At 69.6% G+C, this 461,373-nt stretch carries 372 protein-coding genes, 2 tRNA genes and 6 pseudogenes (2 of these 380 running past the window's edge); 175 read left to right on the top strand and 205 right to left on the bottom strand.

Going from position 1 to position 461,373, the window contains the following annotated elements; genetic code table 11:
• Window positions 1-2,509, bottom strand: partial view of a fibronectin type III domain-containing protein gene (locus BLU81_RS21380; RefSeq protein WP_092546292.1) — the 5' portion only. It extends 26 nt beyond the left edge of the window; only the first 2,509 of its 2,535 coding nucleotides appear in the window; its start codon is at window positions 2,507-2,509; the stop codon falls past the left edge of the window.
• Window positions 2,510-2,671: 162 nt separating this feature from the next.
• The gene (locus tag BLU81_RS48465; protein ID WP_157751714.1) at window positions 2,672-4,309 is read right to left on the bottom strand and encodes a fibronectin type III domain-containing protein; all 1,638 of its coding nucleotides are present in this window, start codon (window positions 4,307-4,309) and stop codon (window positions 2,672-2,674) included.
• Between the two features lie 203 nt (window positions 4,310-4,512).
• Between BLU81_RS48465 and BLU81_RS21400 the strand changes: the two genes are divergently transcribed.
• A tRNA-Leu gene (locus tag BLU81_RS21400) sits at window positions 4,513-4,600 on the top strand.
• Here the strand turns inward: BLU81_RS21400 and BLU81_RS21405 are convergent.
• The 4 genes from BLU81_RS21405 to BLU81_RS21420 form a co-directional block, all read right to left on the bottom strand.
• Window positions 4,562-6,256, bottom strand: a complete 1,695-nt coding sequence (locus tag BLU81_RS21405; protein WP_092546296.1) for a recombinase family protein — start codon at window positions 6,254-6,256, stop codon at window positions 4,562-4,564. The two genes, BLU81_RS21400 and BLU81_RS21405, sit on opposite strands and share 39 nt — an antisense overlap.
• Before the next feature lie 288 nt (window positions 6,257-6,544).
• Window positions 6,545-8,287 carry an FtsK/SpoIIIE domain-containing protein gene (locus BLU81_RS21410; RefSeq protein WP_092546297.1) on the bottom strand — a complete coding sequence of 581 codons (1,743 nt, stop codon included), beginning with the start codon at window positions 8,285-8,287 and terminating at the stop codon, window positions 6,545-6,547.
• The gene (locus BLU81_RS21415; RefSeq protein WP_092546298.1) at window positions 8,284-8,643 is read right to left on the bottom strand and encodes a hypothetical protein; all 360 of its coding nucleotides are present in this window, start codon (window positions 8,641-8,643) and stop codon (window positions 8,284-8,286) included. Before BLU81_RS21415 ends, BLU81_RS21410 begins: the two co-directional genes overlap by 4 nt.
• A 2-nt stretch (window positions 8,644-8,645) precedes the next feature.
• Window positions 8,646-8,840: a hypothetical protein gene (locus tag BLU81_RS21420; RefSeq protein WP_092546299.1), complete on the bottom strand. Its 195-nt coding sequence runs from the start codon at window positions 8,838-8,840 to the stop codon at window positions 8,646-8,648.
• Between the two features lie 352 nt (window positions 8,841-9,192).
• On the opposite strand from BLU81_RS21420, the gene BLU81_RS21425 reads away from it, so the two are divergent.
• The 3 genes from BLU81_RS21425 to BLU81_RS21435 are packed head-to-tail and all read left to right on the top strand — an operon-like array spanning window position 9,193 to window position 10,856.
• Window positions 9,193-9,927 (top strand): helix-turn-helix domain-containing protein, encoded by a 735-nt coding sequence (locus tag BLU81_RS21425; RefSeq protein WP_092546300.1) that lies wholly within the window; start codon window positions 9,193-9,195, stop codon window positions 9,925-9,927.
• A gap of 7 nt (window positions 9,928-9,934) precedes the next feature.
• Complete coding sequence (locus BLU81_RS21430; RefSeq protein WP_092546301.1) at window positions 9,935-10,411, top strand: NUDIX hydrolase; 477 nt, start codon at window positions 9,935-9,937, stop codon at window positions 10,409-10,411.
• Entirely contained in the window at window positions 10,404-10,856 is a 453-nt protein-coding gene (locus BLU81_RS21435; protein ID WP_092546302.1) for a hypothetical protein, read from the top strand. The genes BLU81_RS21430 and BLU81_RS21435 overlap by 8 nt, the downstream gene beginning before the upstream one ends.
• 2 nt (window positions 10,857-10,858) lie before the next feature.
• On the opposite strand, the gene BLU81_RS21440 is transcribed toward BLU81_RS21435, so the two are convergent.
• Both BLU81_RS21440 and BLU81_RS21445 read right to left on the bottom strand, forming a co-directional pair.
• Window positions 10,859-11,407 carry an HD domain-containing protein gene (locus BLU81_RS21440; RefSeq protein ID WP_092546303.1) on the bottom strand — a complete coding sequence of 183 codons (549 nt, stop codon included), beginning with the start codon at window positions 11,405-11,407 and terminating at the stop codon, window positions 10,859-10,861.
• A gap of 58 nt (window positions 11,408-11,465) precedes the next feature.
• Entirely contained in the window at window positions 11,466-11,681 is a 216-nt protein-coding gene (locus BLU81_RS21445; RefSeq protein WP_092546304.1) for a hypothetical protein, read from the bottom strand.
• A gap of 137 nt (window positions 11,682-11,818) precedes the next feature.
• Between BLU81_RS21445 and BLU81_RS21450 the strand changes: the two genes are divergently transcribed.
• The 5 genes from BLU81_RS21450 (at window position 11,819) to BLU81_RS48485 (ending at window position 17,721) form a co-directional block, all read left to right on the top strand.
• On the top strand, window positions 11,819-12,550 hold the full coding sequence (locus BLU81_RS21450) for a phospholipase D-like domain-containing protein (RefSeq protein WP_092546305.1): 732 nt from the start codon (window positions 11,819-11,821) through the stop codon (window positions 12,548-12,550).
• A 969-nt stretch (window positions 12,551-13,519) separates the two neighbouring features.
• Complete coding sequence (locus tag BLU81_RS48470) at window positions 13,520-13,936, top strand: hypothetical protein (protein ID WP_157751715.1); 417 nt, start codon at window positions 13,520-13,522, stop codon at window positions 13,934-13,936.
• Between the two features lie 388 nt (window positions 13,937-14,324).
• The gene (locus BLU81_RS48475; RefSeq protein WP_157751716.1) at window positions 14,325-15,938 is read left to right on the top strand and encodes a hypothetical protein; all 1,614 of its coding nucleotides are present in this window, start codon (window positions 14,325-14,327) and stop codon (window positions 15,936-15,938) included.
• A gap of 458 nt (window positions 15,939-16,396) precedes the next feature.
• Window positions 16,397-16,753 carry a hypothetical protein gene (locus tag BLU81_RS48480; protein WP_157751717.1) on the top strand — a complete coding sequence of 119 codons (357 nt, stop codon included), beginning with the start codon at window positions 16,397-16,399 and terminating at the stop codon, window positions 16,751-16,753.
• Window positions 16,754-17,583: 830 nt separating this feature from the next.
• Window positions 17,584-17,721 (top strand): hypothetical protein, encoded by a 138-nt coding sequence (locus tag BLU81_RS48485; protein ID WP_157751718.1) that lies wholly within the window; start codon window positions 17,584-17,586, stop codon window positions 17,719-17,721.
• Window positions 17,722-17,727: 6 nt separating this feature from the next.
• On the opposite strand, the gene BLU81_RS21465 is transcribed toward BLU81_RS48485, so the two are convergent.
• On the bottom strand, window positions 17,728-18,684 hold the full coding sequence (locus tag BLU81_RS21465; RefSeq protein WP_092546307.1) for an aldo/keto reductase: 957 nt from the start codon (window positions 18,682-18,684) through the stop codon (window positions 17,728-17,730).
• A gap of 105 nt (window positions 18,685-18,789) precedes the next feature.
• Entirely contained in the window at window positions 18,790-20,328 is a 1,539-nt protein-coding gene (locus BLU81_RS21470) for an aldehyde dehydrogenase family protein (protein ID WP_157751719.1), read from the bottom strand.
• Window positions 20,329-20,529: 201 nt separating this feature from the next.
• Here BLU81_RS21470 and BLU81_RS21475 point away from each other — a divergent pair, with 201 nt between their 5' ends.
• Window positions 20,530-20,982: a MarR family winged helix-turn-helix transcriptional regulator gene (locus BLU81_RS21475; protein ID WP_197686334.1), complete on the top strand. Its 453-nt coding sequence runs from the start codon at window positions 20,530-20,532 to the stop codon at window positions 20,980-20,982.
• Window positions 20,983-21,426: 444 nt separating this feature from the next.
• Complete coding sequence (locus tag BLU81_RS21480) at window positions 21,427-22,098, top strand: GOLPH3/VPS74 family protein (RefSeq protein WP_092557424.1); 672 nt, start codon at window positions 21,427-21,429, stop codon at window positions 22,096-22,098.
• Between the two features lie 62 nt (window positions 22,099-22,160).
• On the opposite strand, the gene BLU81_RS21485 is transcribed toward BLU81_RS21480, so the two are convergent.
• From BLU81_RS21485 to BLU81_RS21510, 6 genes are all read right to left on the bottom strand, one after another.
• Entirely contained in the window at window positions 22,161-23,531 is a 1,371-nt protein-coding gene (locus tag BLU81_RS21485) for a non-reducing end alpha-L-arabinofuranosidase family hydrolase (RefSeq protein ID WP_092546310.1), read from the bottom strand.
• An 8-nt stretch (window positions 23,532-23,539) separates the two neighbouring features.
• Window positions 23,540-25,558, bottom strand: coding sequence for a family 43 glycosylhydrolase (locus BLU81_RS21490; RefSeq protein WP_092546311.1), 2,019 nt, complete (start codon window positions 25,556-25,558; stop codon window positions 23,540-23,542).
• Complete coding sequence (locus BLU81_RS21495; protein ID WP_092557426.1) at window positions 25,555-26,943, bottom strand: glycoside hydrolase family 43 protein; 1,389 nt, start codon at window positions 26,941-26,943, stop codon at window positions 25,555-25,557. Before BLU81_RS21495 ends, BLU81_RS21490 begins: the two co-directional genes overlap by 4 nt.
• Window positions 26,943-28,550 (bottom strand): glycoside hydrolase family 27 protein, encoded by a 1,608-nt coding sequence (locus tag BLU81_RS21500; protein ID WP_092546312.1) that lies wholly within the window; start codon window positions 28,548-28,550, stop codon window positions 26,943-26,945. Before BLU81_RS21500 ends, BLU81_RS21495 begins: the two co-directional genes overlap by 1 nt.
• Complete coding sequence (locus tag BLU81_RS21505) at window positions 28,547-29,518, bottom strand: ricin-type beta-trefoil lectin domain protein (protein ID WP_331717485.1); 972 nt, start codon at window positions 29,516-29,518, stop codon at window positions 28,547-28,549. Before BLU81_RS21505 ends, BLU81_RS21500 begins: the two co-directional genes overlap by 4 nt.
• A 542-nt stretch (window positions 29,519-30,060) precedes the next feature.
• Complete coding sequence (locus BLU81_RS21510) at window positions 30,061-30,921, bottom strand: slipin family protein (RefSeq protein ID WP_092546314.1); 861 nt, start codon at window positions 30,919-30,921, stop codon at window positions 30,061-30,063.
• A 696-nt stretch (window positions 30,922-31,617) separates the two neighbouring features.
• Here BLU81_RS21510 and BLU81_RS52095 point away from each other — a divergent pair.
• From BLU81_RS52095 to BLU81_RS21530, 4 genes are all read left to right on the top strand, one after another.
• Complete coding sequence (locus tag BLU81_RS52095; RefSeq protein ID WP_197686336.1) at window positions 31,618-32,127, top strand: cation-translocating P-type ATPase C-terminal domain-containing protein; 510 nt, start codon at window positions 31,618-31,620, stop codon at window positions 32,125-32,127.
• The gene (locus BLU81_RS21520) at window positions 32,018-32,632 is read left to right on the top strand and encodes a PRC-barrel domain-containing protein (RefSeq protein ID WP_157751720.1); all 615 of its coding nucleotides are present in this window, start codon (window positions 32,018-32,020) and stop codon (window positions 32,630-32,632) included. Before BLU81_RS52095 ends, BLU81_RS21520 begins: the two co-directional genes overlap by 110 nt.
• 131 nt (window positions 32,633-32,763) lie before the next feature.
• A complete protein-coding gene (locus tag BLU81_RS21525) occupies window positions 32,764-33,435 on the top strand; it encodes a BON domain-containing protein (RefSeq protein WP_092546316.1) in 672 nt (223 codons plus the stop codon).
• Window positions 33,436-33,701: 266 nt separating this feature from the next.
• Window positions 33,702-35,138: a GAF domain-containing protein gene (locus tag BLU81_RS21530; RefSeq protein WP_092546317.1), complete on the top strand. Its 1,437-nt coding sequence runs from the start codon at window positions 33,702-33,704 to the stop codon at window positions 35,136-35,138.
• Window positions 35,139-35,537: 399 nt separating this feature from the next.
• On the opposite strand, the gene BLU81_RS21535 is transcribed toward BLU81_RS21530, so the two are convergent.
• The 9 genes from BLU81_RS21535 to BLU81_RS21575 all read right to left on the bottom strand — a co-directional run bounded on the left by BLU81_RS21535 (window position 35,538) and on the right by BLU81_RS21575 (window position 44,806).
• Complete coding sequence (locus BLU81_RS21535; protein WP_092546318.1) at window positions 35,538-36,071, bottom strand: flavodoxin domain-containing protein; 534 nt, start codon at window positions 36,069-36,071, stop codon at window positions 35,538-35,540.
• A gap of 9 nt (window positions 36,072-36,080) precedes the next feature.
• Window positions 36,081-36,728, bottom strand: a complete 648-nt coding sequence (locus BLU81_RS21540) for a hypothetical protein (protein ID WP_092546319.1) — start codon at window positions 36,726-36,728, stop codon at window positions 36,081-36,083.
• Entirely contained in the window at window positions 36,725-37,465 is a 741-nt protein-coding gene (locus tag BLU81_RS21545; RefSeq protein WP_092546320.1) for a DUF4389 domain-containing protein, read from the bottom strand. The genes BLU81_RS21540 and BLU81_RS21545 overlap by 4 nt, the downstream gene beginning before the upstream one ends.
• Window positions 37,466-37,643: 178 nt before the next feature.
• Complete coding sequence (locus tag BLU81_RS21550) at window positions 37,644-39,914, bottom strand: putative bifunctional diguanylate cyclase/phosphodiesterase (RefSeq protein WP_092546321.1); 2,271 nt, start codon at window positions 39,912-39,914, stop codon at window positions 37,644-37,646.
• 67 nt (window positions 39,915-39,981) lie between these two features.
• Entirely contained in the window at window positions 39,982-40,779 is a 798-nt protein-coding gene (locus BLU81_RS21555) for a flagellar M-ring protein FliF C-terminal domain-containing protein (RefSeq protein ID WP_172890592.1), read from the bottom strand.
• Window positions 40,780-40,916: 137 nt separating this feature from the next.
• Window positions 40,917-42,176, bottom strand: coding sequence for a sensor histidine kinase (locus tag BLU81_RS21560; protein ID WP_092546323.1), 1,260 nt, complete (start codon window positions 42,174-42,176; stop codon window positions 40,917-40,919).
• Window positions 42,173-42,850: a response regulator transcription factor gene (locus tag BLU81_RS21565; RefSeq protein WP_231954689.1), complete on the bottom strand. Its 678-nt coding sequence runs from the start codon at window positions 42,848-42,850 to the stop codon at window positions 42,173-42,175. Before BLU81_RS21565 ends, BLU81_RS21560 begins: the two co-directional genes overlap by 4 nt.
• A 26-nt stretch (window positions 42,851-42,876) precedes the next feature.
• Window positions 42,877-43,368, bottom strand: coding sequence for an FMN-binding protein (locus BLU81_RS21570; protein ID WP_307833817.1), 492 nt, complete (start codon window positions 43,366-43,368; stop codon window positions 42,877-42,879).
• A 25-nt stretch (window positions 43,369-43,393) separates the two neighbouring features.
• Entirely contained in the window at window positions 43,394-44,806 is a 1,413-nt protein-coding gene (locus BLU81_RS21575; protein ID WP_092546326.1) for a ferredoxin reductase family protein, read from the bottom strand.
• Between the two features lie 162 nt (window positions 44,807-44,968).
• Here BLU81_RS21575 and BLU81_RS21580 point away from each other — a divergent pair, with 162 nt between their 5' ends.
• From BLU81_RS21580 to ppdK, 4 genes are all read left to right on the top strand, one after another.
• On the top strand, window positions 44,969-45,487 hold the full coding sequence (locus BLU81_RS21580) for a DUF2231 domain-containing protein (RefSeq protein ID WP_092546327.1): 519 nt from the start codon (window positions 44,969-44,971) through the stop codon (window positions 45,485-45,487).
• 99 nt (window positions 45,488-45,586) lie between these two features.
• Complete coding sequence (locus BLU81_RS21585; RefSeq protein ID WP_231954690.1) at window positions 45,587-46,291, top strand: VIT1/CCC1 transporter family protein; 705 nt, start codon at window positions 45,587-45,589, stop codon at window positions 46,289-46,291.
• 237 nt (window positions 46,292-46,528) lie between these two features.
• The gene (locus tag BLU81_RS21590) at window positions 46,529-47,527 is read left to right on the top strand and encodes an Acg family FMN-binding oxidoreductase (protein WP_231954691.1); all 999 of its coding nucleotides are present in this window, start codon (window positions 46,529-46,531) and stop codon (window positions 47,525-47,527) included.
• Window positions 47,528-47,739: 212 nt separating this feature from the next.
• Window positions 47,740-50,400 (top strand): pyruvate, phosphate dikinase, encoded by a 2,661-nt coding sequence (gene ppdK / locus BLU81_RS21595; protein WP_092546329.1) that lies wholly within the window; start codon window positions 47,740-47,742, stop codon window positions 50,398-50,400.
• 45 nt (window positions 50,401-50,445) lie between these two features.
• Here ppdK and BLU81_RS21600 read toward each other — a convergent pair whose 3' ends face one another.
• Window positions 50,446-51,141 carry a CBS domain-containing protein gene (locus BLU81_RS21600; protein ID WP_092546330.1) on the bottom strand — a complete coding sequence of 232 codons (696 nt, stop codon included), beginning with the start codon at window positions 51,139-51,141 and terminating at the stop codon, window positions 50,446-50,448.
• Window positions 51,142-51,340: 199 nt separating this feature from the next.
• Here BLU81_RS21600 and pflB point away from each other — a divergent pair, with 199 nt between their 5' ends.
• The 4 genes from pflB (at window position 51,341) to BLU81_RS21615 (ending at window position 56,033) form a co-directional block, all read left to right on the top strand.
• On the top strand, window positions 51,341-53,584 hold the full coding sequence (gene pflB, locus BLU81_RS21605) for a formate C-acetyltransferase (protein ID WP_092546331.1): 2,244 nt from the start codon (window positions 51,341-51,343) through the stop codon (window positions 53,582-53,584).
• Window positions 53,585-53,618: 34 nt separating this feature from the next.
• Window positions 53,619-53,792, top strand: coding sequence for a PLDc N-terminal domain-containing protein (locus BLU81_RS49255; RefSeq protein WP_172890593.1), 174 nt, complete (start codon window positions 53,619-53,621; stop codon window positions 53,790-53,792).
• A gap of 111 nt (window positions 53,793-53,903) precedes the next feature.
• Window positions 53,904-54,785 carry a universal stress protein gene (locus BLU81_RS21610; RefSeq protein ID WP_092546332.1) on the top strand — a complete coding sequence of 294 codons (882 nt, stop codon included), beginning with the start codon at window positions 53,904-53,906 and terminating at the stop codon, window positions 54,783-54,785.
• 150 nt (window positions 54,786-54,935) lie between these two features.
• The gene (locus BLU81_RS21615) at window positions 54,936-56,033 is read left to right on the top strand and encodes an IS701 family transposase (protein ID WP_092557431.1); all 1,098 of its coding nucleotides are present in this window, start codon (window positions 54,936-54,938) and stop codon (window positions 56,031-56,033) included.
• Window positions 56,034-56,547: 514 nt separating this feature from the next.
• Here the strand turns inward: BLU81_RS21615 and BLU81_RS21625 are convergent.
• The 3 genes from BLU81_RS21625 to BLU81_RS21635 all read right to left on the bottom strand — a co-directional run bounded on the left by BLU81_RS21625 (window position 56,548) and on the right by BLU81_RS21635 (window position 61,614).
• Window positions 56,548-57,480 carry a universal stress protein gene (locus BLU81_RS21625; protein WP_092546333.1) on the bottom strand — a complete coding sequence of 311 codons (933 nt, stop codon included), beginning with the start codon at window positions 57,478-57,480 and terminating at the stop codon, window positions 56,548-56,550.
• Between the two features lie 334 nt (window positions 57,481-57,814).
• Entirely contained in the window at window positions 57,815-58,744 is a 930-nt protein-coding gene (locus BLU81_RS21630) for a universal stress protein (protein WP_092546334.1), read from the bottom strand.
• Between the two features lie 176 nt (window positions 58,745-58,920).
• On the bottom strand, window positions 58,921-61,614 hold the full coding sequence (locus BLU81_RS21635; RefSeq protein WP_231954692.1) for a cation-translocating P-type ATPase: 2,694 nt from the start codon (window positions 61,612-61,614) through the stop codon (window positions 58,921-58,923).
• Between the two features lie 237 nt (window positions 61,615-61,851).
• Between BLU81_RS21635 and BLU81_RS21640 the strand changes: the two genes are divergently transcribed.
• A complete protein-coding gene (locus BLU81_RS21640) occupies window positions 61,852-62,376 on the top strand; it encodes a DoxX family protein (RefSeq protein ID WP_231954805.1) in 525 nt (174 codons plus the stop codon).
• A gap of 147 nt (window positions 62,377-62,523) precedes the next feature.
• Here the strand turns inward: BLU81_RS21640 and BLU81_RS21645 are convergent, their stop codons facing one another.
• Window positions 62,524-62,796 carry an SHOCT domain-containing protein gene (locus BLU81_RS21645; protein WP_092546337.1) on the bottom strand — a complete coding sequence of 91 codons (273 nt, stop codon included), beginning with the start codon at window positions 62,794-62,796 and terminating at the stop codon, window positions 62,524-62,526.
• 480 nt (window positions 62,797-63,276) lie between these two features.
• Here BLU81_RS21645 and BLU81_RS21650 point away from each other — a divergent pair, with 480 nt between their 5' ends.
• A complete protein-coding gene (locus BLU81_RS21650) occupies window positions 63,277-64,164 on the top strand; it encodes a universal stress protein (RefSeq protein ID WP_172890594.1) in 888 nt (295 codons plus the stop codon).
• An 18-nt stretch (window positions 64,165-64,182) separates the two neighbouring features.
• Here BLU81_RS21650 and BLU81_RS21655 read toward each other — a convergent pair whose 3' ends face one another.
• Both BLU81_RS21655 and BLU81_RS21660 read right to left on the bottom strand, forming a co-directional pair.
• Complete coding sequence (locus BLU81_RS21655) at window positions 64,183-65,379, bottom strand: hypothetical protein (RefSeq protein ID WP_092546339.1); 1,197 nt, start codon at window positions 65,377-65,379, stop codon at window positions 64,183-64,185.
• Window positions 65,376-65,876, bottom strand: coding sequence for a SigE family RNA polymerase sigma factor (locus BLU81_RS21660; protein ID WP_092546340.1), 501 nt, complete (start codon window positions 65,874-65,876; stop codon window positions 65,376-65,378). The genes BLU81_RS21655 and BLU81_RS21660 overlap by 4 nt, the downstream gene beginning before the upstream one ends.
• A gap of 160 nt (window positions 65,877-66,036) precedes the next feature.
• On the opposite strand from BLU81_RS21660, the gene BLU81_RS21665 reads away from it, so the two are divergent.
• The gene (locus BLU81_RS21665) at window positions 66,037-69,795 is read left to right on the top strand and encodes a GH92 family glycosyl hydrolase (RefSeq protein WP_092557435.1); all 3,759 of its coding nucleotides are present in this window, start codon (window positions 66,037-66,039) and stop codon (window positions 69,793-69,795) included.
• 66 nt (window positions 69,796-69,861) lie between these two features.
• On the opposite strand, the gene BLU81_RS21670 is transcribed toward BLU81_RS21665, so the two are convergent.
• Both BLU81_RS21670 and BLU81_RS21675 read right to left on the bottom strand, forming a co-directional pair.
• On the bottom strand, window positions 69,862-70,455 hold the full coding sequence (locus BLU81_RS21670; protein ID WP_092546341.1) for a TetR/AcrR family transcriptional regulator: 594 nt from the start codon (window positions 70,453-70,455) through the stop codon (window positions 69,862-69,864).
• Between the two features lie 193 nt (window positions 70,456-70,648).
• A complete protein-coding gene (locus BLU81_RS21675) occupies window positions 70,649-71,341 on the bottom strand; it encodes a type 1 glutamine amidotransferase domain-containing protein (RefSeq protein ID WP_092546342.1) in 693 nt (230 codons plus the stop codon).
• Between the two features lie 390 nt (window positions 71,342-71,731).
• On the opposite strand from BLU81_RS21675, the gene BLU81_RS21680 reads away from it, so the two are divergent.
• Genes BLU81_RS21680 through BLU81_RS21690 form a run of 3 tightly spaced genes read left to right on the top strand, consistent with a single transcriptional unit; the run spans window position 71,732 to window position 73,816 of the window.
• Window positions 71,732-72,325: a cysteine hydrolase gene (locus tag BLU81_RS21680; protein ID WP_197686340.1), complete on the top strand. Its 594-nt coding sequence runs from the start codon at window positions 71,732-71,734 to the stop codon at window positions 72,323-72,325.
• Window positions 72,326-72,335: 10 nt separating this feature from the next.
• Window positions 72,336-72,851 (top strand): PadR family transcriptional regulator, encoded by a 516-nt coding sequence (locus tag BLU81_RS21685; protein ID WP_092546343.1) that lies wholly within the window; start codon window positions 72,336-72,338, stop codon window positions 72,849-72,851.
• 2 nt (window positions 72,852-72,853) lie between these two features.
• Window positions 72,854-73,816, top strand: coding sequence for an NADPH:quinone reductase (locus BLU81_RS21690; RefSeq protein WP_092557439.1), 963 nt, complete (start codon window positions 72,854-72,856; stop codon window positions 73,814-73,816).
• 75 nt (window positions 73,817-73,891) lie between these two features.
• On the opposite strand, the gene BLU81_RS21695 is transcribed toward BLU81_RS21690, so the two are convergent.
• The 7 genes from BLU81_RS21695 to BLU81_RS21725 all read right to left on the bottom strand — a co-directional run bounded on the left by BLU81_RS21695 (window position 73,892) and on the right by BLU81_RS21725 (window position 81,821).
• Window positions 73,892-76,072, bottom strand: coding sequence for an MMPL family transporter (locus BLU81_RS21695; protein WP_092546344.1), 2,181 nt, complete (start codon window positions 76,070-76,072; stop codon window positions 73,892-73,894).
• 168 nt (window positions 76,073-76,240) lie between these two features.
• On the bottom strand, window positions 76,241-77,674 hold the full coding sequence (locus BLU81_RS21700) for an MFS transporter (protein WP_092546345.1): 1,434 nt from the start codon (window positions 77,672-77,674) through the stop codon (window positions 76,241-76,243).
• Entirely contained in the window at window positions 77,671-78,252 is a 582-nt protein-coding gene (locus tag BLU81_RS21705) for a DedA family protein (RefSeq protein WP_092546346.1), read from the bottom strand. Before BLU81_RS21705 ends, BLU81_RS21700 begins: the two co-directional genes overlap by 4 nt.
• A gap of 40 nt (window positions 78,253-78,292) precedes the next feature.
• Complete coding sequence (locus BLU81_RS21710) at window positions 78,293-79,231, bottom strand: SDR family NAD(P)-dependent oxidoreductase (protein WP_092546347.1); 939 nt, start codon at window positions 79,229-79,231, stop codon at window positions 78,293-78,295.
• On the bottom strand, window positions 79,228-80,415 hold the full coding sequence (locus BLU81_RS21715; protein ID WP_092546348.1) for a cytochrome P450: 1,188 nt from the start codon (window positions 80,413-80,415) through the stop codon (window positions 79,228-79,230). Before BLU81_RS21715 ends, BLU81_RS21710 begins: the two co-directional genes overlap by 4 nt.
• A 21-nt stretch (window positions 80,416-80,436) precedes the next feature.
• Window positions 80,437-81,621, bottom strand: a complete 1,185-nt coding sequence (locus BLU81_RS21720) for an NAD(P)/FAD-dependent oxidoreductase (RefSeq protein WP_172890595.1) — start codon at window positions 81,619-81,621, stop codon at window positions 80,437-80,439.
• The gene (locus BLU81_RS21725) at window positions 81,618-81,821 is read right to left on the bottom strand and encodes a ferredoxin (protein WP_197686341.1); all 204 of its coding nucleotides are present in this window, start codon (window positions 81,819-81,821) and stop codon (window positions 81,618-81,620) included. The genes BLU81_RS21720 and BLU81_RS21725 overlap by 4 nt, the downstream gene beginning before the upstream one ends.
• A 94-nt stretch (window positions 81,822-81,915) precedes the next feature.
• Here BLU81_RS21725 and BLU81_RS21730 point away from each other — a divergent pair, with 94 nt between their 5' ends.
• Window positions 81,916-82,509, top strand: a complete 594-nt coding sequence (locus BLU81_RS21730; protein ID WP_092546349.1) for a TetR/AcrR family transcriptional regulator — start codon at window positions 81,916-81,918, stop codon at window positions 82,507-82,509.
• 76 nt (window positions 82,510-82,585) lie between these two features.
• On the top strand, window positions 82,586-83,176 hold the full coding sequence (locus tag BLU81_RS21735) for a TetR/AcrR family transcriptional regulator (protein ID WP_092546350.1): 591 nt from the start codon (window positions 82,586-82,588) through the stop codon (window positions 83,174-83,176).
• A 162-nt stretch (window positions 83,177-83,338) separates the two neighbouring features.
• Here BLU81_RS21735 and BLU81_RS21740 read toward each other — a convergent pair whose 3' ends face one another.
• The gene (locus tag BLU81_RS21740; protein ID WP_092546351.1) at window positions 83,339-83,746 is read right to left on the bottom strand and encodes a hypothetical protein; all 408 of its coding nucleotides are present in this window, start codon (window positions 83,744-83,746) and stop codon (window positions 83,339-83,341) included.
• A gap of 261 nt (window positions 83,747-84,007) precedes the next feature.
• Window positions 84,008-84,883: a helix-turn-helix transcriptional regulator gene (locus BLU81_RS21745; RefSeq protein WP_172890596.1), complete on the bottom strand. Its 876-nt coding sequence runs from the start codon at window positions 84,881-84,883 to the stop codon at window positions 84,008-84,010.
• 133 nt (window positions 84,884-85,016) lie between these two features.
• Here BLU81_RS21745 and BLU81_RS21750 point away from each other — a divergent pair, with 133 nt between their 5' ends.
• The gene (locus BLU81_RS21750) at window positions 85,017-85,961 is read left to right on the top strand and encodes a quinone oxidoreductase family protein (RefSeq protein WP_092546353.1); all 945 of its coding nucleotides are present in this window, start codon (window positions 85,017-85,019) and stop codon (window positions 85,959-85,961) included.
• A 7-nt stretch (window positions 85,962-85,968) separates the two neighbouring features.
• On the opposite strand, the gene BLU81_RS21755 is transcribed toward BLU81_RS21750, so the two are convergent.
• A complete protein-coding gene (locus BLU81_RS21755; RefSeq protein ID WP_092557445.1) occupies window positions 85,969-86,613 on the bottom strand; it encodes a TetR/AcrR family transcriptional regulator C-terminal domain-containing protein in 645 nt (214 codons plus the stop codon).
• 68 nt (window positions 86,614-86,681) lie between these two features.
• On the opposite strand from BLU81_RS21755, the gene BLU81_RS21760 reads away from it, so the two are divergent.
• Window positions 86,682-88,154: an FAD-dependent monooxygenase gene (locus BLU81_RS21760; RefSeq protein WP_092546354.1), complete on the top strand. Its 1,473-nt coding sequence runs from the start codon at window positions 86,682-86,684 to the stop codon at window positions 88,152-88,154.
• A gap of 9 nt (window positions 88,155-88,163) precedes the next feature.
• Here the strand turns inward: BLU81_RS21760 and BLU81_RS21765 are convergent, their stop codons facing one another.
• Window positions 88,164-88,967, bottom strand: a complete 804-nt coding sequence (locus BLU81_RS21765) for an SDR family NAD(P)-dependent oxidoreductase (RefSeq protein ID WP_092546355.1) — start codon at window positions 88,965-88,967, stop codon at window positions 88,164-88,166.
• A gap of 83 nt (window positions 88,968-89,050) precedes the next feature.
• Here BLU81_RS21765 and BLU81_RS21770 point away from each other — a divergent pair, with 83 nt between their 5' ends.
• Window positions 89,051-89,470, top strand: a complete 420-nt coding sequence (locus BLU81_RS21770; protein ID WP_092546356.1) for a MarR family winged helix-turn-helix transcriptional regulator — start codon at window positions 89,051-89,053, stop codon at window positions 89,468-89,470.
• A 48-nt stretch (window positions 89,471-89,518) separates the two neighbouring features.
• Here the strand turns inward: BLU81_RS21770 and BLU81_RS51805 are convergent, their stop codons facing one another.
• Window positions 89,519-89,824 (bottom strand): rhamnogalacturonan lyase family protein, encoded by a 306-nt coding sequence (locus BLU81_RS51805; RefSeq protein WP_331717487.1) that lies wholly within the window; start codon window positions 89,822-89,824, stop codon window positions 89,519-89,521.
• Between BLU81_RS51805 and BLU81_RS21775 the strand changes: the two genes are divergently transcribed.
• Both BLU81_RS21775 and BLU81_RS21780 read left to right on the top strand, forming a co-directional pair.
• Complete coding sequence (locus BLU81_RS21775) at window positions 89,815-90,474, top strand: MSMEG_1061 family FMN-dependent PPOX-type flavoprotein (RefSeq protein ID WP_092546357.1); 660 nt, start codon at window positions 89,815-89,817, stop codon at window positions 90,472-90,474. The genes BLU81_RS51805 and BLU81_RS21775 overlap by 10 nt on opposite strands.
• Window positions 90,475-90,554: 80 nt before the next feature.
• Window positions 90,555-90,986, top strand: coding sequence for an ATP-binding protein (locus tag BLU81_RS21780; protein ID WP_092546358.1), 432 nt, complete (start codon window positions 90,555-90,557; stop codon window positions 90,984-90,986).
• 1 nt (window position 90,987) lies between these two features.
• On the opposite strand, the gene BLU81_RS21785 is transcribed toward BLU81_RS21780, so the two are convergent.
• Window positions 90,988-91,851 (bottom strand): alpha/beta fold hydrolase, encoded by an 864-nt coding sequence (locus BLU81_RS21785; RefSeq protein ID WP_092546359.1) that lies wholly within the window; start codon window positions 91,849-91,851, stop codon window positions 90,988-90,990.
• Window positions 91,852-91,885: 34 nt separating this feature from the next.
• Here BLU81_RS21785 and BLU81_RS21790 point away from each other — a divergent pair, with 34 nt between their 5' ends.
• On the top strand, window positions 91,886-93,913 hold the full coding sequence (locus tag BLU81_RS21790; protein WP_092546360.1) for an AfsR/SARP family transcriptional regulator: 2,028 nt from the start codon (window positions 91,886-91,888) through the stop codon (window positions 93,911-93,913).
• Between the two features lie 167 nt (window positions 93,914-94,080).
• Here the strand turns inward: BLU81_RS21790 and BLU81_RS21795 are convergent, their stop codons facing one another.
• The 5 genes from BLU81_RS21795 to BLU81_RS21815 all read right to left on the bottom strand — a co-directional run bounded on the left by BLU81_RS21795 (window position 94,081) and on the right by BLU81_RS21815 (window position 100,406).
• On the bottom strand, window positions 94,081-94,653 hold the full coding sequence (locus tag BLU81_RS21795; protein WP_092546361.1) for a hypothetical protein: 573 nt from the start codon (window positions 94,651-94,653) through the stop codon (window positions 94,081-94,083).
• Window positions 94,650-95,489 (bottom strand): carbohydrate ABC transporter permease, encoded by an 840-nt coding sequence (locus BLU81_RS21800; RefSeq protein ID WP_092546362.1) that lies wholly within the window; start codon window positions 95,487-95,489, stop codon window positions 94,650-94,652. The genes BLU81_RS21795 and BLU81_RS21800 overlap by 4 nt, the downstream gene beginning before the upstream one ends.
• Entirely contained in the window at window positions 95,486-96,391 is a 906-nt protein-coding gene (locus tag BLU81_RS21805; RefSeq protein ID WP_231954693.1) for a carbohydrate ABC transporter permease, read from the bottom strand. Before BLU81_RS21805 ends, BLU81_RS21800 begins: the two co-directional genes overlap by 4 nt.
• Complete coding sequence (locus BLU81_RS21810) at window positions 96,388-97,665, bottom strand: ABC transporter substrate-binding protein (RefSeq protein WP_092546363.1); 1,278 nt, start codon at window positions 97,663-97,665, stop codon at window positions 96,388-96,390. Before BLU81_RS21810 ends, BLU81_RS21805 begins: the two co-directional genes overlap by 4 nt.
• A 167-nt stretch (window positions 97,666-97,832) precedes the next feature.
• Window positions 97,833-100,406, bottom strand: a complete 2,574-nt coding sequence (locus BLU81_RS21815; RefSeq protein WP_172890597.1) for a putative bifunctional diguanylate cyclase/phosphodiesterase — start codon at window positions 100,404-100,406, stop codon at window positions 97,833-97,835.
• 286 nt (window positions 100,407-100,692) lie between these two features.
• Here BLU81_RS21815 and BLU81_RS21820 point away from each other — a divergent pair, with 286 nt between their 5' ends.
• On the top strand, window positions 100,693-101,424 hold the full coding sequence (locus tag BLU81_RS21820) for a rod shape-determining protein (RefSeq protein WP_157751722.1): 732 nt from the start codon (window positions 100,693-100,695) through the stop codon (window positions 101,422-101,424).
• 1 nt (window position 101,425) lies between these two features.
• On the opposite strand, the gene BLU81_RS21825 is transcribed toward BLU81_RS21820, so the two are convergent.
• Window positions 101,426-102,802: a metallophosphoesterase gene (locus tag BLU81_RS21825; RefSeq protein ID WP_092546366.1), complete on the bottom strand. Its 1,377-nt coding sequence runs from the start codon at window positions 102,800-102,802 to the stop codon at window positions 101,426-101,428.
• A gap of 292 nt (window positions 102,803-103,094) precedes the next feature.
• On the opposite strand from BLU81_RS21825, the gene BLU81_RS21830 reads away from it, so the two are divergent.
• Window positions 103,095-104,207, top strand: a complete 1,113-nt coding sequence (locus tag BLU81_RS21830) for a lipase family protein (protein ID WP_157751723.1) — start codon at window positions 103,095-103,097, stop codon at window positions 104,205-104,207.
• A 1-nt stretch (window position 104,208) separates the two neighbouring features.
• On the opposite strand, the gene BLU81_RS21835 is transcribed toward BLU81_RS21830, so the two are convergent.
• The gene (locus BLU81_RS21835; protein ID WP_092557449.1) at window positions 104,209-104,934 is read right to left on the bottom strand and encodes a GbsR/MarR family transcriptional regulator; all 726 of its coding nucleotides are present in this window, start codon (window positions 104,932-104,934) and stop codon (window positions 104,209-104,211) included.
• Between the two features lie 183 nt (window positions 104,935-105,117).
• Here BLU81_RS21835 and BLU81_RS21840 point away from each other — a divergent pair, with 183 nt between their 5' ends.
• Window positions 105,118-106,191 carry a serine hydrolase domain-containing protein gene (locus BLU81_RS21840; RefSeq protein ID WP_092546368.1) on the top strand — a complete coding sequence of 358 codons (1,074 nt, stop codon included), beginning with the start codon at window positions 105,118-105,120 and terminating at the stop codon, window positions 106,189-106,191.
• A gap of 11 nt (window positions 106,192-106,202) precedes the next feature.
• Here BLU81_RS21840 and BLU81_RS21845 read toward each other — a convergent pair whose 3' ends face one another.
• Entirely contained in the window at window positions 106,203-106,952 is a 750-nt protein-coding gene (locus BLU81_RS21845) for a S1 family peptidase (RefSeq protein WP_231954694.1), read from the bottom strand.
• Window positions 106,953-107,123: 171 nt separating this feature from the next.
• Between BLU81_RS21845 and BLU81_RS21850 the strand changes: the two genes are divergently transcribed.
• Window positions 107,124-109,379: a hypothetical protein gene (locus BLU81_RS21850; RefSeq protein ID WP_092546370.1), complete on the top strand. Its 2,256-nt coding sequence runs from the start codon at window positions 107,124-107,126 to the stop codon at window positions 109,377-109,379.
• Here the strand turns inward: BLU81_RS21850 and BLU81_RS21855 are convergent.
• The 4 genes from BLU81_RS21855 to BLU81_RS21870 form a co-directional block, all read right to left on the bottom strand.
• On the bottom strand, window positions 109,359-110,936 hold the full coding sequence (locus tag BLU81_RS21855) for a hypothetical protein (RefSeq protein ID WP_092546371.1): 1,578 nt from the start codon (window positions 110,934-110,936) through the stop codon (window positions 109,359-109,361). The two genes, BLU81_RS21850 and BLU81_RS21855, sit on opposite strands and share 21 nt — an antisense overlap.
• A gap of 143 nt (window positions 110,937-111,079) precedes the next feature.
• Window positions 111,080-111,610 (bottom strand): sigma-70 family RNA polymerase sigma factor, encoded by a 531-nt coding sequence (locus tag BLU81_RS21860; RefSeq protein ID WP_092546372.1) that lies wholly within the window; start codon window positions 111,608-111,610, stop codon window positions 111,080-111,082.
• Window positions 111,611-111,698: 88 nt separating this feature from the next.
• Window positions 111,699-114,443 carry an AfsR/SARP family transcriptional regulator gene (locus BLU81_RS21865; protein WP_197686342.1) on the bottom strand — a complete coding sequence of 915 codons (2,745 nt, stop codon included), beginning with the start codon at window positions 114,441-114,443 and terminating at the stop codon, window positions 111,699-111,701.
• Between the two features lie 116 nt (window positions 114,444-114,559).
• Window positions 114,560-115,327: an alpha/beta hydrolase gene (locus BLU81_RS21870; protein WP_092546374.1), complete on the bottom strand. Its 768-nt coding sequence runs from the start codon at window positions 115,325-115,327 to the stop codon at window positions 114,560-114,562.
• A 110-nt stretch (window positions 115,328-115,437) separates the two neighbouring features.
• Here BLU81_RS21870 and BLU81_RS21875 point away from each other — a divergent pair, with 110 nt between their 5' ends.
• Window positions 115,438-115,995 (top strand): TetR/AcrR family transcriptional regulator, encoded by a 558-nt coding sequence (locus BLU81_RS21875; protein WP_231954695.1) that lies wholly within the window; start codon window positions 115,438-115,440, stop codon window positions 115,993-115,995.
• Between the two features lie 27 nt (window positions 115,996-116,022).
• Here the strand turns inward: BLU81_RS21875 and BLU81_RS21880 are convergent, their stop codons facing one another.
• Both BLU81_RS21880 and BLU81_RS21885 read right to left on the bottom strand, forming a co-directional pair.
• Complete coding sequence (locus BLU81_RS21880; protein ID WP_092546376.1) at window positions 116,023-116,706, bottom strand: hypothetical protein; 684 nt, start codon at window positions 116,704-116,706, stop codon at window positions 116,023-116,025.
• Window positions 116,707-116,746: 40 nt separating this feature from the next.
• Window positions 116,747-116,917 (bottom strand): annotated as a pseudogene (locus tag BLU81_RS21885) (aldehyde dehydrogenase family protein); the annotation flags it as partial.
• Between the two features lie 205 nt (window positions 116,918-117,122).
• On the opposite strand from BLU81_RS21885, the gene BLU81_RS21890 reads away from it, so the two are divergent.
• Together BLU81_RS21890 and BLU81_RS21895 are read left to right on the top strand one after the other, a co-directional pair.
• Window positions 117,123-117,410: a hypothetical protein gene (locus BLU81_RS21890; RefSeq protein WP_092546378.1), complete on the top strand. Its 288-nt coding sequence runs from the start codon at window positions 117,123-117,125 to the stop codon at window positions 117,408-117,410.
• A gap of 5 nt (window positions 117,411-117,415) precedes the next feature.
• Window positions 117,416-118,039 carry a hypothetical protein gene (locus BLU81_RS21895; RefSeq protein ID WP_092557451.1) on the top strand — a complete coding sequence of 208 codons (624 nt, stop codon included), beginning with the start codon at window positions 117,416-117,418 and terminating at the stop codon, window positions 118,037-118,039.
• A 21-nt stretch (window positions 118,040-118,060) separates the two neighbouring features.
• Here BLU81_RS21895 and BLU81_RS21900 read toward each other — a convergent pair whose 3' ends face one another.
• The 3 genes from BLU81_RS21900 to BLU81_RS21910 are packed head-to-tail and all read right to left on the bottom strand — an operon-like array spanning window position 118,061 to window position 124,738.
• On the bottom strand, window positions 118,061-122,410 hold the full coding sequence (locus tag BLU81_RS21900; protein WP_197686343.1) for an FtsK/SpoIIIE domain-containing protein: 4,350 nt from the start codon (window positions 122,408-122,410) through the stop codon (window positions 118,061-118,063).
• 49 nt (window positions 122,411-122,459) lie between these two features.
• A complete protein-coding gene (locus tag BLU81_RS21905; RefSeq protein ID WP_092546379.1) occupies window positions 122,460-122,753 on the bottom strand; it encodes a WXG100 family type VII secretion target in 294 nt (97 codons plus the stop codon).
• A 56-nt stretch (window positions 122,754-122,809) separates the two neighbouring features.
• Window positions 122,810-124,738, bottom strand: coding sequence for a putative T7SS-secreted protein (locus BLU81_RS21910; protein ID WP_092546380.1), 1,929 nt, complete (start codon window positions 124,736-124,738; stop codon window positions 122,810-122,812).
• 112 nt (window positions 124,739-124,850) lie between these two features.
• On the opposite strand from BLU81_RS21910, the gene BLU81_RS21915 reads away from it, so the two are divergent.
• Complete coding sequence (locus BLU81_RS21915) at window positions 124,851-126,068, top strand: hypothetical protein (RefSeq protein WP_157751724.1); 1,218 nt, start codon at window positions 124,851-124,853, stop codon at window positions 126,066-126,068.
• A gap of 22 nt (window positions 126,069-126,090) precedes the next feature.
• Here BLU81_RS21915 and BLU81_RS21920 read toward each other — a convergent pair whose 3' ends face one another.
• Together BLU81_RS21920 and BLU81_RS21925 are read right to left on the bottom strand one after the other, a co-directional pair.
• Entirely contained in the window at window positions 126,091-126,300 is a 210-nt protein-coding gene (locus BLU81_RS21920; RefSeq protein WP_092546382.1) for a helix-turn-helix domain-containing protein, read from the bottom strand.
• Window positions 126,300-126,797, bottom strand: a complete 498-nt coding sequence (locus BLU81_RS21925; RefSeq protein ID WP_092546383.1) for a DUF2975 domain-containing protein — start codon at window positions 126,795-126,797, stop codon at window positions 126,300-126,302. Before BLU81_RS21925 ends, BLU81_RS21920 begins: the two co-directional genes overlap by 1 nt.
• Before the next feature lie 166 nt (window positions 126,798-126,963).
• On the opposite strand from BLU81_RS21925, the gene BLU81_RS21930 reads away from it, so the two are divergent.
• The 4 genes from BLU81_RS21930 (at window position 126,964) to BLU81_RS21945 (ending at window position 130,729) form a co-directional block, all read left to right on the top strand.
• A complete protein-coding gene (locus BLU81_RS21930) occupies window positions 126,964-127,443 on the top strand; it encodes a PepSY domain-containing protein (protein ID WP_092546384.1) in 480 nt (159 codons plus the stop codon).
• A 111-nt stretch (window positions 127,444-127,554) separates the two neighbouring features.
• Window positions 127,555-128,664 carry an outer membrane protein assembly factor BamB family protein gene (locus tag BLU81_RS21935; protein WP_092546385.1) on the top strand — a complete coding sequence of 370 codons (1,110 nt, stop codon included), beginning with the start codon at window positions 127,555-127,557 and terminating at the stop codon, window positions 128,662-128,664.
• 2 nt (window positions 128,665-128,666) lie between these two features.
• Window positions 128,667-129,332: a response regulator transcription factor gene (locus BLU81_RS21940; RefSeq protein ID WP_092546386.1), complete on the top strand. Its 666-nt coding sequence runs from the start codon at window positions 128,667-128,669 to the stop codon at window positions 129,330-129,332.
• The gene (locus BLU81_RS21945) at window positions 129,329-130,729 is read left to right on the top strand and encodes a sensor histidine kinase (RefSeq protein ID WP_092546387.1); all 1,401 of its coding nucleotides are present in this window, start codon (window positions 129,329-129,331) and stop codon (window positions 130,727-130,729) included. The genes BLU81_RS21940 and BLU81_RS21945 overlap by 4 nt, the downstream gene beginning before the upstream one ends.
• 42 nt (window positions 130,730-130,771) lie before the next feature.
• On the opposite strand, the pseudogene BLU81_RS50820 reads toward BLU81_RS21945, so the two are convergent.
• The 11 genes and pseudogenes from BLU81_RS50820 to BLU81_RS22000 form a co-directional block, all read right to left on the bottom strand.
• A pseudogene (locus BLU81_RS50820) lies at window positions 130,772-131,419 on the bottom strand (carbon-nitrogen hydrolase family protein); the annotation flags it as partial.
• Window positions 131,416-132,066 carry a flavin reductase family protein gene (locus tag BLU81_RS21955; RefSeq protein ID WP_092546389.1) on the bottom strand — a complete coding sequence of 217 codons (651 nt, stop codon included), beginning with the start codon at window positions 132,064-132,066 and terminating at the stop codon, window positions 131,416-131,418. The gene BLU81_RS21955 and the pseudogene BLU81_RS50820, both read right to left, overlap by 4 nt.
• On the bottom strand, window positions 132,063-132,884 hold the full coding sequence (locus BLU81_RS21960; protein ID WP_092546390.1) for a formylglycine-generating enzyme family protein: 822 nt from the start codon (window positions 132,882-132,884) through the stop codon (window positions 132,063-132,065). Before BLU81_RS21960 ends, BLU81_RS21955 begins: the two co-directional genes overlap by 4 nt.
• A complete protein-coding gene (locus BLU81_RS21965; protein ID WP_092546391.1) occupies window positions 132,881-134,677 on the bottom strand; it encodes a WD40 repeat domain-containing protein in 1,797 nt (598 codons plus the stop codon). The genes BLU81_RS21960 and BLU81_RS21965 overlap by 4 nt, the downstream gene beginning before the upstream one ends.
• Window positions 134,668-136,560, bottom strand: coding sequence for a WD40 repeat domain-containing protein (locus BLU81_RS21970; RefSeq protein WP_092546392.1), 1,893 nt, complete (start codon window positions 136,558-136,560; stop codon window positions 134,668-134,670). The genes BLU81_RS21965 and BLU81_RS21970 overlap by 10 nt, the downstream gene beginning before the upstream one ends.
• The gene (locus tag BLU81_RS21975; protein WP_092546393.1) at window positions 136,557-137,030 is read right to left on the bottom strand and encodes a PepSY domain-containing protein; all 474 of its coding nucleotides are present in this window, start codon (window positions 137,028-137,030) and stop codon (window positions 136,557-136,559) included. The genes BLU81_RS21970 and BLU81_RS21975 overlap by 4 nt, the downstream gene beginning before the upstream one ends.
• A gap of 185 nt (window positions 137,031-137,215) precedes the next feature.
• Window positions 137,216-138,010: an ABC transporter permease gene (locus BLU81_RS21980; protein ID WP_092546394.1), complete on the bottom strand. Its 795-nt coding sequence runs from the start codon at window positions 138,008-138,010 to the stop codon at window positions 137,216-137,218.
• On the bottom strand, window positions 138,007-138,954 hold the full coding sequence (locus BLU81_RS21985) for an ATP-binding cassette domain-containing protein (protein WP_092546395.1): 948 nt from the start codon (window positions 138,952-138,954) through the stop codon (window positions 138,007-138,009). The genes BLU81_RS21980 and BLU81_RS21985 overlap by 4 nt, the downstream gene beginning before the upstream one ends.
• A 25-nt stretch (window positions 138,955-138,979) precedes the next feature.
• Window positions 138,980-139,825 (bottom strand): DUF4097 family beta strand repeat-containing protein, encoded by an 846-nt coding sequence (locus BLU81_RS21990; protein ID WP_092546396.1) that lies wholly within the window; start codon window positions 139,823-139,825, stop codon window positions 138,980-138,982.
• A 41-nt stretch (window positions 139,826-139,866) separates the two neighbouring features.
• The gene (locus BLU81_RS21995) at window positions 139,867-140,373 is read right to left on the bottom strand and encodes a YlcI/YnfO family protein (protein WP_092546397.1); all 507 of its coding nucleotides are present in this window, start codon (window positions 140,371-140,373) and stop codon (window positions 139,867-139,869) included.
• Window positions 140,374-140,490: 117 nt separating this feature from the next.
• A pseudogene (locus BLU81_RS22000) lies at window positions 140,491-140,919 on the bottom strand (ATP-binding cassette domain-containing protein); the annotation flags it as partial.
• Window positions 140,920-141,051: 132 nt separating this feature from the next.
• Between BLU81_RS22000 and BLU81_RS22005 the strand changes: the two are divergent.
• A complete protein-coding gene (locus BLU81_RS22005) occupies window positions 141,052-141,561 on the top strand; it encodes a GNAT family N-acetyltransferase (RefSeq protein WP_157751727.1) in 510 nt (169 codons plus the stop codon).
• A gap of 3 nt (window positions 141,562-141,564) precedes the next feature.
• Here the strand turns inward: BLU81_RS22005 and BLU81_RS22010 are convergent, their stop codons facing one another.
• The gene (locus BLU81_RS22010; protein WP_307833808.1) at window positions 141,565-142,569 is read right to left on the bottom strand and encodes a hypothetical protein; all 1,005 of its coding nucleotides are present in this window, start codon (window positions 142,567-142,569) and stop codon (window positions 141,565-141,567) included.
• A gap of 231 nt (window positions 142,570-142,800) precedes the next feature.
• Entirely contained in the window at window positions 142,801-144,162 is a 1,362-nt protein-coding gene (locus BLU81_RS22015) for a M20/M25/M40 family metallo-hydrolase (RefSeq protein ID WP_092546400.1), read from the bottom strand.
• 306 nt (window positions 144,163-144,468) lie between these two features.
• Here BLU81_RS22015 and BLU81_RS22020 point away from each other — a divergent pair, with 306 nt between their 5' ends.
• Genes BLU81_RS22020 through BLU81_RS22035 form a run of 4 tightly spaced genes read left to right on the top strand, consistent with a single transcriptional unit; the run spans window position 144,469 to window position 147,989 of the window.
• Complete coding sequence (locus tag BLU81_RS22020) at window positions 144,469-146,670, top strand: nitrate- and nitrite sensing domain-containing protein (RefSeq protein WP_092546401.1); 2,202 nt, start codon at window positions 144,469-144,471, stop codon at window positions 146,668-146,670.
• Window positions 146,667-147,095, top strand: coding sequence for a roadblock/LC7 domain-containing protein (locus BLU81_RS22025; protein WP_092546402.1), 429 nt, complete (start codon window positions 146,667-146,669; stop codon window positions 147,093-147,095). The genes BLU81_RS22020 and BLU81_RS22025 overlap by 4 nt, the downstream gene beginning before the upstream one ends.
• Window positions 147,092-147,424, top strand: coding sequence for a DUF742 domain-containing protein (locus BLU81_RS22030; RefSeq protein ID WP_092546403.1), 333 nt, complete (start codon window positions 147,092-147,094; stop codon window positions 147,422-147,424). Before BLU81_RS22025 ends, BLU81_RS22030 begins: the two co-directional genes overlap by 4 nt.
• Window positions 147,425-147,428: 4 nt before the next feature.
• Window positions 147,429-147,989 carry a GTP-binding protein gene (locus BLU81_RS22035; protein WP_092546404.1) on the top strand — a complete coding sequence of 187 codons (561 nt, stop codon included), beginning with the start codon at window positions 147,429-147,431 and terminating at the stop codon, window positions 147,987-147,989.
• A gap of 107 nt (window positions 147,990-148,096) precedes the next feature.
• Here the strand turns inward: BLU81_RS22035 and BLU81_RS22040 are convergent, their stop codons facing one another.
• On the bottom strand, window positions 148,097-148,678 hold the full coding sequence (locus tag BLU81_RS22040) for an acyltransferase (protein WP_092546405.1): 582 nt from the start codon (window positions 148,676-148,678) through the stop codon (window positions 148,097-148,099).
• Between the two features lie 281 nt (window positions 148,679-148,959).
• Here BLU81_RS22040 and BLU81_RS22045 point away from each other — a divergent pair, with 281 nt between their 5' ends.
• The 13 genes from BLU81_RS22045 (at window position 148,960) to BLU81_RS22105 (ending at window position 164,220) form a co-directional block, all read left to right on the top strand.
• Window positions 148,960-150,012, top strand: coding sequence for a Gfo/Idh/MocA family protein (locus tag BLU81_RS22045; protein WP_231954697.1), 1,053 nt, complete (start codon window positions 148,960-148,962; stop codon window positions 150,010-150,012).
• A complete protein-coding gene (locus BLU81_RS22050; protein WP_197686344.1) occupies window positions 150,009-150,965 on the top strand; it encodes an NAD-dependent epimerase/dehydratase family protein in 957 nt (318 codons plus the stop codon). The genes BLU81_RS22045 and BLU81_RS22050 overlap by 4 nt, the downstream gene beginning before the upstream one ends.
• Before the next feature lie 8 nt (window positions 150,966-150,973).
• The gene (locus tag BLU81_RS22055) at window positions 150,974-152,086 is read left to right on the top strand and encodes a DegT/DnrJ/EryC1/StrS family aminotransferase (RefSeq protein WP_092557459.1); all 1,113 of its coding nucleotides are present in this window, start codon (window positions 150,974-150,976) and stop codon (window positions 152,084-152,086) included.
• A complete protein-coding gene (locus BLU81_RS22060; protein ID WP_092546407.1) occupies window positions 152,083-152,721 on the top strand; it encodes an acetyltransferase in 639 nt (212 codons plus the stop codon). Before BLU81_RS22055 ends, BLU81_RS22060 begins: the two co-directional genes overlap by 4 nt.
• Window positions 152,718-153,800 (top strand): DegT/DnrJ/EryC1/StrS family aminotransferase, encoded by a 1,083-nt coding sequence (locus BLU81_RS48495; RefSeq protein ID WP_157751728.1) that lies wholly within the window; start codon window positions 152,718-152,720, stop codon window positions 153,798-153,800. Before BLU81_RS22060 ends, BLU81_RS48495 begins: the two co-directional genes overlap by 4 nt.
• Window positions 153,791-155,008 carry an MFS transporter gene (locus BLU81_RS22070; protein ID WP_172890598.1) on the top strand — a complete coding sequence of 406 codons (1,218 nt, stop codon included), beginning with the start codon at window positions 153,791-153,793 and terminating at the stop codon, window positions 155,006-155,008. Before BLU81_RS48495 ends, BLU81_RS22070 begins: the two co-directional genes overlap by 10 nt.
• The gene (locus tag BLU81_RS22075) at window positions 155,005-156,021 is read left to right on the top strand and encodes a TolB family protein (RefSeq protein ID WP_157751729.1); all 1,017 of its coding nucleotides are present in this window, start codon (window positions 155,005-155,007) and stop codon (window positions 156,019-156,021) included. Before BLU81_RS22070 ends, BLU81_RS22075 begins: the two co-directional genes overlap by 4 nt.
• Before the next feature lie 13 nt (window positions 156,022-156,034).
• Complete coding sequence (locus BLU81_RS22080; RefSeq protein WP_092546410.1) at window positions 156,035-157,117, top strand: hypothetical protein; 1,083 nt, start codon at window positions 156,035-156,037, stop codon at window positions 157,115-157,117.
• Between the two features lie 12 nt (window positions 157,118-157,129).
• Complete coding sequence (locus tag BLU81_RS22085; RefSeq protein WP_157751730.1) at window positions 157,130-158,899, top strand: asparagine synthetase B family protein; 1,770 nt, start codon at window positions 157,130-157,132, stop codon at window positions 158,897-158,899.
• Between the two features lie 817 nt (window positions 158,900-159,716).
• Window positions 159,717-160,763 carry a tyrosine-type recombinase/integrase gene (locus BLU81_RS22090; protein WP_197686345.1) on the top strand — a complete coding sequence of 349 codons (1,047 nt, stop codon included), beginning with the start codon at window positions 159,717-159,719 and terminating at the stop codon, window positions 160,761-160,763.
• A complete protein-coding gene (locus BLU81_RS22095; protein ID WP_092546412.1) occupies window positions 160,760-162,004 on the top strand; it encodes a tyrosine-type recombinase/integrase in 1,245 nt (414 codons plus the stop codon). Before BLU81_RS22090 ends, BLU81_RS22095 begins: the two co-directional genes overlap by 4 nt.
• A 76-nt stretch (window positions 162,005-162,080) precedes the next feature.
• Window positions 162,081-162,914 (top strand): hypothetical protein, encoded by an 834-nt coding sequence (locus BLU81_RS22100; protein ID WP_092546413.1) that lies wholly within the window; start codon window positions 162,081-162,083, stop codon window positions 162,912-162,914.
• Between the two features lie 94 nt (window positions 162,915-163,008).
• On the top strand, window positions 163,009-164,220 hold the full coding sequence (locus BLU81_RS22105; protein WP_231953782.1) for an ISAs1 family transposase: 1,212 nt from the start codon (window positions 163,009-163,011) through the stop codon (window positions 164,218-164,220).
• 121 nt (window positions 164,221-164,341) lie between these two features.
• Here the strand turns inward: BLU81_RS22105 and BLU81_RS22110 are convergent, their stop codons facing one another.
• From BLU81_RS22110 to BLU81_RS22190, 16 genes are all read right to left on the bottom strand, one after another.
• Window positions 164,342-164,602: a DUF7660 family protein gene (locus BLU81_RS22110; RefSeq protein ID WP_092557463.1), complete on the bottom strand. Its 261-nt coding sequence runs from the start codon at window positions 164,600-164,602 to the stop codon at window positions 164,342-164,344.
• An 82-nt stretch (window positions 164,603-164,684) separates the two neighbouring features.
• Window positions 164,685-165,263 carry a hypothetical protein gene (locus BLU81_RS22115; protein ID WP_197686346.1) on the bottom strand — a complete coding sequence of 193 codons (579 nt, stop codon included), beginning with the start codon at window positions 165,261-165,263 and terminating at the stop codon, window positions 164,685-164,687.
• A gap of 123 nt (window positions 165,264-165,386) precedes the next feature.
• Entirely contained in the window at window positions 165,387-166,235 is an 849-nt protein-coding gene (locus BLU81_RS22120) for a hypothetical protein (protein ID WP_092546414.1), read from the bottom strand.
• 4 nt (window positions 166,236-166,239) lie between these two features.
• A complete protein-coding gene (locus tag BLU81_RS22125) occupies window positions 166,240-166,761 on the bottom strand; it encodes a GNAT family N-acetyltransferase (protein WP_092546415.1) in 522 nt (173 codons plus the stop codon).
• 380 nt (window positions 166,762-167,141) lie between these two features.
• Window positions 167,142-167,594, bottom strand: a complete 453-nt coding sequence (locus BLU81_RS22135) for a hypothetical protein (protein WP_092546417.1) — start codon at window positions 167,592-167,594, stop codon at window positions 167,142-167,144.
• 68 nt (window positions 167,595-167,662) lie between these two features.
• Window positions 167,663-168,871: a rhamnosyltransferase WsaF family glycosyltransferase gene (locus tag BLU81_RS22140; RefSeq protein WP_092546418.1), complete on the bottom strand. Its 1,209-nt coding sequence runs from the start codon at window positions 168,869-168,871 to the stop codon at window positions 167,663-167,665.
• Window positions 168,868-169,698, bottom strand: coding sequence for an ABC transporter permease (locus BLU81_RS22145; RefSeq protein ID WP_157751731.1), 831 nt, complete (start codon window positions 169,696-169,698; stop codon window positions 168,868-168,870). The genes BLU81_RS22140 and BLU81_RS22145 overlap by 4 nt, the downstream gene beginning before the upstream one ends.
• Window positions 169,698-170,684 carry an ABC transporter ATP-binding protein gene (locus BLU81_RS22150; RefSeq protein WP_092546420.1) on the bottom strand — a complete coding sequence of 329 codons (987 nt, stop codon included), beginning with the start codon at window positions 170,682-170,684 and terminating at the stop codon, window positions 169,698-169,700. The genes BLU81_RS22145 and BLU81_RS22150 overlap by 1 nt, the downstream gene beginning before the upstream one ends.
• Entirely contained in the window at window positions 170,681-171,763 is a 1,083-nt protein-coding gene (locus tag BLU81_RS22155; RefSeq protein ID WP_092546421.1) for a glycosyltransferase family 2 protein, read from the bottom strand. The genes BLU81_RS22150 and BLU81_RS22155 overlap by 4 nt, the downstream gene beginning before the upstream one ends.
• A gap of 27 nt (window positions 171,764-171,790) precedes the next feature.
• Window positions 171,791-175,351: a DUF4082 domain-containing protein gene (locus BLU81_RS22160; RefSeq protein WP_092546422.1), complete on the bottom strand. Its 3,561-nt coding sequence runs from the start codon at window positions 175,349-175,351 to the stop codon at window positions 171,791-171,793.
• Between the two features lie 299 nt (window positions 175,352-175,650).
• Complete coding sequence (locus tag BLU81_RS22165; RefSeq protein WP_197686347.1) at window positions 175,651-175,938, bottom strand: acyl carrier protein; 288 nt, start codon at window positions 175,936-175,938, stop codon at window positions 175,651-175,653.
• Entirely contained in the window at window positions 175,935-177,143 is a 1,209-nt protein-coding gene (locus tag BLU81_RS22170; RefSeq protein ID WP_092557467.1) for a pyridoxal-dependent decarboxylase, exosortase A system-associated, read from the bottom strand. Before BLU81_RS22170 ends, BLU81_RS22165 begins: the two co-directional genes overlap by 4 nt.
• 73 nt (window positions 177,144-177,216) lie before the next feature.
• Window positions 177,217-178,719 carry an acyl-CoA ligase (AMP-forming), exosortase A system-associated gene (locus BLU81_RS22175; RefSeq protein WP_092546424.1) on the bottom strand — a complete coding sequence of 501 codons (1,503 nt, stop codon included), beginning with the start codon at window positions 178,717-178,719 and terminating at the stop codon, window positions 177,217-177,219.
• 23 nt (window positions 178,720-178,742) lie between these two features.
• Window positions 178,743-179,537, bottom strand: a complete 795-nt coding sequence (locus BLU81_RS22180) for a hypothetical protein (RefSeq protein WP_197686348.1) — start codon at window positions 179,535-179,537, stop codon at window positions 178,743-178,745.
• A 156-nt stretch (window positions 179,538-179,693) separates the two neighbouring features.
• Window positions 179,694-181,064: an O-antigen ligase family protein gene (locus BLU81_RS22185; RefSeq protein ID WP_092546425.1), complete on the bottom strand. Its 1,371-nt coding sequence runs from the start codon at window positions 181,062-181,064 to the stop codon at window positions 179,694-179,696.
• On the bottom strand, window positions 181,061-181,969 hold the full coding sequence (locus BLU81_RS22190) for a YveK family protein (protein WP_092546426.1): 909 nt from the start codon (window positions 181,967-181,969) through the stop codon (window positions 181,061-181,063). The genes BLU81_RS22185 and BLU81_RS22190 overlap by 4 nt, the downstream gene beginning before the upstream one ends.
• A gap of 387 nt (window positions 181,970-182,356) precedes the next feature.
• Here BLU81_RS22190 and BLU81_RS22195 point away from each other — a divergent pair, with 387 nt between their 5' ends.
• Genes BLU81_RS22195 through BLU81_RS22210 form a run of 4 tightly spaced genes read left to right on the top strand, consistent with a single transcriptional unit; the run spans window position 182,357 to window position 185,969 of the window.
• Complete coding sequence (locus BLU81_RS22195; protein ID WP_092546427.1) at window positions 182,357-183,613, top strand: glycosyltransferase family 4 protein; 1,257 nt, start codon at window positions 182,357-182,359, stop codon at window positions 183,611-183,613.
• Window positions 183,610-184,449, top strand: coding sequence for a glycosyltransferase (locus tag BLU81_RS22200; protein ID WP_092546428.1), 840 nt, complete (start codon window positions 183,610-183,612; stop codon window positions 184,447-184,449). Before BLU81_RS22195 ends, BLU81_RS22200 begins: the two co-directional genes overlap by 4 nt.
• Window positions 184,446-185,105 carry a polysaccharide deacetylase family protein gene (locus BLU81_RS22205; RefSeq protein WP_092546429.1) on the top strand — a complete coding sequence of 220 codons (660 nt, stop codon included), beginning with the start codon at window positions 184,446-184,448 and terminating at the stop codon, window positions 185,103-185,105. The genes BLU81_RS22200 and BLU81_RS22205 overlap by 4 nt, the downstream gene beginning before the upstream one ends.
• 45 nt (window positions 185,106-185,150) lie before the next feature.
• Complete coding sequence (locus BLU81_RS22210) at window positions 185,151-185,969, top strand: polysaccharide deacetylase family protein (RefSeq protein WP_231954699.1); 819 nt, start codon at window positions 185,151-185,153, stop codon at window positions 185,967-185,969.
• Window positions 185,970-186,029: 60 nt separating this feature from the next.
• On the opposite strand, the gene BLU81_RS22215 is transcribed toward BLU81_RS22210, so the two are convergent.
• Complete coding sequence (locus BLU81_RS22215) at window positions 186,030-186,488, bottom strand: MarR family winged helix-turn-helix transcriptional regulator (RefSeq protein ID WP_092546431.1); 459 nt, start codon at window positions 186,486-186,488, stop codon at window positions 186,030-186,032.
• Between the two features lie 63 nt (window positions 186,489-186,551).
• On the opposite strand from BLU81_RS22215, the gene BLU81_RS22220 reads away from it, so the two are divergent.
• Window positions 186,552-186,920, top strand: a complete 369-nt coding sequence (locus BLU81_RS22220; protein ID WP_092546432.1) for a VOC family protein — start codon at window positions 186,552-186,554, stop codon at window positions 186,918-186,920.
• A 28-nt stretch (window positions 186,921-186,948) separates the two neighbouring features.
• Here the strand turns inward: BLU81_RS22220 and BLU81_RS49925 are convergent, their stop codons facing one another.
• Both BLU81_RS49925 and BLU81_RS22225 read right to left on the bottom strand, forming a co-directional pair.
• Complete coding sequence (locus BLU81_RS49925; RefSeq protein WP_197686349.1) at window positions 186,949-187,137, bottom strand: hypothetical protein; 189 nt, start codon at window positions 187,135-187,137, stop codon at window positions 186,949-186,951.
• Complete coding sequence (locus tag BLU81_RS22225) at window positions 187,134-188,219, bottom strand: AAA family ATPase (RefSeq protein ID WP_197686350.1); 1,086 nt, start codon at window positions 188,217-188,219, stop codon at window positions 187,134-187,136. Before BLU81_RS22225 ends, BLU81_RS49925 begins: the two co-directional genes overlap by 4 nt.
• Before the next feature lie 341 nt (window positions 188,220-188,560).
• Here BLU81_RS22225 and BLU81_RS22230 point away from each other — a divergent pair, with 341 nt between their 5' ends.
• A complete protein-coding gene (locus tag BLU81_RS22230) occupies window positions 188,561-190,255 on the top strand; it encodes an FAD-binding dehydrogenase (protein ID WP_231954806.1) in 1,695 nt (564 codons plus the stop codon).
• A 9-nt stretch (window positions 190,256-190,264) separates the two neighbouring features.
• On the top strand, window positions 190,265-190,975 hold the full coding sequence (locus BLU81_RS22235; RefSeq protein ID WP_157751733.1) for a hypothetical protein: 711 nt from the start codon (window positions 190,265-190,267) through the stop codon (window positions 190,973-190,975).
• Here BLU81_RS22235 and BLU81_RS22240 read toward each other — a convergent pair.
• The 4 genes from BLU81_RS22240 to rfbA all read right to left on the bottom strand — a co-directional run bounded on the left by BLU81_RS22240 (window position 190,922) and on the right by rfbA (window position 195,006).
• Window positions 190,922-191,839, bottom strand: coding sequence for a glycosyltransferase (locus BLU81_RS22240; RefSeq protein WP_092546435.1), 918 nt, complete (start codon window positions 191,837-191,839; stop codon window positions 190,922-190,924). The two genes, BLU81_RS22235 and BLU81_RS22240, sit on opposite strands and share 54 nt — an antisense overlap.
• 15 nt (window positions 191,840-191,854) lie before the next feature.
• Entirely contained in the window at window positions 191,855-193,351 is a 1,497-nt protein-coding gene (locus BLU81_RS22245; protein WP_092546436.1) for a sugar transferase, read from the bottom strand.
• 192 nt (window positions 193,352-193,543) lie between these two features.
• The gene (rfbC, locus tag BLU81_RS22250; protein WP_092546437.1) at window positions 193,544-194,155 is read right to left on the bottom strand and encodes a dTDP-4-dehydrorhamnose 3,5-epimerase; all 612 of its coding nucleotides are present in this window, start codon (window positions 194,153-194,155) and stop codon (window positions 193,544-193,546) included.
• A complete protein-coding gene (gene rfbA, locus BLU81_RS22255; RefSeq protein WP_092546438.1) occupies window positions 194,152-195,006 on the bottom strand; it encodes a glucose-1-phosphate thymidylyltransferase RfbA in 855 nt (284 codons plus the stop codon). The genes rfbC and rfbA overlap by 4 nt, the downstream gene beginning before the upstream one ends.
• Window positions 195,007-195,051: 45 nt before the next feature.
• On the opposite strand from rfbA, the gene rfbB reads away from it, so the two are divergent.
• The 10 genes from rfbB to BLU81_RS22305 all read left to right on the top strand — a co-directional run bounded on the left by rfbB (window position 195,052) and on the right by BLU81_RS22305 (window position 205,439).
• Window positions 195,052-196,029 carry a dTDP-glucose 4,6-dehydratase gene (gene rfbB, locus BLU81_RS22260; protein WP_092546439.1) on the top strand — a complete coding sequence of 326 codons (978 nt, stop codon included), beginning with the start codon at window positions 195,052-195,054 and terminating at the stop codon, window positions 196,027-196,029.
• On the top strand, window positions 196,029-196,892 hold the full coding sequence (gene rfbD / locus BLU81_RS22265; protein WP_092546440.1) for a dTDP-4-dehydrorhamnose reductase: 864 nt from the start codon (window positions 196,029-196,031) through the stop codon (window positions 196,890-196,892). The genes rfbB and rfbD overlap by 1 nt, the downstream gene beginning before the upstream one ends.
• Window positions 196,893-197,012: 120 nt before the next feature.
• The gene (locus BLU81_RS22270) at window positions 197,013-197,687 is read left to right on the top strand and encodes a hypothetical protein (protein ID WP_092546441.1); all 675 of its coding nucleotides are present in this window, start codon (window positions 197,013-197,015) and stop codon (window positions 197,685-197,687) included.
• 93 nt (window positions 197,688-197,780) lie between these two features.
• On the top strand, window positions 197,781-198,119 hold the full coding sequence (locus BLU81_RS22275; RefSeq protein ID WP_092546442.1) for a hypothetical protein: 339 nt from the start codon (window positions 197,781-197,783) through the stop codon (window positions 198,117-198,119).
• Window positions 198,120-198,157: 38 nt separating this feature from the next.
• Window positions 198,158-198,955, top strand: coding sequence for a hypothetical protein (locus tag BLU81_RS22280; RefSeq protein ID WP_092546443.1), 798 nt, complete (start codon window positions 198,158-198,160; stop codon window positions 198,953-198,955).
• A 38-nt stretch (window positions 198,956-198,993) separates the two neighbouring features.
• Window positions 198,994-200,061 carry a S8 family peptidase gene (locus BLU81_RS22285; protein ID WP_092546444.1) on the top strand — a complete coding sequence of 356 codons (1,068 nt, stop codon included), beginning with the start codon at window positions 198,994-198,996 and terminating at the stop codon, window positions 200,059-200,061.
• A 55-nt stretch (window positions 200,062-200,116) separates the two neighbouring features.
• Window positions 200,117-200,881: a sulfite exporter TauE/SafE family protein gene (locus tag BLU81_RS22290; RefSeq protein ID WP_092546445.1), complete on the top strand. Its 765-nt coding sequence runs from the start codon at window positions 200,117-200,119 to the stop codon at window positions 200,879-200,881.
• A 267-nt stretch (window positions 200,882-201,148) separates the two neighbouring features.
• Entirely contained in the window at window positions 201,149-201,613 is a 465-nt protein-coding gene (locus BLU81_RS22295) for a cupin domain-containing protein (protein WP_092546446.1), read from the top strand.
• 176 nt (window positions 201,614-201,789) lie between these two features.
• Window positions 201,790-204,114 (top strand): RICIN domain-containing protein, encoded by a 2,325-nt coding sequence (locus BLU81_RS22300; protein ID WP_092546447.1) that lies wholly within the window; start codon window positions 201,790-201,792, stop codon window positions 204,112-204,114.
• A gap of 5 nt (window positions 204,115-204,119) precedes the next feature.
• Window positions 204,120-205,439: a S8 family serine peptidase gene (locus tag BLU81_RS22305; protein ID WP_157751734.1), complete on the top strand. Its 1,320-nt coding sequence runs from the start codon at window positions 204,120-204,122 to the stop codon at window positions 205,437-205,439.
• A gap of 2 nt (window positions 205,440-205,441) precedes the next feature.
• Here BLU81_RS22305 and BLU81_RS22310 read toward each other — a convergent pair whose 3' ends face one another.
• The gene (locus BLU81_RS22310) at window positions 205,442-205,759 is read right to left on the bottom strand and encodes a hypothetical protein (RefSeq protein ID WP_231954700.1); all 318 of its coding nucleotides are present in this window, start codon (window positions 205,757-205,759) and stop codon (window positions 205,442-205,444) included.
• A gap of 265 nt (window positions 205,760-206,024) precedes the next feature.
• Between BLU81_RS22310 and BLU81_RS22315 the strand changes: the two genes are divergently transcribed.
• Both BLU81_RS22315 and BLU81_RS22320 read left to right on the top strand, forming a co-directional pair.
• Window positions 206,025-208,145: a BTAD domain-containing putative transcriptional regulator gene (locus BLU81_RS22315; protein WP_092546450.1), complete on the top strand. Its 2,121-nt coding sequence runs from the start codon at window positions 206,025-206,027 to the stop codon at window positions 208,143-208,145.
• On the top strand, window positions 208,142-210,232 hold the full coding sequence (locus BLU81_RS22320; protein ID WP_092557471.1) for a BTAD domain-containing putative transcriptional regulator: 2,091 nt from the start codon (window positions 208,142-208,144) through the stop codon (window positions 210,230-210,232). Before BLU81_RS22315 ends, BLU81_RS22320 begins: the two co-directional genes overlap by 4 nt.
• 5 nt (window positions 210,233-210,237) lie before the next feature.
• Here BLU81_RS22320 and BLU81_RS22325 read toward each other — a convergent pair whose 3' ends face one another.
• From BLU81_RS22325 to BLU81_RS22385, 13 genes and pseudogenes are all read right to left on the bottom strand, one after another.
• The gene (locus BLU81_RS22325; RefSeq protein ID WP_092557473.1) at window positions 210,238-212,685 is read right to left on the bottom strand and encodes a hypothetical protein; all 2,448 of its coding nucleotides are present in this window, start codon (window positions 212,683-212,685) and stop codon (window positions 210,238-210,240) included.
• Between the two features lie 22 nt (window positions 212,686-212,707).
• Window positions 212,708-213,331, bottom strand: coding sequence for a helix-turn-helix transcriptional regulator (locus BLU81_RS22330; protein WP_092557475.1), 624 nt, complete (start codon window positions 213,329-213,331; stop codon window positions 212,708-212,710).
• Between the two features lie 149 nt (window positions 213,332-213,480).
• Window positions 213,481-213,756 (bottom strand): YbaB/EbfC family nucleoid-associated protein, encoded by a 276-nt coding sequence (locus tag BLU81_RS22335; RefSeq protein WP_172890600.1) that lies wholly within the window; start codon window positions 213,754-213,756, stop codon window positions 213,481-213,483.
• 71 nt (window positions 213,757-213,827) lie between these two features.
• On the bottom strand, window positions 213,828-217,133 hold the full coding sequence (locus tag BLU81_RS22340) for a right-handed parallel beta-helix repeat-containing protein (protein ID WP_172890601.1): 3,306 nt from the start codon (window positions 217,131-217,133) through the stop codon (window positions 213,828-213,830).
• Between the two features lie 4 nt (window positions 217,134-217,137).
• Window positions 217,138-219,882 (bottom strand): hypothetical protein, encoded by a 2,745-nt coding sequence (locus BLU81_RS22345; RefSeq protein WP_092546452.1) that lies wholly within the window; start codon window positions 219,880-219,882, stop codon window positions 217,138-217,140.
• A gap of 9 nt (window positions 219,883-219,891) precedes the next feature.
• A pseudogene (eccB, locus tag BLU81_RS22350) lies at window positions 219,892-221,246 on the bottom strand (type VII secretion protein EccB).
• A 6-nt stretch (window positions 221,247-221,252) separates the two neighbouring features.
• Window positions 221,253-222,662 carry a type VII secretion integral membrane protein EccD gene (gene eccD, locus BLU81_RS22355; protein ID WP_092546453.1) on the bottom strand — a complete coding sequence of 470 codons (1,410 nt, stop codon included), beginning with the start codon at window positions 222,660-222,662 and terminating at the stop codon, window positions 221,253-221,255.
• Between the two features lie 34 nt (window positions 222,663-222,696).
• Entirely contained in the window at window positions 222,697-226,656 is a 3,960-nt protein-coding gene (gene eccCa / locus BLU81_RS22360; RefSeq protein WP_092546454.1) for a type VII secretion protein EccCa, read from the bottom strand.
• Entirely contained in the window at window positions 226,653-227,051 is a 399-nt protein-coding gene (locus BLU81_RS22365) for a hypothetical protein (RefSeq protein ID WP_092546455.1), read from the bottom strand. Before BLU81_RS22365 ends, eccCa begins: the two co-directional genes overlap by 4 nt.
• 2 nt (window positions 227,052-227,053) lie before the next feature.
• Complete coding sequence (locus tag BLU81_RS49930) at window positions 227,054-231,169, bottom strand: hypothetical protein (protein WP_157751735.1); 4,116 nt, start codon at window positions 231,167-231,169, stop codon at window positions 227,054-227,056.
• 148 nt (window positions 231,170-231,317) lie between these two features.
• Window positions 231,318-232,154, bottom strand: coding sequence for a hypothetical protein (locus BLU81_RS22375; protein WP_092546457.1), 837 nt, complete (start codon window positions 232,152-232,154; stop codon window positions 231,318-231,320).
• 151 nt (window positions 232,155-232,305) lie between these two features.
• Window positions 232,306-232,608 (bottom strand): WXG100 family type VII secretion target, encoded by a 303-nt coding sequence (locus tag BLU81_RS22380; protein WP_092546458.1) that lies wholly within the window; start codon window positions 232,606-232,608, stop codon window positions 232,306-232,308.
• Window positions 232,609-232,647: 39 nt separating this feature from the next.
• The gene (locus BLU81_RS22385) at window positions 232,648-232,968 is read right to left on the bottom strand and encodes a WXG100 family type VII secretion target (RefSeq protein WP_092546459.1); all 321 of its coding nucleotides are present in this window, start codon (window positions 232,966-232,968) and stop codon (window positions 232,648-232,650) included.
• Between the two features lie 269 nt (window positions 232,969-233,237).
• On the opposite strand from BLU81_RS22385, the gene BLU81_RS22390 reads away from it, so the two are divergent.
• The 11 genes from BLU81_RS22390 (at window position 233,238) to BLU81_RS22445 (ending at window position 271,873) form a co-directional block, all read left to right on the top strand.
• Window positions 233,238-233,654 (top strand): YbaB/EbfC family nucleoid-associated protein, encoded by a 417-nt coding sequence (locus BLU81_RS22390; protein WP_092546460.1) that lies wholly within the window; start codon window positions 233,238-233,240, stop codon window positions 233,652-233,654.
• Window positions 233,651-234,733: a hypothetical protein gene (locus tag BLU81_RS22395; protein WP_092546461.1), complete on the top strand. Its 1,083-nt coding sequence runs from the start codon at window positions 233,651-233,653 to the stop codon at window positions 234,731-234,733. The genes BLU81_RS22390 and BLU81_RS22395 overlap by 4 nt, the downstream gene beginning before the upstream one ends.
• A 24-nt stretch (window positions 234,734-234,757) precedes the next feature.
• Window positions 234,758-266,110 carry a hypothetical protein gene (locus BLU81_RS22410; RefSeq protein ID WP_157751736.1) on the top strand — a complete coding sequence of 10,451 codons (31,353 nt, stop codon included), beginning with the start codon at window positions 234,758-234,760 and terminating at the stop codon, window positions 266,108-266,110.
• A gap of 104 nt (window positions 266,111-266,214) precedes the next feature.
• Window positions 266,215-266,349 (top strand): hypothetical protein, encoded by a 135-nt coding sequence (locus BLU81_RS51605; RefSeq protein WP_269461085.1) that lies wholly within the window; start codon window positions 266,215-266,217, stop codon window positions 266,347-266,349.
• Entirely contained in the window at window positions 266,342-266,938 is a 597-nt protein-coding gene (locus BLU81_RS22415; protein WP_092546464.1) for a type VII secretion system-associated protein, read from the top strand. The genes BLU81_RS51605 and BLU81_RS22415 overlap by 8 nt, the downstream gene beginning before the upstream one ends.
• A complete protein-coding gene (locus BLU81_RS22420) occupies window positions 266,935-267,522 on the top strand; it encodes a type VII secretion system-associated protein (RefSeq protein ID WP_157751737.1) in 588 nt (195 codons plus the stop codon). The genes BLU81_RS22415 and BLU81_RS22420 overlap by 4 nt, the downstream gene beginning before the upstream one ends.
• A complete protein-coding gene (locus BLU81_RS22425; protein ID WP_172890602.1) occupies window positions 267,510-268,013 on the top strand; it encodes a type VII secretion system-associated protein in 504 nt (167 codons plus the stop codon). The genes BLU81_RS22420 and BLU81_RS22425 overlap by 13 nt, the downstream gene beginning before the upstream one ends.
• Window positions 268,010-268,930, top strand: a complete 921-nt coding sequence (locus BLU81_RS22430; protein WP_092546466.1) for a hypothetical protein — start codon at window positions 268,010-268,012, stop codon at window positions 268,928-268,930. The genes BLU81_RS22425 and BLU81_RS22430 overlap by 4 nt, the downstream gene beginning before the upstream one ends.
• Complete coding sequence (locus BLU81_RS22435; protein ID WP_092546467.1) at window positions 268,930-269,958, top strand: hypothetical protein; 1,029 nt, start codon at window positions 268,930-268,932, stop codon at window positions 269,956-269,958. Before BLU81_RS22430 ends, BLU81_RS22435 begins: the two co-directional genes overlap by 1 nt.
• A gap of 92 nt (window positions 269,959-270,050) precedes the next feature.
• Window positions 270,051-270,977, top strand: a complete 927-nt coding sequence (locus BLU81_RS22440) for a hypothetical protein (protein WP_092546468.1) — start codon at window positions 270,051-270,053, stop codon at window positions 270,975-270,977.
• The gene (locus BLU81_RS22445) at window positions 270,974-271,873 is read left to right on the top strand and encodes a GlcNAc-transferase family protein (RefSeq protein ID WP_092546469.1); all 900 of its coding nucleotides are present in this window, start codon (window positions 270,974-270,976) and stop codon (window positions 271,871-271,873) included. The genes BLU81_RS22440 and BLU81_RS22445 overlap by 4 nt, the downstream gene beginning before the upstream one ends.
• Before the next feature lie 13 nt (window positions 271,874-271,886).
• Here the strand turns inward: BLU81_RS22445 and BLU81_RS22450 are convergent, their stop codons facing one another.
• Together BLU81_RS22450 and deoC are read right to left on the bottom strand one after the other, a co-directional pair.
• Window positions 271,887-272,747, bottom strand: coding sequence for a hypothetical protein (locus BLU81_RS22450; protein WP_092546470.1), 861 nt, complete (start codon window positions 272,745-272,747; stop codon window positions 271,887-271,889).
• Between the two features lie 91 nt (window positions 272,748-272,838).
• A complete protein-coding gene (deoC, locus tag BLU81_RS22455; protein WP_092546471.1) occupies window positions 272,839-273,534 on the bottom strand; it encodes a deoxyribose-phosphate aldolase in 696 nt (231 codons plus the stop codon).
• A gap of 70 nt (window positions 273,535-273,604) precedes the next feature.
• Between deoC and BLU81_RS22460 the strand changes: the two genes are divergently transcribed.
• On the top strand, window positions 273,605-274,327 hold the full coding sequence (locus BLU81_RS22460) for a GntR family transcriptional regulator (RefSeq protein ID WP_092546472.1): 723 nt from the start codon (window positions 273,605-273,607) through the stop codon (window positions 274,325-274,327).
• On the opposite strand, the gene BLU81_RS22465 is transcribed toward BLU81_RS22460, so the two are convergent.
• Window positions 274,321-286,089: a hybrid non-ribosomal peptide synthetase/type I polyketide synthase gene (locus tag BLU81_RS22465; protein ID WP_092546473.1), complete on the bottom strand. Its 11,769-nt coding sequence runs from the start codon at window positions 286,087-286,089 to the stop codon at window positions 274,321-274,323. The genes BLU81_RS22460 and BLU81_RS22465 overlap by 7 nt on opposite strands.
• Before the next feature lie 63 nt (window positions 286,090-286,152).
• On the opposite strand from BLU81_RS22465, the gene BLU81_RS22470 reads away from it, so the two are divergent.
• Genes BLU81_RS22470 through BLU81_RS22490 form a run of 5 tightly spaced genes read left to right on the top strand, consistent with a single transcriptional unit; the run spans window position 286,153 to window position 291,594 of the window.
• A complete protein-coding gene (locus BLU81_RS22470; RefSeq protein ID WP_231954701.1) occupies window positions 286,153-288,117 on the top strand; it encodes a PAS domain-containing sensor histidine kinase in 1,965 nt (654 codons plus the stop codon).
• Window positions 288,118-288,162: 45 nt separating this feature from the next.
• Complete coding sequence (locus BLU81_RS22475) at window positions 288,163-289,095, top strand: ABC transporter ATP-binding protein (RefSeq protein ID WP_092546474.1); 933 nt, start codon at window positions 288,163-288,165, stop codon at window positions 289,093-289,095.
• A complete protein-coding gene (locus BLU81_RS22480; protein ID WP_157751738.1) occupies window positions 289,092-289,829 on the top strand; it encodes an ABC transporter permease in 738 nt (245 codons plus the stop codon). The genes BLU81_RS22475 and BLU81_RS22480 overlap by 4 nt, the downstream gene beginning before the upstream one ends.
• Window positions 289,830-289,846: 17 nt before the next feature.
• Window positions 289,847-291,004 (top strand): sensor histidine kinase, encoded by a 1,158-nt coding sequence (locus BLU81_RS22485; RefSeq protein WP_092546476.1) that lies wholly within the window; start codon window positions 289,847-289,849, stop codon window positions 291,002-291,004.
• Window positions 291,001-291,594, top strand: coding sequence for a response regulator transcription factor (locus BLU81_RS22490; RefSeq protein WP_092546477.1), 594 nt, complete (start codon window positions 291,001-291,003; stop codon window positions 291,592-291,594). Before BLU81_RS22485 ends, BLU81_RS22490 begins: the two co-directional genes overlap by 4 nt.
• A gap of 36 nt (window positions 291,595-291,630) precedes the next feature.
• On the opposite strand, the gene BLU81_RS22495 is transcribed toward BLU81_RS22490, so the two are convergent.
• Together BLU81_RS22495 and BLU81_RS50825 are read right to left on the bottom strand one after the other, a co-directional pair.
• Window positions 291,631-292,224: a hypothetical protein gene (locus BLU81_RS22495; RefSeq protein WP_092546478.1), complete on the bottom strand. Its 594-nt coding sequence runs from the start codon at window positions 292,222-292,224 to the stop codon at window positions 291,631-291,633.
• Between the two features lie 416 nt (window positions 292,225-292,640).
• Entirely contained in the window at window positions 292,641-293,321 is a 681-nt protein-coding gene (locus tag BLU81_RS50825; protein ID WP_231954702.1) for a hypothetical protein, read from the bottom strand.
• 176 nt (window positions 293,322-293,497) lie between these two features.
• Here BLU81_RS50825 and BLU81_RS22505 point away from each other — a divergent pair, with 176 nt between their 5' ends.
• Window positions 293,498-293,665, top strand: a complete 168-nt coding sequence (locus BLU81_RS22505) for a group II intron maturase-specific domain-containing protein (protein WP_231954703.1) — start codon at window positions 293,498-293,500, stop codon at window positions 293,663-293,665.
• 72 nt (window positions 293,666-293,737) lie between these two features.
• Here BLU81_RS22505 and BLU81_RS22510 read toward each other — a convergent pair whose 3' ends face one another.
• Complete coding sequence (locus BLU81_RS22510) at window positions 293,738-295,912, bottom strand: molybdopterin-dependent oxidoreductase (RefSeq protein WP_092546479.1); 2,175 nt, start codon at window positions 295,910-295,912, stop codon at window positions 293,738-293,740.
• A gap of 102 nt (window positions 295,913-296,014) precedes the next feature.
• On the opposite strand from BLU81_RS22510, the gene BLU81_RS22515 reads away from it, so the two are divergent.
• On the top strand, window positions 296,015-296,548 hold the full coding sequence (locus BLU81_RS22515; protein WP_092546480.1) for an RNA polymerase sigma factor: 534 nt from the start codon (window positions 296,015-296,017) through the stop codon (window positions 296,546-296,548).
• Window positions 296,545-297,162, top strand: coding sequence for a hypothetical protein (locus BLU81_RS22520; protein ID WP_092546481.1), 618 nt, complete (start codon window positions 296,545-296,547; stop codon window positions 297,160-297,162). Before BLU81_RS22515 ends, BLU81_RS22520 begins: the two co-directional genes overlap by 4 nt.
• Here BLU81_RS22520 and BLU81_RS22525 read toward each other — a convergent pair.
• From BLU81_RS22525 to BLU81_RS48500, 4 genes are all read right to left on the bottom strand, one after another.
• On the bottom strand, window positions 297,144-297,797 hold the full coding sequence (locus BLU81_RS22525) for a DUF3159 domain-containing protein (protein WP_092546482.1): 654 nt from the start codon (window positions 297,795-297,797) through the stop codon (window positions 297,144-297,146). The genes BLU81_RS22520 and BLU81_RS22525 overlap by 19 nt on opposite strands.
• A 158-nt stretch (window positions 297,798-297,955) precedes the next feature.
• Entirely contained in the window at window positions 297,956-299,551 is a 1,596-nt protein-coding gene (locus tag BLU81_RS22530) for a S8 family serine peptidase (protein ID WP_092546483.1), read from the bottom strand.
• Window positions 299,552-299,645: 94 nt separating this feature from the next.
• Window positions 299,646-299,879 (bottom strand): hypothetical protein, encoded by a 234-nt coding sequence (locus BLU81_RS22535; RefSeq protein WP_092546484.1) that lies wholly within the window; start codon window positions 299,877-299,879, stop codon window positions 299,646-299,648.
• Entirely contained in the window at window positions 299,876-300,325 is a 450-nt protein-coding gene (locus BLU81_RS48500; protein ID WP_157751739.1) for a hypothetical protein, read from the bottom strand. The genes BLU81_RS22535 and BLU81_RS48500 overlap by 4 nt, the downstream gene beginning before the upstream one ends.
• A gap of 256 nt (window positions 300,326-300,581) precedes the next feature.
• On the opposite strand from BLU81_RS48500, the gene BLU81_RS22545 reads away from it, so the two are divergent.
• Window positions 300,582-301,322 carry a dienelactone hydrolase family protein gene (locus tag BLU81_RS22545; protein WP_092546486.1) on the top strand — a complete coding sequence of 247 codons (741 nt, stop codon included), beginning with the start codon at window positions 300,582-300,584 and terminating at the stop codon, window positions 301,320-301,322.
• On the opposite strand, the gene BLU81_RS22550 is transcribed toward BLU81_RS22545, so the two are convergent.
• Window positions 301,295-303,691, bottom strand: a complete 2,397-nt coding sequence (locus BLU81_RS22550) for an endo-beta-N-acetylglucosaminidase (protein WP_092546487.1) — start codon at window positions 303,689-303,691, stop codon at window positions 301,295-301,297. The genes BLU81_RS22545 and BLU81_RS22550 overlap by 28 nt on opposite strands.
• A gap of 84 nt (window positions 303,692-303,775) precedes the next feature.
• Between BLU81_RS22550 and BLU81_RS22555 the strand changes: the two genes are divergently transcribed.
• Both BLU81_RS22555 and BLU81_RS22560 read left to right on the top strand, forming a co-directional pair.
• The gene (locus tag BLU81_RS22555) at window positions 303,776-304,216 is read left to right on the top strand and encodes a helix-turn-helix domain-containing protein (RefSeq protein WP_092557483.1); all 441 of its coding nucleotides are present in this window, start codon (window positions 303,776-303,778) and stop codon (window positions 304,214-304,216) included.
• Between the two features lie 4 nt (window positions 304,217-304,220).
• Window positions 304,221-304,688 carry a VOC family protein gene (locus tag BLU81_RS22560; protein WP_092546488.1) on the top strand — a complete coding sequence of 156 codons (468 nt, stop codon included), beginning with the start codon at window positions 304,221-304,223 and terminating at the stop codon, window positions 304,686-304,688.
• A 274-nt stretch (window positions 304,689-304,962) separates the two neighbouring features.
• Here the strand turns inward: BLU81_RS22560 and BLU81_RS22565 are convergent, their stop codons facing one another.
• Window positions 304,963-306,252 carry a HAMP domain-containing protein gene (locus tag BLU81_RS22565; protein WP_092546489.1) on the bottom strand — a complete coding sequence of 430 codons (1,290 nt, stop codon included), beginning with the start codon at window positions 306,250-306,252 and terminating at the stop codon, window positions 304,963-304,965.
• A complete protein-coding gene (locus BLU81_RS22570) occupies window positions 306,249-306,941 on the bottom strand; it encodes a response regulator transcription factor (RefSeq protein ID WP_092546490.1) in 693 nt (230 codons plus the stop codon). Before BLU81_RS22570 ends, BLU81_RS22565 begins: the two co-directional genes overlap by 4 nt.
• A gap of 101 nt (window positions 306,942-307,042) precedes the next feature.
• On the opposite strand from BLU81_RS22570, the gene BLU81_RS22575 reads away from it, so the two are divergent.
• Both BLU81_RS22575 and BLU81_RS22580 read left to right on the top strand, forming a co-directional pair.
• Window positions 307,043-307,525, top strand: a complete 483-nt coding sequence (locus tag BLU81_RS22575) for a hypothetical protein (RefSeq protein WP_231954704.1) — start codon at window positions 307,043-307,045, stop codon at window positions 307,523-307,525.
• Between the two features lie 17 nt (window positions 307,526-307,542).
• Entirely contained in the window at window positions 307,543-308,148 is a 606-nt protein-coding gene (locus BLU81_RS22580; RefSeq protein WP_092546491.1) for an MBL fold metallo-hydrolase, read from the top strand.
• Window positions 308,149-308,432: 284 nt separating this feature from the next.
• Here the strand turns inward: BLU81_RS22580 and BLU81_RS22585 are convergent, their stop codons facing one another.
• Together BLU81_RS22585 and BLU81_RS22595 are read right to left on the bottom strand one after the other, a co-directional pair.
• Window positions 308,433-309,350 (bottom strand): phosphotransferase family protein, encoded by a 918-nt coding sequence (locus BLU81_RS22585; protein WP_092546492.1) that lies wholly within the window; start codon window positions 309,348-309,350, stop codon window positions 308,433-308,435.
• Between the two features lie 549 nt (window positions 309,351-309,899).
• Entirely contained in the window at window positions 309,900-310,592 is a 693-nt protein-coding gene (locus BLU81_RS22595) for a PepSY domain-containing protein (RefSeq protein ID WP_092546493.1), read from the bottom strand.
• A 107-nt stretch (window positions 310,593-310,699) separates the two neighbouring features.
• Here BLU81_RS22595 and BLU81_RS22600 point away from each other — a divergent pair, with 107 nt between their 5' ends.
• From BLU81_RS22600 to BLU81_RS22610, 3 genes are all read left to right on the top strand, one after another.
• The gene (locus tag BLU81_RS22600) at window positions 310,700-311,293 is read left to right on the top strand and encodes a DUF4232 domain-containing protein (RefSeq protein ID WP_092546494.1); all 594 of its coding nucleotides are present in this window, start codon (window positions 310,700-310,702) and stop codon (window positions 311,291-311,293) included.
• Window positions 311,294-311,500: 207 nt separating this feature from the next.
• Window positions 311,501-312,199, top strand: a complete 699-nt coding sequence (locus tag BLU81_RS22605; protein ID WP_092546495.1) for a hypothetical protein — start codon at window positions 311,501-311,503, stop codon at window positions 312,197-312,199.
• A gap of 67 nt (window positions 312,200-312,266) precedes the next feature.
• The gene (locus tag BLU81_RS22610; protein ID WP_092546496.1) at window positions 312,267-313,352 is read left to right on the top strand and encodes a phosphotransferase; all 1,086 of its coding nucleotides are present in this window, start codon (window positions 312,267-312,269) and stop codon (window positions 313,350-313,352) included.
• A 143-nt stretch (window positions 313,353-313,495) separates the two neighbouring features.
• Here BLU81_RS22610 and BLU81_RS22615 read toward each other — a convergent pair whose 3' ends face one another.
• From BLU81_RS22615 to BLU81_RS22625, 3 genes are all read right to left on the bottom strand, one after another.
• Window positions 313,496-313,960, bottom strand: a complete 465-nt coding sequence (locus tag BLU81_RS22615; protein ID WP_092546497.1) for a GNAT family N-acetyltransferase — start codon at window positions 313,958-313,960, stop codon at window positions 313,496-313,498.
• A gap of 160 nt (window positions 313,961-314,120) precedes the next feature.
• The gene (locus tag BLU81_RS22620) at window positions 314,121-315,332 is read right to left on the bottom strand and encodes an MFS transporter (protein WP_092546498.1); all 1,212 of its coding nucleotides are present in this window, start codon (window positions 315,330-315,332) and stop codon (window positions 314,121-314,123) included.
• Between the two features lie 20 nt (window positions 315,333-315,352).
• Window positions 315,353-315,907: an HAD family acid phosphatase gene (locus BLU81_RS22625; RefSeq protein ID WP_231954705.1), complete on the bottom strand. Its 555-nt coding sequence runs from the start codon at window positions 315,905-315,907 to the stop codon at window positions 315,353-315,355.
• A 72-nt stretch (window positions 315,908-315,979) separates the two neighbouring features.
• Here BLU81_RS22625 and BLU81_RS22630 point away from each other — a divergent pair, with 72 nt between their 5' ends.
• Together BLU81_RS22630 and BLU81_RS22635 are read left to right on the top strand one after the other, a co-directional pair.
• Window positions 315,980-316,513, top strand: coding sequence for a DUF5565 family protein (locus tag BLU81_RS22630; protein ID WP_092557487.1), 534 nt, complete (start codon window positions 315,980-315,982; stop codon window positions 316,511-316,513).
• Entirely contained in the window at window positions 316,510-316,872 is a 363-nt protein-coding gene (locus tag BLU81_RS22635) for a hypothetical protein (protein WP_157751740.1), read from the top strand. Before BLU81_RS22630 ends, BLU81_RS22635 begins: the two co-directional genes overlap by 4 nt.
• A 15-nt stretch (window positions 316,873-316,887) precedes the next feature.
• Here the strand turns inward: BLU81_RS22635 and BLU81_RS22640 are convergent, their stop codons facing one another.
• Window positions 316,888-317,376: a DinB family protein gene (locus tag BLU81_RS22640; protein ID WP_172890603.1), complete on the bottom strand. Its 489-nt coding sequence runs from the start codon at window positions 317,374-317,376 to the stop codon at window positions 316,888-316,890.
• Window positions 317,377-317,414: 38 nt separating this feature from the next.
• Here BLU81_RS22640 and BLU81_RS22645 point away from each other — a divergent pair, with 38 nt between their 5' ends.
• The gene (locus tag BLU81_RS22645) at window positions 317,415-317,741 is read left to right on the top strand and encodes a hypothetical protein (protein WP_157751741.1); all 327 of its coding nucleotides are present in this window, start codon (window positions 317,415-317,417) and stop codon (window positions 317,739-317,741) included.
• On the opposite strand, the gene BLU81_RS22650 is transcribed toward BLU81_RS22645, so the two are convergent.
• Entirely contained in the window at window positions 317,725-318,132 is a 408-nt protein-coding gene (locus BLU81_RS22650; protein WP_092546502.1) for a lysylphosphatidylglycerol synthase transmembrane domain-containing protein, read from the bottom strand. The two genes, BLU81_RS22645 and BLU81_RS22650, sit on opposite strands and share 17 nt — an antisense overlap.
• A 131-nt stretch (window positions 318,133-318,263) precedes the next feature.
• Between BLU81_RS22650 and BLU81_RS22655 the strand changes: the two genes are divergently transcribed.
• Both BLU81_RS22655 and BLU81_RS22660 read left to right on the top strand, forming a co-directional pair.
• On the top strand, window positions 318,264-318,839 hold the full coding sequence (locus tag BLU81_RS22655) for a TetR/AcrR family transcriptional regulator (protein ID WP_092546503.1): 576 nt from the start codon (window positions 318,264-318,266) through the stop codon (window positions 318,837-318,839).
• Between the two features lie 168 nt (window positions 318,840-319,007).
• The gene (locus tag BLU81_RS22660; RefSeq protein ID WP_092546504.1) at window positions 319,008-319,385 is read left to right on the top strand and encodes a YccF domain-containing protein; all 378 of its coding nucleotides are present in this window, start codon (window positions 319,008-319,010) and stop codon (window positions 319,383-319,385) included.
• Here the strand turns inward: BLU81_RS22660 and BLU81_RS22665 are convergent.
• From BLU81_RS22665 to BLU81_RS22680, 4 genes are read right to left on the bottom strand one after another with little or no spacing between them, the layout of a single operon-like run.
• Window positions 319,327-320,013 (bottom strand): response regulator, encoded by a 687-nt coding sequence (locus tag BLU81_RS22665; RefSeq protein WP_203794671.1) that lies wholly within the window; start codon window positions 320,011-320,013, stop codon window positions 319,327-319,329. The genes BLU81_RS22660 and BLU81_RS22665 overlap by 59 nt on opposite strands.
• Window positions 320,013-321,950 (bottom strand): sensor histidine kinase, encoded by a 1,938-nt coding sequence (locus BLU81_RS22670; RefSeq protein ID WP_092546505.1) that lies wholly within the window; start codon window positions 321,948-321,950, stop codon window positions 320,013-320,015. Before BLU81_RS22670 ends, BLU81_RS22665 begins: the two co-directional genes overlap by 1 nt.
• Before the next feature lie 15 nt (window positions 321,951-321,965).
• Window positions 321,966-323,579: an acyl-CoA synthetase gene (locus BLU81_RS22675; protein ID WP_197686351.1), complete on the bottom strand. Its 1,614-nt coding sequence runs from the start codon at window positions 323,577-323,579 to the stop codon at window positions 321,966-321,968.
• Window positions 323,579-326,539 carry a crotonase/enoyl-CoA hydratase family protein gene (locus tag BLU81_RS22680; protein WP_092546507.1) on the bottom strand — a complete coding sequence of 987 codons (2,961 nt, stop codon included), beginning with the start codon at window positions 326,537-326,539 and terminating at the stop codon, window positions 323,579-323,581. Before BLU81_RS22680 ends, BLU81_RS22675 begins: the two co-directional genes overlap by 1 nt.
• 122 nt (window positions 326,540-326,661) lie before the next feature.
• Here BLU81_RS22680 and BLU81_RS22685 point away from each other — a divergent pair, with 122 nt between their 5' ends.
• From BLU81_RS22685 to BLU81_RS22695, 3 genes are read left to right on the top strand one after another with little or no spacing between them, the layout of a single operon-like run.
• On the top strand, window positions 326,662-327,300 hold the full coding sequence (locus tag BLU81_RS22685) for a TetR/AcrR family transcriptional regulator (RefSeq protein ID WP_092546508.1): 639 nt from the start codon (window positions 326,662-326,664) through the stop codon (window positions 327,298-327,300).
• Window positions 327,300-328,436 carry an acyl-CoA dehydrogenase family protein gene (locus tag BLU81_RS22690; protein WP_092546509.1) on the top strand — a complete coding sequence of 379 codons (1,137 nt, stop codon included), beginning with the start codon at window positions 327,300-327,302 and terminating at the stop codon, window positions 328,434-328,436. The genes BLU81_RS22685 and BLU81_RS22690 overlap by 1 nt, the downstream gene beginning before the upstream one ends.
• A complete protein-coding gene (locus BLU81_RS22695; protein WP_092546510.1) occupies window positions 328,433-329,500 on the top strand; it encodes an aminotransferase-like domain-containing protein in 1,068 nt (355 codons plus the stop codon). The genes BLU81_RS22690 and BLU81_RS22695 overlap by 4 nt, the downstream gene beginning before the upstream one ends.
• A gap of 7 nt (window positions 329,501-329,507) precedes the next feature.
• On the opposite strand, the gene BLU81_RS22700 is transcribed toward BLU81_RS22695, so the two are convergent.
• Complete coding sequence (locus tag BLU81_RS22700) at window positions 329,508-330,188, bottom strand: TetR/AcrR family transcriptional regulator (RefSeq protein ID WP_231954706.1); 681 nt, start codon at window positions 330,186-330,188, stop codon at window positions 329,508-329,510.
• Between the two features lie 135 nt (window positions 330,189-330,323).
• Here BLU81_RS22700 and BLU81_RS22705 point away from each other — a divergent pair, with 135 nt between their 5' ends.
• Window positions 330,324-331,748 carry an NAD(P)/FAD-dependent oxidoreductase gene (locus tag BLU81_RS22705; RefSeq protein WP_092546511.1) on the top strand — a complete coding sequence of 475 codons (1,425 nt, stop codon included), beginning with the start codon at window positions 330,324-330,326 and terminating at the stop codon, window positions 331,746-331,748.
• A 61-nt stretch (window positions 331,749-331,809) separates the two neighbouring features.
• Here BLU81_RS22705 and BLU81_RS22710 read toward each other — a convergent pair whose 3' ends face one another.
• Together BLU81_RS22710 and BLU81_RS22715 are read right to left on the bottom strand one after the other, a co-directional pair.
• Complete coding sequence (locus tag BLU81_RS22710) at window positions 331,810-332,025, bottom strand: hypothetical protein (protein ID WP_157751742.1); 216 nt, start codon at window positions 332,023-332,025, stop codon at window positions 331,810-331,812.
• A gap of 10 nt (window positions 332,026-332,035) precedes the next feature.
• On the bottom strand, window positions 332,036-332,695 hold the full coding sequence (locus tag BLU81_RS22715; RefSeq protein WP_231954707.1) for a TetR/AcrR family transcriptional regulator: 660 nt from the start codon (window positions 332,693-332,695) through the stop codon (window positions 332,036-332,038).
• 63 nt (window positions 332,696-332,758) lie between these two features.
• Here BLU81_RS22715 and BLU81_RS22720 point away from each other — a divergent pair, with 63 nt between their 5' ends.
• Window positions 332,759-333,547: an alpha/beta fold hydrolase gene (locus tag BLU81_RS22720; RefSeq protein WP_092546514.1), complete on the top strand. Its 789-nt coding sequence runs from the start codon at window positions 332,759-332,761 to the stop codon at window positions 333,545-333,547.
• Here BLU81_RS22720 and BLU81_RS22725 read toward each other — a convergent pair.
• Genes BLU81_RS22725 through BLU81_RS22735 form a run of 3 tightly spaced genes read right to left on the bottom strand, consistent with a single transcriptional unit; the run spans window position 333,544 to window position 334,913 of the window.
• Window positions 333,544-334,020 (bottom strand): DUF4265 domain-containing protein, encoded by a 477-nt coding sequence (locus tag BLU81_RS22725; protein ID WP_092546515.1) that lies wholly within the window; start codon window positions 334,018-334,020, stop codon window positions 333,544-333,546. The two genes, BLU81_RS22720 and BLU81_RS22725, sit on opposite strands and share 4 nt — an antisense overlap.
• A gap of 18 nt (window positions 334,021-334,038) precedes the next feature.
• Window positions 334,039-334,377, bottom strand: coding sequence for a cyclic-phosphate processing receiver domain-containing protein (locus BLU81_RS22730; protein ID WP_092557495.1), 339 nt, complete (start codon window positions 334,375-334,377; stop codon window positions 334,039-334,041).
• The gene (locus BLU81_RS22735) at window positions 334,374-334,913 is read right to left on the bottom strand and encodes a GNAT family N-acetyltransferase (RefSeq protein ID WP_092546516.1); all 540 of its coding nucleotides are present in this window, start codon (window positions 334,911-334,913) and stop codon (window positions 334,374-334,376) included. The genes BLU81_RS22730 and BLU81_RS22735 overlap by 4 nt, the downstream gene beginning before the upstream one ends.
• Window positions 334,914-334,983: 70 nt before the next feature.
• Here BLU81_RS22735 and BLU81_RS22740 point away from each other — a divergent pair, with 70 nt between their 5' ends.
• The gene (locus BLU81_RS22740) at window positions 334,984-336,147 is read left to right on the top strand and encodes an outer membrane protein assembly factor BamB family protein (protein WP_092546517.1); all 1,164 of its coding nucleotides are present in this window, start codon (window positions 334,984-334,986) and stop codon (window positions 336,145-336,147) included.
• Here BLU81_RS22740 and BLU81_RS22745 read toward each other — a convergent pair.
• Complete coding sequence (locus BLU81_RS22745) at window positions 336,144-337,106, bottom strand: DUF1152 domain-containing protein (protein ID WP_092546518.1); 963 nt, start codon at window positions 337,104-337,106, stop codon at window positions 336,144-336,146. The genes BLU81_RS22740 and BLU81_RS22745 overlap by 4 nt on opposite strands.
• A 50-nt stretch (window positions 337,107-337,156) precedes the next feature.
• Here BLU81_RS22745 and BLU81_RS22750 point away from each other — a divergent pair, with 50 nt between their 5' ends.
• On the top strand, window positions 337,157-337,642 hold the full coding sequence (locus BLU81_RS22750; protein ID WP_092546519.1) for a DUF6346 domain-containing protein: 486 nt from the start codon (window positions 337,157-337,159) through the stop codon (window positions 337,640-337,642).
• A gap of 42 nt (window positions 337,643-337,684) precedes the next feature.
• Here the strand turns inward: BLU81_RS22750 and BLU81_RS22755 are convergent, their stop codons facing one another.
• The 8 genes from BLU81_RS22755 to BLU81_RS22790 all read right to left on the bottom strand — a co-directional run bounded on the left by BLU81_RS22755 (window position 337,685) and on the right by BLU81_RS22790 (window position 345,210).
• Window positions 337,685-338,056, bottom strand: coding sequence for an STAS domain-containing protein (locus BLU81_RS22755; protein ID WP_092546520.1), 372 nt, complete (start codon window positions 338,054-338,056; stop codon window positions 337,685-337,687).
• 71 nt (window positions 338,057-338,127) lie between these two features.
• Window positions 338,128-338,448 carry an antibiotic biosynthesis monooxygenase family protein gene (locus BLU81_RS22760; RefSeq protein WP_092546521.1) on the bottom strand — a complete coding sequence of 107 codons (321 nt, stop codon included), beginning with the start codon at window positions 338,446-338,448 and terminating at the stop codon, window positions 338,128-338,130.
• A gap of 22 nt (window positions 338,449-338,470) precedes the next feature.
• Window positions 338,471-339,331, bottom strand: a complete 861-nt coding sequence (locus BLU81_RS22765; RefSeq protein ID WP_092546522.1) for a hypothetical protein — start codon at window positions 339,329-339,331, stop codon at window positions 338,471-338,473.
• Between the two features lie 67 nt (window positions 339,332-339,398).
• Complete coding sequence (locus BLU81_RS22770) at window positions 339,399-341,150, bottom strand: cellulase family glycosylhydrolase (RefSeq protein WP_092546523.1); 1,752 nt, start codon at window positions 341,148-341,150, stop codon at window positions 339,399-339,401.
• Window positions 341,151-341,194: 44 nt separating this feature from the next.
• Window positions 341,195-341,923, bottom strand: a complete 729-nt coding sequence (locus BLU81_RS22775) for a matrixin family metalloprotease (RefSeq protein WP_092546524.1) — start codon at window positions 341,921-341,923, stop codon at window positions 341,195-341,197.
• Between the two features lie 62 nt (window positions 341,924-341,985).
• A complete protein-coding gene (locus tag BLU81_RS49935) occupies window positions 341,986-343,941 on the bottom strand; it encodes a diguanylate cyclase domain-containing protein (RefSeq protein WP_157751743.1) in 1,956 nt (651 codons plus the stop codon).
• Between the two features lie 89 nt (window positions 343,942-344,030).
• A complete protein-coding gene (locus tag BLU81_RS22785; protein ID WP_092546526.1) occupies window positions 344,031-344,627 on the bottom strand; it encodes a hypothetical protein in 597 nt (198 codons plus the stop codon).
• 70 nt (window positions 344,628-344,697) lie between these two features.
• A complete protein-coding gene (locus tag BLU81_RS22790; RefSeq protein WP_092546527.1) occupies window positions 344,698-345,210 on the bottom strand; it encodes a PaaI family thioesterase in 513 nt (170 codons plus the stop codon).
• A gap of 56 nt (window positions 345,211-345,266) precedes the next feature.
• Here BLU81_RS22790 and BLU81_RS22795 point away from each other — a divergent pair, with 56 nt between their 5' ends.
• Window positions 345,267-345,770, top strand: coding sequence for a winged helix-turn-helix transcriptional regulator (locus BLU81_RS22795; protein WP_092546528.1), 504 nt, complete (start codon window positions 345,267-345,269; stop codon window positions 345,768-345,770).
• Here BLU81_RS22795 and BLU81_RS22800 read toward each other — a convergent pair.
• Complete coding sequence (locus BLU81_RS22800; protein ID WP_092546529.1) at window positions 345,762-346,319, bottom strand: GNAT family N-acetyltransferase; 558 nt, start codon at window positions 346,317-346,319, stop codon at window positions 345,762-345,764. The genes BLU81_RS22795 and BLU81_RS22800 overlap by 9 nt on opposite strands.
• A gap of 68 nt (window positions 346,320-346,387) precedes the next feature.
• Window positions 346,388-347,245, bottom strand: a complete 858-nt coding sequence (locus tag BLU81_RS22805; protein ID WP_092546530.1) for an arylamine N-acetyltransferase family protein — start codon at window positions 347,243-347,245, stop codon at window positions 346,388-346,390.
• Window positions 347,246-347,330: 85 nt separating this feature from the next.
• Here BLU81_RS22805 and BLU81_RS22810 point away from each other — a divergent pair, with 85 nt between their 5' ends.
• The gene (locus BLU81_RS22810; protein ID WP_231954708.1) at window positions 347,331-348,521 is read left to right on the top strand and encodes an MFS transporter; all 1,191 of its coding nucleotides are present in this window, start codon (window positions 347,331-347,333) and stop codon (window positions 348,519-348,521) included.
• Here BLU81_RS22810 and BLU81_RS22815 read toward each other — a convergent pair.
• Window positions 348,475-349,716, bottom strand: coding sequence for an SGNH/GDSL hydrolase family protein (locus BLU81_RS22815; RefSeq protein WP_092546531.1), 1,242 nt, complete (start codon window positions 349,714-349,716; stop codon window positions 348,475-348,477). The genes BLU81_RS22810 and BLU81_RS22815 overlap by 47 nt on opposite strands.
• Window positions 349,717-349,815: 99 nt before the next feature.
• On the opposite strand from BLU81_RS22815, the gene BLU81_RS22820 reads away from it, so the two are divergent.
• The gene (locus tag BLU81_RS22820) at window positions 349,816-350,286 is read left to right on the top strand and encodes a hypothetical protein (RefSeq protein WP_231954709.1); all 471 of its coding nucleotides are present in this window, start codon (window positions 349,816-349,818) and stop codon (window positions 350,284-350,286) included.
• A gap of 19 nt (window positions 350,287-350,305) precedes the next feature.
• On the opposite strand, the gene BLU81_RS22825 is transcribed toward BLU81_RS22820, so the two are convergent.
• Entirely contained in the window at window positions 350,306-350,962 is a 657-nt protein-coding gene (locus BLU81_RS22825; protein WP_092546532.1) for a hypothetical protein, read from the bottom strand.
• A gap of 128 nt (window positions 350,963-351,090) precedes the next feature.
• Between BLU81_RS22825 and BLU81_RS22830 the strand changes: the two genes are divergently transcribed.
• Window positions 351,091-352,152, top strand: coding sequence for an FAD-dependent monooxygenase (locus BLU81_RS22830; RefSeq protein WP_092546533.1), 1,062 nt, complete (start codon window positions 351,091-351,093; stop codon window positions 352,150-352,152).
• Between the two features lie 145 nt (window positions 352,153-352,297).
• On the opposite strand, the gene cspE is transcribed toward BLU81_RS22830, so the two are convergent.
• A complete protein-coding gene (gene cspE / locus BLU81_RS22835; RefSeq protein ID WP_092557501.1) occupies window positions 352,298-352,501 on the bottom strand; it encodes a transcription antiterminator/RNA stability regulator CspE in 204 nt (67 codons plus the stop codon).
• 257 nt (window positions 352,502-352,758) lie between these two features.
• Here cspE and BLU81_RS22840 point away from each other — a divergent pair.
• Window positions 352,759-352,832 (top strand) — tRNA-Met (locus BLU81_RS22840).
• Between the two features lie 54 nt (window positions 352,833-352,886).
• On the opposite strand, the gene BLU81_RS22845 is transcribed toward BLU81_RS22840, so the two are convergent.
• The 3 genes from BLU81_RS22845 to BLU81_RS48505 form a co-directional block, all read right to left on the bottom strand.
• Window positions 352,887-353,114, bottom strand: a complete 228-nt coding sequence (locus BLU81_RS22845) for a hypothetical protein (RefSeq protein WP_157751744.1) — start codon at window positions 353,112-353,114, stop codon at window positions 352,887-352,889.
• Between the two features lie 183 nt (window positions 353,115-353,297).
• Window positions 353,298-353,930: an AAA family ATPase gene (locus tag BLU81_RS52100; RefSeq protein ID WP_373873352.1), complete on the bottom strand. Its 633-nt coding sequence runs from the start codon at window positions 353,928-353,930 to the stop codon at window positions 353,298-353,300.
• A gap of 91 nt (window positions 353,931-354,021) precedes the next feature.
• Window positions 354,022-354,714: a hypothetical protein gene (locus BLU81_RS48505; protein WP_157751746.1), complete on the bottom strand. Its 693-nt coding sequence runs from the start codon at window positions 354,712-354,714 to the stop codon at window positions 354,022-354,024.
• Window positions 354,715-354,858: 144 nt separating this feature from the next.
• Between BLU81_RS48505 and BLU81_RS22855 the strand changes: the two genes are divergently transcribed.
• Window positions 354,859-359,691 carry a family 43 glycosylhydrolase gene (locus BLU81_RS22855; protein ID WP_197686352.1) on the top strand — a complete coding sequence of 1,611 codons (4,833 nt, stop codon included), beginning with the start codon at window positions 354,859-354,861 and terminating at the stop codon, window positions 359,689-359,691.
• 92 nt (window positions 359,692-359,783) lie between these two features.
• Window positions 359,784-362,822 carry an RICIN domain-containing protein gene (locus BLU81_RS22860; RefSeq protein WP_092546537.1) on the top strand — a complete coding sequence of 1,013 codons (3,039 nt, stop codon included), beginning with the start codon at window positions 359,784-359,786 and terminating at the stop codon, window positions 362,820-362,822.
• Window positions 362,823-362,848: 26 nt separating this feature from the next.
• Here BLU81_RS22860 and BLU81_RS22865 read toward each other — a convergent pair whose 3' ends face one another.
• Window positions 362,849-363,205: a VOC family protein gene (locus BLU81_RS22865; protein ID WP_092546538.1), complete on the bottom strand. Its 357-nt coding sequence runs from the start codon at window positions 363,203-363,205 to the stop codon at window positions 362,849-362,851.
• Window positions 363,206-363,215: 10 nt separating this feature from the next.
• Window positions 363,216-364,112: a lysylphosphatidylglycerol synthase transmembrane domain-containing protein gene (locus BLU81_RS22870; RefSeq protein ID WP_157751747.1), complete on the bottom strand. Its 897-nt coding sequence runs from the start codon at window positions 364,110-364,112 to the stop codon at window positions 363,216-363,218.
• A gap of 214 nt (window positions 364,113-364,326) precedes the next feature.
• Between BLU81_RS22870 and BLU81_RS22875 the strand changes: the two genes are divergently transcribed.
• Window positions 364,327-365,982, top strand: a complete 1,656-nt coding sequence (locus BLU81_RS22875; protein WP_092546540.1) for a M28 family metallopeptidase — start codon at window positions 364,327-364,329, stop codon at window positions 365,980-365,982.
• A gap of 50 nt (window positions 365,983-366,032) precedes the next feature.
• On the opposite strand, the gene BLU81_RS22880 is transcribed toward BLU81_RS22875, so the two are convergent.
• From BLU81_RS22880 to BLU81_RS22890, 3 genes are all read right to left on the bottom strand, one after another.
• Window positions 366,033-366,737 (bottom strand): DivIVA domain-containing protein, encoded by a 705-nt coding sequence (locus tag BLU81_RS22880; RefSeq protein WP_092546541.1) that lies wholly within the window; start codon window positions 366,735-366,737, stop codon window positions 366,033-366,035.
• 274 nt (window positions 366,738-367,011) lie between these two features.
• Complete coding sequence (locus BLU81_RS22885; protein ID WP_092546542.1) at window positions 367,012-367,359, bottom strand: hypothetical protein; 348 nt, start codon at window positions 367,357-367,359, stop codon at window positions 367,012-367,014.
• A 22-nt stretch (window positions 367,360-367,381) separates the two neighbouring features.
• Window positions 367,382-368,545 carry an MFS transporter gene (locus tag BLU81_RS22890; protein WP_092546543.1) on the bottom strand — a complete coding sequence of 388 codons (1,164 nt, stop codon included), beginning with the start codon at window positions 368,543-368,545 and terminating at the stop codon, window positions 367,382-367,384.
• Between the two features lie 116 nt (window positions 368,546-368,661).
• On the opposite strand from BLU81_RS22890, the gene BLU81_RS22895 reads away from it, so the two are divergent.
• Window positions 368,662-369,225 (top strand): Uma2 family endonuclease, encoded by a 564-nt coding sequence (locus BLU81_RS22895; RefSeq protein ID WP_092546544.1) that lies wholly within the window; start codon window positions 368,662-368,664, stop codon window positions 369,223-369,225.
• Between the two features lie 7 nt (window positions 369,226-369,232).
• Here BLU81_RS22895 and BLU81_RS22900 read toward each other — a convergent pair whose 3' ends face one another.
• On the bottom strand, window positions 369,233-370,114 hold the full coding sequence (locus tag BLU81_RS22900; RefSeq protein WP_231954710.1) for a LysR family transcriptional regulator: 882 nt from the start codon (window positions 370,112-370,114) through the stop codon (window positions 369,233-369,235).
• A gap of 72 nt (window positions 370,115-370,186) precedes the next feature.
• On the opposite strand from BLU81_RS22900, the gene gabT reads away from it, so the two are divergent.
• The 3 genes from gabT to BLU81_RS22915 all read left to right on the top strand — a co-directional run bounded on the left by gabT (window position 370,187) and on the right by BLU81_RS22915 (window position 373,755).
• Window positions 370,187-371,503: a 4-aminobutyrate--2-oxoglutarate transaminase gene (gene gabT, locus BLU81_RS22905; RefSeq protein WP_197686353.1), complete on the top strand. Its 1,317-nt coding sequence runs from the start codon at window positions 370,187-370,189 to the stop codon at window positions 371,501-371,503.
• Entirely contained in the window at window positions 371,500-372,879 is a 1,380-nt protein-coding gene (locus tag BLU81_RS22910) for an NAD-dependent succinate-semialdehyde dehydrogenase (protein ID WP_092546546.1), read from the top strand. The genes gabT and BLU81_RS22910 overlap by 4 nt, the downstream gene beginning before the upstream one ends.
• 108 nt (window positions 372,880-372,987) lie before the next feature.
• Window positions 372,988-373,755: an SGNH/GDSL hydrolase family protein gene (locus tag BLU81_RS22915; protein ID WP_092546547.1), complete on the top strand. Its 768-nt coding sequence runs from the start codon at window positions 372,988-372,990 to the stop codon at window positions 373,753-373,755.
• A 257-nt stretch (window positions 373,756-374,012) separates the two neighbouring features.
• On the opposite strand, the gene BLU81_RS22920 is transcribed toward BLU81_RS22915, so the two are convergent.
• Window positions 374,013-375,443, bottom strand: coding sequence for a hypothetical protein (locus BLU81_RS22920; protein ID WP_092546548.1), 1,431 nt, complete (start codon window positions 375,441-375,443; stop codon window positions 374,013-374,015).
• A gap of 189 nt (window positions 375,444-375,632) precedes the next feature.
• On the opposite strand from BLU81_RS22920, the gene BLU81_RS22925 reads away from it, so the two are divergent.
• Entirely contained in the window at window positions 375,633-376,472 is an 840-nt protein-coding gene (locus tag BLU81_RS22925; RefSeq protein ID WP_092546549.1) for a glycosyltransferase, read from the top strand.
• Here BLU81_RS22925 and BLU81_RS22930 read toward each other — a convergent pair.
• Window positions 376,469-376,777, bottom strand: coding sequence for a PadR family transcriptional regulator (locus tag BLU81_RS22930; RefSeq protein WP_092546550.1), 309 nt, complete (start codon window positions 376,775-376,777; stop codon window positions 376,469-376,471). The two genes, BLU81_RS22925 and BLU81_RS22930, sit on opposite strands and share 4 nt — an antisense overlap.
• Window positions 376,778-376,906: 129 nt before the next feature.
• Between BLU81_RS22930 and BLU81_RS22935 the strand changes: the two genes are divergently transcribed.
• The 6 genes from BLU81_RS22935 (at window position 376,907) to BLU81_RS22960 (ending at window position 382,951) form a co-directional block, all read left to right on the top strand.
• On the top strand, window positions 376,907-378,259 hold the full coding sequence (locus BLU81_RS22935; RefSeq protein WP_231954712.1) for an L-serine ammonia-lyase: 1,353 nt from the start codon (window positions 376,907-376,909) through the stop codon (window positions 378,257-378,259).
• Between the two features lie 83 nt (window positions 378,260-378,342).
• Window positions 378,343-379,785, top strand: a complete 1,443-nt coding sequence (locus BLU81_RS22940; protein WP_092546551.1) for a glycoside hydrolase family 43 protein — start codon at window positions 378,343-378,345, stop codon at window positions 379,783-379,785.
• Window positions 379,786-379,864: 79 nt separating this feature from the next.
• Window positions 379,865-380,203 (top strand): PadR family transcriptional regulator, encoded by a 339-nt coding sequence (locus BLU81_RS22945; protein ID WP_092546552.1) that lies wholly within the window; start codon window positions 379,865-379,867, stop codon window positions 380,201-380,203.
• Window positions 380,200-380,694 carry an HAAS signaling domain-containing protein gene (locus BLU81_RS22950; RefSeq protein WP_157751748.1) on the top strand — a complete coding sequence of 165 codons (495 nt, stop codon included), beginning with the start codon at window positions 380,200-380,202 and terminating at the stop codon, window positions 380,692-380,694. The genes BLU81_RS22945 and BLU81_RS22950 overlap by 4 nt, the downstream gene beginning before the upstream one ends.
• 127 nt (window positions 380,695-380,821) lie before the next feature.
• Window positions 380,822-381,976, top strand: a complete 1,155-nt coding sequence (locus BLU81_RS22955; protein WP_092546554.1) for a monooxygenase — start codon at window positions 380,822-380,824, stop codon at window positions 381,974-381,976.
• Between the two features lie 18 nt (window positions 381,977-381,994).
• Window positions 381,995-382,951: a TIGR03885 family FMN-dependent LLM class oxidoreductase gene (locus BLU81_RS22960; RefSeq protein WP_092546555.1), complete on the top strand. Its 957-nt coding sequence runs from the start codon at window positions 381,995-381,997 to the stop codon at window positions 382,949-382,951.
• On the opposite strand, the gene BLU81_RS22965 is transcribed toward BLU81_RS22960, so the two are convergent.
• Window positions 382,908-383,753, bottom strand: coding sequence for an LLM class flavin-dependent oxidoreductase (locus BLU81_RS22965; protein WP_307833836.1), 846 nt, complete (start codon window positions 383,751-383,753; stop codon window positions 382,908-382,910). The genes BLU81_RS22960 and BLU81_RS22965 overlap by 44 nt on opposite strands.
• A gap of 3 nt (window positions 383,754-383,756) precedes the next feature.
• Here BLU81_RS22965 and BLU81_RS22970 point away from each other — a divergent pair, with 3 nt between their 5' ends.
• Complete coding sequence (locus BLU81_RS22970; RefSeq protein ID WP_092546556.1) at window positions 383,757-385,190, top strand: GGDEF domain-containing protein; 1,434 nt, start codon at window positions 383,757-383,759, stop codon at window positions 385,188-385,190.
• A 32-nt stretch (window positions 385,191-385,222) separates the two neighbouring features.
• Here BLU81_RS22970 and BLU81_RS22975 read toward each other — a convergent pair whose 3' ends face one another.
• Entirely contained in the window at window positions 385,223-385,864 is a 642-nt protein-coding gene (locus tag BLU81_RS22975) for a GntR family transcriptional regulator (RefSeq protein WP_092546557.1), read from the bottom strand.
• Window positions 385,865-385,952: 88 nt separating this feature from the next.
• Here BLU81_RS22975 and BLU81_RS22980 point away from each other — a divergent pair, with 88 nt between their 5' ends.
• The 7 genes from BLU81_RS22980 (at window position 385,953) to BLU81_RS23010 (ending at window position 392,634) form a co-directional block, all read left to right on the top strand.
• On the top strand, window positions 385,953-386,918 hold the full coding sequence (locus BLU81_RS22980) for an aldo/keto reductase (RefSeq protein WP_092546558.1): 966 nt from the start codon (window positions 385,953-385,955) through the stop codon (window positions 386,916-386,918).
• Window positions 386,918-387,748: an amidohydrolase family protein gene (locus BLU81_RS22985; RefSeq protein WP_092546559.1), complete on the top strand. Its 831-nt coding sequence runs from the start codon at window positions 386,918-386,920 to the stop codon at window positions 387,746-387,748. Before BLU81_RS22980 ends, BLU81_RS22985 begins: the two co-directional genes overlap by 1 nt.
• Window positions 387,749-388,576 (top strand): fumarylacetoacetate hydrolase family protein, encoded by an 828-nt coding sequence (locus BLU81_RS22990; protein ID WP_092546560.1) that lies wholly within the window; start codon window positions 387,749-387,751, stop codon window positions 388,574-388,576. It begins immediately after the preceding gene.
• Complete coding sequence (locus tag BLU81_RS22995) at window positions 388,573-389,868, top strand: enolase C-terminal domain-like protein (protein ID WP_092546561.1); 1,296 nt, start codon at window positions 388,573-388,575, stop codon at window positions 389,866-389,868. The genes BLU81_RS22990 and BLU81_RS22995 overlap by 4 nt, the downstream gene beginning before the upstream one ends.
• Window positions 389,859-390,590, top strand: coding sequence for an SDR family NAD(P)-dependent oxidoreductase (locus BLU81_RS23000; RefSeq protein ID WP_092546562.1), 732 nt, complete (start codon window positions 389,859-389,861; stop codon window positions 390,588-390,590). Before BLU81_RS22995 ends, BLU81_RS23000 begins: the two co-directional genes overlap by 10 nt.
• 204 nt (window positions 390,591-390,794) lie before the next feature.
• Window positions 390,795-391,961: a sensor histidine kinase gene (locus tag BLU81_RS23005; RefSeq protein ID WP_092546563.1), complete on the top strand. Its 1,167-nt coding sequence runs from the start codon at window positions 390,795-390,797 to the stop codon at window positions 391,959-391,961.
• A 13-nt stretch (window positions 391,962-391,974) separates the two neighbouring features.
• Window positions 391,975-392,634 carry a response regulator gene (locus BLU81_RS23010; RefSeq protein ID WP_092546564.1) on the top strand — a complete coding sequence of 220 codons (660 nt, stop codon included), beginning with the start codon at window positions 391,975-391,977 and terminating at the stop codon, window positions 392,632-392,634.
• A 20-nt stretch (window positions 392,635-392,654) separates the two neighbouring features.
• Here the strand turns inward: BLU81_RS23010 and BLU81_RS23015 are convergent, their stop codons facing one another.
• Window positions 392,655-395,102 (bottom strand): GH36-type glycosyl hydrolase domain-containing protein, encoded by a 2,448-nt coding sequence (locus BLU81_RS23015; RefSeq protein ID WP_092546565.1) that lies wholly within the window; start codon window positions 395,100-395,102, stop codon window positions 392,655-392,657.
• Between the two features lie 191 nt (window positions 395,103-395,293).
• On the opposite strand from BLU81_RS23015, the gene BLU81_RS48510 reads away from it, so the two are divergent.
• Window positions 395,294-395,464 (top strand): transposase, encoded by a 171-nt coding sequence (locus BLU81_RS48510; RefSeq protein ID WP_197686354.1) that lies wholly within the window; start codon window positions 395,294-395,296, stop codon window positions 395,462-395,464.
• On the opposite strand, the pseudogene BLU81_RS23020 reads toward BLU81_RS48510, so the two are convergent.
• A pseudogene (locus tag BLU81_RS23020) lies at window positions 395,448-395,969 on the bottom strand (EamA family transporter); the annotation flags it as partial. The gene BLU81_RS48510 and the pseudogene BLU81_RS23020 overlap by 17 nt on opposite strands.
• Window positions 395,970-395,993: 24 nt before the next feature.
• On the opposite strand from BLU81_RS23020, the pseudogene BLU81_RS49940 reads away from it, so the two are divergent.
• Window positions 395,994-396,350, top strand: a pseudogene (locus tag BLU81_RS49940) (Lrp/AsnC family transcriptional regulator); the annotation flags it as partial.
• A 33-nt stretch (window positions 396,351-396,383) separates the two neighbouring features.
• On the opposite strand, the gene BLU81_RS52105 reads toward BLU81_RS49940, so the two are convergent.
• The 4 genes from BLU81_RS52105 to BLU81_RS23045 all read right to left on the bottom strand — a co-directional run bounded on the left by BLU81_RS52105 (window position 396,384) and on the right by BLU81_RS23045 (window position 399,680).
• Complete coding sequence (locus BLU81_RS52105) at window positions 396,384-396,464, bottom strand: hypothetical protein (RefSeq protein ID WP_239135561.1); 81 nt, start codon at window positions 396,462-396,464, stop codon at window positions 396,384-396,386.
• 71 nt (window positions 396,465-396,535) lie between these two features.
• Window positions 396,536-397,795: an RNA-guided endonuclease InsQ/TnpB family protein gene (locus BLU81_RS23035; RefSeq protein WP_092546567.1), complete on the bottom strand. Its 1,260-nt coding sequence runs from the start codon at window positions 397,793-397,795 to the stop codon at window positions 396,536-396,538.
• 84 nt (window positions 397,796-397,879) lie between these two features.
• The gene (locus BLU81_RS23040; RefSeq protein ID WP_231954714.1) at window positions 397,880-398,896 is read right to left on the bottom strand and encodes an intradiol ring-cleavage dioxygenase; all 1,017 of its coding nucleotides are present in this window, start codon (window positions 398,894-398,896) and stop codon (window positions 397,880-397,882) included.
• Window positions 398,897-398,990: 94 nt separating this feature from the next.
• Window positions 398,991-399,680, bottom strand: a complete 690-nt coding sequence (locus BLU81_RS23045) for a glycoside hydrolase family 12 protein (protein ID WP_092546568.1) — start codon at window positions 399,678-399,680, stop codon at window positions 398,991-398,993.
• Window positions 399,681-399,848: 168 nt separating this feature from the next.
• Between BLU81_RS23045 and BLU81_RS23050 the strand changes: the two genes are divergently transcribed.
• Complete coding sequence (locus BLU81_RS23050) at window positions 399,849-400,664, top strand: SAM-dependent methyltransferase (RefSeq protein WP_231954715.1); 816 nt, start codon at window positions 399,849-399,851, stop codon at window positions 400,662-400,664.
• On the opposite strand, the gene BLU81_RS52110 is transcribed toward BLU81_RS23050, so the two are convergent.
• The 6 genes from BLU81_RS52110 to BLU81_RS23080 all read right to left on the bottom strand — a co-directional run bounded on the left by BLU81_RS52110 (window position 400,661) and on the right by BLU81_RS23080 (window position 407,950).
• Window positions 400,661-400,807 carry a hypothetical protein gene (locus BLU81_RS52110; RefSeq protein WP_231954716.1) on the bottom strand — a complete coding sequence of 49 codons (147 nt, stop codon included), beginning with the start codon at window positions 400,805-400,807 and terminating at the stop codon, window positions 400,661-400,663. The genes BLU81_RS23050 and BLU81_RS52110 overlap by 4 nt on opposite strands.
• Window positions 400,808-400,897: 90 nt before the next feature.
• Complete coding sequence (locus tag BLU81_RS51610) at window positions 400,898-404,464, bottom strand: response regulator (protein WP_172890606.1); 3,567 nt, start codon at window positions 404,462-404,464, stop codon at window positions 400,898-400,900.
• A gap of 113 nt (window positions 404,465-404,577) precedes the next feature.
• Entirely contained in the window at window positions 404,578-404,955 is a 378-nt protein-coding gene (locus BLU81_RS23065) for a response regulator (protein ID WP_231954808.1), read from the bottom strand.
• 481 nt (window positions 404,956-405,436) lie between these two features.
• Window positions 405,437-406,444, bottom strand: a complete 1,008-nt coding sequence (locus tag BLU81_RS23070) for a 1-aminocyclopropane-1-carboxylate deaminase (protein WP_092546573.1) — start codon at window positions 406,442-406,444, stop codon at window positions 405,437-405,439.
• 14 nt (window positions 406,445-406,458) lie between these two features.
• A complete protein-coding gene (locus tag BLU81_RS23075; RefSeq protein WP_092546574.1) occupies window positions 406,459-407,094 on the bottom strand; it encodes a GntR family transcriptional regulator in 636 nt (211 codons plus the stop codon).
• 10 nt (window positions 407,095-407,104) lie between these two features.
• Window positions 407,105-407,950, bottom strand: a complete 846-nt coding sequence (locus BLU81_RS23080; RefSeq protein WP_092546575.1) for a glycerophosphodiester phosphodiesterase — start codon at window positions 407,948-407,950, stop codon at window positions 407,105-407,107.
• Window positions 407,951-408,081: 131 nt separating this feature from the next.
• Here BLU81_RS23080 and BLU81_RS23085 point away from each other — a divergent pair, with 131 nt between their 5' ends.
• Window positions 408,082-410,106 carry an alkaline phosphatase family protein gene (locus tag BLU81_RS23085; protein ID WP_172890607.1) on the top strand — a complete coding sequence of 675 codons (2,025 nt, stop codon included), beginning with the start codon at window positions 408,082-408,084 and terminating at the stop codon, window positions 410,104-410,106.
• Between the two features lie 60 nt (window positions 410,107-410,166).
• Here BLU81_RS23085 and BLU81_RS23090 read toward each other — a convergent pair whose 3' ends face one another.
• From BLU81_RS23090 to BLU81_RS23105, 4 genes are all read right to left on the bottom strand, one after another.
• Window positions 410,167-411,000, bottom strand: a complete 834-nt coding sequence (locus tag BLU81_RS23090; RefSeq protein WP_231954717.1) for a hypothetical protein — start codon at window positions 410,998-411,000, stop codon at window positions 410,167-410,169.
• A gap of 282 nt (window positions 411,001-411,282) precedes the next feature.
• The gene (locus BLU81_RS23095) at window positions 411,283-412,179 is read right to left on the bottom strand and encodes a discoidin domain-containing protein (RefSeq protein WP_092546578.1); all 897 of its coding nucleotides are present in this window, start codon (window positions 412,177-412,179) and stop codon (window positions 411,283-411,285) included.
• Window positions 412,180-412,423: 244 nt separating this feature from the next.
• Window positions 412,424-413,125 (bottom strand): hypothetical protein, encoded by a 702-nt coding sequence (locus BLU81_RS23100; protein WP_092546579.1) that lies wholly within the window; start codon window positions 413,123-413,125, stop codon window positions 412,424-412,426.
• A gap of 114 nt (window positions 413,126-413,239) precedes the next feature.
• A complete protein-coding gene (locus BLU81_RS23105; RefSeq protein ID WP_231954718.1) occupies window positions 413,240-414,838 on the bottom strand; it encodes an amidohydrolase in 1,599 nt (532 codons plus the stop codon).
• 255 nt (window positions 414,839-415,093) lie between these two features.
• Between BLU81_RS23105 and BLU81_RS23115 the strand changes: the two genes are divergently transcribed.
• Both BLU81_RS23115 and BLU81_RS51615 read left to right on the top strand, forming a co-directional pair.
• Window positions 415,094-419,128: an SCO7613 C-terminal domain-containing membrane protein gene (locus tag BLU81_RS23115; RefSeq protein ID WP_157751751.1), complete on the top strand. Its 4,035-nt coding sequence runs from the start codon at window positions 415,094-415,096 to the stop codon at window positions 419,126-419,128.
• A 220-nt stretch (window positions 419,129-419,348) separates the two neighbouring features.
• Complete coding sequence (locus BLU81_RS51615; RefSeq protein ID WP_269461087.1) at window positions 419,349-419,471, top strand: hypothetical protein; 123 nt, start codon at window positions 419,349-419,351, stop codon at window positions 419,469-419,471.
• 45 nt (window positions 419,472-419,516) lie between these two features.
• Here the strand turns inward: BLU81_RS51615 and BLU81_RS23120 are convergent, their stop codons facing one another.
• The 4 genes from BLU81_RS23120 to BLU81_RS48525 all read right to left on the bottom strand — a co-directional run bounded on the left by BLU81_RS23120 (window position 419,517) and on the right by BLU81_RS48525 (window position 431,462).
• Window positions 419,517-423,572, bottom strand: coding sequence for a bifunctional nitrate reductase/sulfite reductase flavoprotein subunit alpha (locus BLU81_RS23120; RefSeq protein WP_092546583.1), 4,056 nt, complete (start codon window positions 423,570-423,572; stop codon window positions 419,517-419,519).
• Between the two features lie 142 nt (window positions 423,573-423,714).
• A complete protein-coding gene (locus tag BLU81_RS23125; RefSeq protein WP_092546584.1) occupies window positions 423,715-424,761 on the bottom strand; it encodes a DUF3068 domain-containing protein in 1,047 nt (348 codons plus the stop codon).
• A gap of 66 nt (window positions 424,762-424,827) precedes the next feature.
• Window positions 424,828-429,768 (bottom strand): alpha-(1->3)-arabinofuranosyltransferase domain-containing protein, encoded by a 4,941-nt coding sequence (locus BLU81_RS23130; RefSeq protein ID WP_231954719.1) that lies wholly within the window; start codon window positions 429,766-429,768, stop codon window positions 424,828-424,830.
• Window positions 429,765-431,462 (bottom strand): substrate-binding and VWA domain-containing protein, encoded by a 1,698-nt coding sequence (locus BLU81_RS48525; protein ID WP_172890608.1) that lies wholly within the window; start codon window positions 431,460-431,462, stop codon window positions 429,765-429,767. Before BLU81_RS48525 ends, BLU81_RS23130 begins: the two co-directional genes overlap by 4 nt.
• 104 nt (window positions 431,463-431,566) lie before the next feature.
• On the opposite strand from BLU81_RS48525, the gene BLU81_RS23145 reads away from it, so the two are divergent.
• Window positions 431,567-432,763 carry a glycosyltransferase family 4 protein gene (locus BLU81_RS23145; RefSeq protein ID WP_092546585.1) on the top strand — a complete coding sequence of 399 codons (1,197 nt, stop codon included), beginning with the start codon at window positions 431,567-431,569 and terminating at the stop codon, window positions 432,761-432,763.
• A 45-nt stretch (window positions 432,764-432,808) separates the two neighbouring features.
• Here BLU81_RS23145 and BLU81_RS48530 read toward each other — a convergent pair whose 3' ends face one another.
• The 4 genes from BLU81_RS48530 to BLU81_RS23160 all read right to left on the bottom strand — a co-directional run bounded on the left by BLU81_RS48530 (window position 432,809) and on the right by BLU81_RS23160 (window position 436,945).
• Entirely contained in the window at window positions 432,809-432,973 is a 165-nt protein-coding gene (locus BLU81_RS48530) for a hypothetical protein (protein WP_157751753.1), read from the bottom strand.
• An 18-nt stretch (window positions 432,974-432,991) separates the two neighbouring features.
• Window positions 432,992-434,683 carry a hypothetical protein gene (locus BLU81_RS23150; protein ID WP_092546586.1) on the bottom strand — a complete coding sequence of 564 codons (1,692 nt, stop codon included), beginning with the start codon at window positions 434,681-434,683 and terminating at the stop codon, window positions 432,992-432,994.
• 3 nt (window positions 434,684-434,686) lie between these two features.
• Window positions 434,687-436,546: a hypothetical protein gene (locus BLU81_RS23155; protein WP_092546587.1), complete on the bottom strand. Its 1,860-nt coding sequence runs from the start codon at window positions 436,544-436,546 to the stop codon at window positions 434,687-434,689.
• Window positions 436,547-436,672: 126 nt separating this feature from the next.
• On the bottom strand, window positions 436,673-436,945 hold the full coding sequence (locus BLU81_RS23160) for a hypothetical protein (protein ID WP_092546588.1): 273 nt from the start codon (window positions 436,943-436,945) through the stop codon (window positions 436,673-436,675).
• Window positions 436,946-437,147: 202 nt separating this feature from the next.
• On the opposite strand from BLU81_RS23160, the gene BLU81_RS23165 reads away from it, so the two are divergent.
• From BLU81_RS23165 to BLU81_RS23190, 6 genes are all read left to right on the top strand, one after another.
• Window positions 437,148-438,353 (top strand): nucleotide sugar dehydrogenase, encoded by a 1,206-nt coding sequence (locus BLU81_RS23165; RefSeq protein ID WP_092557513.1) that lies wholly within the window; start codon window positions 437,148-437,150, stop codon window positions 438,351-438,353.
• Window positions 438,350-439,126 carry a glycosyltransferase family 2 protein gene (locus tag BLU81_RS23170; protein ID WP_092546589.1) on the top strand — a complete coding sequence of 259 codons (777 nt, stop codon included), beginning with the start codon at window positions 438,350-438,352 and terminating at the stop codon, window positions 439,124-439,126. Before BLU81_RS23165 ends, BLU81_RS23170 begins: the two co-directional genes overlap by 4 nt.
• Window positions 439,123-440,145: an NAD-dependent epimerase/dehydratase family protein gene (locus BLU81_RS23175; RefSeq protein WP_092546590.1), complete on the top strand. Its 1,023-nt coding sequence runs from the start codon at window positions 439,123-439,125 to the stop codon at window positions 440,143-440,145. The genes BLU81_RS23170 and BLU81_RS23175 overlap by 4 nt, the downstream gene beginning before the upstream one ends.
• Entirely contained in the window at window positions 440,109-441,293 is a 1,185-nt protein-coding gene (locus BLU81_RS23180; protein WP_231954720.1) for a polysaccharide biosynthesis protein, read from the top strand. Before BLU81_RS23175 ends, BLU81_RS23180 begins: the two co-directional genes overlap by 37 nt.
• Window positions 441,294-441,507: 214 nt before the next feature.
• Entirely contained in the window at window positions 441,508-443,013 is a 1,506-nt protein-coding gene (locus BLU81_RS23185; protein ID WP_157751754.1) for a peroxidase family protein, read from the top strand.
• Between the two features lie 63 nt (window positions 443,014-443,076).
• A complete protein-coding gene (locus tag BLU81_RS23190) occupies window positions 443,077-444,216 on the top strand; it encodes an AI-2E family transporter (protein WP_092546592.1) in 1,140 nt (379 codons plus the stop codon).
• Window positions 444,217-444,219: 3 nt separating this feature from the next.
• On the opposite strand, the gene BLU81_RS23195 is transcribed toward BLU81_RS23190, so the two are convergent.
• Both BLU81_RS23195 and BLU81_RS23200 read right to left on the bottom strand, forming a co-directional pair.
• On the bottom strand, window positions 444,220-445,128 hold the full coding sequence (locus tag BLU81_RS23195) for a phosphotransferase (protein ID WP_157751755.1): 909 nt from the start codon (window positions 445,126-445,128) through the stop codon (window positions 444,220-444,222).
• Between the two features lie 295 nt (window positions 445,129-445,423).
• The gene (locus BLU81_RS23200; protein WP_092557517.1) at window positions 445,424-445,552 is read right to left on the bottom strand and encodes a LuxR C-terminal-related transcriptional regulator; all 129 of its coding nucleotides are present in this window, start codon (window positions 445,550-445,552) and stop codon (window positions 445,424-445,426) included.
• Here BLU81_RS23200 and BLU81_RS48535 point away from each other — a divergent pair.
• Window positions 445,518-445,841: a hypothetical protein gene (locus tag BLU81_RS48535; RefSeq protein WP_157751756.1), complete on the top strand. Its 324-nt coding sequence runs from the start codon at window positions 445,518-445,520 to the stop codon at window positions 445,839-445,841. The genes BLU81_RS23200 and BLU81_RS48535 overlap by 35 nt on opposite strands.
• On the opposite strand, the gene BLU81_RS23205 is transcribed toward BLU81_RS48535, so the two are convergent.
• Both BLU81_RS23205 and BLU81_RS23210 read right to left on the bottom strand, forming a co-directional pair.
• The gene (locus BLU81_RS23205) at window positions 445,811-448,105 is read right to left on the bottom strand and encodes a putative bifunctional diguanylate cyclase/phosphodiesterase (RefSeq protein WP_092546594.1); all 2,295 of its coding nucleotides are present in this window, start codon (window positions 448,103-448,105) and stop codon (window positions 445,811-445,813) included. The two genes, BLU81_RS48535 and BLU81_RS23205, sit on opposite strands and share 31 nt — an antisense overlap.
• A 50-nt stretch (window positions 448,106-448,155) precedes the next feature.
• Window positions 448,156-448,893: an MBL fold metallo-hydrolase gene (locus tag BLU81_RS23210; RefSeq protein ID WP_092546595.1), complete on the bottom strand. Its 738-nt coding sequence runs from the start codon at window positions 448,891-448,893 to the stop codon at window positions 448,156-448,158.
• A 51-nt stretch (window positions 448,894-448,944) separates the two neighbouring features.
• On the opposite strand from BLU81_RS23210, the gene BLU81_RS23215 reads away from it, so the two are divergent.
• Entirely contained in the window at window positions 448,945-449,766 is an 822-nt protein-coding gene (locus BLU81_RS23215; RefSeq protein ID WP_197686355.1) for an alpha/beta hydrolase, read from the top strand.
• Here BLU81_RS23215 and BLU81_RS23220 read toward each other — a convergent pair.
• Window positions 449,759-452,560: a PAS domain S-box protein gene (locus tag BLU81_RS23220; RefSeq protein WP_157751757.1), complete on the bottom strand. Its 2,802-nt coding sequence runs from the start codon at window positions 452,558-452,560 to the stop codon at window positions 449,759-449,761. The two genes, BLU81_RS23215 and BLU81_RS23220, sit on opposite strands and share 8 nt — an antisense overlap.
• 114 nt (window positions 452,561-452,674) lie before the next feature.
• On the opposite strand from BLU81_RS23220, the gene BLU81_RS23225 reads away from it, so the two are divergent.
• The 6 genes from BLU81_RS23225 (at window position 452,675) to BLU81_RS23250 (ending at window position 459,693) form a co-directional block, all read left to right on the top strand.
• The gene (locus tag BLU81_RS23225) at window positions 452,675-454,705 is read left to right on the top strand and encodes a hybrid sensor histidine kinase/response regulator (RefSeq protein ID WP_231954721.1); all 2,031 of its coding nucleotides are present in this window, start codon (window positions 452,675-452,677) and stop codon (window positions 454,703-454,705) included.
• 72 nt (window positions 454,706-454,777) lie between these two features.
• Entirely contained in the window at window positions 454,778-456,544 is a 1,767-nt protein-coding gene (locus BLU81_RS23230; RefSeq protein ID WP_239135538.1) for a VanW family protein, read from the top strand.
• 119 nt (window positions 456,545-456,663) lie between these two features.
• Window positions 456,664-457,221 (top strand): copper chaperone PCu(A)C, encoded by a 558-nt coding sequence (locus tag BLU81_RS23235; RefSeq protein WP_092546599.1) that lies wholly within the window; start codon window positions 456,664-456,666, stop codon window positions 457,219-457,221.
• Window positions 457,218-458,402, top strand: a complete 1,185-nt coding sequence (locus tag BLU81_RS23240; protein ID WP_092546600.1) for a Dyp-type peroxidase — start codon at window positions 457,218-457,220, stop codon at window positions 458,400-458,402. Before BLU81_RS23235 ends, BLU81_RS23240 begins: the two co-directional genes overlap by 4 nt.
• A gap of 38 nt (window positions 458,403-458,440) precedes the next feature.
• Window positions 458,441-458,974: a copper resistance CopC family protein gene (locus tag BLU81_RS23245; protein ID WP_231954723.1), complete on the top strand. Its 534-nt coding sequence runs from the start codon at window positions 458,441-458,443 to the stop codon at window positions 458,972-458,974.
• A gap of 11 nt (window positions 458,975-458,985) precedes the next feature.
• Entirely contained in the window at window positions 458,986-459,693 is a 708-nt protein-coding gene (locus tag BLU81_RS23250) for a YcnI family copper-binding membrane protein (protein WP_092546602.1), read from the top strand.
• Window position 459,694: 1 nt separating this feature from the next.
• On the opposite strand, the gene BLU81_RS23255 is transcribed toward BLU81_RS23250, so the two are convergent.
• Entirely contained in the window at window positions 459,695-460,072 is a 378-nt protein-coding gene (locus BLU81_RS23255) for an MmcQ/YjbR family DNA-binding protein (RefSeq protein WP_092557521.1), read from the bottom strand.
• A gap of 126 nt (window positions 460,073-460,198) precedes the next feature.
• Between BLU81_RS23255 and BLU81_RS23260 the strand changes: the two genes are divergently transcribed.
• Window positions 460,199-461,152, top strand: coding sequence for a sulfite exporter TauE/SafE family protein (locus BLU81_RS23260; RefSeq protein WP_092546603.1), 954 nt, complete (start codon window positions 460,199-460,201; stop codon window positions 461,150-461,152).
• 47 nt (window positions 461,153-461,199) lie between these two features.
• Here BLU81_RS23260 and BLU81_RS23265 read toward each other — a convergent pair whose 3' ends face one another.
• On the bottom strand, window positions 461,200-461,373 hold the 3' portion of the coding sequence (locus BLU81_RS23265; protein WP_092546604.1) for a diacylglycerol/lipid kinase family protein. The gene runs 756 nt beyond the window's last position; the window shows 174 of its 930 coding nt (coding positions 757-930); its start codon lies off the right edge, out of view; the stop codon is at window positions 461,200-461,202.

The following is a 461,373-nucleotide window of genomic DNA, read 5'->3' on the forward strand; positions in this document are numbered from 1 at the left end:
CGTCCCCGCCGTCGAGGTTCAGCCACGCCCACGGGATGTAGGTCTTGCCCTCATAAGCCACCTGGATCCACACCGAGCTTCTCTTGTTGTCGTTGTAGACGAAGGCGTAGACCTCTTCGCCGTTCTTCTTGCAGTACGTCTTGAGCCGCGTCCCGTTCTTGACCCAGCCTGCCTGCTGAGAATCGGTCTGGGTGGTGCCCTTGAAGATCTCGTTGCCGTTGCGGCCGTCGACGTCGGAGTTGCAGTACGTCTTCTGGTCACCGCTGTCACCGTTGATGCAGGTGGCCGTGCCGTACAGGTCGTCGGTGGTCTTCGTGGCCGCCTTGGCGGCGTTGCCGGCCGCGTTCTTGGCGGTGACCGTGAACGTGTAGCCGGTGCTCGGGCTGAGCCCGCTCGCGTTCAGCGAGGTGCAACTGCCGGTCGAGCCCTTGCCACCGCCGGACACGGTGAGCGTGCACGTGGTCGTGCCGCCGCCACCGTTCACGCTGAACGCCACCTTCGCCGTGTTGAACGTCGGGTCCACCCCGGTCACCGTGACCGTCGGCGCCGCCACCGTCCGCGCGGTCGCGCTGGACGCCTCACCGGCACCGGCCTCGTTCACGGCCGTGACCGCGACCTGCACGGTGGCACCCGTACCGAGACCGGTCAAGGTAACCGTGGTCTCGGTGACCTCGGTTTCCTTGTCACCGGCCTTGACCACGTACTTCGTGATCGGCCGCCCGTTGTCGGCCGGGGCCGTCCAGGTCACCCGCACCGCACCGGCCTGATCGGCGACGGTGGCCGCCTCGACGGCGTCCGGCTTGCCCGGAACGGCGAACGGCACCACCGTGTTGCTGACCCCCGACGCGGCCGAACCGGCGGCGATGTCGTTGATCGCAACGACGGTGAACGCGTACTGCTTACCGAACTCCAGCTGCCCGACCGGGATCGTCAGAGTGGTACTCGCCGACTCGCCGACCGGAGCGGACCCGCCCTCGGACACGGCGGTCACCGCGTACCGCTGAATCTTGTGTCCCTGCCCGTTGGCCTCCGGCCAGGTCACCACGACCGTGCCGTCCGGTTTCGCCTCCGCGACCGGCGGTGTCGCCGGCGGGTCCGGCACATCCGAGGTGGGCACCACGGCGTTGCTCATCCTGCCCGGCCCGTCACCCTTACGGTTCACCGCGTGCACCTCGAACCGGTACGTCTCACCGTTCGTCAGGCCCGTCACCACCAGTGACCTCTGCTCGGCGCCGACCGGGAACGTCTTGTCCGCGCCGGTCACCACGTAACGGGTGATCGCGGCACCGTTCGGATTGGCGGCCTGCCAGGTCACCCGGACCTCGGTGTTACCGGCGGCGGCACGCACCGCACGGGGCGCACCCGGCTTGCTGACCACCGGCTTCTTCGGCTTCTGCTCCTTCGGCTTCTCCGGCTCGGCCTTCACCTGCGGCGGATCGCCGCCGACGACGTCGTCGTCATACTTGTCGACCGTCCGCACCGTGTGCTGGTCGTTGACGACCCGGGCCGTCGAGGAACCCGGCGCGTTGATGAACAGGTGGTTCTCCCGAACCTCCAGCTCCAGGTCACCGCCCGGCCGCTGAATGTCGAACGACTCCTGCTTCTGGCCGTTCTCGTCGAAGACGTGCACGGTGCCGTCGTCCTCCGGCACGTAGACATAGCCCTGGTAGGCCACCGCGGTCCGCAGATCACCGCCACCGCCCTCGGGGACGACCATCTCGCGGATCCCGCTCCCGCCGACCGTGTAGACCCGCCGGTCGTCGGCGACGGTCACCGCGATCGTGTCACCGTCGGTGCGCGGCGGCAGCTCACCCGGGCCGGTCAGCGGCAGCGTCACCGGCGTGCCGGCGCCCGTCTCAGTGACCTTCACCAGCGCGTTCGTCGTCCGGTCGAGCACCGCGACGCCCTTGTCCATGGCACTGACCGCCAGGTCGTGGCTCGGCGCGGCCACCGAATCGGTGCGCACCCGCACCGGAGCGGTCTCCCCCGGCTGGACCGCGGTCACCGTGCCCTCGGTCGGCGCCGCGACCCACAGCACCCCGGCCCCGTCGAACACGCCACCACCGATGCCCGGCGGGAACTGCAGCGGGTCACCGACCGCCTGCAGACTGGCCGGCTCGACCTGCTGCACCTTGCCCTGCACCGCGTCGATGACGAACGCCGACTTGTCGTGCAGCGCCACGCTCACACCCACGCCGGCCTGGGATTCGGCATTCCAATACGCCTGCAGATCGGTCAGGTCCATCGACGCGATCGCGCCGGTGTTGACGTCCCGCAAGATCACGTAACGATCGCTCTGGCTCACCTGCAGTTGATGCCCGCGGGCGGCCTGGCCGACGTCGGCACGCGTGTCCACCCGGGCGGACGTGCCGTTGATCCGGGCCAGCTCCGCCTTGCCCTTGCTCCACAGCCAGGATGCGGCGTCGAAGCTGGCCAGCGCCTGGTCAGCGGACCCGAGACCACGGACGGTGATGCCGAGCCCCGCCACCAGGACCAGCACAGTCGCCATCGTGACCAGCTGGCCCTTGCCAGGTCTGCGCAGACCCTTTTTCTTGGCGCCATCAGTGCTGGTCACAGCGGTTGTCCTCCCCGTGGTAAGCCTCTAGGACGCAGGCCATCATAGGGAAGTTGTGGTTCCCGTCGATACCCGGTGGTGAAGCCTGTGGATAAGCTATTGACGCTCTGTGCAGACCTGCTTCGAGCTGGCGAACTGTTTCGTGGAGTAGACGGCCACCACGGCGAAGCAGTACTCCAGGTCAGGGTTGAGGCCGTTCACCAACGACGAGGTCGTCCCCGGCCCGACCGGTGCCACCGGTCGCAGCTGCTGTCCCTCACGCGCCATCGAGACGATGAAGCCGTTCTTGCCGCCCGTCGGATCACGCCAGGTGACGTTCACTTCCACGCCCCGGTCATCGAGTGTCACGTCGGTCGGCGGCTCTCCCGCCAACACCGGTCCGGTCGGCGCCGGCGTCTGATCACCTTCGGTGGCGGTGTTCTGCGAACGGTCCGCGAGCACCACGACCAAGGCCACCACCGCCAAGGCGGAAACCAGGGTGGCGACGGCGGTCAGACCGATGGCGACGGCACGGCCGCCGGTTTTTTGAGCGGGGTACGGGGTGGCCTGCACCGTGGGGACCTGCGGCTGGTTCGGCCAGCCCTGGTTCGGGACGGGTGCCTGTTGCCAGCCGGTGTTCGGAGCGGGCACTTGCTGCCAGACGCCGGGGTGACCCGTTTGCCCGTAGCCGGCCGTCGAATATCCCTGGCCTTGCTGGCTTTGCTGGCTCTGCTGGCCCTGCTGGCTTTGGTAACCCTGCTGGCCTTGGTAGGTGCCTTGCTGCTGATCCGCCGGGTATCCCTGGCCAGTGGCATAGCCGCCGTGCTGGTGCTGGTCGGCCGCATGTCCGGTGTGTCCGCCCTGCGCGTGGCCGGTCTGACCACCTTGAGCCGTCTGTCCCTGCGCGTGACCGGTCTGGCCGCTCTGCGCTGCCTGACCTTGCCCATACCCGGCCTGGGCCTGGATTTCTGGAACCTTGGGACGAATCACCGCCGGGCCGGACTGCGCCGAGGCCTGTCTGTCGACGTGACCGGACTGAGTGGCGCCCTGGCCGGTGTCCGCCTGCCGAGAATCCACCGGACGGGCGATGGGCAGCATTTCGGTGGACCGTTCCATCGCCGTACGAGCGTCCGGCTCTGCCTTCTGCTGTGCGGTCGTCTGCCCGCTGTGCTGGTGTGAGGGCTGCGGGATGGTGGGCACGTGCGCTGCGCCATCCGTACCAGCGGAATCGGTCTGGCTGGTAATCGGATCGGGCGTGACCGGGTTCGGAACGTCGGTGGGCGTGGCCTGCGAGTCGGCGGGCGGCGCCGGGGCCGGAGACGGTGCGATTTCCGGCCGTACCGTAGCTCCGGAAGGTTCTTCCCCGAGATAACCCCGCGCCTGGGCGACGAACTCGTGCCCGTCGCCGAGCACCGCAGGCCCGTTGGCCAGCACCCGCCCGAAGGCTTTGCGAGCCTCATGCTTGTTACCGAGCTCCTGAGCGACAACACCCAGATCATGCGAAATGTGAAGCATGAGCGGATCGCTGTCCCCGAGACGCCACTGCCCGGCCGCGTACGCGTCCTCGAGAACACGCCGCGCAGCCATCGGATCATCGGTACGCAGATAGACCCCGGCAAGCTCCCGCTGCGCGCTGAGCACATCAGGCTCATCCTCACCGAGCTTCTCCCGCCCCACCTCGACGGTCCGCTCAAGCAGCACCTGAGCAGCCTCGAACTGCCCAGAGGCGATCATCGAACGAGCACGGTCGAGCACCGGAGTGAGAGGGGACGGCTGAGACACGCCCGTCATGCTGCCGGGTAACCCGCCCCAGCGCCACACCCGAACCCCATGACCCCGCCCACCCACCCCGATTTCGAGCTGGGCCCGGGGCCATATATAGTTCTGTCCGTGCCGCTGGCAGGCAGCCAAAACCCCAGGCAGACATGGGGTAGAGGAGAAGGCCGGCAAGCATGCAAGTCCGGGTGGCGGAATGGCAGACGCGCTAGCTTGAGGTGCTAGTGCCCTTTATCGGGCGTGGGGGTTCAAGTCCCCCCTCGGACACCAATCAAAGACACGAGAACTCGCCGGGGTGCAAACCTCGGCGATCAGTGTTTCTGGGCCAGGGCGGTAGGTCATCCGCAGGCCGATGCGGCTGTAAAGCTCGGCCTTGTCTCGCGGGTCGGCGTCTCTCAGCAGTCGGAACAGATCGTCGAACGCTTCCGCGATGGCGTCGATCTGGTCGGTGGTCATCCGCTGGGGCGGTGCCTCGGTGAGTCCGAGTCTGGCCTGTGCGGTCTTCTTGATCGTGGTGGTCTCACTGATCCAGTCGGCGATCAGTGCCGGGTCGCCGCCAGCGTCGAGGGTCGCCCGGTAGCGGCTGATCTTGGTGTCCGCGTCGGCGATGGTCTGCCGTAGTCGTTCGACCTCTCCGGCGGTGTCGTGGGCGGCGAGCGCCTCGCGGTACTGCGCTTCGGCCACACGGCGGATGTTGTCGGTCAGCGCCGTTCCGGTCAGTTCCTGGCGGAGGAAGCGGTCGATGGGCGTGGTGATCTGGTCTTCGCGGAGGTAAAGGGCTGGCGGGTGGCTGATCTGGTGCTGGCGGACGTAGTCGCGGCTGGCGGTGCAGCGGTAGTAGAGGCGTCCGTGGTTGGGGTTGCCGACCATCTTGCGGTCGCAGACGCCGCATGTGATCAGACCCCGGAACAGGTACGGATGCCCGGTGTGCCGGGGTGCCTTACCGGCAGTCCCGTTGGTGCCGCGCTTCTTGATCGTTCGCTGTGCCTGTTCGTAGAGGTCGGTGCTGATCAGCGGTTCGTGTGACTGGATGCGCGACCAGATCCACTTGCTGGGGTCGTTCCAGCGGTGGCGGCTTTCGTGGCCGAGCGCGACGTCGTCCACGTCGATCAGAACCTCGTCGGTGCGTGCCCGGTTCCAGACCTGGTGGCCGGTGTAGCGGGGGTTCTGCAAGATGGCGCGGACGGCGGTGGTCTCCCAGACCTGGGTGTTGCGGTGCGGGTTGCGTGCCCGGTCGTAGGCCGATGGGCATGCAATGTCGTCCTGGGTGAGGCCGCGGGCGATCGAGGTCATGCCGCGTCCGGCGGCGTACTCCTCGAAGATGCGTTTGACGATCGGCGCGGTGATCGGGTCGGGGTCGAGTTGGTGAAGACGTTTACCTTCGGCGGCTTTGCCGGGGTTGGGGTGCGGGCCGGCGTCGGCGAGTCGGTAGCCGTAGGGCGGTCGTCCGCCGAGGTAGCGGCCTTCGAGTTCGGTCTGTGCCTTCATCGCGGAGTGGACGCGGATCTTGATGCGGTTGCGTTCGCCCTTGCTCATGCCGCCGTAGAGAGCCATGACGAGATCGTGTGCGTCGGAGCCGGGGTCGATGGCGCCGCCGACCTCGGGCACCCACAGGCCGACGCCGTAGTGCACGAAGACCGGGAAGGTCATGCCGAACTGGCTGCCGTAGAACGCGCGCTGCGGTTCGCCGATGACGACGGCCTCGAAGTCGCGTCCTGCGCTCTTGATCGCGTCGAGCAGGCGTGTCGCTTCCGGTCGCCGTTTCCAGGGCAGGGCGCGGGACAGTCCGATGTCGAAGAACTCGGCGACGACTTCACCGCCGGCCGGTTCGATCAGGCTGCGGGCGCGGGATAGCTGCCAGCCTTTGGATGCCTGCGGGTCTTGTTGGTCTTCGGTCGACACTCGTCCGTAGAACGCGAACCTCATGGTCGACGAGTCTTACGGGCGCGGTCGATGATGCGCCACAGTGCATCTGCGGCAGCGTCGGGCATTGGGACGTCTAGGGACGTCTTGAGCTGCGAATCTTCAAAGATCAGCGTCGCGCAGCTTCGTATACTGCGATTTCTCCCTTCGGGGGTCTGGTCGTCGGTGGTGATCGTCGGGCCTCCTTTCGGGTCGTGGTGGGGGTGTCCGCGCGGTCGTCCGTCCGTTGTCCGTCCGCGCGTTTATGCGCAGACGCGCGCGAGCGGACGGACGTCCGCGCGGACGATCGGGTCAGGCTCGCCAGCGTCCGCGAGTGACTTGCCGGGCGCGGCCGGCGGTGGCGTGGGCTTGGAGCCGGTCGTAGATCCAGGTGCGTCGCATGCCGGTGAGGTCGATCAGTTCGGGGACGCTCAGCCCGTCGGCCGGCGCTTGATCGAGTGCCATCAGCAGCGTCCGTTCCGGGTCGTCGGCTGACGGTCGCGGCGGTTCGATGGGCCTTGGTTGGTGGTCGATAGCTGCGCGGGACAGCGGGTCGAGTTGCGGGCGCTGGTCGGCGTAGCGGGCGGCGGTCTGGCGTACGAGATCGTCGGTGACGAGGTAGGCGCGGGCGCGGCGTGGCTGGTTGTGGCCGTCGGCCAGGACGTAGAACTTGCCGGGTGCGTCGAGGGTGTGGGCGTGCCAGCCGTCGGCGAGCATGCCCTTGTCGAGGATGAGGTCGACGTCGCGGCGCTCCCGGACGCGCAGGCAGACGCGGATGCTCATCTGTGAGCGCAGCGCGCCACCGCCCATGGCTTTCTGGGTGGGCCGCTGGGTGGCGGCGAGCAGGTCGACGGCGACGGCGCGGCCTCGTCGGGCGATCGATTCGGCGTGGCCGACGGCGTCCGGGGCGGTGTCGGCGAGTTCGGCGTACTCGTCGATCACGATGACCAGCGCCGGTGCTTTCGGTGTGGGTTTCCAGACGCGGGTGTTGTCGTGGCTGGCGGCGTGGGCGCGGGCGTCGAGGATGGCGACGGCGTCGGCGAGCAGGTCGGTTGCCTCGTCGGGTGTGGTGGCGAGCCTGGCCAGGCAGGACGCCCACGGGCGGAGTTCCATGCCGCCTTTGAGGTCGATACCCCACAGCACGACATCGGTGCAGGCGGCGAGGTTGCCGAGGATCACGTTGAGCACGCCGCTCTTACCCGAGTCGGTGGTCCCACCGATGAGCGCGTGCCGGCGAAGCATCTCGACGCGCACAGGTGTCGCGTCCTCGAACACGCCGAGTTCGATCGGGTCGGCGAGACTGCGGGCGGTCGGACCGGGCCACGGGATGGCACCGGCATGCGGGTCGACAGCGAGCACCCGCATCGTGCACCGACCGGCGTGCGCCGGATCCTGTTCAACGCGAACGGCACCGGGTCGGGTTCCCAAAGCCGATTCGATGGCCGGTACGCGGCTCACCAGATCGGTGACACTCTGACCGGGCCGCAGCTTCACGCGAGCACGCCATCCCCACGTGTCGACGGTTGCCGACATGATCCGTGATCCGGCGAGCCCGATCATCTCGGCGAGGTTGGGCCACGCGTTGATGACCCGGTCCACACGCACGCGGGCGCGGCGTCGCCGGTGTGCCCACCACGGCACGCCGAGCGCGACCATCGCCAGGATGAGCAGCGTAGGTAACGGCGATCGGGTAGGCCCGAGCGTGGTCGCGGCAGCGAGCCATCCGCCGGCGATGGAGGTCGCTGTGGCGGCATAGATGCGCTCAGCAGGGCGGGTGAGTCCCCAGGGCCACCCGCGCAATCCCACGGCCGTTGCTGCCAGCACGGTCATGACGACGACCAGCGGCCACGCGCCGGGTCGGCTGTGGTGCATGACCGACCCGACGACCACCAGGACCAGGGCGAGAAAGACAGGAGCAAGTTCCGATCGGTACCGGAACAGAGTCCGGCCGACAGCAGCGACAACGACGAGGGTCAGAGGCTCATCGGGTACGAGCAGCAGCGGTTGCGGGTTGCGGCGGCTCCAGCGGCGGTGACGTCGTCCGTAGGCCCTCATTCCGCGAGTTCGCCCTCGTCCGGCGGACTCCATGCCTGGTGCTCGGCGACCGCGTCGCGGAGGTAGGTCAGCGGGTCGGGCTCGCCGTCCCGGTCGGCGGCGAGGGTGGCGCGGGCGGCGGCGAGCAGGTCGGCGAAGTCCCACCGGGCGCGGGTGAGTAGCCGCGCGAGCCTGTCGATCTCGGCGAGAAGTACCGGGACGTCCCCGATGACAGTCCAGACAGTGACGGGCGTAGGACGCAGACGGACGGCGTGCAGGTGGGAGCGGACGGCCTCCTGGTCGACGGTGGGGCGTGGGATGTGCTGGTCGTTGGTCATGTGCGGGTTCGGGTCTCCTTCCGGTCGGCGGGCGTTCACGATCAGAGGCTCAGTCCGGCGACGAACCGGGCCAGGGCGCGCAGCCCGTTGCCGATCTCCGGGCCGATGGACGACGAGGCGAGGAAGTAGCCGAAGGCCGCGCAGACGGCGGCCTGCCACAGCGGCAGCCGGGCGTACCGCCACAGCAGGTAGACGAGGACGCCGAGTAGCAGGACGGCGGAGACGGCGATCGTCACGCGTCACCGCCACGGCGACCGTTGCGGTTGCGGCGGCTGCGGAGGCCCCGGTCGGCGCCGGCGTGGCCGCCACGCGGCTGGTGTCGGCGGTTCCAGCGAAGCCGATTGGTGCACTTGCGGCAGAGGACAGGGTGTCCGGCGGCGAGCTGGGCGCCGCACGGGCAAGTCGGGGTCAGATCCCGGGTGAGGTGGATGTTCATGGTTGATCTCCTCTCGGACCGGCGATGCGGGGCTGCATCGGCGTGCCATCAGAGTGCGATCAATCGACGGGACGTAATCAGGTCATGGCTGGACGTATCGAAGACGTCTCCTCTAGCCTGGTCGGGCCGCTGGACGTCTTGACGGGAAGCCGATGCCGAACGAGCGACTACGCACCGCATTGTTGGAGAACGGGATCACGCCAGCCGACCTGGCGACATCACTGAAAGTCGATCCCAAAAGCGTCGAGCGATGGATCAGCGGACGCACGCCCTATCGCAGACATCGGTACGCGGTCGCAGCCCGCCTCGGCGTCGACGAGGTGTACCTGTGGCCGGACGCGCTGAGCCCCGACCAGCTCGCGAACGCCAGCGAAAGCGAGATCATCTCGATCTACCCGCACCGGTGGACGGTCCCGTCCGACCTGTGGCGCAACGTCTTCGCCAGCGCCGAGGAGGAGATCGGCGTCCTGGTCTACAGCGGCCTGTTCGTCTCTGAGGACGCCGGAATCCAAAAGATCTTCAAAGAAAAGGCAGAGGCAGGAGCGCGGGTACGCATCCTGCTCGGCGACCCGGAAAGCGATGCAGTCGCGCAGCGTGGAGCCGACGAGGGTGTCGACGACGTCCAGGCCGCGAAGATCCGCAACGCCCTGGTGATGTACCGGCCGCTCCGCGACATCGAGGGCATCGAGTTTCGGCTCCACCGCACGGTGCTCTACAACTCGATCTACCGTGCCGACGATCAGGTACTCGTCAACACGCACATCTACAGTTTCACCGCAGCTCAGGCCCCGGTCCTGCATCTCCGGCGGGCCGCCGGTGGCGGCATGGTGACGACGTACCTGGAAAGCTTCGAGCACGTATGGGATCAAGCGACACCGTTGGAGTGAATGCCGGATGGGACAACGCATCGACTACTTCGACGACCCCGACGCACCCGCTCCAACGTCGCTGGTCCCGTCGGCGAACGCCCTCGTGGTCAACGACAGCGGCGAGATCCTGCTGATCCGCCGTTCCGACAACGGCAACTGGGCACTTCCCGGCGGGGCGATGGACCTCGGCGAGTCCCTGCCGCAGACCGCAGTGCGGGAGACAGCCGAGGAGACCGGTATCGACGTCGAGGTCACCGGCCTGGTAGGGATCTTCACCGACCCGCGGCACGTCATCCTCTACACCAGCAACGGCGAGGTACGACAGGAGTTCTCCATCGTCTTCACCGCCCAGCCGATCAGCGGAACTCCGACGCCCAGCGACGAGACCACCGAGGTCCGCTGGGTATCCGAAGCCGAGTGCCGCTCACTGCCGATGGACCCCTCCATGCGCCGACGGATCGAGCACTTCCTCACCCGGCCGCAGGACGTGCACCTTGGATAGCGACGCGCTCGGCGCCATCGCCGACTCGTTCTCCGCCGTCGGCACCATCGGCGCGTTCCTGGTCGGCTTCCGCCTTCTGCGCCGCGAGCACCGCCGCGAAGCCGACCGGGCCGAGGATGAACGACGCGCTCAGGCAGAACGCATCAGCGCGTGGATCGAGCTGGTCAACAAGCGCGACGGCACCCGCGACCTGACGTTCCACATTCACAACGCCAGCCCGATGCCGATCTACGAGGTGGAGCTACCGCTCCCGGCTCGTGGCGACGAGGAACCGCACGTCGAGTTCGTCGGCTTGGTCCCACCCGGCCAGACCATCCAACGCTCCGCCCCGGCCGAATGGCTGCGGACGTACGTCGAACCGGAACCGGTACAGATCGAGTTCCTGGACAGTGCCGGCCGCCGCTGGAGCCGCGACGAACAGGGAACCCTGTCCCGCTCGGACTGACCTCACCGCTGGGCGAGCGCCGCGTTGATCACCTGCACCGAGTCGATGATCAGCGGACTTGCCTCACGGATCGACTCGGCGACGAGGTGGCCATCGCCGTACCGCGAAAGAATCTCCGCAAGCCGCCGCTCCACCTCCACCGGCTCACCGTCGGGAGTGGTGGTCATGTCGGCGTAGGTGATCGCATGCGACGCCAGCCCCTCGACCGGGGGAAACTCGTTGGTTAGTTCGTCGGCCAATCCCCGGTTCTGGCCCTCGATGAACGCGCACGAATGGTGGGCAACCAGCCGGCAGATCAGATCGTCCATGCCCGCGACGTCGCGCAGGTAGCGGGCGCCGTCGAGCTGGTGCATACCGGTGACGACCAGGTCGGGCGCATACCCGACATCGTGCAGCCAGGCCGCGCACACCAGCGCGGACGCGTCGTCGCCGACGAGGTGAGCGACCGACTCCGCCTTCCGGCCGACGCCTTGACTGTGCGCCCAGCGACGCGGGATCGACTCGGCCAGCACCAGCCGCGTCAGATCGCGGGCACGCTCAATCTCAGCCACACCGGCAGATTAGCGCCCGCCCCCTTGTAGCCGTGCCCCTCGTCGACTGCCCATCCTCCTATCGGCGAGCCCCGGAAAGGAGTTCGGCGAGTTGGTCTGCCACGCTCGGCGTCACATCGCCCAGCCGCACGACCACAGTGCCTGCACGGTCGACAGCGTCGTGCAGTCCGGGGAAGTCCTGCCCGACGTCGAACCCGGCATCTTCAAGAACGAGCGCCAGCCGATCCGCAGCCTGACGTGCCGTTTCATGCTCGGCTTGCTTGTCGGTCGGCATCGCAGTCCATCCGTTCAACTGGTATCTCGTCGATGCCGAGTCTGCCGATCGGGTGACCCAGCGTGAACCACAGGACTAGGACGTCTAGGGACTTCTTAGCTACGATGACGCCGATCGCCAGCGATGGGAGTCGTTGCGTGAACAGTCCACTCGCCCGAGCCCTCCGCAGCGCCGGGATAGACGTCATCGGCGTAGCAGCCCGCCTCGACGTCGATCCGAAGACCGTCCAACGCTGGATGACCGGTCGCATGCCCTACCCCCGTCACCGCGACGCCCTCGTCAGAATCACCGGCTGGCAGGCCCACGACCTATGGCCGACCCTGCCGCGTCCGACCGAGCAGCCGGCCATGTCGGACGAGGTCCGCATCGTTTACCCCCACCGATCAGCCGTCCCCACCGACGTATGGGCTCGCCTGCTACGTCGGGCCGTGCATGAGATTGACGTCCTGGCTTACAGCGCCTTGTACCTCGCCGAGGACGCCACGATCCCGGCCCTGCTACAGGACAAGGCTCGCGGCGGCGTCCGCGTCCGGATTGCGCTGGGCGACCCCGACGGCCAACACATCGCCAACCGTGGAGACGAGGAACGTGTAGGCGCCGGAATGAGTGTCCGCATCCGAACCGCCCTGGTCAGCCTCCAGCGGCTCACCACCACGCCGGGCATCACGCTGCGCCTACACGACACCGTCCTCTACAACTCTCTCTGCCGGTCAGACGACGAGATGCTGGTCAACTCCCACATCTACGGCCGCCCAGCAGCCCACGCCCCGGTATTCCACCTCAAGAGCACCAGCGACGCCGGCATGGTCGCCACTCACACAAAATCATTCGAACGAGTCTGGGGCTCAGCAAAGCCGTCAAAGCTCTGACCCCGGCCCGGAGCACCAGCAGTACCGGGCCGCCGACGCGGCAGCACCCCATACTGATCGAACACCCCGAGGGCTTCATACCGAGCACGACACGGCTCTGGCTCCAAACACACAGCACAGAGCCCACCCGGCGTCCCAGAAAGATGCTGATTCAGCTTCGCATCTGCCATCGCCAGTCGGTCTTGTGCAGTCTGAGCCAGATAGAGACCCGCGCTCACGACAGATCCGCAGGCCGATGAACTCGGATCCAAGCGATAACCTCCGCTTTGACCCAAACCTTCCCGGAAGAAAGAACAGCAGCCGGCTCAGGAAACCCACCTCGCCGGGTGAGTTGGTAGACCCGCTGCCGACTAACCTTCATGATCTTCTGAATCTCAGCCGTACCAACAAACTCAGCCAGCCTCAACCTCTCCAACCGCTCGGACCCTGACTGTGGTGATCCCGTATCCATCGCCCATCCTCAGCCTCGGTGACAACCCAGCCGCCCGGAGCAAGTCACGGACGGCCGGGGCCCATCGCCACCGGCTGTCCAAGGCACTGGCGCTCTGACTACCGGCTGCTGGTAAGGCTCGCCGAAGCTCGGCCAACTAATGAACCACAGCTACCAGGACGTCTTGTCACTACTTGGCGTCACCGCATGCCCGAATGCCGCGAATTGAGGTAGGAGGCAAGGACAATTTGCCAAATATCACTCTAACTGCGTGAGCAGGAAAAGATCATTTTCACAAACACACCGAGCAAGGTCGACAGCTACAACTGGCAACCTACGGCCAAGCAGGCTCAAGTCGCCCCGGCGCCCTTTCTTAAAGGCTCCAGTAACACACTCCATAGATCAATAGCGCAAAGTGACCAAAACACGACTGTCCGCAACTCTGTCGCATCGACCGGCCCTAGGGTCTGTAGGGTAGATCAGCGTTCAAGCTTGAGACACGCCGCCTCCAGGTATTCATAATGTTAAGGGGCCCTTGTATGGACATTCCTATCGACGTTATGGCGCTCTGCGCTGGAGCCGCTAAAATCTTAGCGGACCGCATGCTTGGAGACCTGTGGGACGCCACGCGTCAACGATTCAACGATCTCTTCTCAAAAGCCGGACAAGATAGGATAGGCGACCGGCTAGATAGGGACCAAGCGGCTCTTTCGTCGGCATCGGAAGATCAGCGATTGGAATTCTCTGAAAGGCTTGCTGCGAGCTGGACAACTCGTCTTCAGGATCTGATTGACGATCATCCCGGAGTATTATCTGAGTTGCAGCTTATAGTGGAAGAGATGAAGGATGAGGACCCTAGAATAGATGCACCGGGAACGACGGTAGTAAACCAGAAGGCAAGCCACAAAGGAAGAAACATATACTCTGGCCGAGACACCAATATCGGGCGCCGCTGAGGCGATAATGTCAGACGAGATGAACACGGCTGACCTGTCGATTAACGAACTTCGTGTTCCCGAAGCGCCGATACCGGAAATAACGCAATACGCAAAACATCTCGGCACCAATATCGTATCTCTTCGAGATACTATAATAACTAATATTCATAGCTCCCGCTTGCGTACAAGACGCATCAGTAGCTCATACCTTGAGCAGGCGGTATCGCCGTCCTACTCGGATCCCCACAACTATAGCGAGTTGAGAACGACTCTCTGGGATAGCGGCCTTCTAGTGCTAAATGCGCCACGTCATTCAGGGAAGCGGTCACTTGGAGTTCGCCTTCTGCATGATTGCCAGGAAAAGCTAGATTTTGGGCGAACAGTCGAAGGAATCCATGAGATCCGAATGGGCTGGGAAGAGCTGCTTGCGAGGGAGTTGCCTCGAATCCCTGGCACTAGCTACCTACTCGATTTGACCGACAGTACAGATGAAAAGCCTAGCACTGATTTCGGGGAAGACCTGATTAAGGATGCTCCGCGCGGTCGCGAAGAAGGCGTTTTCCTTGTTGTCTTAGTAACACCAGACGTATGGACCGAGTGTTCATTCGTCACCAAGTCGAATACTCCAATACTGAGGCTGGCAACAGCCGCAGAAATCGCTAAAAGACTACTCATAGTCAAGCATCAACTCAACGACGTTGATGATTGGCTGATGGACGAGAGAATCAACAATATTCTCAGCGGCATTGAGCATCCTGGAGATGCCATGCGGCTAGCTGATGCAATCTCACTCAACTTCCGCCGCCATGATAAAGAAAAGGCAAAGCTCGAAGTTCTAGACGAATTCAAGAACTGGAGTAGCCATCTTTCCATCTGGTTCAGCGAACATCCTCAGCAAGCTGATCGTGCGGCACTCATCTCAGCTGCGGTCCTTGACCCCGGGCTGCCGGCCGCGATCATGGACGCTCGCAATGGTCTCTTAGATGAAATTGGGGAAGCTATAGAAAACCCAGGACCACTATCTGGGCCCGGACGGACCGGTTACCTACAACTTTTGGGTGCTGTCGAAACTCCGCACGGCTTCTCTATATCCGCAAACAAGCATAAGCTTGATGAGGCAGTTATTCCTTTCGTTTGGGCTGAATGGCCACAGATGAAGACTCCAATTCAGTCATGGCTTCTTAAGCTAGCATCCTCCAGAGTCCAGCCCGGTATCATCGAACGCGTTTCATCGCTTATGGTTCAAACCGCCTCACGAAACAATAGCACCGCATACATGGAACTCGTTCGAAAAATAATAGTGGATAATGCCGGCATTCGGGAGCTTGCTTTCTCTATTGTCGACAATGCAGTCCTTGACCCGGCAGCAGGCGCAAAGGTTAGGCAACGTCTCCTACGGTGGGCAGCCTCGAATACCGAATCACTTGCATTATTCGTCGCAGAATCGTGCGGTCGCGCCCTCGGCCGAGAAAGACCTTCCCTAGCGGTTAGACGGATCTGCCGAGTCCTTTCTCGCACAAACACCGATAGAGCAACACACGCTGCGGCGATATCGCTCCTAAATCTAGCCGATAATGAGTCAACCAGGTCTGCGGTATTCGATACCGTCTGTAGCATGTTTGCAGCTCAAAAGGAGGAGGCAGTATCCGCCTTCTTGACCCTCGCATCGGGATCTCGTTCCTTCGTGGGAACATGCCTCACGGGGGAGGTGGGTGCAGATGAGCTGGAATTTTTCGAAGTTGGCTGGGAAATCACAGTTCAGCTACAACCAGAGGATCCACGCACCTCATCGTCGATGAGAACATTCCTTAATTTCTGCGAGAATTTGCTTGTCGCGCCGAATATTGTGGATAGAATCCTCGGACCGATATTGGCTAACTCGCTCAACAAGATATTGGCCATGGAAGTTCTTAGCGGTCCCGAACCAGGAAATCCTGAGGCGCCTCAACAGGTCGGCATCAGAAATCACTTAATAAAAGAGTTGATATGGGGCCAGCTCAATCGAAAGTTCGAATACTAGGCTTCTTTAGGATATAGATGCGGAACGATGTAACTCTAAGTCGCCGATGGTGGTCTTCGCTGCCTCGGCCACCGCGTTCATGGCGATGGAGCAGGGCTCGAATCAAAGCAAGATTTCCCAGTTCAATACCCGGCGCAGAGTTTAGTGCATCGCTTTATGCTTGGTGGCGTCCAACAGGCGAATCTGCCCTTAGTGGAATCGGTGCATCCGAAACTGTCTGCTCGGCCCTTTGGCATGAGGCTAAACAGGCATCGGCCAAATTCTCAGTGAACCATTGCCCTGCGGCCCAATCTTATCAGAACTCTATTATTAGTCACCTGCATCGAGACGACAGCATGGGACTAGAATGGATTGGTTTTGGAAGGTTGACTTGCGATAGGGATAGCCTGGAAATTTCGAGAGCGATAGATCGGCAGCGACGGGAAAAGCTAGCGAGGAACTTAATAATCCAAGACGATTTGAACTTCTTAGCAAAGGTTTTCGAGGATAGCGGAAATGCCGCTCTTTGGTGGGCGAACCTTCATCCAGATAAGTTGTCTTCATTTACCGACGGCTCGTTCGATCGACTTATTTGGTATCGGCCAAAGTCAGACCCGAACGATATCCGGACAGCCGTAGACGACGCCTCGGTGAAGATACGAGAGTTCCTGTCTAATGTTTCTGATCCCGACGCCAGAGCTGAAGTGGCCTCGCTTCTTGAAGTAGTTAACGGCTGGATGGCACGCGAACGTCCTGGCAATGCAAGTTCCGATTTGCCGATTCAGGAAAAGACGGATGGCCCGAATCCTGACGCGAAGATAAATTCGAACGTATAGTTTATTTGAAAAGCCAGGCTTATGGGCACTGACCAATGGGCGGCGTGCGGAACATGAGTCGTGATGCTACCGCTTGTCGCGGTTTGCCGAGCGGCTGGGAGAGGGGAAAGTTTTCGGCAGTCGGCGATGCCGTATCAGATGCAGCTTCGGCGCTGCTGTCCTTGGCTGCTGGCGCAACAGTTGAACTGGCTACGTTTACTAGTGCCGGGACAGTCGGCGCCAGCATCGCCCGCATTGCTACTCACCGTGTACGCCGCGCCCGAGGCTGAGTACGGGCGAGGTCACCGTATGGCTAATTCGCGAACCGCAATAGCCGTGTGCCCAACCAGCGTGTTGGGCCTCGGACACAATCTTTGGTGGAAATTCACGTTATGCGTGAATTTCCACCATTTTGCGTTTGGTGGAGTCGACGGTGGGCTGCCGGGCGAAGAGTCAGACCTTGCCGCTTTCTCAGGTAACCGGATAGGAGTCGTTGATCTTTCAGAGGCGCAGAGTCGAGGTGAGTCGTTGGCAGGTCGTGCCCGTCGATTCGCCGCAGCCGTCATATGAGCAGCTACTCGCGCTGACCGTGGACCTGTACGCCCGGCTGGAGGAGGCGCTCGGGCGGATCTCGAGGTCCGCCTTGAGGCTTCGCCCTACTCCGACAACGAATCCTGCCCGCGTAGGCCGACCTCGCCGACCACCGTTTCTGCGCCAGAGCCGTCGTCTTGACAGACCCGCATCGACCTAAAGGCGATGTCGACGCCGCCCTCAACCCTCATACACCTTGTTCGGGTGCGGGCCGGCGTCAACAAGCTGGTAGCCGTAAGGCGGTGCCGGTAGAAGCTGGCGTGGCTGACAGCAAGCGCCCGCGCGAGGACCATCACGGTGGCCTCGGCCGGGCCGTGCGGGCGCAGCACGTCCTCGGTCACGTCGAGGATGCGCTGGACGTCAGCGCCGGGGCCGCGTTGCCATGGTCGAGACCGTAGCCGCCGTCAGTGCTCGCGGTCGCCGGCGGTGAGGGATGCGGCTCGTTCGATCGCGGCGAGCTCGGATGCGTCCAGCGTGATCGTCAGCGCGTCGAGCGCCTCCGAGAGCCGTTCGCGGGTGCGGGCACCGATCAGGGGAACGATGTCCTGACCTCGCGAGAGGGTCCAGGCGATCGCGAGTTGCGCGACGCTGACGCCGCGTTGTCCGGCGATCTTGTGAACGGTGTCGATGATGCCGCGGCTGCGTTGTTCATCGTAAGCCTGGAATTGAACCGCGCTCCGGTCCCGCTGGGCGGGCCGGCCGGCGCTCGCGCCACCCGAGACCAGGCCGTGCGACAGCACACGATAGGCTGTGACACTGATGCCCAGTTCGCGGACGGCCGGCAGGATCGCCTTCTCAAGACCGCGCCTGAGTAGCGAATATTCGATCTGAACGTCACAGATCGGGGCGGTGGCGGCGGCCCGGCGAATGGTGTCCGCGTCGACCTCGCTCAGGCCGATGTGGCGCACGTATCCTTTCTCGACCAGTTCGGCGACAGCGCCGACGGTTTCCTCGATCGGCACGTCAGGGTCGAGGCGGGCGAGCCGGTAGACGTCGATGTGGTCGACGCCGAGGCGTTGCAGCGAATAGGCGGCGAAGTTGCGGACAGCGGCGGGGCGTCCGTCGTTTCCACCCCATCCGCCGTCGGCGTCGCGCAGGACACCGAACTTGACCGAGGTCACCGCTTTGTCGCGCAGCTCGCTGGGGGCGGTGCGCAACGCCTCGCCGATCAGCATCTCGTTGTGGCCCATGCCGTAGAAGTCGCCGGTGTCGATCAAGGTCACGCCGGCGTCCAGGGCGGCGTGGATGGTGGCGATAGACTCGGCTCGGCCGGGCGGTCCGGGCGGCGTGGACATGCCCATGCAGCCCAGGCCGAGCGCACCGACCAGCGGTCCGGCGGATCCGAGTGAGCGGGTCTTCATCAGGTGCCTCCATGCGTGTTGGTCTTCAACGCCATCCCAGTACGGATGACAGGAGAGACCGAACCGGGTCTCAGCGGTCCGGCCGCTGCCCGGACGGCCGGTGGATCAGTTGGTTCGGGTGTCGTCTGCGGCCAGGATGCGGTCGCGGGCGGCGGCGAGGGCTGCCTTCATCGCGCCGGCCGGCCGGTCGAAGGTCGAGGACGAGAGCCGGGCGGGGCCGGTCTTGGTGGAGAACGAGTGCGGGTAGGCGAACTCGCGGAGTCCCTCGTCGCCGTGCTTGCGCCCGTAGCCGCTGTCGCCGCGTCCGCCGAACGGCAGCGCCGGGTTCATCGAGAAGACCAGGGCGTCGTTGATGCTGGTCATGCCGACGCGCAGGCGACGGGCGATGGCCTCACCGTGCTGGCGGCTGAACACGGCGCTGCCCAGCCCGTACGGGCCGTCGTTGACTTGGGTGACGGCCTGTTCGGTGTCGGCGACCTTGACGACGGCCAGGGTCGGCCCGAAGGTCTCCTCGATCGCCGCAAGAGCGCCGGCGGGCACGTCGACGAGGATGGTCGGGGCGACATAGCGGCCACCGGCCACCGTTTCCAGGCCGCCGACGACGGCCGTCGCGCCATTCGCGAGGGCGTCCTGGATGTGGTCCCGGATGATCCCGATCTGGGTGGGCAGCGGAACAGGTCCGATCTGGGCGTTCTCATCGCTGCCGACACGAACGCCGCGAGCCAGATCGCTGATCTTCTCAACGAAGGTGTCGTAGACGGCTTCGACGACGTAGGCGACTTCGAGGCTGATGCATCCGTGCCCGGTGTTCTGCAGGGCACCCCACACGATGTGGGCGGCGGCCTCGTCCAGGTCGGCGTCGGCGGCCACGATGGCGCCGTCGTTGCCGCCGAGTTCGAGCAGCATGGGGGTGAGGGTCTGCGCGCATTGGGCGGCCACCGTCTTGCCGGTGGCGACGCTGCCGGTGAAGGCCAGCTTGTCCAGGCCGGCGGTGATGAGTGCCTGTCCGGTGGCGCCGTACCCGTTGAGGTGCTGCAGGACGGCCGGGAAGTCGGAGACGGAGCGCTGCCAGGTCTGGACCAGCCATTCGCCGACGCCGGGGGTGACGTGGCTGGGTTTGAGGATGACGGTGTTACCGGCCGCGAGCGCGTTGATGACGATGGCGCCCGGGGTCATCAGCGGGAAGTTCCACGGACCGATGACGCCGACCACACCGTAGGGCTGATGTTCCACCCACGCGCGCTGGTTGCCGGTGATCGGACCGGCTGGGAGGTCCCGGCGGCCCAGGACGCGTTCGGCGTTGCCGATGGCGAACTGGAGGTGTTGCAGGGTGGCGAGCACCTCGCTGCGGGCGTCGTCGGTGGGCTTGCCGTTCTCGGCATGGATGAGAGCGGCCGCTTCTTCACCGCTCCGGGCGATCTCCCGCTGCCAGGCACGCAGCCGCTGTGCGCGGCCCTCGAAGCCGAGGTTCCACCAGGATCCGTGGACCGAGCGGCTGGCGGCGACGGCCGCGGCCGCCTCGTCCGGGCCCGCCACCGGGTACTGGGCGAGTTCGGCTCCGGTGGCCTGATCGATGGTGACGATCTCGCTACCGTCGTGTCCGATGACGCCGTCGCGAGTGACGGCCGAGTGGGTTTCGATCATGGGTCTTCTCACCTTTGCTACTACCGCCATGGGTGATGACGGCTCGTGAAGGGCAGCGGATACCGCGCCGGAATGAAGGACTGCACCCGGACTGGGAGTACCGGCTCGATCGCGGCCCGGTTCCGCAGGCAAGACACACAGTATCAATCACTTAAGCATTGTCAAGCATTTGATAGTTGTGAACCGTCGTATGCTTCACGGGTGACACAAAACGACGAACCCGTGGGCCGCGACGCGCTGGACCGGGTGACCTGGGCACTGCGCCGTGCCGAACTGGCAGTACAGGCGCAGAAGGAGCAACAGCTACGCCCGCTGGGCATGGCAACCGCGCACTACACCCTGCTGATCTCACTGCACGCCGAACCCGGACTGACCGGCGCCGAGTTGGCCCGCCGACTCAACGTCACCCCCCAGGCGGTGGCCTCCCTGGTTGCGCGCCTGGACGATCGCGGACAACTGGAGCGCCACCAACACCCCCGCCACCGGCACGTACAAGAACTGCACCTCACCGACACCGGACGCGAAGCGCTACGCACCGCCGACGCGGTGATCGCCGGCGTGGAACGGCAGATCACCGCAGCACTCGGCCCCGAGAAGGTCACCCAACTCCGGACACTGCTCGATCAAGCGGCCGCGGCCCTCCACGAGGGCTGAGAACACGAGACGTAGCGTTCACCCCTGTTTCCTGCCTCCGCAAAGCCGAACCGATACGCCGTTCCCTGCCGCCGGTCACCACCGGTGGCAACCCCGCCCTGGCCTGGGCCGGCTGGACGGTGTGCCGGATCCGGGCCTGTGAAGAAGATTCCGGTCCGGTGGCCGCTGTGTGAGCGCGGCGTTGCAGGACATGGCCGACGAGTTCGACGGTATCGCCGGGCTCGGTGTTTGAGCGACAGGGCGGCGAGCGCGGACAACGTACGCGGAAAGGGCCTTCTGTTGGTTGTTGCGGACATGTCGTTCAGGACACCGGGGCGGGGCGTGCCCGGTCAGTGCCGTCATGTCACGGCGGCATGTGACGTGGTGTCACTGTTTGCCGGCCGGCCTCGACAGAATACTGGGGACGCGACGCTGAACACGTGAACACGAGGGGATGTGACGGCGATGCTGCTCGTCGAAGATCTGCTGCTGCTGTTGATGGATGACGAGACGGGTACGCCGGCCGGTGCGGGCACCCTGCCCTACACGCTGGGTGGCGCGGTGCTCGTCGAGTTGGCGCTGCTCGGCCGGGTGGACACCACCGGAGCGGGTGGGTTCAGCGGGGAGAAGGTGATCGCCGTCGAAGGGGAACCCTTGGCGGATCCACTGCTGCGGCAGGCGTACGAGAAGGTCGCCGAGAAACCCCGTGGCGTGCAGACGCTGCTGCTGCAGATCGGCGGGAACCTGTGGAACGACGTCGTCGACCGGCTCGTCGGCCAGGGGCTGGTGCGCCGCGAGAGCCGCAAGGTGCTCGGCCTGTTCCGCACCACCCGGCTGCCCGCCGCCGACGGGCAACGCGAGCAGGAGACCCGCGACCGGATCCGGGCCGTGCTCGTCGACGGCGCGGAACCCGACACCCGTACCGCGGCATTGATCGCCCTTCTCTCCGCCAGCGGCGCTCTTCCGGCCCTGCGCCCGCAGCTGGCCTGGTCGACCCCGGTGATCAAGCGGGCCAAGGAACTCGAACAGGGCAACTGGGGCGCCTCCGCGGTGAACACGGCGGTGGCCCGGACGGCTGCCGCGATCGCCACTTCGAGCGCCGTCGTCGCGGTCACCGTCATCACGACGACAAGCTGACCCGGCGACCCGTGTGGAGGGTCGCACCAGGGCGGGTGATGAGCCGCCCTGGTGCGGGTGGGTCAGCGTTGCCGGGTGAGCAGGCCCGGACGCCACGGCAACTGGTCGTAGACACCGCCAGCGCTCGGGTCCTTGCCCTGGTAGAGCAGTTGCAGGTTGCAGGGGTCGATGGTCTTGGTCTGGTCCGGGTCGGTGCGGACCAGGTCGCCGTGACTGATGTCGTCGGTCCAGGTCGCGCCGCTGTTGGCCTTACCGGCGAACGGGTTGCTCTCGGTCGCGGCCTGCGGTGTCCAGGTGCCGTTGAGGCTGGTGGCGGTGAACGACCGGAAGTACCGGCTGCCGGTGGCCCCGATCGCCTCGACGATCATCAGGTACTGGTTCTGGCCCTGCACCTTGTAGACCTCGGGCGCTTCGAACAGGTTGTTCCTCGTGTCGGTCATGATCGTGGTGTAGGAGGAGCCGAAGTTGCCGGGAAAGTTCCCGATCGGCATCGAAGCCCGGTAGATCTTGCCGTTGTCGCCGGTGAAGAACAGGTACATGTTCTGCCCGTCGGCGATCAGGGTCTGGTCGATCGGGCCGTGGGGCGCGTCGGGGACGCTGCCGGTGAACAGCGGCTGGGGCGCGGACCAGCCGTTGGGATTCGTCGGGTCACTGGAGGTGCGGTAGATGAACGGCCATGCGCCCCACTGGTAGGCCAGCACCCAGATGTTCTTCGGCGCGAAGTACAACAGCGTGGGCGCCACGGTGCCCTCGTTCATCCCGTTCTGGCCGGTGGCCGCCATGTCGGACCAGTTGGTGAACGGGGTGAAGTTCATCGAGCCGTACGACGACCCGGCGACCTTCGAGGCGTACACCAGGTGTTTGCCGTTGTGCATGACGCTGGTGAAGTCCTTCAGCGACACCCAGCCGTTCTTCGGGTTCGCCAGCACACCGCTCGACGACCACCGGTAACTCGACGGCAGCGTGCAAGCGCCGCCGGGGGTGGACGGTGACGGACTCGACGATGAGCTGGGCACCGGCGCTCCGGTGCACGCCACGCCGTTGAGGCTGAAGGCTGGCGGGACGGGGTTACTGCCGGTCCACGACCCGGTGAAGCCGAACGCCACCGAGCCGTTGGTCGGCACCGAGCCGTTGTAGGCCACGTTGGCCGCGGTCACCGTCGTGCCGCTCTGGCTCACTGTGGCGTTCCACCCCTGGACAGCTTTCTGCCCGGCGCCGTACGCCCAGGTCAGAGTCCAGCCGGAGAGCGGGTCGCCCAGGTTGGTCAGGGAGACGTCGGCGTTGAAGCCGCCCTGCCACTGCGACGACACGGTGTACTTCACCGAGCAGCCGGCCGCCGCAGCGCCCGCGGGCAGGGCCACGGCGACCGCCGCCGAGGCCATCACCAGGGCCGCCGCCGCCAGGCCGGCTCGAACCGATCGAGATCTGGTCATCGATCCTCCTACGGTGTGGTCAGGTCGAAACGGTTGACGGTGACCGCGCCGCCCAGGGCCTGGGTGGCGTAGTTGAAGATGCCGAACCGGTAGCCCATGAAGAACTGCCAGGCGTTGTTGAGGGTGAACGCCGGGCCCAGCCCGGTGAAGGTGCTGCCGTCGGTGCTGTAGGAGAAGGTGGCGGTACGCCCGGAACCCGGCCGGATGTCCGCGGAGACCCGCAACCAGATCTTGCCGCCGGACACGTTCGCGCCGGCCGCCTCGCTGCCGGTGCCGGTGGTGGCCCAGCCGGAGTTCATGGTGAGGCCGTTGGTCATCGACACCCGGGTGACGCCGTTGTCCTTGCGGACGCCGATCCAGGCCGACGAGTCACGCAGCATGGCCAAGCCGGAGCGGTCGCCGTTGGCCATCTGGGAGTAGTCGAGTTCGATGGTCGCGGTCGACGACGGCCCCTGGATGCGGTGGGTGAGCGTGTTCCGGGCGTTGTACAGGTCGTTGGTGACGGTCGCGGTGGACAGTCGCAGCCCGTTGCCGACGCTGTACCTGCTGGTGTCCGGGTTGTGGTTCCACTCCCAGCGGTGGCCGAGCCGGGTGAACGTGTCGGGGCCGACCATCGGCTGCACGGTCTTCGTCGTGGTGATGTTCGGTTTCGGGTAGGAGGCGCCCCACCGGCCGTTGACGGTGGTCAGCACCGGCCAGTCGTTGCTCCAGGTGATCGGTGCGAGGGTCGGCACCCGGCCGCCGGGGTAGGCGTCGGTGAACGCCATGTACCACCAGTCACCGCCCTGTGTCTGGACCAGTCCGCCCTGGTGCGGCACTCCCCCACCGGAGATCGGGCCGGGCAGATCAAGAAGGACCTGGCGTTGTTCGTACGGGCCGAACGGGCTGGTCGAACGCAGTACGTACTGACCGTTGGCGGGGCGGGTCAGCCAGATGTAGTAGTAGTTGCCGCGCTTGTACATGCGGGCGCCTTCGAGCGTTCCGATGTTCGACGGGGTGGTGTAGACGGTCTGCGCCCGTACCTGCGACGTGAGGTCCGAGGACAGTTGGGCGACGCTGATGGTGCCGTTGCCGTACGCCACATAGGGGGTGTCGTTGTCGAACATCAGCCCGGCGTCGTAGTAGCAGTTGTTGATCCGGGCCTTCTTCGACCAGGTTCCGTCGACAGCGGCGGCGGTGTAGACATAGGTGCGGTTGAACTCGGTGCAGCCCAGCCAGTAGTAGGTGCTGTTGCTGGGCCGGTAATTGAACGCCGACGCCCAGATGCCCTTGACGTAGGCGCGTGAGCCGCTGAGATCGTAGGCGGCATTGTCGAAGTCCAGCCGGGGCACCGAGTGCCCGGCGTACTCCCAGTTGACCAGGTCGTACGACCGCAGGATCGGTGCGCCGGGTGAGTAGTGCATGGTCGACGCGGAGTAGTAGTAGGCGTCGCCGACGCGGATGATGTCGCCGTCGGCGAAGTCCTGCCACACCACGGGGTTGGTGAAGGTGCCGGTGCCGGGGGTGGTGGTGCCGAGTTTGACGAGCTGCCACTGCTGGTTGGCGCCGTTCCAGTCGGCGTACTGGACGATGTTGGCGTTGTCGGCGGTGGAGGCGCCCTGCACTTCGACGGCCTTGCCGCTGTTGCGGTTGATCAGCTGGATGTAGCCGTCGATGTCCTGGACGCTGAACTGCTGGTTGGCGGCGTTGTTGTCGGCCCACTGCACGACCGCCGCGCCGTCGGCGGTGGACGCGCCGGACACGTCGAGAATCTTGCCGGAGAGCTTGGACCTGAGCCGGTAGTAGCCGCTTCCGGAGTCGACGAACTGCCACTGCTGCTGGGCCTGGTCGTTGCGGGTCCACTGGGTAATCCGGGCACCGTCGTTGGTGGCCATGTTGTAGAGGTCGAGGGCTTTGCCGCTGGTGCGGTTGACCAGCACGTAGGAGGCGCTGGTGTCGATCGTCGCGGCGGATGCGGGGGTGGTGGCGGTGAGGCCGAACGCCACACCGAGGACGGCGGTCAGGGCGGCCGCGGCCAGTCTCCTCATCGGATGCTCATTCCCGTGGTGCCGGTGAACTGCCACCAGTCGACGTTGAACAGGTAACCGCTGCCGCCGGTGAATCGCAGGTAGAGGTCCTGGTTGCCGGTGGCGCCGCTGACCGGGCAGGTGACCGTGGTCCAGTTCTGCCAGCCGCCGGTCCCCGGCACGGTGCAGGTGCCGGCGAGCGTGCCGGTGGGGCCGCCCAGTCGCACTTCGAGTCGACCGCCCGCCGCCGCGGAGGCCACCCGTGCGGAGAACGTGGTGGCACCGGATCCGAAGGCGGCGCCCTTGACCTTGAGGTAGTCGCCGTTCTCGAGGAAGCCGACGTTCATGCCGCCGTCGCTCGCCCGCTCGGTCTCGACGCCGGAACTCCAGGCGATCGTCTCGGCCTCCTGCCGGGTGTACGGGTTCAGCGTGCCGTTCTGTGGTGCGCCACCGGTGGTCATGGTGATCTGCGGGATGCTGCCGTCGGCGTTGTAGCTGAACTTCTCCACGGCCACCGAGCGGGTGAAACCACCACCGCCGGGCAGCGCGCCGTTGTGGTAGAAGAAGTACGACCCGCCCTTGAAGTCGACGATGCCGGCGTGGTTGGTGAAGCTGCCGCCCTGGGTCGGCATGACGGTCCCGCGGTAGGTCCACGGCCCGGTCGGCCCCGGCGCGGTGGAGTACCCGATGAACTCCGAGCAGCACTTGGCGGCGAAGACGTTGTAGTAGAGGCCGTTGCGTTTGTAGACCCAGGGGCCTTCCTCGTACAGCGTGGGCCGGGCGGCGTCACCGGTGCGGGTGCCGAACCCGGCGGTGGTCAGCGGGATCTGCGTCGCGCTGCCGCTGTAGCTGATCATGTCGCTGTTCAGCCGCACGTACCACAGGTTCGGGTTGCCCCAGTACAGGTAGGCCTGGCCGTCATCGTCGATGAAGACGGACGGGTCGATCTCGCCGTTCTCCACCAGGGGCCGGCCGAGCGCGTCGGAGAACGGGCCGGTCGGGCTGTTGGCCACGCCGACGCCGATGGCCATCCGCCCGGTGGCGCGGTTGACGACCGGCACGTACCAGTAGAACTTGCCGTTGCGCTGGATGACCTGGCCGGCCCAGGCGTCCTTGCTGGCCCAGCTGAAGGTGGCCAGGCTCATCGGTGAGCCGTGGTCGGTCCAGTTCACCATGTCGGCCGACGAGTACAGCCGCCATTCCTTCATGGTGAACCAGGTCGAGCCGTCCTCGTCGTGGCCGGTGTAGAGGTAGACGCGGCCGTTGTGGACCAGGGGCGCCGGGTCGGCGGTGTGGACGGTCTGCACGATCGGGTTGTCCGCGAGGGCGGGTGCGGCGGCCGGAGCCACCGCGGCCAGCATGCTGACGGCCAGGCAGAGCAGGCCGGTGAACGTCTTTCTCAGCATCAGACCCGGCTCCATCGCTGGTTGGCGGCGGCGGTACAGGTCCACAGCAGGACCGGCGTGCCGTTGGCGGTCAGGTTGCGGTCGACGTCCAGGCAGAGACCGGAGGCCGTGCCGCGGACGGTGCCGTCGCTGTTGACCGTCCACTGCTGGTTGGTCTGGCCGTTGCAGTCCCAGAGCTGGACCTTGCTTCCGGCGGTGGCGCCGGCCGGGGCGTCGAGGCACTTGCCGAGTGCCTGGATGCTCTGGCCGCTGACGGTCCAGCGCTGGTTGGCCTGGCCGTTGCAGTCCCAGACGACCGGCTGGGTGCCGTTGGCGGTGCTGCTGTTCGGTACGTCGAGGCAGCGGCCGGAGGCGGCGCTGACCAGGGTGGAACCGGTCGGGGTGGGGTTGTTGCCGCCGCCGCTGACCCGGAAGACGGTCGTGCCGTGCGCGGGCACACTGGCGCTGATGGTTCCGGTGCTGCTGCTGGTGGCTCCGGTCCAGGCGTCGACCAGGGTGAACGAGCTGCCGGACTTGCCGATCGCCGCGGCCGTGGTCGAGACCGTCGTGGTGGATCCGCCCTGGTTGAACAGGGCGACGGCCACGTCACCGTCGGCCAGCCTCTTGGCCAGCACGCGGCGTGTTCCGTCGTACGACACCTGGGTCCCCTGCAGGCCGAGGGTGTCCTGGTTGATCGCGACGAGCCGCGGGTTGGTGAGGATGTCGCGGGTGGTCGTGCTCATCGAGCGCAGGTCGTTGCCGGCGATCAGCGGCGACGCCATGATCGCCCAGAGCGCGAAGTGGCTGCGCTGCTCGGTCTCGGTCAGCCCGGCCCGGCCCACCTCCATCATGTCCGGGTCGTTGAACGAGCCGGGCCGGGCGTACCCGGCGAGCGGCACGGTGACGTCGACGATGTTCTTGACGCCCATCGGGTAGCCGTTGGTCTGCCCGGTGTCCCAGGCGGCGCTGATGTCCTCGGTGGAACGCCACATGTTCGCGACGTCGCCCCAGTTGCGCTGCGGGCCGGTCTTGGCGTGAATGCTGTTGGAGTTGATGCTGTAGACGATCGGCCGCCCGGTGGCGGCGAGCGCGTCACGCATCTTCGCGAACGTGGTCACCTGGTCGTTGATGGAGCCGGTCGGGGAGCACCAGTCGTACTTGAGGAAGTCGACGCCCCACGCCGCGAACTGCCGGGCGTCCTGGGCCTCGTGGCCCTGACTGCCGGTGGCGCCCGGGTAGCTGTTGAAGTACTGAGCGCAGGTCTTGTCCAGAGGCGCCTGGTAGATGCCGAACTTCAGGCCCTTGCCGTGCAGGTAGTCACCGAGTGCCTTCATGCCGCTGGGGAACCGGGTCGGGTCGCCCTGCAGGTTGCCCGACGAGTCACGGTTCGGGTTCATCCAGCAGTCGTCCACCACGACGTACTGGTAGCCGCGGTCGCGCATGCCGGTGCTGACCATCGCGTCGGCCATGCCGCGGATCAGTGACTCGCTGATGTTGCAGCCGAAGGTGTTCCAGCTGTTCCAGCCCATCGGAGGGGTACGGGCGACGCCGTTCTCCAAAGCCTGCGCGGCGGGTGCGCCGATCAGTGTCAACCCGATGGCCAGCAGGATCGCCAGTGCTCTTCTCATCGTCTCGTCCAGTTCTGTGCGGTGGACCCGGTACAGGTCCGGAGGGTGACGGTGGAGCCGTTCGCCGTGCCGCCGCTCTCCAGGCACAGGCCGGACTGGGCGTTGCGGATCGGGCCACCAGAGGTGTGACTCCACTGCTGGTTGGCGGCTCCGCTGCAATCCCAGAGCTGCGCCTTGGCCCCGCTGGTGGCGCCGGTCGGCGAGTCGAGGCACTTGCCCAGCGATCGCAGGGTGTTGCCGTCGTAGGCCCACTGCTGGTTGCCCGCGCCACTGCAGTCCCAGATGATCGGCTGGGTGCCGTTGGTGGTGTTGCTGCCGGGGACGTCCAGGCACCGTCCGGAGGCGGCGCCGACCAGGGAGGTACCGCCGCCTCCGCTGTTCGGGTCGCCGATGGTGCCGGGGACCGATCGGAGTGCGGCGTACCAGGTGGCGGCCATCTTGTCGTAACCGTTGGCGGTCGGGTGCACGCCGTCGATCAGGTCGGCGGCGGTGAGGGCGGCGTGCATGTCGACCAGATGCACCCGCGAACCCTTGCTCCGTACGATCGAGGACAGGGCCGTGTTGTAGGTGCGGGCGGCGGCCTCCTGCCCGGAGTTGGCCAGCGGGATGATCGTGGCCACGAAGACGTCCGCGGACGGAACGGTGCCGGTGATCCGGTCGATCAGGGTGGAGAGCCGGCCCGGCGCGCCGGGCACGTTGTAGTTCTGCAGGATGTCGTTGGTGCCGATGTGCAGCAGCACGGTGCGGGGTGTGGTGGTGCGCAGCCAGCCGGCGATGTTCGCGTCGATCTGGTCGATGCGCCAGCCGGGATGGCCCTGGTGGTCGTGGTCGCCGAGGTTGGCCGGGCCGTTGAACTGGGTGCCGGCGAAGTCGACGCGGTACCCGGCGGACGCCAGGCGCTGCCAGAGCCCGATCCGGTAACCGCCGGGGACCTGGGTGCCTTCGGTGATGGAGTCGCCGAGCGGCATGACCCGCGTGCCGCCGTTGGATTCCGCGGCCGCCGCGACGGGCTGGAAAAGAACACCGGCAACAGCGAGAGCAGCAATTAGTACGGTCGACGAGAATGGCCGTCTTCGAATGGGCATGGCAAAGCCTCCTGGGGAACCGGGCAGCCTAGTTATCGCTCACAGACCTGCTCCGGGACGGATTCAGGCCGGGGATGAGAGCGCTAACACTCCGCCTTCGCAGATTGCCAGGATGTTTCAAGACATTCAAGGGGGACTTTATCTGACCCTCACCGGCGCTCACATCGCGCCAGATTTCGTACCCAGAAAAGTGTTACGCGGGCGACCTGTCGATTGTCGGCATCGCATTTCTGCGGAATGCGTTGGCAACCTGCCGAGACCGCCACCACTGTCCACGCGGCGTCGAGCAGGCAGACACGGCGCAACGGGGTACCAGCGGCCCCTTCAGGACGGATCAGCCGCCTAGCCTCGGTTCATGGACAACCGAGGTGAGGTACGGGCGTTCCTCGCCTCCCGCCGGGCGGAGGCTCCTGACCTACTCCGCATCATCCAGTCGTGTACGGGGTTGTCGTCGTCAGCGGCATACCGTTGACGACCGGGGTGACGTCTCGGCTGGCCGTGGGCGGCGCGACGGCGGCCGCCGCGTTGTTCTCACGGGCGAGGAAGGTGCCGAGTTCGCCGATGGTGCTCATCAGCGGGGCCCGGAACACGACGGTGCTGTTCTTGTCGACGCCGAGTTCCACCAGGGTTTGCAGGTTGCGGAGCTGCAACGCGAGCGGGTGGGCCATCATGATGTCCGCGGCCGATCCCAGCGCGTCGGCGGCGAGCGCCTCGCCCTCGGCGGCGATGATCTTCGCGCGTTTCTCCCGCTCGGCTTCGGCCTGCCGGGCCATGGCGCGTTTCATGCTGTCGGGCAGCTGGATGTCCTTGAGCTCGACCAGGGTGACCTGCACGCCCCAGTCCTCGGTGGCGACGTCCAGGATCGTCTTGATGTCGATGTTGATCCGGTCGGTCTCGGAGAGCGTCTCGTCGAGGGTGTGCTGCCCGACGACCTTGCGCAGGGTGGTCTGGGCGATCTGGTTGATCGCCGCGCCGACGTTCTCGATCGCCACGACCGACTTCTCGGCGTCCACGATCCGGTAGTAGGCGACGGCGGAGACATCGACGCTGACATTGTCGCGGGTGATGATGCCCTGCGATTGGATCGGCATGGTGACGATCCGCAGGCTCACCCGGTTCAACACGTCGACGAACGGGATGATCACGGTGAGGCCGGCCTGGCGAACCCCGATGACCTTGCCGAGACGGAACAGGACCCCCTGCTCGTACTGCTTGACGACCTTCACCGCGAGCGACGCCACGATGAAAAGCAACATGAGGATGAGGGCTAGCCACAGGTACCACATGGTGGAGATCCTGACTTCGGCCGCAGCCGGATATTCGTGCCCGAGAACAGTCCGCTAGAGAAACGCACCTGATCACTGCGGGGCGCAGAAACGCCGGGACACTCGCAGCGGCCAGACACCAGGCCACCGAGGTCCAGGGCGACACTTTCAAGCCTACGCCTGTTCACACCGGCCGGCACCGGGCGCCGGACGGCAGGCTCGACGGCCCCGGCGAGATGCGCGTACGGTCGAGTCGTCGCCCGAGCCCCCGGTGGCTGTTGAGCCCGCCGCCGCCGACACCTGCACACCGATCCGGTCCCGAACGCGTGCACAGGAGTACGGCAGCCGCCTTGAGCCGGTGGCGTTGCTCTCCGATCGATCCGTGGCCACGCTCGAAGCTCCGCGCAGCAGACCGCCGATCCATCGCGCCCGCTCTTTCGAGCGGGATCCTCACATCAGGAGTTCGACATGGCCCGTCCGGATCCGGTAAATGATCATCGCATCGTCGTGGGCGTCGACGACGCCGGCACGTCAGCATTGTCGGCGACGGCAGGTGAAGAGGCTCGACCATGACCGCATCAGCAACCGCGCCGGAGAACACCACCGGTGTCGAGGTGAACACACCATCGACCGGTACGCGGCCGACGGGCTGCGTGTGCTCGCCGTCGCGTACCGGACCTGATCTTCGCCCTGCCCGGCGGTGCGGTACCGCTGCCGTTGACGGTATTGCAGATCCCGGCGATCGACCTCGGCACCGAGACACTGCCCGCGCTTGCGCTGGGCCGCGAACCCGCCGAACCGGGCCTGATGGGCCGCCCGCACCGGCCACGCCGCACCGGCGTCATCGACCGCAAGCTGCTGGTGCGTGCCGGTCCCGCCGAAACGAGAGACCCCGTGACAGCGATCGGAAGCGGAGAGGTGGGCCCGCGGACAGAGGTAACCGCTGGCCGGCGCTTCACTCCGGTCGCGGCCCCGGCGAGCAGCGTGCCGGACCACGGATTCCGGCAAAACCCGAGGCAGACCTTCGAGAAAGGAACACGCGATGACGCGAACCACACAGTTCACGATCGGCGCGACGGCCCACTGCAACGACGGTGTAGGCGGCACGGTGACCCGGGTGGTCATCGATCCCGTCGCACGAACCGTCACGCACCTGGTCATCGAGCCGAGACACGAGCATACGGCCGGACGTCTGGTGCCGCTGCGTCTCGTGCAGAAGACAGGTAGGGAGCTTCTGCTGGGCTGCACGGTCACGCAGTTCGAGAGGCTCGACCGCGCCGAGGAAAGCCACTACGTGGCAGATGACGACGGCTACTCGTCCCATGGAACCGGGAAAGCGCCCGCCTGGCCCTACTTCAGCGGCCTGGGTGGTACCGGCCTGCGGGCCGGCGGCAGTGACATTGCCACGGGGTTGGCAGCCGGGGCGTACCGGGACAGCAAGGTGGTAACCACCGATTCCGTGCCGAGCGGCGACGTCGTCGTCTACCGCGGCGACCCGGTCCATGCCACCGACGGCGAGATCGGCCACATCCGCGGCATCGTGATCGACGCCGCAAGCCATCAGGTGACCCATGTGATCCTCCACGAAGGACACCTTTTCCACCGCAAGGATGTCGCCATCCCGATCGGCGCGGTCACCCACATCGGCGACACCATCCAGCTCGCCATCACCAGACAGCAGGTCGAAGACCTCCCGCCGGTCGAATCCGACCAGTGCGATCAGACCCCCTGAGCCACGGGGATGCGACCGGGGACCGGAGACCCGTGAACACGGGTCCGCGGTTGTCTCCCGGAACGACGTGCCCGGGGAGGACGGGACCAAAGCCTCTGCGTGGTCGGTCCGATCGGGAACAGGGTGGGATCATGACGCAGATCACGCACAAGACGGATCATGAACTGAAGACGGCGGTGGTGGACGAGTTGGAGTGGACGCCGAGCGTCAACTCCGACCGGATCGCGGTCTCTGTCGACAACGGTGCGATCACTCTGTCGGGCCAGGTCGAGACCTACCCGGAGAAACAGGCGGCGACCCGTGCGGTGATGCACGTACACGGTGTGACCGCGGTCGCGGACGAGATCGAGGTGAAGAACGAGTGGGCACCGCGGGAGGACTCCGACATCGCCCGGGAAGCCGCAGAGGCGCTCGATCGGATGGTGTACGTCCCCGCGGGAGCAGTGCAGGCCCGGGTCCACAACCACATGATCACGCTGTCCGGCACCCTCACTTGGGAGTACCAGCGTGAAGCGGCACGCGACGCGATGGCAGTCCTGCGCGGCGTGCGCGGCGTGATCAACACGATCTCGCTGAAGCCGAAGGCCGTGATCACGCCGATCGAGGCCAAGGCAAAGATCACTGCGGCGCTGGTCCGCAAGGCACGATTCGACGGCCGGCACATCACGGTCGTCGTCGATGGCACCGAGATCGAGCTGCGAGGAAGCGTTTCGTCCTGGACGGAGTTCCGGCAGGCCAGCTATGCCGCGTGGGCGACGCCGGGTGTGACCGACGTGAAGAATCACCTCGTGGTCGGTTGCTGATCGACAGCCTTGGCGCTCCAGCCGAGGTGACACTCGGCGGGTACCGGCGGTGTGGCTCCCGGTACCCCGTCTGCCACTCAGCCGCTGCGAAGATCCGGACCGGACATGGCGGCTGCGGCTCAGCGCTTTTGTGCTGGCAGATGGCGTAGGGTCTGTCCGGGAGCAGACCGCGTCCCCGGATCAGAACCGTAAGCACCACAGGCGCGAAACCTGCCTCTTGCCCCCAGACCTCGGGCCGTGTTTTCCCCGCCCTAAGGGTCTGTGCCATGAACGAGAGCCCACCACTTCACCACACCGTCGCCTCGGACACCCCGGCGCCCGGGCCGCCGGTTCCCGGCTACACCCACTCTGCCGCGTCGCCGGACGACGGTTTCGTCGGCGTAGCCCGGCTGGAACTCGACGAACTGCTGGTCATGCTGATCAACCGGGCTACCGATGTCCAGCAGACGCAGGGCAGACTTCGTGGACTCCTCCGGGCCAACTTGCAGGTGACACGTGCGGTCGGCCTCGATGAGGTGCTGACTCCCATCCTGGATGCCGCCCGGAACCTGGTCGGGGCCCGGTACGCGGCGCTCGGCGTGATCGAGGACGGCCGCCTGGTGCGGTTCCTGCACTCAGGTATGGACATCGAGACGGTAGATGCGCTCGAAGCCCAGCCTGAGGGAAAAGGCCTCCTCGGCCGGCTGATCGACTACCCGGAACCGTTGCGGCTCCGCGACCTCGCCGAGCATGTGTCCTCGATCGGATTCCCCGCTCACCACCCACCGATGCGATCGTTCCTCGGGGTCCCGATCCGGATCGGGACGCAGGTGTTCGGCAACCTGTACCTCACCGACAAGCCCGGCGGCGCAGAGTTCTCCGCCGACGACGAAGAACTGGCGACAGCGCTGGCCGTGACCGCTGGTGTCGCGATCGGAAACGCCGCGCTGCTGCACGAGGCCCAACGCCGCCAGCGGTGGCAGAACGCGATGATGACCCTGTCCACTGCCGTCCTGTCCAACGACGACCCACTCAAGGACGCCCTGACGCAGATCGCCGGACACGCCATGAGCGCCTCGTCAGCCGCCGGGGCATGCGTCTGCATACCCGCTGAACAACCGGAAATGCTGCTTGTCGCCGCTGGCGACGGCGTCTACACCGCACTGATCGGGAGAACCTTCCCCACCGCCGGATCCGGCTACACCGACGCGCTCACCGCCCGGGAACCTGCCCTCGTCGCCGGCCAGGGCACGAGCCCTCGCACCACGGGGCATCATCCGATCAACGGGGCCGGCCCGACAGCGGCAGCAGTCCTGCGCAGCGAGACCGCCGTCACCGGCGTGCTGTTCGTGTGCGCGACGCCCGGCTCAGCCCCGTTCGCCCGCCTGGACCTCGACCTTCTCGGCGGCTACGCCACTTACGCCGCTCTGGTCCTGCAACTGGCCCACGCCCAGCACGACAACGCACAGCTACGGGCCAGCAACGACCGCCAGCGGATCGCCGAAGACCTGCACCGGCGCGTCCTGCATCGCATCTCCCGTCTCGGGATCGATCTGCACACCGTCGCCGCCCGCCTGCACGACTCGGTAGCCAGAGCCACGCTCATGTCCAAGATCGACGACACCGACACGATCATCCACGAACTGCGGGCCGCGATCTTCACACTGGATTCCACCGACACCGTTCGACCCGCCGCGGCCCCACACTCGGCGTCGGCGACATGAACGCCCGGAAGATCCGGTACGCCACGCAGACGCACAGGGCCACCCCATCGCCCGAATCAGCGCCAGGAGGCTCACCGACCATCTTCTCTGCCAGCCCCAGGCGTTCGTGCCGACCTGAACTCGCGCACCCGTCCGGGGCACCACCGACCGCGGACAGCTGCAGCAGGTGGGCACACCGGTCCTGCCGGTCGTGCCGCTCGGTGTGGAGTCGCTGGGTGATGAGAAACATCTGCTGTTCGAAGCCCCTTGCGGGGCCGGTCACCTGCCGGGCAAGGACAAGGATCTTCCCACCGGGGACCCCCTGGAGGTGGGGGCCGACGACTCGCCGGCGATCCCGCTCTGGACAGCGAAGGTAGGGCAGCGGGCCGACGTCGCGATCGGCCGGCCGGTATCGGTGTTTCAGCGCCGGTCCGGCCTTCCCCGATTCGCGGGGATGCCGGCAGGGTTCAACGCGGTGGCGATCGCTGTGCCCCAGGCTGCGATAGCGTCCCAGTCACGGAAGTCGCCGTCCGGTACCCGCAAAGCCATGACCATCGCCTTCTCGCCGAAGCTGAGGTGGTGCCGAACCAGCCGCCCCGCGAAGAGTCGATGGTCGAGTGCGTGGGTGCTCGTGACGAGTTCACCGATCTCGGCCGGTTCCTCGTCCGGCTTGGCCGGATCACCCACCGGGCCGCTGGAGAACAGCCATACCGGGCGTGGCTGTTGCACCACGATACGGTCGGCGAGCCGGCGGGCATCCTCCAGCCATCGCCCCAGATAGACGGCACTGCCGAGGACGAACGCGTCGTAGGATGCCGGGTCACTGACGGCAACGGCGGGGAGCACCTCGACGACCGCGTCACCGGTAAGGCCCGCTCGGATCGCCTCGGCGATACCGGTGGCGATCTCGGCGGTGGACCCGTGCCGGCTGGCGGCACTGACGAGAATCTTCACAGTCGTCGCTCACTTCTGGTGATGGAGCGTTCTCTCGGGCAGCTGCTGCTCGGCGCGGTCGCGGATACCGCGCAGCATGCGCCGGCTCATGAGGAAGCTGACGACCGCGAGCGGTTCCACCAGCAAGCGCCCCCACCATCGCGTGTAGGCGTAGCGTTCGCGGACGATGAGGCGGGTCGTGGCCGCCGAGCCGGGTAACAGGTCGAACGTCCAGGTGAAGTCGTACGGCGCAGTGGCCGCACCGGGCATGGCCGCGCCCTGGAGAACCAGCGATCGGGGTCGTTCGGCGATCGCGACGGTCAAGGCGACCTCGGGTGCGAGCCGAACCGGGTCACCGACGGCGAGGTACTGCCAACCAGGATTGATCCGCGCCGCGCTGTGGATGTCGCAGCCGATCAGGTTCTCCAGTGAGTCGTAGCTGTAGAAACCACCACGCCCCTGACCCAGCTGGACAACCCACGGCCACACGTCGGCGACGCCAGCGCGGACCGTGATGGCGCGGGTCGCCGTCAGGTCGGGTGCGGGCACCAGTTCATCGCCGGTCAGAGCTCGTCCGGCCTCGGCGCCGGTCGCGCCCCACCGCAGTTGCCGACGCCGCAGGACGGCGACAGCCGCGGCGACGACCAGTGCGGCTACGACCCTCGACTTGGTGTTCACGGGGAGACCACCTCGACGGGACCCCCGGTGTGAAGCGGAGACGACGGGAGGCTGCGGTGATCCGCGTCGGCGGCCGGGCCGACCGGGCCGGGGCCGGGCTCGTCGTCGCCTTGGTCGAGCCGGAACGGCGGGTACCGGTCGGTCAGCAGGGCCAGGTAGGCGATGGTACGCAGGCTCCACCGGGCGATGCCGAGCATCAGGTCGTACAGACCACGGGGGTATCGGCCGGTGAACAGCAGGCTGATCCCGGCGATGAGCAGGCCGAGGCTGACCGCGCCGAGCGGCGCCGCCGATCCCGTACCGTCGCCGAACTTCCAGGTCGTAGGGCCGGTCAGCGCGGCGACGAGCAGCAGGTGCGGGACGGCGAACAGCCAGGCCGCCAGTGGCAGCCACCGCGGGAGCCGGGTAGGCGGATCGATCTGCAGCCGGGCCGGGTAGTCCGCGACGTCGGCCAGAGTGAACGGTGGATACCGATCGGTGCCGAGGGCTTGGTAACCGTAGTAGTTCACCCGCCAGGACCACCGCAGCACCCCCACATCGAACGCGAAGATCGCCGGTGGATACCGGCCGGTGAAGACCACCGACACATAGGCCATCAGGGTCACCACGGCGAACGCGGTCCACAGTCCCAGCAGGATCACGTAGTGCGGTATCAGCAGGAACCACTTCACCAGCCAGAGCCACCGGCTGAGATGAGAATCGCGCGCGGCGTGCACCTGGACGGGAAAGCGGTTCATGGCATCTCCGGCATCTGTTACCGCGAGTAGACGCCGCCCCGCCGCCGGGCATCAGTGCCGAACGGCCCCTCCCCAGCAACACGCCGATCCGGGAGACGCGCTGCTCATCGTCGCGGTGGCCGATGCCCGGATTCGTCCGCGCCACCGGTAGTCAGGGTGCGGGTGCCGGGGCGGGCGTTCACACAGGCACTACCGGGCCGGATGCCGAGGAAGAGTGCTCGATGTGCCATCGGTCGAAGTCGGCGGCCGGCATGGGGCGGCCGAAGTGGTAGCCCTGCGCGATGTCGCAGCCCAGGTCACGCAGGGCTGACGCGGTCAGTTCGTCTTCGATGCCTTCAGCGACCACCGACAGGCCGAGATTGTGGCCGAGGGTGATGGCGGTGCGTACGAGTACGGTATCGCTGCCGCTGCCGGTCATGTTCTGCACGAACGATCGGTCGATCTTGAGTTCGTCGACCGGCAGGACCCTCAGGTAGGTCATGGAGGAATGGCCGGTGCCGAAATCGTCGACGGACAGGCGAATGCCGCCGTCGTGCAGGCTGCGCAGTACGACGAGCGCCCGCTCGGGGTCGGCCATCACCATGCTCTCGGTGATCTCCAGTTCGAGCAGGTCCGGCGGCAGACCGGCCCCGTCCAGCAGTTCGAACACCCGTTCGGCGAAGGTCGGGTCGAGCAGACAGCGGGTGGACATGTTGACGGCGACCGGTATCGGCGTACCGCGCTCCTGCCATCTTTTCGCCTGTCCGATCGCTTCCCGCAGGACGTGGTCCGTCAGCGGCCGGATGAGGCTGGTGCTCTCCGCGACGGGAATGAAGTCGTCCGGGGCCATCCGTCCCCGGACCGGATGGTTCCAGCGGATCAGCGCCTCCACGCCCGCCAACCGGCCGGAGGCAAGGTCGATCTTGGGCTGGTAGTGAAGGCTGATCTGCTCGTCGGTATCGAACGCCCGGCGCAGGTCGCCGAGCAGTTCCAGCCGGCGCGGCGCGTTGGTGTCGTGACTCGCGTCGTACCGCTGTATGCCGGTGGCGTTCTCGGTGGCCTGGTGCATCGCGGTCTCGGCGTGACGGACCAGCGTCTCGGGGTCGGTTCCGTGTTCCGGGCCCAGGGACAGGCCGATGTTGGCCTCCATGTCGATGTTGATGTCACCGACCGCGAACGGCTGATGAAGGACGGCCAGCAGGTCCGGCGCTACGGCGCCGGCTTCGTCGGGGCCGGAACCGGGCAGCAGGACGGCGAAGTCGTCGGCACCGAGACGAGCGACCGTCGCGTTCACGGGCGCCGCTGTCACCAGGCGGCGTGCGACCTCGATGAGCAGCAGGTCACCGTTGCGGTGACCGAGGACGTCATTGACGTCCTTGAACCCCCGCAGGTCGATGAAGAGTACGGCCGCCGGCTGGTCGTCGCTCAACGCGTCACGGATCCGCGCGACCAGCAAAGCACGGCTGGGTGCACCGGTGAGGGCGTCGTACGAGGTGGTCCGGCGTACCGATCGGAGGTGGCTCCACCAGCCGGCGGCACCGGCGAGCAGGGTCAGCATCCCGGCCAGCAGCAGAGCCAGCGACCCGATGCTCAGACCACGGGACCATCCGGTACCGAAAGCCGGGGTCGCCACCGCGACGTACCAGTCGTTGGCGTTGCCCTCGGTGGCGGCGATGCGCTGGAAGGCGACCCGCTGCCCGCCGATGGTGGTGATGCCGTGATCACGGCCGCTGCGGATCAGGGAGACGAAGGTGTGGTCGTCTGCCGCGGCCGGCACGGACCTGCTGTCGACGATGATGTGGCCGGTGTCGGCGTCGATGATCGAAGCGACGACCTGTTCGGACGGTGTCGTCGTCCGGAAGCTGTCGAGTGCGATCTCGTAGTGCACGATACCGACGTGGCCGACCGTCTCCACGACGGTCGAGTTCGAGACCACCGTGTTGTGGGTGTCGGCCGACTCATACTCTTTGGCCTGGTAGATCCGGCCGGGGCCGAGTTCCAGCGTGCGGGCGAAAAACGGGTTCTCCGCCTCGTGGTGGGACAGCGCCGACGGCGCGGACGGCACACCGTTGACCACTCGCGCGAGCTCGAGACCGCTGTCGTCGATGAAACACGCCTCACCGACCCGGCCCGGGAAAAACCGCACCAGATGGCCCAGGGCGTCGTTGACCCGTTGCATCAGCGGGCCACCCGAGTCGATCTTCTCCTGGATCGTACCGGGCGCCTGGTAGAAATCGGTGAAAACCGGGTTGGCGGCAAGGATCGCGTTGATGGCCCGGGCCCGCTCGAAATAGTTCTCCAGCGCAGCCGCCTGCTGCTGGAGTACGAGCCCCAGCGCATTGTCCTGGTTCGCGATCTGCCTGCTCCGAGCGGTGGTGACACTGAACAGCACGCTCGACAGCACCACCATCAGACCCAGCGGAAGCGCCACCGCTCGGGCGAATCGCGCCACACCGGACAAGCCGAACATCGCTCTCCCTTCACTGACTGATTGATCGGCGATCCCCGGAAGCCTCTGAGCCCTCGGGACGGTCGCCTCAGCGGTGCGGATCCGTCCAACCGCGGAGCAGAGCCGCGGTTCTCCGCGGATCGTCGATGGACGGCCGAACCGGGGCGGTGGGGGCACTGATCGCCGTGACCACCGGCCGGGCCTCCACCTGGTACGGCGCAATCCGCGCAACCGGCGTCCGGTCCTCGCGATCTCCGCGTCGCCGGATCATCAGCAGGAGGACGGCGAGCAGGGCCAGGCCCAGTACGACCAGCCCGGCCTGCCAGGTGACAGCCGGGGTGGTGGCCGAGGTCAGCGGTGCAGTCACGTCCGGGCGGGCCGTCACGACCGACACGACGACCGTGTCACCGCGGGCGGGGTCGGCGCCGGCTGCCGCGCTCACCAGCTTCTGCAGTTGGGTCACGTCGACGGCCCGGTCGACCAGGACCGCGACACTCAACTTCTTGACGCCGCCGGGAGCCGTGGTCCGGGTCTCGTACAGCTGATTCAGGGCGTTGTTCCGTACGATGCCGGTGTTCTCGTACCGCGTGCCGCTGGTATCGGTGTAGAAGGTCCGGCTCAGCGTCTCCGACAACGCACCCACCGACGGGTCCCGCGAATAACGTCGGCTGACTGTCTCGACGCGATCGAGATCCAGCTCGACCGCGGTGGTGGCCACGGCATGGCCCGGGCCGACGACCGCGTCCAGCATCTTCTGCAACGCACCGTTCAGCCGATCCTCGTAGGCGGCGGTCTGCTCGGGTCCGGCTGCCTGAACCGGCTGCGGATGGAGGCAGACACCGGCGGCGAGAACGGCGGCCAGCACTACGGCGATCGGTGTCTTCACGGCACTCCCTCGGTCAGCCGTCACCGTCGTCCAGCCCATCGGCCTGTTGAGAATTCGGCCCGGTACATCTTGGTTGCTACCGAAACAGTCTCCGGGCCGGTGTTCTCGACAACCGTCCGAGCCTCTGCCGACAGCGCTCAGGTCCGCGGCTCCGTGGCATCGGGCGTGTCCACCTGAGGTAGGCCGATGGTGAAGGCGGCGCCCTGGCCGGGGCGGCTCCACGCCTCGATGGTGCCACCGTGGCCGGTGACGACCTCACGCGTGAGGGCGAGTCCGAGGCCGAATCGACGGTGATCGGCGTGCCCGCCGCGCGCGAACCGGGCGAACAGCCGTTCGGTGTCGGCCGGGTCGAAGCCGGTGCCGTCGTCACGGACGACAACGGTGACCATGGTGCGGTCGGTACCGAGTTCGATGGTCACCTGACCGCCGGCTGGCGTGTGGCTCAGGGCGTTGTCGACCAGAGCGGTCAGGACGCGCCGTAGAGCGGCCCGGTGCCCGAGCACCAGTGACGGCCCACCGGCGCCGGGCCGCAGCGTCAGCTCCACCTCCTGCTCCCGGGCCCGGTTGGCCTGCTCGGCGATCACCGCGGCCGCGACGACACCGAGGTCGACCAGCTCACGGGCGTCGTCACGCCGGCCGAGCTGGGTGGAGAGCAGCAAGTCCTCGACAACCTCGCCGAGGTGCCGGGTGCCGGTGACGAGATGATCGACGTCGGTGGTGACATCCGCGAGGTCGGCGCCGGAGCGCAGGTCCATCTGCAGCAACTGTGCCCGGGTGTGTAACTGGGTCAGTGGGGTGCGCAGTTCGTGGCTGGCGTCGGCGACGAACTGCCGTTGCCGGGCCAGAGCTTCGGCCAGCGGGGCGGTCGCGCGGCGGGCGAGCAGCGCGGCCGACAGCACTGCGATGAGCAGGCCGACCAGTTCACCGGCGACCAGGGCGCCGAACAGTCGTTCCCTCTCCTCGTGCTGCTCATGACGGCTCATGACGACCTGGACGGTCCGGGTTCCCCGCTGCCGGGTCAGTGTCAGGAAGCCTCCTGCCCGGCCGTCGATGTAGGACGTCGCGGTCGGCGCACCGGCGCGGACACGGTCGAGCGCGCCCCGGTCGGGAAGTCCGTCCGGGGCGTCCTCGGTGGCGTCGATCGCGCCGTCGGCTTCCTGAACGAAGATCCACACATCGGGTGGGGGATCGTCGACGTCATCCGCGCTCGCCACGGTCTGCCGCAGCAGGGTCGTCGCAGCGGCGTTCTGGCTGTGCACGACCACGACCAGGGCCAGCACGCCGAGCACGAGCAGGCTCACGGTGATCGCGGCCGCGGTCTGCACCGCGATGACGCGCCTCGCCCTGGACAGCAGAGCTCGGTCGGGGTCGGTCCGTGCGTCACCCCGGCGTTTCATCCGGGCCCCAGCCGATATCCCACACCCCGTACGGTGACGACCGCGGCAGCCCCGAGTTTGCGCCGCAGGTAGTGCACGTAGGTGTCGACCAGGGCCACGCCGGAGGCGTCGGGGAAGACCTGGGTGACGATCTGCTCGCGGGTGAACGCCCGCGCCGGATTCCGGGCCAGTAGACGCAGCAGGTCGCTCTCCCGGCCGGACAGCGCCGTGACCACCCCGTCCGGGCCGGTCACCGTCCTCGCGATCAGATCGAAGGTGGCAGCACCGACCGCGAGCCGCTCCCCCACTCCGGTCCGGCCACGCAGGAGTACCCGGACACGGGCCAGGAGTTCGTCGACCTCGAACGGTTTGACGAGGTAGTCCTCGGCGCCGCTGTCCAGGCCGGCCACCCGGTCGGAGACGGTGCCCAGAGCGGTGAGCACGAGAACCGGGACCGCCACTCCGGCGCGGCGCAGGCGGCTGAGCAGGTCGAGGCCTTCGATGGCGGGTAGCCCTCGGTCGAGGATCATGGCGTCGTAGGCCCGGGTCAGGGCCAGATGCAGACCGGCCTGGCCGTCCGGGGCGAGGTCGGGCTGGTAACCGGCGCCACGGAACAGGCGCAGCAGCAGCGGTCCCAGCTCGCGGTCGTCCTCGACCACCAGGACCTTGACCGGGGGCGGGGCAGCGTCCGTCATGGTGTCACTCTCGCAGGCTCGCACGCTCATCCGAAGTGCGCAGCGTCGAGTGCGGCTTGAAGCGATTCCCGGTAGCCCTCGCTGGTCACGGTGGCCCCGCTGACCCCGTCGATCCGGGCGCTCTGGGCCTTCAGCACCTGCTGCCGAAGCTTCGGCAGGGCGTACTCGTTGATCTGGTCGTCGCGGGCGTTGCCGGTCGGTCGCTGCAACGGCCGTACGTCAGTGATCTTCTGCCCGATGATGGTGACCTGGACCTGGACCGGACCCCACCGGGTCTCGGCGACCGTCCCGTTGACGGTCGTGGCCCGAGTCGCCGGACTCCCCGACGGGGAGCCGGACGGCGCAGCCGTGGCCGTGGCCGTGTCGGGGACGACACCGGTGTCGGGGACGACACCGGGTGCGGCGGCGGCCGTACCGGTACCCGGCAGCGCGCCGCCGGTACTCGTGCGATAGCTGAACAGCAGCACGATGGCGGCCAGGGTGGACACGATCGTCAGAGTGATCCGGCGCATTCTCATCGTCTCTCCGGTCGGTATGGTGAGTTCACCATGCGAACTCCTCGGCATGAATGTGATCGGTGTCGACACCCGCTTCGCGCAGCGTGGCCCGCACCCCGGCCATCCAGTCCGGCGGACCGCACAGGAAGACCTCGTGCCCGGCCACGTCCGGCACCAGCCATCTCAGTCCGGCCAGATCACTGACCTGGGCGAACATCGCCGGCAGCCAGGAATCCGGGCGGCACCGGGCACCCTCGAGATACACCACCCGGACCCCGGTCCGGCGGGCCGCGTCGTCGAGTTCGGCCCGGAAGACCGCATCCCCGAGCCGGCGGATCCGGTACAGCAGAGTGATCGGGGTGCCGGACTCCGCGAGGTCGTCGAGCAGCGCCCGCATGGTGGTGATCCCGACGCCCGCCGCGACCATCAGCACCTTCCGGCCGGCGATGTGACGATCGGCCGTCAGGGCTCCGTAAGGCCCCTCCACCAGCACGCGGGTGCCCGGACGCAGAGTCGCGGCACGGGAGCTGCCGTCCCCGAGATCCTTGACCGTGATCCGCAGCAGATCACCGGACGGCGCGGACGACAGGGTGTAGGGGTGTGCCCTCGTCCAGCCGGGCCCGTCGAGGAAACGCCAGAGGAAGAACTGGCCGGCGCGGGCCGGTAGCCGGTCCAGGTGGTGCCCGCTCAGGTACACCGAGACCACCCCCGGCGCCTCCGGTACGACAGCGTCCACCCGCAGCCGGTGATACGCCGACCGGAACACCGGCAGACCGACCCGGAACACCAGCACCGCGCCGAGTGCCGCGCCGTACAGACCCCACCAGTAGATTCGCCCTGGCGCCGAGGCGATGAAGTCCGCGCCGGTCCACAGCTGATGCGGCAGCGCCAGCCCGACCCCGAGGTACGCGTACAGGTGAACGAGGTGCCACGTCTCGTACCGTTGCCGGCGCCGCGCCAGGCGGACCGACAGCACCACGACCAGGATGAGCAGGACGGTGCCCGCCGCCGCCAGAACCATGCCGGGATAGGTGACCACGAGGTCCCCGGCAACGGCGAGCACGCCCCCGCCACCGGACTGCGCGTAGCCCACGGTGATCAGCCCGATGTGGCCGATCATCAGCCAGAACGACAGGAAACCCACCAGCCGGTGCCGGCGTGCCAGGGCGTCCTGGCCGTAGCTGCGCTCGACCCACGGGATCCGCGCCATCAGCAGCACCTGGAGCAGCAGCAGATCGGACGCGACCAGACCGGTCAACCGGCCGATCGAGGTCGCCGGGCCACCCGGCGCGGCGAATCCGCGGAGACCTCCGTTGTGCAGCCACAACGCCACCACGGCCACCACGCTGAGCAGTGCCGCAGAGCCGGCCAGATCGGCCCACCACCGCCGTGGCGCGGGCCGCCGGAGGTTCGTCCCGGCCGCCCCGGTCAGCCTGACCCGGCCCGTCACACTCGTCATACTCACGGCAATTCACGGCTCCCTTCCCGTTCGGCGTACAGATCCAGCGTCTCCGGCAAAAATGGGAGGTCTCGAAGAATCGCTCCCTAGCCTTTGCCGGGACGTCGAACCGTCCTCGTCACCGATCCGCTTCGCCGCGTCCACTACTCCGGGGAGACACTCATGGGCACCGTCAACGGACTACCGGCGCACATCCTGCTGGTGCACGCGATCGTGGTCTTGCTTCCGCTCGCCGCTCTGCTGCTCGTACTGACCGCCGTCTGGCCCGCGCTGCGTCATCGCCTGGCCGGCCCGAACGCCGTCCTGTCGGTGGTCGTCGTCGCGCTCGTGCCCGTCACGACCAGCGCCGGGGAATGGCTGGAACACCGCGTCGGCGAGACCCCGCTGTTACGCGACCACACCGACCTCGGCGACACCGCCATCTGGGTCGCCCTGCCGGTGGCCGCCCTGGCCCTGATCATCTGGTGGCGTCAACGGGAGACCACCGGCGCGGCCCCTCAGCGGCGCACCCTTCTGGCGCCGGCGTCGGTCGCCATCACCAGGATTGTCGCCGCACTCGCGATCGTCGTCGCCGGCGTCGCTGTGTACGACACCTACCTCATCGGCGACTCCGGAGCGAAAGCATCCTGGACCGGCAACTTCGACTCCACCGCCCGCCCGGAGGGACCCGACGGCGACTGAGTCACTGACCGCGCCGGTATGAGGCCGGTCGCCTCTGCCGGTAACCGGCGAGCTGGAACACCATGTGGTCATGGAGACCAGACAACGAAGTGGACGGCCGTGACACATCCGGCAGAACCACACGACAGCGGCGTGGCCGGCCGCCTGAACTGGCTACGCGCCGGGGTCCTGGGCGCCAACGACGGCATCGTGTCGACGGCCGGCCTCGTCGTCGGGGTAGCCGGGGCAACCCTGGCCAGCGGCCCGATCGCCACCGCCGGGGTCGCCGGGCTGGTGGCCGGTGCGGTATCGATGGCGCTCGGCGAGTACGTCTCGGTCAGCAGCCAGCGCGATACCGAACGGGCCCTGCTGGCCAAGGAACGCACCGAACTCGCCGAATTCCCGGACCAGGAGCTCGACGAACTGACCGCCCTGTACGAGGTCAAGGGCCTGACCCCGGCGACCGCACGCCTGGTGGCGGAGGAGTTGACCGCCAAGGACGCCTTCGCCGCCCACGCGGACGCGGAACTTCGCATCGATCCTGACGCCTTGACCAATCCCTGGCATGCGGCCGGAGCATCGGCGGTCGCCTTCGTCGCCGGTTCACTGCTGCCGCTGACCGCGATCCTGCTCCCACCGCCGAACATCCGGGTCGCGGTCACCTTCGCCGTGGTCGTCCTCGCTCTCGCCATCACCGGAGCGGTCAGCGCCACACTCGGGTCGGCCGGCCTCACCCGGGCAGTCACACGGCTGGTGGGCGGCGGAACCCTGGCCATGGCCGTGACCTTCGGCGTCGGGCAACTGGTCGGCGCCACCATCGGGTGACGCTCAGCGGGATCGGCATCCGCCCGGAAGGTTCGCCGCTCGCCGAGGCGAAGGGGGCACGCCGGGTTCGTAAGCCCTGCCGTTTCGGGTCGTTGGACCCTGCCGGCGTTCTGGTCGCCGGCATAGCGTCAGTTCGGGGCCATTCATCCGGGAGCCGAGATGCTCTCCCGCAGAAGGTTGCCGTGCATGGCCGGCCCGCATTCAGGGCCGTGACGCCACCAGTCCGGAGGTTCTGCCATGACCATGTCAGACAACGACGTGACCGGCGCCGGGACGAGGGCCGCCCTGGAGGTGGCCGCTCGGGCATCGCTGCGCGCTCCGTCGGTCTTCAACACTCAGCCTTGGCGGTGGCGTCTGACCGGCGATGTGCTGGAGTTGTCATCCGACCCGGCTCGCCGGCTGGGAGTGACCGACGCTGAGGGGCGTCTGCTTCTGCTCAGCTGTGGCGGCGCGCTGCATCATGCAAAGGTGTCGCTGGCTGCCGCCGGCTGGCTCGCCGACGTACAGCGATTCCCGGATGAGGAGCGTCCGGACCTGCTCGCCCGGGTGCGGGTGACCGGGCCCACCGAACCGGATGTCGAGGCTGAACTACTGGCCGCCGCCATCAGCCGACGCCGCACCGACCGTCGTGCGTTCGGCGACCGCCGGGTGCCCGACGAGATCCTCACCCGCCTGCGCCGGCTCGTCGAAGCACAGGGGGCCTACCTGCACGTGGTACCCGATGAACGGGTGCCGGAACTGGCGATCTCCGTCGACGAGGCGGCCGATGCCAACTACTTCGACCCGGTCCACCGCGGGGAACTCAGCCACTGGACACACCGGCCGGCCTGGACCGGCGACGGTGTGCCGCCCGGCACCGCCGTCCAGCCCGGACTACGGCGGGTACCCGTCCGTAACTTCCTGCCCGACGGTTCGTCCGGTCTACTCCCCGGCGCCGACCATGACGAGGGAGCCACCTTCGTCATCGTCTTCGGCAGCACCGATCAACCGGCCGGTCTGCTGCGCGGCGGCGAAGCCATGTCGGCGCTGCTGCTGCGGGCAACCGCCGACGGCCTGGCGTCCGCGCCCATCAGTGAGGCCGTCGAAGTGGCGTGGCCCCGGCACCTGCTGGGACGGCTGCTCTCCGGGATCGGCGAGCCGTACCTGATCGTGCGGCTCGGCTACGTCGAGGCACCCGGCGACGTTCCGCCGACACCCCGCCGTTCACCCGCGGACGTGATCCTCATCGAGGACTGATCGGCCGCACGCGCTGCGATGGTCTCCCGGTTGGTGACACCTTCCGTCATCGTACGAAGGGAGGCTCCCCTCCTGACCTGGATGACTCCCGTTGCACACCGGTCCGGCCGCCACGGATCCGGCAGGGACGTTCGGCCCTACTCGGCGAGCCGGTCGCAGGTCTACCAACAAGTAAGAGGGACTTACCGCGAGCCAACGAGGGCGAGGATCGGATGTCCAGGTATGTGTACGACTTCATCAAGGGCAACAAGGGCCTCAAGGACCTGCTCGGCGGGAAGGGCGCCAACCTGGCCGAGATGACCCGGATGGGTCTGCCTGTTCCGCCCGGCTTCACCATCAGCACCGACGCGTGCCGCGAATACCTGCGTACCGGGTCGATGCCGGCGGGTCTGCTCGACGAGGTCGCGCAGCATCTGCGGATGGTCGAGGAGAAGACGGGCAGGCTGCTCGGGGACGCGCACGATCCGCTGCTGCTGTCGGTGCGTTCCGGTGGGAAGTTCTCGATGCCCGGCATGATGGAGACGATCCTCGACATCGGGCTACGCGACGCGAATGTCGTCGCGCTCGCCCGGCACAGTGGTGACGAGCGGTTCGCCTGGGACTCGTACCGGCGGCTGATCCAGATGTTCGGCAAGACCGTCTTCGACGTTCCCGGCGACGAGTTCGAGACGGAATTGGCGGCAGCTCGGGAGGCCGCGGGTGTGCGGTCGGACGCGGACCTGACCGCCGCACAGTTGCAGGATGTCGTCGGCGCGTACAAGAAGGTCTTCCACGCCCACACCGGCCGCGAGTTTCCGCAGGCTGCGCATGAGCAGTTGATCCTGGCCATCGCGTCGGTCTTCGAGTCCTGGAACGCCGAGCGGGCGGTGCTCTACCGGCGACAGGAACGGATTCCGCAGGATCTGGGCACGGCGGTGAACGTGATGGCGATGGTGTTCGGCAACCGTGGCGAGGATTCCGGGACCGGGGTGGCGTTCACTCGTGACCCCGCCACCGGGCGGCGCGGCGTCTACGGCGACTATCTGCGCAATGCGCAGGGCGAGGATGTCGTGGCCGGGATCCGCAACACGATGAGCCTGGACGACCTGGCCACGATCGACCCGAAAGCGCACCGTCAACTCTTGTCGATCATGGAGAGGCTGGAGCAGCGCTATCGGGACCTGTGTGACATCGAGTTCACGATCGAGAACGGAAAACTGTGGATGCTGCAGACCCGGGTCGGCAAACGGACCCCGGCCGCCGCGTTCGTGATCGCCGGACAACTCGTCGACGAGGGAACCATAACTCTCGACGAGGCACTGCAGCGGGTCACCGGTGAGCAGCTCGTCCACCTGATGTTCCCGAGCTTCGACACCACGGCCGCCCCGGAGCCACTGGCCACCGGAGTGCCGGCCTCACCGGGTGCGGCGGTGGGTGCGGTCGTCTTCGACTCCGCGGCCGCGGCCGCCGCGACCGGGCCGGTCATCCTGGTGCGGCGTGAGACCAACCCCGACGACCTGCCCGGCATGATCGCCGCGCAGGGCATCCTGACCAGCCGTGGCGGGAAGACATCCCATGCCGCGGTGGTCGCCCGCGGCATGGGCAGGACCTGCGTCTGCGGCGCCGAGGACCTCGAGATCGGAGCGGATTTCCTCACCGTACGCGGGCAAGTGATCCACGCCGGCGACGTCATCTCCGTCGACGGCACCACCGGCCACATCTTCGCCGGGTCCGTGCCGGTACGGCCCTCCCCCGTCGTGCGCTACTTCGAGGGCGAACTGTCCCCGATGGGTGACCCGTTGCTCTCCGCAGTCCAGCGGCTCCTGGCCCACGCCGACCACGCCGCGCGTCTCGGCGTGCACGCCAACGCCGACACCGGGCTCGACGCCGAACGGGCACGCCGGTTCGGCGCGACCGGTGTGGGTCTCTGCCGTACCGAGCACATGTTCCTCGGCGACCGGCGGGTGCTTGTCGAACGGCTGATCCTCGCCGACGACGACGCCGAGCGCGATGCCGCCCTGGCGGCGCTGCTGCCGTTGCAGCGGGCCGACTTCGTCGAACTTTTCACCGCGATGGACGGCCTGCCGGTGACGATCAGGCTGATCGACCCGCCGTTGCACGAATTCCTGCCCCCGCTGGAGGAACTGACCGCCCGCGTCGCCCGCGCCGAGGCACTCGGCGAGGACCCGGGCCGCGACAGCGCCGTGCTGACGGCTGTGCGCCGCATGCACGAGGCCAACCCGATGCTCGGACTGCGCGGCGTACGTCTCGGCCTGGTCGTGCCCGGCCTCTTCGCCATGCAGGTCCGAGCGATCGCGGAGGCCGCCGCGGTGCGGGTCGCCGCCGGCGGCGACCCGCACCCGGAGATCATGATCCCGTTGGTCGGTGCGGTTCAGGAACTCGAGACGGTACGGGCGGAAGCCGAGTCCGTGCTCGCCACGGTGACCGGTACGCCGCCGATCCGGATCGGCACCATGATCGAGGTCCCGCGGGCCGCCCTCACCGCCGGCGAGATCGCCGAACACGCCGATTTCTTCTCCTTCGGCACCAACGACCTCACCCAGATGACCTGGGGGTTCTCCCGCGACGACGTCGAAGGCGCGTTCTTCGGCAAGTACCTGGAACTGGGCATCTTCGCCGCCTCACCGTTCGAGACCCTCGACACCGGTGGCGTCGGCGAACTCGTCCGCACCGCCGTCGAACGCGGCCGGGCCGCCCATCCCGGCTTGATCACCGGAGTCTGCGGAGAACACGGCGGCGATCCGGCCTCGATCCACTTCTTCCATCACGCCGGCCTCGACTACGTCTCCTGCTCCCCGTTCCGCGTCCCGATCGCCCGCCTCGAAGCCGGACGGGCCGCCACCACCGCGGCCGTCACCTCGGACAGCAGATAGAAACCTCCGGTGGGCCCGGTGGGTGGGTCCGCTGCCGGCACGGTTTCAGGCAACGCCGAAAACCGTGCCGGCCGTGAGGATCTCGCGATCGTCGATGTCGAACCGCAGCGAGTCGACGACCCCGACCACGCCGGAGACCTGGCGGGCGAATCGCACCGATCGGTCGACCGTCGACCGGTGCCCGACCCGGCCGGTGAGGGTCACCACGCCTTCCCGCACCTCAGCGGTCACCGGGTCGCCGTCGGCCTCGTCGCCGACAAGGCAGATGAGAAGAACGGCGAGCACGTCGGCGTGGATGTCGTCGTCGGGTCGTAGGTGAACCTTGAGCAGGTCGCCACGGGTGACGATGCCGACCAGACGGCCCAGGTCGTCCACCACCGGCAGGCGCTTCACCTGCTCTACGTCCATGATGCGGGCCGCCGCGGCGATCAGGGTGCCGGCTAGGACGAGCACCGGCGGGCTGCTCATCAGCTCACCGGCCGTTCCGGCAAGCGCCTTGGCCCGTTCTCCTCGACGACGACGGCTCTCGAAGAACCGGGCGTCCTCGTCGCCGGCGTACTCGATCTTGCGGAGCAGATCCGCCTCGGACACCACACCGGCCACCCGCTGAAAGCCGTCCACCACGGGCACTGCACTGAAACGGCGGCTGATCAGCAGATCCACCAGTTCACGGTAGGAGGCGGTGTCCGGCACCGACACGACCGCTCTGGTCATCACATCGTCCACGGTCCAGGTTTTCATCAGTCCCCCTCGGTACTCCCGGTTCACGCTAGAGCCGAGGCCTCCCGTGAAGCAGGGCCGAAGGACCCGAGGCCCAACTCCTGGCCGACGAGCACCCGCCTCGGCTCCGTAGGTCCCGGCCAGCCGACCGGCCGGGGGACCTTCGGCACTTACCGAGTCACGAGTCCGGGGCCAGGCTGGAGGCGACGAAGGAGGGGCCATGGCCGCCACCACATCCCACGAGGGCTGGCGAGGATTCCGCGGCACCGGATGGCGCGAGTCAGTCGATGTCAGCGCGTTCATCCACGACAACGTCGAGCCGTACACCGGCGGGCCCGTGTTCCTCACCGGGCCGACGCACCGGACCGAGCGGATCTGGAACGGGCTGCAGCGCATGTTCACCGCGGAACGACGCCGTGGCATCTACGACGTGGACACCCACACCCCGTCCACGATCACGTCGCACGAACCCGGCTATCTCGACCGGGACCACGAGCTGATCGTCGGCCTGCAGACCAGCGCGCCGCTGCGCCGGGCGATCATGCCGAACGGTGGGCTGCGGATGGTCGAGGCGGGCCTGGCGGCGTACGGCTACCGCCTCGACCCCGCAGTTCACAAGATCTTCAGCGAGTACCGCAAAACCCACAACGACGGCGTCTTCGATGCCTATCCCGCGGATGTGAAGGCCGCCCGGCGGTCGCACATCATCACCGGGCTGCCCGACGCGTACGGCCGTGGCCGGATAATCGGCGACTACCGGCGGGTCGCGCTGTACGGCGTGGACCGGCTCGTCAGCGAACGACAGGCCCGCAAGGCCGCCCTGGACGACCGGCTCTCCACCGACGCGGTGATCCGCGACCGGGAGGAACTCGCCGAGCAGATCCGCGCCCTGCAGGAGCTGCGGTTCATGGCGGACCGGTACGGCCATGACATCTCCCGGCCGGCCACGACCGGCCGCGAGGCGATCCAGTGGCTCTATTTCGCCTATCTGGCCGCCACCAAGGAACAGAACGGTGCGGCCATGTCGCTCGGGCGTACGGCGAGTTTCGTCGACGTCTTCCTGCAGCGCGACATCGCCGAAGGCACTCTTACCGAACAGCGGGCACAGGAGCTGATCGACGACTTCGTCATCAAGCTGCGGATCATCCGGTTCCTGCGCACCCCCGAGTACGACCAGTTGTTCTCCGGCGACCCGACCTGGGTGACCGAGGCTCTCGGTGGCATCGGGGACGACGGCCGGCCGCTGGTCACCCGTACCAGCTTCCGGTACCTGCAGACCCTCTACAACCTCGGCCCCGCCCCGGAACCGAACCTGACCGTGCTCTGGTCGCCCGCTCTGCCTGACGGGTTCAAACGGTTCTGCGCCCAGGTGTCGATCGACACCAGCGCCATCCAGTACGAGAACGACGATCTGATCCGGCCCGCCTACAGCGACGACACCGCGATCGCCTGCTGCGTGTCGGCCATGCGGGTCGGCAAGGACATGCAGTTCTTCGGCGCCCGCGCCAACCTGGCCAAGGCGCTGCTGTACGCGATCAACGGCGGCCGCGACGAGATGACCGGCGACCAGGTCGCCCCGGCCACCGCGCCGATCACCGACGACATCCTCGACTACGAGACCGTGTTCGCCGCGTACGACCGCACGCTCGACTGGCTCGCCGAGACCTACGTCGACGCGCTCAACGTCATCCACCACATGCACGACAAGTACGCGTACGAGCGCCTCCAGATGGCGCTTCACGATTACCCCGTGCACCGCTTCATGGCCACCGGCATCGCCGGTCTTTCGGTCGCCGCGGACAGCCTCGCCGCGATCCGGCACGCCCAGGTGAAGGTGCTGCGCGACGACAACGGGCTGGCTGTCGACTACGCCGTCGACGGTGACTTCCCGGCTTTCGGCAACAACGACGACCGGGTCGACGCGATCGCCGTGGATCTCGTCGAACGGTTCATGGACAAGATCCGCCGGCAGCCCACCTACCGCGACGCCGAGCCCAGTCTGTCCGTACTCACCATCACCTCGAACGTGGTGTACGGCACGCACACCGGCAACACGCCGGACGGCCGGCGGGCCGGTGAGCCGTTCGCACCCGGCGCCAACCCGATGAACGGCCGGGACTCCCACGGCATGGTCGCCGCCGCCCTGTCGGTCGCCAAGCTGCCGTACCGGTCGGCCCGCGACGGCATCTCGCTGACCATCACCGCCACTCCCGACGGTCTCGGGCACACCCGCACCGAACGGATCGGTAACCTGGCCGGCGTCCTCGACGGCTACACCGACGCCGGTGGCTTCCACATGAACGTCAACGTCCTCGACCGGGCCACTCTCGAGGACGCCATGGCCCACCCGGAGAAGTACCCGCACCTCACCATCCGCGTGTCCGGATACGCGGTGAACTTCGTCAGACTCACCGCCGAACAACAGCGTGACGTTCTCTCCCGTACCTTCCACGGATCACTGTGATGACCAGCCCCGGCCACACGCGCGGTCAGGTCCGGTGACGACGCTGGTACTGGCACCGGTGGAGGTGGCGTTGACCGTGATCGCCGCGGTCGACCTGTCACGCCGCCCGGCCGGGCGGATTCGCGGCCCGAAAGCAGTGTGGTGGCCCACCCTGTTCGTACAGCCGCTCGGACCGGTGCTGTATCGGGGATGGGGACGCCGAACCTGAGGTACCCCGGGCTTGGAGCAGGACTTTCGGCATCACCGGGCATGACCTGTTGCTCTGCCGATTCATATCGATACGAATCACGATGAAGGGAGAGATGGAGAAGGAGGAGCCATGCGAACTCCCACCATCGTCGTCGCCACCGACGGCGCCGCAACAGGCGAAGCGACAGTGCAGTGGGCGGCCCGCGAGGCCGCACGCCTGGACATGAGTCTTCGTGTCGTGCACGTGCTGGACTGGGACTGGAACACCGCCCGCTATCAGTTCGACGACGGCAGCTTCGAGATGGCCCGCAGCCTCGCCGAGAAGGTGACGGCAGCGGCGGCAGCGACTGCCCGTGCGGCGGCGCCGCTGGTCGAGGTCACGGAAGTGACCCTGATCGGCAATCCGGCCGCACGGCTGCTCGACGCGGCCGAGGCAGCGGAGTTGCTGGTTTTCGGCAGCCGAGGACACGGCGGCTTCGCCGGGCTGCTGCTCGGCGGGGTCAGTCAACGGCTCGCCACTCACGCCCCGTGCCCGGTGGTCGTCGTGCGAGGACGCGCCGACACCGCCGAAGGACCGGTGGCCGTCGGCGTCGACGACTCGGACACGAGCGACCACGTGGTGTCCACGGCGTTCGCCGCCGCAGACAGGCGCGGCACCGGCCTGGTCGCGGTCCGCACCTATCTGCCGGCCGTTCCGCTGTACTACGGCTATACCGTTCCGGCGGCCACGATCGCCACCCCGGAGCAGGACACCGCCGAACGTGCCCGCCTGGAGGAACAACTCGCGCCGTGGCGGGTCAAGTACCCGGACGTCGCGGTCGAGACCCTGGTGTCGCACGACAGCGCGGCCGGTGTGCTGGTCGGCGTCTCGCACGGCACACAGCTGGTGGTGGTCGGCAGTCGCGGCCACGGCGTGATCGTCGGCTCCATGCTCGGCTCGACCGGGCTGCAACTGCTGCACCACGCCGACTGCCCCGTCTACGTGGACCGCCCACGCAAGGAACATCGGTGACGGACTGGAACGCGCGTCCGGGCCCTGGCACCTGCCGCCGCCTAATACTGCAACGGCGGGTCGCCACTTCGTGTGGTTCTGAATCGTTTGCTGGGCGTGGTGACGGCTGAACAGGTAGGCGGCTGGGACGATGACCTCTGGGATTTCTTCCTGGGGTTTTCGCATTGGTTCAGCCGGGCGGATGTCCGGTGGCAGGCGTGGAAGTATCTGCGGGGGTTGATGGCGCCGATCGAGCGGCGTAGTGGCTGGAGTCTGGCCGAGCATGCCGGTGACGCGACGCCGGACAAGATGCAGGGTTTGCTGGTCAGCCGGTGTCTGGACCGGGACAAGCTGCGTGATGAGGTGCGGTCCGCGCTGGTGGCGGCGATCGGCGATGAGGCCGGGGTGCTGGTCGCTGACGAGACCGGCTTCATCAAGAAGGGAAGATCATCGGCCGGTGTTCAAAGGCAGTACACCGGAACGACCGGGAAGATCGACAACTGCCAGCTCGGGGTGTTCCTGACCTACCACACCCGGCATGGGCGGGCACACGTCGACCGGGAGTTGTACCTGCCGAAGTCCTGGACCGACGACCGGGACCGGTGCCGGCGTGCGCACATCGGCGACGACGTCCCGTTCGCCACCAAACCCGAGCAGGCCAGGTCCATGCTGGAACGTGCGGTCGACGCGAAGGTGCCGTTCGCCTGGTTCACCGGCGACGAGGCGTACGGCCAGAACCGGGCACTGCGCGAATGGTGTGAACAGCAGGACATTCACTATGTGCTGGCCACCCGTAAGGATCATGAGGTCGCGTCCGGGCTGCACACCACCACCCGCGTCGACGCGTTGATCGGCAAGGTCCGGGCCGGGGCCTGGCGGCGGATGTCCTGCGGTGACGGCGCCCACGGCCCGCGTGTCTACGACTGGACGAGTGTCCCGATCCGCACCGAGTTCGAGCATGGCCGGCGTGGCTGGGTGCTGGCCCGGCGCAGCATCAGCAGCGGCGAACTGGCGTACTACGTGTGCTTCGGCCCGCGCGGCACCCGGCTGCGCAGGCTGGTGGCCACGGCGGGCGCGAGGTGGGCGGTCGAGGAATCGTTCCAGATCGCGAAGAACGAGGCCGGCATGGACCAGTACCAGTTCCGCCGCTACGACGCCTGGTACGCCCACATCACCCTGTCCATGGCCGCCGCCGCGTTCCTGACCATCACCCGCGCCCGCGAAGCCGAAAAGGGGGCACCACCGGCGACCACGGCCAGGACGGCCTGATCCCACTGACCGTCAAAGAGATCAGACACCTACTCGCCGTCCTGATCCTGACCGCGAAGAACACCACCAAGCATGCCTTGGCCTGGTCGAACTTCCGACGACGTTGCAACCACCGCGCCCGAACTGCCCACTACCGCAAACGACTCAGCACGCTCGGAAGCTACGAGCCGCCGTAGCAGTACTAAGCCGCCAAGCGGCATAGGCGGCGGCAGCATGCTGCCGGGGCACCGGAGCGGGCCCGCCTGCAGCAGATCCCCCACAGCACGGCCCCAGCTACGTCATCGCCCTACTTTCTGGACCATGAGCAGGAGTTCATCACTCCCAGCCGTCGGCCCGAGCAGATGCGCCACGCGCCGGACAGCGTCGCTTGCCGCCACCACCACGGTGTCCTGCTGTCGTGGCGGCATCCAGATCCCCGGCGACCCGCAATTGCAGCGTGCGGTCATCGCGGCTGATGATCACCTGCAGGCGCCGTCTGGCACCGTCCAGCCGGTGACAGACCCTGATCAGGGCGCTACCTCAGATGCCTTTCCCGGGCCACCAGCAGCGGAGCACCACCGGTCGAATCGCCGCGACCGCGGCCGCGATCCGACGTCCGGGATCGCGCAACAGCCGGGACGAGAAGGACCGGGCAGAGCCGACGTCCGGTGGACGTGACGCCACCGGACCGATACAGGGCCTCGACCGCCCAGCCCTTGTGGCCCATGCCGGCCACGAGCAGGCGGCCCCGCCAGGCTGCCCGCTCCACGGTATAGGCGATCTCGGCCTCACTGATGAGCAGTCGAGTGACCGGGACGCTCGGCCGTATGGAGCCGCACGCGTTCAGCGCCGCGTCCAGCAGGTTTTCGCCCGCGGTCCGGTCGGCGTCGCGGCCGGCCGGACCGTGTTCAGGCTTCCATACGTGCACCGCAGTCAATGTTCCGCCCGTGTACGCCGCCGCTTCATAGGCTCGTGCCAGGGTCGTTCCGGGTCCACCGGACACGGCGACGATCACCGGCCCCCGGGAGGGAACGCGCCCTCGGCTGACCAGCAGTGGGCAGGCGCTGTGGTGAGCCAGATAGGCAGCGGTCGACCCCCATCCGTGGTGGGCCGACGTATCGTCGCGGTGCCCGACCACCAGCAGGGATGCCCGAGCGGACCATCTCAGCAGCGCTTCGGCCGCGCCCTCGTCCATCAACGCGGGCACGACCGTCAAGTGCGGTTCGGTGTGCCGCGCCCGGCGGGCGGCGAGGTCGAGAAGCCGCACGCCCTCGGTCCGGCCCGATACGGTCACCCGGGACTTCGGGGCCTCGAAGTGCCGGCCCGGCCAGGCGTGCGCGACCACCAGCGGCACGCGGCGGTGCGCGGCTTCGGCGGCGGCAAGATCGACGGCATGCAGTGCGGCGGACGTGCCGTCGACGCCGACCACCACGGGCAGCTTCTCCTGAACCGGCACGATGCTGTTCATAGTCGAACGCTAAACCGCCCGGAACTCGCCACAGCACTGCCGACCGGCAGTACCCGGCAGTCCGGTAGCCCCGTGGCACTCGTCGACGCTGCCCCGCTCCGGGTCGCCGAGCCGGTGGCCCGTACCCGGTCGGGCCCGACGCCGCCGCAGCGGCGTATCGCCGCGCTCGGCCGGATGCTCGACCTGACGGCTGTCGCGGGCGGACGGCGCCGGCCGTGGGCGACCAGACGCAGAGCGAGGGCGCCGACCAACCGCATGGCCAGCAGAACCACGACGATCACGAGAAGCGCTTTCATGGCCGGCTCCGGTTTCGGTGGGGAGAAACGTACGGCGGTCAGCCGACCTGGAACACCGGGCAGTGGGCGCGATGCGGCAGTACATGGCTGGCTGCCGTCAGCAGAGGTCCGGGAACAGCCCCATGTCCGTGCCGGGCGATCACCACTGCGGCTGCTTTGTCGGACGCCTCGATCAGCGCCGTGACCGGATCCCCGGAGATGATCTTGTGATGGACCGGTACCGCCGAGCGCGGGTCGAGGCGGTGGGCCAGGTTCGTGCCGTCGCCGGCGAGATGCAGAATGGTGACGTCGCAACCGCGGACCTGTGCCTCGGCAAGGGCGTATTCCACAGCGGCCCGAGACGGCGCGGAGCCGTCGACGGCCACCACGACCGGGCGGCTGCCCCATTCGGGACCGACCGGCCAGCCGGGCATTCGTACGACCAGGACCGGACCGGAGTGTTGTCGCCCGACCCGGTCGGCGACGCTGCGGCCGAAGGCGGTCGCCGTGGCACCGTGGCGGTGACCGACCACGAGCAGGGCGGCGTCCCCGGCTTCGGTGAGCAGTTGCTGCGCCGGGTCGGACCCGACGAGAAGCCGGCCGGTCACGGGAGTACCGGGGTTGCTGGCGCGCACGCGGTCGGTGAGCCGGCGTAGCAACCGCTCTCCGGCATCGTCCTTCCCGCTGCGCTGGACATGGACGATGCGCAGGGCCCAGCCGTGCAGTTCGGCTTCGATCGCGGCGTGGTCGACGGCGATGTAGCTGATCGGGTCGTCGTCGACACCGACCACGATCACACCGGCGGCCGGCGGCCCCGTGGTCTCGGTATCGGGATACTCGGCGATGACCGGTACGGCCGTGTACGGGTCGGGGTAGCCGGCCGCCCCGAGGTAACGGTTGATCGCATCGCCGAAGCGGGTGGGTCGTCGCAGGTCGGCAGTGTGCCGGCGAGCTTCGGTTTCCGCCGTGGTCCTGTCGATGTCAGTCATGACGGCACCTCCGAGCAATACCTGGACGCCGGTGGGACCACCGGTGCTTGTATCTCCAGTGCACGCCGACGGCGGCCCGGACGGCAGGGCCGTCGGGCCCGACAAGTCGGGACTTCGCCAGATTCACTGTCGGGTCGTATGCCCTGCCGGCCGCCTGCGAGTACCTCGTCGGCTCCTCAGTCGGTGGGTGCGGCGGGCCGACGGCGTAGCCGGGTTCGGTAGATCTCGTCGACGCCCCAGACGAGCACGGGGAACGGCGCCAGGAAGGCCAGTTCGGCGAGGGTGAGTGCGGCGGTGCCAAAGATCGCCTGCAGCGGCGGGAGGTAGATCAGCGCGGCGGCGAACACCACCTCGAACAGGATGCCGCCGAGCAGCGGTCGGTTGCTGAACACGCCGATGGTGCGCAGCGCGGCGTGGTCGGTGCGCGAGGCCATGGCGGTGCCGATCTGGCAGGCGACGATTCCGGCGAACGTCATAGTGGTGGCGCGGGCGTAGGTCGTGTCGGTCAGTTCGGCGCCTGGCTGCCATCCGGCCCGCCACAACACCCAGAAGAAGCCCGTCATCACCAGGATCGCCGAGGTCACCCCGAGAAGCCCCCATGCCCGCAGCAGCAGCCGCCGGTCGATGACGCCCGCTGTCCGTGAGCGCGGCGGGCGGTCCATCAGCCCCGGCTCGGCCTTTTCCCGGCCCAGCGCGAGGGCGGGCAGGGTTTCGGTGCCCAGGTCGATCGCCAGGATCTGCAGCACCGTCAACGGCAGCGGTACCGCACCGCCGGACAGGGCGAAGATCAGGAACGGAACGACTTCGGGTACGGCGTGGGCGAAGATGTAGAGCACGAACTTGCGGACGTTGTCGTAGACGCGCCGCCCGGCTTCGACGGCTCGTACGATCGTGGCGAAGTTGTCGTCGGTGAGGACCATCGTCGCGGCCTCGCGGGCGACATCGGTGCCGGAGCGGCCCATCGCGACGCCGATGTCAGCGTGCCGCAGGGCCGGGGCGTCGTTGACGCCGTCGCCGGTCATCGCCACGACGTGACCCTCGGACCGCAGCGCCTCGCAGATGCGCAGTTTGCTCTCCGGCGACGACCGGGCGAAGACGATCTCCTGCCGCTCCCGCAGCAACCGGTCCAGGTCGGCGTCGCTCATCTGCTCGAGTTCGGTGCCGGTGACCACGCGCGGGCGGCCGCCGCCGATACCGACCCGGACGGCGATCTCCGCGGCGGTGGGGCCGTAGTCCCCGGTGATGACGTGCACGGTGATCCCGGCCCGGTGGGCGGCGGCGACCGCCGCCGACACCGCCTCGCGGGGCGGGTCGACCATGGCCACCAGCCCGAGCAGAGTCAGGTCCGCTTCCGCGACGTCACGGCCGGCCGCGAGTACCTGAGCGTCAGCGGTACGGCGGGCGACCGCGAGCACACGCAAGCCGGCGGTCGCGAACCGGTCGACAGCTGCCGTCACGTCGACGCGCACCGGATCGGTAAGCGCAGTCACACACCCGGCATCATCGATGACGCGGGTGCACAACGGCAGGATCGACTCGGGTGCCCCTTTGGTGTGCAGCCGGCCGCCGGTCACCGTGGACATGCGTTTGGTGCGCGGGTCGAAGGAGTACAGGATGTCGCGGGAGGCGTCGCGGTCCACCGCCCGCACAGGTGCACCCAGCGACTCCGCGAGCCGCAGCAACGCCACCTCGGTGGGATCGCCGCTGTCGGCCGGCGCCCCGTCGCCGGCCTGATGGGCGGTGGTGCAGATGGCGGCGGCGACGGCGAGGTCGCGGGCACGGGCGTCACCGCCGGCGGCGGTCGCGTCCTGGTCGCCGTCGGCGAGCCACAGCCGGGTGACCCGCATCCGGTTCTCGGTGAGGGTGCCAGTCTTGTCGGTGCAGATCACCGTCGTCGACCCGAGCGTTTCCACGGCGGAGAGCCGTTTGACGACGGCGCCCGCCTTCGCGAGTTCGCGGACTCCGGCGGCGAGGGCGAGGGTGATGATGGGTAGCAGGCCCTCCGGTACGTTCGCCACGATCAGTCCGATGGAGAAGCTGATCGCCGCGGCCCAGCCGAGCCCGGCGAGTACACCGATCGGCAGGAACACGGCACCGGCGGAGACGGCGACGATCGCGATGACCCAGGTGGCCCGGCGCACCTGCCGTTCCAGCGGGCTTGGTTCGGGCCGGCCCCGTTGCGACAGCGCGGCGATCCGGCCGAGTTCGCTGTGCATTCCGGTGTGGGTGACCACGGCCCGGGCCTGACCCGCCGTGCAGGACGTGCCGCTGAAGACGAGTTCCCGCGCTTCCAGCAGCGGTCCGGGCACGAGTTCGGTGTCGGCGGTGCGGGTGGCGGGCGCCGATTCGCCGTTGAGCGACGACAGGTCGACCGCCAGGATTCCGTCGATCAGGCGGCCGTCGGCGCAGATCCGGTCACCTTCGGTGATCTCCATGACGTCGCCGGGTACCAGGTCCCGGGCGGGCACCTCGACGAGGACTCCGTCGCGCAAGACCCGTGCGGATACCGGCAGGTAGGCGGCCAGCGCCTCCACGGCCCGCTCAGCTTGGCGTTCCTGGACGAAGGCGAACGCGGCGTTGAGCAGGATGACGGCGATCACCGCGACCGCAAGCGCGGGCGCATGCCCGGCCCAGGCCAGCACTGCGGCGATCATCAGCAGTACCGCCAGCGGCTGGGTGAACTGGGCGAGCAGCTGCCGCGGCCACTGTCGCTGGTGGCGGCGGGAGAGCTCGTTGGGGCCGTACACGGTCAGCCGGCGTGCTGCCTCCCTGGAGCGAAGCCCTGTCGGCGTGGAACGCAGATGCCGGAAGAGCTCGGTTGGTGGTTGGCGTTCGTCGACCTCGGCCGGAGCCGCCATCGTTTGTGCCATGCCCCTCAGCGTTCGCCTGCCCTCCCGCACACGTCAGAGCCATTGGTCCCACATCGATGGGTGACGCCAGTAAGGCACAGGCCGTTCGGCCTACCCGGAGGGGACCGCTGGCTCCTACCACCACGGCTTTCCCGGCGAATAGTCAGACTTGGATGTATCGATACTGAGGAGGACACCATGACAACGGTCGGCCACAGCACGGCAACACCCCTCGAACCGGTCCCGGCGCCTGGCTCGATGCTCACCGTCAATGCGGCCCGCGGGCTCGCGGTCCTACGGATTTCGCTCGGCTTCGTCTTCCTGTGGGCGTTCTTCGACAAGCTTTTCGGATGGAACTACGCCACCCCGGCCGAGCGGGCCTGGATCAACGGCGGCTCCCCCACCAAGGGATTCCTGTCCGGCGTCGACGTCGGCCCCTTCCCGGGCTTCTTCACCGGCATCGCCGGACAGGCCTGGGCCGACTGGCTGTTCATGCTCGGCCTTCTGGGCGTCGGCGCCGCCCTGGTTCTCGGCATCGGCCTGCGCCTGGCCGCGGGGGCCGGCGCCCTGATGATGCTCCTGATGTGGTTCGCCGAGTTCCCGCCCGCCCGGACCACCGGTGCCGGCGAGGCGACACACTCGACCAACCCGATCATGGACTATCACCTCGTGTACGCCCTCAGCGCGATCGTCACCGCGCTCACCTACGCCGGGCACACCTGGGGCCTCGGCCGTCAGTGGGCGAAACTGCCCTTCGTGCAGCACAACCGCTGGCTGATCTGACCGCCATCGTCTGCGGCCGGGGATCACATCGATCCCCGGCCGAAGGCCTGTCCGCACGGCCTCCACCCCTTCCTTGTCACTGGAGGCGAATCGCCACCGCTGTGGTACCGGTCGTCTCAGGCAAAGAAGAACGACACGAGACGATCGTCAGTCGCCGGGCCCGTGTGCCGGGGCTGTCGTGTCGAGGACTTGCAGACGTCGCGCGTACTCATCGTCGTCGATGTCGCCGCGCGCGAACCGTTCGGCGAGCATCTGCTGCGGCCCAGTTCCATGTGCCACCGGCCTCCTGTGGTGCAGGTCCCGGCCGGCATAACGGGCCATCGCGACGACACCGGCGACTATCAGCCCCCAGAACAGCAGGCTGTTCACGATCATGAAGAACATGCCCCACCCGTTCATGCCGTTGCCGTAATACATCATCGTGATCTCCTCAGATGTCGCTCGGGTGGCTGACGCTGCATGAACCGGCCGTCAGGTGTGGTGGTGGCCGGGCTTCGGGCGGCTAGCAGATCTCCGCCCTCTCCGGGGGAGACACCTTCACCGTGCTCAGGACCGCCCCGCATCTGGTACCGCTCAACGGCACCTCATGGAGAGCCGAAGGCCCTGTCTTCAGCGGGCGGGGCCCGACAAGATCGGACGACGGGCTCTACGGGGTGGGCTACGGCCCGGCCAGCGTTCCGATCGCCTGAAGCAACGGCCGAGCGTCGCCGGCATGCACCGGGGACAGGTCCCGGCCGTGGCATGATCCTGGCGTCGCCGACTACCCGCAGGGACATTTTCCCGCGTGACACCAGGGGCGATAGGCCCTACGCCTCATCGCCCGGTCGGCCTAGGTTGAAGCGTGGGACGCCACATGTCAGCCACCCGGCTGGCCGCTGCGGCTGCTCTGGAGGTGAACGCATGAACACCTCAGCAACGCCCCGCATCGTCGTCGGTGTGAGCGGGTCACCGGCCAGCCTCCGGGCGGTCGAAGAGGCCGCCCGTGCGGCACAGAGCCGCGCCTTGCCTCTGCATCTGGCGCATGTGTTCAACTGGCTGCCGGACGCCACCGGCGATCCGAGTGCTGCCCGGAGCATGCTGCGGCAGGCGGCGGTCGCTGCGGTCCGTATCGCGCCGGCCCTCGACATCACCACCGAACTGGTGGAGGGCCGTCCACTGACCGGCCTGTTGCGCCTTTCCCGGCGTGCGGCGCTCACGGTCATCGGCGACGGGAATCTGAACGACCTGACCTGCATGCCTCGGGACGCGATCGCCGTGCAACTCACCGCGCGCGGCTTCGGCAGTGTCGTGGTCACCAGGGCATGGCCTGTCCCGGATGGTCCGGTCCTGGTCGGGGTGGATGGCTCTGCTGCGGCAGAGCCGGTTCTCGACTTTGCGTTCGACGCGGCCGCACACCGGCGGCAGGGGCTGCTGGTCGTGCACGTGCTCGAATCCGGGGACCGCACGGACGCCCTTGACCAGATGGTCGCCTCGCGGGCGCTGGCGTCCGGCGTCGACGCGCGACTGCGCGTCCTGGACGGCGACCCGACCACGGTGATGGCCCGGCAATCGCATGAGGCGTCGCTGATCGTCGTAGGCGCTCGTGGCCGATCGCCCTACCACGGGCTACTGGGGTCGGTCACCCAGACGCTGCTGCACCACGGCCCCGCATCGGTCGCCGTCATCCGCGGCGCCGTGCCCGAGTCACGCCGGCCCGCACGTAGCGATGCGACCCCGAGACGCCGCGCCATCGTTTGCGCCCGGGTGCCCGAGGCTGCGGCCGGAACCCGGGAGGCGACGCCGGTGTAGCGTCGCCTCCCGGGGTCGTCAGCACTGCCAGGTGCGCAGCTTCTGGTCGACGAACCCGTTGGTGTCGGTCATCGCGCCGATTCCGACGTCCTTGGCGAAGGTGACGCGTTTGCCCTTGTCGTAGACGGCGCCGCCCTGGGTGAGGACCAGGCCACCGGGGCTGACGTTGTTCCCGACGTCGTCGTTGTCGACTTTCGCGACGAGCTTGCCGGTGGCGACGTTCCAGAGGCCCGTCTCCGGGTCCCGGGCGGCGCCGGGGGCATCGTCCCAGAGGCCGCCGGTCACCCAGGCGCCATCGCTGCTGATGCTGTAGCCCGCGCTGGAGTAGCCGGCCGGGGTCTCCAACTGGCGGCCCTTTCCGGTGCGATCCCAGACGTACGCCAGGGTGCCGTCTTCGGCGGTCCCCTGCGGGAGGCTCTGCATGCCCTCGGTCTCGTAGCCCTTCTTGCCCGCCCGATTACGCAGAACCCCGGCGATGGTGCCGTTGTCGGCGATGATGTCGGAGTCGGCGTTCGTCGGCAGGGGCAGCCGCTCGGGTTTCGCCGAGCCGGCTGGCCAGAGCAGGATGACGGCGCCGCGCCCCTCGATGTTCTCCTTGGGCTGGACGGTGGCGAGGACCTCGCCCGCCGTATTGATCTGCGGCCAGCCGAGGGTGTTCCAGTGGCCGGGCGGCGTCTGGAGCTCAGTGATCTTGCCGTCGGCGTAACGGAAGAAGGTGTCGGGGCCGCTTCCGCCGTCGGAGCCGCGTCCCACGGCGACCCCCGAGGAGTTGACGTCGATCAACTCGGCCGAGTCCTCCGGGTAGGAGACCCGGTGAACCTTGCCGTCGGCCCAGAAGAGGGGAATGAAGTCCTGGCCCTTCGAGCCGTGGCCGACGACATACCGGCCGGTCGGGTCGGTGGAGACGACCACGGGGTCCCCAACGTTCTTCGGCTTCTCCAGCACACCGGTCGTCTTGCACGTCAAAGCGGGCGGGACCGCCGACGGGGTGCTCGGGGCCGCGGGCAGCTGGACCCCGGTGTTCCGGTCATCGGGCGTCAGGGCGGGCACCGCGACGAGCAGTCCGAGACTGACCACCGCCGCCGCGGACACGGTTGCCGTCCGGCGCCGGCGGACCTTGCGTACGCCCTCGGCGACCACCTGGTCCATCACCAGGTCCATCGGGGGCACCGCGACCTCGTTCAGGCGTTCGCGGAGCAGTTGTTCATCGCTCACGATGGGACTCGCACTTCTGTCTGGAGGACCTCGCGCAGGATGGCAAGGCCACGGGAACACTGGCTCTTGACGGTGCTCGGCGAGCATTGAAGGGCCTCGGCGGCCTGCTCGACCGACAGGTCGTCGTAGTAGCGCAACACGATCGCCGCGCGTTGCTTGTTCGGCAGGGTCCGCAGGGCCGCCATCAGCGCGTCGCGTTCCTCGACGGCCGCCTGCGGCCCCGCCGGGGTGTCCGGCAGCCGGTCACCGAGCAGCACCCCGAACCACTTGCGTCGGCGCTCGTCCAGATAGCGGCGCACCAGGATTCGGTGCAGGTAGCCGTCGGCGTTCTCCATGACCGTGTTGCGCTTCCACTGGACGAAAAGTGTCGTCACGGCGGACTGGACGATGTCCTCCGCAAGATGCTTGTCGCCGCACAGCAGGTACGCGGTGCGGTGCAGGCGTGGCAGCCGGCCGGAAACGAACTCGACGAACTCCCGGACTCTCTCGGGCCGCATCCTGCTCCTCTCTCGAATGGAATGTGCTGTCGGCATACTGTCGCGATCGGCAGCCCCGAAGGTTGAGACGGACGCAGAACCCTTTCTGTTAAGAGACCTTTACAGATCGATGTCGGGCGATCGAAGATGGCGGGTGATCATCCTCATCGATGGAGGTCTCATGCGTCGTACGCCGCTCGCCGCCCTGTTGACGCTCGCCCTGGCCGGAGGGACGCTGGTGGTGAGCAGGCCCGCCTCGGCCGCTCCGGCGCCGCGGTTCAGCACCTCGTTCGAGACCACCGATCCACCACCCGCCTGGCAGAACACCGCGGAACGGACGTCCGGCGTGGACGGGCGGCTGCAGCCGGGGATTCCCGGATCGGTCAACGGGCGGGTCGTCGCGGTCACCGCCTCGGGCGAGAACACCAGCGGCGGCGAGGTCAAGGAGAACCTGCTCGACGCCGACCCGGACACCAAGTGGCTGGTCTTCGCCGGTACCGGCTGGGTCTCCTACCGGCTGAACGCGCCGGTACGGGCGGCCCGCTACGCGCTGACCGCGGCGAACGACGTGCCCGCCCGCGACCCGCGCGACTGGCGCCTCGAGGGCTCGGCCGACGGCAACACCTGGACGACCGTCGACACCCGGACCGGGCAGTCACTCGGCGAGCGCGGCGCCACGACCGGCTACGACGTCGCCACTCCCGGCGACTACCTCCACTACCGGCTGACCGTGACCGCGAACGGCGGGGCGACCATCGTGCAGCTGGCCGACCTGCAGTTGTCGAACGGCGACGAGACGCCGCCACCGGCCGAGCCGGCCCGCAGCGCGATCGGGACCGGGCCGTCCAACGCGCCGGCCGCCAAGGCCCGGGTCGGGTACTCCGGCCTGGCGTCGCTGGAGTTCGCCGGACGTCATGCCACGGACGGGCGCGGTTACACGTACAACAAGGTCTATGACGTTGATCTGAAAGTCGGGCCGGACACGGAACTCTCCTATCTGGTGTTCCCCGAGTTCACCCGCGGTGACCTGAGCTATCCGGCCACGTTCACCGCGGTGGATCTGGCGTTCACCGACGGCACCTTCCTGAGTGCACTGAAGGCAAAGGACCAGCACGGGACCGTGGTAAGTCCGCAGGCGCAGGGCGCGGCGCAGAAGCTGTCCGTCAACCAGTGGAACAAGATCACCTCCCGGATCGGCGCGGTCGCCCGTGGTAGGACCGTCGACCGGATCCTGGTCGCCTACGACAAGCCGTCCGGGCCGCAGAGTGCCTGGCGGGCCTGGTTCGACGACATCGCCCTGACCGACGTCAAGGGTCAAAAGCCGATCAAGAGCCTTGCCGGGTACGTGGAGACGCGCCGCGGAACCCAGTCGAGCGGCGGCTTCTCCCGTGGCAACAACATCCCCGCGGCCGCCGTGCCGCACGGCTTCAACTTCTGGACCCCGGTGACCAACGCGTCCACCCTGAGCTGGCTGTACGAGTACCACAAGGCCAACAACGCGGCGAACGTGCCGGAGTTGCAGGCACTGTCGGTCAGCCACGAACCCAGCCCGTGGATGGCGGACCGGCAGACCTTCCAGTTCATGCCGCAGGACGGCACCGGTGTCCCGAACGCCGGCCGGACCGCCCGCGCGCTGCCGTTCCACCACGAGAACGAGACCGCGAAACCGCACTACTACGGCGTCACGTTCGACAGCGGGCTCAAGGCCGAGGTCGCGCCCACCGATCACGCGGCGCTGCTGCGGTTCACCTTCACCGGTGACGGCGGCAACATCATCTTCGACAACGTCAACGACAGCGCCGGCCTGACCGTCGACGCGGCGACCGGCACGATCTCCGGCTGGACCGACGTGCGCAGCGGCCTGTCCAACGGCGCGTCCCGGATGTTCCTCTACGGAACTGTCGACGCCCCGGTGCTCGGTGGCGGAATGTTGCCGGCCGGCAACCGGCCCTCCACCGGGTACGTCACCGTCGGCGCGAAGACGGTGAACCTGCGGGTGGCCACCTCACTGCTCGGCGTCGACCAGGCCCGGCACAACCTGGAGCTGGAACTCGCCGCCGCGGACACCTTGGAGACGGTCCGCGGTCGCGCCGAGACCGCCTGGAACGCCAAGCTGCGTACCGTCGAGGTGGAGGGTGCGAGCCGGGATCAGCTGGTCACCCTCTACTCCAACCTGTACCGGCTGTTCCTCTACCCGAACTCGGCACACGAGAACACCGGCACGAACGCGGCCCCGGTCTGGCGGCACGCGGTCCAATCGTCGACGACCACGCCGCCGAGCACACCGACCCAGACCGGGGCCCAGGTCAAGGACGGAAAGGTGTACGTCAACAACGGCTTCTGGGACACCTACCGCACCACCTGGCCCGCCTACTCGCTGCTCACTCCGACGCTGGCCGGCGAGATGGTGGACGGGTTCGTGCAGCAGTACCGTGACGGCGGCTGGATCTCCCGCTGGTCGTCGCCGGGATACGCGAACCTGATGGTCGGCACGAGCTCGGACGTCGCCTTCGCGGACGCGTACCTCAAGGGCGTGAAAGGTTTCGACCTGGAGGACGCCTATGCGGCTGCCGTCAAGAACGCCTCGGTCGCGCCGCCGAACGACAACGTCGGGCGTAAGGGCCTGACCACCTCGATCTTCAAGGGGTACACACCGTCGGACGTCACCGGCGAGGCGATGTCCTGGGCGGTGGACGGGTACATCAACGACTACGGCATCGCGAACATGGCCCAGGCTCTCGGCTACACCGAGGAGGCCGCCTACTACCGGTCGCGCGCCCTCAACTACGTCAACCACTTCGACTCGTCGGTCGACTTCTTCCAAGGTAGGAACTCCGCCGGACAATGGCGGTGGAACCCCGCGCAGTACGACCCGGAGGTGTGGGGCTACGACTACACCGAGACGAACGGCTGGAACATGGCGTTCCACGTGCCGCAGGACGGGCAAGGGCTGGCCAACCTCTACGGCGGGCGGGATGCGCTCGCCGGCAAACTGGACACGTTCTTCTCGACACCGGAGACCGGGCTCGAGTCCGGTTCCTACGGCGGCGTCATCCACGAGATGACCGAGGCCCGGGACGTACGGATGGGCCAGTACGGCCACAGCAACCAGCCGTCGCACCACATCCCGTGGATGTACACCTTCACCGGGCAGCCGTCCAAGACCCAGGCCCTGACCCGGGAGATCGTCGACCGGCTCTACCTGGGCAGCGAGATCGGCCAGGGCTACCCGGGCGACGAGGACAACGGCGAGATGTCCGCCTGGTACGTGTTCGCCGCTCTCGGCTTCTACCCGCTGCAGATGGGCAGCGCCAACTATGTGATCGGCTCGCCGTTGTTCACCAAGGCCACCATCAACCTGGAGAACGGCCGGAAGGTCGTCATCCGGGCACCCGGCAACTCGTCCCGTAACGTCTACGTCCAGTCCTTGAAGGTCGACGGCAAGGCCTGGAACTCCACGAATCTGCCGCACTCGGTCCTGGCGGGCGGCGCGACCCTCGACTTCACCATGGGCTCGAAGCCGTCGAAGTGGGCCACCGGGGCGAAGGCGGTGCCGCCGTCGCTGACCTCCGGCTCCGAGCCGGCCCGCCCGCAGAAGGACGTGACCGGCACGGTGACCACGGCCGCCCTGGCCGACGACTCCTCGGCGACCGAGGCGACCGTCACGACCCAGGAGTGGACGCTGCCCGCGGCAGCCGAGACCGGCCAGTACACCATCACCTCAGCGGCGGCGGCCGGCGCCGACCCGGCCGGCTGGCGACTGCTCGGCTCGGCCGACGGCACCACCTGGACCGAACTCGACACCCGGTCCGAGCAGGCCTTCCCGTGGCGGCGGCAGACCCGGCCGTTCACGGTGGCGTCGCCCGGCGCGTACACCCACTACCGCCTGGAGTTCACCGGCTCGGCCACCGTGGCCGAGCTGGAGCTGCTGGCTCCCTAGACGGCCTCGTCCGGCCCGGTGGCTCCACCGGGCCGGAGTTCCCGAGCCCAGCGCGACGCCCGACCGTCACATGCCGAGCAGCTGGTGTGTCACCGTCTTCGCGGCGTCCAGGGGGGCCAGGCTCCGCTGCACCTTGGCCATGACGCTGGCGCCCAGCCAGAGCTGATACAGCGCGCCGGCGGTCGCCCGGGCGTCGCCGGTGAACGACGAGGACCCGTCATCGGCGGCGCCGATGATCGCGCGCTCCAGACGGTCGACGATCTTCGCGGTCCCGGCTTTCAGGGCCAGGCGCATGGGCTCGGACATGTCGGCGACCTCCGCGCCGAGCTTGACCGCAAGGCATTTGCCCTCGCAGTCGCCGAAGCTCTGCGAGTCACGCCAGGACGCGAAATAGGCCAGGATCCTGGCGGCCCAGTCCTGACCGGTGGCGTTCAGGATCTCGTCCATCTCCGCCAGGTACTGCTCGAAGTAGCGGGCGATCACCGCCTCGCCGAACGCGTCCTTCGAACTGAAGTAGTGGTAGAAGGAGCCCTTCGGCACGCCGACGCTGGACAGCACCTCATTGATCCCGACCGCGGCATAGCCCTTGTGCGCGAAGGATCGCTCGGCCGCCAGCAGCAGTTCCGTACGCGTGTCGCGGTTCAGATTCTTGCTTGTCACGGTCCCAGCCTACGCACCGATTAGACCGGTCGTCTATCAGCACGCGCCTCGAGCGGCTACCGGACGCACGACGAGGGCCGCCAGAAGTTCTGGCGACCCTCGTCAGGTGGCGACCCGGCTGTTCAGGAAGTCGATCAGAGCCTTGTTGAACTCGTCTCCCTGTTGCTCGATCGGTGACGTGTCCGGGTGATGGTCAGGCAGTGGCGTGTTCGCCGAGCAGCGCCACCAGGACGTCGGCGGCCTCGGCCGACGAGGCGGGGTTCTGGCCGGTGATCAGCAGACCGTCGCGCACCACGTAGGAGCCCCAGTCAGGACCCTTGGAGTAGACGCCGCCGTTGGCCTTGAGCTCGTCCTCGACCAGAAACGGCACGACCTCGGTCAGGCCGACGCCCTCTTCCTCGGTGTTGGTGAAGCCGGTCACCGGGCGGCCCTGCACCAGTGGTGTGCCGTCCTCGTTGGTGACGTGCCGCAGCACGCCCGGCGCGTGGCAGACCAGCGCGACCGGCTTGCCCGAGCGCAACGTGGTCTCGATGATGTTCCGCGAGTCGGCGTCCTCCGCCAGGTCCCACAGTGGGCCGTGCCCGCCCGGGTAGAACACCGCGTCGTAGTCGGCCGGGTTCACCGTGCTCAGCACGACGGTGGAGTCCAGCGCGGCCGACGCCTCCGTGTCCGCCTCGAACCGGCGGGTGTCGTCGGTCCGGGAGCCGGGCTCGTTGCTCTTGGGGTCCAGCGGCGGGCGACCGCCCTTCGGCGAGGCCAGGGTGATCGTGGCACCGGCCTGCTTGAGCCGGTAATACGGCGCCGCGAGTTCCTCCAGCCAGAAGCCGGTCTTGCGGCCCGTGTCACCCAGTTCGTCGTGCGAGGTCAGAACAACCAGGACGTTCATGTCAGGGACCTTTCGTTCCTGCGGCCCGCGTCGGCCACATCCCGAACACTAGACGACTGGTCTACTAGTGGCAAGCCGAGGACCCGGATGATCCACATCACGCGGCTACCCAGACCCATACCCAGCGGACGAAGGTCACCACCAGGCCAAGCTTGCGGCACCGATCACCCCGGGTCGGCGGGTTTCCCCGAACCTCGGAGGCGAAGCCGCACCGCGGACCGGCGGCCAGGGCGTACAGCCGGCCGCCGCCATCCGGCGGGTCAGATCGTTCAGGTTCCCCTCGCCTGCACTGCCCTCTACCCAGAGTCAGATATCGCATCAAGTGGACATAACGCTGATGCCTCGGTGTAGCGTGATAGCTCGAATCGATGTACTACGTCAGGAGATCCCGTGACCACCGCCCTGCTGATCATCGACATGCAGAACGACACCGTGCACGCCGACGGGGCGTACGCGTCATTCGGCGCCGCCGCCCACGCCGCGGCGCAGAACGTGATCGCCAATGCCGGCACGCTGCTCGATGCCGCCCGGACGGCCGGCGTGCCGGTGTTCCACTCCCGGATCGTCGTGCATCCGGTCGCAGGTCTGGGCGGCGCCAACGCCCCGATCTTCCGGATGCTCGCCCCCGACACCTTCAAGGTCGGCAGTTGGGGTGCCGCGATCGTCGACGAGCTCACGCCGCGTGAGGGCGAGATCGTGCTCGACCGGATCCGGATGAACGCCTTCGGCGGCACCAGCCTGGACATCATGCTGCGCAACCTCGGCGTCACGAAGCTCGTCATCGCCGGGGCGTGGACGAACATGGCCGTCGAGCACAGCGTCCGCGAGGCCGCCGATCACGGCTACGAGGTCATCGTCGTCTCCGACGCCACCTCCAGCCTGTCCGAGGAATGGCAGCACGCGGCGCTGAACTTCGCTCTCACCAACATCGCCGTCGTCGCCGACACCAAGGCCGTCGTCGACGAATACCTCGTTCAGAGGTAATATTCCGTTCATGCTGGAGCTGGCGATCCTGGGATTCGTGGCGGAGGGCGTGGTGCACGGCTACGAGTTGCGCCGCCGGCTCACCCATCTGGCCGGCTACGCCCGTCCGGTCAGCGACGGCAGTCTCTACCCCGCGATCAACCGCCTGGTCCGGGCCGGCTTCCTGGACCGCCGCGCGGAGCCGGGACGGGCGGCAGCTCACCGCAACACTCTGAGCCTGACCGAGACCGGCCGGGCCGAGCTGCGGCGACGGCTACGCGAGCCGGCCGATCCGGAGATCGCCGACTTCACCAGCTTCACGGTGCTGCTCGCATTCCTGCGCCTGCTGCCGGACCGCGCGAGCCGCGACGCTGTGCTGCGGCGGCGGCTCGATTTCCTGGACCGGCCAGGCAGCTTCTTCTACGACGGCGACGAGCCGCTCCGGGAGAACGACATGACCGATCCGTATCGGCGTGGGATGTTCACCATCGCCAAGGCTCACAGCCGGGCCGAACGCGCGTGGCTGCGCGAGATTCTCGAGGAATGACGATGCGTGCTGTGTGGTACGACCGGCAAGGCCCCGCGGCAGATGTGCTGCAAGTGGGTGAGCTGCCCGACCCGGAGCCCGGCCCCGGTGAAGTCCGGGTGCGGCTGCGTTTCTCCGGCATCAGTCCCGGCGACACCAAGAAGCGCCGCGGCTGGCTCGGCTCCACGATGCCTTACCCCCGGGTGATCCCCCACAGCGACGGGGCCGGCGTCATCGACAAGGTCGGCGACGGCGTGAGCGAGGCTCGCGTGGGCCGTCGCGTCTGGGTGTACGGCGCTCAGTCCTACCGGGCGTCGGGCACCGCCGCCGAGTTCACGACCGTGCCCGACGACTTGACTGTCGACCTGCCCGATGACGTCAGCGACGAGATGGGCGCCGCTCTGGGCATCCCCGGCATCACCGCACACCGCACGGTCTTCGCCGACGGCCCGGTCACCGGCGCCACGGTTCTCGTGCACGGGGTCCTCGGCGCGGTGGGATCCATCGCGGCGCAGCTCGCCGTGCTGGGTGGCGCCCGGGTGATCAGCACCGTGCGGCGCACCACGGATCTGCCGTCGGCGCCCACCGGCACGGTCGCGATCGACAGCGATGATCCGGTCAGTGCCATCCGTGCTCTCGCCCCCGGCGGCGTGGACCGGATCATCGAGGTCGACTTTGCCGGCAACGCCGACCTGGACGCCGCCGTGGTGCACAACAACAGCATCATCGCCGCGTACGCCACCAGCGCCGACCGACCCGGGTTCCCGTTCTGGCCGATGCTTTTCGACAACGTCACGCTGCGACTGTTCGGCAGCGACGACTTCCCCCGTACCGCGAAACGGGAGGCCGCCACAGAGCTGACCGCCGCCGCCCGCGCGGGCAGCCTGATCATCCCCGTTGAGCGACCGTTCCCACTCGACCGGGCCGCGGAGGCCCACGAACGAGTCGACCGGAACAATCGGCAGCGAGTCCTGCTGGCCCTCTGACAATGGCAGCGCCGATAGTCGTCACTTGTGCGTCAGCAGAGGCCACCACGGCTCGCCGAAGCCTCTCGCGATCCGTCAGACGGGCAACCGGTCGCGGTGTTCACCCGTCAGGTGCTGTTGCACGGGGGCATCGAGCCGGTGGCGCAGTTGCTCTCCCTCGACGTCGACGTCCGGCAGGACGCGGTCGAGCCAGCCTGGTAGGTACCATGCCGCCCGGCCGAGCAGGGTCATGACGGCGGGCACGATGGTCATGCGGACCACGATGGCGTCGAACAGGACCGCGGAGGCCAGCGCGAAGCCGATGGACTTGATGATGGCGTCCGGGGCGAGGATGAAGCCGGCGAAGACGCTGATCATGATGATCGCGGCGGCGGTGACCACACGGGCGCCGTGACCGAAGCCGGTGACGACGGCCGCGCGCGCCTCGGTGCCGTGGACGTAGTCCTCGCGCATGCGGGTGACGAGGAAGACCTGGTAGTCCATGGCGAGCCCGAAGACGATGCCGATCAGGATGATGGGCAGAAAGCTGATGATCGGTCCGGTCTGGTCGACGCCGAGCAGGTCGGCGGCCCAGCCCCATTGGAAGACCGCGACGACCGCGCCGAAGGTGGCAGCGATGCTGAGCAGGAACCCGAGTGTCGCTTTCAACGGCACCAGCAGGGACCGGAAGACCAGCATCAGCAGCAGGAACGCGAGTCCGACCACCACCATCAGGTAGGGCACGAGGGCGTTGCCGAGTTGCTGGGAGATGTCGATGTTGACGGCGGTCTGGCCGGTGACCCCGATCCGTGCGCCGGGTATCGTGCCGTCGATCTGCCGGATGCTGTGAACGAGGTCTTGGGTGGCGGTGTCGCTGGGTCCGCTGGCCGGGATGACGGTCAGGACAGCGGTGTCACCGGCCTGATTGAGAGCAGCGGGGGTGACGGTGGTGACGCCGTCGAGTTGCCGGATGCGGTCCGTCGTCGTCTCCGCGGCGGCTTTCACCGATCCGGCGGCGCCGTCGACGACGACGGTCAGGGGCCCGTTGAAGCCGGGGCCGAAACCCGCGGAGATCAGATCGTAGGCCTTGCGCGGGCTGCTGTCCTGGGCTGCGGTGCTGTCATCAGGCAGGCCGAGCTGCAGGTCGAGAGTGGGCAGGGACACGACGCCGAGGCCGATGACCCCGGCGACCAAGGCGACGACCGGCCGGCGGGCGACGCCGCGGGCCCAGCGCAGTCCGAAGGCTTCGTTGCCGGCTGCACGGCGGGCGGGCTTGCCGGAGACCTTGCGGCCGGCGAAGCCGAGGACCGCGGGTAGCAGCGTCAGGGCGATGACGACGGCAATGGCGACGGTGAACGCGGCGCCGACACCCATCTGGGCCAGGAACGGAATGCCGACCACCGACAGTGCGACCAGGGCGATGATCACGGTGAGACCAGCGAACACCACGGCCGATCCGGCGGTGCCAGTCGCGCGTCCTGCGGCGTCTTCGGGTTCGTAGCCGTTGTCGAGTTCCGAGCGGTAGCGCGACACGATGAACAAGGCGTAGTCGATGGCTACCGCGAGTCCGAGCATCAGGGCGAGGATCGTGGTCGTCGACGACAGTTCGATGAACCCGGTCGCGGCGGTGATGGTGCCGACGCCCACGCCGATACCGAGCAGTGCGGTCAGCAGCGGCAGGCCGGCGGCCACCAGGGATCCGAAGGTGATGAACAGGACCACGGCTGCCACGGCGACACCGATGACCTCGGTGAAGCCGGGCTCACTGCCGCCGTCCATGGCGTCGCCGCCGGCTTCCACGCTCAACCCGGGGGTGCCGGCTCGCTCCACGATCCCGGCGAGCGCGGATTTCGCTTCCGCTGTCAGGTCCCGGGCGGACATCTCGTAGGATACCTGGGCGAAGCCGACCGTCGCGGTCTCGTTGACCGTGCGCGACTCGTACGGGTCGTCGACGGCGGTGACGCCGGGTGCCTGCTGCAGCTGTGCGACGACGTCCTCGACCATGGCTTTGGTGGCCTTGTCGGTGAGCTTGCCATCGGTGACGGCGAAGACCACACGTGCGGTGGCGCCGTCGGCAGAGGCTTGCGGGAATCGTTGCTGAAGTAGGTCGATCGCCTGCTGTGACGGGGTGCCGGGGATGCGCAGTCCGTCGCTGGTCGGGCCGGACAATGTCGCGGCGCCGGTCAGGGCGGCGGCGAGGACGGCCAGCCAGAGGCCGAGAACCAGCCATCGTCGGCGGAAGGCGAACCGGCCGAGCCGGTACAGAAACCAAGCCATGGGTGAGTCCTCGCATCGGTCGAGTCGGAATGGGGCTGTCCTGCAGAAGCTAGCCGCCAACCCCACAAAAAACTGCACGATCGTGAAGTTCATTACTTCACGATCGTGCAGTTTTACCGTGCAGTTACCAATCCAGACGCAGTGCAGTCCCGCCATGGCACAGTGCTGTTACCCACGCGCGGACTGCGGCTCCTGGGGCAGGTCAAGACTGGTGCGGAGACTCACCGGCCGTAGTGACACGGCAGCCACGATGCCCAGCACCGCCACGGCCGCGGAGATCAGGAAGACGGTGCCGGTGGCGTTGCCGTACGCGATGTCGTCGGCGGCGGGTGTGTCGATGCGACGGGCATAGATCGCGCCCAGTACGGACACGCCGATGGTGCCGCCGAGCGAGCGGAAGAACGCGATCGTGGAGCTGGCCGTGCCGATGTCGCGCAGTGGAACAGTGTTCTGGACGACAAGGACGAAGTTCTGCATCGTCAGGCCGATCCCGGCGCCGACGGCAACCATGGCCACACCCATCAGCACCAGGGATGTTCGTGCCCCGGTCAGGCCGAGCAACCCGAGACCCGCGGTGAGCAGGATCGCGCCGGTGACCAGGAACGGTTTGACCTGCCCGGTACGCGAGACCAACCGGCCGCCCACCAGCGACGTGACCAGGATGCCCGCCATCATCGGGATGGTCAGCAGACCCGCTGCGGTCGGCGAGAACCCTCGGGCGAGCTGGAAGTACTGGGTGAGGAACACGGCCGCGCCGTACATCGCCGTCCCGGCGGCCAGGCTGCCGAGAATGGCCAGAGCGGTCGTGCGCTGCCGCAGGATCCGCAGCGGCAGGATCGGCTCCGGCGCCCGCGCCTCCACCCAGCCGGTGAGAGCGAGCAGGCCGAGCGCTCCGGTGACCAGCGCGGCGCTCGGCCACGACCACCACGCGAAGGCGTCGCCGGCGAACGACACCCATACCAGCAGCAGTCCGACGCCTGCCGTCATCGTCAGCGCACCCAGATAGTCGATCCGCACTCTTTCGCGAGGCACCACCGGGATCCGTAACGTCGCCTGGAGCACGACCAGAGCGGCGACGGCGACCGGGATGCCGATGAAGAAGCACCAGCGCCAGCCCAGCCAGGACGTGTCGACGAGCAGCCCGCCGAGCAGCGGGCCGCCGATCGTGGACAGTGCCGTGGTGCTGCTGAGGTAGCCGCTGTAGCGGCCGCGTTCACGTGGGGGGATCATCGCGGCGATCGCGATCTGGGCCAGAGCCTGCAGGCCACCGACTCCGGCGCCCTGCACCGCGCGGGCGGCGATCAGGAACCCGGCGCTCTGGCTCAGGCCCGCCGCCAGCGACCCCACTACGAACACCGCGACGGCAGCGTGGATGAGCGTCTTCTTGCTGTACAGGTCGGCGAGTTTGCCCCAGATCGGGGTGGACGCGGTCGCGGTGAGCAGGGCGACGGTGACGACCCAGGTGAGCTGAACCGGCGAGCCGTGCAACCGGCCCAGCATCTCGGGCAGCGCGGTCGAGATCACCGTGCTGCTCAACGTGGCCACGAACAGCACCAGCAGCAAGCCGCTCAGCGGTGCGAGCAGACGTCTGCCGGCGCTCATCGTCTGCGCCGCCGGTACATCACGAATACGACGATGGCAGCGGCGAGGAGCACGGCGACGACGATGCCGGCGCCGGCACCTCTGGCTCCTTGAGCGATCGCCATGGCGAACAGGATGGGCAACGCTGTGGCGATCGCGGCTCCGGCAGTGACGGCGGGCAGGAACATGCGATAGGAGAGGCCACCGGCGCCGGCTACCGGTGGCACGACGTTTCGCACGAACGGGATCACCCGTCCGGTGAACACCGCCCAGGCCCCGTGTTTCTGCAGCATGAGTGTTGCTTTGTCCCAGGACTCGGCGCCGCGTTTACGGACGAGCCGGGTGTCGCGTAACGGTGGCCCGACCCGGCGGCCGAGCTCGAACCCGACTACGTTGCCCGCCACCGAGCAGGCGACCGCGGTGCTCCAGAGCAGGAAGAAGTCTGCGATCGATCCGACGGCGGCCGCGGCGAGCAGCAGCGCTGCCTCGCCCGGCAGGAAGAAGCCGACGCCGATGATGCCCTCGCCCAGGACCAGCAGGCCCGTGGCGGCAACGATCGCGTATTCCGGCAGTTCTTGCAACCATGTGAGTACGTCCATGGGGGCGTGCTCCCTTCAGATGCTGGCTGTCGGTGTCCCGTCAAGTGGTGCTGATGGCCTTCAGTAGCTGGGCGATCTCGGTGCCGGGATCGGCGGGGACGGTGTAACCGGTCTCGTCGCGGATCTCGGCAAGGTGGTCCCGCACGTCCTCCACGGACAGGGCGGGGTGGTGGTAGCCACGGGTTCGGCCGGTGAAGAAGCGGGCGACCTGCCCCGCGCCCGCGGTGTAGATCTCGCCGGTCACCGGGCAGTCCTGGTGTGCGAGGAACGCCACCACGGGTGATACGAGCGCCGGATCGAGCCGGGCCGTGACCGCGTCCATCATCGACTGCGCCCGGGGATCGAGCCCGCCCGCGGGCATCGAGTGGGTGAGCATACGGGTAGCGGCGATCGGGGCGACGGCGTTGACCCGGATGCCGTACCCGGCGCCTTCGAGGGCGAGAACGCGGGTCAGCCCGGCGATGCCGGCCTTGGCGGCCCCGTAGTTGCCCTTGCCGGCGGTGCCGAGCAGCCCGGCGACCGAGGTGGTGTTCACCATCCGGCCGTAGCCACGCTCGGCCATGATCCGCCAGGCCGGGCGGATGAGATGGAAGGCGCCCTTGAGGTGCACGTCGAGAACCGCGTCGAGCTGCTCGTCGGTCAGGTCCCCGATCGGGGCGTCACGCAGGATGCCGGCGTTGTTGATCAGGATGTCGACATGTCCGTAGGCGGCGACGGCCGTACCGATGACGGCTTCTCCCCCCGCGGAAGTGGCGACGCTGTGGGTGTCGGCGACGGCCTCCCCGCCGAGGTCACGGATCTGCGCGGCGACCTCCTCGGCCGGCCCGGCACCGGCGCCCTCGCCGGTGACCGAGCCACCGAAGTCGTTGACCACGACACGGGCCCCGCGCTCGGCCAGCAGCAGCGCGTGGTGGCGGCCGAGCCCACCCCCAGCGCCGGTGACGACGGCGACCCGGCCGTCGAAACGCAAGGCGCTCACCAGGCCACCGGGAGTTCGTGGACGCCGTAGATGCTCATGTCGTTGCGGAAGCGGATCTCCTCCAGCGGCACGGTCGACCGCAGCCCGGGCAGCCGGCGCAGCAGGGTGGGCAGAGCGATCTGCAGTTCCGCGCGGGCCAGAACCTGGCCCAGACACTGGTGCACGCCGTGACCGAACGCCAGGTGACCGCGCACGGCACGGTCGAAGTCGAGCTCACCGGCGTCGATCGCGAAGGCGGGGTCCCAGTTACCGGCGGGCAGGTTCATGACCAGCCCCTCACCCGCCTTGACCTGCTGCCCGCCGATCTCCAGGTCCTCGTGCGCCACCCGGGCGACCAGGCTGTGCACGATGGTCAGGTACCGCAACAGCTCCTCGACCGCGTTCGCGACGACGGCATCGTCGTCGGTGTCACGCAGCACCGCCGCCTTGGCCGGGTTCTCCAACAGCGCCGCGGTGCCCAGAGCGATCATGTTGGCGGTGGTCTCGTGGCCGGCGTTGAGCAGGATGACGCCGTTCATCGCGGCGGTCTCGCGGCGCAACTCGCCGGTCAGGACGTGCTCGTGGACCAGGCGGCTCATCAGGTCGTCGCCCGGCTCGCGTTCCTTGCGGGCGACCAGTTCCATCATGTAGCCGAAGAACCGGCGCGAGGCCGTGGCCTTCTCGTCACGCGACGCGTTGATGTTCATCATCGTCGCGGTGATCGTCTGGAAGAAGTCATGATCGGTGTACGGGACACCGAGCAGCAGTGAGATCACCAGCGACGGCAGAGGCAGGGCGTAGTCGGTGACCAGATTCGCGGGCTGCCCGCCGGCGATCATGGCGTCGATCAGGTCGTCGGCCATCTGCTGGATGCCGGGGCGCATCGCGTTGACCCGCTTGACGGTGAAGTCCTTGGTCAGCATGCGCCGCAGGCGGGCGTGTTCGGGATCGTCCATCCGCGGGAAGATGTCGGGGGCGTTCGTCCCGTCGTGGGCACCGTTGCTCTGCAGGGCGAGAGCCTGGGCACTGACCCGGGGGTCGGTCATCGCTGCCTTGATGTCCTCGTAGCGGCTGACCACCCAGACGGTGTGGCCGTTCCACACCGCCTGGTGCAGGCCCGGTTGCTCACGCCACTGCGTGTACTCGGCCGGCGGGTCGAACGGTTGGCGGGCGGAACGCGCACCGGGGAATGTCGCGGTCGTCATGGGAACCTCTTCCGTGTCAGATCAGACAGGTGTCATGTCGGTGAGGGCGGCCGCCCAGGGGGTGCGAGCCGCGATGAGCGCACGCCATGCACGCAACGTGCGCGGGGATACTCCGACGGCCAGGACGCCGGTCAGCGTCTGGCCACGGCGGTAAGCCACGAGCAATCGGCGAGTGTCCAGGTCGTTCTCCATGACGAGGGCTTCGTCGTGCCCACGCAGGACGCCGTACGCCTGGATCTTGACGTCGTACTGGTCGGACCAGAAGTACGGCACCGGCGCGAAAGGACGCACCGCCTGCCCGACTACGGCACGGGCGACGGCCAGGCCCTGCTCGGCGGCGTTCGTGCGATGCTCGACCCGCATCACCGCGCCGAACAGTGGGTTGTACCAGCGGGCCACGTCACCCACGGCATAGACACCAGGAGCCGCGGCACAGTATTCGTCGCAGACGACACCGTCGTCGAGTGCGAGCCCGCTGCCGGCCAGCCACTCGGTGTTCGGGATGGTGCCGATCGCCATCAGGACCGCATCCGCGGCGATTCTGGTGCCGTCGGCCAGCACCACCGCGGAGGTCTCGACGTGAGCCACCACGGCCCCGGTGCGGACGGTGACGCCATGGGCGGCGTGCACCGCGGCCAGGAACCTGCCCGCCGCCGAGCCGGTGACCGCGGCAAGCGGAACCGGCGCCGATTCCAGCAGCGTCACCCGTACGCCGAGTGCGACGGCGGTCGCCGCCACCTCGGCACCGACGAACCCGGCACCGACGATCACCAGATGCCGGCCGGGCCGCAGCTGCTCCCGTAACGCCCGGGCATCCGACAACGACCGCAACGTGTGCACGCCGGCGAGATCCGCGGTCCCCGGCATCCGGCGCGCCCGGACCCCGGTCGCCAGCACGACGGTGTCGTAACCCAGGGCGAGTCCATCGGACAGGGCCACGGTACGGCGATCCGGATCCAAGCCGATCGCCGTACATCCGAGCCGCAGATCAAGGTCAAGAGCGGCGAGCGCATCCACCGTACGCAGGGCCAGGTCGCCCGACGTCCGTCGGCCTGCCAGGAATTGCTTGGACAACGGCGGCCGGTCGTACGGCGTCTCCACCTCGTCCCCGACGAGAGTGAGCACACCGTCGTACCCCGACCGCCGCAGCGCCTCAGCGGTGGCGATCCCGCCGGCCGAGGCACCGACGATCACGACTCGCGTCACGACCCGGCCAGGTGGATCGCCGCCGCGGGACACATCATGGCCGACTCCCGCACCGCATCGTGCAACGACGGATCCGGAGCCGCCTCCAACAGCACCACGACCCCGTCCTCGTCCCGCTGGTCGAACACCTCAGGCGCCAGCAGCACACAGTGACCAGCGGCGACGCACTTCTCGGTCTCGACGTCGACGTGCAACGCCATCACCCCCTCCAGCCTAAATGGCAGTTGGCTGTCATTTATCTCCGACAAGCTAGCACGAAACCGACAGTCGACTGTCAATTGCTAGGCTGGGAATGTGGCAACCGAGACCGAACGGCACCCGCGAGCCGATGCCGCCCGCAACGCGCAACGCATAGTGCAAGCAGCACGAACAGCCTTCGCCGACGACGGACCGGACGTACACCTCGAGGAGATCGCGCGGCGGGCGAAAGTCGGCATCCGCACGCTCTACCGCCACTTCCCCGCCAAGAGCGACCTCGTCCGGGCGGCCATCGACCAGAGCTTCGCCGAACACCTGACCCCCGCCATCGAACAGGCCGTCTCGGACGACGACGCGCTGCGCGGTTTCACCACCCTGATCGAAGCCGGAGTCTTCACCGTCGCGCGGGAACGCAACACGCTCGCGGCGGCACGAACCACCGGATCCCCGACCACCGACCTGTCCGCTGCCTTCTTCACCGCACTCGCCGCGCTCACCCGGCGAGCCCAGCAGGCCGGAACACTGCGGCCCGACATCAGCGCGGCCGACCTCCCGCGAATCATGGCGATGCTGGTCAGTGTGCTGTGGAGCACCGACCCCGACACCGAGGAATGGCGCCGCTACTTCGCTCTGCTGCTCGACGGGCTCTCCCCCGCCGCGGCTCGCAGCTTGCCCGAACCCGGCCGCTAGCGGCGTCGTCCGCGAACGTTCATGGTCGATCGCATTAGGCTACGAAACCGGCGGCCACAGCGAGGAGTCCGAACGAATGCCACGCACCACGGCGAAAGCATTGGACAGCCGGCAACGCTTCATCGACGTAGCCCTCGGCCTGTTCACCCGCCACAGCTTCGCCGGCACCTCTCTACAAATGATCGCTGCCGAACTGGGCGTCACGAAATCAGCCGTGCACCACCACTTCCGCTCCCGCGAGGACCTGCTTCTCGCTGTGATCGAGCCACTTGCCGGACAACTACGGGCCGCCGTCGAGGCAGCCGAGGCGATACGCGGACACCACGCCCGCGCCGAACGTCTCCTCATCGGCTTCGTGGACATCGTCGTCCACCACAAGTCCCTGATGAGCCTGCTCTCCGGCGACCCGGGAGTCATCGAGATGCTGCGCGCCCACCCCGAACTCAGCGCACTGAGTCAGCGGCAGATGGCGCTGTTTGCGGGAGTCGAGGCCGGGCCGGCCGGCGAAGTCAAAGCAAGCGTCGTCACCCGCGGGCTCGCCGGCGCAGCGGCCAACCCCGCACTCGGGCTCGACGACAGAGAACTGCATGCACACCTGTGCGCGGTAGGCCGGCTCACTCTCGGCCTACCGAAACCACGGCCCACAACAGCCGAGAATCCCCTCTAGCCTGAACTCAACGCTGCGGGAAAGGCCGAGTGCCGTCAGCGCCTGCCTCATCCGGCCCGGCGGCTTCCACCGGGCCGGATGTCTCTCGTCGTCCTTCGTCTGGAGAGAGGGGGGAACGCCGAGGCCGGCGGGCGGGCCGGCCCCGGCGTCAAGCGGCCCGGATCAGAACTTGCCGGCGGCGACGTCCGCGACGGTCACCCGGGCGACCGTGTAGTTGATCGTCTTGCCGCCGTCGACGACGTACTTGATCGGCAGACCGGTCTCAGCGTCGACGGTCAGGGTCTGCGTGGGGCCACCGGTGGCGAGTTCACCGGCGGCGAGGGTCAGCACCGGCTTGCCCCCGAGGGTGGTCTTCTCGACCGTGACCTCGGGCATCTGACCTACCAGGCGCAGCACTCCGGCCCGGACCGCCGGGCTGCCGGCCCGAAGTCCCAGCGCGTCCATCGAGCTGTTCCAGACCCAGTTGTCGGTGATGTTGACGTTGCGCTTCTCTTCTCCCGTGTTCGACGGCTTGACGCCGGGTGCGAGGACGGGCGGCGTCTCCTTGGCGTCGGCGGGAAGGTGCGCCAAGGGCCATCTGCCGGCGAACCTTGTCCAGGTCGCCCTTGGCGGCATATTCCGCGGCGGCGACCACCTTCTCGCGGCCCCCGGCTGCTGTTTCCCTTCCTTGACCTGTGCCGGGAGGGCGCCGCGGGTGTTGGCGAAGTAATCGTGCTCCGCGCCGCTCGCCGTCCGGGCCGGTCCGTGCTTCATAACGGTCGTCACACAGGAGAAGACACCCGTGCGGCGGTGCTCGTTGTCATCGAAACCGATGAGTTTTGCGGGACGGTGTCAGAACCGTCCGACCGGCACTGCGGCCGGGGCAGGGGTGTCGACCAACTGGGCGAGCAGGCGGAGACGCTCGCTGTCAGGGCTGCCCTCCTCGGCGGTGTAGGCGACGATCATCGGGGCGGGGGCCGCTCCGGGCAGCCGGTACGCGTCCCAATCGAGGTGGAGTTCGCCGACGAGCGGGTGCACGACACGCATCCGGCCGCGGGTGGTCTCCTCGATGTCGTGGCGGGCCCAGAGGGTGCGGAACTCGGTGCTGTGGACCGCGAGTTCACCGACCAGTTCGAGTGCTCGCGGGTGGCCGGGATCGGCGGCGACCGCGGTGCGCAGCATGGCGGTCAGTTCGCCGACGGTGGCCGCCCGGTCGGGGCAGGTCAGGTCAGCGCCGGGCTGCAGCAGCAGCCACAGCATGTTACGGGCCGACGGCGGCAGCGGGCTCAGGTCGCCGAGCAGGGCGCCGGCCAGTGGGTTCCAGGCGAGCACGTCGAGGTGCCGGCCCACCACCACCGCCGGGGCGGTCATCGTCCGCAGCAGCCGCAGGGTGGTCGGCAGCACCGTTTCCGGAGTGCGGCGCCGGGGGCGGGGAACCGGCTTGCGGGCGGCGGTGGCGAGCGTGTGCAGGTGCCGGGTCTCCTCGGCCGAGAAGTTCAAAGCACGGGCGAGGGCGTCGAGGACCTGCTCGGACGGCCGGACGTCACGGCCCTGCTCCATCCGCTGGTAGTAATCGGCGCTGACTCCGGCGAGCAGGGCCAGTTCCTCGCGGCGCAGCCCGGACACCCGGCGGCGTGGTCCCGGCTCCAGCCCGACGTCCTCCGGGCGCACCCGGGTCCGCCTGGCTTTCAGGAATTCCGCCAGCTCGCGGCGGGGGTCGTCGTCCACGCCGCCCAGTATGCGCGAAAGCGCCGGTCCGAGGGTGGGTCCCGTTGTCCCAGGAAAAACCGGCCGACCATGTTCGCGGCTCGGGGCGGCAGGCTCGGTGTGGCAGACGTTCACGACCGAGAGGACCAACACCATGAAGGCCGCCCAGATCCTTTCGTACGGCACCCCGGACGTCCTGACCCTCACCGAAGTGCAGCGTCCCGAACCGGGGCCGGGCGAGGTTCTGGTCGCTGTCGCGGCGTCCAGTGTCAACGGACATGACTCGCTGGTCCGCTCGGGAGCCATGAAGATCGTCTCGGGTCGCCGGTTCCCGCTCGGAACGGGCCTGGACTTCGCCGGTGTCGTCGCCGGGATCGGCCCCGGCACCACCGGTGCCGTCGACGGCCAGCTGGTGTGGGGCACCGTGCATCCGCGGGGGAAGCACCAGATCGCGGGCGCCGCCGAGTACGTCGTCGTCCCCGCCGACCGTGTCGCCCCCGTACCCGCGGGGTTGTCGGCGGTGCAGGCCGCGGCCCTGGTGGTTCCCGGGATCACCGCCTTGGCCGCGCTCTGTGGCGCCACCGGTCTGGCCGCGGGCGAGAGTGTCCTGGTCCGTGGGGCGGCAGGCGGCGTCGGGGTGGCCGCCGTCCAGCTCGCGCATGCCTTCGGCGGCCGGGTGACCGCGCTGGCCCGGTCCCGGCACGCCGACGCGCTGACCAGCCTGGGCGCGGAACGGGTCCTCGACTACACGGAGGTCACCGCGGACCGGATCGGCACGTTCGACGTCATCGTGGACACCGTCGGCACGGAACTCGCCAGCTACCGCCGACGGCTGACCCCGGGTGGGCGGATGGTGACGGTGGGTCTGTCCGGCCCGGCGATCGCCGCGATCGCCGCGTCCACCGTCTTCGGGTCCCGCCGCATCCGCACGTTCAGCGCCGATCCCCGCACCGCGCAGCTCACCGAGCTGGCCGAGCAGGTCACCGCGGGCCGGATCCAGCCGGTGATCGACGGCGTGTACCCGCTCGCCGACATCGCCGCGGCACACCGATCCTTCGACAAGGGCGGCGCCTGGGGCCGGCAGGTGGTGCGGGTCTGATCGCTGATCAGCCGGGCCGCAGGCCGCTGATCAGGGCGGTGAGCCCGAACTCGAAGTAGGCGGTGAAGCCGGGACCGGTCAGTGCCGCGCCGGCGGCCGCCAGCGCCGGGTAGGACTCCGGATCGAGAGCGGCCGACAACCGGTCGACGTCGGCCGGGTCTCCGGCGGCGGCTTGTTCCTCCAGGGTGTGCCCGACGGTGAAGTGCACGACCGCGAACATCGCCCGAGCGGCGTCGTCCGGGGTGAATCCCGCGCTGATCAGCGACGCGACGACGGTTTCGGCGAAACCCAGGGTGTTCGGCCCGACCGAGCGGGTGCCCGCGTAGACCCGGGCGCCGTCGCGATGGGCCAGCAGAGCGGCGCGCAGCCGGTGGGCGTGGACCGTGACCACCTGCCGCCAGTCGTCGCTGTCCGCGATGGCGTCGGCGCCGAAGCCGAGCATCCTTTCGGCCATCGCGGTGAGCAGGTCCTGCTTGGTGGCGAAGTACCGGTACAGGGCTCCGGCCTGCGCGTTCATGGCTTCGGCGAGGCGGCGCATGGTCAGCGCGTCGAGGCCGTTCTCGTCGAGCAGGCGCAGCGCCTCGTCGACGGTGCGGCCACGGTCGAGTCTCGGCGGCCGGCCTCGGCGTTCGGGGGTTGTCACGGTACCCATGGTCAGCACTATAGTGAACGGCGTTCACGTGAACACTGTTCATTAATTAGTACCGGGAGGAACACCGCATGGACGCCGATGTGATCGTGGTGGGAGCCGGCCCCACCGGGCTGATGCTCGCCGGGGAACTGGCGCTGGCCGGAGTCCGCGTGCGAGTCCTGGAACGACGGGACTCACCACAGCGCGACTCGCGAGCGCTCACGCTGCATCCGCGCAGCGTCGAAGTGCTGGATCAGCGCGGACTCGCCGGCGCGTTCCTGGCCGTGGGCAAGCCGGTGCCCGGCTGGCACTTCGCCGGCCTCGAGACCCGGCTCGACTTCGCCGCCCTGGACAGCTCACACGGCTACACGCTGTTTCTCGCGCAAGCCCAGACCGAGCGACTGCTGGCCGGCTGGGTGCACTCCCTCGGCGTTCCGGTCTCCCGGGGTACCACCGTCTCCGGACTCGCCCAGGACGACGACGGCGTGGAGGTCACGGCGGACGGCACGAGGCTGCGGGCCCGCTATGTCGTCGGCTGCGACGGTGGCCGCAGTATCGTCCGGGAGGCCGCCGGGATCGAATTCCCCGGCACTGCGGAGACCCTCACGGGGATGCTCGGCGACTTCGCCGTCATCGACGGCACCATCCTGCACCGCGCAGCGCCGGGTGGCGTACTGGCGGTCCCCCTCGGCGACGGGATCACCCGATTCGTCACCGTCGACGCGCAGCGGATGCGGGAGCCGTCGTCGACGCCGGTGACGCTCGAGGAGCTCCGGTCCGCCCTCGTACGATCCTGTGGAACGGATTTCGGGGTGGCCGAGCCCCGATGGCTGTCCCGTTTCGGCAACGCCACCCGGCTGGCCGCCCGCTACCGGTCCGGTCGTGTCCTGCTGGCCGGCGACGCCGCGCACATCCACTTTCCCGCGGCCGGTCAGGGGCTCAACACCGGGCTGCAGGACGCGGCGAACCTCGGCTGGAAACTGGCCGCCCAGGTGCACGGCTGGGCTCCGGACGGCCTGCTCGACAGCTATCACGACGAGCGGCATCCGGTCGGCGCCGCCGTCACCGCCAACACCGAGGTCCAGACGCTGCTGCTGGAACTCACGCAGGTCGCCCGGTACGAGCGGCCGGCTGCCGCACTCCGGGCACTGATCAACGACCTGCTCGGCATCGAAGCCGCCAACCGGCGGATCGCGGGCGCGGTGTCCGGACTGGACACCCGGTACGGCGTGTCGCCCGAACCACTCGTCGGCGCCCGCATGCCGGACATCCCGCTCACCACGCACACCAGCGTCGCCGAGTCCCTGCGCGGTGGCACGTTCGTGCTGCTCGGCCTGACCGGCGACGGCCCGGCTGAGAACGAGGTCGCGGGCTGGGCCGGACGCGTCACCGTGGCCATGGCCTCCGATGACGCACACCCCGCGCTGGCCGGCATCACCGAGATCCTCATCCGCCCGGACGGCCACGTCGCCTGGATCAGCCGCAACGGCCAGCCGGGCGGCGATCGACCCGGCGCGCTGACCGCGTGGGCGGGCAAGGCCGCGACGAGCATCGGGGTGTGACCCGCGGCTTCAGGCGTCCTGGACGGTGTGGAAGCCGAGGTGGCGGTTCAGGCCGAAGGTCAGGCGGGCCACGGCGGCTCGGGGCATCAGGCGTGCGGCCAGGGTCTGCGCGCGGTTGAACGGGCGGCCGGGGTAGGAGTTGAGGCGGCCTCGGGCGAAGTCGTTCAAGGTCTTCGCGGCGACCCGCTCCGGTGAGTCGGTGGCGCGGGGGTCCATCACGGCGGTGGTGCCGTCGAAGAAGCCGGTCTCGGTGGCGCCGGGATGCGCGACCATCACGCGGACGCCGGTGCCGCGCATCTCCTGGGCGAACGCCTCGGTGAAGGACAGCACGAACGCCTTCGTGGCGGCGTACCCGGCCTGGTAGGGCAACGGCTGGAAGGCCGCGGTGGAGGCGACGTTGATGATGCCACCGGAACCACGGGCGACCATCTGCGCGCCGAGCTGGTAGGTCAGCGCCATCAGCCCGTGGATGTTGAGGTCGACGGCGCGGCGTTGCGGCTCGTACGGCCGGTCCAGGAACGGCCCGACCGAGCCCGCGCCGGCGTTGTTGACGAGCAGGTCGACGGTGAGCCCTCGGGCGGCCAGTTCGCGCGCCACCCGGTCCGGGCCGTCGGTGCTGCTCAGGTCGGCGGCCAGCGGTTCGGCGGACACCCCGTACGCTGCCCGGATCTCGTCGGCGACCCGGGCGAGCGCGTCCGGCGAGCGGGCCACCAGGATCAGGTTCGCGCCGCGCCGGGCCAGTTCGTGGGCGTACGCCCGGCCGATCCCTTTGGACGCCCCGGTGACCATCGCCGTGATGCCGCGATACTCCATACCGATTCCCTTCAAGTCTCGAACTAACTTGAAGCGAACCGTAACACAAACTTCAAGACTTGAAGCATCGGTACGATGGGACCATGGACCTGCTCGCCGTGGTCGCCGCCGCACACGAGATCACGATGATGGCCAACTCCCGGATGACTCCCCTGCTGGCCGAGCATCGACTCACCGACGCCACCGCGCACGCGCTCTGGGCCATCGACCCGGCCGAGCCGCCACCGTCGATGAAGACGGTGGCGGACCGGCTGTTCTGCAACGCGTCCAACCTGACGTTCATCACGAACCAGCTGGTGGACCGTGGTCTCGTCACTCGCGGCACCGACCCGGCGGACCGTCGCTCCCGAGTGCTGGTGCTGACCGAGCGGGGCCGCGCGGTCCGCGCCGAGCTGATCCGGAGGATGCTGACGGTGACTCCGTTCGCCGCCCTGGGACCCGAGGAGCTGACGCAGCTCAACAGCCTGCTGAGCCGGACCCGGGAGACGTACCTCCGGGCGTAGTGGATCTTCGGAGCCGGTGGGGTGGTCATGCCGGTGCCGAGGTAGTAGTCAACCGCGTGGGACTGCAGGTAGCCCTTGAGCATCCATGCCGTTGCGGTAGGCCGGGTTCTGCGCGAGCGTGTAGAGCCGGGTGCCGGTGGACTGGTCGGTGGTGAGGATGACCAACTCGTCGTGGACCTTGCTGCTCAGCACCACCTCCTCGCGCCAGTCACCGGACAGGTCGCCGATCAGTGCCGGATTGCGGCCGTGCGGTGTCCGCTGATCCGGGCCACACTGGATTCGGCGACCCGTAGCGGCGCGAAATGCGGTACGGGTGGGACCGGATCGTCGATTAGGGTCGGGGCATGACGTCAGCTCTTGCCGCCAGTGCCTTCGACTCGCTGCTCCTCGACGCCGTGCCGGACCAGGAGTCGCTGCGCCTGGCCTACGAACTGCCCGGTGAGAACGCCGTGCGGAAACAGATGACCGAGCTCACCGAGCAGACCCGGCAGTTGATCGCCTGTTCGTCGCTGGTCATGGTCGCCAGCGTGGACGCCGACGGCAACTGTGACGTCTCACCACGCGGCGGTCCCACCGGGTTCGTCGCCGTGCTGGACTCCCGGACGGTGGCGATTCCGGACGCGACCGGCAACAAGCGCCTGGACACCCTGCAGAACATCGTCGCCACCGGCCGGGCCGGGCTGCTGTTCATCATTCCCGGGCGCACCACGACACTGCGGTTGAACGGCCGGGCCTGCGTCTCCACCCGCCCCGACCTGTTGTCCCAGCTGACTGCCGTGGGCAAGCCGCCGGCCAGTGCACTGGTGGTGGGCATCGAGGAGGTCTACCCGCACTGCCCCAAGTCGCTGCTGCGCAGTGGGGCCTGGAAGCCGGAGCAGTGGCTGCCGGCCGACGCCCAGCCGACGTCGGCCGAGGTGACCCTGGCGCAGTTGCGGATTCCGGACCTGACGATCGCCGACATCGAGCAGAACGAGGCGGACGCGCTGAAGTACCGGTACGAGTGACCGCCGGCCAGGCCGCCCCGGGCCGGGATCCGGAACCGCGGCGCTGCATAAGTGGCGACTTTTAAGGGCACAGACCCGCGGTGGAACAAATTCGCACCTCGCCGCAGCCACCACACGCCGAGCAGCTTCGGGTCTGGACCCTGACCAGTGCCGGCGAATTGCGACAGTTGCGGGCATCACTTCATCAGGAACTGACCAGCTACCCGCATCTCGCCGCCGATGATCGTGAGGACATCCTCGACCGGATCACCCTGGTCGCGACCGAACTGGCCACCAACGCCATCCGGCACGGTATCCCGCCCACCGAGGTCCGGCTGCTGCGCAACGACGAGCACCTGGTCCTCGACGTCGCCGACCGTGATCTGAGCAGCATCCCGGAACTCGCCGGCACCCGTCCCCTGCACGCCGGTGGGCGCGGGCTGATGCTCGCCCGCTCGTTCTCCCTCGACGTCGGCTGGTACGCCACCCATGACACCAAACACATCTGGGCGACGTTCCCGATCCAGCCGTGACTCAGCGGGTGAGCAGTCCGCGGATCTCCTCGACCACCAGTTCGGGGGCCTCCTCGGCCATGAAGTGGCCACAGTGGACCGGGACGTGCCGCAGGTCCGGCGCCCACGCCCGCCACAGCGCGGCGGCGTCGAAGCCGAGTTGCGAACCCCAGTCCTGCTGCATCACCGTGACCGGCATCGTCAGGGTCCGCCCGGCTTCCCGGTCGGCCCGGTCGTGTTCGACGTCGACACCGGCCGACGCCCGGTAGTCGGCGACGATCGACGGGATCGCCTCCCGGCAGGCTTTCAGGTAGGCGGCGCGGATCTCGGCCGGGATCGCCTCCGGGTCGTTGGTCCAGAGGTCGAGGAAGTAGCCGAAGAACTCGTCCGGGGCTCCGGCGATCATCTTCTCCGGCAGGCCGGGCGGCTGGGCCATCAGGTAGAGGTGGAACCCGACCGCGGCGCTGACCCCGTGCATGACGTCCCACATGTCCAGCGTCGGCAGCACGTCCAGCGAGGCCAAGTGGGTGACGCTGGCCGGGTGGTCGAGACCGGTGCGGACGGCCACCAGGGCGCCACGGTCGTGACCGGCCAGGGCGAACCGGTCGTGGCCCAGCTTCCGGGCGAGAGTCACGATGTCGGTGCCCATGGTGCGCTTGGCGTAGGTGTCCGGGCCGTTCTCGGCCGGTTTGTCGCTGGCGCCGTACCCGCGCAGGTCAGGGCAGATCACGGTGTGGTCGGCGGCCAGGTCGGCGGCGACGTGCCGCCACATCAGGTGGGTCTGCGGGAAACCGTGCAGGAGCACGATCGGGCTGCCGGAGCCGGCTACCGCCGTGTTCAGTTCCACGCCGTCGGCGACGATTACTCGGGTGTACTCGAAGTTCATGGGATCAACTGTCACGGCCGTGGATGAGCAGCGAATGAGCAACCGGATCCGGTTCGCCGTCCTCGGGCCGGTGACCGCGCAGGATCAGCGGGGCCGGCCGGTGGCGCTGAAAGGGCCGAAACACCGGGCGGTGCTGGGCCGGCTGCTGGTGGCGCGCGGCCGGGTCGTGCCGGTGACCGCGCTCGTCGACGACCTGTGGGTGTCACCGCCGGACGGGGCGGTCGCCGCCGTCCGGACCTTCGTCGCGGCGCTGCGCCGGGCGATCGAGCCGGACCGCCCGGCCCGGGCCCCGGCCACGGTGTTGGTGACCGCCGGGGCGGGATATGCGATCCGGGCCGATTCTGATCAGGTGGACGCGTGGCGGTTCGAAAAATCCTTGACCCGCGCGGGTACGGCGGAGCCCGGCCCTGCTCTGGCGCTGCTCGACGAGGCGCTGGCGTGGTGGCGGGGTCCCGCGTACGCCGATTTCCCCGACGTCGCGTGGCCGCGCGCCGACCGGGCCCGGCTGGCCGAACTGCGCCTGCAGGCGGTCGAGCACCGGGCCGGGGCACTGCTGGGGCTGGGCCGGCCGGCCGAGGCGGTGCCGGATCTGGACGCGCACGTCACCGCGTATCCGTGGCGGGAGGAGGGCTGGCGGCTGCTGGCGCTGGCCCTCTACCGCTCCGGGCGGCAGGGTGATGCCCTGTCGGTGCTGCGCCGGGCCCGTGACCTGCTCGACAGCCGGCTCGGGGTGGAGCCCGGCCCGGCTCTGCGCACGCTGGAGACCGACATCCTGCGACAGGAACCGCACCTGACCAAGAGTCCCGCCGAGGGGGTGTGGACCAGGGCCGCCGCGGCGTACGACCGGGTGTTGTCCACCGGTTCGCGGGCCCGGCTGGAGTCCGCGGTCGGGCTGTTGCGCAACTTGGCGGTCACCGGGCCGGACGGGCTGGAGGTGGCGCGGGAACAGCGCAGCGCGGCGGTGGCGGCTGCCGAGGAGCTCGGTGATCCGGATCTGACCGCGCGCGTGATCGGCGCGTACGACGTGCCGGCGATCTGGCCCCGCTCCGACGATCCCGGGCAGGCCGCGGCGATCGTCGCCGCCGCGGAACGGACACTCGCCGCCCTGCCGGCCGCCGGTCACCGGCCGGCACGGGCCCGGCTGCTGGCCACGATCGCCCTCGAATCGCGGGGCACCCACGACACCCGGCCGCGCGACTGTGCCCGGCAGGCCGAGGCGATCGCCCGGGAACTGGACGATCCGGCGCTGCTCGCGTTCGCCTTGAACGCCGCGTTCATGCAGAGCTGCCACCACACCGGCGGCGCGGCCCACCGGGACGCGATCGGCGCCGAACTGGTGACCATGGCGAACACGCACGGCCTGGCCACTGTGGAGGTGCTGGGCCACCTGATCCGGATGCAGTCGGCCTGCGCGACGGCCACGTTCGACGTCGCCGACCGGCACGCGCGGGCCGCCGACGACCTCGCGGACCGGCACGAGCTGGGCCTGGTCGGCGTGTTCACCCAGTGGTATCGCGCGTTGCGGGCCGACGTGGCATCGAACGTTCCGGCGGCCGAGGCGGAGGCGGGTTATCGCGCCGCGTCGGCCCGGCTGGATCAGGCCGGCATGCCGGGCATGCGAGAGGGCCTGCTGCCGTTGGCGCTGCTCGGCCTGCGTCTGCGCCGCGATCCGCTGGCCGTCCCGCTCGCAATTCCGCTCGCCGATCCGCTCGCAATTCCGCTGGCCGATCCGCTCGCCGCGGACGCCGGGTGGGGCCCTTACGAACCGTGGGTGCGCCCGTTGCTCGCTCCCGGCCGCGCCGTGCTGGCCGAGGTGCCGGACCCGCCCGCCGACCTGCTCGCGGAGGCGTTGTGGTGCCTGTTCGCACAGGCGGCTGTCGCCGCTGGAGACACCACCGCGATGGTACGGGCCCGGACCGCGCTCGCCCCCGCGGCCGGGGAGTGGGCCGGCGCCGCCAGCGGCCTGCTCACCGTGGGCCCGGTCGCCGGCTACTTGTCGGCGCTGTCCTCCCTTGGAAAACCGCATGATGTGGTTGCTCTCCGCGCCCGCTACCAGACCTGAGTCTCCCCTTCACCGGGACGGTGAGCCGAGCGGGGCGGCGCGAGCGGCGACGGTGCCGGCGAGAGTCGTCTCCTCCTGTTCGGTAGTGGCCGCCACATTCCTGAGTGCGGACACCGCATCCCCCATCACGGTCGACTCAGATCACAGTGGAACCGCGACCCGGGCGATCACCGTTGTTCTTGCGGCTGCAAGTGTCTCCCAGCGCGGCGGCGGTGCACGGCCAGGGAGGCGAGCAGCAGTAGGCCCGGGGTGATGACGGACAGCGGGAGCAGCATCCAGGTGATCGTGGTCGCGCCGAGCAGGGCGCCGGCCAGCAGCGCGCTGCCGATCGGGTCGGCGGCCGTGCGGCGCAGCGCGGCGCGGATGGCCGTCACTGAGCCGGGCGGGTCCGCCGGGGTCCACGAGCCGGCCAGGCGCAGCACCGCGACCGTACCGACGGCGGCGATGATCAGGCAGGCGGTGAAGGCCGCGGGTCCGGCCTGACGGCCGAAGGTCAGGTTCCAGGTCAACAGCGCGGTGAGTACGGGTAGGGCCACGCTCGCCGCGGGCAGCCGCCGCAACGCCTCGCGGAAGTCGGCCGCCACCGTCTGGGGGCCGCCGCCCTCGCCGTCGATGTGGCGGCGCAGGTGGGCGGCCCCGGCGAGCGCGGCGGGCAGGGCGGTGACCAGGCCCAGTGACGCCGCGGTGACCGCGACGCCGGTGATCAGGACCTCACCGAACAGGGCGAACCGCGCGTTCATCCTTTGAGGCCCTGGGTGGCGACGCCTTCGATCAGGTAGCGCTGGAAGACGAAGAACATCAACATCACCGGCACCAGCGCCAGTACGGCCATCGCGATCTGTGCCCCGTAATCGGACGTGGTGGTCTGGTCGATGTACAGGCGCAGAGCCAGCGGCAGCGTGTACATGTCCGGTTTCTTCAAGTACAGCAGTGGCCCGAGGAAGTCGTTCCAGCTCCAGATGAACGCGAAGATCGACGACGTGGCGATCGCCGGGCGCAGCAGCGGCAGGATGATCGACCAGAAGATCCGGGTGTGGCCGGCGCCGTCGACCTGGGCGGCCTCGTCGAGTTCGCGGGGCATGCTGCGGATGAACTGGACCATCAGGAAGACGAAGAACGCGTCGGTGGCCAGCAGTTTGCCGATCAGCAGCGGGACCAGGGTGTTCACCAGCTGGGCTTTCTGGAACACGATGTACTGCGGGATCAGCATCACGTGCGCGGGCACGAGCATGGTGCCGATCATCAGGGCGAACCACAGGTCCCGGCCGGGGAAACGGATCCTGGCCAGCGCGTACGCGCTGATCGCACTGGAAACGACGATCGTGACCACCGACAACACGGCCAGCACCAGGGAGTTGCCGAAGAACTGCCAGAAGCTGATGCCGGCGATCCCGGACAGGGCCGTGCGGAAGTTGTCCAGTGTCGGGGAGGCGGTGAACGGGTTGGCGCTGCCGACGATCTGGCTCTTCTGTTTGAAGGAGGACGCGATGGTCCAGACTCCGGGGTAGAGGACCACCACCAGGACGGCCAGGGCGCCCAGGTGGAAGCCGATGCTGCCGGCCCGGTTCGTCTTCACGACTGATCACCTCCGTAGTGGACCCACGACTTCGACGTGCGGAACATGATCAGGGTCAGGACCGCCACGACTATGGCCAGCAGCCAGGCCATCGCCGACGCGTACCCCATCCGTAGATCGGCGAAGCCGCGCATGTAGAGGTAGAGCGTGTAGAACAGGGTCGAGCCCGCCGGGGAGCCGTTGCCGCCGGAGATGACGTAGGCCGAGTTGAAGATCTGGAAGGCGTGGATCGTCTCCAGGATCAGGTTGAAGAACAGCACCGGGGAGATCATCGGCAGGGTGATGCTCCAGAACCGGCGGGTGCGGCTCGCGCCGTCGACCAGTGCGGCTTCGTGGATCTCGGCGGGCACCTGTTTGAGGCCGGCCAGGAAGATGACCATCGGGGCGCCGAACTGCCAGACCGACAGCAGTACGAGCATCGGCATCGACAGCGACGGGTTGCCGACCCAGCCGCCGGAGTTCCAGCCGAAGAACTGCCCGATCTGATCCACGGCGCCCTCGGTGCCGAACAGGGCTTTCCAGACGATCGCGATGGAGACGCTGGCGCCGATCAGTGACGGGGCGTAGAAGGCCGAGCGGTAGAAGCCCTGGCCTCGGCGCGCACCGTTGAGCAGCACCGCGACGGCGAGGGCGGCGGCCAGTTTCAGCGGGGTGGCCAGCACGACGTAGCCGAGGGTGACGATCACCGAGTGCCGGAACCGTTCGTCGGCGAACAGTTTCGTGTAGTTCTCGGTGCCGATCCATTCGGGGTCGCTGAACAGGTCGTACGAGGTGAACGACAGGTACAGCGAGGCGATCATCGGCCCGGCGGTGAGCAGGACGAAGCCGAGCAGCCAGGGCGACAGGAAGGTGTAGCCGGCGACGGTCTCCCGCCGCCGGCGTTCCCGGACCGGCACGGTCACTGTTCCAGCGCGTCGGCGGCGTTGGCGAACCAGCGTTTTGCGGCGTCGGCCGGGGTGACCTTGCCGTAGCTGATCTCTTCGGAGATGGTGAGGAAGTCGGTCTCGATGGTGCCGAAACCCTCCGGCAGGGCGCCCTGCGAGGTCCCGACCGAGGACTTCACGCTCGCCTCGTAGGCCAGCACGTTCGCGTCGATACCGGTGGCCTGGATCGCGTCACGTTGCGCCTGGACCACGGGCACGCCCTTGGACGTACCGAAGATCTTGCCGACTTCGGGATTGTTGATCAGGAAGTCGATCAGCTTGACCGACTGCTTCGGGAACTTCGAGTTCTGGGCCACCGCCAGCAGCATCGAGGCCTTGTAGAACAGGCCGCTGGTGCCACTGTCGGTGGGCAGGGTGAGCTGCTTGAACTCGCCCTTGCCACCGGCGTCGCCGAGGTATCCGGCGATCTGGTTGTCCCAGGAGAACTCGGAGGCGGTCCGGCTCTTGGCGAACGGTGAGACGGGCTTGAGCTCGGTCACGACCTTGGCCGGGAGCAACTCGGTGGGCCGCATCGGGGCCGTCGACGACCACCAGGCGGTGAGGTCGGCCTCGGTGAAGTTGATCTTGTTGCCGTTGAACGGGTCCTTGCCCGACTGCCGGACGAAGTGCAGGAAGGTCCAGAAGACGCTGGTGTAGTCCCAGGAGCCGTAGACCTTCTCCGGCCGGGCGGCGCCCTTGGCGGAGACGTCCTTGATGAACTGCTGGTACTGCGCCCAGGTCAGCGGCGCCTTGGGTTCGGCCACGCCCAGTTCGGCGAGCAGGGTGGCGTTGTAGTTCAGGGTGAACGCGTTGGTGCCGGTGGGGATGGCGAAGGTGCCGTCCTCGTACTTGCCGGCCGGCAGGATGTTCGGGTCGATGCCGCTGACGTTCAGGCCGGAGCCGAGGTTGTCGTCGAGTTTGAGCAGCTGGCGGGTCCGGGAGTACTTGGCGAGGTAGGCCAGGTCCATCTGGAGCACGTCGGGGAGGCTGGAGCTGGCGGCCTCGGTGGATCGCTGCTGCCAGTAGACGTCCCACGCGGCGAACGAGGTCTGCACCTTGATCGTGGTGTTCTGCTGCTGGAACAGGTCGATGGCCTGCTTGTACTTGCCGGCCCGGTCGTCGTTGCCCCAGAAGGCGAAGTTCAGCGTCGCCGCACCGGTGCCGTCGACATCGTCTCCCCCGCCGCAGGCGGTCAGGGCCGGAGCGGCCGCACCGAGCGCACCGAGCATGAGCAGTTGACGCCTGTTCACCATCTCGAACTCCCCACAGTCATAGGCAAGCGCTTTCCCGAGGGGTTGTATCGTTACATGTAGTGGCGTGGGACACAATCATGATCAGCAATCTATGGGTAACGAGTCCGCAATGCCTGTCGACTATCCAACGACTACCGGCACCCCGGCACTGTATCGATACAAGACGATCAAGCAACGGTGAAAGCCGGCAGCCTCGCGGCCAGTTCGGCGGCCGGCATCGGCCGGGCGTAGAGGAAGCCCTGCCCCAGGTGGTAACCGAGCCCGGCCAGCCGGTCCGCCTGCTCCTGGGTCTCGATGCCCTCGGCGACCGCCTCGATCCCGAGGGAGTGCGCGAGCTGGATCACCGCCTGCGGAATCGCGTCCGGGCCGGTCACGAACGACCGGTCCAGCTTGATCTGGTCGACCGGGCAGGTGGCGAGCGTGCTGAGCGTGGCCGAGCCGGTGCCGAAGTCGTCCAGCGACAACCGGACACCGATCTCCCGCAGCATCGTCAGGTTCCGCCCGGTGGCACCACCACCGATCGCGGTGCTCTCGGTGATCTCGGCACAGAGCCGGGCCGCCGCAAGCCCTTCGGCCCGCAGCGCCGTGGCCACCACCTCGGCGAACCCGTCCTCGCGCAGTTGGGCCGCCGACACGTTCACCGCGACGGTGCCGGGCGCGGCGTCCCCGAACTCGGTGATCCACTGCGCCGACTGGCGGACCGCCTCGCGCAGCACCCAGGCACCGAGCGGGACGATCAGACCGGACTCCTCGGCGAGCGGGATGAACTCCCCCGGGCCGAGCAGGCCACGCTCCGGATGCCGCCAGCGCACCAGCGCCTCGACCCCGGCCAGCCGCCCGCCCGGCAACGACACCACCGGCTGGTAGTGCAGCACGAGCTCACCGGCGGCGATCGCCGCGCGCAGCGGACCGGCCGGGTCGTCCCGCCCCTGGATCCGCATGCCGTCGCTGTAGCGGACGTGACCGCCCTCGCCTCGCAACTTCGCCGCGTACATGGCGATATCGGCGTTGTGCAGCAGCTCGTCCACGTCGCCGCTGGCGTCGGCCACCCCGAAACTCGCCCGCACCGAGATCAACTGCTCCTGCACCGGCACCGGGATCAGCAGGGCCTCGGTGATCCGGACCAGGACCCGGTCCACCGGATCACCGACCAGCCCGTCGAACAGGATCGCGAACTCGTCGCCGCCGAGCCGCGCCACCGTGTCGGTCGACCGTACGCTCGCGGTCATCCGTTCCGCCACCGCGATCAGCAACGCGTCCCCGGCGGCGTGACCCAGGGTGTCGTTGACGCCCTTGAAGCCGTCCAGATCCATCAGCACGATGCTGAACGGCCCGCCACCGGCCACCGCCGCCTCCATCCGCCTGGTGAAGAGCACCCGGTTGGCGATCCCGGTCAGCGCGTCATGGGTCACCTCGTGACTCAGCCGCTCCTGCACCAGCGTCGTCTCGGTGACGTCCCGGCTGTTGGTCAGGACACCGCCCACGCTCGGCTCGTGCAGCAGATTCGTGGTGGCGATCTCCATCCAGCGCCACTCGCCGGCACTGTTGCGCACCCGCATCCGGCAGGTCGCCGAAGCGCCGGGACCACCGCTCAGCGTCTTCTCCCAGCACTCCCGCAACCCGGCCGTGTCGTCCGGATGTGCCCAGTCCGGGACCAGCGTGCCGATCGCCGCGGACGGGGGGAGACCGAGCACCCGGCCGATCGCCGGGCTGCAATACGTCACCTGGCCGTCGGTGTCGGAGATCGAGATGACGTCGGACGAGTTCTGCACCAGCAGCCGGAACCGCGCCTCCAGCACCTCGTTCTCCCGGGACGCGACGAGCTGACGGGCCACCACCAGCACGGTCAGGAACACCGCGCCCACGGTCACCACCATCAGACCGCTGTCACCGCTGTGCACGTGGGCGAGCAACAGAAGATCAACGGCGACGACTGCGGCGTACGGCAGGACCCGGCGCCAGATTCCACCCGGCTCAGCGGCGCCGGCGTTCCGGTCGTCGACGAGCTGGAAACGCCCGGCGAGCACCAGTCCCAGATTGGCGATCACCGGCGCTACCATCAGCGGTCCACTACCGGGAACACCGGCGCCCCAGCCCAGCAGCATCGCCATCGGCGGCACCATGCCACCCGTACACGCCGCTACCGCGGTGGCGGCCAGAGCCCGTGGTGGCAGCAGCGAGCCGCGGCTGAGAGCGAGACGGGCCACCAGGAAGACCCCCACCCCGCTGGTGACCAGCAACGCCATTGGTTCCGGGGGGATACTCGCGCGCTCCTTCAGGAAGTCGTCGAGGACCGCGTGCCCGAGCAGGATCATGCTCGCGGCGGTGAGCGTGGTGATGTCCAGCCAGAGCGCGACCTTCTGAGCCCGGGTGTCGGTATGTGTCGACAGGCGCAACAACGCCCAGGCGAACGCGACCGCGCCGAGGACCCGGCTCACGGTTCCGACCCCGGTGACCAATGACCCCGTCGTGTACGGGGAGATCAGGTCACACCCGATCGCGAGTGTCATGGCACTCATCGCGAACAGGGTGCGCTCCCAGAACCTGCGGGACTGCCCGCCGAACTCCGGGTGCCGCGTCATCCGGAAGCAGACGTAGATGGTCAGCGCCGTCGAGATCGCGATCAACAACCGGGTGACCTGGACGAATCCGGGCGGCTGAACCGTCACGAGGGCGACGGCCACCGCCGTCGTCAGCGCCAGAACCCGCACCGTCCGGCTACCCCACAGAGCCTCGATCACACCTTGCCATTCGTCCGGCGCCCGGAGTAATTGAACGGAACCGGGCCGGGCCTGAGCGTATTCACCTGGCATCTCTGCGTTGATCAACCTAAAGTTGACCGTATGCCGGTGCCGGGTTCCGCCTCACACACCGCCACCACCGTGGCGGCGATCCGGGCTGTCCACTGCGCAGTGCCCGATCGCGGCCCGCCGGTGGAGAAGTAATCGACAGTTCCACCGCCAGGGCGAAGCAGACAGCTTCGGCCCTTTTTTGTTACCCGCGTTTTCCTCAGAAAGGACCACCTTCGTGACCCCCTCCCCCGATCTCGCCGTCGCCGTGGATCTCGGCAGCAACACCGCCGGAGTCTGGGCCGCCCGTCAGGGTGTCGTGAGCGGCCCCACCGGTGCCGCCGTACACCGTGGCCGCGTCACCGACGTCGACGACTGCGCCACCGTGCTGACCCACCTCGTCGAGCGCTACCCGACCCCGATCCCGGACGCCGACCTGCTCGTCGCCTGCCGTCCGGTCCTCAGCACCGAAGCCGACGAGGCGCTGATGCGCCGCGCCCTCGACACCGCCCTGACGCCCCGCCGGATCGTCTTCATCGACAGCGTGCGCGCCGCCGCGATCGGTGCCGGCGCGACCGCCGGAGCACTGCTGATCGCCGACATCGGCGCCCAGGTCACCGAGGTCGCGCTCCTCGACCACGGCCGGGTGGTGGCGGCCCGGCGCACCGGCATCGGCACCCGCGACCTCACCGACGGCGCGACCATCGACCTGATCACCGACGTGGTCGCCGGTCACCTCGACGAGCTGCGGGAGACCTGCCCCGACGAGAACCTGACCGAAGCCGTCGAACGCGGGTTACTGCTCGTCGGCGACGGCGCCTCCCACCCCGGCCTGTCCGAGGCCCTGGCCGACGCCGTGCGGCTGCGGGTCCATCGCGCCGCGTCACCGCACACCGCGGCCCTGAACGGAGCCCGCATGGCCGCCGCGTCCGCCCTGCGCCACCCCAGCCGGGCGATCCGGACCAGATGACCTACGCCTGGCCGGACGCCAACTGGACGACGGTGATGTCCGACGGAGCACCGACCCGGACCGGTGGGCCCCAGGCTCCGGCGCCACGGCTCACATACAGCTGGGTGTCGCCGTACCTCTCCAGACCGGCCAGAGTCGGGTTCGCCGCCGCGGCGACGATCGTTCCCGGCCACATCTGACCGCCGTGCGTGTGCCCGGACAGCTGCAGGTCGACACCGTGCCGAACCGCGTCGTGAATGACGATCGGCTGGTGTGCCAGCAGGACCGAGGCACGCGCCGGATCACGGTCCCCGAGAGCCGCCCCGAAATCCGGGCCCTCGCCGGTGTCCGCACCTGCCACATCGTTGACACCGGCCAGATCAAAACCGGGCATCGCGGTACGAGCGTTCTCCAGCGGCTGCCAACCCAGCTCGCGCACCTTCCGCACCCATTCGTCGGCGCCGGAGAAATACTCGTGGTTGCCGGTCACGAAGAAGGTGCCGTGCCGCGACCGCAGCCCACGCAACGGCTCGACCGATCCGGACAGGTCCTCGACACTGCCGTCGACCAGGTCTCCGACGACGGCGATCAGGTCGGGCTGGGTGGCGTTGATGGTGTCGGTGACCCGTTGCGCGAAACCACGGCCCAGCACGGCACTGATGTGCACGTCACTGACCACCGCGATGCGGAAACCGTGCGCACTGCGAGGCAGTTTCGCCAGCGGCACGATGACCCGTTTGACGGACGGGCCGTCGAGCACGTCCCAGGTCCCGTGTCCCACGGTGCCGAGGGCCGCCGCCGCTGCCGCGCCACCGACGACCCGCGACACGAACCGGCGCCGTGACAGCAGAGCCGGCGTGCCGAAAGCTCTCCCCGGGGCGCCGTCCGGGATCGTACGAACGCCGTCTCCCGTTTCGGCGGAGCCGCCGCCCACGTCGCCGCCGACCGCAATGCCGTCACCCGCATCGCCGCCGGCCACGTCGCCGCCGCTCGCAACGCCGTCGCCCGCACGGGAATCGAACCCGGAGACGGAGCCGCCGACACCGGCCATCGCCGGTTCGGGGGCGGCCGCCCGGTCGCGGCGCCCCAGCCACCGGGTGAGCAGCGGCCGGACGGCTTCCCCGACCAGCACGCCGATCAGCAGGTAGATGAAGACGGCCAGCCACAGATAGCCGGGCCAGCCGAGCGCGCTCTTCATCACGAGTGGGACCGGCAGCGCCTCGGCGGACATCGCCCCCACCGCGAGGATCGGCGCCGCGACGAAGAAGACCGTCCCGGCCCGCCGCCACCGCGAGCCCGGCACGGTGCTCGCGGCGACCAGGCGCCGCCAGAGGTACCAGTGGAGGGCAGCGAAGATCGCCACCACGGCGACCACCGCCAGCACGGCAAATACGATCATGGGTAGCCGACGTCCTTAACTCAAGCCTCGAACGACGCCCGTTCGACGCCTCGATCGAGGCGGAACCTACCAGCGCCTTTCTGTCGAGAACCTGAGAGCCGGTCACCGTCACTTTGCTCACACCCACCAGGCGGGATCGGTCATCCGCATTCAGGTCTCCGCCCCACCGCGAGGGAACGCCTGGCCAGGACAGTCCTCTCTCGACCCGGCGCCCGGCCCTCGAACGCCGACGATCGGCTTGAATGTTAGGTTTGCCTAACCTAATCGGGACGGACTGAAACGAGTGATGCCGATGATTACCCTCCGCCGTGTCGTACCGCTGGTGGTAGGGCCGCTCCTGGTTCTCGGGACGGCCGTCCCGGCGTCGGCCGCCGGCGCCCCGGGCTCGGTGATCAGTGCGACGCCGCTGCCGGGCAAGGAGGCGCCCGGCAGCACCGCGACGACGATCACCTACTGGACCGAGAACTCGCTCGACCAGCCGCGCCGGGCGCTCGCCACCATCTACGTGCCCACCGGGACGGCACCGGCCGGCGGCTGGCCGATCCTGGCCAACGCGCACGTCACCGCCGGTCTCGGCGACGCCTGCGCCTACACCGACGACTACGGGACGGCCGCGGCGGACGTCAACGTCGTCACCCCGTGGATCCAGGCCGGGTTCGCCTTCGTCGCCACCGAGTACATCGGCATCGGCACCGAGGGCTCGCACGCCTATCTGGACGCCACCGCCGAAGCCAACGCGGTGATCGACTCGGTGCGCGCGGCCCGCGCGGTGGCACCCACCCTGTCCAGTAGTTACGTCGTGAACGGCATCTCCCAGGGCGGCCACGCCACCCTCGCCACCGCGGCCGCGGCCAAGGAACGGGCGCCGGAGTTGCGGCTCGCCGCCGCCATGGCCGACGCCCCGGCCACCAAGGTCGAGGGCTACATCCCACTCGCGGGGCCGTACATCCCGCCGCTGCCCGCGCCGGACTACACCACCTACGTCTCCTACATCCTCGCCGGACTGGAGACCGCCCGGCCGGACTTCGACCTGGACGCCTACCTGACGCCGGCCGGCCGCGCGGTCGTCGACGACGCGCACGAACTCTGCTACTTCGACATGAACACCCGCACCCAGGGCGTGTCGATCGGGCAGATGCTGACCAAGCCGCTGAACACCGGGCCGTTCCCGGCGGTACTGCGTGAGGTCACCACGCTGCCGGTGTCCGGGTACGACGCGCCGGTGCTGGTGAACCAGGGCCGGTTCGATGTGGTGGCCTTCCCGTTCCTGACCGATCTGCAGGTCACCGAAATGCTGGTGCACGGGGCGAAGGTCACGTACCGCCAATACGCGACCGGTCACAACGTGTGGGCGCAGGCACTGCCGAACAACATCGCCTTCGCCCGCAAGCACCTGGCCGGCTAGCTCAGGCTTCCGGGGGCGCGGCCGGTTTGGTGTGGAGGATCTCGCGGGCCTGGTCGGCGGCTCGGCCGATGGATTCCGAGACGAAGTCCACGAAGCGGGCGATGTTCTCCAAACGGGCCGCCGCCGGGGTGCCGGAACCCAGGACGGCTACGCCCTGGCGGGCGATGTCGCCGAGGTGGGCGGTGGCTCGGGCGCTGGCCATCGTGGACTGGTACATCACGTCGTCGTCGACCACGTAGCGTTCGCGGCGGCGGTCGTCTCTTTCGCGGCGGACCAGGCCCTGGGATTCCAGGAACGCGATCGCTTTGGACACCGACGCCGGGCTGACCCGCAGGCGGGTGGAGAGTTCGGCGGCGGTGAGGCTGCCGGTGTCGGCGGTGTAGAGGCCGGCCAGGATCCGGGCCGTCATCTTGGGCAGGCCCGACTGGATGAAGACGGTGGCGAAAGTGTCCTCGTACTCCCGGACCGCCTCGGCGTCCCGCCCCTGCACCGGTGGCGGGCCGGCCGGGCCGGGGGTGGTCTTGCGGCGCTGGCGGGCGCGGCGCTCGGTGGCGTGGTGGGCCAGCTCGGCGCGGTAGGCGGTGGGGCCGCCGTTGCGCATGACCTCCCGGGTGACGGTCGAGGTCGGCCGGTCCAGGCGCCGGGCGATCTCCGCGTAGGCGAGACCGTCGGCCAGGCCCGCGGTGATCTGCTGGCGCTCCTGCTGGGTGAGTCTGCCTCCCGGCACTGCCGCCTCCTTCATGATCCGCAACTTTCCTCCACTGTAGCGTTCACACTCACTCCATTGCAACGCCACGTTGCATTGAGAACAGAGCCGTTGCAATGATTGCAGGGCCTCTAGCTGCTTGTACGCGCACCGAAAGCAATGTTGTCGTTGTTGAATTTTTGAAGGCAACGTAGCGTTTCCGGTATGAGAAACGAGAGCGGGCAGCACTTCCAGAAGGCAGTGGACGAGTTCGTCGCGGCGGGGTTCGCCGGGCTGCAGATGCGGGTGAACAATGAGCACGGCGAGTGGGCCGGCACTGCCGGGGTCCGCGAACTGGGCGACGGCACTCCGCCGTCGATCGACGGTCATTTCTGGGCGGGCAGCGTCGCCAAGACGTTCACCGCCTCGCTGGTCCTGCTGCTGGTGGCCGACGGGCGGCTCGATCTGGACGCACCGGTCGCCGAGCACCTGACCGATCTCGGTCTGGACGAGCGGATCACCACGCGGATGCTGCTGCGGCACACCAGTGGGCTGTTCAACTACACCGGCGAGTACTACCCGGACGGCACCTTCGCCCCCGGGATCCCGGCGGTCGGTAAAGAGTGGGTGGACACCCGGCTGGACACCTACCGCGCCGCCGACCTGGTCGCGCTGGCACTGTCCAAGCCGGCCCGGTTCGAGCCCGGCACCGACTGGAGCTATGCGAACACCAACTACACCGTGGCCACGCTGCTGGTCGAGCGGATCACCGGTGACTCGTTCGGCGGCCAGATGCAGCAGCGGATCCTCGGACCGCTCGGGCTGCGCGACACGATCCTGGCCGGTGCGGTGACGGACCTGCCCGAGCCGTACGCCCACGGCTACTGCCGCTACCAGGACGGTGCCGAGTGGAAGGTGCAGGACGTCTCGCGCCAGAACCTGTCCATGCTTCCCGGGGCCGGTGCCGCCATCACCACCACCCGTGACCTGCACCTCTTCTTCGCGGCGCTGAACAGCGGCAAGATCCTGCCGGCACCGCTGCTGGACGAGATGCGGGAGCCGCACGGCCCGATCGACTACGGCCTCGGCATCTTCGTCCAGGACCTCGGCGACGCCGGCATCGTCTACCACCACAACGGTGGCGCCCCGGGCGGTTACGGGGCACTGATGTACAGCAGCCCCGACGGCAGTAGGACCCTCACCGCCGGGATCACCATGGGCGATGCCGAAGCCGACCCTGCCGAAATCTTCCCGCAGGCACTCGACACCCTGGTCAGGGCCGTCTTCAGCGGATCTTAGACCTGCGCGCCTCAGACCTGCGCAGTGATCCAGTCCTTCAGGTTGTCGACGCGGGCGCTGCTCTCCTTGGCGGTGTGCGGGCAGGACGGCCCGTTACTGACGATGGAGACCAGCTCCGGGTCGCTCCACTGCGTCTCGACGAAGAACGGGCCGCCGGAGTCGTGCGGACAGGGCGTGGTGTCGGGGGACGGGCTGGCGCCCCGGACCCCGATGATGTTCGACGCGACGGTGAGGACCGTCAGTTGCCCGGTTCGCAGTCGGGTCTCCTGCACCGGGTTCGTGCTGGTGACCGAGCCGTAGCCGGTGAGCCGGAGCGTGTCGCCGACCGCCGGCGGGGCGTCCGCGATCGCGATCGGCTCGATGCCCTCGACCGGGGACGCCAGCTTGGCGAGCGCCACGTCGGCGGTGGTCGACTGCCGGACCTCGATCACCTCCAGGGCGACGCCCTCGCCGGTGCCGTTGACGTCGGCCTTACCGATGGTGGCCACGGTCGAATCGGCGACCGGCCGTTGCACCCGGACCCCGTTGGCGTCCCGGAAGCAGTGCCCGGCGGTGATCACCCACTGCTCGGCGATCAGGGCGCCGGAGCAGCCGCTGTTTCGTTTGCCACCGGCGGCGGTGGGGATGCCGGTCATCACCAGGCGGGCGTTGAACCGGTACTCGCCCTCGGCCACCGGCTCGCCGTTGGCGATGGCGTTCGCGGTGCCGGTGCCGGCGACGGCGAAGAAGGTCGCCGTCGCTGCGACGAGTACACCGGTCACCACTGATGTAACTGTACGTAACCGCACTGACGTCATCCTTCCAAAGGGGACCGTGACCCTACTCCCCCGCGTCCAGACGGGCGGTTCGCGTGAGAAGGACACCCGAGCCCGTGGCAGCGCACCGATATCCTGACGCCTGTCGATTGTCTTACCTGGACGGTTGGGGGACGGATGTGGGAAGCGCTGGTCGCCGCGATCATGACGGCGGTGGTGACCCGGGCCGGCGAGGACGTCGGGAAGGCCGCCCAGTCCACCTGGACCCTGATGGTCGAGGGGCTCCGCAAGCGGATCGGGTCGAAGGCGGCCGGTGACGAGGAGGCGCTGCGGGAGTTCCTGGAGAAGCATCCGGAACTCGCCACCCGCATGCAGGCGGAGCTGGACGGCACGGAACTGACGATTCCCAGTCCGGCGCTGCCGGTGCCGTCGGCGGTCTGGTTGCTGCCGGCCGGACCCGCCGACTTCGTGAACCAGGTCCGGGCCCTCGAACGGCTCGACGGGATCCGGGGTGGCGACAGTGCCGGGGCGACTCCGGTGGTCGTCGTCGGTGGACCGCCGGGATCCGGGAAGACCGCTACCTCGCTGCGCTGGGCCCATCAGCGCCGGGAGTGGTTCGGCGGCGGGCAGCTCTACGCGGACATGCGGGAGATCCAGGATCCGGTGTTCGGCGGGCCGCCGTCGTCGGACCCGGTGGTGACCGCGTTCCTGCTGGCTCTGGGCGTGCCGGGCGGGCTGCTGCCGGACACCGCGGCGGGCCGGCTGTCGCTGTACCGGACCCGGACCGCCGGGGAACCGGTTCTGGTGCTGCTCCGGGGTGCCGCGCTGCCCGCGCAGATCAGCCCGCTGATCCCGACCGCGCCGGGCAGCGTGATGCTGGTGAGTACCCAGCACGACGTGAGGGGTCTGGCGATGGACGGTGCCCATTTCATCGAGGTCGAGCCGCTGGACGACGCGGCGGCCCGGGACCTGCTCGCGGCGGTCTGCGGCCGGGACCGGGTCGACGAGGATCCGGCCGCGACCGGGCGGCTGATCGCCCTGTGCGGGCGGCTGCCGCTGGCGTTGCGGGTGGTCGGCGGGCGGCTGCGGCTGGACACCACGCTCACCGTTCCCGAACTGGCCGACGAGCTGGCCGGCGAGCCGTACCTGCTCGACGCCCTGGCCCTTCCCGGCGCCGGTGGCAGCGCGGTCGAGCCGCTGTTCAACAACGTCTACCGACACCTGTCCGAGGACGGCCGGCTGCTCTACCGCGACCTGGGCGCCGTGCCGGTCACCGAGATCTCCGACGCGCTGCTGACCCGGATCGGCTGGCCGGACCGGCGGGCCCGGCGGGCCGCGATCGACCAGTTGCTGGGTCTGCGGCTGCTGGAGCGGGCCGGCCGGGACCGGTTCGCCCCGCACCCGCTGGTCCGGGCGCACGGGGCGCGACTGGCGACCGAGACCGACCCGGGGCGGGCCGAGCGGGTCGTCGCGGACACCGTCGGGTTCGTCTGCGAGTGGGCCGAGTCCGCCGACCGGGCGATCATGGGCGAGCGGCGCCGGTTGATCAGCGGCCCGGTGCCGCCGGACGGCCCGTTCGCCGGGGAGAACCAGCGGGCCCGCGCGTTGCAGGCGCTCGAAGCCGGCCGGGAGGATCTGCTGCGGGTGGCCCGGATCGGGCTGGAACTCGGCGCCGACGAGCAGGTGCTGCGCCTCGCGACCGCCGCGCAGGCGCTCTGGTTCAACCATCCGCACCTGGCCGCCCAGGCCGCCATGTCGGATCTGGCGATCACCGCGGCCCGGCGGCTGGGCCGGCCGGACGTCGAGATCCAGATCCACTGCACGCTGGCCGGGGCCCACTCCACCGCCGGGGATCTGGACCGGGCACGGGCCGAGATCCGGACGGCGTTCGGGTTGCTGCCGGCCGCGAACGACCGGAAACTCGCCGGGACCGTGTGGGAGTTCCACGCCCGCCTGCTGGACCGGGTGGCGCGGGCCGCGCCGGAAGCCGGGCAGGCCGCCGCCCGGGCCGAGGCGGAGACCGCGTTCCGCACCACGATCGACACCTTCCAGGCCGTCGGGCTGGACCGCGGGGTGGCACTCGGCCGGTTCTACTACGGGATGTTCCTGGACGCGGCGGGCCGCCCGGACGATGCCCGGGAGCAGCTCGAACAGGCGCGCGACGGGTTGAACGCGGCAGGCGACGACCGGAACGCGGCCCGTGCCGACGCCGCCATCGGTGCGGTTCATCTGCGGTTGGGGCACTTCCGCCGGGCGTACGACGAGCTGGCCGCCTCGGCCGCCTACTTCGCGGTGGCCGAACTCTGGCGGTACGAGTTGGGCGTCCGCGAGGATCTGATCGTCGCGGCGAACGCGCTCGGTGACCGGGCCGCCGTCGCCCAGCACACCGACCGGGCGGCGGAGATCCGGCGGCTATCCGAGCCAGGGCAGTGACCGCACCTCGATCCGGGCCTCGCCCCGGGCGGTCCGCACCCGCCAGTGGCCGTTGTCGAGGCGCTTGTCGCGGGCCAGGGCGTACCCGCAGGCGGCGACGGCCACCACGTCGAGGTCGCCACGGTCGGTGACGACTTCGGCCCGGCGGCCGTCGCGCACGGTGACGATACCGCCGGTTGCGGTGTTCGTGCAGGTCAGGGCGCTGCCCGGGAAGCGGTCCAGGGCGTCCGGGCCGGCGTCGGTCAGGACTTCGGCGCTCTGCAGCGTTCGCAGGTCCCATTCGTTGTCGCCAGCGGACAGATGACCGGTCCAGCCGTCCGGCGGGCCGGGGACGTGCCGGCGGACCGCGGCCGGATACCGGGCCATCTCGATCAGTCCGTCGCCGATCCGGGTGTGCACGACGAAAGAGCCCACCGCCGAGCTTTCCGGTACGGGCGGCGGCCACCCGGAGAGCGGGCCGGGTTCGCCGGGTTCGGTGAGTCCGAGCAGTTCGTAGAGGACTTCACGCAGGGGCCGCGCCTGCGGTCCGGTGGCGAACGTGGCGTCGACGGCTGCGGCGTAACGCTCCGGCGCGTACCCGGCAATCGTGTCGTTGATCTGCTCTGGCAGTGGCCGTGCCGGGTCGAGGCGGGCGGCCGCACGGCTCAGCGTCGTCATCGGCGTGCCGGGAACCACCTCGCCGGCCAGCGGCGCGAGCAGCAGCGGCACCCCGGCGCCGGCGGCGAGCAGACTCATCGACGAGTGGTCGCCGACCACGCAGTCGGCGGCCGCGATCATCGGCTGCCAGCCCTCGTCCGGCGGCACCATGAGCAGTCCGGCGTCCCGGGCCGCGGCCAGCCAGAGCCGCACCTGCAACCGGCCGTGCCCGGAGGTGACGTTCGGGTGCAGGACCGTGGCGACGCGGTGGCCGTCGGCGTCGAGCGCGGCCAGCAGCCGGGCCGGCAGGTCCGGATGGCGCCCGATCAGGGACTGCCGTCCCCACGTCGAGGTCACCACCACCAGCAGCCGGTCGCCGAGGCCGAGCGCCGCCCGGTGACGGTGCCGGAGCAGCCGGGTGGCCCGCATCCGGTCCAGCATCGGGTCGGCGATCAGGACGGTGCGCCCGGCGGTCGCCGGTTCGGCGGTGGCCAGCTGGGCGGCCTGGTCGGGATGCGTCACCGCGATCTGCACGGGCCGTCCGCGCAGGTCGGCGGCGCGCACCGTGCCGGACAGACGGCGGCCGTCGTCGCCGCGGGAGTCCGGCAGATCCTTGTGGAACCCGGCGCCGTGCTGCAACACCAGGACGGGTGCGGCGATCGGCTGGAGTTCGGTGTTCTCACTCGCGGTCAGCGCCGCGTCGTAGTGCAGGCGCGGTACCTCGCTCCACGGGATCACCCGGGCGCCCGCGCGGTTCAGCATCTCGGTCACCCCGGCATGGAACGGCGAGGTGTCGTTGACGGTGAACACGACCTGCACCCGGGGGTCGTCGCGGAGCAACTGGATCGCGTCGAGGACCCGTCCGGTGGAGGTGACGGTGCGGGCGACCGCGAGCAGGGTGCGCTCCGCGGCGATCGTCACCCAGTGATCAGAATCGGCACCGGGCGGGAGAGCTTCCGGCTTCCGGCTTCCGGCTTATTCAACGAGGAATCCGGTCCGCAGGTTACGGGCTCGGCCGGGTGCCGTCCGTCACCGTCGTCACCGATCTTCAGCACCGTACGAAACTAATCGACGGCCACCTCTGCGCGGCGGCGGGGGTTCGTCCGCAGGAGGGTCAGGGCGTAGTGCTGCCGGGACTTCACGGTGCCGACCGGGATCTCCAGGAGCCGGGCCGTCTCCTGGGCGGTCCGGCCGTTCATGCAGGTGTGGAAGACGACGGCCCGGTGTTCGGTGGACAGTCGCCGCAGCAGGGTGACCGCCTCGTCGGAGTCGGCGACCGCGTCGGCGTGGTCCGGCTGGGACGCCTCCCGGTGCTCGGCGCCGACACTCTCGTGCCGGGAGGCGGCGCTGCGCAGCCAGTCGATCGACAGGTTGCGGGCCACGGTGAGCAGCCAGCCGCGGACCGAACCCGGCTTGGAGCGGAGCCGGTCGGCGTGCCGCCAGGCCCGCAGCAGGGTCTCCTGGACGATGTCCTCGGCCGTGTGGTGGTCGCGGGTCAGGGTTCTGGCGTAGCTGAGCAGCGCCGGCCGGTGACCGGACAGCAGGTCCTCCAGGAAGTGGGCGGCCGGTTCGGTGCTGGTGCTGGTGCTGGTCATGTCTGCTGCCGGTTCCTGTCGACTACGTGGGCCGGAAACGTAGGCAGCGGACTCAGCCGTCCCTCTGACGGAAATCTTTCGTCGCAGCTCAGTGGGCCTGCGAGTGCACCTTGTCGCGCAGGCCGGCGGCGTCCGGGTGCCCGAGGTCGTCGAGGATGTCGAGGGCCTGCCGCCAGGCGTCCAGCGCGTGTCCACCACGGCCGGCGGCGTGTTCGGTGTCGCCGAGGTGGGTGAGGGTGTCGGCTTGCAGGTAACGGTCGGACACCGCGCGGTAGATCCGCAGGGCGTGCCCGAACGCGACCCGGGCCTCGTCGTACGCGGCAAGGTGGTGGTGGGCGTAGCCCAGGCTGTCCCAGGCGGCCGCCTCGCCGTTGGGGTGGCCGGCCTCCCGGTGCCGTTCGATCGCCGACCGGCATTCGCCCAGGGCCAGATCAAAGGCTCCGATGAGGATGTACGTCCACCCGGTCTCGTTGTGCACGATGGCCCGGCCGACGGTCTCGCCGGCCCTGGAGTAGAGGTCGGCGGCGATCCGGTAGTGCTCCAGCGCCGTCTCGTGGCGTTCCCGCTGGTTGGCGAGGAACGCGAGCAGCCGATGGGTGTGTGCCCGGCCGGCCGGGTCGTCGATCGCGGTGAAGATCTCGACGGCACGCTGCAGGTGCCGGTCGGCTTCCGGCCAATTCTTCAGCCGGCCCTCGGCGAACCCGAGTGACCGTTCGGCGCAGGCTTCGGCGTGCCGGTCGGCGGCCGCCCGCAGTGCCACGGTCTGGATCTCCCGCTGGGTCTGCCATCGCCCGGTCCGGTCCAGGTGCGGTTGCAGCACGGTGGCGAGTTGCCAGCGGTGCCGGGCGGACTCCGGGCCGGGGTGGGTGATCGTGGCGAGCAGGGCGGGCAGTTCGGTGCCGAGCCAGGCGACGGCTCCGGCGGAGTCGTCGAAGGTTACCGGGTCCGCGCCGGTGACCGGCGGGCCGGGCCGGAACGGGGTGCGCCCGGCGAACATCAGTTCCACCGCCGCGTACGCGCTGTGCAGGTAGTGGTCGAACAGCCGCCGGCGGGCGCCGGAGGTGTCGGCGGCCAGTCCGGTGCCGTAGGCGCGCAGCAGGTCGTGGCATCCGTACCGGCCGGGTGCCGGCTCGGTGATCAGGTGGGCACGCAGCAGTTCGGTGAGCGGCGCCCGCAGGTCCGCTTCGGGTACTCCGGCCAGGACCGCCGCCGCCACCGGTGAGCAGTCCGGTCCCGGATGTGACGCCAGCAGCCGGAACAGGTCGGCGGCGGGCGGGCTGAGGATGCGGTACGACCAGTCGAACACGGCCCGCACGTCGGAGCGTGGGCTCTCACCGGTGAACGCGTCGAGGCCGCCGCGGTGCCGGCGCAGTTCGGCGGCGATCGACGACAGGGGGAAACCGGGGTTCATCGCGGCGCGGGCACTGACCATGGCCAGGGTGAGCGGCAGCCGTCCGGCGCATTCGACGATGCCGGTGACCGCGTCCGGTTCCCGGTCGACCCGGTCGGTGCCGAGACGCCGGGTGAGCAGTTCGGCGGCGTCCGCGGTGGAGAGCGGATCCAGGGTGACCGCGGTGGCGCCGTGCGTGGCGACCAGGTCGAAGAGCTGGTGCCGGCTGGTGACGATGGTCTGGCATCCGGGGGCGCCGGGCAGCAGCGGCCGGACGTGTTCGCTGTCGCGGGCGTTGTCCAGGACGACCAGGACCCGGCGGTCGGCCAGCAGGCTGCGGAACAGCGCGGACCGGGCGTCGAGGGTGGCGGGCACCCGCTCGGGCCGGATGCCGAGTGCTTCCAGCAGGGTGTGCAGCGCGTCGGCGGCGGTGAGCGCCCCGTCCGGGTGGAAGCCGCGCAGGTCGATGTGGAGCTGGCCGTCCGGGAACCGGGCGGCGATCTGGTGCGCCCAGTGCACGGCGAGGCTGGTCTTGCCGACGCCGGCCATCCCGCCGATGGTGACCAGGGTGGCCGGGCCGGTTCCGGTCAGCCGGGCGAGCTCCTCGCGCCGGCCGGCGAAGACCGCGAGACCGGCGGGCAACTGAGCGGGGCGGACGTACGGGGCGGTGGCCGGTTCGGGTTTCTCGGCCGGTGGCTCCTGCTGAAGAACCCGCAGGTGGGCGGCCTGAAGTTCGGCGCCCGGGTCCAGGCCGAGTTCGTCGGCGAGCGCGACCCGGATCCGCTGGTGCACCTCGAGTGCTTCGGCCTGGTGCCCGGTGGCGGCCAGCAGCAGCATCAGGCGGGCTTGCAGTGCCTCGTCGAGGGGATGCCGGACCGCGGTCTGCCGGGCCAGGTCGAGGATCTTGCCGGCGATCACCGGATCGGCGGACGGGGCGTTCTCGGTGGCGGCCTTGACCGCGGCGAGCCGTTCACCGTCGACCGCGGCGAAGGCCGGATGGGACCGGATCTCGGACGGCAGACCGGCGGCGACCGGGCCCTGCCACAGGCCAAGCGCCTCGGTCAGCAGTTCCGCCGCGGTGCCGGGCGAGGTGACGTAGGCGGCCTGGCTCCGCAGCGCCCGGAACCGGCCCAGGTCGACGGCGACCGGGCTGACGTCGAGCCGGTAGCCGCCGGAACCGCGGATCAGCCAGCGGGAGGAACCGCGGGCGGGCAGGTCCGGTTCGAGCAGGCGGCGCAGGGCGCCGATGTGCCGGTGCACCACGTTGACCGCGGTGTCCGGTGGTTCGGCGCCCCACAGCACGTCGATGATCTCGTGCAGCGGAACCGGATGACCGGCCCGGACCAGCAGCAGCGCCAGGATGGCCCGCTGTTTGGGTGGCCCGGGGTCGATCTCGGTGTCTCCGCGCCACCCGCGTAGCGGGCCGAGCACGGCGAACGTCATGGGTACCGGATTCATCGGAGTGGTGCGCGCCGTGATGACCGCGGACGGTCAGCGGGCGGCCCTCTCGATGACGACGGCGCGGCGGGAGATTCGGATACGCATGATGGTGCCTTCCGTCAGCGGTTGAGCCAAATGAGGGTGTCGTCGGCGATCTCGCGCCAGCCGTGGTCGAACGGGGCCGAGTGGCCGCGGTCGGCGTAGGTGCGCAGTTCGGCGTTGCGGTAGAGCCGGTGGGCGGCGGTGACCACGCTCGCCGGGACGGTGTGGTCCTGCCCGGCGGCGATCAGCAGCAGCGGGCCGCGGTCGGTGTGGGTGGTGTCGACGGCGGTGGGGGCGTCGCGGGTGAAGTTGGCGGTGGCGGCCTGGAAGAGCGGCAGGCCGGGGCCGGGGATGGTCCAGCGGTCGAAGAGTGCGGTGGATTCGGCGGGTGACAGCGTGTTGCCGAAGGCGTACCCGAACTGTTTGGGGGTCAAGGACACGGTCCTGGCCTTGTTGCCGGGGTTGGACAGGACCGGAAAACTGGACCGGAGCTGGCTGAACGGGAGCGCCCGGATGCCCTTGACCGGGGCCGGGGAGATCGCGACGGCGGCTTCGGCGAGTCCGGCGGCGAGCAGTTTCTGGGCGATCAGGCCGCCGAACGAGTGCCCGATCACGATCGGCCGCTCGGGCAGCGCGGCGATCAGGTCGGCGTAGAACCCGGTGATCTCGTCGACGCCGATCCCGTTCAGGGCGTCGGGTGCGGCGCGGGTGGCGGCGACGGTGCTCGCGTCGCCGGGCCAGCCGGGGGCGTGGGTCTGGTAGCCGTTGGCGGTGAACAGGTCCTGCCAGGGCTGCCAGGACGAGGAGTGGATCCAGAGGCCGTGGATGAAGACTACGGATGTCACGGTGGCACCTCTCGAATTGGTAGACTAACTAGTAACTCTACCGACGGGCCCAAGGATGCCCCGGCGGACGCCGGGGCGCAAGTGAATGTGAGATCCGTATCGTGGAGACCGTGACCGTGCGAGAACGCCTCTTGGAGGCAGCCACCGAGATGTTCTACGCGCAGGGTCTGCGCGCGGTCAGTGCGGACAAGATCATCGAGCGGGTCGGCACCACCAAAGTGACCTTCTACCGGCACTTCCGCACCAAGGACGACCTGATCGTCGCGTATTTGGAGCGCCGCGCCGCCCAGGAGCGCGAAGGCATCGGGCAGGCCGTCGACCTGGCCGGCGGCGACATCGGCAAAGCTCTCGATCTGATCGCCGGCGGCATCGGCGCGGTGGCCTGCAGCCCGGGGTTCCGCGGCTGCCCGTTCATCAACGCCGCCGCCGAATACCCCGACCCGGACAGCCCGGTGCGCAAGGTCGTCGACACCCACCGGGGGTGGTACACGTCGGTGTACGAGAGCCTGATCGCCCCGCTCGGACTCCCCGACCAGGCAGCCGTGGTGGCCCAGTTGGTGCTGTTCCGAGACGGGGCGATGGTCGCCGGCTACCTCGGCGACCCGGCCGCGGTGGCCGAGTCACTGAGCCGCGGCAGCCGGGCCCTGATCGGCTACCCGCGGGACTGACGGTCCCGGCCGGGTGAGGTCCCGGTGTCAGCCCTTGTCGCCGTTGGCCTTCTCGCCCTTCGGGCCGACGGCGAACCAGGTGCCGCCGACACCCTCGCCGTTGAGGTCGCCGGGCTTCTCGTCCTCGGCGAAGCGGTACACCGGCCAGCCGCCGACGGTCAGCTGGACGTCGCCGTCCTCGCGCTTGATCGCCCCGATCTCGTCGGGGTCGACGCCGGCCAGGTAGACCTTGCCCTTCTGCTTGATGGTCACCGGCGGCCACTTGACCGCGCACGCGTCCACGCAGTTCGTCCGGGACGGCTCGGCGGTGTCCTTGTCGAAGCGGTACAGCGCCGCCTGGTTGATGTTGATCAGGTAGGGCCCCTTCAGATCCGGCGCCCGCACCGCCGACAGCTGCACCCACACCGGCGGTTCCTCCTGGACCTCGACGCCGACGACGGTGCCACCGTCGCCGGTCTTGCCGTCCTCGGCCGCACTGTTGCCGACGAGCTGGAGCGCGGGGGATGCCGCCGGTTCCGTCGCGGTTCCGGCGGGTGTGGTGGCGGGTGCGGCCGCGGGCTGCTGCGCGGGCTCGGCGTCACCGATGGTGATGGATTTGCCGCACCCCGCGGAGAGCGCGACGACGGCGGTGAGCAGGGTGATCCCCGCGGCGCGGCGTGCGCGGCCGGACACGACTGCCTGGCTGGTACGGGGGACGAAGGTCGAAGTCATGCCGGACACACGAGACAGCCCCGTCCGATGGTTCACCTCTTCAGCCCCGCACCGTGATGGTCCGGCGTTCGGTGAACGCGAGTAGCCCGGCCTGACCGCTCTCGACGCCGATGCCGGACTGCTTGAGTCCACCGAACGGCACCAGCGGCGACAGGTGCATGATCTCGTTCACCCAGACCCTGCCGGCTTCCAGGCGTCGCGCCACGGCGAGGGCGCGTCGGACACATGGCCGGTCATCCGGCGCAGAAGGCCACCGTTTCCCGGTGCCGGACTCCCCGCAAGTGCGCCTCCCTGGGTACGGCGGCGCCCGGCAGCCCTTCCGAGCAGGCCCTGGCCGCGCTGGGGTGAACCCTGCGGCCGGGCTGTCTCGTGTATCTGCCGGACGACGCGGCGGGCGTCATCGAGAAGGGACGACGATGGCCGGGGACGTGAACATTCCGGGTGACGAGCTGCGGGAAGCGCGGGAGATGCTCACCTTCGTGCACGACTTCATCGACATCGGGCGGAACACGTTCGACTTCGACGCGGCGTTCGGCCGCGACGAGTTGCGCGGGGCCGCCCAGAACTTCGAGAAGCGCTGGGACGACGGGCGTTTCCAGGTGAAACGCCAGGTCGTCGGGATCCGGGACGCGATCGGCAACATCCTGGACTCCTTCGAGAAGACCGACCGCGACGCCGTCCAGAACCTCGACGACGGAAGGTGAAGACCATGAGCGCGGCTCGATTCCTGCTGAACGTCCCCGACCTGTGGGACACGTTCGACCTGGCCGGGGAGCATCTCGCCCGGGTGCGCGCCCAGGCGCTCGCCGCCAGCACCGATCCGCGGGAACGTGTCCGGATCAACGACATGTTCCGGCAGGGCCGAGAGGTGACCCGGGCCGCCCGTGAACAGGGCGCACTGCTGGCCACCGGCACTGCCACGATGTATGACGAGGGCGTCTTCCTGGCGTACGGCATGGTCTTCGCCGTCACCACCCCGCACGGCCAGGAGCTGACGTTGCCGGTGCTGTCCCGTTCGCTCGGTGTCTCAGCCGACGGCGATGCCCCGAAGGACCGGGTGATCACCGCGGTCCAGCTGCCGCACGTCGGCACGGTCGCCCGGGTCACCGGCACCGAGACCACCCGGCTGACCGCTGACGTCGACGTCGAGCTGCTGACGATGCACACCATGATGCCGGTGCCGGGCCGGGACCGGGACTACCTGGTGGTGACGCTGGCCAGCCCGAACCTGCCGTTGAAGAACGAGGTCCACGACCTGTTCGACGCGATCACCAGCACGTTCCGGTTCCTGACCACCGACGGCGAACAGGTCGCGGTGGCAGGCGCCCGCTGACGGGCACCTGCCACCGCCGGTTCAGATCTGCGGCACCTGCACCGCGACGATGTCACCGTCGCCGAGGTGCAGGAGGCCGCGGCCCGGCTGGGGCGGCTGCCCGACGAGTCCGCGGCTCAGCCGGACCCCGATGATCTCGCCGTCGCTCAGGCCCTGTGGCGACAGCAGCATGCCGGTACGGTTGCGTTTCACCTGCCCGACCCAGCCGGCCAGGCCCAGCGACAGCGACTCGGCGTTGCCGGCCACCAGCAGCCCCCAGCCGCTGCCCTGCGCGCCCCGGGCGAACAGGCCCAGGTCACCGTCGATCTCCGAACCCATCAGCAGTTCGGCGTCGTCGACCACGATGACCGCGCTGGGTTCCGGGACGGCACCGAGGACCCGGCGGAACTCACCGGCCGTCACCTCCGCGTCGATGATCACCGCGGCCACTCCCGGACGGCCCGCCAACTGCCGCAACGGCGACTTGCGCGGGGCCAGCACGACCAGACCGGAACCCGCGGCCAGCAGCGACTCCGCGGCGGACAGCAGCGCGGTGGAGCGGCCGGTGCGCGGCGGTCCGGCGATCACGAACGACGGGGTCTCGGCGAGGTCCGGGCCGAGCACGGTCAGGGTGTCCCCGCCGACCGCCAGCAGCGGCCGCATCGGTCCACGGTCGCGGTGCAGGACGGCGGCGTCGGCGTACGAGATCCGCTCGGGAAGCACATCCAACCGCAATGCGCGCTGTCCGGCCGGCACCGCGCTCTCCCTGGCGGTCAGCTCCTCGCCCAGCCGCTGCAGGGCGGCGGCCTGCCCGGAGCCGGAGAGGTCGGTGTCGAGGACGGCAATCTGCGCCTCGGTCATGTTCTGGATCCGGATGCCCCGGCCGGGTGCCGGGTCGGTGGGCGCGGACTTGGTGGGGACACCGACGGTGGAGTAGTCCTGCCGGTCGTTGAGCCGCAGCACGATCCGGTCCTCGGTGGTGCCCGAGTAACGGCCGCCGCCGAGCACCCTGTCACCGGCCAGCACCACGTGGATACCGGCGCCGGCACCGTCGCGCAGCAGCCGGATCATGCGTTCCATCAGGCTGCCGTTGTCGTAGGAGACGAACTCCCGGTCGAAGACCTCGAACCGGTCGACCATCAGCACGATGTGCGGGGTCCGCGCGCCGGGCGCCTGCGAGCGGCGCAGTTCGGCCAGGTCGGCGGCACCGCTGGCACCGAGGGCGATCTGCCGGGCGGCGAGTTCGGTGTTGAGCCGATCCAGCAGCCGGCCGAGTCGTTCGACCTGGTTGCGATCGACCACCGCGCCGCAGTGCGGGAGCGTGGTGAGCACGTTCATCGCGCCGTTGCCGCAGTCCACCGCGTACAGGTGCAGGTCGTCGGCGCCGTGCGCGGCCGCCAGTGCCGCGGCCAGGGTGCGCAGCGTCTGGGAGCGGCCGCTGCGCGGGGAACCGGCGATGTGCAGGTGCCCGGCCCGGTCCAGGTCGAACCGGAGCGGGCGGCGGCTCTGCTCGGCGGGCAGGTCGGCCAGGCCGTAGACCACCGGTGGCAGGGCCGCGTCCCGGGTCGCGGCGGGCGCCGGAGCGTCCGGCCGGGTCCACTGCAGCACGTCCGGCAGCGCCGGCAGCCACGGGCTCGGCTGCCGGGGCACTCCGGCCAGGTCGGCGGCCTCGGCGATCGCGGCGACGAGCACCGCCAGGTCGGTGACCGCCTGGGTCTCGGTGCCGCCCTTGCTCTTCGCCGCGCGGGGCAGTGGGCCGCCGAGTTCCCGCCAGGACACGGTCGACGCCCGGACCGGGATCGGGGCACCGGCCAGGCTCTCCATGCCGGGACGACGGCCGCCGACCCGAGCGGACTGGAACGGCAGCAACACCGATGGGCCGAGGCGGACGTACGCGCGGCCCGGGTTCGCCGAGGAGATCTCCCCGGAGTCCGGGGCGTCGATGATGTCCCGGCTCTCCGAGGTGTCGGTGGTGCGCAGCGCGATCCGCAGGTTGGTGTTGGCCCGGATGTCCGGGGTCACCGCGCCGCCCGGCCGCTGGGTGGCCAGGACCAGGTGGATGCCGAGCGACCGGCCCCGCTGGGCGATGTTGACCAGTCCGGCGATGAAGTCCGGCAGCTCGCGCACCATCGACGCGAACTCGTCGATGACCAGCAGCAACCGGGGCAACGGCGGCAGCACGCCCCCACCACGGGCGCGTTTGTCGAGGTAGTCGACGATGTCCTTGGCCCCGGCGGTGGCCAGCATGGTCTCCCGGCGGCGCAACTCCGCGCCGAGCGACACCAGCGCCCGCTCGACCAGGTGGGTGTCCAGGTCGGTGACCAGGCCGACGGTGTGCGGCAGGTCGGCGCACTCGGCGAACGCGCTGCCGCCCTTGTAGTCGACGAGCACGAACGTCATCTCGTCCGGCCGGTTGACCACTGCCAGGGTGGCGACCAGGGTCTGCAGCAGCTCGGACTTGCCGGAGCCGGTGGTGCCGGCGATCAGCGCGTGCGGGCCGTCCCGGACCAGGTCCACCGCGAACGCCCCGTCGTAACCGGCGCCCAGTGTCGCGACGGTGCTGCGCCCGCCCAGCGACCAGCCGGCTGCCAGTGCGGCGGCGGTCGGCGGTTCGATGTCCAGCAGGTCCAGCAGCCGGACCGCGCCGGGCAGGGTGCTGTCGTCGCCGTCGCCGGCCCCGCGCAACGGTGCCAGGGCGCGGGCGAACGGCTGGTACCAGTCCGGCGCCGGGGAGTCGACGCGCACTTCCAGGGCCGCGGCGGCACCGGTCCGCACGGTGGTGACGGCACCGGTGACGACGACGGCGCCGCACTCCTCGGGGAGCAGGCGTTCCTCCTGGTCCAGGCAGATCACGTAGACACCGACGGCCGGGCCGTCGCGCAGCAGGGCGATCACGCCGGGCAGGGAACGGGCCCGGCGGGCCTGCTCCAGGACCACCAGGATGTCGGGGTGGCCGTGCACACCGCCGCGGACCAGGTCGTTGCCGGCGGCGGTACGGGCGGTCACGATCTGGCCGAGTTCGCCGATCCGGCGGGCCAGCGAGTCGGCGGTGCTGCCGATCAGGGCGTACGCGTCCTCGCCGTGCGGCTGGGCGTGCGGCAGCCAGCGGGTCCAGTCCCAGGTCTGCTCCGAGTCCGGCCCGGCCAGCACCACCGTGCGCAGGTCGGCCGGAGCGTGCAGGGCCGCTGCCTGGGCGACCAGCCAGCGGGCCAGGTCGGCGGCACCCGGCCCGGCCAGGCCGGCTACTCCGGCGCGCCGGACCGAGAGCGCCACCGGCACCTGACTCAACGGCGGGACGCTGGTACGGCGGTGCTCGTCCTGTTTCGGGTCGTCGACACTCGACGAGGACGGCAGGTCGGCGGTGCCCACCCGTACCGTCAGGAAGTCCGGGTCCGGCCAGCGGCGTTCCCAGAGCCGTTCGGCGGGCTGGGCGGCCATCTGCAGCAACGACGCCGGATCGGGCAGGGCCAGGCGCAGGTCACGCTGCTCGTCGACGACGGCGGCGGTGATGTCGGCCCGCAGACGGGACAGTTTCTCCTCGTACGCCCGCAGGTCGTCCTCGTATTTGACCATCGCCTGTTTACGGCCGCCGAACTGGGTGACGAGCGCGGCCAAGGGTGCCAGGAGCGCGATGAAGATGAACGACCAGCGCCCGGTGATCGCGATGGTGGTGATCGCGGTGCCGACCGGCAGGACCAGGATCGGCAGTAGCGGGATCGGTCGTTTGTCTGGTTTCGTGGGTGGGCCGGGCAGCCGGAACTTCCCGCCAGCGGCGGCCGGCAGGAAACGCGGCGGCCGGTTGAACTCCAGCCCGAGACCGTCGGGGGCGGGTGTCAGCGGCGCCCGGTTCGACCGCCGGGACGTCAGCTCCAGCAGGTTGTCACCGACGGCGAGCAGGCTGCCCTCCCGCCACGGGGCCGGTTCGGTGAGGTCCCGGCCGTCCAGCCGGGCCGTGGTCAGCGGATGCAGCTCGGCGGTGCCGTCCAAGCGCACCCGCACCCGGACCGCGGGCACTCCGCCGCCGGTGGTGAGCCGGATCCGGCCGGCTGGGCCGCCGATGTCGTAGTCGCCGGGGATCAGCCGGTGGATGGTTCCGGCACCGGGACCGGAGACCAGACGGATCTCGGTACGGCCCTCGGCCTCGGACTCGGCGGCGAGTGGCCCGCCGAGCCCGAGATCGGCACCGTCGCGCACCCCCGCGGCCTGCAGTGTGGCCCGTGGATCCGCCGGGCCGGTGCCGAGGTACAGCACCGGCTCGGCCTCGTGCCCGCCCACCGTGCGGGCGAGTTCGGCGGCGAGCGCGCCGACGGTGGCGGTCGGCTCGGTGTCGACCACGACGGTGGTGGACGTGGAGTCGACCTGGGGATCACGGACGCTGACGTTCAGTCGCACGGCTGCTCGGCCTTCATGAGTCGCGGGGGTCGGTGGACGGGTGGTGGGATCAGCCGAGGTTGGCGCCCAGCTGGTCATCGGTCTGCGAGAACGCGTCGCCGACCGAGCGGACGTACTGGCCGATGCCCTGCAGGCCCTGGTTCACCTGGTCGAAGCCGCGGGCGAACTCGTCGAAGAACGGCGAGAACCGCTGCTGGGCGGCCGGGGTGGAGTAGCCGTTCGCCAGCAGGTTGGTGATCTTGCCGCGGACCTCGGTCAGCTTGTCCTGCAGCTGGGTGAAGTCGTTGAGCAGGGCCTGCGAGGTGGCGGCCGTCTCGTCGGAGTTGACGCGGTAGTCGGGCATGGTGGTTCTCCTTGTGCTGGCCCCTCCCAAGCGGAGGGGAGATCTGGGGGACGGGCTCAGACGACCTGCACCGGGATGAACGGCAGGTTGAGTCGCTTCGCCGCTTCGATCCGGTGGTTGCCGTCGGAGAGGCTCAGGTCGCCGGGCGACAGCTTGATCGGAGGCAACTGACGGTTGTCCTCGATTCGCGCGATGATCTGGGCGATCCGAGCCTCGTCGAGCTTTGCGCGCTGGTCCTTGATGGTGAATTCGCTGGTCGGCACCAGGACCGGGCGGTTGTCCGGACCGGCGGCGGCCCGAATCTCGGTGCGGTCGCCCACCGTGTCCAGGGGCTGGCCCTCGAAACCGCGGACGAGGAAGTGGCCGTCCGGGCGCGGACCGAAGAACGTGCGGGTGAACTCGACCTCCGGAGCCTTCGAGAAGTCCGCCGAGTCCGCGAGGGGAGCGCTGTCGCCTACCTTCCGGAAGGCACCGGTCCGGAAGTCGAAGGACCCCCGCTCGCCGGTGGCGGCGTCGCGGAACACCGGCAGCTCCGTCCCGTCCGGGTGGGTGCTCTCCAGGACGAGGTCGACGTCTTCCAGACCTGGTTCGATGAGCCGGAAGTCGAAGTCGCCGGCCCCGGGCCTCTTCACCGCGCCGTCCGGATCGATGTCCGGACTGTCCGGGTCCCGTTCCGGGGAGACCGGCGGACCGGAGTCGAGCGATCGGCTGCCGCCGGACTCGGGCGCGGTCTTGACCGGGATCTCGCTGCGCGGAGTCGTATCCTCGTCCAGTTTCGGCTTCTTCACCGCCGCCTTGCCAGCGGCCTTACCGCCGCCCAGGAGCCCGCCGATGATCGCGCCGCCGGCGAACCCGGTCGCGCCCGCGGCCAGCGCGTCCTTCCCACCCGCCTCGGCGATCGCGCGGGCGTCCAGCGGCTCGCCCGCGGCCACCTGCCGGACGGCCTCGCCCCCGGCCCCCTCGGCGAATCCGATGGCGGCCTCCTCGGCCCCCTCCTTCACGCCGTCCTTCACGCCCTCCTTCAGGGCGCCGCGGACGATGTCGCCGCGGTTGGCGTCCAGGAATTCACCGATCGGCTTGGACCGGACGATCGTCGCCGGTACGTCGGTGATCGGCCCGTCCACCGTCCGGCCAACCGTGGGGACGACCCGGGCGGTGGTGCCGCCGGTCTTGGCGACCGCGCCGCCGATCCGTAGCGCCGAGCCGCCAGGGATGATGCCGATCAGGCCGACGGCGAAGTCCCCCAGGCTGAATTGGCCGGTGGCTATCGCGGTGATCTGGTCCAGGGCGAACAGGGCACCGGCCAGCAGCGCCCCGGCCACCGGGAAGAACACCGCCACAGCCGCGATCAGGATGCCGAGCAGGATCTTCACGAACGGGAAGTCCGCGAAGAAGTCCCGGATCTTCTGGAAGAAGTCGCGTTCCGGGACGGCTTCGTCGGCGGCCCGGTCCAGCGCGTCGGCGCACGTGCGCTCGGCGGCCTGCCGCATCGAGAGTGCCTGCTCGGCCAGGCCACGCGCCGCCGACAGACCGGCGGCACCGGCCTCGGCGTCCTGCTCGGCCCGGGTGGTGGCCGTGGTGTCCTTCGCCGCCACCGCGCCCGGCAGTGCCGTCACCGCCTGACTCACCTGCGCCGACGCCTCGCGGGCCTGGTCGACGGCCCGGTCCAGGGTCTGCTGGGCCTCTTCGATCCGCGGACGGTAGGCCCGGTAGGCGGCGGCCGCGTCCTGGTACGACCGGGCTGTCTTCGCCAGCTTGTCCGGCAGGTCGTCGCCGACCTTCTCGCGCAGCTTGTCCATCGCCGAGCCCCGCCCTGCGGCGATCGCGCCGTCCCGTTTCAGTACTTCGAGAGCCTTCTCAGCGGCTTCACCGATGTCCGAGTACCGCCGGGCGACCGCCTCGATCTCGTCCGGATCGCCCGGAGCCGGATCGCTGCTCATCCCGACCAGCTCGAAATCCGCGGGAGTCGCGAATCGCCGCGCCATGCTGCCCCTCTCGCCGTCCCACCGTGTGCGGCGACTACACGACAGCGCCCCGGCGAAAGGTTCACCGAACCTTTTGCAAGGGCGCTCTCGTGTAATGCGCATGCGGGTTCTGATGACGATCTGGTTGGCGCTGGCCCTTCTGTTACCGGCCGGGCCGGCGCACGCGGCCGGGGACGGCACGTTCAAGGTGGTGGTGGTTCCGGCCGGGCAGCAGGTCACCCTGCAGTCGGTCGCGGCCGACACCCTCGGCGACCCGAACCGGGCCGGGGAGATCTTCGAACTCACCCGCGGCGAACAACAACCGGACGGTGCGGTCCTCACCTCGCCCGGCGACCCGCTGCGGCCCGGCTGGATCCTGCGGCTGCCCGACGACGCGGCCGGGCCCGGCGTGCGGGTGGCCCGGGAGAGCAGCACGTTCTCGCTGCCCCTGCCGGCTGCGCTCGCCATCGTCGCGGCGCTGCTGATCGCGGCGATCACCGCGGCGGTCGTGGCCCGGCATCGGGTGCGGCGGTTCGCCGTCGCCACCGTGCACCGGCTGGGCGAACCGGCCCGGCGACGACGGCGCCTGGAGCAGCGGCGGGCGATCGGCCGGAACTTCGCCGCCCAGCCGGCCCCGGCGCCGGTCACCGTGCCGTCGGCCCACGCGGTGACGGCCGGGCGGGCGGACACCACCGTGTGGGTGTCCGGGCAGGAGACCCTGGACGCCCCGTGGCAGCGTGTCGACAGCACCCGCTGGCAGCGTCCGGTTGGCATTCCAGCAGGTCAGGACCTCAAGACCGCATTCCTGGTACGGGTCGGAGCCGGTCCCGACGACGCGCCGCTGTTGGTGGACTTCAGCCGCCTCGACGGGGTGCTCAGCCTCACCGGGGATCCGCAGGTGGCCCGGGAACTCGCCGCGAACCTGCTCGCCGAGGTCGGGCGTACCGAACCGGGCCTGCCCGTCATGGTCCTCCCGCACGATGGCGGAACTCCGCCGCTGCCCGTGCCGGTGTCGCTGACCGTCATGCCGCCGCTGGCCGCACCTCCGGCCCCGCCGACTGCTCCGGCAGGTCCGGTCCGGGGTGTGGCGGCCCGCCGTCCGGTCCGGGGCCTGGTGGTCCTCGCCGGCCCGCCGACTCCGGAACAGGCCGCCGCGCTGCTCACCTGGTGCGGCTCCGCCGGTGCGGGCTGGACCGGTCTGGTCTGTGGCGAGGCCGGCCCCGGCACACATTGGCGCTGGCAGGTGACCGCCGACGGCACATTGGAGATCCCGGTGCTGCCGGTCACCCTCACCGTCCCGGCGCTTCCGGCGCTTCCGGCGCTTCCGGCGCTTCCGGCGCTTCCGGCCTGATTTGCTCCGCGCCGGGACCCGGTCAGTCGTCCGGGACCCAGCGGAGGATGTCGCCGGGCTGGCATTGCAGGACCTCGCAGATCGCGTCGAGGGTGCTGAAGCGGATCGCTTTGGCGCGACCGTTCTTCAGGACCGAGATGTTGGCGGCGCTGATGTTCACCGCGGCCACGAAGTCCCCCACCGACATCTTGCGTTTGGCCAGCTGGACGTCGATGTCGACGATGATCGCCATCAAACGACCTCGTCCAGCTCGCTGCGCAACTCGATCGCCTTGCCCAGCAGGTGCCGGCCGATCAGGGTGAGCATGAGCAGGGCCACCGACCCGGCGACCGCCACGGCCGACCCCATCCAGAGACCGATCACCTCCATGCCGTCGGCCGGCGACGGAATCTCGCTGAACGTCACGAACACCAGCAGGGCGAACGTGACCACGGCGGCCCCGCCCGCGGCGGCCAGCAGCACGGTCACCCATCTCTGGGCGGACTGCTCGAACAACGTGCCCTCGGCGGAACGGTGCAGCAGCAGGATCGACCCGACGAGCCAGGCCTGAACGCAGGCGACGAAGGCCACCGCAGCCGTGACGAGGGGGATCCGCAGCGGCTCGTAGGGCGGGAACAGCTCCACCTCATCGGCGGCCATCGTCGGGATCAGGACGATCTGCGCCCAGACGCCGACGAGGAGAACGAAACTCAGAAAACCCTGCAGGACGGTCACCAGTGTGCGATGCATGTATCGATTTTCGATATCAAGACATCGAAAGTCAAGTTATAGTCGTCGACTATCGCTGCTTTGCCAGACTTCGGCCAGGGCTTGGCCAGACTTCGCCCGGTTCCTCGTCCGCCAGGGCCCGCCGCCCGTATCCGCTGGGTGGACGCCACCGACGAGGAGAACCGGAATGCAGAGACTGTTGATGGGCGGCACTGTCGCCGGAGTGATGGGCATGGTCGTGGTCGCCGGAATCGTGGTGATCACCGGGACGTTCGGCGGGCCGGCCGTTCCGGACGAGGCGGCGGCGGCGCTGCCCCTTCCGCCCCGGGCGGCGACGACAGCGCCGGCACCGGCGTCGCCGTCCGGCCGCGCGGCGAGCAGCCCGGCCGCGCGGCCCACCACGACACCGCCGGTGAGATCGACGACAACCGCACCGGCGGCGAAACCGACGGCGACCGCGAAACCGACGGCGACGGCGGGACCGCTGGACGCCGAGGGGGCGGCCCGGGCGGTGCGGGCGAGGTTCACCGGGGCGACCGTCACCGAGATCGAGTTCGAGGACGGCGTCTGGGAACTCACGTTCGACCACCGCGGGACGGAGAACGAGATCGAGGTCGATCCGGACACCGGGCGGCTCTCCGGGCACGAGGTGGAGGACGACGATTGAGATGGATACAGGGTTTGGCCAGGAGCCGGTTAGGATCCGGGCGAGGAGGAATCCGGGCGGTGCCTGCGGCTCGTCTACCAAGACGTACGGGGTCAGGTGGTGGAGGTCGGAATGGGTGAGTCGGTAGCACGGGACGTGGCGTCGTCGGAGGCCACTCGCGCGGTGGAGTCGGTGCTGCGAGAGGCGGGCGGTGGCCGCCTGGCCGGGGTCCGGATCGGGTACGAGGGTGGCCGCCGGGTGCACGTGGTGCAGTTCGCCCGGGGCGGCTGGCTGTGTGCGGCCACGGTCGACGCGCTGACCGGCGAGGTGACCGAGATCCGCGACGAGGGGCTACCGTTCGCCGGCCCGGAGTTCGAGCCGACGGCCGGGCCGGAGAGCCACCCGGTGACCGCCCGGCTGGACTTCCGGACCGTGTGGGACGTGCGGACGGCCTGGGACGACGAGTCGCTGGCGCACGTGGCGACCGACGCTGGGGTCGGCGTGGTGCGGCTGTCCCGGGATTTCGGCTGGACGCTCGTCGTCGAGGATCACCACACCACCGGGTACGGCGCCACCCGTCACGTGGCCCCGGTTCCGGGCGGGGTGGTTGCCGCCACCGGAGACGGCCGGGTGTTCCGGCTCGACGGCGCGGGCCGGGTGAGCTGGGAGAACCGACTCTCCGGTGCCCCGTACGGCATCAATGTGGATCTTGATGGTCGCCGGGCCCTGATCGCGACGGACCGGGGAACCGTGGAGCTGGACACCCGAACCGGCACGCACCTGGAGAGCTTGGCCGGCCCGGTGCGGGCAGCCGCCTATCTACCCGGCGGTGACCGGGTCCTGGCCGGGCATCGTGGCGACCTGGTCGTCGTGGACGCCACCGGGGCGGCCCGCTGGCGGATACGGCTGGACGGTTTCACCTCCCGGATCTGGACCCGGGGCGAGCGGATCTACACGGCGGGTGAAGGCGGACTGCGCGAGATCGTGGCCGGTGAGGGGATCGTGGCGCGCTGGTCGGCGCCGTCGACCGGCAGCGCGGAGAACGCGGTGGTGATCGGAGACGCGGTGTTCACCTGCAGCGGCGGATCCCGGTTGGACCGGCACGGCTACGCCACCGCCGCCTACCACGGCCGCGCCGACGTGTTCGCCGGTCCGGAGGCGGTGACCGCGCTGTCCGCCGGTGGACGCCGGTGGTTGCTGGCCGGCCACCGGGACGGCCTGCTGTCGGCGCGGGCGGTGTGACGATGCGGGTGCTGCTGGTGGAGGACGACGACTCGATCGCGGAGCCGCTGGCCGACGGGCTGAAGCGCTACGGGATCGAGGTGCTGCGGGTAGCGACCGGGATGGCGGCTCTGACCGCGCCGCGGGCCGAGATGGTGCTGCTGGATCTCGGGCTGCCGGACATCGACGGGATCGAGGTGTGCCGCCGGATCCGCCGGGTCGACGACGTCCCGCTGATCATGTTGACCGCACGCGGCGACGAGGCTGACCGGGTGCTCGGGCTGGAACTGGGCGCCGACGACTACATGGCGAAACCGTTCAGTGTCCGGGAGCTGGTGGCCCGGATGCACGCGGTCGGCCGCCGGGTCCGCGTCCCCCGGCCGCAGAGCCGGGGCGAGCAGGTCCTGGGACCGCTGGTGATCGATCATCGAGCCAAGGAGATCCGGTTGCGCGGCACCCTGATCCCGTTCTCGCCGAAAGAGTACGACCTGCTCGTGCACCTGGCCGCCGACCCCGGCGCGGTGGTGGACCGGCGGGCGATCCTGGAGGCGGTGTGGGAGCCGAACTTCTTCGGGCGCGGCAAGACCCTGGACTTCCACGTCGCCGCGGTACGCCGCAAACTCGGCGCGCCGGGCTGGATCGAGACCCGGCGCGGCGTCGGGTTCCGGCTGGTCGTTCAGCCGGCATGACCCGGCGGCTGCTGCTGACGTACGTCAGCTTCGCCCTGCTGATCCTGGTGTCGCTGGAGGTGCCGCTCGGCTACGTCTACCACCGCAACGAGGAGCAGCACGCGTTCGCCCAGCTCGAACACGACGCCGAGGTCCTGGCCGCGTTCATCGACACCGCTCTGAGCCGGGACGACGCGGAGCAGGTGGATCTACTCGCGCACGAGTCGGGGCAACGGCTGGGCGGCGACGTCGACGTCGTCGACAGTCGTGGCGAGTTGCTGTCCAGTACCCATCCGGAGAAACATCCGCCGGGTGATCTGGCACGCGCGGCCGACATCCGTACCGTGCTCAGCGGCGAGGGCCGGATCAGCACCCGCACGGCCGAGTCCGGCGGCGTCGACGTCATGTCGGTGGCGGTCCCGATCCATCCCGGCGTGTCGTCGTTGGGGGCGGTGCGGGTCAGTGTGCCGCTGGACCCGGTCGACTCCCGCATCCACCGGTTCTGGCTGATCCTCGCCGGGGCCGGGATCGCGGTGCTGCTGGCCGCCGCCCTGGTCGCGTTCTGGCTGGCCCGCTGGATCAGCAAACCGGTCCGGGCCCTGGAGCTGGCCACCCGGCACCTCGCCGACGGCACCCTGCCACCGGCCGCCGCCCCCGCCGGGCCGCCCGAGCTGCGCCGCCTGGCGGACACCTTCTACGCCACCGCGAACCGGATCCAGGCGCTGATCCGTACCCAGCACGCGTTCATCGGGCACGCCTCGCACCAGCTCAAGACGCCGCTGTCGGCGTTGCGGCTGCGGATGGAGAACCTGGAGGACGACATCAGCCCGGCCGGGGCGAAGAACCTGCAGGCCGCGCTGACCGAGGCGGACCGGCTCGGTCAGATGGTCGAGACCCTGCTCCTGATGGCCCGGTCCGAGCAGCGCGAACTGCCGCTGGAGGAGGTGGATCTACCGGCCGCCGTGGCCGAGCGGGTGTTCCTCTGGTCACCGCTGGCGGACGACCGGCGGGTGGGCCTGAGCACCAGCGGACCGGACGGTACGTGGATCCGCGCCCTCCCCGGCGGAACCGACCAGATCCTCGACAACCTGATCGCGAACGCGCTGCGGGTGGCACCGGCCGGGAGCACCGTGACGATCGGCTGGGCCGTCCGGGACGACCGGGTCGAACTGCACGTCGTCGACGAGGGTCCCGGGTTGAGTCCGGAGGAACGGGTCCGGGCCCTCGATCCGTTCTGGCGGGCGCCCGGCGCCGCGAAGGACGGCACCGGGCTGGGCCTGTCACTCGTGCACAAGCTGGCCGAGGCCGGCGGCGGCGACGTCGCCCTGGAGGCGGCACCCGGTGGCGGGGTGGACGCGGTCGTCACCTTCGCGGGTCTCGGCCAGCATGTGCAGCAAGCCGCGGGTACGCGTCAGTGACGCCGGGTCCAGGTCGGCGATCATCAGTCGTTCCCGGCCGCGCCCGGCGGAGGCGAGGCGGCTGCCGTCCGGCGCCCACACCGAGGAGAGCCCCGAGCAGGCCCCGCCGACCGGGTTGGCGAACGCGGTGAAGATCGTGTTCTCCAGGGCGCGGGCGGCCAGGTAGACGGCGGACCGATGCTCGCTGCCGGTGGCGAACGCGCCGGCCACCAGGTAGGCGTCGACTCCGTCGAGTGCGGCGGCCCGGGCGTGTTCCGGGAACGACAGGTCGTAGCAGATCCCGAGACCGAGCCGCCAGCCGTCGACTGTCACCGCGCCCGAGACTGCGCCGGGCCGGAACACCTGCCGTTCGGCGTGCCACAGGTGCTGTTTGACGTACCCCACCCGCAGCCCGTCCCGGTCGGCCACCAGCAGCGCGTTGGCCGGCCCGGCGACCGGCGCGCCGACGATCACCGTGATGACGCGGCCGGCCGCTCGGAGCGGGTCGAGTCGCGGGTCGTCCGGGGTGACCGCCGACGCGGCGGCCACCCCGAGGTCGTAGCCGGACAGGTGCAGCTCCGGCAGCAGGACGACGCGGGCACCCCGACGGGCGGCGGCCCGGGCGACGGCGGCCGCCCGGCGGGAGTTGGTGAGTACGTCACCCGGTTCGGCGCGCGCCTGCGCGACCGCGATCCGCAGCGGGGTTCTCAACCGAGCACCGCGGCGGTTCCGGGCACGGCGTCGCCGCGTTCGACCACGACCCGCCAGGTGCCGGGCGGGACCCGGACCTCGGTGTCCAGACGCCCGTCCGGCGGCGGACCGGTCGCGATCACCCGGGCCCGGTCACCGTCGAGGCGACGGGTCGCCGCGACCACCTCGGTACGGGGCAGCGCCTGACCCAGCCCGTACATCCCCCGATGTTTGACCAGTGGGCGGCCCGCGATCGGTGGGAGATGCTCGGCCGTCACCCGTGCCAGATACATGGTGTGCACCGGTAGCGGCACGATCTGCCGCAGCTCGCACTCGACGGCGACCACCCCGCCGGCCACGTACGGCGTGTGCTCGCCCGGTTCCAGGGTCAGTGCACCGCTGGTGGCCTTGTCGACCTCGGTCACCGAACAGCTGCCCACGAAGTCGGCGAGGGCGGCCTGCGCCTCGCAGCAGAAGGTGACCGCGAACCGGCCGGCCGCCTCGATCAGGGCCTTGCTGGCGGTCCTCGGGCCGAGGATGACGGCCACCCAGACCGGGTCCTTGTTGACGAAGTAGGACCACTCACACGCCATCACGTTCACACCGCGCGGCCCGTCCACCGCGACCAGGCCGACCGTGCCGGTGGACTGCCGCCAGGACGAGTTCACGACGGATCCACCGAGGTGGCCAGGCGGAACCCGATCGGATAGTCCGGGCTCGGGTACGCGCCGTGTCGCCGCCGGACCCGGGCCAGATCGCCGTGCCGGGCGAAGCTGCCGCCTCGGGCCACCCGGTACTCACCGAACAGGGCCACCAGATCGTCGTGGACCACCGTGCCACCCGGATAGGCCCGGTAGTCGTCGGCGGTGAACTCCTCCACGTTGCCAGCCATGTCCAGAGCACCGCACCAGGACCGGCCGCCGGGGAACGCGCCGACCGGGGAGGTGCAGTGCAATCCGGTCTCCCGGGTGTTGGCCCGATCGGGGTCGAACTCGTCGCCCCACGGGAACTCCGCACCCACCGGCCCGGCGGCGGCCCACTCCCACTCGGCTTCCGACGGCAGCCGCCACGGGTGGCCGGTGTGGCCGGTGAGCCAGAACGCGTAGGCGTCGGCGTCCCCGGCCTGGACCCCGGCGACCGGATGATCGGCCTGCTCCCACGGGTAGGCGCCGCTCTGCCAGGTGCTCGGGCGGCCTGGCCGGCCGGTGACCTCGAGGAACCGCAGGTATTCGCAGTTGGTCACCGGGAAACGGCCGATCCAGAACCCGTCGATCCGCACCTCGTGGTCGGGGGACTCCTTGAGAATCCAGTCGCGTTCCACCCCGGCGTGCGCCCAGCGGGCGGTGACCTCGTCGACCCGGTCGGCGGGCAGCCCGATCCGGGCGAGGCCGCCGGGCACCGGGACGACCGCGGGCACCGGGCCGATGCGGGGATCGTCGAACAGTCCGAATACGCCGAGGTCGGTCAGCCGCTGCCGGAACGTCATGCCGGCACCGCCTCTCGGGCGCCGGCCAGCAGATCCGCCACGGCCAGATCGTGCCGGATCACCGGCCCCTCCGCGGTGTTCTCGACGATCAGAATCCGGCCGTCCCAGCCGGCCACGGCGACACGCGACTCGTCGATCGCCACCGCGCACGACACGCCCTGCCGGAACTCGGCCAGCAGCCGCCCCGACCGGAGGGTGGCCGCCGGGTCGGACCAGTCGACGGTCCACGCGTACAGGCCGAAGTCGTAGGAGCCGGCCAGCACCGTGTCATCTCCCAGGATGGCCACGCACTTGACTGATTCGTCCGGGCCGAGCAGGGTCAGACGCTGTTCTCCGGTCACTCGGCCGACCTTCACCGTGTGGTCGCGGGAGGCGCTGGCCACCATGCCGTTCGGGGCGAAGGCCACCGCGTTGACCAGGTTTCCGTGTTCCCACAAGGTCCGGCGCCGGCTCAGCGAACCCACGGCGACGCTACGGTCGGTAGCCGCCGACAGGAACCCGCCCGGCACCGCGGCCAACGATTTCACCGAGCCGCCATGGGATTCGCCGCGGCCTCGTTCGGTCAGGGTCGCCGGGTCCAGCGCGACCAGATGACCGTCGTAGGTTCCGGCGATCAGCCCCTCGCCGGTCAGTGCCAGCGACGGCACCGGCGCGCCCAGCCGGGCCGGTGCCGCGCCGGACGGCGGCCAGGACAGCACCTCACCGCTGTAGGTGCCGGCGAAGACCAGACCGTCACCGGCGGCCAGCGACATGATCGGGCTGTCGGTCAGCCCGACGGCCCGGGCCCGGGACGGATCGTCCAGATCGACGGCCAGCAGGACGCCGGAGTCGCCGCCGACGAAGAGGTGCCCACCGGCCGAGGCGAGGGCGTTCGGACCATGGGTACGGGTATCAGAACTGGACAATGGTGCTCCGCTGTCGAGGTCGAAGAGGTAGGGCGTACCGCCGAAACTCCCGGCGGCGAGGCGGCCGTGGGCCGCGCTGACCGACCGGGGCCAGACGCGGTCCTCGCGGATCGTCGCGAGACGCGCGCCGGTGTTGCTGAAGACGTGCAGCGCCCCGTCGTAACCACCGGCGACGAACCGGGCGCCGTCCTCGGCCCAGGCCACGGTCCGGGCCGCCGACCCGCAGGCCCGGACGCTGAGCACGGTCGCCAGTTCCGGGCCGAGGAGTTCCACGAAACCGTCGTCCCGGGCCACCGCCAGCAGCGATCCGTCGGGTGACCAGGCGCAACCCTCGACCGAGGCGGCGTACCGGCGGGTGACCGGCGGCGCGCCCGAGTCCGGGTCGGTGACCACGACCAGGCCGTCCTCACCGACCGTGGCGATCCGGCCGTCCGCGCTGACCGACACCATCATGCAGTGCGCGGTGTGCCCGCCGATCTCGGTGCGAAATACCCCGGTGCCGGTGTCCCACAGGGTGGCCCGGCCGTCCTCGGACACGCAGACGAGCCGCGTCCCGTCCGGCAGCCAGGCGACCGCGTTCACGTCGTCGGTGTGCCGGGCCAGCACGGTGACCGGGCCGGTGCCGAGCCGCCAGATCACCGCGGTCTTGTCGGCCGAGGCGGTGGCGATCACGTCCGGGTCGGTGGGATGCCAGGCCGCGCCGTTCACCAGCCGCCGGTGCCGCAGCGTCGCCACCGGCACCGGGCGGGCCGGATCGGTGGTGTCCCAGATCCGTGCGGTGCCGTCGTAGGAGCAGGTGGCGAGACGTCGCCCGTCGGGCCGCCAGGTGACAGCGGTGATCGGCGCGGCGTGGCCACCCGGTTCCCCCGGCAGGTCGATCACACGCATACCGCCTCCTTCGGCCGGACGGTCTCGGTCAGCAGGGTCCGGGCCGGCCGGCGGGCCAGCCACTGGTCGCGGACCTTGGCGAACACCTTCGGTGCGCCGACCCGGTACGTGGACAGCAGCCCGCCCCGGCAACCGACCAGCAGGAACGGGGTCCCGGCCGAGTCCCGCACCACCGCGAGGGCTTTCGGATAGTCCGGCAGGTCCTCCATCAGCCCGGCGAAACGGCTGCTCTCGTGCTCGTAGGCGGCCACCTGCATGCCATACGAACCGGCGTAGACCATCCCGTCGCAGACCACCGCGTTCTCCACCGTGTTGGACAGCAGTCGCGACCAACGGCAGACCACCCCCTGACCGATCACGATCTCCTTGAGCCCGCCGTCGCCGACCACGTACAGCCGACCGTCCTGCACCCACGCCCGCTTCGGATACTCGCCCTGTTCGAACCGCCAGGTCTCGGTGCCGTCGACGGCGAGCACCACCAGGATCCCGTTACGGGTGATCAGGGTGACCTCGCCGGACGGCAGGTAGACGCCGGCCCAGATCGGCAGGCCGTCGACGGCGTACCGGCGGATCTCCTGCCCGTCCGTGGCCGACACCTCGATCGCGCCGGCGTTCGTGGCGACCAGAACACGCTCGCCGTCCGGGCTGACCACCACCGTGTGCGGCAGCGCCGGCAGCCCGGAACTCCAGCGCATCCGGCCGGTCGCGTCCAAGCGGAACACCCGATGGTCACGGGTGATCCCGGCGACCCCGCCGGACAGCACCGCGATCCGGCGGGTGAAACCGAACCCGGTCTCGTGTTCGGCCTCGACCGCCAGCAGGGGCCCGACGGTGTCCTCGACGACCCGGGCCACCGCCACTCCGGTGTCCGTCGCCAGGAAGACCCGCTCCCCGTCCGCCGACTGCACGTCCCAGATCGCCTGACGAGCGAAACCCATCGACCGTTTCGGTACGCCGTCCGGGTCCAGCGCGGTGACCTCGCCGTCCTGGCAGAGCACGTACACCGTGCCGTCCTCCGCCACGGTGCAGTCGGTCAGCTGGTGCGAGAAGCCGGTGATCGTACGGTCGATGCGCAGTTCCGGGCCGGAGTTGTCGAAGATGTGCAGCTCACCGTCGAAACCGCCGGAGTACGCCCGGGAGTGGTCTTTGGTGAACGTCACGAACTCGACGTCGTCCCGGGCGAACAGCAACTCGTCCAGCTTCTCGCCGTCCGGCGACACGATCACGACACCGTTTGCCACGTCCGCGGTGGCGCCCGCACCGAAGTCCTGGGTGGCCCAGAACCGGTCGTGCCGGGCGTCGTAGCGAACCCGGTGGATGTTGCCGTCGTCGAGTTTCACCGCCCGCGGGAACTCGCCGGTCGCGAACGACCCGAACCGCAGGTTGCCCTTCTTGTCGGAGACGGCGTGCCGGTCCGGGTGCTCGGTACAGGCCCACTCCATCGGGCTGGTGCCGCAGATGTTCGGCCGCACCTCGGCCACCTCGAACGTGTGCAGGTCCACCACCAGCATCTGCCGGTGATAGCCGCTGGACACGTGGACACGCCCGTTCCAGATGCCGATGCCGCGCGAACTGACCGGGGACGGTTCCTCGCCGGGCAGCAGGCCGGACGGATCGCAGACGGTGGCCGGGTCGAGCCGGCCGGCCAGTTCCAGGGTGTCCAGCCGCCAGCGCAGGATCGCACCCATCCGGTCCTTGCCGATCACCCAGCCGTCCGCGACCGCCAGCCCGTAGACCGGGCGGCCCTGCCGGACGAACGGCGACGACCGGCGCACCGTCAGGTCATCCGCGTCGAGCAGGTGGATCCGGCCGTAGATGTCCGAGGCGAGCAGACCGTGGCCGGGAACGTGCAGGATCCGGATGAGCCGGTCGGTGACGATCACTTGTTGCCCTCGACGCCCTCGCGACTCGGGCCGTCGTCGTCCTCGTCGTTCTCGTCGTCGTCATCGTCGTCGTCGTTCTCGTCGTCGTCATCGTCGCTGGAGCTACCGCCGTTGCTCGCGCCGCCGTTGCTCGCGCCGTTGCCACCACCACTGGATCCGTTGACGATCGAGGTGACCTCGCCGGTCAGCGCATCCACCGTCGCCGTCCGCACCCGATCTCCCCGGACGAAACTGATCACGTAGACCATCCGCCCGGCCGCCTGCACCACCTGCATCCCGGACACCCGGCCCCCGCCGGCCGCCCGCAACGCCGCATCGGTCGCCTGCGCCGACGTGAGCATCGCCGCCGGCGCGCAGTCCGCGGCGGTCGTCCCGTTCGCCGCTCCGGTGCCGTTGTCCCCGGCCATCGCCACACCGGTCCCGGCAAGAAGCACACCCGCCGTCACCGTCGCCAGAACTGCCTTGCGCATACCGACCTCCGAAGTCTGGGTTCTGTGTCGGCAGCTACGCGCGCCGCACCGCCCCAGGCCGGGTCTCTGGCCGAACCCTGGCACAAGGCGCGCCGACTCCTGTCCAGCAGCCCTCAATGGACCCCGAACGCCGACGATCCCGGGCATTTGGATGCCCGGGATCGGAAGGAAGGTGACGCGGTGGGTCAGGCAGTGCGGTTGAAGAGGTGCCGAGACCAGAGGTAGCCGCCGAGTGCGATGGCCGCGCACCAGGCCAGGGCGATCCACGGGGTGGTGCCGAGCGGGGCGCCCAGCAGCAGGCCCCGGAAGGTTTCGATGATCGGGGTGAACGGCTGGTATTCGGCGAACCAGCGGATTCCGGCGGGCATCGAGTCGGTGGGGACGAAGCCGCTGCCGAGGAACGGCAGCAGGATCAGGGGCATCGGCGCGTTGCTGGCGGTCTCGACGGTTTTGCTGGCCAGGCCGAGGGCTACGCACAGCCAGACGAAGGCGAACGTCATGGCGGTCAGGAAACCGGCGAACCCGAGCCATTCCAGCGGGCCGGCGGTGGGGCGGAAGCCGACCAACAGGGCCGCGCCGATGACGACAGTGACCGCGAGCGCCGCCTGGATCAGACTGCCGAGGACGTGGCCGGTCAGCACCGACACCCGGGCTATGTGCATGGTGCGGAACCGGGCGATGACACCTTCGGTCATGTCCATGGCGACCGAGATGGCGGTGCCCTGCACGGTGGCCATCACGGTCATCAGGATGATCGCCGGGGTGACGTAGTCGGCGTAGGCGTCCCGGCCGCCGCCGATCCCGGCGCCCAGGGTGCCGCCGAGCACGTAGACGAAGAGCAGCAGGAAGACGACGGGCATCGCGATCAGCGTGATCGTCATCGACGGGTAGCGGATCATCCGTTTGAGGTTGCGGCGCAGCATGGTCACCGAGTCGCGCAGCGGATGCAGCCGGGGTACGGCCGGGGCGAAGGTGGTCATCGGGCGGTCTCCTGTCCGGTGAACGAGCGGCCGCCGGTGAGGGCGAGGAACACGTCGTCGAGGTCGGGGGTGTGCACGGACAGTTCCTCGACCTCGACGGATCGGGCGTCGAGACGGCCGATCAGGGTCTTGAGCGCGGTCAGGCTCCCGTCGCTGGGCACCCGCAGGGCGAGGGTGTCGTTCTCCCGGGCGGCGTCGCCGAGCACGGCCAGGGCCGCGCCGAGCTGCTGTTCGCCGGTGAAGCCGAGGCGGATGTGGCCGCCGGGGATGCGGCGTTTGAGTTCGGCGGCGGTGCCTTCGGCGACGATCCGGCCGCTGTCCAGCACGGCGATCCGGTCGGCGAGTTCGTCGGCCTCCTCCAGGTACTGGGTGGTGAGGAAGACGGTGACGCCGGTGGCGACCAGGTCGCGGACGATCTGCCACATGTCGCGGCGGCTGCGGGGGTCGAGCCCGGTGGTCGGCTCGTCCAGGAAGATCACTCGTGGGCTGCCGACCAGGGTCATCGCCAGGTCGAGCCGGCGCGTCATACCGCCGGAGTAGGTGGACACCGGCTTGCCCGCCGCCTCGGTCAGGTCGAATTGTTCCAGCAGCCGAGCGACACGCCGCCGCCCGTCGGCACGGGTGAGCTGGTTGAGGTCGGCCATCAGGCGCATGTTCTCGGCGCCGGTGAGCAGTTTGTCGACGGCGGAGAACTGGCCGGTGACCCCGATCGCGGCCCGGACCGCACCGGCTTCCCGGGCGACGTCGTGCCCGGCGACCCGGATGTCACCGGCGTCGGCGCCGATCAGCGTGGACAGGATCTTGACGACGGTGGTCTTGCCGGCGCCGTTGGCACCGAGCAGGGAGAACACGGTTCCCGGCGGTACGTGCAGGTCGATGCCGTCGAGGACGGTGTGTGCACCGAAGGATTTACGCAGGCCGGTCACCGAGATCGCGGGAGTCATGGGACGCCTTCCTGAGCCGAGGGTGTCAGCGGGAACGGTGGATGAGGATGTCGCCGAAGGAGGTGCGGCCCCGGACCTCGACGGTCTCGTCGGCCTCGTCGGGGCTCAGCGCGTTGGTGAGCTCGTTGCGGACCTTGCCGAAGCTGGTGTCGACCTCGAGCCAGGCCGCGGTGCCCTCGGCGATGCCGACCTCCAGGTCGCCCATCGAGGTGCCGAGCAGCACCGAACCGCGGGCCACCTCGCCGAGGCGGACGTTGCCGTTGGAGGTCTTCGCGTCGACTCCGGCACCGGCCCGGTCGATGCGGATGTCGCCGTTGGCCGAGCGGACCCGTACGTCGCCGGTGATGGTGTCGATCTGGATTTCGCCGTTGGAGCTCTTGAGTACAGCCGTCCCGGTGATCTCACCGACCTGGATCCGGCCGGAACCGCTGGAGAGGTCCGCGGTTCCGATGACGCTGCCGGCGGTGAGGTTGCCGGCGGAGGTGCTGAGGGTCAGCGAGCCGGTGTCTTCGACCCGGATGTGCCCGGCGGACGTCTTGATCCGGCAGCCGCCGAGCCGGCCGGCGCCGATGACCTCTCCCGCCTGCACTTCGGCGTTGATGTGGGAGCCGCTGGGCAGTTCCACGGTCACCTCGACCGAGCGGGACTTGCGGGAGAAGTCGAAGGTGCGTTTCGGGCCGATGATCCGCAGTGCGCCGTCGGTGTAGTCGACGCGGATCTGGTTCACGGCCTCCACGTCGGATTCGTTGGCGGCGTTGCTCGGTTTGACCTCGACGACGGTGTCGGTGCGGTCGGTCGCGGTGATCCACACGTCACCGGCCGGCAGTTCGATGGTGACGTTGATCGATGCGGGCGTGGCGAAAACAGGCATGGTGGTCCCCTCGTGACGGGTCGGTCGGGAGTTTTAGCTGGTCAGCGAACCCAGCCGGTGAACGACTTGGTGCCGCCGCCGCCGGACGGTTCGGGACGCGGGTTGCGGGCCGGCTGCGGCAAGGCGCCGGCGGCGGCCCGGACGAGCCAGGCGTTGACCGAGCGGCCCTCCTTGGCGGCGGCCTCCTCGACGGCGGCCTTGAGCTGCTCGGGCAGGCGCACGTTGATCCGGGCGGACGGCCCGTCCTCGCCGATCAGCGGGTCGCTCTCCGGAGCCGGGGCGGGTGCGGCCGGTGCCGCCGGAGCGGGTGCCGGGGTGACGACGAACTCCGGGTCGCGGCCGCGGAGACGAATCTCGACGGAGCCCGGAGCCAGATCGCGGGTGATCTCGTCGGCAGCCGCCGACAGCGTCTCCAGCAGTGTCATCCGGATCGCCGACTCCAGCGACCCGGTCAGGCGCTCGACCAGCGCACGCGCTTCGTCGCCACCGGACTCGGCGAGGGTGGCGAACTCCCGCCCGAGGTTGCTCACGTACGTGGTCAAGTCCATGACGCCATAGTGGCACACCCGTGGCACCACCACAAGACTTCTTGGCTCAGCGTGGTGCCAACTTGGCACCATGCTGGCATCAGTGGCCCAGCGCGACCTTCAGCAGAGCGACCACCGCGAGTAGTCGTTGACCAGGGTGCGCTCGGCGTCGAGCAGGTCGAGGAGGTCCAGCAGCTCGGCGGCCCGGCCGGCCGCGGTGGCCCGGTCCAGGCCGCGCAACCGGGCCAGGTGGACCAGCAGCTCACGGCCGGTCAGCCGGTCCGGCAGCGCGAGACCGTCGGGCAGCACGCCGATCCGGGAGCGGGCCTCGACCGGGTCGGCCCAGACGTCGGCGCCGAAGACGCGGGCCTGACCGGCGTCGGGGCGCAGCAGGCCGACGGCCATCGACAGGGCGGTGGTCTTGCCGGCGCCGTTCGGGCCGACCAGACCGTAGAAGGAACCGGCCGGCACGGTGAGGGTCACGTCGTGCACGGCGGTTTTCGGGCCGAATCGTTTGACGAGTCCCGCCAGTTCCAGTGCGGTTGCCCGCCGGTCCGATGTGGGCAAGGTCGGCTCCGTCCCGGGAGGAGGTTGGGGACCGAGCGTAAGTGCTGGCCCCGCCCTGTGGTCCACCCCTAAACATCGGTGGGGTGTGATCGCCTGAACAGGCGCTAACCTTGCTCCGTGCCACGATCATCGTTGACCGCCGTTGTCCGCCCGGCCGCCGCGGCTGATGTGAGCAGGATCGCCACGATCTGTTCCACGGCCTATCGCGACGCCTACCGGGATCTGCTGCCGCCGGGTTACATCGAGCGCAGTGTCACCGAGTTCTACAACGAGCCGCGGGTCGCCGCGGAGATCACGGCGGCGCCGCCGGAGTGGTTCGGCTATCAGGTCGCCGAGCGGGACGGCCGGGTTCTCGGCGCGGCCGGCGGCGGGATGACCGGCCGGATCACCGGCGAGCTGTCGCTGGTCTACCTGGAGGCGGCCGAGCGGGGCCGTGGCCTGGGCACTCTGTTGCTGGACCGGGTGACCGAGCAGATCCGGGACGCCGGCGGGACCGAGGTGTGGGTGTCGGTCTTCCTCGGCGACCAGAACGGGATCGGTTTCTACCGGGCCCGCGGGTTCGAGCCGGTGGAGACGGTCCGGGCCGCCCTGTCCCGGGTCGACGACCACATCCGCAGCCTCCGGATGCGCTGCACGCTGTAAGCCTCAGCTGAGCTTGGATCCGCTGATCGTGGGGTCACCGGACCCGAGGTAGAAGATGCCGGGCAGGCCGTCGGACTCGAAGCCCGCGCTGACGTTGCGGCGCAGGGTGGAACCACGGATGGTCAGGCGTCCGGTGCGGTCGTTGCTGACGAAGAACACCGCACCACCACCCTCGGCCGCCCGGTTCCCCTCGATCAGGGTGCCGTTCAGCGTCAGCCGGTAGGTGTCGCCGTCCTGGTAGATCGCGCCGCCGCTGCCCCCGCCCGGAGTGCCGTCGCGGGCCGGGTTGGCGCCGGTGCCGACGGCCCGGTTGCCGGAGAAGTGGCTGTTCAGCACGGTCCAGGAGACGCCGATGCTGCTGAGCGCGCCTCCGTTGGAGCAGACCCCACCGGTGAAGGTGCTGCCCACCACGTAGACGGGCTGGTTCGCGCCCTGGAGCCGGACCCGGATCGCGCCGCCGCCGATGTCGGGGCCGGTCCGGTGGCACTTGTTCCCGGTGAACCGTGAGTTGATGACTTTGAGGCCGCCGCCTCGGACGAAGATCGCCCCGCCGCCACCGTCCTCGTCGGTCGGGTCGGTGGCGTTGCCGCGGCTGAACGCCAGGTTCTGCACGGTCAGCCGGGGTGTGGCCTTGTCGTGGCAGTCGCCGCTCGCGGGGCTGACACCCAGGGTGGTGTCGCAGGCGTCCAGGTGGAGGATGCGGCGCTTGCCGCCGCCACTGAGAGTGACCCGATTACCGCCGTCCAGGACCACTCGGGAGACCTGGTTACGCACCTTCGCGGTGGCGGTCATGGCGATCGTGACCGGTTCCGGGCCGCAGTCGAAGGTGATCACCCCACCGGCCGATACCGCCTTGACCACTGCCGCCGAGGTGCAGCTCGCGGCAGTGCCGTTGCCGATCGTACGATCCGGGTCGCTCGTGCCGACCGGCCTGGCCGCTGCCGGAACAACCGCCCGGCCCGACGCATTGCCGGGTTTCGGCAGGCTCTTGACCGTCGCCTTCTTCACAGACGGTGACGGCAAGGCCGACGCCGAAACAGACGGCGAAGAAGGCGGGGAAGAAGGCGGTGGAAGAGACGGGAAGGCAGGCGGAGAAGCGGACGGGGAAACAGGCGGAGCGGCTGGCGACTGGCAGGCGGCGAGGGTGGCGACGATGAGCACGGCCGGAGCGATCCGTCGAATTCGCACCGGCCGATGTTACGGCCGGGAGGCGGTTCGCACCGCCCCTCCGGCCGGATCTCAGCCGGCGAGCGCGGTCCGGTAGGCCGCCGCACCGATCAGTTCGAGCGACACCTGCAGGCGTTCCAGGCTGATGTTCTTGGCGATGGTGTCCTCGGGGCTGTGGTAGGGCGGTTCCAGCAGGGCCGGGGACGCCTCACCGCGCCAGGAGAAGTTCGCCGACGCGATCCCCACCTCCTGGAAGGACTGGTGGTCGCTGGAGCCGCGCAGGGTGACCGGCGAGATCCGGGGCGCGTAGCCGAGCCGGTCGGCGGCGGCCGCGACCTCGTCGGTGGCCCGGTTGGCCAGGCCGGTGTGGGAGAGCAACCAGTACCGGACGGCCGGGTCCCAGCTGGTGGCGACCATGTCGTTCTGGTAGACGGCGAGGATCCGGTCGCGTTCGGCTTGCGGCAGCTGGGCCACGTAGTAGCGGGAGCCGATCAGGCCCTGCTCCTCCGATCCCCAGAGGGCGAACCGCAGGGTCGCCGCGGTCGGCAGCCGGCGCAGCACGCGGGCGATCTCCAGGGTGAGCACGGTGCCGGAGCCGTCGTCGTTGGCACCGGGCGCCCCGATGACCGTGTCGTAGTGGGCGCTCACCATCACCACCGGGCCGCCGGTCTCCCGGCGGCGGCGCTCAGCGAGGACGTTGTGCGAGGTCAGGCCCCGGTGCGCGGCCGTCGAGACGGTCAGTTTGAGGGGTCCGGTGGCGAGCAGGGCGCGCAGCCGGTGCTTCTGCGCCTGGGCGACGCCGACCACCGGAACGGCCACCGGGGTCGTCGCGAAGCCGGGCAGTTGCGGACTGAACGCCGAGGCCCGGCGGGGCTCGACCAGGTCGGCCGGCAGGAAGACCACCGCTGCCGCGCCGCGGGCGACCGCGGTGGCGACCAGGGTCTCCCGGGTGGCGACGGCGTAGTCGATCAGCAGGATCTTGCCGGTCACGTCCTCCGGGTAGTCGGCGGTACCACCGGCGCCGGCGTCCAGCACGTCGCCGCGGACCCGGGTGTCCAGGGCGGCGTGCGGAGAGGCCCCGACCTGCCAGTTCAGGTCGTCGGGCAGGCCACGGGGCGCGTCGAGCTGGGCGAGGAACTTGTCGGCCACCGGGAACGGCTGGAGGGTCACGTCGTACCCGAGCCGGTCGAGGACCCCGGAGACGTAGTCGGCGGCTCTCTTCTCCGAGCGGGTGCCGCCGATGCGGGGGCCGATGCCCTGGGAGAGCACCTTCAGGTCCTTGACGGCGCGTTCGGCCGACACGTTGTCGACGACGTGCAGATCACTCGCGGTCAGGGTGGGTGGGCGTACCGCGCCGGGACGCTGGTCCCCGGCGGCCCAGGCGGGTGCGGGCAGCGCGACGGTGGCCGCACCCCCGAGCGCAATCGTGATCATCCGGCGGCGCGACACTGCAGACTTCTCGGCATCGGTGTCCAAGATTTCCCCCTCGCTGAAGAGATCGCCGATCCCGGTGGGGATGACGACCCAAGTCGAAGAAAGACTATTGTCGATATAGGGATCGGGCAATGAGCCGGAAGCCGTGATCAGGGTCGCAGAACCACCCGTTCGGAGGAACCGACCCGACCGGGCGATCAGGCCGAGCAGCGGGGGAACCCCCGTCGCCCGATAGAGGTGTTGACCCCATGTCGGCGTCCGTCGATCCTTTGCCGCGTCGTGCCAGCCATTGACGGAGGAGGACGGATGGCCCGTAGCCGGGGCTCGATCCGGGGCCGGATGGTCCGCATGCTGGCGCTTCCGGTCGCGGCCATGCTGCTGTTGCTCTCCGCCGTGGTGGCCGAGGAGTACTCCACGTACCGCCTCGCCGCCCGCACCGACCACGCGCTCACCCTCGACCTGGCCGTGCAGTCCCTGGTCCAGGAGGTGCAGACCGAACGCGGCGTCACCCTCGGCATGCTGGCCGGCAACGCCGGTCTCGGCGCCGAGGTGCCGGGCGCCCGGCAGCGGGTCGACGAGCGGCGGGCCGCGGTACGGCAGCTGGTCGACGAACGTGGCGACCTGGACGGGCAGGTCACCGAGGCCCTCGAACGAGCCGGGGAACTGGCCGGGATCCGCGCCGACGTGGACACCGGCGACGCCGGGCGGGCCGGGGTGTTCGAGGACTACAACGAGGTCGTCGACGACCTCGGCGAGGTGTACTTCGCCCTGGACAACGCCGGCGACGCCCCGATGCGGCTCGGCACCGAGTCCCTGGCGATGCTCAACCTGGCCAAGGAGGCGACCGCCCGGCAACGGGCCTTCCTCAGCGGCGTCTTCTCAGCCGGTGGTTTCGCCGAGGGCGAGTTCCTGCGGTTCGTGCAGTTGCGGGCCGCGCTGGACGCCTCGATCGACGAGTTCGAGGAGTACGCCACCCCGGAGGCGATCGCCGCCAAGGACCGGCTGTACAGCAGCGGTCCGGCCCAGCGCGCCGAACAGTTGCAGAACCGCGCGCTGCGTTCCGGCGACGGGCAGGCGATCCGGGCCGACCCGCAACTGTGGTGGACCACCACCGGCCCGGTGCTCGACGACCTGGCCGCCCTGGCCCGGACCATCGGCGACTCGCTCCGGGACCGCGCCCGCGTCCTGCTCGACGAGGCGAACCTGCGGATGGCCGGGCTCGGCGCGACGGTCCTGGTCTGCGTCGCCATCGCGATCTACCTGGGTACGATCGCCGCCCGGTCGATCGCGAGCCCTCTCGCCGGGCTGGCCGCCGAGGCGAACCGGCTGGCCGGGCAGCGACTGCCGGAGGCGGTTCGCCGCGCCGCCGACGGGCAGAACGCCGAACCACCCGGCCCGGTACTGGTCAGCGAACACGCCAGCGCCGAGATGCAACTGGTGGCGGACGCCTTCGACCGGGTACAGGGCACCGCCTACACCCTCGCCACCGAACAGGCCGAACTGCGCCGGGCCGCCTCCGAGTCGCTGGCCAACCTGGGCCGCCGCAACCAGAACCTGCTGCGCCGCCAGCTCGGTTTCATCACCCGCCTGGAACAGGAGGAGTCCGACCCGGCCGGTCTGGCGAACCTGTTCGAACTGGACCATCTGGCCACCCGGATGCGGCGCAACGCGGAGAGCCTGCTGGTGCTCGTCGGCGCGGCCAGCCCTCGGCAGTGGTCGAGCCCGGTGCCGATGACCGACGTGATCCGGGCCGCGGTGTCCGAGGTCGAGGAGTACCGGCGGGTGTCGTTGCGGCGGCTGGACGACACCCTGGTCTCCGGCACCGTGGTCAGCGGGCTGGCACACATGCTCGCCGAACTGATCGAGAACGGTCTGGCCTACTCGCCGCCGGATCTGGACGTGGAGATCCACGGGCGGCGGGTCGACGACGGCTATCTGATCGCGATCTGCGATCAGGGGGTCGGGATGAACACCGAGGAACTGGACCGGTCCAATCGGCGGCTGCGGGGTGAGGGCGACTTCATCACCGCTCCGGCCCGGTTCCTCGGGCATTACGTGGTCGGGCGGCTCGCCGCCGACATGGGCGTCGGCGTGGAGCTGGCCCGGTCGGCGGTGACCGGGGTGACCGCCCGGGTCACGGTGCCCACGGAACTGCTGACCGAACCGGCACCGCTGCCCGAGCGAAAGCCGGAGACGAAGCCACTGGCGGCGAGAACGCCGGAGACGAAGCCACTGACGGACAGCCGGGAACCGGGCCCCCGCCCACTGCCGGCCGAGATCGACTACGTCGTGGTCGACACCGGTCACACCGACAGTGGCCATACCGCCAACGGCCTGCGTAAACGTGTCCCCCGGGCACGCCGGGCCGAACCGGCGCCACGCAAGACGGTGGAGCCGGCACCGCCGCACGATCCCGAGGTGGTCCGTTCCCGGCTCACCGCCCTGCGCCAGGGCATCCAGCGCGGAGCCGGCCAGGCCCGGCACGCCGTTCCAGAGGAGATCTCGTGAGCGTCGAGGCGCCCACCGCCGACCGGCACCAGCTCGATTGGCTGCTCGGCAACTTCGTCCACCAGACCGACGGGGTCCGCGACGCGGTGGCGGTCTCCTCCGACGGCCTGCTGATCGCCGCCTCGGAGGGGCTGGACCGGGCCGAGGCCGACCAGCTCGGCGCGATCGTCTCCAGCATGGCGAGCCTGGCCCGCAGCGCGTCCCGCCGCTACGACTTCGACGGCCTCAAACTCCTGATGATCGAGATGATCCGGGGTTTCCTGGTGATCTCGGTGATCCCGGGCGGCAGCTGCCTGGGCGTGGTGGCCACCGGGGACAGCGACCCGGGGCTGGTCGGCTACGAGATCTCGATGCTCGCCGAACGGTTCGGTGACCTGCTGACCCCGGCTCTGATCGCCGCGTCCCGGCAGCGGCTACCCCGATGAACACCGACGATCCGCTGGTACGGCCGTTCATGCTCACCGGTGGGCGGACCCAGCCACTGCACGACGGGCTACGGATCGAGACCCAGTTGTACGCCGCACCGGCCGCCCTGTCCGCTCCCCTGCGATTCGAGGCCCGGCACGTGGTCGAGCTCTGCCAGAAGCCCAGGTCGATAGCCGATCTGGCGTCCGCCCTGCAGGCCCCGCTCGGGGTGGTCCGGGTGATCGTCGCCGACCTGATCACCCAGGGGCTGCTGCGGGCCGGGGACCTGCCCGGCGAACCGGCCGTGGCGCTGATCGAGAGGATCCGGGACCGTGTTCGGGCGCTCTAGCACGATGGAGGCTCCCGCCCCGACGGCGGTGAAGATCGTCGTGAGTGGCGGTTTCGGGGTCGGCAAGACCACGTTCGTGGGCGCGATCTCGGAGATCGAGCCGCTGGTGACCGAAGCCGAGATGACCGAGAAGTCGATCGGGGTCGACGACACGACAGCGGTCGCCGCCAAGACCACCACCACTGTCGCGCTGGACTTCGGACGGATCACCCTGGACGAGACGCTGCTGCTCTACCTGTTCGGGACGCCGGGGCAGGACCGGTTCGCGTTCCTCTGGGACGACCTGGTCGACGGGGCGCTCGGTGCGATCGTGCTGGTCGACACCCGGCGGATCGAGGACTGTTTCCCGGCCATCGACTACTTCGAGGAGCAGGAGATCCCGTTCGTCATCGGAGTCAACGCCTTCGAGGGGGCCCGCCGGTTCGACCCGGCGGAGGTCCGGGACGCGCTCGGACTGGCCGACACCATGCCGCTGATGGAGTGCGACGCCCGGCATCGTGAGTCGGTCAAGGCAGTCCTGGTGGCCCTCACCGAGCGTGTGCTGGCCCGCCGTCGTGCAGGGTAAGAAGGTCGCGCAGTGTGAGTAAGGGTCGCATTCGGCCCGGCGGTCGCGGGGCGGCAGTGCGGCGACGCCTGCCTCGCGCGGTGGTGGCAGGGCTTTGGTGCGGCGTACTAAATCTCGGTCAAAAGACCCTCTGCCTCGACGTAGACGGCGGCCGTCGCCGGGCAGACCCAGATGGTGGCGGTCGTCGCGATCAGCGGGCGCCCGGCCCGGCCGACCCAGCCGACACGGCGGGCCGGGACGCCGACCACCAGGGCGAAGTCGGGGACGTCCTTGGTGACGACGGCTCCGGCGGCCACCAGTGCCCAGCGGCCGACGGTGACCGGGGCGACGCACACCGCGCGGGCGCCGATCGCCGCGCCCTCACCGACGGTGACACCGACAGCGGTCCAGTCGTCGCCGGTCTTGAGGCGGCCGTCGGGAGTGACGGCGCGCGGGTACTCGTCGTTGGTGAGCACCGCGGCGGGGCCGACGAAGACGCCGTCGGCGAGGCGGGCCGGTTCGTAGACGAGGGCGCCGTTCTGGAGTTTGCAGTTGTCGCCGAGGACGACTCCGGGGCCGATGTAGGCGCCGCGGCCGACGGTGCAGTTCCGGCCGACAGTGGCGTCCTCACGAACCTGGGCGAGGTGCCAGATCCGGGTTCCGGCGCCGATCACGGCCTTCTCGTCGACGTCTGCGGTGGAGGCGATCATGCGTGGCCTTTCGAACGGAGACAGCGGGCCACAGGGTAGTACCCGGAGACGGGAATCAATGTCGGCTACCCGACCCGATCGTCCATTCTGGCCATTGGTGCGTGCCGCCCCTGACCGTCAGGCGGACCCGGTTGACCGAAGGTATCGGCCTCACCCCCGGCATCGCCTGAAATCCTTTCACGGTCTGGCGTCCGGCCACAGAGGATCGATAGCTTTCCGAACGGACCGCGTCCGATGTCCGTCCACCATGCCCGGACGCACCCCTGACGAAAAGGATCTCCGTGAATCCTCCTATCGGCGTGGCCGTCGTCGGAGCCGGCTACTGGGGCCCCAACCTGGTCCGCAACTTCCAGGGCAGCCCGGCCTTCCACCTGCGCCGGCTCTGTGACCTGGACGTCGAACGGGCCCAGCGGGTGCTCGGCGGCTACTCCACCGTCGAGGTCTCCGCCGACCTCGGCGAGGTGCTCGCCGACCCGTCGATCGACGCGGTCGCCATCGCCACCCCGGCCGGCACCCATCTCCCGGTCGCGATGGCCGCGTTGCGCGCCGGCAAACACGTGCTGGTCGAGAAGCCCTTGGCGGCCACCTACCAGGAGGGCCTGCAGCTGGTCGAGGAAGCCGACCGGCGCGGCCTGACGCTGATGTGCGACCACACCTACTGCTACACCCCGGCGGTGCTGCGGATCCGCGAGTTGCTCGCCGCCGGCGAGCTGGGCGAACTGCACTTCCTCGATTCGGTACGGATCAACCTGGGTCTCGTCCAGCGCGACATCGACGTGATCTGGGATCTGGCGCCGCACGACCTGTCGATTCTCGACTTCGTGCTGCCGCCCGCGGTTCGCCCGATCGCGGTGGCCGCGCACGGTGCCGACGGGATCGGCGCCGGCCGGGCCTGCATCGCCTACCTGACGCTGCAGCTCAGCAACGGTGCCATCGCGCACATCCACGTGAACTGGCTGTCCCCGGTGAAGGTGCGGACTGCGATCTTCGGCGGCTCCAAGCGCACCCTGGTCTGGGACGACCTGAACCCGAGTCAGCGGCTGTCGCTCTACGACCGTGGGGTGGACGTCTCGGCGCCCGAGGAACTGGGCGACGAGCAGCGGCGCGACATCCTGGTGTCGTACCGGTCCGGCGACATGGTCGCGCCCGCACTCACCGAGCGGGAGGCGCTGCGGACCATGGTCGACGAGTTCGCGCGGGCCATCACCACCGGGACTCCGGCACTGACCGACGGCCGGTCCGGGCTTCGGGTGCTGGAGATCCTCCAGGCGGCGTCACGCAGCCTGACCGAAGGCGGAACCATGATCAAGCTGGACGAAGGGCACATGTCGTGAGTGGGGTAGAGATCGAGGGCGCGCGCGCTCTCGTCACCGGCGGGGCGGGCACGATCGGCTCGCACGTCGTCGACGAACTGGTGCGCGGGGGCGCGGCGGAGATCGTCGTTCTCGACAACTTCGTGCGAGGGCGGGCTTCCAATGTGGCGCCGCACGGTTCGGTTCGGATCGTCGACGGCGACATCCGGGACGTCTCGCTCGTCAAGGAGCTGACCGCGGGTAAGGATCTCATCTTCCACCTGGCGGCGATCCGGATCACGCAGTGTGCCGAGGAACCGCGGCTCGCCAACGAGGTACTCGTCGACGGCACCTTCAACGTGATCGAAGCCGCCGCCGAGGCCGGGGTGCGCAAGCTGATCGCGTCGTCGTCGGCGTCGGTCTACGGGCTGGCCGAGCAGTTCCCGACGAACGAGCGGCACCACCCGTACAACAACGACACGTTCTACGGCGCGGCGAAGGCCTTCAACGAGGCGACACTGCGCAGTTTCAAGGCGATGAAGGATCTGGACTACGTCGCGTTGCGCTACTTCAACGTGTACGGGCCCCGGATGGACATCCACGGCCTCTACACCGAGGTGCTGATCCGCTGGATGGAACGCATCGAGGCGGGCGAGCCGCCGCTGATCCTCGGTGACGGCCTGGCGACGATGGACTTCGTGCACGTGGCCGACATCGCCCGCGCCAACATCCTGGCCGCCCGCGCCGACGTCACCGACGAGGTCTTCAACATCGCCAGCCACACCGAGACCAGCCTGGTCGACCTGGCCGCCGCGCTCAGCGCCGTGATGAAGTCGGATCTGGCTCCGGTGCACGGCCCGGCCCGCGCGGTCAACGGGGTGACCCGCCGGCTGGCCGACATCTCCCTGGCCGAGCGGAAACTCGGCTGGAAACCGGAACTCACCCTGGAACAGGGCCTGCAGGGTCTCGTCGACTGGTGGCGGGCGTCCCAGTGATCCCGGTGATGATCCCCGACCTCGGGGAAGAGGAAGCGCAGGCCGCGGCCGACGCGATCCGGTCCGGCTGGGTCGCGCAGGGGCCGCGGGTGGCCCGGTTCGAGACCGAGTTCGCGGCGGCCGTCGGCGGCGGGCACGGGGTGGCGGTCAGTTCCTGCACCACCGGGCTGCACCTGGCGCTGGTGCTGCTCGGCCTCGGGCCCGGCGACGAGGTGATCGTGCCGTCGCTGTCGTTCATCGCCACTGCCAACGCGGTCCGCTACGTCGGGGCCACGCCGGTCTTCGCGGACGTGGAGCTGGCCACCGGGAACCTGACCGTGGAGACCATCGACGCGGTCCGGACGGGACGGACCCGGGCGGTGATCGCGGTGCATCAGGGCGGGGTGCCGTTCGACACGGTGGCGCTGCGGAAGGCGGCTGACGACTGGGGTGTGGCTCTGGTCGAGGACGCGGCGTGTGCGGCGGGTTCGATGGCTTACGGACGGCCAGCCGGAGCTGAGGCAGGTATTGCGGCGTGGTCCTTCCACCCGCGAAAACTGATCACCACCGGTGAAGGCGGCATGGTCACCGTCGCCTCGGCCGACGACGCCACCCGGTTGAAGCGTCTGCGGGAACACGGGATGAACGTCTCCGCCGCCGACCGGCACGCCTCGAAGCAGCCGGTGATCGAGGCTTATCTGGAGACGGCGTTCAACTACCGGATGACCGATATCCAGGCTGCTGTCGGCCTGGTTCAGTTGGGTAAATTGTCCGCTTTAGTAAAGCAGCGACGGCAGCTCGCGGCGCGCTACCAGTCCCTTTTGGCCGACATCAACGGACTTATCGCCATCAGGGACCCGGCATACGGCCAGACGAACTACCAGTCGTTCTGGGTGCTGCTGGACGGCTTCCCGGTGGGACGCGACGAGGTCCTCGCCGAGCTGGCGAGAAAGGGTGTCTCCGCCCGGCGGGGCATCATGGCCGCCCACCTGGAACCGGCCTACGCCGACGTCACCCCCGGCCCGCTGCCGGTGACCGAACGGATCACCCGCGAGTCGCTGATCCTGCCCCTGCACCACAAACTCACCGAAGCCGACCAGGACCACATCACCGGCGTGCTGCGCGAGCTGGCCACCCGGTGAAAGACCTGGTCATCGTCGGAGCCGGCGGATTCGCCCGGGAGACCGCCGCGGCGGCCACCGGCTGGCGGGTCCTCGGTTTCGCCGACGACGACCCGGCGCTGATCGGGACCCAGCGTTCGGGTTTGCCGATCCTCGGGCCGGTCGACGGCGTTCGCGACATGGACGCCGCGGTGGTGGTCTGCGTGGGTAATCCACGCGACTATCACGCGCGGCGCCGCATCGTGGAACGTCTCGGCCTGCCCGTGGAGAGGTACGCCACCGTCGTGCACCCGTCGGTCTCGATCGGGGCCGGCAGCAGTGTCGGCGCCGGTTCGGTGCTGCTGGCCGGCACGGTCCTGACCGCCGACGTGACGGTGGGCCCGCACGTGGCCGTCATGCCGCAGGCCGTGCTCACCCACGACGACCTGATCAGCCCGTACGCCACGATCGCCTCCGGGGTTCGCCTGGGCGGTGCGGCGGTCCTGTCCGAGGGCGCCTACGTCGGGGCCGGCGCGCTGGTCCGGGAGGGCGTGACCGTCGGCGCCTGGTCGCTGGTCGGGATGGGTTCGGTCGTGCTGCGTGACGTGCCCGCGCACCAGGTCTGGGCCGGCAACCCGGCCCGTTTCCTCCGTGACTCCAAGGAGCCGACTACATGACCCGCATTCCCCTCGTCGATCTCGCCGCGGCGCACGCTGAGGTGGCCGAAGAGGTCGAGGCCGGATTCAAACGCGTCATCGCCGACACGGCGTTCGTCGGCGGGCCCGAGGTGGCCGCGTTCGAGCGCGAGTACGCGGACTTCGCCGGCCTGCCGCACTGTGTCGGCGTGGCGAACGGCACCGATGCCCTGGAGTTGGCGTTCAAGGCGGTCGGGGTCGGCCCGGGTGACGAGGTGATCCTGCCGGCGAACACGTTCATCGCCACGGCCGAGGCGGTCGCCCGTACCGGGGCCGCGGTGGTGCTGGTGGACTGCGATCCGGACACCTACCTGATCGACGTGGACGCGGCCCTGGCGGCGGTCACCCCGCGGACCAGGGCCATCGCGCCGGTCCACCTCTACGGCCAGCTCGCCCCGGTGGAACGCCTCCGGGCAGCCGGTGTGACGATCGTCGAGGACGCCGCGCAGTCGCAGGGCGCCACCCGGCACGGCCTCGGTTCCGGGGTCGACGGGATCGCGGCGACCAGCTTCTATCCGGGCAAGAACCTGGGCGCGTACGGCGACGCCGGTGCGGTCACCACCTCGTCCGAGGAATGGGCGACCGCGGTCCGCACTCTCGGCAGCCACGGTGGCCTGCGCAAATACCACCACGACGTGGTCGGGGTGAACAGTCGCCTGGACGGTCTGCAGGCGGTCGTGCTGCGGGCCAAGCTGGCCCGGCTGGCCGTCTGGAACGAGCAGCGGCGGGCGGCGGCGGCCCGTTACGACGAGTTGCTGAAGGACTTCGACCAGGTGGTACGCCCGGTCGTGCTGGACGGCAACGTCCCGGTCTGGCACATCTACTGCGTTCGGGTGCCGAACCGCGACGACGTGCTGGCGAAGCTGAACGCGGCGGGGGTCGGCGCGGCCATCCACTACCCGATCCCGGTGCACCATACCGGCGCGTTCGCGTCGCTCGGCGGCCGTTTCCCGAACGCCGAGCGGGTCGCCGGCGAGATCCTGTCCCTGCCGATCTACCCGCAGATCACCCCGGACCAGCAGGCCCGGGTCGCCGACCTGCTGAGGAAAGCGTGTATGTAACAGTCCGGGACCGTCCGGCCGCGGGGAGTTCCGCGACCGGGCGTGTCGCCACGACCGTGCTGCTGCTGGGCACGGTGAGTCTGCTGACCGATGTGTCGTCCGAGATGGTGGCGTCGGTGCTGCCGCTCTACCTGACCATGGCGGTCGGGTTGAGCCCGGTGGCGTACGGCTTCCTGGACGGCATGTACCAGGGGGTCAGCGCCTTCCTGCGGATCGCCGGAGGATATGCCGGGGACCGGGGCGGCCAGCCCAAGTGGGTGGCGGTGGCCGGTTACGGGGCGTCGGCGCTCAGCCGGATCGCGATGCTCCCGGCCACTGGTTTCGCCGCGATCACCGCCGTCGTCACCGTCGACCGCCTGGGCAAGGGGCTGCGCACCGCGCCCCGGGACGCGCTGATCGCCGAGTCCTCCGACCCGGCGATGCTGGGCCGCTCGTTCGGGGTGCACCGGGCTCTCGACACGGTCGGCGCCGCGCTCGGGCCGCTTGTCGCGTTCGCGCTGCTGGCGAGTGTGCCGGGCAGCTTCGACTCGATCTTCGTGGTGTCGTTCGCGTTCGCCGTCGTCGGCTTGGCGGTGCTGGTGCTGTTCGTGCCGAACCTGCGGACCGCCGCCGGGACGGCCCGGATCGGGTTGCGGCGCACCCTGCGCGAGGTGGGCGGGCGCCGGTTACGGAGGCCGTTGCTGGCCGCCGGGGTGCTCGGGCTGCTGACCGTCGGGGACGGGTTCCTCTACCTGACGTTGCAGGACCGGGACGACTTCGCGGCGGTCTGGTTCCCGCTGTTGTACGTGGGGACGAACGTCGCGTACCTGGCCCTCGCGGTGCCGTTGGGCCGTCTCGCCGACCGTGTCGGCCGGGCCCGGGTGCTGGTCGGCGGGCACGTCGCGCTGCTGGCCTGCTATCTGCTCGGGGCGCTGCCGTCCGGCGGGGTCGCGCTGACGGTGGCGGTCCTGCTGCTGCTAGGGGTGTTCTACGCGGCCACCGACGGGGTGCTGCCCGCTCTGGTCAGCCGTCTCATCCCGGCCGAGGCGCGGGGCAGTGGGATCGCGGCCGCGCAGACCGTGGTGGCGCTGGCCCGGTTCGCGTCGTCGGTGCTGTTCGGCCTGATGTGGAGTGTGCAGGGCCCGTCCCAGTCACTGCTGGTCTTCGCCGGGCTGCTGCTGGTGGCGATCCCGTTCATCGGCTGGCTGTTGCGCGGGGTGGAATCGTGAGTCTCCGGTTTAGGATCGCCCTGCTCTCGGCCGTGTTGCTGCTGGCCGTGATCGGCGCGACCGGATACGTACTCAATATCAGGAAAAATCAGGCTACGGCGCTCGCCGCGGCGCCCGTGGTCCCGCAAGGCGGCGATCTCACCACCCTGCGGGCCGCACCGCACCTGGTCTTCCGCAGCACCGCCCTGGGTCCGGAGTACGGACGGGTGGCAGTGGTCCCGCTGAGTGCCCCGGACGGGCCGCGAACGTTCACACCGGCCTCATGTGAGCGGGTCTACGCGACGAACGATGACGCGATCTGCCTGTCCGCCAAACGCGGACTCGTCACGACTTATCAGGCCCAACTGCTCGACTCGTCGTGGGCCAAGAGCCGGGAGCTGACCCTGACCGGGATTCCCAGCCGGGCCCGGCTCTCCCGGGATGGGACTCTGGCCGCCACCACCACGTTCGTCTTCGGTGATTCCTACGCCAACCCGGGCCAGTTCTCCACCCGCACGGTCGTCACCCGGACCGCCGGTGCCGAGGTCGGCGACATCGAGGACTTCAAGCTGGTCGTCGGCGGGAAGGCGATCACCGCGGCGGACAAGAACCTGTGGGGCGTCACGTTTCACGACGACGACAAGTTCTACGCCACGGCGGCTTCCGGTGGGACGACGTGGCTGGTCGAAGGGAGCCTGTCCGGTCGTACCGTCAAGGCTCTGCGCAGTGATGTGGAATGCCCGTCGCTCTCCCCCGACCGCACCCGGGTCGCGTTCAAGAAGCACGGCGATCTGCCGGCCGGCCGGTGGCGACTGGCCGTCCACGACCTGCGCACCGGCACCGAGACCGTGCTCGCCGAACAACACAGCGTCGACGACCAGGTCGAATGGCTCGACGACGGCACGGTGATCTACGGGCTGCCGCGGCAGGCCGACGGAACCGCGTCCAGCGACGTGTGGGCGGTGCCCGCCGACGGTTCCGGTACTCCCCGAGTTCTGATCAAGGACGCCTGGTCCCCGGCCGTCGTCCGCTAGAGAGGACCGAACATTGAAGGCGCTCTGGATACGCCGGGGGCTGGCCACCGGGCTCGGGGTGGTCGTGCTCGCCGCCACCGGATATGTCGCGCTCCAGTACCGGGACGGCGCCGCCACCCCGGCACCCGAACCGGCCGCGGGTGAGCCACTGGTCGGCGACCCGTCGGCGCTGGTGAACTCGGCGCCACCGTCGCTCGTCCCGTCGGCCCCGGCCCCCTCGGCCGTGTCGGCACTGCCCAGCCCGTCGAAATCGGTCAAGCCATCGCCCACCAAGGCCGCAAAACCGGGCACCGGTGGTTTCCCCGGCGCGCACAACACCGGTGTCCCGGCCGGCACGAATCTGAGCCGCTACTCCGGGCCGTGCACCGTCACCAAGAGCAACACCGTGGTCAGCGGCAAGACGATCGACTGCGACCCGTTCCTGATCAACGCGAAGAACGTGGTGATCCGCAGGAGCCTGGTCAAGGGCACGCTGACCACCACCGAGGCGACCGGCTACTCGTTCACCCTCGAGGACTCCGAGGTCGCCGCCGGGATGTGGCAGGGCCCGGCCGTGCTGAGCACCAACATGACGATCCGCCGGTCGAACATCCACGGTGGTCAGACGTCGGTGAGCTGTTACGCCAACTGCGACATCCGTGACTCGTGGCTGCACGGCCAGCTGCTCAAGGACGGCACCGAGTGGCACCTCGGCGGGTTCCTCGCCAACGACACCGGCGGCAGCGGGCGCAGCAACGTGACCCTGATCCACAACACGATCGTCTGCGACGCGGCCACCAACAGCGCGGGCGGCGGCTGCTCCGGCAACGTCAACCTGTTCCCCGACTTCGGGCCGGTCTCCGGAATCCTGATCCGGAACAACTACCTGGGTGCCAGCCCGCACGTCTCCTACTGCCTCTACGGCGGCTCCGAGGAGAACAAACAGTTCAACGACGGGGTCCGGGACATCGTCGTCGAGGACAACGTCTTCGAGCGTGGCGCCAACAAGAAATGCGGCGGGTACGGGCCGGTCACCAGCTTCAACACCAAGCTCCCCGGCAACCGCTGGGCCAACAACATCTGGTCGGACGGCAAGCCGGTCCCGCCGGCCAACTGAGAGTCGAGAACGATGCGAGCCTTCCTCTGCGTGTCCCTCGGGCCGGACGCCCCCGAGCACCTGCGCCGCCCCGCCCAGGCGGCCGTCGACTGCCTGACCGACCCGGACACCGCCGTCGACCACATCGAGGAGACCCCGGCCGGGTGGCTGGCCGGTGCGGGGGCCGAGGAGGGCGATCTGCTGCCGGCTTTCGGCGGGGCCTTCGTCGTACGGCTGGCCCGTGCCGTTCGTACCCGCGAATCCGCGGTGGCCACCGCCGACCTTTCAGCGCTGCTGGCCACCGGTGGGCCCGCCCTCGCCGAGTTGCTGCCGCCGTTCGCCGCGGCCTGCCGCCAGACCGCCGGAGCCCCGGTGGTCGTCGCCGGTGACTGGCTCGGTTTCCGGCAGCTCTACCGCTGGACCGCCCCCGGCGTGGCCGCCGTCTCCACCAGCGCGCGTGCTCTCGCGGTGCTGGCCGGCGGCGGTTTCGACGACGGCGGTCTGGGCGCCCAGGCCCTGATCGGCTGGCAGATCGGCGACGCGACGATCTTCCCCGGAGTGACCGCGCTGCCTCCGGCGACGATCGCGACCCTGCACCAGGGCAAGATCATCACTCGGCGGTACGCCGACCCGGTCCAGCGTCCGGCGCAGACCCCGGACCTGGACGACGCCGTCGCCGAGATGGCCGACATCCTGCGCACGTTCTCCGGCGCCTACGTCGGCCGGCACCCGGACACCGTCCTGCAGCTGACCGGCGGCCACGACTCCCGCATCCTGCTCGCCGCGGTGCCGCCGGAACGGCGGGCCGGACTGCGCGCGATGACCCTCGGCACCCCCGGCAGCGCCGACGTCCGGATCGCCGCCGACCTGTCGCACCGCCTGGGCCTGCGGCATCAGGTGCACCGGATGGACGAGCAACGCTGGCCCGAACCGGAAGAGGCCCACCACCTGGCGCTGGTGGCCGCACGCGCCCTGGAGTGCCTGGCCAGCCCACTCGCACTGGCGCCGCTGCTGCTCGCGGAGAGCCACCTGGAACAGGGACACCGGCTGTCCGGGCTGGGCGGTGAGGTGGCCCGCGGTTTCTACTACGCCGGGCAGCCCTCGAGCGCGGTGACGTCCCCGCAGCTGATCGAACGGCTGGCCCAGTGGCGGCTGTTCAGCAACGAGGCGGTCGCCCCGGCGGCGCTGCGGCCCGAGGTATTGGCCGCCGCCCGCGCCTCGACCCTCGACCGCCTCGGCGAGGCGTTCCCGGCCGGGGACTGGCTGCGCGCCACCGACGACTTCTACCTGCTGCACCGGATGCACCGCTGGGCCGGGGTACACGGCACGGTCGCCGCGGTCCGCCGCCACTTCATCAACCCGATGTTCGACCGCCGGTTCATCGAACTGGCCCTGGCGGTGGCGCCCGCCGACAAACGCGACTCGCAACTGCTGGGCCGTCTGATGACCCGCCTCGACCCGGAACTGGCGGCGATCCCGCTGGACACCGGCCTGGTCCCGGCCCTGCTGGGCACCCGGTCGCTGCGCAGCCGGATCGCCACCCGGACCGTCGACGCCCGAAAGATCGCCGGAAAGGTGAGCCAGCGCCTGACCCGGGGCCGCCGCCCGCAACTGGGTGCCACCGAGTACGCCGCACTGGTCCTGGCCCACTGGCGGGCCGACCCGAAGGCGTGCGCCGCCCTGCACTCCGTTCCGGCGCTGCGCCCCGAATGGCTCGACGGCCTGCTGAACGGCACCCACGGCGCCGACGCCACCACGATCGCGTTCCTGATCAACCTGCTGGCGGCGGCCCCGGAGGACTGACTCCGGCGGTCACCGGCCCCGCTGTCCGGGCGGCGGATAACCGGGACAGCCGGGCTGCAGTAGTTGACGGCGCATTTGTTGTTCCGCCTGACGATCTTGTCGCGGTCGGCCGGGATCACGGCGTCGAAGATCAGGTCCCGAAGTCGTTGCCAACCGCGCCGCCGGGCGCGGGCCTGTTCGGCCGCCCGTCCCCGGTGCTGGTGGTGACAATCCTGGTCGGTGCGGCTTCGTTCGCACCCATGTCAGATTTCCTTCGCGGTCAAGGGACACCTGAGCTGGGGGTGTGCTGATGCGCCAGAGCCGCGTCATGGAGCTGGACCCCGCCCCTCGGCTCGACAGCGCCGGAGGTCTTCCCGGTGCGGTCTCGGCGTGTTGATCGTGCGCCCGGTTGCGGGCCTGGTTCGTGTCACACGTCTTCGAACCGTCGCACGGGGTCTGGTTCGCATTCTCCGCCCGTGCGTCCCGGCACGGTCTGGGACTCTCCTGCTGAGCACTGGCGGCGGCGTTCGTGCAAGCGGTGATTTGTCAGCGCGATCGGGAGCCAGCCGTCAGCGACATTCGGCCCCGCCTCGTCAGCCCGAACTGATCGGATGTTCGTGAAACAAGCGCCGCTTGTTGATCAAACGGGCGCGGCCCGACGTCAGCGCCGGACGCTGAGTCATTCTCCATAAACCCCGCCCGGTCCGGCCATGAACGACGGGGCGATGCACACTCATGCTTGATATGCAGGTAATCCTTGGTGATCCACGGCATGTTTGTGCTGGTGGATCGGGTATTGAAGGGTGCCTGGATGTCGGCGTGGGGTTGTCTTCGGTTGGTGCGGTCTCGGGACGCGGCTGGTGGTCTGGTCGTGCGGTTCGGGGTGGCGGTGCTGGATGCGTATCTGGAGTTCCTGGCGGTGCGGTCACGGCCGAACACGGTGGTCGCGGTTGCGTATGACCTGAAGGTGTTCTTCACCGTGGTCGCCAAGGCACCAGGCCGGGTCAGCGCGGCGGACGTGCTGGCGTTCGTGACCGCGCAGTATGCCGGTGGTCCGGCCGGGCGGCTGCAAGTCGCCGGTGAGGGCGGCGGAGTGTCAGCGCGGACGGTCCGTCGGCGGTTGTCGAGCGTGTCCGGGCTGTTCGCATTCCTGCAGGCCCGCGGTGACGTCGAGGCGAACCCGGTGCCCCGCGGTCTGCCGACCCGTCGGGAACGGCAGCGTCCCCGGCAAGGCGTTCCGCTGGTGCGGACCCCACGCACCCTGCCACGGATTCTGCAGCCGGTCCAGGTCGATGCGCTGCTCGCGGCGTTGCGCACGCACCGGGACCGGGCCATGGCCGAGGCGATGGTGCTCGGCGGGCTGCGCCGCTGCGAGGTCCTCGGGCTGCGTCTGGAAGACCTGCAAGTCGCCGCCCGCCGGGTGTTCATCGCCGAGGGCAAGGGCGGGCATCAACGGCAGATTCCGGTCTCCGGCCGGTTCTTCGCCTCGGTGGCCGGGTATCTGGACGCCGAACGGCCACCGGGCATCGCCACCGACCGGTTGTTCGTCGTGCTCAAGGGCCCGGGCCGGGGCCGGCCGCTGTCGCCGCCCGGGCTCGATCAGATCCTGGAATCGGCCCGGCAGCGGGCCGGCTTGGGCAAGGTGACCTGCCATCAGTTGCGACACACCTGCCTGACCCGGCTGCGGGAGGCCGGCATGGCTCTGGAAGCCGTCCAGGCCCAGGCCGGGCACGCGTCCATCGAGTCCACCCGCATCTACCTGCACCTGGCCGACGACTGGCTGGCCTCGCAATACCGGCGGGCCGCCGAGGCGATCGACGCCCAGCTCTTCTCCGGAAAACCGTTGTCCCACAACGCTTTCAGCGTGATCGAAGGTGGACGGTGACCGGCTCACGACGGCTTCCCGACTGGGACGTGCTGGCCGCCACGATCCCTGACATGGTGACGCCGATGCGCCGCTATCTGGAGCAGCTGGCCTGCATCCTGCGCCCGGGCAGCGTCTCCGGGGCCGACCTGGCCCTGCGGTCCCTGGCAGGCTTCCTGGTCGAGCAGGCGCCCGAGGTCCGCCACGTCGCCGACATCCGCCGCCGGCACATCGAGGACTTCCGGACCTGGCTGACCGACAGGCCCGGCTACCGCACCGGCCGGCTCACCCCGGCCACCCTCGCCCACCGGCTCGGCACCCTGCGCATGTTCTTCGTCCGTATCAGCGACTGGGACTGGCCCGAAGCACCCGCCCGGATCCCGATCATCCCCGCCGACCTGCCCCGCCAGGACCATCCGCTGCCGAAAGCCCTCGACGACCCGTCCGCGGCGAAACTGCTGCGCGCCGCCCAGGCCGACCCTCGCATGCTCACCCGGGTCGTGGTGGAAGTACTGCTGCGCACCGGACTACGGGTCGGCGAGTTCACCGAACTGCGCGCTGACGCGATCGTGCTCATCGGCGCCGCGCACTGGCTGCACGTCCCGGTCGGCAAACTGCGTGAGGACCGCTACCTGCCCCTGCACCCGCACCTGGTCACCTTGATCGGCGACTACCGCACCGCCCACGTCACCGCCGACAATCCGCTGCTGCTGCCTCGGGAGAACGGCCGGCCCCTGGACCGGCACACCGTCACCCGGCTGATCAACAAAGCCGGCACCGCCGCAGGCCTGTCCCACATCCACCCGCACCAGCTGCGGCACACCCTGGCCACCCAGGCCATCAACCGCGGCATGACCCTCGAAGCCATCGCCGCCCTGCTCGGGCACCGCAGCCTCGACATGACCCTGCGCTACGCCAAAATCGCCAACCGCACCGTCGCCGACGAATACTTCGCCGTCACCGAGAAGGTCGAATCCCTTTACCAGCAAGGAAAACCGCTACCCGCCGACATCATCGGGCCCCGCATGGCACGGCTCCGTCGCGAGCACCACCGGCTACTCGGTAACGGCTACTGCACCCGCCCACCCGAACTCGACTGCGCCTTCGAAGCGATCTGCGAGACCTGCACCTTCTTCCAGACCAGCATTGCATTCCGGCCGACCCTGCAAGCCCAGCACGACCACGCCGCCGCCCACGACCAAACCCACCGCGCCGACCTGTTAACCCGCCTCCTGAACGGCCTGGACCAGCAAGCATCATGATCAACTTGACAAGGATTACCTGCATAATGCCGAGTTGAGTGCGTCGGTCCGGTGATCATTTTGTTAAGTTGCGGGCGTGACCCGATTGATGGAGATTGCGTTCTGTCTACCCGCCGCCTCCTCATCCCAACAATTCATTCGTGACCTGCGGCGACTTCTCGCTGACGTCGCCTACGCCTCGAACGGTCCCGCTGATAGCTTGATCTTGAAGCCGCCAGCGCCAGTCTCCGCATGTCCGGTAACTGTGGTCCGGTTGGCCGATGTGACAGCACCCGAGGTAGCCCTCGACATCGGCCGCACTATCGGGCTCGCCGGAAGCGGCCACACCCCCCATCGTGTCAACATAGAGCTGGCCGACCTCGCGGACTGTCTCGCCGGGAACGTCGGACGCATCGATCACGCAGGCGTCAATTTGCCTTCGCAGGCGGTCTCCGTGAAGGAGTGGGACAGCTTGGTGCAGGATATCGCCGCTTCCGCAGCGATGTACCGCTATCCAACCGGGGAGCAGTGGCCGTTCGTGCTTCCATCGACCGGCATGGAACTGAAAACTGACATTCGCGACTTCATCGTCGGCCGCGAACCCCGCTTCGAGCTCGTGTACGACCCCTGGTACCCGTACACAACCTGGCAATTCGCGCTGTGGACAAAGCTGACCCGTACAGAATTGGAGCAGTTGTTCCCGGATCCCGTCGGGATCGCCATTCCCGGCCTTGAGGACATCTTCCGGACCGTATATGTACAGCACAGCTGGCCGGACCTGGAGATTCGTTTTGACCTATGCTTCCGTGTCGACGACAGTCCATCGGACTGGGAAACCGGTGAGTGGCTGGTCAAACAAGGTGGCCGGATCAGGTGCAGGGCTGTTGCGTTCTCGGTCCTTGACCCGCTGAACAGGGATTTCGTGGGGTGATCGGCCTCTGTGGAGGCAGTGGAAGCGGGTGAAGCCCTCAAGGTGATCATGGAGTTCTTCACGCTGCACGACCACCGAGGAACTCCACCCGCCGATGGCATCATCTCTGATTCGCGCACTGACCGTGACAACCCCCGGCTCCGACACTCCACCATCACCGGTCACCGATAGTGAACACACCGGGCTCGCCGAAGCCCTGGGCCGGATTCCGGACCCGCGTAACCCGCACGGGACCCGGTATTCCCTGGTGGCGTTGCTGACAGTCGCGGTCTGCGCGGTCCTGGCCGGTGCCACCTCGTTCGCTGCGATCGCCGACTGGCTGTACGACCTCGACGAGCCCGACCAGGTCCGGCTCGGGTTCACCCGGGGCGTGCCGGCCGGCACGACGATGTGGCGGCTGCTGACCCGCCTCGACGCGAGTGTGGTCAGCACTGTTCTGGCCGGCTGGCTGCGGTCGCGGACACCGCCGGCACCCGCCCGGCCACGCCGCTATCGGACCGTGATAGCCGTCGACGGCAAGACCTTGCGGGGCGCCCGCCTGCCCGAGGGCCGCCAGGTGCATCTGCTGTCCGCGCTGGACACCAGCACCGGCATCGTCCTGGCCCAGGTCACCGTCGACACCAAAAGCAACGAAATCCCAGCCTTCACACCCCTGCTCACCGCCGTCGAAAACGTGCTGGGCAGCCTGACCGGGGTCCTGTTCGTCGCCGACGCGATGCATACCCAGACCGATCACGCCGAGCAGATCACCCGCCGCGGAGCACACCTGTTGCTGCAGGCGAAGGGGAACCAGCCCACCCTTCACACCCAGCTCAAGACCCTGCCGTGGGCGCAGATCCCGGTCGGTGACCGCACCCGCGACCGCGGGCACGGCCGTAAGGAGACCCGCACGGTCAAGGCCGTCACCCTGCACACCCCGGGCGGAATCGCCTTCCCGAAAGCCCAGCAGGCCGCCCGGATCACCCGGACCCGCACCATCGACGGCAAGACCAGCCGCGAGACCACCTACCTGATCACCTCCCTGAGCGCCGCCAACGCCCAGCCCACTGACCTGCAAAAATGGGCCAGGGCAGAGTGGTTGATCGAGAACCAGGTCCACAACGTCAGAGACGTCACTTTCCGTGAGGATCTTCACCAAGCCCGGACCGGCACCGGACCCGCCGTCATGGCCACCCTGCGTAACACCGCGATCGGCTGGCACCGCATCAACGGCGCCACCAACATCGCCCGCGCCAACCGACGCGCCGACCGCCGATCACACGACCTCATCACCGCCGTGACCAGCAGTTACCCCAGAACGCAATGACCCTGGGATCAGGTGACATCCTCAACTGCCGCGATCAGCTAACAACAGGCAGTCACGGGAGTTGAGGACTGGCCGACACCTGCTCGTGCCGACGCCCGGGCACCCGATCTTGGCTCGGCTCCTACTCGTAAACGAGCGCCGCTCGGAACACGGCGGCCACCGTCGACCAATCTGGGCTGTCGGGAACCGGCTCCTTCAGAACGTTTGAGAAGAAGACGTCCATGGACTTCGTCCAGCGGCCCGCGGCGTCGATGAAGGCGTCTGTGGATGGGTTCTCGGTCGGAAGATCGCCTTCGCGAAGCCGGGCTGCCAAGCTCACCAAGTAGCGAGCGAGATCCTCGCGACTCTCTACGGCGGCAATCTCAGGATCCTTCCAGTTCACGACGCGCACCTTACTCGAGTGCGTTCTGGCCAGCATCCGGATCTGCCGCGATCGGCTCCCGGAGGTGGACAGACCTGGTGGCCTACAGCGGTGGCAGGTGGTCACCGGGTTGCGGGCTTACACGGTTATCCAGGAAGTAGCAGTATGCCTGCAGGTGGTCCTTCAGGTTACCGTCGAGATAGGCGAGGTAGTCCAGGAGCCCGGTTGCGGCCTCGCGTTCGTCTTCTCGATCAGAATTGCGCCACCGGCGATGCTTCGTCGCGATCCACTCGCGTAGACGTTCACGTTCGTTCCACCATTCGCGAACCAGACTCGACGTCCAACGCTTGTCGCCATCGCACGCCCAACCGGCCCACGGGTCCTCCTGCACAGCGACTACGACAGCCCGGAGTTCCTCGATACTGCGCGGCTGGCGGTAGAGGAACTCCTGCTCGTAGTCGATATCGTCGCCGTAGAGGACATGTCGTGGCGCGTGCAGTCGTCCGACCCAGCAGTTGTCAGTCATGGCGCCGTAGAACGTGCCGGGCGCGTTGCGCCAGTTGCGCTCCTGCCACTTGCCCTGAAAGGTTGCTGCGCGGTCCTGCCAGAGTCCATCTTTCGGCTGAGACGCGAATATCTCCCCTAGATGCAGCATCGGATCCCAGTACAGCGGCTCGTTCACGAACGCATCGTAGAAGGTGCTCAGCCTGGCCCCGCATGACGCACAGTCAGACGACCTCATTTGCCGCTTTCCACGTGTCGTTGGCGGACAGCGAACAGGTCTCGGGCCGCTTCTCTCCGATTACTACGAGTCTGGGCGGAAACGAGTCTGCGGTGAGGCTGCACGGAGTGCAGGCAGCTCGGCGACCTGCGCCGCCTCGGCAAGACCTGCGTCGACGGCCAGTAGGGAAAGCAGGCGCACCGGATGTCCGGTTTCTGCTGCGGCTTGCATCTTGTGGTGTCCGTCGAGCAGGAAATGAGTGAGCGCCCAGTGCGTGTAGCAGTCGGGTCCTTGTTCGTCGGCGGGTGCGCAGACGTCGAGGATCGAGACCGCGACTGCCGTCGGCGTCGTTCCGCTGGCCAGTTCGGCGGCGTAGGCGATGACTCGGGGGCGTTCGTTCCACGACGGCGGAACCATGGGGACCACGAACTCATACAGGTGCGCGTCGGCGTCGACTGCGGCCTCATAGGTGCGGTAGTACGAGGTACGCGGATAGACCGGCAGTCCCCAGAACGATTCGAGTCCCCACGTCGCGACCTGCTCCTCGGCGAAGTAGTCGCCGGCCTCGGCCGGGTTGATGAGGCGGGGCTCTACCTGAAGTAGTAGCGGCTGGTACCGGCCCTCCGGCAGCAGGCTCGCGAACTGGGCAATTGTGCCGTCGTCAAGGCCGTCCGTGCCGTCGTCAAGGCCGTCCGTGCCGGCGGGCGAGGCGTCCGTGCCGGCGGGCGAGAACGTCGTCGTCGCGCCTTGCAGACGCTCGAACAGGAACTGGCAGGTGCCACACCAAAAACTCAACTCGAATGCCGGCACGTCATCGACGGTCAACAACCGCCGACCGGCCCAAGCGCCTTCGGGCTTCGTCTGCTCCACGAATCGCAGCCGCGGCTCAGTGGCGTTCCCTACGATCCGCGCTGCCCCCACAGCCAACAGCATGACGTCAGTTTCGCACCAGCTCGTGGGCGAGCAGGTGCATCAACAGGCCGTCGTGCCAGTCGCCGTCGGGCCCGCGCTCGTACCGTCGCATCACTCCCACTCGCCGGAAGCCGACCGTCGCGTAGCAACGGATCGCAGCATCGTTGTCGGCGGCGGGATCGATCACCAGGCGATGGTGACCCCGGTCGTCGATCAGATGCCAGGCGAGGGTACGAACGGCGTCGCTTCCCAGTCCGCGACGGTGAAACACCGGATCGAGGTAGATGTCGATACCGGCGTGCCGGTAGTCCGGGTCGTCCTCCTCGCTCCACTGAATCGCGCCGACGACCCGGTCCTCGAACAGGATCGCCAGCAGATGCATACCTTTATCGGCGAGATCCGCGGAGACGACACCGGCCAGATCATCGCCGCCGCCCCATCGCCGGTACACCTCGGGCGTCGACCGGATCCGCGTCAAACTCGGAACATCGTCCCGAACGGCTGTCCTGAGACGCACCAGCGCGCCCGATAAGGTGACTGTTTCCATTCCAGGAAAATACCCGGCGCGATCCGATCGGTATCGGCACGTGAAAGATGCGGCACGGTCGTAGGCTGGGAATCCTGGAACCCAGGAGGCAGGCATGGGATTGTCGGGCCGGCATTGTCCAGACTGCGGCCGCCACGTCCGCGAGCCGTTCGAGAAGACCGTCACCGGACGAGAGGTTTGCCCGGACTGCGCAAACGCGCTGTTCATGGGCTCCGCCGCGGGTGCGGTCACCGGCGATGTGGGGTCTGGATTCGGAGTGTGGGCGATGCTCATGCGCAAGATCCGGCGATCCGGCTGAGGACGCTGACCGGTTCCCCGGCCGCGCACCATGAACCGGTATCCGGCCGATGAGCGGATCTCGTGCAAGATTCGCCCAGCGGCTAATCGCTTGAAATACCCAAGACCTTCATGAGGTTCAGAAGCGTTTCTTCGACGAAGACGTTCTCGGCAGTGAGTGCCTGCGCAACCACGGTCGCATCGACGACATGGCCGGCTTCACCGGCCCAATCCACAATCCGGGCGACAACCTCCTCCAGAGGCTGCTGAAGCGCTGGCGCACCCAATTCTTCCGCGGTCTGCGGGTGCAAGTAGGTATGCCAGGATCTGCCTCCAGGGCTACCGGCTTCCACATCCGCGAGGTCGCTGTCGAAGACATATGCGCATAGGGCCGGTGCGTGAGTAGCGGCAACCAGCTCCTGCGGCTTGGGTGGGGAGTCGCTGTCGAGCCAGAGGCAGCGCCAGCCGTTGTCGAAGACCTGTTCGTCCAAGATTTCGCTCAGGCCGGCCATCGGCTGTTCGAACCGCGCGACGACGATCGTTCCCGAAAATCCCACGCTGCCTCCTGTCGACCATGTGTAGTCGTAGATCTTTCCACCAGCAAGACTTCACGAAGCCCCCGGCGTCAGGCCGGGCCGTAGACCTCGTCCTCGATCGTCTGCCGGGTCACCGCCTTCGCTGTCTCCCAAGGGGTCTGCCGGACGTTGGCGGCCACCTCGGCCGGGGCGGCGGCCCGCCCGGAGACGATGTCGCCGAGCGCTTCGGCGATCGAGGACCCGGTCGGAGTGACCCAGCGGACGTACGGGTTGTCCATGCTCGCTTTGGCGTATTCGTTCTCCACCGCGACCGGGACCACCCCGCACGCCAGCATCTCGTCGGGCACCAGCGACAGGTTGGTGAACGACATCGCGATCCCGGCCGCACACTCGTTGTAGAGCGCCGCCAGTGCCGCGGGCCGCAGCGTCCCGTGGTTGGTGTGCGGGAACGGCGGTTTGACGGTGGCGTCGCCGAACAGGTGGATCTCCTGGTCCGGGTGCATCCGGTGGAACTCGCGCAGCGCCAGGGCCCCGAGGATGAACCCGCGCCGGGCGTAGTCCCGTTTGGCGTAGAAGACGACGCCGCGCCGCCGTGAAGGACGTGTCAGGTGGTAGACCCCGGTGTCCACACCGAACTCGGCGACCGCCGCCTCCAGCCCGAACCGGTCCCGGAGCAGGTCGCGCAGCATCGGCCCGACCACGATCGGCCGGAACCCGAACCGGTAGGTGTCCTCGGACAGCACGTAATGCGAGCCGGCCGGATAGAACAGCGGCTCGAAGTCCTGGATGAAGTAGAGCCGCCGGGTCGTCAGGCCGGAGTGCGAGGCCAGCACGTGCGCGGTCTCCCAGCCGGACGCCACGTAGGCGTCCAGTGGCCCGAGCCCGTCGGCCACCGACCGTACCTCGGCTTTCATGCCGGGCCAGTTGTCCCGGATGACCTTCTCGTGCCGGGCCAGCTCTCCCCCGTACACGTCATGGGTGTAAAGAACGCACCGGTGACCCGCGGCCTCCAGACCCTCGACCATCCGGAAGAGAGTGGTGTGACCGCCGGAGCCGGGGGCCGGCGGTGTGCAGATCCAGCCGACCGTCAGCGGTGTACCCCGCTCCGGCCGCCGGTCCGGAACCGGCAGGTCGAGCCGCCGGGAGTCGGCGATCAGGTCCAGGTCGAGTTTCGCGTTCAGCTCGGACGCGCCGAGCCGGTCGTAGGCGGCCCGGACGGCCCGCTGAGCGAGACCACGGGCCCCGGAGGCCCGCAGCACACGCAGAGCCTCCCGGGAGCGGGACGGCAGACTGCTCATATCGACAGGATCCCCAGTCGGCGGGCGAGGCGGAGGGCCCGGTCGAAGACGAACAGGCCGGCGATGAACGAGATGACGCAGAAGACGGCCAGGATGCCGATCGACAACGACGGGTCCATGTGACCGCTGGACGCCGAGCCCATCAGCAGCTGCCGTTCGGCGTCGATCACGTAGGTGTGCGGGACCAGGTAGCTGGCCCAGCGGATCCACGACGGCAGCACGTCGATCGGGAAGAGCGCGCCGCCGAGCACCGACGCGGCCAGGCTGTAGAGCGCGACCACCGGCTCGCCCCGTTTGAACAGCAGGATGAACGCGGCAGCGAACGAGCCGAGCGCGTTGCAGGCCGCCACCCCGAGGAAGAGCACCAGCAGCGCCAGCGGGATCGCGGTGACCTCGATGGATCCGCCGAGCAGCAGTCCGACGCCGACCATCACGCAGGCGAGGATGGCTCCGGTGAAGCTGCGCCAGATGTTCATCGCAACCGGGATCAGGGCCCACGGCACCGGCTCGACCAGGTAGGTCTCCAGCGTGCCGCGTTCCATCGCGAAGCTGAGCCGGCTGGTCAGGCCGGTGAGCGCGTCCTGCAGACCGGCGATGACGGCCGTACCGATCAGCATGGTCATGAAGAGGTCTTCGCTGATCGACAGGAACGTGCTCTGGAAGTAGTACAGCAGCACCGGGAAGACCACTGCCAGGTAGCGCAGGATCGTCGAGGCCGGGAACATCCGCTCCTCGACCAGGTCGATCCGGATGTAGCCCTCGAACGTGTCGAGGACTTTGCGGGCGCGGCTGCGCCGGTGCACCGACGACGGGTAGGACAGGCTCATCAGGCCTCGCCTCGCTCGTAGACCTGGGCGATCAGGTCGCGCAGCGGCATCGGGGTCTCCCGGACGTGACGGATGTCGGAGGTGAGCGGGCCGAGCCGGGACAGTACGGCGCCGACCGGCTCGTTCGGGTTCGGGCGGCAGCGCACGCTGGTTTCCTCGACTACCGCGTGCAGGCCCTGGGCGATCAGGTTCTCGGCCAGGGCGTGCGCGGTCGCCGGGTCGGCGAGGACGAACTCGATCTCCGGCCGTTCCCATTCCCGGCGCAGACTGTCCAGGTCGCCGGAGTACTTGACCCGGCCCCGGTCCATCAGCAGCGCCTGCGACTGCAGGGCCTCGATCTCCTCCAGGCGGTGCGAGGAGATCAGCACGGCGAGTTGTTCCTGCTTGACCAGGTCCATGATCAGGGTGAGCAGGCCGTGCGCGGCGATCGGGTCGACGGCGCCGGTCGGCTCGTCCAGGATCAGCGCGCGCGGGCCGGGCAGCAGGGCGCGGGCCAGCCGGAGCCGGGCCCGCATACCGGCCGACAGCCCGGCGACCACCGATTCGGTCTGGGCGGTCAGGTTGACCGTCTCCAGGACGTACCCGATCCGATCCGTCAGTTCCCGCCTCGGCATGCCCTGCAGCCTGCCGTGCAGTTGCAGGTTCTCCTTCGAGGTGGCCCGCATCAGCAGGCTGCGATCCTCCGACGGCATCCAGCCGACGATCTGGCGCACCTGTTCGGAGTCGCGCCCGGCGTCGAAACCGTGCACGGTGGCGGTGCCGCCGGTGGCGGTGGTCAGCCCGACCAGGATGCGGAACATGCTGGTCTTGCCGGCGCCGTTGGGGCCGACGATCGCGCAGATCTCCCCGGACCGGACGGTCAGGTCGACGCCGTCGAGGGCTTTGACCGGCTTGGTCATGTGGGAACGGGCGAACACCCGCATCCAGCGCGGGGTGGGCTCGTAGAGCTTGGTCAGCCCTTGGAGACGGATGACTTCGTCGGTCACAGCGCCGCACCCACTGCCGGAGAGATGCCGGTCTGACGCCACCGGCGCCAGCCGACGTGCTCGACGACGCGGTCCCGGAAGGCGTTCACCGGGGCGGTGAGCACCCGGCCGCCGCTGCTCAACCGCTGGTAGCGCTGGCTCAGTTTGCTCTCCTTGGACGCGGGCCAGATCTGGTACGCGAGTTCCGCGAGCTGGTCCAACTGGTCGGCCTGGTCGCCGATGGGGGTGCCGTGGTCGTAGGGCCGGCAGGCGAGCAGCAGCGCCTCCCGGGCCAGTGCCTTCAGCGACGGCGCCCGGGTGAACGGCAACCGGTCGCCGTCGTCGTCGAACAGGATCTGCAGCGTCAGGTGCCGCTGCTGGATGTCCAGGACCGCGCCGGCGTACTGCTCGACGTGCATGTTCGCGCCGTGGATCCGGTAGAACGCCTGGTCCACGCCGTTGACCCGGCCGATCCCGGCTCGGGTGCCGGCTCGCAGCCAGAGCAGGAAGTCGGCGGCGTGCGGCAGGCGGGCGTCGTAGCCGGCCAGCTCCCGCATCACCGACGTGCGCATCAGCACCTCGGGGGTGTAGATCGGGTTGCTGACCCGGCGGCTCACCTCGGCCACCCACTCCGGCCCGTCCCAGACGGTCCACGAGCTGACCGTGGAGCGGGCCGGTGGCGGGTGTTCGGTGGTGAACCGTCGGGAGAAGCCGTAGACCATCCCGACCTCGGGATGGGCCTGCAGCAGGGCCGCCGAGCGGGTGAGGGCGCCGGGGGCGAGCAGGTCGTCCGCTGACAGCAGCATGACGTACTCGCCCTCGGCGGCGGCCAGTCCCTCGTTGTAGGTGGCGATGTGCCGCTTGTTGGTCTCGTGGGCGATCACCCGGACCCGGGGGTCACGGGCGGCGATCCGGTGGGCGACAGCGGCGCTACCGTCCGGGGACGCGTCGTCGACGATGATCACGTCGACGTCCAGGCCGTCCGAGTCGATGAAACTCTCCAGGCACGGGGCCAGGAAATGGCCGTAGTTGTAGCAGGGGACGACAACCGTGACCCTGGGCCGGCTCTTCAGGGGAACCGGCCGCACTTTCCTGGCCACTACGAATCCTCTCTAGGAAGCGGGAATCTAGGAAGCGGGGAAGAAGTAGACGTCGGCCCAGAAGTTGTGGTTCGAGGCCCCTTCGGGGAAGGACGAGGGGCCGTACGCGTACCGCCCGCCCTGTGCCTCGACCGTCAACGGCCCGTTGCTGACCGCCGACGTGAACCCGCCGAGATCGGCCGCGTAGTGGCCCTGGGTGGTGTGGTACGACGCCACATAGCTGGTGTTCGCGGTGATCGGCACCGGCTCGTCGAAGATCAGGGTCTGCCAGCCGGTCGCGGTCTCGTGCTGGAAGGTGCCCTGCGCGAGTTCCGTCCCGCCGGCCGACCACAGTGTGCCGGTGTGTGCCCCGCCGTTGCCCTCGCCCTTGTAGAAGCGCAGGCCACGGACGGTTCCGGCGACACTCGACGAGAACCGGGCGCCCACCTCGATCGCCGAGCCGTCATTGAACGCCGGAACCACCGGGGTGGTGCTGCCGAGCAGGGTGGACGCCCCGGCCGGCGGATCCGGCTGGGTGGGCAGCGGCGGGGCCGGTTCGTCGGTGACGAACAGCGGGTCGACCCAGTAGTTGGTGGAGTTCCAGTCGGCGGTCGGGAAGTCGTCGGCACCGTACTTGTAGAGGCCGTTGGCTCCGGCCGGCGCGGTCAGATAGCGATCACTGGTGGTGTAGGCCTCGTTGAAGAAGCCCGGGTTGTACGAGTAGTTGCCGTTCGAGGCCCAGTAGGAGGCCACGTAGGTCTGCCCGGCCGTCACCGGGACCGGCTCGGCGAAGAACACCTTCTGCCAGCCGGAGCCGGTTCCGGCGCCGAACGTGGCCTTGGCCAGTTCCTCACCGTTCGCCTTGTAGAGGGTGCCGATGTGCGCCCCGGTGTTGCCGGGCCCCTGGTAGTAGCGGACCCCGATGACCTCGCCGTCGACCGCCGGGCTGAATTTGACACCCAGGTTGACTTCGGAGCCGTCGCCGGAGGACGCGTTCTGTGGCAGGGCGTTCAACGGCATCAAGGTCTTCACGTCGTCGTACGCCGTGGTGGTGAAAGTCCACGAGTACGGCTCGGACATCGGCCGGCCCTGCGTGTCCTGTGCGGTGACGGTGGCGGTGTAGGCCACTCCGGCGGTCAGGTTCGCCGTCGGGTTGAACGTCACCGTGCGGGTGCCGCCGTCGTACGAGGTGGTCCCCGCGACCGTGGTGTTCCCCGGCCCGGTGAGGGTGACCGCCGCGGTGGAGCCGTTCAGCGGTTTGCTGAACAGCGCCGACAGGTTGGCGTCCAGGTCGAGGCCGCGTTCAGTGTCCTCCGGGGTGGTGACGAGCACGCTCGGCGGTGCCGTGTCCCCGTCCACGAACAGTACGTCCACGTAGTAGTTCGCGCTGGTCCGGGAGTTCTCCACCGGGAACCCGTTGCCGGTCCGGAAGACGCCGTTGCCGGTGGTGCTGGTGCCGCGCGGTGCCACCAGCGGGTACCGGGTCCACGGCAGCGAGCTGAAGAACCGCTCGTCGGCGGCGTACCGGCCGTTCGGGGCGTAGTACGACGCCGTGTACGTGGTGTTCGCGGTGACCTGCAGCGGGCTGGAGAACTTGAGTGTCTGCCAGCCGGACGCCGACTCGTCGGTGAAGGTTCCGCCGCGCAGTTGTTCGCCGGTCGACGACCAGATCGCCCCGCGGTGGGTGCCGGTGTTGCCGGGGCCCTTGTAGAACCGGACTCCGGTGATGTTGCCGGCGGTCTGCGGGGTGAACCGCACGCCGAGGGTGACGGCACTGCCGTCGTCGGCGGCCGCGACCTCGGGCACCCGTTTGCCGAACAGGGTGCTCGTACCGGTCAGGTCCAGGGTGAGGCTGGCCGGGCTGGTCTCGATGTTGCCGCTGTCGTCGACCGCGCGGGCCTTGAGGACCTGGGCGGCGGCACCGTGGCTGTACGTGCTGTACGTCCACGTCGAGGTGCCGTCGGCCGGGTGCCAGGTGTCCCCGCCGTCTTCGGAGACCTCGACCGCCGCGACCTGGCCGCCGCCGGAGTCGACGGCGGTACCGGTGACGGTCACCGTGGTCCCGTTGACCTCCTTGGTACCGGCGGCCGGTGAGGTGATCGTGGTGTCCGGGGCGACCACATCACCGGAGGCCGGGCTCGCGACCAGCCCGGTCATCAGGGTGGTCGGCGGGGCGCCCATGTCGGCGAGCAGGTTCACGGTGGCCTGCTGGATGTTGCGGTCGGCCGGCGCGTTCTGCTCGGTGTCCTCGGAGTCGTGGCTCTGGTCCAGGCCCCACGCCCACTGGATGGTGCCGGCGCCGAAGACCAGGGCACCGCTGGGTGCCTTGTAGAGCGTCATGTGGTGGGTGGTGGTGCCCGGTGCCACCTGCAGACCGAAGTCCTGCAGGTATTCCGGCGAGGGGCCGGTGGTGGTGGAGAGCCGGATCAGGCCGGCCGGGCGGAACCCGTTGTCCAGGTCCTCGTCCGACTCGTAACCGACGGTGTGCGGGGCGAGGGTGACCACCCCGTTGGGGTTGCTCTGGCCGTACGCGTCGGTGTTGCGCCAGAACCGGTTGTTTCCCTGCGCGGCCGGGACCTTCATGGCCAGGTCGGTGTTGTTCGACATGTAGGCCGTACCGGTCAGCGCGTTCTCCGGCTTGTTGCCGTTGGAGGGTGGGCTGAACTGCGGGTCACGCCAGGTGCCGGTCCACTCCGCCGACGGGTCGATCTTGGCACCGGCCCAGGTCTCCTTGTAACAGACCAGCGTCCGGTACGGCGAGTTCGTACCGTCCACGCTGCTCTCCCAGCGGGTCTTCCAGTAGACCTCGTTGCCGCTGAAGAAGGCGAGGTTGACACCGGCGTCGCGGGCCGCCTCGACGTGCGCGCGCTGCGGTCCGGACCAGTACTCGTCGTGGCCGACCGACAGGAACGTCTGATGGTTGCGGATCAGCTGGCCACGGCGGTCGGCGTCGACGTCGGTGGTGTAGCTGACGTCGTACCCGTTGCGTTCCAGGAACTTGATCATCGGGAACTCGTTGCTGAACACGAAGTCCCGGCCGGAGCCGACGTTCCGGGTCTCCCACGGACGGTTGTAACTGACCTTGAGCGCGCGCCCCATCGGGCCGCCCCAGTAGAAGTTCGACCCGCCGAACGTGTTGTACGCCTGCCAGGTCGCGTCGGAGGTCTTGAAGTAGAGCTTGGACGTGCTGGCGTCGTTGCGGACCACGAACGGGATCTGGCTCGCGCCCTGATCGCCGTCGCGGGTCAGCCGGGCCGTGAAGACGCCGGAGACGGTGTCGGACGGCACCGCCCAGCTCGCGGTGACCGTCCACTGGCCGCAGTCGTAGATCTCGGTCGTCGGGTCGGTGACACACGCACCCTGCAGGTTCGTGGGCAGGTTCTCGATGCTCTTGTAGAGCCGGGCGCCGGAGCCGCCGTAGTAGCCCAGCCGGTAGATGTCGATCCGGTAGGTGCCCTCGGAGCGGACCTTGAAGTTGACGGTCTGCCCGACGTTGACACTGATGTCGGTGGTGAAGCCCTGAATCGACGGGTCTCCGGCGCCCCAGATGTTGTCCCAGACGGCGGGATCGACACCGGTCTTGGTGTTCTCGCAGGCGATCGCGTTCACCGGTGCCGCGCAAGGATCGGCGGCGTAAACCGGTGAGATGTGGAAACTGGACGTGATTACCACAAGCAACGCGGCGATCGCCGCCAATGTCGGTCGGCGCCACGGACGAGTGGCGACGGCCCGGAAAATACTCAACGCGATTGCTCCCCAAATCGCACGAGACCGCGACGCAACGGTAGCGTCTCACTCGTGAATATGAGCGCGACGTTATCCTCCGCGCGAAAGTCCACACAAGACACGGAGAACCGGTTCCGGCAACCGGTCAGCGACCGGCGTTCATCCGTTCGGACAGCCTCTACTCAGACGATCTTTTCGTCGATCAGCGCCGCCAGGGTGCCGAGCGTGTCGAAGACCTCCGCGGTCACCTCGTCGTCGTCGATGCTCACGCCGAAACGCTCCTCCAGCGCGGCGATCAACTCCAGTACCGCCATCGAGTCGAGCTCGGGCAGATTTCCCAGCAACTGGGTGTCGGCGCCGATCGTCGCCGCCCGGTCCTCGATAGCCAGAACGGACACCAGAACCGCCTTGACGTCGTCGATGGTCGTACCGGTCAGGGCCATGGATTTACCTCCGGTGGAAAGGTTCACAGCAGCACCTCGGCGGGCGCCGGGTGGCTCAGGAAAGCGGTGGGGCTGGCGGTCAGACCGTAGGCGCCGGCCTGATGAAGCACGATCAGATCTCCGACAGCGGCCGGCGGCAGGGTCACGTCGTTGCCCAGCAGGTCGAGCGGCGTGCACAGGCAGCCGACCACGGTGACCTGCTCGGACGGCTCTTCGGCGACCCGGTTCCCGACAGCGATCGGATAGTTGCGGCGGATCACCTGGCCGAAGTTGCCGGACGCGGCCAGTTGGTGGTGCAGTCCCCCGTCGACGACCAGGAACGTCTTGCCGCGCGACACCTTGCGGTCGACGACCCGGGTCACGTAGACACCTGCCTCACCGACCAGGAACCGGCCCAGCTCGATCACCACCCGGGCGTCGGGCAGGCGCGGGCGGACCTCGTCGCGCAGCAGCGTCTCCAGGTTGCCGCCGATGGCGGCCAGATCCAACGGCCGATCCTTCCCGGTGTACGGGATACCGAAGCCGCCGCCCAGGTTGAGATACCGCACCGGTGCGGGGGCGTCACCGGCCAGCCGCAGCAGCAACTCGACGGTCCGGCGCTGGGCCTCGGCGATGATCTCGGCGTTCAGGTTCTGCGACCCGGCGAAACAGTGGAACCCGAGCACCTCCAGATCGGTCCCGGCCAGTTCCTTGAGCAGCGCTGGAACCCGTTCGGCGTCGATCCCGAACTGCTGCGGCCCACCACCCATCCGCATGCCCGATCCCTTGACCGAGAAGTCCGGGTTGACCCGTACCGCGACCCGCGGCCGGACCCCCAGCGCCGAACCGACACGTGCGATCCGGGCGGCCTCGGTCTCCGACTCCACCTCGATCGTCACACCGGCCGCGACCGCCTGCCGCAGTTCCGGGTCCCGTTTGCCGGGCCCGGCGAAACTCACCCGGTCCGGCGGTTTCACGGTGTCCAGCGCGGTCCGCATCTCCAGCGCCGACGCCACGTCCAGCGAGTCGACAAGGGTGCTCAGGTGCTGCACCACGGCCGGCATCGGGTTCGCCTTGATCGCATAGCTGAGCTGCAGATCCGCCGGCAGGTGCTCACGCAGCAGCGCGACCCGTTCGGTGAGCAGCCGCCGGTCGTACGCGAAGAAGGGTGTGCTCCCGACCCGTTCGGCCAGCCGCTCCACCGGCACCCCACCGACCGCCAACTGCCCGTCGACCTGTTCGAACTCGGTCATGCCGTCACCTCCGCTTCGCTCCGGCGCCGCCATGACTCAAATACTGAGCTCGATGATTCGCTCGCAAGCTCGCTCATGCCGTCACCTCCGCGCGCAGCAGGTTGCGGTCGAACTTGCCGTTCGGGGAACGCGGCAGCTCCGGCCGCACCTGGACGTCCTTGGGCAGCATGTAGAGCGGCAGATCCTTCTTCAGGGCCGCTTTCAGCGCGTCCACGTCCAGTTCGTCGCCGGCCGGGCTGACGATCAGCACGATCCGGTGGCCGAGCTTCGGATCCGGCAGACCGAGCGCGACGGCGTCCCGGACCAGGCCGGTGCCGTAGACGACCTCCTCGATCTCGGTCGGGCTGACCCGGTACCCGGACGTCTTGATCATGTCGTCGGTGCGGCCCACGAAGTAGAGGAAACCCTGTTCGTCGCGGACCACCGAGTCACCGGACCAGACCGCCGGCTCCGGCAGCAGCGCGCCCTCGGTGCCGGGCAGTGGCCGGAACCGTTCGGCGGTGCGCTGCGGGTCGTTCCAGTAACCCAGGGCCACCAGGGCGCCCCGGTGCACCAGCTCGCCCTCCTCCCCCGGATCACAGACGCTGCCGTCCGGGCGGACCACCAGGATCTCCGCGTTCGGAATCGCCTTGCCGATCGAGTCGGGCCGCCGGTCCACCTGCGCCGGATCGAGGTAGGTGGACCGGAACGCCTCAGTCAACCCGTACATCAGAAACGGTCTGGCCTCGGGGAACAGCGACCGCAACCGGTCCAGCGTGGTTTTCGGCATCCGCCCGCCGGTGTTGGCGAACAGGCGCAACCCGCGGCCGGTCTGTTCCGGCCAGGTCTGCTCGGCCAATTGGATCCAGAGCGGCGGTACGCACGTCAGAGCGGTCACGCCGTGCCGGGTGCAGAGTTTCACCACGTCCCGCGGCAGCAGATAGTTGACCAGGACCACGTGCGCGCGGACCGCGAACGACGTGGTGAGCTGGCTGAACCCGGCGTCGAAGCTGAGCGGCAGCGCGGCAAGCACCACGTCGTCCCCGGTCAGTTCCAGGTAGGTGCTGACGCTCTCCGCCCCGGCCAGCAGGTTGCGGTGCGAGAGCACGACACCCTTGGGCCGGCCGGTGCTGCCGGAGGTGTAGAGGATCGCCGCCACTTCCACGTCGACGCCGGTGACCGGCTCCTCCTCGCCGGTCAGCGCGTCCCACTCCGGCGAGCCCACCACGATCACCTGCCGCAGCGACTTGACCTGCTCCAGTTCGTCCCCCAGCGCCTCAAGGCGGTCGGGTGTGGTGATCAGGACCCGCACGTCGCAGTCGGCGAGGATGTACGCCACCTGTTTGGCCCGCAGCACCGGGTTGACCGGTACGAACGCTCCCCCCGCGTACGAGGTGGCGAAGATCGCGGTGACCGTCTCGATCCGTTTGTCGAGGTAGACGGCGACCCGGTCGCCCTTGTCGATCAGCCGCCGCAGCCCGGCGCCCTTGGCCCGGACCTCCCGCCACAGGGTGGCGTAGGAGACGGTCTCGTCGCGGTAGGTCAATGCCGGTGAGTCGGCTGCCCCGGCCAGCAGGTCGTGCAGTCGGATACGCATTCGTCTTCCGATCGTCGTGGTGGTCACCAGCTCAGGCAGGTCAGTTCGCTGTAGAGGTAGTCGACGTCGCGTTCGGCCAGGTCACCGCGGTACATCTTGCGGCGGGTGTCCGGCAGCATCCGGGACAGCCGGGGCCGGTGACCGGCCACCCGGATCTCGGCCAGCAACGCCGGGATCCCGTGCCGCAACAGCAGGTGGCTCTGGAACCGGCGGCGCAGCACCCGGAACAGGCCGGGGTCGCTGACGTGCAGCAGCGACGCGAACAGCGGCAGGCCCTTGCGGCGGTCGGTCCGGTAGATGACGTGGCAGTACCGGCCGCGGTGAGTCAGCATCACCTGCCGGGCCGCTGCGGCGGTCGCGTGATCCCGGTAGATCTGCAGGTCGGCGCCGCGCAGTGTGCTCTCCAAGGCGGCCGGATCGGTGCTCAGCCGCCCCGGCGCCGACGGCCACGGCAGGTTCGGCGCCAGAGCGGTGGCGGTGTCCACGAAACGGAATCCCAGACGGGTGTTCATAGGAACCACGGTGCCGCTCGGCGAGAGATCGGTGAAGACGTGTCCCTCCTGAGAGAGAAGCGCCTTCAGCAACTTCAGACTGTGGAACCGGTGCTGAGGCAGCACACACCACGCGCCCAGATTGCAGATCCGCCGGCCGTCGCGCTCCGAGTAGAACGCCAGATACACCCCGGCGATCTCGTCCTGCTCGTCCCGCAGCAGGAAGCCGTGATTGGGGGCCTCCACCTTCCACGGGACCTGGATCGCCCGCTCCCACGAGTCCGCGCTGACCCGCGCGTTCAGGTGCTCGTACAGGAAACGTGCCACCGCCGGGACGTCAGCTGTCGTGATGGGCGCCGTCTGCGGAGCCATCGTCACCCTTTCCCTGTGCACATCGGACGGTCCACGGTGTCACAGACTCCGGCCGGTGTCGGTCCTTACCGACCGGTCCGGCACACGCTCGGACCATGCGTCGCGAGGCCGTCATTCGAACAGCCGCTTGACATGGGACGTGCGGACGACCCGAGCCGGGTGAGTGAAACGCCAGACCGCACCGGAGAGGCCCGACATCAGCGCGAGAGTGAACGCGAACGTGGTGAAACTGAACGAGTCGAAGGTGGCCCCGACCAGGATCGCGACCACCTGGCTGGAGATCAGGGCGGCACAGAGGTGCTTGTCCTCGGCGGTGGTGGACCGCCGGAGCGCGACCCCGGCCTGGGCGATACAGGTGATGTGCAGGGCGGCCAGCGCGACCAGGCCGACGATGCCGTAGGTCACCAGCGTCATCAGCCACTGGTTGTCGAGCATGATGTAGAGGTCCGGGATCAGGGTCCCCGGGCCGCGGCCGAGCCAGGGCCGCTGGCTGAACCAGTACGACACCATCTCGTAGTCCTCGGTGCGGCCGGTGATGCTGGGGTCCTCGTCGGCACTCAGGAACATCGACTTCAGGGTGCCGAGCACCCCGGGGCGCACCACGGCCATCGCCACCAGCGCGGCCATCCCGACGAACAGCATGTTGTAGCGGGTCCGCCAGCTCCAGGCGAAGAACATCACGCCCACCGCGGCGACCAGGGCCAGGATCCCGGTCCGGGAGATCGCGATCGGCACGGCCACCGCGATCACCCCGGTCAGCGCGGCGTAGAAGCGGCGGCTGCGCCGGGTCGGCGAGTACATCGCGAAGTGCAGGCCGAACGGGACCGCCATGGCCAGCACGGTGCTGAACTCGATGTAGTGGATAGCGGTGCCGGCCACCCGGAACAGGCCCTCGTCACCACGCTTCTGGAAGTCGGCCATCTCAGCCTTGATCTCCAGGCCCGGCACGATCAGGTTCTGGGCGATGTCGTACTCGAACAGCGACTGGATCAGGCCGATCACGGCCATGAACGCGGCCGCCCAGAGGAACACCCGCAGGATCTTGCGCAGGCGCTCCCAGTTGGCCACCCCGTCGGCCGCCATCAGCACCAGGCCGATGAACTGGAAGGTGACCAGCAGGGTGAAGTTCTGCCGGTTCGCCTCCAGGGTCGGCAGACCGCGCAACATCCCGGCGGTGTACGACAACAGGGTCGACACCAGGTAGAACAGCATCGTCCAGCGCAGCGGCTGGGGGCCCATCAGGAACAGGGTCGGGCTCAGCCGGGCGATCAGCCACCAGGCGAACAGGCCCATCGCCAGCACCAGCGCCGGGCGGCCCGCGAAGGTCAGGCCCGGCACGATCAGCGCGGCCGGCAGGCAGTAGAGCAGCAGCACCAGCAGAGCGATGACAGTGGCGGTGTCCAGCCGGACCTGCAGTCGCCGGGAGGTGTAGGTGCCCGGGCCGATCAGCGACGGCTCGAGATCGACCGGATGGACGGTCATGACCGCTTTTTCGGCGAGTTCCAGTTCTTGTACGGCATGGGCAGCACGACCGTGGCGTCCACCGGCGCCGCCGGAGCCGGAACCGGAGTGGCCGGCGCGTTCGTGTCCCGCTGGGCGTGTGCCGACCGGTGACGGGTCTCCGTCGAGTGCCGCACCCCGCCGCCCTGACGTGGCTGCGGAATCAGGGCCTGCGTGCGCTCCGCGTCGTCGGACAGCCCGGCCTGCCGGGTGGACACCGGCTCGGACTTCACCGAGGCCGGCGGCGCCGGGCCGTCACCGGTCGTCTTGCGGTGCTTGCGGCGGCGCAGCCAGTAGTCCAGCGCGATGGTCGCCGCGGTGGTCAGCAGCACGCCCAGACCGGCGGCCACGATCAGGACCCGTTTGCGGGTGCTGGTGTCCTGCTCCGGCGCACTGCCGTCGTTGATCACCAGCGTGGTGATGGTGTCCTCTTCGAGGGCGTCGTACTGCTTCTGCTTGGCGGCGATGTCGTCCTGGAGCAGCTTGATCACCCGCTGGACGGTGGCGGTCGCCTGCTCCCGGCTGTCCCCGACGACCTCGATCTCGTAGAGCGGGGTGCGCTCGTTCATCACCACCGTGACGCTGTCGGACAGGCCCTGGTCGGCCATCTTCTCCAGGGTGGCCGGGTTGGACACGGTGAGGGAGGCCGCGTTGGCCAGCGCCGCGTAACCGAGGTCGAGCCACGGGTTGGACGGTTTGGGCTTGGCGTCCGGGTCGATCGGCTTACCACTGCTGGGCGCCGGGATGAGCTGCATGTAACCCAGCGCCTTGTAGTCGGGCGAGACCTGCTGAGCCGCCAGGAAGACGACCGCGACCGTGGCCGCGAGCATCGGCACGGCGAAATACCACCGGCGGAGCAGCAGCCTGGTGAGGTCCCAGAGGTCCACAATTTCCCTCTCGATCGAACGGGTCGATGCACGACCCTGCACGACTCGGTGGCGAGTCGTCCATCCACCTTCGATCTTAGGCATCCGGCCGTCCGGACCGAATCGAGCGGCTGTCATAAAACCGACAAGCCCTTCGGCTGAAGTCAATGTCGTGCCAGCGAAAGCACAAATTCGGCCATACCCCGACAAGTACCGTCCACGATGTACCGACAATCCCGCATTATGCGGTTAGAAGTGCGATTCGGGCTTTACCCCGGAAGTCGTGGCATCTCGATGCTCATCATTGAAAGGATGACCCGCGGGTGGTCCGGACGGCCGGTTGCTGAGCCCCGTTCGGATCCAGCACTGTCGTCAGGTTCGGAGTGACCAAAGGAGACGGACGACACCATGGCCGGGAAACCGCACGTCACGATCCTCATCGCCAACCTGCCGGCCGAACGGGACCGCCGCGTCATCCGGGAGTGCCTGACCCTGGAGGAGAAGGGCTTCGACGTCACGGTCATCGCCCCCCGCGGCGACAAGGACCTGCGCGTCCTGCCGGGCAGCCGCGACACCCGGCTCAAGCCGTACCCGGTCAGGATCTACGGCGGCGGGGTGCTCACCTACGCCGTCGAGTTCGGCTGGTCCCTGTTCTGCATCGCGATCCGGCTGATCGGCGAGATCCTCGCCGGGCGCGCGCACGCCGTGCAGGTCTGCAACCCGCCGGACGTCTACTGGCCGCTCGCGCTGCTGCTGCGGGCCCTCGGCCGGCCCTGGGTCTTCGACCACCACGACCTGAGCCCGGAGGTCTACGCCTCCCGGGTCGGCGCTTCCGAGACACCGAACAAGTGGGCGATGCGGACACTCGTCGCCATGGAGTGGCTGACCCTGCGCACCGCCACCGAGGTGGTCGCCACCAACGAGTCGTTCAAGGACAACGCGGTCCGGCGCGGCGTCGACCCGGCGAAGGTCATCGTGGTCCGCAACGGCCCGGCCGCCCGCGAGATCGCGCCTTTCCAGTACGTGGAGGGCGATCCTCACAAGATCGTCTACCTCGGTGTCTTCGGCCCGCAGGACAACGTCGAGGGTGTCGTCCTGGCCGCCGAGGAACTGGCCCGCCGACGGGGCCGGACCGGCTGGAAGGTGATCCTGGCCGGGGACGGCGAGAGCATGCCGTCGGTGCGCCGTCTCGCCGCCGAGCGCAAGGTCGAGGACGTCGTCGAGTTCACCGGCTGGCTCGACGGCCCCGCCGTCGACGAACTGCTGCGGTCGGCCACCATCGCGGTCCAGCCCGACCTGCCGACCCGGATGAACGACCTGTCGACGATGGCCAAGACCGTCGAGTACGTGGGCCGTGGCCTGCCCGTGGTCGCCGCCGACCTGACCGAGACCCGCGCCACCCTCGGGGACGCCGGGGCCTACGTGCCGACCGGGGCCCCCGAGGAGTTCGCCGAAGCCCTCGACACGCTGCTCGACGACCCGGACCGGCGGCGGCAGATGAGCAAACTCGGGCGCGAGCGGTTCCTCGGGCAGCTCTCCTGGGAGCACCAGGCCGGACCGTACGCCGCGGTCTTCCAGCGTCTCCTCGCCAAGCGCCTCCCGCCGGCCCCGATCCCCCGGCAGCGTTCCGGCAGCTCGATGCCGGCCCCGGAGAGGCACCGATGACCAGCATCGTCATCGCCGCCCACAACGAGGCGGCGGTCATCGGGCGCTGCCTGGACGCGCTGCTCGCCGACACGGCGCCGGGCGAGTTCGACATCACCGTCGTCGCCAACGGCTGCACCGATGACACGGCCGCCGTGGCAGCGCTTCGCCCCGGCGTACGAACAGTCGATCTGAAGAAGGCCGGCAAAGCGGCCGCCTTGAACGCGGGCGACGACGCCGCCGTGGGATTCCCCCGCGTCTACCTGGACGCCGACGTGGTGCTCAGCAGTGCGGCCGTCCGGTCCCTGGCCACCGCGCTGGAGAGTTCCCCCGCCGCCACCGTCGGCCGGGAACTCGACGTCACCGGGCGCCCGGTGCTGGTCCGGGCGTACTACGCGATCCACGGACGGCTGCCGGTGCTGCGGGACGGGCTGTTCGGGCGGGGTGTCGTCGCGGTCTCCGAGAAGGGCCGGGCGCGGTTCGGCCGGTTCCCGGAACTCGTCGCCGACGACCTCTACCTGGACTCGCAGTTCGCCCGCGAGGAGAAGGCCCATCTCGACGAGTACACCGCGACGATCGCCACCCCGCGGCGCACCGGCGACCTGATCCGCCGCCTGGTCCGGGTCCGCGGCGGCAACACCGCGATGCGCGCGGCCGCCGCCCGGGGCGAGATCACCGTGCCGGTCCGCCCCGCCGACCGCTCGTCCTGGCTACGCGACGTGGTCCTGCCCCGCCCGTGGCTGGCTCCGGCAGCCGCCTGTTACGTGGCGATCACCGTGACCGCGGCCTGGTCCGCGAAACGCGCCGGCGACGGCGGCACCGCCTGGGGCCGCGACGAATCCTCGAGGACATCATGACCATCCGGAACGTCTGCTTCCACGGCATCGGCACCCCGCAGCGCGAACTCGAACCCGGCGAGGCCCGGTACTGGATCACCCCGGATCAGTTCGAAGCCGTGCTCGACGAGATCCGCGACTGGCCCGGCCTGCGGATCAGCTTCGACGACAGCAACACCTCCGACGTCGAGTTCGGTCTGCCCGCCCTGCTCGCCCGTGGCCTGACCGCCGACTTCTTCGTGCTGGCCGGCCGCCTTGACAGCGCGGGCAGCCTCGACGAGGACGCGGTGCGATCGTTGCAGCGCAACGGCATGACCGTCGGCACCCACGGCATGCGCCACATCCCGTGGCGCGGGCTCTCCCCGGCGGCCGCCGACGAGGAACTGGTCGCCGCCCGCGAACGCCTGACCAAGGTCGTCGGCGCTGACGTCAGCACGGCGGCGTGCCCGCTCGGCCGTTACGACCGGACCCTGCTCACCCGGATGCGGCGCCTCGGTTACACCCGCGTCTTCACCAGTGACCGCCGCCCCGCCCGCGCCTCGGATTGGCTGCAGCCGCGCTTCACCGTCCGTAACGATGACACTCCGCAAACGTTGCGTGCGGAGGCAATCGACGGCCCGTCGGCTCTCCGCCGCCTCAAGCTGGAAGCGATCGGGCTGGTCAAACGACTTAGGTAGCCCTCTTCACCCGCACTTCACACCGGGTCTAGCAAGATCACCCAGGTGTGGAATGCGAGGACTTCTCGGACACTGACCGCCGCCGGCATCGTCATGGCACTGGCCGCCTGCACTAACGGTGGGTCACCGGCCACCTCGGCGTCCTGGGTGCCACCCGCCTCCGGGCCGTCGTCCGCCGCCGCACCCGCCCCGGACCAGACCCGGGCCGCCATGCGCGCGAAACACGGCATCCCCGATTTCGCGGACGCCCCGTCACCCGAGCCGATCACCCTGGCCGGCGGCGATTCCGTCGAATACCTGCACCGCATCCCCACCACCCAGAAAGTGGCGTTCCTGACCATCGACGACGGCTATCTCAAACTCCCCGAAGCACAGGAGCTGATCGCCGCCGCCGGCGTCCCGGTGACCCTTTTCCTGACCACCGACGCGGTCAAGGACGACCCGGACTATTTCAAGCCGATGGTCGACGCCGGAGCGGTGATCGAATCACACACGATCAGCCACCCGAACATGCGCGGCAAGTCCTTCGAATTCCAGAAACGGCAGATCTGTGGCTCGGCGGACAAGCTGGAACAGTGGTACACCCGGCGCCCGACCCTGTTCCGCCCGCCGTACGGCAACAAGGACGACAACACGCTCCGAGCAGCCAAGTCCTGCGGGATGACAGCCGCCTTCATGTGGACCGAGACCGTCCACAAGGGGAAGGTGCGCTATCAGGGCCCGAAGGGCGTCAAGCCCGGCGACATCATCCTCATGCACTTCCGCGAGGCGTTCCGGGCCGATTTCGTGAACGCTCTCAAAGCCATTCATCGGGCTGGTCTCACTCCCGCTCTACTCGAGGATTACATGCCTCGTCCCGCTTAGCGTGGGGACGGTTCCGGGCTGAAGCGGTGGGCACGGCTAGCAGGTTCCGTTCTGGTGCCTTTAGTCGTTTTGGTGAGGGCTGCTCAGGGAGCGGATCATGCTCTGCAGGAGGGTGTGGGCGGCTGACTGGTCGGCTTCGGTCAGGCCGGTCAGCATGCGGAGCTCGACGGAGCGGACCGCCGCGGTGGCCTTCGCCAGGCTTCGGCGGCCTCGTGGGGTGAGCCGGGTGGGCAGGGCCTTTCCCACCGGGGCCTCGGCCGGTCTGGTCACGTACCCGTCTCGTTCCAAGGTCTGCAGCAGCACGTTCATCGACTGCCTCGTCACGAAGGCGCCCCGCGCCAGTTCGGAGTTCGACAAGCCCGGGCGTTGGGCCAGCAGTTCCAGGCAGGAGTAGTGCGTCACGGTCATTCCGAGCGGGCGCAGCACCGCCTCCATGGCCACCCGGAGGGCGCTCGACGCCTCTTTCAGCAGGTAGCCCAGTGAGGTCTCCAGGTCGATGCCGGGCTCGTCTTGACTCATGTCAGCAGTCTGACATAGCTTGGTGCATGTCAGTAAACTGACACGAACCGAAGGAGCTTCGTCATGCCCGTCACCGGCCCCGACTTCATCTCCCTGCAGGCTCGCGACCTCGACGCGTCGCAGGCGTTCTACGAGCAGTACCTCGGCCTGGTCCGCTCACCGGCCGGGCCGCCGCACGCCGTGGTGTTCGAGACGAAGCCGATCGCGTTCGCACTGCGCAGCATCGTGCCCGGCACCGATCTCGCGTCGGTCAGCCAGCCGGGCATCGGCGCGGCGATCTGGCTCCACGCCACCGACGTCCAGGCCATCCACGACGCCCTCACCACCGACGGCCACCCGATCGTCACCGCCCCGATCGACGGCCCGTTCGGCCGCACCTTCACTTTCGCCGACCCCGACGGCTACCACATCACCCTCCACGACCGCGCCTGACACACCCGCCGCTACCCGCGTTCGGTGCTCAGGACGCGTACAACTGATCGAGGTCGACCAGGAGGATGTCGGCGTTCCCGGCGGCAGCGGCCTTCAGGTCGGAGGTGAAGCCGGCACCGCCGTAGAGGGTCAGCTTGGTGGCTTCGGTGTCGTAGCCCTTCTGGCGCAGCAGGTAGCGGGCCCTCTCCAGGCGGGTGAGGTGGTGGTGGCCGATCACCTGGCCCCACTCGGCCTCGCCCAGGGAGAGGACGCGGCGCGGGCTGTTCGGCTGCTGGGGCGAGAGCGCGACCACGTCGATCTCGATCTGAGTGCGGTTGGTGGCGTCGTTGACCGTGCCGGAGCCGACCCCGGCGGGCTGCTCGGCGAACAGGGCGCCACCGGACTCCAGGGCGAAGGCCCGGCACACGGCTTCGAAATTCGGGCCGACGACCTGGGTGGGAAGGTCTGCCGGGTGGTCGCCCAGACCTGGTCGGCCCGGTGGATCTCCAGTTCGGCCCAGCGCTTTCGCATGATCGCCTGATAGAAGGTGATCAGCGATTCGACGATCCGGTACCGCGCCCGGCCGGGCCGGAACATGTCCGGGTCGCGGGCGATCAGCGCGCAGTCCTTCAGGATGGTGAGCGGATGCGTGATCTGATCGGCTCGCCGGCCGATGTAACCGGCGATGCCGCCGTTGGTGTTGTTGCCGGCGGCGATCGCGGCCAGCACCGAGTGGTAGAGGGCGGGGTCACGGATGGCGGACTCCTCGGCCAGTAGGTAGCGCGCCTCCCGGAACAGTGGAGTCTGCGGGTTCAGGACGGTCCGGACCACCCAGGCGTCGAAGTCGTCGATCGCGGCGGGAGCATCGCCCTGGGTGAACTCGTGCCGGTAGGCCGGGGTTCCGCCGACGACCGCGCCGACCAGGACGGCGAGCCTGGGATCGGTGATACCCCAGAAGTCGGCCGCCTCCCGGTAGCGAAACGGCTGGACCACCAATTCGAGGCTCGCCCGGCCCCGCAGCGGTGCCTGCCCGGACAGGAGACCGCCCATGACGGCCATCGCCGATCCGCACAACACCAGCCGGACCGCACTCGCTCGGCCGCTGCCGCCGGGACCCACCTCGCGTTGAATGATCGACGGCAGCGCCGGTGACGCCTTCACCAGGAACGGGAACTCGTCGATCACGACGATGGTCGGGCCGCCGTCGCTCAAGCTGCGGAACAGGTGCGCTATCGCGTCGTTCCAGTCCCGGAAGGGCACTTCGGCGACCTTCCGGGTGTGCCGGGTGAGCGCCTCACTGAACAGGCGTAGCGACTCCACCTCGGTGGCCTCGGTGGCGGCGAAGTACAGCCCACCAGCGGCCTCCGCGACGGCTTGCTCTTGCTCTGACGCCGCCGTCCGCTCACCACACCGCCCGCCGTCGCTGTTCGCAAGGGTCGGTGGGCGACAAAAGGACGCCGGGACGTTGGCGGTCGGCGACTACCGCGCGGAGGGATCGGCCTGTTTCGATTTCTGTCCAGTGTGGGTCCAGTGAGGGGCCGCACAGGGGTCGGTCGGGAGGGCTCGTGGAACAGTCAGGGTCTGCGCGGATCAGTCGTCGGCAGGCGATCGGGGTGGCCGGTGGGGTCGTTGCGGGGGCCACGGTCGCTCAAGCGGCCGGGGTGCCCGCCTTCGGGGCGGCGGCCGCTGCCGACGCGGATGTGATCGTTGTCGGGCATGGGCTGGCGGGGCTGGTCGCCGCCGCGGAGCTCGTCGCGGCCGGGCGTAAGGTGCTGCTGCTCGATCAGGAGCCGGAGGCGAGCCTGGGTGGGCAGGCGTTCTGGTCGTTCGGCGGGCTGTTCTTCGTCGACTCCGATGAGCAGCGGCTGATGGGCGTGCGGGACAGCTACGACCTGGCCTGGCAGGACTGGCTGGGGACGGCCGGTTTCGACCGGGGGATCACCGATCCGGCGGGGCAGGACTACTGGGCCTACAAGTGGGCGCAGGCCTACGTCCAGTTCGCGGCCGGGGAGAAACGGTCGTGGCTGGCGGGGCTGGGGCTGCAGTGGTTCCCGATGGTGGGCTGGGCCGAGCGTGGTGGCGGGGTCGCGGACGGGCCGGGGAACTCGGTGCCCCGGTTCCACGTCACCTGGGGCACCGGGCCGGCGATCGTGGAACCGTTCGAGAAGAAGGTCCGGGCGGGGGTGGCGGCGGGCAAGGTGGTGTTCAAGTTCCGGCATCGGGTCGACGAGGTCGTGGTGACGAACGGCGCGGTCACCGGCGTGCGGGGGGCGATCCTGGAAGCGAGCACCGTCGCCCGGGGCAAGCCGAGTTCCCGTACGGCGATCGGCAGTTTTGATCTTAAAGCGCCGGTGGTGATCGTGGCGTCCGGCGGCATCGGGGCGAACCACGACCTGATCCGGCAGAACTGGCCGGCCCGACTCGGTAAAGCGCCCACCACCATGATCACTGGCGTGCCGGCGCATGTGGACGGCCGGATGCTGGCGATCACGCAGACCGCCGGTGGGCGGGTGGTGAACCCGGACCGGATGTGGCACTACACCGAGGGGCTGCGCAACTGGGATCCGATCTGGCCGGGGCACGGCATCCGGATCCTGCCGGGGCCGTCGTCGATGTGGTTCGACGCGACCGGGAAACGGTTCGCGGCGCCGGACTGGCCGGGGTACGACACGCTGCACACTCTCGGTTCGATCACCGCTTCCGGGTACGACTACTCCTGGTTCGTCACGACGCAGAAGATCGTGGACAAGGAGTTCGCCCTGTCCGGTTCGGAACAGAACCCGGACCTGACGAACAAGAACCTGTGGCTGCTGTTGAGCCGGATCTGGCAGACGCCGGGGCCGATCCAGAAGTTCCAGCAGTACGGTGCGGACTTCGTGAAGGCGGCGACTCTGCCCGAGCTGGTGGCCGGGATGAACCGGGTGGCCGGCAACAACCTGATCAAACTGGACGCGCTGACCCGGCAGATCGAGGCCCGGGACCGGGAGATGGACAACGCGTACAGCAAGGACGCGCAGGTGATGGGCATCCGGAACGCGCTGTCCTATCCGGGTGACGTGCTCGGGCGGACCGCGGCGGCGCACCGGTTCCTCAGCACGGACGCGGAGGCGCTGGTCGCGGTGAAGCTGAACGTGCTGACCCGCAAGACGCTCGGCGGGTTGCAGACCAATCTGCAGGGTCAGGTGCTCAACGCGGCGGGCACTCCGGTGCCGGGGCTGTACGCGGCGGGTGAGGCGGCCGGTTTCGGTGGCGGTGGGGTGCACGGTTATCGATCGCTGGAGGGCACGTTCCTGGGCGGCTGCCTCTTCTCCGGGCGGGCCGCCGGGCGGGCGGCGGCCGCGGCGACGGGGTCCTAGGCTGGGGCCGTGACGAACGCGGTATTGGAGTGGGTGGACCGGCGACGGGGTGTGGTGGTGGCCGTCGCGCTGTCGGCCGCCCTCGTCATCGAAGTGATGCGCAGGACCGGCGGCGGGACCGGGTCGATGCTCCTGGGAACCGCGTTGCCGCTGGCCGTGGCGTTGTTCGCGGTCGCCGGCACACGTTCGTACCGGCCGCGGCGGCTGGTGGCGCGACCGGACGAGAACACTTTCGACGTTCCGGTGCATCCGGGCACGGTCCTGGCCGCCGCCGGTTACACGGTGCTGGGGACGCGGACGCTCGGCATGGCCGGGGACAACGTGATCGTCCTGGTGTTCTGGATCGTCGCGCTGGCCGTCCTGTGGCTGTTCGCGCTGGGCCGGTTCGGGGTGCGGCTGCGCCCGGAAGGGATCGCCGACGTCCACCTGCTCGGGTCGTCGGTGATCCCCTGGGAGGCGCTGGGTGCCCCGGCCACGGCCGGCAACCCGCACCAGCTGCGGCTGGACCTGGCCCGGCCGGAGCTGGTCGCGCGGCACGGGGCCCGCCACTTCGACCCCACCCGGCTGACCACCACCGGCATCGACGCCGCGTTCCTGGCCGCCGTCATCGAGGAGTACCGCGCGCAGCCCGGCCGCCGTTCGGCTATCGGCACCGAGTACGAGCTGTCACGCCTGACGGCCGTGCACGGTGTGCGGTCCGGGGGTCTCCCGCAGCCGTGACGGGCTGAGCAGGAAACGGACGGCACGGCGGCTGGGGGCTTTGCCGAGAGCCGCCCGGCTGGTCTCGCGCAGCAGCAGTGCAGCCCAGAACGCCGTGGTGGCCAGACGGTGGTGGCGACGGCCGTACAGGCGCACCTTGTTGATCGTGAGCAGGGCCCACAGGCCGGGTGAGACCTTGGAGTCGCCTTCCAGGTGGACCGCGCGCGCGACGGGGGTGAAACGGGTGGCGAAACCGGCGTCGCGGGCGCGCAGTGCGAAGTCGGTCTCCTCGGAGTAGAGGAAGAACGACTCGTCCCAGGGTGCGATCGCGTTCCAGCAGTCGGCGCTGATCAGCTGGGTGGAACCCTCGGCCCAGTCCGCGACCGTCTCCGATCCGTACCGGGCGGGGTCGGTGATCATCTCGCCGAGGGTGCCGATCCGTCCGGCGCGGCCGGCCCCGAGGAAGGCGTCGGCGAGAACGCGACGGATGGCGGGCTCGCGGCGCATGGTTTCGATCAGTTCGCCGTCGCCGTCGGTCAGCAGCGGCACCGCGATGCCGGTCCCGTCCTTGCGGAGCGTTTCCAGCAGCGGGTGGATACAGCCGGGGGTCAGGCGCACGTCGGGGTTGAGGACCAGGATCGCGGTGTACGGGCCGGACTTGGCGACTGCGGCGTTGATCCCGGCCGCATAACCGGCGTTACGTCCCATCTCGACCACCGTCGCATCGGGCTTCAGCCGTAAGACCTCGGCGACGGAGTCGTCTGCGGAGTCGTTGTCGGCCACTGTCAGGTGCCAGTCCACTCCGTCCAGCCCTGGGCCGAGCGAGTCGATCAGGTCCGCGAGCAGGCGCTGGCTGTTGTAGGTGACGACCACAACGGCGATCACTGGAGAACTCCTTGTTCAGTACGCGCCGGAGCTGCGCACCACGGCGCTGACCGTGCGGAAGAGGATGGCCAGGTCCATGGCGAGCGACCAGTTCTCGACATAGCTGAGGTCGAGCCGGATCGACTCCTCCCAGGACAGGTCGGAGCGGCCGGAGACCTGCCACAGGCCGGTGAGCCCGGGTTTGACGACGAGACGGCGGCGCATGTCGGCCGGGTAGGTGGCGACCTCCTTGGCCAGTGGCGGGCGCGGGCCGACCAGCGACATGTGCCCCTTGACCACGTTGACCAGCTGTGGCAGTTCGTCCAGGGAGAACCGGCGCAGCCAGCGGCCGACCGGGGTGATCCGCGGGTCCTCGCGCATCTTGAACAGCGACCCGTCGGTGTCGTTGAGGTCGCCCAGTTCGAAGAGCCGGGCTTCGGCGTCGACCTGCATGGTGCGGAACTTGAAGAGCATGAACGGCTTGCCGTCCCGGCCGACCCGCTCCTGCCGGAAGATCGCCGGGCCACGGCCGCGAGGCCCGAACCGGACCAGGGCGGCCACCACGGCCAGCACCGGGGAGGCCAGCAGGAGCAGGCTGATCGCGCCGACCCGGTCGAAGATCTCCTTGACGACACGGGCACTGCCCTTGAGCCGTGGGTGCTCGACGTGCAGCATCGGCAGGCCGTCGACGGGCCGGATGGTGGTGCGGTCCCCGGCCACGTCGACCAGGGTGCTGGCCACGATCAGGTCGACCTCGCCGCGTTCCAGCTGCCAGGCGAGCCGGCGCAGGGCCGGGCCGTCGATCTCCGGGCAGGACAGCACGATGACGGTGTCGGCGTCGGACCGGGCGACGGCGGTGGCGACGTCGTCGAAGGTGCCGTAGACCGGCGGCATCCCCGGCGGGCTGACCGTCCGGGGCGGGCCGGGCGGCAGGCAGGCGCCGATGACGCCGAGCCCGTGGTAGCGCTCTCTGCTCAGCCGGCGCGTCATGTCGACGACGGCTCGCTCGTGCCCGACCAGCACCACCCGCTGCAGGCGGCGGCCCTTGGCCCAGGCCCGGTGCAGCCGTTGCCGGAAGACGAAACGGGCGCCCAGGTCGACCAGGATCGCCAGCGGCATCACGATCAGCACATATCCGCGGGCCAGGCGCAGGTCGAATGCGAACGAGACAATGGCGAGCGCGGCGGTCAGCGCCAAACCGGCGCGGAATACCCGGGCGTACTCCTCGGTGCCTACAAAGAGGTGACGTGGTTCATACGCTCGGTTGAACGCCAGGCATGCGATCCAGGCGATCGGCAGAAGTGCGGTGAGGAGAAGGTAGTCGCGCTGTTCCGGAGCGGCGCCGGGCGCGCCGAACCTGAGCAGCAGCGCCCAGGAGGCCGCGCTGAGGCCGACGACGAAATCGATGAGGTAGAGGGACAGGCTGTAGCGGCTCTGCCACCCGGTCCGGGCCGCACCGGCCCGGGACCGGGATTTGAGCTGGGAGGCCGTCGCCGCCAGGTCGACGGTCTCCAGGGATTCAATTGTTCGCACGCCTTTGCCCCCATCAGCGGCTTCAACCGATTCATGAACTTCCCCGTGGCGAAACCCACAGGACACATGAGACAGACTCTCAATGTGTCGGAGGCCGCGCTACAGCTTTCCGTTCGACACGCGTGCCGTTTCGGATGATGCCGGGAACCGATGGGTCGCAAGCTGTCCAAGTCGGACAGACCGGCACTGAAATCATCGACTGTCGCCAATCTGACTCAGCGATTTGACAAAGTCGTTGCAAACCTCGTACTGAGGCAACATGCGATTGACGCCGGCCTCCGCCAGCGACGGTGCAGCGGCGTCCTTGGCGGACAGTACGGGTTCAGCCACCGGCCAGGCAATGCCCAGCTCCGGATCAAGGGGATGAATGCCGTGCTCGTGGCCGGGACGGTAGGTCGACGAGCACAGGTAGGCCACCGTCGCCCCCTCACTCAGCGCGCAGAAGCCGTGCCCCAGCCCCTCCGCCAGGTAGACCGCGCGCCGGTCCTCGTCATCCAGGCGCACCGCCTCCCACGACCCGAACGTCGGCGACCCGGTCCGCAGGTCCACGATCACATCGATGATCGCGCCCGCCACACAGGTCACATACTTCGCCTGACCGGGCGGTACGTCGGCGAAGTGGATGCCGCGGACCACGCCCCGCGCCGACGTGGAGAGGTTGGCCTGAGCCAGGTCGAGCTGATGCCCGACCGCCTCGGCCAAACGGTCGAACCGATACCACTCCAAGAACCGGCCCCGGTCGTCCCCGTGCTGAACCGGGGTGATCTCGAAAGCGCCCTCGATCGTCAGCGGCCGGATCTTCATCGCAGTCCCCCGTCCAGCAGCCGCAGCAGGTACTGCCCGTAACCACTCTTCAGCAACGGTTCGGCCAGCACCCGCAACTCGTCGTCGGTGATGAAGCCCCGGCGCCAGGCCGCCTCCTCGACACAGCCGATCTTCAGGCCCTGCCGTTCCTCGATGACCCGGACGTACTCCGAGGCCTGCACCATCGACTGGAACGTGCCGGTGTCCAGCCACACGGTGCCCCGGTCCAGCACGGTCACGTCGAGGCGGCCCTGCCGCAGGTAGGCCTCGTTCACGGCGGTGATCTCCAGTTCGCCGCGGGCGCTCGGGACCAGCTGTTCGGCGATGCTCACCACGTCCGGGCCGTAGAAGTACAGGCCCGGTACCACGTACGTCGACTTGGGCTTCTCGGGTTTCTCCTCGATCGACAGCACGTGACCGTCGTCGTCGAACTCGACCACGCCGTACCGCTCCGGATCAGCCACCGGGTAGGCGAAGACCCGGCCCCCGTCCGCCTCCTGGAAGTTCCCGACCCCGTGGAAGAGGTTGTCGCCCAGGATCAGTGCCACCGGCTGATCGCCGATGAACGCGGCCCCGATCCGGAACGCCTGGGCGATCCCGTCCGGCCGGGGCTGGACCGCGTAGGTCAGCTCCAGCCCGAACCGGCTCCCGTCACCGAGCAACCGCTGGAAATGCGGCTGATCCTCATCGGTGGTGATCACCAGGATCTCGCGGATCCCGGCGGATACCAGAGTGGCGAGCGGGTAGTAGATCATCGGCTTGTCGAAGATCGGCATCAACTGTTTGGACATCGCCATGGTGATCGGCCAGAGTCGCGAGCCTGTCCCACCGGCGAGCAGAATTCCACGCACTGGGCGACCCTAGACGGGGTGGGCGACCGTCTACACTCGCCAGTCGTGCAGATTTTCGTGACCGGTGGTGCCGGTTTCATCGGATCAGCCTACGTCCGGGCCCTCTTGCAGGACGAATACGCCAGCGCGGCCGGATCATCGGTGACCGTTCTGGATCTGTTGTCCTATTCTGGTAATCGCGCCAACCTGCCGCTGTCGGATACCCGACTGCGGTTTGTGCAGGGCGACATTTCCGATTCTGATCTTCTTCTTTCACTGCTTCCCGGGCATGACGTGATCGTGCATTTCGCCGCCGAATCACATGTGGACCGGTCTATTTCGGGCGCGGTGCCGTTCGTCGCCACCAACGTGCTCGGCACCCAGATCCTGCTGGACGCCGCCCGAACCGCCGGGGTACCCCGATTCGTCCACGTGTCCACCGACGAGGTCTACGGCTCGATCGACGACGGCTCGTGGACCGAGACGTGGCCACTCGCGCCGAACTCGCCGTACGCCGCCTCGAAAGCAGGATCGGACCTGCTCGCCCTCGCCGCCCACCGCACCCACGGCATGGACGTCGTCGTCACCCGCTGCTCCAACAACTACGGCCCGCACCAGTTCCCCGAGAAGCTCATCCCGCTCTTCGTGACCAACCTGCTCGACGGCAAGCCGGTCCCGCTCTACGGCGACGGCGGCAACGTGCGCGACTGGCTGCACGTGGCCGACCACTGCCGCGGCATCCAGCTCGTCCTGGAGAAGGGCCGGTCCGGCGAGGTCTACAACATCGGCGGCGGCACCGAACTGAGCAACCGCGACCTGACCGGACTGCTGCTGTCCGCGTGCGGAGCCGACTGGGACATGGTCCGCCCGGTCGCCGACCGCAAAGGCCACGATCGCCGCTACTCCCTCGACATCACCAAGATCCAGAACGAGTTGGGGTACGTCCCCCAAGTCGCCCTGGAGCCGGGCCTCGCCTCGACCGTCACGTGGTACCGCGAGAACCGCCAGTGGTGGGAACCCCTCAAGTCGCGAGCCGGTCTCTGATGCCCACACGGTGGCTCGTCACCGGGGCCGGCGGGATGCTCGGCCGGGACCTGCAGCGCGTCCTGGCCGCCCACGATGAGACCGCGGTGATCGCCGCCGGGCACACCGACCTGGACATCACCTCGCCGGCTCAGGTCCGCGCCGCGGTCGCCGAAGCCGACATCGTCATCAACGCCGCGGCCTGGACCGACGTCGACGGGGCCGAGACCGACGAGAAGCAAGCCACCGCGGTCAACGGCGACGCGGTCCGGCTGCTCGCGTCGGAGGCAGGTAACCGGCTCGTCCACGTCTCCACCGACTACGTGTTCGACGGTTCCGCCCGCACGCCCTACCCCGAGGACACCCCGCACCAGCCGGTCAACGCCTACGGCCGCGGCAAAGCCGAAGGCGAGCGGGCCGTCCTGGCCAACGGCGGATACGTGGTTCGCACCGCCTGGCTCTACGGCGAACACGGCCGCAACTTCGTCCGCACCATGCTCGACCTGGCCGCCACCCGCCCGCACATCGACGTCGTCGACGACCAGGAAGGACCACCCACCTGGTCGTACGCCCTGGCCGAGCAGTTGGTGGCCCTGTCCCGGGCGGCAGTCGACGGTCGCGCCGCCCCCGGCGCCTACCACGGCACAGCGGCCGGCTCCACCACGTGGTTCGGCTTGGCCCAGGCCGTCTTCGAAGAGGCCGGACTCGACCCCGCCCGCGTCCGGCCCACCACCAGCGCCGCTTTCTCCCGCCCCGCCCGCCGCCCCGCTTACAGCGTCCTGTCCCACTCCCGCTGGCCGTCGACCGGCGTCCCCCCACTCCCGCACTGGCGCGCCCAGCTCACCGAGGCGATGCCCCGGCTCCTCCAGCCCACACCCTCCTGAGTCCCGCGATCCGCTCCGCACGGTCGACTACACGTCAAAAGAATAGTGATCACTCTCGATCGATATGTAGCATGCCGTGGATCTGTGCGGGGGCCGGCGGAAGGGAACGGGGAGTGAGGCGTGGTCGATCGATCTTCCTACCGTGCGGGCCGCCCGGCGGAGCGGGAATCGGATTCGCTTGCGGGTCTCCGCAGAGCCCTCATCGACCTGCGCACTCTGAACCATGACCTGAGTGCGGTCAGAACCACCGCACCGGCATTCGACGGGCATGACGAGACGGGCACGGTCACCATCACCGTCAGCTCTGAGGGACTGGTCACCGACATCACTGTCGACGCGCGCTGGCAGGCCCGCCTTCCTCGGGAGCATCTGGGCGCAGCGCTGTTCGAGGCGTATGGCAACGCCATGCACGCCACCATGTCCGCGCAACTCGAGGCGCTCGACTGGGCGGATTCCATCCGCGGGGACGACAGGATTGCCGAAGAGGTGGACGAGAGACTCCGGTTGAACCGGCGGCACTATCCCGACCTAGCGGACATGCTCGCCGATGTTCAGCACCGGCGCGACCGGTACGAGATGGCGACGCGGCACGCCGATCCACCAGCAACCGCCCCCATCCAGCGAGATACGACGATTCGCGGGCCGATCGGGTTCTTCGAGATCACTGTCATCGGCGGCCGGATAGCCGACATTCAGGTGTTGTTGAGCCGGCTACCCCACCCGGCCACCAACGGCACCCTCGTACAGGAAGCACTGGCGGCCTTTCGCTCCGCCGCCCGAGCCGGCAGTCGGTAATGCCAGCCCCGCATCCGAACCAGATCCGACCATCGGGTGTAGACACCCGTGACAGCGCACGGATATGTCTCGAACAGCAGCTTGGGAGGTCGGATGCCTGGCGACAGTAGCGACGAGGTTCGCCTCATCGAGGACGCCCTTCTGGACGAAGCGGCCAAGTGGGATCGCCTGTCGAAGGACATGGCCGCCGTCCAGGCCGGTCTCGCCGGCCTGGAGCTCCAGACGACCGCGTTCTTCACCAACGATCCGATGAAGGCACAGATGGCGATGGCCGCGTACGACCAGGTCTGGCGGCTCGTCACGACGCTGACTGGCGAGGCCGCCCGGGAGTTCAACCAGATCGGCGGGGCGCTTCGCCGGGCCAACGACTTCCTGCAGACCACCGACCAGGACTCCGCCCAGGACCTTCGCGGCATCTACGGGCCGACCTGAGTCACGCCCTTCTCCCGGACACGAACGGAACGCAGACGATGACACAGCCGCTGGAAGCACAGATCAGCGCTGCCGGGTCCGACCTGAGCGCAAGTGTGGGCCAGGCGCGGGAGAACGCGGCGACGGTCGCTACCCACCTCGACAGCCTCACCGCTGCCGTACACCTGGCTGTGGCTCAGACCCGGAATGCCGGCTGGTTCGCTCTGCCGTTCGCCGGTCCGCTCGGCCCTGGTGGCGCCTACCTGTACGGGCACAAGGTCCAGAGCACCATGGACAGGTTGCGAGAGAGCGTCCACGAGATCCTCGATTTCGTCGAAACGGTCCTCGACGGAGCGATCCCGGTCTTCTCCCTGATCGACAGGGCGTTCGGATGGCTGAACGTCGTCCAAGCCCCGGTATCGGCGATGTCCGACACCGCCGGTCAGTACGTGATCAACCTGAACAACTGGTCCGGCAGCGCTAGGAAGGCGTACGACCAGCGCGTTCCCATCCAGGTCAAGAACATCGACGGCTTGTCGCAAGCAGGTGGAGAGATGGCGTCCTGGCTGGGTGAGCTCGTGGCCGTCAACGCCTCCTACATCTGGATGCTCGTCAAACCTCTCTTCGACATCGGAGGTGCGATTCTGGCGGCCGTCGCCGAGGCCGCCACTGTAGTGGGGGCGTTTCATGCCCTCGGCAAATGCGCCGAGCTGATCGAGATAGCCGTGCAGAGCATGTGGGAACAGATCGATGCGGCTCTCGCTCAATTGACCGCACTCATCAACAAGATGCTGGAAGCCAAGAAGATCACCGGATCCCTGGGGGACTCCTGGCCGGACATGGTGACGTTCGAGTGAGGGGTTCGCGAGTGCTGCTACGTAGAGCGGCTTCGTTGGTGGCTGCACTGGTCACGGCGACCAATTTGGGGGCGGCTCCCGACGAGCGGCAGTGGCACCTCGAGTCGATCAACGTTTCTGAGGCTCAGCGGGCCAGCACGGGTGACGGAGTAACCATCGGGCTGCTCACCGGTGGCCTGCCCGTCGCCCATCCCGATCTCGGCGACGCCGTCCTGCCGACGGTCCGGCGCGCCGCGGAGGACCTGTTCGGCGGTTTCGAGCAGGTCGGCGCCGACTACCCCGGGCCTGACGACTACGCGACGGGTGAGTTGGGGTTGATGGTCGCCCAAGGTGGCTCCGGGCTTCTGGGGGTCGCGCCGGGCGCCCGGGTCCAGCCGGTCATCTGCACCGGCTTGCCGGACGACACTGCGGCGTGCATCCGATGGCTGGTGGACTCGGGTGCCGATGTGATCGACCTCGCGACGGCTCCGTTCCCCCGTATCGGCAACGACTTCGAGGGCATCCGCTACGCGCTGGCTCATGACGTGGTGGTGGTCGCGGCGCTCAGCGAGGGTGCCCAGATGCCTCGCGATGTCACGGCCGGTGTCATCCTGGTCGGCGGAGTGGACCGCAACGGGAACCTCCCACCGAACGTCCTTCCGAACGGCCGGGTCAGCATTCGCGCACCCGGCACCGGGCCGTCCGTACAAGCCGGCGACGAGATCATCGGCTTGGTGCCCGGTGCACCGGGCGGTCACGGAACCCTGCGGTTGCCGGACGGCGACGAAGTGGCCGCCGCACTGGTCACCGGCGTGGTGGCGCTGGTCCGGTCGAAGTATCCGGAGTTGAAGGGACCATCCGTCATCAACCGGATCCTGCTCACCGCCGCTGACCGTGACGGGCCTGGCCGGGATGGCACCTACGGATACGGGATCGTGGATGCCGCGGCCGCCGTTACCGACGACGTGCCCGAGGTGCGAGCCAACCCGTTGGGCGAGCCCGGTTCCTCGGGCGGGAACTCACTACCCGTGATCGCCGTCGCGGTCGGCGCTGTGATCCTGGCGGTCGCCGTCGTGACAGTCGTCGTCGTGGTGACAGTGCTGCGTCGGCGACGGCGGGTGGGGTGATGATTCAGACAGCATTGCCGCCGTTTCGGGACTTTCTCCGCCGATAAGGTGGATCGTGCGAATCGAACACGCGGTGTTGCTGGTGGCCGGGGGTGTCGGGTCCGGGCTCACTGGGTCGATGGCGGGGCTGGCGTCGCTGGTCAGCTATCCGGCTCTGCTCGCGGTGGGGCTGCCGCCGATCGCGGCCAACGTGACCAACTCGGTGGGGCTGCTGGCCAGCGGGGTCGGGTCGGCCGCCGGGTCGCGGCCGGAGCTGCGGGGGCAAGGGGCGCGGATCCTGCGGCTGGGGGTGTTCGCCCTGTTCGGTGGGACCGTGGGGGCGGTGCTGCTGATGAACACCACGTCGTCGGTGTTCGAACTGATCGTTCCGGTGCTGATCGCTCTGGCCGCGGTGGTCCTGCTGCTGCGTGATCAGCTGCGGGGGTGGTACACGCGGCCGAAAGGGCGGTTCGCGCAGCCGCCGATGGGGGTGGCGATCTTCCTGATCGGTATCTACGGCGGCTATTTCGGGGCGGCCGCCGGAGTGCTGATGCTGGCCGTCCTGTCGATGTCGGTGGTGGAGCCGCTGCCGGTGACGAACGCGGTCAAGAGTGTGGTGCTGGCGGCCGCCAACCTGTCGGCGGCCGTCCTCTACGCGGTGATCGCCCCGGTGAACTGGGCGGCGGCCGCCCTCCTGGGCGTCGGCTGCCTGGTCGGCAGCTGGATCGGTCCCGCCCTGGTCCGCCGCACCCCGGAACGCCCGTTGCGCCTGGTCATCGCCGTCGCCGCGCTGGCCCTCGCCGCCTACCTGTGGCACGACGCCGTCACCGGCAACGCCTGAGAGCCCCGCTACAAAAGCGCCGGCCAGAGCGCCGGGTTGCGAGTGCACAGTCAGCGGCCGGAGGGCCTGACCGCCCGGAACGACCTGCCCCCAAGCCTCTCGAACTGTTGGTCTGGCCGCGCCGTGGCCTGACCGCCGATCTCTTCGACGGCGCCGCCACGGCCCTGACCGGGATCCTGGCCGGCGCTGTTCACCAGCCTTCCAATATCCCAGTAAACCGATAGGATCTCATTGGCATCGGGGGTGTTGACGATTCAAGATGCGGGCATGAGCGACCCTTTTCACCAACGGCTGCACCACGTGGCGTCCGGCGCCCTGAGCGGCGCCACCGCCCAGACCTCCGGGATGCGCCGGGTCGAGGCGATCAGCGGCAGCACAGTGGGCAGCCGGAACCTCTGGATGGGACAGACCCACGTCGCCGCCGGCACCGACTCCGGTAACCACCACCACGGCGAGTCGGAGACCGCGATCTATGTGGTCAGCGGCACCCCGTCGTTCGTCTTCCTGGACGCCGAGCACGGCGAGACCCGGGTCGACACCAAACCCGGTGACTACATCTACGTGCCGCCGTGGGTGCCGCACCGTGAGGAGAACCCGGACCCGGAGAACGAGGCAGTCGTGGTGATCTCGCGCACCACCCAGGACGCGATCGTGGTCAATGTGCCTGATCTGAAGTGGGTCGGCCCGGTCGCCGTCGGCCCCACGGCCCACGAAAGTCCGCAACAACCGTAACCAGGCCGCCTCTTCCTTTGATGGGAACGGCCCGGCCCCGATACCGGGACGTGTCCGCGCACCGACCTTGAACGCCGCGCACCGGGACTCCGTATGGAAAGCCGGACGCCGCCGGCGAAGATCGATTGCGCTATGGTTACGAACCTTTTACATCCCGCGCCGCAAGGGGAACCATCATGATCGACCTCGAGTTGATCGTCCCGGACGGCTGGGTGCAGATCCCGGCCGGCACGGACCACGACGGGGAACGCGCCCGGATCATCGACGGTCTCGTCCGCCGGCACCTGCCCGCCGGCACCGACGAGACCGGCCCCTGGCCGCGGGCGCTACGCCGCGAGATCACCGCGGCGGTGGACGAGGCGAGCCGTCACCAGGCCCGGTCGGTACTGCTGCCGATCGGGGACTTCGACGGCGTGCGACTGCCCGGTTCGCTCGTCATCGCTGTGGTGGAGGACGTCGAGGAGGGCACCGCCCCGGAGCAGTTGTTCGCGTCGGTTCTCGCCGGCGCCGGACCGGACGGGACATACCTGGAGATCGGCGGCTCGCAAGCCATCCGCGTCTCCTCGGTGACCACCGCCGGACCTGCCGAGCGGCGGACACCTGCCCGGCAGGTCCGATACCACATCGCCCATCCCCGGGTGCCCGGCGCCTACGGTCTGGTCACCTTCACCGCGATCAGTGACGGCGACGTCGAGGCCGAACCGGTCCAGGCCGCGGTTCTGATGTTCGACGCGATCATCGGCACCCTGCGGTGGGAGGAGGAGACCGCCCCCGCGGCCCCGGTGGTCCAGGAGGCCCCCGAGGCACCGGTTGAGATCCTCGCCGAGAAGCCCACCGAGGTCATCCTGGCGACAGCGCCACCGGCACCTGCCCGGCGGTCGTTGCTGCGGCACCCGGTCACGCTCGGCGTCGTACTGGCGCTCGCGATCATGAGCGGCACCGGAGGCCTGGTCGCACGGCACGCGGCCAGCGCCGCCGAACCGGAGGAGGGCAACCGGGCCTCCACGGCTGACGTGCGGATCCTCGTCGGTGCGGCGTCCGTCTGCCCCGCGCTCACCGCGCCCCGGCTGGCCGGGCAGATCATGGTCGCCTCGAACTTCGGTGGCCAGCCGGTCGCCGCGATGCGGGACGGCGGCGCGACCGGGGTGGCGGCGCTGACCCCGGCCCAGTGGCAGGAGAACATCCCGTGGGACGGCGCGCAGATCACTGATCGCAAAGCCTCCGTCACCGCTCTCGCCCACCACATGTGCCGGCTCTTCGGCCAGGCCCGCATGGTCGACCTGGACGACGATCCGTGGCGGGTGGCCCTGGCGGCGCACCGGCTCGGCATGGAGCCGGTACTCGCGGCCGGCGGTGTCCCCGGCGAGGCGGACGACTATGTGCGGACCGTCGAGCGGTACGCGAACTGGTACGCACTGCAGCCGGGGTTCACCGGACATGCCGCGTCACCGGTCCCGACGGCCGCTCCCACCCCCGGTGACACGGTGGTCCCGGTGCCGGAGGCGTACGTGACGGCGATCGCCGCGGCCGGCAAGACCTGCCCGGACATGCCGCCCGCCCGGATCGCGGCGCAGATCATGGCCACCTCCGGATTCGACCCGGACAAACTGGGCGAGGCCGGCGAGCAGGGCATCGCGCAGTTCCCGCCGACGGTGTGGGCGAGGAACGTCAAGGCCGCGCCGGGCCGGTCCCCGTGGGATCCGGACGTGGCGATCCCGGCACTCGGCCGCACCATGTGCCGAATGATCAAGAACAACGGTGGATACGGCGCCGCCCTGGCCGCCTTCACTCGCGGCGATCGGGAGGCGTCGGTCACCGGCCTGACCGTCCGGGTGTCCGAGGCGCAGACCACGTACGCCAAGGATCTCCGTCTGCAGCCCGTCCGGCAGCCCGCGCCGAAGCCGTCCGCTTCGGCCTCCCCGTCCGCTTCCCCCTCCCCCAGCCCGACGGCGGCCCGCCCTCAGCCGACGGCCCCGGCCCGGACCAATCAGCCGGCCGTCAAGGCGGCGGGCTCGTCGGGCTCGGCCTACGGCCCGTACTTCGTCCTCAACTTCGGCACCGGGATGTGCGTCGACGTGCCCGGTTATGCCGCGGGCCCGGTGGACGGCCCGGTCCACCAGTTCCCCTGTGCCAAGACCGGTGAGGACAACCAGGAGTGGACGTTCGAGCCGCGGGCGGCCGACGCGGAGGGGTACCAGCTCTACTGGATCCGCAACGCCGACGACCGTTACTGCATCGACCCGCCGGGCACCGGCAGCGTGGATCCGGGGACATCGCTCAACGAGACGAACTGCTTCGACGCCGACAACCAGCACTTCCGGCTGGAGCCGCGGTTGACCAGCGGCGGATTCGCCTACTACTGGCTGCGGAACACCGCGTCCGGACTCTGTCTCGACGTTCCCGGTAGCGCGGACGCCGGCCCCGCCACCCGGCTGGCGCTGTCCCCGTGCCAGTCGAACGACGACCACGAGTGGGCGCTCGTCCAGAAGTCCGAGTGGTGAGGGCGATGCCGGCAACCGCCCTGCGCGCCGTCGCGCTGGCCCTCGCCGCGGTCGCGGTGACCGCCACCGGAACCGCCCTGCCTGCCCGGGCCGAGCCGGGCACGGACGCCGCGCCGAACCGGTACTACTACACCGTCGGCAAGGGGGCGCCGGAGAACCTGTGGGAGATCGCGGAACGCTTCCTGGGTGACCCGGAACGGGCCGGCGAGATCCTCGATCTCAACGCCGGCCGGGTACAGCCCGACGGCGGCCGGCTCGTCAGCCCCGACGACCTCACCGGAGGCTGGCATCTCGTGCTGCCCGGGGACGCGATCGGAGCGGAACTCCAGCACGGTCCGCTGCCGGCCGGCCGGACCCGCCCGTCGAAGTGCCAGTGGGGCGCCACGCCGCCGGCCGCCGCGACGTGGGGGCAGACCCTGCTCACACCCAGCGGGGCATGGACGGTGGCGGACGGCTCCGGCGTCAAGGTGGCGATCGTGGGCTCCGGCGTCGACGGCTCCGCCACCGGGCTGACCGGCCGGGTCCTCGCCGGCACGGACGTCACCTCCGGCACCGGCCGCGGCGACGACAGTTGCGCCGGCTCCGGGACTGCCCTGGCCGGCATCGTGGCCGGTGACGACGGCGACGAGGGGCGGTCGTTCGGGGTGGCGCCGGGTGCGAGGATCGTGCCCGTCAAGGCGGGGACCGGCAAACCCACGGCGGGTGTCGCGGCGACCGCCATCCGGGTGGCGGCGGCCTCCGGCGCCGGGGTCGTGCTGATCGGGGCCGACGTCGACGCCACCGACCCGCAGGTCGGCACCGCCATCAACAAGGCGATCGCCGCCGACGTGGTGGTCGTGCTACCCGCTACCGCCGCTGCCGGGGCAGCCGACGGCCTGCTCCGGGTGGGCGCGGCGGGCCGGGACGGGCAGCCGGCCGGGAACACCGCACCGGACGCCGCGGATCTGCTGGCGCCCGGCGACGAGGTGGCCAGCATCGGCCGGGCCGGCAGCGGTCCCGCGTACGCCGCCGCCTTCGTGGCCGGCACGATCACTCTGGTCCGTTCGGCCGACCCGGGGTTGCCCGCCACCGAGGTCACCCGGCGGGTGCTCGCGACGGCAGTCGACGGCGTGGTCAGCCCGGTCGCCGCGGTCACCACGCCGCAGTCCGCTGAACCGGCGGCCGCCGCCGGCTCGGCGCCGGAGCCACGGAACGGTCTCGGCACCCTGAGCACCGTGCTGATCGGGATAGCGGCCGGGTTGATCGTGCTCCTGTCGGTGCTGCTCGTCTCACGCCGGTGGCAGCGACGCCGGGCCCCGATGCCGCCGCCGGGACAGGCGGGCTGATGTCAGTCGGCGGCGAGAGTCTGGCGGGCCAGTCGCAACGCCGTGACGTACTTCGGGAGTTCCCGGGCGGCGTGCTCGATCCACCCTGGGGAGAGCTGGTCGGCGAAGACGGCGTCCACCACGATTCCGGTGATCGCCGCCGGCATCTGATCCAGGCCCGGCGCCTGCCGCCAGTGACCGAGCACGCTCAACCGCTCGTTCAGCTCGGCGATCGTCCGCTCCAGGTCCGCGATCAGGGAATCGGCCTGCTCCGAAGCGACGACCAAGCGCCCCTCGCTCGCGAGGGTGAGAAAGGTCTCGCCCGCGAATTCCTCACCCATCGGTCTCCCCACGGCCATTTCGCCGGCACCCCGCCGACAGAATCGCTCACGATTTCATCACCCCGGACGATGATTCGTCAGCGCAAGGGGACCGACAGTGCCCGGTCCGGCCAGGCAGGATGCCCTCGATCGCCTTCGCGGCGAGGTGTGACGACCGACGCCATCGCAACCGTCACACCAAAAGTTGACCAGATTACATCGTTCGGCTAATAATTCAGCCGAACGGTTGACTAAACGTCTAGCACAAGATACAGCGAGGACGCGTATGACGGCGGTGCCCATCAGCTTGGACATCCGATTGCTGGGCACCCCCCGACTGATGCTCGCGGGGCGGGAAACTGCTCCGGGCGCCGCCCGCCGCCAGGCCGTCTTCGCCACCCTGGTCCTCAACCCCGGCCGGGAAGTGCCCCGTGAGGAACTGATCGCCGCGGTCTGGGGTGAGGATCCACCCGCCAGCGCGATGGGCAACCTCTACACGTACATCTCCGCGCTGCGCCGGGTGCTCGAACCGGGCCGCGACCGCTGGTCCTCCGGATCCGTCCTCACTTCCCAGGGCGGCGGTTACCGCCTGCACGTGTCGGCCGACGAGGTCGACGTGCGCCGCTTCGAGAGGGCGCGCGAGCAGAGCCGGACGTTCCGCGCCGCCGGAGACGCCCGTGGCGAGCTGGCCGCCCTGGACGCGGCACTGGCCGAGTGGCAGGACGAGGAGCCACTGGCCGGAGTCCCCGGGCCGCATGCCGAGAACCAGCGTGTCCGGCTCGGCGAGCTGTACCTGGCCTCCACCGAACGCCACGCCGAGCTGATGCTCGGCTTCGGCCGGGCCGCCGAGGTCACCGGCCGTCTTCTGAAGCTGGCCGGCCGTCATCGCACCCGGGAGAGCCTGTACGCGGTGGCCCTGCTCGCGCTCGCCGCACAGGACCGCACGGAGGAGGCGACAGCGCTCTACCTCGAGCTGCGTGACCGCCTGGTGGAGGAGTCGGGAACCGAACCCGACCCGGCCGTGACCAAGATCTACGCCCAGCTGGCCGACGACGCCGCCCGTCCGGTGCGGGTCTCCTCACCGGTGCCGCCCCGGCACGCCGATTTTCTGGGCCGGACCGCGACGGTCGCCCGGCTGCGGCAGACGGTGGCCGCTCTCGCCGGTGGCGGTCCCGGTGGCAGCATCTGGATCAGTGGTGAGGCGGGTATCGGCAAGTCCGCGCTGCTCGCCGAGGGCCTGCGCGACGCGGCCACCTCCGGCGTCCAGGTCGGCTGGGGTGTCGGCGACGAACCCGATCGTGGGGCGCCGTTGAGCCTGCTACCGGAGTTCCTCCCCCAGGAAGCGGTGAACGACCTGCTCGCCGCGTTGCACGCCGCCCACGGGACGATGCCGCCGACCATGGCCGTGATCGACACGGTCAAGGCGTTCGTGGTCGCGCGATGCGCCGAAGGCCCGGTCCTGCTGGTGATGGACGACATGCAGTGGGCCGACGACACCTCCCTGCTGGTCTGGCACGCGCTCCACGAACTCACCGGACGGCTGCCCCTGCTGCTCGTCTCGGCCTCCCGCCCTCTGCCCACCGGGTACGAGATGCGGCTGCTGCAGCGGGTGCTGCCCCGTAACGGCACCGCCCTGATCGACCTCGGCCCGCTGGACGACTCGACGGCCACCGAACTGGTGCACACCTGGGTGCTCCGGGCGGAGATCGAGCCGGGTACGGTGCGCTCCCTGGTCGCGGCCGCCGCCGGAAACCCGTTCTATCTGCGTCAGCTGGTCATCTCCGAACGGCTGGGGCTCTCCGCCGACACTCCCACGCCCGAGCTGATCGAGGCCGTCTACCGGCATCTGCGGCCACTGGCCGACGACACCCGGCAGTTGCTGCGCGCGGTCGCCTTCCTGGGCAACAATCACCGGGTCATCGACCTGGCGGCGGTCACCGGCATGCCCCTGCCCGCGCTGGTCCCGCTCGTGGAGGAGGCGATGACAGCGGGGGTTCTCATCGAGGACGGTCTCCGCCTGCGGTTCCGGCATCCGATGATCCGCCAGGTGCTGCACGGCGCGATTCCGATCGCCCTCCGGGTCGCCATGCACCGGCAGTTCGCCCAGCGGATCGCCGAGGCCGATGGTGATCTGAGCCGGGTCGCCGGTCAGCTCCTGGCCGGTCCGGTGCCGATCGACGCGTGGGTGGAACAGTGGCTGACGGCCAACGCCGAACAGTTGAGCGTCACCACTCCGGCCTCGGCGATAGCCGTGCTGCGGCACGCCGTCTCCTCCCCCAGCCTCTCGCCGCGGGGCCGCCGGCTGCTCACCGCACCGCTGGCGCAGTCGCTGTTCCGGGCCGGGTTGTTCGGCGCGACCGCAGCCGGGCGGTCATCCGCCCCGGACGAGTGCTCCGCGATCCGATGAAAGGGCTGTGCGTCAAAATCCTGGGACCGGTCCGCGCGTGGCGGGACGAGCAGGAGGTCGACCTGGGGACGGCCCGCCGGCGCGCCCTCTTCGCGGTGCTGGCGGCCAACGCGAACCGGGTGGTCAGCCGTAATGAACTGATCGTCGCACTGTGGGGTGACTCCCCGCCGACGACCGCGACGGGCAACGTCTACACGTACGTCTCCGGGCTGCGGCGAAGCCTGGAGAAGCACCGCGAGCCGGGACGAGGCGGAGGGCCACTGACCTCCGGAGCCACCGGCTACACCCTGCGAATGGACTCGGACGCCCTGGACGCCGACCGGTTCCACCGCCTCTACGACGCGGCCGGCGCCGCGGCTGCCGCGGGCCGGACCGATGAGGCGGTGGCCGGCCTCGACGAGGCGCTCGCGCTCTGGCAGGGCGACGCGTACGCGAATCTGACCGGCCGTTTCGTCGAACTGGACCGATACCGCCTCGGCGAACTGCGGATCGCCGCGGCCGAACAGCGGGCCCGGCTGATCCTGGCCGGCGGCGACGACGGCCTGGTCGCCGACCTCACCACGCTGGTCCGGGCGCATCCGCTGCACGAGCCGTTCCATGAGCTGCTAATGCGGGCGCTGCACCAGGCGGGACGCGGCACCGAGGCGCTCGAGGCGTTCCGGGCGGCCCGGCGGGTGTTCGTCGACGAGCTCGGCGTCGAGCCCGGCCCGACCATCCGCGCGCTGCAGCGGCGGATCCTGGCCACGCCGGACCAGCCGGCCGCGACACCGAGACCCCCGGCGCCCGTGGCTCCGTCCCCGCCGGTGACCGCCCGGCCGCGGGGCCGTTTTCTGGTCGGCAGGGACACCGAGGTGCGGCTGCTGCGCCGCCTGGCCGGCGAGGTGAACAGCCGCCGCGGAACAACCGTCTGGATCGAGGGCGAACCGGGCATCGGTAAGTCCGAGCTGCTGGCCGTGGCCCTGGACGAGGCCCGGCGGACCGGGTGCCGGGTCGCCCGGGGCGCCGCGGACGAACTCAGCCGCCGCGTCCCGCTGCGGGTGGTGATGCGGACGCTGGGCCTGGAGACCACCTCCGCCGACTCGGAACGCGCGGCGCTGGCCGCCGTGCTGCCCGGAGATCCGAGGGCGGTCGACCGGATCGCCGGGTACGTCCGCGACCTGTGCGCCACCGGACCGCTGACCCTGGCCGTCGACGACCTGCAGTGGCTCGACGACGACAGCCTGCTCGTCTGGGAACGGCTGATCGAATTCACCCGGTCCCTGCCGCTGCTGTTGGTCTCCGCGACCCGGCCCACGCCGGCCGGCCGGGAGTCGAACGGCCTGCGCGATCGGGTGGCGGCTGGTGGCGGGCACGTGCTGGCCCTCGGGCCGTTGCACCGGGGCGACGTCGCGCGGATCCTCGGTGCGGCCGCCGGTGCGAGACCCGGCCCCAATCTTCGATCGCTGGCCGAGCTGGCCGGCGGCAACCCGTTGTACACCCGGGAACTGGTCCTCGGGCTGCTCCGGCAACAGGCCGTCCAGATCACCGGCGGGGTAGCCGAAGTCGGTGCCCAGGTGCCGGAGGTGCCCCGGTCCCTGCTCGACATCGTGCTGGCCCCACTCAGCGACCTCCATTCGGGCCAGTGGGAGACGCTGCGTCACGCCGCGCTGCTCGGCGACCGGTTCACCGTCGCGGAGGTGGCGGCGTTCACCGGGCGGACCCCGTCGACCGTCGAGACCGACCTGCGGGCGGCGGAGGTCGTCGTGAACACCGGCGGCGCCCTGACGTTCCGGCATCCGATGCTGCGGCAGGCCCTGATCGAGAGCGTCCCGGCCGCCCTGCGGCCGACCCTGCACCGGCACGCCGCGGAAGTGCTGGCGGCCGGCGGCGGCACTGTCGCGCGGGTCGCCAAACACCTTGCCGTGAGTACGCCCGACGTCGACGCGTGGCTGGTGGAGTGGCTGACCACGCACGCTGGCGAACTGGTGCGGGTGTCGCCGGGAACGGCCGCGGAACTGATCCGCCGGGCACTGGCCGACGGCCGGTGCACCCGGTCACAACGGGAGGCGCTGGAGTCGGCCCTGCCCGCACCCGGCAGCCCGGCCTGACCGGATCAGAGCATGCCCGGGACCCCGAGGAACCGGCTCGACGAGGTCACCGGCGCCGGTGACAACGGGCCGGCGGTGGCGTCGCGCTCGACGGACCGGCGCAGAGCGGCGAGCGCCAGGGCGTCTAGAGGGACCTGCCGGGCGAAACCGGCCTCGTCCCGGAGCAGCTCACGGAGGAGCAGCCGGCCGGGAACGCCGCCGCTGGGCTCCTGCAACTCCAGAACTTTGAACGCGGTTCCCGGAAGGAACAGGACCCGCCCCGGCCTGCCCGTGTCGCCCTCCGGTTCCAGCGGACGGGTCCGCCGGGCGGTGGTGGACCAGAGCATCACCTCGAGGTTTCCGGGCAGACCGGCGGGCCGCTCGACGAGCGCGTTGGTGAACCCCCAGTCGGTCAGCACCTCGCGCCGGGCGAGATGCCGTATCTCGTCCGCGGTCAGGTCGGCGGCGGCGTAGGTGACGCCACGGTGCGAGGGCAGCCGGCTCAGGCCGGTGGCCACGCATCGCGCGAAGGCGACGTGCGCGCCCGGCTCGGCCAGGCGCAGCATCCGGTCGACGCTGTCGCCCCAGACGGAGAGGTAGAGCCGGACGGCGACCGCGTACTCCAGGGCTTCGGGGCCGTTCTGCAGGATGGCGTGCTCGGCGAGGACTCGGGCGATACCGCCGGAGACGGCATCGAACTCGCGGCTGAACGCGCGCCGCAGCCAGGCCCGTTCCTCGGCCAGATCACCGCCGGGGTGGTGGCCGCGCACCTCGTCGCGCGGAACCCGCTGGAAGTAGCCGGACTCATCACCCGGCTCGGCGTGTTCCGCGGCGGCGGCGGGCGGCGGGTCCGGGACGACCGTGGCCGTCACGGCGGTGGGAACGACGGCCGCGGGCGCGCCGACCGCCGGCAGTTCGAGCGTGGCGCCGGCGGCCCATACCGTGCTGGGCTGCTCCGGGGCCGGGGCCGGGGCCGGGGGCCGGACCGGACGTTGCAACGGCAGCATCATGGTCGGGGCCGCAGCCCATGACGGCCGGGACTCCGGGGACGTGGACGGCGCCGCGGCCGACGGGCCGGCCATGGCGGGCCCGTCGGTCTCGGTGGGCATCGCGGGCCCGGCCACCGTGAGGCCGGGCGGGGCGACAGCGGGTGTCGGCTCCGGGGCCACCGGCACCGGTTGTTCCGGCACCGTCACCGGACTGCCGGGAACACCGTGCGGAGCGGTCTCGACACCACCGGCGGGGCCCGGCGTCCGCTGACCGGTCTCGGCGGCCACCGAGGAGAGCGGCGTCGACGCCCGGTCCCGGGTGGCCTGGTCGAGCCGGGCCGCCAGGTCGCCGGCGAGTTCCCGGTAGCGGTCGACCATGGCCGGCGCGGCGTCGTCCACGATCACCCGCACGTTGTCCGGGTCGGCCGGGATGGCCCGGATCCGGTCGGCGTACCGGGGTGGTTCCTCGCCCCGGAGCCAGAGGCCGGACTGGATCACCTCGACGACAGCGTCGTTCGTGTAGCGGTAGGCGAGGGCGCCGAGCGGCTCACCGAGCAGGTCCGGGGCACGGTGACCGACGATCCGGGGCGTCTTCGCGGCAGCGCTCCGGCTCTCCCGGGGCTGGTAGGCGAGTTCCCGGGCGAAGACCTGCCAGCCGGGCCGGCCGTCGGACCCCACCGTGAACAGTTCCGGATCCGACGGCTTACCGGCCGGCACCCCACCGAAGAGCGTCACCGGGCTCTCCAGCAGGTCGGCCAGCGCTTGGCCGAGGGTTTCGCCGGAACGCAGAGCGACCGGGCCGTAGTGCACAAAACGGGCCTGCTCCCGCCCCTGCGGCTCCAGGCCGCGCCAGAACCGGGCGATGTCGTCGAGGCTGAGCGGTGCGGTGCCCGGGCAGCCGAGGATGACCGACATCGCGTTCGGCTGGCACGGCATCGTCGACATCAGCCGGTGCCAGTGCCCGGCTATCGCCGCCTCGTCCCGGCTCTCCCGCAGCCATACGCCGCCGGGCAGTGGTTCCACCGCGGCGGTGGAACTGATCGGCAGATAGTCGGTGGCGGCACCGTCCCACGCCGGCACGGGATAACGTTTCGACTGCCAGATCGGCGTCCGGCCCGCCCGGTAGCAGACCCAGCCACCGAGGTCCGCCGCGTGCACGAAGAGCAGCCCCGACGCCCCCGGGATCAGTCTGCCGAACGGAGCGATCACCGGCCGGCCCAGCCGGTCGGACAGCCACTGACCGGCGAGCGCCCCGGTCTCCGGGTGCGCGCCGCAGACCACCAGCCGGATCCCCCGGCCCCGGCGCTGCAGAGCGGCTGCCACCGAGTCCCAGATGTCGAAGGGCAGTTCGTTCTGCAGGTCGAGGATGACGATGTCGTTGTCCGGATCGCTCGCCACCGACAACGCGACCGACCGGGCCTCCGCACTGATCTGCTGACGCGCGTGCAGCACCAGGGCGTTGCCGACGGTATGTCTCTCGATCACCGCGGATTCCGGCACGAACGCCTCAGATCACGCCGGAACGCACGGCGTAGGCGACCGCGTGCGACCGGTTCCGCAGCTTCAGTCGATGGTTGAGGCCGTAGATGACGTTCTTCACCGTGCGCTCGGAATAGCACAGCTCGTCGGCTATCTCGTTGGTGTCCAGCCCGTCGGCCATCAGCCGCAGCACGTCGATCTCGCGCGCGGTGAGACCGGAGGAGTTCAGCCCGTTCGGGGTGAGCACGTCACGCTGCAGACGCTCGACGTGCTTGAGCAGTTCGCCGACGAGGTTCGGCGGCAGGACACCGTCACCGGAGGCGGCGGCGAGCACACTGTGCGCGAGACGCTCGGCGGTGACCACCGCCCGCGGCATGATGGCGACCACCCGGCACTCCACCGCGATCAGCAGCTCCTGCTCGCTGATCTCGTCGGCGACCAGCACCACCGGGACACCGACCTCACTGGCCGCGAGACGCAGCATCGCGATGACATCCGCGGTGAGGCGCTCGGCGGCGACGATCAGCACTTTGGACCGGGACCGGTCCTCGCCACGCAACACGGTGATGTCGGACCGGGTCCGCAGATGACTCACCAGCCCCGCGTGGGTCAGCGGGTCCGGCGCGTGCACCGAGACATCAACCTGCTCCACAGCCACCTCCGTCACTCAATGTGGGCGTTGGAAGTGTCTTTAAACAGTCTTCAAAAAATCTTCACAGCAACCTTAACAGCACCGTAACGACCGCGAAAAGACCAACAAAAGTGCAGCTCAGGGTCGGTTTCTCGGCAACCAAAATGTCCTCAATGGAGGGTTATCTCCACCGGCCCCATCTTCTCCGTGGCGAGTTTCGAAGCGTTCTCCCCGGCGGCTCGCATCGCCTCCATGATTGCGTTCTGTAACGAAGCGACGTCGTGTTGCTCGTAGATCGCGGGGTCGACCCGAACCGCGTGGAGCTTGCCCAGCCCGGTGGCCATGACCGCGACCGTCCCGTCCTGCGAGCGGCCGGTGACGACCGCCTTCTCCAGCTCCGCCTGCCCTCTGCGCATCCGGTCCTCGAGGCGCTGGGCGTTCTCCATGAAGTCCTGAAAGCTCGGTGGGACGGGTACTGACGACGGTTGCACGGCACTGCCTTTCTGACGGGGAACGGTCAGCCGACCACGGCCAGGCCGACCGGCTGACCGCCCACGGCGGCAGACGGCGGCAGGGCCAGATCGGCCAGCGCGATGGTACGAGAACCAGTGCGTCGGGCCAGGTTCAGGGCGAACTCGTGGGCGGCACGGACGGTACGTTCGGGAAGCTGCCGGGCGAGTTCCGTCAGGGCCGCCTGCACGTCCTCGGGGATGTCGTGTCCCCGCCGCACCAGGTGCCGGACCACGATCGTGGCCAGTTCCTCGGTGCTCAGCTCCGGCACCGGCCACTGCTGCCCGAACACCTCGCCGATCGCCGGTACGGCGGCACGCAGGCTCGCGAGGGCCGCCTCCTCACCGGTCAGGATGACCACCGGGTCACCCAGCCGAGACCGAATCTGGCCGGCCAGCGCCTCCCCGATCTCCTGGGCCGCGCCGCTGCCGTCATCCGACCAGTCGATCTGCAGCACGCCACCCGCGGCGTCCTCGATGGCGGCGGCGACCAGGCTGCGCACCTGGCCGGGCCATTGCGGAGCCAGCTCCCGGACGGTGCTCACCCGGACCAGGTGACCGACCGGCACGAGGTCGAGTTCGGACAGCCCGGCCGCGTAGAGCCGGGCGTACTCGCTCCGCCCGCTCCCCGGACTGCCGCTGATCAGCACGTTGCCGGTCTTGCCGTGGCCACGGCGGCGGTTGCGTCCCTCACAGAGCTGCAGCAGGGTCTGCCCGGCCGCCTCCTTGACCGAACGCCCGCCGACCAGCTCACAGATCCGTTTCCAGCTACGGGCGGCGTTGATCGCGCCGGTCGGATCGGTCGCCGAGTCCGGCTGTGCGGTCCGCTCGACCGGCAGGTCCTCCAACTGGGACAGCTCCGGCGCGACGTCCGCCGCGGTGAGCCGGTTGAGCTCGTTGTCCCTGGTCGGCGGCATGGTGGCCAGCCGGGAGGCCTGATTGTTGATCAGCGCCTCGAACAGCTTCCGGGCGACACGGCCGTTACCGAACGTCGAGTTCTTCGGCACTCGGGTGAAGTATTCCTCCAGCGCGTCGACCGCGTCGTCGGTCAGCTCGTAGTAGTGCTTGCGGACCAGGTTCGACGTGATCGTGACGAGTTCTTCGACCGAGTAGTTCGGGAACTCGACGGTGCGCGTGAATCGGGAGGCCAGACCGGGGTTGGAGGCGAGGAACTGTTCCATCAGCTCCGAGTACCCGGCGACGATCACCACGAGTTCGTCGCGGTGGTCCTCCATCATCTTCATCAGCGCGTCGATGGCCTCCTGACCGAAGTCCGGCCCGGAACCACCCGAGCCCGCGGACAGGGTGTAGGCCTCGTCGATGAAGAGCACGCCGCCGAGCGCCTTGGTGACCAGCTCGGTGGTCTTGATCGCGGTCGACCCGATGTACTGGCCCACCAGGTCGGCCCGCGCCGCCTCGATCATGTGCCCCTTGGTCAGGATGCCCAGTTCCTTGAGCACCGAGCCGTAGAGCCGGGCGACGGTGGTCTTACCCGTACCGGGTGGACCGGCGAAGACCAGATGCCGGCTCATCGGCGGCATCGGCAGGCCCATCTGGAGGCGTACCTGCGACATCTTGATCAGGTTGATGAGCGCGGTGACCTCCTGCTTCACCCCACGCAGACCGATCAGGCTGTTCAGCTCGCGCAACGGCTCGCTCAGCTCGTCGTCGCCGCTCTCGGTCCTCTCCCCGGCCTGACTCGGTGCCGGTGCCGGCGCCGGCACCGAGCTCACCGGCGGGGTGCCGCCCGGCGACGCCGGCTGCGAACGACGGCCGGCGGTCAGCGAGTCCGCGGTCACCTGGGCGCCCGGCGCCCGGCGGACATCCTCGTCACCGCTGTCCTGGACCACGCACCGGGTCAGCGTCACCGGCTCGGTGGTGTCCACGTTGATGCCGACCGCGGCACTGTCGAGGACTTCGCAGGCGGTGAAGGAGCCGGACGAACCGGCTTCGAGACTGATGCCGTCGGACTTGGCGTTGCGGACCCGGGTCTGGGTGGCGGTCACCGAGCCCTTGATCCGCAGACCGTCCCGGGCCGCGTCGACGACCTCACTGTCACGCAACTGCACGGCGCCCTCGGACACCAGGCCGGAGCCACGGAGCACCGAGGACTCCAGGGTCAGATCGGCGCCGGAGCCCACCTGGACGCAGACCGCGCCGGTGCCGCTGAACCGGGCCTCACGGACGGTACCCCGCGCCGGACCGCTCAGGGCGAGGCCCACCGAGCCACCGGCGTCCACCACCATGTCGGCACCGTCGATCGAGGCGTTCTCCTGGACGACGAGACCGGCGCCCTTGGTGATCACGGCGCGGAGCCGGTGCATCGTGACGGCCGCATCGCCACCGATCGACGCGACGTTGTCGCTGGTCCCGCGCACCGTCAGACCGATGAACCGGGGCGCCGCGTTGCTACCGGCGTTGATGCCGATCGGGACGTCGCTGACGGTACAGTCGGTGAAGGTCGGCTTCGCGTCGCTGAGCACCTGCACGGCGGTGTGCTTGGCGCCGCTGAAGACGCAGTTCTTGAAGACCGGCGAGCCGCCCTCGGTGAGATGCACCGACTGCACCGCGGCACCGGTGAACGTGGAGTCGCTGATCTGGACGTCGGCCTCGCCGCGCACGAAGACGTCGACGTTCCCGCTCTCGGTGACCGTCAGGGCCCGCACCCGGGCCCAGGCCCGCTGTTCGATCACCAGCGCGGGCTTGCCGGAGCCGGTGATCTCACACTGCTCGATCGTGAGCCGCGAGTCGCCGCCCGCGCAGATGCTGTTCGCGCTGGCCGCGGTGACCCGGCAGCGGCGCAGCGTCAGGGCGCTCTTCTCGCCGACCACCACCCCGGTGGTCGCGATGTCATGGATGACCGTGTCCTCGATCGTGCTCGCACCGACCGACATCACCACCACCCCGGCACCGGTCGAGCTGGTGATGTCGCAGCCGCGCAGGGCCAGCGAACCCTGCAGACGGGCCAGCAGGGTGACCCACGAGGCGCCGCTGACCCGGCAGTCGTCCAGAGCGATCTCACCGGCGTACACGTCGACCGCGGCGAGTTTCGGGTCGTCGCTGGTGAGTGCGACACCGCGCAACTGGGCACCCTCACCGTGCACGACGAGGACGCTGCCCTCCTCCACGTGCACCTCGACGGTGCCGGGTTCGGCCGCGCTGATCGTCACCCGGTTGCCGACGACCAGCTTCTCCACGTATCTGCCCGGGTGGACGTTGATGGTGGCGCCCGGTTCCGCCCGGGACAACGCCGCACCGATCGTCGGGTACGAACCCGGCTTCCGGTCACCGACCACGAGAACCTGCCGACTCACGGCGTCACCCCTTCCGTTCCAGGCCGGGCAGTGTGCGAATCCGTCCACCGGCCCCGGCACCGATCCGGCGGCGTGGCTCGGCGGTGGCCCAGCGGTCCACGCTCCGGCGCAGCGAGGTGACCGCCAATTCGTCGAGCGACACCCGGTTGGAGTCGACCTTGCCGTTGTCGTCGATCTCGTTGGTGCCGATCTCCCGGATCAGGACCGCACCACGCTCGCCAGCCGACGGCCGGCGCAGTTCCAGGATCTTGTAGTTCGTACCGGGCAGGAACAGCACCCGGTCCTCGACGGCCTCGTCGCCCTCCGGTTCCAGCACCGTGGTCCGCCGTGCCGTCATCGACCAGATCAGCACGTCGGTGTCGCCGTCCTGGGAGGAGCACGGCTGGGTCAGGGCGTTGACGAAACCCCAGTCGGTGACGAGCTTGCGCTGCTCGTAGAGGTCCCACTCGTCATCGGTCGGGGTGATCCGGTAGATCGTCGTCCCGCGGAACGACGACATCCGGGACAACCCGGAGACCACACAGCGGGCGAACGGCACATGAGGCCCGTTACGGCCGGACCGCAGACCGGCGTCGATACCCGGGCCCCGGGCGGTGAGGTAGAGCCGCAGCGCCACCGAGTCGGCGAGCACGTCCTCGGTGGACAGGCCGGAGCCCTGCATCCCGGGGTGCTCGGACATGGTCCGGGAGACCGAGCTGGCCATCACGTCGAACTCGCGGCTGAGGGTGCGGCGCAACCAGGCCCGTTCGTCACCCAGGCCCTTCTCCCGGAGGAGGGCGCTCGATCCGGCGGCGGGGACCGGCTGCCAGTGGGCATCGGCCCGCGACTCGGGGGTGTCCGGTTGCCGCGCGGGCACCGGGGCCTCCATCACCGGCTCGGGAGCCCGGGGGACGGCGATCACCGGTTCCGTGACGGGAGCCGCCGGGGCCGGGACGACGGCCGTGGGCAGCGCCGTCTCGGCGCCGAGGGACTCACCGAACCCGGCGGGCATGGTCGGGGGCTCCGGCTCCGCGACCGGAACCGGCGGCGCACCCGGAACCGGGGGCGCAACCGGAACCGGGGGCGCAGCCGGCTCGGCGACCAGGACCGGGGGCGGAGACGGGGCCGCGGGCGGAGACGGGGCCTGCGGCGCGACCTGGACCGGCGGGGCCGGCTCGGGCACGGGCGCGGGACGGGATTCCACCGGCGCGGGCGGCAGCGCCACCGCCGGCTCGGCCCGCACCTGCTGGCGAGCGGCCGGGAGTTGGATCCGCTCCTCCTCGGCCGGGGCCTCGACCTCCAGGCGCAACACCGGCACTTCGGTCGGGGCTTCGACTTCCAGCCGTACCGCCGGCACGGACACCTCGGCGATGACCATGTTCTCCGCGGCCGCCGGGGCGGGCGGAGCGACCTCGACGTAGACCGGGATCGGTGCCTCCGAGGCGACCTTGCGGGTCTCCTCCTCGATGTCGATGACCGCCTGCGCCCGGCTGGCCGGTTTCGCGCCCGGCACCAGGACGGAGGACGGCATCAAGGCGCTGCCGCTGCCTTCCATCCCGCTGACCCGGGCGGCCAGGTCGACCGCGAGCTCGCGCATCCGGCCGGTCGCGGAGTGGATGGTGTCGTCGAAGACGAGAACACCGCCTTCGGCGTCGAGCATCGCGGCCCGGACCTGCTCGGCGTTCTTCGGTTCCTCGGCCGAACGAACCCAGAGGCCGGTCTGTACGACCTCGACCACGGCACCGGGAGCGAACCAGAAGACGCGCGGCGCGATCTCCTCCGCCGCGGCCAACGGCGGGCGGTGCGACAGCACGGTGGGACGGCGGGCACGGGAGTTCGGGTGCGCGCGGGGCGTGTAGACGAGTTCGAGCGCGAACGGCGCCCAGCCGAGGGTGCCGTCCGGCAGCACCGTGCGGATCTCGTGCTTCACCGGGCTGCCGATCGGCATGCCGGTGTAGCAGACCACGCTGGTGTTCAGCAGATCCGCCAGGGCCTGGCCGAAGGCCTCCCCCTCCGGCATCCGCACGTCGCCGAACTGGGCGAACCGCACCCGTTGCCGGTTCTCCTCGTCCAGCCCACGCCAGAATCGCACCACGTCGTCCAGCGAGAGCGCCGGTGTGCCCGGGCAGCCCAGCAGAACCGTCATGGTGTCCGGATGACACGGCACGTACGCGGTCAACCGCTGCCGGTGCTGCTCCACCACCTCCGGATTGCGGGTGCTGTGGATCCACACCCCGGCCGGGATGGGTTCGATCTCGCCGGTCGCGCTGGAGGCCTGCGTATCGATCGCGGCCTTGTCCCACTGCGGGGTGGGATACCGCTTGGCGTCCCAGGTCGGTGGGCGGCCGGGCCGGAACCGCACCCAGCCGCTGCCCGGGGCCGAGTGCACGAACAGCGCGCCGGCCGAGCCGCGCACCAGTTCGCCGTCGGGAGCGATCACCGTGCGGTTGAGCCGCTCGGAGAGCCATTGACCGGCCATGGCCGCGGAGTCGTGGTACCGCCCGCACGCCACCAGCCGGATGCCGCGGCGACGCCGGGGCAACACCACCGCCACCGACTCCCACGCGGTGATCCGCATACCGTCGCCGAGGTCGAGCACGACGACGTCGTTCTCCGCGTCCTCGATCATCGACAGTGCCAGTGACTGGGCCTCCGGACTGATCGCGTCCTCGGAATGAACCACCAGGGCGTTGCCGACGGTGTGCTGGACGATGCCGCCCTCGGACCGGTCCTTCCCACCACCGAGCAGGTCACGAAACCGCGATGCCATGAGATCGACTCACCTTACTTCTGCGGCCGCGATGGCCCTCACGCTCAGCGTCGGCCCCTGAGCCAGCGACACGAGCAGGTTCTTCGGGAACGGGACGGCCGCGACCTTGTCGAGCTTCAGCGCCGCCGCCGAATCCGAGTCGCCGATCGGGTAGGCCTTTCCGTCATCCGCGATGTAGGTGGCCAGGGGCTTGCTGTAACCGGCCTGGTACGGCACCGGGATGACCGCCATACCGGAGCCGGGCGCGGTGATCACCGACGTCCGCCCGGCGGGGTCCACCCCGGACTGTGCCGGCGGCACGAACACGGCGACGCTGGCGAACGCCTGCTCGCCCACCGCGGCCTGCCGCAGGCAGAGCACTTCCGCTCCGGGTTCCCGCGGGGTCAGGCCGGTCAGGTCGGGAAGGCGGGTGAGCAACGAACGGTCGTCCGACTTCCGCGCCGAGACCAGGTCGGCGGTGTCCAGTTCGATCGGCCGCCGGTCGCTCGTCGCCGACGCGAACAGGAATTCGGTGCGGCTGATCGCCGCCAGCCCGTCCCGGCGGAGGACGAACAGTTGCTCCACGCCGGCGGCCGGCTGCTGCCGGAACAGCGTGCCGACCGGATGGGCGGCCGACCCGACCCGGCGACTCTCACCGGCGCCGGGAATCCTGGCCGGCGCCAGTTCGGGACCGTCCGGGAGGTAGTCGAGCCAGAGCTGTGGCGCCTGCACCTCGCGGACCGTGCTGGCGCCGAGCGCGACGAGCACCGCCGGGTCGGTCACCGGGTATTTCCGGTCGGCGGTCACCAGGTAGGTGGCCGACCGGGGGCCCCGGACGACGACGAAACCGTCGGCCGGCACGCCGGTTCCGGTGACCCGCGGGTTCAGGTTCAGGCCGAGACTCTCACCGGGCCGGTCCGACACCGAACCGGGCAGGCAGACCAGCCAGGGGCCGGTGACGATGGAGTCGGTGGCGATCGACTGCGGCGCCCCGTCGATCCCGATCGCCGGGCCGCGCGGAACGTCCTTGAGTGATTCCTTGGAGATCAGCTGCACGGTGGCGGAGCCGCCCTGGATCAGCATGGCCGAGGTGAGATTGGGGGTCGGCCGCAGCATGCCGTTCAGGAACACGTACCGGGTGCCGCTCTCCTTCTCGACCAGGATCACCCCACCCTTGGTGTACGCCTTGCTCCCCCGGGGACGATCCAGCCGTAGACGGCGAAACCCGCCACCACCAGGACACTGATCAGTACGCCGAAGGCCAGCCCGGTGAGAGCGCGCCGGCCGGGGATCTCCGCGGTCGACGGGTCACCCTGCACCAGGGCGGAACTCAGCCGCCCCATCATGAACTGATGGGCGTGGACGTGGTCTCGCTGAGTCTGCACAGTCGCCTACCCGAACAATCCGCGGGCCCAGGTGTAGAGCCCGAGCACCTGCGCGAGCACCGGGAGCACGACCAGCCCGGTGGCGACGTCCAGACCGGTGGCCGTGTACTCCCAGAACGGCAGCATGCGTCGCGGCCACGGCCGCAGCGCCGCCATCACCAGCGGGATCAGCAGCGCGACGAGGCCGCCGAGCAGCACGTACCGGCCGGAGGCGCCGAACATGTCGGAGAACTTGAGGACCACCATGAGGTAGCCGACGGTACCGGCCAGCACCAGGGCGATCCGCTGCCAGAGACCGAAGAAGGTACGCGAGCGCAGCAGGATTGCACTTGAGGTCATCAGCACCAGGGTCCATCCCGACCAGCCCGGGACCGCCATGGTGAAGTGCATCAGGAACGGCAGGACCAGCGCGGAGGAGACCATGCAGACGGTCAGGTAGGTGTCCGCGTCGTTGGCTCGCGTACGGACCAGGTCGGAGTCCTCCGGCTCGATGTCGTACGACATGTCCGCGCCCGTCTTGGGCAACTGCGGACCCCGCAGCCGGGAGAACTTCACCGCCGCCCGGGGCGCGAGCACGACCATCGTCAGGATCAGGGTGACGGCCGTGGCCGAGACCCCGGGAGCGGTCATCTCCGCGATGTCGCGGGTCACCAGGACGAGGACCGCGATCACGGCCGTCACGCCGCCGGCCAGCAACGGCGCGAACGGGATCACCGGCGTGACCGTACGCTGCATGACCAGCAGGAACGCGAACACCGCACCGACCGCGACCGCCGCCGCCAACAGGGCCGGGCCGTTCAGCGAGACCCCGTCCGGATCACCGTCGACCGCGCTGGACGCGCTGACCGCGGCGAAGAACGCCGCACCACCACCGAACAGCAACGGGAACGCGCTGTCGTTCTGCCGGAGAGCGCTGATCACCGCGGCGACGAGCAGGCCCACCGCGAGCACGCCGCCGACGATCACCTGGGGCAGCACCGGGCCCTTGTCGACCAGGACGGCCGCGAGCGCGCCCATCGCCACCAGGGAAAGCACCAGGAACAACACCCGGCGGTACTCCGGCAGCCACCGGTCCCCGCGCCGGTTGACCATCGTGGCGACGCCCTCGGCGAGGTCGTCGAAGGCGAGTTCCGGCAGCGGGTCCTCGGTGGGACGCAGGTGCAGTTCCTCGCCTTCCAGCCAGTCCAGGCTCTCCGGCGTGCCGGCGAACTCGAACGGCGCCTGGCCGAGACGCTGCAGCACCCACGACTCGTCGGGGACGTCACCGTCCGGAACCCGGCTGAGGTTGGTGGTGTGCCGCACCAGCATCGGCATCAGGTTGCCGACCGGCATCCGCATCGGCACGGCCAGGTCGACCTTGCGCTCCGGCCCGATCACGGTGATGCGGCACAGTTGCTCGTTCAATGCGGTACTCACCAGTGAGCCTTTCTCAGGGGACCGTGTCCGGCTCTCACAGGGCCGGGTCCGATACGAAACCGGTCTGCATCAGGCGCACACCGCGGCGGGTCACCAACTGCGCACGTCCCGGCGGAAGCTGCCGGGGTTTCGCCTCACCGAGGAACTTGCCCTCCTCCTTGGGGTAGGAGAAGAGCATCGCGGGGGTGCCCAGCTCCCACATCCGCCGGATGACCGGGTCCATCATCGCCCGCATCGCACCGGAGGTGCTCCGCGCGACGATCAGGTGCAGGCCGATGTACGTGCCCTGGGCCAGCAGCGGGAGCACCGGGTCGAGTGCCGAGCCCATGCCGGTGCCCTTCGCCATCAGGTCGTAGTCGTCGACGATGACGAAGAGTTCCGGGCCCTCCCACCAGTCCCGTTTGCGCATCCGGTCCGAGGAGATCTCCGCACCGGGCATGCGCTTGTTCATCGAGACCGAGGTCTGGCCGGCGAGTTCGTACATCTTGTCGCCAGTGAAGGCGAAGCCCACCTGGTAGGCGGCGTCGATCGCGGTGTCCAGGTCACGACGGGAGTCACCGAGCACGACCTTGGCCTGGTCGGGCTGGTAGCGCTGCTGGATGGCCCGCAGAACGAGACGGAGCATGTTGGTCTTGCCGGTCTCGCTGTCCCCGAAGACCAGCATGTGCGGCGTGACCATGAAGTCGTGCCAGACCGGGGCGAGCCGCTGCTCGTCCTGGCCGATGACCACCTTGAACTCCGGTTCCGGCAACGGCAGTTGCTCGACCATGAGGTGCGCCGGGAGCATCCGCACCGGCGGCGCGGCCGGGCCGGGCCAGAAGGTGCCGATCTCCTCGACCACGGCCTTGGTCGCCTCGGCCAGGTCGTTCACGTCGGAACTGCCGTCCATCCGCGGCAGGGCGGCGAGGAAGTGCAGCGCGCCGTCGGTCAGACCACGGCCGACCTGGTTCGGCACGGTCTGAGCCTTGCGGTTGCCGTGTTCCGACTCCATGGCGTCGCCGAGCCGCAGCTCCAGCTTGGTGCCGAGCAGGTCCCGCATCCAGGTGCGCATCTCCGACCAGCGGGTGGCGGTGACGATCACGTGCACGCCGAACGACAGGCCGCGGGAGGCGAGCTCCTGGAACTTCTGCTCCAGCTCCTGGAAGTCCTGTTTCATCGTGTACCAGCCGTCGATGACCAGGAAGACGTGCCCGAAGTTGTCCTCGATCACGCCCTCGGCCACCCGGGTGAGGTAGGTCGCCATCGAGTCGAGTCCGTGGCTGGCGAACTCGGCCTCGCGCCGCTCCATGACCTGAAGGACCTCTTCGACCGTACGGACCACCCGGTCGCGCTCCATCCGGGTCGCCACCGAGCCGACGTGCGGCAGCCCGGAGATCGAGGCGAGGCCGCCACCGCCGAAGTCCAGCCCGTAGAACTGGACCTCCCGCGGCGTGTTCGCCAGCGACAGCGCCAGGATCAGGCTGCGCAGCAGGGTGGACTTGCCGCTCTGCGGGGCGCCGGCGATACCGACGTGCCCGTCGGCGCCGTTCAGGTCGACCACCAGTAGTTCCCGCAACTGTTCGGCGGGCCGGTCGACGATACCGACCGGGACCCGGAGACCACCCCGGACGTACGGGTCGTCGATGGTCATGCCGCGATCCGGATCGGGCACCACGCTCGGCAGCAGTGAGTCCAGGCTGGGGGCGCTGGACAGTGGTGGCAGCCAGACCTGGCGGGCCGGCGGGCCCGATCCGGCGAGCCGGTCCAGCAGCACCTCGACCAGGCTCGGCCCGTCGGCGGTCGTGGGGGTCTCCTCCGCGGCCTGCTCCGGGCGTTCCGGACCGGGGTCGTGCCGGACGGCGACCTGCCGGGTGGTGAACGGCACCACGTCGGCGGGCAGATCGTCGACGGTCTCGACACTGCCGGCCTTGCGGCCGCTGCCGGTGTACGACCCGGAGACGTACGCCGCCTTGAAACGTACGAGATTAGTGGTGTCGATCTTGAGGAAGCCGTTTCCGGGCTCCGGCGGCAGCTCGTAGGCCGCACCCACCCCGATCACGGACCGGGATTCCATCGACGAGAAGGTCCGCAGGGCCAGCCGGTAGGACAGGTGGCCCTCGACCCGGTTGATCCGGCCCTCGTCGAGACGCTGCGAGGCCAGCAACAGGTGGACACCGAGCGACCGGCCCAGACGCCCGATGGAGACGAACAGGTCCATGAACTCGGCCTTGCTCGACAGCAGCTCGGAGAACTCGTCGACGATGATCAGCAGCACCGGGAACGGCACGAGCTGCGCGCCGTTGCCACGCGCCTTCTCGTAGTCGAACAGCGACGCGTAACCGCTGGCCCGCAGCATCTCCTGACGCCGGGTCATCTCACCGTTGAGCGCGTCCTGCATGCGGTCGACCAGCGGCAGTTCGTCGGCCAGGTTGGTGATGACCGCCGAGGTGTGCGGCAGCTTCTCCATGCCGATGAATGTCGCGCCGCCCTTGAAGTCGACGAGCACCAGGTTGAGGATCTCCGAGCTGTGCGTCGCGGCCAGACCGCACACGAGCGTACGGAGCAACTCCGACTTGCCGGAACCCGTGGCGCCGATGAGCAGACCGTGTGGTCCCATGCCGCCCTGCGCCGACTCCTTGAGGTCGAGTTCGATGACCTCGCGCTCCTCGGTCACGCCGATCGGCACCATCAGACGGTTGCGCTGCGGGGTCCGGGTCCGCCACAGCGCCTGCACGTCGAAGGTCATCGCGTCCCGGATGCCGAGCAGCGTGGTCAGTTCGAAGCTGGTCTCCAGCGGTTCGTCGGAGACCTCCAGCGTGCCGCTGGTCCGCTTCGGGGCGATGATCCGGGCCAGGGCCTCGCACTGGACGTCGTCCAGGCTGTCCCGCTGCGCCGAACCGGTGGCGGCACCGGCCGGGAACTCCACCACGTCGTCCTTGACCGTGAGCCGCAGAACCTTGGGGCCACCGGGCATCGCACCGGTGAGATCGAGCAGGACCGTGTTACGGATGCCCGCGCCGAGCAGGCGAGAGCTGTCCGGCAGGTCGACCAGGTGGGCGATGATCACGACAAGCGGCTCGGCCGACGTCGACCGCACGTTCTTGTCGTGATCGCCGCGGTCGGTGACGTCGGGCCCCAGCATGTCCATCAGCGCTTCGTGGGTGCCGGCGAACATCCGCACCGGCCCGGCGGCGTCGAACGCGGTCGGGTGCGCGTTGTGCGGCAGCCACTTGATCCACTCCCAGGGGCCGCGGTGGACCTCCGCGGCGAGCACCGCGATCCGCAGTTCGTCCGGGGCGTGGAAGGTGGCGAGCTGGGCCACCATGGCCCGGGCCAGATCGATGGCCGGGTCGATGGCACCCTCGAACTCGACGCTGGTGAAACTGGTCAGGCCGACCGAGGTCGGAATTCCGGAGACCGTCTGGTACGCCTCGGAGAAGCGCCGCAGCGAGATCGAGGAGAGTGGTTCGAGATCCTCGATCGGCTTGGTGGACGGCGGGTTGAACTTCAGCATCGCCTTCTGCCGGCCCAGTCCGATCCGCACCCGGCCGAAGTCCTCGTGGCTGGACCGACGCTCCCAGAGCCGGCTGCCCATCGCGACGGACCAGAGCCAGCTCGGCTGCGGGTTGTTCCACAGCACGAACCTGCGCTGCTGGTCGGCGGCCTCCCGGGCCTGCTTGCGCAACTGGCCGATGTACCGCAGGAAGTCCCGGCGCTCGCCCCGCATCTTGCGCTTACGCTCGGCGGCCGCCCGGCCGATCTGCATGACACCCATGAGCAGCATGCCACCGGCCATGGCGCCACCCATGACGTACATCATCGGGGTGCGGTTGTAGAGGCCGAACATGGCCAGCATCGCGCCCATGCCGAGGCCCATCGGCACGACCATCGCGAACGAGCGGAAGTCGAGCGGGGCCTCCTCCGCCATCAGCGGGGGCTCCTGCAACTCGATGGAGCCTTCCGGCGCCTCGGGGCCCTGCGCACGGGGCGGACGTTTGATCGTGACAGTACTCATCCGAGCATCCCCGACTCGTCGTCGTTACCGCCCCAGGCGGTGTTCTCCTGGCGGAGCAGCTTCACCGAGTAGCGGTCGTTGCGGTACCGCTCGGTCACCTTGACGTCGTCGTCCTCCTCGGCCTGCCGCTTCTTCTCCTTGGCCCGGGCCTCTTCCTCCTCCTTGCGGAGACGGTCCTGCTCGTCCCAGTACGCCTTCGCCCGCGCGGCCTGTTCCTCTTCGTCCTTCGCGAGCGACTTCGTGAACTCGGCGTCGCTGACCCCCTCCTCACCGCAGGGACGCATCTTGTCCAGGTCGGCGCTGAAGAAGTCGGGCACACCACCGGCCGACGGGGCCGCCTTCGGCGGAATCACCCGCCGCCATACGGCACGAGGAGGTTGCGGGGTCTCGGACATCGTCACCCTTCCGTACCGTCGTCGGACGGTTTGCCGCCGGTCAGCCAATCCGCGTCGCCGGCGTCGTCCCAGCCCGACATGTCGTCGGGTTCGTCATCCGGCCGGACCAGTGGCACGTGGTCGTCCACCGGCCGCCGCGCAGTGCCATCACCACCTGGGGTGGTGCCGTCACCACCCCAGGTGGTGTCGTCCTCGCGCAACAGCTCGGCGGAACCGGAACGCTCCCCGGTCTCGTCGTCCTCGGCACCGTCGGACCGCCGGGGTCCAGCACTTCTCCGGTCGTCGCCGTCCGTGATGGCACCCGCTCGGCCGAGCCCCGCGGCCAAGCCGACCCCGGCCACGCCACCAGCACCCGCCGCGATGGTGCCCACTCCGGGCACGACCACGACGACCTCCTCGGCCTTGGCCGCCACGGGCTTCTTCGGCACCGTGTCGGCCGGGACGGCGGGGCCCGCGCCGGACGGCTGACTCGACTGCCCGGCCGGTCCGGCCTGGCCCGACGAAGTTGTCTGGCCCGGCGAGGCTGGCTGACCCGGCGGCGCCGACGGGCTCGCTTGGCCCACCGGCACCTGTCCGGCCTGCCCAGGGGCACCGATGAGCACCGGGGTGGCCGGGGATCCACCGACGACCGGCGTCTCGGTGATCGGCGTCTCGGTGATCGTCTCGCCTTCGGCGGGTGCCCCCGGACCGCCGACGACGGGCGTGCCCGGAAGGTCCACCGCGGTGGGCAGCTCGACCGCCACCGGCGGAACGATCACCTCGACCGGAGGCGGCGGGCCCACCGGCGGTACCGTCGCCTCGGGCACGTTGGGCACGGTCACTTCCGGCGCAGTGACATCAGGAACGATCACCGCCGCCACGTCGGGCACGGTCACTTCCACATCAGGAACAGTCACCACCGACACGCTGGGCACGGTCACTTCCGGCACGGTTACGTCAGGAACGGTCACCGCGGGCACGGTCGTGTCCGGGGCGTGGGCTCCGGGAGGAGTACCGGCATCCGGGATCTCCACGGCCGGGGATTCCGTGACCGGGACTTCCATTTCCGGCGTCACGGCGGCCGGGACGTCCGGGGCCCCGATGTCGGGCACGCCGAGATCCGGCCGGTAGTCCACCGGCACGCTCAGATCCGGCACGCTCAGATCCGGGATCGTCACTGCGGAAACCGGGGGCGGTGTGGCCTCGAAGCCCGCGCCACCGGCCGTGACTCCGCCGGAGGAGTCCGGCGTGTGGTCCACCGGGCCCGAACCGGACCAACCCGTCTGGTCCTGCTCCACGAGAGCGGAGGCGTCGGTGGCGCCCCCCGGTGCAGCGTCCCCGGGCGCGTTGCTGCCCGGCATGCCGGGCATGGGCGGCGGCATCCCACCGGCTCCGGTAGAGGCCGGGACGGCGGGGGCCGGGATGGCCGTCCCGCCACCGGCCGCCGGGGCTTCCCAATCGGGTACGCCGACCGGGGCAGGCGTCTCGACCGAGGTCCCCGCACCCAGCGATCCGGTGTCCGGGGCGATCCAGCCCGGTGTCTCCAGACCCGCACCGCCCGCACCGGCACCGGTGGGTGCCTCCGGGGTGCCCGCGCCCAGGTTCCCGGACGGCTTCCAGTCACCGGCGTCCGCGCCGATCAGCCCGGAGGCATCCGGGGAGTCCGGGACGCCTCCGCCCGGGGTTCCGCCACCCGGGGCGCCCGGCGAGCCAGGCATCATCGGCATGCCCGAGCTGGGCAGTCCCGCGCCCGGTCCGGTCGTACCCGGTGTGGTCTGCGTGCCCGGTGTGGTCTCGACGACCGGGAGATCCGGCAACCGCGGCGCGGTGGCCCCGTCGAAGCCGCCACCGCCGGGAACCGCACCGCCGGACCCGTTCGGGATTCCCACGTCCGGCACGAGCTGCTGCCAGTCGGAGCCGTCGCCTTCGACGAGCCCCTTCGAGTCCGGGGCGTCGGGGAGACCGGTGCCACCTCCGGCTCCGGCACCGGGAGCGCCGCCACCGGGCATACCCGGCATCATCGGCGACTGGAGACCACCACTACCCGGCACCGCACCCGACGACGAACCCGGCCCCTCGACGGCTCCCAGCGACGGGGACTGCCAGTCCGAGCCGTCACCTTCCACGAGCCCCTTCGAGTCCGGGGCCTCCGGCACACCCGAACCACCACCGGCACCCCCACCGGGGGCACCACCACCGGGCATACCCGGCATCATCGGCTGCTGGAGACCACCACTACCCGGCACCGCACCCGACGACGAGCCCGGCCCTTCGACACCACCGAACGACGGCGACTTCCAATCGGTCGCATCGCCTTCCACAAGCCCCTTCGAATCGGGAGCCTCCGGCACACCGGCACCACCGCCGGCACCCCCACCGGGAGCACCACCACCGGGCATACCCGGCATCATCGGCTGCTGGAGACCACCACTACCCGGCACCGCACCCGACGACGAACCGGGCACATCCACACCACCGAACGACGGCGACTTCCAATCGGTCGCATCGCCCTCGACAAGGCCCTTCGAATCCGGGGCCTCCGGCACACCCGAACCACCACCGGCACCCCCACCGGGAGCACCACCACCGGGCATACCCGGCATCATCGGCTGCTGGAATCCGCTGCCGCCGGTGCCCGGCGAGGCGCCGCCCGGCGAGTTCGGGATGTCCACGCCGGTGAATCCACCGGGCTTGAAGTCATCGTTGTCGCCGAGCAGGCCGTTCGCGTCGGGCTTCTCGGGGAGGCCGACACCGCCGCCCGCGCCCGCGCCACCGCCACCGGCTCCGGGTGAACCCATGCCGGGGATGCTCGGCGGGTTGAAGCCGGTTCCCCCTCCGGTGCCACCGCCGCCTGGAGTCCGACCGCCCAGCTCGCCGGGACCGGTGACCGTCGGTGGCCGTACCGAGTTGCCGCCACCGGCGCCGTTGCTGTTGCCGCCTCCGGTGCCACCGGCCGGGGCTTTGATCACTGGGGGGATGACGGCGGCGGCGTTACCGGATCCGCCACCGGCACCGCCCGGCGGGTTGATCACCGGGGCTTCGAAGCCCGGCAGGCCGGCTCCGGTTCCGCCACCGGCACCGCCGGTACCGCCGGGCGTGCGGCCGCCGACCTCCCCCGGGCCGTTGAACGCCGGCGGGTTGACGGCGGAGTTGGCACCACCGGGTCCACTGATGTTCGGGCTGTTGAAAGCGGGGGTGGTGACGCTCGCGAAGTTGCCGGAGCCGGGGCCGGAGCTGTTGAACGCCGGTGTGGTGACGTTGCCCGGCCCGCCCTTGAGGGCGGGGGTGGTGATGCTGTTGAGGTTCGGCGTCGTGATGTTCGGCACCGTGATGTTCGACGGCGCGGTGATCACCGGTGTGGTGACCCCCTTGATGTTGGGGGTGGTGAACACCGGTGTCGTGAGCGTCTGCGTCGTGAAGGCCACGGTGGTGAGGTTCATCGTCGTGGTCTTCGGCATGGTCGGCGTGGTGATGGCCGACGTGGGCATGGTGACCCCGGACGTGCCCGCCTTGTCGGTGGTCATCTTGTACTGGGTGGCCACCGTGTCGACGACCTGCGCCATCTGTTCGGCCATCGGCTTCTCGTACTCGGTGCCGCTGATCGGCACCGGTGCGTTGCTGTTGCCACCGACGCCGTTCTGTGAGGCGATCGACGCCCAGGCACGGTCCAGATAGGAGATCGTCTGCTGACCCCAGGACAGATAGTTGGCGGCGTCGTAGAGCTGCGACGGCAGCGAGTTGAGGTTCGTCGACGAGTTGATGTTGTTGGCGGCGGTGTCGGAGTGCGGAATCGCGCCACCGGCCAGGTGCTCGGCCTGTTTACCCAACAGGTCGGCGTAGAAGTTCATCTTGTCCTGGAACGCGGTGGCGGCCGGGCCCTTCCATGCCTTGTCGTCGCCGATCATCGACTTGGTCGTCGACCGGATGGTCTGCTCCAGCCAGATCAGCAGGTCCTGCGTCGCCTGGAAGGCACGCGCGGCCTCGACGACGGACGCCACGTTGACCCGGCTGGCCGCGTAGTTCGAGCCCGCGTCGGTGGTCAGCGCCGCACCGCCGTTGACGGCGGCCTCGAGCTTCCGCCATCCACGGGTCTCGGTGGCCCAGGTCTTGTAGTCGTACAGGTCCCCGACAGGGATCACCTTCGGCGGGAATGTGGATGCCGATTCCGACGGGTCGTTCCATCCGTCGAGCTTGGTTTCACCGAGACCGTTGCCCATTCCCTGTCCTCAATGCGAGCACTACCCAAAGCGGTTTCAACACCGAAGAGCCTTGCGGTCGTACGTACGGCTAGTTGCCGTCGGTCTTGATGGTCTTCGCTCCGTAGCCGCCCAGGCCGTCGAGCCCCTTGAACGACTCGCCCATGATCGCGGTGAGTTTGTCCGTCGTGAGCGAGTTGAGCTCTTCGAGGTTCTTGTACTCACCGGCCATCTTCAGCAGGGCTTCCGCCACCGCGATGAGGGAGGTGTTCATGTTGACCAGCATGTCTTTCATATCGCCCTTGACGCCGCCGTCCTGGGCCGTCGCCCCGACGATCGCCTGGCGCAGCACCTCGGCCCGCGCGAAGCCACCCGGCTTGGGGTCCACCGCGTTCAGCTGGTCCACCGTCGACAGCAGGACGTTGCCGGGGCCGGTGAGCTTCTGCAGCACCTCTTTCGCGAACCACTCCAGAGCGGCGGTGTTGACTGCCACGCCATTGGTCGCGGCGGCGTCACCCTTGAACCCGCCGATGGCCGGCGGCTTGAAACCAGAGCCGGTCGGGGTGGTGTTCTCGTCGATCCAGTCGGACTGCGAGTTGAAGGCCGGCGGCCGCACGTTCGAGGGATCGGTGATCTGTCCCTTGTAATCCTTGACCAGCTTCTTCCAGCCCTCGGTGTCGAGGATGTTCGCGCTGTACCAGTCCCGCGACTCGACCCATTCCGGGTGCTCGCCACGGACCGAGTCCTTCCAGGTGTCGTAGTTGACACCGGTCCGGTCGTTCGAGTGCTTGTTGTAGTACGCCATCCACGAGTCGTGGGCCGCCTGCGTGGTCCCGGCCGGGTAGCCCTTGGCCTCGTCATGCGTGGAATAGGCGTGCATCGCGGTGATGGCTTTCTCGTTCGGGTAACCCCAGTCGACACTGGCCATGACATTCCACTCCACTCGGTGCTCGGTGTTCGGCGTACGCGGGTACGGACAAAGGCGGAAAGCCCAGCGGCCCGGGTCATCGAGCGCACCGGGCCGGGGAGGACAACAGGGCTGCCGCGCCGGAGGGCACGACAGCCACGCGACGTGTGGATCAGCCGCCGCGGACGTCGTTCCAGATCATCGCGTGGCGCTGCTCGGTGGTGCCGTAGTTGTCCGAGATGGTCAGCAGCGTCTGCCGCGCCTGCTCGAGGTAGACGACCATGTTGTCGGCCGCGTTGTTCCACGCCAGCTTCGAGACGTAGTACTGGTCGCGGGCGGCACCGGTCCACTCCTTGAGGCTGGCCTCGACCGTGGACTCCATCTCGTCGAGCGACGTCTGGATCTTCTTGTTGATGTTGTTCATGTCGGTCAGAACAGCGTCTGCCTGCACGAAGTCGAAGGTGTAGTTGGACATGTCAGTCCTTTCGGGAGGTCAGGGGTTCAGGACTTCGGCTCAGAAGCCGGGCAGGGCGGCGCCGAACGACTGCGCCACGCTGGCGGCCTCGTCCTCGGCGGACTGGTAGCCCTTGGTGGTCACACCCATGACCTCGAGCATCTTGATCAGCTCGTTGATGACCTGCTGGAAGGCCCGCTCCCAGTTGTCCATCGCCTGGTTGAAGCCCTGGGACGCCGACCCGGTCCAGGAGGCGAGCAGGATGGCCATCTGGCCGTTCACCGAGCGCAGATCACCGGTGAAAAGGGTCGCCTTGTCGGAAAACTCCTGGGCAGCCCTCTGCATACCCGGTTCGGTAGTGCTAACGGCAGGCATCGTCACGGCCGGACTCCTAACATCGCGAACTTGGCAGTGAAGAGTCTTGATGGAAAGGCCCACCGAACGACAACTCAGATGCGGGCTCGATGTCCGAACGTCGCCGAACATTGCACGACAGCGCTCCGTTCCGTCGTTGACGGGCCGAAAGGCCGGGTAGACCGGTTGCACTTTCAGGCACTTAGAGGGTGCCCATGGTTCCGGTGGCCGCTACGAGGATCTTCACTGGAAAACGGCGTCTTCATCAGACGGCGGCGTCGAGGGAGTGGTCCGGCTTGAACTACAGCGAACGCATCGAAGGCCTGTTCCAGGAGTACGAGAAGCAGCGCAACAGCCTCACCGAGATGCAGGCCAAGATGAACGCGCTCTCGGCCACCGCCATGTCCCCACGTCGCGAGGTGAGCATCACCGTCGGCCAGAACGGCGTGCTGACCGACATCCAGTTCCCGTCCGCCGCCCACAAGCGTCTGACCACCGCCGATCTCACCAGACTCATCATGGAGACGTACGGCGACGCCAAGGAACAGGTGATGAACCAGGCCGCCGCGGTGCTGGCGCCGATGCTGCCGGACGGCCTCGATGCCCAGAAACTCGTCCGCGGGCAGGCCGGCGCCGACGCGTTCCTGCCCAAAGAGCCACGCATGGTGACCAGCGTGCGAGAGCTCCTGGCGCGGGGCGGTAACGCCGAATGATCAACAACAACCCCGGTGGCCGGCTCTGGGTCGACCCGGACGGGGTGGAGGGCCTCGGACTCGCGTACGAGGGTCACGTGGAGCTCTACGACTCCTACCTGTCCCAGTTGACCGCCCTGCGTTCCCGGTACGCCAACGCGTGGGGTGACGACGACATGGGCAAACAGTTCTCCACCAAGTTCCTCGAAGGCATCGACAACCTCGAAGCGATCATCGGCGGGGTCAAGGGCACGCTGGCGTACACCTCGGCCGGTCTGACCGAGAGTGCCCGCGCCTACCGCGAAGCCGACGAGGCGGCCGCCGAGGTCACCGGCAAGATGTCCAAGAGCTTCGAAGGTCTCGACCGTCCGCTTCCGGCCGTCACACCCGCCGAGGGCTCGGTCCGGCGCGAGGCAGCCCGGACGACCCGGCACGCGGTCCGCGCCACCACGAACGAGGACGGCACCGTCCCGCTCCAGCCGATGCTCGCCGCCCGGCTCCCGGCGACCCCGGCGACCGACCCGGAGACCGGACAGCCCTTGCTCCAACGCGCGAGGACCGTCGAGGGCCAACTCCTCGAACCGGTGACCGGGGAACGGCAGCAGGCGGTGAAGGGCCGGACTCTGGAACCGGCCGAGGGCGCGCCGTTCTACAGCTCACGCAAGCCGGTCGAGCCCGCGTACTCGCCGCTGCTTCCGGCCGAACCGGGCCTGCCGCTGGAGCCGACCCAGTCGCACGCGAGAAGTTCCTACCATGCGGCGACGCCCGCGATGCCGGCCATCTCGTCGATGTACATGCAGCCGTCGTACTCGACCGCTCACGTCGGCGGCGAGCCTCTCCCCCAGGGCTACCAGTTGATCTCACTGAACCCGTTCGAGGACGGCAGCACCCGGGTCGACGCGAATCTGTACGACTCGGTCACCCCGCTGACCGGCGCCGCGGTCACCAATCCCGACGGAACGGTCATCGATCCGGGCAAGGGCCAGTTCTTCGTGGTCAAGGAGAACCCGAAGGTGGACCCGACCGCGACCGGTTACGAGCCGTTCGTGCTGAGCTATGCCGCCGACGGCACCCCGACCCCGATCTACACCGGCTTCTGAGCGCCTGACCGGCGATAACCCGACATGCCCGACTTCCACATCCCCAACGACCCGCAGTGGCAATGGGCGTACGACCTGATCCTCGTCACCACAGGCGGCGAGTTCCCGAAAGCCGACCCCACCGCCCTGCGGGCCATGGGCGACGAGTTGTACCAGCTCAGCAGCACCATCCTCAACGGGATGGGCGCCACCGGCAACCTCGGTTACGGGCTGGCCGGCAGCCTGCAGGGCCCGGCGATGGACGCGTTCCAGCAGTTCCAGGTGGGCATCACCAAGAACATCCCGGCCGGCGGCAACATCTCGCTGGCACTGGGCGGATCGGCGTACAACTTCGCACTCGACTCGGAGAACACGCAGTACAACATCATCATCGCGGCCTTCACCCAGGTCGTGGAGATCGCCATCGCGATGGCGTCGGGCTTCGGCGCGGCAGCCGTGCCGGCGCTGATCAAAATTGGTCAGGAAATCGTCGGGGCCCTGATCAATTTCTTCCGCCAGCGACTGCAGAACATCCTGATGCGGCTCTCCTGGGAAGCCTTCCAGGAAGGCCTGGAGGAGTTGTGGCAGAGCGCCGCGGCCGGCCTCACCCAGATCGCCGAGGGCAAGACCAACACGCTCAAATGGGACGACCTGGCCATGGCGTTCTTCGGCGGCGCCTTCATCGGCGGCGGCGTGAGCGCCTTCCACATGATCGGCGGGAAGATGTTCCCGAAGATCAACGACAACCTGTTCACCAGAGAGGCGCTCTCGGCGGGTGCCGAGACCCTCATGGAGGGCCTGTTCACCATGATGGTGGGCGGAGGCGGATTCAACCCGTGGGCCACGGTGACCTCGTCACTGATCGGCGGCTACGCCCAACACGGTGCCCAGGTGGTCGGTAACAGTTACGGCCCGAACGCGGCCGCCAACAAGCCCCCACCGACGATCGACACGAACAACAACCTCAACGTCCCCACCACCGACACCCCGAACCCGGCCGGCGTGGAGGGCCCCCAGGTCCCCACCAGCGGCCCCCAGACCGAACCCACCGCAGGCACAGGTCAGCCCACCCCGGTCGGGGGTCAACCCACCGCGGGCACAGGTCAGCCCACCCCGGTTGGGGGTCAACCCACTCCGGGCACAGGTCAACCCGGCGCGGGCGTAGGTGGTGGGCAGCCCGGCGGCGGAACGCAGACCGGAACGAGCGGCAGCGGTCAGAGCAGCGGCCCGCAGACCGAAAATGGTCAGGCCGATACCGGTAGCCAGGTCGGCGGTGGCGCAGGTTCGGGCACGAGTCTCGGCACAGGTGTCGGCACGGGAACAGGTGTCGGTGCCGGCACAGGAGTCGGAAGCCAGACCAGCACGGGCGGCCAGGTCAACACCGGCGTCGGCACCGAAACCGGCAGCCCCGGCAATGTCGGCACTCCGACCGGCACTGGCAGCCCGATCACCAACGAAAACCAGACGAACACCGGCAACCAGGTCAACACCGGCAACCAGGTCAACACCGGCGGTCAGGTCAACACCGGCGGTCAGGTCAACACCGGCGGTCAGGTCAGTGTCGGCGACCAGACTGGCACTGGCACTGGCAGTCAGGCAGGCACGGAAACGCCGGGCAGCGTCAATGCTCCAACCGGAACCGGAACCGGCACCCAGACCGGAACCGGCACCGAAACCGGCAGCCAGGTGAACACGGGCAACCAGACCGGAGCCCCGAACACCGGAGACACCCCCGCCGTCGTCGGCGGCCCGACCGGCGCCAGCAACCCGCAGACCGGCGGCCTCCCCGGTTTCGAGACCACGTCTCCCGCAGCGACGCCCACGGTACAGCCCACCAGCCCGGTAACCGGCGACGTTTCCACAGGCACGCCGTCCACAGGCACGCCGGTTGGCGGAACCCCCTCGGCAAACGCGCCGACGACCGGTAGCCCGACGACGAACACACCGGTGACGGCGCAGCCCGCGCCGCCCAGTGCCGATGTCACCGGTTCGACGCCGACATCGGTGCCGACTCCGGTCACACAGACCCCGACGGTGCAGACACCCATCGCGGCGGTGCAGACGCCGACCACGCAGACACCCACTGTGCAGCCCTCGGGCGTCCAGGCTTCCCCCGCGCAAGCTCCGAACACCCCGGCGCCATCCACACAGACGCCCGGTGCCGAGGCGTCTCCGGGCCCGGCCACCGACCGTTCGGTGCCGCCTCCCGCGCAGGCTCCGGCCAGTGGTTTCACGGTGGACATCCCTTCGACTTCCGCAGTCGCCCCTTCCACCGCCCAGACTCCCCTGACCCAGACGCCCACGGTTCAGTCTCCGGCACCGCAAAGCGCGGTAGCCCCGAGCCCGGCAACGCCAACTCCGGCACCGCAGAGTCCGACAACGCAGACCCCGGCACCGCAGAGTCCGACAACGCAGACCCCGGCACCGCAGAGTCCGACAACGCAGACCCCGGCACCGCAGAGTTCCTCGGCCCAGAGCACGGCAACTCAGACTCCGAACACCGCACCGGGCACTCAGGACAAGCCGCCGACTCAGGACAAGCCGTCCACTCAAGCACCGCCTCTGCCGACCGGTGTCACCACTTCCGTGGATGTCCCGACCACCGCGCCGGCCCTTCAGCCAGCGGACCAGTTCTCTGCCCCGGAACAGCTGACCAGCCAGTTCCAGGCCCCGGAGACCGACACCGACACCGACACCGACACCGACACCGACACCGAGTCGATCTTCAGCAACGACAGCGACGTCGACAGCGATACCGAGTCGATCTTCAGCCGGGCGGACACCGACGCCGACAGCGACACGGAGTCCCTGTTCGACGACACCGAGACGGACGCCGAGACCAAGGCCGTGCCACCGCCGGCCGTTCTCCCCCCGATCGGCGTGCAAACCCCGTCGCAGGCCCCGCGACGCCCCGCGCCCTCAACGTCCGGCCCGAGGCCGTCGACCAGGGCGATGCCGCAGGTTCTGGGCAACCGCGGCAACCGGTCGTTCCAGAACGCCGTCTCCACATACCAGTTCAAGCAGGTAGGCGACCCGGTCACGCTGGGCAGGCTGGGACCGCGCAACGACCACACCGCGGACAAGCCGGCTTACCTGGCGACGGTTCCGGTCGTCCCGGGTGATGATCTGGGCGCCATCATCACCACGTACGCCCAAGGGTTTGGCCCGAACACCTCGAACGGCCGCTTCGGCCTGGTCATCGGCGTCAACATGTTCGCCCGGCCCGGCACCGAGACGACTGTCGAGGCGCAGATCCAGCAGACGATCGACCGGGCCCGGGACTCGAATCCGCCGTTCCCGGTGACGGTCATCGGTTTCACCTGGAACAACTCCCGGATCGGTCCGGACGCCACACCCGGTCAGGACACCATCCCGTACGCGGCGATCCGCGAGACGATCGTCCGGCACCCGGACGCCGAGCGGTTGTTGAACGATCTGCGGGACCAGGCCGACGGTAATCCGACGTTCCTGCACACCGGTGACGCCGATGTCGCGTCGATGAACAACCTTTTCGACAGCGCCGATACGGCCATCGCCGGGCGTCCCGACGTACAGATCATCAGTGGCGGTTACACCCTCGACAGTGCTCCTTCGCCGCAGGCTCACCAGGCCAATCTCCGGGATCAGCGGGTCCGGGAGGCGATGGCCGGGGTGGATCCGCGTTCGGTGTACATGCCCGAGCCCAACACCTTCGTCCGGGTGGATCACGCCAGCCTGGAGCGGGACATCACGTTCGGGGTCAGGGACTCGCCGGACGGCGATCTGAAGTACATCGCCAAGGAGGGGCGCGGGCTCGCCCAGTCGGTGGCTCAGCAGCGTCTGTTCCAGGGCATGGACCCGCGGACGTTCGGCTCGTTCGATCCGGACATCGCGATCGAGACGCAGGGCGACCGGCTGCTGCAGAACTACGACCCGGCCGATCCGGACGCCATCCCGCAGAGTCACGCGCACGCCGACACGTGGAAGAAGCAGGTCCAGAACTACATTCAGACCTTCTTCCCGGGTGTCGACGCGAACAAGGCGAACGAGCTGACCCAGCTCGCGTTCAAGAGTGTCGAGCCGATCAGCCCGACGACGCAGAAGAACCTGCTCAGCGAACTCAGGGACATCCCGAAGGACACGCGGACCACTCTGGTGCAGGTGGCCGGGGCGACGCACAGCGCGCTTTCCGCCAACCCGCACACCAGTTCGCAGTCCCCCTCGCCGAGTCCGATCACCGCGCCGGTGGAGATCCCGGCGACCGGGAAGCCGGGGCCGAAGAGTCCCGAGTGGCAGGCGGCCTACGACGGCGCGGAGCCGAAGCGGTTGCGGACCGAGCGGTTCAACCCGTCCAAGGACACCATCGTCGACGGCACCCACCTACTCCGCGGCGAAATCACCACCATCGACTTCACCACCCGCGACTTCACCGCCGACGGCAAGAACCACCGCTCCTTCGACGTCGCCCTCGACCTCACCTCACGCGACAACCAACTGACCCCGGAACAGCTCCAGCAGGTCGCCGACAACGTCCAGAACACCATCGACCAAGCGATCAACGGCAAACACACCCTGCCCGGCGGCCGACAACTCCACATGCAACTGTCGGTGCAGAGCACCCCGTGGTCCGACGACCTCATGACCACCTGGCAGGACAAACCAGGCAGCCGACCGCCGGTCGAGATCACCACCGACGACACCACCCACCAACACCGCTGGAACCCCGACGACAACCCCGCCGTCCTCGTCCACGAAGTCATGCACTACCTCGGCGCCAAAGAGGGCTACCACGCCGACCACCACCTCTTCAACACCCAGAACCGCCCCGGCGTCATGGGCCACGACGCCCACACCCTGACCTCCGACGGAACCACGCCCTACCTCAACGACCACGACCTGCAACTCATCCAGGACGTGTCGGACACCGCCGGACCGATCCCGCAGGTGGCACCCGCACCGGCCCCGGAACCGGGCAGCCGCAACGACGTGCACACTGATTCGCAGGCGCCCAAGCAGAGGGCACCGATGCTGGGCGGTCAGGGCAGCCGCGCGTTCCAGAACGCGCAGACGACGTTCCAGTTCACCGAGGTCGGCTCTCCGGTGACCGTCGGGCGGCTCGGCCCGCGCAACGAGGCGACCGCCGACAAACCGGCCTACCTGGCCACGGTGCCGGTGACTCCGGACGACGACCTCAGAGCCCTGATCACCACGTACGGCCAAGGCTTCCGTCCTGGCACTTCCGACGGCCGATTCGGCCTGGTCATCGGAGTCAACGGCTTCGGCCGGAGCTTCTCCGACGCCGCCATCCAGAACGCGGTGAACCAGGTCCGCAACGCCAACCCGCCGTTCCCGGTGACCGTTTTCGGCTTCTCCTGGAACAACTCCCGGATCGGCCCGAACGACTCCCCGGGCCAGGACACCATCCCGTACGCGGCGATCCGCGAGACCCTGGTCCGGCACCCACAGACCGAGCAGATGCTGCAAGATCTGCAGAGTCAGGCCGACGGCAACCCGACGTTCCTGCATACCGGTGACTCCGACGTCGCCTCGATGACCGATCTGTTCAACAACGCCGACACCGCCATCACCAGCCGCGATGAGGTCCAGATCATCAGCGGCGGCTACACCCTGGACAACGCCCCGCCGGCCGCCGACCGCGCCAACCAGCGCGACCGCGCCGTCCGCGAGGCGATGGCCGGCGTCGACCCGCGTTCGGTGTACATGCCCGAACCCAACACGTTCGTCCGGGTGGACAACCCCAGCCTGGAGAAGGACGTCACCTTCGGGGTGCGGAACGACCCGCGGGGCGAGCTGAAGTACACCTCGAAGGAGGGCCGCGGGCTGGCCCAGTCGGTCGCCCAGCAGCGGCTGTTCCTGGGCATGGATCCGGTGGCGTTCGGGGCCTTCGACCCGAGTGTGTCGCTGGAGACCCGGGCTGACCGGCTGTTGCAGAACTACTCGGCGACCCACCCGGACAGCGTTCCGCAGAGCCACGCCGACGCCGAGACCTGGAAGAAGCAGGTCCAGAACTACATCCAGACGTTCTACCCGGACATGGACGCGAATCAGGTCGACGGCCTGACCCGGCTGGCGTTCAAGAGTGTCGAGCCGGTCAGCCCGACCACGCAGAAACGCATCCTCGACGAGCTGACGAGCAATCAGGGTTCCGGCACCAAGACCCTGATCAAGGTGGCCGGTGTGACGCACCGCGCCCTGGCCGCCAACCCGCACACCCCGTCGCAGGCGCCGACCGCCCCGGTCACCACCGTGGACAGCCCGGCGGCGGACACCGTCACCTCGTTCGCACCGGTCCGGGTCGAGGGTGGCCGTAACGCCGCGTTCGACGCACTGACCCAAAACTCCCGCGACGTCACCCCGGACAACTACCGGCAGACGACACTCGACCTCAAGAACGACGGCGTTCCCCTGAGTTTCGTCGTGAACTCGATGATGCCCGCCAGCGACATCGACCAGATCCCGGCCGTCATCAAGTCGATCACCGACGGCCTGGACAAGAACACCACAGCCGCCTTCGTCTTCGGCGTCAACACCACCGACGACACCCCCAGCCCCGACTTCCAGCAGAAGATCGCCGAAGCCAACCAGCTCATCCACAACCTCGACGTCCCCGTCGCGGTCAACGGATACGCCGTCAGCACCAAAAACGGCAAATTCCCCTACGGCCGTACGCGCAACCAGGTCATGCACGACCCCGACACCACCGCCGTCATCCAAGGCCTCGCCGCCAACGGCACCTACCCCTACATCTCCATCCAGGACTTCGACAAAGGCGCCCGGACACTGGAGAACGGCACCCACGTCTTCGACCACCTGGAAACGAAGACCCGCGGAGACTCCGACTCCCCCGCCCGCCCGATGATGATCTCCGGCGGCTACCGCGTCGGCGACCCCGACGACCTGATCGAACGCACCCGGGAACGACTGGAGAAAAAGGCCACCGAACCCGACCTCGATCAGCAGAAACTCCGCGCGATCGAAAAAGGCCTCGACAAACTGTCCACCCCGGCCGGCCGAGACCAGTTCGTCCAGGACTTCACCACCGCCGTCAACGAAGACATGCGCTCCCGCGACCGGCAAGCCACCACCCACCCCATGCTGCCCTACTCGCCCGAACCCAACCTCTTCATCGACGGCCTACTCACCCTCGGCCGACCGAACATCCGCTTCGGCGACGCCGGCGCCGAATTCCTGCTGCTCAGCGAAACCCTGCACCAGACGTACGGCCAAGAGCTGTTGACCGTCCATGGCACCGAAACACCGGCCGCGATCCAGATCGACTCGCAGAACAACCGGCACCCGGACCGGGACCAGGCCTTCCTCACCGACTTCGTCGGCGCCGCCACCCCCACCGACCTGTCCCGCCTCGCCGCCGACTTCGCCGCCAGCAACTTCCTACCCCAATCCCACGCCGTCCCGACCACCGTCAACCGCCAACTGTTCAACACCGAAGGCACCGGATTCAAGGAGTACAAAGCCGAACTCCGGAACCCGGACCTGGCCGACGGCAAGCCCTTCGCCGCACCGGTCGACCGAACTCCCGGCGGGGACACCGGGACCTGGCAGCAGTCGCTCTCCGAACGGCAGCTCAAACAGCTCGGTGCGCAGCCGCACAACCAGCTCGTCACGGCGATCTCGCTGCCCGCGCCGGACGCCGGCCCGGTGCCGCAGCCGCCCGCGGACAAGGAGGTCTTCACCGGGGTCGACCCGCGGGTGGACTCGGCCGCGCAGGCCCGGACCATCGGGGTCCCGGACAGCCAGCGCCTGGTCGCCGCGCACCTGGTCGCCACCTCCAACGACTCCGGCACCATCCAGCAGGAGTTCGCCGTCGCCACCATGATGGCCGGCCGCGGCGGACTCGGTGTGCAGCCGGATTCGCTCTACCACGCCATCGCGTCGGCGCTGCCCGGCACCAGCCCGGCGGGCCACCGCACGGACACCCTCACGGCGGGCCGGGACCGGGTCAACCTCGACACCGCGACCGAGATGCGGCGCACCAGCCCGTACGACAACGGGCACCTGGTCAAGGCGGCGCTCACCCCGGACGTCCCGCCGAACCAGCGGCGCACCGACCCGGTGGACGGTACCGAGATCGCCCGGATCGCGGCCGCGCACGACGTCATCGAGCTGGCGGCGGCCACCGGCACCAAGGTCGCGCTGACCGTGCACGACGGCAGCGGGAACCCGCCGAAGACGTATCCGGTGCAGGGCGCGCGCCCCCTGGGCCGGCTGGAGCTGCAGCGCACGATCGACTCCCAGGGCCGGGTCACCTACGCGCCGTACACCCCACCGGTCGCGCCGGCGACGGACAGCGACAGCGACTCCGAGGATGACGGCCTCGGCTTCGGCATGTTCGGGTCGTTCGCACCGACGGCGGACACCGGCACCGGCGGGCACCCGGCGCCGGCCCCGGAAAAGGTCGGCGCCGGCCTGGTCATCGCCGCGCCCGGCGACACCGCGACCCGGTCGATCGCCGACTCCTACCCGGACCGTTCGGACCGCTACCACGTGTTCGCCCACGGGGATCAGCAGTCGCTGCGGGTGGGCGACACCCGGGTCACACCGGCCGAACTGGCCGCACAGATCCGGGCCGACCGCCCGCGGTGGGACAACCGGCCGATCGTCCTGATCGTCTGCGACACCGGCATCGACCAGCAGGACGGTTTCGCCGCCCAGTTGGCACGGGAACTGCCCGGCATCAAGATCATCGCGCCGAACGGCGTCGTCTGGTCCGGTCCGACCGGCCACGCGGTAGTCACCTCGTCCGACCTGCGAGAACCGGACGGGCAACCACTCACCAGCGCGGACCAGGATCACCACTTCGTCCAGTTCGAGGCGTCGACGGCCGACCCGTCCCAGGTCACGGTCACCGATCTCCCGCACGTCCTGGATTCGAACGCGCTCCTCGGCGAGGTCGACGCCGACCAGATGGCCAGGGCGATCAACCAGATCGCGAACTGGGCCCAGTCGGACGCCGACCGGATCGCGGCGGACACCCGGACCGCCATCGACACGATCGCCCCGGCTCTGGCTGACATCGCCGGCGCCGAGGCCACTCGCCAGTCCGCGGACGACATCCGTCAGGACGCGGACACCCGGCACACTCAGCTCACCGGCGACCGCCGGGAACTCGGCCAACGGGCCGGCGACGCGCCGAAGCTGGCCCGGGCCGCGGTCGACGCAGCGGGCCGCGCCGGGCCCACCCCGGATGCGCAGCAGCTACGCGACCTCGCCGCACAGGCCCAGGACCAGGTACGCGACCAACAGAGCCGGGTGCACCAGTCACTCTCCGACGCGGCGGCGGAAGCGGCACGGGTGCACGCCTTCCGGGCCGACGCCACCCGGACCGGCACCGCAGCGACCCGGGCCGCCGACGACCTCGGCTACCTGCGATCAGCTCATGACCAGCTCACCGAACTGAACTCCCGGAGCCGTCGGCAGGCGGACCTGGCCGTCCAGGCGGCCGCCGACGCCGACGCCGCGCTCGGACTGCCGCCCGGCCCGCAACGGAACCTGGCGCTGGCCGACACGCTGCTGCGGGCTTACCCGGCGGAGAACAGCACTGCGCAGCAGCTCGCCGAGTCCCGCGAACTTCTCGCCGACCTGGATCTGCTCGGCCTCGATCTGCCGAGCGCGGTACGGGACATCCGTGCCGATGCCCGGGACGCGAGTGACCAGGTCGACGACCTGACGTTCCGGCAGCCCGAGGCACACGACGCGTACGACGCCGCCGTCGCCCATCTGGACACCGCTCACCGGTCGCTGACCGCGTCGGAGATCCGGCTCGCCGACGTCTACGACCTGGCCGATGAGCTGGGCGTGTCGCCGGAGCCGTTGCCGGGCCGCGAGTCCGGCTCCGACCTGGATCCGCCGGCCGACCTGCTCGCCGAGACGACACTCGACGACTCCGACTCCGATTCGGATCAGGGCTCGCCGGCCGATCTGCTCGTGGAGACCGGCGGCCGGGGCCGGCTGGTCTCGTTCGGCATGCCGGCGGAGACCGCGCCGACTCCGCCCGCCCCGCTGCGGCCGAAGGACCCGCAGGAGGCGAACGAGCAGTTCGAACGGCGTCTCGGCGCCCACCTGTCCCAGTCGCCGCAGGTCCGGGACACCGCGGTCAAGGTCGCCGCCCGGCTGAACGAGGTGCTGAACAGCGCGAAGGCGAAACCGTCACGCGACGGAACTCCCGGCAAGGCGTTCCTCCAGCGCAAGGCCGACAGCGCGGGCCAGGCCGGCACCGGCTTGAAGGACCCCGAGATCGCGGCGCTGCTGCGGGACGGCAACCTGCGCGAGGTCATGACGGCGATCTACAACGCCGCCTACTACAACAAGAAGCCGGGAGCGGGCGAGACGACGTTCAAGCTTCTGGCACTGGACATCATCCGGAACAAGGACTGGGCCCGGTCGGATCGGCTCGGTCTGAACACCGCCGAGCTGAAGGCGTACTCGGAGTTCCTGGACAACCCGCTGCGTCTGGCCGTCAAGCAGGAGCTGCCCGCGGAGCGGGAGTTCGACGGCGACGACGACCCGTTCCGGGCGTTCAACCTCATCGCCCGGACCGGGGACCGGCAGAAGGCCGATCTGGGGGTGCGTGAACAGAACGAGAGCGGACGGTCCGCGCGCGGTTCCCGCGACCAGGTCCGAGGCCCGTACGCCGTCACACCCCGGCAGCTCCGCCTGGCCGGCACCGACCTGGGTGCGTTCGAGGCCGCCTTCCTGCGGAGCAAAGCCGCGGGCCCGTTCACCGTCGACACGACGAGCACCGAGGACGTGCCGCTCGACCGGGTCGAGTACGGCCCGGACGGCAAACCGGATCTGAGTTCGGTGCTGAGCACCAAGAACACCGCGTCGGTGACCGTCGAGTTCGGGCCCGAGGTCGACGGGAAGCCGACCGTGAGCAGGGTGACCCGGGAGATCTTCGGCACCACGAAACACCCGGAGCCGTGGACGTCCTGGCTCGGCGCGGACGAGCAGGGTCCCGAGCTGCCGCTGCCGTGGGTGAGCGGCCGCTCGTTCTATCGTCTCGACCCGGACAGCGCATGGTTCCAGGAGATCAATCAGCAGCGGGAGATCCCGGTGACCTCGGGAACCTCGCTGACCGCCGCGCGCCTGCTCACCGTGTTCCGGATGCTGGGCGTTCCCGGGGTCACCGATCGGGAATTCCTCGCCGCCGCCAGCGCCTGGATGCTGGCCGCCGACAACCATTCGCTCTACGAGGTGCTGCGGGGCGCCGAGATCGCCGGGGTCCAGCTCACCGCCACTCCGGCGGCCGACATCAGGTCGGCCGACCAGTTGTACGACGAGGTTCGCCGGGCTGGACTCGGTGTGCCGGCCGACGACCGTCCCGACTCCCCCGATCCGGCGCCGCCCACGCCCGCACCCGCTGAACAGACGGTGGTCCGTACCCTCGTCTCCCCGTCGTCGGAGAGCGCGGCCGCCGCGACCACCGTGACCGCGCCGACCGGCCATTTCGCGGTCGTCTCGCACGACACGCTGGACGACGGGCAGCCGATCACCGCACAGCGGCTGGCCGACCAGATCCGCAACGATCCGCAGTACACCGGTCAGCCGATCACCCTGATCATCTGCGACTCCGGGGTCCCGGGCGGTCTCGCCCAGCAGCTCGCCGACCTGATGCCGGGCACCGACATCCACGCGCCGGACGGGCCGGTCTGGACGACCCGGGGCGGCGAGGCCTTCGTCACCGCGGTGTCCGTCTACGGACCGGACGGCCGGCCGAGGCCACCGCAGCTCCCGCCGACCGGAACCTGGCGCACCTACCGGTCACCGGCGCAGACCGGGATCGGCGGGAAGCAGAGCGGCCCCTACCTGTCGGGCGCGGACGCCGGCCGGTCACTGACGCCGGACCTGCACTTCGCGCACAAGTGGGCGACCTTCCAGCCGGTCCGGGTCGAGGGTGGCCGTAACGCCGCGTTCGACGCACTGACCCAAAACTCCCGCGACGTCACCCCGGACAACTACCGGCAGACGACACTCGACCTCAAGAACGACGGCGTTCCCCTGAGTTTCGTCGTGAACTCGATGATGCCCGCCAGCGACATCGACCAGATCCCGGCCGTCATCAAGTCGATCACCGACGGCCTGGACAAGAACACCACAGCCGCCTTCGTCTTCGGCGTCAACACCACCGACGACACCCCCAGCCCCGACTTCCAGCAGAAGATCGCCGAAGCCAACCAGCTCATCCACAACCTCGACGTCCCCGTCGCGGTCAACGGATACGCCGTCAGCACCAAAAACGGCAAATTCCCCTACGGCCGTACGCGCAACCAGGTCATGCACGACCCCGACACCACCGCCGTCATCCAAGGCCTCGCCGCCAACGGCACCTACCCCTACATCTCCATCCAGGACTTCGACAAAGGCGCCCGGACACTGGAAAACGGCACCCACGTCTTCGACCACCTGGAAACAAAGACCCGTGGGGATGCTGATTCCCCCGCCCGCCCGATGATGATCTCCGGCGGCTACCGCGTCGGCGACCCCGACGACCTGATCGAACGCACCCGGGAACGACTGGAGAAAAAGGCCACCGAACCCGACCTCGATCAGCAGAAACTCCGCGCGATCGAAAAAGGCCTCGACAAACTGTCCACCCCGGCAGGCCGAGACCAGTTCGTCCAGGACTTCACCACCGCCGTCAACGAAGACATGCGCTCCCGCGACCGGCAAGCCACCACCCACCCCATGCTGCCCTACTCACCCGAACCCAACCTCTTCATCGACGGCCTACTCACCCTCGGCCGACCGAACATCCGCTTCGGCGACGCCGGCGCCGAATTCCTGCTGCTCAGCGAAACCCTGCACCAGACGTACGGCCAGGAACTGGCGGCCGCCCACGGCGTTCCGACGCTTGCCGATCTGGACGACGACGTGCTCACCACCGACGTTCAGATCGACTCGCAGAACAACCGGCACCCGGACCGGGACCAGGCCTTCCTCACCGACTTCATCGGCGCCGCCACCCCCACCGACCTGTCCCGCCTCGCCGCCGACTTCGCCGCCAGCAACTTCCTACCCCAATCCCACGCCGTCCCGACCACCGTCAACCGCCAACTGTTCAACACCGAAGGCACCGGATTCAAGGAGTACAAAGCCGAACTCCGGAACCCGAAGAAGGCGCCCGCCGCACCGTTCACCACGCCCGCAAGCGACTCCCGGGCGTGGCAGCAGTCGCTCTCGGAACGGCAGCTCAAGCAGCTCGGCGCGCAGCCGCACAACCAGCTGCTCCGGACCATCTCGCTGCCCGTGACCGACCCCGGCGACAGCGGTCCGCGGAAGAAGGGTTTCTCCGTCGATCCGAACCTGGATCCGGCGAAGCCTTCGCGAACGGTCGGGGTCCCGGACAGCCAGCGCCTGGTCGCCGCGCACCTGGTCGCCACCTCCAACGACTCCGGCACCATCCAGCAGGAGTTCGAGGCGGCGGCGGTGATGGACCGGCGCGGCAACCTCGGTCTGCAGCAGAACTCGCTGTACCAGGCCATCGCCGCGTTCCGGCCGGGTACCGACCCGGCGATGCATCGTGCCGACACGATCACCGCCGGCCGTGACAAGATCCAGCTCGAGACCGCGGTCGAGATGCGGCAGGATAATCCGTACGAAAACGGGCACTTCGTCAAGGCAGTCCTCGCGCCGATGGTCCCGGCGGGTCAACAGCGAACCGGCCCGCTCGACGCCGCCGAGATCGCCCGGATCGCCGCCGCGCACGACGTGGTGGAACTGGCCGCCGCCACCGGCACCAAGATCGAACTAACCGTCCACGACGGCAGCGACGACCCGCCGAAGCAGTACCCGGTGCGGGGCGCCAAGCCGCTGGGCCGGCTGGCTGTCGAACGGACGATCGACTCGCACGGACGGGTCACCTACAAGTCGCTCACGCCGCCGGAAGCGAGTCCGCACACGCCGTCGCAGGCGCCCTCGGCGCAGTCGATGCGTGACATGCTGGGCAACCGGGGCGGTCGTCCGTTCCAGAACGCTGTCCGTACATATTCTCTGCAACAGGTCGGCACCCCGGTCACCGTCGGGCAGCTCGGCCCGCGCAACGAGGCGACCGCCGACAAACCGGCCTACCTGGCCACGGTGCCGGTGACTCCGGACGACGACCTCAGAGCCCTGATCACCACGTACGGCCAAGGCTTCCGTCCTGGCACTTCCGACGGCCGATTCGGCCTGGTCATCGGAGTCAACGGCTTCGGCCGGAGCTTCTCCGACACGGCCATCCAGAACGCGGTGAACCAGGTCCGTGGGCTCAATCCACCGTTCCCGGTGACCGTGATCGGCTTTTCCTGGAACAACTCCCGGATCGGGCCGAACGACTCACCTGGCCAGGACACCATCCCGTACGCGGCGATCCGGGAGACCCTGGTCCGGCACCCGCAGACCGAGCGCATGCTGCAGGACCTGGCCACCGACGGGCAGCCGACCTTCCTGCACACCGGCGACTCCGACGTCGCCTCGATGACAGGGCTGTTCAACAACGCCGACACCGCCATCACCGGCCGCGACAACGTCCAGATCATCAGCGGCGGCTACACCCTCGACGTGGCCCCGCCCGCCGCCGACCGCGCCAACCAGCGCGACCGCGCCGTTCGTGAGGCGATGGCCGGCGTCGACCCGCGTTCGGTGTACATGCCCGAACCCAACACCTTCCTCCGGGTCGAACGGGCCCGCCTGGAGAACGACATCACCTTCGGAGTGAAGGACAACCCGCAGGGCGAGCTGAAGTACACCTCGAAGGAGGGCCGCGGGCTGGCCCAGTCCGCCGCCCAGCAGCGCCTGTTCCAGGGCATGGACCCGGTCGCGTTCGGCGCCTTCGACCCGAGTGTGTCGCTGGAGACCCGCGCCGACCGGCTCCTGCAGAACTACACCGCGACCCGTCCCGATGCCGTTCCGCAGAGCCACGCCGACGCCGAGACCTGGAAGAAGCAGGTCCAGAACTACATCCAGACGTTCTATCCCGGTATCGACGCGAACCAGGCCGACGGCCTGACCCGGCTGGCGTTCAAGAGTGTCGAGCCGGTCAGCCCGAAGAGCCAGAAGCTCATCCTCAAGGATCTCGCCGCCGACAAGGAACTGGGTTCGGCGACCCTCTACGACCTGGCCCGGGCCACCAACACCGCGCTCACCGACAATCCGCGGCTCCCCTCCTCGGCGCCGCCGGTCACCGGTGTCACCAGAGATGTCGAGGGCCCGGCGTCCGCCGTGGGCCCGCGGCGCAGTGCCGAGTTCGAGGCGGCGTTCGCGGCAGCCGAGCCGAAGCGGTTGCGGACCGAGCGGTTCAACCCGTCCAAGGACACCATCGTCGACGGCACCCACCTACTCCGCGGCGAAATCACCACCATCGACTTCACCACCCGCGACTTCACCGCCGACGGCAAGAACCACCGCTCCTTCGACGTCGCCCTCGACCTCACCTCACGCGACAACCAACTGACCCCGGAACAGCTCCAGCAGGTCGCCGAGACAGTCCAGAACACCCTCGACCAAGCGATCAACGGCAAACACACCCTGCCCGGCGGCCGACAACTCCACATCCAACTGTCAGTACAGACCACCCCGTGGTCCGACGACCTCATGACCACCTGGCAGGACAAACCAGGCAGCCGACCGCCGGTCGAGATCACCACCGACGACACCACCCACCAACACCGCTGGAACCCCGACGACAACCCCGCCGTCCTCGTCCACGAAGTCATGCACTACCTCGGCGCCAAAGAGGGCTACCACGCCGACCACCACCTCTTCAACACCCAGAACCGCCCCGGCGTCATGGGCCACGACGCCCATCACCTGCCTTCCACCGGCACCACGCCGTACCTGAACGACCACGACCTGCAACTCATCCAGGACGTATCGGACACCGCCGGACCGATCCCGCAGGCTGCACCCGCACCGGGTCCGGTGGACGCCTCGGTGCTCGACGCTCAGGGCCGCCCGGTGCAGGTGCCGTCCCGGGCCGCGCGTGAGGCCAGCCAGCGCCTCGACGCGCCGGCGCCGCAGCCGGTGCGGGTCGGCGCCGGCATCCTGCTGGCCGGGCCGGAGGACACCGGCACCGCACGGATCGCCGCGAAGTTCCCGGCCGACCCGGACCGGTTCCACGTCTTCGCGCATGCCGACAGCACCAGCCTGCACGTCGGCGCCGACCGGGTCGGGCCGGAGCAACTGGCCCGGATGATCCGGGCGAACCCGGACTGGCACGGCCAGCCGATCGTCCTGATCGCCTCTGACACCGCCCTGGACAGCCGGGACGGCTTCGCGGCCCGGCTGGCGAGGGAACTGCCCGGCACCCGGATCGTCGCGCCGCGGGGCACCGCCTTCGCCGGTGCCAGTGGCCACGTGGTCGTCTCGCAGCCGGACACCTACGACGAGTCCGGTCTGCCGGTGGTCGGCGCGGTCTCCCGGGACACCCGGTGGCTGTCGATGGTCGCCGGTCCGGACACCGGGGTGACGGTCACCGAACTCGGCCAGGTGCTGAGCCCGGCCACCCCGCTCGGCGCCCCGGACCCGGACGGCCTCGCCCGCGTGATCGACGAGCACGCCGCCATGACCGTCGCCGACCTGAACGAGTTCTCCCCGGACGCGCGGCGGATCGTCGACAGCCTCGACCGGGTGCTCCCGTTGGCCGAGAACGCCCAGCAGTGGCAGGAGACCGCGGACGATCTCGTCACGACGGCCGCGGAGATGCGCGCGGACGTGCAAACCGGCATCACCGAGACCGGTGGCGATCCACGGGCGCGCACGGATCGGACGGTCACCCGGCTGCTCGCCGAGGCGCGCGCCGAACGCGGCACGATCGACGGCTTCCGGGACAGCGCCGTCCAGGCCCAGAACCTGGCCGCGCGGACCACCGTGCTCCTCGACTCCCTCGCCGAGGCTCGGCAGAGCTTCGACCGGGTACTGACCGACGGGCGCCGCTTCGCCGCCCAGGCCGCCGCGGCCGCCCGGACCGCGCAGCAGGCCCACCGGGATCTGACCACCACCCCGGATGATCAGCCCGGACAGCACGCCCTGCTGCACCGGACCATGGTCGAGGCGTTCGCCCGGTCCAACTTCGCCGCGGCCGCCGCCCGTGCGGCCCGCAACCGGGCGTCGGAACTCGCCGGAGAGTTCCGGAACGGGCCACTGGCCGGCACACCGGAGACCCTGGCCGCCCGCCTCGGCGACACGCGTTCCGCGGTCGAGAACGCCGTGGATCAGGAGGCCGAGGCCGCCCGGGCTCATGAACGGGCCGCCGGGCGCATCGAGGACGCGAACGACCGGCTGACCGATCGCCACCGGCCGGCCGAGATCGCCGCGGAACCGGAGCCGGAGCCCGCACCGCCGGTGGAGATCCCGGCGGAGGAGATCGGCGTCGCGATCACCACGCGGGACGACGCGGCACTGCCCTCGCCAACCGCGCTCCTCGAGGTCTTCCCGCCGTACCTCCGGGACAGCCACACCCTCGGTATCGCCGAGCAACTGCTCGCCACGAAGAACCTCGCCCTGGATTCCGCGCTGCGGACGTTCAGCATCCGGCTACCCGACGACCTCATCCGCACGGCGCAGAACGACGCCGTCGACGACGTGGACCAGTTCCTCGGCGCCGGGCGCCCCTACCCGGTCGTCGTCGACGGGCAGCCGGGCGAGATGCGGGTGAAGGCCGCCATCAACTGGGACGCGATGACCGTCGACCGGCTCCGCGACACCCCGGGCAAGGCCGGCTCCAAGACCCAGGAGACCGTCGCCCACTCGCTCAAGCACAACCGCGACCGGCGACTCGATCCGAAGGCGACGGTCAGTGCCGCGCCTGGTCTCATGGTCGGGCTGGGCGGTTCGATACCGATCTCACCCAGCGTCGACCATTCCATCGCGCACAAGAGCAGGTACACGTCCACCACCACGGTCAAGGTCGCCGACCTGGCCGAGGTCGAGGCGCCGATCCGGTTCGTGGCCGAACTGACGGTGGCCGGGCAGCCGGTGTCCGGTCCGGTCGAAGCCATCGGAACCGTTTCGCTGGGCGTACCGTCTGCGCTGAAGAAGCCCGCGGCGACCGACCCGGCCGGCGCCGGGACGGTGCTGCACGCACCGGTCCCGGCACAGTTCGGTGTGGAGAGTGTCCGTAGCCGCCCCGGCACGACGGACGAGACGTTCTTCGACCAGGTCGAGGCGATGCTCATCGCGGACGGCATGGGCGATCTGGTCCGGGTCGGCGCGCCCGGCCGCGGGGCGATCCAGCAGTTGTTCAGCGAGGCCAACTTCTCCGGCAACCTGACGAAGATGGTGGTGACCGATCCGGACAACCAGCACGACGGCTGGGTCCGCTCGGGTTCACTGCCGCGAGCCGCCGAGAAGGGCTGGCGGCGCTACTTCCCGGGACGCAGCCAGCAGATCGAGGTCCGCCTCGTCGCCCGGCGCCTCGACGAGGTGGAGAGTGTCGACGAAGCCTCGCACGTCGACACCTCAGCACGGTCCGGGGAGAGCACCGGCACTCACGGCGCCAAGCGTCTCTGGAACGTCTGGGGAATGGTCGGCGGTGGCCTCGACCTCGCCCCGCTCAGCCTGGTCATCGCCCCGCGGGTGTCCGGCAGCAGCGAGCGCGGCTTCACGCAGTCGATCGTCGAGCAGACCGGCGACAAACAGACCGTGAAGGCCACCGCTCCGGCTGTCCGCTACCTGGGTGAGTACGGCGTACAGGTCCGTGTCCTGGGCCGTCGGCCGGCCATGCTGTCCGGCCTGGTCGAGACGTTCCAGTGGACGACCCGGGACCGGGTGCGTGACACCGCCCTCGACCCGCGGGCCCGGGAGCGCGCCGGACGGTGGCACGGCCGCACCGGCCGCGACCGCACCCACTTCGCGCCGTCTCGCATCGAACGGGGCGACTCGTTCAACGGTGCCCACCTCACCCGGCTCGGCGACGACGGCCTCTACGACGTCGTCGCCGACGCGGTTCGTTCCACCCCCGGTACCAGCGGCTTCCGCCTGCCGAGCCCGGACGAGTTGCTGCGGCACTTCGACGATCCGGACTTCGCCGGCGGGCTCAGCCCCGAGGTGCAGGCGGCACTGGCCCGGGACACGGAGACGCGGACCCAGCTCTCCCCCGATCAACTGAGCCATCTGGCGAACCGGATCGTCGGCCCCGGCCTGAAGATCCCGCTCATCCGCAAGGGCACGTTCCTCGACTACACCACCGTCGTCACGATCCAGGGCTCACTGAACGGCCTGTCCGACGGTGACGTGATCGATCGGGGTACCAGCGAGACGGCCGACAAGAAGCGCAGCAAGTCCACCGTCACCGGCGTCACGGACACCACCAGGTCGGTGGAGCTGAGTCTGGAGGCCCGCGTCCTCGGTCCGATCGGCCGGGCCGCCTCCACCCTGCTCGGCGGTCCCCGGGCCGGCGTCTCCTGGGGCGCCACCGACGAGAACGGGCTCACCGGCGGGCAGTCCGCGGAGAGCAGTCACGGACCGGCGCTCGACGAGAAGGGCAAGCCCACCGGGGTGCCGCTCCGTGAGTTCGCCGGCCGCCTCGACATCGCCGTCAGCACTCAGACGTACGTCCGGGCCAACCAGACCGGACGTTCGCTCTCGGTCGGCTCGTACGGCCGGGGCACGCCGGCCGTCATCGGCGGGATGCGGCAGGCACCGCGGACCCGCCGGCTCGACGTCCGCATGCTGGTCCCGGAGAACAAGGTCTCGGTACGCCGTCCGGATCCGCGGCCCAGTCCCGCGGTACGCGATCACGAACGTATCGAGCACCCGCTGCCGATCGCCATGATGACCGGCGGTTACCCGCACGACCTGGACGGCCGCCGGGTGGAGTCGTTCCTCGGCGCCGACCGGTTGCAGGACGCCGTCATCGCGACGCTCGACGAGGCCGGCGACGACGCGATCTACACGTTCGAGGACGGCCGGATCTCCACGGTCGTCGCCGACGAACTGTCACCCGAGCGTCTCACCGGCGACGCCGAGATCTTCAGCCGGCCGCTTACCCTCAGCAACCTGTGGCACGGGCGCCGGGCCGAGGACGCGAGCGCCGACGTCCGGGTACGCCTGACACCGACCCGGCCGACGGTGCTGGAGGAGACCGAGTTCTCCCGGATCAAGCGGACCTTCGCCAGCGGCTCGTCGAGCCGGACCAAACACGGCCGGTCGATCGAACTCAGCGCCTCGGTCTCCGGCACCGCCGTCGCCCGTGGTCCCCGCGCCGATCACGGCGCCAGCACCGGCACACCCGGCGTCGCCGTCACCCTCTCGGTCACGCCGTGGCGCCGTGTCTGGGGCAAGGTCCGGGAGCAGAGCCTCGCCGGTGTCTCGAAGCTGCGCATCACCGGACGCCCCGAACGCGAGCTGCTGGTGCAGGTCGACGTGGAAGCCGAGATCGTCGCCGAGGCCCGGCACGACAGCAACATGCCGCTGCGGCTCTGGCCCGCCTCGCCGACCAGACGCGCCGGCCAGCGTCTCACCCTGCCCGGCGCGGTCATCATGCGGATGACCCCGTCGGAGTTGAAGGCACTGCAGGACCGCGACCGTCTCCGTGACCACCAGACCTCCGACGTGCGCCTGCAACTGCAGCACGCCGAGCGTTCCGAGGCGCTGCGTGCCGATCACCACGAGCAGCGCACCCGTCTCTCCGAGGCGCAGGCCCGGGAATCCGGCACCCTGCTGCGGCGTCAGCGGGCCGAGACCAACAACCTTCAGGGGTACGCCGCACACATCGATGACGATCTCGTCGGCCGGGCGTTCACCGAGCAGTCCACCCGCCACCAGCGCGAACTCGACCGGCTGGCCACCGAGCACACGGAGACCACGCACCGTCTGCACGAGGTCCAGCGGCTGCAGCGTGACGTCCTCACCGAGCACCAGCAGAAGGAACGCGACCTCGTCCGGCACCGGCAGGAACAGCAGAACCGGGACGCTTCCGAGGCCGGCGTTCCGGCGAACGCGGCCCAGCCCCGGTTCCGGCCGGGGCCACAGCGCTCACTCGGCATCGGTGGCGTCGCGACCCACGTCGACCTCAGCGGTCGCATCCCGCGTCTGCGCGGGCGGCTCGCCGACGCGTCGGACGAAGAGCTGGCCCACGCGATCCTCCCCGTCGAACTGGGCCACAGCCCGTACGACAACGTCCGGGGTCTGAGCGTCGGCAGCTTCATCGGTGCCGCCAACCTGCACCTGGGCAGCGCGCTCAACGGTGGGCGTACCGAGACGATCCGGATGGAACGGCGGTTCCGGGGTTCCACCTACCAGGTGACGCTGACCGCGGAGCCGATGCAGGAGCACCGGTTCGCGGGGATCACCCTGGTCGACGAGTTGTCCGTCACCGACCGCAGCACCGTCGGCACCACCGGCACCAGCTCCCGTTCCCGGACCGTGGGTGCGGTGACCGTCAGCGTCCGGGGACAGGGCACCGAGGCCGGCAAAGCCGACGGCGATGCCACGAGAACCACCGGTCAGGGACCGATCAGCACCACCGTCGGCGGCGGTCTGACCGGCACCGCCGCCCTCGGTGAGCGCACCGTCAAACAGACCGATGACACTGAACGCACCTTCGAACAGTCGCTGACGGTCTCCGGGCCGGTGCCGACGTACCGCGGCAAGACTCGTTTCACCCTGACCGTCACCGGTCCGGGCCTGCCGCCCGAGGGTGTGTCCGTCCAGGACATCCACGAGATCACCTCGCTGTCGGCGTCCGAGGGCCGGCCGCTCGCGGAGTCCGACCCGATCACGACGATCCCGGTGGCGCAGACTTCCGCCCCGTCGCGGCGGGTGTGGCGCGAGGCCGAGGGCTTCGACCGCCTGCCCGAGCCGGGACGGTTCGCGGTCGAGGACGTCCTGGTCAAGCTGCCCGACCTGCACGAGGCGGCCGCACAGGCACTGACCGCCTCGGGCGCCGAGATCAACGCGGAGACCCGTGCCGCCATCCGCAACGCCCTGACCGTCACCCAGGCCAAGGCGCTGCCGGCCATGCAGAGCGGCGCCCTGCACCTGCCGATGCCGACCGCACTGGGCCGGGACCTCTACCTCGACGCCCGGCTGGTGGCCAAGCCGAAGACTCTGCGCACCGACGCCACCGTGACGATCGGCGGCTCGGCCGGGCGCAGCCGCAACGCCGGATTCGAGCAGACCGCCGGCCACTCGTTCACCCTGCGGATGAACGGCCCGATGGTCACCTCCGGAACGAACCACCCCGGCGGCGCGAGCAAGGCCGGCGATCGGGAGACCTTCAACTCGGTCTCCGGCACCACCTTCATGGAACAGCAGCTCTACCGCACCGACCCGGCCGACGTGGTCAAGGACGAGGGTAAGACCGAGGCGGCCAAGGCCACCCTGAAGTCCACCGAGCGCACCGACGACGAGAACAAACTGACACACGCCCTGGAGTACGGCGTCGAGTTCCGGTTCATCGCCCAGTCGCAGGACAAGGCCGGCAAGCACCGGTCCGGCACCGAGATCCGTGTCCCGGGCGGCTACGTGATCCGGATGGACGACGCGTCGGCCACCGCCCGGACCGGCCGGGAGGTGCCCGCCGGCCAGCGCGCCTCCGCCCTCGCCGTGGCCGGCGCGGAGAAGAACTGGATCTCGGCGGCGGCGGCACTGGACGGCATCTCGTCGTCCGCCACTCCGGTCGCCGCCGAGCAGGCTTACGAAGACGCCGAGAACGCCTGGTGGGAGGCGTACCGGGCACACGAGGCCGAGGTGGCCCGGCTGGACGATCCGGCCCGGCCCGCCGAGCTGAACCTCGACGACGTGGTGACGATCCCGCTGGTCAACGCGCGGGGTGAACTGGTCGGGACCGGTTTCCCCAGCCGCGACGGCGACACCTCGGCCATGCCCCGGTTCGCCGCCGCGGTCGACGACACCGACCTGGGCACCTACCGCCGGTTCGAGGAGGGTCCCGGCTCGGAGCACACCGACGAGCCGACCCCGTGGACGGGCCGGCCGGTCTATTTCGACGTGCACGGCGACCGGGACGGCTTCGCGGTCCGGCTCAAGGACGGCAGCCAGGTCAGCCTCACCGGAACCCAGTTCGCCCGGCTCGCCGCGCAGACCGCCGCACTGCAGGACGCCCGCAACGGCGCCCGGTCACCGGTCGTCCTGCTCTCCTGCGACGTCGCCGCACTTCAGGAGCAGGGCGGCGCCGCGTTCGACTTCCAGTCCCGGTTGGCGGAGAACCATCGCGGCGAGACGTACGCGTCCACCACCCGGACCTACACCAACCCGGTCGGGCAGGGTCAGGTGCACCTCGCCGTCGGCGACGGGGGCCGTTTCGTCCGGTTCGGTGACGCTCCCGGCAAACGGGTCGGATTCTCGGCCGAGGGACCACGGACCGCCAGGTCGATCGACCCCGCCGAGGACGTCTGGACCGATCGGGCCCGGCCGTCGATCCCACCCGACCCGAGGCTGCCGATCGCCGACAACGTGTCGTTCCACGACGTCATCGTCGATACCCGGCGTAACCGTTACGGCGACACGGTCGGTGTGTTCTTCCCGCTCGACGTGCCGACCGACCGGTTGATGCGCCGGGCCGCCGACTACACCTACAGCGGCATCTACCACGTGCCGAACCCGTACTATCCGGGCACGTTCGACCGGGTGCAGGCGCCATGGGCCGGCTTCACCGTGGCGCCCCGGACCGTGAACGCGGTCAGCTCCGGCTCCGGCTTCTCCGTGATCCGGCTGCGGAGTGGCCGGATGGTGCAGGTCAGTGGGGCCGCCCTGGCCCGGCTGTCGATCGAGGCGGGCCTCTTCGACGGGCCGGACGGCGCCGACGCCGCGATCGTGCTGTGGGGTGGTCTCCAGGGCCTCGACCGCTCCCAGGGCGGCCTCGCCAACGACTTCGCCCAGTACGCATACGCGCAGTCCGGCCACGAGGCGCCGGTGTTCGCACCGGACGCGATGACCGACTTCGCCACCTTCGCCGCTGTGATGCTGCCGCAGGGCGGCTCCTTCCAGCGCTATCGTCCGGCCGCGTTCGACATCGAGATCGAGAGCGTGACCGCGACCAGCGTGGTCTCCGACCCGGCGAGCGACGACACCGTCCTCCCGGAGACCCGGGTCGAACCGACACCGCCGTCGCGGTACCTCAACGACCCGGCCGGGAACCCGGCCGTCTTCTCCACCGTCACCGACCCGCATCTGTCCCGGGAGGTCACCGCGTTCGCCGGTGACCTCCGCGACCCGGGCATGCGGCACATCGTCCTGGAGACGTCGCTGGGAGGCGGCCAGGTCGACCGGCAGATGCTCGGCTCGCCGTGGGGCGCCGACGCGCGGCGCGAGGCCGGCCGGCCGGTCCCGGTGTTCCTGCAGCGGTCGGCGGACGGCACCGGATTCTCGGTCAGCTCGCCGGACGGCACGGCCCGGACGATCGCGCCCCGCGACCTGGCCCGTCACCTCTCCGGCGACCCGGGCTTCCGGTCCCTGGACACCTCCGTCTTCAACCGGCCACTGGTGCTGGTGGTGCTCGGCCCCAACGGCGGGCTCACCGAGGCCGAGGCCGGCCAGATCCTCGAGGGCCAGATCGAGACCGGCGGTTACCGGCGGATCTTCTACCCGCGCGGCAACGACGTGACGGTCCGCGTCGGCGTACGCCCCTCCCACGGCACCGTCCTGACCCTCAGCGAGGGCGCCTTCGTCCTGGCCCGCCCGCCGCAGCTGCGCGACTTCGACGTGGCGGAGATGCCCGGGAACCGTGGTCTGGTCCTGCCGACCGGCCGGCCCGGCGACGTCACCGCCGACGCCACGATCTACACCGGGCCGCGCGGCGGCAAGGACTTCGGCATCGCGGTGAACGGCGACGGCACCCGGGTTTGGGCCAAGCCGCCGCAGGGCCGCCCGGTCGAGTTGACCGGTACCGAGCTCGGCCTGATGCTCGCCGCCCACCCCACGGTCGACCGGATCGTGGCGACCGAGCCGGACACCGGCTTCGTCGTCCTCTCCCCGCGCGCCGGCCGTACCGACCTGCCCGGCAACGTCGGCCGGGACCTGGCCGACGTTCTGCCGATCGACCCGGAGATCCGCGCGGTCTGGGCGGTACCCGGCGACATCCGGTGGCGTGCCGGCGGGCGTCTCGACGTCTCCGGCGACGCACGCCCGGTCCGCATCGCCGGTGGACGCTTCACCGACAACGGCGTGACGACCGACTTCGACGCCCGGCCGTCCTCCTCCGCACCACCGCCGCCGGTGGCCCCGCCGAGCACCACCGGTGCGGCAGCCGCCGTCATCCCGTTCGAGTCCCGCCGGCTCAACGACCGGGACGGCGCCACCGTCGGGTACTCGGCGGTCACCGCCGGACGGCACTTCGAGGTCGCCGCCTTCGCCGCCGATCTGCGGGCCCGGGGGATGAACACCTTCCTGCTCACCGAGGCCGTCGACGGCAGCCCGGACCACCGGCTCGCCGTCGCGCCCTGGGCGGCCGACTCGGACCGCCCGGGCGGCAGGCCGCTCACCGTCTTCGTGGAACGCGCGGCGAACGGCAAGGACTTCCTGGTCCCCGGGGCGGATGGGGTTCCGCGGCAGGTCCGGCCGGCCGGCCTGATGCCGAGCCTGTACCGGGACACCGGGCTCCGGGCGATCGACAGCGCGGAGTGGGCGTCCCCGATCGTGCTGGTCGTGCTCGGCTCACCGGCCGGGATCACCGCCCGGGAGGCCGCCGAGATCAACGACGGCCAGCTCGAGGAGGGCTACCGACCGATCTACGCGCCCATCGGCGACGCGGTGCAGACCTTGCTGGTGCCCTCGGATCACGGCTCCGGCCTGAGCCTGAGCGGCGGCCGGTTCGACCTGCTGGCCGAGCCCCGGCTGCCCGACCTGGACATGCGTCAGCTGCCCGGAGGCCGGGGCATCGCGATGCCACTGCACCGGTACGCTGGTGACCTCGTCCCGCTGGCCATGGTCTCCGGCACCGGCCGCGGTGACGCGCCCTTCGCCATCGCGGTCAACGGTGACGGCAACCGGGTCTGGACGATGACCTTCGGCAACCGCAAGCTGGAGATGACCGGCTCGGCCCTCGGCCGGATCGTGGCACAGCACCCGGCACTGCGCCGCGCCCTCGCCGACGACCCCCGCCTGCGTGTTCTGCTCGCCTCCCCGGACTCGGCCGCGGAGCAGCCCGGCCTGGGACGTGACTTCACCCGGGGACTGGGTCTGGACCCGGCGCGGAACCAGGTCCTCGGCCTGCCCGGGCCGGTCGTCTGGAAAGAGAACGGCCACCTGGACGACGATCCCGGCCTGGCGCCGGTCCCGGTCGACGGCAGCACGGCCGTTCCCACGCCACCCCGGCCCGTCACTCCACCGGTCACTCCGCCGGGCCCGGTCCCCGCGCCGTCCTCCGCGGCCTCGCAGGCCTCACCAGAAGCTTCGCCGGCCTCGTCGGGCGAGATCCTCGCGCCGGTCGAGCTGCGCGACTCCACCGGCCGTGTCTTCGGTGTGAGTTACGCCGAGAGCCGGACCAGCCGGGACCAGGTCGTGGCCTGGGCCGGCAGCCGGCCGGTGGAGGATCTCGGCAAGGTCGAGATCTACGACGCCGCGGCCGGCGACGGCACCCCGTCCCGGCACACGGCCGGCTGGGCGCCGGGCAAGGGCCGCCGGCCGTTCGTCGTCCACTTCGACCAGTCCGACGGTGTCGAGGCGTACGTGCCCACCGAAGGCGGCGGCAGCCGGGCGCTCCGGGCCCGGGACATCATCAAGCTGGTCAACGGCACCGGCCTGCTCGACGTCCGGGGCGCCGGCCCGAACACCTCTCTGGTGCTGCTCTCCGCCTTCCCCGGCTCGCACACCGCACCGGGCAACCTCGGCTACGACCTGATGGCGGCGGCCCAGCGGATCTACGACTACCGGGGTGACCTGTACGCCCCGCAGACCGCCCCGTCGTTCGCCGGCGGCAAGCTCGCGCTGGACTTCGGCGGCGACTTCGCCCATTTCTTCCCGGCACCGGCTGGTCTGGCCCCGGAGTCCCCACTGGTCTCCGACGACGACATCGAGTACATCTCGGCGGATCCCGAGCCCGAGGCCACACCGGAGGTGGACAGCGAGGCGGATCTCCGGGGGAGTCTGGAGATGCTCGACGAGGAGACCGCGTACGACCCGCCGTTGTACACCCCGTCGGACTTCCAGGATCCGTTGCAGGGTAAGCCCCCGACGCCGCCGTCCTCCACGATGATCGAGGCCCGACCGGTCCTCGACCCGCTCGGTGAGGTCTTCGGCATCTCGCTGCTCACCCGTAGCGAAGATCGGGACAAGGTACGCCAGTTCGCCGCCGACACCAGCTACTACGCGCTCGACATGGTGCACTCGACCAAGGACGGCAAGGCGAAGGCCCGGCCTGCGCCGTGGGCCCGGGATTCGAAGCGCGAGGGTGGCCGCCCGTTCTTCGTCTACCTCCGGAACGCGTACCAGAGCCAGGAGATCGAGATCCCCCGCCGGGACGGCACCACCGATCGGATCGACCCGAAGGATCTGGCCCGCGAGCTGGAGAAGAATCCCGACTGGCGAAAGATGGACTCGGGGCCGTTCAACCGGCCGATCGTGCTGGTGATCGTCGGCGCCCTGGGCGCACCGGACCCGAAGCAGGTCGCTGCGGACGTGCTGACCGGCATGATCGCTACCAGCGGTTACCGCAAGGTCTACTACCCGACCGGGCAGGTGTACCTGCCGAAGAACAAGACGGCCAGCTACCTCTTCCTGGACTCCGGCGACTACGAGATGGTCCGCGGACCCGGAGCCGCCGACCTGACCGTCGAGGTGCTGCCCGGCGGGCGCGGTGTCGTGCTGCCGTTGCCCGGTGACGCCGCCGACGTGGCGCCGGCTGTCCGCTCCGCCTCGGCCACGTCACCCGACGGCGCCTTCCTGGTCGGTGTGGCCGGTGACGGCCACCGGATCTGGGCGGCCACCGGGAACGCCGGCCGCCGCGTCGAGATCGACGGCGACGTGTTCGGCAAGACCATCGCCGAGCACCCGGCCGTCCGGTCCGCCCTCACGCAGAAGCCGGCCGGTGGGATCAAGCTCGCCTCGCCGCTGGCCGGCGCCCGCAACGAGTCCGGTTCCACCGGCTACGACTTCGCCACCGCCCTGGGCGTGGACAGCTCCGACGTCCGGATCACCGCGACCGTCGGTGTCCTGCCGGTCGCCGGGCCCTCGCAGCGGATGGCCGAGATCCGGTTCGAGGAGGCCCGGGCTCTGCCCCTGGTCAGCAAGCAGTCCTACACCGGACCGGTCGGCGCGTTCTTCCCGACACCCGACGAATACCACTACATCCTGCCGACCAACGCGGACACCAAGTGGCTGGAGGAGGTGAGTAGCTGGTCCATGGAGCACTGGGCGGACCCGTACGGCTTCGCCTCCAGCGAGAAGACGCCGTGGGGCGGCGCCCTGCCCGCCGTGATCCGCCTCGGCTCGGCCGACAACCAGACCATCTCGCTACGGGACGAGAACAACTCGGAACGCAAGATCACGCTCGCGCCCACCGATGTGGGCCGGCTGGCACTGGCGTCCAAGGCTTTCCTCGACGCGGCCGCTGAGGACAACGGCCACCTGATCACCAGCGCGTCCGCAACCGGCGCGAATCTCCGCGAGATCCTGGTCCTCCTCCCGGCCGGATTCTCCGAGGACAGCGCCGGCCTGGTCGCCGACAGCGTGCGCGACGACCTGCGACGGCATGGCTTCTACCGGACGATCCACACCGCGATCGGCGCGAACATGACCGAACGCGGCCGGCTGACCACGCCGAGCTGGATCCGCACCGACCAACCCACGCCGCTGAACCCGCGCGACGTCGAGATGCGCCCGCTGTACTACGCCGACCGGCAGCTCGCCGGGGTATCCCTGCCCGCGAAGGATACCGACCCCGGCCTCGACCGGCAGTTCGTCTACAACTCCGTCCAGGGCGGCCCGCTGAAATACACGAGCCACATCGGCGAGAGCTCCACCGGGGCACCCGATTACGACTTGCGCCGCAAGGACGAGAAGTGGGACGCGCTCATCCTGACGCACGGCATGAAGGCCGCGTTCTGGATCCAGATGCGCAACGGCCGCAACCCCGACCGGTTCGGCGTGAACGGTGACGTCCTCACCGACCTGCTGAACAACGGCCGGTACCTGGCCAGGTTCACACCGGACAAGTTCCGCGGCTACCTCGGCGTGGTCTGCCACATCGGTAACGAACCCTGGCCGGACGGCCCGGCCTCGGCGTTCGGGCGTCGCCTGCACGAGCTGGGTGACAAGCGCGGCATCACCGCCGGCAGCAACACGGTCTCGATGGGCTTCGTGCACGGCACGCTGGGCGTCGACCACAGCGGCGTCTACACCGCGTTCCCCCCGGCTGGCACCGTCGTGCCCACCGACCCGGCCGGGCCGGGCATCCTGCCGGTGCTCGCGCCCACTCCGGTCACCGGTCCGCGGCCCGACAACCAGAACGCGACCCGGCCGGACCCGGCGCCCGAACTGCCGGCCGTCCGCTGGCGCGACGGCCTCAAGCTCGCCGACCTGCGGGTCAAGGAGTATGTCGACGCCGGCGGCCGAGTGAACGCCTTCGGCTTCCCGATCGGCGACGACATGGCACAGCGTTTCCGGCTCATCTCCCGAGGCGCCGCGGCACCGTCCTACCAGTCCTATCCCGGCGGTCTCGGCGCCGGACAGCCCCGAACGCTCCAGGTGCCGTGGGCCGGCCAGCAACCGCACTTCTCCCTGTTCGTGCCGCCCACCCGGGCCGGTCAGGGCATCCGGGTGATGCACCGCGAGGACGGCGTCATCGAGATCCCCCGCGCGCAACTCGGCCACCTCATGGTCAAGGGCGGGCTGTTCACGATGCCCGGCGTCAACGAGTACACGCCGTTTGTGCTCTGGACCTCCCAGGCCGGCGCCGACCTCGACGCCGGGCCGGTACAGGAGATCGGCGACGCCCTCCGCGCGGCGGGACACAAGGGCCAGGTGTTCGGTCCGTCGACCGCGCTCAAGCTCAGCGAGACCGGTGCGGCGCTCAGCGACAACGGCCGGATCCGCGCGTACGGGGACGCGCCCGGCGACGACGCGATCCAGGGACCGGAGGCGGTCATGATGCCCTCGGTCGAGGCGGACGACACCACCACGGAGCAGGACTACCCGTGGCGCGACGACGCCGCCTACCGCCCCACCCCGGACCCGTCCCCGGAAACCTCACCCGAGCCGACCCCGGTGGCGACGCCGGAGCAGTCCGACGCCGAGGACGACAGCGAAAGCGAAAGCGAGCCCGAACCCCAACCGGTGGCTCAGCCAGCGGCCCAGCCGCCGGTCCCGCCCGTCTACCAGGACGAACCCCCGGCTCAATCGATCAACTACAACCCGCCGCCGCAGCCCGACGCCGACGAAACCGACACCGACGACGAGTCGTCCGACAGCGAGCCCGACAGCGACGACAGCGACGACGAAACCGACGAGCCCGCGGCCCAACCGGTCCATCAGGACGAACCCCCCGCCCAGTCGATCAACTACAACCCGCTGCCCCAGCCCGCCGCCGAGGAGACCGACGACAGCGACGGCAGCGACGGCAGCGACGGCAGCGACGGCAGCGACGACGAGTCGTCCGACAGCGACAGCGACGAGGAAAACGACGACGAGCCCGAAACCCACCCGGCAGCTCAGCCCGCGATCCCACCGTCGGCCCAGCCGCCGGTCCCGCCCGTCTACCAGGACGAACCCCCGGCTCAATCGATCAACTACAACCCGCCGCCGCAGGCCGCCGAGCCGGTGGACACCGCCGCCGAAGACGAGATCATCGTCGTCGAGGAGGAAAGCGACAGCGAGCAGGAGAGCGACAACGAGCCAGAGTCTGAACAACAGCCCGAAACGCCGGCGTACGAGGCCGTCACGCTGACCGATCGGAACGGCCGCACCTTCGGCTTCGGTATGCCGTACGGCTCGCGCACCACCGCGCAGATCGAGACCGAGATTCCGCAGATCAACAGCGGACGGCACCAGAAGTACGCCCGGATCGACCGGCACGGCCAGATGGACGGCACCAGGGTCACCCCGTGGGGTGGCCGGGACATGGCGAAGCCGTTCTGGGTCGACACCCGCAACCTGCTCCGGGACAGCGATCCCGATCTGGACGTGGTCGCCAACGCGGCGAGCGGTACCAAGGTGGCCGACATCCTGATCGACACCGTCCCGCAGTTGGCCGGAAGTGATCAGCGCAAGCCGATGGTTCTGCTGGTCGGGGACATGGGTCACCGGGATGACGAACCCACCGCTCCGGCCCGGCGGTTCATCCGGCGCCTGCGGGAACTCGGTTATCTCGGAACGGTCTACGGCCCGACCGGTGGCCTGCGGTTCAAGCCGGATTCCCGGTACCCGGAGAACTGGCTGCGCGTCCAGGACGGCAAGTTCGTGCGTCTGTCCAAGGAGCCGGCGCCGCCGCGTGGGTCAGGAAGGTAGGGAAGCGTGAAGGACGGGCAAGGCCGGGCCGCGAGCGAGCGGTCCGGCGTCGCTGATGTGATCGAATACTTTCCGACGTGTCCGGGCCGGAGGTGAGGGGAACGATGGCCGATCTCGACGGCGAGTTCTCCGCCACGCCCGATCCGCCCGGTCCCGCGCTGCTGGATCTCACGCGGGCGCGGAGCATCGCGCGCTCGCCATGCTGCTGGCGCGCGCCGGAGAAGGAGAATCATGGCTGACCGGCCGGACGAGACGTATTTCCTGCTGATGGACCCGGAATGGCAGCGCCGGGAGGGCGACGAGACACCGCCGATGCGGTCCGTGGTCGGTCTGTGGCCGATCGCCGCGGACGGCTCGATGGGCCGGTTCCGCAGCAACCCGGAATACGTGCCGCTGCGCCCGGAGTCGCCGACCGACCCGATCGACGCGCTGCTGCGCCTGGCGATGCGCGGCGACGCCCGGATGGAACAGGTGCAGTTGGTCCTGCGGGACACCCTGCTCGACCTGGCGATGAACGGCGACGGCCGCCCGCTGATCGTCCGTTCCCCCGACGACGTGCCGTGTGTCGTCGTCGCCACCTCGGGACTGCATCAGGCTCGCACGTTCGCCCCGGAGTGGCACCGGATCGAGCTGGAGACGCTTGTCGAGCGGCTCGCCGACGGCATCGACGTCATGATCAATCCGAACGGCCCGGCCGCGGTCCGCCTCACCGGCGACTTCCTGCGGCACACCGCGCGCCTCAGCGACGAGGAGGTCACCGAGTTGCACGCGGCGTTCCGCGACGAGGAGGGCGTGGCCGTCGTCCCGTGGGAGATGGGCGCACGATGACCACCGAGAACTACTTCCTGCTGATGGATCCGGACTGGGCGCCGGCTGAGGCGGAGACGGTCCCGGACTTCGACGCGGTGATCGGGGTGTGGCCGCTGGCCGGGGACGGCTCCGTCGGGTCGTTCCTCGGTAACCCGGACTATCGGCCGCGCGACCTGAACGCGGTCGCCGACCCGCTCGACGCGATGTTCCGGCTGGCCGGCCGGGCCGAGGTGCGGGCCGAGCAGATCCAGTTGATCCTGCGGGACTCGCTCTTCGAGGTGGCGCTCAACGGCGACGGCCGCCCGCTGATCATGCGGTCGCCGGACGACGTCCCGTGCGTGGTGATCGCCACCAGCGGCCCCCGTAGGGAGCAGGCGACCGCGCCGCAGTGGCGGCGGATCGATCTCACCGAGCTGGTGTCACTGCTGCCGGACCGGGTGGACGTGCTGTTCAACCCGGGCAGCCCGGTGCCGTTCCGGCTGATCGGCGACTTCATCCGGGAGTCCCTGCTGATGAGCGACGAACAGATCGTCGAGGCGTACGAGGTGATCCGCGAGTCGCTGGGCGACCGTCGCCTGGAGGTCGTGCCGTGGCAGCTGTGAACGACGACTTCCTGCTGCTTGTCGATCCGGAGTGGGAGAGCGACGACGAGGAGCCGCCGTTCGAGGCGGTCATCGGGATGTGGCCGGTCGAGCCGGACGGCACGATGGGCCGGTTCCGCAGCAACCCGGAGTACTTCCCTCGCTTCGAGGAGTCCCCGTCCGATCCGATCGACGCGTTGTTGCGGCTCGCGCTGTCGGGTGAGACGGAGATGGCGCAGCTCCGGACGGTCCTGCGTGACTCGACGTTCGAGCTGGCGATGAACGGTGACGGCAATCCGCTGGTGGACCGCTCTCCCGACGACGTCCGCTGTGTGATCGTCGCGACCAGCGCACCGCACCGGCAGCGGGTGGCGGCGCCGGAGTGGCGGCTGACCGACCTCGATCAGCTTCTGGCCGTCACCGCCGCGGAGGGTTACGACGCACTGTTCAACCCGGGCGGGCCGGCTCCGGTCCGCTTGGCCGTGGACTTCCTGCGGGAGGCGGCCGGATGAGCGCCGGTGTCCTGCACCTGCTCTGCCTGCGAGCCGCCGGCCGGATCCCCGACGGCGAACTCGCCGAGCTGCGCACGCTGATCATCGACGGTGACGAAGCCACCTGCGCCGCCCGTCTCCTCGGGGCGTTCCCGCAGGCCGGCGAGGAGATCACCGCCCTGGCCGGGTTGCTGCCGCCGGGCACGCCGCTGCCCGCTCCGGCCGCCGACGACGACCTGGACACCGCTCCGGTGACGCCGTTCATCCCGTTTCCGCCGGCTGACCTGCCGTACTACCGGGTGTCCTCCCCGCCGGTCGTCGACGAGACCGCGGGCGGTGTGGTCGACGACCTCGATCAGGCCCTGCTCGAGGTGCTGGACCTCCGGCGTACGACCGGGGTGTGGCGATCCTGGCGGCTCGACCTCGGGCCCGGCGACGAGGCGAGCGCGGTCCGGGTCTACCTGGTCGAGACGATGGAGTCCTTCGACGAGCTTCCGGCGGTCGCCGTCCAGGGGCAGCGGGCGCTCGCGGCGGCCGGTCACGCCGCGCTGGTCGAGGTCTTCCAGCCCGGTCTTCCGCTGCCGGCCTATCAGTGGGCGGCCCGGTCCCGGTCCGCGCTGATCTGGGCGCCCTGGCCGCCCGGTGAGGTGCGGCTGGCCGCCGACGGTACCGCCTCGGCCCCGGTGGACGACGACGAGATCCTGCCGTTCGTCACCTACCTGCGGTCGGCGCCGGCTGTCCTGTCCGGCCTGCACACCGACGGTGAGTGGGTCTGGCCGGCGACGGTGGCCGACCGGTTGCTCGCGGAAGCCGCGCTGGCCGACCCCGGCCTGCTGAACCACCTGCGGTCTCGCGTCGGTGAACCACACGCTCCGGCGGATGCGGTCGCCGTTCACCGGGCGCTGGCGTCTCTGGTGCGCGCCGGAGCGATGCCCTGATGTCCGCGGACGATCGTGTTCTTCCGCGCCTGCACCTGCTGCTGCTCCGGGTGGCGGGCCGGGCCCCGGACGACGTCGTCTGCCTGTTGCGGGCCCGACTCGCGGAGGGCCGGCTGTCCGAGGTGGCCCGCTCGCTGCTGGGCGTGGTACTCGCGGAGCGGATCCCGATCCGGCCCGAGGACGCCGGGCTGCTCGCCCGGATGCTGCCCGGTGTCCCGGAGATCACCCTGCTCGCGGGTGCCCCGACCGCGACCGGGGAACCGGGCCTGGATCACACGTTCACGCCCGTCCTCGCTCCCGCCGCCACACCACCCCTCGTCCTGGATCTGAGCTCCGGCGAACGGTTACCGGCCATCGCGGACCGGGCCGCGCTGAAAGCCCTGGACCAGGTCGGCCGTCCCCTCGGTCTGTGGCGGTCCTGGCGTTCCACCCGCGGGGCGGATCCCACCCCGATCTACCTGCTGCAGGCTGGTTCCGACCTCGCGAGCCTGCCCGGCCTGGCCGACTGGATGCAGGGTGAGCTGGCCCGGGCCGGTGTCACCGCCCCGCAGGCCGAGGTCTGGGGTGCGGGCATCGACCTGCCGCCGTACCAGCGTCTGGCCTTGGGCCGGTCCGCACTGCTCTGGGCCGCTGAGCCGGCACAGCCGGTGACCGTCGCGCGGGTCTTCGACTCCTGGGACCCGGTCCTCGGCGGCCGGTTCGACGCCGGCCACCCTCTGCTCTCCTCCGGCGACGAGCGGACCCGGGTGCTGGACTATCTGCGGCGGGGGCGGGTGCTGATGGCCACCGCCGTCACCGAGCCGGACGTGTTCGATCCCGGCTCCGGGGGCGTGATCCCGATGACGTTCCGCACCGACGGTATCTGGATCTGGACGGACGCGGTCGCTCACTACCTGAGTTCCTACGCGCTCAGCCCGGACCAGGATCTCCTCGCCCACATCCGGAGACGCGACCATGTCTTCGCCGAGCCGTCCGCGGTCGCCGAGCACCGCGCCCTGGTCGAGCTGACCGCGCCCGCGGCCGGATGACCGGGGTACGAACGGACCCGCTTGCGGTCCGTTGGGGCACGGCAGCCGTCCCGGTTCCGCGCCGTCCCGCACCGGCGTGGTCGAATTCCGGGATGACCGACCAGGACCAGTTCCACACCGCTTTGCTGAACCTCGGCGGCCGGGTCCCCGACGCGATGCTCGCCGAGGCACGGCTCCGGCTGGCCGACACCGGCACGGTGCCGCTTCCCGAGCCGGAGAGCACTGTCGAACTGGCGTTCACCTTCGCCGCGTCCCAGCCCGGCGGCAAACGTGCGTTCAGCGGCCAGGCCCCGCCGCTGACCGACATGGCCGGCCGGGTGGGTCTGATGGACGGGCCCGACCAGGCCGCGGTGCGGGCCGCCGAGCAACAGCCCGGGGCGGTCGCCCTGTGGCGGAGCTGGCGGATCGCTCCGGAGTGGGCGGCGTCGGTGATCCCGCCCGCCCCGGTCTACGTCGTCGAGACCACCGGGCCACTGGCCGGGACGGCGGCCGCGATCATGCGCACTCTGGCCGCGATCGGGATCACGGCACCCCTGGTCGAGGTGTACCCCACCGGGGGCAAGCTCGCGCCGTACACGGCCGCGGCCCGCAACTCCAGTGCCCTGCTCTGGGTGGACCGGGACACCGAACCACTCCGGATCGCCCGGGTCTTCGACGTGGTCGACGACGCCGGCGCCCGGTTCGGCCCCGAGCACGAGCGGCTGTCGGGCGACGACCTGGCGCAGGTGGCGGCCTACCTGGACGCGGGTTCTCCGGTGCTGGCCACCACCTCCCGGATGACCGACGTGGTCGAGCCGGGCCGTGGCCAGGTCGTCCCGGCGACCTACCGTACCGACGGGCGCTGGCTCTGGCCCGAGTCCGTCGCCTACTACCTGCGGGAGTACGGCCTGGCACCGCAGCCGGAGTTCACCGGGCACATCCGGTCGTGCGGCCGGCTGCTCCCGGTGACCGATCCCGCCGATGAGCACCGCGCGCTGGCTGTGCTGTTCCAGTCGCACGCCGTGGTCCCGGCGCCGTGACGATCTTCGTGGCGATCGCGTCGTACCGCGACCGGGAACTGGTCCCGACGGTTCTGGACTGTGTCGCCAAGGCGGCCCGGCCGGACGAGCTCCGCATCGCGATCTGCTGGCAGCACCTCGGTGACGAGGACATCTCCGCGATCCGGGACCTGCCCCAGGTCGACGTCTACGAGTACGACGCCCGGGAGAGCCGGGGCGCCTGCTGGGCCAGGGACAAGACGTTCCAGCAGTATCGCGGCGAGGACTGGCTGCTCCAGGTGGACAGCCACACCCGCTTCGCCCCGGACTGGGATGTCCGGATGATCCGGATGGCTGCCGAGACCGGCGTGGAGAAGCCCATCCTGACCGCGTACCCGGCGAGTTACGAACCGGACCAGGAGTTCACCGGTGAGGGGCAACCGGCCGAGATCCTCGTCAACGACTGGACGACGTTCGGCATCCCGATGTTCGGTCAACGGCTCATCGAGGGTGCCGCGCCGGGTGTCCCGCCGAAACCCGCGAATTTCCTGGCCGCCGGTTTCCTCTTCGCTCCGGGCTCGTTCGCCACCGAGGTCCCCTACGACCCGGACATCTACTTCCACGGTGAGGAGATCACCCTCGCTCTGCGGGCTTTCACCTGGGGCTACGACCTGTTCCACCCCACCGAGGTGCTGACCTGGCACTACTACATCCGCGAGGACAAGCCCCGGCACTGGAGCGACCACGCCGCCGAGGACTGGGCCCGGCTCGAGGAACTGAGCCGCCGCCGGGTGCTCTACATGCTGCACAGCCCGCCCGTCGAGCGGCTCGGCATCGGCACGGTTCGCACTTTGCGGCAGTTCATCGAGCATTCCGGGTGCAACTTCGTCCGGCGCTCGTGGACCGACACTCTCGCCCAGGAGTTGGTGCTGCTGTAGCCGCCGGGTCCGGTCAGCCCTTCTTGGCCTTGGTCGTGACGGTGGTGACGATCTGGCCGGCGCCGTCCCGCCGCACCATGCAGGTCAGCAGAACCTTGCCCGGCTTCGCCTTCTTCTTCCCGGTGGCGACGGTGAAACGTCCGGTTCCGTCGACGTCGAACCCGCCGTCGACGGCTTTCGGCTCGCCGACCTCGACCCCGGTCAGCAGGTTCGACTTGATCCGGCGGTCGGCGATCAGCGCGGCCTGCAGGCCGCGGTTCACCTCGTTGGTCAGGGCGTCCTCGCAGCGGGCGGCGGCCTCCGCCGTGGTGAGTTCCGGGACGACCGACATCCCGGAGGCCATCAGGAACAACCGCACCCCCAGCACCGAGACACCGGCGAGCACCAGCCCGGTGACGGCGGTCCAGAGCGCGACCCGGAACAACCGGCGGTTCCGCGGATTCGTCTCCGGCGGGTGCTCAGCGGACCGTGGGGCCCCGCCGAACAGGTTCGGCGCGATGGCCGGCAGACCGTAGTTCCCCGGTTGCGCCGCGGGGTGCGACAGCGGCGGCGCGACGAAGGCGGGCCGCTCCGGCTCCTGGCCCGACGAGAACGACGGCGCGACGAAGCCGTGCTGATCCGGCTGTCCCGTCGGCGACAGCGCGGACGACAACGCGGGCGCGACGAAACCCGGGCGCTCCCCGGCCCCGGCTGAGGCGAGGGACCGCGGCACGTGGTCCGGACGATCCGGGCCACCGGCCGTCGCTTGGGACCGCGGCACGAACGGCGGTCCACCCGGGTCTCCCGCCGTCGACAGGGACCGCGGCGCGAAGGCCGGATGGCGCGGCGCGGCCGAAGCCTGCGGGGCACCACCCGGCGTGTACGGAACGGTCACGACGACTCCTCGGTCCGGCAGGCCCGGCGCGGCCCGTCTGGCGATAGTTCGGCCACGAAACCTGAGGGCTGAGGAGCAGAATCGTGAGGATCTACGCGCGGCCGCCGGAGACCGAGACCTGGCGGCGGGCCAGATCCGTCAGGATCTCGCTGGTGGACGACGTGCCGAAACGGGTCACGCCGACCCCGGCCATCGCGATCATCGAGTCCAGCGTGCGCACGCCGCCGGATGCCTTGACCTGGACCTTCGGCGAAACGGCCGAGCGCATCAGCGCGAGGTCGTCGATGGTGGCGCCCTTCGGGGCGAAGCCGGTGGAGGTCTTCACGAACGCCGCGCCGGCCCGCTCGGAGGCCCAGCAGGCGGCGAGTTTCTGCTCGTCGGTGAGGTACGCCGTCTCCAGGATGACCTTCACGTGGGCGGCACCGGCGGCCTTCACGATCATGCCGATCTCGTGCTCGACGGCGGCGATGTCGCCGGAGCGCAGCCAGCCGATGTTGAGAACCATGTCGATCTCGGTGGCGCCCTGGTGCACGGCCAGCTCGGTCTCGGCGATCTTGATGGCGGTCGCGGTGTCACCGTGCGGGAAACCGATCACCGTGCCGACCGCGACGTTCGTGCCGCGCAGCAGATCCACGGCGACCGAGACGTCACTGGGCCGGACGCAGACCGAGGCGACGTCGTACTTCTTGGCGATCGCGCAACCCTCGCGCACGTCCTCGAGGGTGAACTCGGGCCGGAGGATGGAGTGATCGATCATCTTGGCGATCTGCGGCACGGTGAGGTTCATGAGATCGGACATTAGCTGTCTAGACAGGTAGCTGTCTAGACAGCCTGTGCGGACTTGTAGGGTGTGCCTCATGTCCGGGAATCCCGATTTCGCACCGCGCTATTTCCGCATCGAGCAGGAGCTGCGCGCCCTCATCGCCAAGTCCCGGCCACACGACCCGCTGCCGTCCGAGCCCGAACTCGCCCGCGAACACAGCGTCAGCCGGATGACCGCCCGCGCCGCCGTCACCCAGCTCGTCAACGACGGGCTCGTCTACCGCGCCCCCGGCCGTGGCACCTTCGTCGCCGTGCCCAGTGGTCCCCGCCGCGCCGACCACCTGATCCGGCTCAGCGAGGAGATCCGTAAGCAGGGCAAACGACCATGGGCCAAGGTGCTGGTCGCCCAGCTCCGGCCACCGACCGCGATCGAGGCGACCCGGCTCCGGCTCCGCAAGGGCGACGTCTACGCCATCCACCGCGTCCGGTTCGCCGACGACGAGCCGATCGCGTTCGAACGCGCCATGTACCCCGGCACCATCGCCGGGCTCCTCGACCACGACCTGTCGAAATCGGTCCACGAGGCCCTGGTCACCCTCGGGCACACGCCCGTCCGCGGGACGTCGACGATCGGCGCCCAGTCCGCGACCGAGGAGGACGCCCGGGAACTCGGCGTGCCGGTCGGGTCGGCGCTGTTGGTCGAGGAACGGTTGATCCTCGACCAGCAGGAACGGCCGCTCGAAATGAGCGAGTCACGCTACGCCGGAAGCCGGTACCGGCTGGACGTCGCGTTCGGCGTCGAGCCGCTGATTCAATGATCTCCCCGGAGCTGGTTCAGCAGATGTAGCGGGGCCGCCGCGATGTCCGCGGCTTCCAGCGCGTCCCAGTAGGCCGCCGCCCGCTCCGCATCCACCGGCCCGGTCACCAACGGTAGTCCCGGCATCGTCGCGTGCAGTAACGACTCCAGCTGACAAGACGCGATCGAACCCGGCAACTGAGCGTTCACCGCGGGCAGTCCCTCCGCCGGAATCCGGCGCGTGTCACCGCAGTCGAGAAGACCACCCCCGACGATGAGGACGTCCCCCCGCTCCCGCATCCGGGTCAGCGCCCGCCCGGTGTCGAAACAGTGTGGGAACGAGTCGTCGATCAGAATCGTGCCCGGTTTCAGCCGATCCACGTCCAGAGTGTTCGGCCCGCCACTGGTAGCGGCCACGATGACATCCGCCCGATAGACCGCGGCCGGCCCGTCCGTGGCCGTCTCCACCGGCATGTCCAGCGTCGCGGCCAGGTCCTTCAGCCGCCCCGCCGCCGACGGCAGATCACACAGGATCAGCCCCGCCGGCGGTTCCGGCGCCCGAGCCAGCAGCAGACTCAGCGACGAGTCGCCGATCGACCCGACCCCCAGCACCGCCACCACACAATCCCGCAGCTCACGGCCTTGGGCGGCCAACGCGGCGAAGGTGGTCCGCACGACCGACGCGGCGGTCACCGCATGACCGGTGGTCAGATCAACTTCCTTGCGGCGGTACGGGGTGAGCGCCGCCCCGTATCCCGTCAAAGCCGGAATCATCCCCGCCAGCGAAACCGTCCGGGCCCCGAGACCAGCAGCCAGATCAACACCGCCCGCGGCCACCTCGGCAAGCCCCGTATGCCCCAGCTCATCAGCGAACCGAGGCACCGCCACAAACCCCGACCGCCCCAACGGCGTCTCCACCGTCTCCAGCAGCCGAGCCCCGCCATCGGGGAAGATCGCCGCCCGCAGACTCTCCCGATCCAGCCCCACCAGCATCGCCCTGATCTCCACCGGCAGCCCGCCGGCCAGCGCCCCCCAATGCGCCGGAGCCGGCAGATACCCGACAAGAGCCGAATCCAGCGCCGCATCTGAGTCCAGCGCCGTCCCACGACCGGCGCGCGCGCCAACGCCCTTTCCCTGACCGATTCTTCGGTTCATATCATTGTTGATGGCGATGGCCAGCCGATCCAACGTCTCTTTGGCAAGACGACCGCGCAGTGTCAGGCGCAGCCCTCCTCCCGCAACCGGCCGAACCGCGAGCAGCACCTCGGTGCCCGGCGGAACCGCCAACTCCGCATCCATGTCATCCCAGGCCAACGACAAGGTCCTACCCGGCGCAGGCGCACCGAATTCGAGGTGGGTGAAGAAGTACTGCCAGCCTTGGGGCGCAGTGAACGACCGATTCCGCGCCTCATCAACAGCAGCCGCCACCTCAGCCAGACCCACTCCTCGCACGCACTCGCCGCCCGCAACCTCCGCGACCGCGATCTCCGCGCCCACCACCTCCGCGTCCGTCGTTCGCCGTGCCGTCGCTTCTTTGACCTGGACCGCTACCGCAGTGGCACACGGGCCGAAAATTCGGGTCATGTCCGTCAATGCGTGGTCACGGCCAGTCACCGCGACCCCGATCACCGGGTCGGGCCGGCCGATCACCTGCACCAGCGCCTGCCGGTAGGCCGCGAGTACCGGCACGAACGGTGTCACACCAGCGTCGACGGCCAGCTTTCGCAGTGCGGCGACATTCCGTTCGGTGACGGTGACACCGGCCGTCGCGATCTCGCCTCCGGTGACCAGCGGGCCGCCGTCATGGGGTGCCACTTCCGGCCGGATCGTCGCCAGCAGGGACACGTAGTCGCGGAACGTGGACCGCAACACGGGCAGCGTCTCCCCGTCGTAGACGGCCAGCAGTTCCCGCATCAGCAGCGCGACGCTGTACCCGTCTCCCACCAGGTGATGCGCGTGCACGACGAGCACGTGATCGGACGGGCCGTACCGGAGAAGCCGCAACCGGACCAGCGGCCACTCCGCCGAGTCGAACCGATGCTCACGCTCGGCGGACAACTCCTCGTCCAGCGGCCGGGGCGTCTCCAGGTAGCCGACGGTCAACCGGGCCGCCGCGATCTCCCGCTGTACCGGCGGCCTCGCATCGCGGGGGAAGACGGTACGCAGCATCGCATGCCGTTCGACCAGCACATCGACCGCTCGTTGGAACCGTTCCAGCTCCAGCGGTCCACTCAAGCGTGGCGCCGCGAGCCAGGTCGAAGGCGCCCCGACTGCATCGGCCAGCAGGAAGCCACGCTGCGTGAGACTGACCGGGTATTCCCCACTGGCCACTCCGCCCTCGACTTCCCCACCACTGTCCCCGCCGCTGACGGCTTCGGCGGTGAAGGTGTCGATCGCGGTGGCCAGTTCGGCGAGGGTGCGGTTTCGATACAGGACCGTGGGGCGGGGCAGTGCTGTCCGGTGTTCCGCCAGGCTGGCGAAGAGTTCGAGAACCCCGATCGAGTCTCCACCCAGCGCGAAGAAGTCATCCCCACGACTGACCTGCTCGACCTCCAGCTGTCGTTTCCACAGGTCGGCGAGCAACTGCTCGGTCGCGGTAGCGGGCTCGACCTGCGTGGACAGCGCGGACTTCGGGGATGGTGCGGGTTTCGGGGACAGCGCGGACAGGGCTGCCCGGTCGATTTTGCCGGCTGCGGTCAGGGGTAGGCCGGTGACGATTTCGAGGCGGCCGGGGATCAGGTAGTCGGGGAGCAGAGTTCGCAGGTGGGTTCGCAAAGTCGGGCGGTCGGCCGACGACGACTGCACCCAGGCCACCAGGCGGCCGTCCACCACTTGGACAGCGGCTCGGTCCACTGACGGAATCTGGCGCAGGACCGCTTCCACCTCGGCCGGCTCGACCCGGTAGCCGTGCAGTTTCACCTGGTCGTCGACTCGGCCCCGGAACCACAGCAAGCCGTCGGCGTCACGGTGCGCCAGGTCGCCGCTGCGGTACCAGCGCTTGTCCCCACGTACGACAAAAGCCATTGCGGTCTGCTCTTGATCGTCGAGGTAACCGTCAGCCAGGCCGAGGCCGCCGATGTGGATCTCCCCGTCGGTGGCGGGCTGTCCGTCGGGGCCGATCACCTCGACCGTCGCGCCGCCGATGGGGCGCCCGATCGGCAGCCGGATGGCGTCGTCGGCCGGGCGGGTGTCGATGAGGTGCCAGGTGGCGTTGATGGTGGTCTCGGTCGGGCCGTAAAGGTTGGTGATCCGCTGACCAGGGCCGAGCAGGTCGAACCAGCGCCGTACGTGGGCGGGCGACAATTCCTCACCGCCGACGTGCACCCACCGTAGCCGGGACAGGTCGGCCCGGGTCTTCTCGGCCGCGGTGAGCAGGCGTTCCCACAGCGTGGGCACGGAACTCCACACCGTGACACGGTCGCGTTCAAGGCGCTGGGCGAGCAGTTCCGGATCGCGAACGGTGTCCCGGTCCCAGGCCACGACGGTGGCTCCGGCCAGCAGCGGGGCGAGAATCTGCCGCACCGAGGCGTCGAAACAGATCGACGCGGTCTGCGCGAGCCGGTCCCCCGACCGGTAACCGAAGGTGGTGATCGCCCAGTCCAGGTAGTTGATCATGGAACGGTGCGTGACGGCGACACCCTTCGGCCGACCGGTCGAACCCGAGGTGAAGATGACGTACGCCGTATCGTCCAGCTCGACCCGCACCACCGGAACCCCGGCGACCTCCCCCGGCCCCACCTCGGTGCCAGCGGCCACCAGAACCTCACCGTTGGCCGGCAGCGCCCCATCGCCGGCCAACGGAACCTCGCTGGCGGCCCGCCAGGTATCGCCATCGATCAGCGGAAGTCCGATCGCCTTCGCGGCGGTGCGGCTTCCCGCATCGCAGAGCACGACTCCCGCTCCGGCGCGTTCGAGTTGGCTCGCCAGGCGGGCCGGTGGGTGCGAGACGTCCATCGGGACCCAACCCGCGCCCGCCTTGAGAATGCCGACGAGCCCGATGACGGTGTCCGCGCCGGGGCCGGTGAGCAGGCCGACCCGCCGTTCCCCGGTGGCCGCGAGACGGACCGCGAGACGGTCGGATCGGACATCCAGCTCACGGTAGGTGAGCGGCCAGCCGTCGCTGAGGACTGCTATCGCGTCCGGCGTGCGCCGGCACTGTTCCCGAATCCGCTCCACGACACCGACCGATCCCGGACCCACGACAACGGCCGGTCTCGACTCGACGCCCGATCCCGGCGCCGCGGCCGGTCTCGGTTCCGCGGCCGGTCTCGACTGCGCGGCCGGTCTCGACTCGGCCGGTGGTGCGGTTGTCAGGGCGTTGATCTCGGCCAAGTGGTCCTCGGCCAGGCGGGCCACGGTTGCCGGACTGAACAGGTGCTCCGGGTAGTTCCAGGAGAAGTGGAGGGTGTCGTGGGCCTCGAAACACACCAGGCCCAGCCGGGTCGCGGCTGAGGCGGTTCCGGCGGTCGTGGCCCGGACGTTCGCGGCGGTCGTGCCGGTCCCGGGGAAACGGGCGAAGCTGAAACCAGCCGGGCTCGCGGTTCGGGGGCCGGTGCCCGCGGCGGCGAGCATACGGGCCAGGTCGACGGTCGAGACCGAGTCGTGCTGTTCGGCGGCGAGCCAGCGGTCGCGCAACCGGGCCGCGAGTGCGGTCACGGACTCGCCCGGTCGCACGTCGGCGAGCACCGGCAGCGTGTCGGCGAACGGCCCGACCATCCGCTCGACTCCCGGCACCCGTGCGGCCCGTCCCGCCCGGGCCACCGACACCGGCACGGCGTCCTGCCCACTCCACCGCGCCAGGCATCGGGCATAAACTGCTAAAAGCACATGAAAAACCGAGACTTCAGCGGTACGTGCGACAGCGGTCAACTTCCGGGTGGTTCCCTCGTCCAGAACCTTCTGTCGTACCGCGTACGGCCCTCGCGGTTCCGCTCCGGCATCTCCGTCGAAGGGCAGAGCCAGCCGCGGCCAGCCGTCCAGAACCCGCTGCCAGTGATCCAGATCGGACACCACGGGCGCGCTCCGCCGAGCTTCGTGATCGGCGAACGTGGCCACCGGCGCGGCACCCGGTTCCGCCCCTCGGTAGAGCGCCCACAGCTCGTCCCCGAGTACCGCAAGACTGAACCCGTCAGCAACCGCATGATGCACGACCACGATCAGATCCGCTCCAGCGAGCACGGCCCGAACAGGCGCCTCCCGCCCCAGATCAAACGGCCGATTCCGCACCTCAGCATCGATCACCTCGACCGGCCGCCTCGGCTCCTCAACGCTGAACCAGGCGGGCCACGAGATGACCGGATCCGCTGGTAGGAAGCGCTGGCCGTCCGGCCCGAAACGCACCCGGAGCATCGGATGACGCCGTTCCAGTTCGGCGAACGCCCAGCCCAGCCGAACCGTATCGACCGGACCGTTCAGGGTCTGCCGCACGTAGGCGTAGGCCGGAACCTCCGGATAGAGCCGTCCCGTCGTGACGAACGCCCGCTGCACCGGACTGAACGGGAACGTCCCCGGACCGGCAAGATGACTCGTGAGTTCAGCGATGGTCCGGTGTTCGAAGAACAGGGTGGTGGACAGCGTCCGTCCCAGCCGGGTCTCCAACTCTTTGACCAGGTCGACAGCGGTGAGCGAGTCCAGCCCCAGCGCCAGGAACGGTTCGTCCACCCCGATGCTCTCCGGCGCCCTCTCCAACGGCCCGGCCAGCATCTCCCGAACCACCGCAACCAGCGAGTCCCGACCCCACCCGCCGCCATCCGGCCGGTCAAGCTCCTCGGCCGGCGTCGTCATCGGCCGGGATGGCGGGTGGTTGGCCGGCCTGGCCGGGGCGTTCACCAGCACCTGGGGCACGCCGAGGGCGACCGCTGCCCACAGGATCTCCGGGACTCGTTCGATCGGCAGGCCCTCGCCGGCGACGGTGTGGGCGGCGGCGAGACCACCGCCGGTCAGCGCGGGAAGGTTGACCGCCACGAACGGGTGGCCGGCGGACTGTTCGGCCGCGGCGAGACTGTCCAGGTGAAGGTTCCCGGCGACGTAGTCACCGACCGCCCCGGCCAGGCCCGGCAGCACGGACGAGACCGAGGACAGGGCCACGACCAGCGGAATCACCGAACCGTCGGCCGCGTGCCGGGCCGTCAGCGCCCGGATCAGCAGCTTCGTCCCGCGGACTTTGGCGGCCAGTCCGGCGGTCACGTCGTCCGGGGTCTTCGCCCGCAGACTGCCCGGCCGGACCACCCCGGCCGCCTGCACCACCACGTCGAAACGCCGCCCGGCGAGCAGGCAGTCGACCTGTTCCGGCACTGTCACGTCGGCGACCACGTACTCCGCGGTGGCCCCGGATCTGCGCAACTCGGCCAGCAGGGCCGCCTGTTCAGCGGAACGTCCGGTCAACACCAACTGGGGACGCCCGCGGCGGGCCAGGTCACGGGCGATCTCGGTGCCGACCGCTCCGGCTCCGCCGATGATCAGATAGCTGCCGTCAGCCGGAAGCACAAACGACCGGGCGCCCCCACCCGGCCCGGCGGCTGCCGCCATCGATCCAGCACCTCCGGGACTTCCGGCGCTTCCGGCACCTCCAGCGTCCCTGGTGCTTCCGGGACTTCCGGCACCTCTGGCACTTGCGGCGGGGACGAACTCCCTGGTCAACCTCCGCCCGCCGCGCCACGCGACGATCTCGGCAGGGCCGGCGGCCGGTGGCGCCGCGCGCTCGTGGGCGATGGCGGCCCGTCGCTGTTGTTTCGAATCCGCTGAACCGAGGTCGACGATTCGGACGCCCGCGGCCCGGTTCTCGTCAGCGAACGCCATCGCCAGACCGGCCCATACCGCGTGCCGGGGGTGGGCGCTTCCGATGCCGGTGGCGTACAGATCTCGGGTGACCAGCAGAAGGCGGCCGTTCCTCGGCACCTCGGTGATCGCGGCCAGCGCCGCCGCCACACCGCCCTTGCCCGCGATCACCACCGTCGCCGGCTCACCCTCACCAATGGCCGCGGGCCGTGGAACTGCCGAGTGGCTGACGGACGCAGGTGGGGCTTCGGTCCAAGCGGGAACGAGAAGGGCATGGCCGGGATCAGCGGGCGCGGCCGGATCGGTGATCCAGTAGTGGCTGCGCTGGAACGGGTAGGTCGGGACCTCCACCCGGCGAGTGCCACTGTCCAGATGGGTGCGGTCCAGCGGGACACCCCTCTCCCACAACGTACCGGCGGCGGCCAGGAGATCCGCCGGAGTGGGGGCGGGGCAGAGGACATTCGTTCCCCGTACGAGATGAGAAAGAGTGACCGCCGCGCCCACCTCGACCATCGCGTCGAAACCGGCCTCCTGCAGACGGGCGACCGCCGCCGCGAAACGGACCGGGCGCACCGCCTGCGCCGCGAGATAGGTGCCGTCGAGACTCGCCAGCCAGTCGCCGGTCATGGTGCTGAGCAGCGGAATCGTCCCCGCCCGGAGAACAGGAGCGAGATGGGCCAGATGTGCGGCGACAGGTTCCATGGCCGGTGAGTGGAAGGCGTGCGAGACCGCCAGGCGCCGGGTGACCACACCAGCGGCCGCCAACTGCTCCTCGGCCCGGTCGATTGCCTCCCGGCTGCCCGCCAGGACCACCCGTCTCGCCGAGTTCTCCGCGGCGACGACCACACCGGACCAGGACGTCGCCACGATCTCCGGGCCGGCCTCCACGCCGATCTCCGGGCCGGATCTGGGCGGTCGGCTCTCGCCCAGCAGTCTGGTCACCTCGGTGGTGGAGGCGGCTACCGCGAGCATCGCCCCTGGTCCGGCGAGTTCAGCGGTCAGGTGGCCGCGTTGTTTCGCCAGCAGTACGGCCTCGACCGCGGTCAGGTGGCCGGCGGACACGGCGGCGGCCAGTTCGCCGAGGCTGTGGCCGGTGACCGCGGCCGGGCGGATGCCGTAGGCGGCGAGCTGCGCGGCCAGCGCCACCCCGAAGGCGACAACCAACGGCTGGGTCACCTCGGTACGGGCCAGATCCTCCATGGACACTGCGGGGTCGGTGCACCAGTCGACCAGGGTTCGGCCGGCGATGACTCCGGCCGCCGCCGAGACCTCATCTAGTGTCGCCCGGAAGACGGAAGCGTTCCGATAGAGCTCCGTGCCCTGTCCGGGACGCTGCGTGCCCTGTCCCCCGAACAGGAACGCCACCCGTGCGGGCCGGCCCATCGGCGGCCCCGGTTCGACCGCCGCCAACTGCGACGGGAGATCATTCCCGGTCACCAGCGCCACCCGGTACGGCCCGTCGTCCCGCGCCGTCGACACGGTCGCGCACACGTCCGCCGTCCGTAGCCGCGGGTACGCCCGCAGGTGATCGGCCAGTTCACGGGCAGCCGCATGCAGAGCCCCGGCTGAACGAGCCGAAAGAGTCAGTAGACGCGGCTCCTCCTCAGCGCGGCTGGCACTGAACCCGGACGCGGACTCAGGCTCGGGCGCTGCGAAAGCGGGTGGGGAGGCGACGGGTGGATCGACGGATGCGGCGATAGGTGGGGCGGAGAGGATCACGTGGGCGTTGGTGCCGCCGAAGCCGAAGCCGTTGACACCAGCCGTGTGTGGGGCCGGCCAGGGGCGATGTTCGGTGACCACCTCGAAGCCGGCCGCGGTCAGGTCGAAGCGGGGGGACGGGCGGTCGTGGTGCAACGACGGCGGTAACCGGCGGTGGTGCAGGGACAGGATCACCTTCACCAAGGCGGGGAGACCGGCCACGTTGAGCAGGTGACCGATGTTCGTCTTGACCGAGCCCAGCAGGCGGGGACGGCCGTCGGCGCGGGGCGGGAAGGCGTGCGCCAGGGAACGGGCCTCGATCGGGTCACCGACCGCGGTACCGGTGCCGTGCGCTTCCACATAGGTGACCTCGGCGGGGTCCACGCCACTGTCGCGGTAGGCGTCGGCGATCACCTGTTGCTGGAGCAGCGGGTTCGGGGCCATCAGGCTCAGGGAGCGGCCGTCGTTGTTGACCGCGCTGCCCCGTACCACCGCCAGGATCCGGTCGTCGCCCGCGTCGGCGAGCCTTGTCAGCACCAGGGCCGCGCCGCCCTCACCGGGGACGAAACCGTCGGCGCCGGCCGCGAACGCCCGGCATCGACCGGTCGGGGACAGGGCCTGGGCCTGGGACAACAGGGTCTCGCCGGTAGCGGTCAGGTTCAGGTTGACGCCGCCGACCACGGCGACGTCACAGTCTCCCGCCTCCAGACTGCGGCGGGCCAGATGCAGCGCCACCAGCGCCGACGAGCAGGCGGTGTCGACAGCGAGAGCCGGACCGTGCAGATCCAGCAGGTGAGCGACCCGGGCAGCGATCAGGTTACGAAGCGTTCCGGTGAGCGCGTGCGCGCCGCCGCCACCGGCCAAGCCGGCCGGGCTGGATGCGGTCATGAGTTCGGGGTAGGCGCTCTCGCCTACCGCCGCGAAGACACCGATACGTCGGCCGTGCCGGCGGGGACCGGCGTATCCGGAACGTTCCAGGGCTTCGTGGGCCAACTCCAGGAAGATCCGGGCGTGCGGGTCGAGAAGACGGGCTTCTTCCTCGGCGATTCCGAAATATCCGGCATCGAACTGTGCGGGATCTGCGAGGAACGCACCCTGTCCCCCGCCGGCCCAACGGGTCACCGGAGTGACGCTGTCCCGGCCGGCCACCAGGTTGTCCCAGAACTCCTCAGGCGTGTCCGCCCCCGGAAAACGGCAGGCCATCCCGATGATCGCAAGCCCGTCAGGACCAGGCATAGAACCAGTAGACATAGGAGCAGCAGTCGTAGGACCGGCATGAGGACCGGCACCGGTTGTCAGGAGACGGTCGGCGAGGGCGGCTGGTGTGGCGCAGTCCCGGAGCATCGCGGGGTCGAAGGTTCGGCCGAAGCGGTCCTCCAGATCGGCCAGTACCTCCATCGCGCCCAGCGACGAACCGCCGATTGCCAGGAAACGATCGTCGGGGCCGATCGTCTCCGCCGGAATCCGGAGCACCCGCGCCCAGATCTCCCGGACGATGTGTTCCGTTTCGGTCCGCGACAGCGACGCCACCGGCCGGGGATGAGCGCGCCCCTGATCCGGCTCGGCGGACCGCGACCGCAGCGAACCGGAGACCGGCAGCGGCGCAGCGAGCGTGGATGTGGGCGGGGCCGACGCAGCAGATATGAGCGGGGTAGCCGCAACAGACTCGGGCGAGGGCCACGCAGGCCCGGGTGTGGTGAGGCGGTCGCGGAAGGGGTGGCGGCGTAGTTTGCCGCTGGTGGTTCGGGTGAACGTGCCGGAGGGGACCACCTCGATGTGGACCTGGTCGTAGGACAGGGCCTCGGCTACCCGGGAGCGGATCAGGGCGGTCAACGCCGATGGGTCGGGGCGAACTGCGGGGGCCGCCACGAAGACCGCCACCTGTTCGCGGCCGGATACCGGGTCGGGGGCGCCGACCACCGCGATCGGACCGGGTCTGAGGCCGGGGGTGGCGGCGGCCACTTCTTCCAGGTCGGCGGCGTGGAAGTTGCGGCCGTTCACGAACAGGACGTCCTTGTGGCGGCCGGTCACGCACAACCGGCCGGACCGGAGGAAGCCCAGGTCGCCGGTGCGGAGCCATGAGCCGTCGAACAGGTCGGCGGTGGCCTGCGGGGAACGGTGGTAGCCGCGGGTGACGTTCGGGCCGCGCAGTTGGATGTGCCCGACCAGGCCGTCCTCCAGGGGCAGGCCCTCGTCGTCGACGATCCGAAGTTCACAGCCGGGCACCGGATAGCCGACGTCCATGAACTCCACAGGCGAAACCGGAGACGAAGCCGAATGGCCGGCGGAAGAGGAGAGCGGCGAAGCAGCGAAGGCGGCGGGGACGGCGACTCCGCGGGCCAGGGCGGACCGGTGGAGGCGGACGGGGGTGGCGACCTCGCCCATCGGTGGGGAGGCGACCGCGACGGTGGCTTCGGCCAGGCCGTACACCGGCTGGACCGCGCCGGGGGACAGGCCCGCCCTGGTCATCCGGGTGGCGAAGGTGCGCCACACCGACGGGGAGATGGGTTCGGCGCCGACCATCAACAGGCGGACGCTGCTCAGATCCAGGGTGTCGAGGACTTCCTCCGGGACCCGGCGGTTGGTCAGGGCCAGGGCGAAGTTGGCCGCGGCCAGGACGGTGGCGCGGTGCTGGGCGGCGGTGCGCAGCCAGGTCTCGGGGCGTTTCGCGAACGTCAGGGGGCTGATCCGGATCTGGCGGCACAGGTTGTGCAGTGGGGTCAGGTGGGTGCCGATGAGGCCCATGTCGTGGAAGTACGGCATCCACGTCAGGAACACGTCGGCGGAGCTGACCTGGCCGCTGCGGGATGCCTGTGCCAGGTTGGCGAGCACGTTCGCGTGGGTCAGTTCGACACCTTGGGGAGTGCCGGTGCTGCCGGAGGAGAACTGCAGGAAGGCGAGGTCGTCCGGGCGTACCGCAACCGGGGTGTGCAGCGGCGACGCGGACCGCAGGTCGCGGGCGGACAGCAGGGTCGCGCCGGGCGTCGCGGTGTCACCGGCGAGGTGGGCGGCGTCCAGGTGGGTACGGACGGTGGCCAGGCGGTGGGGTTCCGGCGGCAGCGGAACCGGGACGATTCCGGCGACGATCGCGCCCCAGAAGAGGGCCAGGAAGTCGGCGCTGTCGTCGGTGACGATCATCAGGGTGGTACCGGGGGTGAGCCCGGCCGCGTGCAGGCCGCCGCCGACGCGGAGGGCGTCGGCATACAGTTCGGCATAACTGACGAAACGGTCGCCGGACGGGTCGGCGTGGATGACGCCCTGGCCTGGCGCTTCGGCGGCGGCTCGGGCCAGGGCATCGGTCAGCGTCATGATCAGGACCTTATCGGCGGGTGCAAACCTCAGTTTCCACCTGGCACGTCCGAACGGACAGACGTGCCGGATCAGATGTTCCTGCTGGCCAACCTGGTGATCATGGCGGCCTACGTGGCCGTGATGGTCTCGATCGTGGTGCCGCTGACCCGGGCGCGCCAGCTCTGGTCCAACAAACTCGCCACCGCGACAGCGATGATCTTCTTCAGTTGCGCGGTGGGGCACGGGTTCCACGCGGCGATGACCTTCCGGATGATGACGGCGCCACCGGACCATCACCTGTCCTCGCCGGGCTGGTCGTGGGGGTCGGCGCTGTGGGACGTGTGCACGGCGGCGGTCGGCGTCTACTACTGGAGCCTGCGGCGCGGTTACGGCGTGCTCATGCAGACCGGCGCCATGTACGTCGATCCGTGGGGTCAGCGGCGACTCGACGAGGCGGAGACCCGGGAGCAGGCCGCTCAGGAGATGGCCGCCGCGCACCAGGCCACCCTGGCCACGGTCGTCGCGGACAGTGCGGACGCGATCATCGGCGTCACCCCGCAGGGCGTGATCACCGCCTGGAACGGGGGCGCCGAACGGATCTTCGGGTACGCGGCGTCCGAGGTGCTGGCCGGGCCGGCCACGGTCCTCGCCGACGCGGACGGGGCGGGTCAGCAGACCGAGATGCTGGCGCGGATCCTGTCCGGCGAGGGGAGTTTCTCGTACGAGGGACGCCGTGTCCGTAAAGACGGCAGTCCGGTGGAGGTCGCGTTCACCGTGACGCCCGTGAAGGACCAGGCCGGCACGATGATAGGGGTGTCGGTGATCGGCCGGGACGTGACCGCGGCCAAGGAGACAGCCGAACGCGAGCGGATCGTGCAGGAACGCACCGACCAGGCCAAACGGATGGAGAGTCTGGGCAATCTGGCGGGTGGGGTGGCGCACGACTTCAACAACATCCTGGCGATCATCGCGAACTACACCGACTTCGTGATCGCCGAGACCCGCGACCAGCCGCATGTGCAGGCGGATCTGGAGCACGTGCGGACCGCCGTGGAACGCGCCACCAGCCTGACCCGGCAACTACTCACGTTCACCCGCGGCGACACCGTGCAGTTGCGTGACGTCGACCTGAACGCGGCTGTCGCCGAGGTGCACTCGGTGCTGGACAGGACGATCGGCGTGCACATCACGCTGATCGCGGTGCCGACGGCCGAGCCGCTGAGCATCCACGCCGACCCGGGGCAGATCCATCAGATCCTGCTCAACCTGGCGCTCAACGCGCGGGACGCGATGCCGGACGGCGGCACGCTGGTGCTGGAGGCGGGGCTGGCGGACGTCGACGGCCAGGAGCTGAACATGCAGCCGCCGCTGCCGGCCGGCCGTTACGCGCGCCTGTCGGTGAGCGACACCGGGGAGGGCATGTCACCCGAGGTCGCCGCCCGGATCTTCGAGCCTTTCTTCACCACCAAACCCCGGGGGCGGGGTACGGGCCTCGGGCTCGCGACCGTCTACGGCATCGTGACCGAGGCCGGTGGAAGCATCAACGTCTACTCCGATCTGGGGGTCGGCACCACGTTCCGGATCTATCTTCCGGTTTCCACCGGCAGTGTCGCCGCCCCGTCGCCGGTCCGGAAGGCGGAACCGCCGCGCGGGGCGGGCCGGATCGTGCTCGTGGTCGAGGACGAGGTGCCGCTGGCCCGGATCGTGGCCCGGATCCTGAACGACGCCGGCTATCTGGCGCTGACCGCGAACGACGGCGCCGAAGCGCTGCGGCTGTTCGAGACGCACGGCTGTGACCTGCTGCTCACCGATGTGATCATGCCGGAGGTGACCGGGCCGCGGCTGGCCGAGCTGACCCGGGCCCAGCGGCCGGGGCTGCCGGTGCTGTTCATGTCCGGCTACAGCAACGGGCTGCTCGGCACCACACACGTCCTGGACGAGGGGATCGCGTTCATCGAGAAACCGTTCACCGGGCGGGATCTGCTGCACAAGGTCGCTGACACTCTGCACCGCACGGACATGACAATCGTCATGGGTGATCGCTGACTGCGGTGACTGTCCGGATCATGGCCGCCGGCGAACCATTGAGGCATGAGCACGCAGACGATCGAAGTGGACGGCCTCCGCCAGCGGTACGGGGATTTCGAAGCGGTCCGGGGCATCGACTTCACGGTCCCGGCCGGTGGCCTGTTCGCCCTGCTCGGCACGAACGGGGCCGGCAAGACCACCACGATGGAGGTCCTGGAGGGATTCCGGCCGGCCGCCTCGGGCAGTGTCCGGTTGCTGGGTTCCGACCCGTACCGCGATCGCAAGGTCCTCCGCCCCCGTGTCGGGATCATGCTGCAGGAGAGCGGCCTGATCGGGGACCTGACCGCCGCCGAGACCGTCGATCTGTGGCGTGACCTGGCCACCGACCCGATCAGCCGGGACGAGGCCCTGGGCCTGGTCAACCTCGGCGACAAGTCGGGGGTGCAGGTCCGGCAGTTGTCCGGCGGGCAGAAACGCCGTCTCGACCTGGCGCTCGCGGTGGTCGGCCGGCCCGAGGTGCTGTTCCTGGACGAGCCCACCACCGGCATGGACCCGGAAGCCCGCCAGGCCACCTGGAAACTGATTCAGGACCTGGTCGCCGGTGGTACGACGGTGCTGCTCACCACGCATTACCTGGAGGAGGCGGAACGGCTCGCCGACCGGATCGCGATCATGCACCGGGGCGAGATCCGGATCGCCGGGACGGTGCCGGACGTGGTCGCCGGGCACGGTGACCGGCTCGCCTTCCGGGTGCCCGCGCACACCCCGATCGACACGCTCTCGTACCTGGACGGGCGGGCGCCCGAGATCACCGTCACCGAGGGCCTGCCCACCGCCCGCTACACCGTGACCGGTGGAGCCCCGGACGGCCGCGCCCATCGCGCGGTCGGCGAGCTGCTGTCCTGGGCGGCCGTGCAGAACGTCACCCTGGACCGGCTGTCGGTTCGCCCGGCCTCCCTCGAAGACGTGTTCCTGAGCATCGTGGAGGACAAGTGAAGACCGACCTGTCGCACATCTACCGGCTCGCGCGCCTCGACCTCACGCTGATCTTCCGGAACCGGTCGGCCCTCACCAACGCCGTCCTGATGCCGCTCGCGGTCGCCGCGTTCCTGGTCTACACCGCCAAGGACAGCGGCCAGGACAACGTCGCCTTCATCGTGACCGGCCAGATCGCCGCCCTGGTGGTCTTCGCGCCGCTGGTGAACCTGGCCGGGTTCTACACCAGCCGGCGTGAGGAGCTGGTCCTGAAACGGCTGCTCGGCGGGCCCGCGTCGGCGACCGCCATCCTCGGTGGCAGTGCGCTCGGCGCCATCGTCGTCTATCTGATCCAGGCCGTGGCGGTCGTCGTCGCGGCGGTCGTGCTCGGCGTCGGCCTGCCCGGTAACCCGCTGCTCGTCCTGGTCGCCGTCCTCGGCGGGGCGGCGGTCTTCGCGCTGCTGTCGATGGCGATCTCCGGGCTCAGTTCCAGTGGTGAGCTGGCGCAGCTGGCGACCGTTCCGGTGATGCTGATCTGCTTCGCCCTCTCCCCCGTCATCGTGCCGTCCGGAGCGCTCCCGGAACGACTCGAACAGATCGCCGCCTATCTGCCGCTGACCCCGATCGCGGACCTGGTCCGGGCCGGTTACGGCGACGCGCTCCACTGGCAGTCCCCGCTGGTCCTGGTCGCGTGGGCGGCGGTCGCGGCGGTGCTGGCCCGGCGGTTCTTCCGCTGGGATCCGCGGCGCGGCTGACGTTTAGGGTGGGAGTCATGACCGGCGCTGTACATCGAGCCCGCAGGATCACCATGTGGAGCCTCGCGTGCGCCCTGCTGCTGGGCTGGTTCGGTGCCTTCGCCGGCATCGGCACCGACCTCGCCGAGGACCGGTTCGAGCCGGTCCCGGCCGTCGTCGCCGGGCTCGGCCTGATCGTCTTCACCTGGGCGATGACGTTGCTGGTCCGGGCGCTGTCGGTCGGCTGGACCGGGGACAGCCGGGCCAGCCGCAGGTATGCGGCGATCGGCGCGGCCGCCGCACTGTTCGTGATGACCGTGCAGAACGCCAGCCCGGCCGGCTGGGGACTGGTCGCCATCTGCTGGATCAGTCTCGCCCCCATCCGCACCGGGCGGGTCGCCACCGCACTGATCTCGGTCGGCACCGCTGTGGTCTGCACCGTCCTCTACCGGTTCAACCCCGGGCCCGAGCCGATCGAACTCCGGGCCGTCGCGCTCATCTACCTGATCATGTGCCTGACCCTGCCGTACGCCAATCGGCTCTGGATCTGGATCCTCGACCTCGCCGAGATGGCGCATGCCAGCAAGGACGCCGAGGCCCGGCTCGCGGTCACCGAGGAACGGCTGCGGTTCGCCCGTGACCTGCACGACCTCGTCGGGCACAGCCTGTCGGTGATCGCCGTCAAGAGCGAACTGGCCGGCAAACTCGTCACCCGCGACACCGACCGGGCGGCGAATGAGATGGCCCAGGTGCGAGGGCTCGCCCAGGACGGTCTGCGGCAGATCCGGGAGGCGGTCCGCGGTTACCGGGTGCTGGACCTGGCCGACGAGATCGCCAGCGTGCGGGCCATCCTGGAAGCCGACGGTGTCCGCTGCAAGATCGACCTGCCGGCCGGCGTCGTCGACCCGGCCGCCGCCGGGCCCTTCGCCTGGGTGGTCCGGGAGTGCGCCACCAACATCCTGCGGCACAGTTCCGCGACCTGGTGCACGGTGACGTTGCGGGCCGCCGACGGGTCCGCGGTGCTGGAGGTCGTCAACGACGGCGCGCCCGCCACGGTCCAGGTCGGCACCGGCCTGGCCGGCCTCTCCGAACGTCTCACCGCGATCGGCGGTTCCCTCACCGCCCAGCCCACCGGCGACGGCCGTTTCCTGGTCCGGGCCGTGGCCCCCGCTCACGAACCCGAGGTCGTCGCATGATCCGCGTCCTGCTGGCCGACGATCAGCATCTGATCCGTGAGGCTCTGGCGATGATGCTGGAGTTCGAGGAGGACCTGACGGTGGTCGCGCAATGCGGTCGCGGCGACGAGGTGCTCGACGCGGTCCAGGCTCATCAACCGGACGTGATAGTTCTGGACATCGAGATGCCCGGACTGGACGGCCTGTCGGTGGCCGAGCGGCTGCCCGGCCAGGCCATGCTGATCCTGAGCACCTTCGCCCGCCCCGGTTACCTGCGCCGGGCGATCGCCGCCGGAGTCCGCGGTTTCATCCCGAAGGACGCCTCCAGCGCCGAACTCGCCGCCGCCATCCGCAAGATCCACGCCGGCGGCCGTTACCTGGACCCCGAACTGGCGGCCTCCGCGATGATGGCCGGCGAGAACCCGCTCACCGACCGCGAACGCGACACTCTCGCCCTGGCCGCCTCCGGGGCCTCGGTCGCCGACATCGCCGCCCGGCTGCACCTGAGCGAAGGCACGGTCCGCAATTACCTCTCCAACGCGATCACCAAGCTGGGCGCCGCCAACAGAATGACCGCCATCCACCACGCCCAGCGGATGGGCTGGCTCTAGCCTTCGGCGCCCGTGAAGGGCGAGCCACGGTAACCGCTATCCGACCGGCCGCGGAATGAGCAGCCACCGGGCGAAACAACCCGAGTCGCCGAGACTGGTGTAGGACCAGGCCTCGACCCGGTAACCGGCACTACGGGCCGGAATACTGAGCCCGGTGTCCGCGTCCTGCGCTGGCGCTCCGTGTTCCGCGGGCGTGTGCCCCGCTCGCGGTGCCAGCAGTTCCATCGCATATTCACCGGCCCCGTCGCAGGCAGAACTGAAAAGCGCGAGCCGCCCACTGGGCACGTCGATGAGAGCACTGGATTCGGCGGGCGCCCCCGCGAAACGCAGAGCCGCGGCCACGACTTGCGAATAGTCGTCACCGGACGCCTGAACAACGGCGATGACACCACCGCCGGATTCGAAGACCTCCATCCAACTGTCATCCCGCACGACATTGTCCCCACCGACCACAGCCGCCACACCACCACCGACCGCGATGCTGACCTCCGCCGGCCCCAGGTCGACGATCCGATCGAAGTATTCGTCGTCACTCGCCCCGAGCCAGCGATCCCGAATACCGAAGTCGACAGCCAGATACGGCTCCCCGTTGCTCCAGAGCCGGCCGATATGAGTCCATTCGCTTTCCACGGCACGAGTATCCGCGACGCCCGTTCACACAGCACACCGCCCTTGAAACCGCCGCCCACAACCTCCCCGCCCTCAGCTTCCGGCCCGCCCGACGACAGCCCGGTAAAGGCTCCGGAAAACCAACCGCCACAACGCAACCTTTGCGGTACGCCCGCCACCTCCCACAACCACAAGAAGATTTTGTCCGCGAGAACCGGAGCCCGATGTTCGCCACGTTCGGCGCCACCTCGCGCTCCCGGTCCCCGCAGATGTTCGGCAGAATGAGCGCCACTTGTTGACCGTCGGGAGTCAGCGGCCGGATTGACACCGGGGCGGCATGTCACCCTGCGTAGACGCCGATCGCGAAGTTGGACCCACCGTTGACGCGCGCTTCTTGCCGATGGGAGGGCATCTCTTGCACCTCCCTGCCCCCGAACTCATCGCAGCGCCTCTACGAGGTCGGTAGCGATCTCGAAGGTCGGTGCCGCCCTTCCGGTCTCGTCTGCGTTCAGCGCGATGTGCTCGACGCGGGCCAGCATCTCCGTTGCGGTTTCCGGGTCATGGAGCGTCATCGCCAGTTCTGCGCGGTACACCAGAACCTCGACGTGGGTGACGGGGTCATCGTCGGCCTGCGGGCGGGCCAGCGCGCTGTCGAGGATGCGGGCTGCCTGGCCGGCGTCACCCTTGGAGTCGGCCAGCACGATGGCGTTCGCCAGCACCTTGGCGAGTCGTCCGGTGGGTGCGGGTGGCGGCGTGGGCATCGTGGCGGGCTTCTGGAAGACGCGGATCCAGTTGCCGCCCGGGTCGATGACGCTGAATCCGCCCAGCCCGTCGGCGTTCTTGCGAGCCCGGTCCGGCGATCCGGGTGTCACGTCGACGTGCCTGCCGGGTGCGCGGTCGAATCCCAGCAGTGACCATCCTGCGGTCTCGACCTGCCACCGCAGCCGGGGCGCGAATGGGGGCATGTGCGGGTTGAGCAGGGCCTCGCGGCGCTGCATCCACGCGCGCGGGTTGTCGTCGCGGGCGCCCTTGACGCAGAACGGCCTGCCGGTGCCGGTGTGCAGGATCGCCACTACATCGGCGACCGACCCTGCCTCCACCGGTTCGACCTCGGTCACGGGACCGGTCTGTTCATGGACGGCGGCGTGCACCTCGGCGGGCAGTGAATGCCAGGAAACGTGAGGCACAGGACCGGATTCCCCTCGTCGATGGTGTGCGACCCAGAGTAGGCCGCACACCATCGACGGTCCGACTACCTGCGCGTGGGACTGTCGTGGCATCCGGCGTGGCACTGGTGGCAGTCACTGGCCGCGGCGCCGGCAGGTCGTCACAGCAGGACCTCGGATACATGCCGATCCGGCTCAATCAGGTCATGCACGGCTGGGCCGACTACTTCCGGCACGCCGTCGCAAAGGACACCTTCAGCATGCTCAAACCCAGCGAGTGCCGGACCCGGACATAGATCAACGCGGTCCGGCGCCGCGGATCCGGGCGGCATACGGACGTCGGGCTGCGGGCCCGTGGGGAGCGGTGGCTATGTCGCTGGGGTGGGTTTGATCTCGACGGGGATGCCGTTCAGGACGCTGTTGCCGGACAGCGGGTCGATGGCCAGTTCGTCGGTCAGGATGTTGGAGTTGACGCCGGGAGTGGTCGCGGCCACTGACAGGCGGGTGCCGGGGAGGTCGTGGCCCCAGCCGTGCGGGAGGCTGGCGACTCCGGGCATCACGGCGGCGGTCACCTCCACCGTGGCGGTCAAGGTGCCGGCTCGGGACGTCACCTGTGCGGACTCGCCGTCGGTCAGGGACAGGCGGATGGCGTCGGCGGGGTTCACCTGGAGGGTGCAGCGGGCCCGGCCCTTCATCAGAGCCGGGACGTTGTGCATCCAGCTGTTGTTGGAGCGCAGGTGGCGGCGGCCGATCAGGACCATGTCGGCGCGGTCGCGGGACAGGGACTCCCGTAGACGCGCGGCCTCGGCGGCCAGTGGTGGCGGGCAGAGTTCCACCTTGCCGGACGGGGTGCGCAGGGCTTCCGGGAGACGTGGCTGCAAGGGGCCCAGGTCGATGCCGTGCGGGGCGTCGAGCAGGCGCTGCAGCGAGAGTCCGCCGGGGTTCGTACCGAAGCCGTCGCCGTAGGCGCCGGTCCGCAGGGCCACGTCGAGGAGACGCTCGGCGGGGTGCGCGCCGGTGACCAGCGCGTGTGCCGAGTCGGGGACCCGTGTCAGTGCCTGGTGCAGCAGGTGGTCGTGGAACACCGACGGGTCCGCGTCGTCCTGGCCGGACAGGATCAGGGACAGGCGGGCCAGGATGTCGCACTCGTCGGGGATACCGGGTTCGGGCGGGAGGACCGGCGGGGAGTACGCCGCGAAGTTCCGCACCGCCAAGGTCAGGAACGCGAAGTCGTAGTGGCCTTTGCGGACCGAGTCGGTGGGTGGCAGTACCACGTCGGCGTGCCGGGTGGTCTCGTTCAGGTACGGGTCGACGCTCACCATGAAGTCCAGGCCGGTGAGCGCCCGGTCGAGGCGGCCGCTGTTGGGGGTGGACAGCACCGGGTTCCCGGCGATCGTGATCAGGGCGCGGACCTGGTCGTCGCCGGGGGTCTCGATCTCGTCGGCGAGGGTGGCGACGGGGAGTTCGCCCTTGACTTCGGGCAGGCCGCGAACCCGGCTGTGCCAGCGCCCGATACGGAAACCCTTACCGGGACGGGCGGCGCCGGAGGTGTGCGCGGCAAGGGGGAACATCACCCCGCCGGGACGGTCCAGGTTGCCGGTCAGGGTGTTGACCACGTCGACGAGCCAGCTCGTCAGGGTGCCGAACTCGACAGTGCAGGTGCCGATGCGGCCATACACGGCGGCGGTGGGGGCGGCGGCCAGTTCACGAGCCAGCGACCGAATTCGATCGTCCGGAATGCCGCACATCTCCGACACCAGGGCGGGCGGGAAGTCCAGCGCCAGCGCGCGCACCGCATCCACGCCGACCACATGTCCCGAGACATCGCCCAGATCGACCAGGTCTTCGTCGAACAGGGTGTGGACGATCGCGAACAACAGCAGCGCGTCAGTGCCCGGAAAGATCGGGATGTAGTCGGAGGCGGCGGCAGCGGTCCTGGTGCGCCGAGGGTCCACCACCACGAATCTTCCGCCCCGGGCCAGCAGCGCCTTGAGCCGTCCCGGAAAGTCGGCGGCGGTGGCCAGGCTGCCGTTGGACTCCCACGGGTTAGCGCCGAGAACGAGCAGGAAGTCGGTGCGGTCCAGGTCCGGAACCGGGATGATGTTGGGATTGCCGAACAGGTAGCCGCACGAGACGTGCTTGGGCATCTGATCGACGGTGCTGGCGGAGTACACGTTCCGGCTACCGAGCGCCCGGATCAGCGGCGGGACGTAGAGCCCGCCCGACATGGTGTGCGCGTTCGGGTTGCCGAGGTAGAGGGCGAGCGCCTGTGACCCGTACCGATCAAGCAATGGCCGCAAACCCTCGCGGACCGCGCGGAAAGCCTCCTCCCAGCCCACCTCGACGCCGTTGACCAGCGGACGGCGAAGCCGGTCCGGATCGTCGCTGAGCTGCCCGAACGACGCGCCTTTGGGGCAGACGAAGCCGTGGCTGAAGACGTGTTCCCGGTCGCCGCGGGCGGACACCACCCGGTCCTCGTCAACGGTCAGCTCCAGGCCGCAGGCGGCCTCACAGAGTGGGCATGTCCGGTACGCGGTCCGCACAGTCAGCCTCCCGACGCTGGGTTACCGATCAGTATCCTGACACGAATCCGAGAAACACTGAAAGAACCGTATGCCTGCCGGACATGTTCGAAGGTGGACCCTGTGAACGTGGACTCGCGCCGGGCGCGGTTCGAGACCCTGGCGCCGGCGGTGATCGATGCCGTGCGCCGTTATCTGGCCCGGCGCACCGATCCGGCGACCGCTGACGACGTGCTGTCGGAGACGTTGCTGATTTGCTGGCGGCGCTTGGACGAGATGCCGGAGGAGCACCTTCCCTGGGCGTACGGGGTGGCAAGGAACTGTCTGGCGAACGCCGAACGAGGCCATCGCCGCCAGTTCCGCCTGCTGACCCGCATCTCCCGGCTGGACCCGCCGCCGCAGGTGGCCGACGGACCAGCCCCGGAGGACGGCGACTTGGCGCAGGCGATGAAAGAACTGACCGTGAAAGACGCCGAGATCCTACGGCTGTGGGCCTGGGAGGATCTGCCGCCCGCACAGATCGCGGTGGTCATGGGCATCACCGCGAACGCCGCCTCGATCCGCCTGCACCGGGCGAAGGAAAAACTCCGGGACGCGTTACGAAAGAACGATGACCTCGCCGGACATGAGGAGTCGACAGAGAGGAGACGGTCGTGAACGACGACGACGAGCTGCGAGGGCGCCTGCGCCGCGTGGACCCGGCGGCAACGCTTGCACCGGCCGCTCCGGAACAGGTTCGGCAGCTCACGGAGGAAGTCATGTCCCGTACCACCACCCGCCGCTGGGCACTGCCCGTCGCCGCCGCTCTCGTGCTGCTCGCCGGTGGAACCGCCTGGGCGATGACCCGTCAATCGGAGGCCCCCACCGTGCCCCTCGCTCAGCCCGCATCCCAGGCCGCGTCGCAAGCCGCATCGCAGGCCACGTCAAAAACGGTCAAGCTCACGGCATCCGGGATCGCCGCGAAATGCATCGCACCGACGTCCGCCCGGCTGGCCGAGGCCCCGGACTTCGCCTTCGAGGGCACCGTCGACAAGATCGACGACAACGTGGTGACGCTCGACGTGACCAAGGTGTTCAAGGGCGACCCGGCCGACACCGTCCAGGTCGAGCAGCAGTCCGATGAGATCTCGGTGCAGATGATGGGCAGCGGCAAGTTCGAGATCGGCAAGAACTACCTGGTCGCTTCCGAAGAGGGCCGGGTCTGGCTCTGCGGTTACAGCGGTGAGGCCGACGCGTTCGGTCTCCGCGACCTTTACGACGCGGCTTTCTGAACCGGTTCGTCCACGACCGGATGACGCAGGCCCGGGTGGTCCGCCGGCAGGTTGCGGCGGATCACCCACCAGCTCACCGCCAGGCAGGCGGCCACCAGCGGCCCGGACAGCGCGACCCGCGCCCCGGCCAGCGCGGCGGTCAATCCGGCCTGGTAGAGCGGCAGGAACACGGCGACCCGGATCACGTACTGCGCGACCCAGACCCAACTGCCGCGGGAGTACGCCTTGAGCAGCACCGGGTCGCGCCGCCACCGGGTGCGCTGGCCCAGCACGGTGCCGACCACGATGCCGAGCAGCGGCCAGCGGATCACGATGCTGATCACCCAGGCGAGCACACTGGCGCCGTTGCTCAGCAGTTGCAGCAGGAAGAAATCATTGGCGTTGCCGGTGTAAAGCGCGATCAGCGCCGCGATACAGACGACGAAGAGACCGATCAGCACTGCGCGCGGCTTGTCGCCTTTTCGCAAGCGCCACACCGAGAGCCCGATCGCGGTGAGCACCGCCACGATCGCACCGGCCCAGATCGACTGCCCGAACGCGAGCCACCCGGCCGCGAACCCGACCGCGGGCAGTGACGCGTCGACCGCGGCCCGCCGCCCGTTCAGCAACTCCGCCAGCGATTCCGGTTGCGCCATGTCCACCCGCCCCTTGAGGTTAGGCGAGCCTAACCCGAGAGGCTTCGGTACGGAACACCGAGGGTCCCGTGCCAGTCACGCGAGGTGGGACCGGGTCCGGGCCGACTCGCGGCCGCCGGGTGCGAATGCGATGGTCACCGTCGGCGGCCCAGCGATGGTCACCGTTTACCGGGCAGGAGTCCCGCCGAACGCATCGCGGTCCGCAGCGGATCCAGCGGCTCCCCCGCCGGGACGGTCAGCGTGGTCCGCGGCTGCTGTTCGGCGTTCAACGGGCTCATTCCCCACGGGTCGGCCGGCTGCCGCAGTCCCAGAGCGGCCACCGCGTCCGGCAGCCCGGCACCGGTGCGATGGCGATCGCCCAGTGCCAGCGGCCGGCAACTGCCCTTGATCAGTGCGAACAGCCGGTCCACCCGGGCGGCGTCGCGAGCCGTGAACCGGCCGCCGCGGAAATCCGGGTGGTGGGCCAGGAGCAGGGCGGCCAGACCGGTCACGTACGGGGCCGCGAACGAGGTGCCGTCCCAGGCCGCGTAGTGCGACGGCGGCACCGACGAGACGATCGCCACTCCGGGCGCGCACACGTCGATCTCCGGTCCGTGACAGGTGAACGACGCCGAGAAGTAGCCGTCGACCGTCGGTGACCCGTACACCCGGGTGGCGTGGTGGCTCTCCGGCGGGTATTCGCCCAGCTTGCCGATCGCGGCGACCGCCAGCACCCCCGGCATCGAGGCCGGGAACCGCACCGGGCCGGCCGAACTGCCCGCCGCCGCCACACAGGCGATCCCCGCCTGCCGGGCCTGCTCGATCTTGCGGGCGACCAGTGGGGAGAACTGTGCGCTGCCCAGACTCAGGTTGATCACGTCGACCTGCTCGGCGAGACAGTGGTCGATCGCCTCGATCAGGTCGCTGAACCGGCCGCCCGGGAAGATCCGGCAGGAGTGCAGCACCGCCTCCGGCACCACCCCCACGACCCCGTGCCCGTCGTCGGTGCCGCCGATGATCCCCGCCGCGTGGGTGCCGTGGCCGATCCGGTCCTCCCACGAGTCCCGGTCGCCTTCGACCCGGCCCCGCAGGTCCGGGTGGTCCATCGAGGCTCCGGAGTCGACGATCGCCACCCGTACCCCATCACCGCGGAAGGTCGGCGGCAGCGCGTCGAACCGCAGCGACCGGCGGGCCCAGCCGTCCAGCGGGCGCTGCGGGAAACCGGGAAACGTCTCTTCGAACGACGGGCAGACCACCAGGTTCGGGGACTCCCCGCTCAGCGCCGGCCGGCCCAGCCAGACCGCCCAGTAGTCGTACTGCGGTTTGACGTGCACGCCGTCCAGCGGCAGCATCCCGGCCGGGACGTCGATCGCCACCCGGCCGTCGGCGCGGGTCACCCCGCGCAGTGGGAACACCTCGTTCATCAGGTAGACCTCGGCGCCCGGAAGCGGCCGGCCATCACTGCCGGTCACCAGGAACGACAGGCGGGCCACCTCGCCGGGCGGGATCACCCCCGGATCCGCCGCCGGGCACGCGTAGTTGAGTACCAGGTCCGGTTCGACGTGCACGGCACCCGTGACGGTCAGCATCGCGGCCCGGTCCGCGTCCATCTCCACGACCGCGAACGTCGGCGCGGTCGAGACGACCCGGTGCACGGTGGCGGCGGGATCCTCGGCCAGGTGGGTGAAGAAGTCCTTGTGCGGCGCGCCGAGCGGCGCCACCAGGTAGCGCTCGCGCCGGGAACCGACCGGGACGGCGGAGGGATGCTCGGTCATCACAATTCTCCGATCGGGTCGGCCGGGCTCCGAAACGAGCCCGGCCGTTTCTCTCACAGGGCCGGCAGCCCTGCCGTTCGTTCACGGCCGTTCTTCACAGGGCCGGCAGCCCCGGCACGGTCGCGCGCAGATGCTGGACCGTGTGGAACACCGCGGCCGACTGGTGCAGGGAGGCGACGTACTGGCGTGCCGTGTACTGCTGAACCGCCGTGACCAGCCCCGCGGCCAGGGCGGCGGCCTGCGGCAGGGCCGGAGTGGCCGCCTCCAGCCAGCGGTAGCAGAGCTGAATGCTCGCGGCGGCCGGCTGCCGCATCACTTCGACGTTCACATGGCCTGCTGGAACATCGGCGGCTGGAACATCTGCTGGTGCGGCATGCCGTACATCGCCATCGGGTTGCCCTGCGGCATCTGCCGGGCCATCATCATCTGCTGCATCTGCTGGGTGACGGCCTGCTGCACCTGCTGAGCGATCATCTGCTGAAGGTGCTGCTGGTGCATCATGTGCATCATGTGCGGGTGCATCATCGGCATCATCTGCATGTGCATCATCTGCGGGGACGTCATCATCTGATCCGCCATCCCCATACCCATGTTCATGTTCATGCCGCCGTTGGGTGCGAATGCTGCCGTGCTCATGGCCGTTCCCCCTTCGTCATGCGGGCGATCCCCGATGATCGTCCCGCCTGCCGAGACGCAACGTAATCGACACAATTCGGAGAGTTGTAAAGAGCCGCCGAAAACGGTGCACCAGGACGTCCAGGCGAGGACAATCATTTGGTCGTACGGCAGCACCGAAGCCCGCGCGGAGCCAGGATCACCGGCCGCTTCTCGGTCCGGGACGGTATCCCCACGCCGGGTTTCGCCGGCCACCGCATTCGGCCCGGCGGGGATAGGCTCAGCGACATGACTACCGGGTCGGCGTCACGCCATGCACGGATCGGTTACCCGGCGCTCCGCTGAGCGCCGCGCGGGCTCCGCCCTAATCGTTGTTGACCAGAGGTTTGACGTGTCAACTACGACAGGAGAAACCATGCCCACCAAGACACTTCATGTCCCCACCGTGGACGGCCGGGCCGACGCGTTCGCCGCCTTTCCCGACGGCGGCGGGCAGTACCCTGCGGTCCTGATGTACCCGGACGGTTTCGGGCCCCGGCCCGTGCTGCGAGAGATGGCTCTTGAGCTGGCCGGACACGGCTACTACGTGCTCGTCCCGAACTTTCTCTACCGGCACGGCCCGGCGCCGGTGATCCCGCTGCCCGAGTACATCGGCGCGGACACCCGGGACGCCGTCTTCGCCGACCTGATGCCCTTGATCCAGGCTCACACCGCCGAACTCGCCGTGCGTGACGCCGACGCCTACCTCCGTTTCCTCGCCGCTCAGCCCGAGACCGATGACGGCCCGATCGCGGTGACCGGCTACTGCATCGGCGGTCTCCTGGCGGTGCGCACCGCGGCGGCCCACCCCGGCCGGGTGGCGGCCGTCGCCGCGTTCCACGCCCCGGTCGCGGCGGGCGGCCCGGAACTGCTCGCCGAACTGTCCGCCGCGAAGGTCTATTTCGGGCACGCCGAGTCCGACATCACCCCCGCAGCCCACGGCGAACTCGAAAAGGCGCTGACCGGCGTCGACCACCTGTCCGAGATCCTTCCCGGCACCGTGCACGGTTTCACGATGGCCGACACCGACGCCTTCGATCCGGCCGCACTGCGACACCACTGGGACCGGCTTCTGGCGCTGCTCGGGCCTCAGGTGCCCCAGGCCTCGAATTCGTAGATTCGCGCGGCCGGATCTCCGTTCTGAGTCGGGGTGGTGATCGACAGGCGGGCGTAGCGGGCCGTCGCCGTGACCGGGTGGCTGGTCGTAGCGGCGGTGTTGCCGGTGGTGGTGACGACGGTCTGCCACGGGTCCGAAGCGGACGAGCGGACGACGATCGTGAAGTCGCGGGTGTTCCACGCCGTGTTCTCGCCTCCGGTGGCGGCGTGTTTCACCACGAACTCGGTCACGGCCCGGGGTGAACCCAGGTCGATCTCCAGCCACTTGGCGGAACCGAGCGAACACCACTTGTCGGTGACGCTGCCGTTGACCGCTTTCGCCGCTCCCTCGGACGTGGCGCACTGGGAGTCGGCGGTGGCCGGCTGGTTGAGGGCCAGGTTCGACGCGACCGGGGTGTCGCTCCAGGTCAGGTCGGTGGTGACCGGGGTGGAACGGCCACCCTCGGGGCTCACCGCTTCGACCTCGACGGCTGTGGTGTTCTCCGCGCCGACACGGTCGAGCCGGGGAACGAAGTAGGCGTCGCCGGTGGTGCCGCCCAGGTGGGTGCGGGTGCCGTCCGGGTTGCGGCGGAAGACGTCGTAGTGGTGCACCGGGCCGTCGGCCGCGGTCCAGGCCAGACGGGCCGTCTTTCGGGTCGTCGACACGTCGGTCTCCCCCAGGACCGTCAGGCCGGACACCGGGGCGGCTGAGTCGACCGGGCCGTCGTACACCGCGAGCCGGCCGACCTGAATCGCATAGGTGTCCACCGAACCCTGCGCACTCAGACCGAGTTGCGCGACCGTTCGTCCCGCGTACCCGGAAAGATCCAAGGTTTTGGTCTCCCAGCCCGTGCCGGTGGTGTCGCCGAGGCCGAGGTGGTGGAAGGTGGCCGGGTCGTCGGTGAACGAGACCGCCGCCGACAGGTGCGTGGCGCCCGCCGCCGGAGTCTTGACCACGACCGACAGGCGGGTGCCGGCGGTCACCGGAAGCCGGGTCTGGTAGAGCCGCACCGTGTTGGTGGCGTCCAGACGGCCGGAAAGGCGAAGGGAGCTGCCGCCCTCGTACGCGTCGGTGAAGTCGATCGCCGGGGTCAGCTTCGTGCCGGTGGACTGGACGATCCAGCGGTAGGTGGGCGGGACGTCCTGCAATGCCAGGTTGTTCCAGCCGGTGCCGCCGAGACGTTCGCCGCCGACCGCGTAGAAGTCGCCGTGACCGGCGTTGAAGCTGGTCACGAACGGTTTGGTGGTCACCGGCGTGGCCTCGGCGACGTAGCTGGCGAGCCCCTTCCACGACGAGGTGGTGGCCGTGTTCGACGGGTCGCCGTTGGCACCCACCCAGTACCGGGCGTCGCGTGTGTAGAAGTCGGCGCGGGACGTCGACGACTTCCAGGTCCACTCCGGCCGGTAGAGACCCAGGCCGGTGACGTGCGGCTGGCCGTCCGGGAACACCGAACTCCACGGCACCGACGAGTTGTAGCCACTGGCCTCGGTGTCGATCCCGGCGTACAGGTCGAACTCGCTGCGCCCGAGCGCCCGGGCATTGGTCCGGGACGCTGTCTGCTTGGCCGCGCTCCAGCCGAAGTCCAGGAACATCGAGTCGGCGACCCGGGACGTGCCGTCCTGCAGGAACGCGTCGTTCGCCGAGTTCAGCCCGTCCTGCCAGGACACCGGCCCGCTCTCGGTCATCGCGTCGTACCACATGAACTCGACCGGTCCCCGCGACCGCGCGTACGTCATGGTGTTACGAACCTCGGTCGCGAGTTCCGCGTTGCCGCCACCGGTCTCCTGGTTGATGAACCAGCCGTCGAACCCGTAATGCTGCGCCACCTGCACCAGTTTGTCGGCCACCGGATAGGTGCTGCCGGACTTCTGCACGAAATCGCGCACCCACTGGATCTGACCACCGTAGGCGGCCGGCGGGAAGAACACCGTGCCGTAGACCTTCACCCCGTTACGGTGCGCGGCGTCGATGACCGGCGCGTTCGGCGCGAGAATCAGCCCCTCACTGGCTGAACCGCCCCAGAAGACCAGGGTGTCGATGTACTGCCAGTACGGAAAGGCGTAATAGTTCGCGTCCAGCGCCCCCTGCGACGGATTACCGGACGTAGACGCGAAAGAGACCAGCGAAGCGATCCGCCCCTCACCGGCACGCGCGTTCGGATTGGCTTTGAGCGCCGGATCCGAGACACGCTCGGCGAGCGGAACCCCGGACCGGTTGAACCGGGCATCCGGATCAGCGGCCGGATCCCAGTTCAGAAGGCTGTTCGGATGCCAGTACGACGCATACGGCTGGTTCCCGGCCGCGACCGCCGGGGCGGCCCGCACGGGTGGCGCGGCCGCGAGCGTGACCGCCGCGGCGAGGCCGGCGATCAGTAGACGTGACGGTCTCATCGTGGTCTCCCCCTATCGATCAAACTCGGTCAATACTTTCACGTCGATCGATGAATGGCGGGTGCTGCGGCTAAGATCACCGGCATGCCGCAAACCGGCTGGTCACCGACCGAGGACCAGAACAGGCGGCTGCTCCGCGCCCGCGACACGATGGACCGTGACTTCGCCGGCCGGCTCGACCTGCCCGCGCTCGCCAAGGTGGCGCTCATGTCCGAGGGGCACTTCAGCCGCACCTTCCGCACCACCTTCGGGGAGACCCCGCACCGCTACCTGCAGCGCCGGCGCATCGAACGGGCGATGTCCCTGCTGCGCGACCCGGCCAGCTCGGTGACCGAGGTCGGCCTGCGGGCCGGTTTCGAAAGCCTCGGCGCGTTCAGCCGCGCGTTCCGGGCCGTCGTCGGAGTGTCGCCGTCGCAGTACCGCGATCGGCGGCTGGCCGCCGCCGCGCCGGTGTGCTTCGTGAAGACCTGGCTGCGACCGGTCAGTTTCGGCGAAGCGCCCACCCCTGGCCCGCCCGTACCGTGAGGTCATGTTCACGGCGATCACGATCACCACGGTCCGGGTACTCGACCAGGACGAGGCTCTGGATTTCTACGTCGGCAAGCTGGGCTTCACGATCGACTCCGACGTCGACATGGGGTTCATGCGCTGGCTGACCGTCTCTCTCCCGTCCGACCCCGGCCGGCAACTGCTCCTGGAGGTGCCCGGCCCGCCGGCGATGAGCGAGGAGACCGCCGCGCAGGTGCGTGACCTGCTCACCAAGGGTGCCCTCGGCGCCACGGCGATCCTCACCACCGACGACTGCCAGAACGTCTACGACAAACTCCAGGCCCAGGGCGTCGAGTTCACCCAGGGCGTCGAGGTCCAGCCCTACGGCATCGACTGCGCCTTCCGCGACCCGTTCGGCAACCACATCCGCGTGACCCAGCCCTCCGAACGACCATCCACCATCACCGACGACGACATCGCCCGCTGGGGCGGCCCGATCGAAAACTGACAATAACCCCGATTTTGTACGATCTCCCCCGCCACTCGTGCCCACCCCGCGAGGCGGGCACGGCTCCCGGTCACCCCGCGACCGCCGGGCGGAATGCGAACGAAGTCGAATTCATCAACGCCTGCCATTGGAGCGGTCGCGATCGGGCGATGTGGATCGCCAACCATGCAGGGCCAGCCGATCGCCTCGGCTGATGGCCGCTGTGGAGGTATTCCGAATCGTCAGCGTCTTCGGGAGCGGAATGCATGAGAAGGGCCAGGTGACGGCGGAGACTTCAGGGACGGGAATCGGCGGGCTGGACGGTGCCGTCGGTGGGCGTACCGGCGGCGAAGTGGAGTCGGAGCACCGCACCGCCGGAAGGTGGGGAAAGGGTTTCGAAAGAGGCCGCCGCCCGGCGGGCGATGTCCAGGCCCAGGCCGGTGGAACCGCCTCCGGAAGCGCCCCGGCGGGAGGCCTCCGGGGGGAAACCGGGGCCGAAGTCGGCGACGGTGAGTTCGGCGCCGCCGGACGGGACGGCTGCCAGGGTCACCGAGAACGGGGTGCCGTCGGGGGTGTGGGCGAAGATGTTGCCGAGCAGGGCGTCCAGTGCGGCCGCCAGGTCGTCGGCGGCCACCGCGACCGGCAGCGGGGTGGACGGCAGCTGCTGGTGGACGGCCCGGCCGGTGTCCTCGGCCAGTACCGCCCAGAAAGCGACCCGGTCGGTCACCACCGCGGTGGCGTCGCAGTTCGCGGCGGCGGGAGTGACGGCGGCGCGACGGGTCTGCTGGATGACCGCGGTGACCGCGCGGGCCACCTCGTCGGCGGCTGCCGCCACCCGGGACGACTCCTCCGGGTCGTGCAGGGCTTCCGCTTCCAGGCGTAACGCGGTCAACGGGGTGCGGAGTCGGTGGGACAGGTCGGCGACGCGTTCCCGTTCGGTGGCGAGCAGGTCCTGGATGCGACCGGCCAGGTGGTTGAGGGCGCCGGCGACCTCGCGTAGTTCGGGTGGGCCGGCCGGTTCGGCGCGGGCGTCGAGGTCGGCGGAGGCCAGACGATGTGACACCGCCGAGAGTTGACTGATCGGGCCGGTGATGGCGCTGGCCAGACGGTCGGCGACCAGCAGGCCGAGCAGCACCAGCACCAAGCCGAGCGCGGCGAGCAGGGCCCAGGCGCGGGTCACGCCACGGGTCAGTTCCTCCGCTGGAACCAGGGCGCGGATCACTGTCGTGCCGGCCACGCCGATCACCGGGACGACCACCTCACGCCCGGCACCGACGGCGACCGTCAACGCCTCGCCGCGCGTGCCGGCCAGCCGGACGCCGGGGGTGCGCTCGGCCGGTGCGCCGAGCACGGTGCCGTCCGGCAGGAAGACGGTGACCGGCACGGCCTGGGCGGACACGATCAGCCGCAGGCCACCGGCTTCCCCGGCGCCGGCGAGCGGCACGATCGACTGGATCACGTCGGCGGCCCGGCTGAGCGCCCGGTCCTCGGCGACCTGCCGCACCAGCACCGCGAGCGGCACCAGGAAGGCCAGCAGAACCAGCACCATGGTCGACGCCACCAGCAGCGTGAGTCGCGCCCTCACGAGAGGTCACCGGACGGGCCGCTCAGACGCACCCCGACACCACGGATGGTGTGCAGGTAGCGCGGCTCCTGCGCCGTCTCCCCCAACTTGCGCCGCAACCAGGACAGATGCACGTCGACGGTCTTGTCGGCCCCGCCGTAGGGCACCTGCCACACCTCACTGAGCAGTTCCCGCTTGGTGACCACCTGCCCGGCCCGCAACGCCAGATGGTGCAGCAGGTCGAACTCGCGGGGCGTCAGCTCGATCACGCCGCCGTCCAGGCTGACCGAACGGGCCGCCTGGTCGATGCGCAGCCCGCCGACCTCGAGGACCGGGGACGGCTCGGCCGATCCGCCACGCCGCAGCACGGCCCGGATCCGGGCGTCGAGCTGGGCGGCGGTGAACGGCTTCACCACGTAGTCGTCGGCTCCCGCGTCGAGCAGCCGCACCATCTCGGTCTCCTCGTCGCGAGCGGTCGCCACGATCACCGGAATGGTGCTGACCGCTCGCAACATGCGCAGCAGCTCACGCCCGTCGAGGTCGGGCAGCCCCAGGTCGAGGACGATCAGGTCGGGCCGCTCGGCGAGAGCCGTCTGCAGCCCTTCCATGGCGGCCGACGCCGCCGCCACCGCGTGCCCGCGCTCCCGCAGGGCACGCAGCAGGGTGGTCCGGATCGCCGGATCGTCCTCGATCAGCAGGAGTCTCGCCACGCCTGCACGTTAGCCTCCCGGTCTGACGGAACAGCCCGCCTTAACCCTCTCTTAGCGTTGTCCGGTGCCCGCCTTAGCGTCGCCGGGCGGATAGTTGCCGGGTGCGCCTCATCGACCGGCTGGGCCGGCTTCCCCTGGTGATCGTCTTCGGCTGGGTAGTGGCGGCCGCGCTGGCCGTGCTGGTCGGCGTGGTCGGCATCGGCCTGGTCGGTTCGGGCTTGTTCTCCCAGGAGACCGAGCCGTTGAGCGAGACCGACGTGGCACGGGCCTTGCAGGCGGAGGAGACGACCGCGACTCCGGGGGAGAGCACCGGGGAGATCATCGCCACACCGTCACCGAGCAGGGCGTCGGAGAAACCCACCGGATCACACTCCTTCCCGACCCGCGGCGGCACGGTGATAGCCGACTGCGACCACATCATCTCGATGTCCCCGGCGCAGGGCTTCGCGGTCCACGAGCAGGGCGACGACGAGGGCGAGTTCCGAAATGTCCGAGACGGTCACTTCCGCGTCAAGGTCGATCTGGGCGACTGCGCCGGCGGTATCCCCAACCTGGAGGTGAGCGTCGAGACGGACGACGACTGAGGTGGGACAATCCAGGAATGCTTCGTGTGGATCATGATGTCGTTGCGGGCACTTTCAGCCTGGACGGCCAGACTTTCGACGTCGACAACAACATCTGGGTCGTCGGTGACGACGACGAGTGTGTGGTGATCGACGCCCCGCACGACGTGGACGCGATCCTGAAGGTGGTCGGCGACCGCCGCCTGGTCGCGATCGTCTGCACCCACTCCCACGACGATCACGTGCGGGTGGCCCCGGAGCTGCGGGAACGCACCGGTGCCCCGATCCTGCTGCACCCGGCCGAGTGGCCGCTGTGGGAGCTGACGCACGGTTCGGACGTGTGGTGGAACATCGACCTCACCGACGGCGCCCGCATCGAGGTGGCCGGCACGACCCTGCAGGTGCTGCACACTCCGGGTCACGCCCCCGGCGCCGTCTGCCTCTACGCCCCCGAGCTGGGCTGTGTCTTCACCGGTGACACGCTGTTCAACGGTGGTCCCGGCGCGACCGGCCGGTCGTACTCGGACGCGGGTTTGATCGTCGAATCGATCAAGGAGAAGCTGCTGGCGCTGCCCGCCGAGACGGTGGTGCACACCGGCCACGGCGACGACACCACGATCGAAGCGGAAGCCGCCCGCCTCTAGGCCGGTCCCGGTGCCCTGTTTCCCCAAGATCCAGGGCACCTTCGCCGGTACGCCACACACCTCCCACAACCACACCGGCAAGCCCCGCCGCGTCCCCGCGAGGTCGGCGAGACTCCAGGTCACCCCGCGACCGCCGGGCGGAAGCGCCTCTCACCGCCGTGCGGCGACCGTGGCGGCTGTCGCCAAAGACGTTCGCGATCAGGATCTGCGTGGTGACCTGGGGTGCGAATCGAACCCGGACTCACCACGCAGATCGGTTCTCGCACCGCGAGCACGCAGCGTCTCTAGCCGCCGGGCAGTCCCCGTCGCGCCCAGAGCCGAATCTGTTCGGCCGCCTGATCCGCGACCGCGTGCCCGTCCGGCCGGGTCACCAGGTCGCTGAGCGCGAACATGTCCAGCACCCGCCCCACCCGCTTCCAGTCCGCGACCAGCGGCAGATCCCCCGGCTGCCCGTCGGCGAACCCGGCACCGAACCCGGCCAGAAAGCCGTCCGGGTAGCCGGCACCGAACCGCGCCATGTTCCCCGCGTCACCGTAAGCACAGCCGGAATAGCTGAACTCCCAGTCGAGCACCGCATCCACCCGCCAGCCGCCACCCACTCGCGTGACCAGGATGTTCTTCGGGTTGATATCAGCGTGCACGAGCCGCGCGTGCCCGTCGACACTCTCCAGAACCGCGGCGTTCTCCGCACACAGCCGCACCCAGGCGTCCCGAATCCCGTCATCGAGCCGCCCACCGGGAACCTGGCCCATGCAGTTCTCAACCATCGGCACCAACTGCCGGGACCAGGGAACCTGCTCGTCGACGGCAAGATTCCCGTCGACGAAGAACCCCGGCCGCCCGAACGTCACGGCGGCGATCCCGGCAACGACCCGCCCCACTTCAGCCCCGAGCGCCCGGGCCTCGCCCTCGGCGAGCCGACCGTCGTCGAGCACCTGACTCAGAACCGTGCCGTTCACGTACTCGATGACCATGACCCCTGCCCTGACCAGCAGAACCTCCGGAACCGGCACATGCTGTCGGGCCGCCGCCATCACGCCCGCCTCGATCACCGAGTCCCCGCCCCCGAACCGCACGACGACCTGCCGCTCCCCGAGATCGACAAGACAGGTCTCATGCGAGAACCCACCCGCCAGCACAGTCGCCGACACCACTTCCCCACCCAGAGCCGCCGCGATCCCCTGAATCTCCGAACTCCACATACACCGATTCCATCAACCCCACCGCCATGGTCACGGCGCGACACGAACAACCCGGCGGCCGATCTGTACCTCTCGGTATTTCACAGCTCAGTCAGGTAGCCGGGCTTCGGACATCCTCGCCAGGATCTACACGATGGTCTTCTCCGGCGTCTGGTCCGAGGTGTCGAGCCGCAGACCCCGCCGGAGAGTGTCGTAACGAAGCACGTGATCCAGCGACGCCACGCTCCAGTCGCCGTATCCCTTCTAGGCACGCGCCTTCTCACGCTCAGCGAGAACGTCCGGGCCGGGGCGCGAGGACGACGACGAAGCGAGGTCTGGTTCGGGGCGAGTTCGGGGGCCAGTTCGTGCCGGCCCGAGACGATCATCCGGCGAAAGAGTCCACCACGGACCGGCGCGGCCCGAGGAAGTCGCTCCGCGAACCCCGGCGCGACGGTCATCGATGGTCTGGCGGCTCAGCTGCGGGGCACGTGTGTTCGGCCGGCACCGGAGATCCGGTGCCGGCCTGGTGACGGTTCGATCGGTCGAGGTTCGACCGGTTCGCGGGGACGGTCAGTCGTCGCTGCCGCGACCCCGGTCGTCGTCGTGTTTGTCGTCGTCACGGTCGTCGCTGCCGTGGCCGCGATCGTCGTCACGGTCGTCGCTGCCGCTCTTGCTGCCGTGGGAACTGTCGTCGGTGCCGCTCTTGCTGCCGTGGGAACTGTCGTCGCTGCTGTGGGTGCTGTTGTCGTCGCCGCGGTCGTTGTCGGTTCGGTGGCGGGTCACCGCGCCGGTGGTGGCGTCGACGTCGATGTCGTGTTCGATGCCCTTGGTGATCACGTCGATGTCCCAGACCAGGCGGCCGTGTTCGTATTCGCGTTCGATCGACTCGATGCGGCCGCCGCCGGCTGCCCGGAGAGCGATCGTCTTCGCCTGACCAGCGGTGATCTTGATGGCGCCAGCCGAGCTGGGCGACGAACTGGGGGACGAACTCGGGGAAACGGTCGCCGAGTCGTCCGGGAAAGTGCTCGACGAGGAGTCCGGCGAAGGGCTGTTCGAGTCGTCCGGGGACGGGCTCGACGAGTCGTCGGAGGTGTCGTCGGACGCGCCTCGGGTGGACGAGTCGTCGATGGACGGGCTGGCGGTCGCGGTGGCGCGGGAGCGGGTGTCGTCGGAGTCGTCGGCGAGTGCCGTGCCGGCGAAACCGAGCACCGTGAGTGCGCCGACCGCCAGCATCACCGCTCCGGTAGTCCTGTTGACCTTCATGTCTGTCTCCCTGCGAAGCGTGTGGCTCGTTCTGACAGGAACCACTTTCGCGGGAAGATCACTATGGCCACGCTGTGCGAACGTTAAGGCCCGGATAAGGAGGGTCGATGCTGCGCTACCTGGTGTTGTCGCTGGTTCTGCTGCTCACCGCGTGTGCCCGGCCGCCGTTGGCCGACGAACCGGGGACGGGGCGCCGGTCCGCGCCGCCGGTTCCGGGGGTCTCGGCGTCGGTGACGGTCGTCCGGCCCGCGGTGCCGCGATGTGTGCAGGGCGCCCGGATCGCCCTTAGTGAGACCGAGGGCGCGATGGGGCTCCGAGCGACGGGGATCGAGCTGTACAACTGCGGGAAGAAGTCGTTCACCGTCGACGGTTATCCGGTTCTCGATGTGCTCGGTGAGGATCGGGCGGAGTTGGACGTACAAACGCTGCATGGTGTTGAAAAGGTTCACCAGGTCGAACAGTGGATCGTTTCGCCGAAGCGGATCACCGTGCGGCCGGGTGAGTCGGCGCGGGCGCTGCTGCTGTGGCGCAATCTGACCACCGACAAGGTGGAGACCGGCGCGTTCGTCAGCATAGCGGCGGCGGAAGGGCAGCCCCGGCACGTGCTGGCGGAGGTCGTCGACGTCGGCAGCACCGGCAAGGTCGCGGTGAGCCCGTGGGTCGCGGATGCGAAGTCAGCGGAGAAAACCGGACGAGGCTGAGGAGAACCCGGGCGGGACTGGGGATGAAGCCGGCCCGGGCGGGGGATGAAGCCGGACGGGACAAGCGGGACGAGGACAAGCGGGACGGGTCCGGCGGGCGGCCGGGCGGTGCGGCAGGACGCTCGGTGGCAGGATGGCCGGGTGAATTCTCGAGTCGAACCCTGGTCTCGTCCCGCGCACCGGCCCACCGGCCGAGAGGCGGCGGTCATGCTTGTCGTCTTCACCGGCGGGGAGGTGATGACCGGCCTCGACCTGGCGGGAGCGGTGCCCGCGACGGCTCCGGTGGACGCGCTCGACGTGCGGCTGCATCACTACGCGGACACGCCGGAGTGGATCGATGGGTGGCGGACCGGTCCGCTGCGTAACCTCGCCGAGCGGGAACTGCCCGATCCGGCGGCGCTGGACGCGGCGACCAGCTGTTACACGATCCAGTTGACGGTGACCGACCCGGACGACCTGACCCATCTGCAGCTGGCGTGGGCGGTCGCGGCCGAGGTGTGCCGGGCCGGGGCGGTCGCGGTGCTCGACGCGTACGCCCACGACTGGTACCCGGCGGCGGTGGTCGCCGGGCTGGACCCGCATCGGCCGTTCACGGTGATGCGGGAGATCAGTGTGGTCGCCGAGTCCGATGTGGTGCCGGGGTTCGGGCATCCGGTGCACACTCGGGGGATGGCCAAGTTCGGCCGGCCGGATCTGATCACCGGAATCGCCGGGGAGCAGATCGGCGAGGCGGCGACGATTCTGAACCAGCTGGCGGGTCTGCTCGCCGAAGGGCACGTCCTGACGCCGGGTCAGCAGATCCGGGTGGGTGAGTCGCGGACGCTGACGGTGGTCCCCTACGTACCGGACGACCGGATCCCCGACGTGGGCCTGATCGCCGACGGGCTGCTTCTCACCGAGGCCTGACCGGGCCGGCGAGGGGATGGGATGAATTCGGTTTCGGGGTGGCCCGGCGGTCCGGTATGAAAAACCGGTGAGCGAAGAGGAGCTTCCCGGCGGCAACACCGTCGGAGCGGTGCGGATCGACGGTGTCGTGCACAAGCGGGCATCGCCGTGGACCTCGACGGTGCACGCGTTGCTGCGGCATCTGGAGGACGCCGGGTTCGACGGTGCCCCGCGGGCTCTCGGGTTCGACGAGCAGGGCCGCGAGATGCTGACCTATCTGCCCGGCGAGGTCATCGGTGAGCGGGTTCCCTGGCCGGGGTGGGCGTTCGCGGATCAGACCCTGGTGCAGGTGGCACAGTGGCTGCGGCGTCTGCACGATCTGACGGCGGACTTCCGGCCGCCTCCGGACGAGACCTGGTTCGCCGGGGCGTCGATGGGGCCGGGGATGGTGATCGGTCATCAGGACGCCGCGCCGTACAACGCGGTGATGGACGGGGACCGGCTGGCCGGATTCTTCGACTGGGACACCGCGGGCCCGTCGACCAGGGAGTTCGATCTGGCCTTCGCGGCCCTGTCCTGGGTGCCGCTGTATGCCTCGGGCGCCGCCCGGCACCTGGGCTTCCCGGATTCCGCGGACCGTTCCCGGCGGCTGCATCTGTTCCTGGACTCCTACGGCTATCACGGCGACCGGTCCGCTTTCGGCGCCGTGGTGGTGCAGCGGGCCCGGAAGCAGGCCGCGGTGATCCGCCGGATGGCCGCGGCCGGTGCGCCCGCCGGGACGGCGCTACTGCCGGTGGCCGGGAACCTCGAACAGTCCGCCGATGAGACCGAGGCCCTGCCGGCCGATTTCTGGACCCCGGCGGCGGTACGAGGTGTCGTCCGGTTCTGGCATCCGGACGAAGGCTGGGGCGTGATCGACGCCGACGAGACTCCCGGTGGGTGCTGGGCGTTCTTCGGTGCCGCCGCGATGCCCGGTTACGTCAGTTTCGCGGCGGGGGACGTGGTCGCGCTCGAATGGGCGGCGCCCGGGCAGGACGGCTGGCCGTACCGGGCTGTCCGATTCTGGCCATACGGGGCCGAGCCGGTGGAACGCCGGTCCTTCCCTGGAGGCGCCGGCTATCACAGCACGCTGACCCTGACTTTCGACGGGCCAGACGAGACAAAAGAGGACTGAAAGTGATGAGCCGGTTCGAGCCGTACCGGGCGGGCGAGATGTTCCCACCGTCGCTCCTGGCACAGCCGGGCGTCGACGTCATGTCGACCTGGTGGGCCTCCCGCTGAAGACCGTTCGCGACCAGGCCCAGGACGCGGCTGAGGTCACTCCGCGGGGATCCAGGTTAAGCGGATGTCCGGGGACTTCTCCTCGTTGCGGGAACCGTCGGTGGTCTCGGCGACGGTGAAGCCGTGCCGGTGGTAGAAGCGCTGGGCACCGGTGTTGGCGACGAACGTCCACAGTTGGAGGCCGGCGGGGCGGCGGGATTTCGCCAGCTCGACGAGGCGTGAGCCCAGGCCCTGGCCGGTGGTGGCCGGATCGACGTAGAGCTGGTCGATCCAGGCGTCCTCCAGTACCAGCACCGCCAGCGGGCTGCCGTCGGTGTCCTCGGCGATCCAGACCTCGCGGGTGGGGATGACGACCGCGGCGACCCAGGCGCGCACGTCGGCGTCCGAGTGCACGGCCGGTGGGATCGTGCCGTCGGCGGCTGCCCGGGAACGGGACCGGATCAGCAGGTCCGCCACCGGAAGGGCGTCGTCGGGGCCGGCTCGGCGGATCGTGGCACTCATGCCGAAAATGATCGGTCAAGATGGAGGGCGAATGCAACGCGAAATGATCGCCGCGCCGGAGTCGGCGCACGACGAGACGAGCGCCAGGCCGGGCGAGACACGCAACCGGGTTTGGCGGGGAGCACCGCATTCGGCCCGGCGGTCGCGAGTCGGCCCGGAGTCACGCCTGGCTTGCGGGGTGGCCACGGGTGGCCGCGTCACTCGTACCAGGAATCCATCTTTGCAGTAACGTCGCAGCGAGTAGTCCCGCGCCGCCTACCGTGAGTGCCGCCGCGGTCAGCGAGAACACCGCCGTGACCGCGCCGATCAGGAGCGGGCCGCCGCCGACGCCGACGTCGGAGCACAGTCGCCAGGCGCCCAGGAATTCGGCGCGCCCAGCCGTGGGCGACGCGTCGGCACCGAGAGTCATCACCAGGCCGGCGCTCAGGCCGTTGCCGACGCCCATCAGCAGGGCGGCTGCGGTCAGGCCCACCGCTCCCCCGGCCAGCGGCAGCAGGAGATGGGCAAGACCGAGAAGGATCAGCGCTGGTACGGCTGCCGCACGCCGGCCGTAGACGTCCATCAACTTGCCGGCCGGGTAGAACAGCAGCATGTCGATGCCGCCGGAGAGGCCGTAGATCAGTCCGATCGTGGCCGGGTCCAGGCCCAGCGACGCACCCCACAGCGGGAGGATCGTCTGGCGGGAGGCCCGCAGCGCGCCGACCAGCAGCACCGCCACGCCCAGGGTGCGCAGGGTGCGCTGATGGGCGCGGATCACCGTCCACAGGCCGGGGCGTTCGGTGCCGGCCGGGATCGCCCGGTCGTGCGGCACCGACGGCAGCATGATCAGGATCAGGGTGGCCAGGCTGACTCCGGCGATCGCGACCAGGTAGGCGCCGTCGAGACCGGCCAGGTGCATCGCACCGGCGCCGAGGAACGGGCCGCTGAAGGTGCCGATCCGGCCGACGCCGCCGAGGGTGGACATGGCGCGGGCGCGGAGTTCGGGGCGGACCGCTTCGGTCATGTAGGCGAGGCGGGCCAGCATCCACGCCGCCCCGCACACCCCGAGGAGGGCGACGGCCACGCCGAGGAGCAGCACGTTCGGTGCCAGCATGCACGCAACCAGGGCGGGAACGGCCAGGGCGGAGGCCGCCATCATGGTGCGCCGTTCGCCGATCCGGGAGATCAGGACGCCTGCCGGGAGGGAGCCGCTGATCTGGCCGAGGCCCAGCATCCCCGCGACGACGGCGGCCGTCGCGGGGGAAGCGCCCAGGCTGGTGGCGGTGAGGACGATCACCGGGGCGACCGCGCCGAGACCGGTGGACCAGACCGCGGCCGGCAGATAGATGGTGGGGCCCAACTGGCGGAGGGTCTGGTCAGCGGTCGCGGTCACCCGTGAACGCTATCGGACACTCAGTCGAGCTGCCCGTCGTAGTCCGGCAGCTTGAACGTGCGCTCGGCGTGACCGCCGCCCAGGTCGGTGGCGCTGTTGCCGACGTTGGCGACGATCGTGTAGCCGCGGCTCTCGATGTCGGTGCGGGCCTTCGTCTTGAGGGTCTGGTTGTCGTCGAAGTTGAAAGTGGGCCGGGTGTAGAGGTCGGTCCACTGGTAGCCGACGACCCGCAGGTTGATCTCGGTGGCCGCTTCGATGATCTCCGGGCGGGCGGTCACGAAGAACACCGCGGCACCGTCGGCACGGGCCTGGCGGGCCAGGGCGAGAACTCCGGGGGTGGCGTCGTACGGCTTGTACCGGCTCTGCAGCGCGGTGTTGTCGATGTCGAGCACGATCGCGGCGCGGATCCCGCTCGCGGGCAGGCGGTCGTCGAGGTAATCGGCGGCCTGATCGGTGACTGCTGTCACGTCGGCGAGCCAGGTCGCACGGGACGGCAGGGCCGCGGCGCTGGCCGGGGTGGCGGTCACGACGGTGACGGCGGTAGCGGCGATGGTGGCCACCAGGAGTCTTCGCATGCGCCACATTATCGATGAAGATAGATGAACGGATACTGAAATCCGTTTTGTCGCGCTGCGAAGATGTCGTTCATGCAGAAGATACCGACGCTCTTCCAGCGCGACCCCGACGACCGCAAGCGGGTGCTGCCCGAAGCCAATCCGGTCTGCCAGTGGGTTCTCGACGGTGAGGGGGTAGCCACCCGCAAGTACGACGGCACCTGCGTGCTCCTCGACGACGACGGCGCGTGGTGGGCCCGGCGGGAGGTGCGTCCCGGCCGGACCAGGCCGCCCGGCTACCGGCCGGTGATGACCGACGACAACACCGGCAAAACGGTCGGCTGGGAACCGATCACCCAGTCGTCGTACGCCCGATACCACGCCGAGGCGATCGGCGGCCGGTTCCAGCCCGGCACCTACGAGCTGATCGGGGAGAAGATCAACGGCAATCCCGAGGGCGTACGGGGTCATCAGCTCGTCCGTCACGCCGACGCCGACCGTCTCGACGTCCCCCGCGATCTGGACGGACTCCGTACCTGGCTACTGGCCCACCCCCGTTTCGAAGGCATCGTCTGGCATCACGCCGACGGCCGCCGGGCCAAAATCAAGTACCGTGACTTCGCGTGACCCCTCAAACCTCCACCGCCGTGGGCCGTTACGGCACCCCCGGCCAGATCGCCGGCTCGGTCGTGGCACTCGCCGGCCTGCTCCTGCTCGCCGGCCTCACCGGTTTGTCGTCGGTCGGGTTCGCGCTGAGCAGCACCCTCTGCGCCTCCGAGGACACCGGTCTGATCTGCACCGGCACCGGCCAGGACCTGGCCCTCTGGATCCCCACCGGAGCCGCCATCCTGGCCGCGATCCTCGGCATGGCCGGCACCGTCCTGGGCCGCCCGTTCCGCGTCCCGCTGCTGGCCGCCGGCTACGCCGTCACCGTTGTCGGCTTCGTCACCGGCCTACTGATCGCCATGACCGGCCCAGCGTCCTGATGCCTGAAACCCTGATCAGGGTTGAGCGAGGACCTGTTCGCGGAGGATTTCGGCGTGGCCGCAGTGTTGGGCCATCTCGCGCAGGACGTGCAGGTAGACCCAGTGCAGCGGTAGCGGGCCGCGCCGGTTGCCGGTGATCACGTCGTCCAGGGCGATGCCGGCGGTGGCCGCTCGGGATGCCGCGCACGCGTCCAGGTAGGCGGTCCGGACACTGTCGACGGTGTCGTCGGCGGTCAGGTCGAACGACTCGTCGGGAGCCGCCGGGATGCCGATCTCGGACCGGGAGCGGCCGGTGATCGCCTCGTCGAACCACACCTTCTCCACGAAGGTGACGTGTTTGACCAGGCCGAGCAGGGTCGTCTTGGACGGGACGAGACGACGGCGGGCCTGCTCCTCGGTCAGCCCGTCCAGGCAGTCGCCGAGGGCGGCCCGGTGGTCGTCGAGGAACACCTCCCACTGCTCGCGCAGCGGCTTCCCGATCACGTCGTCGACACTCAAGGCCATGGGGTCACACACTACGCGGCGTGCGGGAGGATCACCGCATGGACGAGCTGGAACGCTTGACCGGCCGGTGGTGGGACTGGGAAGTGCGCCGGTGGGATGCCGCCGGGCTGCTCCTGATCGCCGACAACGACCTGACCTACCACCACGCCGTCGAGGTCACCTTCACCGATGTCGCCTGGGTCGCCTGCACCGATCTGTTTCACCATCCGGTCTTCCGCCCGCCGACCGCGGGCGAACGCGAGTTCGCCCGGGAGGTCGCCCCCGAGGACGAGTACACCCTGTTCACCTGGGACGCCGAGACGGCCACCGGGGCCGTACCGATGATGGTCGTCGCCCAGGGTGTCCAGGTCAGGGAAGATCTCTGACCCGGGGGCGGCGGATGGCCAGGTAGGAGAGCCAGCCCACGCCGATGATGAAGCCGAGGGTGATCAGGCGGTAGAGGACGACGGCGGCGATGGCCGGTTCGGTGGTCATGCCGCCGGCCAGCAGGCCCAGGATCAGGGCTCCGTCGACGATGCCGAGGCCGCCGGGGACGATGGTGATGGTTCCGGCAGCCATGCCGGCGCAGTAGGCCAGCAGCAGCTGGGCGGCGCTGATGGTGCCGCCGCCGATCGCCAGGCAGCACAGCCACAGGCAGGCCGCGTCAAGGAGCCAATTGAGCAGGGCGTACGCGGTGGCTGCGGCGCCGTGGCCGGGGGTCAGGCGGGCGGCCCGGCGGTTGCGCGTGGAGCCCGGCGGGAGGGCGAGAGTCGTCATGGCACACACCGAACCTTAGTAAACACCCGTTGACTTAAAAACCGTACCGGCGTACGGCACAACCGGTCAACAACTGTTTACGTCACAGGAACACGGCGGTTAAGGTGGCACAACAAAGCGGGAGGACGCCGGTGACCACTACCCAGACGCCGCGACGCCGGGATGCCGCGGCGACCCGGCAGCTCCTCCTGGACGCGGCGGTTCATCGATTCACCCACCACGGTTACGCGGCCACCACCGTGCGGCACATCGCCGACGACGCGGGCGTCAACGTGGCCCTGATCAGCCGATACTTCCGGTCCAAGGAAGGCCTGTTCGAAGCCTGCCTGACCTACAGTGTCGACGAGCTGAACCGGTCCACCGAGATCGATCCGCCGATCCGGACGGCCGAGGCGATCGCCCGGCAGGTCGTCGGCCCGTGCACCAGAGGAGTGCCGCACAATCTGGTGCTGCTGCTCCGCACGTCCGGTGACGAGGGCGCCGACCGGATCCGGCTCGATCTGCTGCGCTCCTACAGCCAGCGACTCGCCGCCGCGGCGGGGCACACCGGTGACGCCGGGCTGCTGCGGGCTCAGGTCATGATCGCGGCGGCCGCGGGGATCGCCCTGATGCGCGCCAAGACCGACATGGAGCCGCTGGCGTCGGCCGGCGAGGCGGACCTGCTGGTACCGCTGTGCGACATGATCGAGTCGCTGCTGTTCCCGTGACGGAGAACGTGATCGAGACCGCGACGGGAACCCGTGATGGAGACCGTGACGGAAAAGCAGTGCGCACCGCATTCGGCCCGGCGGTCGCGGGTCGGCCCGGTGTGCCACCCGCCTCGCGCGGTAGGCACGTGACTCTGCGCTGTCGTACCGGAATGGCATCCTGGGGGTGTGCGCTTGATCCTCAATGTTCTCTGGTTCATCTTCGGCAGCGGCTTCGTCCTGGCCATCGGCTACGGTTTCGCCGCCCTGATCTGTTTCCTGCTGGTCGTCACCATCCCGTTCGGGGTGGCGTCGGCGCGGCTGGCCCTCTACTCGTTGTGGCCGTTCGGCCGGACCGTGGTGCCCAAGCCGGGTGTCGGTCTCGGTTCGGGGGTGGCGAACATCCTGTGGGTGGTGCTGTTCGGCTGGTGGCTGGCGCTGACCCACATCGTCGCGGGTGTCGCCCAGTGCGTGACGATCATCGGCATCCCGTTCGGGATCGCGAACTTCAAGCTCGTCCCGGTGGCGTTCTGGCCGCTGGGCCGGGAGATCCAAGACCTGCCCTGACCAGCCCGGTGTCGTAAGCGACGATCGTCGCCTGCACCCGGTCGCGCGCCCCGATCTTGCCGAGCAGGGCGTTGACGTGAGCTTTCACCGTCCCGACGCCGATGCCCAGTGCCGTGCCGATCTCGGCGTTGGACAGGCCCTGGGCGATGGCGGTGAGCACATCCCGCTCACGCGGTGTGAGGGCGGCGAGGCGTGCGTCGTCAGTGAACGACGAGACGGTCCCGGTGGCGAAGGCGTCGATGAGCCGGCGGGTCACGGCCGGCCCGAGCATCGCCTCGCCGGCCGCGATGGTCCGGACCGCGGTCACCAGGTCCATCGGTGGCGCGTCCTTGAGCAGGAACCCGGAGGCCCCGGCCCGCAGCGCCTGGAAGACGTAGGCGTCCTGGTGGAACGTGGTGAGCACGAGCACCCGCGGCGGGTCGGGCATGGCGGTGAGCCGGGCGGTGGCGGTCAGCCCGTCGACGCCGGGCATCCGCACGTCCATCAGGATCACGTCGGGTTTCAGCTGTTCGGCGAGGGTGACGGCGGCCGCCCCGTCGCCGGCCTCGCCGACCACCTCGATACCGGGCTGCGAGCCGACGATGGCGGCCAGTCCGGCCCGCACCATCACCTGGTCGTCGACGACCATCACTCGGATGCTGATTTCGACACCTCCTTGTCCAGAAGTGATCGCATGGCGGTCAGGGCTTTGCGGGCCGCGGCGAGGACTCCGCTGATGTCGCCGCGTTCGGCCGCGCCGGGCACGTCGGCGGCGTGGTGCAGGACGGCTTCGTGGAGTCCGGCGGCGATCCGGTGGCGTTCGATCATCGCGTGCAGCGCGGCCTGTTCCAGGGCTGCCGCCACGCCGCCCTCCTCCTGCGCGTGCCGCCGGTCCCGGCGCCGACGGGCGGAGTGTCCCAGCGCCCAGCAGATCGCCGCCGGCACGCCCAGGACGATCGCCAGCACCGGTGTCAGCATCACGATCGTGCCGTGCAGCAGCAGCGGGCCGCCGTCGGCGACCTCGGGATCGGTCGCCACCCCGGCGGCGAGCAGCAGCGACATGCTCAGGCCCCACGGTATCCCCGCGGCCGGGATGGTCAGCCAGGTCAGCGTGGGACCGGCGCCCCGGGCGGCGACCGTGTAGACGGCCGCCACCTCGGCGGCGCACCCGAACACGAACACGTAGCCCAGCCCGGACGGCACCGCCCCGGCGAACACCAGCAGCGGGAAGAGCAGACCGGTCAGCACGGTCACCGCGAACACACCCCACGGCGACTGGCGGCGCAGCAGCAACGGCACGGCGTGCGCGACCTGGGCGATCACCACCGGCACGGTGATCGCGGCGGTCAGGCCCTCGCCGACGGCGAAGACGAGGCCGAGCAGTTGCACCAGGATGACGATCACGACCAGGAAGGCGTCCATCACCGCCGGACCCCGCAGCCATGGGTACGCGGAACGAACGGCCCCGCCGTCCCCGGCGAGTACAGCGCGCACCCGCCAGCCGCCACCGTCGCGGGGCCCGGCCTCGCAGGTCCCGCCGACCGATTCGGCTCGCTCCCGCATCCCGGTGATGCCACGCCCACCGCCGAGCCCGGCCGCTGTCGTGGGCACTCCCCCACCGTCGTCCTCGATCACCAGCACCCCACCGGACCAGCGGACCAGCACCTCGCCGCCGGGCGCGTACCGCAGCGTGTTGGTGAGGGCTTCCCGGGCGATGCCGTACACGACCGCGGTGACCTCCGGCGCCGGTTCGCCGTCCGGCAGGTCGACGGTGATCCGCTGCCCGAGGGCCCGGAACCCTTCCGCCAGGTCGGCGAGTTCCGGCTGGTCGGCGGGGGTGCTGGCGGCCGGCATGATGGCGACCAGACGGTGCAGGGCGTCCAGGGTCTCCCGGCCGGTCCGGGCGGCGAAGTCGAGTGCCTCGGACTTGAGGTCGGGCCGCTGCTCACCGAGCATCTCGGCGGCCGACGAGTTGACCACGATGGATGTCAGGTGGTGGGCGGTGACGTCGTGCAGTTCGCGGGCAAGGCGGCGGCGCTCGGAGTCGGCGGCGTCCCGTTCGGTACGCCGGGCGGCGACGAGCCGGCGGGCGGCGTCGGCGCGGGCGGTGTTCCATCGGCCCCGGCGGCGGCCGAGCGCGGTGACCGCCCCGTAGATCACGACCGTCAGCAGAATCGAGACCGGCAGTTCGGCGTCGATGCCGTCCTGGTAGCCGGTGAGGATCGACTGCCAGGCGACCGTCCCGGCCAGTGCCCACCCGGCGGTCCGGGCCGATGCGCGGACCGCGACGCTGAACAGAGCGATCAGGTCACCGGCCCCGATGATCAGCAGCGCGTCGTGGTCGACGATCCACTGCTGTGCGGCGGGCGCGGTCAGCATGCCGAGCACACCGCCGGTCACCACCACGGCGAGGGCCGGTGCCGGGCGCTCCCGGCGCCAGCCGAGACCGGCTCCGATGATCAGGGTGGCCACGACGACCCCGGTCCCGGCCAGGGCCGGAACCGGGTCGCCGCGGATCAGCAGCATCCCCGGCCAGTACAGGAGCTGGCCCGCGACGAGCAGCACGGGAAGCATCCATCTGGCCATGGGCCCAGACTCTATCTACACCGGGCCGGTGGGGAGTTCCCGGCGCAGGAGCTTGCCGGTGGCGTTGCGGGGCAGTTCGTCGACGAAGATCACATCGCGCGGGACCTTGTAGCGGGCCAGTCCGGCCCGGACGAACTCGCGGATCTCCTGCGGGTCGCGGGCCGAGTCCTCGGACGCGACGATGAAGGCGCGCAGCCGGGTGCCGAAGTCGGCGTCGTCGACCCCGATGACGGCGGCGTCCATCACGTCGGCGCGTTCGGCGAGCAGGTTCTCCACCTCTTGCGGGTAGACGTTCTCCCCACCTGAGATGATCATGTCGTCGTCGCGGCCGTCGATGTAGAGCAGCCCGTCGGCGTCGAAGTGGCCCTGGTCGCCGGTGGCCATGTGCCCGTCGATGACCTGTTTGTGCCGGCCGTCGGTGTAGCCCTCGAACGGGATGCCGGTCCGGACGAAGATCCGGCCCTTCTCCCCGACAGCCGTGATCTTGCGGTCCTCGGAGTCGTAGAGCGCGACGTGCACGGTGACCGGCGGCTTTCCTACCGTCCCGGGCGATTTACGGAGTTCAGCCGGTTTGGCGACGGACGCGACGGCCACCTCGGTCGAGCCGTACACGTTGTAGAGGACGTCTCCGAAGACGTCCTGGAAGCGGGTGCTCAGCTCGGGAGCGAGAGCCGACCCGGCCAGGAAGACCGTCTTCAGTGACGACGTGTCGTACTTCGCGATCACGTCCGGGCCGAGCGCGAGAATGCGGTTGAGCATCGTCGGGACGGCGACCAGCATGTGCGCGCGGTGCTCGGCGATCGCGGCGAGGATGTTTTCGGCACCGAACCGGCGCAGCAGCACCGCGTGGTTGGCCAGCGACAGCCCGACTGTCCAGGCACCGAAACCGGTGCTGTGGAACAGCGGCGAGGCGAAGACCGCGGTGCCCTGCCGGGGGAAGTCGATCCGGTCCGCGATCAGGGCACTGGCCAGCGGCGACACCTTGGTCCGGGGCGCGCCCTTGGGCAGTCCGGTGGTTCCGCTGGTGAGGATGATGAACCCGCCTGGCTTCTCCGGGACCGGCAGCGGCACCGTGATCGGCTCGGCGGCCGTCAACTCCTCGACCGTGAGCAGTCCGGCGGGCCGTTGGTAGTCGTCGTCCGCCCAGCTCAGGTAGCGCGGGATGTCGTCCGGGATCTCGGTCACCACGTCGGCGAACTCACTGTCGTACATCAGGAACCGGACGTTCTCCCGTTTGATCACCTCGGCGAGCTGTGACTTGGCCAGGCCGGTGTTGAGCATGGCCAGGCGCAACCCGGCGCGGGCGGTGCCGGTGATCGCGAGCGCGAGGCCGCGGTGGTCGCGGGCCAGCACCCCGATCACCGATTTCGGCGGCAGGTCCACTTTGCGCAGGGCGTGGGCCAAGGCGTTGGACCGCTCGAAGAACTGCCGGTACGTCCAGGTGCCACGCTCGTCGGTGAGGGCCGGCGCGTTCGGGTGTTCGGTGGCGGCCTTCTCGGTGAGGGCGGCCTGCGGGCCGAGCTTGGCGTTGTTGCCGGCCGCCTTGAGCAGGCGGTCCGGCCGCAGCAGGTTGACGATGCCGATCTGATGCATCCGCAGCACAGCGTGCAGATGTTCGAGGGTGCTCACTATCGGCCCTTCCATTGGGGGGTCCGGTGTTCGGCGAACGCGCGGATGCCCTCCTGGGCGTCCGCGGAGCCGATCACCCGGCCGGAGATGTCGGAGAGACGGTCGAAGGCCTCCGCGGCGCCCCAGTCGCGGTGTTCGTCGACGATGCGTTTCGAGAGCAGGACTGCGAGGGGCGCGTTCGCGGCGATGCCGGCGGCTAGTTCCAGCGCGGTGGCGAGGGCTTTGCCCGGCGACGTGACGCGGTTGATCAGGCCCAGTTCGTGCAGCCGGCGGGCCGGCATCGGCTCGCCGGTGAGGGCCATCTCCAGGGCGGTGCTGCGGGGCAGGCTCTGCGCGAGCCGGAGCACCCCGCCGGCCGCGGCGACGAGGCCGCGTCTCACCTCGGGGATGCCGAAGACGGCGTCCTCCGCGGCGACGATCAGATCGGCGGCGAGCGCGAGTTCGCACCCGCCGGCCAGGGCGGCGCCTTCGACGGCCGCGATCAGCGGCTTGGCCGGTGGCCGGGCGGTGATGCCGAGCAGGCCGCGGCCCTCGGTGACCGGGTATTCGCCACGGGCTGCGGCTTTCAGGTCCATCCCGGCGCTGAACACGGTGTCCGAGCCGGTCAGCACCGCGACCCGGGCCTGGTCGTCGGCTTCGAAGGCGTCGATCGCCTTCTCCAGGGCTCGGGCGGTGGTCAGGTCGATGGCGTTGCGGACCGCCGGGCGGTTCAGTGTGAGAACGGTGACCGGGCCGTGCCATGCGACGATCAGCGGCGGTTCGCCGGGCGGGGGAAGGTCGACGGGCGTGGTGCCGGTGACGGTGACGGTGGTGCCGGTGACGTCGAGCTGCCAGCCGATCGGGTCGGACTCCGCCAGCAGTTCCGACATCTCCGAGAATTCGGGGAGCTTCAGTACGACGCGGTCGCCGGCCGGGGTGAGTGCGGTGATGATCGCCGGGGCCGGGCCGCCGAACCGCTCGTACGGAACCGTGTACGCCTCCAGCACCGCGGGACCGGTGTAGGAGGCCAGTGACCGACGGGCGGGCGGCCTCGGCATCCGCGGGTCCGCGTCGATGTCTCGGAACTCGCGCACCGGTGGGCGGGCGGACAGAACCGTCGCGGCGTGCTTGGTCAGGTACCAGCCGAGGGCCGTGGCCAGCCCGAACGAGCCCGGATCGGCACGCAGCAACGGCACCAGGTTGGCGATCGCGTGACTGGAATAGTTGTTGCCCGGCCCACCGGCGAAGGTCAGTCCGCCTGTGACGGTGAGACGTTCCGGATCATCGAGGGGCAGATCGAGTTCCAGGGCCGCGATCTGTACGGCGGACGGAAAGCACGCGTACAGGTCGACGTGCCGGACCTCGTCGATCGTGACTCCGGCGTGCCCGAGAACCGCGTCGCCGACGGCCTTGATCGCGGGCGAGGACGCCAGGTCGGCACGCTCGGTGACGAACCATTCCTCGGTCGCGTGCGCCCCGGCATGCACGAACACCCAGCGGTCCTGGGTGATCCCGGCCTCGGTCGCCGCGGCGGCACTGCACACGATGATGCCGGTACCCTGATTGACCTGCAGGTTCGCGGTCAGCAGCTTCGGGTAGGGCGTGGAGATCATCCGGTTCGCGGCCGTCGGCGTGGCCAGCTGAGCCGACGTGTGCGCGGTGGGCTGCCAGGCGTGCGGGTTACGTTCGGCGATCGCCGAGAAGCCCGCCCACAGCTTCGTGATCCGGTCCAGGTGCTCGCGCGGGGCCTGGCCGAGACGGCCGCGGACGGCCGACTCGATCAGGGCGTAGAGGAAGATCGGCGCGACCAGCCCGGCGGCGGTCTCCGGGTCGTTGTTGGCTTGCGCGTTTTTGCCGATGGTACGAGTGGGCTCGGCCCCGTCGTCCTGCACCGGCCAGTCCAATGGCTGTTTCGCACGCTCGGCGGCAGCCGCTGTGGACGCCGCTTCGGCCCCGCCGACCAGGGCTATCCCGGCCCGGCCCGCGGCGATTTCGGCAGCCACGTCGTTGAGCAGCCGCAACGAGCCGTCGCCGCCGAAGATCGTGGTCTGCACGGTGCGGTCCGGGCGTGCACCGACCGCTTCGGCGATCAGTGCGGCCCCGTCCTGGTACTGCCACGAGACGCTGGCCACGTACCCGGCAAGGTCCGCTTTGGACAGCAGATCCGCCGACCCGGCGTCCTGTGCGGCCGACCGCAATGCCCGCACCGCGAGGGAGACCGGGTCGCCTCCGGCGGCTTCGGTGGAGTGCTCGGACACCTGCCCCACCCCGACGATCACCGGTGTCCAGGCGTCGACGTCCTCGCCGGTGCGCTCGATCCGGATCGGTCCCGGTTTGACACCCCAGCCCCTGCCCTCGCGGGCCCGGTCACGTGGTGACTCGGGGTCCGATTCGTGGTCGGCGGCGACCTGTCCGAGTTCGGTCAGGGATTTGCGCATCGCGTCGGCCAGGTTCCGGGCGACCATCGGGCCGAGTGGGCCGTCCGCGGAGCCGCCCTCGACTCCGCCGTCGAACCGCAGGATCGAGCCGTCACCGTTGGCCGGCGTCTTCTCCCCGGCCGGCGTCACGGACAGGTAGAAGCCGACGGTGATGCCCATCGGGGCGGTGCCCTCGAAGAAGACGGCCCGGCCCTCGACCACGCCGGTGACCGTCCAGCGGACCTCGCTCGGCACGCCCATCAGCCGGATCCGCTGACGGAACCGCACCCCCTCGGCGAACGTGGCGGGCGGCCCGTCGACCCAGCCGGCGTGCTGGAGCAGCCAGTCCGGCATCCGCGCGGGGTTCACCAGAACCGCGAAAACCCGATCGGCGGCGACCGGCACCGGTAGCGTCACCGCGGACGGATGAGCGAGACGGCGCGGCGGTTCGACGGCGGCCGGCGGCGCTTCCGGTTCCGGCCGACGACGGCTCAGGGCAGCGGTGGCGGCAGCGCGTGCCACGGCCACGGCGATGCGCAGCTTGCTGGGACGAGAACCGGGCATCGATGTTCCCCTAACAGTCTGCCCTGACGGTAAATGAGTGACCTGGGTCACGGCAAGAGCATGACGAACCTTGAGAAGCAGCGGTATGGACGCAACTAACCGTCAACTCGTACGGTAAAGCGGTGAAACGAACGCAGGCGCAGCGCAGCGAGACCACCCGGGCGAAGGTCCTGGAGGCGACATTGCAGTGCCTGGTCGAGCGCGGTTACGCGGAGACCACCACCGCCGAGGTCCTGGCCCGCGCCGACGTCCCCCGCGGCACCCTGCTGCACCACTTCCCCACCAAGGCCGACCTGCTCGTCGGCGCGGTGCAGTTCGTCGCCGAACGCCGCGTCGAGACACTGACCGCCGAACTCGCCGCGATCGACCCCGGCGCCGACCGTCTCGACGCGCTGATCGACATCATCTGGCGGCACTTCTCCGCACCGCTGTTCTGGGCCGCGCTGGAGCTGTGGAACGCCGCCCGCACCGACGCCGAAGTCCGCGCCGCACTGCTCCCGGTGGAGAAGGAGATCTTCACCGTGCTGCACGACCGGGCCCGCACCCTGCTCAGCGAGAGCGCGCCCGGCGATCCCCGAGTACCGACCGTGGTCGAGTTCAGCTACGAGGTCCTGACTGGACTCGCCATGACCGGCATAGTGAGCGGCGACCTGGGACATCGCGAACTGTTGCTGCGCCGCTGGAAACGAGCGGCCGCGATCCTCCTCGGCCACCGTGACCCGTCCACCCTCGTCGAACGTGCCCGCTCAAAGGAGAGTTGATGTACGCCACCCCGGAACGCCTCGCGCTCGCCGCCTCGATGAAACAGTTCGTCGCCCGGGAGATCCACCCGCACCTGGCCGATTGGGAACAGGCCGGCGAGATCCCCCGGGAGGTGCACACGCAGCTGGCGAAAGCGGGGCTGTACGGCATCGGGTTCGCCGAGGAGCACGGCGGCGACGGCGGGGACAGTGTGGACACGGTGGTGTCCACCGAGGCGTTCCTGGAGGCCGGCGGCTCGTCCGGGGCACACGCCTCGATCTTCACCCACGGCATCGCGCTGCCGCACATCGTCGCCTCCGGGGACGAGGGCCTGATCGAGCGGTTCGTCCGCCCCACCCTGTCCGGGGAGCTGATCGGCGCGCTCGGCATCACCGAACCGGACGCCGGATCCGACGTGGGATCGATCCGGACCACGGCGGTCCGGGACGGCAACTCGTACGTGGTGAACGGTTCGAAGATGTTCATCACCTCGGGGGTGCGGGCCGACTTCGTCACCACCGCGGTCCGCACCGGCGGTCCCGGGGCGTCCGGCATCAGCATGCTGGTGATCGAGCGGGGCACACCCGGTTTCACGGTGTCCCGCAAACTCGACAAGATGGGGTGGCTCTGCTCCGACACCGCCGAACTGTCCTTCGCCGACTGCCGCGTACCGGCCGCGAACCTGGTGGGCCCGGAGAACTTCGGATTCGCCCTGATCGGTCAGGCGTTCGTCGCCGAGCGGATCATCGCGGCCGTGCACGCCTACTCGACGGCCCAGCGCAGCCTGGACCTGACCCTGTCGTACGCCCGGACCCGGGAGACGTTCGGGCGGCCGCTGATCAGCCGTCAGGTGGTCCGGCACAAGCTGGTGCAGATGCGGCAGCGGATCGACGTGGCCCGGCAGTACACCCGCTGGGTCGCCGAGCGGCACGCCGCCGGGGACAGCATGATCGGCGAGGTCTGCCTGGCCAAGAACGCCGCCGTCGACGCCTGCAAGTACGTCGTCGACGAGGCCGTCCAGCTGCACGGCGGCATCGGTTACATGCGGGAGTCCGAGGTGGAACGCAACTACCGGGACACCCGGATCCTCGGCATCGGCGGCGGCGCCACCGAGATCATGACCGACCTGGCGGCCAAGATGTTCGGCTACCAGTGATCCAGTTCGAGGGCCGTGCCGGCATCCTCGACCTGTCGTGGGGCCATCCCCGTCCGGATCTGCTGCCGGTCCACGAGTGGGCGGCCGCGTCCGCCCACCTGGACTGGCGGGCCCTGACCTACGGGGCGGCGGCCGGGCCGGACTCGTTGCTGGAGTCGCTGGGCGATCCGGGCCGGACCTTCGTCACCGGCGGGGCCTCGCACGGCCTCGCCCTGGTGACGCAGCTCCTGACCAACCCGGGCGACGTGGTCCTGGCCGACGCTCCCACCTACCACCTGGCCTTTCCCATCCTGCGGGACCGAGGCGTGACCCTGCTCCAGGCACCGGCCGACACCGCTGCCGCCGTCATCCGGGACATCCGGGCGAGCGGGCGACGGGTGGCGCTGCTCTATCTGGTGCCCACCTTCGGCAATCCGACCGGGCGGAGCCTCCCCGAGGATCAGCGACGGGAGTTGATCGCGGTGGCCCGGCAGGAGGGGGTCACGATCGTCGAGGACGACACCTATCGGGAGCTGAACTACGACGGGCCGGCACCGGCGTCGTTGTGGGAGCTGGCCGGGGGTGCTCCCGTTGTCCGGTTGGGATCATTCGCCAAGACGGTGGCTCCGGGGCTGCGGCTCGGGTGGATCAACGCGGAACCGGAGATCATCGGGCGGCTGACCAGGCTCGGTTATGTGCACAGCGGCGGCGGGGTCAACCACACCACCGCCGTCACGATGGGCACGTTCCGGGCAGACGGTGGTTATCAGCGGCATGTCGCCAGGGTGCGCTCGGAATATCGAGCCCAGCGGGATGTCCTGGTCTCTGCCTTGCGCGCGGACTTCGCCACTGTCGAATCGCCGGCCGGTGGATGGTTCGTCTGGCTTCGCCTGCCGGACGGTGTCACCGCGGACGCGTTGCTGCCGCTCGCCGAAGAGCGGGGCGTCTCGTTCGTGCCGGGCACCCGGTTCTGGGCCGACGGACCCGGTGGCGCCGACCGGATCCGGCTCAGTTTCTCGCACCTGCCCGCCGACGATCTGCGCCGCGCCGCGGAACGCCTGGCGGCGGCGGTCCACCGGCGATGAGAGTCGATCAGGACGGGGCTGCCTGGATCAGGGCCTGGATGAGTTTGTCGATGGTGCCGGGGAAGGCCGAGTTGTACATCGACGGCAGGTGGTCGCGGACCAGGTGGACGTTGGGGTAGCCCTCGGCGGGCAGTGACGTGTAGACCCGCGACCACGCCGCCTGCTCGGCGTTCTCCTGGTCGGGGGTGAGTTCGGCGGCGTCGACAGCGGCGACGGCTAGGACCGTGTCGACGAAGTCGCGGTAGTGCCGGACCGCGTCGGCGGGGGCGAAACCGGCGCTGAGCATGATGCCGATGCCGGTGTCGACGACGCGCATCTCGTGCGGGCCGGCCGTGACGCGGATGGCGCGCAGGTGCGCGAGCCGGGGGTGCTGGCGCATCGAGCGGCGCAGCACGGCGGCCAGGTCGCGCAGCGAGTCGGACCAGTGGTCGCGGGGCACGAACTCGGCGAGGGCGTCGCCGATCAGCCGGTCGGCCAGGGCCAGCAGCAGCGCGTCCATGTCGCGGAAGTAGCGGTAGACCGCGGTGGGGTCGGCGCCGAGCTCGGCACCGAGGCGCCGGACGCTGAGTTTGTCGCCGCCGGGCGCGTCGATGAGACGCAGGGCTGTGTCGACGATCATGTCGGCGGTGAGCACGACACCGGCACGGGTCTTCCGCCGCCGGGCCCCCACGCTGGGCACACGTTCCACTCCAGGCACCCCCTCACCTTAGAGGCTTCTTATGTCAACGCATTGACATAAGGGTGCCGCGGAGGGTTTCATCGGTTCACGAGATCGCCACCGGCTCACCCCGGGCGGTCCCGTGAGAGTTGGAAGGAACTCACCATGGTGGCCACACCACCCGCTTACGATCTGGCCCTCCGCACCGACGAGAAGCGCATCCGCAAGGCCCTGGCCGACGCGGCCCGGACGCCGTTCTGGCTGGAAGATCCCGGTCGGCCCGCCCCGGAGCCCGCGCTCAACGGTTCGACCACGGCCGACCTTCTGGTGATCGGCGGGGGCTACTGCGGGCTGTGGACGGCGCTGATCGCCAAGGAGACCGACCCGGCGCGGGACGTCGTCCTCGTCGAGGGCAACGAGATCGCGTGGGCGGCGAGCGGGCGCAACGGCGGGTTCGTCGAGGCGAGCCTCACGCACGGCGCCGAGAACGGGCGCCGGCACTTCGCCGACGAGCTGCCGATGCTGGACGCCCTGGCCGCGGAGAACTTCGCCGGGTTCGAGGCGACCCTGATCCGGCACGGCATCGACGCCGAGTTCGTGAAGGACGGCGTGCTGGCGGTGGCCACCGAGCCGCACCAGGTCGGTGAGCTGCGCGCCGCCGACACCGCGTCGACGACGTTCTACGACCGGGAGCAGCTCGGTGACCTGGTGCGATCGCCGCTGTTCCGGGCCGGCCTGCTCCAGCGGGAGGGCGCGGCCCTGGTCAACCCGGCGAAACTGGCCTGGGGCCTGAAAGCGGCGTGCCTGCGGCTGGGTGTGCGGATCTTCGAGAACACCCCGGTCACCGACATCAAGGATCAGGGCCGGACGGTCCGGGCGTCGACCTGGGCCGGCGTCATCCAGGCCGGCAACGTGGCCTTGGCCACCAACGGGTTCCCGTCGCTGCTCAAACGCAACCGGCTGCTGACCGTGCCGGTCTACGACTACGTGCTGATGACCGAGCCGCTGACCGACGCGCAGATCGACGAGATCGGCTGGCGGAAGAACTTCGGCATCTCGGACTCGTCGCGACAGTTCCACTATTACCGGAAGACCTCCGACAACCGGATCCTGTGGGGCGGTTACGACGTGGTCTATCACAAGGGTGGTGGCATCCGGCCCGAGCACGATCAGAACCCGGAGACGTTCGCCCGGCTCGCCGACCACTTCATGCAGACGTTCCCGCAGCTCGGGGACGTGCGCTTCACCCACGCGTGGGGCGGCATGATCGACATGTGCACCCAGCTGGCCGCGTTCCAGGGCCGGGCGATGGGTGGCAAGGTGGCGTACAGCAGCGGCTTCACCGGTTTGGGGGTGGCCGCGACCCGCTATGGCGCGACCGTCATGCTCGATCTGCTCGACGGGAAGGACACCGTCCGGACCAGGATGCGGATGGCGAACCGAAAACCGCTGCCGGTGCCGCCGGAGCCGGTGCTCTACCCCGCCGTTCAGGTGATCCGGGGGGCCATCGCCCGGTCGGATCGCAACGGTGGCCGCGACGGGTTCATCCTGCGGGCGGCCAACGCTTTCGGTTTCTCGTTCGACTCCTGACCAGTGGCGGCCGGCCCCGCGGGGACCGGCCGTTCCGGGGATCAGACGCTCCGCGCGGGGATCAAGCCCGGAAGCCGGGCTCCACCTCGCGGACGCAGTGCTCCGCGTCCTGTTTCGACAGGCCACGCGACGTCAGCGCGGTCAGCACATCGCTGGGCCGGGCGCCGCCGTCGACGACCGAGATGCCGCCGGTCCCGCGAACCAGATGAAGCTTGTAACGAGCGCCGGTCCACTCCACGCGCACTGCGGTGACCGGCCCTTCTGAGGGATCTTCCATGCCGATGATCCTAGAGATCAGCCGGTCCGGGCTCCGCGAGGAGGGCGGTGAAGAGCCCGCGCAGGGTCCGTTCGAAGAGATCGGTGCGGGGCGCGCCCGGGTTCCCGAAGGCGGCGACCAGGTGTGGGTACGCCGTGACATCGAGCCCCGTGAAGATCGGCGGTGGCGCCGCCGTCCCGGTGCGGGCGAAGAGTGTCACCATACCGGTCATCAGCGCGAGCGTCTCGAACTTGGCGGCACTGTCGCAGCGCACCGGCGTCAGCACCCGCAGGCAGTGGTCGAACCAGGCCAGCCCTTCCGGCCCGAGAGCGCTCGGCCGGGACAGCACCTCCCGCAGCCACGGGTGCCGTCGATGCAGGTCGAGCTGCCGCCGGGCCAGGTCGAGCAGTGACTCGGTCCAGTCCGGGCCGGGCTCGGGGTAGGGCCGCAGCTCGCCGATCACCCGGTCGGTCATCAAATCGAGCAGGTCGTCGCGGGACGACAGGTGCCGGTAGAGCGTGCCCGCGCCGGTGCCGAGAGCCGCGGCGACGGCCCGCATCGAGACCGCGGCCAGCCCGTCCGCACCGGCGAGACCGATCGCGGCGCGCACGATCTCGTCCCGGCTGTGGGTGGGCTGCGGTCCGCGGCTGCCGCGCTCGGGGCGGCTCCAGATCGGGGATGCGTCGCTCACCTGCACTACTGTAAACTGCGAACAGCGTTCGCAGTTTCTTCGAGCAGTTCGAGGAGGCAACAGATGACCGACTTTCCGGTGCACACCAGCGGCAGCGGCCCGCCGATCGTGATCCTGCACGGCGGCGGTGTGACCATCAGCGTCTACCGGTGGATCGCGGCGGCGCTCGCCGACCGGTTCACCATCCACCTCTACAACCGCCGAGGCCGGGCCGACGCCCCACCCCGCACCGAGCCCTACGACATGCGGGAGGACATCGCCGACCTGGCGACCGTGCTCCGGCAGACCGGGGCGGTCAACGTGATCGGCCACAGCGGCGGCGGTTTCATCGCCCTGGAAGCGGCCCGGGAGCTGCCGATCGAGCGGCTCGCCCTCTACGACCCGGCGGTCCACGTGGACGGCCTCTTCCCCACCGGCTGGGTGGCCGGCGCGCGAGCCGCACTACGCGCCGGTGACACCGGCCGGGCCCTGGCCCTGACCAGCGCGGGCATCAACACGCACTCGCCGGCGTCCCGGCTGCCGCTGGCGGCGCAGACGGCGATCTGCCGGTTGTTCCTGCGCACCTCGATCGGGCGGATGATGGGTGAGCTGCTGCCGATGACGTTCGACGAGTCGGACTCGATCTTCGAGCACGGCGGGCCGACGTCGAAATGGTCCGGCGTCACCGCGAAAGTGCTGCTGGCCTGTGGTGCCGGTGGACCGGACTACTACCCGAAGATCAACGAGGCGCTGGCCGCGGTGATCCCGGACTCCCGGACCCTGCTGGTCCCGCGCAGTGCCCACGACGCGCTGAACCGCGCCCACCCGCGCATCGTCGAACCACTCACGGAGTTCTTCGCCGAACCGGCCTAGACCGGGCTCGCGGCGATCCAGTCGTCGCCGACGCAGCCCTCTTCGTACTCCCACCAGCCGTCCCGCGCGCCGGCCCGCAGCACCCGCTGCACCGAGACCAGGTCGGCGCCGGGCGGCACCTCGAGGGCGACCAGACCGAACTGCTGAACGCCCTCACCGGTCACCCCGAACGGCTGGAACGCGTCGAGCACCCGCTGCAGCGAACCGTGCAGCGGCCCGGTGCGGAACGAGACGACCCGGATCGTGCAGTTCCCCGACCATTTCACGTGCTCGGCGGCCCAGAGCAGACCGTCACCGTCGGGTTCGACCCGGATCAGGTCCCCATTGGCGACCCCGCGCACGAACCAGGGCACGTTGTCCAGCCGCACCACGTCACCGTCGACCGGTTCGGCCCAGACACTCTCCACCTCGACCGGTGGCCAGTCAGTGTCGTCCCGTGGAAGGTCGAAGTAGACCTTGACGCGATCACCCATGGTCTCCCCGCACGATGGTCAGGCCATGCCGACCTCGGCGGTTCCGGTGACGACCCGCACACGATAGCTCCAATGCCTCAGGGCCTGAACCATCTTCGCGGCCCCCACCGGATTGGCCGAGTGCACATTGACCACCCCTATGTCGTACGGGTGACCCGCGAACGCCGCCCGTTCCAGCACCTCCACCACCGGCCAGATGGTGTCCTCCCCGCCGAGGTCGTGATCGAGCCACAGCTCCTCGATCCGGCGGTCGCGGTGCCCGGTCAGCAGCACGATCCCGGCCGCGCTGGTCCGGGCCACCTCGGCGGTCCGGCCGTCGAGGAACGAGCGCAGGTCGTCGATCAGCACCGTCGTCATCGGAGCCACTGCTCCCGGGTGATCGCGTACTCCACCTCGCCGTGCTCCGAACCGGGGATCGGCGGCAGGTCCGGGTGGTAGGTGCGCACGTACCGCAGGCCCACCTTCTCCATCACGCCGCGCGAACCCACGTTGACGGCCATCGTCTCGGCGACCACCCGGCTCTGCCCGGCCGTCTCGAAGGCGTGCCGCAGCAGCTCACGAGACCCCTCGGTGGCGAAGCCCTGACGCCAGTGCCGGCGGGCCAGGCGGTAGCCGAGTTCGGCGGTCCCCGGCTCGGGTTTCGGCGGCAGCATCATCATCCCGATGAAGTCGTCGCCCGGGCCGAACGCCATCCAGTAGCCGAGCCCGTCCACCCGGCCGGCCAGCTCGATCCGTTTCGCGTGCCAGGCGGTCACCTCGTCGCGGGTCCGGGCCCGGCCGTCGAGGAACCGCAGCACCTCGGGGTCGGCGTCCAGCTCGACCTCCAGTTCCAGGTGCTCGTCGGCGAGCGGGACCAGCAGCATCCGCTCGGTGCGCAGGGTGGGTTGTGGCATCCGCCAACGATCACACAACGGTCCCGGGGACGCGACGGTAATTGTCGTACCCGAGGTCCATGCTGGATTCATGTTTCGACGGCTCACGGCCGTTCTGCTCGTGCTCGTCCTCGGCGGGTGCCACGGGCCGGAACCGGCTGATCTGCGAGGTGGCGGCCCACTGATCGAGCGGTGGCGCATCCCGGCGCCGGTCACCGACTGGGCGTTCGCCGATCCCGGCCGAGGGCTGATCGGGCGGGAGCAGCGCCTGGCCTCGGTGGCGACCGGTCCGGGGCGGCTGCGCTGGGTGCACGACCTGCCGAGCGGGTTCCGGGTCACCGCGTCGTCGGTCGCGGTCGCCGGGAGCGCGGTGCTGATCCGCGGGACGGGCCGGTTCCGGGTGCTCGACCTGGCCGAGGGCACGGTGCGGTGGGAGCGGGAGTTCCCCGGGCAGGCGGTCGCCGAGGAGGAGGGCGACGCGCTGCTCACCGCCGAGTGCGACAGGTCGGGCTGCGACCTGGCCGGGTGGGGCCTCGCCACCGGTGAGCGGCGGTGGGCCCGGCGGGTCGAGGAGCGGGTCGAGCTGGTGACCTCCGGCGTGCAGGTGTGTTACTGCGTGTTCCTGCTCGGCCGTCGCACGGTCGCCGCGATCGGCACCGAGGACGGCCGGCCGCTCTGGACGATGCGCAGACCGGCCGGGGTGACCCGGCTGATCACCGCCTTGGACAGGCAGATCCTCTGGACCCCGCCGGCCGCCCCGGGTTGTGTCGCCACGTTGCGCGGCGTCGACCGCGGCGTCGTCGTGTGGACTCGGGCGATCGCCACGTTCTGCGGCGTCCCGGTGCCGTCGATCGGCGATGATCCGGGCGGCAACCTGGAGATCCCGGTGCGCGGCGGGCTGGAGACGCTGTGGAGTCACGACGCCGGGGGCCGCACGGTGCCGCTCGACGTGGGCGAGCAGCTGATCGAGGACGGGACCGACCGGATCACCTGGACGCCGGGTGCCGGTTACCGGTCGATCGACAGCTCGGACCGCACACCCGCGACGGTGGCACCGCCGTCGGTCCGCCGCCCGTCGGCCGAGGCGACACCGACCGGCATGTGGCTGCTGGGCTCAGGTTCCGGCCTGGTCCTCTACGACCCGGTCCGCCGGGCCGTCCGCTGGAGCGGCCCGGCCCCGGCACTGGTCCCCGACCACGACCGTCTGGTCTACGTGGACGGTACCGACCTGGTCGGCATCGGCCCCCGAAGCTAATGCGGGAAACCCTTGGGGGCGCGGGGTGTCACCTCGTCGCGGAAGGCCTCGATCCGGGAGGCGACCTGGCGCATGCCGATGGTCTCCTCGATGCGGTCCAGGTAGAGCGAGCGGGCCGCGAGAGCCATCAGGTCGACGGTGAAGTAAACGGCCATCAGCGGGTTGACGAAGAGAGTGCTGTCGGCGGTGCGGCGGGTGAATCGTACGTCGCCGAAATCGCCCTGGGTCGCGGCAGCGATCTGCCCGTTGACGATGCTGGGCCGCTGCGGGGTCGCGGCCTGCGCGGCGGCGACCGCCGACCGGTACAGGACCGCCTCCCGGCTACGGCTCGGGATCGACAGCGCGCCCAGATAACCGCCGTCCCGGTCGAGGGCGGCCAGGTTCTCCAGCACCTGGGTGTGCACCACGCCGTGGTAAGAGTCGATACCGAACCCGAGGCAGGTCACCAGCCGCGTCGGCACGTCGATCCCGGACACCGCGGCCAGGCTGGTCATGTCCTCCACCGGGGTGCCCAGGCCGGTCTCGTCGCCGCGCATCAGGATGTCGGTGCCGCCGTCGACCAGCACGATCGCGTCGAGCCCGAGGTCCTCGGTCAGATGCCGGTAAGCGCCCCGCAACGGGCGCACCCCGGTCCGGGGAAAGGCGTGCACCAGGGACGGCAGCCCGTTCGCCGCGAGCCAGCGGGACAGGGTCCGTTCGGGGAAGTAGTGGTCGGGCCCGTCGGTGTCCGGCCGGACCGCGGCGATCCCGGGTGCCGCCCACGAGTCCAGGTCGATCAGTTCCAGTTCGGTGAACGCCAGGTTCGCCAGGTGGACGGTCACGCCACGATCCCAGAGGGCGATCGCCAGCGGCAGACCGGCGTAAACGTCGAAGCCGCCGCCCGCTCCGGCGATCAGCACATTGCGGGCGCCGTCCAGAGCGGCGAGAAGTGGCGGTTCCCCCAGCCGAAAGTCACTCACCGATCAAATGATCCACCATGGCTTCGACAGGATGCGGAAGGATGCCGGGTATGACGAGGAACCTGGAGTCGTCGGTCGTCGCGGATCAGCGGGCGGACGGGCGTCCCTCGGTGCGGGGCCTGCTGGTTCTGATCGTGGTGGGGTGGCTGCTCTTCAACGCCGGGACCACGATCGGGCGGTTCACCGGACCGGACTATTCCGAGACCACCGATCGAGGTGTCGGCACCGTCGAGAAGTGCGAACGGCGCGGGCCGATCACTCTCTTCGACGGTGTGGGCTACTTCGACGCCTGCTATCTGTGGGTGGAATGGGACCGGAACGCCTCGGAACGGATTCTCGTCGACGATCCCGGCTTCTTCCAGGGCGAGAAGCCGGGCGACACGGTCCGGATCGGGTACGGCGTGTCGCGTCCCGAGGTGTCGCACTGGTCGACGCTGGACCTGCTGATGTACTGCTTCTGCGGTATCGGTGCGCTCCTCGCCGGCCTCGGTCTGTTGCGCCTGGGCACCCGCCTCAAGCAGTCGCTTCTCGCATGAGTGCGGCCCGGCAGCTGGGCGGCTGCCGGGCGCGACACTGGCTCAGACGGTTTGTTCCTGACTGATCTCGCCGGCCCAGAGCGGGGCGTAAAGGGTCTCCGGCTCGACCAGGCCGGTCAGGGCGAGGGCCTGGCGGACGTGCCCCTGAGCGTTGGTGATCTCGTAGCCGTGGCCGGCTCGCAGGGCGCGGGCGTAACCGACCATCAGCAGGTCGATGCACTCGCTGCCGACGGATTCGGTCTGCTCCACGTCGACGATGACGCGGAGGCCCCGGCGGCCGGCGGCGAACGCGTCCCGCATGCCGGCGCGCAACACCTGGCTGGCGTCGCGGTCGAAAGCCCCGATCAGGTGCAGGTGGACGGTCGAGCCGGTTCGGTTGGTGGTTCGCTCGATCTCGTAACGCGGGTCTTTCATGCCTACCGATGTACCCGCTGTAGGTGTCCGCGCGCCAAATACGGGATGAAAGGGTGACGGAGCCAACAGTTTCAGGACGGTCCGTAGTCGCGTTCGACGGTCGCGACGCGCACTCGGTAGTCGCGATACCACACTTCGCGTCCGCGCTGCTGGGCGACGAGATGGGCGGCGACCTGTTTCCAGGCGCGGGCGGACTCCTGGTCGGCCCAGTAGGAGACGGTGACGCCTACGTCGTCGCGGGCCGCCTCGATGCCGAGGTATCCGGGCTGGTCACGGGCGAGTTCGTCCATCCGGGTGGCCATCGCCGCGTATCCCTGATCGCCGTCGGTGCGTACGGAGGTGAAGATGACCGCCACGTAGGGCGGCTCGGGCGTGTCAGCGATCAGGGACATGTGGTGATCTTCTCAAGGATTCTCAGAACGGGACGGCCACCAGCTCGCTGTAGAGCAGATCGATCTGGTGCGGTTCCAGGGTGTCGCTGCGGAACATCCGGCGACGGTCGCTGCGCACTCCGATCGCGCCGCGCGGCTGGAACCGGGCCACCCGCGGTTCGAGCAGGGTGACCGGGACGCCATGGCGCAGTAGCAGGTGCCGGGTGAACGGGCGGAACATCCGGCGGAACACCACCGGATCGCTGACGTGCACGAGCGAGGCAAAGAACGGCAGGCCACGGGGCCGGTCATGGCGGAAGACGGCCCAGCAGACGCCACCGGGGTCGGCGAGGGCGACGTGCCGGGCGGCCGGGGCGTCGCGATGGTCGCGGTACTGCTCCAGGACGTCACCGCTGAGAAGATCCTCGATGCGGCGGGGATCAGCGGTCACGATGCGGCCACGCCGGGGCAGAAAGGGCCACGGCTGATTGGGTACGGCTACCAGAGCACTGTCGAGGTGCCGGAATCCGAGCCGCTCGTTGATCGGGACGACGTTGCCACTCGGGGACAGGTCGGTGAAGTGATAACCCGGCTGTTTGATCAGCGCCCGGAGCAGTTTGACACCGAGCAGCCGGTATTCGGGCAGCACGCACCAGCCGGCGAGGTTGCAGAACCGCTGGCGTGCCCCGCCGACGGTCCGGTCGGCGTAGAAGGCCAGATAGACCCCGACGACGAGCCCGGCCGCCACCAGCATGTAGCCGTGGTTGGGGGCGGCCGACTTCCAGGTGGGGGTGATCGACCGGGACCACATCTCGACGCTGAGACGGGTGTTGAGCTGGGCGTGCAGGAAGTGCGCGACCCGGGACACGTCTGCGGACGTGATCGGCAGGACCTGGACGTTCATTCGTCAAGAATCTCCGCCGATCGACGTCCTCCACAGTTGCAGATGTCATGTCATAGATGAAACCGATTCACAGAGTGGCGGCCCAGGACAGCAGTTCGGTACGGGCCGCGGTGAGCGTGGCGGCCGGCACCGACGCCACATCGGACGCGTTGACCACCAGCGCCACGTGCACACTCCCCGCCGCCGAGCCGGCCGTGGCCAGCAGCAACCGCCGGGCCGTGGTGGCGCCCACCTCGGTACCGACGGCGATCACGCCGCTGGTACCGAGCCCGGAGCGGGTGCCGAGGTCGGACACGACAACCGTCCGGCCGGTGGGGAACGACGCGGGCAGATGCAGTTCGGTCGGCGCTCCGAGCGGGGCCGCGGGTTCACGCCAGACCAGTACCCCGTACTGCCGCCCGGAAGTGAGCCCACTGATCGCGGTGAGCCGGGCGGGAACCGTGAGCCACGCCTGTTGCCGCCCGGCCCCGGCGAAACCGTCCCGGGCCAGGTCCTCGTAACCGAACGCGACGGTCGTGCCGGCCACCGCGCTCGGGTAGAGCCGGTCGAGCACCCGCGGATCGAGCCGCAGCGCCCCGTTGGCGATGACCGAGTGGTTCTCGCCGTTCCAGGCGTCGCCGGTGGTCTGCACCTTGCTGGGGTTGCGGTTCATCAGCTCGTTGTGCTTCCCGCTGTAGACGTCCCACTGCCACTGGGTGGCCGACAGCGGTGCCCCGGCGGTCGCCGCGTTGTTCCAGAAGTTGGCGCCGGACAGCCGGGAGTCGAGCCCCTGATACATCGAGCGGATCATCCACGGGGTGCGGGACGAGTCGATCGAGTTGCCGAACTCGGAGACGAACGCGCTGGTGTTCAGCGAGGCGGCCCGGTCCCGGATGCGGTTCATGGCGGCGTTGTAGGTGCCGTCGCCGGCCGCGGTCGGGTCCACCGACAGCCGGGCGCCGTCGTAGTAGTGGCTGTTGAAGACGTACCGGGAGCCGAGCGCCGGGATCGTGCTGAAGCCACCGGCCTCACCGAACGTGGTGTTCCAGAAGACCAGCGGTTCGGCGTAGACCGGCCGGTCGGACCAGCCGGTGTCGTCCATCGCCGTGCGGAACCTCTGATAGAACGGCAGCAGATACTGGGCTTCCCAGGTGGTTCCGGCCGCGCCGTCGAGCCCGCCGTCGAACGGCTCGTTGAACGGGTCGATCCCGATCACCATCGGGTAGTCGACCCGCGAACGCAGGTGGGTGAGCATGGCGCGGGCCTGCGTCAGATAGGCGTCCTGCACGCCGTACTTGTTGCGCCAGAAGTCGTAGGCCGCCCCGCGTACCGCGTTGTTGGTCAGCATGTTCTGGCCCCACAGGATGCAGATGCCGCAGGACTCGGTCGGGTAGCCGCCGGCGTCGATCACCCATTTCGGGGCGCCGTCGCCGGTGTACCAGCTGCCCTGGTTGAACAGGTACGAGGAGTAGAGGTCCTGGTGGTAGTCGACGAGCACCCGGATGCCGCGGCTGGTGAACTCCCGGATCTGGGCGACCGCCCGGTCCAGGTAGGCGGTGTCGATCCGGTCCCGGGCCGGCTGGACGCCTTCCCAGCTGATCAGGTAGCGGATGGCGTTGGCGCCGGTGAGGTCACGCATCTGCGCCGCGGCGGTGGCCGCGTCGGCGGTGCTACGGAACGGCAGAAGTCCGTTCTCGTACAGTTTGGTGCTCCCGGAGACGTTGAAGCCACGAAGGACGATCTCCCGTCCCCGGGAGTCCGTGGGTGCCGCGACGGCGGGTTGCACCGGCACGACGATTCCCACCACGACCAGCAGAAGTGCTAGAAAGAGAGCCCGCATACATCGACGGTAGTCACTTGCTCACGATCGGCAAGCATTGCTCGTCAGTCGTTCTTCTGGTCATACAAGCAACCGGACTTTTTGCCCAGCTTCGCCAGGCCCACCAGGTCACCCGCGCCCCACACGGCCTTCTTCGACGTGATCGTGTGGTACATGATCTGGCCCTTGTCCTCCTGCTCCGGGTGCGCCAGACCGATCGCGTGACCGATCTCGTGCATCAGCACCGCGCCGGTCACCCCACCGTTCGCCGCCCCGAAACCACGCTTCATCTTGCCGACCGCCGGAGCGTTCAGCACGACCGCGCCCTGCACCATCCGCAGCGCGTCCGCACCGGTACCGGTGTACGCCGACTGCCACGACCCGCCACCCATGCCCAGCGCCCGCGCCCCCGACGGCAGCCACTTGCTGTGCTTACCGGGCGTGACCCAGGAGATCACCACTTCGGTGCCGGCCGGGTACGTGCCGTTGAACCCCTTCTCCGCCTGCGGAATGACACTCGTCGTGCCCGCGTACCGGAACGTCAGCCCGGTCGCCGCACTGATCCGGCTGAACGCGGTCTTCACCTCGGGCAACGAGTTCTTCGGAGCCCGGTCCAGATTCACCCGGTAGTCGATCGCGCCGCCGCACGGGTTCCAGCGGGCGACCGGCCCGGAACCGTCGGACTGGCTCATGAAGGCGTACGACTTGGCACTGCCGGCGGCGGCCATCGCCACTCCGGGCTGAGCAACCACCAGGGAAGAGATCGCGGCGAGCATGACGAGCACACGCTTCATGTAGGCGTCCGATCTGATCGAAGGAGAAGCCCATTTCAGATCGGTACGGGTGCATGTACGGATCACACTCGGGTGCGAACCGGTTTCTGTTCGTACAGACGCGCGTCAGCAGTCGCGTACAGGCTGTCGAAGTCATCGCCGTCCGCGCCCCGGACCGCCGCACCGATACTCACGCCGGTCCGCGTCTCCAGCACCTCCCTGATCCGCTCCGCCACCACGTCCGGATCCGTGCCGTCACCCGGAAGCACCACGAACTCGTCACCACCGAGACGACCCACCACGCCGTACGACCGCAGCACCGACGCCGTCCACTTCAGCAACTCGTCACCGGCGGCATGCCCGAGCCGGTCATTGAGCTGCTTGAACCCGTTCAGATCAAGGACCAGAAGAGCGGCCCCCTGGCCGGTACGGTCGAACCGCTCCGCGAAACCACGCCGATTCAGCACCTCGGTCAGCACGTCCACCCGCGACAACCGGGTCAGCATCCGGCGCTGGCGGGCCGCCGCCCGGCCCTGCATCGCACACGCCCACGCGACCGCCGCCGTACTCAGCGACTGGATCGCGACATACCAGCCACCGGCGTCCCCGACCCGCGTCCCGACCAGCACGTACAACGCCCCCGACACCAACGCCACCGGAACCGCCACCTTCGGGCGCATGCCCAGCGTCAGCAGCGGGATCGACAGCAGGATCCCCACCCCCAGCGGCTGATCCACCCCACCGTCCAAGGTGGCGACCGCCGCGCAACTCAGGAACGCACTCACCGAGAACACCAGCATCAACGGCCGGGCCGTCCGCGAACCACTGAGCCAGCCGGCCCCCAGCACCACTGCCAGACCGGTCAGGAACCCCCACACCGACAGCGCGATCACCCCGGCTCGATGCGGGTGATCGGCGGCCACCAGCACCGCGTAGACCAGCGCCACACAGGTCTGGGTCATCGACATCCAGCCCGGATCGGCGATCGCGTGCCGACGGCGCTCCCCCTTCTCGATGTCGCCGGCCACGATGTCCCGGCGGACACCGTCACGGGCGGCCGCCACCACCGCGGCGGTCGGGGTCCGCCGTACCCGCGAATTCTTGTCCTGATAGAGCCGCTCGTCGGCGATGCCCGTCAGAGTCGCCGGGTCGGTGCCGTCGTCCGGGAAAGTGGCCCGCCCCAGACTCGCCGGAGCACCACTGCTCAACCGCTCCCGCAGCCGTCGCACCGCCTCCTCGCCGTCGGTCCCGGTCACCAGCACCGCGAACTCGTCACCGCCCAGCCGGCCCGCCGCGTCACCCGGCCCCAGCCCGGCGCGCAGCTCCTGCCCCACCCAGGTCAGCAGATCGTCACCGGCCAGATGGCCGTACGTGTCGTTGACTTCCTTGAAGTGGTCCAGATCCAGCAGCACCAGCGTCACCGGGGCACTGCCCGCGTCCGCGATCGCGGTGGTCACCCACTCGTCGAACCCACGCCGGTTCAGGCAGCCGGTCAGCGGATCCGTCCGTGAACTGTCCGCCAGCCGCCGCCGTAACGACGCCAGCACACTCGAATGCCGCAGGCACAACACCGCGACACAACCGAACCCCAGCGCGTGCACCAGCGGATACCCCGCCGGGGCCGGATCACCCCAGACCCACACCAGCGCGTACGCCGCCAGCCCCAGCCCCGCCACCACCAGGAACGCCCGCGGCGGCACCACGATCGCCATCAGCACCACGGTCAACGGAATGAACGACCCCAGCGGCCCGCCCAGCCCCGTGTCGATCAGCCCCAGAGCCGCCGACCCGGCCACGTTGACCGCCGCCGCCGCCAGCTGGATCCAGATCCACCAGCGGGTCCGCGCCACCAGCCCCGCCACCGCCCACCCGAACACGGCGAACAAGATCAGAGCCGACGACACCATCAGGATGAAGACCTGGCACGGCGAACCCCAGGTGCCGATCGCGTACGCCGCCGACAACACCCCCGGAACCGCCCCGTACGCGGCCGAAGCCCGCAACGACTGCCGCCGGGACTGTGGGGATCCGCGTTCCACGAGACGCGCACCTCCCCGCACCAGTTGGACCCCGCCACCATCGGCGATCCCCCACCGCCCTTGAGCTTTTCATCCGTGCGCGCAGTGATTCACCTGTTCGAGATGGGGTCTTTCCACAGGTCGGCGCCGGTGAGCATGCCGACGAACGGCATGGTCTGCTCGCATCGAGGGCAGGCCGGGAACTCCGGGTCCTGAATCCAGTGTGGTGAACCGCCCAGCGTGGAACCGTCGGCCTCCCACGCGTTTCCGGCGAACGGGCTGGACCGCTCCGCGCCGATTCCCAGCGGCGGGCCGTCGGGCAGCGCGTCCACGTCCCACGCCTGGGGCACCGGCAGGTAGGAGGGCTTCTCGGTCTCCGGTGCGAACCGGCCGTCCTCGGTGAGGATCGTCCCGTAGCTGCCGCACAGGGTGCAGGTGGTGACCAGCAACCGGCCGGACTCGGCGCCGAAGAGGTCCGGCAGGATCGCCCGATCGACGTCGAGCAGCCGGGTCATCGCGAACCCGCAGAAGCCGCACTCCCCAAGCCGCCCACCGGAGATCGGCACCGGCTCACCGGTGGTCAGGGACAGCGCGACAGAGCTGGTCAACCGGCGGGCGGCACCGGCGGGCGACAGCTCCCAGCCACCGGAATGAGCGGCCCGGGTCAGCGGGACTCCGATCTCGGCGGCCCACGGCGGGGGTGGCACGGACCAGCGCCGGAGACATCTCCGGCCGGGTCAAGGAAGCCGGGAAGGGCCGAAGGCAGCGATGCCGGGATCAGGCGCCGGGGATGTCGAAGATCATGCAGCTGGACGTGGCGTGGGCGATCAGGCGGCCGGCGGCGTCGGTGATGCGAGACTCGGCCAGTGCGGTGCGGCGGCCCCGCTGCAGGACGGTGCCGGTGCAGGTCAGGCGGCCGGAGGCGATGGTGGCGGGGCGCAGGAACTTCACATTCAGGTCCATGCTCGTGTAGGCCACCCCGGCCGGCAGGGTGCTGTGCACCGAGCAGGCGGCGGCGGTGTCGAGCAGGGTGGAGAGGACGCCGCCGTGCACGGTGCCGAGCGGGTTGTAGTGGAATTCCTGCGGGTCGAGTTCGAGGGTGACGCTGCCCTCTTCGACGCGCATGCCGTGGCCGTCGATCAGCTGCATGATCGGTGGCGGCGGAAGCTCGCCGGACGCCATGGCGGTCAGGAGTTCCAGGCCGCTGCGCCGGCCCAGCAGGTGCGCGTGCTCGGCCGGGTCGGACCAGCCGAACGTACGGGTCCGGGTGGCGTCCTGGGTCTGCGTCATGGACGCAGGTTGGCAGAGGGTTGCTGCGTCTGTCAACGAGACTTAGCCTTCTTCACATGTCGAGCCCGTCCGCCCCACCCGCCGCCCTGAACTGGTCCGTCGACAACTGCACCATCGAGCGGGCGATGGGCGTCCTCGGCGAGAAATGGACCCTGGTGGTACTCCGGGAGGTGTTCGCCGGCATCCGCCGTTTCGACGACATGCGGGTCCGCACCGGCATCCCCCGGCAGGTCCTCGCCAACCGGCTGACCACCCTGGTCGGCAACGGGGTGCTGCGCCGCGATCCGTATCGGGAGCCCGGCGCCCGGCTCCGCCACGAGTACCGCCTCACCGCGAAGGGCTTCGACCTCTACCCGATCATGATCGCACTGTCCGAGTGGGGGGACAGATATCTGGCCGACCCCGAAGGACCACCTATCTCGTACGCCCACCGCGACTGTGGCGCCGAACTGCACCTGGACGTCACCTGCGCCGACGGCCACCAGGTCACCGAGAAGCGGGCGATCCAGCCCCGCCCCGGCCCGGGAGCGCACCCCCGGACCGAGACGAGTTCACCGTGACGAGCTGAGCGGCAGCGCCCGGACCAGCATCCGGTGCGACCGCCAGCCGGGGAACGGGATCAGATCCCCGGCGTGCTGGAACTTCATGCCCTGCAGAGCGCGCCACACCCGCGTGTTGGTCTCGGTGACCGCGAGTGCGGTGCGCTCCTCCGGCCGCTGACCGAGCAGCTCGGCGAAGAGCCGGATGCCGATGCGGTGCCGCTGCACGGTGGGGTCGACGAACGCCTCACAGATGGCGAACGTGCGCCCTTCCCACTCCTCGGCGAGGCTGGGATCGTGGACATCGGTCAGGTCCCGCCACCACAGGGTCTCCGGCGGGAGTGGACAGCCCATGACGGCGCCGACCAGCTGGCCGTCCACGTAGCCGAGTGCGCCCTGATATCCGGGCGCCTCGGCGGTCCAGCGCAGACGGTCCTCGACGGACGGATCACTGTGGTCGATCAGGTGCAGATCGGCGGCGTGGACCCGCCGGTACACCGCCGCCAGTTCATCGATGTCGGCCTTCTCGGTAAGGACGACGGAACTACTTGATTCCTCGCGTGCCCCCACGCCTGAACCTCCGTTAATTTCCAATAAGGCAAGCCTTACCTAAGCAGAGGTTCTTTCACATTGCCAACTCAGGTGGTCCGCTCCCGCAGCCAGCGCTCGTGCGCGGCGGACGCCCGCGCCCACAGGACCGCCCGCTCCGGCTCGTCGAAGGTCATCCCGAAGACGCCGTCCAGCGCCGCGAAATAGTCGGCGGCGGTCACCAGTTCGGTGAGCGCGGCAGCCGCACCGATCCGGCTCAGATTCCGGCCGCGCAGGATGTCGGCGCCGGTAGCGTCCCGCCGGGCAGCCATCGGAGTCCGGACGAAACCCGACGTCTCCGAGGTGGAGAGTTCCACATGCCGGACGGCAAAATCGGACATCATGGCTTTCTCGGTACGGAAATCCATGCCTCGGAAGCTCCCCGCCGGATCATGATCGAACCGCCACCCGCCCGGTTCCGCCTCCGACGGCCGCAACGTGTACCGGAACGGGCCCTGCTCGTAAACTCCGGCCACCAGCGGCAACGGCCCGTGCAGACCGTCACCCATACCCAGGTCGACCAGCCACTGTCCGTCCGGCGACTCGGCCGACGGCAGCCCCGACACGGTCAGCACCAGGTGGTTGCCGCTGGCCCCGGCCTCGGCGTCCTGCCCCTGCACCCCGCCGACGTGCCGGGTGACCGCATAACCCAGCGCCCGCAGCAGCACCGAGAAGGCACCGTTCAAGTGGTAGCAGTAGCCGCCCCGGCCGGCCACGATCCGTCGCGCCGACTCCAGCGGGCAGACCGTGGTGGGCCGGCCCAGGTGGATCTCCAGCACTTCATAGGGCACCCGCTCGGCGTGCGCGCGATGCAACGCCGACAGGGCCGCCACGCCGGGCTGGTGACCGGCTAGTTCGGGCAGGCCGAGCCGGGTCAGGTAGCCAGTCGGGTCGATGGTCTCGGGCATGCCCGACACGGTAGCCGCGGGGTACGACACCGCCCCGGTACAGAGCCGATCCGCCGCGGGCCGGGGTGCCGCTTAAACTCCGCGAGTGACGATCAGTGACACCACCCGGCGGCGGCCGGTCATCACCCTGCTGGTCGTCTGCCAGAGCAGTATCGGGCTGATCTTCGGTGGGATCGGGCTGTTCCTGCCGCTGATCCGCACCGATCTGGGGATCAGCTTCACCGAGGCGGGGACGCTCGCGGCGGTGAGCAATCTGACGTACGCGCTGATGCAGGTGCCGTCGGGTTACCTCGCCGACCGGTTTCCGCCGCGACGGCTGTTCCTGATCGGGATGCTCGGGCTGAACCTTCTGTCGGCGCTGTTCGCGGTGCTGGAGTCGTACCCGCTGCTGTTGATCGATCAGGCCTTGGCCGGGGTCTTCCGGGCGCTGGTCTTCATGCCCGGCCTGCTGCTGATGACCGAGTTGTTCCCGCCGGGGCGGCGAGCGTCCGCGATGGGTTTGTACGTGGTCGGCGGCTTCTCGTCGAACATCCTGCTCAGCGCGATCGGCCCGGCTCTGGTCGGACCGCTCGGGTGGCGGCTGCTGTTCGTGCTGTTCGCCGGGTTCGGCCTGCTCAGCGTGGCGCTCTACCGCTACCTCGCCGGGCCGTCCGGGAGACGGGAGCCGTCCGGTGCCCCGGTCCGCTTCGGTGAACTGCCGGGTCTGCTCCGGCAGCGGATCGTCCAGCTCACCGCGGTCATCCAGTTCACCCGGCTGTCGGTCGCGCAGGGCTTCACGTTCTGGTTGCCCTCCTATCTGGTCGTGGATCGCGGGCAGTCACTGGCCGCCGCGGGGCTGGTCGCGGCTCTGGCGTCGGCGATCAGCGCACCGGTCAACTACCTCGGCGGTTACCTGTCCGACCGGATCAACCGGCCACTGCTCGTCATCGGCGGTTCCCTCGTCGTCCTCACCGGCGGGCTGACGCTGCTCACGTACGTACCCGGCATGCTCGGTGTCCTCGGTGTGGTGGCACTGATCTCGGTGGCGATCCAGGTGTACTTCGGGCCGCTGTTCGCTCTGCCGTTGCAGGTTCTCGGCGATCGCAACGCCGGGCTGATCAGTGGAATCGGCAACTTCTGGGCCAATCTCGGCGGCTTCGCGTTCGTGTACGCGCTGGGCGCCGTCAAGGACACCACCGGCTCGTTCCGGGCCGGGTTCCTCAGCCTGGCGGTGCTCTGTGTGGTCGCGCTCATCGCCACGTGGGTGGCCCGGCCGTCACTCCGGCGAGCCGGGTAGGCACGGCGGCCGCGAGGGCGGCGTGCCCGGCCGGGTTCAGATTCAGGTGATCACCCACGTCGAAGGCGGGCCGCAGCCGCCACGGCGCGGACGGGTCGCGGACCGCCGCGTCGAAGTCGGCGTACGACTCGAACAGCCCGCCCCGGATCGCGCTGTTCACCGACTGGCGCGCGGTCTCCCGTACCCCAGCGGGATCGTCGTAGATGTTGCCGCCGAACGGCGTGAGCGTCGCACCGGACGTCCGCAGCCCGCACGCCTGCGCCCGCAGCGCGATCTGCCGGTAGGCGGCGATCAGGTCACCGGTCACCCGCCGCTGGGCCGCCTCCGACGCCGCCGTGGTGCCGAGGTCGTTGACCCCCTCGAAGACCAGCAGGTGGGCGGCACCTCCGAGGGCGAGCACGTCCCGGTCCAGGCGGGCCAGAGCGTTCGGGCCGAGACCATCCCGGAGTACGCGGTTACCGGCGGCCGCCTGATTCAGGATCGCCAGCCGCGGATCCCGCCACCGGTCCGCCAGCAGGTCGGGCCAGCGGTCGTTGCCGTTGGTCGTCGAACCGCGGCCGTCGGTCAGCGAGTCGCCGAGCACCACCAGGGCGGAGGCGCCGGTCGCGAGCACTTCGACGCCGCTGATCAGGTACCAGTGGTCGGCCGCCACCGCGCCCGGCAACTCCACCGCGGCGTGCTGATCACCGGTGGCCAGCCAGGACGTCGTCCGGGAACCGGGATGCGAGGTGATCGCCGGCTGTTCCGGGCCCGCGCGCAGATGCACCGTGATCGTCAGGTTCGACCGGGGTGACAGCGGCAGATCGACCGGATCGGAGACGGTTTGAGCGCCTGCCGGGACGATGACATCGCGCCGTCCGCTGAAGGTCAACGGCCGGCAGCTACCGGGCACGATCCCCGCCGCTCCGGCCCGGCCACCGGCCGGCAGGGCGACGGCGGCCACCGTGATCGGCAGGGCGCCGGTGCCGAACGCGTTCGAGAATCGGACCCGCACCCGGCGCCCGCCCAGCGACACCCGCACGGTCTGCCGCAGGGTGGTGTCCACCAGGGCGGTGAACGGTTCCGGCGGCAGGTTGTGGCGTTCGGTGAGCTGCGGAGCGGCGGTCCAGGTGTGGATCCAGCGGGGTCGTGGCGGCGGTCCGGAATCGATGAGCAGCAATGGGGAGGCGGCCCCCAGGAGGCTACGACGCCGCATGTCACGGAACGTATAGCCGCATATCGATCTAGTCAACATGCGTTTGGGAGCGCTCCAAGTTAAGCTTCGGAACGGAACACGATCGGAGGACGGCCCACCATGCTGATGGCCCTGCTACTCGACGCCGCCAACATCATCGGCGGGCTGCTGCTCGCCATCCCGATCCTCGGCCGCTTCCCAGCCGTCGCCCGCGTCACCGGGCACATCGCCCGCTGGCAGTGGCTGGTCGGCATCATCGCCCTGGTCGCCGGCGGCTATTACCTGATCGTCCACCTGATCTCCGGCCCGCGCCTGTTCCACTTCGAGGTGGTCGGCATAGCGGTCGGCGTGATCCTCGCCTGGGACCGACTGACCGGCAAGAAGCCCCTGGTCCCGGCACCCGCCACCAGCGCCGGCGGCAGCTCGTCACCGGGGATCGGCTGGCCCTCCGCCGGCGCCCCGCCGGAGCACAGCACCGCCACACCCCCGGCCACCGCGCCCGCCGACCTGTCCGGTCCGGCCCTGCTCATCGCGGTCTTCGGCATCATCGCGATCATCGTCGGACTCCAGGGCCTGTTCACCCCCAACTGATCAAGCCGTCCTTCGACGGTCACCGGGTCCAGCGGCGCCACTGGCTCAGGGTCGGAAGTAGGTCGCGCTCGCGGGCGTCGGCCATCAGGCGGATCCACATCGACTGGTAGCCGGTGTCGAAGACCGGCGCGGTCAGGCCCACCTCGAAGAGGGCCCGAGTCGCGGCGGTCGCCTGAACCGCCATGCTCATCTCCTGGGCACCGCGCTGCCGGCGCGGGTCGCCGGGGCCGTCGAACGGGAACGTCACGATCAGGGCCACCAGTTCGTAGTAGTCGCCGAACGCGAGCATCCCGGTAGCCGTCGCCAGATAGCGGACGTGGGTGGACTCCCCGGTGTCCGGGGGTTCCGCGCACAGCACGGCGACGGCCTGGCGGCGCATCCGCTCGGCGTGCCGCAGTTGAAGAGTGCGCAGGTCACGGCCGGTCGGGGTGGTGGCGAGACGGGTGGCGTCCGGGCGGTCGACGGCCCGCAACTGGAGCAGGTGGGGTTCGCTGAGGTCGTCGAGGAGCACGGCGGCGATGCGGGTGATCTCGGTGTCGGCGAGGGCGATGTCACCGGCGATGCGTGGCTCCCGGCCGGCGATGGTGGCACGAAGCTCGGCGACCGCTTCGGCCCGCCCGGCCGGCCCGATCGTGTCCACCAGTGACTGCAGGCTGCGAGTCGTCCAGAGCGCCATTTACAAACGGTACGTCCACATTCGAACACCCGCCACGCACACTGTTGACGGTTCGCAGCAGCGGGTAACTGTCCGGTTCTCGGCATTGACCCACCGATACTGCTCGATGAGGTGCATTCTGGATCACCATGGATGACGTACTCGTGGTGGGTGGCGGCATCGCCGGACTGGCGCTGGCCCGCGCGCTGCACCGCCTGGACGTGCCGGTGACCGTCGCCGAGCGCGGCACCGAGGACTCCGGCCTGGCGCTCAACCTGCCCGGCAACGCGATAGCCGCGTTCGCCGCCCTGGGCTTGGCCGAGGACCTGCAGAAGCTGGGCCGCCCCACCACCCGCCGGGAGTACCGGACCCGCCGCGACCGGCTGCTGTTCACCGTTGACGAGGACGCGTTCTGGGGCCCCGAGGCCCGCCCGAGGTGCGTCCGCCACGCCGAGCTGCTGACCCTGCTGGCCGAGGGCCTGGACGACCGGATCCGGTGCCCGCTGGAGGTGACCGAGGTCCACCCGTCCGGCCGGGTCACATTCCAGGACCAGACCCAGCGGCGGTACGGGTACATAGCCGGAGCCGACGGCATCCACTCACTGGTCCGGGCCACCGTGGACCCGACAGCGCCGCCTCCCGTCGTAGGCCCCGCCGGCTGGCGTTTCCTGGCCCCGAACCCGGGCATCGACTGCTGGACCCTGTGGTCCGGCCGGGACGCCGCGTTCCTGCTGACGCCAGTGGACGACTCAGAGGTCTACGGCTACGCCACGACCACCGCCCCGACCGGCTTGCACGAGACGTTCGCGAGATTCCCGGCCCCGGTGCGACAGACCCTGACCACCGTCACCGACCCGCTCCCGTCCCCGGTGCGACAGATCCGGACGACGACCTGGTCCACCGGCCGCTGCGCCCTGGTAGGCGACGCGGCCCACGCGACGGCCCCGTTCTGGGCACAGGGAGCAGCCTTGGCGGTGGAGGACGGCCTGGTCCTGGCCGACGTCCTGACGACGTCCCCGTGGGACGAGGCCGGAGCCGCGTACACGGCCCTACGCCAGGACCGCATAGCCCAGGTACGAACCGCCACCGCCCAGTTCACCCGAGTGGCAGCCCTACCCCCGTGGTTCCGAGACCTCTTACTGCCGACGCTGGGGCCCCGCACTTACCGTTCCACCTACGCCCGCCTCCGCCACCCGTTCCCCACCCCGTGAGGTTGTCCGCCGGCCCCGGAACAGCCCCCGCGGGTTCATCTCATGGGCTGTTCTCCGGCGGAGGCATCCGTCGTGAGGCCAACCGATGGCAGACACGAAACGGCGGCCCGCTGATTCAGCGGGCCGCCGTTTCGTAAAGCCTGGATCAGAGCGGGCGAATGTTCTCCGCCTGCGGGCCCTTCTGGCCCTGGGTGACGTCGAACTCCACCTTCTGGTTCTCGTCGAGGCTGCGGTAGCCGCTCGACGCGATCGCGGAGAAGTGGGCGAAGACGTCGGCGCTGCCGTCGTCGGGGGCGATGAAGCCGAAGCCCTTGTCAGCGTTGAACCACTTCACGGTACCTGTAGCCATGTTCTGCTCCTTCGCAGGCTGATGGAGGCCGCACTGTGCGGACCCACACGCCGCTGCGTTGATCACCCGCGTCGGAACCGACACCAAAAAACGAAAAGCGCCTGGATCGGGGCAACAGATAACCCGAACAGGCGCCGAAAACGTCTACGGAAATCAAAACTGCAACGAGAAGAACGTACCACATCATCGCCTCGATGCCGGCGACCAGAGGGCAGATTAGGTACTCGGCGGCTGACCGGCTACGGTTGGCGTACCGACGCGGGGTGGAGCAGCTCGGTAGCTCGCTGGGCTCATAACCCAGAGGTCGCAGGTTCAAATCCTGTCCCCGCTACTAGCAAGTAGTGCCGGTCAGAACGCGGTTCGTCTTCATGGCGGACCGCGTTTTCTATCTCTGTTCGGGCATAGTCCGGGCACTCTCGAACGCCTCCACCACCTCCTGCGATCTCGCGGCCGGATCGACGTCGAGCACGATCCGGCGCGACCAGTCGAGCGCGGCCTCGTGCCTGACCTTCACCGGCGGCACGATGGCCCGCACCGACGAGATCAGCGGCGGAACCCCGGTTAGGACGAACACTGTCGCCTGCGCCGGCTGCCAGCCGAAGCTCGCGGCCAACGACTTCCCAAGCCGGCCCAGACGGTCCAGCCCGCCGTTGGCTGAGCTCACTGATTCCGGCACGGAGATCGACCAGTACGACGTCAGCACCGACCCGGGTCGCCAGTTTGGACAGGGCCGTGCCGAGAACGTAGGGATCCCGATCGGAGGTGAGGAGGTCGACCGGCTCGATGCGGGGTGGCGTCAGAAGGCCTTGGCGACGGCGCGCGGGCATGATGAGGATCCGGTCCAGCTCTTGATTCGCGAGGAACTTGGCGCCGAGGTCGATCGCCTCGTTGTACTCGTCATCGACGCTTCCATGCACCAATGCCAGGAAGTCTTCATAGGCGAAGTCCATGCGCATGCCCTGCGCGCGTCCACCATCCAGGTGATGCCGGGTGCCTCCAGATCGCCGTCCACGAGCAGAACCCGGCGTCCGCTCTCGCTGAGCCTTCGAGCCACGGCCACACAGTGCAGGGTCCGCCCGACTCCGCCTTTGAACGAATGGAAGACGCAGATGTCCAGGCCCTCGGGGAGACTCTCGGTGGGAGCGGGCAGTGCGCGTCCGATGTCAGCCGTGACTAGTCGATCCCTCCAGCGAGGTGTTCGTACCTCACGCGGTTGCTCACTGGTGGGCTCGATCGTCACGGTGAGAACGCGTTCTCTGTCGGACCGATCGAGCACGAGGGCTTCGAGGGACTGGTCGGCAGTCAGAGGACCGAACGCCTGCCGAAGCCAGGCCCATACCGCGGCATCTTCCGTGCCGGGCAGAACGAGGATGCGTACCGAGTCCCAGTAGGCACTGACCTCCGTCAGCCACGACGGCCATACCTTCATCCCTGCCAGCGTGGCGAAATGCTGCTCCACGTCGAGCCATGTGAAGAGATGGTCGGGTGCGGGGGCAGCGTCACGACAGTCCCGTCGGAGGTCATCGTCCAAGTTCCTTCCGGCACCATTCGATCAACGAGTCCAACCCTGCCACGAATGCCTTCTCCGTTGTAGGAGAAAGGCGGGCACCATATCGCCAGGCCTCGTGGACCTGGCTCGGCGCGAGCCGTTGAAATGCCGAGTCCCTCGTCTCGCACGGACTGATGCCTCGTGTCTCGGCTGGCGAGAGCCGCAACTCCAGCGCGAGCGCACGAAGATCATGGCTCCGCAGACGGTCGGGCAACTGGGCAGTCGAACGAGCACTCATACGGGTGAGGATCGCGGCTTTGAGACCGCACTCGACCGCATAGAACCGAAGCAGGTAGAAGCCAGCGTTATCGCCATGTCGGCCGGACTGGCAGAGCAGGTGAAAACTTCCCCGAAACGCCGACGTCGACTGACACCGTGGGATTCTACCGTAGCCCACAGTGATCAGTTCACAGTGGATTACGGCTGTACCCCGCTCAGGGCAGCGAGCCCGAATGTGCTGGATCCGGTAACGGCCCTGGCTGGCGATGTCGACGGCGCGGTTCAGGGCCTCGGCGAAACGGTCGTCGATCGCCACGGATTCGTCGTCGCCGACCCGGCCGACAGTGCCCTCGGTGCGGAGGCTTTCCGGCAGATGCTCCGAGCCAGGGTGCTGGGGTTGATCGACGTGGGACGAAGACACTGTGGAGGCGGTGGTGGCAGACAAGTTCTTGACGCGGGGGCTGTGAGCGCTAACACTCTGGCAACACCCCCGTTACGCGCCACCGGTCGGGGACGGTGTGCGCGGTCGTCCTCGGCTGGGAGAACCATGCAGATGAGCAGGCGTCTCGGGCGCCGCAGAACCTTAGTGTTGACACCCCTCACCGCGCTGGCCATGTTGGCCGGCACCTTGACCGCACCCCTGACCGCGGCCGCCGCCGATGACGGGCTGGTCCTCTGGTACAAACTGGACGAGTCGTCCGGGGCCGTGGCCAAGGACTCGTCCGGCAACGGGCGGGACGGCACCGTCGCCGGCACCCCCACCTGGGCAGGTGGGCTGGGGCTGAACGGCACCGACACCTACGTGAAAGCGCCGGATGACCTGCTGAAATCGCTTGACGCGATAAGCGTGAGTTTCGACGTCAACATCGACGCTTCGCAGGCCACGCCGTACTTCCTCTACGGCTTCGGCAACACCGACACGGCTACCGGATACGGCAACGGCTACCTGTTCGCGACCGGCAACGGCTTCCGGAACGCGATCTCGACGGGCAACTGGTCGGGTGAGCAGAACACCCGCCCAGCGGACGGCCACAACCTGGCCCGCGGCACGTGGAAGACGGTCACCTACACGCAGTCCGGCACCACCGGCACGCTCTACGAGGACGGCGTCGCGGTGGCCACCAACACCGCGATCAGTGTCCTGCCGAGCGCGATCGGCAGCGGTTCGACGACCGCGAACTACTTCGGCAAGTCGAACTACACCGGTGACCGGCTGTTGAAGGGCCGGCTGCGGGACGTCCGCGTCTACGACCGGGCGCTGTCCGGCGGTGAGGTCGAACAGCTGGCCGCGAACACGAACGAAGCGGCCGTCGAAGCCGACGTGGCGGCACTCGACCTGGGCGACGTCAGTGCGCTCACCGCTGATCTGAAACTGCCGGCTGCCGGGACGTACGGCTCGAGTGTCACCTGGCGCAGCAGCGACGGTGACGTGATCAGCGACGCCGGGAAGGTCTTCCGGCCGGCGGCGGGCGAGCCGGACGCGCACGCCACGCTGACCGCGACGCTGGCCCGCGGCGGCCGAACCGGCACCAAGACCTTCGAGGTGACGGTCAAGGCGGCCTTCGACGACGCGGCCAATGCGGAGGCCGCGGTCAAGGCGTTGACGATCAACAACCTTGCGGACGTACGCGGAAACCTGGCCCTGCCGCAAGCGGCGACGTGGGTTTCGAGTGAGCCGTCGACGATCAGCAACACCGGTGAGGTGCACCGCCCGGCCCACGGCGAGGAGGCGAGAACGGTCACGCTGACGGCCACGGTCACCTACGGCACGGCCAGCGCGAGCCGTGACTTCACCGCCGTCGTCCCGCCGCTGCCGAAGCAGGAGCCGTATCAGGGCTACCTGTTCAGCTACTTCACCGGCGAGGGTTACGCGAACGGTGAGCAGGTCTACAACGCGCTCAGCAACGGCAACGACCCGCTGAGCTGGCGCGAGATCAACAACGGCAACCCGGTGCTGACGTCGACGAAGGGCACCGAGGGTCTGCGGGATCCGTTCATCATCCGGTCGCCGGAGGGCGACAAGTTCTACCAGATCGCCACCGACCTGAAGATCTACGGCAACGGGGACTGGGACGCGTCACAGCGCTCCGGCAGCAAGTCGATCATGGTGTGGGAGTCCACCGACCTGGTCAACTGGACCGATCAGCGCCTGGTCAAGGTCTCCCCGGACACGGCCGGCAACACCTGGGCGCCGGAGGCGTTCTACGACAAGAACATCGGCGCGTACGTGGTCTTCTGGGCGTCGAAGCTCTACGCCGCGTCGGATCCGAACCACACCGGCAGTTCCTACAACCGGATGATGTACGCCACCACCCGCGACTTCCGGACCTTCAGTGAGCCGAAGGTGTGGAAGGACCCCGGCTACTCGGTGATCGACTCCACGATCGTCGAGCACGACGGGGTCTACCACCGGATCACCAAGGACGAGCGGAACAACTCGTCGGACTCGCCGTGCAGCAAGTTCCTGATCCAGGAGAAGGCCACCGACCTGCTCGACCTGAACTGGAGCCTGGAAGCCGAGTGCATCGGCTCGGGTGCTCTCGCTCGTGGTGAGGGTCCGCTGGTCTTCAAGTCGAACACCCAGGACAAGTGGTACCTGTTCATCGACGAGTACGGCGGCCGGGGCTACGTCCCGTTCTCGACGACCGACCTGGACTCGGGTGTCTGGACTCCGGAGCCCACCTACAGCCTGCCGTCGCGTCCGCGGCACGGCACGGTGCTGCCGGTGACGGCCGCCGAGTACCAGCGGATCTCCGCGAAGTACGAGGAGCCGCCCACTCCGGCGCAGGGCCTGCGGCTGCGGTACCAGTTCGACGAGACCAGCGGCACGGTCGTCCGGGACACCTCCGGCAACGACTTCAACGGCACCTACGTGAACACGCCCGCGTGGGGCACCGGGGTCCAGGACGGCTCGTTCAAGATGTCCGGTGGGAACTACGCGACCATCCCGAACGGGGTGCTCAAAGGCGCGAACGCGGTGACGGTCTCGGTGTGGGCCAAGTGGACCGCGTCCACCACGGTCAACCAGTGGATCTACAGTCTCGGGCCGGACAGCAACAAGTACCTGTTCACCGGGCCGCGCAACGGCAGCAACGTGCTGTTCTCGGCGATCACCGCCGGGTCGTGGCAGGCCGAGTCGAAGCTGTCGCACAGCGCCGCCCTGCCGGGTGGGAGCTGGCAGCACATCGCGGTCACCGTGGACGGGGCGAACGCGGCGATGTACCTGAACGGGACGAAGATCGCGAGCGCGGCGGGGGTGACGGTCAAGCCCTCCGATCTGTATGACGCATCGAAGTCCTACAGCGGTTACATCGGTCGCAGCCTTTATGCGGCGGATCCGTACTACGCCGGTGAGGTCGACGACTTCCGGATCTACGACACGGCTCTGCCCGCCACCGAGATTCTGGAGCTTGCCGGGCGTACGACATCAATCGGTGGGGTTGCTCTCGAGGCTCTCAAGGCGGAAGCGATCATCGACGACACCGCGGGCACGGTGAAACTGCCGGTCCAGCCCGGAAGCGATGTCACGAAGCTGGCGCCGGAGTTCACCCTGGCCAAGGGCTCGGCGATCAACCCGGCCTCCGGAACCGTGCGGGACTTCAGCAAGCCGGTGACGTACGAGGTCACCGGCACCGACGGCGCGAAACGGACCTGGACCGTCAGCGCCCTGGTGATGAAGAGCCCGATCCTTCCCGGACTCAACGCGGACCCGAACATCTCGGTCTTCGGGGACACGTTCTGGATCCACGCCACCACCGACGGGTTCGACGGCTGGTCCGGTACGCAATTCCACGCCTGGTCGTCGAAAGATCTCGTCAACTGGACCGACCACGGAGTGATCCTGGACCTCGGGCCGGACGTGACGTGGGCCGACAACAGCGCGTGGGCGCCGACGATCGCCGCCAAGAACGGCAAGTACTACTTCTACTTCTCGGGTGGCCTGGCCAGTGGGAACACCGGCAAGCACCTCGGTGTGGCGGTGGCCGACTCCCCCGCCGGGCCGTTCACCGACCTGGGCCGCCCACTGGTCCCGGCCGGCACCTACAGCGGGCAGATGATCGACCCGGCGGTGTTCACCGACGACGACGGGAAGTCCTACCTGTACTGGGGTAACGGCAACTCGTACCAGGTCCCGCTGAACGACGACATGATCAGTTTCGACCCGGCGCTGGTGAAGACGTACAAGCCCACGAACTACAACGAGGGCAGCTTCGTCATCAAGCGGAACGGCGTCTACTACTTCATGTGGTCGGAGAACGACACCCGCAGTGCCGACTATCGGGTGGCGTACGCGACCGGCACGTCCCCGCTCGGGCCGTGGAGCGACCGGGTCGGCGTCATCCTGCAGAAGGACGCGTCGCTGGGCATCCTCGGCACCGGTCACCACTCGGTGGTCCAGGTCCCGGGCACTTCCTCCAGCAGCCAGGACTGGTACATCGCCTACCACCGGTTCGCGATTCCCGGCGGCGACGGCACGCACCGGGAGACCACGATCGACCGCCTGGAGTTCGCCGCCGACGGCTCGATCAAGCCGGTCGTGCCGACCCTGGAGAGCATCGACCCGGTGACGATCGTGTCAGCGGGACCGGACGCCGGCGGCACTGAGGGCAGTTCCATCGCCCTGAACGGAACCGTCTCCAACACCGCCAACCGGGCCACCTGGACGGTCAGTGGGGCCGGCTGCGTGATCACCGATCCGCACGCCGCGAAGACCACGCTGACCTGCGCCGACAATGGGACCTACACGGTCACGCTGACGGCCGGGCGCAGCACGGACTCGGCGACGATCACGGTCGTCAACGCGGCGCCGGCGGTCACCGTGCCGGGCGGCGGGCACCCCGCCCCGAACGCACCGGTCGCGATCAAGACCGAGATCGTGCACCGGCTTCCGGTACGCGACGCCGGCCGCGACGTGCTCACCTGCACGGCCACCTGGGGCGACGGCGGCACCTCGAACGGGACGGTCACCGCCGGGGTGTGCACGGTCAAGCACAAGTACACGGCTCCGGGACTCTACCGGCCGTCGGTGACCGTGCGTGACGACGACGGCGCCTCGGCGCGCGGTGTGCTGCCGTTCGTGGCGGTCTACCAGCCGAAGGCCCGGTACCTGGCGGGCAGCGGCTGGACCGGGAAGACGGACTTCGCGTTCGTGGCCAAGGCCGGGATCAAGACGCCCGGAAAGGTGTGGATCCGGCTGCCGGACGGCCGGGTGTTCGACTCCACCGGCATCACGTCGGCGCTGCTGATCGGACCGGTGGCGACTGCCGTCGGGCCCGGCACGATCGACGGCACCGCTGGCTACCGGTTCCAGGTCAGTGTGCTGAAGCAGGGCGTGCTGATCAAGGTGTGGCACGCGAAGAGCGGCAAGCTCGTGCACCAGGTCCGGGCGAAACGCCTGGACGGCGGCGGCGTCGTCGCCTGATTCCAGTGGATGTCAACGGGGGGCGACCCTCGTTGACATCCACTTCGCTAAATGTTTACGTAAACATCCGTCCTCAGATGCAAGGGACTTCGATGAAGTTACGAGCTCTGCTCGCGACGGCGGCCCTCGCCGTCACGGGTCTCGCGGCCCCCACGGCAGCCACCGCCGCGGCCGCGACCACCACGATCACCATCGACCCGACGTACCGCGGGCCGGAGTGGGAGGGCTGGGGCACCAGCCTCGCCTGGCTCTCGCACGCCACCGGCGGCTACCCCGACGAGATCCGTAACCGGCTCGCCGACCTGCTCTTCAGCGACGACGGGCTGAACCTCAACATCGCCCGCTACAACATCGGCGGCGGCAACGCCCCGACCGTGCGCTCCTACCTGCGGCCCGGCGGCGACGTCCCCGGCTGGTGGCAGGCGCCCGCGGACTACACGCCGGCCGACAAGGACTGGTGGGACCCGGAGAACCCGGCGCACTGGAACTGGGACGCCGACGCGAACCAGCGCTGGTGGGTGGACCGGATCAAGAGCGACGTGGACCACTGGGAGACGTTCAGTAACTCGCCGCCCTGGTTCCAGACCGTCAGCGGCTACGTGAGCGGCGGTTTCGACCCGACCACCGAGCAGATCCGGCCGGAGACCCTCGACGACTTCGCGACCTATCTGGTGCGGGTGACCGAGTACCTGGAGCAGCAGCACGGCATCACGGTAGACACCATCGAACCCCTCAACGAACCCAACACCAACTACTGGCGTACGACGCTCGGGGCCGACGGGCAGCCCACCGGTGGCCGGCAGGAGGGCGCCCACGCCGGGCCCGCACTGCAGGCCGCGGTGATCGAGGCACTGACCGAGGTCGCGCCGGACCGGGCCATCGCGGCGCCCGACGAGACCAACCCGGGAACGCTCGTCACCAACTGGTACGGCTACACCCAGGCCGCCCGGGACGCGGTCGACCGGATCAACGTGCACACGTACGGCACCGGGCGGCGCACCAGCGTGCGCGACATCGCCAAGGCCGAGCAGAAGCCGCTGTGGATGAGCGAGATCGAGGGCAGCTGGGGCAAGGACTTCACCAGCATGGACTCGGGCCTCGGGATGGCCCAGCGGATCATCGACGACCTGCGGGAACTGGAGCCGTCGGCGTGGGTGCTGTGGCAGCCGGTCGAGGACGCCAAGAACATGATCGCCGAGGGCAACCTGCAGTGGGGGTCGATTCACGTCCCCTTCGACTGCGTCAAGACGGACACGCTGCAGACATGTCCGGTCCAGACCAACACCAAGTACGACACGATCCGGAACTTCACCCACTACGTTCGCCCCGGCGATCACCTGGTGAAAGTCGACGGGACCCGGAGCATCGCGGCGGTCTCCGCCACCGGCGCTACCGTCGTGCACACCAACCCGGCGACCACCGACGAGAGCGTAACGCTCGACCTGTCGCGATTTGATGCGACGAGAACCGCGTCGGTGACTCCGGTGATCACCAGTGCTGACGGAAAACTGGTCCCCGGTACTCCGGTGCGGCTGAGGGGCAAGAAGGCCACGCTGACCGTTCCCGGACAGTCGGTGACCACCTTCCTGGTCAGCGGCGTGACCGACCCCGGCGCCACCCACCTGGCCGCCGACCACACCTACCGCCTCGAAGGCGTGGCCAGCGGGCGCTCGCTGACCCCGGCCGGCACCGGCGTGGCGATCCGCACCAACAGCACCACCGCCGCCGACCAGTTGTGGACCGTGCAGCCGGCCGGCTCCGACCGGTACCAGGTGATCAACGCGGCGAGCGGGCAGCGGCTCGCGGTCCGCGACGGGGAGGCCGTCACGGAGACGGCCGGTGCCGTCGACGACGGGGCCCGGTGGGTCTTCTCGACCACCGGCGACGGCACGTACACACTGGTCAACCTCGGGGGCCGGCGGCTGCTGGACGTCAACGGGGAAGCCACCGCGGACGGCTCGCCGGTCGGCACCTATCTGCCCACCTCGGCCGCGAACCAGCGATGGACGCTCAAGGACGAGACGGTGGGGCGTACCGAAACCGCTCTCGCCCACACCGAACCCGGCCTGGCACCCGCGCTCCCGGCGACCGTGACCACTGTTCTGCCCAGCGGCGAACGCCGCGCCCTGCCGGTCACCTGGACCCGGCCGGCTGCGTCGAAGTGGCGCAAGCCGGGCACCGTGCTGGTGCGCGGTACCGCGACCGGGGTGCTGGGACAGGCCGTCCCGGCCACCGCGAAGGTGACCGTCGACGTCTTCACCACGACCGTCCCCGGCCGGGCCAAGACCTGGCCCGGCGGGCAGCCGGAACTCCCCGCCACGGTGACCGCTCTCGGACGCCACGGCGGTGAGGCCACCGTGCCGGTCGTCTGGCAGCGCACCGAATATCCGGCGCTGGGCGTGGTCCCGGTGTCCGGAACCGCCACCGTGGTTCCCGGTCGGACCCTCCCGGCTACCGCGCGCGTTCAGGTCACCGAGCCGTCCGAAGGCCTCGCCGACGGGGTCGCGGTGACCGCGTCGTTCACCGAGGGCGGCTACTCGACGGCCGGTCTCACCAACGGCAACCTCACCGACAAGGCCTGGTCGAACTGGAAGGGATCCGGTCGCAACCCGGCCGAGACGCTCACCGCGACCCTGCCCGAGGGGTCGTCGGCCGGGCGGGCGGTGCTGCACTTCTACCGGGACAACGCGTCCGGGGGTGGCATCGCCACGACCGTGCAGGCCGGGGTGCCGTCCGCCGCCGGGTGCGAGCTGACCGGGTCGCCGATCACGGTCACCTCGACCGTCGTCGACATCTCCCTGGCCGCGCCGGCCGGAACGTTCTGTCTGCGGCTCACGCCGACGCCGGACGGGTACCTGACCGTGTCCGAGCTTCAGGTCTACGCCCAGGCGCCCGGGGTCGGCACCGACGCCACCGCCGCGGCGATCCTGGTCGACGGCAAGCCGATCCGGGGCTTCGACCCGGCGGTCCACACCTACCGGGTGCGGCACAGCGGGCGGGCGGTGGTCACGGCGACCGCGACCGACCCGTACGCCTCAGTCGGTGTGGTCGTGCGGAAGACCAGCCGTGTCGTGACCGTGACCAGTGAGGACGGCGCCAGCCGGACGGCTTACCGGATCAACCTGGCCTGATCGGATCAGCCCGTTCTGCCTCCGGCTCAGCTCACGCAGAGGCAGAACGGGTGTCCGGCCGGGTCGAGGAAGACCCGGAACGTGGTGCCGGGCTGATGCCGGTGTTTGACCGCACCCAGCGCCAGCACCGCCGTCTCCGCCACGTCGAGATCGTCGACCATCACGTCCAGGTGCATCTGCTGGGGCTTGCCCTGGCCCGGCCAGTCCGGCGCCTGGAAGTCCTCGACCTGCTGGAACGACACGCACTGACCGAAGTCGGCGCGGATGTCGGCCCAGTCCTCGGAGATCTCGATCTTCCAGTCGAGCATCTCGCCGTAGAACCGGGCGAGCGCCGCCGGGTCCGGGCAGTCGAGCACGATGGTGGGGTAGCGAGCGATAGCCATGCCGCCGATGCTAAGCCTCGGTGCGGACTTCTGGCTTCCGGTCGCGGATCGCCAGCCAGCCGGCCAGGCCCATCGGCAGGATCATCCAGAACGACACCAGCCGGTAGAGCAGGACCACGGCCGCCGCGGTGACCTCGGGCATCCCGGCCGCGATCAGCCCGGCCAGCATGCTCGCCTCGATCAGGCCGACCCCGCCGGGGGTCAGCGGCACCTGCCGGACCACCTGCACGGCCAGATAGATCAGCGCCAGCTCCCACCACCCCAGCGTCACCTGGCAGGCCGCGGCCGCCGCGACCAGGCAGAACATGTCGAGCGCCCAGTTGACCACCGCCGCACCGAGCCCGCCGGTCCAGACCTGGCGTGGCACCTTCGCCAGCAGACCACGACCCCAGAACAACAGCGGCAGTACGGCGGCCGCGCCCAGGATCGCCCACGGCACCGCCGCCGGGGTGGAGACGAGCCATCCGGCCAGGTAGAGCAGGGCCAGCGCGACCATCGACAGCAGCCCCGAGACGGCGGTGACGGTGACCGCGACCGAGGTGGCCGCGCCGTACCGACGGTAGATCCGGAACGCGAACGCCGCCGACACCGCCGACCCGGCCGGCAGGGTCATGCTCATCGCCGATCGGCCCAGGGTCATCGCGATCACCCGCCCGGCCGGCACCCGCACCCCGAACCCGGCGAGCAGCCGTCGCTGCTGGTCGGCGAAGGCGAGCTGGGAGCCCAGGGCCGCGACCACGGCGGCCGCCGCCCACCAGCCGTCCACCGCCCCGAGCACGGCCAGGGTCTCTCCCGGGTCCGGCAGCCGTCCGCGCAGGGCGATCACCGCTCCGAGGCCGGCCAGCACGAGCAGCAAGCCCGCTCGTACCGGGCGCCGACCGCTCTTCTCCGCGGTTGTCGTCGTCACGGGATACAGCCTCGTCATCGGGCGCCGGGAAGTCGTCGTCCCAGCGCGGTCACCTGACGTACTGCAATCGCGGTAGATTTTCCGGACTTAAAGGGATCGATGAATGGGCAGGTCAACTAACTGATGGCGGACTATCACCCACCCCTCTAGCCATCGACACGTGCCTTTACTAGCGTGTGCCCGGAGTTCCGAAATGGACAGGGGGATTTCGTAGATGAGTCACGACGACGCCACGCCCACCCGGCGGCGATCGCTACGGGCGGTCGGCGCGGCCGTTCTGATCACCGCGCTGACCGTCGCTCCGGCGTCCGCGGCTTCGGCAGGCGGTCACGGGCACGGCGGCAAGGGCGACCCATGCGCGAAGCAGGCCAACGACACGTACGCTGAAGTGCTGAAATGTGTGACGCTCGACGGCGTGCTGGACCATTTGAAAGCATTCCAGCGGATCGCCGACCGCAGCACCGACCCGAACTACCCGGGCACCCGGGCGGCGGGCACGAAGGGCTACGCGGACAGCGTCAAGTACGTGTCCGGGCTGCTCCGCAAGGCGGGCTACAAGGTCACGCTGGACCCGTTCGAGTTCCAGTTCAACTTCCCGGTGCTGCTGCAGCAGTTGACGCCGGTGAGCGCGTCGTACGGGTCGGGTTCCTTCACCAACGCCCCGTCCGGTGACGTCACCGGCCCGGTCATCCCGGTCGACGTCAACCTGACCGGCGACCGTGCCACCACCAGCGGCTGCTCGGCGGACGACTTCACCACCCTGGACTTCAGCGGCCCGAACGACATCGCCCTGATCCAGCGCGGTGGCACCACACCGGACGGCGCGGCCTGCTCCTTCGTGGTCAAGGCGCAGAACGCGCAGGCGGCCGGTGCCGAAGCCGTGATCATCTTCAACCAGGGCAACAACCCGACCCGGGAGACCCTGATCGTCGGCACCCTCGGTGACGACCCCGGCGTCACCATCCCGGTCGTCGGCGCCAGCTTCGCCGACGGCGCCGCCCTCGCCGCGGCCGGCTCGACCGCGCACGTGCGGGTACTGCCGCCGGAGACCCGGACCGACGTCAACGTGATCGCCGACCTGCCCGGCAGGAACAAGAACAACGTGGTGTTCGCCGGTTCGCACCTGGACAGCGTCACCGAGGGCCCCGGCATCAACGACAACGGTTCCGGTTCGGCGGCGATCCTGGAGACCGCGCTGACGCTGGCCAAGAGCAAGCCGCAGAACTCGCTGCGGTTCGCCTGGTGGGGCGCCGAGGAGGAGGGCCTGCTCGGCTCCGCGGCGTACGTCGCCGAGCTGTCCCAGGCGGAGAAGGACAAGATCGCGCTGTACCTGAACTACGACATGGTCGGCTCGCCGAACTACATCTTCCAGGTGTACGACGCGGACGAGTCGTCGTTCCCGGCCCCGGTCGTGGTGCCGCCCGGTTCGACGGCGATCGAGGAACTGTTCGAGTCGTACTACACCTGGAAGAAGCTGCCGTACGACGACGCCGAGTTCTCCGGCCGCTCCGACTACCAGGCGTTCATCGAGGCGGGCATCCCGTCCGGTGGCCTCTTCACCGGCGCCGAGGTCGTCAAGACCGAGGAGCAGGCGGCCATCTGGGGTGGTACGGCCGGCGCGTCGTTCGACCCGAACTACCACCAGCCCGGCGACACCATCGACAACCTGGACCTGACGGCGCTGGAGATCAACAGTGACCTGATCGCGTTCGCCCAGCTCACCTTCGCCTTCTCGACCGAGCCGGTGAACGGTGTTCGCGGTAAGCCGGTACCCGGCAAGCCGGTGCGACTGCCGGCCCCGGCCGGTCCGCAGGGCACCTTCGTGACCGATGGCGGGCACGCCCCGCACGATCACCAGCCTTCCGCATAGTTCACGAAGAGCCCGCCCGGTCGTCGACCGGGCGGGCTCTTCGTTTCCGATCAGATCTCGCGGCCACCCGGCTCGGGTGCCGCGGTCAGGTCCATCAGCTGCTGGGTGACGTGGTTCGTCAGCGCTTCCTGGTAACTGGTCGCCAGCTGACCGAGCCGCTCGATCTCGTCGAGGGCCGCGGAACGCTTCTCCACCAGGCTGTCCATCGCCTCGGTGTGGTTGCGCCGGGCGTCGGCCTCGATGGTCGCGGCCTTGATCGCCGCCTCACTGGTGAGCTGGTCGGCCTTGTCGCGGGCACCCGTGATCAGCGTCTCGGACTCGCGCTGCGCGTCGCGCATGTGCTCGTCGGCGGTCCGCTGGGCCATCATCAGCACCCGGGAGTTGCGGTCGTCGTCGCCGCCGGAGAGCGCCGGGAGCGCACCGGACGGAGCCTGTGTGCGGGCGCGCTGGAGTTGCTCCTGGACGCTGCGGGCGTTCTGCTCGGCCCGGGCGCGGGCCTCCTGCAGACGCTCCAGCTGAGCGGCCAGGTCGGCGAACTCGTTGTTCAGAACCATGGTCGCCGCCGGGTTGCCGCCGCCACCGCCACCACCGCGCTGGAGGTTGTCCTTCAGCGCGCCGTTCTCCTCCAGAAGGCGGGTGAGTTCGGATTCCACCTCGTCCAGAAAGGCGTCGACCTCCTCCTCGTCGTATCCACGCTTCCCGATCGGCGGCTTCTTGAACGCCACGTTGTGAATGTCAGCTGGAGTGAGCGGCATCGTGCTCCTCGGTTCCCTTGGTTGAGCCGTGCGGCGAAGGATCCTACGCAGCGACCCAGTGCCCCTGCCGTGGGCGTGATCTCCCGGGCCTCCTACCCGTGAGAATCTCCGCGAGACTACCGGGGCCCGGATGAACACGCACGTTTCCGGCGCCCGCATCACACCTATCCGCGGGATCTTCCGTTCGCTCCACAGCCGGGTGTGGAGGCGGGTAAATTCTGGTCCCGGGCCGGTCGTGCCGGAGCGGCCCGGGACTTTGCGTCAGTGCTCTGCGTCAGTGCCAGAACACGGCGACCGCGGCGTTCACCACGGTCAGCGTCACGATGCCGATGAAGTGGCCCTTGTTGACCTCCTCGCGCTTACGCGGGATGAAGACCATGATGAAGATCAGGACGGCGAAGAGCGCCTTCACGCCGAGCTTGATCGGGTCGGGCTCGTGGTCGCCGCCGCCGCGCAGCGGGGCCGACAGCGCGATGCCGGAGACGAGCTGGATGATCGATCCCCAGAGGACCGGTGGGGTGATCCGGATCTTGCCGGACACGAGCGTGCTGACGGCGCCGCCGAGCAGAAGGGCGAAACCGACCAGGTGAATGAGGAGAAGAATCAGCCGCAGTGCTTCCACGTGCGCAAAGCTTGCCAGGCGATCACCTGCGGACAACCTCGGGGGTACGGCGCACGAACAGCGGTTCGGCCAGGAACAGAGCCAGCGCGGCCAGCGTGAGCAGCCCACCGGCCAGAGCCGTGGCCCGCGCGCCCGGACCGTCGAGCACCGCCGCACCGATCAGCGAACCGGCCGCGATGCCGACGTTGAACGCCACCGAGTTGACGGCCGACGCCATGTCGGTGCTACCCGGCGCGACTTCCAGAACCCGGTTCTGCAGCGCCGGGGTGAGCGCGCCGATACCGAACCCGGTGACCGCCATCAGCACCGCGGTGAACGGCCGGGATTCGGCCACCACCCAGAGTGCGATCAGGGCGGCCGCGAGCACCGCCGTCGAACCGGTCACCGAACCGCGCTGCCACCGGTCACTGGCCCAGCCCCCGGCGGCGATCCCGGCGAAGTCGGCGACACCCCGCGCCAGCAGCAGCGGGGCGAGGGCGGCGGCCGCGAACCCGGTCACCCCGGTCAGGAACACCTCGGTGTAGGTGAACGACGCGTACAACCCCGCCACCGACAGGGTGGTCACGGCGACCAGAACCGCGAACCGCCGCCGGTCAGGACGGGTGCCGGTGGCCGCGTGACCGGCCCTGATCTCGACGGTCGGCATGCTCACGGCCAGGGCGGCGAACGCGGCGAGCGCCAGCACCGTCAGCGCCAGGAAAGCGGCCCGCCAGCCGTACAGCTGACCGATCCAGGTACCGGCCGGCACACCCAGCATCGGCCCGAGCGAGGCCCCCGCGAACACCACGGCGTTGACCCGCCCCCGGACCGCCACGTCGAACATGGCCGTCACCACCGGCGCGACAACGGCCCAGAAGATCGCCTGGGAGAGCGAGCCCAGCAGCCGGGCGCCGAGCAGAACGGCGTAGGACCCGGCGACGGCGGACACCAGGTTCGCCAGCACCAGCACGGCCAGCAGCCCGACCATCAACCGCCGACGAGACACATTCCGGGCGGCGTACGTCAACGGAATGGTCACCACGGCAACCGTCACGGCGTACCCGGTGATCAGCAGCCCGACCGCCGCCGGCGTGACACCCAGATCCCCCGAGACGAGCGTCAGAATCCCGATCGGCATCGTCTCGGTGGCCACGTAACAGAAGGCCGCCCCCGCAAGCGCCAGCAACGGCAGCAACCGATCCCGCATCGACCCACCATATCGAAGCTTCTCGAAGCAGCGAACCGACGCTCACGCCGATCAAGGCCAACACTTTCGAGGCATCGTCAAGGCTCCTCAGGGCCGCTATTAGTTAGTATGGCCGCATGAGTGCTGAGACCTTCGGTAGGTATCTACCCCCCGTCATCACGCTCGATGATCTTGCGGCCATGAACGCCGCCGACCCGAACGGGCATCGGTACGAATTGAGCCCCGAGGGAGCCCTGTCGGTAATGCCGCCGGCCGATTCAGAACACGCCGCGATCGCCGGCCGCATCTTCGCCTGGCTCGTACTGGCCGGATGGCCCGGCGAACAACTTCTCCAGGCGGTCGGCATCAAGCTTCCCGGGCCGGCTGGAGACGGCGGCGGCCGAATTCCCGATCTGACGATCTGGTCGGCACCGCAACCTCGAGTCGTGTGGTTACCGACGACCGACCTGGTGCTGGCCGTCGAAATCGTCTCTCCCGGTTCAGCATCTATGGATCGCACCACCAAGGTGCAGGAGTACGCCGCGGCCGGAATCCCTCGCTATTGGCTGGTCGAGCGAGACACCGCTCAGACGGTCACCCTTTACTCGCTGGAGGAAGACGGCACCTACGACGTGACGACGAAGATGCCTCTCGCCTGGCTTCTTCAGACCCAGCCGGCCGATCACGGGCTCAAGGCCTGAACCGGGGTCAGGACTCCGGGGCGTCGTAGCGGGCTCGGATGAAGCGGCCCAGGCGGCTCGCGAAGTCGGCGAGGGTGGCGGCGGCCGGGTGGCGGGAGTCCCAGACGGCCCGGAGCCGGATCGAGAGACGGCGGTCGCCGAGGTTCACGGCCAGGGGGATCAGGTCGAAGCGGGGGTCGTCGGAGGCGATCGCGATGCCCCGGCCAGCGGCGGCCAGGGCTTGGGCCACCGTGCCGTTGGCGGCTTCGATCGGTGACCGGTACGGCTTGTCGGTGACGGCCGCGTCCAGCGCCTGCCGGGCGGTGAACGCCGGCGGCAGCAGGATCAACGGCTCGTCCAGCAGGTCGTGCAGGGTGACACCGCCCGCCGACGCCCACGGGTGGCCGCCCGGCACGTAGGCCCAGACCGGCAGCACCGCCAGCGGGATCTCGTGGAACGGGGTCGACGCCGGGACGGTTCCGATCACCAGATCGGCGCCGCGCAGCAGCGTCTCCCCCGGTGACGAGCCGTCCACCTCGATCACGTCGGTGGTCGGGTCGTCCGGAGCCAGGGTGGCGATGAACGGTGCGACGACGTCGGTCAGTGTCACGGCGGGCGCCCCGATGGTCAGCCGTTCCAACCGGCCCTGTGCGTGAAACGACGCCGCGATCTTGAGCGCGTCAGCCCGTTGCAGCAGGTCGCGGGCTTGCGGCAGGAGTGAGCGCCCGGTGGCCGACAGTTCGAGACGGCCGCCGACACGGTCGAACAGCCGCACCCCGAGGTCCTTGTCGAGCTGCTTGAGTTGCCGGGACAGTCCGGGCTGGGTGAGGTGCAGGCGCGCGGCCGCCCCACTGGCGGTCCCCGCTTCCGCAGTTGCTACGAAATAGCGGACATGTCGTAGCTCCATCATGCCTCCTCGGCATAGCCTAGCTGCCGATCTGGTAATAGACGGGCATGGCCGACCGACCGGAGACTGGACCACGTGAGCATTGAGCAGCAGCGCCGGCTGGTGACCGAACTTCCCGGCCCTCGATCCCAGGAACTGATGGCCCGCAAAGTGTCAGCGGTGGCCAGTGGTGTCGGCACCACGATGCCGGTCTTCGTGGCGGCGGCCGACGGTGGCATCGTCGTCGACGTCGACGGCAACCAGCTGATCGACCTGGGTTCCGGCATCGCCGTGACCACGGTCGGCGCGGCCAACCCGCGCGTGGTGGCGGCGGTGACCGAGCAGGTGGCGGCGTTCACGCACACCTGTTTCATGGTGACGCCGTACGACGGTTACGTGGCGGTCGCCGAGGCCCTGAACCGGCTCACCCCGGGTGACCACGACAAGCGGACGGCCCTGTTCAACTCGGGCGCCGAAGCCGTCGAGAACGCTGTCAAGATCGCTCGGGCGTACACGAAGAAGGACGCGGTCGTGGTGTTCGACCACGCTTACCACGGCCGGACCAATCTGACCCTGGCGATGACGGCGAAGAACAAGCCGTACAAGCACACGTTCGGCCCGTTCGCCCCCGAGGTGTACCGGGTCAGCGGCTCCTACCCGTACCGCGACGGGGTGTTGGACGGCCGCAAGGCCGCCGCCCGCGCGCTCGACCAGATCGAGAAGCAGATCGGCGCGGACAACCTCGCCGCCCTGGTCATCGAGCCGGTGCAGGGTGAGGGCGGGTTCATCGAACCGGCCCCGGGGTTCCTGCCGGCGCTGGCCGACTGGTGCCGGGCGAACGACGTGGTGTTCGTGGCCGACGAGGTGCAGACCGGTTTCGCGCGCACCGGCGACATGTTCGCCTCCGAGCGTGAGGGTGTCGTCCCGGATCTGATCGTGACCGCCAAGGGCATCGCCGGCGGGCTGCCGCTGTCCGCGGTGACCGGCCGCGCCGAGATCATGTCGGCGCCGCACGAGGGTGGCCTGGGCGGCACCTACGGAGGCAACCCGATCGCCTGCGCCGCCGCGCTCGCGGCCATCGCGGCCATCGAAGAGGACGGGCTGGTCGAGCGGGCCCGCGAGATCGAGACCCTGGTCAAGGGACGCTTTGACAAGATCAAGGACGACCGGATCGGCGACGTACGGGGCCGCGGAGCCATGCTCGCCGTCGAACTGGTCCAGTCCGGCGGCGACGTACCGGACCCCCAGCTGGCGAAGGACGTCGCCAAGGCCGCACACGCACGGGGTGTGATCGTGCTGACCTGCGGTACCTATGGCAACGTGCTGCGTTTCCTGCCGCCGCTGACGATCAGCGACGCCCTGCTCGACGACGCTTTCGACGTGATCGCTACCGCTCTGGAGGAAGCCCGATGACGATTCCGGTGATCGATCCGGCCACTCTCGAAACCATCGACTCGGTGAAGGACAACGACATCCCGGACGCGTTGAAGGCCGTCGACGCGGCTGCCGAGGCGTTCAAGTCCTGGAAGAAGACCCCGCCCCGGCGGCGTTCGGAGATCCTGCACCGGGCGTACGAACTGATGATCCGCGACCGTGACGAACTCGCGAAGACGATCACCCGGGAGAACGGCAAGTCGCTGTCCGACGCGACCGGCGAGATCACGTACGCCGCCGAGTTCTTCCGCTGGTTCGCCGAAGAGGCGGTGCGGCCCGGCGGGGACTTCGGCGAGTCCCCGGCCGGTGGCACCCGGACCCTCGTCACGCACCGGCCGGTCGGGGTGGCCGCCCTGGTCACGCCCTGGAACTTCCCGGCCGCCATGATCACCCGCAAGATCGGCCCGGCACTGGCCGCCGGTTGCACCGCGGTGGTCAAACCGGCCGCCGAGACCCCGCTGACCGCCCTCGCGATCGCCCGCCTGCTCACCGAGGCCGGGCTGCCGGACGGCGTGATCACCGTGGTCACCACCTCCGACTCGGCCGGTGTCGTCGGGGCCTGGCTGGACGACGAGCGGGTCCGCAAGATCTCCTTCACCGGCAGCACGCAGGTCGGCCGGGTACTCCTGCGGCACGCCGCGGACCGGGTGGTGAACTCGTCGATGGAACTCGGTGGCAACGCGCCGTTCGTCGTCGCCGACGACGCGGACCTGGACGCGGCAGTGGCCGGGGCGATGATCGCCAAGTTCCGCAACGGCGGGCAGGCGTGCACCGCGGCGAACCGGTTCTACGTGCACACGGCGGTGCGGGACGAATTCGTGGCGCGGTTCGGCGCCGCGGTGGAGAAACTGACCGTCGGCCCCGCGGCCGACGGGGCCGCGATCGGGCCGCTGATCAGCGAGACCGCCCTGCACCGGGTGACGAAGTCGGTGGACGAGGCGGTCGCCGCCGGTGCCCGGATCAGCCACCGGACCACGACTCCGGACGCGCCGGGCTGGTTCTACCCGCCGACCGTACTGGTGGACGTACCCGCCGACGCGCCGATCCTGCAGGAGGAGATCTTCGGCCCGGTCGCGGCGATCACCACCTGGTCCACCGACGAGGAGTTGCTGGATCTGGTGAACGACAGCGAGTACGGCCTGGCGGCCTACGTCTACTCCGGTGACCTGCTGCGTGCGCTCCGGCTAGGCGAGGCGATCGACGCCGGCATGGTCGGCGTCAACCGGGGTCTCGTCTCCGACCCGTCGGCCCCGTTCGGCGGCGTCAAGCAGAGTGGCCTGGGCCGGGAGGGCGCCCGCGAGGGCCTGCGCGAGTTCCAGGAGACCCAGTACCTGAGCGTCGACTGGCCCGCCTGACATCGATCCACGTACCCCGCTGGTGGTGAAGTGACGTAGACCGCCATCCCAACAATCCGACCGACCGATCGGATAGATTCGGGGGCAATCACCAGCGGGGAGAACGACATGACACGCTACGTCGCGATCGGCGACAGTTTCACCGAGGGCCTCGGCGACACCCAGCCCGACGGCACCGAGCGCGGCTGGGCCGACCTGGTCGCCTCCGGCCTCGCCGCCTCCCTCGCCGAGAAGGGCGAGACGGTGGAATATGCGAACCTCGCCATCCGTGGCCGCCTCCTCGCACCGATCGTGCACGATCAGCTGGAAGCAGCCCTGGCACTCGACCCGAAACCGACGATGATCTCCTTCAACGGCGGCGGCAACGACATGCTGCGCCGCGGAGTCACCATCGCCCACCTGGTCGAACTGACCGAGCACGCGCTGCAGCGCGCCACCGGGACCGGCGTGCACATGGTCGTCCTGAGCGGCGCCGACCCGGCCGACCACATCCCGTTCGGCAGCACGTTCCGCCGCCGCGGCGAGGAGCTGACCGCCGCCGTCGCCGCAATCCTGCCCCGCTACGACAACGTGACGTTCGTCGACTGCTTCCGCGACCGCGAACTGCGCCGCGGCGACTACTGGTCCGCCGACCGCCTGCACCTGAACACCAACGGCCACCGCCGGGTCGCCAGCCTGGTCCTGGCCGGCCTGGGCCACGCCACAGCCGCCCACATCCTGGACCCGTCCACCCCCACGAGCTCCGGCGGCCTGCTGGCCGAGGCCCGCTACTACGGCCAGCACGTCCTCCCGTGGATCAACCGCCGTCTCCGGGGCCGCTCCTCAGGCGACAACCGAGACCCCAAATACGCAACCTGGACCCCGATCACCACCTGACCCGCGCGTCCCGGCCCGGCAGACTTCAAGACCCTTTTCTGGTACGCCTGCCCAAAGTCCCGCCCTGACCCCGCGAGCCAGGCGACCGGCACGGCCGCCCCGCGCCCGCCGGGCCGGTCGCCTGGCTCGCGTTTCGCCACGGCCGGGGTGCTGCGGTTGGGGAGTGTGGAATTCGTACCAGAGACCGGTTTTGATCTTCGAGAACCGGGACCGGGAGGACGGCCGCCCCCACCGCATGGGTGCGGGCGGCCGGGAAGTCAGGACTGGGGTAGGACTCGGGCGATCTTGATGGTGCTGGTGGTGCCGCCGGTGGCGGGGTAGGCGGCGCTGCCGTCGGTGTAGGGCTTGAACGCCTGGTAGTCGTGGTCCTTGGCGGACAGCGTCAGGCGGGCGCCGACGGTCTTGCCGGTGGACGCGTCGTAGACCTGGGCGGCCATCGACGCGCCGGACTGCCAGGACAGCAGCATCCGGTTGGTGCCGTAGGCGACCAGGTGCGGATGCTTCGACGCGATGCCGGTCTTGATCGACGTGGTGGACTTGCCGGTGGTGAACTTCTCCAGGCGGATCGTGCCGCCCTGGCTCCACGCGGTCCAGTAACCCTTGGTCTTGGCCAGTACCAGGTCGCCGCCGAAGAGGGTGCCGTCGCAGGTTCCGGCGGCTACCGTGCGGTACGGGTTGGGCTGAGCGATCCGGCAGCCGTTGTCGGTGGCGCAGACGGTCACGAAACGTTTGGTCCGCGGGTCCCAGACGATCCGGGACGTCCACGCGTGACTGCAGCCGACTTCGGCGGCGTCCTTGTGACCGGCGACCAGGTTGCCGCTCTTGTTGACGACCTGGATGCGGTCGCCCTGGTGGATGTCGACGCAGCTGCCGTTCTTCACGGTGATGGCGACGCCGAAGTAGGCGGCCCAGTCGGAGCCGTTGGTGGCCAGCCGGCCGTGGTGCTGGTACCACCAGACGAAGCGGGCGCCGTCGGAGTAGCCGGTGCGGCTGGCGGTCAGGTTGGTGACCTGGCGCTGCCACACCTGCTGGCCGTTGTTGTCGAACCGGACCATGTGCATGGTGTTGCAGGGGCTGGACTCACCGCCGCAGAGCGGGCCGCTGCCGCAGGTGCCCTTGCGGGTGAGCAGGATGACGCCGCCGGTCGCGTCGGCCTGCACGTCCTGCAGGTCGATGCCGACGAAACTGGTGGGCTTGCCGACCAGTTTGTCGTCACAACCCAGTTTGCCGAGGTAGACCTTGCCGTCGGTGCCGAGCCAGGCCAGCCACGAGGTGCCGTCGGGGCGGGCGGCCAGAGACATCGGCAGTTTCTCGGTGTCGCCCTCGCCGCCGTAACCGGTGACCTTGGACGGCAGACTGACCGTGGTGACCTTGGCGACCGGCTTGGCGGCGACCTTGCGGGCGCATCCACCGGCGGTCGCTGCGGTCTTGGCCCCGGCAGCGGCCGACGCCGAGACCGGAGCCGAAGCGGCGGGCCCCGGAGCCGAGACCGAGGGGTTCGCCCCGGCCGCTCCCACCGCGCCCGGGGCACCGGACGCGGCGACGCCGGGTGGCAGCGAGCCTTCGGCCGCGACCTGTTCGCCAGGGGCCGGAGCAGCGACTTCCGACGACGCCGGTGAGCACGCTCCCATGACAAAAGCGGCAAGTGCGGCAATGGATGCCGCAAGCAGGGTTCTCCGGGCTCGCATGTCCTTTTCCTCAATTGTTTTAAGTTTTACTTAGGGGCGTCTTAATCGGCGCGTCATGATCCGCGCATCGACAGACCTTACCGGTCGCCGGCCGCTCATCAAACTGCCACCCACTCGTCGCCCGGCATCAGTTTCCCCCTTCACCACCAGCACGGAATCATCCTCGCCAATAGACTTCTCGGAGGAACGATGGTCCGGCCGCGCATTTCCGTAGTCATTCCGGCATACAACGAAGAATCAATGATCGGCCCGTGCCTGGAGGCCGTTCTGACGCAGTCCCGGGCCGCTGACGAGGTCATCGTCGTCGACAACAATTCGACCGACCGGACCGCGGAGATCCTGCATGAATTCCGCGGGCGGGTGATCGTGCTCCACGAGCCGCTTCAGGGAGTGCAGCACGCCCGCAATCGGGGTCTCGACTCGGCGACCGGTGAGGTGATCGTGCGGATCGACGCGGACACCCGGCTGCCGTTCGGCTACCTGGCCGAGGTGGAGGCCACCTTCGGTGATCCGCTGGTGGACGCGGCGACCGGGCCGGTCAACTATTACGACGTGACGATGCCGCGGGTGGCAGCTCGGGGTGACGCACTGGTCCGCGGCATCTGGACGGTGCCGAACGGCCGTCTGGACTGGGTCTTCGGCGCGAACATGGCGATCCGGCGGCCGATCTGGCAGGCGGTGTCGGCGCAGCTCTGCGACGGCGAGCAGGTTCACGAGGACCTGGATCTCGGCATGCATCTGCGGGCCGGTGGTTACACGGTGCGTTATGAGCGGCGGCTGCTGGCCGGCACGTCGTCACGCCGGGTCAAGGGTGATTTCGCCGGGTTCCGGCACTACCTGCTGATGACTGAGCGGGGGTACGCGCAGCACGTCGGCCGGCTGCGGCGGGGTTCGTACGCCCGGGCCTGGATGACCGCCCGGTTCCTGCTGGTGATGTATCCGATGATGCGCTGGCTGCACACCAGTCACCACCGGCGGCACGGACTACCGGCGGTGACGGCCCGCAAGAACCCGATGTCGAGCGTCTAGGCCGGCTTGATCCTCGGGGCGGGCAGGGCGGTCTGGGCGTGCAGCGCGGCGAGGGCCTGCCGGGCGTCGACGGCACCGTCGGCGGTGAGGCGGTAGAAGCGGCGTGCCGGGCGGCCCTGGGCGGCTGGGTCGATCTCCTCCCAGCGGGCCTCGACCCAGCCGGCGCCCTGGAGGCGGTGCAGGATCGGGTAGAGGCTGCCGCTGGCGAGGCCGGTGGACTGCATGAGTTCGAGACCGTAGCGGTCCGCTCCGGGGTCGGCGAGGAGCGCGGCGAGTACCCGCGCGGTCGGTACCGTGATCCGCATTCGACCACTCTATCGGAACTCTACATAGGGTCAAGCGGTACCTCGCCCTGAACCGAGGACGACCCCGCTCACGTAACCAAGTCCGCCGGTATCCCCACCCCCGGCCGCCGGCGCACAAAGGAGTGCATCGTGAGCTCTGACCAGCACATCTCCGTCTTCGACCTGTTCTCGATCGGCATCGGCCCGTCCAGCTCGCACACCGTCGGGCCGATGCGCGCGGCCCGGATGTTCGCCGTCCGGGCCGCCCACCTCCCCCGTCTGGCCCACGTCCGTGCCGAGATGTTCGGCTCGCTGGGCGCTACCGGTCACGGGCACGGGACACCGAAAGCAGTGGTCCTCGGCCTGGAGGGGGACGCCCCGGAGACCGTGGACGTGCTCGGCGCCGACGCGCGGGCCGCCCGGATCCGGGCCGACGGCCGGCTGCGGCTGATGCGCGACCGGGAGGTCACCGTCGAGGTGGTGCTGCACCGCCGCAGGTCGCTGCCGGGGCATCCCAACGGGATGCGGTTCACCGCGCTCGGCGCCGACGGCACCGAGTTGCTGCGGAAGACCTGCTTCTCGGTCGGCGGCGGGTTCGTGACGGGAGACGCTGATTCCGCGGCGGTACGTGTGGAGCACCAGCCTGTCCCCTACCTCTTCCCCACGGCTGCCGCCCTGCTCGACACCACTGCCGCCACCGGGCTGTCGATCTCGCGGCTGATGCTGGCGAACGAGGGGGCCCGGCGTACCGAGTCGGAGATCAGATCCGGTCTGCTGGACATCTGGCAGGTGATGAACGACTGCATCGACGCCGGGCTGGACGCGGAGGGCGTACTCCCCGGGGGTTTGAAGGTTCGTCGCCGGGCTGCCACGACCGCCCGGCAACTGCGGGTGGCCGGTGATCGTGCCGAACTGGCGATGGAGTGGCTGACCGTCTACGCGATGGCGGTGAACGAGGAGAACGCGGCCGGCGGCCGGGTGGTGACCGCCCCCACCAACGGTGCGGCCGGCATCATCCCGGCGGTGCTGCGCTACTACCTGGACTTCGTGCCGGGCGCGGACAAGGAGGGGGTGGTCCGCTATCTGCTGACGGCGGGGGCGATCGGGCTGCTGTTCAAGCGCAACGCCAGCATCTCCGGCGCCGAGGTGGGCTGTCAGGGTGAGGTGGGTTCGGCGTGCGCGATGGCGGCGGCGGGGCTGGCCGAGGTGCTGGGCGGCACGCCGGAGCAGGTGGAGAACGCGGCCGAGATCGGCATGGAGCACAACCTGGGCCTGACCTGCGATCCGGTCGGTGGCCTGGTGCAGATCCCATGCATCGAGCGCAACGGGATGGCCGCGGTGAAGGCGGTCACCGCGGCCCGGATGGCGTTGCGTGGCGACGGCCGGCATCACGTCTCCCTCGACAAGGTCATCAAGACCATGAAGGAGACCGGTGCCGACATGAAGGACAAATACAAGGAGACGTCCCGGGGCGGCCTGGCCGTCAATGTGATCGAGTGCTGACGATTCCTTGACAAGGAAGTTACGGGCATCAACACTTCGAAACATTCCCCCGTAGCGTTAGCGCTAACATCTTCGGAGATCTGATGCCCCGCGTCCTCACCCGCATCAGCACCATCCTGGCCACCCTCGTCCTCGTCCTCACCGGCCTGGCCGCCCCCGCCAGCGCCCTCGACCCGTTCACCGGCTACCTGATGGCCCACTTCATCGGGGAGTCCACCCGCGGCGAACAGATCTACCTCGCCCACAGCAAGGACGGCCTGAACTGGACCGACCTCAACGGTGGCGGCCCCGCGCTGCTGTCCACCGTCGGCACCAAGGGCGTCCGCGACCCCGCGATCGTCCGATCCCCCAACGGCGACAAGTACTGGATCATCGCCACCGATCTGCGGATCGCCAGCGGCACCTCATGGGGCGACGCCTCCACCAAGGGCAGCACCAACCTGGTCGTCTGGGAGTCCACCGACCTGGTCAACTGGTCGGTACCCCGGCTGATCAACGTGGCCGGTGGCATCTCCGGTGCCGGTGACGCGTGGGCGCCGGAGGCGATCTACAACCCGGCGACCGGCGACTACGTCATCTACTGGGCCACCAATTCACTGCTCAACGGCGTCACCAAACACCGCATCTGGTACGTCCGGACCAGTGACTTCCGCACCGTGACCGCCCCGCAGCTCTACATCGACCGCGGCACCGGGCAGGGCATCATCGACACCCAGATCGTCGAGGTGGCGAACAGTCTCGGCGGCTACCGCTACTACCGGGCGTCGGCCGACGGGCAGATCACCATCGAAGGCTCGAACACGATCCTCGGCACCTGGACGAAGATCGGCGACCTGCAGCACCTCGGCATCTCCAACGGCGCCACCGGCGGCAACGTCGTCGAGGGCCCGATGTGGGCGCAGACCAACGGCCAGAACGAATGGAATTTGTGGGTGGATCAGTACGCGACCGGCCGGGGTTACATGCCGGTCCGCTCGACGAACCTGGGTACCGCCACGAACTTCACCACCCGCACCGGTTACAGCCTGGGCACCACCACCAAACGGCACGGGTCGATCCTCAACCTGACCGCCGCCGAGGAGACCCGGGTGCTGGCCAAGTGGGGCCCGTCGGCGGTGCTGCGGCGGATCCAGTCGTACAACAACCAGACCCGGTACGTGCGGCACTCCAACTTCGACGTGCGGATCGACGCGAGTGTGAGCCCGGTCCAGGACTCCCAGTTCCGGGTCGTGCCGGGCCTGGCCAACAGTTCCGGTTACGTCTCGTTCGAGTCGGTCAACTATCCGGGTTACTACCTGCGGCACTACGCGTACGACGGAGTGCTCGCCGCCAACGACGGCACTGCCGCGTTCGCCGCGGACGCCACGTTCAAGCAGGTGGCCGGATTGGCCGACAGTTCCTGGTCGTCGTTCCAGTCGTACAACTACCCGGCCCGCTATCTGCGGCACTACAACTACCTGCTGCGAATCGACCCGATCAGCACCACCACCGAGAAGGCGGACGCCACCTTCCGCGTCGGCTCGTAGGTCCTTTACAGAGAAGGGGCCGCCACGGCGGCCCCTTCTCTTGTTGCTAGTACCTTGCGGCGCAAGGTACCTTGTCTGGGTGAGTGATGAGGCGGCACTGACCACGGCCCTGCGCCGGGGCACCATCGAGTACTGCGTGCTCGCGCTTCTCGACAAGCGCGAGCTCTACGGCGTCGAGTTGGTTCAGCAGCTGAGCCGCGGGCTCGGCATGACCACCAGTGAGGGGACGATGTATCCGCTGCTCTCCCGGCTGCGGCGCAACGGCCGGATCGCCACCACGTGGCGCGAGGCACCGGCCGGGCCACCACGGCGCTACTACACCCTGACTCCGGACGGCGAGGCGGCCCTCACCCACTTCCGCACCGAGTGGGTCGTCTTTCGCAGCGGCGTCGACCGCATCCTGGGAATGGAGAAATGATGATGACCGAGACCGATCACCTGGTCGCCGTGTATCTGGCGCGGGTGGACCAGGCCGCGATCCGGCTGCCGGCCGGGCGGCGCGAGGAGTTGGTCAACGATCTGCGCGAGCACATCGAGATCGCGCGGGCCGAGGCGGAGGGTGAGGAGACCGAGGCCTCGATCCGGACCATCCTGGAACGACTCGGCGATCCGGAGAGCATCGTCGCGGCCGCCGACACCCAGACCGATCTTCCCCGGGTGACGCCCGCGTTCGCTCCGCAGTCTGCTTTCGCACCGCCCGCCAGGACCAGCCGGAAACCCTTCTGGGTGACAGCCAGCGTGCTGGCCGTCACCGGCGTGGTATTTGTTTTCTGCCTGCTCGCGTTAGCGCTCGCCCGCGTCGACGGCTCCAGCGAACCCGCGCCGGCGCGCCCCGCGGAACCGGCCGTGACCACCGGAACAGTGCCGGATCCGACGTTGCCCACGGCGAATCCGAGCCGGGTTCCCTGACCTCTGATCCACTCAAGATGATCGACCCTGATGATCGATTCACGGGGTCCCGTCCGGGTTACTACGGATATGCGTGGCCGGTGTTGGTTGGCAGGATTGGGGCCATTCTCATCTAGGGGAGGCCACCATGAGGTTCGCCCGTCCTGCCGCCGCCGCCGCGCTCGCCGCAGTGATGCTGCTCGCGGCGTGCGGCTCGGAGTCCGAACCGGACGCCGCACCGGCACCGGACAACACGCACACCACACACAGCGGGTCAGCCCCGCCGCCCACGGCGTTACGCGACGGGGAACGGTTCGTCGACGTCGGGTTGAAGACGGCGTACACCCCGAAGGCCCCGAACGGTGGCACCGACGAGTACCGCTGTTTCCTCGTGGACCCGAAACTGACCGAACAGGCCTTCCTCACCGGCAGTAGCTTCCAGCCGCAGAACGCGGCGCTCGTGCACCACGCCATCTTCTACCGGCTGGACCCGACCCAGTCCAAAGAGGCCGAGAAAGTGGACGCCCAGTCCGACGGCGAGGGCTGGACCTGCTTCGGGGACAGCGGGGTGCAGGGCCAGACCGCGTGGGTGGCGCACTGGGCGCCCGGGGCCGGTGAGACCCTGATGCCGGCCGGGTTCGGGTTCGCCATGCCGCCCGGCGCCAAACTGGTCATGCAGGTGCACTACAACCTGCTCGGCAACGGTGACGGCGCGGTCGGCTCCGACCAGTCCGGTATGCAGATGCGGCTGTCGAAGTCCACTCTGAAGCCCCTGGAGACCGGGCTGGTGATGGCCCCGATCGAGCTGCCCTGTGAGCCGGGTGGCAGCGGGCCGCTCTGTGACCGGACGGCCGCGGTCGCCGACGTGAAGAAGCGGTTCGGCGATCCGTCCGCCGAGCAGGTGTCCCAGCTCAACGCCTGGTGCAACAACGGCGGTACCCCGAAACCGGGCAACACCCAGAGCTGTGACCAGCCGATCGACCAGGGCGGCACGGTCTACATGGCCGCCGGGCACATGCACCTGCTGGGCAAGGCGATCAAGGTCGAGCTGAACCCGGACACCCCGAAGGCGCAGACGCTGCTCGATGTACCGCAGTTCAATTTCGACGAGCAGGCGCTGACCCCTCTGGCAAAGCCGATCAAAGTCGCCAAGGGCGACAACGTACGGGTGACGTGCACGCACGACGCGACCCTGCGCAAGCAGTTGCCGCAGCTCAAGCAGTTGCCGTCCCGGTACGTCGTGTGGGGCGAGGGCACCAGCGACGAGATGTGTCTCGGAATCCTGGTCGTGGCACCGGACTGAGTGGGTAAGGAGACGTGCATGACCGAGTACGGCATTCACGCCTCCCATGAGCAGATCTCCCCCGGCGCGCTTCTGGACGCGGTGATCGCGGCCGAGCGCGCCGGGTTCGACGCCGCGATGTGCTCCGACCACTTCTCGCCGTGGAGCACCCGCCAGGGCCAGTCCGGTTTCGCCTGGTCCTGGCTGGGTGCCGCGCTCCAGGCGACGAACCTGTCGTTCGGGGTGGTGAACGCGCCCGGCCAGCGGTACCACCCGGCGATCATCGCCCAGGCGATCGGCACTCTGGGCAGCATGTACCCGGGCCGCTTCTGGGCCGCGCTCGGCTCCGGCGAGTTCAGCAACGAGCACATCACCGGTGGTAAGTGGCCGCGCAAACAGGTTCGCGACGCCCGGCTGATCGAGTCGGTCGGGGTGATCCGGGACCTGCTCGACGGCCAGGAGGTCTCCCGCGACGGCCTGGTCACCGTCGACCGAGCCCGGATCTGGACCCGCCCGGCGGTCACTCCCCCGCTGATCGGTGCCGCGGTGAGCGTGAAGACCGCCCGCGCCTGCGCCGAATGGGCCGACGGTCTGGTCACGGTGAACGCCCCGGAGGAGCATCTGCGCGAGATGATCGCCGCTTACCGGGACGCCGGCGGCCGTGGCCCGATCAGCCTCCAGGTACACCTGAGCTGGGCGCCCACCCATCACGAGGCCGAGTCGATCGCGCACGACCAGTGGCGCAGCAACATCTTCGTCCCGCCGGTCTGCTGGGACCTGGCCACCGCCGAGGAGTTCGACGTCGTCTCCGAGAACGTGACAGTCGACCAGGTGGCGAAGGTCGTGAACATCTCCGCCGACCTGGAGCAGCACGTCGAGTGGCTCAAGGGTTACGCGGCGCTCGGCTTCGAACGGATCTATCTGCACCACGTGGGTCAGGACCTGCTGCCGTTCATCGAGGCGTTCGCCGGCAAGGTGCTTCCCGAACTGCGGTGACCGGCGGGGTGACCGCGCGGGCGTCGGCATGCCCCGGCGGCCGCGTCTGCGGCCGGGAGGGCACGCCGGCGTCGCGGGGACGGGGCGGGACTTCAGACGTCCGTACCGAGAAGGGGTAGCAGTTGATCTCCCTGTCTTTTGATCTCCGGTAGGTAAGGGGCGTCGGAGAGGACGAAGTGGGAGATGCCGAGGGCCTGGTATCGGCGCAGCGAGAGGGCCACTTCGGCAGCTGTGCCGAACAGCCACGTGGTGGCCGCGCCGCCGCCGAACCTGCTGGGCGTGGTGTGGAGGTTGTCGTCGAGGACCTCGCCGCGGGCCGCGAGGTCGAAGAGGCGCTGCTGGCCGACGGCGGTGGTGCGGATGTCGCGGTTCGGGGCGATCGCTCCGGCGGCCGTCTGCTGGACCTTGGCTTCGGCTTCGGGTGTCTCCGGTCGCCGCGGACGGCCGGGCGGACCGCGACGGTCGAGTCGGTGACCTGGAAGTGGTCGCCGTGGAAGGTGACGTTCTGCTCGGTCCACAGTCTGCGGGTGAGCTGGAGGAATTCGCGGGTGCGGGCGTAGCGCTGGGCCTGGTCGCCTTCGGAGTCGCCGTAAGTGGCGATTCTGTCCTGGCCGGAGACCACCACAACATCCAGGCGCTGAGCTTCCCGGCCCTGACCGACGACGAACTGGCGATCATCGACGGGATCCGGTGATGTCCTTCGCCGGCGCCATCCGCAACCATCCCGAGGAGGTCGCCGCCGAGCTGGGGCTGCCCTCCCGCTGATAACCCTCATGATCCGGCCACCGGCGACGATGCACATCGTGTGGACCTGCCGACGATTTCCCGGACCGGCCGGGACCTGTGCCGACCGGTCACTGTCGGCTATGCCGTCCTGGCGACCGTCTTCGCCGTCGGCTACGTAGTCGGGAACGCGGCGGTCCGCAACGGCCTGATGCTGCTCTCCGGACTCCTCGCCGCGATCGCCATCGCCGCCGGCCTGCGCCGCCATCGGGTCGCCGACCAGCGCCCGTGGCTCCTGGTGGTCATCGCGCTGCTGCTGTTGAGCGTGAACAACACCGCCTGGCTGATCGCGGCGCTCGTCCCCGGCGAGGGTCCGCCGCCGGACGCCCTGGTCGTCGGGCCGCAACTCGGCGGCTACGTCTTCCTGCTGGCCGCGAGCCTGATGGTGGTGTTCCGGCACGCGCCCCGCGACACCAGCGGGACGATCGACGCCGCGGTGTGGGGTATCGCCCTGGCCTCGCCGGTATGGGAGTTCGTGTTCCGCCCGCGCCTGTTGCACCTCGGGATGAGCGGTTCCGGACAGTTCCTGGTACTCACCCAGCTCCTGGTGCTGCTCGGCATCTGCGGCTCGCTGCTACGGGTGTCCCGCAACAGCCCGGCGAAAGCCTGCCTGCGGTTCCTCTTCCTCGCCCTGGGGTTCACCATCCTCGGGATCTCCCTGGTCAACATGGGCGACCCCACCGAGAAGTCGCAGCTCCCGGCACTGTTCTTCGCCGTCGGCTATCTGTCTCTCGGCGCGGCCGGGCTGCACCCCAGCGTCAAACAGCTCAGCGAACCGGCCGCCCGGCTCGCCCAGTCCACCCCGAAGCTGCAGCTCGGCCGGCTCGGTGCCGCCCTGATCCTGACCCCGCTCTGCGGCGGGCTCGCGCAACTGCTCGGCCAGCCCGCTGACGGCCCGCTGCTCACCGTCGCGCCGCTGCTCAGCATCCCGCTGGTGCTGATCCGGATCTCGAAACTCAAACAGGCCCTGGTGCATCAGGCCACCCATGACGAGCTGACCGGTCTGGTCAACCGGCGGCATCTGTTCACCGTGATGCGGACGGCGATCACCGCGCACACTGCCGGGGCGCCCGGGGATCTGGCGCTCATCTACTGCGACCTGAACGGCTTCAAGCCGGTCAACGACGAGCACGGGCATGAGGCGGGCGACGCGATCCTGCGGCTTACGGCGATCCGGCTCGCCGAGGCGGTCCGGCCCGGTGACGTGGTGGCCCGCATCGGCGGTGACGAGTTCCTGATCTTCTGCACGGCTGCCGACCCGGCCACGGTCCGGGCCATCGCCGACCGGGTCGCCGACGGCATCGCCGAACCGGTCCCCTGGTCGGGCCGCACGCTGCGGGTGACCGCGGCCGTCGGCACGGTCCTCTGGACCGAACGCCGCATCGTCCTGCCCGACGACCTGATCGCGGCCGCGGACGCCCGGATGTACGAACAGAAGCGAGCCCGCGCCGCCTGACCCTGACGATCCTGCCGTCTCAGACGATCGTCTCAGTCGAAGACCCGCAGGTGGCGGGTGCGGGCGGCGGACAGGTGGGCGAGCATCGCGGCCTCGGCGCCGGCCGGGTCGCCGCTGCCGACGGCGGCCGCCACCCGGTCGTGTTCGCCGAGGGTGCTGTGGGTCTCGGTGTAGGGGAAGTACAGCCGGTGGATGTGCAGGTGCGCGTGGAGCCGGGTGATGGCGTCCCGCAGCAGCGGATTGGCCGCGCCGGCCGCGACCAGGTCGTGGAAGCGGGCGTCCCGGGCGGTGAACAGCGCGTGCTCCTGACCGGCCTGCGGGGCCGGGAACGGGAGCGCGGCCTCGGTGGTGACGGCGGCACGCTGCTCGGCGGTGGCGTGTTCGGCGGCCCAGCGGGCGGCCGGGCCCTCCAGGACCATCCGCATGTCGAACATCTGGTTGAACTCGTCGCGGGTGAGCAGCGGGCTGACCGTGTAACCGGCGAGCGGGCGTTTGCGGACCAGCCCTTCGGATTCGAGCCGGGCCAGCGCCTCCCGGACCGGGGTGGGCGACACCTGCAGCTCACGGGCGAGCGCGTCGATGTTGAGCCGGTCCTCGGGGGCGAGCCGGTGGTCCATGATGAGCGACTTCAGCGACTCGTGGACGTCGTCGCTGAGGACTGAGCGGCGGATCATTATTTCTTCCTTGCCGGGTTGACTACCGCATCGAGAACCACTAAACAGTTTCGTAGATCCTATAGGATCTACGAAAGGACCCGGTTTCATGGATCCGTTCACCAGGGTGCCGCTGGGCGGCACCGATGTCACCGTGACACGTCTCGGCATGGGCCTGGCGCCGATCGGTGGACTCTATGCGGCGGTCGGCGACCGTACCGCGGCGGCTGCCGTCGACGAGGCGTGGGATCTCGGGGTGCGGTTCTTCGACACCGCGCCGCTGTACGGCGCCGGACTGTCGGAGAGGCGCGCCGGGGCGGCTCTGAAGGATCGCGACACCTTCACGCTCGCCACCAAGGTCGGCCGCCTCATCAAGACCGATTCATCCGATGACTCCGACATGTGGGCCGAGGGCGGTGGCGCCACCTGGGACTTCTCCGCCGCCGGCGTCCGAGCCTCCCACCAGGAGAGCCTGACCCGGCTCAGCCTGGACAAAGTGGACGTCCTGCACCTCCATGATCCGGACGATCACTTCGAACAGGCTCTCGCCGAGGCACTTCCCACGCTGGTGGAGTTGAAGAACGAAGGCGCGATCGGCGCGATCTCGGCGGGCATGAACCAGTCGGAGATGCTCACCGACTTCGCCCGCACCGGGCAGTTCGACTGCTTCCTGCTGGCCGGCCGTTACTCGCTGCTCGACCAATCCGGACTCGGCACCATCCTGCCCGAGTGCCACAACCGCGGCATCTCGGTCATCGTCGGCGGGGTCTACAACTCCGGGATCCTGGCCGCCCCGGTCCCCGGCGCCACCTACGACTACCGGCCCGCCGCCCCGCAGGTCCTGGCCCGCGCCCAGGCGATGGAACGTGTCTGCGCCCGCTACGACGTGCCGCTGCGCGCGGCCGCCCTGCAGTTCCCGCTGGGCCATCCGGCGGTCGCGTCGGTGCTGGTCGGCATGCGCTCGCCGGAGGAGGCGGCGGACGCGGCAGCGATGGCCCGGGTGAAGATCCCCGGCGCGCTCTGGCGGGACCTGGCCGGCGCTTGGCTGCTCGACCCCGAGGTCCCGGTCCCGTGATGACCGACGGGGTCGGTCCCGTGATGATCGACGCGCACCAGCACTTCTGGACCGCTGACTATCCGTGGCTGCCGGCCGAACTGCGCCGCGACTTCACCCCGGCCGATCTGCGCCCGCATCTGACCGCGGCCGGTGTCACCCGGACCGTGCTGGTCGAGGCCGGTCTCTGCACCGAAGCCGAGACCGTCCGGTTCCTGGCGCTGGCGGCGGCGACACCGGAGATCGCCGCGGTGGTCGGCTGGGCCTCGCTGACCGATCCGGATCTCGCCGCCACGGTGGCGGCTCATCGCCGCCGGACCGGCGGCCCGCTGCTGGCCGGGATCCGCGACCAGGTCCAGGCCGGTCCCGACGACCTGTTGGATCAGGCGGCGGTACGCGTGGGCCTGGCCACCGTGGCCGATGCCGGACTGGTCAACGAGCTGGTGGTACGCGGCTCCCAGCTCCCGTCGGTGGCCCGGGCCGCGGCCGCGCTGCCGGAGGCGGTGTTCGTGCTGGACCACCTGGGCAAGCCACCGATCGCCACCGGCGAGCTGAAGCGCTGGCGGGATCGGATCACCGAGGTGGCCGCCCAGCCGAACGTGACAGCGAAACTCTCCGGCCTGGTCACCGAGGCGGGGCCGGGGTGGACGGCGGAGGAGCTGCGGCCGTTTGTGGAGACCGCGCTGGAGTTGTTCGGCCCGGACCGCCTGATGTTCGGCTCGGACTGGCCGGTGTGCCTGCTGACCGCCACGTACGAGCAGGTGGTGGCGGTGCCGACAGCCCTGCTGGGTGGCCGGCCGGATGGGATCTTCGGGCGCAACGCCGCCCGTGTCTACCGATTGGAGCTGTAGTTGAGATATCTACGAGTGGGCCCGGCCGGCGCGGAACGGCCGGTTCTCTACTCCGGGGGCTCGCTCTACGACCTGTCCCCGGTGACCGCCGACATCGACGCGGCGTTCCTGGCCGGGGGCGGTTTCCAGGGCGATCCGGCCGATCTGCCGCCGGCCGACGTGGACGGTGGCCGGGTCGGCCCGCCGATCGCCCGGCCGGGAGTGATCCTGTGCGTGGGGCAGAACTACGCGGCGCACGCGGCCGAGTCCGGCGCCCAGCCGCCGGCCGAGCCGATCGTCTTCTACAAGGCCCCGAACACGGTGGTCGGGCCGGAGGACGACATCCGGTTGCCGCGCGGTTCCGAGCGCACCGACTGGGAGGTGGAGCTGGGTGTGGTGATCGGCCGTACCGCCCGCTACCTGTCCTCCCCCGAGGAGGCGCTGGCCTGCGTCGCCGGGTACGTGGTGGTCGACGACGTGTCGGAGCGGGAGTTCCAGCTCGACCGGTCGGGTGGGCAGTGGTCGAAGGGCAAGTCGTGCGAGACGTTCAATCCGCTCGGGCCGTGGCTGGTCACGCCGGACGAGGTGAGCTTCCCGCTGCGGCTGCGGTCCTGGGTGAACGGTGAACCGCGGCAAGACTCCAGCACCGCCGACATGATCTTCGACGTGGGGTTCCTGATCTGGCACCTCTCCCAGTTCACCGTGCTGGAACCGGGCGACCTGATCAACACCGGGACGCCGCAGGGGGTGGCGTTGTCCGGCCGCTTCCCCTACCTGCAGCCGGGTGACGTGGTGGAGACCGAGATCGAAGGGCTGGGGCGGCAGCGCAGCGGGGTGGTGAAACAATGAAGGTCGCCTCGGTCACCAGCCACGACATCCGGTTCCCGACGTCGCTGTCGCTCGACGGGTCGGACGCGATGAATCCCGACCCGGACTACTCGGCGGCCTACGTCATATTGAAAGCGGACAACGGGGCGGAAGGGCACGGGTTCACCTTCACCATCGGGCGCGGCAACGAGGTGTGCCGGGCAGCCTTGGACGCCCTGGCCCCGCTGATCATCGGCGCGGATTTATCCGACTTGGGGGATTTTTCGCGACGCCTCACCCATGACTCGCAGATCCGCTGGCTGGGTCCGGAGAAGGGCGTCATGCACCTGGCGGCGGCAGCCGTCATCAACGCCGCCTGGGATCTGGTCGCCTCTCGCGCGCAGAAGCCGCTCTGGCAACTCCTGTCCGAAATATCGCCGGACGAGCTGGTCAACCTGGTCGACTTCCGGTACCTGACCGACGCGATCACCCCGGCCGCCGCACGAGACCTGCTCGCCGATGCGGTTCCGGGCCGAGCGGACCGCGCCGCGCATATCCAGAAAATCGGATACCCCGCGTACACCACGTCAGCGGGATGGCTCGGTTACCCCGACGAGAAGATCGACAGACTGGCGCGGGAGGCCGTCGCGGACGGCTTCCGGCAGATCAAACTCAAGGTCGGTGCGGACCAGGCCGATGACGTACGCCGATTCGCTCTCGCCCGTGCCGCAGTCGGCCCGGACATCCGCATCGCGGTCGACGCCAACCAGCGCTGGGGCGTGTCCGAGGCGCTGGACTGGATGACCGCGCTCGCCCCGTACGACCCCTGGTGGATCGAGGAACCGACCAGCCCCGACGACATCCTGGGTCATGCCGCGATCCGTCAAGGGCTGTCGAAGGCGGCTCCCGGTGGTGGGCCGATCCGGGTGGCGACCGGCGAGCACGTGCAGAACCGGATCGTCTTCAAGCAGCTGCTGCAGGCCGAGGCGATCGACTTCGTGCAATTGGACGCCTGCCGGGTCGCCGGGGTCAACGAGAACATCGCGATCCTGCTGCTGGCCGCGGTCTTCGGCAAGCCGGTCTGTCCGCACGCCGGTGGTGTCGGCCTGTGCGAGGCGGTGCAGCATCTGTCGTTCTTCGACTACGTGGCGGTCTCCGGGAGTCTCGACGACCGGGTCATCGAGTACGTGGATCACCTGCACGAGCACTTCGCCGACCCGGTCGTGATCGAACGGGGCTCCTACCGGGCTCCGTCGGCGCCCGGCTTCTCGACCCGGATGCGGCAGGAGTCGCTGGTCCGGTACGCGTACCCGGAGGGTGAGGCATGGAGCTGAACGGTTTCGTCGCGGCGATCACCGGCGGGGGCTCGGGCATCGGGGCGGCAACCGCACGGCGGCTGTCCCTGGCCGGGGCCAAGGTCGGAATCCTCGACCTGAATCCCGGAGCCGGGCACTTCATCAAGTGTGACGTGTCGGACGGCGCGTCACTGGACGCGGCGATGTCCGAGTTGGCCGACACGTACGGCGGCATCGATCTTTTGATCAACAGCGCCGGGATCAGCTCGGTCGGCACGGTCGAGGAGAACGACGACGCCGAGTGGGCGCGGGTCCTCGACGTGAACGTGACCGGAATCGCCCGTGCCTCCCGAGCCGCGCTCCCCTACCTGCGGCGCAGCCGGAACCCGGTGATCGTGAACCTGTCGTCGATCGCGGCCAGCGCCGGGCTGCTGAAACGGGCGCTCTACTCGGCGTCCAAGGGTGCGGTGCACGCGCTCACCCTGTCGATGGCCGCCGACCTGGTCGGTGAGGGGATCCGGGTGTGCTGTGTGGCCCCGGGCACCGTGGACACTCCGTGGGTGGGGCGGCTGCTGGCCCGTACCGAGGATCCGGCGGGTGAGAAGGCGCGGCTCGCCGCGCGACAACCCACCGGGCGTCTGGTCAGCGCGGATGAGGTGGCCGCGGCCATTCAATATCTGGTCAGCCCGGCCTCGGGCGCCACCACCGGAATGAGCCTGGCAGTCGACGGCGGCATGTCCGGGCTTCGGTTACCCCGCTGAGGCCCCCGTTGGCCTGATCAGCCCGCCAGCTGATCAGGCCCCGGCAGATCCCAGCCCCCCGGTGGAACCCACGGGTCGAAGGTAGTGCCCGGCCCGTCACGGGGTCGTCAACCCGACGTTGGACTCACGAGTAAACCCCTGTGGTAGCCGGCCTCACCTGCACGACGGACGATCTTCGGGCGGGTGACGGGTTAAGGTGCGTCGATGCAGGCCATGCCGGGCCGCGCCCTGCTCACCCACCCGATGCTCGCCGACGGCGCGCTGGCCGTAGCCATGACCGTGACCAGTCTGCTGCTCGGTCTGGAGACCCCGGTCGCCCAGTGGAAGCCGTTCGACGCGTGGGCGGTCCTGCTGATCGTCGCGGTCACGTTCCCGCTGGCTCTGCGGCGGCTGGCGCCCGGTGCGGTGATGCTGTGGGGGCACACGGTCTGGTTCGTGTACGTGAGCCTCGACTATTGGCCGCTCGTCCTCGCGTACCCCATGCTTGTCGTCTTCTACACCGTGGCCGCCGTCGGTGCACGGTGGACCGCGCCGACCGGGGTGGCGCTCGGCGCCCTCATCTGGATCTACGGCGGCTGGGTCACGCCCGGTTCGTCGATGGCCAGCGTGATCGGGCAGGGCATCGCGATTCCGCTGGTGGTGTGGTGGATCGGGCACGGCGCCCGGCAGTTGGAGGTCACCAACCGGCGGCTCGCCGACGCCACCGAGGAGTTGCGGCAGGGGCAGACCGACCTGGCCCGGCGGGTGCTGGTCGACGAGCGGGTCCGGATCGCGCGCGAACTGCACGACGTGGTCGCCCATCACATGTCGGTGATCTCGGTGCAGGCCGGATTGGCCCGGTACGTGCTGCGTTCCGACCCGGACACGGCGCACGGAGCCCTCGACGCGGTGCTGACCACCAGCACCGAGGCGCTCGACGAACTGCGGCGGATGCTCGGGCTGCTGCGACTCGGGCGGGAAGCCGACGAGGCCGACGCCCGGCAGCCACTGCCCGGCCTGGAAGGGCTGCCGGACCTGGCCACCCGGGTCTCCGGGGCCGGGCTGCCGGTGGTGCTCACCGTCTCGGGGACCGCCCGGCCGCTGCCGCAGGGCATCGCGCTGACCGCGTACCGGATCGTCCAGGAGTCGCTGACCAACGCCCTCAAACACGCTGGTCCGGCCACCGCGACGGTGCTCGTCCGGTTCGAGGCGGAGGCGCTGACCATCACGGTGACCGACGACGGGCCCGGGCAGCCGTCGTCGTCCGGGAGCGGGCACGGGCTGGTCGGGCTGCGGGAACGCGCCGCTCTCTACAGTGGCAGCCTGGACGCGGGTCCACAGGGGACACACGGCTTCCGGGTGTCGGCTAGGCTTCCGTACCCTCAGCCTTGAAGGAGGGTCCAGCTTGACCAGTGTTCTCGTCGTCGACGACCAGGACCTGATCCGGGCCGGTCTGGTCGCCCTCCTGCACGCCGCGCCCGGCCTCGAGGTCGCCGGGGAGGCACCCGACGGTCTCACCGCCGTCGCCCTCGCCGCCCGGCTGCGGCCCGACGTGGTGCTGATGGACATCCGGATGCCCGGCCTGGACGGTGTCGCCGCCACCGAGCGGATCCTCGCCGGTGCGGCCGGTGGCACCCGCATCCTGGTGCTCACCACGTTCGACCTGGACGAGTACGTCTACGCGGCCCTGCGCAACGGGGCCAGCGGCTTCCTGTTGAAGGACATCAGCCCGGAACGGCTGATCCAGGCCATCCACACCACCGCCGCCGGCGACATGATCTTCGCGCCGAGTGTGACCCGGCGGCTGATCGAGGCGTACACCCGCACCGGCACCCAGTCCGGCCAGCCCTCCGTGCTGACCGTGCTGACCAGCCGCGAGCTGGAGGTGCTGCGTCTGGTCGCCACCGGCCGGACCAACGCCGACATCGCCGCCGACCTGACCCTCGGTGAGGCCACCGTGAAGACCCACCTGAACCGGGTGATGACCAAACTGGGGTTGTCCAGCCGCGCCCAGGCGGTGGTGACCGCCTACGAGTCCGGGCTGGTGGTGCCGGGGGCGGGCTGACCCACCCCCGGCACCGCTTGCTACTCCCGGATCGCCTCCACCCGGACCACCGCGCCGGGCGGGGCCGGCGGCACCAGGTTGCCGTCGATCCGCTCGCCGTCGACCAGCAGATACGTCACCCGGGCACCGGTGCCCCGGACAGTGATCTCGTAGGTGGCGCCGCGGAACCCGCGGGTCGCCTCGAACCCGGGCCAGCCGGACGGCAGCACCGGATCGATCCGCAGACCCGCGAAGTCCGGGCGGATACCGAGGATCCACTGGGTGATCGCCACGAAGTTCCAGGCGGCGGTGCCGGTCAGCCACGAGTTCTTGGCCTCGCCGTGAGTCGGTGCGTCCCGCCCGGCGATCATCTGGGCGTAGACGTACGGCTCGGTCCGGTGTGTCTCGCTGATCTCCTCGCGCGCCGACGGGTTGATCCGGCGGTAGTAGTCGTAGGCCCGATCGCCGTTGCCCACCATCGTCTCGGCGATCATGATCCACGGGTTGGTGTGGCAGAAGATGCCGGCGTTCTCCTTGTAACCCGGCGGGTACGAGGAGATCTCCCCCAACTCGATCCGGTAACTCGAATACGCCGGCTGCTGCAGCACGATGCCGTGCGGAGTGGCCAGCCGCTCGGCCACACTGTCCAGCGCCTTCACCGCCAGCCCGTCGTCCAGGCCCACCCCGCCGAGCACACAGATGCCCTGCGGTTCGATGAAGATCTGCCCCTCGTCGTTCTCGCCGGAGCCGATCACGGTGCCGTGGAAGTCGTACGCCCGGCGGAACCAGGCCCCGTCCCAGCCGTGTTCGGTGATCGTGCCGGCCATCTTCTCGGCCGCCGCCCGGTAGACGACCTCCTCGCCGTCCTGCCCGCGCAGCCCCGCGATCACCGCCAGTTCCTTGGCCGCGAGCACGAACAGTCCGGCGATGAACACCGACTCGGCGACCCCGCCTGATGCGTTCTCGGTCGTCTGGAACGGCTCCCCCGGAGTGTCGGAGAAACAGTTCAGGTTCAGGCAGTCGTTCCAGTCGGCGCGGCCGATCAGCGGCAGCCCGTGCGGGCCCAGCCGGTCCAGGGTGTACCGCAGCGACCGCTGCAGGTGCTCGTAGAGCGGCGCCTCACTGCCCTCGACGTTGTCGAACGGCACCGGCTCGTCCAGGAAGGTGTGGTCCCCGGTCTCCCGCAGATAGGCGGCCACCCCCAGGATCAGCCACAACGGGTCGTCGTTGAAACCGTCACCGATGTCGTTGTTGCCACGTTTCGTCAACGGCTGGTACTGGTGGTAGGCGCCACCGTCCGCCTTCTGGGTGGCCGCGATGTCCAGGATCCGTTCCCGGGCCCGTTCCGGGATCATGTGCACGAACCCGAGCAGGTCCTGGTTGGAGTCGCGGAACCCCATGCCCCGGCCGATCCCGGACTCGTAGAACGAGGTGGACCGGCTCAGGTTGAAGGTGACCAGACACTGGTAGGCGTTCCAGACGTTGACCATCCGGTTCGTGTCGCCGTCCGGGGTCTGCACGGTCAGGGAGCCGAGCAGCTGATCCCAGTAGGCGCGCAGGTCGTCGAACCCCCGTTGCACCTGCGCACTGTCCAGCCAGCGGTCGATGACCGGCCGTACCCGCGTCTTGTTGATGGTCTGGGAGCCCGGCGGGTCGAACTTGTCGTCCTTCGGGTTCTCCGCGTAGCCCAGCACGAAGACGACCTCGCGGGTCTCCCCCGGTTCCAGGTGCACCCGGACGTGGTGGCTGCCGATCGGTTGCCAGCCGTGCGCGATCTCGTTCTTCGCGGTGCCGTTCTCCACGACGAGCGGGCGGTCCCAGCCCCGGTAGGGGCCGAGGAAGGTCTCCCGCTGCGTGTCGAAGCCCTGAAGGTCGTCTTTCGCGGACGTGCCGAAATACGCGAAGTGGTCGCGGCGCTCGCGGTACTCGGTCTTGTGGTAGATCACGCCATCGACGACTTCGACCTGGCCGGTGTTGAAGTTGCGTTGATAGTTGGTGGCGTCATCCTGTGCGTCCCAGAGACAGAATTCGACCGACGAAAAGAGCGAAAGTTCCGCTTTTTTCGTACGATTATTGGTCACGCGCACGCGCCAGACCTCGAGGGTCTCGTTCAGTGGTGCGAAGTAGAGGGTCTCCGCCCGGATCCCGCCCCGCGAGGACGCGATCTTCGTGTAGGAGAGCCCGTGCCGGCACTCGTAGTCGTCGAGTTCCCGCTCCGGAGTCGGCTGCCAGGACGGTGACCAGTAGTCGCCGGTCTCGTCGTCCCGCACGTACACATAACGGCCGCCCAGATCGAGCGGCGCGTTGTTGTAGCGGTAGCGGGTCAGCCGCCGCAGCCGGGCGTCACGGTAGAACGAGTAGCCACCGCCCGTGTTGGACACGATCCCGAAGTAGGCATCGGTGCCGAGGTAGTTGATCCACGGCAGAGGCGTATCCGGCCGATCGATGACGTACTCACGCTGCTCATCGTCGAATTGCCCGTAGCGCAACAGGTCCTCCCGCGTCGCAGTCGTTCCCGCCCGGCCCAACGCCGTCGGCCTGGAAGCGCCTTGGGAGCGCTCCCATAATGTTCATTTTACCGCCCGGACACCCCGTTGGGACCAGACCGAAAAGCCCCTTGAAGTTCCACACCACTTCGCCCGGCGATCTCACACACTGTGCGACTCGATCCGATCCGGCAATGCTCCCCTTGCTGCACAAGCTGACCACCCGCCTGGCCACCACGTACGGCACGGTCGTGGTGGAAGACCTCAACGTCACCGGCATGCTGGCAAACCGCAGGCTCGCCCGGCACATCGCCGACGCCGGGTTCGCGGATATCCGCCGTCAGCTCGCTAACGGATCTGGGTGAGTACCAGGACGCCGACGACGGTGGCCGTGGCGAGCAACAGTGAGACCATCAGCGCGTACGTGGCGCGGGGCAGGCGGGCCATGGCGAGCTGGTCACTGACGTAAGGGATGACCGACGAGCAGATGCCCACGCCGACCGCGGCGGCCAGCGCGACCGGGTCGGTGAAAGCCGGTGCCGCCGGCCCGATGCCGATCGGCAGGGCGATGACGGCGGCGATCAGCATCGACAGGGCGAGACCGTCGATGCCGCCGACCTGGCGGCTGCGCGCGACGCGGTGCCCGAGCACGATGTAGAGGGCGAACAGCACGGCGTTGGCGACGGCGAAGACGATGCCGAGTGGTTCGGCGACCAGCCGTACGTCGGTCAGCAGGTACACCCCGCCGACCGCGGCGATCAGTGCGGCGATGTTGCGCCGGGTCCGAGCGGCGAACGCGGCCAGCACGATGACCGGCAGGAACTCGATCGCGGCGACGGTGCCCAGTGGAAGACGGTCGATGGCCAGGTAGACCCGCGGGCTACCTCGGCCGAGCTGGCGCGCCGGGTGAGCATGTCCGCGCCCGCCGTGCGGGAACGGCTGGCCCGCCTCGAACAAGCAGGTGTCATTCGCGGATATCGTCTCGACATCGACCCCGCCGCCATCGGCCTGCCCGTCGCCGCGTGGGTGCGGATCCGGCCCGGTCCGGGCCAGCTACCCGAGATCGCCGAACTCGCCGGCCGAACCCCGCAGGTCAGTGAATGTCACCGCATCTCCGGCGAGGACTGTTTCCTGCTCAAGGTCCACGTGGCCGCCATCGAGGACCTCGCAGCGGTCTTCGACCAGTTCCTGCTCCACGGCCAGACCCACAGCTCCTTCGTCGTGGCCACGCCGGTACCACCCCGTGCCCCCCAGGGCCACCCGCCAGTAGCCCTGGAGACGGTGTCACGGGGTCCAGGGGTTGGTGATCGCCCAAGTGCTGTCGGCGGCGAACAGGGCGGAGCCGTCGCTGGTGGCGAGACGGATGCGGCCGGCGGCGTGCCGTAGGTACTGGCCGGGGTAGTCGACCGACTCGAACGATTGTCATCCTCTCCGTCCTAAGGGACGGAGATTCCCTCCACGCTGCGTGTGGAACACGCGGCGTCCGGGTGGGTTACCGCTTCACTGCGCGCTGCTGGGACGAGTCCTGGTCTTACGTGCGCTCCACGGTCGTTGAAGTCCGCCTGCCCGGCGGCCTTGATGTTGATCGCCGCGTTGACGTCCCGGTCGTGGTGACTGCCGCACGGGCAGTCCCACTCCCGAACGTCGAGCGGCATCTTGTCGTTGATGCGCCCGCAGTCGGAACACATCCGGGTGGACGGGAAGAACCGGTCCACCCGGGCGAAGACGCGCCCGTATCGAGCGGCCTTGTACTCCAGCATGGCCGTGAAACCCGCCCAGCCCGCGTCGTGCACGGATTTGGCGAGCCGGGTCCGGGCGAGACCGGCGACGCACAGGTCCTCGACGTACACCGCTTGGTTGTCGCGGATGATCGCCGTGGACAGTTTGTGCTGCCAGTCCCGCCGGGTATCGGCCACCCGGGCGTGCGCCCTGGCGACCTTGACGACGGCCTTCTTACGGCGGTTGCTGCTCTTGGTCTTGCGCGCGAGGGCCTGCTGTAGCCGTTTGAGTTTGCGCGCCGCGCGGTGCAGGAACTTCGGCGCGGTCACCTTCGTGCCGTCGGACATGACCGCGAAGTGGGTCAGGCCGAGGTCGATGCCGATCTCGGCGTCGACCGGCGGCAGCGTCTCGTCCTGGCCGATGGTCACGACGAACGAAGCGAAGTACCGGCCAGCCGCGTCCTTGACCACGGTGACCGAGATGGGCTCCGACGGCATGTCGCGCGACCAACGGACCGGCACGTCGCCGATCTTCGGTAGCCGCAGGCAGCCGCTGTCGAGGACCTTGAACCGGGCGTTCTTGGTGAACCGGATGGCCTGCCGGTTGTCCTTGCGCGAGCAGAACCGGGGCGCCGCGATCTTACGGCCCTGGCGTTTGCCGGTCAGGGAGTTGAAGAAGTTGCGGTACGCGGTGTTCAGGTCCGCGAGGGCCTGCTGCAACACCACCGCCGACACTTCGGAAAGCCAGGCCCGGTCGTCGGTGGCCTTGGCCCGGGTGATGACCAGCTTCGACAGGTCGCCGTCGGAGACGTATTTCTCGCCCGCATCGTGGGCCTGGCGGCGCAGCCGCAGTCCGTCGTTGAAAACCACCCGGGCACACCCGAACGCCTGCGCCAGCGCGGCACGCTGAGCGGGATCCGGGGTGATCCGGAAGTTGTACCGGAGCTGCAGAATCCACAATGTACCGTAATCGCGCATGGTCAAAATTCCAGGCATCCGCACTGACAGACACCACGACGCGCGGCCCGAGACCGAGTCTCGGGCCGCGCGAAAGACAACGGATCAGGCTGGCGGAGCACCCGACGGCGGAGTACCACCGGGACCGCCACCGGCCGGAGCACCGCTCGGCGGGGTGCCACCGCCACCGGGGCCACCTTCGCCCGGGGCGCCCGACGGAGGAGCACCGCCGCCACCGGCCGGAGCCGCACCCGCGGTCGGAGTCGTGCTGGTGTCCACCGGCGCCGTCAGCGCCACCGCGTATCCGCCGGCCACGTCACCGGTCACTGTCGCCAACTGCTTGGCACCCGCGTCGTCGCCGAAGACGTTGTCGGACTCCAGCGTCAACTGCGCCAGGTTGGTGACCGAGGACTCGTACCCGGCCTCCTTGTAGACCGTGTCGCAGTACTCCTTGGGGATCGCCACCTGGGAGGTCGCGATCGCCTTGGTGCTGTCGGTGATGCTGGCCTCGTCGGGGTACACCTCGAAGTGGATGTGCGGCCACCGCCCGGTGTAGCAGGCCGGGAAGATGCTGGTGAACTTCACCTTGCCGTCGCTGTCGGCGATCTGCACGCCGCGCAGGTAGTTCTCCTCGGTGACGCCCTCGGAGTACATCGAGTAGAGACCGGCCCGGTCACAGTGCCAGACGTAGACCGCCACTCCGGCGAAGGCGCCGCCGCCGTTCGCCAGGTCGGTGATGGTCAGTTCCAGGGTCATCGGCACACCCTCGGCGGTGCCGGACGCGTCGCCGAAGCTGGTGCGGATGTCGCTGCGCACGATGCCGCTCTGTTCGAGCACGTCCGGGCCGTTGGAGCCGTCACCCGGGTAGGGGCCGGCCGTCTCGTCCGGGATCTCCGTGGACGACGTGGTCCCGGACGAGGCGGTGGCGGTCGTCGTGGAACCGGACGACTCCGTGCTGCACGCCGCCAGCCCGAGGGTGACCGCGCCGATGCCGAAGGCCCGCAGTATCTGCCGCCGGCCCATCAAGGTGCCCAGATCGAATCCCAGCCCCTGGTCGAAGACCTCTTCGTCGGGGTGGGGCAGTGGGCGCCCCTGATAGGTCGGATTCTGCTTGGGACTCACAATTCCTCCGATTTGCCGCTCGGTGGGTGTTACCCGAACAGATAACCAGCGGAAGCTATGGGCCTCCTGTGACGGACTGTCAATGCGGCATGAATCAATACGTGGCGGAGTAGCTGTTGGTGACGAAATCCTTGCCGCCACTCGACGAGGTGATCTCGTACCCGAACTGGATCTGGCTCAGGGTCACGTCGCCGTACCAGCCCCGATTCTTGATCCACTGGAGGACCGCACGGATGTCGACGGTTCCGGCGTTGGTGTTGCTCGTGCGGACGAACGAGAAGACCGCGTTGGAGCCGTTGGATCCGCTGTAGACGGCCCAGGTGTGGCCACCGACGGTGACGTTGGTCTGGAACGTGCCGAGCGGACCGACAGCGCCGTACTTGTTCATCCAGAGCATGATCTCGTACGTGTGACCGTCGGCCCAGATGTCGTACGCGGTGGTGAACGCGACCCCGCTGGCGGGCACGGTCACGTTGAAGCTGCTGGTGGTGGTGCCGAGCGAGGCGACCTTCTTGTTCACGGTGACGCTGGCGTTGGGGTAGGACTTCACGCCGCCGGTGTTGGGATGGTTTGCCCAGACACCCCAGTTGCTCGTCGAGTTGACCCAGAGCGTCTGCGGGCCGGCGCCGCTGCCCCAGATGTTGTTGTAGAGGGTGTAGTTGCCGCTGGTCCAGGTGCCCCACTGGTCGCTGGTCGACCAGACAGCGGCACTCACGGGCGACGGCCCGGCCAGGAGCAGGGCGGACGCCAGGAACACGGACAGAGCGAGACGGATCTTGCGCACGGGGACTCTCCTTGGGGGAGGAGGGATCTTTATCGAAGCGCTTCGATGAATGAGCCTAGGCGATGAGGTAACAGCGGCGCAACACGTCCGATCCACGCTGTCCACATAGGATCACCGAGGGTGATTCTGCGATAAGGTGATCGCCTCACGTCAATGGAAGGAGAACCCGTGGTGGAGGAGACGGTTCCGGCCGGGCTGGACACCACGACGGCCCATCCCGCCCGGCGCTACAACTACTGGCTCGGCGGCAAGGACCATTTCCCCGCCGACCGCGCCTCCGGCGACATGATCGAGAGTGTGCACCCGACGGTCCGGCTGTCCGCCCTGGAGAACCGGGGGTTCCTGCAGCGTGCGGTGCGGTTCCTGGCCGAGGAGGCACGGATCGGCCAGTTCCTGGACATCGGCACCGGCCTGCCCACCGCCGACAACACCCACGAGGTCGCGCAGCGCCGGATGCCCCACGCCCGGGTGGTCTATGTCGACAACGATCCGATGGTCGGCGTGCACGCCCGCGCCCTGCTCAGCAGCACTCCCGAGGGCCGCACGCGGTATATCGAGGAGGATCTGCGCAACCCCGCCGCGATCCTGGCCGACCCGCAGCTCAAGGAGATCCTGGACCTGGAGCAACCGGTCGCGCTGATCCTGATCGCGGTGCTGCACTTCATCAAGGACACCACCGAGGCCCGTGACGTGGTCCGGGAGCTACTCGCGGCCCTGCCCTCCGGCAGCTATCTGGCCGCCTCGAACTTCACCCTCGACTTCACCCCGCCGGAGAAGGCCGCCGTCGCCCGCGACATGATCGCCAAGGGCCGCTCCGACGCGCACCCGCGCACCCGCGCCGAGTTCGCCGGGTTCTTCACCGGCCTCGGCCTGATCGGCCCCGGCGTCGTCCCGGTCTCCGAGTGGCTGCCCGAGGTCCCCGCCCACCAGCGGCCATCCCCGGCCGAGATCGGCATCTACGGAGCAGTCGGCCGAAAACCTTAGATCAACCTCCGATCGGAGTACGCCTGCCGGACGATCCCGCGGGCTGCGCTGGGGATCATGACCTCGTCCCTGACGACCACGATCACGATGATCAGTTCGCGGTTGTCCACGGCCGGGCCCGGTTTACGGCCGGGCACCTTCATGCCGGCGTCCTTGCCGGTAGCAACGGCGGGCACGTGGTTCGCGGCCCGGATGAACCGGGTGTCCAGAACAACCGCAAACTCATGAACCGCTCAGTGCGGTTTGGCGGGTGTGTGGTGTTCGGTGAGGGTGTTGAGGGTGTTGAGGGTGTCGGTGAGTTCGTTGGTAGTCCGATCGAGGAGTGCGGCGAGTCGGGCGTGATGGCGTCTGGGACCGTTGATGTCACCGGTGCGGGCGAGGTCTTCGATGACGGCGCAGGTTTCGGCGATGGCGTGGGCGCCGAGGTTCGTGGCGGAGCTCTTGAGAGCGTGGGCGTGGTAGGCGACGGCGGGCGGGTCGTTGTCGGTGAGGGCTACGCCGATAGCGGTGATCATGGCTGGCGCTCTGGTGATGAAGCTTCCGATGATCTTTTGGATGAACGCGATGTCGGTGGGGGTGTGGTCACCGATCAGTTCTTCGAGGCGTTCGGCCATGAGGGTGTCGTGGCGGCTGGTCGTTTGCTGGGGAGTGGGGTGCGTGACGGGGGCGGTGGCTGTCCAACGGGTGAGGGTGGCGTCGAGGTCGTGGGCGCGGATGGGTTTGGGCAGGTAGTCGTCCATGCCGGCGGTGAGGCATCGGTCGCGTTCGTCTTTGAAGGCGTTGGCGGTCAGGGCGATGATCGGGATGCGGGCGACTTTAGGGCTTTCGCGAATCTTTCTGGCGGCGGTGTACCCGTCCATGTTCGGCATCTGGCAGTCCATGAGGATGGCCTGGTAGGTGCTCTTGGCGGCCAGTTCGAGTGCTTCGAGGCCGTCGTTGGCGATGTCGATGGTGTAACCGAGTTTGGTGAGGATGCCGGTGGCGACCATCTGGTTGGTCTCGTTGTCCTCGACGAGCAGCAGATGTCCGCGGGTCACGGCGGGCTCGGTGTCGGGTGCGGGTCGGATGGCGGTGGTGAGAGCGTCGTAGAGGTCGGAGCGGGAGACGGGTTTGGTCAGGTGGGCGCCGATACCGGCTCGGCGGGCTTCGAAGCTGTTGATCGCTTCGCCGGAGGTCATCAGGATGATGGGCACGGTGGGGATGGCCGGGTTCGCGGTGATGCCGGTGGCCAGTTGCAGGCCGCTCATGCCAGGTATGTGCATGTCGACGATGGCGATGTCGTAGTGGCGCTCGTGGGCTACCGAACGGAGCAGGAGTTGCTCGGCCTGGTCGGCGCTGTCGGCGATGTCGGCGCGCATGCCCCAGCTGCGGACCTGGTCGGCGAGGGTGAGCTGGTTGGTGGCGTTGTCGTCGACGATGAGAACCCGCAGTCGGCTGGGGTCGGCGGCCTCGGTGATGTCGGCGCTGTTCACGGCGGGCAGGGGCAGGGTGACGGTGAAGGTGGTGCCGGCGTTCTCGGCGCTGGTGACGGTGATGTCGCCGCCCATGGCTTCGGCGAGTTGGCGGCTGATGGCCAGGCCGAGGCCGGTGCCGCCGTAGGTGCGGGTGGTCGACGCATCGGCCTGAGTGAACGGCTGGAACATTCGGGTCACGGCTGCCGGATTCATGCCGATGCCGGTGTCGGCGACCTCAACGCGCACGGCTGCCTTGGTGCCGAGGTCGTGGGGGTAGGCGCGGATGGTGACGGTACCTTCGTGGGTGAATTTGACTGCATTGCCGATGAGGTTGAGCAGGATCTGCCGGACCCTGCCAGGGTCGCCGCGGACCACTGCGGGCAGTTCGGGGTGCAGATCGGTGACCAGGGTGAGACCGCGTGTCTTCGCGGACTGTCCGGTGAGGATTGCCACGTCGGCGATGACGGCGGGTAGCCGGAAGTCTGCGTCGTCCAGGACGAACTTCCCGGCTTCGATCTTGGAGAAGTCGAGGATGTCGTTGATGACGGCGAGCAGGGCGTTACCGGCGCCGCGGACCCCGTCGACGTATTTCTGCTGAACGGCGTCGAGGTGGGTGTCGGCGAGCAGGTCGGTCAGGCCGATCACGCCGTTCATCGGAGTGCGGATCTCGTGGCTCATCATGGCCAGGAACTGTGATTTCATCCGGGAGGCTTCCATCGCCTGGTCCCGGGCGTCGGCGAGATTCTGCTCGGTGTTCTTGCTGCCGGTGACGTCATGGGCGACCGCGTACAGGGTGCCGGTGGCGGTGTCGACGGCTGAGTTCCATCGCAGCCACCGATGGGAGCCGTCGGAGTGCCGGTAGCGGTTCTCGAACGCGATCGACTCCGTACCTCCGGCGATTTCGGCTGCTTCGGCGGCGGTGGCCTCGACGTCGTCGGGATGCACGAAGCCAATGAACGGGCGGCCGATCATGTCGGCGACCGGGTATCCCAACGTTTGCGACCAGGCCGGGTTGAGCCGGGCGAACCGCCCCTCGGCATCGATCACGCACAGCAGTTCCGGGGAGAGCCGGAACAGCTGGTCCACGTGTTCGGTCGCCGCCTTGCGGGCGGTGATGTCACGCATGAAGCAGTGGTGTCCGAGCAGGGCGCCGTCGGCGGCCCGATCGGCGATCATGGTGATCTCCTTGTGGAAGACCGTGCCGTCGGTCCGGATCCCGCGGGCTTCGGCGGTGACCGAGCCGTGCTCCAGCATGTACGCGTAGGCGGTACGCAAGCTGGACAGGTCCTCGGGGTGCACGGTCGGTTCCCAGCTGCGGCCCAGCATGTATTCGGCAGTGGTGCCGAGGGTGGCGGCGTAGGCGTGGTTGATCCGCAGATAGCAGCCGGTGGGGTCGATGTAGGCGATGCCCTCGACCGCGAGTTCCAGCACCGCTGACTGCTCCCCCAGCCGGACTTCGAGGGCTTCGTGAGAGGCGATGACCTTGGACATCATCAACGCGGACATGAAGATGACCGCGCAGAAACCCTGCGCGGACAGCATCTGATCCTCGACGGTTCGGGCCTGGGCGAACGGGCCACCGCCGTTCGCTGTCCCGAGTATCACCGACGTGGTCAGCAAGGCCGACATCATCGCGGTGACCTGCGGGCCGAACCGCACCGCTGACCAGAACAGCCCGGGAAGCAGCAGATAAGGCCACTGCCAGGCCTTTAGACCGTCGACTACGGGCGTGAACACGAACCGCACTACGCACGCCTGCAAGGCCAGCAACACACACAACTCCAGGACGCGCGAGGCGGACGACGTCCAGCTTGGCCGGCCAGCGAACACCGCCCGCGCGGCCGGGACCATCACCACTATCCCGAGCAGGTCAGCGGAGAACCAGGCCCACCAGGTCAGGCCGAAGCCGGCCTCGGAGTTTCCGAGCGCGGTGACCACGGTCGCCCCCGCCAGCCCGGCGGCAGCCGCAGCGAACGCGGCCACCGGCAGCAACGCCCGCAGCACCCACCGGGCCGGCATCGACTCACCCGAGCCCCCGGAACGGGCCAGCAGTAACCCACCTAGCACCGCCTCGCCCGTGTTGACCAATGCGAGACAGGCACTCACCAAGAGACTGTTGCCGCCCATAACGTTGCCCGACACGTTGACCAGCAGCAACACCACCCCCAGCAACAGCCACCGGGCGCGTCGGCAATACGCGAACGCCGCGACACCCAGACCAGCGGCCGGCCAGAACGCCGCCAATCCGGCCGGGCCGAATGCCAGCCACAGGCCCACCTCCTGCAACAGCAGGTAGCCGCATGCGAACACCACCACAAGCAGACTGACGCGAGACCAGCTGGGCAAGCCCTTCAGAATCCCCACACCCTCCACGTTCGACCAACGCCGTGGAGAATTGAGTCACATGAGGTGATGGATGCGTGCAGATGTCGATCCTGGGTGCCCCGACAGCGCTGGCCTCACCAGTCGCCTCTTGGCGGTGCCGCAAACCTCGGGAGAAGACCCTGTAACAGCCCGGCCAGCACATCCGGGCTGACGGGCTTAGCCAGATACGGCACTTCAGAGCCGACAATGCCCGCGGCTAGTGCGATGTGCCGAGGAATACCGGTCACATACACGATCTTGATACGGGGGTACGAGGCTGCGACCGCTCGAGCCAGATCGCCTGGCTTCTCGCCGGGAAGGGAGATATCGGCGACAAGCACGCTGATGCGGTCCTGATATTGCTGAAACAGTGCCATCGCCTCGACCTTGCCCGATGCCACGATGACATCGAAGCCACGCTGCCCCAGCGTATGCACCATCGTGTCCCGCACATCGACGTCATCGTCGACCACCAGAACCAAGGGCCCAGAAGAGCCTGTCGAGCTTCCCATGAGATCCCTAAACAATAAATAAACCTTATTCCCGAATGTAGGGTCCAACTCGGCCGTGAACCGGGCCAGGTCCTTCCCCTCCTCGGGCCATGGGGACAAACGGCAGGGGATCTCCTGCGCTGAAGGCATGCCGTGCACGATCAGTACCCCGGGACGGAAGCCCGACCCGCCGAACCGGAAAATCGGCCCGCCTTCAGCCCGCCGACGACGTGTGCCGCGGCGACCCCCATCGAGCCAACTTGAGAGGGCAATCCGTACGTTTTAGGGGTGTTTCGGATTTGAGTATAAGCTAGAACCGCTGGTCACGGGCCATTCGGCTGACTCGGCCAGGGCAGTGTGGGTGAACTGCCCTGGATCCCGACGTCGAGGAACACCACATACCCGTGACCACCGAAAGGCCGTTCCAGCCCGCCGAATCTCCATACGCAAACTCATGACCCACTCAGGAGAACAGCCCCGCATAGGCGTTCAGGGCGGGCTGCCCGCCGAGGTGGGCGTAAAGGACCTTGGAGTCCTTGCCGATCTCGCCGCGCTCGACCAGGTCGATCAGGCCGGCCATCGACTTGCCCTCGTACACCGGGTCGGTGACCATGCCCTCGGTCCGCGCGGCCAGCTTCATCGCGTCGAGCGTGGTCTCGTCGGGGATGCCGTAGATCCCGGCGTGGTAGCGGTCGTCCAGGATGATCTCGTCGTCGGTCAGCTCACGCGCCCCGATCAGAGCGGCGGTGGCACGGGCGATCCGGGCGACCTGCGTGTGGGTCTCGGCCGGTTTGGCGGAGCCGTCGATGCCGATCACCTTGCGGCCCGGGCCTCCGGCTGCGGCGAACCCGGCGATCATGCCGGCCTGGGTGCTGCCGGTGACCGAGCAGACGATCACCGTGTCGAAGAAGACGCCGAGCTGCTTCTCCTGCTCGATCACCTCGTAGGACCAGTTCGCGAAACCCAGCCCGCCTAGACGGTGGTCGCTGGCACCGGCGGGGATGGCGTACGGCGTACCACCGCCGTCCTTGACCTCGGCGATAGCCGCGTCCCAGCTCTCCTTGAAGCCGATGCCGAACCCGGCCTTGACCAGCCGCACGTCAGCTCCGGCCAGCCGGCTGATCAGGATGTTGCCGACCTTGTCGTAGACGCTGTCCGGCCAGTCGACCCAGCTCTCCTGCACGAGCACACACTTGAGCCCGGTGGCGGCGGCGACCGCGGCCACCTGCCGGGTGTGGTTGGACTGCACACCACCGATCGAGACGAGCGTGTCGGCGCCCTGGGCGAGCGCGTCGGCCACCAGATACTCCAGCTTGCGGGTCTTGTTACCGCCGTAGGCGATGCCGGAGTTGACGTCCTCCCGCTTGGCCCAGATCTCGGCGCCACCCAGATGCCGGGTCAGACGGTCGAGGCGGTGCACCGGCGACGGCCCGAACAGCAGCGGGTGACGCGGAAAATCGGAGATGCCCATGGAAACCACCTAACTCAGAGGGTGATGCTGTGATGCAGATGTCCCCAGATCTCGGCGTTGACGGTGACCGCGTTTGCCGCGTCACCGGCGGCCAGAGCCGCGATCAGGTCGTCGTGGAGCCGCACCGAGCGGCCGGCGTCGGCCGAGGTGAACAGCAGGCGCTCGGCCCGCCGGACCAGCGGCGTGTATCTCTCGACCGTGCCGGAGGCCGCGGCGTTGCCATAGGCCAGCAGCGGGATCGCGTGCACCTCGTCGTCGGCGGCCAGCGCGGCCTCGACGTCACCGGCCATGACGGCCGCGGCGAACCGGGCGTTGGCCGACCGCATCGCGTCCAGGTGACCGGGAGTCAGACTCGCACCCCCGTGCCGGACGGCGAGATCGTGCATCGCCCCGAGCACGGCCGCCGCGTCCTCCACGTCCTTGGCGACGACCTCGGTGACCCGGGTGTAGCTCTGCGGTTTCGTCTCGACGAGACCCTCGCTGGTCAGGCGGGCGATGGCGTCCCGGATCGGGGCCCGGGAGATGCCCAGCCGCTCGGCCAGCTCGTCGGGCCGCAGCGCCGCACCGGGCGCGAGGGTGCCGTCCACGATCGCGCCGCGCAGGCGGCCGTAGGCGGTGTCCCTCAGCAGATGCCGTCCGATGCTCTCCACAACTGAAATCTTAGATGCCAACCTGCCGGTTACGCCAGTGCACCAGGTCAGCCGGCCGGTTGGTGATGATGCCGTCCACTCGGATGGTGTCCAGCCGCTTCCAGCGAGCCGGCGAGTCCTCGGTCCAGGCGAACACCGCGACCCCGGCCGCGTGCAGCCGGGCCACCACTGCCGGCCGGGTCAGCAGAGCACTCCCCTTCGGGTTGTACGCGGCCAGCCCCAGCCTCCGGGAGACGGCCACCGGATCCCGGTCGATCGTGGTTCGGAGCAGGGCGATCGGCAGTTCCGGGGCGGCCTGGCGGACCCGGCGCAGCGACACCTCGTCGAAACTCTGCACCAGGACCCGCCCGGTCATCCGCTGCGCCCTGATCACCCGTACGACCGCAAGGATCTGGGTCTTGGTGTGTGCTCCTTTGATCTCCACGAGCACTCTGCCGTTGTGCCGCCGCACGTAGGCGAGCTGCTGGGCCAGGGTCGGCAGCCGGGTCCCGGCGTACTTGCGGGCGAACCACGAACCGGCGTCGAGCCTGGTCAGACGGGCCGAGGTCAGCTTGCGGATCGCGCCGGTGCCGTTCGTGGTCCGGGTGACCGTGCGGTCGTGCAGGACGAACGGCACCCCGTCCCGGCTCGGCTGGGTGTCCGTCTCGATCCAGTCGGAGCCGGCTTCCAGCGCCAGCCGGGTGGCGGGCAGGGTGTTCTCCGGCGCGCTCGCGGAGGCGCCGCGGTGCGCGACCACGACGACCGGAGCACCCGGCGCGCGCAGGGGGACGGCGGGTTTCGCCAGGGCGGCGGACGGGGTGACGAGACCGGCGAGGACCAGGACCGCGGACAGGGCGAACACTGAGGTTCTACGCATACCGTCACGCTAGGTAAGGTCGATGAACCGGCCGGTAACGACACATGTCGATGGGATTGGGGTGCCGTGACCGGGCGGCAACCCGGTCAACCTCCGCCGGAGGCTCCGCTGGTGGGCCTAACGTCCCTAGGGTGAGCGTCACCGGTCAGGACATCCGCGACGCGGTGCTCGGTCTGGTGCCCACCGCGCTCGCCCTGACCGTGGCGTCGTGGCTGCTCATCGGGCTCGACCTGGGCAACTGGTGGGTGGGCCCGGCAGTGGCGGTCGCGGCCGCGGCCGGAGACGGCCTGACCCGGCCGGTGCTGCGGTTACTGGCCCGGTGGTACGGGGCGGTGGCGGCGCTGGTCCTCGGCGTACTCACGCAGGTGTTGATCGTCGGTCTCACCCTGCTCTCGATCCCGCAGGTCCGCCTCGACGGCTGGGACACCGTGCTCGGCGCGTTCACCGTGGTCGGCGTGGTCTCGGTGGTGGTGCAGTGGGTGCTCGGGGTGAACGACAGCTCCTACCTGGTCGCCGACCTGCTCCGGCAGGCCCGCCGCCGGGCCCGCCGACAGGGTGCCGCCCCGCCGAAGGCCGTCCCCGGACTGGTCGTGGTGCAGATCGACGGGCTGTCCCATCCGCTGCTGCGGCACGGCATCACCAGCGGGGTGCTGCCCACCCTGTCGCGCTGGGTCCGGTCCGGCAGCCACGACGCGACCTCCTGGTGGGCCCGGGTCCCGTCGACCACCCCGGCCAGCCAGGCCGCCCTGCTGCACGGCAACAACGACGGCATCCCGGCGTTCCGCTGGTACGACCGGGCGCTCGGCCGGCTCGTCGTCGCCAACCGGCCGGCCGACGCCGAATCGATCGAGAAGCGGGTCTCCGACGGGCACGGCCTGCTCAGCGGCGGTGGAGTGAGCATCTCCAACATGTTCAGTGGCGACGCCGCCACCGCGCTGATGGTGATGAGCCGGGCCGGCCGGCGCGGCGGCCTCGGGCCGGGCAGTGACTACCTGCGGTTCTTCGCCCGGCCGTTCATCCTGGTCCGGTCACTGGTGCTGACCGTCGGTGAGATCGTCAAGGAGCTGTACCAGGGGCGGCAGCAGCGAATGCGGGGCATCGAACCGCGGATCCACCGGCGCGGGTACTACCCGCTGCTGCGCGGGCTCACCAACGTGCTGCTGCGGGACCTGAACGTGGCACTGGTCGCCGAGCACATGATGCGCGGGGCTCCGGTGATCTTCGTCGACTTCGTGGACTACGACGAGATCGCCCACCACGCCGGCGTCGCCCGGCCCGAGTCACTGGACGCGCTCGCCGGTGTCGACCGAGTGCTCGGCACCCTCGAACAGATCGCGGCGGCCGCCCCACGCGGCTACCGCTTCGTGGTGCTCTCCGACCACGGGCAGAGTCAGGGGCCGACGTTTCGCCAGCTCACCGGACGTACCCTCGAAGAAGTGGTCCGGTCGCACCTGGACGGGCCGCGGACCGCGACCATCACCGCCACCGGTGACGTGGAAGGGTGGGGCCCGGTCAACGCCCTGCTCGCCGACCTGCTCGGCACCCAGGGACCACTGGGGTTCTTCGCCCGGCGGCGGTCCTCCGGCGCACCGGCCGGCATGCTCGTCGGGCCGCCCGACACCGCACCGAACGGCGATCTCGTCGTGGTCGGGTCGGGCAATCTGGGGCTGATCTGGTTCCCGCGCCTACCCGCCCCGGTCACTCTGGAGGATCTGCGGGAGCGGTACCCGATGCTGATCCCCGGACTGCTCGGCGAGCCCGGCATCGGATTCCTCGTCGCCGAAAGCTCCCGCGGCCCCCTGGCGATCGGGCCGCGCGGGGTGCACGTGCTGCGCGACGGAACCGTGCAGGGCGAGGATCCGCTGGCGCCGTTCGGGCCGCGGGCCGCCGGGGACCTGCTGCGCGTCGCCGGTTTTGACAACGCCGCCGACCTCTGGGTGCACTCCACACTCGACCCGAGCACCGACGAGGTGCACGCCTTCGAGGAGCTGGTGGGCTGCCACGGCGGGCTCGGCGGCGGGCAGAACGACGCGGTCCTGGTCCATCCGCGCGACTGGCCGGTGGACGACGATCTGTTCGACGACGGTGTGCTGTACGGCGCCGACCGTGTCCATCAGCAGCTCGTGCGCTGGCTGCGCGCGGCCGGGCTGCGCTGAACCGCAGCGGGGCGGTGGATCGGGATCCCGATCCACCGCCCCGGCGATTCCTACCGCGGGTCAGTTACCGCGCTTGGTGGCCTTCTCGTCCGCACCGGCCTCGGCGTCCTCAGCGGCACCGGCTTCCTCGGCAGCACCGGCTTCCTCGGCCCCCGCGTCCTCGGCACCGGCGTCACCGGCGGCGGCCGCGGCCTTCGCGTCGGCCAGGGCCAGGCAGGACTGCAGGAACACCTGCTGGGCGGCGGTCACCGCGGCGAGGTCGTCGGCGGCTGCGCCTTCCTCGGCAGCGGCGCCCTCTTCAGCGGCGGCACCCTCCTCGGCAGCGCCGTTGCCCTTCTCCTTCTCGGCCTTCTCGGCCTTCTCCTTCTTGGCGGCCTTCAGGATCTTGACGTACTTCCGGGCCAGGGCGCGGTTGTGGGCGCGGGCGGCAGCCGGGTCCTCGGCGGCCTCCTCAGCGGCTCCGGCCTCCTCGGCGGCTCCGGCCTCCTCAGCGGCTCCGGCTTCTTCGGCTGCTCCGGCCTCCTCGGCGCCGTTCTCGGCACCCGCGGCGGCGATGTCGGCCGCGAACGTGTCGCAGGCCGCTTCCAGCGTGACCGCGGCGGCCGCCGCGACGTCTCCGGCGTCCTGCGCCTCGACCGGGGCCAGCTGCTCGCCGTCACAGATCACGGCGCCGGCGTTGATCTCGAGCTGGGCACAGTTCGAGATGTCGAACTGCTGCCCGTCGACGTTCACCAGATCGGCGACGGAACCCTGGGCACCGGGCTTCGCGTCGGTGCTGGCATTGGCGAGCTGCACACCGGCGATGCCGCTGACCACGAGAACGCCCGCGACCACCGCCGCGCCGATCGTCTTCCGCCGATTGTCCGGGTTCCGTCGGTACGAGCGCGGCCTCATAATCACTCCTCGTCGTGGGACTTCGATGTCGTCGGTCGGGGTGCGATACGGGCGCCGAGGGCCGTCAGGTTCAACGGCTTTTGTCGAATCCTCGATGCACCACCCCTTACCAGGGCATGAAAGTCCTGTTCAGAGCAGATTTTTCGGGGTGCCGGAAATTTTTCTCGGCGTCCCACTTTTCAGCGACTCGGTGAACGCAAACCTGAGTGGACCGTCGGGTCACCCACCACTCGTCACCCAGAGTGACTCGGGCCGGCTGATCGTTTTCGCGCTACGGTGAGGTCAGCGGATCTCGACTTCGTAGAGGGAGTAGCCGTACTGGTTGCTGCGCTTGACCCCGGCCATCCGGACATAACGGGCGATATTGTCCACCAGCGAGACCGTCACCTTGCCGCCGGTGCCGGCGGTGGTGGAGTAGACGCGCTGCCACGACTTGCCATCGGCGGAGGTCTCCACCCGGTACGCGATGGCGTAAGCGTTCTCCCAGCTCAGCACGATCTGACTGAGCTGCCAACGCTCGCGCAGGTCCACTTTGAGCCACTGCGCGTCGGTGAAACCACTCGACCATCGCGACACCGGGTCACCGTCGCAGGCGTACTGCGGGAGCCAGTGCGAACCCTCCGAGTCCGAGGCGGACACCGCGGCCCGCAACGCCAGGTTGACGCCCGACGGGTTCGCCTTGCCGGTGGGCCGGGGGGCCGGAGCGGTCGTGGACGGCACCGTGGCCGCGGCCTCGACCGGGGGGACCGAAGCCGACGGCACCGGACCGGCACTGGCGGACAGGCTCGGGGCTCCCGACGGGGCGGAATCGGTCGGGACCGGCACGGACTCCGGCGCGCTGTAGACCGGTTCGCCGAGGGTGTACGGCGAGCTGGCGGCGACCACGTCGGTGGCCGCGCCCGGTTCGCGCCGATCGGCCAGGATCAGCCCGGCCGGCACGGCGATCGCCACCGCGAGCCCGACGGCGATCAGGGCCCAGCGGCGACTCGTGGGCCGCCGCCGTTCCGGGGTCGCCGCCGGTTCGGGGGCGGGCTCGGGTGGCCGGGCGGTCAGAGCCGGATACGCACCTGTGGCGTTCGGGCCCACGCGCGGGATCTGTGGCATCCGGGTGAGCCGCAGGCTGTCCGCACGGGACGGTTTGCGCTGCTGCTCCGGCTGTTCGTTGTCGCGCCCGTCCATCCCGGAGCCCCCACGTTCGATGTGACCTACGCGACCCGGTGATCGCCGCGCGATATCTTGGCGCACCAAGGACACCACATGGTTTCGGTAGGGCCGTGCGGGCATCGTCGGCAGGGCCGGAAGCAGGCATTGGTGCCGTCGAATGTGAATGCGGTCACATCTAGCGTGTCGGGCTTTTCCGGCTCCGGTGGACAGGGACGGGCGCGGTGAACCAGCCGCACACCCGCCCCCGGCTCACTTCACCTCACGGCACCGGCGTGTTGAGCACAACCTTGCGGACCGCGGCCCGCACGACGTTCTTGAAGTCCCGGTCCGACGGCTCCTTGACCCCGATCAAACCCACGGTCAAAGACAGGTCGCGGTACGCCACGAAGGCCATCTTCCCGCGCATCGTCATCTCGACGTCGGGCTGTTTCACGTCGAACTTCATCCCCACGGTGATCGACTCGTCGCCCAGCATCGGGTTCCAGTCCAGCGACTCCATCTCCAGCACGGCACCCGGCGTCTTGGTCACCGGGCACTCGTCCAGCACCGTCTCGGTGTCGGTGACCATGTCGAGAGCCACCTTCGGCCCTGTCGCGGCCAGCATCTCGACCACCACGACACTCTTCTTCTCGTGCAGGAAGAGAGCGGTGGCACTGCGGACGTCATCGGGTTTCCCGACCGGCGCTTTCGGCGGTGGTGCACACGGATCCACATTCGTCCGATATCCGCCGACCATCCCGGAGAACATCTGATCGATGTGCGGCATGTCCTGCGGGACGAAACCCTTCGGCACGTCTTTCTCGGTGAGCAACGCCTTCTTGAGTTTCTTCGACTCCTTGGCGCCTTTGTCCCCACCCTGGTCCGCCGGCTGTTCAGCGGTCGGTTGCGGTGGTGGCGGGGCCGCGCTCGCCGAGGTGGGCAGGCCCACCACAGACGTCAGCCCGAGTCCGGCGGAAAGCATGAATACCGCCGGAAGCGTGATTGTTTTGTGCTTTAATACCCCCATTCCTTCACCCTAGTCAGCAATTTTCCCCCCATCCGGCGAATGGCTGACAACGATTGTCGGCGGGCGGGGTCAGGATCGGTGGACGATCCGCCCGTCGACGACGGTGAGCAGCACCGGGGAGTCAGCGAACTCGTCCGGGGTCGCGGCCAGCGGGTCGAGGCCGAAGACCGTCAGGTCGGCGCGGTAGCCGGGGATCAACCGGCCGGTCACCCCACCCAGCCCCGCCGCGGCCGCCGCCTCCGACGTGTACCCCTCCAGCGCCATCCGGGCCGTCAGAGCCTGCTCCGGCAGAACCGGTTCGACGTCCGGCTGCCCCGCCGGGCGGCGCAGCCGGGCCGCCGCGATGATCCCACGCGGGTCGAAACCGGCGACCGGCCAGTCCGAGCCCAGCGCCAGCCGGGCACCACGATCACGCAGGTCACGAGCCCGGAACGCCCGGTCGGCACGACGTTTGCCGAGCCGGGTGGACCAGTTGTCGCTGTGGTCGGCGCGGGTCCAGCCGGTGCAGTGGGTGGGCTGCATGCTGGCGGTCACGTCGAGTTCGGCGAGCCGTTCGATCAGCGCGGTCGGCATCGTCTCCAGATGCTCCAGCCGGTGCGGCACCGCGGTCCGGGGCAGGGCGGCGTAGGTGTCGAGCACGAACCGGACCCCGGCGTCACCGATGGCGTGCGTGACGATCGGGACACCACGGTCGGCCAGGTACCGGGCGGCCTCGGTGTACTCCGCGGGATCGGGCCATAGACACGCCGTGGACTCGCCGTGCGTGTCCGGTTCGTCCAGCCAGGCGGTGCCTCCGTCGACCGTACCGTCGATCATGAATTTTGCCCCTTGCACCTCCCAGCGACGACCCGCGAGGCGTTGCCGGGCGAGCACGTCGTCGAGGGCGTCCCGCCCGCCGCCGGGCATCACGAACGGTGCGCACCGCCACCGGACCGGCAGCTCACCGGCGTCCTCCAGAGCCCGGAACAGTTCCAGCGAGTCCGCCTCGAAGTCCATCGCGTTCGCCGCGGTCAAGCCGCACGCCGCCATCCGGTGCAGCAGATCGGTCAGCCGGGCCCGCCGGTCGGCCGGCTCGTCGTCCGGCAGCAGCGCCCGGACCAGGTCCAGCGCCTCGATCTCCAGCAGGTGCCCGGTCGGCCGCCGGTCCGCGTCACAGACCACACTCGCGCCGGACGCGAACCCGCGCGGCCCGGTCACCCCGGCGAGTTCCAGCGCACGCGGGCTGACCACTGCCGAATGCGCGTCGAAGAACAACAGGAACACCGGGACGTCCGGCCCGACCGCCGCCACCAGCGGAGCGTGGGTGATCGGCGCGCCCGCGAAGACGTTCGGATCCAGCCCCCATCCCTCCAGCCAGCCGCCCGGCGCGACGTTCGCGGCAGCCAAGGTCGATTCAAGATCATTGATGGTACGTACGGACGACAGATCCACCCCGCGCGTCAACCCGATACCCATGACCGGATGAAAGTGACCGTCCACCAGCCCAGGAGTGACGGTGGCCGCCCCCAGATCGACGACCTCGGTGTCCGGGCCACACCAGTCACGCACGTCGCAGCGGTCCCCGACCGCCGTGATCACCCCACCTCCGACGGCGACGGCGGTCGGCGAACCGTCACCGGCCAGGGTGTGGATCCGGTCAGCAAGCAGAATCAGATCGGCGGTGCTCACGTGGCGCTCCCCTCCGTGCGGCACGCTCCACGTGCCGTGACCCTCGCCAGTTAGTACCGCCGAACCGGCGTCCCGGTTCACACCCCATGTCCGAACTCCAGCCACCGTCACTCTCACCAGCCGATATCGCCCGCCACCGGCTTGCGTCGATGCGCGAAGCTGGTCCTCCTGACCCTTCGCCATCCCGCTGTCCTCGTTGCCTTGCCGCCATCCGGCCCTCGCTCTCCATCTGACCCCTGCTACCTCGGGAACGCCGTGACGACCTCGTACCCCTGCCCACGCTGCGGAGCACCCGCCGCCCTCCCGGACGGCTGCCCGGCGTGCGGGGCCGGCCCCGACCCCGAAGCCGCCGAGGTGATCCACCTCGACAGCGAGATCACCCGACTCGGCCAGCAGCTCACCGAGGCCCGGGCCCGAGTCGTCGACCTGGGCATCCGCATCCACGACGCCAGCAACCGGCGCATCGACCTGGCGGCCCGGGTCGTAGCCCGCCGAGCCACCCCGCCGTCCCCGGCCCCAGCTCCCGGCCCGCTCTCGGCCCCCAGCCCGATTCCGGTCCCTGGCCCAGTCCCGGTTCCCGGTCCCGTTTCGGCTCCTGGTCCCGTGCCCGGTCCTGGTCCCGTCCAGAGTCCTGGTCCGGCGCCGGTTCCTGGTCCCGCGCCGTTCTATACGCAGGCTTCCGAGTACTCCCCCGAGCCTCGCCTCAGCACCATCACCGTGCAGAACGTTCTGTTCACCCTCGGCGGCCTGCTGCTGCTGGTGGCGGCCTCGGTGTTCACGGCCGTGGCCTGGGCCCAGGTCGGAGTGACGGGCCGCGCACTGCTGCTGGCCGCCGCCACCGGCGCGATCCTGGCGGTCCCCCCGTTCGCCGCCCGGCGCGGCCTGCGAGCCGCCGCCGAAACCCTCGCGATCGTCGGCCTGCTGATGATCCTGCTCGACGGTTTCGCGGCCTGGGCCGTCAACTTGGCCTGGGTCCGCGACATCGACCCGCCCGCCTACATCGCCGGAGTGCTGGCCGCAACCGCAGCGATCTCCGTCGGCTACGCGAAGCTGACCAGCCTGCGCGGCCCCCGAATCGCCGCCCTACTGCTGGCCCAGCCGGTGTTCCCCCTGCTGGCAGCCGCCGCCGACGCCGAACTGACCGGCTGGTCCCTAGCCTTCCTGGGCACCTTGCTGCTGAACATCACCGTCCTCCAGCTACTCCCCTCCCGAACCCCATCCCCCGTCACACCGCTCTCCGCCTCCGGCACCGCTCCCGCCACGATCTCCGGCAACCCGGCCGCTGATCAGGAACCGGCAGACCAGCGGCCCGTCACGGGCTGGCCGTCCACTCCGGGCCAGTCAGGATTCGCTCCGGGACAGTCGGTCGGTGCGGGACAGCCGTTCGTCACGGGCTTTCCGATCGCGGCGGCTGCACCAGTCACGGTGGAAAGCGTGTTGCGAGGGCTCGCCTACGCTTTCGGTGCCGTCACGGCGGGTCTCGCCGGACTGATCGCCCTCGTCGACCTGTTCAGCGCCGTCGGCCCCGGCGAAGCGGCCTCCGCCGGTGGCATTCTGGTCCTGGTTCCGATCGCCCTGCTCGCCTGGGCGGTCCTGTCCCGGCTCACCGCGGCCCAGCAGATCACTTCCGGACTTCTCCTGGTGACCACGGCGGTCGCCGGCTTCCGCTGGGTGCTGGAACTCCGCTTCGACCTCCAGAACTCCGCATGGACGCTCACCCGGCTCGCGCTGATCACCCTCGTGGTCGCCGCCGTCGCCGCCCTGTTGCGTCCTCGCCTATCCCTGGCCGATGCGGCCGCTACACCTGCGACAGAAGGCGATCCACTCGAAGTCGGCGATGGCCCCTCGGGAGTTGGTGGGCGGGTGGGCTTCCCGCTTCTGGGGGCGGCTCGGCGGGTCGGCGGGAACGGGCCGTGGATCGGTGCGCTCGTGGCCGGGGCGGTGCCGGGGTTCGGTGTGCTGCTTGCCCTCGTTGACGCGATCACTCGAGGGATGGAGGCGGCCCTGCCGGTGCTGGAAGTGCCGCTGGGCTCGGTGGTCGGTGGCGGGCCGGGAGTGGATTCACTTGTCGCGTTGGTGATCACTGCGGGGGCGTACGCGCTCCTGATCTCCCGGCGCGTCCACGCCGACCTGGCACTCAGTGTGTTCGCCGGGGCTGCTCTGCTGGTTCCGGCCGCGTTCGGGCTGCTCTGGTGGACGGGTGCGGTCGCCGGAATGCTGGTGGGCGCGGTTGCTCTGGTGCGGGCGGCCGGGTCGCGCACGGTGGCGGAGTCGATCTACCGGGTGGTGCTGAGTGCTGGCTTCCTCTACTACGCCGTTCTGATCGGGTTCGGTCGTCCGGGAACAGCGGCCGGAGTCTTCGGGGCGATTCTTCTGCTCGGGGCCGGTACGGCTGTGGTGGTGCGTTCCGGTGCGCGCCGGCGTGATGTGGGCGCGGGTTCGCTGGTGGTGGGACTGACCGCCCTGGGACCGGCGGTGTGGCTGGGCCTGCTGGCCGCCGACGCCACCGTGACCACGCAGGTGCGGGCGTCACTGCTGGTCACGGTCGTCCTGTGCCTGGTCGCTCACGTGGTCGCCCGGAGCCTTCCGCAGTACGGCCCGCACGCCCTCGGCGTAGCCCTGGTGATCGTCACCGCCACTCCCCTGTGGGCGGCGCCGGGTTCGGACCCGGTCGCCCTCTACGCCGCCGCGGCCCTACTGCTGACCGCGGCACTCCTGCCGATCCCGGCCGTCAACAGGAACGTCGTCCTGGGTGCAGCAGCGATCCCGGGCTTGGCGCTCCTGGTTCTGACCTTCCCGGACATCGCCGTCGTCGTCTTCCAGCCGTGGGCCGCCACGATCGAGTTCTGGTCCGATGTCGCTCCCCTCCAGTCACCGGTCGCGTGGTCGAGTGTCATCGCGATCGCGATGGCCGGGACAGCGGCTGCCGCGGCCCGTTTCCTCAGTTTCCGAAGCACTCGCCGGGGCACCAGCGTGAGCCTGAGCGCGACCACCGGCCCGAGCGCGGACGCAAGCGTACGGACAAGCGGGCCGAGCGTGGAGACAGCCGGGGACGCAAGTACGGGGACGAGCGCGGACCTGGGGACAGGTGTTGGTGACTGGTCGGGGCGGTGGCTTGCGACCGGCGTACTGGCTAGTGGGCCGTTGAATGTCTCTGCTGCCGGGCTGGTGGCGCGTGTGGTTGCTCCGGTTGCCGCTCTGTTGGTGCCGCTGATCCTGGCGGCCGCCGGAACCCCGTGGCCGACGATGCCGCTCGGTGCGCTCGTCTGTGGGCTGTTCGGGTTGACGGTGGTGGCGCTGTCTCCGGAACGGCGGATCTCCAACGATCTCACGGCTGTCCTGTGTGGTGTTCTCGCGGCGGCCGGAGTGGCCGGTTCGCTGGCCGGCCATGGGGCCACGATCGCGGCGTTCGCCCTGCTCACAGCCGCTTCGGCGGTGGTGGGAGTGGCCGGTTCCAGTACGGTGGTGCGGATCGCGGGCTGGACGGCCGGGTCGATCTCGGTGGTCGTCGTGGCGTACACCATCGGGGATGTTCTTGATCTCGGGTCGGCTGCTCCGCTGGCCGTTCTGGTGGCGGGGGCGCTGGTCGTGGCGCTGGAATGGGTGCTGCGAGGGCGACGGCCGGTCGAGGCGACGGCCCCGTTCGCGGTGGCGCACGTGGCGGCTCTGTTCGCGGTTCTGGCCACCGATTCGGCGAGCTGGGCGGCGCAGGTCTGCCGGTTGTGGGCGCTGGTGCTGGTGGTGCGCGCGTTCCGGCCGGGTGAGAGCCGGACGATCCGGGCCCGTTACGGGCTGGCAGCGTCGTCGGTGACGCTGATCAGCTGGTGGCTGCTGTTGTGGTCACGGAACGTGGAGACCACCGAGGCGTACACGCTTCCGACGGCCCTGCTGGCGCTGGGTGCCGGCTGGCTGGCCCGGCGGGGACGCCCGGAACTGCCGTCGTGGACCGCCTACGGTTCGGCACTGGCGGCGACGTTCCTGCCGTCACTGGCGGTGATCGCCGGTAGTGACGCCAGCGATCCGCAGTATCTGCGCCGGCTGCTGCTCGGTGTCGGCGCGCTGGCGGTGCTGCTGCTGGGTGCGCGGGCCCGTCTGCAGGCGCCGGTGGTGACCGGCGGCGCAGTGCTGATCCTGGTGGCGTTGCACGAGCTGATCCAGGTCTGGGATCTGGTGCCGCGGTGGGTTCCGCTGGCGGTCGGCGGCCTGCTCCTGGTGGGGATCGCGACCACGATCGAACAGCGCCGCCGCGACCTGGCCCGGTTGCGGGGCGTGATCAGCCGGATGGAGTGATCACCGGCCGGCGGCGCCCCGAAGAACCGGTGTCCTGAAGAACCGGTGTCCTGAAGAACCGGTGTCCTGAAGAACCGGTGTCCTGAAGAACCGGTGTCCTGAAGAACCGGTGTCCTGAAGCGCCGGCGGTGTCCTGAAGCGGAGCCGCCGGCCGCCGCCCTCACCGCTCGTCGAGCTGCTCGCGGACCAGCGCGGCGACGCGGGCGAGGGCGGCGCCCGCGTGGACAACGGCACCCTCGTGCCGCACATCGCCGACCGGCGGCCGCTGGCCGAACTGCCGGCCGTCCACCAGGACGCAAGCGACGGCAGATTGGCCGGCAAGACGGTCATCATCGTCGGCTGACGCTGGAGACGTCCCAGGTCCGAGCGACCGGACGTCTGGCGTGGGTCAGTAGACGTCCCGGGCGTAGCGCTTGTCGGCGGTCAGCTGTTTGACGTAGACGCGGGCCTCGTCCTCGGACAGGCGGCCGTGATTGACGGCGATCTCGTGCAGGGCCCGGTCCACGTCCCGGGCCATCCGGGTGGCGTCACCGCAGACGTAGAAGTGGGCGCCCGCCTGTAGCCACGCCCACAGCTGGGCGCCCTTCTCGCGCATCCGGTCCTGCACGTAGATCTTGGCCCGCTGGTCCCGGGAGAACGCCACGTCCAAGCGGCTCAGGATCCCGTCGGCGCGCAGGGCGGCCAGCTCGGTGGCGTAGTAGTCGTCGGTGGCACTGCGCTGTTCGCCGAAGAACAGCCAGTTGCCGCCGGGGGCTCCGATGGCCTGGCGCTCCTGAAGGAAACCGAGGAACGGGGCCACCCCGGTTCCCGGACCGATCATGATCATCGGGGTGTTGGGGTCGGCAGGCGGGCGGAAATACGGGGCACGCTGCACATACACCGGTACCTCGGTACCCGGCCGGGCGTCGGCCAGATGCGTGGAGCAGACACCCTTGCGCGAACGGCCGACCAGATTGTCGAAACGGATCACCGACACGGTCAGGCTGACCAGGTTCGGATCGGTCAGTGGGCTGGAGCAGATCGAGTACTGCCGGGGCTGCAACCGTTTCAGCACACCGGCCCAGTCGGCGGCGGTGGCATCGACCGGATGTTCGGCGAGCACGTCGACGGCCTGCCGGCCCCAGGTCCACTTAGCCAGTTCGCCCTTGTTGTCGGCGCGCAGCAGCGTCTTGAGCCGCCCGGACCCGCCCCGGTCGGCCACGAACCGCAACAGCCCCGGCGTGATCCGGGTGATGTCCAGGTGACGGCTGAGCGCGTCGGCGAGCGGCACCGCACCGACCTTGTCCAGGTCGACAAGCGTTTCCGCGCTCAGTCCGGTGACGTCCAGCCATTCCGACACCAGGTCCGGGCAGTTGACCGGCCACACCCCGAGCGCGTCCCCGGCCTGATAGCCGAGCAGCCCGCCGGTGTCGAACGTGAACCGCCGCACCTCTTTCCCCGACCCGTCCCGGCTGAGCAGCCGATTCCCCACCAGCACCGCAGCCAGCGGCGACTCTTTACCGGCCCCGGCCACGGAAGAAGCAGGGGCGGGCGTGATCTGGGCGGGTGGAACCCCGGGGGTCAGGGCGGCCAGGACTGCGGAGAGCCAGCCGTCGGCGGTTTCGGTGAAGTCCGGTTCGCAGTCGGCGCGCGCGGTCAGGCGGACCGCGCCCAGTTCGGCCAGGCGCTCGTCCAGGCGACGGCCGTGCCCGCAGAAGTCGTCATAGTTGGAGTCGCCGAACGCCAGCACCGCGAACCGCCGCCCGTCCAGCCGGGGCGCCGCGTCACCGGCCAGCGAGTCCCAGAAGCCGGTCCCGTTGTCGGGCGCGTCCCCGTCACCGAAGGTGCTGGTCACCACGAGCAGGTCAGCGCCGGGGTCCAGCAGGTCGGCGGCCGGCCCGTCCATGCCGAGCACGTTCACCGGCCGCCCGGTCTGGGCGAGCTTCCCGGCCACGGTCTGCGCGAATTCCTCGGCGTTCCCGGTCTGCGAAGCCCACAACACCTGCAGGCGCCCGGCTTCCGGGTCGGCGGCCTCAGAGATTTCCCGACCCGGCGCTGGTACGGGGGACAAAAGCCCCGCGAGCAGCCCGTTCACCCACATGGCCGTCGTCTGATCGAACGGTGCCGTCTCCGGCAGCACCAGCGGCCCCGGCCTGGTGGCCACGCCCGCCAGCAACCCGGCCAGATATCGCCGCTGACCTTCGTCGAGCACGGGTGGGGCGGGGTCGAGGCCGAGCCACTCGTGCAACGGTCCCGCCCCGGCAGAACCCGGCCCCGCCAGACCGGCACGCACGAGATCCAGCATGCCCGCGGTTCCGGTGGCGTCAAGGGCGGGGGTAGGAACCGTGGGGGTGACTCGGGTCAGGGCGACCGCACACACCTTGAGTTCCGGCTGGAACGAGAGTGGGTCGACGGCGTCGCTGGTGACGGCGTTGACGCTGACGTACTCGCCGAAGAGGTCGTTCCAGTGGATCGGCGCGAAGCAGTTTCCGGGCATCACCCGGTCGCTGACGACCGCGGGCAGGACGGCCCGGCCGCGGCGGGAGGCGATCTCGACCTGGTCGCCGGGGGTGATGCCGGCCGCGGCGGCGTCGGCGGGATTGATCTCCAGGAAGGGAGCCGGGTTGAGGCGGTTGAGTTTGGCGATCTTCCCGGTCTTGGTCATGGTGTGCCACTGGTGCTGGAGACGGCCGGTGTTGAACACGAACGGATAGTCGTCGTCGGGCAGTTCGGCCGGGTCGGTGTGCGGGCGGGCGTGGAAGACGGCCCGGCCGGAGGCGGTGGCGAACCGCAGGCCACCGTCGGCGGTGCGGTAGCGGATCGGGTTGCGCGACGGGCCGTCGAGAGCGGCGGGCCACTGGACCGGGCCGCGGTTGAGCCGTTCGTACGTGACGCCGCTGAGATCGTACCCAGTCTGCGGGTTGGTGAAGGTTTTGATCTCGTCGAGGATCTCGGCCGCGGAACCGTAGGTGAACGACGCGCCGTAACCCATTTCGGTCGCGACGCGGGCGATGATCAACCAGTCGGGCAGGGCCTCGCCGGGCGCGGGGACGACCGGGTGGACGAGGGTGAGGTTCCGCTCCGAGTTGATCATGATGCCGTCGGCCTCGGACCACATCGCCGCCGGCAGCACGATGTCGGCGTAGGCGTTGGTCTCGGTCTCGGCGAAGACGTCCTGGGTGACGACCAGGTCGGCGGCCTCCAGCCCGGCGATGACGGTGCGCCGGTTGCCGACCGACGCGACCGGGTTGGTGCAGATGATCCAGCAGGCTTTGATCCGCCCGGCGGCCATCTGCTCGAACATGTCGACGGTGCCCTTGCCGACGTCGGTGCGCAGGGTTCCGGCGGGCAGTCCCCAGGCGTTCTCGGTGAAGACGCGGTCGGCCGGCACCAGCACCGATCGCTGTCCGGGCAGCCCGGGGCCCATGTAACCCATCTCCCGGCCGCCCATCGCGTTCGGCTGGCCGGTGAGTGAGAACGGCCCGCTCCCGGTGCGGCAGATCGCGCCGGTCGCCAGATGCAGGTTGATCAGCGCGTTGGTGTTCCAGGTGCCGTGGGTGCTCTGGTTCAGGCCCATGGTCCAGAGGCTGACCCAGTTCTTCGACGCGCCGATCCACGCGGCGGCCGTCCGGATGTCGTTCTCGGACAGGCCGGTCAGCTCGGCGACCCGTTCCGGCGGATAGTCGGCGAGGAACTCCGGCATCTGCTCCCAACCGTCGGTGTGGGCGGCGATGAAGTCCAGGTCCGGTTCGATCAGGTGCAGCAGGCCGTTGAGCAGCGCGAGGTCGGCGCCGGGCCGGATCTGCAGGAAGAGGTCGGCCTTGTCGGCGGTGGCGGTGCGCCGCGGGTCGACCACGATCAGCCGGGCGCCGGCCTTGACGCGTTCCATCATCCGCAGGAAGAGGATCGGATGGCAGTCGGCCATGTTCGACCCGATGACCAGGTACGTGTCGGCATGGTCCAGATCGTCGTAGGAGCCGGGCGGCCCGTCGGCGCCGAGCGACAGTTTGTATCCGGTGCCCGCGCTGGCCATGCAGAGCCGCGAGTTGGATTCGATGTTGTTCGTCCCGATGAAGCCTTTGACCAGCTTGTTCGCCAGGTACTGGGCTTCCAGGGTCATCTGCCCGGACACGTACATCGCGAACGCGTCCGGCCCGTGCTCGTCGATGATCGCGCGCAGCCGCCGGGCGGTCTCGCTGATCGCCGCGTCCATCCCGGCTCTCTCCGCCGCGACGCCACGGTCCGCCCGGATCAGCGCACTGTCCAGGCGTCCGGGCGCGGCGAGCAGATCCGCGCTGGTCGCGCCCTTGGTGCAGAGCCGCCCGGAGTTGGCCGGATGCTCCCGGTCCCCGGCCACCTTGAGCACCTTCAGCCGGCCGTCCCGGCGCCCCACGTCGAGCACCATGCCACAGCCGACGCCACAGTAACCGCAAACGGTTCGCACCTGACTGACATCGGCATCCACGGGCCCGAGCCTAGGAACCGGCGGTTTCCACCCGGTCACTGTGAAGTGCGCCGACTGATTACCCCGGTCTCACCTCGGGACCGTCGGCGTTGTGACATGCAAGGACGCCCCGGCCGACCGGCCGGGGCGTCCTTGTGGCAGATCAGACCTCGGCGGTCTCGTCGTTCTTGGCGTCCTTGGCAGCGTGCCGGCCGCCTCCGGTCCACTGGGCCGGGAGGGTGCCGGGCGCCGTGCGGGCACCGCCGCGGGTCAGCAGGATGCCACCGGCGACCGCGAGGACCAGGCCGAGGACGCCCAGGCCGATCGGTCCCCAGAGACTGGCCGTGTTGAGGAGCTGACGGTTAGACCTGGCCGACTCGACCGACTTGGTCACGGTGTCGTCGGTGTAGACGAAGGTGGCGTCCAGGATGTCGACCTGCCGGCCGTCGTCCGAGACGAGCTGCTTCTTCTGCTGCTCCTGAACCCGGATGTACTGGCCGGTGGCCGGCTCGACCCACACCGTCCGGGTGTTGCTGTAGTTGACCCGGCCCGTGGTGGCACCCGGGATGAGCTGGCCGAGCAGCAGGGCGACCCGGTCGGCCGGGAGCTGCTGGGTCTCGTTCTGGATGGTCTGGGTGAACTCGTAGGTCTCCAGGCCCTGGATCTCCACGGCCTTCACGAACTGCGCCGGGCTGGCCTTGAGGGTGTCCCGGTCGAAGATCTTGTACTCGCCGTCCTTCGTGGTGCCGAACGGGAACTTGTAGACCTGACCCTCGTAGGTGACGGCCTCACGCTGGCCGCCGGTGTCCAGCCACTGGTCGGCCCAGGTCTGCGCCGCGCCGGTCTTGCGGTCCACCGCGAGCGAGGTGCTGTACGCCTGAACCAGCTCGGCGTTGTCGGTGCGCTGAACCTGCTGTCCACCCACCCACACCAGGGCGTTGCCGTCGAGGTCACCGTCGAGTTTGGCGGTCTTGTCGGGGTCGACCTGGACGGTGATCGTGGAGCGCAGGTCGCCGCTCTCGACCGTGGCCTTGCCGTCCTTGATCTGCATGAATCGTGCGTTCGGCGCCTCGGCGACCGACTGGGTCATGGCCATGTCGTACGGAAGCTGCTTTGCCGTCGGTGCGACCACGAAGGCCAGGCCGCCGGCGAACACCAACGCCAAGACGCCGAGGCCGAACAGCACGGTGCCGATGACGCGGGACTTCATATGTCCTCCACGAGGTGGAAACGAAAAGTGGCAAGGAGTGATGTATGCCGAGCTTGCAGGAGGTTACTACTGAGTCACATCAGGAAGCGAGACCCTGGACACATCTTCCTGACCTTCTCTGCGGAGGACGACGGTGAAGTTCCACGTGAGAACCTCCCGCAGCACCGGAACCGAGGCCACCCACTGCGCCCACCAGGGGTGATAGCGAGGTATCACATCGACCACCGTGACAGTACCGGTACGGCGTGCGGTCCTGGTCCACCGCATCATCCGGGCGGCACTGACCGGGAACAGCGTCTCCATGAACCGGTTCTTCGGCTCTCGACCGTGGACCCGCAGGAACCGGGCCCGGGCGCGATGCCCACCGAACCAGTGCCGGAACGGCCCGGTCTCGTGTCCACCGTGCGGAGACCACCAGGGGGTGTACGACACGAAGATCGTCCCGCCCGGCCGGGTCACCCGGACCATCTCGTCGAGCATCGCCTCGGGGTCGCTGACATGTTCGAGCACGTTCGACGAGTAGGTGACGTCCAGCGCGCCGGTGTGGATCGGCAGAGCGGTACCACTGCCGCTGACCATCCCGTTCACCTTCGCGCCCGCCTCGGCGAAGTCCCCGACCCCCGGATCGAGGCCGATGTACGACGCCCCCACCTTCTCGAACTCGCTGGCGAAGTAGCCCGGCCCGCCGCCGACATCCAGCACCCGGGCCCCGCCGAGGTCCACATAGGCGCCGAGCTGATCCACCGAGTCGGTGGCGAGCATCGAGTAGAACCGGTCCGGGTCGCTCTGTTCGACCAGGAAGGTCCGGAACAGCCGGACCGACCGGCCGAGCGTGGCCCGGTACGAGCTGACCGGCTGGTCGGACACGGAGATCTCCTTCTCGGGACGGCCGGACGACGGTGCCGCCGCCGCCGCGACCGCGCACACCGCGGCCAACATCAACAACTGGACCCCGGCGCCGTACGCCCACTCCTGCCCGTGACCGAGCAGCCGCCCACTGACCGCGACACCGACAGCGGTCACCGCGCTCGCGAACGCGAGCCCCGGCAGCCAACCCGGCCGGACCTGCCGGACGATTAGTGCCCCCAGCAGCAAGACGGCCGCCGCCGGACCACCGAGGACAACCGCCAGCGCCAGCAGCGGAACCACCATCCACCCGCTGCCACCGGGGACGACGGTGAACACCCGGGCCAGTGGCCGGGCGACCACGACGGCCCTGCGGCGCACCGGCAGCAGCGCCAGGATCAGAATCAGGAGCACGCATCCAGCACCCGCCGCGAGGCCGGTCCGGTACGGCTCGTCCGGCGTGAAACGCAAGGTCACGATGCCGCCGTCACCGGCCGGCACCACGAACGCCTGCTGCCACCCGTCCACCCGGACCGGCCGCAGCGTCGCACCGTTCAGCGTGGCCGCCCAGCCGGCGTTGTGGTTCTCCGTGACCACCAGCAGCGACGCGACCCCGGCCGCGACCGTGACGGTCCGCTCGGTGGCCCGCCAGTCCCCGACGGCCACCTCCCGCCCGGTCACTGCCGCAACACCACCCGCCGGGACCAGGGCCGCAGAGTTCACCACGAACGCCGCCGACGGAATCGTGCGCAGGTGTTGGTCACCGGCCTTGAGCTGGACGGATTCACCGGCAAAGTCGTCGCAGACGGTCATCTTGAGCGACCGGTTCGCCCGGATGTCGCCGAGGGTTCCGGTGACCGAGGTCGGGTAGGTGACGCCACCGATCTCGACGGCCGGTCCGGTGCCGCACGGAACGGCCAGGGGCGTGCGGTCGGTGGCCGGGGTCAGCACGCGGGCCAGGGCCGGCACCTCGACCTCGGCGATGCCGGCCGGGGCCGACCAGCCACGGCCGCGGTCGTCGGCGACCACCCGTTCGGCACTGAAGACGTCGACGGCGATGGTGAGCCGGTCGGTGACCACGGCCGGGAACGTCACCAGACCGTCGGCGCCCACCTTCGCGGGAGTCTCCCGGCCGTTGGCGCGGATCACCACCTGGCTGGGTACGGCGGCGGCCGGGATGGCCGGCACCACCAGGCGTACCCGGTCGATCCGGCGTTTGCCGGTCCAGCTCAGGGTCAGGGCCGGATCGTCATCGGTGGGTTCGGCCAGCCAGGCGGTGCCCGGGTCGCCGTCGACCGCGGCGTGCGCACCGACCGTCAGATCACCGGTCAGCACGGACGAGGCGGTGGCGGCGACCGGCCGGGCCAGCGGGATCGTCCCGTTCGGCCGGGCCTGCGCGGTCAGCCGCAGCTCGTAGTCGGCGTCGACCGGGGTGGTGAAGTACCGGTCGATGCCGAGCGGCTCCTCACCGCGGCGGGCCAGGAACTGGTCGCAGCGGATCTCGGTGCCGGTCGCCGAGGCCGCCGGGAAGCAGGATCCGCGTTCCTGGGCCGGCCGGGTGAACGAGTAGACCGGCGCGGTGCCGGCCGTCTGGTCGGCGGGGGCGCGCAGGCCGCGTTCCGCCGCGAGCCCCGGGATGCCGAGTTCCCGCAGGGCGATGGCACCGGTGAAACCCTGGCGCAGGGCGAGGACCGTGACGCGGACGGCCGTGGTCAGGCCGGGCAGCGTGGAGAGGGTGTGCGGGCCGGTGGTGGACGGCACTGTCCGGTCCACGATGCCCTGGTCGGTGGTGATCCGGACGAGCGACACCGCGGCGGCGAACCGTACGTCCGCGGCGAAGTCGACGGTGATCGCGGTGACCCGTTTGGCGGTGCCCAGCTCGACGTCGATCCGCTGGCCTTCGCCGGTCTGCAGCGGATCCGAACGCCAGGCGGTGCCGGTGTCGCCGTCCAGGGCCGCGAACGGCAGACCGGACGGGTCGGTCGGGCCGACCGTGTCGGCGAAGGCGACGCTGCTGGACGCGGTGACCGACCGGATGCCCTGGTATTCGGCGACGGTCTGGTGACCGTCCGGGGCGAACGGGATCAGGTCGTCGCGTACCCGGCCCTGTCTGCTCTTCTCGTCGGTGGTGAGGGTCTGGCTGACGTTGTCGCGTACCCGGCCGATGTTGAGTTCCCGGCGGCGCAGGCCGTCGGTGACGATGCCGCGGGCCTGTGACTCGCCGTCGGCCAGGCCCAGTTCACCGGTCGCGTCGCCGGCCAGCACGGTCGGCTGGCGGCCGTCGAGCAGGCCCTGTTCCAGGACGCCGAGCAACGACTCGGGACCGCCGCTGAGTACCGGCACGCCAGCGATCGCGGTCGCCGATACCTGCGGAACCTCCGTGCCGACCTGGAAGATCTCGATCGACGCGACCGAGGCGTCGTTGTCGACCGGGCTCCGGGCGACACCACCGGCGCCGGTCATCGGCCCGAACTCCGCCGCCCGGCTCAGGCCCGGCGAGCCGCTGATCGCGCGCCGTACCGTGGCGATCGGCGGGGCGTCCGCGGCGAAGCGGTCCAGGTCGTTGCGGAGCAGCAGGTACCGGTAGCCGGAACGGGCCAGGAACTCGGCCAGCGCCGGGGAACCGCGCCCCTGGGCCAGGATCGCCTCGACGGTGTCCATCACCCGGGTGTTGCCCTCGGAGCCGAGCGGGATCTGGTTGCGGGTGGACCAGGGTGCTCCGGCCAGGGTCTGCATCGGTTCGTCGACGGTCCGGCCCCAGGTGTTCTGGGCGAATCCGGAGCCGGGAACGACGAGTGTGCGGGCCTGCGCGTCACGGTCGGTGAGCCAGGAGGCCGCGTCCCGCCAGTACGACGGGATCTCCGACCATCCCGGACCGGGGCGCAGCAGCGTCATCCCGGCCGGGGCGGCGGCGACCATCAGCAGAAGGGCGGCCAGCGGCGCGGCCGGGATCCGCAGGCCCCATCGACGCCAGGGGATCGACCGGCTGGCCGCGTAGGCGACGCCCAGCGCGACCGGCAGCCGCAGCACCGGTTCGAACTTGTGCACATTGCGCAGCGGGGCGAGCACACCGTCCAGTAGTTCGCGGACGATCGGGGCCAGCGGGCTGCCCAGAGTTCCGACGTAACCCATGGTCAGCAGTGTCAGGCCGGTGACCGCGGCGACGATCAGGAACCGTCGTTCGGGCATGCCGCGCAGCGCGAGACCGGTCAGGCCGACGGCGGCGACGAGCGCGGTCGCGGCCATCAGGATCGGGCTGTCGACGAGCGTGTACCCGGCCGGCCACCACGGATCACCCTGAACGACATAGCCGACCCACTGGTTGGTGCCGCGGGTCGCCTGGAAGAGCGAGGTGACCGCGGTGGTGGTGCCGGACGACTCGATGAAGTCCAGGAACGGCAGGCTGTACTCGCCGAAGAGCAGCAGCGGGACGATCCACCACAGGGTCACGCCGACGACGCAGAGGACCCACCAGAACATCAGTTTCGCCAGGTCCCGGTCCCAGCGGCGGGTGATCAGCCACAGGCCGGGCAACACCAGGGCCATCACCACGGCGGCCGCGTTGATGCCGCCCATGAAGAGCACCGCCAAGGCGGAGAGCGCGGCCGCCCGGCGAGCCGAACCGATCTGCCGGTACCGCACCAGCGGCAGCATCACCCACGGCAGGAAGACCACCGGCAGCATCTCCGAGGAGAGCGGACCGATCTCGGTGAGCATCCGGGGGGCCAGCGCGTACGCCAGCGCGCCCACGATCCGGCCGGTGTCGTTGCCGACGCGCAGCGCCCGGGCCAGCAGAAGTGTTCCGTAGTAGGCGGCGCAGAGCAGCACCGCGCACCACAGGCGCTGGGTGATCCAGGGTGGTACGCCGAGCAGGTCACCGGCGGCGAAGAACGGGCCCATCGGGAACAGGTAGCCGTACGCCTGCTGCTGAAGTTCGCCGGAGGTCGCCCACGGGTTCCACAGGTGCAGGGCCCGGGACATGAACCCGATCGGGTCCTCGGCCAGGTCGAGTTTGGTGTCGAAGGTGGTCCGGCCGGGGCGCTGCACGAACGCGAGCACGACGAGCACGAGGGCTCCGCCGATCGCGAGCATGTGGCGGCTGGGGCTGAACGGCGGCACGCTGGTCGCGGTGGTGGTCCGCTCCCGGACGGCAGCGGTCATCGGCGGCACTCCGGGGGCAGGCAGCTGAATTCGGCGAGCGCAGTGTAGAAGATCTGCCGGATTCCGGAAGGCTTGTCGGTGAGGGCGACCTTACCGCCGGTGGCCTCGGCGATCTGGCGGAGTTCGGCGGCGTCGATCTCCGGGCCGACACCGATGAACAGGATCGGCAGCGGGCGTTTGCGGTCCACGAGTCCTCCCAGCTCACGCAGCAGGGCGGACCGGCCGACGCCGCTCGCGTTGTCGTCGGTGCCGTCGGTCAGGATCAGCACCATGTTGATCCGGCCGGGCGTCCAGTTGCGAGTGCCGTCCCGGTAGGCGGCCAGCGCCGTGTCGTAGAGACCGGTCCGCCCGTTCGGTTCGGCCCGCATCCGGTCGATCCGGTCGATGATGTCGTCCCGGCGCGGCCCGATCGGCCCGACCGGAACCACCTCGCGGTAGTCACGCCGTCCGTCCAGGTCGGTGGAGAACTCCCAGACACCCAGCTCGGTGGTGGGCAGCATGAGTTTCACGCCGTCCTGGGCGGCTTTGACGGTGGCCTGCATCCGCGACTCCGACGAGCCCGGCACCACGGCCTCCATCGATCCGGAGATGTCGAAGACGGCGAGCATGCGGGCACTGATGTGCACGCCGCCCCACGCGTTGAGCAGGGCTTCGGCGTCAGTGGGCGCGGGCAGGGCGGCGGGGGTGTAGGTCGCGGTCCGCACCCGGGTCGCGGCGGGAACGTCGGCCGGGGCGGCACCGGCAGGGGTACGCAACCCGTGTCCGGTGAAGACGGCGGCACCGTCCTTGGCGAGCATCGCCCGCAGCAGTGCGGTCGCGTACTCGCGCTGTTCGTCGCCGGAGGACAGCACGGCGTACGGGTAGTCGGGGCTCGGCACCGCCGTACCCGGATAGATCGCGATCTGGCTCCTGCCACCACCGGCCGCCGCCAGTACCTGCTGTTCGGTGCTGATCACGGCGGTCTCGCCGGTACCGGGGCCGACCGGGTCGGGGGCGGCCTCACCGGCGGTGGAGACGGTGTTCGGGGAGAGCCGTCGCATGATCGCCGCGGTGCCGGCGGCGCTGCCCTTGGCGACCGTGCGGATGCCGACGAGGGCACCGAACCCGAGTGGGCTGGTCGCCGGGTCCGGCAGCGCGATCGGGACCTGCGTTCGCGCCGACCCGACGAGCCGTGGCCAGGTGGCGCGGGCGCCGAGGCGTTTCGCGGTCCGCTCGTCGAGGGCGAGCACGATCGGGCTGGTGGCGACCGAGACACCTTCAGCCGGCACTTGGAAGGCGCCGGTGGCGCGGGCCCGCCGCAGCCAGAGTGTCGACTCGGGCAGCCACACGTCGGGAGCCGCCTCGATGGTGGCCGGGGCGGAGGCGGAGGCCATGCTGGACGCGGACGGTGCGGCGACCACGTCGGTGGCGGTCCGGGCGACGGCGCGCAGCACGTCGGCCGACTCGCGTTCCTCGACGATCAGGTCCAGACAGGGGTCCCGGGCGGTCAGCCGGGAGGCGATCTCGCGGACCGGTGTGGCGACACTCGGGGCCGCCGCGACTCGCAGCGAGGTCCGTTCGGCGCAGCCCGGATCGTTGCGGGTTCGATCGAGATAGGTGAATCCAGACCACCCGGCGAGTGTCGCGATCAGCGTGATGCTCAGCAGCGTGACCGGCCAGAACTCCGGTCTCGCTCGGAGGCTCCCATCGCTCACGCGGTTCCTCCCGTTGTTACGCGACCGTTGCGGTTGTTCCCGGAGCTGCCCTACTGTGACGCGACCGCGAATCGTACTCGCTAGTAGGGATGGCAGAGTAGACCATGACGGATGCCTGCGGCGGTCACGTCCTGTTCCTGAACTGGCGCGACACCAAGCACCCCGAGGGCGGGGGTTCCGAGCTCTACCTGGACCGGGTGGCCGGCGAACTCGTGCGCCACGGGTACCGGGTGACCCTGCTCTGCCAGGCGTACGGCACCGCTGCGGCGGAGGAGAGCACCCCGGCCGGGTTCCGGATAGTCCGCCGAGGAGGCCGGCACACCGTTTACCTGCAGGCCGCACTCGTCTACCTGATCGGACTCCTCGGCATCGGACCACTGTCCCGCCGCCGGCTCGGCCGACCGGACCTGATCATAGACGTGGGTAACGGCATGCCGTTCCTCAGCCGCCTGTACGCCCGCCGCCCGGTGATCGTGCTGGTCCACCACGTGCACCGGGAACAGTGGCCGGTGGTCTTCGGGCCCCGGATCGCCCGGATCGGCTGGTGGATCGAGTCGGTGCTGGCGATCAGGGTCTACCGCCGCTGCCAGTACGTCGCGGTGTCCGAGTCGACCCGGGACGAACTGGTCGGACTCGGCGTCGGACGGGACCGGATCGCGGTCGTCCACAACGGCACCCCGGAGGTGACCAGGCCGGCCGTGGCCCGCACCCCGAACCCGAGCCTGATGGTGTTGGGCCGGCTAGTACCGCACAAGCGGGTCGAGTTCGCGCTGCGCGCCACCGCCCTGCTGGCCGTGGAACTGCCCACGATCGAGCTGGTGGTGGCCGGGCAGGGCTGGTGGGACGAGCCGCTGCGGCAGCTCACCGCCGACCTGGAGATCGAGGACCGGGTCCGGTTCGCCGGCTTCGTCACCGAGGAGCACAAACACGAGCTGCTGTGCCGCTCCTGGCTGATGCTGATGCCCTCGCTCAAGGAGGGCTGGGGCCTGACCATCGTGGAGGCCGGGATCCGGGGCACCCCGTCGGTCGCGTTCCGGTCGGCCGGTGGGGTCGCCGACGCCATGGTCGACGAGGAGACCGGCGTGCTGGTGGAGAACGAGTACGACTTCTTCCTCCAGGTCCGCGCGCTGCTGCTGGACGCGCAGCGGCGGACCGGGATGGGAATGGCGGCGGCCGTGCACGCCACCCGGTTCACCTGGGAGAAAGCCGGTGCCGCCTTCTCCGGTGTGGTGGCCGGACAACTCGGCGACGGCCACCGGATGCCGGCCGCCCAGCCGCTGCGGTTGCCGGTCCGGGAATGACGTCAGGCAGCCCCCGTCGCGAACGGGGACTGCCTGACGGGGTGCTCAGCGCTTGCCGTAAACCGCTTCGCCCACCTGCGGATCGTTGTTGCTGACGCTGGCGATGTGGTCAGCGGACGGGTTCACGGCGCCAGCGGCCGCGAACACACCGACGACGCCGAGGATGCCTCCGGCGAACGTCGCAATGATGAACGTGGCCAGTTTGGCCATGATCTTCCCTCCACGAAATCAATGGGTGCGCGGACGGTACCACGATCTACTACCCAGTAGCAGTAGGGCGACAACCGCACCGAACACAATGAGAGCGGCCGATATGTGGGCGCCGAGCGCCAGAGCCCGGCGGTTGTCGCCCGCCGCCGGAGAAACGGCCGGAGCAACCGGGTTCTCCCACAGCTGGAGATCCTCGCCGTCGTAGATCAGGCGCAGCCCGGCCAGCACGTTCGCCGCCGGTTCGCCACTGCCCCGGCGCACCAGCACCCACCGGGAACCGACCTCCGCAGCCGGCCGTCCGGCGGCCAGCAGGGCTCCGGCCGCGGCGGCACGCGGGTTCTCCCCGTCGACCGTCACGGCACCGACCCGCAGCGCGTCGTTCATGATCACCGGTGCGTCCAGGTACCGGGGCGAGGGATCCCGGATCACCACGTTGTTCGCCCACGCGTACCGCTGATAGCCCTCGAACGGCAGCGACAGCACCTCGCCGGGCGTCTCGGCGACCCGCGCGGCCACCACGTCCCAGTCCGCCGGATAACGCACCGGCCGCAACTGCCCCATCGCCCCGAACGCCAGATCCGGCAGCAGTATCACCGGCAGCAGGGCGGCCCCGGCCAGCAGCACCCGGCCGGCGGACCGATCGAGACGGCGAGCGGTCCAGCCGGCCGCGCGCTCCGCGCCGAGGGCGAAACCCAGAGCCAGGACCAGCGCGTACGGGATCAGGAACTTCTGTCCGTCGCGCAGCAACCCGGCACCCGGCACGTGCACGACCATCCACTCCAGCAGCACAGCGCCCGGCCCGGTGCCAGCCGCCGCCAGCAGGAACCCGCCGACGGCCAGCACGAACAGCCGCCCGGCCGACTCCGGAATCCGCCGCCGCAGCACCGGCAGCCCGGCTACGGCCACGGCCAGCACCAGCAGAGTCACCAGTGGAGCCAGCACCGACTCCCGGCTGGCCGGCACGGTCTGGGCGTTCCAGATGCCACCGGTTCCGGCCAGCGCCACCCACGCTCCGGCCCAGTTCTCCGCGCGCGCCGCGAACTGCGCCACGCCCTCCGGATCGGAGGTTCCCCCGGCGGCGCTGCCCAGCGCCGCTACCAGCCACGGCGCGTTGAGCACGGTCACGGCGGCGAGGGTGAGCGCGGTGACCCGGCGGCTGAAGTTCCGCGCCGGCAACAGGACTGCGACGGTGACCAGGGCGAGCAGGCCGCCGGTCGGCGTCAGGGCGGCCGGGGCCGCCGCCAGGAGCAGCCGGGGCAGGGCACCCGGCCGGGATTCCCGCAGGTCACCGACGGCGATCACCAGCCAGGGCAGACAGGCGTATGCCAGCAGCAGCGCCCACTGGCCGATCAGCAGCCGCTCGGCCAACAAGGGTGTCCACGCGTAGGCCAGCGCGGCCACCACCCGGGGCGACAACCGGTCGGTGGGCAGCAGCCGGGCGGCACCGAGCGCGGCCAGGTAGACGATCGCCACCAGCGCGATCCGCTGGAGCAGCCAGCCCGGCACCGCCAGGTTCGCCACCGACACCACGGCGTCCATCGGCACCGCCCGGGGCAGCGCGCCGGCCGGTGCGATCATCTCCCAGTTCAGCGGCTGCCGCGGCACGAACGTCATGTCGTACCGCAGCACGTATCCGGGCAGGGCGAGCGGTGCCAGCACCACGGCTGTCACCGCCCCCGCCACGCCGTGCAGGACGATCCCGCCGCGCATCGGTCAGCCCACCGGCTGGGGCACCAGCTCGCCGATCTCGATCTCGTCGGTGCAGAAGCTGGCCTCGGGGTCGGCGACACTCAGCTCGACTTCGTCGCCGTCGACCATCCGGAGCAGGAACATCGCGTTCAGGCCGCGGTGGACGTCGAAGGAGATCGCCGGACGGTGGCCGATCTTGATGAACGCCTCGGTGTCCCGGTCGCTGAGGTAGCCGATCCGTACCGTGTGCCAGTAGTCGACCAGTTCACCGTTCAACGGTACGGTCACCGTCCGGCCGCCCTTGACCTGGTAGCCGCAGCCCGACAGCGGGCCGGGCTGGGATCTGATGCCCTTCACCCAGGCCGGCCGGATGTGGCCGGAGTCGTCGATGACCGACAGCTTCTCGGCCTCGGTCACGAACACCGGCCCGTGGTCCAGAGGCTTGAAGAAGTTCGACTGCATGTTCCACGGGTAGATGACCGCGGACATCACCAGGTCCGGCACCGGCTGGTCCATGAACACCGTGCCCGGCTCGGCGGCGGACAGCTCGGCCTGCGTGGTCCGGATGTAGTCACGAGCCGCCTTGGACGACCAGTCGGCGGCCCAGTCGCGGCTGCTCCAGACACTGTTGGCGACCAGCAGCACCAGGCACACCCCGAGGGCGACGACGAACTGCTGGGGGAACCGGCGCACCGGCGCGGGAAGAGGATCGGCGACCGGCTCGGCACCGACAGCCGAGGCTGCGGGACGGCGCAACCCGGACACCGCGACGCCGACACACAGCGCCGCGACCAGCAGGACGTCACCGAGGTAGCGCGGCACCAGGCCAGCCACCCCACTCATCTCCGAACCGAGACGGGTGGCGGCGATCAGCCCGGCGGCCAGCCCGGCGAACACCACCATCAGGGACCATGCGCGAACCGCCGTCGACCGGCGCAACGCCACCGTGACCGTGATGACCAGGGCGATCACCGCCCAGGAGATCCACTGCGCGAGGTCCGACGGCGCGGCGACCGCCGGGCCGTCCTTCGCGTCCAGCCAGCTCCACGGGCCACCCACCAGTCCGGACGCGAGCGACGATCCGTAGAACTGGGTCAAGAAGTCACCGACCTCGGCCGCGGACCGGGGCACCCGCGCCGACGTTCCGGTGGCGGTGGCCAGGTAGGCGCCGAGGAACAGCAGCGAGATCGCGGTCAGCAGCGCCCAGGACTGCCACCAGCGCCGGATCGTGGTGACCAGCGCGTGGACCGGGCCGCCCGGCGCGTACAGGAAGAGCGTAGCCAGGAAGACCATCGGCACGATGAGCAGTGCCTTCTCAAAGAAGAGCAGGCCGACCAGCACCGCCGCGGCGAGTGTCACCAGGTTCCGGCGGTCGCCGGAGAACACGTACTTCACCTGGGCGCCGAGCGCGACGATCATCGCGAGCTGCATCGGCAGCATGTTGACGCCGACCGCCCACCACGCGCTGATCTCCAGGGTCATCGGGTTGAAGAGGAACAGGCACAGCGGCACCAACAGCGCCCACCCGGCCGGCAACATCAGCCGCAGCAGCCGGTAGAAGGCGATACTGACGGCGAGTTGCCCGAGCACCATCAACGCCGCGTACGGCCAGTACTCGTAGTCGGTGAACTGGTTGACGACATGGGTGACCAGCCGTCCAGCGGGCATGAAGTGGTTGTTGTACAGAGTGAACAGGCCGCCCAGCCCGTGTTCCTCGGCCTGGGCGATGATCGCGAAGTCGTCGGCGGTGAGGTAACCACGGCCGGTGACCGAGGCCCGCCAGAGGACACTCGCGACGATCAGCACGGCCGCGACCGCCCCCACCGGATCGAGCCGTGGAACCGTCGCGGCCGGGGTCTCCGGCGGGGCCGTACTGGTGCTCATGGAATTCGTCGCAGCCTCTCGCGGGCGCCCGGTGATGGGCGGCTCACCTGCCATGGTGACGAACCATAGCGTCTGGGCTACGCGCCGGTAGCCCCGAGCCGTTCGCACGGATGAGCCGGGCGGGCATCAGGGAAGCTGCCGGTGGAAACCCGCATCCTGCGCCTCCGCCTCGGTGCAGAAGAACTCGGTATCGAAGGGATTCACCGGCAGACCCTGCCCGGGGAGCCGGTAACTACGGGCGGCCGCGAAGTCCGTGGCGATGACCGGCTCGCCGCCGCACTTCAGCCGATAGAAGTGATACCGCGAGTACGGCGCCAGCCCTGGCACGAAGAACGAGGCGGCACAGCCCACCAGCAGGCCGGCCGGGATCAGCCACAGCGTGGATCGCCGCACACCCATGATCTACCTCCGTGATCGACCAGTGACGATGTGTGCCGCACGGTATCCGGTGGCGTCAATACCCGCAGTCCACCAGGCCCTTCGACTCGATCAAGACCACCACTAGACCCGAAGTTTCCTCACCAGTAACCTGCACGAGCCGATACCGAGCCGTCACCGGGCCGACACACAGAGACGGCACCCCAGGCGAATGCGAGGCGAGATGACCGAGTCCCTGGACGCCACCGGCGTGGATGTGTGCGTGGTCGGCGGATGTGGCCGGGTGGGCCTGCCGCTGGGCATCGCGCTCGCGTCGCGTGGCCTGTCCGTCCTGCTCTACGACATCGACCAGATCGCGGTGGACCGGGTCAACTCGGGCGAGCTGCCGTTCACCGAGGAGGGTGCGGGAGCGCTGCTGACCGAGGCCCTGACCGCCGGGCGGCTGCGGGCCAGCACCGCCCCGGAGAGCGTGGGGTACGCCGAAGCGCTGGTCGTGGTGGTCGGCACGCCGGTCGACGAGCACCTCAACCCGGACCTGGGCGCGGTGCCGCGAGCGATCGAGCGCTGTGTCGAGTTCCTGCACGACGGGCAGCTGATCGTGTTGCGCAGCACCGTCTACCCGGGTGTCACGGCGCTGACCGAGAAGCTGTTGAAGAGCCACGGCCTCGATGTCGACGTGGCGTTCTGCCCGGAACGGATCGCCGAGGGCAAGGCGATGACCGAGTTGTTCACGCTGCCGCAGATCGTCTCCGGGCGTACGCCACAAGCTCTTGATCGGGCCGAGAAGCTCTTCCGGCATCTCACCGACTCGATCGTCCTGTTGGAACCGGAGGAGGCCGAGCTGGCCAAGCTGTACACCAACACGTGGCGCTATCTGAAGTTCGCGGCGGCCAACCAGTTCTGGATGATGGCCAACGACTTCGGGCTGGACTTCGCCCGGATCCGGCACGCGGTGTCCTTTGACTATCCGCGCGCGGCGGACCTGCCGATGCCCGGTTTCGCGGCCGGGCCGTGCCTGCTCAAGGACACCATGCAGCTGGCCGCGTTCAACCGGAACAACTTCGTGCTCGGCCACTCGGCGATGCTGATCAACGAAGGGCTGCCGCTCTACCTGGTGTCGCGGCTGGAGGACCGGTTCGACCTGAGTGAAATGACGGTCGGCATCCTCGGCATGGCGTTCAAGGGTGGCAGTGACGACTCCCGGGACAGTCTCGCGTACAAGCTGCGCAAGATTTTGACCTTGAAGGCGAAAGAGACGCTCTGCACCGATCCCTATGTGCGTGACGATCGGTTCCTCCCCCTCGACGATGTGCTCGAACGCGCCGATCTGCTGGTGATCGCGGCGCCGCATCCGGACTACGCCGCGCTCGTCACCGACAAACCGCTGATCGACATGTGGGGCCTCACCGGGCAGGGGGTGCGGGTGTGACACCGCGCGTCTCCGTGGTCATCCCGGTCTACAACGAGGGGCCGGAGGTGGTGCGGCACCTGGAACGCGTGCTGCGTGAGGTGCTGCTGCCGGCCGAGATCCTGGTCGTGCACGACATGCCCGAGGACACCACGGTGCCCTATGTGGAGGAGTTGTCGCGCACCGATCCGCGGGTGCGGGCGGTGCTCAACACGTACGGCCGCGGCCCGGCGAACGCCATCCGGTTCGGGATCGAGGCGGCCCGCGCGCCGGTCGCGGTGGTGACGATGGCCGACGGCTGCGACGATCCGCGGCAGATCGACGACCTTGCCCGGCTCGTGGATCGTGGAGTGGTGGTCGCGGCGGCGTCCCGCTACATGCCCGGTGGGCAGCAGGTCGGCGGCCCCCGGTTCAAACGGATCGCGTCCCGGTGGGCCGGTAAGACGCTGAAACTGTTCGCCCGGGTCGGTACCCGGGACGCGACGAACAGTTTCAAGGCGTACGACACCGATTTCGTCCGGGAGGTCGGCATCGAGTCGAACACCGGTTTCGAGATCGGCATCGAACTGACCGCGAAGGCGACCCGGATGCGCCGCCCGGTGGCGGAGATCCCGACGATCTGGCTCGACCGCCAGCTCGGGGAGTCACACTTCGATGTGGGCCGCTTCATGCCGAGCTACCTGCGCTGGTACTTTTTCGCGTTCGGCCGGCGCATGTCGGACGAGCAGATGGCCGCCCGCTGGGCGCAGAAGAGGCCGGTTCCGGCCCGTCTCAAGGAGGACACCCCCGCATGAAGGTCCTGGTCACCGGCTCGGCCGGCTTCATCGGCGGGTACCTGGTGGAGGAGTTGCTGGGCCGCGGGCACGAGGTCGTGGGGCTCGACAACTTCTCCAAGTACGGCCCGGTCTCGCACAGCTACGACAGCCACCCGAACTACCGGTTCGTCGAGGGCGACGCCCGCGACGTCGACCTGGTCGCCGATCTGCTGACCGGTTGCGATCACTTCGTAGCCGGTGCCGCGATGATCGGCGGGATCTCCTACTTCCACGCGTACGCCTACGACCTGCTCGCCACCAACGAGCGGATCATGGCGGCCTCCTGCGACGCGGCCATCCGCGCGCACCGGGACGGGACGCTGCAGAAGGTCACCTACGTGTCGTCGTCGATGGTCTTCGAGTCGACCGACCGCTGGCCGAGCAAGGAGGGCGACCAGCACGAGGTGCCGCCGCCCAAGTCGTCGTACGGTTTCCAGAAGCTGGCCGTCGAGTACTACGCGCGTGCCGCTTGGGACCAGTACAAGCTGCCGTACACGATCGTGCGCCCGTTCAACTGTGTCGGCGTCGGCGAGGGCCGGGCACTTGGTTCGGCCGAGGTGATGTCCGGAAACGTCAAGCTGGCCATGTCGCACGTCGTCCCCGACCTGGTGCAGAAGGTGCTCAAGGGCCAGGACCCACTGCACGTGCTCGGGGCCGGCGACCAGGTGCGTCACTACACCTACGGCGGCGACCTGGCCCGGGGCATCGCCACCGCGATCGAGCACGAGGCGGCACGCAACGACGACTTCAACCTGTCGACCGCCGAGTCCACCACGGTGCTCCAGCTCGCCGAGGTCATCTGGCGCAAGATCAAAGGCCCGGAGACCCCGTTCCGGTACGTCAGTGACGAGCCGTTCGCCCATGACGTCGCGATGCGCGTCCCGGATGTCGCCAAGTCCCGTGACGTGCTCGGGTTCACCGCCGAGACCAGCCTCGAGACGATGCTCGACGAGGTGATCCCGTGGATCGAGAAGGCGGTCGCGGAGGGACGGTTGTAACCTCGGCGAACCTGCGGATCGGGGTCGCGGCGGTCGCGGCGGCCAGTGCGGTCGCGAGCGCGCTCGGTTACCTGGTCCCGGTGCTCGGGGCCCGCACCCTGCAGGCCGCCGACCTGGGTGCTCTGGCGACGGTGCTGGCGATCGCCGGCATCATCGCGGTGCCCAGTATGGGTCTGCAGATCGCCGTGGCGGTGCACCGGGCGAAACAGCCCGGCGCGTCGGCAGCGCGGGCCGGCTGGCTGACCGCCGCCGTCTGCACGGTCGCGGTCGCCGCGACGGCCCCGCTCGCCGGGCCGGTGTTCGACCTACCGGCTCCGGTGATCCTGCTGCTGGCGGTGTACACCGGCGCGATCGTGCTGGCCGGGCGCTGGCTCGGCGAACTTCAGGGCGACGAACGGTTCCTGCCGCTGGCGGCCGGGATGGCGGTGCAGGCGGTCGGCCGGTACGGCGGGCTGAGCGCCGGCCTTCTCCTGAACGCCGGACTGATCGGATCGATGCTGATCGGTACCGCCACCGCACTGCTGATCCCACCCGTCCTGGCCCTGCTGGCCCGATCCGGGACCGGGGCCGGCACCGGGCTCGTCATCACCGCCCGGCAGGTCTTCACCGCCTGCTCGGCGACTCTGGCCATGCTCGTCGTGTCCTACGCCGACCTGCTGCTGGCCCGGGCGCTGCTGCCGGCCGCCGAGTCCGGGGCGTACGCGGTCGGCACGGTCCTCACCAAGGGTGCGATCTGGGCGCCGCAGGTGGTCACGGTGCTGGCTCTGCCCCGGCTCGCGCACGGCAGCCGTCGTGCCCTGCTGATCGCAATCGGTCTGGTCACCGCGTCCGGCACCGTTCTGGTCACCGCGTCCGCAGTGGCCGGCGGTCTGGCGTTCGGGGCGGCCGGCGGGCCGGACTACGTCCATCTGGGCCGGTACGCGCCGGTCTTCGCCGCCACCGGCGCCCTGTACGCGCTGGTCTATGTGCTGATCAACGCGCAGGTCGCGGCCGGGGCCAAGTGGCCGTCGGCACCACTGTGGGCAGGCACCGCGGTGCTGGCCCTGATCACCACGGTCGTGCCGCACACCTTCCCGGCGATCATGTGGTCGGCGGCAGGCACCGCACTGCTGATCCTGACCACGCTCGCTGTCCGTTTTAAGAACTAATATGATGATTTAAATTTTTCGCGTCGCGGCTCGAAGCGGCGCTTTCTAACGCCGTACCGAATGGTCGGTTGCGGTCTTCTCCCCTCTGGGAATCAACACCGCCTTGTCGGATTAACCCATCCAGTCGGCATTGCTCCGTTCCCGCCATCTTGTATCGCAATAGCGGCCGATGTCTGGCTACCTTCCTGGGCACCCGAGCCATCTAGGAGCCCACATGGCTGACACGAACATCGAACGCCGAACCGTCCTCGCCGGAACCGCGGCGGCCGTCGCCGCGGTCTCCGCCGGCGGTTGCCCCTTCGGTACCACCGCCGCCCAGGCCGCGCCCCGCTCGCCCCGCGACTGGAAACACGCGGTCGCCCTCACCCGGGGCTGCGACATCGCCGTCCGCGGTGGGGGCGGCCGCAGCCGGGAGGGCCGCTTCGGCGTCATGTTCAAGAACGCCCCCGCGTTCCAGCCGCCGGAGGATCTGCTCCGCGGGCTGGCCGCGCAGATGGGCGAGCCCACCGGGCCGAACCCGATCGACTTCGACAACCCGCGCATTCCGGCCGGTTTCACATTCCTCGGCCAGTTCATCGACCACGACATGACCCTCGACCGGACCCCGCTCGCCGAAGCCCAGGCCGACCCGCTCGCCCTGGTCAACTTCGACACCCCGCACTTCGATCTGGGTTCGGTCTACGGCCGCGGTCCACGGCTGGACCCCGACCTCTACGAGGCCGACAAGACCCGGCTGCGGGTGGTACGCAACGTCAACGGCGTCGACGACCTGCCGCGCCGGGCCGACGGATCCGCTTACCTGGGCGATCCCCGCAACGACGAGAACCTGATCGTCGCCCAGCTGCACGTGGCGTTCGCGAAGTTCCACAACCGGCTGCTGGAGAAGCGGATCGCCCGCACCCTGGCCGACGCGCAGCGCCTCACCCGCTGGCACTTCCAGTGGATCATCGTGCACGACTTCCTGGATAAGATCGTCGGGACCGAGGTGATCGGGCGCTACCTGGGCCGGCTCGGCCGGGTCCGTAACGAGCACTACCGGCCGCGAAACCGGAACCGGCCGTTCATGCCGATCGAGTACTCGGTGGCCGCGTACCGCTTCGGGCACAGCATGGTCCGGGCCGGTTACCTGCTGAACAACCGCACCACCCCGCCCGGTGCCGCCGCCATCTTCGGCCAGGAAGGCTTCGACCTGCGCGGCAACCGCCCGCTGCCGGCCGACCTGGAGATCGACTGGTGGCACTTCTTCGACGTGCCCGGCAAACCTGCCACGCCGCGTAACCAGGCCCGGCGCATCGACGGCAAACTGTCGCTGCCCCTGTTCAACCTGCCGCCGACCGTGGTCAACGACGACGTGACCTCGCTCGCCGAACGCAACCTGCTGCGCGGCAGCCGCCTCGGCCTGCCGTCCGGACAGGACGTCGCCACCCGGATGGGGCTCACCCCGCTCACCAACACCGAACTCGGCATCACCGACCCCGGTTTCAAGAACAAGGCCCCGCTCTGGTTCTACATTCTCAAAGAAGCCGAGCTGACGTACGCCGGACAACGGCTCGGCCCGGTCGGCGGCCGGATCGTCGCCGAAGTCATCCTCGGCATCCTCGACATGGACCGCAACAGTTACCTCAGTGTCAACCCGTTCTGGCGCCCGACCGTCCCGATCGCACCGGTCCTCGGCCAGTTCCGCACCGGCGACCTGCTGAAATTCGCATTGGATCTCTGATCGATACCCGGGATCGCGCGTCTCGGCGCGCGATCCCCCGGTGACCTTCTCTAGTGTGATCGCATGAGCACCGGTCTTAACTCCCGCAAGACCAGGAACACGCTGCGTACGTCGGCGAGCATCTCGCTGCAGCTGTTGCTGGTCCTGCTGATGACATGGGTGGCCTTCCACCTTCTCGGACAGGCCTGGTCAGTGATCTGGCCGATTGTCATCGCGCTCCTTCTCACCACCCTGACCTGGCCGCCGGTGCGGTTCCTGCGCAAGCACCACTGGCCACCGGCTCTCGCCGCCGCGCTGGTGACCGTGCTCTTCCTGGTGGTCGCGGTCGGCACCGTCGTCGGTATCGCGGTGCCGGTCGGCGCGAAGTCCGGCGAACTCGCCGACCAGGTCGTCGAAGGCATCGGCCAGCTGCGGGACTGGCTCAACGGCCCGCCGTTCAACATCAGCGACGCCGAGGTCAACGAATACCTCAACACCGGGGTCGCCAAGTTGCAGGAGAGTGTCGGCAGCATCGCCTCGGCCACCCTGACCGGGGTGGGCTCCTTCTTCAACGGGCTGCTGAACACCGTACTCGCGCTGTTCCTGATGTTCTTCTTCCTCAAGGACGGCCCGCGATTCCTGCCCTGGCTGTCCCGGCAGCTCCCCGGCCGGCTCTCGACCGCGGTGCCGACCGTGGCCGGGCGCAGCTGGGACGCTCTTGGCTCGTTCGTCCGGTCCCAGGCCGTCGTCGGCCTGCTCGACGCGGTGCTGATCGGTATCGGCCTGGCCGTGCTCGGCGTCGACCTGTGGCTGCCACTGGCCGTGCTGACCTTCGTCACCGCGTTCGTGCCGATCGTGGGCGCACTGTTCGCCGGTTTCGTCGCGGTGATCATCACGTTCGTCACCGACGGCTGGACCGACGCGCTGATCGTGCTCGCCATCATCGTGCTCGTCCAGCAGTTGGAGGGCAACGTCTTCCAGCCCATGCTGCAGAGCCGCAGCCTCGGCTTGCACGCCGGGGTGGTGCTGTTGGCGGTCACGCTGGGCAGCAGCCTGTACGGGATCGTCGGGGCGCTGCTCGCCGTGCCGGTCGCGGCGATCTTCGCGGTCTTCTGGATCTACCTGCGCGAACAGCTCACCGATCCGGCGCCGCCGGTCGAAGGCCCGGCAGTGGAACCCGAACCGCCGGCGGCCTCTGAGGAGCCGGCCCCGAGTCCCACCTGATCCTCATGCGGAGTGCCACCAGAGGCGCTCCACGACGATGTCGGCCAGGCCTTTCAGCCGGGCTCGCAGAAGTCCGGCCTGGTCACCGCCGGTCAACGCCTGAAAGATGTCGGAAGCGAGGTGCGCCGCATGGCGCACCTCGCATTCGTACCGGATGAGTTCGGCCGGGATCCCGGTCTCCCCGGCGACGACGTCCAGGACGGTCTCCCGGTGCGGGCCGCTGGTCCCGATCACGAAGAACCAGTCGTCCATCGGTACGCCGAACCGGGCCCACTCGAAGTCCAGCAGCGTGGTGACCTGATCACCTTCGGCCAGCCAGTTCCCCCAGTGGCTGTCCGCGTGCACCGGGACGACGGTGTCCACGTGCAGCGGCGCCCCCTCCGCGATCCGGGCCAGGCCGTCCAGCAGAACCGGTGACACCACCGAGTCCCGGTCGGCTTCGGTGAGGCTCTCGGTCACCGCGAACAGTCCGGCCCGGCCGACGAACCCACCGTGATCCAGCGGTTCCCGCAACGTCTCCGCTGCCGCTTCGGCCGGCACCCAGCGATGCAGCAGACCGAGACGACGCACCGCCTGCCCCGCCAACGACCGCGCGGTCCCGGCGTCGACCCCCGGCAGACCCATCCCCGGAGCGGTCCCCGGCGCCCGGACATGACAGGCGTACCGCACCCCGTCATGGACTCCACTGCCGAGCAACGGTGCGGTGATCCCCTCGGGCAGGAACGGTGCCAGCGCGATCTCCCGTTCCATCCGGGTGTGCCGGTCGGCGCCGATCACCTTCACGACCACGTCAGCCCCGAGAAAGACCTGGTGCGACAGACTGTCCGCACTGGTCAGCGCCCCGGGATCCCGGTCGAGAACCGTCGCCGCGATCGTCCGGGCGATGTCGTGCGCATGCCTCAGGTCAGTCACCGCTGAACCGCCGATCCCTCGAAGTCAGCCGACCTCCGCCACCCACCTCAGGCGACGGCCGATCCGGCCCCGGCAGCCCGTTTCCGCCCCACCGGCCACGACGCCGGCGGCGAGCCCACACCCGATCCTTGCCCGCACCCACCCCCCACCAACCGCCGGGCACCCCCGGATCGGTGATCCACACTGCCGGAGCCGTCCCGCTTTCACCAGGGAGGCCTTCACGTAGGAGGCCGCTGGAAGTCGTTGAAGGACTACCCACACTTCAGTACGACCGGCCGCTGACGACCTGGCCGGCTCACGGATCGGCCAGACCGGCCCGCCACGCCCAGGCGGCAATGGCCACCCGGTTGGGGAGCTCCAGTTTCGCCTGGATCTTCGTGAGGTGGGTCTTGGCGGTACCGGCCGAGATGAACAGTTCGGCCAGCCGGTGGGGCGAGGTCTACCCCCGGTGGATCTGGTTCAAGGCCGGGAGACCGGTCCCGCCGGCCCTCGCGATCGTCCCGGCATCCCTCGTCGCCGTCGTCCTCGTCCCGGCCGGGCTGATGATGCTCGGGAACCCCACGATTCAGGACAGCTGGGGGATCGGTCTGCCCAGCGTGCTCTGGACGCTCTGGGGCATCGCCCTCGGTGCCGCCGCCATCACCTACCACCTGCGGCGGCGCGGTGCCTGCCGGCACTGCCGTCAGGGCACCTTCTCCGCCGGGTCCGGCTGACGGGTGTCGGCCCCGGAGAGCAACGCCATCAGGCCGGCCGCCGGGATCGGGCGGGCGAAGTGGTAGCCCTGGCCGCGTTCGCAGCCCAGGTCGCGGAGCAGGTCGGCGTGGTCGGCGGTTTCGACGCCCTCGGCGACTGTGGTCAGGCCCAGGCCGGCGGCCAGGTCGACGATGGCCCGGACCAGGGCGGCCTGTTGGGTGTCGGCGTTGTCGGCCGGCATGAACGAGCGGTCGATCTTGAGGACGTCGATCGGCAGGTCCCGCAGGTAGGCCAGGGACGAGTAGCCGGTACCGAAGTCGTCGATCGCCACCCGGACGCCCTCGGCGCGCAACGCGGACAGGTGCAGCAACGCCTGGTGGGCGTCGGCTCCGGCCCGGACCAGGACACCTTCGGTGATCTCCAGGGTGAGGGCATCGGGCGGCAGGCCGCTGTCGCGGAGCGCGGCCAGGGCTTTGGTGGTGAAGTTCGGGTCGACGAGCTGGCGTGGGGAGACGTTGACGGTGAGGGTGGTGCCCCACCGGCGGTGCCAGACGACGGCGTCGGCGCAGGCCTGCCGCAGGACCCATTCGCCGAGGGTGACGATCAGGCCGCTGTCCTCGGTGGCTGGGATGAACCGGTCGGGACTGATCGGCGCGCGGCCCGGCAGGGTCCAGCGGACCAGGGCTTCGACGGCCACCGGCCGGGCGTCGTCGAGGGACACGATCGGCTGGTAGTGCACGGCGAACTCGCCCGCGTCGACGGACGCGCGCAGCCGTTCCAGCAGGCGGACCCGTTCGGCCTGGTCCAGGCGCAACGACACGTCGTACACCGCGGCCTGGTCTTTGCCGGCGGCTTTTGCCGCGTAGAGCGCCAGGTCGGCGTCGCTGAACACCTCGACCGGGTCGGCGGTGCGGTCGAAGACGCGCACCCCGGCGCTGGCGGTCACGTGCAGGGTGTGCCCGTCGGCCGGGGACGGTTGGCGCAGTGTGGCCAGCAACTCGGCGGCGCGGGTGACCGCCTCGGACGAGCTGCCGCCCGGGATGAGCAGCGCGAACTCGTCGCCACCGAGCCGGGCGGCGACCTCACCGGTGGCGGTCAGGGCGCGCAGCCGGTTGGCGGCGACGGTCAGCAGGGTGTCGCCGGTCGGATGGCCGAATCGTTCGTTGACGTCTTTGAAACCGTCCAGGTCGACGGTGATCAGCACGCCGCTCGCGGTGCCGGCCAGGCGTTCCTCCAACCGCGTACGGTTCGGCAGTCCGGTGAGCGCGTCGTGGCGGGACCGATGGGTCATCTCCCGCTGGGCTTCCCGCAGGTCGGCTGCTCGCCGGCCGGCCAGCCCGCCGGTGTGGATCAGCCGCAGGACCAGCAGCAGGGCGGTGCACGCGGTGGTGGTCAGCGGCAGGATCAGGTCGATCCGGTCGAGGCTGGTCGGCTGTTGTTCGGTGAGTTTCAGCCAGACGGTGGAGGCCGGGCCGATCAGGACCAGCCCGACGTCACCGGCCAGGCTGAGGCGGCTGCGGCCGTGGGTGCGGCGGTCCGGGCGGGTGGTTCCGGCGGCTTCCGGGTGCCAGGCCGCGGCGGCGATCAGCAGGAAGGCGAGCAGCCAGCCGGTGGCGCTCCAGCCGGGCCCGGACCAGGGGCCGCCGGTGGCGGTGGAGACGAAGTAGGCGACGTCGGCGACGGTCAGCACCGACACGGCGGCCAGCAGGGCGCGGTCCGGCCAGCTCAGCGTCTGCCGCACGGCGACCATCCGGGTCGCGGCGGCGAGGACCAGAAGATCCAGGATCGGGTACGCCAGGACGCTCACCGCTCCGGGCCACGGCCCCCGATCGTCGACGTACGGGTCGTAGAGCAGCGTCCACGCCAGCACCGTGCCGGTGCACAGCATGATCCCGGCCTCGGTCATCCCCTTCCAGCCGAGCCCGCGCCCGCCCACCGGCATCGCCAGCAGACCGGCCGCGAGCAGCGGGTACATGCTCAGGTAGACGATGTCGACCACGGTCAGCTGGTCGGGGACCGGCAGCCCGGCGGCCATCCCGGTGCCCCAGATCAGGTTGGCGACCGCGCAGCAGAGCATCGCCGCGCCCAGCGGCCACCACGCCCAGCGCCGGTCCCGGGGGTAGCGGCGCAGCCCGTTCCGGACCGCCGTCAGCGCGGTCGCGGAGACCGCCACGTAGGCGGCCTGCCGCGCGGTGCCGGAGAGCAGCGGCGCGGCCAGCGCCAGCAGCACACCGGCCAGTAGCAGCCAGCGCCGGCTGCGGTTCCCGTCCAGCCACAAGGTCACCGGATCACCATCGCGCGCGCCGGGTGCGCGACGGTTGCCGGTCAGGATCCTTACAGTGAGGCGGCGAGTTTCTGCAGGGCGTCCCGGGCGCCGGTGGTGAGCGGGACGCCGTGACCGGGAAGGATCGCCCGCACGTCGAGGGTGGCCATCTTCCGCACCGACCGGGCGGCCTCGGCCTGATCGGCGGTGTGCTCCGGGGCCGAACCCGCCAGTCCGTCCTGATTGCGCAGGGCGTCGCCGCTGACCAGCACACCGGTGGCCGGTTCGAAGATCGAGACGTGACCGGCGGTGTGCCCGGGCGTACCGATGATCTGCAGTCCGAAGATCTCGTCGCCGTCCTTGACCGCCTGTAGCCTCCGGCCGCCGCCGGGGTCGGCGATGTCCGCCACGTCGGCTTGCCCGGCGTACAACGCGGCGCTGGTCAGCGGCAGCATGTCGGTGAGCCCGCCCGCGTGGTCCTGATGCTGGTGGGTGAGGATCACGTGTTTGACCGCGGACCAGCCCAGGCCGGCGGCCTTCAGCCCGGCTTCCACCGAGCCGGCCGAGCCGGGGGTGCCGGTGTCGACCACTGCCACCTCACCGCCGCGGACCAGCAGGTAGACGGAGACGAAGTCGAGGTTGACGCGCTGCCAGTCACCGGTGACCACGTCCGGGCCGGCGGCGGCCGGTTCCGGGTTGCCGGTGGGAGACGGAGTGGATTGCTGGGTACGCGAACAGGCGGTCAGCGTGTTGAGGACGGTCACCCCGAGCACACCGGAGCCCGCGGTGAGCAGTAGTCGTCGATTCATCCTTCATCGATAGCGCGTTTCGTCCGGGACGGGGCGGGCACTGCGGAGTTCGTGGCCTTTCCTGAACCGCCGGTTCCGGTGATCGACGCGATCGTGGCCGAGTATCCCGGTTACCGGCCACTGATGCTCGACCTGTTCCGGCCCGACGCCGCGGGCCCGTTTCCCCTGGTGATCTGGGTGCACGGCGGCGCCTGGCGGTTCGGCACCAACAAGTACGACGGGCCGCAGCTCGCCCCGGCCGGCATCGGGGACCGGATCGTCGCCGGTGGTTACGCGCTGGCCCGGGTCACCTACCGGCTCAGTGGTGAGGCCACGTTCCCGGCTCCCCTGGACGACGTCAAGGCGGCGGTTCGCTGGCTGCGGCGGCACGCGACCGAACTGGGGCTGGACGAGCGGCGGTTCGCAATCTGGGGCGAGTCGGCCGGTGGGCACCTGGCCACGCTGGTGGCTCTCACCGGGGACGATCCGGCCGAGGCGGTCCGGGCCGGGATCATCTGGTACGGGCCGAGTGACCTGCTCACCATGGCGGCCCAGAACCATCCGGAGGGTCTGCAGGACCACGATGCGCCGGAGTCACCGGAGAGCAGGCTGGTCGGTGGGCCCGTACAAGATCTGGCGAAGGAGTCAGCGGCCGCGAGCCCGGTCAACTATGTCTCCCCGGACGCGCCGCCGCTCCTGATCGTGCACGGTGACCAGGACCGGGTCGTTCCCTGCGGGCAGAGCCGGGAGTTGTACGGCCGTCTCACCGCTGTCGGCGCCCCGGCCGAACTGCGTCTCGTTCCCGGAGCCGACCACTGCTTCGTCGGCGCCGACCTGGCCCCGCTGGTCCAGGAAGGCCTCGACTTCCTGAACCGCTCACTCCCCGTCATCTGAGCGGGACGCGCCGGAGCCGGTCGGCGGCGGCCCGGGCCGTGTTGATCGCCGGGCGGGCCGCGGTGAACGAGGCCACCGCCGCGGTCAGGTCACCGGCGCGGGCGTCGGCCTCGACCCGCCCGCAGGCGGCGGCCGCGTCGGCGGCGCCCAGGTTCGCGAGCACCCCCAACAGCTGGTGCGATTCGGCGCGCAGCAGGTCGGCGTCGTCGAAGGCGAGGGCCTGCTGCATCCGGTCCAGATGTTCGGGGATCTTGCCGGAGAGGGTGACGAGCAGTCCGGCCAGCGCGTCGGCGGTGGCTGCCGGGTCGGGTCCGCGCAGCTGGTCGAGGCGTTTCTCGATCTGGGCGGCCACTCCGGCCATCTCACTGCCGGGGGCCGGCCGGGCCCAGCGGCTCAGCATCCGGGCCACGTCGGCCGGGATGAGCGGCTTGGCGACGTGCTCGTCCATGCCGGCGGCCATGCAGCGGGCCCGGTCCTCGGCCAGGGCGCTCGCGGTCAGCGCGATGATCGGCACGTGCCGGCCGGGTGGTTCGCGGCGGCGGATCTCGGCGGTGGCCTGGTAGCCGTCCATCTCCGGCATCAGGCAGTCCATCAGGATCGCCTGGTAGTCGTACTGGGACGCGAACTCGACCGCTTCCCGGCCGTGGACCGCCACGTCGGCGGTCCAGCCCAGGTTCGCCAGGATGCCCAGCGCGACCGTACGGTTGATCTCGTTGTCCTCGACCAGCAGCAACCGGCCCCGGACCGGCGGGTTCTCGCTGGCCGCGCCCGGCCAGCAGTCGGCGGCCGGTTCGCTGAGCACCCCGACCAGTGCGTCGTAGAGCTGGGACTGTCGCAACGGTTTGGCGAAGGCGGCCGACACCCCTTCCCGGCCGGCGCCATCGGGCAGGTGCTTCGGGTCCTCGGCGAGCAGGATGGTCTTCGGGGCCGGGCAGCCGGGCGGGGTGATCGCCAGGGTGTCCGCGGGCTCGGTGTGCTGGTCGACGATGAGCAGGTCGATCGGCCGGCCGGCGGCGGCGGCGGCGGTCAGGACCGCGACCGCCCCGATCGTGTCAGGCACCCCGACGGCGTCCATCGACCAGGCGCTGAGCTGCTCGGCGAGGGCGGCGCGGTCGGCGTCGTCACGGTCCACGATCAGGACCCGCAGGCCGTCCAGCGAGTGCCGGTCGGAAAGGTTCAGGTCGTCGCGGGCGATCCGCAGGGTGGCGGTGAACCAGAAGGTGCTGCCCTGGCCCGGTTCGCTCCGCACGCCGATCCGGCCGCCCATCAGCCCGACCAGGTCCCGGCTGATGGCCAGGCCCAGTCCGGTGCCGCCGAACCGCCGGGTGGTGCCGGCGTCGGCCTGGATGAACGCCTCGAACAACTTCTCCCGTTGGTGTTCGCCGATGCCGATGCCGGTGTCGTGCACCTCGAACCGCACCGGCACCTCCTCCGGCCCGTGCTCGCGGGTGGTGTCCAGCCTCGCGGTGACGGTGACCCGGCCGTCCGGGGTGAACTTGACCGCGTTGCCGGCCAGGTTGAGCAGCACCTGGCGCAGTTTGGCCGGATCACCGCAGACGGTCGTGGGCAGCCGCGGGTCGCAGGAACCGGTGACGGTGAGCCCGTCGTGGGTGTCCGGTGGGGCGACCAGTGACACCACGTCGTCGATCAGCTGGCGGAGCTGGAAGTTCGCCTCCTCCAGCAGTACTTTTCCGGCCTCCAGTTTGGAGAAGTCGAGGATGTCGTTGATCACCGAGAGCAGCGCGGACCCGGCGGAACCGATGCCCTCGGTGTACCGGCGCTGGCGTTCGTCGAGTTCGGTGCCGAGCAACAGCCCGGTCAACCCGATGACACCGTTCATCGGGGTGCGGATCTCGTGGCTCATCGACGCGAGGAACTGTGACTTCAGAGCGGCCGCCGCCAGGGCCTGGTCCCGGGCCTCGGACAGCGCCTGCGCGGTCTGCCGCCGGGTGGTGATGTCGCGGACGAAGCCGTGGAAGTGCGGCCCGTCGTGGTGGCGCAGTCGCCACATGGTCAGTTCGACCGGGATCTCGTGGTCGTCGCGGTGCGTGGCGGCCATCTCGGTGGGCCGGTCGAGCAGCCATTCCAGCCGGCTGCCGAGCAGTCGTTCCAGGGCGGCCCGGTAGCGAGCCGGCAGGATGGTGCCGGCCACGCTCTGGCCGAGGATCTCCTCGCGGGTCCAGCCGAAGACCTGTTCGGCCTGCCGGTTCCACTCGGTGACCTGCCCGGTGCCGTCCATGGTGAAGAAGGGGTCGCTGGCCGCCTGCATGATCATTTCGAGCTGTTCGCGCTCGACGCGGCGGCGCTGGTCGGCCTGGACCCGGGCGGTGATGTCGTGCGCGACGGTGGAGATGCCGATCACCGCGTCGTCGGTGTCGTGGATCGGGGCCATGCTCAGCGACACTTCGATGATCGTGCCGTCCTTGCGCTGGCGCCGGGTCTCGTACCGGCTGAGGGCACGGCCGCTGAGCACCCGGCGGAGCAGGCGGCGCTCCTCGCCGGGGCGGTCGGCGGGCAGCAGTCGGTTCACGTCGCTGCCGACCATCTCGACGGCGGTCCAACCGTACAAGCGCTCGGCTCCGGGGTTCCAGGTCTTGATCTCACCGTCCGGGGACTTGCCGACGATCGCGTCCTGGGAGGCCTCGACGATGGCGGCGAGGCGGGCGTTCTCCAGCGCCTCCGAGCGCCAGGCCGCCTCCGCCCAGGCCACCGCCCGGCGGGTCCGGCGGGTGGCCAGCACCGCGGTACCGCCGAGGGCCACTCCGGCCAGCAGATACACGGCCCCGCGCAGCAACACGCCACCCCCGGCTGGATCCGAATCCGATTCAGCATCAACCTACCTGCGACCTTCTTCTGCTTTAGCCTTATTACGGACATAGCACCCGGCGACGTAAGCAGAGGAGACCCCGTGGCGACAGTGATGGTCGTCGACGACGTGGCGGCCAACCGGGACATCGTGCGCATGCTGCTCGGTTTCCGGGGGCACGACGTCATCGAGGCCCACGACGGGGCCGAAGCGCTCCTGCTGGCCCACGCCCACCATCCCGACGTGGTGGTCTCCGACGTCCTGATGCCCGGCATCGACGGCCTGGAACTGGTCCACCGGCTGCGCGCCGACCCCGACCGGGAGGCCGCGCAGGCCCCGGTGATCTTCTACACCGCCAACTACCTCGAACCCGAGACCCGGCCGATCGCCGAAGCCTGCGGTGTCAGCCAGGTGGTGCTGCGTTCCCAGGACCCGGACGCCCTGCTCGACGCGATCGACACCGCCCTGGCCGGCGGCCCGGTGGACATCAGCGCCACCGCCGACGAGGAGTTCGCCCAGACCCACCTGCAGACGGTCAACGCCAAACTGATCGAGAAGGTCCGGAAACTGCACGACACCGAGCGGCTCTTCGAGGCGATGGCCGTGGCCTCACCGGTCGGCATCGGGATCATCGACCGGCACGGCAACGCCGACTACGTCAACCCGCGGCTCGCCGAGATCGTCCAGCGCCCGATCGACCAGCTCGTCGACCAGGGCTGGCTGAGCTGTCTCGGCGAAGCCGCCCAGGTCGCCGCGCTCGGGCTCCTGCGCGGCGCCGGCGACGTCACCGAACTCCGCTTCACCCACCGGGTCACCTGGGCCGACGGCAGCGTCCGCTCGCTGCGTGTGCACCTGCGGCAGACCCACGACGAGGACGAGGGCCTCAGCGGCGGGGTGCTGATGGTCGACGACGTCACCGACGTGACCCAGGCCGAGGCCCGGCTGCTGGAGGAGACCCGCCGCCGGGAGGACGACGCCCGGCACCGCGACGCCGAACGGCTCGACAGCCTGCGCCGGATGGCCGGTGGGACCGCCCACGACTTCAACAACATCCTCGGTGCGATCCTCGGCTACACCAACCTCGCCATCGAGTCGATCAACGACGGCAGCGAGAACGGCACCATCCCGGCCGACATCGTGGAAGCCCTGCTCGGCGACCTGAACCAGGTGGTCAAGGGCGGCGAGCGGGCCCAGACCCTGACGCAGAAACTGCTCGCCTTCGGCCGCCGGGAAGTCAACAAGCCGATCGAGATCGACGTCAACGCGCTGCTCCGCGACAACGAGGACTCCCTCGGCGCGGCCGCCGGGCCGCACACCGATCTGATCCTGCGACTGGCACCCGGCTCCCCGAAAGTGAAGGCCGACCCGGCCCAGCTCGCGCAGGTGCTGCACAACCTGGTCCGCAACAGCGGCGACGCGATGCCCGACGGCGGCCCGGTCACCATCTGCACCGAGATCCGCGGCGACCGTCTCGTCATCGACGTCCGCGACACCGGCACCGGCATGCCGCAGGACGTGCTCGACCGGGTCTTCGAACCGTTCTTCAGCACCAAGTCGACCACCGGCACCGTCGGGCTCGGCCTCTCCACCGCGCACGGCATCGTCAGCCAGGCCGGCGGCCTGATCACCCTGGAGTCCGAGGTCAGCCGGGGCACCACCGTCACCATCGACCTTCCGGCCGTCGCGGGCAGCGCTCCCCCGCTGGCCGTGGCACCACCACCGCCTACGACGGCCGCTCCGGAGAAGGGCGGCGGGGAGACCCTGCTGCTCGTCGACGACGAGGACGCCGTTCTGCAGGTCACCGCCCGGATGCTCGGCGGCGCCGGTTACCGGGTCCTGACCGCCCCCGACGCGGCCGAGGCCCTGCGCCTGCTCGAACGGCACGGCGGCGAGGTGGCGGCCCTGGTCACCGACGTGATGATGCCCGGCATGGACGGTCGGCAGCTGGCCCGGATCGCGTCCGGCCGACGGCCCGACCTGTGCGTGGTGTTCGTCTCCGGCTTCGCCGAATCGCTGCTCGACGAGCACGGCAACAATCTGGAGCCCGGCTCGACCATCCTGCCCAAACCCTTCGACCGGGAGAAGCTGGTCACCACGGTACGAACCGCGCTCGGAGCCGCCCAGCGCGCCTGACGGCTTGATCTGCCCGTGACCACTGTCGATTAGAGTTCCTGGCCCGCCGCCCACGACCTCCGAGGAGGCCTGGTGTCCACCGCCAGTGACCGCCAGCCGACAGTACGGTTGCCGCGACAACCATTACCCACACACGACGTCATCACGCCACCACCGTCCGAGACGCCGTCGGCCGGACGGGGACGGCGGCGCCTGCTCATCGGCGCTCTCACCGTTGTGACGCTGGCCGCAGGCCTCGGCGGGGTGGCCGTCTACGCCCTGCACGGTGACATCCCGCGCGGCACCACCGTGCTCGGCACCGACGTCGGCGGCCTGACCCGCGCCGAAGCCGCCGACACGATCCGCACCCGTCTCGCCGCCGACCCGCGGACCACCACCGCCGTCGACATCCAGGTCGAAGGACGCGGCGCCACCCTGCGGCCCGCCGACATCGGCCTCACCGTCGACGTGGACGCCACGGTCGACAACGCAGCGGCGGGCCGGCCCTTCTTCGGCGGCCACGCCGTCGCCCCGGTGGTGTCCGTCGACGCCGGTCTACTCGACGCGGCCCTCACCGAGGCCGTCGGCGACGTCGGCACCGCGATGACCGCCCCGGCCGTCACCTTCAGCGGGCTCACCCCGAAAGCCGTGCACCCGGAACCGGGCCGCGGACTCGACCCGCAGACCACCGCCGACACCGTCACCGCGGGCTGGCTCACCGGCGCGCCGATCATCGTGCCGCTCGTCGAGACCCACGCCGTCACCACCGCCGCCGACGTGGACCGCCTGGTCACCACCGTCGCCGAACCGGCCGTCGCAGCGCCGATCACCATCACCTCCGACGCCGGCACCCTCACCGTTCCACCGGCCGCCATCGCCAGGAGCCTGGTGCTCACCGCCGACCAGACCGGGCTGATCACGCCACGGATCGACGCCGGGAGACTGCGAGCCGCCGTCAAGACCCGACTGGCCAAGATCGAGGTGGCGGCCCGCGACGCGACATTCACGTTCGCGTCCGGCAAGCCCAGGATCGTGGCGGGCAAGGACGGCCGAGGGCTCGACCTGGTCGCGATGGCCCCGGCCCTGCTCGCCGCTGCACAGAGCAGCGACGCCCGTACCGTCCAAGGCACCCTGACCGCCGCCGCCCCCGCCACCGGCGCCGCCGACCTGCAGAAACTCGGCGTCACCGAGAAGGTCTCCACCTTCACCACGAAGTTCCCCGGCGGCCTGTCGTCGTCGCGCAGCCAGAACATCATCACCGCCGCCAAACACGTCCGCGGCGCGCTGGTGCTGCCCGGCAAGACGTTCTCGCTGAACAAGTTCACCGGCGAACGAAGCTACGCACAAGGCTACAAAGACGCCCCGGTCATCGTCGGCGGGCACCTGCAGCCCGGCGTCGGCGGCGGCGTCTCCCAGTTCACCACCACACTGTTCAACGCCACCTATTACGCCGGGCTCCAGGACGTCGAGCACAAGCCGCACTCCTACTACTTCGACCGCTATCCGGCCGTCATCGAATCCACCATCTTCTGGCCCGATCTCGACTTCAGGTTCAAGAACGACAGCCCACACGGCGTCCTCATCGACACCGCCTGGACCAGCAGTTCGATCACCGTCTCGGTGTGGAGCACCAAGGTCTGGGACAAGGTGACCACCGAGTGGAGCGACCGCCGCAACATCACCTCACCGTCCACCATCACCAAACCGGACGGCCCCAACTGCATCTCCACCAGCGGCCTGATCGGCTTCACCCAGGACGCGTGGCGCCTCTTCCACAAGGACGGAAAGGTGGCGAAGCGCGAGAAGTTCACCTGGAAATACGACCCGGAGCCCCGTTTCGTCTGCTCGCCCCCGGACTGAGTCACGGCCCTTCGAGGGGTGTTGATCGAAACTTGGGGATTCGCTGGAACTTCGGTGGGGGTTGTGGCGACTAACGGGCGTTCCCTCGTACGGGGGAGAGAACGAGCTTTGGGAAGAAGATGCTGACTCGTACTGTCGTCGCTGTCGCGGCGCTCGCCCTGACCACCCTCGCCGGCTGTGGTTCCGCCGACGACAGCACCGCCTCGTCGGCCGCCCCGGCGGTGTCGTCGGCGGCCGCCCCCGCGGCGGCGGCCGCTGCTCTGACGGTGCGGGACCCGTGGGTGAAGGCTGCCGACACCGGTATGACGGCGGCGTTCGCGACGCTGGTGAACAACAGCGGGGCCGATGTGACGATCGAGTCGGCCACCTCGCCGACCTCGCCGATCGAGCTGCACACCATGACGATGAAGGACGGCGCGATGGTGATGGAGCCGAAGGAGGGCGGCTTCGTGATCAAGGCCGGTGCCACGCACGAGCTGGCGCCGGGCGGCGACCACCTGATGCTGATGAAGCCGGCCGCCGCGGTCAAGCCGGGTGACGAGTTGTCGTTCACGTTGAAGCTGACCAGTGGTGACACGGTCGCGTTCACCGCGGTGGCGAAGCCGTTCGCCGGTGCTCAGGAGAGCTACGACCCCGGCATGAGCATGCCGTCGGAGTCGGCGGGCGCCCACAAGTGACGGTCAGCCGCCGGGTTCTGCTGACCGGAGGTGCGGTGGCCGGCTTGGGCACGGCTGCCGCGGCCGGTTACCTCTCCGCACCTCCGGCCGCACCGGCTCCGGCAGCCGCGGCGGCGGTTCCGGTCGCCGACTTCCAGGACATCGGTACGGGTGTGCTGCCCTTCTACGGCAAACGGCAGTCCGGCATCACCGACGAACCACCGGCGCACGGCACGTTCGTGGCGCTGACCCTGGCGAAGGGCACCGACCGGGTCGCCCTGGGAAAGTTGATGCGGCTGCTCACCGACGACGCCGCCCGCCTGACCCGGGGCGAGCCGGCACTCGGTGACACCGACGCGGAGCTGGCCGTGCATCCGGCCCGGTTGACCGTGACGTTCGGGTTCGGCCCCGGCCTCTACCGGGCCGCCGGGCTGAAATCACCGGTCAGTGATCTGCCGGTGTTCTCGATCGACCGCCTCCAGGATCGGTGGAGCGGCGGCGACCTGGTGATCCAGATCTGTTCCGACGACGCGCTCACCGTCACGCACACCCAGCGCATGCTGATCAAGGATGCCCGGCCGTTCGGGGCGATCCGCTGGGTGCAGCGCGGGTTCCGGCGCAGTGCCGGCGTGCACAAGGCCGGGTTCACCCAGCGCAACGTGTTCGGTCAGCTGGACGGGACGGCCAACCCGCGGGACGCCGAGATGGAGACCGCGGTCTGGAACGCCGACCACACCACCCAGCTGGTGGTCCGCCGGGTCCGGACCGACATCGAGACGTGGGACCTGCTGAGTGTCGGCGACAAGGAGAACTCGACCGGGCGCCGGATGGTGTCCGGGGCGCCGCTGACCGGCGAGGCCGAGCACGACGAGCCGGACTTCACCAAGCTCGACTCCACGGGGCTGCCGGTGATGGCCGGTTTCTCGCATGTGACCAGGGCGCACGTGACCGACCCGGCGTTGAAGATCCTGCGGCGGCCGTTCAACTACGACGACGCCCCGGACGCGCAGGGCCGACCCGACAGCGGGCTGGTTTTCGCGTCGTACCAAGCTGACATCGTCCGGCAGTACCTCCCCATCCAACGTCGGCTAGCCGAGAAGGACCTGTTGAACGAATGGACAACACCGATCGGATCCGCGGTCTTCGCCATTCCTCCCGGCTGCGCCGAGGGTGGCTGGATCGGCGAGCGGATTCTGGCCTGACCCGAACCCTGACCCGAACCCTGCTGGCTCTGACGGCGATGCTGTTCGTGCTGGTGCCGGGCGCACCGGCATGGGCGCACAACGCGCTCGCCGAGGCCAGCCCGGACAAGAAGGCCACTCTGAAGCAGTCACCCAGCGAGGTGAAGCTGCGGTTCCTGCAGAAGCTCGACCCGGAGTACACCGTCATCGCGGTCAGTGACGCCGCGAAGCAGAAGGTGGCAACGTCGGACCCGAAGGTGGACGGCGCCACCAGTGTGGTGACCTTCGACGGGCCGCTGGCCAACGGCGTCTACACGGTCGCCTATCAGGTGGTCTCGACGGACGGCCACACGGTGAAGGGCTCGTACGAGTTCACCGTCGCGGACCCGTCGGCGATCGCATCCCCCACGCCTTCCCCCGAGGCCTCGACGGAACCCACCACGGTCGCCCCCACCACCAGCGCCCCGGCTGTCGCCGAGAAGTCCGTTGAATCGGATGACTCCGGCTCGACCGTCATCGGCGTCATCGTGGGGATCGTGGTGGCGGTGGCCGCCGTGGCCGGTTTCCTGTTCGTGAAGCGACGTAAAGCATGAGAGGTTCCCCCATGAAGCAGACAGCGCTGAAGCGCGCCGCCACCGTCACCGCAGTGGCGGCCGTGTTCGTGTTCGGCCTGGCCGGCCCGGTGGCCGCGCACGTGTCGGTCAACCCGGACACCGCCGTGCAGGGCGACTACTCCAAGGTCACGTTCCGGGTGCCGAACGAGAGCGACAGCGAGTCGACGAACAAGCTGGAGATCAACCTGCCGGTGGAGTCCCCGATCGGGTCGGTGTCGCTCAAGCCGGTGCCGGGCTGGACCGCTACCGCCGTGAAGTCGAAGCTGGCCACCCCGGTCAAGGTGCACGACAGCGAGATCACCGAGGCGGTCACGAAGATCACCTGGACGGCGGCCGCCGGTTCGGAGATCAAGCCGGGCACCTTCCAGGAGTTCGATCTGTCGCTCGGCCCGTTGCCGGCCACCGAGCAGATCGTCTTCAAGGCTTTGCAGACCTACACCGACGGTACGGTGGTCCGCTGGATCGACGAGCCCAGCACCGACGGCACCGAGCCGGAGAGCCCCGCCCCGGTCCTCAAGCTGACCGCCGCCGGGGCCGGGGAGAGCACCGCCGCCGCCCCGCCCGCCGAGGCGGTCGCCGCCGGTGAGGAGACCGGCGGCAATGGCTCCGCCTGGGGAATCGCGGGGCTGGTCGCCGGTCTGGCCGGCCTGGTCCTGGGTCTGCTCGCCTATCGCAAGGCCGCCGCTCCCGGCGCGTGACTCATCGATCGGGGCCGGCTGCAAGGCCGGCCTCGATCTCGTCCGGGGCCCGCATCCGCCAGGCGTCGGTGATCAGCTCGGTCAGCCGTTCGGGCGAAACTTTCTCCAGCCACACCATCACCAGTGGTAGTCCGTGGTAACCGGATGTGGTGAAGAACATCTCCGGCTCGCCGAGCAGCAGCGCCTGCTTCTCCGCCTCGTCCCCGACGAACAAAACCGCCACATCCGTACGGATCACTCGCGGTCTTCCGGGTAGACGTTCCGGATATGACCAGACGAATCCCCTCCCGCCGACCCGGAAGTCGAAACCGGCACTGTCGATCTCCTCGACCTGTGGCAGGGACAGGGCCAGGCGCCGCACGTCGTCAACGTCACTCACGGTGGCCATTCTGCAACATCTCTGTCATCTCATGTAGTAATCAATGCCTTGCCTACTGGCCAGCTAGGCTTCTATTCTCCGATCCAAGTAATAGGAATTCTCCCCTGCGTCCCTGGCGGTCGGCACATGCAGAAACTCCTCCTCCTCGCTCTGGTCGGACTCGGCGCCCAGCTGGTCGACGGCAGCCTGGGCATGGCCTACGGTGTGACCTCGACGACCCTCCTATTGGCGATCGGCACCAACCCGGCGGCCGCCTCGGCGACCGTTCACCTCGCCGAGATCGGCACCACGCTGGTCTCCGGCCTCTCCCACTGGCGGTTCGGCAACGTCGACTGGAAGGTCGTCTTCAAGATCGGCGTGCCGGGCGCGGTCGGCGCCTTCGCCGGAGCGACGTTCCTCTCCAGCATCTCCACCGAGACCGCGGCACCGCTGATGGCGATCATCCTGCTGGCCCTCGGCCTGTACGTGTTCCTCCGCTTCACCTTCCAGGGCCTGCCCAAGGGCCAGCTCGGCAAGCCGCTGCGCAAGCGGTTCCTCACCCCGCTCGGCCTGGTCGGCGGTTTCGTCGACGCGACCGGTGGCGGCGGCTGGGGCCCGGTCGGCACCCCGGCGATCCTGGCCAGCGGCCGTCTCGAACCCCGCAAGACGATCGGCTCGATCGACACCAGCGAGTTCCTGGTCGCGGTCGCCGCGAGCCTCGGTTTCCTCTGGGGCATCGGCAGCGAGAACATCGACTACGGCTGGGTCCTGGCCCTGCTGATCGGTGGAGTCATCGCCGCACCGGTCGCCGCCTGGCTGGTCCGGCACATCCCGCCGCGTGTCCTCGGTGCCGCGGTCGGTGGTGTCATCATCCTCACCAACACCCGCTCGCTGCTGCGCAGCGACTGGATCGACGCCCCGGACAACGTCCGCTACGCCTTCTACGGCGTCATCTACGTCGCCTGGGCGGCCGCGATCACCTACTCGGTGCTGCAGTACCGCAAGAACATCGCCGAGGAGCAGCAGATCATCGCCGAGGCCGAGGCGGCCGCCGGCGGTGACACCCCCGACGACAAGGACAAGGCCACCGTCGGAGCCTGACCACGACCACCCGGATGCCGGGGTTCCGCACGGGACCCGGCATAGGGTCAGTGGTCCGGAGTCCCCGGCGGCGCCATGATCCGCAGGGCGTTGGCGTCGACGGCGATCCGCAACGGGGTGGAGCCGCACGGTTCGCCGTCGACTTCGACGTGGGCCGGGCGGTCTGTCTCCAGCCACAGTTCACCGACCGCGATGAACGGACGTTCCCGCAGCGTACGGCG

Source organism: Actinoplanes derwentensis, from assembly GCF_900104725.1.
GTDB lineage: Bacteria > Actinomycetota > Actinomycetes > Mycobacteriales > Micromonosporaceae > Actinoplanes > Actinoplanes derwentensis.

What these genes read in the sequence shown, in the direction of transcription:
- BLU81_RS21405 (WP_092546296.1), bottom strand. Translation starts at nt 6,256, where the DNA reads ATGAGGTTCGCGTTCTACGGACGAGTGTCGACCGAAGACCAACAAGAC.
- BLU81_RS21410 (WP_092546297.1), bottom strand. Translation starts at nt 8,287, where the DNA reads ATGAGGGCCTACGGACGACGTCACCGCCGCTGGAGCCGCCGCAACCCG.
- BLU81_RS21425 (WP_092546300.1), top strand. Translation starts at nt 9,193, where the DNA reads ATGCCGAACGAGCGACTACGCACCGCATTGTTGGAGAACGGGATCACG.
- BLU81_RS21430 (WP_092546301.1), top strand. Translation starts at nt 9,935, where the DNA reads ATGGGACAACGCATCGACTACTTCGACGACCCCGACGCACCCGCTCCA.
- BLU81_RS21445 (WP_092546304.1), bottom strand. Translation starts at nt 11,681, where the DNA reads ATGCCGACCGACAAGCAAGCCGAGCATGAAACGGCACGTCAGGCTGCG.
- BLU81_RS48470 (WP_157751715.1), top strand. Translation starts at nt 13,520, where the DNA reads ATGGACATTCCTATCGACGTTATGGCGCTCTGCGCTGGAGCCGCTAAA.
- BLU81_RS48475 (WP_157751716.1), top strand. Translation starts at nt 14,325, where the DNA reads ATGGGCTGGGAAGAGCTGCTTGCGAGGGAGTTGCCTCGAATCCCTGGC.
- BLU81_RS21465 (WP_092546307.1), bottom strand. Translation starts at nt 18,684, where the DNA reads ATGAAGACCCGCTCACTCGGATCCGCCGGACCGCTGGTCGGTGCGCTC.
- BLU81_RS21470 (WP_157751719.1), bottom strand. Translation starts at nt 20,328, where the DNA reads ATGATCGAAACCCACTCGGCCGTCACTCGCGACGGCGTCATCGGACAC.
- BLU81_RS21480 (WP_092557424.1), top strand. Translation starts at nt 21,427, where the DNA reads ATGCTGCTCGTCGAAGATCTGCTGCTGCTGTTGATGGATGACGAGACG.
- BLU81_RS21485 (WP_092546310.1), bottom strand. Translation starts at nt 23,531, where the DNA reads ATGACCAGATCTCGATCGGTTCGAGCCGGCCTGGCGGCGGCGGCCCTG.
- BLU81_RS21490 (WP_092546311.1), bottom strand. Translation starts at nt 25,558, where the DNA reads ATGAGGAGACTGGCCGCGGCCGCCCTGACCGCCGTCCTCGGTGTGGCG.
- BLU81_RS21495 (WP_092557426.1), bottom strand. Translation starts at nt 26,943, where the DNA reads ATGCTGAGAAAGACGTTCACCGGCCTGCTCTGCCTGGCCGTCAGCATG.
- BLU81_RS21500 (WP_092546312.1), bottom strand. Translation starts at nt 28,550, where the DNA reads ATGAGAAGAGCACTGGCGATCCTGCTGGCCATCGGGTTGACACTGATC.
- BLU81_RS21505 (WP_331717485.1), bottom strand. Translation starts at nt 29,518, where the DNA reads ATGCCGCTCGGCGACTCCATCACCGAAGGCACCCAGGTCCCCGGCGGT.
- BLU81_RS21510 (WP_092546314.1), bottom strand. Translation starts at nt 30,921, where the DNA reads ATGTGGTACCTGTGGCTAGCCCTCATCCTCATGTTGCTTTTCATCGTG.
- BLU81_RS21525 (WP_092546316.1), top strand. Translation starts at nt 32,764, where the DNA reads ATGACGCAGATCACGCACAAGACGGATCATGAACTGAAGACGGCGGTG.
- BLU81_RS21530 (WP_092546317.1), top strand. Translation starts at nt 33,702, where the DNA reads ATGAACGAGAGCCCACCACTTCACCACACCGTCGCCTCGGACACCCCG.
- BLU81_RS21545 (WP_092546320.1), bottom strand. Translation starts at nt 37,465, where the DNA reads ATGAACCGCTTTCCCGTCCAGGTGCACGCCGCGCGCGATTCTCATCTC.
- BLU81_RS21550 (WP_092546321.1), bottom strand. Translation starts at nt 39,914, where the DNA reads ATGTTCGGCTTGTCCGGTGTGGCGCGATTCGCCCGAGCGGTGGCGCTT.
- BLU81_RS21560 (WP_092546323.1), bottom strand. Translation starts at nt 42,176, where the DNA reads ATGAAACGCCGGGGTGACGCACGGACCGACCCCGACCGAGCTCTGCTG.
- BLU81_RS21565 (WP_231954689.1), bottom strand. Translation starts at nt 42,850, where the DNA reads ATGACGGACGCTGCCCCGCCCCCGGTCAAGGTCCTGGTGGTCGAGGAC.
- BLU81_RS21570 (WP_307833817.1), bottom strand. Translation starts at nt 43,368, where the DNA reads ATGAGAATGCGCCGGATCACTCTGACGATCGTGTCCACCCTGGCCGCC.
- BLU81_RS21575 (WP_092546326.1), bottom strand. Translation starts at nt 44,806, where the DNA reads ATGACGAGTGTGACGGGCCGGGTCAGGCTGACCGGGGCGGCCGGGACG.
- BLU81_RS21580 (WP_092546327.1), top strand. Translation starts at nt 44,969, where the DNA reads ATGGGCACCGTCAACGGACTACCGGCGCACATCCTGCTGGTGCACGCG.
- BLU81_RS21590 (WP_231954691.1), top strand. Translation starts at nt 46,529, where the DNA reads ATGACCATGTCAGACAACGACGTGACCGGCGCCGGGACGAGGGCCGCC.
- ppdK (WP_092546329.1), top strand. Translation starts at nt 47,740, where the DNA reads ATGTCCAGGTATGTGTACGACTTCATCAAGGGCAACAAGGGCCTCAAG.
- BLU81_RS21600 (WP_092546330.1), bottom strand. Translation starts at nt 51,141, where the DNA reads ATGAAAACCTGGACCGTGGACGATGTGATGACCAGAGCGGTCGTGTCG.
- pflB (WP_092546331.1), top strand. Translation starts at nt 51,341, where the DNA reads ATGGCCGCCACCACATCCCACGAGGGCTGGCGAGGATTCCGCGGCACC.
- BLU81_RS21610 (WP_092546332.1), top strand. Translation starts at nt 53,904, where the DNA reads ATGCGAACTCCCACCATCGTCGTCGCCACCGACGGCGCCGCAACAGGC.
- BLU81_RS21625 (WP_092546333.1), bottom strand. Translation starts at nt 57,480, where the DNA reads ATGAACAGCATCGTGCCGGTTCAGGAGAAGCTGCCCGTGGTGGTCGGC.
- BLU81_RS21630 (WP_092546334.1), bottom strand. Translation starts at nt 58,744, where the DNA reads ATGACTGACATCGACAGGACCACGGCGGAAACCGAAGCTCGCCGGCAC.
- BLU81_RS21635 (WP_231954692.1), bottom strand. Translation starts at nt 61,614, where the DNA reads ATGGCACAAACGATGGCGGCTCCGGCCGAGGTCGACGAACGCCAACCA.
- BLU81_RS21640 (WP_231954805.1), top strand. Translation starts at nt 61,852, where the DNA reads ATGCTCACCGTCAATGCGGCCCGCGGGCTCGCGGTCCTACGGATTTCG.
- BLU81_RS21645 (WP_092546337.1), bottom strand. Translation starts at nt 62,796, where the DNA reads ATGATGTATTACGGCAACGGCATGAACGGGTGGGGCATGTTCTTCATG.
- BLU81_RS21650 (WP_172890594.1), top strand. Translation starts at nt 63,277, where the DNA reads ATGAACACCTCAGCAACGCCCCGCATCGTCGTCGGTGTGAGCGGGTCA.
- BLU81_RS21660 (WP_092546340.1), bottom strand. Translation starts at nt 65,876, where the DNA reads ATGCGGCCCGAGAGAGTCCGGGAGTTCGTCGAGTTCGTTTCCGGCCGG.
- BLU81_RS21665 (WP_092557435.1), top strand. Translation starts at nt 66,037, where the DNA reads ATGCGTCGTACGCCGCTCGCCGCCCTGTTGACGCTCGCCCTGGCCGGA.
- BLU81_RS21675 (WP_092546342.1), bottom strand. Translation starts at nt 71,341, where the DNA reads ATGAACGTCCTGGTTGTTCTGACCTCGCACGACGAACTGGGTGACACG.
- BLU81_RS21685 (WP_092546343.1), top strand. Translation starts at nt 72,336, where the DNA reads ATGCTGGAGCTGGCGATCCTGGGATTCGTGGCGGAGGGCGTGGTGCAC.
- BLU81_RS21690 (WP_092557439.1), top strand. Translation starts at nt 72,854, where the DNA reads ATGCGTGCTGTGTGGTACGACCGGCAAGGCCCCGCGGCAGATGTGCTG.
- BLU81_RS21695 (WP_092546344.1), bottom strand. Translation starts at nt 76,072, where the DNA reads ATGGCTTGGTTTCTGTACCGGCTCGGCCGGTTCGCCTTCCGCCGACGA.
- BLU81_RS21700 (WP_092546345.1), bottom strand. Translation starts at nt 77,674, where the DNA reads ATGAGCGCCGGCAGACGTCTGCTCGCACCGCTGAGCGGCTTGCTGCTG.
- BLU81_RS21705 (WP_092546346.1), bottom strand. Translation starts at nt 78,252, where the DNA reads ATGGACGTACTCACATGGTTGCAAGAACTGCCGGAATACGCGATCGTT.
- BLU81_RS21715 (WP_092546348.1), bottom strand. Translation starts at nt 80,415, where the DNA reads ATGACGACCGCGACATTCCCCGGTGCGCGTTCCGCCCGCCAACCGTTC.
- BLU81_RS21725 (WP_197686341.1), bottom strand. Translation starts at nt 81,821, where the DNA reads ATGGCGTTGCACGTCGACGTCGAGACCGAGAAGTGCGTCGCCGCTGGT.
- BLU81_RS21735 (WP_092546350.1), top strand. Translation starts at nt 82,586, where the DNA reads ATGCCACGCACCACGGCGAAAGCATTGGACAGCCGGCAACGCTTCATC.
- BLU81_RS21750 (WP_092546353.1), top strand. Translation starts at nt 85,017, where the DNA reads ATGAAGGCCGCCCAGATCCTTTCGTACGGCACCCCGGACGTCCTGACC.
- BLU81_RS21755 (WP_092557445.1), bottom strand. Translation starts at nt 86,613, where the DNA reads ATGGGTACCGTGACAACCCCCGAACGCCGAGGCCGGCCGCCGAGACTC.
- BLU81_RS21760 (WP_092546354.1), top strand. Translation starts at nt 86,682, where the DNA reads ATGGACGCCGATGTGATCGTGGTGGGAGCCGGCCCCACCGGGCTGATG.
- BLU81_RS21765 (WP_092546355.1), bottom strand. Translation starts at nt 88,967, where the DNA reads ATGGAGTATCGCGGCATCACGGCGATGGTCACCGGGGCGTCCAAAGGG.
- BLU81_RS21770 (WP_092546356.1), top strand. Translation starts at nt 89,051, where the DNA reads ATGGACCTGCTCGCCGTGGTCGCCGCCGCACACGAGATCACGATGATG.
- BLU81_RS21775 (WP_092546357.1), top strand. Translation starts at nt 89,815, where the DNA reads ATGACGTCAGCTCTTGCCGCCAGTGCCTTCGACTCGCTGCTCCTCGAC.
- BLU81_RS21785 (WP_092546359.1), bottom strand. Translation starts at nt 91,851, where the DNA reads ATGAACTTCGAGTACACCCGAGTAATCGTCGCCGACGGCGTGGAACTG.
- BLU81_RS21790 (WP_092546360.1), top strand. Translation starts at nt 91,886, where the DNA reads ATGAGCAACCGGATCCGGTTCGCCGTCCTCGGGCCGGTGACCGCGCAG.
- BLU81_RS21795 (WP_092546361.1), bottom strand. Translation starts at nt 94,653, where the DNA reads ATGAACGCGCGGTTCGCCCTGTTCGGTGAGGTCCTGATCACCGGCGTC.
- BLU81_RS21810 (WP_092546363.1), bottom strand. Translation starts at nt 97,665, where the DNA reads ATGGTGAACAGGCGTCAACTGCTCATGCTCGGTGCGCTCGGTGCGGCC.
- BLU81_RS21825 (WP_092546366.1), bottom strand. Translation starts at nt 102,802, where the DNA reads ATGATCGTATTTGCCGTGCTGGCGGTGGTCGCCGTGGTGGCGATCTTC.
- BLU81_RS21830 (WP_157751723.1), top strand. Translation starts at nt 103,095, where the DNA reads ATGATTACCCTCCGCCGTGTCGTACCGCTGGTGGTAGGGCCGCTCCTG.
- BLU81_RS21840 (WP_092546368.1), top strand. Translation starts at nt 105,118, where the DNA reads ATGAGAAACGAGAGCGGGCAGCACTTCCAGAAGGCAGTGGACGAGTTC.
- BLU81_RS21850 (WP_092546370.1), top strand. Translation starts at nt 107,124, where the DNA reads ATGTGGGAAGCGCTGGTCGCCGCGATCATGACGGCGGTGGTGACCCGG.
- BLU81_RS21860 (WP_092546372.1), bottom strand. Translation starts at nt 111,610, where the DNA reads ATGACCAGCACCAGCACCAGCACCGAACCGGCCGCCCACTTCCTGGAG.
- BLU81_RS21865 (WP_197686342.1), bottom strand. Translation starts at nt 114,443, where the DNA reads ATGACGTTCGCCGTGCTCGGCCCGCTACGCGGGTGGCGCGGAGACACC.
- BLU81_RS21880 (WP_092546376.1), bottom strand. Translation starts at nt 116,706, where the DNA reads ATGACTTCGACCTTCGTCCCCCGTACCAGCCAGGCAGTCGTGTCCGGC.
- BLU81_RS21890 (WP_092546378.1), top strand. Translation starts at nt 117,123, where the DNA reads ATGGCCGGGGACGTGAACATTCCGGGTGACGAGCTGCGGGAAGCGCGG.
- BLU81_RS21895 (WP_092557451.1), top strand. Translation starts at nt 117,416, where the DNA reads ATGAGCGCGGCTCGATTCCTGCTGAACGTCCCCGACCTGTGGGACACG.
- BLU81_RS21905 (WP_092546379.1), bottom strand. Translation starts at nt 122,753, where the DNA reads ATGCCCGACTACCGCGTCAACTCCGACGAGACGGCCGCCACCTCGCAG.
- BLU81_RS21910 (WP_092546380.1), bottom strand. Translation starts at nt 124,738, where the DNA reads ATGGCGCGGCGATTCGCGACTCCCGCGGATTTCGAGCTGGTCGGGATG.
- BLU81_RS21915 (WP_157751724.1), top strand. Translation starts at nt 124,851, where the DNA reads ATGACGATCTGGTTGGCGCTGGCCCTTCTGTTACCGGCCGGGCCGGCG.
- BLU81_RS21920 (WP_092546382.1), bottom strand. Translation starts at nt 126,300, where the DNA reads ATGGCGATCATCGTCGACATCGACGTCCAGCTGGCCAAACGCAAGATG.
- BLU81_RS21925 (WP_092546383.1), bottom strand. Translation starts at nt 126,797, where the DNA reads ATGCATCGCACACTGGTGACCGTCCTGCAGGGTTTTCTGAGTTTCGTT.
- BLU81_RS21930 (WP_092546384.1), top strand. Translation starts at nt 126,964, where the DNA reads ATGCAGAGACTGTTGATGGGCGGCACTGTCGCCGGAGTGATGGGCATG.
- BLU81_RS21935 (WP_092546385.1), top strand. Translation starts at nt 127,555, where the DNA reads ATGGGTGAGTCGGTAGCACGGGACGTGGCGTCGTCGGAGGCCACTCGC.
- BLU81_RS21940 (WP_092546386.1), top strand. Translation starts at nt 128,667, where the DNA reads ATGCGGGTGCTGCTGGTGGAGGACGACGACTCGATCGCGGAGCCGCTG.
- BLU81_RS21945 (WP_092546387.1), top strand. Translation starts at nt 129,329, where the DNA reads ATGACCCGGCGGCTGCTGCTGACGTACGTCAGCTTCGCCCTGCTGATC.
- BLU81_RS21960 (WP_092546390.1), bottom strand. Translation starts at nt 132,884, where the DNA reads ATGACGTTCCGGCAGCGGCTGACCGACCTCGGCGTATTCGGACTGTTC.
- BLU81_RS21965 (WP_092546391.1), bottom strand. Translation starts at nt 134,677, where the DNA reads ATGCGTGTGATCGACCTGCCGGGGGAACCGGGTGGCCACGCCGCGCCG.
- BLU81_RS21975 (WP_092546393.1), bottom strand. Translation starts at nt 137,030, where the DNA reads ATGCGCAAGGCAGTTCTGGCGACGGTGACGGCGGGTGTGCTTCTTGCC.
- BLU81_RS21980 (WP_092546394.1), bottom strand. Translation starts at nt 138,010, where the DNA reads ATGACCACCTTCGCCCCGGCCGTACCCCGGCTGCATCCGCTGCGCGAC.
- BLU81_RS21985 (WP_092546395.1), bottom strand. Translation starts at nt 138,954, where the DNA reads ATGACTCCCGCGATCTCGGTGACCGGCCTGCGTAAATCCTTCGGTGCA.
- BLU81_RS21990 (WP_092546396.1), bottom strand. Translation starts at nt 139,825, where the DNA reads ATGCCTGTTTTCGCCACGCCCGCATCGATCAACGTCACCATCGAACTG.
- BLU81_RS21995 (WP_092546397.1), bottom strand. Translation starts at nt 140,373, where the DNA reads ATGGACTTGACCACGTACGTGAGCAACCTCGGGCGGGAGTTCGCCACC.
- BLU81_RS22015 (WP_092546400.1), bottom strand. Translation starts at nt 144,162, where the DNA reads ATGATCACGATTGCGCTCGGGGGTGCGGCCACCGTCGCGCTGCCCGCA.
- BLU81_RS22020 (WP_092546401.1), top strand. Translation starts at nt 144,469, where the DNA reads ATGGCCCGTAGCCGGGGCTCGATCCGGGGCCGGATGGTCCGCATGCTG.
- BLU81_RS22030 (WP_092546403.1), top strand. Translation starts at nt 147,092, where the DNA reads ATGAACACCGACGATCCGCTGGTACGGCCGTTCATGCTCACCGGTGGG.
- BLU81_RS22035 (WP_092546404.1), top strand. Translation starts at nt 147,429, where the DNA reads ATGGAGGCTCCCGCCCCGACGGCGGTGAAGATCGTCGTGAGTGGCGGT.
- BLU81_RS22040 (WP_092546405.1), bottom strand. Translation starts at nt 148,678, where the DNA reads ATGATCGCCTCCACCGCAGACGTCGACGAGAAGGCCGTGATCGGCGCC.
- BLU81_RS22055 (WP_092557459.1), top strand. Translation starts at nt 150,974, where the DNA reads ATGATCCCCGACCTCGGGGAAGAGGAAGCGCAGGCCGCGGCCGACGCG.
- BLU81_RS48495 (WP_157751728.1), top strand. Translation starts at nt 152,718, where the DNA reads ATGACCCGCATTCCCCTCGTCGATCTCGCCGCGGCGCACGCTGAGGTG.
- BLU81_RS22085 (WP_157751730.1), top strand. Translation starts at nt 157,130, where the DNA reads ATGCGAGCCTTCCTCTGCGTGTCCCTCGGGCCGGACGCCCCCGAGCAC.
- BLU81_RS22105 (WP_231953782.1), top strand. Translation starts at nt 163,009, where the DNA reads ATGGCATCATCTCTGATTCGCGCACTGACCGTGACAACCCCCGGCTCC.
- BLU81_RS22120 (WP_092546414.1), bottom strand. Translation starts at nt 166,235, where the DNA reads ATGCTGTTGGCTGTGGGGGCAGCGCGGATCGTAGGGAACGCCACTGAG.
- BLU81_RS22125 (WP_092546415.1), bottom strand. Translation starts at nt 166,761, where the DNA reads ATGGAAACAGTCACCTTATCGGGCGCGCTGGTGCGTCTCAGGACAGCC.
- BLU81_RS22140 (WP_092546418.1), bottom strand. Translation starts at nt 168,871, where the DNA reads ATGAGCAGTCTGCCGTCCCGCTCCCGGGAGGCTCTGCGTGTGCTGCGG.
- BLU81_RS22145 (WP_157751731.1), bottom strand. Translation starts at nt 169,698, where the DNA reads ATGAGCCTGTCCTACCCGTCGTCGGTGCACCGGCGCAGCCGCGCCCGC.
- BLU81_RS22170 (WP_092557467.1), bottom strand. Translation starts at nt 177,143, where the DNA reads ATGACCGAGTTCGAACAGGTCGACGGGCAGTTGGCGGTCGGTGGGGTG.
- BLU81_RS22175 (WP_092546424.1), bottom strand. Translation starts at nt 178,719, where the DNA reads ATGCGTATCCGACTGCACGACCTGCTGGCCGGGGCAGCCGACTCACCG.
- BLU81_RS22185 (WP_092546425.1), bottom strand. Translation starts at nt 181,064, where the DNA reads ATGACCGTCCATCCGGTCGATCTCGAGCCGTCGCTGATCGGCCCGGGC.
- BLU81_RS22195 (WP_092546427.1), top strand. Translation starts at nt 182,357, where the DNA reads ATGGCCGGGAAACCGCACGTCACGATCCTCATCGCCAACCTGCCGGCC.
- BLU81_RS22200 (WP_092546428.1), top strand. Translation starts at nt 183,610, where the DNA reads ATGACCAGCATCGTCATCGCCGCCCACAACGAGGCGGCGGTCATCGGG.
- BLU81_RS22205 (WP_092546429.1), top strand. Translation starts at nt 184,446, where the DNA reads ATGACCATCCGGAACGTCTGCTTCCACGGCATCGGCACCCCGCAGCGC.
- BLU81_RS22215 (WP_092546431.1), bottom strand. Translation starts at nt 186,488, where the DNA reads ATGAGTCAAGACGAGCCCGGCATCGACCTGGAGACCTCACTGGGCTAC.
- BLU81_RS22220 (WP_092546432.1), top strand. Translation starts at nt 186,552, where the DNA reads ATGCCCGTCACCGGCCCCGACTTCATCTCCCTGCAGGCTCGCGACCTC.
- rfbC (WP_092546437.1), bottom strand. Translation starts at nt 194,155, where the DNA reads ATGAAGATCCGGCCGCTGACGATCGAGGGCGCTTTCGAGATCACCCCG.
- rfbD (WP_092546440.1), top strand. Translation starts at nt 196,029, where the DNA reads ATGCCCACACGGTGGCTCGTCACCGGGGCCGGCGGGATGCTCGGCCGG.
- BLU81_RS22275 (WP_092546442.1), top strand. Translation starts at nt 197,781, where the DNA reads ATGCCTGGCGACAGTAGCGACGAGGTTCGCCTCATCGAGGACGCCCTT.
- BLU81_RS22280 (WP_092546443.1), top strand. Translation starts at nt 198,158, where the DNA reads ATGACACAGCCGCTGGAAGCACAGATCAGCGCTGCCGGGTCCGACCTG.
- BLU81_RS22295 (WP_092546446.1), top strand. Translation starts at nt 201,149, where the DNA reads ATGAGCGACCCTTTTCACCAACGGCTGCACCACGTGGCGTCCGGCGCC.
- BLU81_RS22300 (WP_092546447.1), top strand. Translation starts at nt 201,790, where the DNA reads ATGATCGACCTCGAGTTGATCGTCCCGGACGGCTGGGTGCAGATCCCG.
- BLU81_RS22305 (WP_157751734.1), top strand. Translation starts at nt 204,120, where the DNA reads ATGCCGGCAACCGCCCTGCGCGCCGTCGCGCTGGCCCTCGCCGCGGTC.
- BLU81_RS22310 (WP_231954700.1), bottom strand. Translation starts at nt 205,759, where the DNA reads ATGGGTGAGGAATTCGCGGGCGAGACCTTTCTCACCCTCGCGAGCGAG.
- BLU81_RS22315 (WP_092546450.1), top strand. Translation starts at nt 206,025, where the DNA reads ATGACGGCGGTGCCCATCAGCTTGGACATCCGATTGCTGGGCACCCCC.
- BLU81_RS22320 (WP_092557471.1), top strand. Translation starts at nt 208,142, where the DNA reads ATGAAAGGGCTGTGCGTCAAAATCCTGGGACCGGTCCGCGCGTGGCGG.
- BLU81_RS22335 (WP_172890600.1), bottom strand. Translation starts at nt 213,756, where the DNA reads ATGGAGAACGCCCAGCGCCTCGAGGACCGGATGCGCAGAGGGCAGGCG.
- BLU81_RS22345 (WP_092546452.1), bottom strand. Translation starts at nt 219,882, where the DNA reads ATGGCATCGCGGTTTCGTGACCTGCTCGGTGGTGGGAAGGACCGGTCC.
- eccCa (WP_092546454.1), bottom strand. Translation starts at nt 226,656, where the DNA reads ATGAGTACTGTCACGATCAAACGTCCGCCCCGTGCGCAGGGCCCCGAG.
- BLU81_RS22365 (WP_092546455.1), bottom strand. Translation starts at nt 227,051, where the DNA reads ATGTCCGAGACCCCGCAACCTCCTCGTGCCGTATGGCGGCGGGTGATT.
- BLU81_RS22375 (WP_092546457.1), bottom strand. Translation starts at nt 232,154, where the DNA reads ATGGCCAGTGTCGACTGGGGTTACCCGAACGAGAAAGCCATCACCGCG.
- BLU81_RS22380 (WP_092546458.1), bottom strand. Translation starts at nt 232,608, where the DNA reads ATGTCCAACTACACCTTCGACTTCGTGCAGGCAGACGCTGTTCTGACC.
- BLU81_RS22395 (WP_092546461.1), top strand. Translation starts at nt 233,651, where the DNA reads ATGATCAACAACAACCCCGGTGGCCGGCTCTGGGTCGACCCGGACGGG.
- BLU81_RS22410 (WP_157751736.1), top strand. Translation starts at nt 234,758, where the DNA reads ATGCCCGACTTCCACATCCCCAACGACCCGCAGTGGCAATGGGCGTAC.
- BLU81_RS51605 (WP_269461085.1), top strand. Translation starts at nt 266,215, where the DNA reads ATGGCCGATCTCGACGGCGAGTTCTCCGCCACGCCCGATCCGCCCGGT.
- BLU81_RS22415 (WP_092546464.1), top strand. Translation starts at nt 266,342, where the DNA reads ATGGCTGACCGGCCGGACGAGACGTATTTCCTGCTGATGGACCCGGAA.
- BLU81_RS22420 (WP_157751737.1), top strand. Translation starts at nt 266,935, where the DNA reads ATGACCACCGAGAACTACTTCCTGCTGATGGATCCGGACTGGGCGCCG.
- BLU81_RS22430 (WP_092546466.1), top strand. Translation starts at nt 268,010, where the DNA reads ATGAGCGCCGGTGTCCTGCACCTGCTCTGCCTGCGAGCCGCCGGCCGG.
- BLU81_RS22435 (WP_092546467.1), top strand. Translation starts at nt 268,930, where the DNA reads ATGTCCGCGGACGATCGTGTTCTTCCGCGCCTGCACCTGCTGCTGCTC.
- BLU81_RS22440 (WP_092546468.1), top strand. Translation starts at nt 270,051, where the DNA reads ATGACCGACCAGGACCAGTTCCACACCGCTTTGCTGAACCTCGGCGGC.
- deoC (WP_092546471.1), bottom strand. Translation starts at nt 273,534, where the DNA reads ATGAACCTCACCGTGCCGCAGATCGCCAAGATGATCGATCACTCCATC.
- BLU81_RS22460 (WP_092546472.1), top strand. Translation starts at nt 273,605, where the DNA reads ATGTCCGGGAATCCCGATTTCGCACCGCGCTATTTCCGCATCGAGCAG.
- BLU81_RS22465 (WP_092546473.1), bottom strand. Translation starts at nt 286,089, where the DNA reads ATGACGCTGACCGATGCCCTGGCCCGAGCCGCCGCCGAAGCGCCAGGC.
- BLU81_RS22475 (WP_092546474.1), top strand. Translation starts at nt 288,163, where the DNA reads ATGAGCACGCAGACGATCGAAGTGGACGGCCTCCGCCAGCGGTACGGG.
- BLU81_RS22485 (WP_092546476.1), top strand. Translation starts at nt 289,847, where the DNA reads ATGACCGGCGCTGTACATCGAGCCCGCAGGATCACCATGTGGAGCCTC.
- BLU81_RS22490 (WP_092546477.1), top strand. Translation starts at nt 291,001, where the DNA reads ATGATCCGCGTCCTGCTGGCCGACGATCAGCATCTGATCCGTGAGGCT.
- BLU81_RS22525 (WP_092546482.1), bottom strand. Translation starts at nt 297,797, where the DNA reads ATGGCGCAACCGGAATCGCTGGCGGAGTTGCTGAACGGGCGGCGGGCC.
- BLU81_RS22530 (WP_092546483.1), bottom strand. Translation starts at nt 299,551, where the DNA reads ATGACCGAGCATCCCTCCGCCGTCCCGGTCGGTTCCCGGCGCGAGCGC.
- BLU81_RS48500 (WP_157751739.1), bottom strand. Translation starts at nt 300,325, where the DNA reads ATGATTGTCCTCGCCTGGACGTCCTGGTGCACCGTTTTCGGCGGCTCT.
- BLU81_RS22545 (WP_092546486.1), top strand. Translation starts at nt 300,582, where the DNA reads ATGCCCACCAAGACACTTCATGTCCCCACCGTGGACGGCCGGGCCGAC.
- BLU81_RS22550 (WP_092546487.1), bottom strand. Translation starts at nt 303,691, where the DNA reads ATGAGACCGTCACGTCTACTGATCGCCGGCCTCGCCGCGGCGGTCACG.
- BLU81_RS22555 (WP_092557483.1), top strand. Translation starts at nt 303,776, where the DNA reads ATGCCGCAAACCGGCTGGTCACCGACCGAGGACCAGAACAGGCGGCTG.
- BLU81_RS22560 (WP_092546488.1), top strand. Translation starts at nt 304,221, where the DNA reads ATGTTCACGGCGATCACGATCACCACGGTCCGGGTACTCGACCAGGAC.
- BLU81_RS22580 (WP_092546491.1), top strand. Translation starts at nt 307,543, where the DNA reads ATGCTTCGTGTGGATCATGATGTCGTTGCGGGCACTTTCAGCCTGGAC.
- BLU81_RS22585 (WP_092546492.1), bottom strand. Translation starts at nt 309,350, where the DNA reads ATGTGGAGTTCGGAGATTCAGGGGATCGCGGCGGCTCTGGGTGGGGAA.
- BLU81_RS22595 (WP_092546493.1), bottom strand. Translation starts at nt 310,592, where the DNA reads ATGAAGGTCAACAGGACTACCGGAGCGGTGATGCTGGCGGTCGGCGCA.
- BLU81_RS22600 (WP_092546494.1), top strand. Translation starts at nt 310,700, where the DNA reads ATGCTGCGCTACCTGGTGTTGTCGCTGGTTCTGCTGCTCACCGCGTGT.
- BLU81_RS22605 (WP_092546495.1), top strand. Translation starts at nt 311,501, where the DNA reads ATGCTTGTCGTCTTCACCGGCGGGGAGGTGATGACCGGCCTCGACCTG.
- BLU81_RS22615 (WP_092546497.1), bottom strand. Translation starts at nt 313,960, where the DNA reads ATGAGTGCCACGATCCGCCGAGCCGGCCCCGACGACGCCCTTCCGGTG.
- BLU81_RS22625 (WP_231954705.1), bottom strand. Translation starts at nt 315,907, where the DNA reads ATGCGAAGACTCCTGGTGGCCACCATCGCCGCTACCGCCGTCACCGTC.
- BLU81_RS22630 (WP_092557487.1), top strand. Translation starts at nt 315,980, where the DNA reads ATGCAGAAGATACCGACGCTCTTCCAGCGCGACCCCGACGACCGCAAG.
- BLU81_RS22640 (WP_172890603.1), bottom strand. Translation starts at nt 317,376, where the DNA reads ATGGCCTTGAGTGTCGACGACGTGATCGGGAAGCCGCTGCGCGAGCAG.
- BLU81_RS22645 (WP_157751741.1), top strand. Translation starts at nt 317,415, where the DNA reads ATGGACGAGCTGGAACGCTTGACCGGCCGGTGGTGGGACTGGGAAGTG.
- BLU81_RS22650 (WP_092546502.1), bottom strand. Translation starts at nt 318,132, where the DNA reads ATGACGACTCTCGCCCTCCCGCCGGGCTCCACGCGCAACCGCCGGGCC.
- BLU81_RS22665 (WP_203794671.1), bottom strand. Translation starts at nt 320,013, where the DNA reads ATGGTCGTCGACGACCAGGTGATGGTGCGGGCCGGACTGGCCGCCATC.
- BLU81_RS22670 (WP_092546505.1), bottom strand. Translation starts at nt 321,950, where the DNA reads ATGGCCAGATGGATGCTTCCCGTGCTGCTCGTCGCGGGCCAGCTCCTG.
- BLU81_RS22680 (WP_092546507.1), bottom strand. Translation starts at nt 326,539, where the DNA reads ATGCCCGGTTCTCGTCCCAGCAAGCTGCGCATCGCCGTGGCCGTGGCA.
- BLU81_RS22690 (WP_092546509.1), top strand. Translation starts at nt 327,300, where the DNA reads ATGTACGCCACCCCGGAACGCCTCGCGCTCGCCGCCTCGATGAAACAG.
- BLU81_RS22705 (WP_092546511.1), top strand. Translation starts at nt 330,324, where the DNA reads ATGGTGGCCACACCACCCGCTTACGATCTGGCCCTCCGCACCGACGAG.
- BLU81_RS22710 (WP_157751742.1), bottom strand. Translation starts at nt 332,025, where the DNA reads ATGGAAGATCCCTCAGAAGGGCCGGTCACCGCAGTGCGCGTGGAGTGG.
- BLU81_RS22720 (WP_092546514.1), top strand. Translation starts at nt 332,759, where the DNA reads ATGACCGACTTTCCGGTGCACACCAGCGGCAGCGGCCCGCCGATCGTG.
- BLU81_RS22725 (WP_092546515.1), bottom strand. Translation starts at nt 334,020, where the DNA reads ATGGGTGATCGCGTCAAGGTCTACTTCGACCTTCCACGGGACGACACT.
- BLU81_RS22730 (WP_092557495.1), bottom strand. Translation starts at nt 334,377, where the DNA reads ATGACGACGGTGCTGATCGACGACCTGCGCTCGTTCCTCGACGGCCGG.
- BLU81_RS22735 (WP_092546516.1), bottom strand. Translation starts at nt 334,913, where the DNA reads ATGCCACAACCCACCCTGCGCACCGAGCGGATGCTGCTGGTCCCGCTC.
- BLU81_RS22740 (WP_092546517.1), top strand. Translation starts at nt 334,984, where the DNA reads ATGTTTCGACGGCTCACGGCCGTTCTGCTCGTGCTCGTCCTCGGCGGG.
- BLU81_RS22750 (WP_092546519.1), top strand. Translation starts at nt 337,157, where the DNA reads ATGACGAGGAACCTGGAGTCGTCGGTCGTCGCGGATCAGCGGGCGGAC.
- BLU81_RS22755 (WP_092546520.1), bottom strand. Translation starts at nt 338,056, where the DNA reads ATGAAAGACCCGCGTTACGAGATCGAGCGAACCACCAACCGAACCGGC.
- BLU81_RS22760 (WP_092546521.1), bottom strand. Translation starts at nt 338,448, where the DNA reads ATGTCCCTGATCGCTGACACGCCCGAGCCGCCCTACGTGGCGGTCATC.
- BLU81_RS22765 (WP_092546522.1), bottom strand. Translation starts at nt 339,331, where the DNA reads ATGAACGTCCAGGTCCTGCCGATCACGTCCGCAGACGTGTCCCGGGTC.
- BLU81_RS22770 (WP_092546523.1), bottom strand. Translation starts at nt 341,150, where the DNA reads ATGCGGGCTCTCTTTCTAGCACTTCTGCTGGTCGTGGTGGGAATCGTC.
- BLU81_RS22775 (WP_092546524.1), bottom strand. Translation starts at nt 341,923, where the DNA reads ATGAAGCGTGTGCTCGTCATGCTCGCCGCGATCTCTTCCCTGGTGGTT.
- BLU81_RS22790 (WP_092546527.1), bottom strand. Translation starts at nt 345,210, where the DNA reads ATGACGCAGACCCAGGACGCCACCCGGACCCGTACGTTCGGCTGGTCC.
- BLU81_RS22795 (WP_092546528.1), top strand. Translation starts at nt 345,267, where the DNA reads ATGTCGAGCCCGTCCGCCCCACCCGCCGCCCTGAACTGGTCCGTCGAC.
- BLU81_RS22805 (WP_092546530.1), bottom strand. Translation starts at nt 347,245, where the DNA reads ATGCCCGAGACCATCGACCCGACTGGCTACCTGACCCGGCTCGGCCTG.
- BLU81_RS22815 (WP_092546531.1), bottom strand. Translation starts at nt 349,716, where the DNA reads ATGCGGCGTCGTAGCCTCCTGGGGGCCGCCTCCCCATTGCTGCTCATC.
- BLU81_RS22820 (WP_231954709.1), top strand. Translation starts at nt 349,816, where the DNA reads ATGCTGATGGCCCTGCTACTCGACGCCGCCAACATCATCGGCGGGCTG.
- BLU81_RS22825 (WP_092546532.1), bottom strand. Translation starts at nt 350,962, where the DNA reads ATGGCGCTCTGGACGACTCGCAGCCTGCAGTCACTGGTGGACACGATC.
- BLU81_RS22830 (WP_092546533.1), top strand. Translation starts at nt 351,091, where the DNA reads ATGGATGACGTACTCGTGGTGGGTGGCGGCATCGCCGGACTGGCGCTG.
- cspE (WP_092557501.1), bottom strand. Translation starts at nt 352,501, where the DNA reads ATGGCTACAGGTACCGTGAAGTGGTTCAACGCTGACAAGGGCTTCGGC.
- BLU81_RS52100 (WP_373873352.1), bottom strand. Translation starts at nt 353,930, where the DNA reads ATGAAGGTATGGCCGTCGTGGCTGACGGAGGTCAGTGCCTACTGGGAC.
- BLU81_RS22860 (WP_092546537.1), top strand. Translation starts at nt 359,784, where the DNA reads ATGAAGTTACGAGCTCTGCTCGCGACGGCGGCCCTCGCCGTCACGGGT.
- BLU81_RS22865 (WP_092546538.1), bottom strand. Translation starts at nt 363,205, where the DNA reads ATGGCTATCGCTCGCTACCCCACCATCGTGCTCGACTGCCCGGACCCG.
- BLU81_RS22875 (WP_092546540.1), top strand. Translation starts at nt 364,327, where the DNA reads ATGAGTCACGACGACGCCACGCCCACCCGGCGGCGATCGCTACGGGCG.
- BLU81_RS22880 (WP_092546541.1), bottom strand. Translation starts at nt 366,737, where the DNA reads ATGCCGCTCACTCCAGCTGACATTCACAACGTGGCGTTCAAGAAGCCG.
- BLU81_RS22890 (WP_092546543.1), bottom strand. Translation starts at nt 368,545, where the DNA reads ATGCGGGATCGGTTGCTGCCGTTGCTGGCGCTTGCGGGGGCGGCCTTC.
- BLU81_RS22895 (WP_092546544.1), top strand. Translation starts at nt 368,662, where the DNA reads ATGAGTGCTGAGACCTTCGGTAGGTATCTACCCCCCGTCATCACGCTC.
- BLU81_RS22900 (WP_231954710.1), bottom strand. Translation starts at nt 370,114, where the DNA reads ATGATGGAGCTACGACATGTCCGCTATTTCGTAGCAACTGCGGAAGCG.
- BLU81_RS22910 (WP_092546546.1), top strand. Translation starts at nt 371,500, where the DNA reads ATGACGATTCCGGTGATCGATCCGGCCACTCTCGAAACCATCGACTCG.
- BLU81_RS22915 (WP_092546547.1), top strand. Translation starts at nt 372,988, where the DNA reads ATGACACGCTACGTCGCGATCGGCGACAGTTTCACCGAGGGCCTCGGC.
- BLU81_RS22920 (WP_092546548.1), bottom strand. Translation starts at nt 375,443, where the DNA reads ATGCGAGCCCGGAGAACCCTGCTTGCGGCATCCATTGCCGCACTTGCC.
- BLU81_RS22925 (WP_092546549.1), top strand. Translation starts at nt 375,633, where the DNA reads ATGGTCCGGCCGCGCATTTCCGTAGTCATTCCGGCATACAACGAAGAA.
- BLU81_RS22930 (WP_092546550.1), bottom strand. Translation starts at nt 376,777, where the DNA reads ATGCGGATCACGGTACCGACCGCGCGGGTACTCGCCGCGCTCCTCGCC.
- BLU81_RS22940 (WP_092546551.1), top strand. Translation starts at nt 378,343, where the DNA reads ATGCCCCGCGTCCTCACCCGCATCAGCACCATCCTGGCCACCCTCGTC.
- BLU81_RS22950 (WP_157751748.1), top strand. Translation starts at nt 380,200, where the DNA reads ATGATGATGACCGAGACCGATCACCTGGTCGCCGTGTATCTGGCGCGG.
- BLU81_RS22955 (WP_092546554.1), top strand. Translation starts at nt 380,822, where the DNA reads ATGAGGTTCGCCCGTCCTGCCGCCGCCGCCGCGCTCGCCGCAGTGATG.
- BLU81_RS22960 (WP_092546555.1), top strand. Translation starts at nt 381,995, where the DNA reads ATGACCGAGTACGGCATTCACGCCTCCCATGAGCAGATCTCCCCCGGC.
- BLU81_RS22965 (WP_307833836.1), bottom strand. Translation starts at nt 383,753, where the DNA reads ATGTGCATCGTCGCCGGTGGCCGGATCATGAGGGTTATCAGCGGGAGG.
- BLU81_RS22975 (WP_092546557.1), bottom strand. Translation starts at nt 385,864, where the DNA reads ATGATCCGCCGCTCAGTCCTCAGCGACGACGTCCACGAGTCGCTGAAG.
- BLU81_RS22980 (WP_092546558.1), top strand. Translation starts at nt 385,953, where the DNA reads ATGGATCCGTTCACCAGGGTGCCGCTGGGCGGCACCGATGTCACCGTG.
- BLU81_RS22985 (WP_092546559.1), top strand. Translation starts at nt 386,918, where the DNA reads ATGACCGACGGGGTCGGTCCCGTGATGATCGACGCGCACCAGCACTTC.
- BLU81_RS22995 (WP_092546561.1), top strand. Translation starts at nt 388,573, where the DNA reads ATGAAGGTCGCCTCGGTCACCAGCCACGACATCCGGTTCCCGACGTCG.
- BLU81_RS23000 (WP_092546562.1), top strand. Translation starts at nt 389,859, where the DNA reads ATGGAGCTGAACGGTTTCGTCGCGGCGATCACCGGCGGGGGCTCGGGC.
- BLU81_RS23005 (WP_092546563.1), top strand. Translation starts at nt 390,795, where the DNA reads ATGCAGGCCATGCCGGGCCGCGCCCTGCTCACCCACCCGATGCTCGCC.
- BLU81_RS48510 (WP_197686354.1), top strand. Translation starts at nt 395,294, where the DNA reads ATGCTCCCCTTGCTGCACAAGCTGACCACCCGCCTGGCCACCACGTAC.
- BLU81_RS23035 (WP_092546567.1), bottom strand. Translation starts at nt 397,795, where the DNA reads ATGCGCGATTACGGTACATTGTGGATTCTGCAGCTCCGGTACAACTTC.
- BLU81_RS52110 (WP_231954716.1), bottom strand. Translation starts at nt 400,807, where the DNA reads ATGAAGGTGCCCGGCCGTAAACCGGGCCCGGCCGTGGACAACCGCGAA.
- BLU81_RS23070 (WP_092546573.1), bottom strand. Translation starts at nt 406,444, where the DNA reads ATGGGCATCTCCGATTTTCCGCGTCACCCGCTGCTGTTCGGGCCGTCG.
- BLU81_RS23080 (WP_092546575.1), bottom strand. Translation starts at nt 407,950, where the DNA reads ATGCGTAGAACCTCAGTGTTCGCCCTGTCCGCGGTCCTGGTCCTCGCC.
- BLU81_RS23090 (WP_231954717.1), bottom strand. Translation starts at nt 411,000, where the DNA reads ATGAGGCCGCGCTCGTACCGACGGAACCCGGACAATCGGCGGAAGACG.
- BLU81_RS23095 (WP_092546578.1), bottom strand. Translation starts at nt 412,179, where the DNA reads ATGGACGGGCGCGACAACGAACAGCCGGAGCAGCAGCGCAAACCGTCC.
- BLU81_RS23100 (WP_092546579.1), bottom strand. Translation starts at nt 413,125, where the DNA reads ATGCTTTCCGCCGGACTCGGGCTGACGTCTGTGGTGGGCCTGCCCACC.
- BLU81_RS23125 (WP_092546584.1), bottom strand. Translation starts at nt 424,761, where the DNA reads ATGAAGTCCCGCGTCATCGGCACCGTGCTGTTCGGCCTCGGCGTCTTG.
- BLU81_RS23130 (WP_231954719.1), bottom strand. Translation starts at nt 429,768, where the DNA reads ATGACCGCTGCCGTCCGGGAGCGGACCACCACCGCGACCAGCGTGCCG.
- BLU81_RS23145 (WP_092546585.1), top strand. Translation starts at nt 431,567, where the DNA reads ATGACGGATGCCTGCGGCGGTCACGTCCTGTTCCTGAACTGGCGCGAC.
- BLU81_RS48530 (WP_157751753.1), bottom strand. Translation starts at nt 432,973, where the DNA reads ATGGCCAAACTGGCCACGTTCATCATTGCGACGTTCGCCGGAGGCATC.
- BLU81_RS23150 (WP_092546586.1), bottom strand. Translation starts at nt 434,683, where the DNA reads ATGCGCGGCGGGATCGTCCTGCACGGCGTGGCGGGGGCGGTGACAGCC.
- BLU81_RS23155 (WP_092546587.1), bottom strand. Translation starts at nt 436,546, where the DNA reads ATGAGCACCAGTACGGCCCCGCCGGAGACCCCGGCCGCGACGGTTCCA.
- BLU81_RS23160 (WP_092546588.1), bottom strand. Translation starts at nt 436,945, where the DNA reads ATGGGTGTGCGGCGATCCACGCTGTGGCTGATCCCGGCCGGCCTGCTG.
- BLU81_RS23165 (WP_092557513.1), top strand. Translation starts at nt 437,148, where the DNA reads ATGACCGAGTCCCTGGACGCCACCGGCGTGGATGTGTGCGTGGTCGGC.
- BLU81_RS23175 (WP_092546590.1), top strand. Translation starts at nt 439,123, where the DNA reads ATGAAGGTCCTGGTCACCGGCTCGGCCGGCTTCATCGGCGGGTACCTG.
- BLU81_RS23185 (WP_157751754.1), top strand. Translation starts at nt 441,508, where the DNA reads ATGGCTGACACGAACATCGAACGCCGAACCGTCCTCGCCGGAACCGCG.
- BLU81_RS23190 (WP_092546592.1), top strand. Translation starts at nt 443,077, where the DNA reads ATGAGCACCGGTCTTAACTCCCGCAAGACCAGGAACACGCTGCGTACG.
- BLU81_RS23210 (WP_092546595.1), bottom strand. Translation starts at nt 448,893, where the DNA reads ATGAATCGACGACTACTGCTCACCGCGGGCTCCGGTGTGCTCGGGGTG.
- BLU81_RS23235 (WP_092546599.1), top strand. Translation starts at nt 456,664, where the DNA reads ATGCTGACTCGTACTGTCGTCGCTGTCGCGGCGCTCGCCCTGACCACC.
- BLU81_RS23245 (WP_231954723.1), top strand. Translation starts at nt 458,441, where the DNA reads ATGCTGTTCGTGCTGGTGCCGGGCGCACCGGCATGGGCGCACAACGCG.
- BLU81_RS23250 (WP_092546602.1), top strand. Translation starts at nt 458,986, where the DNA reads ATGAAGCAGACAGCGCTGAAGCGCGCCGCCACCGTCACCGCAGTGGCG.
- BLU81_RS23260 (WP_092546603.1), top strand. Translation starts at nt 460,199, where the DNA reads ATGCAGAAACTCCTCCTCCTCGCTCTGGTCGGACTCGGCGCCCAGCTG.